Source organism: Microbacterium forte (assembly GCF_031885415.1).
Lineage (GTDB): Bacteria > Actinomycetota > Actinomycetes > Actinomycetales > Microbacteriaceae > Microbacterium > Microbacterium forte.
Map to the genome: position 1 here is coordinate 2338125 of NZ_CP116871.1, position 448597 is coordinate 2786721.

General features: G+C 68.4%; 446 protein-coding genes, 4 tRNA genes and 3 pseudogenes (2 of these 453 only partly in view). 238 read left to right on the forward strand and 215 right to left on the reverse strand.

Features of this window, described 5'->3' with window-relative positions:
• Positions 1 to 975: the 3' portion of an FUSC family protein gene (locus tag OB895_RS11220; protein ID WP_311877682.1), read on the forward strand. The gene continues 171 nt to the left of window position 1, outside the view; 975 of the gene's 1146 nt are visible here — the last part of the coding sequence; its start codon lies beyond the left edge, outside the window; the stop codon is at positions 973 to 975.
• A 3-nt stretch (positions 976 to 978) separates the two neighbouring features.
• Here the strand turns inward: OB895_RS11220 and OB895_RS11225 are convergent, their stop codons facing one another.
• A complete protein-coding gene (locus OB895_RS11225; RefSeq protein WP_052492972.1) occupies positions 979 to 1560 on the reverse strand; it encodes a helix-turn-helix domain-containing protein in 582 nt (193 codons plus the stop codon).
• Between the two features lie 75 nt (positions 1561 to 1635).
• Here OB895_RS11225 and OB895_RS11230 point away from each other — a divergent pair, with 75 nt between their 5' ends.
• Positions 1636 to 3042 (forward strand): MFS transporter, encoded by a 1407-nt coding sequence (locus OB895_RS11230; protein ID WP_311877685.1) that lies wholly within the window; start codon positions 1636 to 1638, stop codon positions 3040 to 3042.
• 50 nt (positions 3043 to 3092) lie between these two features.
• Here OB895_RS11230 and OB895_RS11235 read toward each other — a convergent pair whose 3' ends face one another.
• Entirely contained in the window at positions 3093 to 3680 is a 588-nt protein-coding gene (locus OB895_RS11235) for a hypothetical protein (protein WP_311877687.1), read from the reverse strand.
• 286 nt (positions 3681 to 3966) lie between these two features.
• Between OB895_RS11235 and OB895_RS11240 the strand changes: the two genes are divergently transcribed.
• On the forward strand, positions 3967 to 4425 hold the full coding sequence (locus OB895_RS11240; RefSeq protein ID WP_311877689.1) for a GyrI-like domain-containing protein: 459 nt from the start codon (positions 3967 to 3969) through the stop codon (positions 4423 to 4425).
• 30 nt (positions 4426 to 4455) lie between these two features.
• On the opposite strand, the gene OB895_RS11245 is transcribed toward OB895_RS11240, so the two are convergent.
• On the reverse strand, positions 4456 to 4674 hold the full coding sequence (locus OB895_RS11245; RefSeq protein WP_042541213.1) for an SCO4848 family membrane protein: 219 nt from the start codon (positions 4672 to 4674) through the stop codon (positions 4456 to 4458).
• Positions 4675 to 4765: 91 nt separating this feature from the next.
• Here OB895_RS11245 and OB895_RS11250 point away from each other — a divergent pair, with 91 nt between their 5' ends.
• From OB895_RS11250 to OB895_RS11265, 4 genes are all read left to right on the forward strand, one after another.
• The gene (locus OB895_RS11250) at positions 4766 to 5392 is read left to right on the forward strand and encodes an RNA polymerase sigma factor (protein ID WP_311877691.1); all 627 of its coding nucleotides are present in this window, start codon (positions 4766 to 4768) and stop codon (positions 5390 to 5392) included.
• Positions 5389 to 5871 carry a hypothetical protein gene (locus tag OB895_RS11255; protein ID WP_311877692.1) on the forward strand — a complete coding sequence of 161 codons (483 nt, stop codon included), beginning with the start codon at positions 5389 to 5391 and terminating at the stop codon, positions 5869 to 5871. Before OB895_RS11250 ends, OB895_RS11255 begins: the two co-directional genes overlap by 4 nt.
• A gap of 186 nt (positions 5872 to 6057) precedes the next feature.
• Complete coding sequence (locus OB895_RS11260) at positions 6058 to 7632, forward strand: S8 family peptidase (RefSeq protein WP_311877694.1); 1575 nt, start codon at positions 6058 to 6060, stop codon at positions 7630 to 7632.
• Positions 7633 to 7851: 219 nt separating this feature from the next.
• The gene (locus OB895_RS11265; RefSeq protein ID WP_311877695.1) at positions 7852 to 10350 is read left to right on the forward strand and encodes a CHAT domain-containing protein; all 2499 of its coding nucleotides are present in this window, start codon (positions 7852 to 7854) and stop codon (positions 10348 to 10350) included.
• A 267-nt stretch (positions 10351 to 10617) separates the two neighbouring features.
• Here the strand turns inward: OB895_RS11265 and OB895_RS11270 are convergent, their stop codons facing one another.
• From OB895_RS11270 to OB895_RS11290, 5 genes are read right to left on the reverse strand one after another with little or no spacing between them, the layout of a single operon-like run.
• Positions 10618 to 11394, reverse strand: a complete 777-nt coding sequence (locus OB895_RS11270) for a DeoR/GlpR family DNA-binding transcription regulator (protein WP_042541208.1) — start codon at positions 11392 to 11394, stop codon at positions 10618 to 10620.
• A 19-nt stretch (positions 11395 to 11413) separates the two neighbouring features.
• A complete protein-coding gene (locus OB895_RS11275) occupies positions 11414 to 12301 on the reverse strand; it encodes a class II fructose-bisphosphate aldolase (RefSeq protein ID WP_311877697.1) in 888 nt (295 codons plus the stop codon).
• Positions 12298 to 13239, reverse strand: coding sequence for a 1-phosphofructokinase family hexose kinase (locus tag OB895_RS11280; protein WP_079111946.1), 942 nt, complete (start codon positions 13237 to 13239; stop codon positions 12298 to 12300). Before OB895_RS11280 ends, OB895_RS11275 begins: the two co-directional genes overlap by 4 nt.
• Positions 13236 to 14228: an ROK family protein gene (locus OB895_RS11285; RefSeq protein ID WP_311877699.1), complete on the reverse strand. Its 993-nt coding sequence runs from the start codon at positions 14226 to 14228 to the stop codon at positions 13236 to 13238. The genes OB895_RS11280 and OB895_RS11285 overlap by 4 nt, the downstream gene beginning before the upstream one ends.
• Positions 14229 to 14252: 24 nt before the next feature.
• The gene (locus tag OB895_RS11290; protein WP_311877700.1) at positions 14253 to 15149 is read right to left on the reverse strand and encodes an SIS domain-containing protein; all 897 of its coding nucleotides are present in this window, start codon (positions 15147 to 15149) and stop codon (positions 14253 to 14255) included.
• Positions 15150 to 15439: 290 nt separating this feature from the next.
• On the opposite strand from OB895_RS11290, the gene OB895_RS11295 reads away from it, so the two are divergent.
• The 4 genes from OB895_RS11295 to OB895_RS11310 all read left to right on the forward strand — a co-directional run bounded on the left by OB895_RS11295 (position 15440) and on the right by OB895_RS11310 (position 19232).
• Positions 15440 to 16684, forward strand: coding sequence for an extracellular solute-binding protein (locus OB895_RS11295; RefSeq protein WP_311877701.1), 1245 nt, complete (start codon positions 15440 to 15442; stop codon positions 16682 to 16684).
• Positions 16685 to 16734: 50 nt separating this feature from the next.
• Positions 16735 to 17709 carry a carbohydrate ABC transporter permease gene (locus OB895_RS11300; RefSeq protein WP_079111944.1) on the forward strand — a complete coding sequence of 325 codons (975 nt, stop codon included), beginning with the start codon at positions 16735 to 16737 and terminating at the stop codon, positions 17707 to 17709.
• Between the two features lie 2 nt (positions 17710 to 17711).
• Positions 17712 to 18632: a carbohydrate ABC transporter permease gene (locus OB895_RS11305; protein WP_171821966.1), complete on the forward strand. Its 921-nt coding sequence runs from the start codon at positions 17712 to 17714 to the stop codon at positions 18630 to 18632.
• Positions 18633 to 18752: 120 nt separating this feature from the next.
• A complete protein-coding gene (locus OB895_RS11310) occupies positions 18753 to 19232 on the forward strand; it encodes a hypothetical protein (RefSeq protein WP_311877703.1) in 480 nt (159 codons plus the stop codon).
• 44 nt (positions 19233 to 19276) lie between these two features.
• On the opposite strand, the gene OB895_RS11315 is transcribed toward OB895_RS11310, so the two are convergent.
• Complete coding sequence (locus tag OB895_RS11315) at positions 19277 to 20443, reverse strand: ROK family protein (RefSeq protein ID WP_311877704.1); 1167 nt, start codon at positions 20441 to 20443, stop codon at positions 19277 to 19279.
• Positions 20444 to 20581: 138 nt separating this feature from the next.
• Complete coding sequence (locus OB895_RS11320) at positions 20582 to 20881, reverse strand: chorismate mutase (protein ID WP_042541193.1); 300 nt, start codon at positions 20879 to 20881, stop codon at positions 20582 to 20584.
• A 94-nt stretch (positions 20882 to 20975) separates the two neighbouring features.
• On the opposite strand from OB895_RS11320, the gene OB895_RS11325 reads away from it, so the two are divergent.
• A complete protein-coding gene (locus OB895_RS11325) occupies positions 20976 to 22268 on the forward strand; it encodes an AI-2E family transporter (RefSeq protein WP_311877706.1) in 1293 nt (430 codons plus the stop codon).
• Positions 22269 to 22440: 172 nt separating this feature from the next.
• Here the strand turns inward: OB895_RS11325 and OB895_RS11330 are convergent, their stop codons facing one another.
• The 9 genes from OB895_RS11330 to OB895_RS11370 form a co-directional block, all read right to left on the reverse strand.
• Positions 22441 to 23364, reverse strand: a complete 924-nt coding sequence (locus OB895_RS11330) for an ABC transporter substrate-binding protein (RefSeq protein ID WP_042541660.1) — start codon at positions 23362 to 23364, stop codon at positions 22441 to 22443.
• A 47-nt stretch (positions 23365 to 23411) separates the two neighbouring features.
• Positions 23412 to 24215, reverse strand: coding sequence for an ABC transporter permease (locus OB895_RS11335; RefSeq protein ID WP_079111941.1), 804 nt, complete (start codon positions 24213 to 24215; stop codon positions 23412 to 23414).
• Entirely contained in the window at positions 24212 to 24892 is a 681-nt protein-coding gene (locus tag OB895_RS11340; protein WP_042540393.1) for an ABC transporter permease, read from the reverse strand. The genes OB895_RS11335 and OB895_RS11340 overlap by 4 nt, the downstream gene beginning before the upstream one ends.
• Positions 24889 to 25776, reverse strand: coding sequence for an ABC transporter ATP-binding protein (locus OB895_RS11345; protein WP_079111940.1), 888 nt, complete (start codon positions 25774 to 25776; stop codon positions 24889 to 24891). The genes OB895_RS11340 and OB895_RS11345 overlap by 4 nt, the downstream gene beginning before the upstream one ends.
• 64 nt (positions 25777 to 25840) lie before the next feature.
• Positions 25841 to 26143 carry a DUF427 domain-containing protein gene (locus tag OB895_RS11350; protein ID WP_042540391.1) on the reverse strand — a complete coding sequence of 101 codons (303 nt, stop codon included), beginning with the start codon at positions 26141 to 26143 and terminating at the stop codon, positions 25841 to 25843.
• A 201-nt stretch (positions 26144 to 26344) separates the two neighbouring features.
• A complete protein-coding gene (locus tag OB895_RS11355; protein WP_079111939.1) occupies positions 26345 to 27778 on the reverse strand; it encodes a dihydrolipoyl dehydrogenase family protein in 1434 nt (477 codons plus the stop codon).
• A 451-nt stretch (positions 27779 to 28229) separates the two neighbouring features.
• Positions 28230 to 29600, reverse strand: coding sequence for an MFS transporter (locus OB895_RS11360; RefSeq protein WP_079111938.1), 1371 nt, complete (start codon positions 29598 to 29600; stop codon positions 28230 to 28232).
• A gap of 57 nt (positions 29601 to 29657) precedes the next feature.
• Positions 29658 to 30767: a lactonase family protein gene (locus OB895_RS11365; protein WP_079111937.1), complete on the reverse strand. Its 1110-nt coding sequence runs from the start codon at positions 30765 to 30767 to the stop codon at positions 29658 to 29660.
• A gap of 7 nt (positions 30768 to 30774) precedes the next feature.
• Positions 30775 to 32061, reverse strand: a complete 1287-nt coding sequence (locus tag OB895_RS11370; RefSeq protein ID WP_042540385.1) for an adenylosuccinate synthase — start codon at positions 32059 to 32061, stop codon at positions 30775 to 30777.
• Positions 32062 to 32300: 239 nt separating this feature from the next.
• On the opposite strand from OB895_RS11370, the gene OB895_RS11375 reads away from it, so the two are divergent.
• The gene (locus OB895_RS11375; RefSeq protein ID WP_052492938.1) at positions 32301 to 33233 is read left to right on the forward strand and encodes a DMT family transporter; all 933 of its coding nucleotides are present in this window, start codon (positions 32301 to 32303) and stop codon (positions 33231 to 33233) included.
• Positions 33234 to 33381: 148 nt separating this feature from the next.
• Complete coding sequence (locus OB895_RS11380) at positions 33382 to 34104, forward strand: Pr6Pr family membrane protein (RefSeq protein ID WP_042540383.1); 723 nt, start codon at positions 33382 to 33384, stop codon at positions 34102 to 34104.
• On the opposite strand, the gene OB895_RS11385 is transcribed toward OB895_RS11380, so the two are convergent.
• On the reverse strand, positions 34079 to 34684 hold the full coding sequence (locus OB895_RS11385; RefSeq protein WP_153302111.1) for a hypothetical protein: 606 nt from the start codon (positions 34682 to 34684) through the stop codon (positions 34079 to 34081). The genes OB895_RS11380 and OB895_RS11385 overlap by 26 nt on opposite strands.
• Before the next feature lie 228 nt (positions 34685 to 34912).
• Between OB895_RS11385 and OB895_RS11390 the strand changes: the two genes are divergently transcribed.
• From OB895_RS11390 to OB895_RS11420, 7 genes are read left to right on the forward strand one after another with little or no spacing between them, the layout of a single operon-like run.
• Complete coding sequence (locus tag OB895_RS11390; protein ID WP_228385617.1) at positions 34913 to 36076, forward strand: AAA family ATPase; 1164 nt, start codon at positions 34913 to 34915, stop codon at positions 36074 to 36076.
• Positions 36077 to 36083: 7 nt separating this feature from the next.
• Entirely contained in the window at positions 36084 to 36971 is an 888-nt protein-coding gene (locus OB895_RS11395; RefSeq protein ID WP_079111935.1) for a DUF58 domain-containing protein, read from the forward strand.
• Positions 36958 to 37449, forward strand: a complete 492-nt coding sequence (locus OB895_RS11400; protein WP_042540375.1) for a hypothetical protein — start codon at positions 36958 to 36960, stop codon at positions 37447 to 37449. Before OB895_RS11395 ends, OB895_RS11400 begins: the two co-directional genes overlap by 14 nt.
• Positions 37440 to 38426, forward strand: coding sequence for a vWA domain-containing protein (locus tag OB895_RS11405; RefSeq protein ID WP_042540373.1), 987 nt, complete (start codon positions 37440 to 37442; stop codon positions 38424 to 38426). The genes OB895_RS11400 and OB895_RS11405 overlap by 10 nt, the downstream gene beginning before the upstream one ends.
• The gene (locus tag OB895_RS11410; RefSeq protein ID WP_042540371.1) at positions 38423 to 39448 is read left to right on the forward strand and encodes a vWA domain-containing protein; all 1026 of its coding nucleotides are present in this window, start codon (positions 38423 to 38425) and stop codon (positions 39446 to 39448) included. Before OB895_RS11405 ends, OB895_RS11410 begins: the two co-directional genes overlap by 4 nt.
• Positions 39445 to 40233 (forward strand): hypothetical protein, encoded by a 789-nt coding sequence (locus OB895_RS11415; protein ID WP_042540369.1) that lies wholly within the window; start codon positions 39445 to 39447, stop codon positions 40231 to 40233. The genes OB895_RS11410 and OB895_RS11415 overlap by 4 nt, the downstream gene beginning before the upstream one ends.
• Positions 40227 to 41348 (forward strand): hypothetical protein, encoded by a 1122-nt coding sequence (locus OB895_RS11420; protein ID WP_042540367.1) that lies wholly within the window; start codon positions 40227 to 40229, stop codon positions 41346 to 41348. Before OB895_RS11415 ends, OB895_RS11420 begins: the two co-directional genes overlap by 7 nt.
• Before the next feature lie 35 nt (positions 41349 to 41383).
• Here the strand turns inward: OB895_RS11420 and OB895_RS11425 are convergent, their stop codons facing one another.
• The 5 genes from OB895_RS11425 to OB895_RS11445 form a co-directional block, all read right to left on the reverse strand.
• Positions 41384 to 42379 (reverse strand): CdaR family protein, encoded by a 996-nt coding sequence (locus tag OB895_RS11425; protein ID WP_228385616.1) that lies wholly within the window; start codon positions 42377 to 42379, stop codon positions 41384 to 41386.
• Positions 42380 to 42446: 67 nt separating this feature from the next.
• Positions 42447 to 43415, reverse strand: coding sequence for an alpha/beta hydrolase (locus tag OB895_RS11430; protein ID WP_079111933.1), 969 nt, complete (start codon positions 43413 to 43415; stop codon positions 42447 to 42449).
• 155 nt (positions 43416 to 43570) lie between these two features.
• Positions 43571 to 44278 carry a ZIP family metal transporter gene (locus OB895_RS11435; protein ID WP_079111932.1) on the reverse strand — a complete coding sequence of 236 codons (708 nt, stop codon included), beginning with the start codon at positions 44276 to 44278 and terminating at the stop codon, positions 43571 to 43573.
• 91 nt (positions 44279 to 44369) lie between these two features.
• On the reverse strand, positions 44370 to 45161 hold the full coding sequence (locus tag OB895_RS11440; RefSeq protein ID WP_311877721.1) for an NAD(P)H-dependent oxidoreductase: 792 nt from the start codon (positions 45159 to 45161) through the stop codon (positions 44370 to 44372).
• A 13-nt stretch (positions 45162 to 45174) separates the two neighbouring features.
• Entirely contained in the window at positions 45175 to 46539 is a 1365-nt protein-coding gene (locus OB895_RS11445; RefSeq protein WP_079111930.1) for an MFS transporter, read from the reverse strand.
• 99 nt (positions 46540 to 46638) lie between these two features.
• Between OB895_RS11445 and OB895_RS11450 the strand changes: the two genes are divergently transcribed.
• From OB895_RS11450 to OB895_RS11475, 6 genes are all read left to right on the forward strand, one after another.
• Entirely contained in the window at positions 46639 to 47043 is a 405-nt protein-coding gene (locus OB895_RS11450) for a winged helix-turn-helix transcriptional regulator (RefSeq protein ID WP_079111929.1), read from the forward strand.
• A 50-nt stretch (positions 47044 to 47093) separates the two neighbouring features.
• Entirely contained in the window at positions 47094 to 48527 is a 1434-nt protein-coding gene (gene argG, locus OB895_RS11455; RefSeq protein ID WP_042540357.1) for an argininosuccinate synthase, read from the forward strand.
• A gap of 229 nt (positions 48528 to 48756) precedes the next feature.
• On the forward strand, positions 48757 to 49380 hold the full coding sequence (locus OB895_RS11460) for a TetR/AcrR family transcriptional regulator (protein WP_042540355.1): 624 nt from the start codon (positions 48757 to 48759) through the stop codon (positions 49378 to 49380).
• Positions 49377 to 50333, forward strand: coding sequence for a hypothetical protein (locus OB895_RS11465; RefSeq protein WP_311877722.1), 957 nt, complete (start codon positions 49377 to 49379; stop codon positions 50331 to 50333). The genes OB895_RS11460 and OB895_RS11465 overlap by 4 nt, the downstream gene beginning before the upstream one ends.
• Entirely contained in the window at positions 50330 to 52249 is a 1920-nt protein-coding gene (locus tag OB895_RS11470) for a YhgE/Pip family protein (RefSeq protein WP_311877724.1), read from the forward strand. Before OB895_RS11465 ends, OB895_RS11470 begins: the two co-directional genes overlap by 4 nt.
• Positions 52250 to 52385: 136 nt before the next feature.
• Positions 52386 to 55049 (forward strand): penicillin acylase family protein, encoded by a 2664-nt coding sequence (locus OB895_RS11475; protein ID WP_376708838.1) that lies wholly within the window; start codon positions 52386 to 52388, stop codon positions 55047 to 55049.
• An 87-nt stretch (positions 55050 to 55136) separates the two neighbouring features.
• Here the strand turns inward: OB895_RS11475 and OB895_RS11480 are convergent, their stop codons facing one another.
• A complete protein-coding gene (locus OB895_RS11480) occupies positions 55137 to 56498 on the reverse strand; it encodes an MFS transporter (protein WP_228385615.1) in 1362 nt (453 codons plus the stop codon).
• A gap of 104 nt (positions 56499 to 56602) precedes the next feature.
• Here OB895_RS11480 and OB895_RS11485 point away from each other — a divergent pair, with 104 nt between their 5' ends.
• Complete coding sequence (locus tag OB895_RS11485; protein ID WP_042540351.1) at positions 56603 to 57364, forward strand: alpha/beta fold hydrolase; 762 nt, start codon at positions 56603 to 56605, stop codon at positions 57362 to 57364.
• Between the two features lie 79 nt (positions 57365 to 57443).
• On the opposite strand, the gene OB895_RS11490 is transcribed toward OB895_RS11485, so the two are convergent.
• The 15 genes and pseudogenes from OB895_RS11490 to OB895_RS11560 form a co-directional block, all read right to left on the reverse strand.
• Positions 57444 to 58346 (reverse strand): putative endonuclease domain-containing protein, encoded by a 903-nt coding sequence (locus OB895_RS11490; protein WP_311877726.1) that lies wholly within the window; start codon positions 58344 to 58346, stop codon positions 57444 to 57446.
• 232 nt (positions 58347 to 58578) lie between these two features.
• On the reverse strand, positions 58579 to 59394 hold the full coding sequence (locus OB895_RS11495) for a DUF2510 domain-containing protein (protein WP_311877728.1): 816 nt from the start codon (positions 59392 to 59394) through the stop codon (positions 58579 to 58581).
• A gap of 15 nt (positions 59395 to 59409) precedes the next feature.
• Complete coding sequence (gene mnhG / locus OB895_RS11500; protein ID WP_042540347.1) at positions 59410 to 59799, reverse strand: monovalent cation/H(+) antiporter subunit G; 390 nt, start codon at positions 59797 to 59799, stop codon at positions 59410 to 59412.
• Complete coding sequence (locus OB895_RS11505; RefSeq protein WP_042540345.1) at positions 59796 to 60065, reverse strand: MrpF/PhaF family protein; 270 nt, start codon at positions 60063 to 60065, stop codon at positions 59796 to 59798. Before OB895_RS11505 ends, mnhG begins: the two co-directional genes overlap by 4 nt.
• Positions 60062 to 60670: a Na+/H+ antiporter subunit E gene (locus OB895_RS11510; RefSeq protein WP_056375103.1), complete on the reverse strand. Its 609-nt coding sequence runs from the start codon at positions 60668 to 60670 to the stop codon at positions 60062 to 60064. The genes OB895_RS11505 and OB895_RS11510 overlap by 4 nt, the downstream gene beginning before the upstream one ends.
• A complete protein-coding gene (locus tag OB895_RS11515; protein WP_056375101.1) occupies positions 60667 to 62220 on the reverse strand; it encodes a Na+/H+ antiporter subunit D in 1554 nt (517 codons plus the stop codon). The genes OB895_RS11510 and OB895_RS11515 overlap by 4 nt, the downstream gene beginning before the upstream one ends.
• A gap of 239 nt (positions 62221 to 62459) precedes the next feature.
• Positions 62460 to 62996, reverse strand: a pseudogene (locus tag OB895_RS11520) (Na(+)/H(+) antiporter subunit C); the annotation flags it as partial.
• Positions 62996 to 65938, reverse strand: coding sequence for a Na+/H+ antiporter subunit A (locus tag OB895_RS11525; RefSeq protein WP_079111924.1), 2943 nt, complete (start codon positions 65936 to 65938; stop codon positions 62996 to 62998). The gene OB895_RS11525 and the pseudogene OB895_RS11520, both read right to left, overlap by 1 nt.
• A 182-nt stretch (positions 65939 to 66120) precedes the next feature.
• Positions 66121 to 66837 (reverse strand): GntR family transcriptional regulator, encoded by a 717-nt coding sequence (locus OB895_RS11530; RefSeq protein WP_052492962.1) that lies wholly within the window; start codon positions 66835 to 66837, stop codon positions 66121 to 66123.
• A gap of 5 nt (positions 66838 to 66842) precedes the next feature.
• Positions 66843 to 67868: an aldo/keto reductase gene (locus OB895_RS11535; RefSeq protein WP_079111923.1), complete on the reverse strand. Its 1026-nt coding sequence runs from the start codon at positions 67866 to 67868 to the stop codon at positions 66843 to 66845.
• Entirely contained in the window at positions 67865 to 69013 is a 1149-nt protein-coding gene (locus OB895_RS11540; RefSeq protein WP_079111922.1) for a mandelate racemase/muconate lactonizing enzyme family protein, read from the reverse strand. The genes OB895_RS11535 and OB895_RS11540 overlap by 4 nt, the downstream gene beginning before the upstream one ends.
• Complete coding sequence (locus tag OB895_RS11545; protein WP_228385614.1) at positions 69013 to 69864, reverse strand: carbohydrate ABC transporter permease; 852 nt, start codon at positions 69862 to 69864, stop codon at positions 69013 to 69015. The genes OB895_RS11540 and OB895_RS11545 overlap by 1 nt, the downstream gene beginning before the upstream one ends.
• Before the next feature lie 4 nt (positions 69865 to 69868).
• Complete coding sequence (locus OB895_RS11550; protein WP_079113854.1) at positions 69869 to 70831, reverse strand: carbohydrate ABC transporter permease; 963 nt, start codon at positions 70829 to 70831, stop codon at positions 69869 to 69871.
• A 13-nt stretch (positions 70832 to 70844) separates the two neighbouring features.
• A complete protein-coding gene (locus OB895_RS11555) occupies positions 70845 to 72101 on the reverse strand; it encodes an ABC transporter substrate-binding protein (protein WP_231567560.1) in 1257 nt (418 codons plus the stop codon).
• A 69-nt stretch (positions 72102 to 72170) separates the two neighbouring features.
• A complete protein-coding gene (locus tag OB895_RS11560) occupies positions 72171 to 73514 on the reverse strand; it encodes an alpha-L-fucosidase (RefSeq protein ID WP_311877733.1) in 1344 nt (447 codons plus the stop codon).
• 86 nt (positions 73515 to 73600) lie between these two features.
• Here OB895_RS11560 and OB895_RS11565 point away from each other — a divergent pair, with 86 nt between their 5' ends.
• From OB895_RS11565 to OB895_RS11575, 3 genes are read left to right on the forward strand one after another with little or no spacing between them, the layout of a single operon-like run.
• Positions 73601 to 74929, forward strand: a complete 1329-nt coding sequence (locus OB895_RS11565; RefSeq protein ID WP_079111918.1) for an alpha-L-fucosidase — start codon at positions 73601 to 73603, stop codon at positions 74927 to 74929.
• 11 nt (positions 74930 to 74940) lie between these two features.
• Complete coding sequence (locus OB895_RS11570; RefSeq protein WP_079111917.1) at positions 74941 to 75267, forward strand: L-rhamnose mutarotase; 327 nt, start codon at positions 74941 to 74943, stop codon at positions 75265 to 75267.
• Between the two features lie 54 nt (positions 75268 to 75321).
• The gene (locus OB895_RS11575) at positions 75322 to 76821 is read left to right on the forward strand and encodes a hypothetical protein (protein ID WP_079111916.1); all 1500 of its coding nucleotides are present in this window, start codon (positions 75322 to 75324) and stop codon (positions 76819 to 76821) included.
• Positions 76822 to 76889: 68 nt separating this feature from the next.
• Here OB895_RS11575 and OB895_RS11580 read toward each other — a convergent pair whose 3' ends face one another.
• On the reverse strand, positions 76890 to 77951 hold the full coding sequence (locus OB895_RS11580) for a LacI family DNA-binding transcriptional regulator (protein ID WP_056375080.1): 1062 nt from the start codon (positions 77949 to 77951) through the stop codon (positions 76890 to 76892).
• Positions 77952 to 78010: 59 nt separating this feature from the next.
• Here OB895_RS11580 and OB895_RS11585 point away from each other — a divergent pair, with 59 nt between their 5' ends.
• The 3 genes from OB895_RS11585 to OB895_RS11595 all read left to right on the forward strand — a co-directional run bounded on the left by OB895_RS11585 (position 78011) and on the right by OB895_RS11595 (position 80704).
• Positions 78011 to 79270 (forward strand): MFS transporter, encoded by a 1260-nt coding sequence (locus OB895_RS11585; RefSeq protein ID WP_311877738.1) that lies wholly within the window; start codon positions 78011 to 78013, stop codon positions 79268 to 79270.
• Positions 79271 to 79279: 9 nt separating this feature from the next.
• Positions 79280 to 79975, forward strand: a complete 696-nt coding sequence (gene nucS, locus OB895_RS11590; protein ID WP_042540943.1) for an endonuclease NucS — start codon at positions 79280 to 79282, stop codon at positions 79973 to 79975.
• Between the two features lie 63 nt (positions 79976 to 80038).
• Positions 80039 to 80704 (forward strand): HAD hydrolase-like protein, encoded by a 666-nt coding sequence (locus OB895_RS11595; protein WP_079111914.1) that lies wholly within the window; start codon positions 80039 to 80041, stop codon positions 80702 to 80704.
• A gap of 218 nt (positions 80705 to 80922) precedes the next feature.
• On the opposite strand, the gene OB895_RS11600 is transcribed toward OB895_RS11595, so the two are convergent.
• Positions 80923 to 81129 carry a cold-shock protein gene (locus OB895_RS11600; RefSeq protein ID WP_042540947.1) on the reverse strand — a complete coding sequence of 69 codons (207 nt, stop codon included), beginning with the start codon at positions 81127 to 81129 and terminating at the stop codon, positions 80923 to 80925.
• Positions 81130 to 81672: 543 nt separating this feature from the next.
• Between OB895_RS11600 and OB895_RS11605 the strand changes: the two genes are divergently transcribed.
• Positions 81673 to 82491, forward strand: coding sequence for a shikimate 5-dehydrogenase (locus OB895_RS11605; protein WP_311877743.1), 819 nt, complete (start codon positions 81673 to 81675; stop codon positions 82489 to 82491).
• A gap of 30 nt (positions 82492 to 82521) precedes the next feature.
• Here the strand turns inward: OB895_RS11605 and OB895_RS11610 are convergent, their stop codons facing one another.
• Both OB895_RS11610 and OB895_RS11615 read right to left on the reverse strand, forming a co-directional pair.
• Positions 82522 to 83397, reverse strand: a complete 876-nt coding sequence (locus OB895_RS11610) for an aldo/keto reductase (protein WP_079111912.1) — start codon at positions 83395 to 83397, stop codon at positions 82522 to 82524.
• Complete coding sequence (locus OB895_RS11615) at positions 83394 to 84581, reverse strand: MFS transporter (protein WP_079111911.1); 1188 nt, start codon at positions 84579 to 84581, stop codon at positions 83394 to 83396. Before OB895_RS11615 ends, OB895_RS11610 begins: the two co-directional genes overlap by 4 nt.
• Positions 84582 to 84694: 113 nt before the next feature.
• Here OB895_RS11615 and OB895_RS11620 point away from each other — a divergent pair, with 113 nt between their 5' ends.
• On the forward strand, positions 84695 to 85144 hold the full coding sequence (locus OB895_RS11620) for a MarR family winged helix-turn-helix transcriptional regulator (protein WP_079111910.1): 450 nt from the start codon (positions 84695 to 84697) through the stop codon (positions 85142 to 85144).
• Positions 85145 to 85161: 17 nt separating this feature from the next.
• Here OB895_RS11620 and OB895_RS11625 read toward each other — a convergent pair whose 3' ends face one another.
• Genes OB895_RS11625 through OB895_RS11640 form a run of 4 tightly spaced genes read right to left on the reverse strand, consistent with a single transcriptional unit; the run spans position 85162 to position 89279 of the window.
• Positions 85162 to 86154 carry a glycoside hydrolase family 43 protein gene (locus OB895_RS11625; protein ID WP_079111909.1) on the reverse strand — a complete coding sequence of 331 codons (993 nt, stop codon included), beginning with the start codon at positions 86152 to 86154 and terminating at the stop codon, positions 85162 to 85164.
• Positions 86151 to 87005 carry a carbohydrate ABC transporter permease gene (locus OB895_RS11630; protein ID WP_042540955.1) on the reverse strand — a complete coding sequence of 285 codons (855 nt, stop codon included), beginning with the start codon at positions 87003 to 87005 and terminating at the stop codon, positions 86151 to 86153. The genes OB895_RS11625 and OB895_RS11630 overlap by 4 nt, the downstream gene beginning before the upstream one ends.
• Positions 87002 to 87976, reverse strand: coding sequence for a carbohydrate ABC transporter permease (locus OB895_RS11635; protein ID WP_079111908.1), 975 nt, complete (start codon positions 87974 to 87976; stop codon positions 87002 to 87004). Before OB895_RS11635 ends, OB895_RS11630 begins: the two co-directional genes overlap by 4 nt.
• The gene (locus tag OB895_RS11640) at positions 87969 to 89279 is read right to left on the reverse strand and encodes an ABC transporter substrate-binding protein (protein ID WP_042540959.1); all 1311 of its coding nucleotides are present in this window, start codon (positions 89277 to 89279) and stop codon (positions 87969 to 87971) included. Before OB895_RS11640 ends, OB895_RS11635 begins: the two co-directional genes overlap by 8 nt.
• 141 nt (positions 89280 to 89420) lie before the next feature.
• On the opposite strand from OB895_RS11640, the gene OB895_RS11645 reads away from it, so the two are divergent.
• The 3 genes from OB895_RS11645 (at position 89421) to OB895_RS11655 (ending at position 93295) form a co-directional block, all read left to right on the forward strand.
• Positions 89421 to 90431, forward strand: a complete 1011-nt coding sequence (locus tag OB895_RS11645) for a LacI family DNA-binding transcriptional regulator (RefSeq protein ID WP_079111907.1) — start codon at positions 89421 to 89423, stop codon at positions 90429 to 90431.
• A 75-nt stretch (positions 90432 to 90506) separates the two neighbouring features.
• Positions 90507 to 92345, forward strand: a complete 1839-nt coding sequence (locus OB895_RS11650) for a glycoside hydrolase family 2 protein (protein ID WP_228385612.1) — start codon at positions 90507 to 90509, stop codon at positions 92343 to 92345.
• A complete protein-coding gene (locus tag OB895_RS11655) occupies positions 92336 to 93295 on the forward strand; it encodes a glycoside hydrolase family 43 protein (protein WP_228385611.1) in 960 nt (319 codons plus the stop codon). Before OB895_RS11650 ends, OB895_RS11655 begins: the two co-directional genes overlap by 10 nt.
• 47 nt (positions 93296 to 93342) lie before the next feature.
• Here OB895_RS11655 and OB895_RS11660 read toward each other — a convergent pair whose 3' ends face one another.
• Positions 93343 to 95706 (reverse strand): FdhF/YdeP family oxidoreductase, encoded by a 2364-nt coding sequence (locus OB895_RS11660; RefSeq protein WP_311877752.1) that lies wholly within the window; start codon positions 95704 to 95706, stop codon positions 93343 to 93345.
• The gene (fdhD, locus tag OB895_RS11665) at positions 95696 to 96580 is read right to left on the reverse strand and encodes a formate dehydrogenase accessory sulfurtransferase FdhD (protein ID WP_079111905.1); all 885 of its coding nucleotides are present in this window, start codon (positions 96578 to 96580) and stop codon (positions 95696 to 95698) included. Before fdhD ends, OB895_RS11660 begins: the two co-directional genes overlap by 11 nt.
• Before the next feature lie 77 nt (positions 96581 to 96657).
• Between fdhD and OB895_RS11670 the strand changes: the two genes are divergently transcribed.
• Entirely contained in the window at positions 96658 to 98487 is a 1830-nt protein-coding gene (locus OB895_RS11670) for a substrate-binding and vWA domain-containing protein (protein ID WP_079111904.1), read from the forward strand.
• 9 nt (positions 98488 to 98496) lie between these two features.
• Positions 98497 to 99498 (forward strand): hypothetical protein, encoded by a 1002-nt coding sequence (locus tag OB895_RS11675; protein WP_079111903.1) that lies wholly within the window; start codon positions 98497 to 98499, stop codon positions 99496 to 99498.
• Positions 99499 to 99505: 7 nt separating this feature from the next.
• Here OB895_RS11675 and OB895_RS11680 read toward each other — a convergent pair whose 3' ends face one another.
• Together OB895_RS11680 and OB895_RS11685 are read right to left on the reverse strand one after the other, a co-directional pair.
• The gene (locus OB895_RS11680) at positions 99506 to 100201 is read right to left on the reverse strand and encodes an ABC transporter ATP-binding protein (RefSeq protein WP_079111902.1); all 696 of its coding nucleotides are present in this window, start codon (positions 100199 to 100201) and stop codon (positions 99506 to 99508) included.
• On the reverse strand, positions 100198 to 101268 hold the full coding sequence (locus OB895_RS11685) for an FtsX-like permease family protein (RefSeq protein ID WP_079113851.1): 1071 nt from the start codon (positions 101266 to 101268) through the stop codon (positions 100198 to 100200). The genes OB895_RS11680 and OB895_RS11685 overlap by 4 nt, the downstream gene beginning before the upstream one ends.
• Before the next feature lie 164 nt (positions 101269 to 101432).
• On the opposite strand from OB895_RS11685, the gene OB895_RS11690 reads away from it, so the two are divergent.
• Positions 101433 to 102617 (forward strand): sensor histidine kinase, encoded by a 1185-nt coding sequence (locus OB895_RS11690; RefSeq protein ID WP_079111901.1) that lies wholly within the window; start codon positions 101433 to 101435, stop codon positions 102615 to 102617.
• Positions 102614 to 103240, forward strand: coding sequence for a response regulator transcription factor (locus tag OB895_RS11695; protein ID WP_079111900.1), 627 nt, complete (start codon positions 102614 to 102616; stop codon positions 103238 to 103240). Before OB895_RS11690 ends, OB895_RS11695 begins: the two co-directional genes overlap by 4 nt.
• A 40-nt stretch (positions 103241 to 103280) precedes the next feature.
• Here the strand turns inward: OB895_RS11695 and OB895_RS11700 are convergent, their stop codons facing one another.
• Together OB895_RS11700 and OB895_RS11705 are read right to left on the reverse strand one after the other, a co-directional pair.
• The gene (locus OB895_RS11700) at positions 103281 to 103691 is read right to left on the reverse strand and encodes an MOSC domain-containing protein (RefSeq protein ID WP_079111899.1); all 411 of its coding nucleotides are present in this window, start codon (positions 103689 to 103691) and stop codon (positions 103281 to 103283) included.
• A 45-nt stretch (positions 103692 to 103736) separates the two neighbouring features.
• Positions 103737 to 104462, reverse strand: a complete 726-nt coding sequence (locus tag OB895_RS11705) for an SDR family oxidoreductase (protein WP_079111898.1) — start codon at positions 104460 to 104462, stop codon at positions 103737 to 103739.
• A gap of 116 nt (positions 104463 to 104578) precedes the next feature.
• Here OB895_RS11705 and OB895_RS11710 point away from each other — a divergent pair, with 116 nt between their 5' ends.
• Positions 104579 to 105007 (forward strand): MerR family transcriptional regulator, encoded by a 429-nt coding sequence (locus tag OB895_RS11710; protein ID WP_079111897.1) that lies wholly within the window; start codon positions 104579 to 104581, stop codon positions 105005 to 105007.
• 45 nt (positions 105008 to 105052) lie between these two features.
• Here OB895_RS11710 and OB895_RS11715 read toward each other — a convergent pair whose 3' ends face one another.
• The 3 genes from OB895_RS11715 to OB895_RS11725 form a co-directional block, all read right to left on the reverse strand.
• Positions 105053 to 105316 (reverse strand): type II toxin-antitoxin system RelE family toxin, encoded by a 264-nt coding sequence (locus tag OB895_RS11715; RefSeq protein ID WP_079111896.1) that lies wholly within the window; start codon positions 105314 to 105316, stop codon positions 105053 to 105055.
• Positions 105313 to 105573: a type II toxin-antitoxin system prevent-host-death family antitoxin gene (locus tag OB895_RS11720; RefSeq protein ID WP_042540979.1), complete on the reverse strand. Its 261-nt coding sequence runs from the start codon at positions 105571 to 105573 to the stop codon at positions 105313 to 105315. Before OB895_RS11720 ends, OB895_RS11715 begins: the two co-directional genes overlap by 4 nt.
• A gap of 70 nt (positions 105574 to 105643) precedes the next feature.
• Positions 105644 to 106609, reverse strand: coding sequence for a LacI family DNA-binding transcriptional regulator (locus tag OB895_RS11725; protein ID WP_042540981.1), 966 nt, complete (start codon positions 106607 to 106609; stop codon positions 105644 to 105646).
• A gap of 151 nt (positions 106610 to 106760) precedes the next feature.
• On the opposite strand from OB895_RS11725, the gene OB895_RS11730 reads away from it, so the two are divergent.
• The 7 genes from OB895_RS11730 to OB895_RS11760 all read left to right on the forward strand — a co-directional run bounded on the left by OB895_RS11730 (position 106761) and on the right by OB895_RS11760 (position 114466).
• Positions 106761 to 108290 carry a mannitol dehydrogenase family protein gene (locus OB895_RS11730; protein WP_228385609.1) on the forward strand — a complete coding sequence of 510 codons (1530 nt, stop codon included), beginning with the start codon at positions 106761 to 106763 and terminating at the stop codon, positions 108288 to 108290.
• Positions 108287 to 109291 (forward strand): L-idonate 5-dehydrogenase, encoded by a 1005-nt coding sequence (locus OB895_RS11735; RefSeq protein ID WP_079111894.1) that lies wholly within the window; start codon positions 108287 to 108289, stop codon positions 109289 to 109291. Before OB895_RS11730 ends, OB895_RS11735 begins: the two co-directional genes overlap by 4 nt.
• Before the next feature lie 50 nt (positions 109292 to 109341).
• Entirely contained in the window at positions 109342 to 110733 is a 1392-nt protein-coding gene (locus tag OB895_RS11740) for an MFS transporter (RefSeq protein ID WP_042540985.1), read from the forward strand.
• Positions 110734 to 110814: 81 nt separating this feature from the next.
• A complete protein-coding gene (gene manD / locus OB895_RS11745; RefSeq protein WP_311877760.1) occupies positions 110815 to 112041 on the forward strand; it encodes a D-mannonate dehydratase ManD in 1227 nt (408 codons plus the stop codon).
• 4 nt (positions 112042 to 112045) lie between these two features.
• On the forward strand, positions 112046 to 112714 hold the full coding sequence (locus OB895_RS11750) for a bifunctional 4-hydroxy-2-oxoglutarate aldolase/2-dehydro-3-deoxy-phosphogluconate aldolase (RefSeq protein ID WP_231567569.1): 669 nt from the start codon (positions 112046 to 112048) through the stop codon (positions 112712 to 112714).
• Positions 112711 to 113664, forward strand: a complete 954-nt coding sequence (locus OB895_RS11755) for a sugar kinase (RefSeq protein ID WP_311877763.1) — start codon at positions 112711 to 112713, stop codon at positions 113662 to 113664. The genes OB895_RS11750 and OB895_RS11755 overlap by 4 nt, the downstream gene beginning before the upstream one ends.
• Positions 113665 to 113704: 40 nt before the next feature.
• On the forward strand, positions 113705 to 114466 hold the full coding sequence (locus OB895_RS11760) for a Pr6Pr family membrane protein (RefSeq protein ID WP_311877764.1): 762 nt from the start codon (positions 113705 to 113707) through the stop codon (positions 114464 to 114466).
• A gap of 258 nt (positions 114467 to 114724) precedes the next feature.
• Here the strand turns inward: OB895_RS11760 and arr are convergent, their stop codons facing one another.
• From arr to OB895_RS11775, 3 genes are all read right to left on the reverse strand, one after another.
• Positions 114725 to 115135 carry an NAD(+)--rifampin ADP-ribosyltransferase gene (gene arr, locus OB895_RS11765; protein WP_079113849.1) on the reverse strand — a complete coding sequence of 137 codons (411 nt, stop codon included), beginning with the start codon at positions 115133 to 115135 and terminating at the stop codon, positions 114725 to 114727.
• Positions 115136 to 115474: 339 nt separating this feature from the next.
• Positions 115475 to 115729, reverse strand: coding sequence for a hypothetical protein (locus tag OB895_RS11770; RefSeq protein ID WP_042540993.1), 255 nt, complete (start codon positions 115727 to 115729; stop codon positions 115475 to 115477).
• Positions 115726 to 115962 carry a hypothetical protein gene (locus tag OB895_RS11775; RefSeq protein ID WP_042540995.1) on the reverse strand — a complete coding sequence of 79 codons (237 nt, stop codon included), beginning with the start codon at positions 115960 to 115962 and terminating at the stop codon, positions 115726 to 115728. The genes OB895_RS11770 and OB895_RS11775 overlap by 4 nt, the downstream gene beginning before the upstream one ends.
• Positions 115963 to 116185: 223 nt before the next feature.
• On the opposite strand from OB895_RS11775, the pseudogene OB895_RS11780 reads away from it, so the two are divergent.
• A pseudogene (locus OB895_RS11780) lies at positions 116186 to 117136 on the forward strand (aldo/keto reductase); the annotation flags it as partial.
• A gap of 52 nt (positions 117137 to 117188) precedes the next feature.
• On the opposite strand, the gene OB895_RS11785 reads toward OB895_RS11780, so the two are convergent.
• From OB895_RS11785 to OB895_RS11795, 3 genes are all read right to left on the reverse strand, one after another.
• Positions 117189 to 117986: a siderophore-interacting protein gene (locus OB895_RS11785; protein WP_309692514.1), complete on the reverse strand. Its 798-nt coding sequence runs from the start codon at positions 117984 to 117986 to the stop codon at positions 117189 to 117191.
• A 70-nt stretch (positions 117987 to 118056) separates the two neighbouring features.
• A complete protein-coding gene (locus tag OB895_RS11790) occupies positions 118057 to 119418 on the reverse strand; it encodes an LCP family protein (RefSeq protein ID WP_197066062.1) in 1362 nt (453 codons plus the stop codon).
• Between the two features lie 143 nt (positions 119419 to 119561).
• A complete protein-coding gene (locus OB895_RS11795; RefSeq protein WP_311877770.1) occupies positions 119562 to 119918 on the reverse strand; it encodes a hypothetical protein in 357 nt (118 codons plus the stop codon).
• Positions 119919 to 120077: 159 nt separating this feature from the next.
• Between OB895_RS11795 and OB895_RS11800 the strand changes: the two genes are divergently transcribed.
• Positions 120078 to 120491 (forward strand): hypothetical protein, encoded by a 414-nt coding sequence (locus OB895_RS11800; RefSeq protein ID WP_311877772.1) that lies wholly within the window; start codon positions 120078 to 120080, stop codon positions 120489 to 120491.
• A 73-nt stretch (positions 120492 to 120564) separates the two neighbouring features.
• On the opposite strand, the gene OB895_RS11805 is transcribed toward OB895_RS11800, so the two are convergent.
• Positions 120565 to 120647, reverse strand: a tRNA-Leu gene (locus OB895_RS11805).
• Between the two features lie 318 nt (positions 120648 to 120965).
• Between OB895_RS11805 and OB895_RS11810 the strand changes: the two genes are divergently transcribed.
• The 7 genes from OB895_RS11810 to pknB all read left to right on the forward strand — a co-directional run bounded on the left by OB895_RS11810 (position 120966) and on the right by pknB (position 129936).
• On the forward strand, positions 120966 to 121694 hold the full coding sequence (locus tag OB895_RS11810; RefSeq protein ID WP_042541009.1) for an FHA domain-containing protein: 729 nt from the start codon (positions 120966 to 120968) through the stop codon (positions 121692 to 121694).
• A complete protein-coding gene (locus OB895_RS11815) occupies positions 121691 to 122221 on the forward strand; it encodes an FHA domain-containing protein FhaB/FipA (protein WP_056375015.1) in 531 nt (176 codons plus the stop codon). Before OB895_RS11810 ends, OB895_RS11815 begins: the two co-directional genes overlap by 4 nt.
• 7 nt (positions 122222 to 122228) lie before the next feature.
• On the forward strand, positions 122229 to 123524 hold the full coding sequence (locus OB895_RS11820; RefSeq protein ID WP_042541012.1) for a PP2C family protein-serine/threonine phosphatase: 1296 nt from the start codon (positions 122229 to 122231) through the stop codon (positions 123522 to 123524).
• Positions 123521 to 124906, forward strand: coding sequence for an FtsW/RodA/SpoVE family cell cycle protein (locus OB895_RS11825; RefSeq protein WP_042541014.1), 1386 nt, complete (start codon positions 123521 to 123523; stop codon positions 124904 to 124906). Before OB895_RS11820 ends, OB895_RS11825 begins: the two co-directional genes overlap by 4 nt.
• Positions 124907 to 124981: 75 nt before the next feature.
• A complete protein-coding gene (locus tag OB895_RS11830; RefSeq protein WP_056375013.1) occupies positions 124982 to 126436 on the forward strand; it encodes a peptidoglycan D,D-transpeptidase FtsI family protein in 1455 nt (484 codons plus the stop codon).
• Complete coding sequence (locus OB895_RS11835; protein ID WP_042541018.1) at positions 126433 to 128187, forward strand: protein kinase domain-containing protein; 1755 nt, start codon at positions 126433 to 126435, stop codon at positions 128185 to 128187. Before OB895_RS11830 ends, OB895_RS11835 begins: the two co-directional genes overlap by 4 nt.
• A 54-nt stretch (positions 128188 to 128241) precedes the next feature.
• The gene (gene pknB, locus OB895_RS11840; RefSeq protein ID WP_042541020.1) at positions 128242 to 129936 is read left to right on the forward strand and encodes a Stk1 family PASTA domain-containing Ser/Thr kinase; all 1695 of its coding nucleotides are present in this window, start codon (positions 128242 to 128244) and stop codon (positions 129934 to 129936) included.
• Between the two features lie 20 nt (positions 129937 to 129956).
• Here the strand turns inward: pknB and OB895_RS11845 are convergent, their stop codons facing one another.
• Genes OB895_RS11845 through OB895_RS11855 form a run of 3 tightly spaced genes read right to left on the reverse strand, consistent with a single transcriptional unit; the run spans position 129957 to position 131561 of the window.
• The gene (locus OB895_RS11845) at positions 129957 to 130592 is read right to left on the reverse strand and encodes an anthranilate synthase component II (protein WP_311877777.1); all 636 of its coding nucleotides are present in this window, start codon (positions 130590 to 130592) and stop codon (positions 129957 to 129959) included.
• Positions 130589 to 130744 (reverse strand): hypothetical protein, encoded by a 156-nt coding sequence (locus OB895_RS11850; RefSeq protein ID WP_042541024.1) that lies wholly within the window; start codon positions 130742 to 130744, stop codon positions 130589 to 130591. The genes OB895_RS11845 and OB895_RS11850 overlap by 4 nt, the downstream gene beginning before the upstream one ends.
• Positions 130745 to 130766: 22 nt before the next feature.
• Positions 130767 to 131561 carry a class E sortase gene (locus OB895_RS11855; protein ID WP_056375007.1) on the reverse strand — a complete coding sequence of 265 codons (795 nt, stop codon included), beginning with the start codon at positions 131559 to 131561 and terminating at the stop codon, positions 130767 to 130769.
• A gap of 86 nt (positions 131562 to 131647) precedes the next feature.
• Here OB895_RS11855 and OB895_RS11860 point away from each other — a divergent pair, with 86 nt between their 5' ends.
• On the forward strand, positions 131648 to 131887 hold the full coding sequence (locus tag OB895_RS11860) for a cell division protein CrgA (protein WP_042541028.1): 240 nt from the start codon (positions 131648 to 131650) through the stop codon (positions 131885 to 131887).
• A 180-nt stretch (positions 131888 to 132067) separates the two neighbouring features.
• On the opposite strand, the gene OB895_RS11865 is transcribed toward OB895_RS11860, so the two are convergent.
• Positions 132068 to 132970, reverse strand: a complete 903-nt coding sequence (locus OB895_RS11865; protein ID WP_056375006.1) for a rhomboid family intramembrane serine protease — start codon at positions 132968 to 132970, stop codon at positions 132068 to 132070.
• A gap of 21 nt (positions 132971 to 132991) precedes the next feature.
• Positions 132992 to 133549 (reverse strand): peptidylprolyl isomerase, encoded by a 558-nt coding sequence (locus tag OB895_RS11870; protein WP_042541032.1) that lies wholly within the window; start codon positions 133547 to 133549, stop codon positions 132992 to 132994.
• Between the two features lie 145 nt (positions 133550 to 133694).
• Here OB895_RS11870 and OB895_RS11875 point away from each other — a divergent pair, with 145 nt between their 5' ends.
• Both OB895_RS11875 and OB895_RS11880 read left to right on the forward strand, forming a co-directional pair.
• Positions 133695 to 134195, forward strand: coding sequence for a hypothetical protein (locus OB895_RS11875; RefSeq protein ID WP_042541033.1), 501 nt, complete (start codon positions 133695 to 133697; stop codon positions 134193 to 134195).
• A 50-nt stretch (positions 134196 to 134245) separates the two neighbouring features.
• Complete coding sequence (locus OB895_RS11880; RefSeq protein ID WP_311879924.1) at positions 134246 to 134707, forward strand: aminoacyl-tRNA deacylase; 462 nt, start codon at positions 134246 to 134248, stop codon at positions 134705 to 134707.
• A gap of 1 nt (position 134708) precedes the next feature.
• Here OB895_RS11880 and OB895_RS11885 read toward each other — a convergent pair whose 3' ends face one another.
• A complete protein-coding gene (locus OB895_RS11885) occupies positions 134709 to 135131 on the reverse strand; it encodes an NUDIX hydrolase (protein ID WP_311877783.1) in 423 nt (140 codons plus the stop codon).
• A gap of 155 nt (positions 135132 to 135286) precedes the next feature.
• Here OB895_RS11885 and OB895_RS11890 point away from each other — a divergent pair, with 155 nt between their 5' ends.
• The 3 genes from OB895_RS11890 to OB895_RS11900 all read left to right on the forward strand — a co-directional run bounded on the left by OB895_RS11890 (position 135287) and on the right by OB895_RS11900 (position 137488).
• A complete protein-coding gene (locus OB895_RS11890; RefSeq protein WP_056375000.1) occupies positions 135287 to 135736 on the forward strand; it encodes a DUF1801 domain-containing protein in 450 nt (149 codons plus the stop codon).
• Between the two features lie 43 nt (positions 135737 to 135779).
• Positions 135780 to 136895 (forward strand): M24 family metallopeptidase, encoded by a 1116-nt coding sequence (locus OB895_RS11895; RefSeq protein ID WP_311877784.1) that lies wholly within the window; start codon positions 135780 to 135782, stop codon positions 136893 to 136895.
• Positions 136896 to 136972: 77 nt separating this feature from the next.
• Positions 136973 to 137488 (forward strand): DUF3253 domain-containing protein, encoded by a 516-nt coding sequence (locus OB895_RS11900; RefSeq protein ID WP_311877785.1) that lies wholly within the window; start codon positions 136973 to 136975, stop codon positions 137486 to 137488.
• A gap of 31 nt (positions 137489 to 137519) precedes the next feature.
• On the opposite strand, the gene OB895_RS11905 is transcribed toward OB895_RS11900, so the two are convergent.
• Together OB895_RS11905 and OB895_RS11910 are read right to left on the reverse strand one after the other, a co-directional pair.
• Positions 137520 to 137801: a hypothetical protein gene (locus tag OB895_RS11905; protein WP_042541043.1), complete on the reverse strand. Its 282-nt coding sequence runs from the start codon at positions 137799 to 137801 to the stop codon at positions 137520 to 137522.
• A 170-nt stretch (positions 137802 to 137971) separates the two neighbouring features.
• On the reverse strand, positions 137972 to 138115 hold the full coding sequence (locus OB895_RS11910; RefSeq protein ID WP_311877786.1) for a hypothetical protein: 144 nt from the start codon (positions 138113 to 138115) through the stop codon (positions 137972 to 137974).
• Positions 138116 to 138295: 180 nt separating this feature from the next.
• Here OB895_RS11910 and OB895_RS11915 point away from each other — a divergent pair, with 180 nt between their 5' ends.
• The 4 genes from OB895_RS11915 to OB895_RS11930 all read left to right on the forward strand — a co-directional run bounded on the left by OB895_RS11915 (position 138296) and on the right by OB895_RS11930 (position 140572).
• On the forward strand, positions 138296 to 138844 hold the full coding sequence (locus OB895_RS11915; RefSeq protein ID WP_311877788.1) for a DUF6932 family protein: 549 nt from the start codon (positions 138296 to 138298) through the stop codon (positions 138842 to 138844).
• On the forward strand, positions 138841 to 139728 hold the full coding sequence (locus OB895_RS11920; protein ID WP_311877790.1) for a hypothetical protein: 888 nt from the start codon (positions 138841 to 138843) through the stop codon (positions 139726 to 139728). The genes OB895_RS11915 and OB895_RS11920 overlap by 4 nt, the downstream gene beginning before the upstream one ends.
• 13 nt (positions 139729 to 139741) lie before the next feature.
• Positions 139742 to 140308 carry a hypothetical protein gene (locus OB895_RS11925; protein ID WP_311877792.1) on the forward strand — a complete coding sequence of 189 codons (567 nt, stop codon included), beginning with the start codon at positions 139742 to 139744 and terminating at the stop codon, positions 140306 to 140308.
• A 123-nt stretch (positions 140309 to 140431) separates the two neighbouring features.
• Positions 140432 to 140572 (forward strand): hypothetical protein, encoded by a 141-nt coding sequence (locus OB895_RS11930; protein ID WP_311877794.1) that lies wholly within the window; start codon positions 140432 to 140434, stop codon positions 140570 to 140572.
• 82 nt (positions 140573 to 140654) lie between these two features.
• On the opposite strand, the gene OB895_RS11935 is transcribed toward OB895_RS11930, so the two are convergent.
• The 5 genes from OB895_RS11935 to OB895_RS11955 form a co-directional block, all read right to left on the reverse strand.
• Positions 140655 to 141344 (reverse strand): hypothetical protein, encoded by a 690-nt coding sequence (locus OB895_RS11935; RefSeq protein WP_311877796.1) that lies wholly within the window; start codon positions 141342 to 141344, stop codon positions 140655 to 140657.
• A gap of 93 nt (positions 141345 to 141437) precedes the next feature.
• Entirely contained in the window at positions 141438 to 141947 is a 510-nt protein-coding gene (locus tag OB895_RS11940) for a hypothetical protein (RefSeq protein WP_311877797.1), read from the reverse strand.
• Positions 141944 to 142219: a hypothetical protein gene (locus tag OB895_RS11945; RefSeq protein ID WP_311877798.1), complete on the reverse strand. Its 276-nt coding sequence runs from the start codon at positions 142217 to 142219 to the stop codon at positions 141944 to 141946. The genes OB895_RS11940 and OB895_RS11945 overlap by 4 nt, the downstream gene beginning before the upstream one ends.
• Positions 142216 to 142899: an LvrA C-terminal domain-related protein gene (locus tag OB895_RS11950; protein ID WP_311877799.1), complete on the reverse strand. Its 684-nt coding sequence runs from the start codon at positions 142897 to 142899 to the stop codon at positions 142216 to 142218. Before OB895_RS11950 ends, OB895_RS11945 begins: the two co-directional genes overlap by 4 nt.
• Positions 142900 to 143165: 266 nt before the next feature.
• A complete protein-coding gene (locus tag OB895_RS11955) occupies positions 143166 to 143387 on the reverse strand; it encodes a helix-turn-helix domain-containing protein (protein WP_311877800.1) in 222 nt (73 codons plus the stop codon).
• 210 nt (positions 143388 to 143597) lie between these two features.
• Here OB895_RS11955 and OB895_RS11960 point away from each other — a divergent pair, with 210 nt between their 5' ends.
• Positions 143598 to 144803 (forward strand): site-specific integrase, encoded by a 1206-nt coding sequence (locus OB895_RS11960; protein ID WP_512699478.1) that lies wholly within the window; start codon positions 143598 to 143600, stop codon positions 144801 to 144803.
• A 77-nt stretch (positions 144804 to 144880) separates the two neighbouring features.
• Here the strand turns inward: OB895_RS11960 and OB895_RS11965 are convergent.
• From OB895_RS11965 to dnaA, 12 genes and pseudogenes are all read right to left on the reverse strand, one after another.
• Positions 144881 to 144953: transfer RNA gene (locus OB895_RS11965), tRNA-Ala, on the reverse strand.
• A gap of 25 nt (positions 144954 to 144978) precedes the next feature.
• A tRNA-Ile gene (locus tag OB895_RS11970) sits at positions 144979 to 145052 on the reverse strand.
• Positions 145053 to 145136: 84 nt separating this feature from the next.
• Positions 145137 to 146078 (reverse strand): DUF4097 family beta strand repeat-containing protein, encoded by a 942-nt coding sequence (locus OB895_RS11975; protein WP_228385608.1) that lies wholly within the window; start codon positions 146076 to 146078, stop codon positions 145137 to 145139.
• Positions 146075 to 146761, reverse strand: a complete 687-nt coding sequence (locus OB895_RS11980; RefSeq protein ID WP_042541046.1) for a LuxR C-terminal-related transcriptional regulator — start codon at positions 146759 to 146761, stop codon at positions 146075 to 146077. The genes OB895_RS11975 and OB895_RS11980 overlap by 4 nt, the downstream gene beginning before the upstream one ends.
• Positions 146749 to 148017, reverse strand: coding sequence for a sensor histidine kinase (locus tag OB895_RS11985; protein ID WP_309692462.1), 1269 nt, complete (start codon positions 148015 to 148017; stop codon positions 146749 to 146751). Before OB895_RS11985 ends, OB895_RS11980 begins: the two co-directional genes overlap by 13 nt.
• 137 nt (positions 148018 to 148154) lie before the next feature.
• Positions 148155 to 148559, reverse strand: coding sequence for a DUF3566 domain-containing protein (locus OB895_RS11990; protein WP_042541050.1), 405 nt, complete (start codon positions 148557 to 148559; stop codon positions 148155 to 148157).
• Positions 148556 to 151120 carry a DNA gyrase subunit A gene (gene gyrA / locus OB895_RS11995; protein ID WP_042541052.1) on the reverse strand — a complete coding sequence of 855 codons (2565 nt, stop codon included), beginning with the start codon at positions 151118 to 151120 and terminating at the stop codon, positions 148556 to 148558. The genes OB895_RS11990 and gyrA overlap by 4 nt, the downstream gene beginning before the upstream one ends.
• 52 nt (positions 151121 to 151172) lie before the next feature.
• A complete protein-coding gene (gene gyrB, locus OB895_RS12000; protein ID WP_311877810.1) occupies positions 151173 to 153287 on the reverse strand; it encodes a DNA topoisomerase (ATP-hydrolyzing) subunit B in 2115 nt (704 codons plus the stop codon).
• Positions 153288 to 153405: 118 nt separating this feature from the next.
• A complete protein-coding gene (locus OB895_RS12005; RefSeq protein WP_042541559.1) occupies positions 153406 to 153909 on the reverse strand; it encodes a DciA family protein in 504 nt (167 codons plus the stop codon).
• Complete coding sequence (gene recF / locus OB895_RS12010; RefSeq protein ID WP_042541558.1) at positions 153902 to 155062, reverse strand: DNA replication/repair protein RecF; 1161 nt, start codon at positions 155060 to 155062, stop codon at positions 153902 to 153904. The genes OB895_RS12005 and recF overlap by 8 nt, the downstream gene beginning before the upstream one ends.
• Positions 155063 to 155125: 63 nt before the next feature.
• Positions 155126 to 156268, reverse strand: a complete 1143-nt coding sequence (gene dnaN, locus OB895_RS12015; protein ID WP_042541557.1) for a DNA polymerase III subunit beta — start codon at positions 156266 to 156268, stop codon at positions 155126 to 155128.
• A 493-nt stretch (positions 156269 to 156761) separates the two neighbouring features.
• Positions 156762 to 158090 (reverse strand): annotated as a pseudogene (dnaA, locus tag OB895_RS12020) (chromosomal replication initiator protein DnaA); the annotation flags it as partial.
• Positions 158091 to 158468: 378 nt separating this feature from the next.
• On the opposite strand from dnaA, the gene rpmH reads away from it, so the two are divergent.
• The 14 genes from rpmH to OB895_RS12090 all read left to right on the forward strand — a co-directional run bounded on the left by rpmH (position 158469) and on the right by OB895_RS12090 (position 169731).
• Positions 158469 to 158606, forward strand: a complete 138-nt coding sequence (gene rpmH / locus OB895_RS12025) for a 50S ribosomal protein L34 (protein ID WP_042541555.1) — start codon at positions 158469 to 158471, stop codon at positions 158604 to 158606.
• 27 nt (positions 158607 to 158633) lie between these two features.
• Complete coding sequence (gene rnpA / locus OB895_RS12030) at positions 158634 to 158957, forward strand: ribonuclease P protein component (RefSeq protein WP_376708813.1); 324 nt, start codon at positions 158634 to 158636, stop codon at positions 158955 to 158957.
• Positions 158954 to 159304 carry a membrane protein insertion efficiency factor YidD gene (gene yidD, locus OB895_RS12035; protein ID WP_042541553.1) on the forward strand — a complete coding sequence of 117 codons (351 nt, stop codon included), beginning with the start codon at positions 158954 to 158956 and terminating at the stop codon, positions 159302 to 159304. The genes rnpA and yidD overlap by 4 nt, the downstream gene beginning before the upstream one ends.
• A 3-nt stretch (positions 159305 to 159307) precedes the next feature.
• Positions 159308 to 160378 (forward strand): membrane protein insertase YidC, encoded by a 1071-nt coding sequence (gene yidC / locus OB895_RS12040; protein ID WP_042541552.1) that lies wholly within the window; start codon positions 159308 to 159310, stop codon positions 160376 to 160378.
• An 8-nt stretch (positions 160379 to 160386) separates the two neighbouring features.
• Positions 160387 to 160866 (forward strand): Jag family protein, encoded by a 480-nt coding sequence (locus OB895_RS12045; RefSeq protein ID WP_153302332.1) that lies wholly within the window; start codon positions 160387 to 160389, stop codon positions 160864 to 160866.
• A gap of 34 nt (positions 160867 to 160900) precedes the next feature.
• On the forward strand, positions 160901 to 161530 hold the full coding sequence (rsmG, locus tag OB895_RS12050; RefSeq protein WP_311877818.1) for a 16S rRNA (guanine(527)-N(7))-methyltransferase RsmG: 630 nt from the start codon (positions 160901 to 160903) through the stop codon (positions 161528 to 161530).
• Positions 161531 to 162015: 485 nt separating this feature from the next.
• Positions 162016 to 162138, forward strand: a complete 123-nt coding sequence (locus OB895_RS12055; RefSeq protein ID WP_311877819.1) for a hypothetical protein — start codon at positions 162016 to 162018, stop codon at positions 162136 to 162138.
• 2088 nt (positions 162139 to 164226) lie between these two features.
• Positions 164227 to 164685, forward strand: coding sequence for a dephospho-CoA kinase (locus OB895_RS12060; RefSeq protein ID WP_042541571.1), 459 nt, complete (start codon positions 164227 to 164229; stop codon positions 164683 to 164685).
• 203 nt (positions 164686 to 164888) lie between these two features.
• A complete protein-coding gene (locus tag OB895_RS12065; RefSeq protein WP_156145942.1) occupies positions 164889 to 165029 on the forward strand; it encodes a hypothetical protein in 141 nt (46 codons plus the stop codon).
• A gap of 461 nt (positions 165030 to 165490) precedes the next feature.
• Positions 165491 to 166366 carry a ParA family protein gene (locus OB895_RS12070; RefSeq protein WP_153302272.1) on the forward strand — a complete coding sequence of 292 codons (876 nt, stop codon included), beginning with the start codon at positions 165491 to 165493 and terminating at the stop codon, positions 166364 to 166366.
• Entirely contained in the window at positions 166366 to 167334 is a 969-nt protein-coding gene (locus tag OB895_RS12075) for a ParB/RepB/Spo0J family partition protein (RefSeq protein WP_079113844.1), read from the forward strand. Before OB895_RS12070 ends, OB895_RS12075 begins: the two co-directional genes overlap by 1 nt.
• A 62-nt stretch (positions 167335 to 167396) precedes the next feature.
• Complete coding sequence (locus OB895_RS12080) at positions 167397 to 168845, forward strand: sugar porter family MFS transporter (RefSeq protein WP_056374976.1); 1449 nt, start codon at positions 167397 to 167399, stop codon at positions 168843 to 168845.
• A gap of 9 nt (positions 168846 to 168854) precedes the next feature.
• Positions 168855 to 169190 (forward strand): hypothetical protein, encoded by a 336-nt coding sequence (locus OB895_RS12085; protein WP_042541545.1) that lies wholly within the window; start codon positions 168855 to 168857, stop codon positions 169188 to 169190.
• Between the two features lie 22 nt (positions 169191 to 169212).
• Entirely contained in the window at positions 169213 to 169731 is a 519-nt protein-coding gene (locus OB895_RS12090) for a GrpB family protein (protein WP_042541544.1), read from the forward strand.
• A gap of 58 nt (positions 169732 to 169789) precedes the next feature.
• Here the strand turns inward: OB895_RS12090 and trxA are convergent, their stop codons facing one another.
• The 4 genes from trxA to OB895_RS12110 all read right to left on the reverse strand — a co-directional run bounded on the left by trxA (position 169790) and on the right by OB895_RS12110 (position 175063).
• On the reverse strand, positions 169790 to 170113 hold the full coding sequence (gene trxA / locus OB895_RS12095) for a thioredoxin (RefSeq protein WP_042541543.1): 324 nt from the start codon (positions 170111 to 170113) through the stop codon (positions 169790 to 169792).
• A gap of 66 nt (positions 170114 to 170179) precedes the next feature.
• The gene (trxB, locus tag OB895_RS12100; RefSeq protein WP_042541570.1) at positions 170180 to 171154 is read right to left on the reverse strand and encodes a thioredoxin-disulfide reductase; all 975 of its coding nucleotides are present in this window, start codon (positions 171152 to 171154) and stop codon (positions 170180 to 170182) included.
• Positions 171155 to 171243: 89 nt separating this feature from the next.
• Positions 171244 to 172857, reverse strand: coding sequence for a murein biosynthesis integral membrane protein MurJ (gene murJ, locus OB895_RS12105; RefSeq protein WP_056374975.1), 1614 nt, complete (start codon positions 172855 to 172857; stop codon positions 171244 to 171246).
• A complete protein-coding gene (locus tag OB895_RS12110; protein WP_311877828.1) occupies positions 172850 to 175063 on the reverse strand; it encodes a DUF6049 family protein in 2214 nt (737 codons plus the stop codon). Before OB895_RS12110 ends, murJ begins: the two co-directional genes overlap by 8 nt.
• Positions 175064 to 175162: 99 nt before the next feature.
• On the opposite strand from OB895_RS12110, the gene OB895_RS12115 reads away from it, so the two are divergent.
• Together OB895_RS12115 and OB895_RS12120 are read left to right on the forward strand one after the other, a co-directional pair.
• Positions 175163 to 176695: a DUF7059 domain-containing protein gene (locus tag OB895_RS12115; protein ID WP_376708814.1), complete on the forward strand. Its 1533-nt coding sequence runs from the start codon at positions 175163 to 175165 to the stop codon at positions 176693 to 176695.
• 40 nt (positions 176696 to 176735) lie between these two features.
• A complete protein-coding gene (locus tag OB895_RS12120; protein WP_042541541.1) occupies positions 176736 to 177791 on the forward strand; it encodes an LLM class flavin-dependent oxidoreductase in 1056 nt (351 codons plus the stop codon).
• 110 nt (positions 177792 to 177901) lie between these two features.
• Here the strand turns inward: OB895_RS12120 and OB895_RS12125 are convergent, their stop codons facing one another.
• Together OB895_RS12125 and OB895_RS12130 are read right to left on the reverse strand one after the other, a co-directional pair.
• Positions 177902 to 178363 carry an ASCH domain-containing protein gene (locus OB895_RS12125; protein ID WP_042541540.1) on the reverse strand — a complete coding sequence of 154 codons (462 nt, stop codon included), beginning with the start codon at positions 178361 to 178363 and terminating at the stop codon, positions 177902 to 177904.
• 20 nt (positions 178364 to 178383) lie between these two features.
• Complete coding sequence (locus OB895_RS12130) at positions 178384 to 180141, reverse strand: alkaline phosphatase family protein (RefSeq protein ID WP_042541539.1); 1758 nt, start codon at positions 180139 to 180141, stop codon at positions 178384 to 178386.
• Between the two features lie 71 nt (positions 180142 to 180212).
• Between OB895_RS12130 and OB895_RS12135 the strand changes: the two genes are divergently transcribed.
• From OB895_RS12135 to OB895_RS12155, 5 genes are all read left to right on the forward strand, one after another.
• The gene (locus OB895_RS12135) at positions 180213 to 180506 is read left to right on the forward strand and encodes a hypothetical protein (protein ID WP_079113838.1); all 294 of its coding nucleotides are present in this window, start codon (positions 180213 to 180215) and stop codon (positions 180504 to 180506) included.
• Positions 180507 to 180568: 62 nt separating this feature from the next.
• Positions 180569 to 181996 carry a CCA tRNA nucleotidyltransferase gene (locus OB895_RS12140; RefSeq protein ID WP_042541537.1) on the forward strand — a complete coding sequence of 476 codons (1428 nt, stop codon included), beginning with the start codon at positions 180569 to 180571 and terminating at the stop codon, positions 181994 to 181996.
• Positions 181997 to 182195: 199 nt separating this feature from the next.
• A complete protein-coding gene (locus OB895_RS12145) occupies positions 182196 to 183521 on the forward strand; it encodes a GAF domain-containing protein (RefSeq protein ID WP_042541536.1) in 1326 nt (441 codons plus the stop codon).
• Positions 183522 to 183733: 212 nt separating this feature from the next.
• Entirely contained in the window at positions 183734 to 185299 is a 1566-nt protein-coding gene (gene exaC, locus OB895_RS12150) for an acetaldehyde dehydrogenase ExaC (RefSeq protein ID WP_311877836.1), read from the forward strand.
• A 164-nt stretch (positions 185300 to 185463) separates the two neighbouring features.
• Complete coding sequence (locus tag OB895_RS12155; RefSeq protein ID WP_311877837.1) at positions 185464 to 185880, forward strand: DUF779 domain-containing protein; 417 nt, start codon at positions 185464 to 185466, stop codon at positions 185878 to 185880.
• A gap of 25 nt (positions 185881 to 185905) precedes the next feature.
• On the opposite strand, the gene OB895_RS12160 is transcribed toward OB895_RS12155, so the two are convergent.
• The 8 genes from OB895_RS12160 to OB895_RS12195 all read right to left on the reverse strand — a co-directional run bounded on the left by OB895_RS12160 (position 185906) and on the right by OB895_RS12195 (position 194020).
• Positions 185906 to 186661 (reverse strand): ABC transporter ATP-binding protein, encoded by a 756-nt coding sequence (locus tag OB895_RS12160; RefSeq protein WP_311877838.1) that lies wholly within the window; start codon positions 186659 to 186661, stop codon positions 185906 to 185908.
• Positions 186658 to 187455 (reverse strand): ATP-binding cassette domain-containing protein, encoded by a 798-nt coding sequence (locus OB895_RS12165; RefSeq protein WP_311877839.1) that lies wholly within the window; start codon positions 187453 to 187455, stop codon positions 186658 to 186660. The genes OB895_RS12160 and OB895_RS12165 overlap by 4 nt, the downstream gene beginning before the upstream one ends.
• A complete protein-coding gene (locus OB895_RS12170) occupies positions 187452 to 188312 on the reverse strand; it encodes an ABC transporter permease (RefSeq protein ID WP_042541531.1) in 861 nt (286 codons plus the stop codon). Before OB895_RS12170 ends, OB895_RS12165 begins: the two co-directional genes overlap by 4 nt.
• Positions 188309 to 189271, reverse strand: a complete 963-nt coding sequence (locus OB895_RS12175) for an ABC transporter permease (RefSeq protein ID WP_042541530.1) — start codon at positions 189269 to 189271, stop codon at positions 188309 to 188311. Before OB895_RS12175 ends, OB895_RS12170 begins: the two co-directional genes overlap by 4 nt.
• A 52-nt stretch (positions 189272 to 189323) precedes the next feature.
• Complete coding sequence (locus OB895_RS12180) at positions 189324 to 190817, reverse strand: ABC transporter substrate-binding protein (protein ID WP_311877842.1); 1494 nt, start codon at positions 190815 to 190817, stop codon at positions 189324 to 189326.
• A 28-nt stretch (positions 190818 to 190845) separates the two neighbouring features.
• Entirely contained in the window at positions 190846 to 191541 is a 696-nt protein-coding gene (locus OB895_RS12185; protein ID WP_079113829.1) for a DUF1684 domain-containing protein, read from the reverse strand.
• 377 nt (positions 191542 to 191918) lie between these two features.
• Positions 191919 to 193052: a hypothetical protein gene (locus OB895_RS12190; RefSeq protein WP_311877843.1), complete on the reverse strand. Its 1134-nt coding sequence runs from the start codon at positions 193050 to 193052 to the stop codon at positions 191919 to 191921.
• Positions 193049 to 194020 (reverse strand): hypothetical protein, encoded by a 972-nt coding sequence (locus OB895_RS12195; protein WP_042541526.1) that lies wholly within the window; start codon positions 194018 to 194020, stop codon positions 193049 to 193051. Before OB895_RS12195 ends, OB895_RS12190 begins: the two co-directional genes overlap by 4 nt.
• Positions 194021 to 194227: 207 nt before the next feature.
• Between OB895_RS12195 and OB895_RS12200 the strand changes: the two genes are divergently transcribed.
• Positions 194228 to 194587: an avidin-fold protein gene (locus OB895_RS12200; RefSeq protein ID WP_228385603.1), complete on the forward strand. Its 360-nt coding sequence runs from the start codon at positions 194228 to 194230 to the stop codon at positions 194585 to 194587.
• A 56-nt stretch (positions 194588 to 194643) separates the two neighbouring features.
• Here OB895_RS12200 and OB895_RS12205 read toward each other — a convergent pair whose 3' ends face one another.
• Entirely contained in the window at positions 194644 to 195231 is a 588-nt protein-coding gene (locus tag OB895_RS12205; protein ID WP_228385602.1) for an Lrp/AsnC family transcriptional regulator, read from the reverse strand.
• Between the two features lie 149 nt (positions 195232 to 195380).
• Between OB895_RS12205 and OB895_RS12210 the strand changes: the two genes are divergently transcribed.
• The 5 genes from OB895_RS12210 to OB895_RS12230 are packed head-to-tail and all read left to right on the forward strand — an operon-like array spanning position 195381 to position 200669.
• Complete coding sequence (locus OB895_RS12210) at positions 195381 to 196967, forward strand: ABC transporter substrate-binding protein (RefSeq protein ID WP_042541525.1); 1587 nt, start codon at positions 195381 to 195383, stop codon at positions 196965 to 196967.
• 13 nt (positions 196968 to 196980) lie between these two features.
• Positions 196981 to 198042, forward strand: coding sequence for an ABC transporter permease (locus OB895_RS12215; protein ID WP_042541524.1), 1062 nt, complete (start codon positions 196981 to 196983; stop codon positions 198040 to 198042).
• Positions 198039 to 198950: an ABC transporter permease gene (locus tag OB895_RS12220; RefSeq protein WP_056275557.1), complete on the forward strand. Its 912-nt coding sequence runs from the start codon at positions 198039 to 198041 to the stop codon at positions 198948 to 198950. The genes OB895_RS12215 and OB895_RS12220 overlap by 4 nt, the downstream gene beginning before the upstream one ends.
• The gene (locus OB895_RS12225; RefSeq protein ID WP_079113826.1) at positions 198947 to 199837 is read left to right on the forward strand and encodes an ABC transporter ATP-binding protein; all 891 of its coding nucleotides are present in this window, start codon (positions 198947 to 198949) and stop codon (positions 199835 to 199837) included. The genes OB895_RS12220 and OB895_RS12225 overlap by 4 nt, the downstream gene beginning before the upstream one ends.
• Positions 199830 to 200669, forward strand: a complete 840-nt coding sequence (locus tag OB895_RS12230; RefSeq protein ID WP_079113825.1) for an ABC transporter ATP-binding protein — start codon at positions 199830 to 199832, stop codon at positions 200667 to 200669. Before OB895_RS12225 ends, OB895_RS12230 begins: the two co-directional genes overlap by 8 nt.
• A gap of 444 nt (positions 200670 to 201113) precedes the next feature.
• Here OB895_RS12230 and OB895_RS12235 read toward each other — a convergent pair whose 3' ends face one another.
• A complete protein-coding gene (locus tag OB895_RS12235) occupies positions 201114 to 201812 on the reverse strand; it encodes a hypothetical protein (RefSeq protein WP_228385601.1) in 699 nt (232 codons plus the stop codon).
• A 226-nt stretch (positions 201813 to 202038) separates the two neighbouring features.
• Between OB895_RS12235 and rpsF the strand changes: the two genes are divergently transcribed.
• Genes rpsF through rplI form a run of 4 tightly spaced genes read left to right on the forward strand, consistent with a single transcriptional unit; the run spans position 202039 to position 203697 of the window.
• The gene (gene rpsF / locus OB895_RS12240) at positions 202039 to 202407 is read left to right on the forward strand and encodes a 30S ribosomal protein S6 (RefSeq protein ID WP_042541520.1); all 369 of its coding nucleotides are present in this window, start codon (positions 202039 to 202041) and stop codon (positions 202405 to 202407) included.
• A 5-nt stretch (positions 202408 to 202412) separates the two neighbouring features.
• Positions 202413 to 202928: a single-stranded DNA-binding protein gene (locus tag OB895_RS12245; RefSeq protein ID WP_042541519.1), complete on the forward strand. Its 516-nt coding sequence runs from the start codon at positions 202413 to 202415 to the stop codon at positions 202926 to 202928.
• Positions 202929 to 202978: 50 nt separating this feature from the next.
• Positions 202979 to 203233, forward strand: a complete 255-nt coding sequence (rpsR, locus tag OB895_RS12250; protein WP_042541518.1) for a 30S ribosomal protein S18 — start codon at positions 202979 to 202981, stop codon at positions 203231 to 203233.
• A gap of 11 nt (positions 203234 to 203244) precedes the next feature.
• Positions 203245 to 203697, forward strand: a complete 453-nt coding sequence (gene rplI, locus OB895_RS12255) for a 50S ribosomal protein L9 (protein ID WP_042541517.1) — start codon at positions 203245 to 203247, stop codon at positions 203695 to 203697.
• 93 nt (positions 203698 to 203790) lie between these two features.
• On the opposite strand, the gene OB895_RS12260 is transcribed toward rplI, so the two are convergent.
• The 3 genes from OB895_RS12260 to OB895_RS12270 all read right to left on the reverse strand — a co-directional run bounded on the left by OB895_RS12260 (position 203791) and on the right by OB895_RS12270 (position 207552).
• Positions 203791 to 204282 (reverse strand): hypothetical protein, encoded by a 492-nt coding sequence (locus OB895_RS12260; RefSeq protein WP_079113823.1) that lies wholly within the window; start codon positions 204280 to 204282, stop codon positions 203791 to 203793.
• 263 nt (positions 204283 to 204545) lie between these two features.
• Positions 204546 to 206351: a beta strand repeat-containing protein gene (locus OB895_RS12265; protein ID WP_311877850.1), complete on the reverse strand. Its 1806-nt coding sequence runs from the start codon at positions 206349 to 206351 to the stop codon at positions 204546 to 204548.
• Between the two features lie 109 nt (positions 206352 to 206460).
• Positions 206461 to 207552: a hypothetical protein gene (locus OB895_RS12270; protein WP_079113822.1), complete on the reverse strand. Its 1092-nt coding sequence runs from the start codon at positions 207550 to 207552 to the stop codon at positions 206461 to 206463.
• A gap of 554 nt (positions 207553 to 208106) precedes the next feature.
• Between OB895_RS12270 and dnaB the strand changes: the two genes are divergently transcribed.
• Positions 208107 to 209480 (forward strand): replicative DNA helicase, encoded by a 1374-nt coding sequence (dnaB, locus tag OB895_RS12275; protein ID WP_042541564.1) that lies wholly within the window; start codon positions 208107 to 208109, stop codon positions 209478 to 209480.
• Positions 209481 to 209724: 244 nt separating this feature from the next.
• On the opposite strand, the gene OB895_RS12280 is transcribed toward dnaB, so the two are convergent.
• On the reverse strand, positions 209725 to 212316 hold the full coding sequence (locus OB895_RS12280) for a LuxR family transcriptional regulator (protein ID WP_153302270.1): 2592 nt from the start codon (positions 212314 to 212316) through the stop codon (positions 209725 to 209727).
• A 451-nt stretch (positions 212317 to 212767) separates the two neighbouring features.
• On the opposite strand from OB895_RS12280, the gene OB895_RS12285 reads away from it, so the two are divergent.
• From OB895_RS12285 to OB895_RS12310, 6 genes are all read left to right on the forward strand, one after another.
• Positions 212768 to 215599, forward strand: coding sequence for a hypothetical protein (locus OB895_RS12285; RefSeq protein WP_311877851.1), 2832 nt, complete (start codon positions 212768 to 212770; stop codon positions 215597 to 215599).
• The gene (locus tag OB895_RS12290) at positions 215596 to 216246 is read left to right on the forward strand and encodes a SipW-dependent-type signal peptide-containing protein (protein ID WP_042541511.1); all 651 of its coding nucleotides are present in this window, start codon (positions 215596 to 215598) and stop codon (positions 216244 to 216246) included. Before OB895_RS12285 ends, OB895_RS12290 begins: the two co-directional genes overlap by 4 nt.
• Positions 216243 to 217151, forward strand: a complete 909-nt coding sequence (locus OB895_RS12295) for a hypothetical protein (RefSeq protein ID WP_311877853.1) — start codon at positions 216243 to 216245, stop codon at positions 217149 to 217151. Before OB895_RS12290 ends, OB895_RS12295 begins: the two co-directional genes overlap by 4 nt.
• A 43-nt stretch (positions 217152 to 217194) precedes the next feature.
• Positions 217195 to 217929 (forward strand): SipW-dependent-type signal peptide-containing protein, encoded by a 735-nt coding sequence (locus OB895_RS12300; protein ID WP_042541509.1) that lies wholly within the window; start codon positions 217195 to 217197, stop codon positions 217927 to 217929.
• 71 nt (positions 217930 to 218000) lie between these two features.
• A complete protein-coding gene (locus OB895_RS12305; RefSeq protein WP_194285978.1) occupies positions 218001 to 218792 on the forward strand; it encodes a signal peptidase I in 792 nt (263 codons plus the stop codon).
• Positions 218789 to 219817: a hypothetical protein gene (locus OB895_RS12310; RefSeq protein WP_311877856.1), complete on the forward strand. Its 1029-nt coding sequence runs from the start codon at positions 218789 to 218791 to the stop codon at positions 219815 to 219817. Before OB895_RS12305 ends, OB895_RS12310 begins: the two co-directional genes overlap by 4 nt.
• A gap of 252 nt (positions 219818 to 220069) precedes the next feature.
• Here OB895_RS12310 and OB895_RS12315 read toward each other — a convergent pair whose 3' ends face one another.
• Positions 220070 to 220855, reverse strand: a complete 786-nt coding sequence (locus OB895_RS12315) for a DNA/RNA non-specific endonuclease (protein WP_311877857.1) — start codon at positions 220853 to 220855, stop codon at positions 220070 to 220072.
• Between the two features lie 100 nt (positions 220856 to 220955).
• Positions 220956 to 221852, reverse strand: a complete 897-nt coding sequence (locus OB895_RS12320; protein ID WP_042541506.1) for an SDR family oxidoreductase — start codon at positions 221850 to 221852, stop codon at positions 220956 to 220958.
• Positions 221853 to 222112: 260 nt separating this feature from the next.
• Between OB895_RS12320 and OB895_RS12325 the strand changes: the two genes are divergently transcribed.
• Positions 222113 to 222670, forward strand: coding sequence for a dihydrofolate reductase family protein (locus OB895_RS12325; RefSeq protein ID WP_311877859.1), 558 nt, complete (start codon positions 222113 to 222115; stop codon positions 222668 to 222670).
• An 18-nt stretch (positions 222671 to 222688) separates the two neighbouring features.
• On the opposite strand, the gene OB895_RS12330 is transcribed toward OB895_RS12325, so the two are convergent.
• The 5 genes from OB895_RS12330 to OB895_RS12350 form a co-directional block, all read right to left on the reverse strand.
• On the reverse strand, positions 222689 to 222916 hold the full coding sequence (locus OB895_RS12330) for an RNA-binding S4 domain-containing protein (RefSeq protein WP_042541504.1): 228 nt from the start codon (positions 222914 to 222916) through the stop codon (positions 222689 to 222691).
• A gap of 40 nt (positions 222917 to 222956) precedes the next feature.
• Positions 222957 to 223259 (reverse strand): hypothetical protein, encoded by a 303-nt coding sequence (locus tag OB895_RS12335; RefSeq protein ID WP_311877862.1) that lies wholly within the window; start codon positions 223257 to 223259, stop codon positions 222957 to 222959.
• A gap of 162 nt (positions 223260 to 223421) precedes the next feature.
• Complete coding sequence (locus OB895_RS12340; RefSeq protein WP_228385600.1) at positions 223422 to 224261, reverse strand: PepSY domain-containing protein; 840 nt, start codon at positions 224259 to 224261, stop codon at positions 223422 to 223424.
• Between the two features lie 241 nt (positions 224262 to 224502).
• Positions 224503 to 225834, reverse strand: coding sequence for a sensor histidine kinase (locus OB895_RS12345; RefSeq protein ID WP_042541500.1), 1332 nt, complete (start codon positions 225832 to 225834; stop codon positions 224503 to 224505).
• Entirely contained in the window at positions 225827 to 226504 is a 678-nt protein-coding gene (locus tag OB895_RS12350) for a response regulator transcription factor (protein ID WP_311877864.1), read from the reverse strand. Before OB895_RS12350 ends, OB895_RS12345 begins: the two co-directional genes overlap by 8 nt.
• Positions 226505 to 227041: 537 nt before the next feature.
• On the opposite strand from OB895_RS12350, the gene OB895_RS12355 reads away from it, so the two are divergent.
• Complete coding sequence (locus OB895_RS12355) at positions 227042 to 227365, forward strand: hypothetical protein (RefSeq protein WP_079113815.1); 324 nt, start codon at positions 227042 to 227044, stop codon at positions 227363 to 227365.
• A 45-nt stretch (positions 227366 to 227410) separates the two neighbouring features.
• Here OB895_RS12355 and OB895_RS12360 read toward each other — a convergent pair whose 3' ends face one another.
• The 3 genes from OB895_RS12360 to OB895_RS12370 form a co-directional block, all read right to left on the reverse strand.
• Positions 227411 to 227617 (reverse strand): CDGSH iron-sulfur domain-containing protein, encoded by a 207-nt coding sequence (locus OB895_RS12360; RefSeq protein WP_056374892.1) that lies wholly within the window; start codon positions 227615 to 227617, stop codon positions 227411 to 227413.
• Positions 227614 to 228654: an iron-containing redox enzyme family protein gene (locus OB895_RS12365; RefSeq protein WP_079114092.1), complete on the reverse strand. Its 1041-nt coding sequence runs from the start codon at positions 228652 to 228654 to the stop codon at positions 227614 to 227616. Before OB895_RS12365 ends, OB895_RS12360 begins: the two co-directional genes overlap by 4 nt.
• Positions 228655 to 228771: 117 nt before the next feature.
• A complete protein-coding gene (locus OB895_RS12370) occupies positions 228772 to 229221 on the reverse strand; it encodes a carboxymuconolactone decarboxylase family protein (protein WP_079114091.1) in 450 nt (149 codons plus the stop codon).
• Between the two features lie 99 nt (positions 229222 to 229320).
• On the opposite strand from OB895_RS12370, the gene OB895_RS12375 reads away from it, so the two are divergent.
• Entirely contained in the window at positions 229321 to 229500 is a 180-nt protein-coding gene (locus OB895_RS12375) for a hypothetical protein (protein WP_042541496.1), read from the forward strand.
• Positions 229501 to 229530: 30 nt separating this feature from the next.
• On the opposite strand, the gene OB895_RS12380 is transcribed toward OB895_RS12375, so the two are convergent.
• From OB895_RS12380 to sigJ, 4 genes are all read right to left on the reverse strand, one after another.
• Complete coding sequence (locus OB895_RS12380; RefSeq protein WP_079113814.1) at positions 229531 to 230916, reverse strand: LLM class flavin-dependent oxidoreductase; 1386 nt, start codon at positions 230914 to 230916, stop codon at positions 229531 to 229533.
• A gap of 83 nt (positions 230917 to 230999) precedes the next feature.
• On the reverse strand, positions 231000 to 231686 hold the full coding sequence (pnuC, locus tag OB895_RS12385; RefSeq protein WP_376708839.1) for a nicotinamide riboside transporter PnuC: 687 nt from the start codon (positions 231684 to 231686) through the stop codon (positions 231000 to 231002).
• A gap of 41 nt (positions 231687 to 231727) precedes the next feature.
• A complete protein-coding gene (locus OB895_RS12390; protein ID WP_042540414.1) occupies positions 231728 to 232255 on the reverse strand; it encodes a GNAT family N-acetyltransferase in 528 nt (175 codons plus the stop codon).
• A gap of 87 nt (positions 232256 to 232342) precedes the next feature.
• Complete coding sequence (gene sigJ / locus OB895_RS12395; protein ID WP_079113813.1) at positions 232343 to 233254, reverse strand: RNA polymerase sigma factor SigJ; 912 nt, start codon at positions 233252 to 233254, stop codon at positions 232343 to 232345.
• A 149-nt stretch (positions 233255 to 233403) separates the two neighbouring features.
• Here sigJ and OB895_RS12400 point away from each other — a divergent pair, with 149 nt between their 5' ends.
• Positions 233404 to 234156, forward strand: coding sequence for an SDR family oxidoreductase (locus OB895_RS12400; protein ID WP_042540418.1), 753 nt, complete (start codon positions 233404 to 233406; stop codon positions 234154 to 234156).
• Positions 234157 to 234226: 70 nt separating this feature from the next.
• Positions 234227 to 235576 carry an HNH endonuclease gene (locus tag OB895_RS12405; protein ID WP_079113812.1) on the forward strand — a complete coding sequence of 450 codons (1350 nt, stop codon included), beginning with the start codon at positions 234227 to 234229 and terminating at the stop codon, positions 235574 to 235576.
• 22 nt (positions 235577 to 235598) lie between these two features.
• On the opposite strand, the gene OB895_RS12410 is transcribed toward OB895_RS12405, so the two are convergent.
• The gene (locus tag OB895_RS12410; protein WP_042540422.1) at positions 235599 to 236516 is read right to left on the reverse strand and encodes a DUF808 domain-containing protein; all 918 of its coding nucleotides are present in this window, start codon (positions 236514 to 236516) and stop codon (positions 235599 to 235601) included.
• A 151-nt stretch (positions 236517 to 236667) separates the two neighbouring features.
• Here OB895_RS12410 and msrB point away from each other — a divergent pair, with 151 nt between their 5' ends.
• Together msrB and msrA are read left to right on the forward strand one after the other, a co-directional pair.
• Positions 236668 to 237138, forward strand: coding sequence for a peptide-methionine (R)-S-oxide reductase MsrB (gene msrB / locus OB895_RS12415; RefSeq protein ID WP_042540424.1), 471 nt, complete (start codon positions 236668 to 236670; stop codon positions 237136 to 237138).
• Positions 237135 to 237680, forward strand: coding sequence for a peptide-methionine (S)-S-oxide reductase MsrA (gene msrA, locus OB895_RS12420; protein WP_056374879.1), 546 nt, complete (start codon positions 237135 to 237137; stop codon positions 237678 to 237680). The genes msrB and msrA overlap by 4 nt, the downstream gene beginning before the upstream one ends.
• A gap of 58 nt (positions 237681 to 237738) precedes the next feature.
• Here msrA and OB895_RS12425 read toward each other — a convergent pair whose 3' ends face one another.
• The 3 genes from OB895_RS12425 to OB895_RS12435 form a co-directional block, all read right to left on the reverse strand.
• Positions 237739 to 238548, reverse strand: coding sequence for an alpha/beta fold hydrolase (locus OB895_RS12425; protein ID WP_042540428.1), 810 nt, complete (start codon positions 238546 to 238548; stop codon positions 237739 to 237741).
• Positions 238549 to 238631: 83 nt separating this feature from the next.
• The gene (locus tag OB895_RS12430; RefSeq protein ID WP_079113811.1) at positions 238632 to 240083 is read right to left on the reverse strand and encodes a catalase; all 1452 of its coding nucleotides are present in this window, start codon (positions 240081 to 240083) and stop codon (positions 238632 to 238634) included.
• A gap of 61 nt (positions 240084 to 240144) precedes the next feature.
• Positions 240145 to 240567: a Fur family transcriptional regulator gene (locus OB895_RS12435; protein ID WP_042540432.1), complete on the reverse strand. Its 423-nt coding sequence runs from the start codon at positions 240565 to 240567 to the stop codon at positions 240145 to 240147.
• Between the two features lie 93 nt (positions 240568 to 240660).
• Between OB895_RS12435 and OB895_RS12440 the strand changes: the two genes are divergently transcribed.
• The gene (locus OB895_RS12440) at positions 240661 to 241191 is read left to right on the forward strand and encodes a hypothetical protein (protein ID WP_153302267.1); all 531 of its coding nucleotides are present in this window, start codon (positions 240661 to 240663) and stop codon (positions 241189 to 241191) included.
• Between the two features lie 30 nt (positions 241192 to 241221).
• On the opposite strand, the gene OB895_RS12445 is transcribed toward OB895_RS12440, so the two are convergent.
• From OB895_RS12445 to cycA, 11 genes are all read right to left on the reverse strand, one after another.
• Positions 241222 to 241878: a histidine phosphatase family protein gene (locus tag OB895_RS12445; protein ID WP_228385721.1), complete on the reverse strand. Its 657-nt coding sequence runs from the start codon at positions 241876 to 241878 to the stop codon at positions 241222 to 241224.
• 40 nt (positions 241879 to 241918) lie between these two features.
• Positions 241919 to 243961, reverse strand: a complete 2043-nt coding sequence (locus OB895_RS12450; RefSeq protein WP_079113810.1) for a hypothetical protein — start codon at positions 243959 to 243961, stop codon at positions 241919 to 241921.
• A 4-nt stretch (positions 243962 to 243965) separates the two neighbouring features.
• Positions 243966 to 244964: a glycoside hydrolase family 130 protein gene (locus tag OB895_RS12455; RefSeq protein ID WP_079113809.1), complete on the reverse strand. Its 999-nt coding sequence runs from the start codon at positions 244962 to 244964 to the stop codon at positions 243966 to 243968.
• Between the two features lie 34 nt (positions 244965 to 244998).
• Positions 244999 to 245838, reverse strand: coding sequence for a carbohydrate ABC transporter permease (locus tag OB895_RS12460; protein ID WP_042540439.1), 840 nt, complete (start codon positions 245836 to 245838; stop codon positions 244999 to 245001).
• A 2-nt stretch (positions 245839 to 245840) separates the two neighbouring features.
• Positions 245841 to 246806, reverse strand: coding sequence for a carbohydrate ABC transporter permease (locus tag OB895_RS12465; RefSeq protein WP_079113808.1), 966 nt, complete (start codon positions 246804 to 246806; stop codon positions 245841 to 245843).
• 10 nt (positions 246807 to 246816) lie between these two features.
• Positions 246817 to 248085: an extracellular solute-binding protein gene (locus tag OB895_RS12470; protein WP_042540443.1), complete on the reverse strand. Its 1269-nt coding sequence runs from the start codon at positions 248083 to 248085 to the stop codon at positions 246817 to 246819.
• Positions 248086 to 248120: 35 nt separating this feature from the next.
• Positions 248121 to 249113, reverse strand: coding sequence for a LacI family DNA-binding transcriptional regulator (locus OB895_RS12475; RefSeq protein ID WP_079113806.1), 993 nt, complete (start codon positions 249111 to 249113; stop codon positions 248121 to 248123).
• Between the two features lie 143 nt (positions 249114 to 249256).
• Complete coding sequence (locus tag OB895_RS12480; protein ID WP_042540447.1) at positions 249257 to 250186, reverse strand: J domain-containing protein; 930 nt, start codon at positions 250184 to 250186, stop codon at positions 249257 to 249259.
• Between the two features lie 74 nt (positions 250187 to 250260).
• Entirely contained in the window at positions 250261 to 250914 is a 654-nt protein-coding gene (locus OB895_RS12485) for an IMPACT family protein (protein WP_311877875.1), read from the reverse strand.
• Positions 250915 to 250957: 43 nt separating this feature from the next.
• Complete coding sequence (locus tag OB895_RS12490) at positions 250958 to 251944, reverse strand: aldo/keto reductase (RefSeq protein ID WP_042540451.1); 987 nt, start codon at positions 251942 to 251944, stop codon at positions 250958 to 250960.
• 86 nt (positions 251945 to 252030) lie between these two features.
• Positions 252031 to 253491: a D-serine/D-alanine/glycine transporter gene (gene cycA, locus OB895_RS12495; RefSeq protein ID WP_042540453.1), complete on the reverse strand. Its 1461-nt coding sequence runs from the start codon at positions 253489 to 253491 to the stop codon at positions 252031 to 252033.
• A 147-nt stretch (positions 253492 to 253638) separates the two neighbouring features.
• On the opposite strand from cycA, the gene OB895_RS12500 reads away from it, so the two are divergent.
• Both OB895_RS12500 and OB895_RS12505 read left to right on the forward strand, forming a co-directional pair.
• Complete coding sequence (locus OB895_RS12500; RefSeq protein WP_079113804.1) at positions 253639 to 255117, forward strand: MATE family efflux transporter; 1479 nt, start codon at positions 253639 to 253641, stop codon at positions 255115 to 255117.
• 104 nt (positions 255118 to 255221) lie between these two features.
• The gene (locus OB895_RS12505; protein WP_153302266.1) at positions 255222 to 255632 is read left to right on the forward strand and encodes a hypothetical protein; all 411 of its coding nucleotides are present in this window, start codon (positions 255222 to 255224) and stop codon (positions 255630 to 255632) included.
• A 7-nt stretch (positions 255633 to 255639) separates the two neighbouring features.
• On the opposite strand, the gene OB895_RS12510 is transcribed toward OB895_RS12505, so the two are convergent.
• Positions 255640 to 257349 carry an AMP-binding protein gene (locus tag OB895_RS12510; protein ID WP_079113802.1) on the reverse strand — a complete coding sequence of 570 codons (1710 nt, stop codon included), beginning with the start codon at positions 257347 to 257349 and terminating at the stop codon, positions 255640 to 255642.
• Positions 257350 to 257398: 49 nt separating this feature from the next.
• Positions 257399 to 257866 carry an Lrp/AsnC family transcriptional regulator gene (locus OB895_RS12515; protein WP_079113801.1) on the reverse strand — a complete coding sequence of 156 codons (468 nt, stop codon included), beginning with the start codon at positions 257864 to 257866 and terminating at the stop codon, positions 257399 to 257401.
• A gap of 113 nt (positions 257867 to 257979) precedes the next feature.
• Between OB895_RS12515 and OB895_RS12520 the strand changes: the two genes are divergently transcribed.
• Both OB895_RS12520 and OB895_RS12525 read left to right on the forward strand, forming a co-directional pair.
• Positions 257980 to 259194: a trans-sulfuration enzyme family protein gene (locus OB895_RS12520; RefSeq protein WP_079114089.1), complete on the forward strand. Its 1215-nt coding sequence runs from the start codon at positions 257980 to 257982 to the stop codon at positions 259192 to 259194.
• A gap of 145 nt (positions 259195 to 259339) precedes the next feature.
• Positions 259340 to 261136 carry a YhgE/Pip domain-containing protein gene (locus tag OB895_RS12525; protein WP_153302265.1) on the forward strand — a complete coding sequence of 599 codons (1797 nt, stop codon included), beginning with the start codon at positions 259340 to 259342 and terminating at the stop codon, positions 261134 to 261136.
• A gap of 140 nt (positions 261137 to 261276) precedes the next feature.
• On the opposite strand, the gene OB895_RS12530 is transcribed toward OB895_RS12525, so the two are convergent.
• Complete coding sequence (locus OB895_RS12530; RefSeq protein ID WP_079113799.1) at positions 261277 to 261744, reverse strand: acyl-CoA thioesterase; 468 nt, start codon at positions 261742 to 261744, stop codon at positions 261277 to 261279.
• A 168-nt stretch (positions 261745 to 261912) separates the two neighbouring features.
• Here OB895_RS12530 and OB895_RS12535 point away from each other — a divergent pair, with 168 nt between their 5' ends.
• A complete protein-coding gene (locus OB895_RS12535; RefSeq protein WP_042540545.1) occupies positions 261913 to 262527 on the forward strand; it encodes a ClpP family protease in 615 nt (204 codons plus the stop codon).
• Positions 262524 to 263117, forward strand: coding sequence for a ClpP family protease (locus OB895_RS12540; RefSeq protein WP_079113798.1), 594 nt, complete (start codon positions 262524 to 262526; stop codon positions 263115 to 263117). The genes OB895_RS12535 and OB895_RS12540 overlap by 4 nt, the downstream gene beginning before the upstream one ends.
• A 168-nt stretch (positions 263118 to 263285) precedes the next feature.
• On the opposite strand, the gene OB895_RS12545 is transcribed toward OB895_RS12540, so the two are convergent.
• From OB895_RS12545 to OB895_RS12565, 5 genes are all read right to left on the reverse strand, one after another.
• Positions 263286 to 263642: a helix-turn-helix domain-containing protein gene (locus OB895_RS12545; protein WP_079113797.1), complete on the reverse strand. Its 357-nt coding sequence runs from the start codon at positions 263640 to 263642 to the stop codon at positions 263286 to 263288.
• Positions 263643 to 263707: 65 nt separating this feature from the next.
• Positions 263708 to 264598 carry a helix-turn-helix transcriptional regulator gene (locus tag OB895_RS12550; protein WP_311877883.1) on the reverse strand — a complete coding sequence of 297 codons (891 nt, stop codon included), beginning with the start codon at positions 264596 to 264598 and terminating at the stop codon, positions 263708 to 263710.
• A 74-nt stretch (positions 264599 to 264672) separates the two neighbouring features.
• Positions 264673 to 265131, reverse strand: coding sequence for a MarR family winged helix-turn-helix transcriptional regulator (locus tag OB895_RS12555; protein WP_079114088.1), 459 nt, complete (start codon positions 265129 to 265131; stop codon positions 264673 to 264675).
• A gap of 29 nt (positions 265132 to 265160) precedes the next feature.
• Positions 265161 to 265820, reverse strand: a complete 660-nt coding sequence (locus OB895_RS12560; RefSeq protein WP_079113795.1) for a GTP cyclohydrolase II — start codon at positions 265818 to 265820, stop codon at positions 265161 to 265163.
• A gap of 43 nt (positions 265821 to 265863) precedes the next feature.
• Entirely contained in the window at positions 265864 to 266751 is an 888-nt protein-coding gene (locus OB895_RS12565; protein ID WP_311877886.1) for a DMT family transporter, read from the reverse strand.
• A 134-nt stretch (positions 266752 to 266885) separates the two neighbouring features.
• On the opposite strand from OB895_RS12565, the gene OB895_RS12570 reads away from it, so the two are divergent.
• Positions 266886 to 267722 carry a sulfurtransferase gene (locus tag OB895_RS12570; protein ID WP_079113794.1) on the forward strand — a complete coding sequence of 279 codons (837 nt, stop codon included), beginning with the start codon at positions 266886 to 266888 and terminating at the stop codon, positions 267720 to 267722.
• Between the two features lie 59 nt (positions 267723 to 267781).
• On the opposite strand, the gene OB895_RS12575 is transcribed toward OB895_RS12570, so the two are convergent.
• Positions 267782 to 268717 carry a hypothetical protein gene (locus tag OB895_RS12575; RefSeq protein ID WP_042540479.1) on the reverse strand — a complete coding sequence of 312 codons (936 nt, stop codon included), beginning with the start codon at positions 268715 to 268717 and terminating at the stop codon, positions 267782 to 267784.
• A gap of 307 nt (positions 268718 to 269024) precedes the next feature.
• Here OB895_RS12575 and OB895_RS12580 point away from each other — a divergent pair, with 307 nt between their 5' ends.
• Together OB895_RS12580 and OB895_RS12585 are read left to right on the forward strand one after the other, a co-directional pair.
• On the forward strand, positions 269025 to 269675 hold the full coding sequence (locus OB895_RS12580) for an acyl-CoA synthetase (protein ID WP_079113793.1): 651 nt from the start codon (positions 269025 to 269027) through the stop codon (positions 269673 to 269675).
• Positions 269672 to 270028, forward strand: coding sequence for a hypothetical protein (locus tag OB895_RS12585; protein ID WP_042540483.1), 357 nt, complete (start codon positions 269672 to 269674; stop codon positions 270026 to 270028). The genes OB895_RS12580 and OB895_RS12585 overlap by 4 nt, the downstream gene beginning before the upstream one ends.
• Positions 270029 to 270222: 194 nt before the next feature.
• Here OB895_RS12585 and purB read toward each other — a convergent pair whose 3' ends face one another.
• Both purB and OB895_RS12595 read right to left on the reverse strand, forming a co-directional pair.
• On the reverse strand, positions 270223 to 271605 hold the full coding sequence (gene purB, locus OB895_RS12590) for an adenylosuccinate lyase (RefSeq protein ID WP_079113792.1): 1383 nt from the start codon (positions 271603 to 271605) through the stop codon (positions 270223 to 270225).
• Positions 271602 to 272078: a low molecular weight protein-tyrosine-phosphatase gene (locus OB895_RS12595; protein ID WP_231567515.1), complete on the reverse strand. Its 477-nt coding sequence runs from the start codon at positions 272076 to 272078 to the stop codon at positions 271602 to 271604. The genes purB and OB895_RS12595 overlap by 4 nt, the downstream gene beginning before the upstream one ends.
• A 230-nt stretch (positions 272079 to 272308) precedes the next feature.
• Between OB895_RS12595 and OB895_RS12600 the strand changes: the two genes are divergently transcribed.
• Together OB895_RS12600 and OB895_RS12605 are read left to right on the forward strand one after the other, a co-directional pair.
• Positions 272309 to 272572, forward strand: a complete 264-nt coding sequence (locus tag OB895_RS12600; RefSeq protein ID WP_079113791.1) for a hypothetical protein — start codon at positions 272309 to 272311, stop codon at positions 272570 to 272572.
• Positions 272569 to 273846, forward strand: coding sequence for a hypothetical protein (locus OB895_RS12605; protein WP_079113790.1), 1278 nt, complete (start codon positions 272569 to 272571; stop codon positions 273844 to 273846). The genes OB895_RS12600 and OB895_RS12605 overlap by 4 nt, the downstream gene beginning before the upstream one ends.
• Positions 273847 to 273877: 31 nt before the next feature.
• On the opposite strand, the gene OB895_RS12610 is transcribed toward OB895_RS12605, so the two are convergent.
• Positions 273878 to 274282 (reverse strand): phage holin family protein, encoded by a 405-nt coding sequence (locus OB895_RS12610; RefSeq protein ID WP_042540493.1) that lies wholly within the window; start codon positions 274280 to 274282, stop codon positions 273878 to 273880.
• A 106-nt stretch (positions 274283 to 274388) separates the two neighbouring features.
• Here OB895_RS12610 and OB895_RS12615 point away from each other — a divergent pair, with 106 nt between their 5' ends.
• The 4 genes from OB895_RS12615 to OB895_RS12630 all read left to right on the forward strand — a co-directional run bounded on the left by OB895_RS12615 (position 274389) and on the right by OB895_RS12630 (position 279051).
• Positions 274389 to 275456: a histidinol-phosphate transaminase gene (locus OB895_RS12615; protein ID WP_079113789.1), complete on the forward strand. Its 1068-nt coding sequence runs from the start codon at positions 274389 to 274391 to the stop codon at positions 275454 to 275456.
• 95 nt (positions 275457 to 275551) lie between these two features.
• Positions 275552 to 276679, forward strand: coding sequence for a thiamine pyrophosphate-dependent dehydrogenase E1 component subunit alpha (locus tag OB895_RS12620; RefSeq protein ID WP_079113788.1), 1128 nt, complete (start codon positions 275552 to 275554; stop codon positions 276677 to 276679).
• A gap of 11 nt (positions 276680 to 276690) precedes the next feature.
• Positions 276691 to 277656, forward strand: coding sequence for an alpha-ketoacid dehydrogenase subunit beta (locus OB895_RS12625; protein ID WP_079114087.1), 966 nt, complete (start codon positions 276691 to 276693; stop codon positions 277654 to 277656).
• 36 nt (positions 277657 to 277692) lie between these two features.
• On the forward strand, positions 277693 to 279051 hold the full coding sequence (locus OB895_RS12630) for a dihydrolipoamide acetyltransferase family protein (protein ID WP_042540499.1): 1359 nt from the start codon (positions 277693 to 277695) through the stop codon (positions 279049 to 279051).
• A 114-nt stretch (positions 279052 to 279165) separates the two neighbouring features.
• Here the strand turns inward: OB895_RS12630 and OB895_RS12635 are convergent, their stop codons facing one another.
• Positions 279166 to 279702 carry a 2'-5' RNA ligase family protein gene (locus OB895_RS12635; protein ID WP_311877891.1) on the reverse strand — a complete coding sequence of 179 codons (537 nt, stop codon included), beginning with the start codon at positions 279700 to 279702 and terminating at the stop codon, positions 279166 to 279168.
• 5 nt (positions 279703 to 279707) lie between these two features.
• The gene (locus tag OB895_RS12640; RefSeq protein WP_311877892.1) at positions 279708 to 280928 is read right to left on the reverse strand and encodes an ROK family protein; all 1221 of its coding nucleotides are present in this window, start codon (positions 280926 to 280928) and stop codon (positions 279708 to 279710) included.
• Between the two features lie 101 nt (positions 280929 to 281029).
• On the opposite strand from OB895_RS12640, the gene OB895_RS12645 reads away from it, so the two are divergent.
• From OB895_RS12645 to OB895_RS12700, 12 genes are all read left to right on the forward strand, one after another.
• Positions 281030 to 282355 (forward strand): ABC transporter substrate-binding protein, encoded by a 1326-nt coding sequence (locus tag OB895_RS12645; RefSeq protein WP_376708815.1) that lies wholly within the window; start codon positions 281030 to 281032, stop codon positions 282353 to 282355.
• A 59-nt stretch (positions 282356 to 282414) separates the two neighbouring features.
• A complete protein-coding gene (locus tag OB895_RS12650) occupies positions 282415 to 283308 on the forward strand; it encodes a carbohydrate ABC transporter permease (RefSeq protein WP_156145907.1) in 894 nt (297 codons plus the stop codon).
• A complete protein-coding gene (locus OB895_RS12655) occupies positions 283308 to 284186 on the forward strand; it encodes a carbohydrate ABC transporter permease (RefSeq protein WP_042540511.1) in 879 nt (292 codons plus the stop codon). The genes OB895_RS12650 and OB895_RS12655 overlap by 1 nt, the downstream gene beginning before the upstream one ends.
• 78 nt (positions 284187 to 284264) lie before the next feature.
• Positions 284265 to 285956, forward strand: coding sequence for a glycoside hydrolase family 13 protein (locus OB895_RS12660; protein ID WP_079113784.1), 1692 nt, complete (start codon positions 284265 to 284267; stop codon positions 285954 to 285956).
• Between the two features lie 175 nt (positions 285957 to 286131).
• Positions 286132 to 287130, forward strand: coding sequence for a metal ABC transporter solute-binding protein, Zn/Mn family (locus OB895_RS12665; RefSeq protein ID WP_079113783.1), 999 nt, complete (start codon positions 286132 to 286134; stop codon positions 287128 to 287130).
• Entirely contained in the window at positions 287127 to 287981 is an 855-nt protein-coding gene (locus tag OB895_RS12670; RefSeq protein ID WP_042540515.1) for a metal ABC transporter ATP-binding protein, read from the forward strand. The genes OB895_RS12665 and OB895_RS12670 overlap by 4 nt, the downstream gene beginning before the upstream one ends.
• Complete coding sequence (locus tag OB895_RS12675; protein WP_200933697.1) at positions 287978 to 288856, forward strand: metal ABC transporter permease; 879 nt, start codon at positions 287978 to 287980, stop codon at positions 288854 to 288856. The genes OB895_RS12670 and OB895_RS12675 overlap by 4 nt, the downstream gene beginning before the upstream one ends.
• Positions 288857 to 288900: 44 nt before the next feature.
• On the forward strand, positions 288901 to 289317 hold the full coding sequence (locus OB895_RS12680; protein WP_042540517.1) for a Fur family transcriptional regulator: 417 nt from the start codon (positions 288901 to 288903) through the stop codon (positions 289315 to 289317).
• A gap of 23 nt (positions 289318 to 289340) precedes the next feature.
• On the forward strand, positions 289341 to 290348 hold the full coding sequence (locus tag OB895_RS12685) for a permease (RefSeq protein ID WP_042540554.1): 1008 nt from the start codon (positions 289341 to 289343) through the stop codon (positions 290346 to 290348).
• Positions 290341 to 291132 (forward strand): TIGR03943 family putative permease subunit, encoded by a 792-nt coding sequence (locus OB895_RS12690; protein WP_079113782.1) that lies wholly within the window; start codon positions 290341 to 290343, stop codon positions 291130 to 291132. The genes OB895_RS12685 and OB895_RS12690 overlap by 8 nt, the downstream gene beginning before the upstream one ends.
• Positions 291122 to 292978, forward strand: a complete 1857-nt coding sequence (locus OB895_RS12695; RefSeq protein ID WP_311877893.1) for an Ig-like domain-containing protein — start codon at positions 291122 to 291124, stop codon at positions 292976 to 292978. The genes OB895_RS12690 and OB895_RS12695 overlap by 11 nt, the downstream gene beginning before the upstream one ends.
• A 4-nt stretch (positions 292979 to 292982) precedes the next feature.
• A complete protein-coding gene (locus OB895_RS12700; RefSeq protein ID WP_079113780.1) occupies positions 292983 to 293678 on the forward strand; it encodes a DNA-3-methyladenine glycosylase in 696 nt (231 codons plus the stop codon).
• Positions 293679 to 293687: 9 nt separating this feature from the next.
• Here OB895_RS12700 and OB895_RS12705 read toward each other — a convergent pair whose 3' ends face one another.
• A complete protein-coding gene (locus OB895_RS12705; RefSeq protein WP_079113779.1) occupies positions 293688 to 294698 on the reverse strand; it encodes a LacI family DNA-binding transcriptional regulator in 1011 nt (336 codons plus the stop codon).
• A 140-nt stretch (positions 294699 to 294838) separates the two neighbouring features.
• On the opposite strand from OB895_RS12705, the gene OB895_RS12710 reads away from it, so the two are divergent.
• The 9 genes from OB895_RS12710 (at position 294839) to OB895_RS12750 (ending at position 304423) form a co-directional block, all read left to right on the forward strand.
• Positions 294839 to 296848 (forward strand): beta-galactosidase, encoded by a 2010-nt coding sequence (locus OB895_RS12710; RefSeq protein ID WP_311877894.1) that lies wholly within the window; start codon positions 294839 to 294841, stop codon positions 296846 to 296848.
• A complete protein-coding gene (locus OB895_RS12715; RefSeq protein WP_042540527.1) occupies positions 296845 to 297774 on the forward strand; it encodes a carbohydrate ABC transporter permease in 930 nt (309 codons plus the stop codon). Before OB895_RS12710 ends, OB895_RS12715 begins: the two co-directional genes overlap by 4 nt.
• Positions 297771 to 298676, forward strand: a complete 906-nt coding sequence (locus OB895_RS12720) for a carbohydrate ABC transporter permease (RefSeq protein ID WP_309692082.1) — start codon at positions 297771 to 297773, stop codon at positions 298674 to 298676. Before OB895_RS12715 ends, OB895_RS12720 begins: the two co-directional genes overlap by 4 nt.
• Positions 298677 to 298770: 94 nt before the next feature.
• Entirely contained in the window at positions 298771 to 300102 is a 1332-nt protein-coding gene (locus tag OB895_RS12725; protein ID WP_311877895.1) for an ABC transporter substrate-binding protein, read from the forward strand.
• A gap of 72 nt (positions 300103 to 300174) precedes the next feature.
• Positions 300175 to 302295 (forward strand): alpha-galactosidase, encoded by a 2121-nt coding sequence (locus tag OB895_RS12730; RefSeq protein ID WP_311877896.1) that lies wholly within the window; start codon positions 300175 to 300177, stop codon positions 302293 to 302295.
• 162 nt (positions 302296 to 302457) lie between these two features.
• Positions 302458 to 302694, forward strand: coding sequence for a 50S ribosomal protein L28 (gene rpmB / locus OB895_RS12735; protein ID WP_042540533.1), 237 nt, complete (start codon positions 302458 to 302460; stop codon positions 302692 to 302694).
• The gene (rpmG, locus tag OB895_RS12740) at positions 302694 to 302864 is read left to right on the forward strand and encodes a 50S ribosomal protein L33 (RefSeq protein WP_017203558.1); all 171 of its coding nucleotides are present in this window, start codon (positions 302694 to 302696) and stop codon (positions 302862 to 302864) included. The genes rpmB and rpmG overlap by 1 nt, the downstream gene beginning before the upstream one ends.
• Positions 302865 to 302867: 3 nt before the next feature.
• A complete protein-coding gene (gene rpsN, locus OB895_RS12745) occupies positions 302868 to 303173 on the forward strand; it encodes a 30S ribosomal protein S14 (protein ID WP_042540535.1) in 306 nt (101 codons plus the stop codon).
• Between the two features lie 407 nt (positions 303174 to 303580).
• Positions 303581 to 304423: an endonuclease domain-containing protein gene (locus OB895_RS12750; protein ID WP_311877897.1), complete on the forward strand. Its 843-nt coding sequence runs from the start codon at positions 303581 to 303583 to the stop codon at positions 304421 to 304423.
• A 179-nt stretch (positions 304424 to 304602) separates the two neighbouring features.
• Here OB895_RS12750 and OB895_RS12755 read toward each other — a convergent pair whose 3' ends face one another.
• Positions 304603 to 305430, reverse strand: a complete 828-nt coding sequence (locus OB895_RS12755; protein WP_079113776.1) for an alpha/beta hydrolase — start codon at positions 305428 to 305430, stop codon at positions 304603 to 304605.
• Between the two features lie 126 nt (positions 305431 to 305556).
• Between OB895_RS12755 and OB895_RS12760 the strand changes: the two genes are divergently transcribed.
• From OB895_RS12760 to OB895_RS12770, 3 genes are all read left to right on the forward strand, one after another.
• Positions 305557 to 306177 carry a TetR/AcrR family transcriptional regulator gene (locus tag OB895_RS12760; protein ID WP_079113775.1) on the forward strand — a complete coding sequence of 207 codons (621 nt, stop codon included), beginning with the start codon at positions 305557 to 305559 and terminating at the stop codon, positions 306175 to 306177.
• Positions 306178 to 306671: 494 nt separating this feature from the next.
• Entirely contained in the window at positions 306672 to 306959 is a 288-nt protein-coding gene (locus tag OB895_RS12765) for an HU family DNA-binding protein (RefSeq protein ID WP_042541574.1), read from the forward strand.
• An 85-nt stretch (positions 306960 to 307044) separates the two neighbouring features.
• On the forward strand, positions 307045 to 309054 hold the full coding sequence (locus OB895_RS12770; RefSeq protein WP_311877898.1) for a bifunctional copper resistance protein CopD/cytochrome c oxidase assembly protein: 2010 nt from the start codon (positions 307045 to 307047) through the stop codon (positions 309052 to 309054).
• A 31-nt stretch (positions 309055 to 309085) separates the two neighbouring features.
• On the opposite strand, the gene OB895_RS12775 is transcribed toward OB895_RS12770, so the two are convergent.
• Entirely contained in the window at positions 309086 to 310159 is a 1074-nt protein-coding gene (locus OB895_RS12775; RefSeq protein WP_042541575.1) for a hypothetical protein, read from the reverse strand.
• Positions 310160 to 310318: 159 nt separating this feature from the next.
• On the opposite strand from OB895_RS12775, the gene OB895_RS12780 reads away from it, so the two are divergent.
• Positions 310319 to 311710, forward strand: a complete 1392-nt coding sequence (locus tag OB895_RS12780; protein ID WP_194285974.1) for an ATP-dependent DNA helicase — start codon at positions 310319 to 310321, stop codon at positions 311708 to 311710.
• A 6-nt stretch (positions 311711 to 311716) separates the two neighbouring features.
• Here OB895_RS12780 and OB895_RS12785 read toward each other — a convergent pair whose 3' ends face one another.
• Entirely contained in the window at positions 311717 to 312364 is a 648-nt protein-coding gene (locus OB895_RS12785) for a biliverdin-producing heme oxygenase (RefSeq protein ID WP_042541577.1), read from the reverse strand.
• Positions 312365 to 312418: 54 nt separating this feature from the next.
• Positions 312419 to 312733: a DUF2470 domain-containing protein gene (locus OB895_RS12790; protein WP_079114082.1), complete on the reverse strand. Its 315-nt coding sequence runs from the start codon at positions 312731 to 312733 to the stop codon at positions 312419 to 312421.
• Between the two features lie 89 nt (positions 312734 to 312822).
• Between OB895_RS12790 and OB895_RS12795 the strand changes: the two genes are divergently transcribed.
• Together OB895_RS12795 and corA are read left to right on the forward strand one after the other, a co-directional pair.
• Positions 312823 to 314106: a serine hydrolase domain-containing protein gene (locus tag OB895_RS12795; protein WP_079113772.1), complete on the forward strand. Its 1284-nt coding sequence runs from the start codon at positions 312823 to 312825 to the stop codon at positions 314104 to 314106.
• Positions 314107 to 314156: 50 nt separating this feature from the next.
• The gene (gene corA / locus OB895_RS12800) at positions 314157 to 315173 is read left to right on the forward strand and encodes a magnesium/cobalt transporter CorA (protein ID WP_042541579.1); all 1017 of its coding nucleotides are present in this window, start codon (positions 314157 to 314159) and stop codon (positions 315171 to 315173) included.
• Between the two features lie 18 nt (positions 315174 to 315191).
• Here corA and OB895_RS12805 read toward each other — a convergent pair whose 3' ends face one another.
• From OB895_RS12805 to OB895_RS12815, 3 genes are all read right to left on the reverse strand, one after another.
• Positions 315192 to 317012: an RNA polymerase sigma factor gene (locus tag OB895_RS12805; protein ID WP_311877899.1), complete on the reverse strand. Its 1821-nt coding sequence runs from the start codon at positions 317010 to 317012 to the stop codon at positions 315192 to 315194.
• Positions 317013 to 317161: 149 nt separating this feature from the next.
• Positions 317162 to 317386: a hypothetical protein gene (locus OB895_RS12810; RefSeq protein ID WP_042541580.1), complete on the reverse strand. Its 225-nt coding sequence runs from the start codon at positions 317384 to 317386 to the stop codon at positions 317162 to 317164.
• Positions 317373 to 318755, reverse strand: a complete 1383-nt coding sequence (locus OB895_RS12815; RefSeq protein ID WP_079113770.1) for an APC family permease — start codon at positions 318753 to 318755, stop codon at positions 317373 to 317375. The genes OB895_RS12810 and OB895_RS12815 overlap by 14 nt, the downstream gene beginning before the upstream one ends.
• Positions 318756 to 318881: 126 nt before the next feature.
• Here OB895_RS12815 and OB895_RS12820 point away from each other — a divergent pair, with 126 nt between their 5' ends.
• The 3 genes from OB895_RS12820 (at position 318882) to OB895_RS12830 (ending at position 321210) form a co-directional block, all read left to right on the forward strand.
• A complete protein-coding gene (locus OB895_RS12820; RefSeq protein ID WP_079113769.1) occupies positions 318882 to 319553 on the forward strand; it encodes a GOLPH3/VPS74 family protein in 672 nt (223 codons plus the stop codon).
• 395 nt (positions 319554 to 319948) lie between these two features.
• Complete coding sequence (locus OB895_RS12825) at positions 319949 to 320851, forward strand: MFS transporter (RefSeq protein ID WP_079113768.1); 903 nt, start codon at positions 319949 to 319951, stop codon at positions 320849 to 320851.
• Positions 320852 to 320859: 8 nt separating this feature from the next.
• The gene (locus tag OB895_RS12830; RefSeq protein WP_079113767.1) at positions 320860 to 321210 is read left to right on the forward strand and encodes an MFS transporter; all 351 of its coding nucleotides are present in this window, start codon (positions 320860 to 320862) and stop codon (positions 321208 to 321210) included.
• A 7-nt stretch (positions 321211 to 321217) separates the two neighbouring features.
• Here the strand turns inward: OB895_RS12830 and OB895_RS12835 are convergent, their stop codons facing one another.
• Positions 321218 to 321967 (reverse strand): DeoR/GlpR family DNA-binding transcription regulator, encoded by a 750-nt coding sequence (locus tag OB895_RS12835; RefSeq protein ID WP_079113766.1) that lies wholly within the window; start codon positions 321965 to 321967, stop codon positions 321218 to 321220.
• A 70-nt stretch (positions 321968 to 322037) separates the two neighbouring features.
• On the opposite strand from OB895_RS12835, the gene OB895_RS12840 reads away from it, so the two are divergent.
• Positions 322038 to 322409: a DUF4406 domain-containing protein gene (locus OB895_RS12840; protein ID WP_042541585.1), complete on the forward strand. Its 372-nt coding sequence runs from the start codon at positions 322038 to 322040 to the stop codon at positions 322407 to 322409.
• On the opposite strand, the gene OB895_RS12845 is transcribed toward OB895_RS12840, so the two are convergent.
• Positions 322406 to 323362, reverse strand: a complete 957-nt coding sequence (locus OB895_RS12845; RefSeq protein WP_079113765.1) for an NADP-dependent oxidoreductase — start codon at positions 323360 to 323362, stop codon at positions 322406 to 322408. The two genes, OB895_RS12840 and OB895_RS12845, sit on opposite strands and share 4 nt — an antisense overlap.
• Positions 323363 to 323443: 81 nt before the next feature.
• On the opposite strand from OB895_RS12845, the gene OB895_RS12850 reads away from it, so the two are divergent.
• Together OB895_RS12850 and OB895_RS12855 are read left to right on the forward strand one after the other, a co-directional pair.
• The gene (locus OB895_RS12850) at positions 323444 to 324259 is read left to right on the forward strand and encodes a suppressor of fused domain protein (protein WP_079113764.1); all 816 of its coding nucleotides are present in this window, start codon (positions 323444 to 323446) and stop codon (positions 324257 to 324259) included.
• A gap of 36 nt (positions 324260 to 324295) precedes the next feature.
• Positions 324296 to 324661 carry a cupin domain-containing protein gene (locus tag OB895_RS12855; protein WP_079113763.1) on the forward strand — a complete coding sequence of 122 codons (366 nt, stop codon included), beginning with the start codon at positions 324296 to 324298 and terminating at the stop codon, positions 324659 to 324661.
• A 15-nt stretch (positions 324662 to 324676) separates the two neighbouring features.
• On the opposite strand, the gene OB895_RS12860 is transcribed toward OB895_RS12855, so the two are convergent.
• Complete coding sequence (locus tag OB895_RS12860) at positions 324677 to 325579, reverse strand: SDR family NAD(P)-dependent oxidoreductase (protein ID WP_079113762.1); 903 nt, start codon at positions 325577 to 325579, stop codon at positions 324677 to 324679.
• Positions 325580 to 325589: 10 nt separating this feature from the next.
• Positions 325590 to 326162, reverse strand: a complete 573-nt coding sequence (locus tag OB895_RS12865) for an isochorismatase family protein (RefSeq protein ID WP_079114081.1) — start codon at positions 326160 to 326162, stop codon at positions 325590 to 325592.
• A gap of 215 nt (positions 326163 to 326377) precedes the next feature.
• On the opposite strand from OB895_RS12865, the gene OB895_RS12870 reads away from it, so the two are divergent.
• The 12 genes from OB895_RS12870 to OB895_RS12925 all read left to right on the forward strand — a co-directional run bounded on the left by OB895_RS12870 (position 326378) and on the right by OB895_RS12925 (position 333228).
• The gene (locus OB895_RS12870) at positions 326378 to 326902 is read left to right on the forward strand and encodes an Asp23/Gls24 family envelope stress response protein (RefSeq protein ID WP_079113761.1); all 525 of its coding nucleotides are present in this window, start codon (positions 326378 to 326380) and stop codon (positions 326900 to 326902) included.
• Positions 326899 to 327087 (forward strand): DUF2273 domain-containing protein, encoded by a 189-nt coding sequence (locus OB895_RS12875; RefSeq protein ID WP_042541587.1) that lies wholly within the window; start codon positions 326899 to 326901, stop codon positions 327085 to 327087. The genes OB895_RS12870 and OB895_RS12875 overlap by 4 nt, the downstream gene beginning before the upstream one ends.
• Positions 327087 to 327479 (forward strand): hypothetical protein, encoded by a 393-nt coding sequence (locus OB895_RS12880; RefSeq protein WP_056311292.1) that lies wholly within the window; start codon positions 327087 to 327089, stop codon positions 327477 to 327479. The genes OB895_RS12875 and OB895_RS12880 overlap by 1 nt, the downstream gene beginning before the upstream one ends.
• A complete protein-coding gene (locus OB895_RS12885; RefSeq protein WP_079113760.1) occupies positions 327476 to 328060 on the forward strand; it encodes a DUF6286 domain-containing protein in 585 nt (194 codons plus the stop codon). The genes OB895_RS12880 and OB895_RS12885 overlap by 4 nt, the downstream gene beginning before the upstream one ends.
• The gene (locus OB895_RS12890; RefSeq protein ID WP_079113759.1) at positions 328057 to 328671 is read left to right on the forward strand and encodes a hypothetical protein; all 615 of its coding nucleotides are present in this window, start codon (positions 328057 to 328059) and stop codon (positions 328669 to 328671) included. Before OB895_RS12885 ends, OB895_RS12890 begins: the two co-directional genes overlap by 4 nt.
• Positions 328672 to 328765: 94 nt before the next feature.
• On the forward strand, positions 328766 to 328939 hold the full coding sequence (locus OB895_RS12895) for a CsbD family protein (RefSeq protein ID WP_042541591.1): 174 nt from the start codon (positions 328766 to 328768) through the stop codon (positions 328937 to 328939).
• Positions 328940 to 329017: 78 nt separating this feature from the next.
• Complete coding sequence (locus OB895_RS12900; RefSeq protein WP_079113758.1) at positions 329018 to 329881, forward strand: hypothetical protein; 864 nt, start codon at positions 329018 to 329020, stop codon at positions 329879 to 329881.
• A 49-nt stretch (positions 329882 to 329930) separates the two neighbouring features.
• Positions 329931 to 330179 (forward strand): DUF2277 domain-containing protein, encoded by a 249-nt coding sequence (locus OB895_RS12905; RefSeq protein WP_079113757.1) that lies wholly within the window; start codon positions 329931 to 329933, stop codon positions 330177 to 330179.
• 148 nt (positions 330180 to 330327) lie between these two features.
• The gene (locus OB895_RS12910) at positions 330328 to 331155 is read left to right on the forward strand and encodes a DUF4397 domain-containing protein (RefSeq protein WP_056374722.1); all 828 of its coding nucleotides are present in this window, start codon (positions 330328 to 330330) and stop codon (positions 331153 to 331155) included.
• The gene (locus OB895_RS12915; protein ID WP_228385593.1) at positions 331155 to 331838 is read left to right on the forward strand and encodes a class F sortase; all 684 of its coding nucleotides are present in this window, start codon (positions 331155 to 331157) and stop codon (positions 331836 to 331838) included. Before OB895_RS12910 ends, OB895_RS12915 begins: the two co-directional genes overlap by 1 nt.
• A gap of 33 nt (positions 331839 to 331871) precedes the next feature.
• Positions 331872 to 332432, forward strand: a complete 561-nt coding sequence (locus OB895_RS12920) for an RNA polymerase sigma factor (protein WP_153302264.1) — start codon at positions 331872 to 331874, stop codon at positions 332430 to 332432.
• A complete protein-coding gene (locus OB895_RS12925; protein WP_079113755.1) occupies positions 332416 to 333228 on the forward strand; it encodes an anti-sigma factor in 813 nt (270 codons plus the stop codon). Before OB895_RS12920 ends, OB895_RS12925 begins: the two co-directional genes overlap by 17 nt.
• Positions 333229 to 333279: 51 nt before the next feature.
• On the opposite strand, the gene OB895_RS12930 is transcribed toward OB895_RS12925, so the two are convergent.
• Positions 333280 to 334002, reverse strand: coding sequence for a FadR/GntR family transcriptional regulator (locus OB895_RS12930; RefSeq protein ID WP_042536924.1), 723 nt, complete (start codon positions 334000 to 334002; stop codon positions 333280 to 333282).
• Positions 334003 to 334130: 128 nt separating this feature from the next.
• Here OB895_RS12930 and OB895_RS12935 point away from each other — a divergent pair, with 128 nt between their 5' ends.
• From OB895_RS12935 to OB895_RS12975, 9 genes are all read left to right on the forward strand, one after another.
• On the forward strand, positions 334131 to 335729 hold the full coding sequence (locus tag OB895_RS12935) for an ABC transporter substrate-binding protein (RefSeq protein WP_042536879.1): 1599 nt from the start codon (positions 334131 to 334133) through the stop codon (positions 335727 to 335729).
• Positions 335730 to 335804: 75 nt separating this feature from the next.
• Positions 335805 to 336761 carry an ABC transporter permease gene (locus OB895_RS12940; protein ID WP_042536877.1) on the forward strand — a complete coding sequence of 319 codons (957 nt, stop codon included), beginning with the start codon at positions 335805 to 335807 and terminating at the stop codon, positions 336759 to 336761.
• Position 336762: 1 nt separating this feature from the next.
• Positions 336763 to 338817: a dipeptide/oligopeptide/nickel ABC transporter permease/ATP-binding protein gene (locus OB895_RS12945; RefSeq protein WP_042536875.1), complete on the forward strand. Its 2055-nt coding sequence runs from the start codon at positions 336763 to 336765 to the stop codon at positions 338815 to 338817.
• Entirely contained in the window at positions 338814 to 339614 is an 801-nt protein-coding gene (locus tag OB895_RS12950) for an ABC transporter ATP-binding protein (protein ID WP_042536874.1), read from the forward strand. Before OB895_RS12945 ends, OB895_RS12950 begins: the two co-directional genes overlap by 4 nt.
• Before the next feature lie 15 nt (positions 339615 to 339629).
• The gene (locus OB895_RS12955) at positions 339630 to 340577 is read left to right on the forward strand and encodes a dihydrodipicolinate synthase family protein (RefSeq protein ID WP_311877900.1); all 948 of its coding nucleotides are present in this window, start codon (positions 339630 to 339632) and stop codon (positions 340575 to 340577) included.
• Positions 340577 to 341575, forward strand: a complete 999-nt coding sequence (locus OB895_RS12960; protein WP_311877901.1) for an ROK family protein — start codon at positions 340577 to 340579, stop codon at positions 341573 to 341575. The genes OB895_RS12955 and OB895_RS12960 overlap by 1 nt, the downstream gene beginning before the upstream one ends.
• The gene (locus OB895_RS12965) at positions 341572 to 342255 is read left to right on the forward strand and encodes an N-acetylmannosamine-6-phosphate 2-epimerase (RefSeq protein ID WP_311877902.1); all 684 of its coding nucleotides are present in this window, start codon (positions 341572 to 341574) and stop codon (positions 342253 to 342255) included. Before OB895_RS12960 ends, OB895_RS12965 begins: the two co-directional genes overlap by 4 nt.
• Positions 342255 to 343031, forward strand: a complete 777-nt coding sequence (gene nagB, locus OB895_RS12970) for a glucosamine-6-phosphate deaminase (protein ID WP_042536871.1) — start codon at positions 342255 to 342257, stop codon at positions 343029 to 343031. Before OB895_RS12965 ends, nagB begins: the two co-directional genes overlap by 1 nt.
• Positions 343028 to 343966 carry a DUF4862 family protein gene (locus tag OB895_RS12975; protein WP_311877903.1) on the forward strand — a complete coding sequence of 313 codons (939 nt, stop codon included), beginning with the start codon at positions 343028 to 343030 and terminating at the stop codon, positions 343964 to 343966. Before nagB ends, OB895_RS12975 begins: the two co-directional genes overlap by 4 nt.
• 18 nt (positions 343967 to 343984) lie before the next feature.
• On the opposite strand, the gene OB895_RS12980 is transcribed toward OB895_RS12975, so the two are convergent.
• Both OB895_RS12980 and OB895_RS12985 read right to left on the reverse strand, forming a co-directional pair.
• Positions 343985 to 344908: a DUF1295 domain-containing protein gene (locus OB895_RS12980; protein ID WP_311877904.1), complete on the reverse strand. Its 924-nt coding sequence runs from the start codon at positions 344906 to 344908 to the stop codon at positions 343985 to 343987.
• 17 nt (positions 344909 to 344925) lie between these two features.
• The gene (locus OB895_RS12985; RefSeq protein WP_311877905.1) at positions 344926 to 346755 is read right to left on the reverse strand and encodes an AMP-dependent synthetase/ligase; all 1830 of its coding nucleotides are present in this window, start codon (positions 346753 to 346755) and stop codon (positions 344926 to 344928) included.
• Between the two features lie 270 nt (positions 346756 to 347025).
• Between OB895_RS12985 and OB895_RS12990 the strand changes: the two genes are divergently transcribed.
• The 8 genes from OB895_RS12990 to OB895_RS13025 all read left to right on the forward strand — a co-directional run bounded on the left by OB895_RS12990 (position 347026) and on the right by OB895_RS13025 (position 357197).
• Positions 347026 to 348411 (forward strand): LLM class flavin-dependent oxidoreductase, encoded by a 1386-nt coding sequence (locus OB895_RS12990; RefSeq protein ID WP_311879925.1) that lies wholly within the window; start codon positions 347026 to 347028, stop codon positions 348409 to 348411.
• Positions 348408 to 349793, forward strand: coding sequence for an acyl-CoA dehydrogenase family protein (locus tag OB895_RS12995; RefSeq protein WP_311877906.1), 1386 nt, complete (start codon positions 348408 to 348410; stop codon positions 349791 to 349793). Before OB895_RS12990 ends, OB895_RS12995 begins: the two co-directional genes overlap by 4 nt.
• Positions 349794 to 349907: 114 nt before the next feature.
• Complete coding sequence (locus OB895_RS13000) at positions 349908 to 351530, forward strand: ABC transporter substrate-binding protein (protein WP_311877907.1); 1623 nt, start codon at positions 349908 to 349910, stop codon at positions 351528 to 351530.
• A gap of 67 nt (positions 351531 to 351597) precedes the next feature.
• Positions 351598 to 352641, forward strand: coding sequence for an ABC transporter permease (locus OB895_RS13005; protein ID WP_311877908.1), 1044 nt, complete (start codon positions 351598 to 351600; stop codon positions 352639 to 352641).
• Entirely contained in the window at positions 352638 to 353516 is an 879-nt protein-coding gene (locus tag OB895_RS13010) for an ABC transporter permease (RefSeq protein ID WP_311877909.1), read from the forward strand. Before OB895_RS13005 ends, OB895_RS13010 begins: the two co-directional genes overlap by 4 nt.
• Complete coding sequence (locus OB895_RS13015; RefSeq protein ID WP_311877910.1) at positions 353513 to 355255, forward strand: dipeptide ABC transporter ATP-binding protein; 1743 nt, start codon at positions 353513 to 353515, stop codon at positions 355253 to 355255. The genes OB895_RS13010 and OB895_RS13015 overlap by 4 nt, the downstream gene beginning before the upstream one ends.
• Positions 355252 to 356052 carry a class I SAM-dependent methyltransferase gene (locus OB895_RS13020; protein ID WP_311877911.1) on the forward strand — a complete coding sequence of 267 codons (801 nt, stop codon included), beginning with the start codon at positions 355252 to 355254 and terminating at the stop codon, positions 356050 to 356052. Before OB895_RS13015 ends, OB895_RS13020 begins: the two co-directional genes overlap by 4 nt.
• A gap of 176 nt (positions 356053 to 356228) precedes the next feature.
• Positions 356229 to 357197: a hypothetical protein gene (locus tag OB895_RS13025; protein WP_311877912.1), complete on the forward strand. Its 969-nt coding sequence runs from the start codon at positions 356229 to 356231 to the stop codon at positions 357195 to 357197.
• Positions 357198 to 357247: 50 nt separating this feature from the next.
• On the opposite strand, the gene OB895_RS13030 is transcribed toward OB895_RS13025, so the two are convergent.
• Entirely contained in the window at positions 357248 to 357763 is a 516-nt protein-coding gene (locus tag OB895_RS13030; RefSeq protein ID WP_052492815.1) for a TetR/AcrR family transcriptional regulator, read from the reverse strand.
• Positions 357764 to 357889: 126 nt separating this feature from the next.
• On the opposite strand from OB895_RS13030, the gene OB895_RS13035 reads away from it, so the two are divergent.
• Positions 357890 to 359029, forward strand: a complete 1140-nt coding sequence (locus OB895_RS13035) for a zinc-binding alcohol dehydrogenase family protein (protein WP_311877913.1) — start codon at positions 357890 to 357892, stop codon at positions 359027 to 359029.
• Positions 359030 to 359089: 60 nt separating this feature from the next.
• Here the strand turns inward: OB895_RS13035 and OB895_RS13040 are convergent.
• Positions 359090 to 359163: transfer RNA gene (locus tag OB895_RS13040), tRNA-Gly, on the reverse strand.
• Between the two features lie 93 nt (positions 359164 to 359256).
• Here OB895_RS13040 and dcd point away from each other — a divergent pair.
• From dcd to OB895_RS13055, 3 genes are read left to right on the forward strand one after another with little or no spacing between them, the layout of a single operon-like run.
• The gene (gene dcd / locus OB895_RS13045) at positions 359257 to 359862 is read left to right on the forward strand and encodes a dCTP deaminase (protein ID WP_042536862.1); all 606 of its coding nucleotides are present in this window, start codon (positions 359257 to 359259) and stop codon (positions 359860 to 359862) included.
• Between the two features lies 1 nt (position 359863).
• Complete coding sequence (locus OB895_RS13050; protein WP_042536861.1) at positions 359864 to 360334, forward strand: hypothetical protein; 471 nt, start codon at positions 359864 to 359866, stop codon at positions 360332 to 360334.
• Entirely contained in the window at positions 360327 to 360542 is a 216-nt protein-coding gene (locus OB895_RS13055; protein WP_042536860.1) for a DUF2283 domain-containing protein, read from the forward strand. Before OB895_RS13050 ends, OB895_RS13055 begins: the two co-directional genes overlap by 8 nt.
• A gap of 17 nt (positions 360543 to 360559) precedes the next feature.
• Here OB895_RS13055 and OB895_RS13060 read toward each other — a convergent pair whose 3' ends face one another.
• A complete protein-coding gene (locus tag OB895_RS13060; RefSeq protein WP_311877914.1) occupies positions 360560 to 360994 on the reverse strand; it encodes a DUF6069 family protein in 435 nt (144 codons plus the stop codon).
• Between the two features lie 87 nt (positions 360995 to 361081).
• Between OB895_RS13060 and OB895_RS13065 the strand changes: the two genes are divergently transcribed.
• On the forward strand, positions 361082 to 361666 hold the full coding sequence (locus OB895_RS13065) for a TetR/AcrR family transcriptional regulator (protein WP_311877915.1): 585 nt from the start codon (positions 361082 to 361084) through the stop codon (positions 361664 to 361666).
• A gap of 91 nt (positions 361667 to 361757) precedes the next feature.
• Here OB895_RS13065 and OB895_RS13070 read toward each other — a convergent pair whose 3' ends face one another.
• The gene (locus tag OB895_RS13070; protein ID WP_311877916.1) at positions 361758 to 362597 is read right to left on the reverse strand and encodes a MarR family winged helix-turn-helix transcriptional regulator; all 840 of its coding nucleotides are present in this window, start codon (positions 362595 to 362597) and stop codon (positions 361758 to 361760) included.
• Positions 362598 to 362702: 105 nt separating this feature from the next.
• On the opposite strand from OB895_RS13070, the gene OB895_RS13075 reads away from it, so the two are divergent.
• Both OB895_RS13075 and OB895_RS13080 read left to right on the forward strand, forming a co-directional pair.
• Complete coding sequence (locus OB895_RS13075) at positions 362703 to 363308, forward strand: MarR family winged helix-turn-helix transcriptional regulator (protein WP_311877917.1); 606 nt, start codon at positions 362703 to 362705, stop codon at positions 363306 to 363308.
• A gap of 170 nt (positions 363309 to 363478) precedes the next feature.
• On the forward strand, positions 363479 to 364915 hold the full coding sequence (locus tag OB895_RS13080; RefSeq protein ID WP_311877918.1) for an HNH endonuclease signature motif containing protein: 1437 nt from the start codon (positions 363479 to 363481) through the stop codon (positions 364913 to 364915).
• A gap of 22 nt (positions 364916 to 364937) precedes the next feature.
• Here OB895_RS13080 and OB895_RS13085 read toward each other — a convergent pair whose 3' ends face one another.
• The 3 genes from OB895_RS13085 to OB895_RS13095 are packed head-to-tail and all read right to left on the reverse strand — an operon-like array spanning position 364938 to position 368249.
• Complete coding sequence (locus tag OB895_RS13085) at positions 364938 to 365858, reverse strand: cation diffusion facilitator family transporter (RefSeq protein WP_311877919.1); 921 nt, start codon at positions 365856 to 365858, stop codon at positions 364938 to 364940.
• A 27-nt stretch (positions 365859 to 365885) separates the two neighbouring features.
• The gene (locus tag OB895_RS13090; RefSeq protein ID WP_042536853.1) at positions 365886 to 367298 is read right to left on the reverse strand and encodes an MFS transporter; all 1413 of its coding nucleotides are present in this window, start codon (positions 367296 to 367298) and stop codon (positions 365886 to 365888) included.
• Between the two features lie 51 nt (positions 367299 to 367349).
• Positions 367350 to 368249 carry an Lrp/AsnC family transcriptional regulator gene (locus OB895_RS13095; protein ID WP_311877920.1) on the reverse strand — a complete coding sequence of 300 codons (900 nt, stop codon included), beginning with the start codon at positions 368247 to 368249 and terminating at the stop codon, positions 367350 to 367352.
• A 222-nt stretch (positions 368250 to 368471) separates the two neighbouring features.
• Here OB895_RS13095 and OB895_RS13100 point away from each other — a divergent pair, with 222 nt between their 5' ends.
• Genes OB895_RS13100 through speB form a run of 4 tightly spaced genes read left to right on the forward strand, consistent with a single transcriptional unit; the run spans position 368472 to position 374072 of the window.
• Positions 368472 to 369794, forward strand: a complete 1323-nt coding sequence (locus OB895_RS13100; protein ID WP_042536851.1) for an MFS transporter — start codon at positions 368472 to 368474, stop codon at positions 369792 to 369794.
• Entirely contained in the window at positions 369791 to 371479 is a 1689-nt protein-coding gene (locus OB895_RS13105; RefSeq protein WP_042536850.1) for an amidohydrolase, read from the forward strand. The genes OB895_RS13100 and OB895_RS13105 overlap by 4 nt, the downstream gene beginning before the upstream one ends.
• A gap of 14 nt (positions 371480 to 371493) precedes the next feature.
• The gene (locus OB895_RS13110; protein WP_311877921.1) at positions 371494 to 373119 is read left to right on the forward strand and encodes a thiamine pyrophosphate-binding protein; all 1626 of its coding nucleotides are present in this window, start codon (positions 371494 to 371496) and stop codon (positions 373117 to 373119) included.
• 2 nt (positions 373120 to 373121) lie between these two features.
• The gene (gene speB, locus OB895_RS13115; protein WP_309691848.1) at positions 373122 to 374072 is read left to right on the forward strand and encodes an agmatinase; all 951 of its coding nucleotides are present in this window, start codon (positions 373122 to 373124) and stop codon (positions 374070 to 374072) included.
• Between the two features lie 38 nt (positions 374073 to 374110).
• On the opposite strand, the gene OB895_RS13120 is transcribed toward speB, so the two are convergent.
• Positions 374111 to 374989, reverse strand: a complete 879-nt coding sequence (locus tag OB895_RS13120; RefSeq protein WP_311877922.1) for a serine protein kinase RIO — start codon at positions 374987 to 374989, stop codon at positions 374111 to 374113.
• Positions 374990 to 375265: 276 nt separating this feature from the next.
• Between OB895_RS13120 and OB895_RS13125 the strand changes: the two genes are divergently transcribed.
• The gene (locus OB895_RS13125) at positions 375266 to 376471 is read left to right on the forward strand and encodes an MFS transporter (RefSeq protein ID WP_079113736.1); all 1206 of its coding nucleotides are present in this window, start codon (positions 375266 to 375268) and stop codon (positions 376469 to 376471) included.
• An 18-nt stretch (positions 376472 to 376489) separates the two neighbouring features.
• On the opposite strand, the gene OB895_RS13130 is transcribed toward OB895_RS13125, so the two are convergent.
• On the reverse strand, positions 376490 to 377407 hold the full coding sequence (locus OB895_RS13130; protein ID WP_079113735.1) for a helix-turn-helix transcriptional regulator: 918 nt from the start codon (positions 377405 to 377407) through the stop codon (positions 376490 to 376492).
• Positions 377408 to 377477: 70 nt separating this feature from the next.
• Between OB895_RS13130 and OB895_RS13135 the strand changes: the two genes are divergently transcribed.
• Entirely contained in the window at positions 377478 to 377939 is a 462-nt protein-coding gene (locus OB895_RS13135) for a DUF3817 domain-containing protein (protein ID WP_079113734.1), read from the forward strand.
• Positions 377940 to 377981: 42 nt separating this feature from the next.
• Here the strand turns inward: OB895_RS13135 and OB895_RS13140 are convergent, their stop codons facing one another.
• From OB895_RS13140 to OB895_RS13155, 4 genes are all read right to left on the reverse strand, one after another.
• Positions 377982 to 378668 (reverse strand): hypothetical protein, encoded by a 687-nt coding sequence (locus OB895_RS13140; protein ID WP_311877923.1) that lies wholly within the window; start codon positions 378666 to 378668, stop codon positions 377982 to 377984.
• 34 nt (positions 378669 to 378702) lie between these two features.
• Positions 378703 to 379716: an NAD(P)/FAD-dependent oxidoreductase gene (locus tag OB895_RS13145; RefSeq protein ID WP_079114078.1), complete on the reverse strand. Its 1014-nt coding sequence runs from the start codon at positions 379714 to 379716 to the stop codon at positions 378703 to 378705.
• Between the two features lie 141 nt (positions 379717 to 379857).
• Positions 379858 to 380598, reverse strand: coding sequence for a uroporphyrinogen-III C-methyltransferase (cobA, locus tag OB895_RS13150; protein WP_079113732.1), 741 nt, complete (start codon positions 380596 to 380598; stop codon positions 379858 to 379860).
• Positions 380595 to 381347: a sirohydrochlorin chelatase gene (locus OB895_RS13155; RefSeq protein ID WP_079113731.1), complete on the reverse strand. Its 753-nt coding sequence runs from the start codon at positions 381345 to 381347 to the stop codon at positions 380595 to 380597. The genes cobA and OB895_RS13155 overlap by 4 nt, the downstream gene beginning before the upstream one ends.
• A 229-nt stretch (positions 381348 to 381576) precedes the next feature.
• On the opposite strand from OB895_RS13155, the gene dnaK reads away from it, so the two are divergent.
• The 4 genes from dnaK to OB895_RS13175 are packed head-to-tail and all read left to right on the forward strand — an operon-like array spanning position 381577 to position 385549.
• Positions 381577 to 383439, forward strand: coding sequence for a molecular chaperone DnaK (gene dnaK / locus OB895_RS13160; protein ID WP_042536840.1), 1863 nt, complete (start codon positions 381577 to 381579; stop codon positions 383437 to 383439).
• A gap of 2 nt (positions 383440 to 383441) precedes the next feature.
• Positions 383442 to 384077: a nucleotide exchange factor GrpE gene (locus tag OB895_RS13165; RefSeq protein WP_042536839.1), complete on the forward strand. Its 636-nt coding sequence runs from the start codon at positions 383442 to 383444 to the stop codon at positions 384075 to 384077.
• A 7-nt stretch (positions 384078 to 384084) separates the two neighbouring features.
• Positions 384085 to 385074 (forward strand): DnaJ C-terminal domain-containing protein, encoded by a 990-nt coding sequence (locus OB895_RS13170; protein WP_042536838.1) that lies wholly within the window; start codon positions 384085 to 384087, stop codon positions 385072 to 385074.
• Positions 385075 to 385117: 43 nt separating this feature from the next.
• Positions 385118 to 385549, forward strand: coding sequence for a heat shock protein transcriptional repressor HspR (locus OB895_RS13175; protein WP_042536837.1), 432 nt, complete (start codon positions 385118 to 385120; stop codon positions 385547 to 385549).
• 22 nt (positions 385550 to 385571) lie between these two features.
• Here the strand turns inward: OB895_RS13175 and OB895_RS13180 are convergent, their stop codons facing one another.
• Positions 385572 to 386006: a hypothetical protein gene (locus OB895_RS13180; RefSeq protein ID WP_311877925.1), complete on the reverse strand. Its 435-nt coding sequence runs from the start codon at positions 386004 to 386006 to the stop codon at positions 385572 to 385574.
• A 172-nt stretch (positions 386007 to 386178) separates the two neighbouring features.
• On the opposite strand from OB895_RS13180, the gene OB895_RS13185 reads away from it, so the two are divergent.
• A complete protein-coding gene (locus OB895_RS13185; protein ID WP_311877926.1) occupies positions 386179 to 387600 on the forward strand; it encodes an FAD-dependent oxidoreductase in 1422 nt (473 codons plus the stop codon).
• Positions 387601 to 387651: 51 nt separating this feature from the next.
• On the opposite strand, the gene OB895_RS13190 is transcribed toward OB895_RS13185, so the two are convergent.
• Complete coding sequence (locus tag OB895_RS13190; RefSeq protein ID WP_056374645.1) at positions 387652 to 388296, reverse strand: Pr6Pr family membrane protein; 645 nt, start codon at positions 388294 to 388296, stop codon at positions 387652 to 387654.
• A gap of 205 nt (positions 388297 to 388501) precedes the next feature.
• On the opposite strand from OB895_RS13190, the gene OB895_RS13195 reads away from it, so the two are divergent.
• Together OB895_RS13195 and OB895_RS13200 are read left to right on the forward strand one after the other, a co-directional pair.
• Positions 388502 to 388942: a DoxX family protein gene (locus OB895_RS13195; RefSeq protein ID WP_311877927.1), complete on the forward strand. Its 441-nt coding sequence runs from the start codon at positions 388502 to 388504 to the stop codon at positions 388940 to 388942.
• 74 nt (positions 388943 to 389016) lie between these two features.
• Positions 389017 to 389682 (forward strand): GntR family transcriptional regulator, encoded by a 666-nt coding sequence (locus tag OB895_RS13200; protein ID WP_042536832.1) that lies wholly within the window; start codon positions 389017 to 389019, stop codon positions 389680 to 389682.
• A 49-nt stretch (positions 389683 to 389731) separates the two neighbouring features.
• Here the strand turns inward: OB895_RS13200 and OB895_RS13205 are convergent, their stop codons facing one another.
• Genes OB895_RS13205 through OB895_RS13220 form a run of 4 tightly spaced genes read right to left on the reverse strand, consistent with a single transcriptional unit; the run spans position 389732 to position 393590 of the window.
• A complete protein-coding gene (locus tag OB895_RS13205) occupies positions 389732 to 390166 on the reverse strand; it encodes an ATP-binding protein (protein ID WP_052492811.1) in 435 nt (144 codons plus the stop codon).
• A complete protein-coding gene (locus OB895_RS13210; protein ID WP_042536831.1) occupies positions 390156 to 390488 on the reverse strand; it encodes an STAS domain-containing protein in 333 nt (110 codons plus the stop codon). Before OB895_RS13210 ends, OB895_RS13205 begins: the two co-directional genes overlap by 11 nt.
• A complete protein-coding gene (locus tag OB895_RS13215; protein WP_309691800.1) occupies positions 390472 to 392433 on the reverse strand; it encodes a glycosyltransferase family 2 protein in 1962 nt (653 codons plus the stop codon). Before OB895_RS13215 ends, OB895_RS13210 begins: the two co-directional genes overlap by 17 nt.
• Positions 392430 to 393590: a PP2C family protein-serine/threonine phosphatase gene (locus OB895_RS13220; RefSeq protein ID WP_309691797.1), complete on the reverse strand. Its 1161-nt coding sequence runs from the start codon at positions 393588 to 393590 to the stop codon at positions 392430 to 392432. Before OB895_RS13220 ends, OB895_RS13215 begins: the two co-directional genes overlap by 4 nt.
• Positions 393591 to 393752: 162 nt before the next feature.
• Between OB895_RS13220 and OB895_RS13225 the strand changes: the two genes are divergently transcribed.
• The 6 genes from OB895_RS13225 (at position 393753) to OB895_RS13250 (ending at position 400670) form a co-directional block, all read left to right on the forward strand.
• A complete protein-coding gene (locus OB895_RS13225; RefSeq protein ID WP_311877928.1) occupies positions 393753 to 394721 on the forward strand; it encodes a tripartite tricarboxylate transporter substrate binding protein in 969 nt (322 codons plus the stop codon).
• Positions 394722 to 394797: 76 nt separating this feature from the next.
• Positions 394798 to 395334, forward strand: a complete 537-nt coding sequence (locus OB895_RS13230) for a tripartite tricarboxylate transporter TctB family protein (RefSeq protein ID WP_311877929.1) — start codon at positions 394798 to 394800, stop codon at positions 395332 to 395334.
• Complete coding sequence (locus OB895_RS13235) at positions 395331 to 396986, forward strand: tripartite tricarboxylate transporter permease (protein ID WP_042536826.1); 1656 nt, start codon at positions 395331 to 395333, stop codon at positions 396984 to 396986. The genes OB895_RS13230 and OB895_RS13235 overlap by 4 nt, the downstream gene beginning before the upstream one ends.
• A complete protein-coding gene (locus OB895_RS13240; protein ID WP_042536825.1) occupies positions 396983 to 397852 on the forward strand; it encodes a dihydrodipicolinate synthase family protein in 870 nt (289 codons plus the stop codon). Before OB895_RS13235 ends, OB895_RS13240 begins: the two co-directional genes overlap by 4 nt.
• 59 nt (positions 397853 to 397911) lie before the next feature.
• Positions 397912 to 399609 (forward strand): long-chain-fatty-acid--CoA ligase, encoded by a 1698-nt coding sequence (locus tag OB895_RS13245; protein ID WP_311877930.1) that lies wholly within the window; start codon positions 397912 to 397914, stop codon positions 399607 to 399609.
• A gap of 65 nt (positions 399610 to 399674) precedes the next feature.
• Complete coding sequence (locus OB895_RS13250; RefSeq protein WP_042536823.1) at positions 399675 to 400670, forward strand: LacI family DNA-binding transcriptional regulator; 996 nt, start codon at positions 399675 to 399677, stop codon at positions 400668 to 400670.
• 16 nt (positions 400671 to 400686) lie between these two features.
• Here OB895_RS13250 and OB895_RS13255 read toward each other — a convergent pair whose 3' ends face one another.
• The gene (locus OB895_RS13255; protein ID WP_042536822.1) at positions 400687 to 401052 is read right to left on the reverse strand and encodes a hypothetical protein; all 366 of its coding nucleotides are present in this window, start codon (positions 401050 to 401052) and stop codon (positions 400687 to 400689) included.
• A gap of 182 nt (positions 401053 to 401234) precedes the next feature.
• Here OB895_RS13255 and OB895_RS13260 point away from each other — a divergent pair, with 182 nt between their 5' ends.
• Both OB895_RS13260 and OB895_RS13265 read left to right on the forward strand, forming a co-directional pair.
• On the forward strand, positions 401235 to 402866 hold the full coding sequence (locus tag OB895_RS13260; protein WP_079113723.1) for a fucose isomerase: 1632 nt from the start codon (positions 401235 to 401237) through the stop codon (positions 402864 to 402866).
• A 180-nt stretch (positions 402867 to 403046) separates the two neighbouring features.
• Complete coding sequence (locus OB895_RS13265; protein WP_311877931.1) at positions 403047 to 404255, forward strand: endo-beta-N-acetylglucosaminidase H; 1209 nt, start codon at positions 403047 to 403049, stop codon at positions 404253 to 404255.
• A gap of 57 nt (positions 404256 to 404312) precedes the next feature.
• Here OB895_RS13265 and OB895_RS13270 read toward each other — a convergent pair whose 3' ends face one another.
• Genes OB895_RS13270 through OB895_RS13285 form a run of 4 tightly spaced genes read right to left on the reverse strand, consistent with a single transcriptional unit; the run spans position 404313 to position 410715 of the window.
• A complete protein-coding gene (locus tag OB895_RS13270) occupies positions 404313 to 407555 on the reverse strand; it encodes a GH92 family glycosyl hydrolase (RefSeq protein ID WP_311877932.1) in 3243 nt (1080 codons plus the stop codon).
• Positions 407552 to 408487 carry a carbohydrate ABC transporter permease gene (locus tag OB895_RS13275; RefSeq protein WP_042536820.1) on the reverse strand — a complete coding sequence of 312 codons (936 nt, stop codon included), beginning with the start codon at positions 408485 to 408487 and terminating at the stop codon, positions 407552 to 407554. The genes OB895_RS13270 and OB895_RS13275 overlap by 4 nt, the downstream gene beginning before the upstream one ends.
• Positions 408484 to 409410 carry a carbohydrate ABC transporter permease gene (locus tag OB895_RS13280; protein ID WP_197065931.1) on the reverse strand — a complete coding sequence of 309 codons (927 nt, stop codon included), beginning with the start codon at positions 409408 to 409410 and terminating at the stop codon, positions 408484 to 408486. Before OB895_RS13280 ends, OB895_RS13275 begins: the two co-directional genes overlap by 4 nt.
• A 3-nt stretch (positions 409411 to 409413) precedes the next feature.
• Positions 409414 to 410715 carry an ABC transporter substrate-binding protein gene (locus OB895_RS13285; RefSeq protein WP_311877933.1) on the reverse strand — a complete coding sequence of 434 codons (1302 nt, stop codon included), beginning with the start codon at positions 410713 to 410715 and terminating at the stop codon, positions 409414 to 409416.
• A gap of 211 nt (positions 410716 to 410926) precedes the next feature.
• Between OB895_RS13285 and OB895_RS13290 the strand changes: the two genes are divergently transcribed.
• Positions 410927 to 412237 (forward strand): glycoside hydrolase 5 family protein, encoded by a 1311-nt coding sequence (locus tag OB895_RS13290; protein WP_079113721.1) that lies wholly within the window; start codon positions 410927 to 410929, stop codon positions 412235 to 412237.
• Between the two features lie 32 nt (positions 412238 to 412269).
• Here OB895_RS13290 and OB895_RS13295 read toward each other — a convergent pair whose 3' ends face one another.
• Positions 412270 to 413301, reverse strand: coding sequence for a LacI family DNA-binding transcriptional regulator (locus OB895_RS13295; RefSeq protein ID WP_079113720.1), 1032 nt, complete (start codon positions 413299 to 413301; stop codon positions 412270 to 412272).
• Positions 413302 to 413466: 165 nt separating this feature from the next.
• Between OB895_RS13295 and OB895_RS13300 the strand changes: the two genes are divergently transcribed.
• Entirely contained in the window at positions 413467 to 416463 is a 2997-nt protein-coding gene (locus OB895_RS13300; RefSeq protein WP_079113719.1) for an alpha-mannosidase, read from the forward strand.
• A gap of 60 nt (positions 416464 to 416523) precedes the next feature.
• On the forward strand, positions 416524 to 416934 hold the full coding sequence (locus OB895_RS13305) for an MmcQ/YjbR family DNA-binding protein (RefSeq protein ID WP_042536815.1): 411 nt from the start codon (positions 416524 to 416526) through the stop codon (positions 416932 to 416934).
• Here the strand turns inward: OB895_RS13305 and OB895_RS13310 are convergent, their stop codons facing one another.
• The 7 genes from OB895_RS13310 to OB895_RS13340 all read right to left on the reverse strand — a co-directional run bounded on the left by OB895_RS13310 (position 416935) and on the right by OB895_RS13340 (position 421288).
• On the reverse strand, positions 416935 to 417591 hold the full coding sequence (locus tag OB895_RS13310; protein ID WP_079113718.1) for a hypothetical protein: 657 nt from the start codon (positions 417589 to 417591) through the stop codon (positions 416935 to 416937).
• Positions 417588 to 418073: a MarR family winged helix-turn-helix transcriptional regulator gene (locus OB895_RS13315; RefSeq protein ID WP_079113717.1), complete on the reverse strand. Its 486-nt coding sequence runs from the start codon at positions 418071 to 418073 to the stop codon at positions 417588 to 417590. The genes OB895_RS13310 and OB895_RS13315 overlap by 4 nt, the downstream gene beginning before the upstream one ends.
• Positions 418074 to 418107: 34 nt before the next feature.
• Positions 418108 to 418884, reverse strand: coding sequence for a hypothetical protein (locus OB895_RS13320; RefSeq protein WP_079113716.1), 777 nt, complete (start codon positions 418882 to 418884; stop codon positions 418108 to 418110).
• A 4-nt stretch (positions 418885 to 418888) separates the two neighbouring features.
• Positions 418889 to 420016: a hypothetical protein gene (locus tag OB895_RS13325; protein WP_042536812.1), complete on the reverse strand. Its 1128-nt coding sequence runs from the start codon at positions 420014 to 420016 to the stop codon at positions 418889 to 418891.
• A complete protein-coding gene (locus OB895_RS13330; protein ID WP_042536811.1) occupies positions 420013 to 420309 on the reverse strand; it encodes a hypothetical protein in 297 nt (98 codons plus the stop codon). The genes OB895_RS13325 and OB895_RS13330 overlap by 4 nt, the downstream gene beginning before the upstream one ends.
• On the reverse strand, positions 420306 to 420614 hold the full coding sequence (locus OB895_RS13335; protein ID WP_042536810.1) for an SAV_915 family protein: 309 nt from the start codon (positions 420612 to 420614) through the stop codon (positions 420306 to 420308). Before OB895_RS13335 ends, OB895_RS13330 begins: the two co-directional genes overlap by 4 nt.
• A gap of 83 nt (positions 420615 to 420697) precedes the next feature.
• Positions 420698 to 421288 carry a hypothetical protein gene (locus OB895_RS13340; RefSeq protein ID WP_042536809.1) on the reverse strand — a complete coding sequence of 197 codons (591 nt, stop codon included), beginning with the start codon at positions 421286 to 421288 and terminating at the stop codon, positions 420698 to 420700.
• A 120-nt stretch (positions 421289 to 421408) separates the two neighbouring features.
• On the opposite strand from OB895_RS13340, the gene OB895_RS13345 reads away from it, so the two are divergent.
• Complete coding sequence (locus OB895_RS13345) at positions 421409 to 422635, forward strand: glycosyltransferase (RefSeq protein WP_042536808.1); 1227 nt, start codon at positions 421409 to 421411, stop codon at positions 422633 to 422635.
• Positions 422632 to 423852: a glycosyltransferase family 4 protein gene (locus OB895_RS13350; RefSeq protein ID WP_311877934.1), complete on the forward strand. Its 1221-nt coding sequence runs from the start codon at positions 422632 to 422634 to the stop codon at positions 423850 to 423852. The genes OB895_RS13345 and OB895_RS13350 overlap by 4 nt, the downstream gene beginning before the upstream one ends.
• A 9-nt stretch (positions 423853 to 423861) precedes the next feature.
• On the opposite strand, the gene OB895_RS13355 is transcribed toward OB895_RS13350, so the two are convergent.
• The 3 genes from OB895_RS13355 to OB895_RS13365 are packed head-to-tail and all read right to left on the reverse strand — an operon-like array spanning position 423862 to position 425145.
• Positions 423862 to 424395 (reverse strand): hypothetical protein, encoded by a 534-nt coding sequence (locus tag OB895_RS13355; RefSeq protein WP_079113715.1) that lies wholly within the window; start codon positions 424393 to 424395, stop codon positions 423862 to 423864.
• A gap of 15 nt (positions 424396 to 424410) precedes the next feature.
• Positions 424411 to 424929, reverse strand: a complete 519-nt coding sequence (locus OB895_RS13360; protein WP_153302261.1) for a hypothetical protein — start codon at positions 424927 to 424929, stop codon at positions 424411 to 424413.
• 54 nt (positions 424930 to 424983) lie between these two features.
• Complete coding sequence (locus OB895_RS13365) at positions 424984 to 425145, reverse strand: hypothetical protein (protein WP_194285972.1); 162 nt, start codon at positions 425143 to 425145, stop codon at positions 424984 to 424986.
• 91 nt (positions 425146 to 425236) lie between these two features.
• Between OB895_RS13365 and OB895_RS13370 the strand changes: the two genes are divergently transcribed.
• The gene (locus OB895_RS13370) at positions 425237 to 426211 is read left to right on the forward strand and encodes a GlxA family transcriptional regulator (RefSeq protein WP_194286050.1); all 975 of its coding nucleotides are present in this window, start codon (positions 425237 to 425239) and stop codon (positions 426209 to 426211) included.
• An 85-nt stretch (positions 426212 to 426296) separates the two neighbouring features.
• Here OB895_RS13370 and OB895_RS13375 read toward each other — a convergent pair whose 3' ends face one another.
• A complete protein-coding gene (locus OB895_RS13375) occupies positions 426297 to 426998 on the reverse strand; it encodes an NRDE family protein (protein WP_079113712.1) in 702 nt (233 codons plus the stop codon).
• Positions 426999 to 427068: 70 nt separating this feature from the next.
• Between OB895_RS13375 and coaBC the strand changes: the two genes are divergently transcribed.
• Together coaBC and OB895_RS13385 are read left to right on the forward strand one after the other, a co-directional pair.
• On the forward strand, positions 427069 to 428283 hold the full coding sequence (gene coaBC / locus OB895_RS13380; protein WP_079114074.1) for a bifunctional phosphopantothenoylcysteine decarboxylase/phosphopantothenate--cysteine ligase CoaBC: 1215 nt from the start codon (positions 427069 to 427071) through the stop codon (positions 428281 to 428283).
• Positions 428284 to 428361: 78 nt separating this feature from the next.
• On the forward strand, positions 428362 to 430584 hold the full coding sequence (locus OB895_RS13385) for an ATP-dependent Clp protease ATP-binding subunit (RefSeq protein WP_311877935.1): 2223 nt from the start codon (positions 428362 to 428364) through the stop codon (positions 430582 to 430584).
• 89 nt (positions 430585 to 430673) lie between these two features.
• On the opposite strand, the gene OB895_RS13390 is transcribed toward OB895_RS13385, so the two are convergent.
• Entirely contained in the window at positions 430674 to 431261 is a 588-nt protein-coding gene (locus OB895_RS13390; protein WP_042536804.1) for a nitroreductase family protein, read from the reverse strand.
• A 263-nt stretch (positions 431262 to 431524) separates the two neighbouring features.
• Here OB895_RS13390 and ppk2 point away from each other — a divergent pair, with 263 nt between their 5' ends.
• The gene (ppk2, locus tag OB895_RS13395; RefSeq protein ID WP_042536803.1) at positions 431525 to 432352 is read left to right on the forward strand and encodes a polyphosphate kinase 2; all 828 of its coding nucleotides are present in this window, start codon (positions 431525 to 431527) and stop codon (positions 432350 to 432352) included.
• A gap of 61 nt (positions 432353 to 432413) precedes the next feature.
• Here ppk2 and OB895_RS13400 read toward each other — a convergent pair whose 3' ends face one another.
• Positions 432414 to 433367: a LysR substrate-binding domain-containing protein gene (locus OB895_RS13400; RefSeq protein WP_311877936.1), complete on the reverse strand. Its 954-nt coding sequence runs from the start codon at positions 433365 to 433367 to the stop codon at positions 432414 to 432416.
• A gap of 147 nt (positions 433368 to 433514) precedes the next feature.
• On the opposite strand from OB895_RS13400, the gene OB895_RS13405 reads away from it, so the two are divergent.
• Positions 433515 to 437012, forward strand: coding sequence for a proline dehydrogenase family protein (locus tag OB895_RS13405; RefSeq protein WP_311877937.1), 3498 nt, complete (start codon positions 433515 to 433517; stop codon positions 437010 to 437012).
• A 97-nt stretch (positions 437013 to 437109) separates the two neighbouring features.
• Here OB895_RS13405 and OB895_RS13410 read toward each other — a convergent pair whose 3' ends face one another.
• The 6 genes from OB895_RS13410 to OB895_RS13435 all read right to left on the reverse strand — a co-directional run bounded on the left by OB895_RS13410 (position 437110) and on the right by OB895_RS13435 (position 443852).
• On the reverse strand, positions 437110 to 438207 hold the full coding sequence (locus OB895_RS13410; protein WP_079113707.1) for an ABC transporter permease: 1098 nt from the start codon (positions 438205 to 438207) through the stop codon (positions 437110 to 437112).
• A complete protein-coding gene (locus tag OB895_RS13415) occupies positions 438204 to 439100 on the reverse strand; it encodes an ABC transporter ATP-binding protein (RefSeq protein WP_079113706.1) in 897 nt (298 codons plus the stop codon). Before OB895_RS13415 ends, OB895_RS13410 begins: the two co-directional genes overlap by 4 nt.
• A 173-nt stretch (positions 439101 to 439273) precedes the next feature.
• Positions 439274 to 440470 carry a hypothetical protein gene (locus tag OB895_RS13420; RefSeq protein WP_042536798.1) on the reverse strand — a complete coding sequence of 399 codons (1197 nt, stop codon included), beginning with the start codon at positions 440468 to 440470 and terminating at the stop codon, positions 439274 to 439276.
• Positions 440471 to 440600: 130 nt separating this feature from the next.
• On the reverse strand, positions 440601 to 441773 hold the full coding sequence (locus OB895_RS13425; protein ID WP_079113705.1) for a benzoate/H(+) symporter BenE family transporter: 1173 nt from the start codon (positions 441771 to 441773) through the stop codon (positions 440601 to 440603).
• A 25-nt stretch (positions 441774 to 441798) separates the two neighbouring features.
• On the reverse strand, positions 441799 to 442551 hold the full coding sequence (locus tag OB895_RS13430) for a response regulator (RefSeq protein WP_079113704.1): 753 nt from the start codon (positions 442549 to 442551) through the stop codon (positions 441799 to 441801).
• A complete protein-coding gene (locus tag OB895_RS13435) occupies positions 442548 to 443852 on the reverse strand; it encodes a sensor histidine kinase (RefSeq protein ID WP_079113703.1) in 1305 nt (434 codons plus the stop codon). Before OB895_RS13435 ends, OB895_RS13430 begins: the two co-directional genes overlap by 4 nt.
• 109 nt (positions 443853 to 443961) lie before the next feature.
• On the opposite strand from OB895_RS13435, the gene OB895_RS13440 reads away from it, so the two are divergent.
• The 3 genes from OB895_RS13440 (at position 443962) to OB895_RS13450 (ending at position 445337) form a co-directional block, all read left to right on the forward strand.
• Entirely contained in the window at positions 443962 to 444366 is a 405-nt protein-coding gene (locus tag OB895_RS13440) for a VOC family protein (RefSeq protein WP_079113702.1), read from the forward strand.
• A complete protein-coding gene (locus tag OB895_RS13445) occupies positions 444363 to 444641 on the forward strand; it encodes a winged helix-turn-helix transcriptional regulator (RefSeq protein WP_042541257.1) in 279 nt (92 codons plus the stop codon). Before OB895_RS13440 ends, OB895_RS13445 begins: the two co-directional genes overlap by 4 nt.
• 69 nt (positions 444642 to 444710) lie before the next feature.
• Positions 444711 to 445337 carry a dihydrofolate reductase family protein gene (locus OB895_RS13450; protein ID WP_079113701.1) on the forward strand — a complete coding sequence of 209 codons (627 nt, stop codon included), beginning with the start codon at positions 444711 to 444713 and terminating at the stop codon, positions 445335 to 445337.
• A gap of 301 nt (positions 445338 to 445638) precedes the next feature.
• Here OB895_RS13450 and OB895_RS13455 read toward each other — a convergent pair whose 3' ends face one another.
• Positions 445639 to 445848 carry a hypothetical protein gene (locus OB895_RS13455; RefSeq protein WP_079113700.1) on the reverse strand — a complete coding sequence of 70 codons (210 nt, stop codon included), beginning with the start codon at positions 445846 to 445848 and terminating at the stop codon, positions 445639 to 445641.
• Between the two features lie 191 nt (positions 445849 to 446039).
• Between OB895_RS13455 and OB895_RS13460 the strand changes: the two genes are divergently transcribed.
• Positions 446040 to 446201, forward strand: coding sequence for an LPXTG cell wall anchor domain-containing protein (locus OB895_RS13460; RefSeq protein WP_311877938.1), 162 nt, complete (start codon positions 446040 to 446042; stop codon positions 446199 to 446201).
• Between the two features lie 64 nt (positions 446202 to 446265).
• Here OB895_RS13460 and OB895_RS13465 read toward each other — a convergent pair whose 3' ends face one another.
• Positions 446266 to 447081: a Cof-type HAD-IIB family hydrolase gene (locus OB895_RS13465; protein ID WP_042541261.1), complete on the reverse strand. Its 816-nt coding sequence runs from the start codon at positions 447079 to 447081 to the stop codon at positions 446266 to 446268.
• 38 nt (positions 447082 to 447119) lie between these two features.
• Positions 447120 to 447968, reverse strand: coding sequence for an exodeoxyribonuclease III (locus OB895_RS13470; protein ID WP_079113698.1), 849 nt, complete (start codon positions 447966 to 447968; stop codon positions 447120 to 447122).
• A 37-nt stretch (positions 447969 to 448005) separates the two neighbouring features.
• On the opposite strand from OB895_RS13470, the gene pyrE reads away from it, so the two are divergent.
• Entirely contained in the window at positions 448006 to 448566 is a 561-nt protein-coding gene (pyrE, locus tag OB895_RS13475; protein WP_042541265.1) for an orotate phosphoribosyltransferase, read from the forward strand.
• A protein-coding gene (locus OB895_RS13480; RefSeq protein WP_042541267.1) for an ROK family protein crosses the window boundary here: on the forward strand, positions 448563 to 448597 show its start. 868 nt of this gene lie beyond the right edge of the window; the window shows 35 of its 903 coding nt (coding positions 1-35); its start codon is at positions 448563 to 448565; its stop codon lies beyond the right edge, outside the window. Before pyrE ends, OB895_RS13480 begins: the two co-directional genes overlap by 4 nt.

The window sequence follows — 448597 nt, forward strand, 5'->3', positions numbered from 1 at the left end:
TACGCGCCGCTCGGCGCGCTGGTCAGCATGTATCCGACGCTGATGGGATCGGTGCGATCGGGCCTGCAGACCCTGCTCGGACTCGCCACCGGCATCGGACTCGCCGCGATCGTCGTGTTGACCGTAGGGCCGACGTGGTGGTCGATCCCGGCCGTCGTCGGCGTCGGCGTGCTGGTCTCGGGCACCGGCTGGTTCGGCGTCGGCCGAGAGTACGTGCCGATGGCCGCGCTGTTCGTGCTGATCGTCGGCGGCCAGAACGCCGACGAGTACTCGCTCGGCTACCTCGTGCAGATGGGGGTCGGAGTGGTCGTCGGTCTCATCGTGAACCTGGTGATCGCCCCCGCGCCGCTCACTCTCGCCGCCGCGGCCAAGGTCGACGCCTTCCGCACGCAGCTGAGCGAGCACCTGCACGACATCGGATCGGCCGTCTCGGAATCCTGGCCCCCGGAGCACGAGAAGTGGGCCGACGATGCGTCATCGCTCGCCGACACGACGTCAGAGCTTCGCACCGCGCTGTCTGACGCCGACGACAGCCGGCGAGGCAACCCACGTGCGTTCGGGCGCCGCGGAGAGACGCAGCACATCCACGCCGAACTCGCGCGACTCGATCGCATCGCCCACCTGATCCGCGACATCTCCGACGAGGTCGCCGACACCATCTGGGATCGCCCTGGCGCGCTCGAACTGGATGCGGCGCTGCCCGAACCGCTCTCGGCCGCGTGCCACGCCGTCGCCGAGGTCATCGTGCAGCAGGATCCGCTCACGCCCGCAGATCACCGCGCTCGCGGGGAGGCGGCCCGTGCGATCAGGCTGCTGCTCGCGACCGTCGACGACCGCACGATCGATGTGCGGCGCTCGATGGGCCCCGGCGTGCTCGCGGCCATGCAGCTGCGCCGCATCCTCATCCTCAGCGGCCATCGGGAGCCGGAAGAGACAGCGGAGGACGAGGCCGCGACGGAGCCGGAGGGCGCGTAGCGGTCAGATCGTGTCGTCGGCGGCGACGAGATCGATCTGCCAGAAGCGGCCTTCAGGATCGTCATCGTCATGCGCGGCTTCAGCCTCGGCCACCGCCTTGTCGAAGATCTCCATGACCGCCGTGAACTCGGCCTCGGTGAGCCGGGTGGTCCGCTGCTGGAACACGGCGTGGATGCCCGAGGCTCGACCTCCGTAGTACTCGGGCGACCACGCGATCACACGCTGGAGAAGGTCCTGGTGCTCGGTGGCCACGGCTCGCACGACGGCGTCGCCGAGCTCCTCGTCGGCCACCGGGTGGTCGGGGTCGCCCACGCTCATCGCACCCTTCACCGGCGCCCAGACGCGGTCTCGACGATCTCGCGCGTGCTCCGGAGCCTCGACGATGAGGCCCGCATCAGCGAGGGTGCGCAGGTGGAAGCTGACGCTGTTCGCGGCGACCTCGAGCTCGGCGGCGATGTCGGCCGCGCGCATGTGGTGGCGTCGGGCGAGCAGGCGAAGGATCTTTCGCCGCAGTGGATGCGTGTAGGCCTTGAGCATGGCCGTCGTCATCCATACGGGATCTTCACCGTGAATGCCGTCGCCCATGCTCAGATCCTACTCGCACGAGTCATTGCGCAAGAGTAGTTGCGCAAGTCTTCTTGCGGAACTACTCTCTAGAGCATGACGACGACCGTGACCGCACCACACCGGCTCTGGCGGAACGCCCGGTATCTGACCTGGCTCGTGAGCGACACGAGCAAGGGTCTCGCGGCGACGCTGTTCGCCTTCGCGATCCCCCTGCTCGCCCTGGTGGTCACCGATGACCCCGCTCAAGCGGGAATCATCGGCGGTGCGGGCATGGTCGCGCGCCTGATCCTCACGCTCGCCGGCGGCATCCTGGCCGATCGGCACCGGCGCATCGTCCTCATGCTCATCGGCTCGCTGATCGGCATCCTGCTGGCGGGGGGTTTCACACTGCTGGCTCTCGCCGATGCTCTCACCTTCGGCACCCTGCTCGCGGCGAACGTGCTGCTGGCCGCGCGCAGCGGTCTCTTCGACGTCGCCGGTGAGAGCGCGATCAAGGAGATCGTGCCCGACGACGCGATGGGCAGGGCTCAGGCGGCGAACCAGGGGCGGGATGCCGCGCTGCAGCTGGCCGGCGGCCCTCTGGGCGGACTGCTTCTCGGCGTGGGCGGCTGGCTGGTCGGCGCCGTCATGACTCTCTGCCACGCCGTCGCCGCGGTGACGGCATGGATGCTGCAGCGAGCGGCGCGCCGCGCCGGAATCACCGACACGGGGGCGGAGGCCGATGCAGATGCCGAGCGGCCGTCCCGAGAGCATCCGAACAGCGACGGGCGTATCGCCGCGGGGCTCGCCGCGGATCCGGCAGACGGTCTGGGCCTCCCCCCAGACACCGCATCGGATGCCGGTGCGCGAGGCAAGACCAGCGCATGGGCAGAGCTCCGCGAGGGCTTCGCCTGGTTGTTCTCCCGACCAGACCTGGGCGGCGTGCTCCTCATCATCACGATCATCAACCTCGGCTTCAACGCCGCGATCACGACTGTCATGTACGCACTCCAGCAGGCCGGCTACTCCGAGCTCCTGATCGGCTCGCTGGGCGCTGGCGTGGGTGCGGTCATGCTCGTCGGGGCGATCGTCGCCCCGATGCTCGTCCCGCGCATCCGCACGGGAGTCCTCGCCATCGCGGGTCTCTCCGGGGGCGCGATCGGCTCGATCCTGCTCTCGACGGTCACCGAACCGTGGGCGATCGTCGTCGTGCTCGGCGCCTCGGTGCTGCTGCTTCCCGCCCTCAACGCGGGGATGATGGGCTACTTCATGGTCGCGACGCCGACACAGCTGCTCGGACGGGCGAACAGTGCCGCGGGCGTTCTCGGCATGGGCGCGCTGCCGCTCGCGCCGCTGATCGCGGGCTTCGGCCTCACCTGGATCGGCCGCGAATGGACGATCCTCGTGTGCGCGGCGCTCTGCATCGTCGCCGTCGCCCTCGCGCTCGGCAACCGCGCGCTGCGCGCCCTGCCGGTCGAGGCGCGCTGGGCCGAGCACGCGAAGCAGTACGAGAACGCCTGAGTTGCTCCGGACGCCGGGCCAGCCGCGTGGGCGGCGGCCGTCGCGGTGTGTCACTTCGATCGAGTACTCGCGGCGAGTCTCGCGACACGGTAAGAGAGGAACAGCGACAGACTCCCGAGCAGAACCTGGGCGAGAATCACCGCGGCATCGATGCTGAAGAAGGTGAGGACGTCTTGGCTGAAGGTGAGCACGTACCAGAATCGGGCGATCAGCGCCGCCACGATGATCGCGGGAGCAAAGCGCCACAGGCCGGGCAGAGTTCCTCTCCATGCGATGACGATGACGGAGACGATCAGGAACGCGGGGCCCAGGACCGCCGCCACGATCAAGCCGTACGCAGGTGGCTCGGTGAGTTGGATCCCGAGAAGATCGAACCAACCGGCGTATGCCTGGCAGACGCCGAAGCCGATCAGGGCGATCCTGCCCACGATGCTCTCGCCCACCACGCTGCCGCCGCCTCGTACCCCCACCGCGAACACGATCAGAGCCGCAAGAAGAAGAGTCGGTATGAGCGCACCGGGAAGATAGGCGACTCGATACTGCCAGGTCATGGTGGGGCGAAGCACCGAATACGCTGCCTGACTCAGTGCCGCAACGAGCAGCGCCCCTGCTCCCCACAGCAGCGTCCGATTGGGCAACGCGCCGAGGCGCGCTCCAGGTTCCGGTTGTCCCGCCTCGTTCGCACTCGTCGCACTTCGCATCAGGCCCCCCAGGCTCCATCGCGGGGCCGACGCCCACGGCGTCCTCACTTTACGTTCACAGACCCTGTTGCGCCAGGCCGGAGGTTCCTCCGCACTCCTCGAAACGGCGGTGGGCTGCTCCAGCTCCCGCGGAGTCACGCGCGGTGAATGACCGGGACGGTGGCCGATGTCGGTGTCCGCGCGTAGGATCGGCGGCACGCACCCACGACTTGAGGAGACGATGATGTCAGCTCTGGAGATCACCGAGAAGCCCCTCCCGTTCGTCCGACTCGCGTCGCTGACCGAGACGGTGGCGTCGCAACCCGAGGTCGCGGCCGTCGTGGGCCCTCTGTTCGACCAGGTCGCCGACGCCCTGAGTGATGCGGGGGCGACGCCGGGGCTCCCGATCGCCGAGTACGACATGAACAAGCACGGCGTGCGCATCACGGTCGGTTTCGTCTACGACGGCCCCGCCGTCGACGGGCTCGTCATCATCGAGCTGCCGGCCGTCGAGTCCGCGTTCACCACCACGCACCTCGGCACCATGGCGACCATCGACGACAGCTGGCATGCGCTGAACGAGGCGATCAGCAACGGCGGCGTCACCGCCGTCGGTGCGTGCCGAGAGGTCTATCTGCGGTCGAAATCCGAAGATCAGGCCGACTGGATCACCGAGCTCCAGCAGCCGGTCACCCGCTCCTGACCGCCTTCGGGCTGACCAGGGCGCTGACCCTCAGAGCGCTCCGGCGAGCCCCGCGATGCCGACGATCACCGAGATCAGTGCGAGCACCAGGGCGATCGCGATCAGCACGGCATGCACCTTCAAGAACGTCGTCGCCTTGCCGTCGGCATCCCGAGCCCGGGGGTCCGTCGCGACGCGCTTGTAGAAACGGGGCCACACCAGCACGTTGAAGGCGGCGTTGAGGAACAGGACGACAGCGAGAGCGATCACCTCCCCACGCTAACGCCTCGGAAAAAATACCGAGTCCATGTATCAGCAGGCTCTTGCCGTGCTCCTGACTGGTGTGATCACAATGGGACTCATGATCGACGGGGCACCCGACGGCGCCGGCCTCGATCCTGCACCGGACGACGGTGCGGCTCGCTGGAGGCGAGCCGCCGAGTTCTTCGACGCTTGGCGAGACGGCGACAGCCGCGCGATGGACGACCTCGTGCGGCTGATGACTCCTGTGCTCTGGCATGTCGTGCGGGCCTACGGACTCGAGCGCACCCTCGCCGAAGACGTCATCCAGACGACGTGGCTGCAACTGGTTCGGGGGCACCGCGCCATCAGCGATCCGAAGGCGGTCTCAGCCTGGCTCACCACCACCGCACGCCGCGAGGCCTGGCGGGCCGGCAAAGCGCACAACAGGGTCGACACCACGGAGTCGGATGCTCTCGACGCGCTGCTTCCTGAGCAGCAGTCGGCCGAGCATCACGCCACCGTCGGAGAGGAGAATCGCCGGCTGTGGGCTGCGGTGCATCGCCTCGCCGACCGGTGCCAGCGCCTGCTGAGGGTGATCGCCTTCGAGGACCGACCCGACTACGCCCGCCTCGCCGCCGACCTCGCGATGCCGGTCGGCAGCATCGGCCCCACCCGCCAGCGTTGCCTCGCGAAGCTGCGCGACCTGCTCGACGCACCGACACCACGAACGGAGGGCGGCCCATGAGCGAGAACGATGGCGCCAACGGCGGCGGCAACCATGAAGATGCCGAGCTGTTCGCGCAGCTGCGTTCACTCTGGCGCGACGTCGACCCGATGCCCGCCGCCCTGATCGATCGCATGATCGCGGCCGTCGCGGCCGAGGGCCTGTCGGAGGAGTACGCGCTGCTCACCCTCGTCGACGAGCCGCTCGGTGCCGTGCGCGGCGACGCCGACGCATTGACCCTGCAGTTCAGCGACGGCACCACCAGCATCCTGCTCCACGTCACCCGCACCGCGACCGGCGCGCACCGCGTCGACGGCTGGGTCGACTCGACATCGGGTGGGATCGAACTCGCGCAGGGCGAGCGCATCCGCACGACGACGGCCAACGACACAGGTCGCTTCGTGTTCGACGATGTCCCGGACGGACTGACTCTCGTGCGTCTCAGCACCACGGTCGGCGATCAGGAACGAATCGTGTCGACCCCGCAGTTCGAGTTGTGATCCACCGCGGGGCGACCCGCGCACGATGCGGGGCGACCCGCGCAGACCACCGCTGGGCGACTCCCGCACCTCGCAGGATCCTCCTCACGGGACGCGGGGCATCCCGCACACACTGCGGGTGATCCCGCACAGGACGCGGGTCCGCCCGCACAGGACGCGGGCCCACCCGCGAGGAGAGGACCGACGATGGAGCAGCCCAAGGGGTGGAGTTGGCAGGACAGAGCTGAGGGATCGATCAGACGCGGCACGGCACTCGATCCGTCGGTCGAGCCCGTCGACGGCGTCAGGGCGTTTCCCACGGCCTACCTGCAGGAGCGTCTGCTGATCACGCAGGATCAGGAGAACGGCCAGGAGGAATACGACCAGGAGATCCACGAGCTGCGCGAAGCGGCCGGGTCGTTCGGCTGGAACCTCGAGATCGAATCGCCGGATGCTGTCCGCGCCGCCGGTCCGCTGGTTCCCGGGGTGCCCGGCTTCGTCCGCGCCCGCCTCACCACCCCCGATGAGCCGACCCGCGGCGAGTCTCCGGTGCCGCCCGACGCCTGGCGCGTCCTGCAGCGCGCCCGCCGCAGCTCCGGCACGCCGATGCCGAGGACCAGCCTCGAGCACGTGCTGTCGATCGACCCTGTCGGCCTCAATCCGTTCAGCCGCACGAATCCCTTCAGCCGCACCAACCCGTTCAGCCGCACCAACCCGGTGCGCGGCGCGGGCGGAGGCGCCGGCGGCAGCGACGACTACCTCGAGCCGGGGCGCGGCGCGCGCCAACCGGTGACCTGGCTCGGGCCGGCACCGCGACGCACCGCCACCCCGAAGCGCGGCCGCCGCCCCGTGGTGGCGGTGCTCGACACCGGATGCGGAGTGCACGACTGGCTGCCGGACGACATCGTCACCCGGCACATCGAGATCGACGGCGTGCCGATCGGCCTCACCGACGACGCCGACCCCGAGCGCTATCCCGACCTCTACGGGCAGCTCGACGGCGAGATCGACGCGGTCGCCGGGCACGGCACGTTCATCGCGGGAATCATCCGCCAGACGGCACCGGATGCCGACATCCTCTCGATCCGCATGGCCGGCGCGCTCGGCGTGATCGACGAGAGCACCTTCCTGACCACGGTCGCCCAGGTCGTCGAACTGCTGCGGCGACACCGCGAGGACCCCTCGACGGGGCATCCGATCGACGTCCTCAACCTGTCTCTCGGGTATTACCACGAGACGCCGACGGATGGCCTCTTCAGCAGGACGCTGCACGCCCTGTTGACGAAGGCGCGGGAGCTCGGGTGCGTGGTGGTCTGCTCGGCGGGCAACGACGCCATCGACCGGCCGTCGTTCCCGGCATCCCTCTGGCCGTGGCCCGGAGCCGACAACGGCATCCGTCGCGATGATGACGCGCCCCACGTGTCGGTCGGAGCCCTCAACCCGTCGGGCAGGTCGGTCGCGCTGTTCTCGAACGTCGGCCCGTGGGTGCAGGTGTACGCGCCCGGGGCCGCTGTGGTCAGCACGTCACCCGCCTTCGTCGGTGGCGAGCAGGCGACCACCAGGGCAGATGTCGACGGCCTGCGCCGAGAGACGATCGACCCCGACGACTACCGCGGGGGCTTCTCGATCTGGAGCGGCACGTCGTTCGCGGCGCCGTACGTCGCAGGGCGCATCGCCGCTCAGCTGGGTTCGGTGCCCGCACAGGGCGTCACTGCGGATGCCGCGGCCAAGGCCGTAGCCGCGGTGCTGAAGACGCTGCCGTCGCCGGTGACGGACGGGTAGCCGGGCCGTTCGGCTGAGGATCCCCCGGATGGCTGCCCGCACAGGGCCGGTTCGGCGGCCATCCGGGCATCGGCCAGCCATCCGGCCGGGCCAGCCATTCGGACTCGGCCAGCCACCCGGCCCAGGTCGGCCACCCGCCCAGGCCAGCCATCCGGACTCAGAAAGCCGGATGCGGCCGTAAGCCTTCCCTGAGACGCGACATACCGCCATTCTGGTGAAGTGCCACTGTCTGCTGCCGAGCTGCATCAGCGCGGCGTCGACGCAGCCAACTCCCGACGGTTCGCGCAGGCGCGGCGTGCGCTGACGACCGCGTCCGCGCGCACCGACGACGGCGATCTGCGCGCGCGCATCGACGGGACCATGGCCTACGTCCTCGCTCAGACGGGCCAGCCGGCGGAGGCGGAGCGCCTGTCGCGCGCAGCGCTGTCTCGCCCGGGGCTGAGCGAAGAGACTGTCGCCCTCGCGAACGGGCAGTTGGGCACCCTGCTCATGCACGGCGGACGGCTCGATGAGGCCGAACTCTTTCTCACGAAGGCGATCGACGGCCTCGACGAGGGCTCGATCGAGAGCGCGAACTGCCTGATGAGCCGGTCGATCGTCAGCATGCAGCGGCACCGACTCGACGACTGCTCGGCCGACCTGCAGCGAGCCATCGCCGCCTATGAGGCCCACGGGGCAGACGCACCGCTGGCCGAAGCCCGCCACAACCTCGGCTACGCCGCGCTGCTCGGAGGCGACCTCGTCACAGCGCTCGGGCTGATGACCCGATCGCGGCCGATCCTCGCCGCCACGAGCGACCTCGCCGCAGCGATCAGCGACCTCGACCGCGCCGAGGTGCTGCGCGACGCCGGTCTCACCACAGAGGCCGAGGAACTGCTCGGCACGGTCGCGGTGCGGTTCGGAGCACAGCGGATGCGACAAGCCCGCGGCGAGGCAGAGTTCCACCTCGCCCGGTCGCTGCTGCGGCACGACGCCGCCTCTGCCGAGCGTGCCGCCGCGACCGCATCCCGCCGCTTCGTTGCGCTGGGAAGCGAGAGCTGGGCAGCGCGTGCCGAGGCGGTGCGACTGGAAGCCCGACTGCTCGCCCACCCGAAGGCCACGCCGAACGGCGAGGACTTCGCGCGCACCGCCGCAGCGCTCGCCCGCGGAGGATTCCGCACCGAGGCCACTGCCCTGTCTCTCACGGCACGCCTCGCTGACGGAGGGCGACTGCCACGGCTCACCCGCGATGCCCCGACTCCCCTGCGCCTGCGCGAGCACGAGGTCCGTGCGGTGCGCGCGGCGTCTGCAGGCAAGGATGCCGATGCCCGCCGTGCCGCCGCCGCCGGCCTCGATCTGCTCACCGCGTGGCAGCAGTCATTCGGCGCGCTCGACCTGCAGGCGTCCGTCGCGATGCACGGCACCGAGCTGATGTTCACCGGACTCGCCGCTGCCGCACGATCACGCGACCCCGAGGTGCTGTTCGAGTGGTCCGAGCGCGCCAGGCATCTGAGCCAGCAGGTCGCTCCCGTTCGCCCACCGCACGACGAGGAGCTGTCGGCCGACCTGGCCGAACTGCGCATGCTGCGCGCCGACCTCGCGGGGTCGGACTGGACGACCGATGCCCGGGTGCGCGAGCTGCGGGATCGGGTTCGCGACCGGCAGTGGTCGTCGACCGGAGTCGGCGGAAGCCACGAACGCCTCGGGCTGCGCGAGACCAGGGCCCGGCTCGACGATGACACGGCGATCCTCGCGTACGTCTTCTCGCGTGACGAACTGCTCTGCGTCGTGGTGACGGCATCCGCGTCGTCGATCGTCGAGCTGTCGCTGCCGCGCATCGAGGCTGCGCTCGACGGTCTCCGCGCCGACCTCGACGTCGCAGCGCTCACCCATGGCGGGCCGATGGCGCCGGTCGTTCAGCGATCTCTCGACGAGAGGCTGCGCCGACTCGACGAGGCCCTCCTCGCGCCCGCCCGCGCGGCCGCGGGAGGGGCCGCCCGTCTCACGCTGACGGTTCCCGGCATCCTCGGCGGCATCCCCTGGGCGATGCTCCCCGGCATGCGCGGAACGCCGTTCACGATCGCGACCTCGGTGTCGCGCTGGCTCGGCGAGTCGCCTCGACGTCCCGATTCCACGTCGACATCTGGCCTGGCCGACGCCTCGCAGATGGCGCCTCGACGCGCGGACGGGCCCTCCACACCGGCCCAGACGGCGGGGTTCGCGACCGGCCCTCGGGTCGCGCGCGCCGAAGAGGAGGTGCGCCGCGCCGCCGGAGCGTGGCGCGACGCGCGGATGCTGACCGGTGAGCACGCGCGGGTGTCGGCCGTCACCGAGCTCGCCGAGCAGGTCGACGTGCTGCACATCGCCGCCCACGGTCGCCACGCGGTCGACAACCCGCTGTTCTCGGGGTTCGAGCTCCACGACGGCACTCTGTTCGGCTACGACGTCGACCTGATCTCGCGGGCGCCGGCCACCGTGGTGCTCTCGGCCTGCGAGCTGGGCCGCTCGTCGGTGCGCTGGGGCGAGGAGGCATTGGGCATGACGAGGGTCTGGCTGCACGCCGGCACCGGCTGCGTCATCGCCGCACCGGTGGTGGTGGCAGACGACATCGCCTGCGAGCTGCTCGGCGCCGTGCACGTCGAGTTGGCGGCCGGTGCGCCCCCGGCCGCCGCGCTGGCCGCCGCAGCCGAATCCACCGGACTCCGTGCACCGTTCCAGTGCCACGGAAGCGGTCTCTGAATCTTTTCTCCACTCGATGTATCAGAACATCGGTGGCCCGCTCCTTATCTCCAGAAGGTGCCGGCGAAGGGCTTCGGAAACGAAGCGCGAGGGAGGCGCAGTCGAACTGGGGAAACCCTCGTGCACTGGGGAGTGTGAGGGAACGACAGGTCACCATCTACTCCGGGGGTGCCGCGAGAGGGGTCGCGGCACCCCCACCAGGAGTCCGCACGGTTCTCGGCTTGTCAGGCTCGTGTCCGCGTGCGAAGGTCGCGGGCAGTCGGCAGGTCAGGCCGTCAGGACCTCGTAGCCCGCATCGCGGAACGCGGCGAGCGCCGCGGCATCCGCCCCGTCGTCGGTCAGGAGAACGGGGAACAGCTCCGAGCCGCCGACGGCCGCGAACGCCACCGTGCCGATCTTGCTGCTGTCGGTGACGACCACAGCGCGGCGGGCTCGCTCGGCCATCATGCGGTTCACCGCGGCTTCGCGCTCGTCCTGCGTGGTGGCTCCGGCCGTGGCATCCATGCCGTTGACCCCGATGAAGGCGATGTCGAGCCGCACCCCCCTCAGCAGCTGCTCGACGAACGGGCCCACCAGCTCATAGCTGCGCGAGTGGATCACCCCGCCGGTGACGACGACCTTGATGTCAGGCCGGGTCGCGAGCTGGGCGGCGATGTTCACGGCATTGGTGACGACGGTGATGCCGGGCCCCGCCGCGAGATCGTCGCGAGCGGCGAGCGCTGCGGCGATGGCCGTGGTCGTGGTTCCGCCCGACAACCCGACGACCATGCCCGGTGCGACGAGCGCGGCGGCCGCAAGGGCGATGCTCTCCTTCTCGTGCGCGCGCTGGTGGCTCTTGTAGCGGATCGGCAGCTCGTAGGCGACCGAGTGCGCGACAGCCCCACCGTGCGTGCGGGTGAGCAGACGCTGCTCGGCGAGCGAGTCGAGATCGCGACGGGTGGTGGCGGCCGAGGCGCCGAAGCGCTCGACGAGCTCGTCGACGTTCACCTCGCCGTCCTCGGCCAGCAGGTCGAGGATCGCATTCAGGCGGGCGGCGCGCTTCATGTCACCATCCTGCCCGTGTTCATGCTGGTCGCCCCGCAACTCCGGCGGACTCGAGCGCGAACAGCCGCAGCATCCGCGCGGCTTCGCCTGCGAGCGCCTCGCGCGCGGGCGAGAGGTACTTGCGCGAGTCGACGAGCTTCTCATCGGCGTCGAGCGTCGAGCGGATCGCCCGGGTGAAGAACCCGTTCAGGTGCGTCGAGACGTTGATCTTGGTCATTCCCGCGCGCACGGCATTGGCGATCACGGCATCCGCGACGCCCGAGGATCCGTGCAGCACGAGGGGCACGGCCTGCTCGTCACGACCGCTGCGCTCGAGCGCCCCGCGCAGTCGTCCGATCAGCTCGAGGTCGAGGGATGCCGTGCGATCGGTCATCGCATGCGACGAACCGACCGCCACGGCGAGCGCGTCGACGCCGGTCGCCGCCACGAATGCGCGGGCCTCATCGGGGTCGGTGCGCACACCGGGTGCGTGGGCTCCGTCCTTGCCGCCGACCTCGCCCAGCTCGCCCTCGATGTAGACGCCTGCCGCATGCGCTCGCTCGGCGACGGCCGCGGTGATGGCCACGTTGTCGTCGTAGGGCAGCGCTCCGCCGTCGAACATGACCGAGCCGAATCCGAGGGCGATCGCCTCATCGACGAGCTCGGGGCGCTCGGCGTGATCGAGGTGCACCGCGACCGGCGTCTGCGCGCGTCTCGCCACCGCGAGAGTCGCCAGCGCGATCGGCTCGAGACCCCCGTGATAGTCGGCGCAGTTCTGCGAGATCTGCAGGATCACGGGCAGGCGTGCTGCCTCCGAGGCGCGCACGAGTCCCTCGGCCGTCTCGAGGTGGATCACGTTGAACGCGCCGATGCCGGTGCCGCGTGCCGCGGCATCCGTCACCAGTTCGCGGGCGGAGACCAGGGTCACAGAGGGTCCTCTCGAACGATGGGGTCATAGGGGGCGACGACCAGGCGCTGCTCGAGCGCCGGCCAGTCGTCGGAGATCTCCCCGGCGAGCGGCATGAGCACGGCGGCAGCCGACCAGGCGGTCGCGCGACGCAGGATCGTCTCCGGATCACGGATGCCGTCGGCATAGAGCACAGCGCACGCGGCCACTCCGGCATCACCGGCGCCGGTGGGGTTGCCCGCGAGCGGAGCGTCGAGACGAGCGTGCAGCACCTCGGATGCCGTGACCGCGAGCATTCCGTCGGCACCGAGCGACAGCAGCACGAGGTCGACGCCCCGCTCGATCAGCGAGCGTGCGCCCTCGACCGGGTCGGTGATGCCGGTCGCCTCGATGAGCTCGGCGGCGTTGGGCTTGAGGACGGATGCTCCGGCATCCGCCGCGTGCAGAAGAGCCGGACCCGAGGTGTCGACGATCACCGGCACACCCGCGTCTCGCGCCGTGCCGATGAGCAGCGGAAGGAGCGTCTCAGGTGCCCCGGGCGGAAGGCTGCCCGAGATGACCAGCACCTGTGCGCCGGGGAGGGCGTCGACGACCTCGCCGAGCAGCGCCGCCCACTCGGGATCGGACGGGTTCACGCCCCGTTCGTTGACGATCGTCGTGTCTCCGAGCGCCTCGTCGACCAGGGCGATGCTCTGCCGAGTCGGTCCCACCACAGGCACGAGCCGGTGGCGCACCCCACTCGCACCGAGCTCGGCGGCGAGCTCGACGCCGCTGCGACCTCCGGCCGTCGACACCGCGAGCACCGAGGCGCCCTGCGCGTGCGCGACCCTGGCGACGTTGAGGCCCTTGCCGCCGGCGCGCACGGCGCCGGCATCGGCTCTGTGCGTCTCGCCGAGGGTCAGTCGGTCGACGTGCCAGGTGAGGTCGAGGGCCGGGTTCGGAGTGACGGTGAGGATCATGCGAGCTCCCTCGCGCGCAGTGCCGCGCCCAGGATGCCGGCGTTGCCCGACAGCTCGGCCGGTACGAGCTCGGGAAGTCGATGGAAGCTCAGGCGTTCGGCGAGCCGGGCACGCAGCTCGTCGAAGAGCGCCCCGCCGGCGCGCGAGAGCCCGCCGCCGATCACGATGGCCTCGGGGGCGACGACGGCGGTGAGCTGGGCGAGCGACAGGGTGAGGGCGTCGAGCGCCGAGTTCCAGATCTCGGATGCGACGCGGTCGCCGGCCGCGGCACGGGCGATCACGTCCTTCGCCCCATCGGGGTTGATGCCGGTCGCATCGCGGTAGCGACGAGCGATGGCACCTGCCGACGCGACCGCCTCGAGGCAGCCCCTCGCACCGCACGCGCACACCGGACCGTCGGCGATCGGCGAGTGGCCGATCTCACCCGCATAGCCGCCCGCGGTGTAGGGCTCTCCGCCCACGAGCAGTGCACCCGCGATGCCGGTGCCGATCACGAGCACCACCGAGTTCGAGTACGCGCGCGCTCCACCGAGACGATGCTCGGCCCAGCTCGCCGCCCGCACGTCGTGATCGAAGGCGACGGGCAGGCCGAGCTTCGCCGAGGCGAGATCGCGCAGCGGAGAATCGTGCCAGCCGAGGTTGCTCGCGAAGACGCCGAGCCCGGCCTCCGCGTCGACGATCCCCGGCACCACGAGCCCTGCGGCCTGCGGAGCGACGTCCGGGTGGTCTGCCCGAAGCTCGGCGGCGAGCACCCCGAGCCGCTCGATCAGCACCTCGGTGCGGTCGCCGTCGGCCACAGGGGTCGGCGTGCGACGAAGGCCGAGCGCCGTGCCGTCTGCGTCGAACAACGCCGATTTGATGTCGGTGCCGCCCACGTCGAAGGCCAGCACCGGAGCGCCGCTGCCCAGGGGACGTGCGGCGGCGAGCTTCTCGCCGGACGCGTCGCTCACGACGTCGGCGATGCTCGCGGCATCCTCAGGGCTGGTCATCGAACTCTCCGCGGGTGGATCGGGTCATGCATCCAGGATGACGGATCGCGTGAGGTTGCGAGGCTGATCGGGGTCGAGACCCTTGGCGACCGCGCGGTCGAGGGCGACGCGGTGCAGGCGCACGAGGTCGGCGAGCGGGTCGATCGGATGCTGCACGAAACGCGCCCCCGTGGCCTCGACCTGCGCGGCCAGACCCTCGGGCGCCTCGCCGAACTGCCAGGTCACGCGGCCGGGTGCGGCGATCGCGATCGGACCGTGGCGGTACTCCATCGACGGGTAGGACTCGGTCCACGACTGCGACGACTCGCGCATCTTCAGAGCGGCCTCGTGTGCGAGACCGACGGTCCAGCCACGGCCGAGGAACGAGTACTGCTCGGCATCGCGCAGCTCGTCGTCGTCTTCTGCCGCGAGCACGGCGGCGGCATCGTCGATCGCACCCGTGAGGTCTTCACCGAGCGAGGCGCGGAACAGCGCCAGAGCGGTGGTCGCGAAGCGCGTCTGCACGACCGACTTCTCGTCGGCGAACGGCAGCAGCACCGCTTCGTCCACCAGCGAGACGAGCGGCGAGGTCTCGTCGCCGATCACACCGATCGTGGGCACTCGGCCCTTGATGCGCTCGACCAGTTCGAGCACCTCGGTCGTCGTGCCCGAGCGCGTGAGCGCGACGACGGCATCGTAGCCGCGGTCGACGAACGACTCGGAGGCCGCGAACGCGTCGGTCTCGCCCTGCCCTGCGGTCTCGCGCAGGAACGCATACGACTGCGCCATGAACCACGACGTCCCGCAGCCGACGACCGCGATGCGGGCTCCGGATGCCGGCAGCAGCGCCTGCATGTCGCGGAGATCGGCCGCACGGGCCCACGTCTCGGGCTGCGAGTTCAGTTCTTCGCGCATGTGTGCGCCGGGCAGAAGTTCGGTCATGTCGGGCCCTCCGGACCAGATGTTGCAAGTTTGTGATCGTTTAAGTGCTGATTCGATCATAGTATTTCGACACGAGGAAATCCTGCAAGGTTCCTCTTGATTTGTTTATTCTCCTGACAAATAATCGAACAAGTTCCACCGCCCCTCCGCAGATCCGGTCCACGGAGGGTTCCTCGAGCCGACCCGGCTTGAACCGATCGCCCAGCCACCGGCGAAGGCGATCACACGCACCGTCGCGTGAGTTGTGCTTGCGACTGTGCACCACCTACACAGTGAGGAATGCAATACACATGAAGAAGTCACTGCGATTCGGTGCCGTCGCCCTGGCGGCGACCGCCACGCTCACGCTCGCTTCGTGCGGGTTCGGCGGCTCGACGGGAGGCGGCGGAGACGCCGAGGGCGAGACGACGCTCAACCTTCTGGTGCCCAGCTACTCCGACGCCACCAAGGGTCTGTGGGAAGACGTGATCGACGGGTTCGAGAAGGAGAACCCCGACATCAAGGTCGACCTCGAGGTGCAGTCGTGGGACAACCTCGAGAAGGTCGTCTCCACCAAGATCCAGGCCGGTGAGGCGCCCGACATCTACAACGGCGGACCCTTCGCCGGATTCGTCGGCGACGAGCTGCTCTACCCGGTCGAGGACGTGGTCTCGGAGGAGACCTACTCCGACTTCCAGGACGCGTTCCTCGCGAACGCCGAGGTCGACGGCACCGCCTACGCCCTGCCGCTGATCGCATCGGCCCGCGCCCTGTTCGTCAACAACGCGCTGCTCGAGCAGGCGGGCGTCGAGGCTCCGACCACCTGGGACGAGCTGCTCGATGCCGCGACCAAGGTGTCGGCACTCGGCGGCGGCGTGGCCGGTTACGGCATGCCGCTCGGTTCCGAAGAGGCCCAGGCCGAAGCGGCCGTGTGGCTGTGGGGCGGCGGCGGATCGTTCGGCGATGCCGCTGAGATCACGATCGACACCCCCGAGAACCTCGCAGGTGCCGAGCAGATCAAGAAGATGATCGACGCGGGCGCCACTCAGGCAGACCCCGGTTCGACGCAGCGCTCGCCCCTGATGGACATCTTCATTCAGGGCAAGATCGGCATGCAGGTCGGCCTGCCGCCGACAGTGGGCCAGATCGAAGAGGGCAACCCCGAGCTCGACTACTCGATCGTCCCGATCCCGACCGAAGACGGCTCGCCGTTCACGCTCGGCGTCATGGACCAGCTGATGGCGTTCCAGAACGACGGCGACAAGCAGGAGGCGATCACCGCCTTCTTCGACTACTACTACTCGGCCGATGTCTACGTGCCGTGGGTGCAGGCCGAGGGCTTCCTGCCCGTCACCAAGTCGGGTGCCGAGCAGCTCGCCGGCGAGGAGGCGCTCAAGCCCTTCCTCGACGTGCTGCCCGACGCGCAGTTCTACCCGTCGACGAACCCGAAGTGGTCGGCGACCGACGGAGCCTTCAAGGCGCTGTTCGGCCAGCTGCAGTCGAAGCCGGCCCAGGACGTCCTGGCCGAGATCCAGGCGCAGGTCGACGCGGGCTGAGTCCCGCTGACCCTGCCCACATCAAGCGACGGAGAGGTTCGGGAATTCCCATGAGCCAGACGAAAGAATCCTCGAACCTCGCGGGGGCGGCCACCGGCCGCCCCCGCACCCCGGGACGCCGCACGGGCGCGACCCGCGGCCGGCCGGGCGGCAAGGACCTGCTCCAGGCGCTGCCGTGGATCGCCCCGGCCCTGCTGCTCATCTTCGGCGTGGTGCTGTTCCCCGCCGGGGTGATGTTCTTCAACTCCACCCGCGACATCTCGCTGTCGGGCCTCGACAAGGGCTCGGTCGGCTTCGACAACTTCGTGACGGTGTTCACGTTCGCGGAGTTCTGGCCGATCATCTTCCGCACCATCATCTGGGTCGTGGCGGTCGTGACCTTCACGGTGATGATCTCGCTCGGACTCGCCCAGATCCTCAACAAGGCCTTCCCCGGTCGGCAGATCGTGCGCATGGCCGTCATCGTGCCGTGGGCGGCATCCGTCGTGATGACGACGATGGTGTTCTACTACAGCCTCGAGCCGTACTTCGGGGTCTTCAACAAGTTCCTCTACGACATCGGGCTGTCTGACGACGCGGTCGGCTACGGCTGGACCAAGAACCCGGCCACCGCGTTCGCGTGGTCGATCGTGATCGCGATCTTCGTGTCCCTGCCGTTCACGACCTACACGATCCTCGCCGGACTCCAGACGGTTCCGGCCGACACCCTCGAGGCCGCGAAGATGGACGGCGCCGGTCCCACGCGCACCTACTGGACGGTCGTCGTCCCGCAGCTGCGCAGCGCCCTCGCGGTCGCGATCCTCATCAACATCATCAACGTGTTCAACTCGCTGCCGATCCTCAAGGTGATGACCGGGTCGATCCCGGGCTACGGGGCAGACACGATCATGACGATGATCTTCAAGTACATCGAGCTGCAGAAGAAGGTCGACGTCGCCAGCGCGCTGTCGGTCGTCGCCTTCCTCATCGTGATCGTGATCGTCGCGATCTACGTCAAGGCCGTCAAGCCCATGAAGGAGGTCTGATCATGACCCTGACCGAGACCGCCCTCGTCACGACCGCAGGCGACGACGCCGCACCCCGCATCCCCGGGCGCAAGCGCCGGTACACCGAAGACCAGGTCACGCTGCCTCGCGTCATCCTGCGCATGGCCGCCGGCATCCTGGTGCTCGCGATCTTCGTGCTGCCGTACCTGATCATGTTCTTCGGCTCGGTCAAGACGAAGTCGCAGATCCGCTCGGTCGATCCGACGTACCTGCCGATCGAGTGGCACTGGGAGAACTACATCTCGATGTGGTCGACCCCCGAGACGCCGCTGCCCTACAACCTGATCTCGACGATCATCATCGCCGTCTTCGCAACGCTGCTGGTGCTGCTGGTGTCACTGCCGGCCGCGTACTACACGGCACGGTTCAAGTTCCCCGGGCGAATGGTCTTCCTGTTCCTGGTGATCGTGACGCAAATGCTGCAGCCAGCCGTGCTCACCTCCGGCCTCTTCCGCCAGTTCACGGTGCTCGGACTCAGCGACACGTGGGCCGCGATGATCTTCATCAACGCCGCGTTCAACCTGTCGTTCGCGGTGTGGATCATGCACTCGTTCTTCGCCGGCATCCCGAAGGAGATCGACGAGGCCGCTCAGATCGACGGCGCCGGACGCTTCACCGTGCTGTTCAAGATCAACCTGCCGCTGGTCTGGCCCGGAATCGTGACCGCGATCGTCTTCACGTTCGTCGCCTGCTGGAACGAGTTCGCGGCATCGCTCGTGATCCTCTCTACCGACAAGAACCAGCCGCTGTCCGTCGCGCTCACCAAGTTCGTCGGTCAGTACGAGACCAGCTGGCAGTACGTGTTCGGCGTCTCGATCGTCGCGATCCTGCCGGTCGTCATCCTGTTCATGCTCATCGAGAAGCGCCTCGTCGGCGGCCTCACCGCCGGCAGCGTCAAGTAGGACCAGCAACGGAGGGGATGCGGGGCGCCACCGGGTGGCGCCCCGCATCGTCGTCTCACCGGAAGTCAGGTCCGAACGATGCTCCGAGCGCCGTCTAGTGTGGTGACACAGGGGGGCAACATGACATGGCAGGATGCTGGACGAGTTGATCGACGACCGTCAGGCGACGCGCACCCGGGGTGGGGGTGGGGCGTGGTGCTCGTTCCGGCAGCGGTCGGACTCGCAGCGCTCGGGCTGTTCTTCATCCGATCGCTCGACCCCGGGATGGGCACCCTGATCGGCGTCGCCCTCATCGCCTGGGCGGTGTCCCTCGCGATGCCCTTCTTCGTGATCGCCTGGTACGCGACGCAGGCAGCGTGGAAGGCGCCTCGCGAGCAGCGCGGACAGAGCTTCGCTGCACCATCGCACGCGCTGCGGCGCATCGGGTTCGGCATGCGCTGGAGCTTCCGCGCGCGCGGCTCGCTCTTCAACCCGGCGTCGTACGACGGACCGGACCTCCCGATGCTCGTCGTCGGCAAGATCGTCCACTACCTCGCGATCGCGATCCTGGTGATGGCCGGGCTGGTGGCCGCACTGGTCGGGATCGCTTCGCCGCGCTGAGCGCGCATCGCGTCCGCAGCGGCCGCAGGAGAGTGCGCTGAGGTTCAGTCGGGAACAGCGGATGCTGCGCGCAGCTGCGCCGGACTCCAGCGCACGCCCAAAGCGCTCGAGAGTGCCACCTGTGCGACACCGGTCGAGATCGACGCGTCCGAGTCGGCGTATCGCACCGGCACGTTCGTGGTGCCGGTCGCCGTGTAGTCGACTTCCGCCTGCACGAGTGGCAGGAACCGGTCGCCCAACGCTCGCGCGGGCCCGCCGATCACGACCTCGGCCGCATCGAGCACCGCGGCGATGAGCTTGATGGTGCGGGCGAGCGCTCGCGCTCCTTCAGCCAGGCGCTCATCGTCGGCGGCCGCGGCGAGCGCCGCGATGGCCTCGTCGTCCATGGCGTCATCGAAGTCATCACCGAACATCGCCGTCATCGACGACGCCGACTCCAGGCACCCCTGCCGTCCGCATCGGCATGTCCGCGCCTCTTCGCCGAACTCCACCTGGACGTGCCCGATCTCGCCCGCACGGTCGCGAGGACCGGGAGCGAGCTCTCCGTCGAGCGTCACCGCCGCACCGATACCGGTGCCGATGTGGATGAACAGTCGATACCCCGACGACTCGTCCTCCCTGGCGGCTTCGGCGATCGCCTCGGCATCCACGTCGTTGACGAGCAGCACGGGAATCCCGAGCACTGCTTCGAAGCGCTCGGCGAGCGGCACATCCGTCCATCCCAGCTGCACGCTCTCGAACACGCGCCGCCCGTCGGTCGTGCCAGGCAGCTGCACTCCCGCCACGAGCAGCCGACCGGAGTACTCGGCCGCGACGTCGGATACGGCGTCGTCCAGCATCCGATCACGCGACTCTTCGGAGAACGCGACTCTGCGCGTCTCGACCTCGGTGCCGTCGAGCGCGACCAGCGCGATGCGCGCATCGGTCGGCCTGATCACCAGAACGAGGATGACGTGATGCTCGGACGCGATGCTCAGGGTCGTCGCCCGCTTGCCCCCCGTGCTGGCAGCCTGCTCGCCGTCGACGATCAGTTGCAGATCGATGAGCTCCGCCACCAGAGACGAGGCGGTTGCGGCGGTGAGTCCGGTGGCGCGGGCGATCCCTGCCCTCGTCTCCGAGCCGGGGTTGCGGAACACGAGCTGCAGCGCACGACGCAGATTCGCGCGGCGAACCGACGCCTGCGTGTCCAGTGCGTCGTCGCCGTTCAGCATGGTGCCGGTCCCGTTGTCGGAATTGGTTGACAGACCTGGTGGTTCTGCGTACCCTCGGTCATAGTTTATTCAATAAACTTAGTTCGGTCCCCGGGCGGGTGAGTGCTGCACACACTGTCACTCGCCCGGAAGGCCGGATCATCGCCCCTCGGCGGCTTCGGTGTGATGGCGGATGACTTCGGCCACCACGAAGTTGAACCACTTCTCGGCGAACTCCGGGTCGAGATGCGCGTCCTCGGCCAGTGCCTTGAGACGGGCGACCTGCTGCTCCTCGCGCCCCGGATCCGATGCCGGCATCTCGTGCTCGGCTTTGAGCTGCCCGACCTGCTGCGTGGCGCGGAAGCGCTCGGCGAGCATGAAGATGAGTGCGGCATCGATGTTGTCGATGCTCGAGCGCAGTCGGAGGAGTTCAGCCCGGGGGTCTTCGGCGGCGGTCATGCCCCCTACTCTACGGAAACACGGGGCTGGACGACCCTTCGTGACCATGCGGATGCTGCCGGGTCTGGCACCGATCGGACGCTATCGTGAGCACATGAGCCGAGAAGAGCACGAACCGTCCTCGAAGGGGTCCGCTGCCGCATCCGACCCGTCCGCGGACTCCGCGCGGGCGTCCGCGCGCGAGGCCTCGACGACCGACGCATCCGCCGACACCTCTGCGTCCACGAGCTCAGCCGCGTCAGGGGCCACCGCCGTCGCCGCCACCGCCCCGCACGACCCGACGACATCGCCCGCTCCTCGTCACGCGGTCGTCGAGCCGATGACGCCGAGCCGGTCGTTCTGGACGCGCATCGACCGCCCCTTCGTGTTCGGGTTCCTGGTGACGCTCGGCGCCCTCGGTGCCATCGTGCTCGGCCTGGCAGTCGCGAACCTGTCGACCGTGCTCATCTACATCGCACTCGCCATGTTCGCCGCGCTCGGACTCGACCCCACCGTGCGGTTCCTCGAGCGACGGGGGCTGTCGCGGGCGATCTCGGTGGTCGTCGCGATCCTCGGGCTCATCGTCGTGGCCGGCCTCGTCGTGTGGATGGTGCTGCCGGTCGTGATCGACCAGATCGCGAGCTTCGTCGGATCCGTGCCGGGGATGATCCAGGAGTTCACCCGCAGCGACATCTATGCGGCGCTCGATGAGCAGTTCGGCGATCAGTTCCAGGATCTCGTCGCCGACGTGCAGTCGTTCCTCACCAACCCCGGCAACATCGCTGCGATCGGCGGCGGAGCCCTGAAGGTCGGCGCCTCGATCGCCAACGCCATCTCGGGCATCATCGTCGTCCTGGTGCTCACGCTCTACTTCGTCGCGACACTGCCCGCGATCAAGACGGGAATGCTCCGACTCGCTCCCGCCCGTGACCGTGCTCGCGCCAGCGACATCACCGAACAGATCACCGACTCTGTCGGCGCCTACGTCATGGGGATGGTCGTGCTCGCGTTCTGCAACGCCGTGCTCGCATTCCTGCTGTATCTGTTCCTCGGACTGCCGTTCCCGCCGCTCATGGCGACCGTCGCGTTCTGCATCACCCTGATCCCGCTCGTCGGATCCGTGATCTTCTGGATCATCGGCACGGGTCTCGCCCTGTTCACCAATCCGATCGCAGCGCTGGTCTTCGCTCTCATCTACCTCGTCTACATGCAGATCGAGGCGTACGTGATCACCCCGCGCGTCATGAACCGCGCCGTCTCGGTGCCCGGCGCGCTCGTGGTGATCGGCGCACTCGCGGGCGGCACGCTGCTGGGTCTGCTCGGAGCGCTCGTGGCGGTGCCGGTCGCGGCATCCATCCTCATCATCATCAAACAGGTGCTGATCCCGCGGCAGGACGCCCGGATCTAGCGCCCAGCTCCGCGCGCGCACACCGCCTCAGACCGCGACACCGCGAACCGCGCATGTGGCCTCCGTCCCGCGCAGGGGTCTCGCGCAGAAACCGCGGCCTCACCGCCCCGCACACGCAGAAGTGCCCAGCCCCCTGAGGGACCGGGCACTTCTGTGTGAAGACGACTCGGGGTCAGACGAGGTCGTTGTCCTCGAGCCACTTCTTCGCGATGTCAGCCGACGACTGCTGGTCGACCGTGCTCAGGACGTTGAGGGAGACGAGCTCCTCGGCCGTGAGCTTCGCGCTGATCGCGTTGAGAACATCGGAGACGTCATCGGCGATGTCGCTCGAGACGATCGGCACGACGTTCGACGAGATGATCAGGTTCTCGGGGTCTTCGAGAGCGACGATCTCCTCGGTCTCGAAAGCCGGGTCGGCGGTGTAGATGTCCGCGACCTGGATCTGGCCGGCGAGCAGCGACTCGAGCGTGGTCGGGCCGGTGGCCGAGAACGCCAGGTCGACGCCGTAGACCTCCTTGGCCGCGGCCGGGCTGTAGGGCCGCTGCTCGAACTCGGGAGCCGCACCGATCGTGACCTGCGAGGTCACCTTCGAGAGGTCGCCGATCGTGGTCAGGCCGTTCTCCTCCGCGAAGCTCTTCAGCACCGTGTAGGAGTCCTGGTCGGTCGCCTCGGCGAAGTCGAGGGCCGTGAGGCTCTCGGGCAGGGCGTCCTGCAGTGCGGCGTAGACGTCGTCGGGGCTGGTGACGTCGATGTCGTCGTCCGAGATGTACTCGAGCAGGCTGCCCGTGTACTCGGGGAAGACGTCGATGTCGCCGGACTCGACGTCGGGCATGTACGCGTCGCGCTGACCGATGCTGAGCTGCTTCTCGACGTCGAAGCCGGCTGCCTCGAGCGCCTGGGCGTAGATCTCGGCGATGATCTCGTTGGAGTAGTACGCCTGCGAGCCGACGACGATCGTGTCGCCGCTGCCCGAGCTCTCGCCCGAGTCGGCGGGCTCGCCGAGCGACTCGCTCGAGCCGCAGGCGGACAGGGCGAGTGCGGCCGCGGCGACAAGGCCGACGGCGAAGACAGAGCGCTTGCCTCGTGCTGTGAACATGGACTTCCTCTTCTCTGGGGGACTGCTGGAACTGCTGTGCTGTGGATTCAGGAGGTGGCGGGCTGGGTCACGACCGACGTCGGCCCGGACTCGGCGGCGGACGGGTCGGTGGTGGAGGGCTCGGTGGCGGAGGGCTCGGCGGCCGGCGTGAGCGAACGCGAGCGTCGGCGCGAGGGCCGCCCACCGGTGCGCAGCCCACGCGGAACCGCCAAGTGCTGGGCTGCGGCCAGCAGCAGGTCGACGATCAGCGCCAGCGTGGCGACGAGGATCGCTCCCGCGAGCACCTGGTCGAAGCGCTGCAGAGGGATGCCCTGGATGATCGGGTACCCGAGCCCGCCCAGGCCGACGTATGCGGCGATCGTGACGGTCGCGATGACCTGGAGCAACGCCGAGCGGATTCCGCCCACGAGCAGCGGGAGACCGAGCGGCACCTCGACCTTCCAGAAGATCTGCCAGCCCGTCATTCCCATGGCCTTCGCCGAGTCGATCACCCGTCGGTCGATGGCCTCGAGCCCGGTGTACGCACCGGCGAGCAGGGACGGGATCGCAAGCAGCACGAACGTCGTGACCGCGGCCTGGGGAACGCGGAGCACGCCGAGCAGGAGCACGAGGAGGATCATGAGGCCGAAGGCCGGGATCGCGCGCGCCGCACCCGATATGGCCACAGCGATCTCCCGCCCCTTGCCCGTGTGACCGATGAGCCACCCGAGCGGCACGGCGATGGCGGCCGCGATGACCACCGAGATCGCTGTGAGCGTCAGGTGCTCGCCGAGGAGTTTCGGCAGGGCGTAGTTGCCGGTCCACTGGGCCGGGGCCAGCATCCAGGCGAATGCTTCGAGGAAGAGGTTCATGCGGGCGCCCCCACCACGACGGGCCGCGCCGTGCTCGTCTTCGTCGCCGCACGCGTCCACGGCATGAGAGCCCGACCCGCGAGCAGAAGCAGCAGGTCGATCACCAGGGCGATGACGACGACGGCGATGATGCCGGCGAACACCTCGGCGATGATGCGGCGATCGAGGCCGTTGGTGAAGAGGTAGCCGAGGTTCGTGATGCCGATCAGGATGCCGACGGTCGCGAGCGAGATGGTGCTGACCGCGGTGACCCGCAGACTCGCCAGGATCACCGGGCCGGCGAGCGGGAACTCGACCGCCCAGAAGCGCCGGAAGGACCCGAATCCGGTGGCCGTCGCCGCCTGGCGGATGTCGTCGTCGACGGAGTCGAGGCCGTCGGAGACTCCCCGCACGAGGATGGCGATGGCGTAGATCGTCAACGCGATGATGAGGTTGGTCTCACTGCGGGCCGAGTATCCCGCGACCGACGGCAGCAGGATCAGCAGCGCCAGCGAGGGGATCGTATAGAGCAGCCCCGTGAGCACGATGATCGGCCCGCGCACGAGCTTGAATCTCCACGCGACCCAGCCGAGGGGCAGCGAGAGCACGAAACCGAGCACGATCGGGATGATGCTCTGACGTAGGTGCACCAGAGTGAGCTCGAGGATCAGGTCGAGGTTGTCGACGACCCAGTTCACGTGAGCCCACTCTGCACGGCGCCCAGGGCGGCGGCATCCGGCCCTGCGAGCGGACCGTCGGACTTCTCGACCTCAGCCACGATCGCGCCCTGCGTGCGACCTTCGGAGTCGACCACGACGGTGCCGTGGGGCGTCTCCTTCAGGTGCAGCGCGCGGCGGCCTCGGTCGGCGCCGATGAAGGAGGCGACGAAATCGTCTGCCGGGTTCTCGATGATCTCGCTCGGGCTGCCCACCTGGACGATGCGAGCACCCTTGTCGAGGATCACGACCTGATCGCCGAGCAGGAAGGCCTCGTCGATGTCGTGCGTGACGAACACCACGGTCTTGTCGAGCTCGTGCTGCAGCCGAAGGGTCTCCTGCTGCAGGTCGGCGCGCACGATCGGGTCGACCGCGCCGAACGGCTCGTCCATCAGGAGGATGTTCGGATCCGCTGCGAGGCCACGGGCCACACCGACGCGCTGCTGCTGACCGCCCGAGAGCTGGCTCGGATACCGCTCGGCCAGCGACTGGTCGAGCCCGACGGTCTTCAGCAGCTCCCGCGCGCGCTCGTGTGCCGGTGCCTTCTTCACACCTGTGAGACGCAGCACGGTGGCCACGTTGTCGATCACCGTGAAGTGCGGCATCAGACCCGAGTTCTGCATGACGTAACCGATGCGGCGACGCAGCGCGACGGGGTCGCCGCCGAGCACGCTCTCGCCGTCGATCTCGACCTCACCCGAGGTCGGCTCGACCATGCGGTTGATCATGCGCAGCAGTGTGGTCTTGCCGCATCCCGAGGATCCGACGAACACCGTCGTCTTGCGTGACGGCAGCACCAGGCTGAAGTCCTTGACGGCGGTCGTGCCGTCGGGGAACTGCTTGGTGACGTTGCGGAACTCGATCACGATTATTCTCCGGTCGGTCGATCGACGAGGCGGGCGTCAGCGCCCCGGCTGCGGCATACAGAGGTCATGCGGAGACTTCGACCCGGGGGTCGAACGCGACGAAGCCCGAGAAATCCTTGCCGACGCGGTCGAAGGCACTGGGGAACGGAGTGGGGTACGACCATGCGTAGTCGGTGTGCAGCTCGCCGCCCGCCTGCACGGAGTAGTACTGCGCATCGCCCTTCCAGGGGCACGTGTACTGGGTCGGGCTCTCGACGAGCGCTCCCTCGGTGATCGATGCGGGCGGGAAGTACCAGTTGCCCTCGATGCGGGCGAGATCGCTCTCGTCCGCTTCGGCGATGACGGTTCCTGCGAGTACAGCCTTCATGGTCCTGCCTCCTCGGATGTGGGTTCGAGCGTATAAGAGGTGTGCGACATTCGGCCGGGGGTTGCGCCCGGGGCCGTCAATATGGGAAACAATCCTGCTCCGGGCGCGCCGATCGCGCCAGGTCTCTCACCCGCTGTTCGGAGCGGATGCCGCAGCGGATGGCGCCGCGCGGCATCCGCTCTTCGCATCCGCCCGACACGATCATGCCGAGTCCCGCCCGTAGGTCTCGAGCAGTCGCAGCCAGATCTCACTGATGGTGGGGTAGGCCGGAACCGCGTGCCAGAGCCGGGCGATCGGCACCTCGCCGACGATCGCCACGGTGGCCGTCTGCACGAGCTCGGCGACCTCAGGGCCCACGAACGTCGCACCGACGATGACATCGCGTTCCTTGTCGATGACGAGTCGCGCCTGGCCCTCGAACCCGTCTTCGTAGAGGCTCGCGCCGGCGACCGAGCCGAGGTCGTAGTCGATCACGGCGACGTCGGTGCCCGCCTTGCGGGCGTCCGCCTCAGTCAGACCGACGGACGCGACCTCGGGGAACGAGAAGGTGACCTGCGGAGCCCCCGCGCTGTCTGCGGTCGCCACGTGCTTGCCCCAGGGAGCGTCGTCGACATCGTCACCCTTGGCGCGTGCGGCGATCACGTCTCCGGCAGCGCGGGCCTGGTACTTGCCCTGGTGGGTTAGCAGAACCCGGCCGTTGACGTCGCCGACCGCATAGAGCCAGTCCGACCCGGGCACCCGCAGTGTGTCGTCGACGGTGATCCAGCGCCCGGCCTCGAGGCCGACGACGTCGAGGCCGATGTCGCCGCTGCGCGGAGAGCGCCCCGTGGCCACGAGCACCTCGGTCGCCGTGACCGTCGATCCGTCGTCGAGCACGATCGACACGCCGTCGTCGCCGCGCGTGACGCTCGTGGTGCCGGTGTCTGTGCGCACGTCGACGCCGAGCTCCTTCAGCCCTGCCGCGACCCGCTCGCCCGCGAAGGGCTCCATCGACCCCAGCAGACCGCTGCGGGCGATGATCGTGACCGTGGATCCGAGCGCCGCATATGCCGTCGCCATCTCGACGGCGACCACTCCGCCACCGATCACCGCGAGCGACTCCGGAAGCTCCTCGGCGCTGGTCGCCTCGCGGCTGGTCCAGGGAGCGGACTCCTGCAGCCCCTCGATCGGCGGGATCACGGCATCCGACCCCGTGCTGATCGCGACCGCGTGGCGGGCGTGGAGCACACGGGTGCCGCCATCGGCATCCGTCACCGTCACCTCGCGCTCGCCCGTGAGGCGACCGTGTCCGCGGGCGAGGTCGATGCCGGCCGAGTCGAGCCACTTCACCTGCCCGTCGTCAGACCAGTTGCTCGTGAACGAGTCGCGACGGTCGAACACCGCGCGCACATCGAGCCTTCCCGTCACGGCCTCGGCCGAGCCCTTGACCTTCTGCGCCGCGCGCAGCGCCTGGGCCGGACGCAGCAGGGCCTTCGACGGCATGCAAGCCCAGTACGAGCACTCACCGCCGACCAGCTCGCTCTCCACGATGATCGCGGTCAAGCCGTTCTGCACGGCGCGGTCGGCGACGTTCTCGCCCACCGGTCCGCCGCCCAGGACGATCAGGTCGTATTCGTCTGTCTTCTCAGCAGTCATGAGATGCACCTCTCCGTCGCCCAGTCTTGCTCAAGAGCAACGTCGAGTCACGGGCCGGTTGTTCCGTGGACGCATCGCCGGGCGCGTCGCCGGTCTCCCCGCGCGCCTCGTCGGGGCTCGATCCGGGGCTCGACCCGAGAGATCCGATCCGTCTGCAGGACCGATCCGATCCGTCTGCAGGACCGAGGCACGTTCGCAGGACCAGATCCGTCTTTTCGTCCTGCATCTGTGCCGCGGTCCTGCAACGGGACGAGCCCGCCGCTCCAACACCCCACCACGCAACCCAGCACCCGTCACCCGTCCTCCGGTCATGGCTCGCCGCCGTGAGGGATTCAGCACGAACCGGCCGAATCACCCCCGATGCCACCCGTTTCGGCCGGATCAACGCCATCCATGCGGAGTTGTGAACGGCCGGATCAACGCCATCCATGCTGAGTTGTGAACGGCCGACTCACGGCTCCCGGGGCGCGACGCGCACGGCGAGCACCGCCGCGGCGAGCGCGATGATCGCGGCGAAGGCGAACACCGCGATGAACGGGTCTCCCGCCGCGGCCAGCCCGGTGAACAGCACGCCCGTGATCGCGAGGGCCAGAGCACTGCCGAAGGAGTCGGCCACGGTCATGGCAGAGCTGTTGAAGCCCTGGTTCTCGGGCGCCGACATCTCGAGCGTCAGGGCGCTGGTCCTCGGGCTCATCAGGCCCATGCCGGCGCCCGCGACGATCCACGCGACGATGATGACGACCACGGGTGCAGCGAGCACGGTGGCGACCAGGGCGAGAACCACGCCCACGACCACCAGCACCGTTCCGATGCGCACGGCCAGCACGCTCGAGAGCCTGGCTCCCATGCGTCCCTGCACGGTGGCGGCCGCCGACCAGGCGAGTGCGCCGCCCGTGAGCGAGAGCCCGGCGACGGTCGGCGAGACCTCGTAGCGCTCGGTCAGCAGGTAGGGGATGTAGACCTGAGCACCGAAGAACCCCGCGGCGGCGAGACCGCGCACGAGCAGCACCGACGGCAGACCCCGTTGCGCCCGCAGCGTGCCCTTCGGCAGCAGCGCACGAACGGCGACGAGTGCCACGACCACGGCTGCGGCCGCGAGCACAGGCCCGGCTCCCGGCAGATCGCCGACGAGATTCAGTGCGAGCACGGCGACCGCGGCGAGCACCGACCAGCCCAGCCGTCCGAAGGCCCACGGCGTGGTGGCGTCGCCGTCGCCCGAGAGTCCTCGGAGAGCAGGGACGACCATGAGCAGCGCGGGCACGACCAGGAAGACGACGCCGAGGAACACCCAGTGCCAGCTCCAGATCTCGGTGACGGCCCCGGCGACGGTGGGCCCGACCAGCGAGGGAACGACCCAGGCCGCCGCGAAACCCGCGAAGATCGCCGGATGCAGGTCACGCGGGTACACGCGGGCGACGACCACGTAGAGCGCCACCATCAGCCCGCCGTTGCCGAGACCCTGCGCGAAGCGCCCGGCCACGAGAACTTCCATGCTCGGCGCGAGTCCGGCGACGATCAGCCCGATCACGAACAGGCCCACCGAGGCGTAGAGCGGAGCCACGGGCCCACGGCGATCCGCCCAGTTGCCCGCCACGGCCATGCCGATGACTCCGGTGGCCAGGGGCCCCGCGAACGCGAGGGCGTACAGCCGTTCGCCGTCGAGGTCGGCGCTCACCGCAGGCATCACCGTGGTGACGGCGAGGGACTCGAACGCGCCCAGGAACACGAGCGCGCAGGCGCCGACGGTGATCCAGAGGTAGGCGCCGCTCAGGATGCCGGTGGCGGGCTTCGCGGTCGGAACCGCGTCGGTGTCTATGGTCATAGGCTCGACCGTAGAACCTCAACAAAGGTTGAGGTCAAGCTGCGGCCTGCGACCGCCTCAGCGCACCGGCAGGATGTGCGTGGGCGCCGGAGCCTGCGCGACGTGCCGGATGTCGAGCGGTGCCCCCGTGCGCTCGTCGAGGTCGATCAGTGCGACGGTGTCGGAGCGCTGCCCCGCGACGAGCAGCTTGCCCTCGTGCACGAGGTGATGGCGCGGCCAGTCGACCCCCGAGTCGGCGAGCGCGATCGCCTCGAGCGCTTCGCCTCCGCCGCGCACGCGCAGCGCGGCGATCGTGTTGCTGCCACGCAGGGCCGTGTAGAGGAACCGGGCGTCGCGGGTGCGGGCGAGCTCGGCGGGGAAGTCCACGCCGATCTCGGCGACGGGGCTCGCGAGCACCGACGACACCACCGCCCACGTGCCGTCGCGTCCTGCGGCGAGCGTGAACACCTCGCACGAGTACTCGGTCACGACGTGCAGGTGGCCGCTGGGGTGCGCGACCATGTGACGCGGACCGGTGCCGACGGGCAGCACGACTTCGTGATCGAGCACGAGGCCTCCGGCGATCGGACGCCAGATGCGCACGAGGTCGAAACCGAGGTCGGTCGTCGCGATGCGCCCGTCCGCGAGGAAGGCCGCGGAATGCGCATGCGAGGAGCGCGCATCGCCGGTGGCGGTCAGTTCTCCGGAGTACGGATCGGATGCCGCGGCGGCCACGCCGGCCGGCGCCGTCTCCTCGAGCGGTTCGCCGAGGAGTGCCGCGCGCAGCTCGGCGGCCCTGTTCACGGCATCCGGCACCAGCTGTCCCTGCGCGTCGATGCCGATGCGCACGACTCGCCCGTCGCCGTAGCAGCTCGCGATGAGGAACGATCCGCTCGACGACACCGCCACGTGGCACACGCCGTCGCCCGCGGCGACCGGCTCGCCGAGCGGCCGCAGAGCCGACTCGCCGCTGCGGGCGAACGCCTGCACACCGGCATCCCCCTCGAGCGCCGCATAGACGACATCGAGCGACGGATGCTGCGCCAGCCACGACGGCGAGGAGGTGCGGGTGACCGCACCGCGGTACTCGAGCGCTGTCGGCGCGCTCTCGTCACCGGCGAGCAGGCCGATGCCCTCGGCGGAGCCGTCCATCGCGGGGCCGTACCCGCCGAGCCAGAAGCGTGTCACGGGGCGCTCAGTCGAGCAGGTCGTGGCGCACGATGACCTGGTCGCGCTCGGGGCCCACGCCGATGACCGAGATGCGCGTGTTGCTCATGCCCTCGAGTGCGATCACGTAGTCCTGCGCGTTCTTCGGCAGGTCGTCGAAGGTGCGCGCGGTCGAGATGTCCTCGCTCCAGCCGGGGAAGTACTCGAGCACGGGCGTCGCGTGGTGGAAGTCGGTCTGGTTGACCGGCACCTCGTCGAAGCGCCGACCGTCGACGTCGTAGGCGACGCACACCGGGATCTGCTCGAGTCCGGTCAGGATGTCGAGCTTGGTGAGCACGAGATCGGTGATGCCGTTGACCCGGGTCGCGTAGCGCGTGATCGGGGCGTCGTACCAGCCGACGCGGCGCGGCCGGCCGGTGGTGGTGCCGAACTCGAAGCCGCGCGAGCGCAGCCATTCGCCCTGCTCGTCGAACAGCTCGGTCGGGAAAGGTCCCGAGCCGACGCGGGTCGTATAGGCCTTGACGATGCCGACGATGCGGTCGAGAGCGCCGGGTCCGATGCCCGAGCCGGTCGATGCCCCACCGGCGGTGGCCGACGACGACGTGACGAACGGATAGGTGCCGTGGTCGACGTCGAGCATCGTGGCCTGGCCGCCCTCGAACACGACGACCTCGCCGCGGCGCAGAGCCTCGTCGAGCAGGTATCCGGTGTCGGCGACCATGGGCCGCAGGCGCTCGGCATACGACAGCAGGTCTTCGACGATCTCGTCCGCGGTGATCGCTCGACGGTTGAAGATCTTCACCAGCAGGTGATTCTTCTGGTCGAGGGCGCCCTCGACCTTCTGACGCAGGATGTTCTCGTCGAAGAGGTCCTGCACGCGGATTCCGACGCGGTTGATCTTGTCGGCGTAGGCCGGACCGATGCCGCGGCCGGTCGTGCCGATCATGCGCTTGCCGAGGAACCGCTCGGTGACCTTGTCGAGCGTGCGGTGGTACTGGGTGATCAGGTGCGCGTTGGCGCTCACCTTGAGGCGCGAGACGTCGATGCCGCGGCCGCCGAGCGCCTCGAGCTCGCTGAAGAGCACCTCGAGGTCGATCACGACGCCGTTTCCGATCACCGGGGTCACCCCTGGCGACAGGATGCCCGAGGGCAGCAGGTGCAGCGCGTACTTCTCGTTGCCGACCACGACGGTGTGGCCCGCATTGTTGCCGCCGTTGAACTTGACGACCCAGTCGGTGCGCTCGCCGAGCAGGTCGGTGGCCTTGCCCTTGCCTTCATCGCCCCACTGGACGCCGACGATAACGATTCCTGGCATGGGTATCCCCCTTGCTTTCGCCGGGTTTGCACCGGCTGATGAGCTGGCCCTCTTCGGGCGGCTCCATCCTATCGAAGGTCGTTCGCCGACCCTCCGGGCTGCGGGGCGGCAACGCGTCGCTGCCGGCGGATCCCGTCCTCGGGGCGCCGGCGGACTCGACGGAGGGACTGGCGGAAAAGCACCGGATGCTGTCACTCACGCGCATCGCCGATGTCGGTGGCCGGTGCCAGGATCGAAGGATGCCGAAGACCGGTCGCGCGATCCGCGACGACAGCCTGACCACAGCGAAGCCTCGAACCCAGGGCCCGCTCGTGCTCGTCGCCGCTCTGGTGACGGTGGTGCTGTGGGCGTCGGCGTTCATCGGCATCCGCGGCGCAGGGCCGCACTTCGATCCGGGCGCGCTGGCGCTGCTGCGCATGGCTGTGGGCACCGCCGTGCTCGCGATCATCGCGGTGCGCCACGGCATCCGTCTGCCCGAACGCCGGCACTGGTGGCTCGTGGCGGTGTGGGGCGTGGGGTGGTTCTGCGTCTACAACCTGGCCCTGAACGCCGCCGAGCGCACGCTCGACGCGGGCACCGCGGCGATGGTGGTCAACCTCGCGCCGCTCATGGTCGTGGTCTTCAGCGGGCTCTTCCTGCGTGAGGGTTTTCCCAAGCCCCTCATCATCGGAGCGCCGATCGCGTTCCTCGGGGTCGTGCTGATCGGCATGAACTCATCGACGAGCGAGGGACCCGACATCACCGGATTGCTGCTCGCGCTGCTCGCCGCCGTGATGTACGCGGGATGCACCCTGCTGCAGAAGCGCCTGCTCAGCGCGGGCACCGATGCGACCACATTGACCTTCCTGGGCGCCGCCGCCGGCACCGTCGCGCTGCTCCCCTGGGTGGGCAGTCTGATCGGCGCTCTGCAGACCGCTCCGCTCGGCTCGACGCTGTGGGTCGTGTATCTCGGCATCTTCCCGACGGCGATCGCCTTCACGACCTGGGCGTACGTGCTGCAGCGCAGCACCGCCGGCCAGACCTCAGCGACCACCTACGTCGTGCCGGCGATCGCGATCCTCCTGTCGTGGGCGATCCTCGGCGAGGTGCCGACCCTGCTCATGTTCGTCGGCGGCGCGCTGTGCCTGCTCGGAGTGCTCGTGACCCGGATGCGGTGGGGCCGTCGCTCCTGACGATCGCGACTCTCCCGTCGAGCCACCTCCCGTCGAGCCCCCCTCCCGTCGAGCCACGGGCAGTCCCCTCGTCGGCGGCCTCGCATATCGGTATTTCGGTCTAGCGATCGCACGCGCCCCGACCGATAAAGTGTGCGCGGAGGCGAATATGACGACCTGGTGGCCCTTCGCACGACTCGCAGCAGCCGTGCTCGGACTCGCGGCTATCGTCGCACAGCTCGCCCGCAGCATCGAGAACGCTCTCGCGGCCACCACGGAGTGGGGCCAGCACCTGCCGACGGTCGCGGCGAACTTCCTCAGCTTCTTCACGATCCTGTCGAACGTGCTCGCCGTGATCATTCTGACGATCGGCGCGATCTGGGCACTGCGCCACCGACACGGCACCGAGCCCGAGCCGACGTGGTTCGCGGTCCTGCTGGCCTGCGTGAGCACCTACATGATCGTCACCGGCATCGTCTACAACACGCTTCTCCGCAACGTCGAACTGCCCCAGGGCGTGACCGTGCCGTGGTCGAACGAGGTGCTGCACGTCGTCATCCCGCTGTTCCTCCTGGCCGACCTGCTGTTCGCCCCTCGACGACGGGCACTCGGCTGGAGCGCTGTCGCCATCATCGCGATCTTCCCGATCGTCTGGGTCGTCTACACGATGATCCGCGCGAACTTCATCATCGCCCCCGCGACCGGCGAGGCCTGGTGGTATCCGTACCCGTTCCTGAACCCGCACCGGGTGCCCGGCGGCTACCTCGGCGTCTCGGGATACATCATCGGAATCGCGATCGCCATCATCGGCGTCGCGTGCGTGGTGGTCTGGGTCGGCCGCCGGCGCGGCACCGCGACGGACTCGGCTAGCGGATCGCGCCCTCGGGGCTGAACACCGAGAGCACCGGAGCACTCACATGCTGCGGGGTCGTGGCGACGGCCGCCCGCGGATCGAGAAGTCGGATCGGAACCCGGTCTCCGCGAAGCTCCTCCCGGGTCGACGGCTCCTGTCGCAGCGAGATCAGGTGGCTGATGACCGGACCGAGCAGCAGAACCGCGAACACCGCCCACACGACGCTCCACGCACCACTGACGGTCACCGCGGCGACCGCGAAGGTCGACGCAGCGGCGAGCGCCGCGACGAGGATCATCGCGGGCACGAGCTTCGATCCGGGAAGGAGGATCCCCCCGGGGACGCTCGCGCTCGCCCGGCTGATGTCCTCCGCGCTGACGCGTCGGCGAGTCAGGGTCGTGAGCCACAGCGTCACCGCGATCACCCACCAGAGCGCGGGGACGGCGATCAGCACACCCAGGAACGGGCGCATGGATGCGGTGTCGTGCAGATACATCCAGACGCACAGCACAGTGGCGACAGCCGCGAGGATCAGGTTCAGCACGACCACGGCCACCCACAGCGGTCGTCCGATCGCGTACTCGAGCGCACTGCGCGGCATCGTTCTGGGTTGCTTCATCGTTCCCGCATCATCCGAAGATCGAAAGTTCAGCTAACCACGGGGTCATCGCACCTGCCGATATACGCGTCGGCTCGCACCAGGGTCGACGACGTCGAGCCGCCGGATGGTGCATCTGTGATCTCGACCTGCATCCGTGCCCGGGCCGAAGCGGCGAGATCGGATGCGGTTACGCTGGTCGACGGGGGGTCGTCTACGCGTCCCCCGTGGGAACGAGGAGACATACCGATGAACGAGCCCTACGCGCCCGGCCCCTCTGCAGGTTCGACGCCGCCTCCGCCTCCGGCGCCCTCCGCCCAGGCAGCCCCACCGGCGCCTCCCGCTCCTGCGACCCGCGCCGCAGCATCCGCCGCAGCATCCGCCCCGGCAGCTCCTGCGGCGTCGACGTCTGCGAGCAAGAAGTCCGAGGCCCCTTCCGAGGCTGAGCTTCAGCGCGCAAGTGCCGTGCTCAAGACCGTGTCAGACGCGTACTCGGCCAAGATGGTCGGCCAGGAGCGCCTGCGCATGAGCCTGCTGATCTCGCTGATCGCCGGTGGGCACATCCTGCTCGAGAGCGTGCCCGGCCTCGCGAAGACGACCGCGGCGAGCACGCTCGCCGACACGGTCAGAGCGCAGTTCAAGCGCATCCAGTGCACCCCCGACCTGCTGCCCAGCGACATCACCGGCAACCAGATCTACGACGCCGCGACGGGCTCGTTCCGCACCGTGCTCGGCCCGGTGCACGCGAACTTCGTGCTGCTCGACGAGATCAACCGGTCGAGCGCCAAGACCCAGAGCGCCATGCTCGAGGCGATGCAGGAGCACCAGACCACGATCGGCGGCGAGGTGCATCATCTGCCCAAGCCGTTCCTCGTGATCGCGACGCAGAACCCGATCGAGCAGGAGGGCACCTACGAGCTGCCCGAGGCGCAGATGGACCGCTTCCTGCTGAAGGAGATCGTCGAGTACCCGAGCCCGGCCGAGGAGTTCGAGATCCTCGGGCGCATCGACTCGGGGGTGCTCGACCCCGACCGCCATGTCTCGAGCGCGATCAGCCTCGACGACGTGCACATGCTGCAGGACGTGGCGAGTCGCATCTACGTCGACCCGGCCATCCGCAACTACATCGTCTCGATCGCGTACGTGACCCGAAACCCCGCGCCGTACATCGGCGAAGAGCGCGCGCGCTTCATCAAGTACGGCGCGAGCCCTCGTGCGAGCATCGCGTTCCTGCAGGCATCTCGGGCTCTGGCGCTGCTGAACGGACGCGGCCACGTGATCCCGGAAGACATCCGCTCGCTGCGCCATCTCGTGCTGCGCCACCGCGTGCTGCTGACCTTCGAGGCCGACGCAGAGGGCATCCGCAGCGAGGAGATCATCGACCAGATCTTCGCCGCAGTGCCCACCCCCTGACCTCGCCATGGCCAGCCTGATCGCCCAGGTGAAGAGCAAGCTCTTCATCCACTCGTCGCGCAAGTCGCTGCACGCGCTCGACGGCGCCTACGCGTCGCTGCTGCACGGCCGCAGCCTCGACTTCGAGGACCTGCGCAAGTACGAGTACGGCGATCAGGTGCGCGACATCGACTGGCGCGCCACGGCTCGGTTGGGCACCCCGCTGGTCAAGCGACACCGCGCGATGCGGATGCACACGATCCTGTTCGTGGTCGACACCGGACGCTCGATGGCCGCGCTCGCGCACGACGAGAAGTCGAAGAAGGACCTCGCGATCCTCGCCACCGGCGTGCTCGGCGTGCTCGCTCTTCGGCACGGAGACGACTTCTCGCTCGTCTACGGCGATTCCGACCGCATCCGCCGTCGCGCACCGGGTCGCAGCGAGGGCGCGCTCGAGCATGCCCTGCGCACGATCGATCAGTCGATCGACTCGAGCACGGCGTCGAGCGACCGAGACGCGCTCCTGTCTTACGTGACCCGCACGGTCTCACGGCGCATGATCGTCGTCGTCATCACCGACGAGGCGCCGGTCACGACGGAGACGGAGCGGATGCTGCGCCGACTGCGCGTGCAGCACGACGTGCTGTGGCTGACCGTGAGCGACGCCGACCCGGTGCTCGACCACGCGACGGGCACCATCCGCAGCGATGTCGACAGCATGTGGGAGGTGCCCGACTTCGTGCAGGGCGACCCCGACATCATCCGCGAGCTCGCGGCGCAGACCGAAGCCGACGCCGCGCGTCTGGCTGAGCTGCTCAAGCGCATGGAGATCAGCCACAGCGTTCTGGCAGGTCAGGACGACGCCGTCTCGCAGCTGCTGCAGCTGCTGAATCGGAGGTCGAATGCCCGGCTCTGATGAGCTCTACCCGCCGTTCCAATACGGCTGGGGATGGCTCCTGCTCGCCTTCGGAATCCTCCTGCTGCTGATCGCGGCGGCGTGGCTGATCGTCGCCCTGACGCGTCCGCGGCGTGACCTCACGCTGACGCGCGACGCCCAGGGACCGACCCTGCTCACGACCGACGTGCTCTCGCAGCTGAGGGTCGAGTACTTCGACCGCATCCAGCGCATCGAAGACGACTACCGCGCACGCGCGCTCTCGGCCCGCAACGCGAACCTCGAGCTCAGCCGGGTGGTGCGCACGTTCGTGAACGAATACAGCGGCCTCGAGGCGCCTGTGCTCGCCCTCGACGATCTCGTCGCTCGCGGAGTGCACCCCGCCCTGGTCGACGCCATGGGCCGCCATTACTATCCGAGCATCTTCCGACCGGGCCCTGCGATCGATCCGATCGCCGGCGCCGAGGCGGCCAGAACGGTGGTGCGCACATGGCACTAGCGAACGGGTGGCTCATCCTCGTCGCCGTCGGCGTCGTCGTGATCGCGATCGCGCTCGGCATCGTGATCGGTCTGCGCAGCACTGCGAAGACCGAGGCGCACGAGCGCGCTCGTGTCGCCCGAGCCGAGCGGCTGCGCGCGCTTCCGACCTTCCGGCAGGCGCTGAACCGACGAGTGCTGGCACTGTCGAGCGTCCTGCTGATCGGCGTGGTCGCGACCCTGGCCGCCGGAGTCGTCTCGGCGCGCCCGATGGCGTCACAGACCATCCAGCCCGTCAACACGAGCCGCGACATCATGCTGTGCCTCGACGTCTCGGGCTCGATGAGTGAGGTCGACGTCGAGGTGCTCACGGTCTTCGAAGAGCTGCTTGAGGATTTCGAGGGCGAGCGCATCGGCCTCACGATCTTCAACAGCTCGCCCGTGCAGATCTTCCCCCTGACCGATGACTACGAGTTCATCCGCGACCACCTGCAGAGCATCCGAGAGAGCTTCGAGTTCACCGAGTCGATCCCCGAGCACTGGGTCGGCACGCTCAACGGCAACGGCGCGTCGCTGATCGGCGACGGCCTTGCCGCGTGCGCGATGGCGTTCGACCACCCCGATGACGAGCGGTCGCGGTCGATCATCTTCGCGACCGACAACGAGGTCAACGGCGCCTCGATCGTGACTCTCGACGAGGCGGCGGCGTACGCCGATTCGAACGGGGTGCGGGTGTTCGCGCTCAACCCGGTTCAGGGCAAAGACGCCGACGTCAGCGCGGAGCTCGCGAAGGCCGCCGAAGCCACGGGTGGTGCCGCCTACGGTCTGCGCGACACGACCACCGTGAGCGACATCGTCGCGCAGGTGCAGGAGCAGGAGGCGGCCGCGCTGCAGGGTCAGGCGCAGGTCGTCTGGACCGACGCCCCGAACCTCTGGATCGTCGTGCTGATGATCTCGATGCTCTCGTTCATCGTCGTGCTCTGGAGGGTGAGACTGTGATCTTCCAGCCCGTGCTCAACGTCTTCCTCCTGGCGCTTCTCTGCGCGCCGGTGGCCGCTCTCGCCGTGATCGCGCTGGTCAAGGCCAAGGGACGCGACAAGGCCCTGTGGGCCATGCGGCTGGTCATGCTGCTCGCGTGCTTCGTCATGTTCCTGCGCCCGGGGATCCCCGGGGGTGCGACAGAGACCCTCGCCACCGACACCGACATCGTGCTCGTCGTCGACACGACCGCGAGCATCGTCGCCGAGGATTGGAACGGCGACGAGCCGCGCCTGGACGGCGTCCGCGCCGACGTGCAAGCCATCGTCGACGAGTACCCGGGCGCCCGCTTCGCCCTGATCACCTTCGACGCCTCGGCGGATCTGCGCATGCCGCTCACCACCGATACGACCGCGCTCGTCTCATCGCTCGAGGTGCTCCGCCCCGAGGTGACGAGCCAGTCGCGCGGCAGCTCGATCGGCATCGCCAACCAGCTGCTCACCGACACGCTGTCGAACGCGGCCGAGGCCTCACCCGACCGCTCGCGCATGGTGTTCTACTTCGGCGACGGCGAGCAGACGGTGACGTCGCCGCCCGAGCCGTTCGACGGCAGCGAGAAGCTCACGGACGCCGGCGCGGTGCTCGGCTACGGCACCGCCGAAGGCGGGCCGATGAGGCTCACCACCGGCGGCGTCGACGGCTCGTCGAGCGAGTACATCGAATATCAGGGGGCGAACGCGCTGTCGGTGATCGACGAGGCGAACCTCGAGGCGATCGCCGCGGATCTCGGCGTCGAGTACCAGCACCGCACGGCGGAGGCCGAGCTGACGCTGCCCGACGCTCCATCGACCACCACCAGCTACGCCGAGTCGGGTTCGGTCGGCACCGTGACCGAGCTGTACTGGATCGCCGCCCTCGTCGTCGTGGCGCTGCTCGGGGTGGAGCTCACGAGGGCGAGCATGCTCGTGGCCCGGCTGCGTCTGCTGCGAGCACCGTCGGCGTCGCCGCGCCGGAAGACACCGACCGGCGGAGGTGCCGCATGACCGATCTGTCGACCCAGGCGGGCGCGACGCCAGCCGTCAGCCCCGACGACCTGAAGGCGTCGGCCGCCGCTGCTCTGCTCGCCTCGAATCGCCGGCGGCGCAGCATCCGACGGTGGATCGCGATCGGCACCCTGCCCCTCGCGCTGGCGGCGCTGCTGTTCGTCGGCAAGATCCTCAGCATGTACGCGTTCGCGCACCAGTCGATCACCGCCTATGTGGCAGACGACTACGCGGGTTCCGAGGCATCGGCCCGAGGCCAGGAGTTCCTCAACTGGTTCGAGCCCTACAAGGCGCCGTTCAACGTGGGCACCGCTCTCGCCGGCGCCGAGAAGCTGCCGGAGGCGCGGGGGAAACTCGAGGAGTCGCTCGACCTCGCGACCGGCCTCGAGGTGTGCACGGTGCGCATCAACCTGGGACTGGTGCTCGAGCGCATGGGAGACGCGGCACGGGCCGACGGCGACGGTGCAGCAGCCGCAGAGTTCTACGGCGAAGCACTCACCCTGACGACCGAGACGCCGGAGGAATGCAACAGCGAAGAGGCCCAGGAGCAGTCGTCCGACCCTGACCGCGACATGCAGCAGAGCAAGGAAGACCTCGAAGACCGTCTGAAGCAGAAGCAGCAGAACGAGCAGCAGCCGCCCCCGGAGGAGCAGCAGGAGCAGGAGCCGCAGCCCTCGGAGGAGAAGCTCGAAGAGCTCGAGAAGAAGCTCGAGCAGGGCACGCAGGAGCGCGATCAGCAGCAGGGCGACGACGGCGGCGGCTCGGGGACGGACAAGCCATGGTGATGGATCACGAGAAGCAGCGGGCGCGCTACGTCGCCGGCTCCGAGGGTGCGCCACCCGTGCCGCCGCCCGGCGGCTATCGCAATGCACGCCGTCAGGCCGGCCCCGTCGTGCAGCATCCGGGCGCCCCGGCCATGTCGGGCACGGCGACCGCAGCCGAGGGCGCGTCGGAGGAGAAGAAGCCGGCGAACGCATTCGGCTGGGTCGCGCTCGTCGTCGGCATCCTCTTCGCTCTGATCCTGCTCATCACGCTGGCGGTCGGCGCCACCGACGCGCTCTACGGCGTGACGATGCTGGCCCTGCAGCTGGTGGTCGTCGCCGTCATCATCGGCGCGCTGTTCACCGCCCGTGGACGCACCCTGGGAGCCGTCGCCCTCGCGATCACCCTGATCTTCAACGTCGCCACGGTGGGCGGCATCGGCGCACTGCAGACCTCGGCCTCCGGCAGCTACGACGGCATGAAGACCGACGAGCAGAAGCACGAAGAGGCCTACCCGGGCATCAAGGGCACTGACCCGCAGGATGCGCTGCGGCAGCAGTCGCTCGAAGAGGTGCAGGCCGAGGCGGACAGCCTGTTCGCCGACATCCGCGAGCGCGTCACCGCCGAATACGGGTACGACTGGGTGCAGGTCGGCGACGAGGATCTGCGCCCCGAGCGCAACGGCTACGGCGGAGAGTCGATGCTCATCGAATACACCTCCGTCGGCTGGGCGACGACCGAGCCGATCCAGGACTACAGCCTCAAGCTCGAGGTCATGGCCACGATCGACGAGGTCGTCGCCGAGCACGGTCTGCCGTCGCTGTACTCGTTCAACGGCGAGTACTCGGGAATCGACCCGTCGATGATCGCGAAGCTCTACGGCAGCGAAGACCCCCGTGAACAGCACACGTGGGAGTACTACACCGAGAACTACCCCGATCCGATGCGCTTCTACGCGAACATCTTCGACCTCTCGAACGACCCGTCCGGCGACTTCCTGAAGACCCGGGAGGCGCAGAACGCCCGCACCGGAGAACCGCTCGAGGGGCTGCAGATGGTCGTCATCGCGAGCGCAGTGCTCAGCGAGGCCGACCGCGCCGAGTTCGAGGAGAAGCTGCAGGAGTACCCCGGGTTCTGAGTCCCGGTGGGCAGGTCGCGCGTCCGACCCGCCCTTCAGCCGGAGAGCGAGAACAGCATGCGCGCCAGCACGTAGCGGGCGTGCCCGCGCGACGACCTCGGGTCGTAGCCGAGGATGCCGATCAGCGCGGTGAGGCGGTCCTGCACGCTGGAGTGGTGGCGCCCCAGGCGCACGGCTGCGGCACGCACGCTCAGCTCGTCGACCACGGCGTCGAGCAGTTCCCGACTGCGGGCGTCGAGGCGCGCGAGCGCAGCAGCATCCGGATGCACGTCGCCGGACTCCGCGGCCGTGGCGATCAGGAGCAGGGCACCCAGGTCGTCTGCGGCCACCACGGGTTCGGAGGCGGTGCTCAGACGCGCGGCGATCAGTGCCTCCGCCCACGACTCGGGGAGGTGCTCTCCGGGCCCCGCGGTTCCGATGCCCAGACGCAGGCCTGTCGCGTCCGTCCACACCCGATCCACGGGCGCTCCCTCGACGACGATCGTCGCCCTCGTCAAGCCGTGTCTGGTCGCGACCACGACGGAGGGATGCTGCGGCAGCGGCGCGGGGTCGGGCGGCGAGGCCACGACCGCCACCGGAAGGACCGGAATCCTGAGCCTCGCCAGTGCCGAGACGCGCTCCCCCTCGCTCGCGAACTCGCTGATCGCCAGTTCCACGGCGCTCCCCGCGTCGCCTGCGCGGCGGGCACGGAGGATGCCGAGCGCCAGCGTGAGGCGCTCGAGGATCATCGCGTCATTCGTGTGCGGGTCCCCCTCGCGCTCGATCCAGGCGACGGCCTCCGGGCCGCTCTCACGCAGCATCCACCTGTCACCGGGGTCGATCGGGTCGATGCGCACCCCGTCGGCGCGCACCCGGATGATCTGTCGGGCGTCGCGCTGCCCCACGGTGGCACCGCTCAGCACGGCGGCCCCGCGCAGCATGCTCTCGACGCCGACTGCACGGGCGATGAGCGTGTCGAAGTAGGAGACGACCTTGAGGGTCTCGCTCGCATCCGGGTCGAGGGCGGTGAGCCGCCCCAGCAGATCTTGCATGTCGGGCTCCATCGCGCGGGGCTTCCACCCTACGGGTTCATCGACCGAGCCCGTAGGGTGCCGAAGGTCACCCGAGCAGCCGGTTCACCCAGTCGTCGCGGGCGGCCAGCATCGCCTGCGCGACGGCCGTGTGCGGAGCGAACATGTCGAAGCCGTGGAACCCGCCGGCCCATACGTGCAGCTCGGCCTGCACGCCGGCCGCCCACAGCCTGGTCGCGTAGTCGACGTCCTCGTCGCGGAACACCTCGGCGCTTCCGCAGTCGATGAAGGCGGGCGGAAGACCGGTCAGGTCCGTGGCGCGCGCCGGAGCCGCATAGATCGAGACGTCATCGGTGCCCTTGCGTCCGCCGAGGAGGGCGGTCCACCCGGTGATGTTCGACCCGCGGTCCCACACGCCGATCCCGTCGATCTGCCTGGTCGAAACACTTTCATCGCGGTCGTCGAGCATGGGGTAGATCAGCAGCTGACCGATGAGCCCGGGGCCGCGGCGGTCCCGCGCGAGCAGGGTCGTTCCCGCGGCCAGGCCGCCACCGGCACTCCCCCCACCGATCAGGAGGCGGTTCGGATCGATGCCCAGCTCTGCAGCGTTCTCGGCCGTCCACACCAGACCCGCGTAGCAGTCCTCGACCGGGTACGGATCGGGGAACTCCGGAGCAAGCCGGTACTCGACTGTCACGATCACGCCGTTGAAGCGCTCCGCCCAGTCGAGGAAGCCCACGACGCCGAGCCAGCGGTTGCCGATGATCATGCCGCCGCCGTGCGTGTGGAAGAAGCCAGGACCCGTGCCGGTGCGACCCGCCTTCTCGACCACCGAGACGACGATCTCGTCGCCCTCGTGACCCGCGATGGTCACGTCGCGGCGCGTGAAGCCCCGCTCGTCGAGCACGGTGAAGATCTCGTCCTCGCCGCTCACGGGAGACTGGCGCAGCAGGGGAATCATCTCGGCAGTCAGGGTCGACGGCAGCGTGTCTGCGACCAGCGCGAGTGCGGCCTCCAGTTCGGGGTCGAACGGAGGGCGAAGGGTTGTTTCGGTCATCAGAACTCCTTTGTTCTCGGCCGCGGTCATGTCGGCGTCCCGCCAGCCTCCCGGAGGTCGCACCCGAGCGTAACCCGCCAGACGGGGCCGTTCTGCGGCCGTGAAGCCGCCGGATGGCGGGCGGCCGCACCGGCAGCGGCAGCCTTGACCCGCTCTCAGCTCGCGAGCGACAGCCCGGCGGCGAGCGCGAAGCCGAGCACGGTCGCGAGCCCCGTCACCTGCTTGGCCTTCTGCTGAGCGTCGGGAACCATCGAGTCGACGAGCATCACGAGCAGCGCACCGGCCGCGAAGCCGCTCGCGCCCGCTCTGAAATCGTCGCCGGTGCTGCTCGCGAGGGCGAAGCCGGCGACGGTCGCGAGTGCGCAGATCACCGAGATGCCGGCCCAGAGCAGCAGCACGCGCGACTTGGCCATGCCGCCCTTGAGCAGGTCGGCGGCCGAGCCGATCGACTCGGGCAGGTTCGAGACCACGATCGCCACGACGAGGGCGATGCTCACCGGCTCACCGGAGGCCAGACCGATTCCCAGCACGAGCTGTTCGGGGATGCCGTCGAGCAGAGCGCCCAGCGCGAGCGGGACGCCCGCGCCGCTGTCCTTCGACTTCGCCGCTCGCGCATCGAGGATCCGGTCGGCGATGAAGTACGCGAGGGCTCCCGCGACGACGCCGACGATCAGGGGGATGGGGCCCGCGAGATCGAGCCCCTCCTCCCACAGCTCGAACGCGATGGACGCCATGAGGGCGCCCGCGCCGAAGCCGAGCACGATGCCCAGCCACCGCGGTGGCCAGGTGCGCAGCAGGGCGAGGATCGCGCCGACGATGAGGGGCGACGCGGCGACCGCGCCCCACAGGATCGCTCCGCCCATGCCGTCCTCCTTCACGGACACTCTGCCACCACCGTCGCGGAATGTGCAGAGGAGGGGGCTCACACGCGCGCGCGTCGGATCCCTCCTCCGCTCACTCGACCGTCACGCGATGGATGCCGAGGTCGGTGCGACCGGGGAGCAGATCCGCTCGGAGGGCTCGGGTGCCGTGATAGTCGCCGTCGCGCAGCCGTCGGTAGGGATGGCTCGGTGACTCGTCGCCGAGCCCCGAGAGCCGTTCGACCAGGCGCGCGCTCTCGTGATCGATGCCCGCCGCGTCCATTCCGTCCGCATCGTGGACGACATGCAGGTCGAGCGGCTCGATGCCCGTGTACCAGAGGGTTCCGTGGGTGAGCGGGAACATCAGCGAGTCCAGATCGCCGCTGATCCCCCGTTCCCCGATGGACCGGTCGTCCTCCCCTGCCGTGACGATCACGAGGGCCCGGCGCCCCGCGAGAAGCCCCTCGCCGTACCGCAGCGGAAGACCGGTCTGCGCGTCGACCGGTCCGTACGCGAACCCGTTGGTGAGCACGCGGTCGAACCACCCCTTCAGGATCGCCGGCGGGCCGTACCACCACAGCGGGAACTGGAGCACGACGAGATCTGCGGCCCCCAGCTTGCGCTGTTCCTCGCTCACATCCGCCGGCAGCTGCCCCGCGGCGAACGCCTCGCCCATGAGATCGACGACGTTGCCCTCCCTGCCGTGGGGCTCGCCGAGGTCCTGGGCGGCGAGGACGGGGTCGAACCGCTGAGCATACAGATCGGTGATCTCGACGTCGTGGTCGCGCGAGAGGGCTTCGACTCCGTCGCGGAACAGTCGGGCGTTGAAGGAGTTCTCCTGCGGGTGGGCATAGATCCAGTGGACGGTCGGGCGTGATGCGGACACGGATGGCCTTTCTTCAGTGGGAGACGGGGTGGCGAGCCGTGCGCCGCCACAGCGGCAGGAGTGCGGCGGCGACGACCGCCCCGGCTGCGATGAGGAGGGCGACGACGAATCCGCGAGACCCGGCGATCACGGCGATCGTGCCGAGCACCGCGATGCCGAGACCGCCGCCGAGGGCGAAGCCGACCTCCTGGATCGCCCCCACCTGACCGGCGTCGTCTTCGGTCGTCACGTCGAAGAGCGTGGTCGCGGCGAGCGTCGCCGCGACCCCGAATCCCCCTCCGATCAGCACGAGCGGGATCGCGACGAGATCGACCCCGGTCGACAGCCAGATGAGCCCCGCGCCCTGCACGACGAGAGCGAGCACCGTGAGCGTGGGTGAGCTCAGCCACCGCAGGAGCAAAGGGGCCAGCACCCCTCCGAGCGCGATCGCCACAGCCTGCGGGAGAATCGCGATTCCGGCCTCGGCCGCGCTGAAGCCCCTGGCATCCTGCAGGTGCAGGCTCACCAGGAGAACGGATGCCGTCGACACTCCGCCGCTCGCCACGATGCGCACGATGGCGGGGCTGAAACCGGGTACGCGGAAGAGCCGCATGTCGATGAGCGGTTCGGCGAGGGTGCGCTGCCGGCGGATGAAGAACACGAGCGTGCCGACCGCGACCACTCCGGCGATGCCCGCGGCGAGGGGAGCGGCGAGCACCTCATGCAGGGCGAAGACGAGGGCGCCGAGCGCGACGATCGACGACAGGATGCTGAGGATGTCCCACGACGGCCGTCGCGAGCTGCGGGAGTCGGGCACGAGCCAGATCGCGAGCGCACCGGCGACGACCGCGAGCGGCACACTCCCCAGCAGCAGCCATCGCCACCCCGGACCCTCCGTGACGAGGCCCCCGAGCACGGGGCCGAGTGCGCTGCCCGCGCCGAATGTCGCGGTCCACATTCCATAGGCCAGCACTCGCTGTCGCGCGTGATAGTGCGCGCCGATCGTGGCGACGACGCCGGCCACGACGAAGGCCTCGGCGACGCCGAGGAGCGCGCGGATGACGATCAGCAGCATCCCGTCCTGGGCGAACCCGCCCACCAGGTTGAGCACGGCGAAGCCCGCGAGGCCTGCGAGCACGATGCGCTTGCGCCCGAACGCATCGCCGATCCGGGCGGCGATGATCAGGGTCGCCGCCAACGAAAGCGCGTAGACGTCGACGAGCCACAGGGCACCGCTGTCGATGAGGGTGAGGTCGCCGCGGATCGCGGGCAGCGCGGTCGACATGCTGCTGATCGCGAGCGCCCCGATCAGGATGCCGAGAAGCAGCGGGATCATGGCGAGCCACGGATGCATGGCCGTGCGCGGACGAGCGGATGCCGCAGGGATCGAGAAGGTCACCGCCTCAGTCTCGTGGGCGAGTACACTTCAGGCAAGTACGGTCATTCAGGGTACATAGTGACCATTTGGATACCATGGCGAGAACGGAAGGCGGATCCCATGAGGGAGAAGACGGAGCGCATCGTCCGCGAGTGGGGCGACGCGTGCGACGCGGAGGTCTCGATCGCGGTGCTCGGCGGGGCCTGGAAGCCCAGCATCCTGAGCCTGCTCGGCGAGCATGAGGTGCTGCGATTCGGCGAGCTCAGCAGGTTGCTCGACGAGCCGACCGCTCGCGTGCTCACCCGCCAGCTGCGTGAGCTCGAAGACGACGGGCTGCTCATCCGCACGGTGTACCGCCAGGTGCCACCCAAGGTCGAATACCGGCTGAGCGACCTCGGTCGGGGGTCGATGCCCCTCGTCGACGCGCTCACCGCCTGGGGCGGTCGGTATGCGGCTCACCAGCGAGGCGAGCTCGAACGGCTCGCCGCCGAACCCGAGACGCTCGACGCCGCCGTCGCGCGCTGACTCTCCTTCCCGTCCGAAACAGCCGACACGCCGCCGATAGACTGGGAAGCATGTCCAAGGTCCTCCAGTCACTTCCCGTCGGCGAGCGCGTCGGCATCGCCTTCTCCGGAGGACTCGACACCTCCGTCGCCGTCGCCTGGATGCGCGACAAGGGTGCCGTCCCCTACACGTACACCGGCGACCTCGGGCAGTACGACGAAGACGACATCGAGTCGATCCCCGGTCGCGCTCTCGAATACGGCGCCGAGGCCTCGCGTCTGGTCGACTGCAAGACCGCCCTGGTCGAAGAGGGTCTCGTCGCACTGTCGTGCGGCGCCTTCCACATCCGCTCGGGCGGACGCACCTACTTCAACACGACGCCCCTCGGTCGCGCCGTCACCGGCACGCTGCTCGTGCGCGCCATGAAGGAAGACGGCGTCGACATCTGGGGCGACGGCTCGACCTACAAGGGCAACGACATCGAGAGGTTCTACCGCTACGGCCTGCTGGCCAACCCGCGCCTGCGCGTGTACAAGCCCTGGCTCGACGCCGACTTCGTCACCGAGCTCGGCGGCCGCAAGGAGATGAGCGAATGGCTCGTCGCCCATGACTTCCCCTACCGCGACTCTGTCGAGAAGGCGTACTCGACCGACGCCAACATCTGGGGTGCCACGCATGAGGCCAAGACCCTCGAGCACCTGGACGTCTCGCTCGAGACGGTCGACCCGATCATGGGTGTGAAGTTCTGGGACCCTTCCGTCGCGATCGAGACCGAAGACGTCTCCGTCACGTTCGAGGCCGGACGCCCGGTCGCCATCAACGGCGTCGAGTACACCGACCCGGTGGCCCTCGTGATGGAGGCCAACACGATCGGCGGGCGCCACGGCCTCGGCATGAGCGACCAGATCGAGAACCGCATCATCGAGGCGAAGTCGCGCGGCATCTACGAGGCTCCGGCCATGGCGCTGCTCTTCATCGCCTACGAGCGCCTCGTCAACGGCATCCTGAACGAGGACACCCTCGCGACCTACCACGAGCAGGGTCGCCGTCTCGGTCGCCTCATGTACGAGGGACGCTGGCTCGAGCCGCAGTCGCTCATGCTCCGCGAGTCGATCCAGCGCTGGGTCGGCCTCACGATCTCGGGCACCGTCACGATCCGCCTGCGCCGCGGAGACGACTGGACGATCCTCGACACCACGTCGCCCAACCTGTCGTACGGCCCCGAGAAGCTCTCGATGGAGCGTGTCGGCGACGCTGCGTTCGGCCCGGTCGACCGCATCGGACAGCTCACGATGCGCAACCTCGACATCGCCGACTCGCGCTCGCGCCTCGAGCAGTATGCGGGCCTCGGCCTCATCGGCGGCGCGACCGGCGAGCTCGTCGGACGCGTCACGGCCGGCGAATCGGGCGAGATCACGGGTTCCGTCGAGGAGGTCGACGAGAACCTCGCCGATGCGGTCGACAACGCATCCGAGGGTGCGGCGTTCGACTCCGGACTCGACTGATCTGACGGTTTCAGAGAGGGGGCGGATGCTGCGGCATCCGCCCCCTTTTGCGTGTGCTCGGCGGTTCGGCGTTCACAATTCAGCATGAGCGTCGGGCTAGGACGCTGGATCGTGCTGGTAGAGGCTCTGAGCGGCGATCCGTGCTGAGTTGTGAACGCCCACTGTTCAGACCCTGTGAGTCCTTCGAGTTATCTTGCACACTGCTGTGCACTATACGTAGAATGGCCGCATGACCACCCGTGCTCCCCGCCGTGACTCCGTCGAGAATCGCGCCGGAATCCTCGATGCGGCCCGAGCGACCCTCGCGACCGACCCGCGCGCATCGATCGACGTCATCGCCCGCAGCGCCGGTCTGTCGCGCCGCACCCTCTACGGCCACTTCGACGACCGAGAGGCCCTGATCCGCGAGCTGATCTCGGTCGGAGCGCAGCGCTTCAACGCGATCGCCGAGTCCGTCACCGACACCGACTCGCGCATCGCGCTCGCCCGCCTCGCCGCACGACTCTGGCAGGAGGCCGCGCACGTGCAGGTCGCCGCGGCGCTCGCGCTCGACGAAGCCCACGTGCAGCACACCGCCGACGCTCTCGCCCCTCTGCGCCGCACCGTCGCCGCCCTCGCACGGCGCGGGCAGGAAGACGGCAGCTTCCGCACCGACCTCCCCGCCCCGACCCTCGCCCGTCTCATCGAAGAGGTCGCGCGCACGGTCGTCTCGCGCACGGATGCCCACAGCGCCGGCGCGGCCGGGCTCGCCGTGCGCACGCTGCTCAGCATCGCCGGGCTCTCGTGGCGCGAGGCCGACGAACTGCTGGCAGCACACCCGGACATCGTCGAATCGCAGGAGGTCAGCGCGTGAGAGTCACTCTGCACGAGGTGAGCAAAGGGCGCGGCGGGCAGTCGCTGCCGACGACGAGCCTCGAGTTCCACAGCGGTGCGGTGCGCTTCGCCCTCGCCGAGACCGAGCAGCGACCGACCGTTCTCGGCCTGATCGCCAGCGGACGGATGCGGCCCGACACCGGACGCGTGACGATCGACGGCGACTCGAACAACAAGGCGCTGCGCCGCACGATCGCGTTGGTCGACGCCCCCGACGTCAGCGACCCGCATCCCGACATCACCCTCGCCGGCGTGGTGGGCGAAGAGCTCATGTTCGCCGGGGTCGGCGCGACCCCGCTGCACGCTCGTCGGTGGCTGAATCAGCTCGGATTCGGCGAGCTCGCCGGTGTGCCGATCGGCAACGTCGACCCGGCCGCGCGGGTGCGCATCCTGTGCGAACTCGCGATCCTCCGCGAGGGCACCGAAGGCATCGTGCTCGTCGCGCCCGACCGTCACGGCGGCAGCCCGGACGGCTGGTGGCGCATCGCGTCGGAGTTCGCCGACCGCGGCTACGCCATGCTCGTCGTCATCGGCGGATCCGCTGCGGTCGCCCTCGAACGGATGCACGAACTCGAGGCGATCAACGCCTCCGGTCCGATCCAGCCCCTCGTGCTCGACCGCCCGGGCGACGCGGCATCCGCGTCCGAGTCCGAATCCGCATCCGCATCCGCATCCGCATCCGCATCCGCATCCGACGAGCACTCGACCACCGACGCGGAGCCGGAGAGCCCAGACGGCCTGCCCGCGGTGCCGCCTTTCGATGACGAATATGCCGAGGAGGATTCCCCCGCGGGTGCCGACCCCGGCTCGGCGAGCGAGAACGCCGACGCCGAACACCGCGAAACGCCCGACGCAGACACAAACACAGACCCAGACACAGACCCAGACCCAGACCCAGACGCAGACACAGAAGAGAACGGAGGCGAGCGATGAAGGTTCCCGCCATGATCGCCGCCGAGCTGCGGCGGCTCACCGCGAGCAAGATGGGCATCATCGCCCTGATCGCGCTCGTGTGCGTGCCGATCCTCTACGGCGGCCTGTACCTCTGGGCCAACCAGGACCCGTATGCGAAGTTCCCCGAGGTGCCTGTGGCACTTGTCGTCGACGATGCCGGGGCCCCTGCCCCCACCACGGGAACGGAGGCCGAGACCGGCGAGACCGTCAACTACGGCGAGGACGTCGCCGAGAACCTCATCGACGGCAACGCCTTCGACTGGCAGCGCATGTCCGCCGACGAGGCCGCAGACGCGTTGCGCGAGGGCACGGTCGACTTCACCGTGACGATCCCTGACGATTTCTCTTCGGCGTTGACCTCGGCCGCAGGCGACGACCCGCACCAGGCGCGCATCGAACTCGAGACCAACGACGCGAACAACTACCTCGCGTCGAGCATGGGCACTCAGGCGGTCGAGAAGATCCGCAGCTCGGTGGCCGAGATGGTCGGCAGCGAGGCGGCAGAGCGCCTGCTCACCGGACTCAGCGACGTGCGAGACAACCTCGTCACCGCCGCCGACGGGGCGAGCCAGCTCACCGACGGTGCCAACACCGCGGCGACCGGCAGCGCCACACTCGCCGACGGCACGTCTCAGCTCGCCGACGGCACGTCTCAGCTCGCGGGTGGCGCGTCTGAGCTCGCCGGTGGCGCGTCTCAGCTCGCCGGCGGAGCGGCGACTCTCGCCTCGGGTGCTCAGCAGGTCAGCGACGGCAACCGGCAACTGGCCGACGTCGCAGACCGCGCCGGGTCTGCCGTGCAGCAGGCGACGGATGCCCTGCCGCAGGCACGCCAGGACATCGCGACGGTGCTCACAGATCAGGGCCTGACGCAGGAGGAGATCGATCGGGTGCTGTCCACCCTCGATCCGCTCGGCACCCGCCTCGAAGAGGGCAACGCCACCGTGCAGAACGCGGTCGACAAGGTCGACCAGCTCGCCGCCGGAGCCGAGTCGGTGGCATCCGGTGCCTCGCAGCTCGCCAGCGGCACGCAGACGCTCGCCAGTGGCGCCCAGACCCTCGCCGGCGGCGCGCAGACCGTCGCCACGGGCGCGGCGGCGGCGAGGGACGGCGCGGCCCAGCTGCGCGACGGACTCGGCACCCTCGCGTCGGGCACGGCCGAGCTGCGCGACGGGCTGTCCGACGGGGTGGAGCAGATCCCCGCGTCGACTCCCGACCTGCGCGCGCTGCAGGCCGACACGATTGCGGATCCCGTCAAGGTCTCGAGCGACAAGGTGGCGTCGGCCGAGGACTACGGCGCGGGCCTCGCCCCGTTCTTCGCCGCGCTGTCGGCCTGGATCGGCATCTACGCGCTGTTCCTCATCGTCAAGCCGATCTCCCGCCGCGCCGTGACGGCGCTGCACTCCCCCATCCGGGTGACTCTGGCCGGATGGCTGACACCGGCGATGCTGGGCGCGGTGCAGATGGTCGGGCTCATGGGCATCCTCGCGATCACCCTGGGCTTCACGTTCAACAACCCCATCGGCACTCTGGGTGTGATGATCCTCGCATCAGCGACGTTCGCGGCGATCATCCTCACGCTGAACGTCTGGCTGGGCTCGGTCGGCCAGTTCCTGGGTCTCGTGCTCATGGTGCTGCAGCTCGTCACCGCCGGCGGCACCTTCCCCTGGCAGACTCTGCCCGCTCCACTGGCCGCACTGCACCACGTGCTGCCGCTCGGCTACGTCGTCGATGCCATGCGACAGCTCATGTACGGGGGCGATCTCGGCAGAGCCGGATGGGATCTGGTGGTGCTGGGGATCTGGCTGGTCGGCGCTCTGCTGCTCGCCGCCATCGGGGTGACGCGCATGACGCACCGGCGCACGCTGCGCGATCTGCAGCCGAGCCTCATCGGCTGACGCCGCGTGGCGGGGCGAGAAGTTCCCCCGCCACGCGTCGTCGTTGTGGGTAGTATTCCCAGAGTGCGTCGCTGAGACGCCCTCTGGGACTCTCTGGGACTGAGTCCCGCAATGCCACCCGAAAGAGTTCTCGATGATGACAACCGATTCGCCTGAGATCGCCGTGCCCTCACGCCCGTCACTGGGTGCGCGCATCGGCCGCATCGCCTTCCTCGTCGTGGCGGCGATCATCGTCGTCGCCGTCGCCGTCGCCTTCTTCGTGACCTGGACCATCCAGCGGTCCTTCCCGCAGACCGAGGGCACCCTGCCGCTCGAGGGTCTGCAGTCCGAGGTGACGGTGCAGCGCGACGACCGCGGCATCCCGACCATCACGGCCGACTCATCCCACGATCTGTTCTATGCAGAGGGGTTCGTGCACGCGCAGGACCGCTTCTTCGAGATGGATTTCCGACGACACGTGACGGCCGGTCGCGTGGCTGAGATGTTCGGCGAGTCGCAGGCCGGAACGGATGCCTTCCTGCGCACCCTCGGCTGGCGCAAGGTCGCCGAGGCCGAGGTCGAGGCGATGGACGACGTGACGCGCGGGTACTACGAGGCCTACGCCGACGGGGTCAACGCCTATCTCTCGTCACGCTCGGGTGCCGAGCTGTCGCTCGAATATGCCGTGCTCGGAATGCAGAACCCGGAGTACGAGCCCGAGCCCTGGGAGCCCGCCGATTCGGTCGCCTGGCTGAAGGCCATGGCCTGGGATCTCCGCGGCAACATCGAGGATGAGGCTGAGCGTGCGCTGCTGACCGCGCAGCTCACAGACGGCTCAGACGGCTCCGACGGCTCCGACGCGACCGACATCACCGCGACGCTCGATGAGCTGTACCCCGCGTATCCGTTCGACGAGCACCCGGTGATCGTGCCCGAGATCTCCACGGTGCCCACTCTCGAGACCGGCGCCGAGCCCGCCGCGTTCACGACCGACGCGAACGACGATGAGATGCAGCAGGCCGCGACGACGATCGAGTGGCAGGAGGCCTCCGACGTGATCGAGGCCGCGAGCCTGCTCGTCGGCGATGTCGGCGAGGGCATCGGCTCGAACTCCTGGGTGGTGTCGGGAGACCTGACCGAGACCGGCATGCCGCTGCTCGCCAACGACCCGCACCTGGGCGCATCGCTGCCATCGGTCTGGTACCAGGTGCAGCTGCGCTGCAGCGAGGTCACAGAAGAATGCCCGTTCGACGTGGGGGGCTTCTCGTTCTCCGGACTCCCCGGCATCGTGATCGGCCACAACCAGCAGATCGCGTGGGGCTTCACCAATCTGACCACCGATGTCACCGACCTCTACATCGAGCGCATCGAGGGCGACCAGTACTGGCGCGACGGAGCGCTGGTGCCGATCGAGGAGACCACCGAGACGATCAAGGTCGCGGGCGGCGACGACATCGACCTGACGATCCGATCGACCGCGCACGGCCCCATCATCTCGGGGCTCACCGATGACTTCACGGCGATCGCCGACGACCCGGAGCCTGGACTCACGGCCGGAGGCGCGACGGGCACCGCGCCCACCGGCGAGGCCTCCGAGTACGCGGTCAGTCTGCGCTGGACGGCTCTCGACCCCGGCACGGCCGCCACGGCGATCTTCGCGCTGTCGACCGCCCAGGACTTCGAGGAGTTCCGCTCTGCGGCCGCCCTGTTCGATGTGCCGGCGCAGAACCTCATCTACGCCGACGTCGAGGGCAACATCGGCTATCAGACTCCCGGACGCCTGCCCGTGCGAGGAGCCGGCGACGGATGGATGCCGCAGCCCGGGTGGGACAGCAGCTACGACTGGACGGGGTTCATCCCCTTCGACGAGCTGCCGGTGTCGTACAACCCGGCATCCGGCTACATCGTGACCGCGAACAACGCGATCGTCACCGACGACTACCCCTACTTCCTCTCGCGGGACTGGGACTACGGCTACCGCGCGGATCGCATCGCGCACCTGATCGAACGACGTGTGGCAGCCGCACCGCTCACGGCGCAGGACATGCGCGAGATCCAGATGGACAGCGAGATGTGGATCGGCAAACGTCTGGCATCCGCGATGGACGATGTCGAAGTGAAGGGCGCAGGCACCGAGGATGCCGTGGCCCTGCTGCGCTCGTGGGATGCGCAGAACGACCCGGGGTCGGCAGCGGCCGCCTACGCGAACGTGCTCTGGTCGAACCTCGTGCAGAACCTGTTCGCCGAACGCGACCAGCCGCTGCCGATCGACGGCCAGGGCCGCCTCTTCACGGTCGTCGCGGATCTGCTCGACGACCCCTCCGACCCGCTCTGGACGAATCCGAGCATCGACGTGACGAGCATGGAAGAGATGCTCGCGCTGTCTGCCGAAGAAGCATACGAGGAGCTCTCCACCTTGCAGGGCGACGCCGTCACCGGGTGGCGATGGGGAGACCTGCACGCGATCACCCTCACGAGCGACACCCTCGGCTCGTCGGGCATCGCCCCGATCGAGATGCTCTTCAACCGCGGCCCGTATGCGGTCGGCGGCGGCGCATCGGTGGTCAACGCGACCGGGTGGGATCTCGGCACCTCCTACGCCACGACCACTGTGCCGTCGATGCGGATGGTGGTCGACCTCTCCGACCTCGACGCCTCGACCTGGATCCACCTCACCGGGGCATCCGGTCATGCGTTCAATGAGCACTACGTCGATCAGACCGCAGACTGGGCGGCTGGCGCGCAGAAGCCGTGGGCGTTCTCCGAGAAGGCGGTCGATGCGGCGACGCAGAACACCCTGGTGCTGACCCCCGCCGGGTAGCTCTCCTCGGCCCGCGCCTCAGGCGGATGCGGGCCCGCGCCTCAGGCGGATGCGGGCCCGCGCCTCAGGCGGATGCGGGCTCGCGCCTCAGGCGGATGCGGGCTCGGCGGATGCGGCCGCGCGGCGTGCGATCGCCCAGATGCCGACCGCGGCGGCGAGGAAGATCGCCGCCAGCATCGCCCAGCCTGCGAAGCCGAACGTGATCGCCGTGGCATTCACGACGATCGGCGACGCGAGGGCTCCGAGCGAGAAGCCCATTCCGAACACGCCTTGATAGGCACCCGCCCGCACCGGATCGGCGAGCTCGAAGCTGAGCCCCCAGGCTCCGGCCTGCGACAGGATCTCGGCGAACGTGTGCGTGATCATTCCGACGACGAGGATGACGATCGCAGCCCACGTCGGAAGACCGGCGGCGAGCGCGTAGATCAGGCAGGCGGCGACCATGAGCCACCCCGCGATCATGGTCACGCGCCCCGCGACCCGGATGTCATGCGTGCCGCGCGAGGCACGCACCTGGAACAGCACGACCAGCGCCGTGTTGACGATCAGGAGCACGGCGAACGTGGCGTCCGGCGCCTTCGTGTATTCGCTGATCCACAGGGGCACCCCGAGTTCCGCCACCCCGAACTGCATGCCGAAGATCGCCGAGAGCCCGCTCAGCAGCAGGTACCGCGGGTCGCGCCACGGCGAGCGACGGTTCCACTCCCTGCGCTCTGCGGATGCCGCAGCCGTCGCCTGCGTGTCGATGGATCCCGTCTCGGTGAGCTGAGTCGCGACACGACCGCGTGCGGGGGCGTCGACCGCCGACGTCAGCCGGAGGAGCGAGAGCGACCCGAGTGCGCAGACGGCACCCGCACCGGCGATCACGACCCGATAGGCCTCGGGTGTGCCCAGCGCCAGAGCGATCGCGCCGAAGCCCGAGCCCGCGGCGATCGCGAGGTTCGTGACCGTGCGCAGCACGGCGCGGGCATGCACCCGCCTGTCGGGGGCGAATCCTCGCGCGATGATGGCCGACCGCGCCGAGTATCCGAGAGAGTCGAAGAAGCCGGAGAGGCTGGCGAGCAGAAGCGCCGACACGAAATCTCCGACGAACGCATAGGCGGCGAGCAGCACGCCGCCGGTCATCTCGAAGCCGAATGCGAGGCGTCGTGCGCTCCACCGATCGGCGAGCCACCCGCCGAGGAGCGACCCGACGACACCGCATCCGCTCGACACCGCGAGCACCACCGCGGCCTGCGCGGGAGAGAGACCGATGATCTGCGTGAAGAACAGCACCGTGACCGCGAGGAACACCCCGCGGCCGATGCGCGACACGGCGGTCGCGGCGACGAGCGCCCGCAGCACCGGATCGCTCAACCCGTCTGCGATGCGTGCGATGAAGCCCTTCGACGGACGTGCGGTCTCGCCCCCCGTCTCGATCTGATCGGGATCGGGGCTGGGCGAAGACACCCTTCATCCTCGCATGGCGCGCACCCGCGTCTCGCCGCACACCGGCATACGGCGCACGCTGCATCCGGTTAGCCGCAAGGCCCCCACTCGGTTAGCGTGGGTGCGTGGTCTCCAGCTATCTCGCCCCGAAGGGCACCCCCGTCACCCTGCTCGAGTTCGAGCATGCAGGGGCGACGCTCATCGCGGAGACCTTCGGCGAGGGCCCTCGCACGTTCCTGCTGCTGCACGGCATCGGCATGGGTCGCAGTGTCTACCTCGATGTCGTGCAGCGACTGCGCGGCAGGGTCATCGCGCTCGACCTGCCGGGTTTCGGCGAAGCGCCCGAACCCGCACGCACCTTCACCATGGAGCGCCATGCCGACCTCGTCGCGGCCTATCTCCGGCACGCCGACGAGGGGCCCGTCGTCGTGATCGGCCACTCCATGGGCAGCCAGATCGCCGCCGAGCTCGCCGCCCGGCATCCGTCGCTCGTCGAAGGCGTCGTGCTCGCCGGCCCCACCGTCAACAAGGCGGCGCGCAACATCGCCTCACAGGCGAGGTACCTCCTCACCGACCTGATCGGCGAGCGACCGCTGGTGATCTGGCGCGGCGCCAGGGAGTACCTCCGCGGTGGCCCTCATCTCATCCGCAAGATCCGCGCGACCATCGTGCACCAGCCCGAGAAGGCGTTCGCCCGCATCGATCAGCCGGTGCTGGTGCTGCGCGGAGAAGACGACCCGCTCGCGCCGATGAGCTGGTGCCGGGAGATCATCGACGAGATCCCCGGCGCCGACCTGCGGGTCATCCCCGACCACGGTCACGGCACGCTGATCAGCGACTCCGAGCCGGCGGCCCGCCTGATCCAGGCCTTCGCCGACGATCTCTGACTCGTACTCTCTTCGCCGCGTAGTTCACAACTCAGCATGAACGCGTCTAGACCGCGTGGTTTCGTTACTCGAACGCCGCTCAAGGGCGCTTCTTGCTGAATTGTGAACGAGGTGCGTCGGTGAACCTCGGCCCGAGCACAGCGATGATCTGCTCGAGAGCCTGTCGCACGGACGCCTGGTCACCGAGAATGTCTTTCGCAAGTGGACGAATGGTCATGAAGCCGAGTCGGGCCGCGGCGATATCGCGCTCGCGATCCTGCATCTGCTTCTCCCACCCTTCGTGGAACTCCTTGCTGTCGCACTCGATGATCAACCAGCCGTCCACCACGAAGTCGACGTACCCGACGCCTTCGAGATACACCTGCGTCTCATATGCGACGCCCATCGCCCGCAGCCGCAATCGCATGAACGTTTCGGGGCCCGAGCCCGCCGACGGATCGACCAACGTGAGCAGCGGGCGGAATCGGGCGGGAAGGGCCGCGAACATCGTGGCCAGCTCATCGTGGGTCAGGAGTGCGTGATGAAGCACGCTGTCCAAGGTGGCGAGCGCCTCGCGCGGTGCCTGGCACAGCACAGAGTGCGCGACGGCATCGATCGATGGAGCCGCATGCAGGCTCTCCCGCACGCTTGTCAGCACCTTCCAATGGAGCACGACCTTTCTGTCCTTCGCGACACGCAGACGAGACGAACCGGGAGTCACGAGCACATGCAGCTCTCGGCAGCGGAACACGAAGACCCCCAGAAGGGCGAGGAGAGACAGGCAGGACACTCGCCCGCCGATGCGGACCGCCTCGATGATGTCCCGGTGGGTCGACGGCAGCGCGTATCGATCGCGACGCACGTGCAGGAGTTCTCCTCGCGCGACTGACTCGGCGATGAGACGCCCCGTAAGCCCTCGGTGCACCAGATCCGATCGGCTGAGAACAGTATGCGCATAGCCGTCGTCCGCGCGCTGCGCGACGGTCTTCTGTTTCTTCCCCATCGCAGAAGTGTGCAGACAGCGCAGGGTATCGAAGTGCGTCGTCCGCACAACGAGGGATGACTTGCGCGGAACAGAGTTCAGTGCAGGAGAAGTAGCACTGGTCGGCGTCGTTCACTATTCAGCATGGATCTCGTGTCGAGCTGTCCTGCTGCCCCTTTCACGCCCACGCGGACAGGCTCATGCTGAATTGTGAACAGCAAGCGGCTCCGCGCCGGCGCGCGGCGAGTCCGCTTCAGCGCAGCGGCGGGGGTGTGGTCGGAAGGAGCATCGCGTTGCGTCGCGCCCTCGTCAGCAGCAGGGCGAATGCCCCCAGACCGCCGAAGAGCACCGCGAAGATGATCCCGAACACGATCATGAACCCGGTGACGAGACCCTGCTCCATGATGCTTCCCGCTACCGCGACGACCAGACCGATCACCGCGATGCCGGCCACGCACCAGCCGACGATCATCGAGGTGAGATAGCCGCGCGGCCCGGCATGCCCGGGGCGCGGGCCGAATCTCGTGCCGAGGTACCAGGTCCAGCGGGAACCGGTCCACCAGCGGCTGGCCTGCCCCGTCACCGGATACCACCCGGCATCCGGTCCATCGACCTCGCCGGGCAGCGGCTGCACGGAGGCGTCGACGAGCGCCGCCGACTGCGGGGCGGGGAGCCTGCGCACGGCGCGGGTGTGCGCGGCGCCGAGGACCCAGATCACGGCGATGGACATCAGGACCACGGGAAGGGCGAAGTTGCCGGGGCTCTGCGTGATGACCGCCGCCAACAGCTGCAGCATCGCGAGGATGAAGAACACGATGCCGAGCACCAGCCCCACCGCCGGCGGCTCGACCGCCAGGGCGTCGGGCCGCGGCTTGCCCTTGCGCACGCGGTACGGCGTCCAGATGACTCCGTCCCACCAGCGGACGTCTGCGGTCCCCGGCACCTGGTACCACCCCATCGACGGGGCGGTCGGCGGCGCCGTGCGCTCATGTGCGGTCCACTGCACGCCATCCCACCAGCGCTGCCGGCCCGGCGTGCCCGCGTCGTACCATCCCTGTGGTGCTGACATCCGTCTTCCCTCTGCTCAGCCGGCGCCCGGCGGAGTCTGCTTCGACTCGGCGAGCTCGTCGACCACAAGGCTGCGCTCGTCGGTCGTGCCGTTGCGGTAGGCCTGCCGACCGACGATATGGGCCGACAGCGGGGCGGTGGCGAACTGCATCAGCACGATCGGGGCGACGAGCGCGAGCCCGATGAGGATTCCGCCGACGGTGCGCTGCGACAGGGCGATCGCGAGGCAGATGAGGATGAGACCGAGCACCTGGGGCTTCGTTGCGGCGTGCAGTCGCGAGGGCACGTCACGGAAGCGCAGCAGACCGACGGCGGCCGACAGGCACAGAACCGCGCCGAGCAGGATCAGCACGAGGATGGCGACGTCGATGACGGCGTCGGGAATGGCGAGACCGAACACGTTCATGGGGTCGTGTTGTCCCTTCTGGCCACGAACCGGGCGACCGAGATCGAACCGAAGACACCCACGGCGGCGATGATCAGCAGCACCGGGATGTTGCGGGTGTGACCGTTGATCGCCATCTCGGCGCCGAGCACGCACATGACCTCGGTGAGCAGCACGTCGGATGCCACGGCTCGGTCGAGGATCGAGGGGCCGCGCACGATGCGGATGATCGTCAGGATGGCGGCCACCCCGAAGACGACCATGATCGCCAGCATCAGCACGTTCATCGGGCACCTCCCCTGGTCAGCCCGCCGGCACCACCGGCACGCGCCGCGCGTTCGTCGGCCTTGAGGGCACGGTACTGCGCGGGGGCTCCGAGCGCACGCACGACCCGTCGCTCCCACCGCAGCACGCCCTCGCGCTGCTTCTCGACGTCGGCCATGCTGCGAACCCCGATCACGTGCAGGTAGAGCACCTGCCTGTCGCGGTCGGCCTCGACGATCAGCGATCCGGGGACCAGCGACGAGACCACCGAGACGTGGGTCATGATGAGGTCGTCGGCGTATTTCAACGGCACCGCGATGATCGCCGCGCCGGGCTGACGGCGGAAGTCGAACACCTGCGCCGTGACCGAGACCGCTCCACGCAGGACGGCAAACAGGAACTGCACCACGAACAGCGCGGCGTACCAGATGTTGATCCGCCCGGACAGCTCGACGGTCGGCAGCCGGAAGACGCGCGTGACGAACACCGCGACGACGAGACCCGAGAGGAACGACAGCACCGTGAACTGGCTCCACAGCAGCATCCAGAGCACGACGAGCCATGCCAGGAACGGCAGCTGCACGCGGATGTCCCGCCAGAAGTGACGGCCGGTCTCGGTGGGGCTCATCCTTCGACCTCGTCTTCCAGCTGCACGAGGGTGACCGGGTCGAGCAGCGCCGCACCGATGCGGTCGCACAGTGCGTAGAGCGGACCGGCGAAGACGGTGAGCGCGATAGTGACCCCCACCATGCCGGCGGTGGCGACCGTCATGATGCGAGGGATGCGGCGACGCTCCTGCTGCTCGTCGGCGGCCGGGGCGTTGCCGAGGTACGAGATGCGCCCCTCGGTCTCGGTCGAGTCGTCCTCCTCGCGCCAGAACGCGAGGTTCCACGCGCGCATCAGCGCATAGAGGGTGAGCAGCGAGGTGACGATCCCGCCGAAGATCAGCACGATCATGAGCGGGGTCCCCACGGATGCCGCGGCCTCGAACAGCGCGAACTTGCCGATGAACCCGGAGAACGGCGGGAGTCCACCGAGGTTGATCGCGGGGATGAAGTAGAGCACGGCGATCACCGGCGCGACCTTGAGCAGGCCCTTCACCCGGAGGATCGAGGTGCTTCCCGCCCTGCGCTCGATGAGACCGACGGCGAGGAACAGGGTCGTCTGCACGATGATGTGGTGGACGATGTAGTACACCGTCGCGCCGATCGCCGCCGGGGTCGCTATCGCGAGACCGAAGATCATGTATCCGACGTGACTCACCAGGGTGAACGACAGGATTCGCTTGAGCTCGGCCTGCGCCACGGCGCCGAGGACTCCGACGATCATGGTCGCCAGAGCGATGATCAGCAGCACGGTGTCGATGCTGTTCTCGGCGAACAGCTGGGTCTCGGTGCGGATCAGCGCGTAGACGCCGACCTTCGTCAGTAGGCCTGCGAACACGGCGGTGACGGGCGCCGGAGCGGTCGGATACGAGTCGGGCAGCCAGAACGACACGGGGAAGATCGCGGCCTTGATGCCGAACGCGATCACGAGCATGAGGTGCAGCACCAGCTGCGTCTCCTGCGGCAGCTCGGTCATGCGCTCGGCGATCTGCGCCATGTTCACGGTGCCGAGTGCGCCGTAGATCATCGCGATCGAGGCGAGGAACAGGATCGACGAGACCAGGGAGACGACGATGTAGACCGCGCCGGTGCGGATGCGCGACTCGGTGCTGCCCAGCGTGATCAGCACGTACGATGCCACGAGCAGGATCTCGAATCCGACGTACAGGTTGAACAGGTCTCCCGCGATGAAGGCGTTGAAGATTCCCGCGGCGAGGATCAGGTATGACGGGTTGAAGATCGAGATCGGCGTCTCGTCGGTGCCGTCGGCCGCGCCCTGACCGATCGAGAAGAGCAGAACCGCGAGCAGCACGATGCTCGAGATCAGCACGAGGAGAGCCGCGAGCCTGTCGACGTAGAGCACGATGCCGAACGGCACGGGCCATCCGCCGACCGAGACCGCGAGCGGTTCTCCCGCGTCGACGACGACCAGCAGCACGGCGGCGATCACCGAGACGGTCGCGAGCGTCGCGACCGTGACGAACGCCTGCAGGCGCGGGTTGCGGCCGAAGATCAGGGTCGCCGCGGCGCCGAGCAGCGGCAGGGCGACGAGCAGGGGGACGAGGGCGCTCATCGGCGGTCCTCCCCGTCGTCGGTGTGCTCAGGTGCGCTGTCATCGGATGCCGTGTCGGTGGCCGTGTCATGCGCGGCGTCGGCCGCATCGGTCTCGTGAGCGTCTGACGCGTGCGTGTCGGCATCCGTCCGGAAGTCGTCGGAGCGCGGGGAGTCGTCCGCGTCGTCGTCGGGCGGCGCCGATTCTCCGTCCAGGACGGACGCCCCAGGACCGGCATCCACGTCCGGATCCCCCGCCCCATCCCCATCCGCATCCGCGGATGCGGTCCGGGGCGCGGTGGGCCGGTCGGTCGGAGCGTCGTCATGGATCGACGGATGGTCGCGCATGTGCAGCACGGTGATCGGCGACGTCTGCACGCCGACGAAGTCGGTGGTCGCCTCGTCGTCGGCGGCGTCGGCCTCGTCATCCATGAGGTCTTCGTCGGCGTCGGTGCGCTCGCGGAGCGCGATGTCGGCCTCGTCGTCCTCGACGGTGTCGGCCTGGCCCAGCTGCCACGAGCGGTAGATGAGCGCGAGCAGGAAGGCCGAGACGGCGAAGGTGATGACGATGGCCGTCAGAGTGAGCGCCTGCGGCAGCGGGTCGCTGACCTCTCCCTCAGCGCCGTAGAACGGTGCGCTCCCCGGCACGCCCATCACGATGAGCAGCAGCAGGTTCGTGGCGTTGCCGAGCAGCAGGAAGCCGATCAGCACGCGGGTGAGGCTGCGCTCGAGCATCGCGTAGACGCCGCAGGCGAACAGCACGGCCATGATCACGATCAGGGTCAGTGAGACATCCATCAGCGGGTCACCCCCCGCTCGCGGAACTCCTGTGCCTGGCGGTCGACCTCGGCACCGAGGCTGCGCAGCACGTCGAGCACGAGTCCGATCACGACGAGGTACACGCCGACGTCGAAGATCGTCGAGGTGACGAACTCCATGTGGCCGATGCCGGGGATCTCCCATTCCCAGAAGTTGCTGGTGAGCGGGGCGAGGCCGAAGAACAGCGGCACCACGGCAGTGCCGACCGCGAGGATCAGACCGGCGCCGAGCAGTCGACCGGCATCCGTGGGCGCAGCCGCGCCGAGCTCCCAGCGTCCGCCGGCGACGTAGCGCATGACGAGTGCCATGCCCGCGACGAGTCCGCCCGCGAAGCCGCCGCCCGGAAGGTTGTGGCCGGAGAAGAGCAGGAAGATCGACACGACGATGATCGTGTGGAAGAGGATGCGGACGATCACCTCGAGCAGGATCGACCGGTTCTCCGGGTTCATCTTCGGTCCGCCGACGAGCCAGGCGCGGGGGCTGCTCTCGTTCTCGTCGGTCTGGAAGCGCACGCCCTCGGTCGTCTCGACCAGGGGACGGCTGAGGGTTCGACGGCGCCGCGCCTTGGGCAGCGTCTTGGTCGCCGACAGCATGTCGGCCCGGTGAGTGACGAACACGAGCGAGGCGACGCCGGTGGCGGCCAGCACGAGCACCGAGAGCTCGCCCATCGTGTCCCAGCCACGCAGGTCGACCAGCGCGACGTTGACGACGTTCTTGCCGTGACCGATCTCGTACGCGAGCTTCGGGAAGGCCGCCGAGATCGGGTCCGCGATACGCGACTGGGTCGCCACGACCGCGACGAGGGCCATGGTGAGTCCGACTCCGACACCCAGCAGCGCCCGCGGAATGCGACCGACGGAGGCGTTGTGCTCGCCCATTCGCGCAGGCAGGCGACGCAGCACGAGCGCGAAGGTGACCATCGTCACGGTCTCGACGAGGATCTGCGTCAGCGCCAGGTCGGGGGCGCCGCTGGTCGCGAACAGCACGACCATGCCGAGACCCGTGATCGAGACGAGCACGACCCCGGTGTACCTCTTCTGCGCCCGCACGGCCATGACGCCGGCGGCGGCCATCATCGGCGCGACCACCAGCTGCGCGGGGGTGTGCCAGGCCGAGAGCTGGAAGCGGTCGATGTCGCTGGCGACGAGAGCCGTGATCTCGGCGGCGACGAAGACCACGAAGATCGTGCCGACGTAGACCGGAAGCGAGCCTCGCTGGGTGAGGGTCGTGCTCAGCACCGAGAGCCGGTCGACGCCGCGCATGACCAGGTAGTAGACGTCTGCCGCGGTGAAGCGGATCAGCCGCGCCTTGCGATCCCACCCTGTGCGCAGGGTCAGGAGGAAGACCGCGGCGCCGAGCAGGATCGACAGGATCGAGATGCCGAGAGCGGGCTCGAGACCATGCCAGAGGGCGAGGTGCCCTGGTCCCTCGGCGGCGACGCCCTCGGCGTCGAGGCCGGGCGTGGCCGTGAGGGCGTATCCCTGGAGCGCGACGTCGAGAGCAGGGGCTCCGATGCCGGTGGCCAGCGTGAAGCCGGCGAGGATGATCGGCGCCGAGAGGAATCCGACGGGCGGGTCCGGCCACGCGGTGTCGGGAAGACGATCGCCTGCTGCGTCGCGCTTGGTCCAGAACGCGCCCCAGAGGAAGCGGATGCCATATGCCGCAGTGAGAATGGATCCGACGCTGACGCCGATGATGGCTACGAGTCCCCATGGCGATCCGTGCAGCGCGTCGTCGAGGAGGGCTGTGAGGGTGGACTCCTTCGCGACGAATCCGAGGGTCGGCGCGATGCCGGCCATCGAGGCGATGGAGATGAATGCCGCAGTCGCCATGACCGGCGCCTGCCGGCCCACACCGCTCAGCTCGGTGATGTCACGCGTCGACAGCTGGCGATCGATCACACCGACGATCAGGAACAGCGCCGACTTGAACAGCGCGTGCGCGATCACGAGTGCAAGGCCCGCCAGCGCGCTCGCCTGCGTGCCGTAGCCGATCACGATCGAGAAGAACCCGAGCTGGCTGACGGTGCCGAAGGCGAGGATGCGCTTGAGGTCGGTCTCTCGCAGCGCCTGGATGCCGCCGAGCAGCATGGTCACGATCCCCAGCGAGATGATGATCGGTCGCCAGGGTCCGGTGAACGCGAAGATCGGAGCGAAGCGCGCGATCAGGTAGATGCCCGCCTTCACCATCGCCGCAGCGTGCAGGTAGGCGCTCACGGGGGTGGGCGCGGCCATCGCGCCGGGAAGCCAGAAGTGGAACGGGAAGATCGCGGACTTGCTGATGGCACCGACGAGCAGCATCACCACGGCGGCATCGACGATCGCCCCGGTGGGAGCGATCTCGAGGATCTCGCGGATGCTCGAGGTGCCGGCATCGACGACCAGCAGCACGACTCCGACGAACATCACGAGCCCGCCGAGGGTGGTGACCAGGAGCGCCTGCAGAGCGGCTCGTCGGCTGGCCGCACGCCGACGGTAGTGGCCGATGAGGAGGTACGAGAGGATGCTCGTCACCTCCCAGAACATGACGAGCATGACCAGGTCGTCGGTCAGGACGAGGCCGTACATCGCACCCGCGAATCCGAGCAGGACACCGGCGAACTGGCCGATCCCCGCGGAGTCGTCGTGGAAGTACCAGCGGCAGTACAGCAGCACGAGCGCGCCGACACCCGTGACGATGAGGGTCAGCACCCAGCCGAGCACATCCATGTTCATCGACAGGTTCAACCCGAGCTGCGGAATCCACGCGACCGAGACGAAGGGCGTCGGGCCGTCGAGCACCTGGGGGGTGAGCACCAGAGCGTGGATGAATGCCGCGGCGGGAATGAGAGCCGCGATGGCGAATGCCTGGGATCCCAGCCAGCGCACCAGAACGGGCATCAGGATCGACCCGAGAAGGAACACGGCGAGGAGCGTCAGCATATACGCGGCTCCTCAAAGCTCGTCGGCCGGGGGTGCGGCGCAGGCGGGCGGGCGGGTGTCGATATCGAGTTTACCTTGATTTTTCGCTGTTCCGGGTCGATCATGTCGGCGTCGGACCGCGCAAATGGCCGGTTTTGCCCGGGATTTCGGGCACTTTGCGCGATGTCGATCGCGAAATCAGATCATTCGGATGCGTTCTCGGCCCGTCGAGCGATCGCGGGGCCGAGCCTGTCGTACGACTTCGCGATGTGTGTGCGCATCGCCTCTGCTGCGGCCTCGGGATCGCGTCGGCGAAGCGCCGCCAGGATGCTCTCGTGCTCGCTGAGGGTGTCGTCTTCGAAGTCGTGACGGAAGTTCAGGCGGTAGAGGTGCATGTGCGACCTCAGCCGCACGATGGCCTCCGAGAGCAGCGGGCTCTGCGCCTGCTCGGCGATCAGGTGATGGAAGTGCAGGTCCTCGTCGATGAACCGGCGGTAGTTGCGGAAGCTCTCCTCCGCGTCGGGCGCCGACGCTGCACGCATCTGAACGACGGACTCCGCGAGCTCGCTCTCGATGTCGGCGTCGAGATGGGTCGATGCGCGACGCGCGGCCTCGGGCTCGAGCAGTTCGCGCATGTCGTACAGGTCACGGAGCCCCGCAGCGTCGAGCAGAGGAGCCGCGACGTAGCCCTTGAGTGCGCGCTTCGCGACGAGCCCCTCGGCCTCGAGGCGTGTGAGCGCCTCGCGCACCGGAGTGGGCGACACGTCGAGATCGCGAGCGACCGCGTCGATGTTCACGCGGGCGCCGGGCTCGATCACGCGGTCCATGAGAAGGCCGAGCACGGCGTCGTACACATCGTCGACGAGGGCGCGCCGCGCCGGGAGCGGCCGCGGTCCGCGTGCTTCGTCGTCGCCGAACATGAGTCTCATCGTACGGGGTGCCTTTCCCGGCTGATCAGCCCGTGTTCTCGAAGCTCGTCCCACACCTCGGCGGCGACCGGGCGCGCGACGAGGCCGCTGTTCCTCGAGACCTGCTCGGCGCTCGCGCCGCCCATCACCACCGCCGCCACTGCAGGGTGGGTCAGCGGGTACTGTGCGGCGAGCTCGGGAAGCGAGCTGCCGTGCCGCCGGGCGATGCGCGCGATCGATCGGGCTCGCTCGACGACCGGCAGCTCGGCGGGCCCGTAGTCGAAGAGCGCATCCTGCGCGGGCGCATCCGTCGCGAGGATGCCCGAGTTGAAGACCGCCGCGGCGAGCACCGTCACGTCGTGCTCGTGTGCGAGCGGGAGCAGGTCATCGGCGGCCGACTGGTCGAGGAGGGTCCAGCGCCCGGCGACCATCATCACGTCGGCGCCGGTCTCGCGCACGAACCGCGCGAGCATCGCGCTCTGGTTCATCCCCGCCCCGAACGAGGTGATGACCCCCTGATCGCGCAGCTCGCTGAGCGCGGGGAACGCACCCTCGAGGGCTTCGCGCTCGTGCGCGTCGGGGTCGTGCACCAGTGCGATGTCGATGCGATCGAGACCGAGCCGTTCGAGTGACTGCTCGATCGAGCGCAGCACGCCGTCTCGCGAGTAGTCCTGCACGCGGCGATGGTCGGCGGGTACGTCGAACAGGTTGTCGATGTCGGTGCGACCGGCGGCATCCTGCGGCACGAGCAGGCGCCCGACCTTGGTCGAGACGATGTACTCGTCGCGCGGCAGCTGCCGCAGGCTGTCGCCGAGTCGTCGTTCGGCGAGACCGAGCCCGTAGTGCGGAGCCACGTCGAAATACCGGATGCCTCCTGCCCACGCCGCAGGCACGATGCCCGGCCACTCGTCGTCGCCCAGCGCCTGATAGAGGTTGCCGAGCGCGGCGGCGCCGTACCCGACGGGTGGAGCGGCGAGCCCGCCGCGTCCGATCGCGACCGACTGCGCGAGGGGCTGCGCGACTCCGGAGACGACACTGCTCATGCGACGACCAGGCGCCCGAGCGCGTCGTCGTTCCAGGAGATCCCGAGCCCTGCCTCGTTCGGCGCCCAGGCCCGCCCGTTCTCGATGCGCAGCTCGCCCCTCGTGACGGCACGCAGCTGCGGGATGTGCTCGAGATACAGCGCATTGGGGATCGCGCACACGAGCGAGACGTGCAGCTCCATGAGGAAGTGCGGCGCGACAGGGGCGTTGAACGACTCGGCGAGGTGCGCGATCTTCAGCCACGGCGTGATGCCACCCACCCGCGCCACGTCGGCCTGGACGATCGACGCACCGCCGCGCTGCAGATGCTCGCGGAAGTGCCCGAGCGAGTACATGCTCTCGCCGACCGCGATGGGCACCGATGTCGAGCGCGCGAGCTGCCGGTGCCCCTCGATGTCCTCGGCCGGCAGGGGCTCCTCGAACCAGAAGACGTCGACCTCTTCGAAGAGACGGGCGCGCCTGATCGCCTCCGCCACCGAGAACGACTGGTTCGCATCGACCATGATGTCCATGCCGGGTCCGACCGCGTCCCGCACGGCCCGCAGTCGCTCCAGGTCCTGGTGGCCCCGCGGCATTCCCACCTTGATCTTGACCCCGCCCATGCCTCGTTCCTTCGCATCGACGGCGTGCGCCACGAGCTCATCGGTGCCGAAGTGCATCCATCCGCCCTCGGTGTCGTACACCGGGACGGAGGGCGAGGCGCCGCCGGCGGCGACCCACAGCGGCAGCCCGGATCGCCGCGTCTTCGCATCCCACACGGCGGTGTCGACCGCGGCGAGCGCGAGCGCGGTGATCGGCCCCACGGTGGTCGCGCGGGTGATGCCGAACAGGGCCAGCCATACGACCTCCGGACGCTCTGCTTCGAGGCCGATCAGCGCCGGCAGCAGTGTCTCGCGCAGCAGGCTGAGCACTGCACCGCCGCCTGTGCCGATCGTGTAGCTGTAGCCGATGCCCTCGGTGCCGTCGGCGGTGCGCAGTCGCACGAGGATCGTCTCCTGCTTCACGAACGTCTGCAGCGCATCCGTCCGCTCCGTCTCGACCGGAAGGTCGCACAGCTGCGCCTCGACGTGCACGATGCGGCTTCCTGCCGTCGCATCCGCCCTGACCTCGAGCAGTCTCGCGGCGGTGTCTTGTGTCGTGTGCATCAGCGTCCTCCGAGTCCGCCCAGGGTGACCCCCTTGATGAGCTGCCGCTGCAGCAGCAGCACCAGGATCAGCGAGGGGATGACGGCCAGCGTCGACGCCGCCATGAGCAGAGCCCACTGCGTGCCGAACTGACCGGTGAACATGCCGAGCCCGAGGGGCACGGTGGCCATGTCCTGTGTGTTGATGATGATCAGCGGCCACAGGTACGAGTTCCAGTAGCCGATGAACGAGAAGACCGCGAGCACGCTCAGCGGCGCGACCAGCTGCGGCAGCAGCACCGACCAGAGAGTGCGCAGGCGCGACGCACCGTCGATCAGCGCCGCTTCCTCGTACTCCATCGGGATGGTGAGGAAGAACTGCCGCATGAGGAAGGTGCCGAACGCCGTGAAGGCGAACGGGATGATGAGCGCCGCGAAGCTGTCGTTCCATCCCCAGCTGTTGATCATGATGAACAGGGGCACGACCAGCACCTCCTGAGGCAGCACGAGCGTGAGCACGAACAGCAGGAACAGCTTGTCGCGGTACTTGAAGCGCAGCCGCGAGAACGCGTAGGCCGAGAGCACGGCGACGATCACCGAGAGCAGGGCGCCGAGGATCGCGACGATCAGGCCGTTGAGGATGAAGCGACCGAACGGCACGACCGTCCAGGCCTCGACGAAGTTCGCCCAGCGGATCTCCGATCCGAAGATCTGAGGGGTCGCGGTGAACACCTCGTTCTCGGGCTTGAGCGCCGTGAGGAACATCCAGATGAAGGGGAACGCGAAGATCAGCGCCACCGCGGCGATGGCTGCGGTGTTCAGCCATTCCTTGAGGGAGTCCCGGCGCTGACGCGCGCGGCGGGGAAGGCTCACGACGTCACTCATAGTTCACCCACCTGCGCTGGCCGACGAACTGCAGGGCGGTGATGAGCATCACGACGAGGAAGAGGATCCACGCGAGGGCGGATGCGTAGCCGAGCCGATCGAAGACGAATCCGTTGCGATACAGGTAGAGCACGAACGTGTTGGTGCTCTCGCCCGGCCCGCCCTGCGTGAGGAACAGCGGCTGCACGAACACCTGGAACGCGCCGATCATCGTCATGGTCGAGCAGAAGAACAGCGATGGCGACAGCAGCGGCAGGATGATGAACCGCAGCCGCTGCCAGGCAGAGGTGCCGTCGATGCGGGAGGCCTCGAGCAGCTCCTTCGGGATCGCGCTGAGGCCGGCCGACAGGACGATCACGTTGTAGCCGAACGACTGCCACACCGACATCGCGATCACCGAGGGCAGCGCCCACGCCGAGTCGGACAGCCAGTTGGGGCCGTCGATGCCGACGGTCGCGAGCATCGAGTTGACGAGTCCGTCCTGCGAGAGGAGCAGCCGCCACACGAGCGCGTTCGCCACCATCGGGGTGATCACGGGCAGGAAGAAGATGACCCGCCACGCGCCCGCGGCCTTCATGCGGGTGTTCAGCCACAGCGAGATGGTGAGGGCGACGAACAGGTTCAGCGCCGTGTAGACGACCGCGAAGATGAGCGTGTTGCCGAGCACGGTGTAGAACGTCGGGTCGCGGAACAGCTTGACGTAGTTCTCGAACCCGATGAAGTCGGGGCTGCCGAACAGCTTCCAGTCGAACAGGCTGATGAAGGCCGATCCGAACAGCGGAGTGAGGATGAACAGGACGAACCCGATCAACCCCGGGGCGAGGAAGGCCACAGCGACCCAGCCGTCGCCGCGCCGATGTCGCAGACGTGGAGCCCGCGGGGCGGGGGCACCGATCGGCACCCCCGCCACGCCGGGCATCGCAGAGGAGGCCGTCGCCTCACTCCGGTCGCTCATGATCGCCATCCGCTCAGCCCGCGACCGAGTTCTGGATCGTCTCCATGATCTCCGCAGCCGTCAGCTCACCCCGGTAGCCCTGCACTCCGTACTGGGTCATCAGGGTCTCGACCTGGTTCCAGGTCGAGGTGGTGCGCTGCGGCGTCGCGTCTGCGAGGAGTGCCTCGACGACGTCGGCGGCACCCTCGGTCTTGCCCTCGGCCCAGGCCGGAAGCGCCTCGATGCGAGAGGGGACGATGCCACGGGCCTCGGCCTGCTTCTCCTGCACCGACACCGAGGTCAGCGCCTCGATCGCGGCGAAGGCCTCATCGGGGCGGTCGCAGTTCGCAGCGATGCCGAATCCCGAGCCTGCGGTCATCGCGGCTGCCGTCCCGCTCGTCGACGGGACGATCGTGACGCCCAGGGTGAAGTCGGCGGCGTCGGCGAAGCTGCCGTACATCCAGGGGCCTTCGATGAGCATCGGCACCTCGCCCGAGGTGAACGCCTGCTGTGACACTTCGGAGCCGTCGGCGGCTTCGGGAGCCTTCGCGACCTGCTCGACCGAGACGAGGTCGAAGAAGCTCTGGATCTGGTCGACGAAATCGGAGTTCGTGAGGTCGAGCTCGCCGTCTTCGGTGACGGCGGGCACGCCGTCGGCGAGCGACCAGGCGTTGGGGATGAAGATGCCCGGCGCGAGCGCGAGACCCTTCTTCTCTCCATCGGTGAGCGCCTTGGCGTCCGAGATGAACTGGTCGCGCGTGTACTCGGTGCCGGGCAGCTCGAGCCCTGCCGCCTGGAACGCCTCGACGTTGTAGAAGAGCACGATCGGCTCGGCGTCATAGGGGATCGCGCGGATCGTCCCGTCGACCGTCATGCCGCTGAGCATCGAGGCGTCGATGCTGTCGATGTCGAAACCGCTCTTCTCGATCAGATCGTCGAGAGGCATGAGCAGGTCGCCCAGCTCCTGTGCGCGCGCGGCCTGGGTCGTGAGCAGGCAGGGCGGGTTCGATCCGCTGAGGCGGGTCTTCACCTTGGTCCAGTAGTCCGAGAAGCTCGGGCCCTCGACGGAGATGTCGAGGTCGGGATCCTCGACCTGCGCGCCGTCGATGAAGTCGGCCCACTGCGCCTGGTCGCCCTCGCTGGCGGCCCAGGTGTAGAGCACGAGCGGACCGCCGGATCCGCCGGTGCCTCCGGCGGATGCCCCGGCACAACCGGCGAGGGCGACCACGGTGAGGCCCGCGGCCCCGGTCAGGACGAGACGCTTCGCGCGTCGGGATGAGAGTGCATTCATTCTGTCTGCCTCCTTCATTGGATGCTGATTCGATGCGATGGGTGAGGGGGTGTCGCTCGGGTGGTGCGGTTACTCGGAGAAGTCGATGGCGATGACGTCGATCAGCGCACCGCTGGGTGCGGGCGCCACGATTCGCAGCTCGCCCAGGTCGTCGCCCGCGATGGACGCCTCGTGCACCTCGAAGCTGGCGTCATGCTGCAGCTCGAGATCGTCGGCGAGGCGATGCACTCGGGTGATCGAACGCACCGGCAGCCCGCGCACGATGATCTCCTCGACCGGCAGCGCGGTCAGGTGCAGGTAGAGACGGCCGGCACGGGCGGTGGTCGGGCCGTGGAAGTCGATGCCCACGGTGGGCTCGACGCCGATCACGGCCTCGGCGTGCGACTGCATCCACTCGGCGAACTCCTGCAGACGCTCCTGCTCGACCGCGGGCAGCGTGCCGTCGGGGCCGGGGCCGACGTTCAGCAGCAGGTTGCCTCCGCGGGCGACGACGTCGATCAGGGTGACGAGCAGCGACCGCGCGGACTTCTCGTTGTCGGGCCCCCTGCGCCATGCCCAGTGATCGCCGATCGTCAGGCACAGCTCCCATGGACCGGTCGGCGGGGTGAGCGGGAATCCCTGCTCCGGCGTGCGGTAGTCGCCCTGACCGGGAAGACGATCGTTGATGACGACGTGCGGCTGCAGTTCCTTGATCAGTCGACGCAGGCCGGGAGAGGTCCACTCCACCGCCGAGCGCTCCCAGTCTCCGTCGAACCACAGCAGGTCGATCTGTCCGTAGTTCGTGAGCAGCTCGGTGAGCTGCGCGCGGACGTACTCGAGATAGCGCGACCACTCCTCCGGCGACGAGCGACGATGGCGATCGGTGGCATCCGGGGTGTCGGCGAACTCGGCCAGCCCCGCGGCGGGCCAGTGCTCGAGCTTGTACGGCAGGTCCTCGTCGCGGAACGCCGGGTAGTCGGGGTGGTTCCAGTCGGGAAGGCTGTAGTAGATGCCGACCTTCAGCCCCTCGGCCCGCACGGCGTCGACGAACTCGCGTGTGATGTCGCGGCCGAAGGGGCCGTGCTCGACGCCGAAGTCGGACTGCTCGGTGAAGAACATGTTGTAGCCGGCGTGGTGGCGTGCGGTGAAGACGACATAGGTCGCGCCCGCGTCGCGCACGCGGCGGGCGAGATCGGCGGCGTCCCACTCCGTCGGGTCGAACGTCGGCGCCGTCGCCTGATACTGGGCGACTGTCACCGCATCTTCGACGGCGTCCTCGCCGGGGATGATCGAGCGGCCGACGAGCGGCCAGGAGATCTCGATCCCCTGCTGCGAGGCCTGATCCCAGTGCACGAAGATGCCGAAGCCCGCGCCGCTGAACCACTCACCGCCGGGGATGCGGTCGGTGGGGCGTTGGAATCCTGCGTCAGTCATCGAAGCTCTCCCTTGAGTTCAAGATTTCCTATAGGATACGTGATAGACGAAACGGTTCACAAGGGTGTGATGAAAGGTGTTTTCCGATGGCGATGTTCGAGACCGACCCCGTTCGCCCCGAGGCCTACCGAGAGTTCGAACGGCCCCTGCCCGAGTGGTTCCGCGGTGCGGCGCTCGGGATATTCGTGCACTGGGGCCCCTACTCCGTGCCCGCGTGGGCCGAGCCGACAGGCGAACTCGGGGCAGTGCCGCGAGAGCAGTGGTACGCCCACAATCCCTACGCCGAGTGGTACGCGAACACGATCCGCATCGAAGGCTCCCCCGCACACGCGCATCAGCAGGAGGTGCACGGCGGAGCCCCCTACGACGACTTCCTCGACCAGTGGAAGGCCGAGGCGTTCGACGCCGACGAGGTGCTCGCGGTCGTCGCGGCGACGGGAGCCGGCTACTTCATCCCGACCACCAAGCACCACGACGGGGTCACCCTGTGGGACGCACCGGGCACCGACGGACGCAACACCGTCGCACGCGGGCCTCAGCAGGACCTGATCGGGGCCTTCGCCGAGGCCACCCGCGCCGCGGGACTCCGCTTCGGCGTCTACTACTCGGGCGGGCTCGACTGGCACTTCTCCGACCTTCCGCCGATCGAGCACGACGGCGACCCCGCCCCCGATGACCTCGCCTACGCCGAGTATGCGCACGACCACGTCATCGACCTGATCGACCGATACCGACCTGACATCCTGTGGGGCGACATCCGCTGGCCGAATGCCGGCATCGCACCGGGACCCAAGAGTCTCGCGCACGCATTCGAGACCTTCTACGCGCGAGTGCCCGAGGGCGTCGTGAACGACCGCTGGGGTGAGTCGCACTGGGACTTCCGCACCAGCGAGTACGTGCACGGCACGGCGGTCGAGGTGGGCGAGGCGTGGGAGAACACCCGGGGCATCGGTCTCTCCTTCGGGCACAACCGCAATGAGACGAGAGAGCACCTGCTGTCGGCAGATGAGGCGGTGCGCCTGCTCGTCGACGTCGTCTCGAGAGGCGGCAATCTGCTGCTGAACATCGGGCTCGAGGCATCCGGGCGCATCCCCGAGCTCCAGCGGCAGACCCTCGAGGGCCTCGGCGAGTGGAACAGCCGTCACGGTCACGCGGTCTTCGGCGCGCGACCGGAGGAGCGACTGCGGGCGTCCGACGAACCCTGGCTGCGCTGGACGCGCACCGACGACGCGGTGCACGCGGTCATCGATCAGAACGGGAGCGTTCGCCTGCCCGATCCCGATGGCCTCCTCGACGAGCAGACGGCCCGTATCGGTGACACCGGGGTTTCCGCGGAGCGCGTCGACGGTGCCATCCTGGTCGATGTGGCGGATGCCGCGACCCCCGTCGCGATCTCGTTCCGCCCCCTGGCTTGAAAGGCACACCCATGCGCATCGCCCTGCACTCCGAGATCCGCGACGGCGCGATCGACGATTACCGCACGAACCACGCGCGCATCCCCGATGCCCTCGCTGAGACCTTCTCGCGGATCGGCATCCACGACTGGACCATCTGGCGATCCGGCCACCGCCTCTTCCACCTGGTCGAGTGCAACGACTGGGACGCTGCGGTCGCCGCGCTCGAGGATGACCCGGCCGATCACGCCTGGCAGGCCGACATCGGGCGTTTCGTCGAGCTCTTCCGCGATGCGGATGGCGCCGAGGGAACCGCTCCTCTCGAAGAGGTCTGGGATCTGAGGTCGCAGATCGGCTGATCAGCTGATCCACGAAGACCGGAGTCTTCGCGGCGGTCGTGGCAGAGTAGCCCCGTGACGCGGGCGTGGGTGCGGGAGCCGGCTGGTTGGCTGGGCGCTGCCGCTGTGTCGCTCGTCACCGCCGGTGAGGTCGCGTCGTCGGCCCGAGCAGATCTGCTCTTCCGCGACGGCGACTCGATGGTCGTCGCGATGCTCGCCCGCTCGCTGCTCTCCGGCGAACCGCTCGACTGGGCGATGTCGAGCGTGCTGTTCCTGCCCGAGTCCGCAGCGTTCACCGCCCTCGACGCAGCGGTGCCCGTCGATGCGAGCGGTCTCTTCGCGATCAGCGCGGTCGTCAACCTGCTCGCCCTCTACGGCGCCATCCGTCTGACAGCCGGCCGCGCCCGTGCCGGCATGGCCCCCGTTGCCTGGTCCGTGCTCGCACTCTCGGTGTTCGGGGTGCTCGCGATGACCGACGTCTCGGCGTCGCGCGAGGCGCTCGACCTCGCGTCGCTGCAGCTGACGACCACCTATTACTCCGCGACCGTCGTCGCCGCCGTCCTGACGATCGGCATCGTGCGGCGCATGATCGACAGCCGCGCGCTCATGGCGTGGCCGTCGATCGGACTCGGCGTCGTCGCCTTCGTGTCGACCCTCTCGAACCCGCTCTACGCGGCGTGGGCGACGATTCCGCTCGTGATGTTGCTGGCGATCGCGTCGGTCTCCCCAGGGCTGCGCTCGCGTGCGCCGGTCATCATCGCGGTGCTGCTCGCCGGCACCACGCTCGGATTCCTGTCACGTACTCCGCTCGCGGCATGGATCACGAAGACCGGCGTCGATTACATACAGCCCGGGCAGTGGCACGAATCGATCGACTACTACGGCCGGCTCGTCGGCGAACGGATGCAGAGCCCCCTCGGCGTGATCGGGCTGCTGATCGCTGCCGCACTCATCGTCGCAGCCGTCGTGCGCACCGTGCGGGCGGGCGACCCCGGCTCACGGCTGGTCGCGGCGATGGCGTGGGTCGCGCCGGTCATGGTCGTGGTCGGTGCCGTCATGCTGGGAACCCACGCGGCACGCTATCTGCAGCCGTTCGCCTTCGCACCGGTGCTCGCACTCGTCGCCGCTCCGCACGCCCTGCGGGTCGGCGACCGTGTGCGGCGACCCGCGGCGGTGATGGTCGGAGTCCTGCTGCTCGTCGCCGGGGGGCTCAGCATCCCTCGACTCGCGGATGCCGCAACCCGGCCCGATGCCGATCTCACCTGCGTCACCGACTGGGTCGACGCCTCCGGTCGCACCGGTGCCGGGCAGTTCTGGACAGTGCGCCTGCCCAAGCTGCACCTGGCCGATCCCTCACAGCTCGTGCAGGTCGATCATCAGCTCAACGCGTATGCCTGGCTGGTCGACCGCACGGACTTCGCAGTCGGCGAGGTGTCGTTCCTCGTCGAGGATTCGCAGACGGTGCCGTGGGACCCGCCGCGAGCGGTTCTCCCCGAGAGCGTCGTCGACTGCGGTCGGTACTCGATCCTCGATCTGGGCACCGAGACGCTGCCGCTGGGTCCGCAGCGCTCCTGACCCCCGAGGTCCCTCGCTCGTGGAGTGGCGCGAACCCGTCTCGCCCCACCCACACGTCCGCCGCCTGCTCAGCGGGCGGGCGCCGCCGTAGTGGTGCCCTCGCGGAACCGGCAGGTGAGGTGCAGGGTGAGGCCCGGCTCACCCTGCAGCATCCGCGCGACCTGCTCACCCGCGGCACGCCCCTTCTCGACCGCCGGCTGCACGCTGGTCGTGAGCACGAGGTCGCCGAGCCCGTCGGCGGCGATGCCGTCGAAGCCGGCGACCGACAGGTCTTCGGGCACCCGCAGCCCCAGCTCCTCCGCCGCACGGATGACGCCCACCGCGATGAGATCGCTCTGGGCGAGGATCGCCGTCGGCCTGGTCTCGGCATCCGCCAGCAGCGTCCGCCCCGCAAGGAGGCCCTCGTCGATGAAGCTGCCTCCCGCCGAGATCGCCGGTGCATCCGGGAAGATCTCGCGCATGCCGGCGAGGCGATCGATCGTCACATCCACCGTCGCCGCATCGATGCGCTCCTGCGTGACGGGGCCCCGTTCGCGGCCCGTGTCGAGCGGCAGTGTGACGAGCGCCACGTCGCGGTGGCCGAGATCGCGCAGGTGCCGGGCGACGTCGGCGGCAGCGGCGGCGTTGTCGAGGGTGATCCTCGGGATGCCCTCTCCGGCGTCGCCCTCGATCACGACCACGGGAAGTCCACGGCTGCGGACGATGTCGAGCGATGCCTTGGCGCGCCCCGAGCATCCGATGAGCACGACCGCGTCGACCGGCGCGCTCGAGAGCGATGATCCGTCATCGCCCGGCTCGTCGCGCATCAGCAGGATGCCGGCGCTCAGGTCGGCCATCCCGTCGGTGAGGCCGTCCATCATGGCGGTCGTCACCGGGTCGAGGAAGGCGGCGCGCAGATGCCCCTCGAGCACCACGGCCACGATGCCGCTGCGTCCCCGGCGCAGCGAGGCGGCGCGCGGATCGGGCCCGGCGTAGCCGAGTTCGGCCGCTGCGGCGAGCACCCGCTCGCGCGTTGCCGGTGCGACGTTGGTCTTGCCGCTGAAGACGACGGAGGCGGTCGACGTCGCGACTCCCGCCGCGCGGGCGACATCGGCGATCGTCGCTCGGCGCGGGGTCTCGTGACTCGTCATACTCCGAGGATAGCTCCCCCGGTTCCTGTCCATCGAATCGATTCGATATGCTGTGCACCATGGACACGGCTCTCTCTCGATCGCAGTACGTGCGCTGGCGCACGGCGATCTTCGCGATCTTCCTCGCCAGCGGTCTGTCGATCGCCACCTGGGCATCGCGTGTCCCCGACATCAAGCTCGCGCTCGAGGTCGACAAGGCACAGGTCGGCATGCTGCTGCTCGGCGCGGGAATCGCGTCGATCATCGGAATCTCGACCAGCCCCGCGATCATGGCGCGCACCGGCGCGCGCCTGGGCATGATGGTGTCGATCTTCACGTTCGCCTCCGGCGTCGCCCTGATCGGCATCGGTGCCAACGTGCTGGGCTCGTACCCGGTGGTGCTGATCGGTCTCGTGCTGTTCGGCCTGGGCAACGGCTGCGTCGACGTCATGATGAACGTCGAGGCCACCGCGATCGAACAGCACTCGGGCAAGACGATCCTTCCGCTCTTCCACGCCTTCTTCAGCTTCGGCACCGTGATCGGCGCCGGCCTCGGCGCCCTGGCCGCCCAGCTGCAGATCAACGTCTTCACGCACACGCTCGTCGTCGCGGTGGCGATCGCCACCATCGGCGTCATCAGCATCGCCAGCGTCCCACGCCGCGCCGAAGCGCTCGACCCGACGACCGACGACGGCGAGAAGGTGCACTGGAGAGAGCGCATGCACGTCGCCCTGTCGGCCTGGCGCGAGCCGCGTACCTACGCGATCGGCGTGGTGATGCTCGGCATGTCGTTCGCCGAGGGCGGCGCCAACGACTGGCTGGCTCTCGGTGTCGCGGAGGACCACGGCGGCGGAACCGCACTGGGCGCCGCGGCCCTCGCGACGTTCTCGGTCGCGATGACCGTCGTCCGCGTGTTCGGCGGCCCGCTCGTCGACCGGTTCGGACGCGTCGCGGTGCTGCGCATCCTCTCGGTCGCCGCGGCATCCGGCATCCTGCTGTTCATCCTGGCGCTCAGCCTCCCGCTGGTCTTCGTGGGTGCGGCCCTGTGGGGCGTCGGCGCATCGCTCGGTTTCCCGCTCGGAATGTCGGCCGCAGCAGACGACCCGGCCAAGGCCGCCGCGCGCGTGAGCGCCGCGGCGACGATCGGATACATCTCCTTCCTCGGCGGCCCCCCGGTGCTCGGCTTCATCAGCGAGCACATCGGCCTGCTCAACACGCTCTACATCCTGGTCGGGCTGGTCGTGCTGTCCGGCCTCTTCTCGGGTGCCGCCCGTCCGCTGCGCACAGACGAGATGTCGAGTCAGCCCGCCGCCGCAGAACGAGTGCGCCCGACGAAGTAGGCTCGTCGGGTGCGTCTCGTCATCGCCCGTTGCTCCGTGGACTACACGGGCCGGCTCAATGCCCACCTTCCGCTTGCCACGCGTCTGCTCGTGCATAAGGGAGACGGGAGTCTGCTCGTGCACTCCGACGGCGGCAGCTACAAGCCGCTGAACTGGATGAGCCCGCCCTGCTCGCTCGCCTCCGAGGAGCCGGGCGAGGAGGAGTCGATCGCCGGCGTCACCGAGGTCTGGCGTGTCACGCACAAGAAGACCGGCGACGCGCTTCGCGTGCAGATCTACGAGATCCTGCACGACACGAACCACGACCTGGGCGTCGACCCCGGGCTGCAGAAGGACGGCGTCGAAGCCGACCTGCAGCGCCTCCTCGCCGAGCAGGTCGACCGCATCTCGGACGGTGCGACGCTGGTGCGCCGCGAGTACCCGACGGCCATCGGCCCCGTCGATCTGCTCGTGCGGGATGCCGACGGCGCGGCCATCGCCGTCGAGATCAAGCGCCGCGGCGACATCGACGGCGTCGAGCAGCTCACCCGCTACCTCGAGCTGCTGGGCCGCGATCCGCACCTCGCCCCCGTGCAGGGCGTCTTCGCCGCGCAGGAGATCAAGCCGCAGGCGCGTGTGCTGGCCGAGGACCGCGGCATCCGCTGCCTCGTGCTCGACTACGACGACATGAAGGGCATCGAGTCCGGCATCCCCCGCCTCTTCTGAGGCGAGCTGCACAGATGTTCACGGCGTTCGGTCGCTTCGCGCACTGCCCATAGGCTGGAAGGCATGGCTTCTTCCCCTTACTCGTGCGTGCTCTGGGACGTCGACGGCACCATCGCCGACGCGTCGGTCGGCATCCTCCGCCGCCTGAACGTCGCCCTCACGCACTTCGGTCACCCTGCTCCCACGCGCGAGCAGCTGGTGCACTGGATCGGGCCGCCGATGTTCCAGTCGTTCCAGGCGCAGGCGGGCATGACTCCCGAGCAGTCGGCCGAGGCCGTGAGCTTCTACCGCACGCTCGGCAAGGCCGACGGCTACACGACCGATGTCAGAACGTACCCCGGCGTGCCCGAGATCATCCGCGACCTGCACGACGCCGGCATCCCGCAGGCGACCGCGAGCTCGAAGCCCGAGATCCAGGTCGACGCGATCATCGACTTCTTCGAACTCCGCCCGTACTTCGTCACGACCGTGGGCGCGACACCCGACGAATCGACCCTCGCGTCGAAGACCGACATCGTCGCCGAGGCGCTGCGCCGACTGGCCGACCGAGGCGCCGACGTCTCGCGCCCGGTGCTGATCGGCGACCGTCACCACGATGTCGAGGGCGGCAACGCGAACGGCGTCCCGGTGATCTTCGTCGAGTGGGGCTTCAGCGACACGCATGAAGGCGACGAGGCGGCCTTCCGCGCCGCATCGCCCGACGAGTTGCGCTCGCTTCTGCTGAACTGACCGGCGGGCCCGCCGCCTCCGGAGTAGAACTCTCCCCGGGGAGGAGCCTCAGCCCGCAGATCTCCTCCTGAGAGGCAGATCTCCTCCCGAGAGGGTGTCCGGGCACGTCCGTCGAGCGAGCGTCAGCCCGCGAGATCAGCTCACAAAGCACAGAACTCCCCGCCGGAGGGTCGCAACGGGTGCGGGCCTCCGGTCGGGGAGTTCTATGACGTCCGCTCTCAGAGCGGACGGATGTTCTCAGCCTGCAGGCCCTTGGGGCCCTGCGCCACGTCGAACTCGACTCGCTGGTTCTCTTCAAGAGAGCGGTAGCCGGATGACTCGATGGCGGAGTAGTGCGCGAAAACGTCAGCGCCGCCGTCGTCGGGGGAGATGAAGCCGAAGCCCTTCTCCGAGTTGAACCACTTAACCGTGCCCTGGGTGCTCATGTACTGCCTGTTCTGCTGGAAAGAAGCCGACGCAGGATGCCCCGACGTGCTCCACGCTAGTGGAGCACGCGCTGAGCGGAAGTCCCGAGGTCAGCCCGTAACCCAAATGTTGCATGAGCGGTCATCCGCGGTCACACGAGGGGGCACACGAACGCGCCCAGAAAATGGTGTGGCCCTCACCGCGGGGGGAGCGATGAGGGCCGAAGACGACCGGAGGGTGCGTCAGATTCCAGCCTAACCCCTCCGGCACGCGTTTGTCCCCCATTTGGGGGACAAATCCGAAAACTTGTGAGAAGAAGACAAACGATAGCGGCCCTCTCGAGCAATCCGTTGGGGACAGAACTACTCGAGAGGGCCCAATCGCATGCACGAATCGCCTTTGCCTCTGGGGAAGGCAGCTCGTCTCTGGGGAAGACGAAGACGATCAATCCCCTGTGCATGCAGCTTCACCCTAGGGGAGGCGATCGGATCCCGCCAAGGGGGGTTGACGATCGCGGTCATCAGTGGGTCGGATGCAGCAGAGTCCCCGAGTAGCCTGGTGCGGTGACCATGCTGAACAAGGACATGACCCTGTGCATCTCGCTGTCTGCACGCCCGAGCAACAACGGCACGCGATTCCACAACTTCCTCTACGAAGAGCTCGGCCTCAACTGGATCTACAAAGCGTTCGCGCCGACCGACCTGGGCCAGGCGATCGCCGGCGTGCGGGGTCTCGGCATCCGCGGCTGCGCGATCTCGATGCCCTACAAAGAGGACGTCATCGCGCTCGTCGACCGTATGGATCCCTCTGCGACCGCCATCGACTCGGTGAACACGATCGTGAACGACGACGGGGTGCTCACGGCCTACAACACCGACTACAGCGCGATCGCCCAGCTGATCGAGCGCAACTCGCTCGACTCCTCGGCATCCGTGCTGCTGCGCGGCTCGGGCGGAATGGCGAAGGCCACGGCCGCCGCCTTCCGTGACGCAGGCTTCGCTCGTGTGACCATCGCCGCCCGCAACGAAGCGCGCGGTCGGGGGCTCGCCGACCTCTACGGGTTCGCCTGGAAGGCCGATGCGGATGCCGCGACCGCCGACATCATCGTGAACATCACGCCGATCGGCATGGCGGGTGGGGCGGACGAGCATGCGCTGTCGTTCACCGAGGAGCAGATCGCTGCGGCATCCGTCGTGTTCGACGTCGTCGCCCTGCCTGCCGAGACGCCGTTGATCGCGGCGGGGCGCGAGGCCGGGAAGACCGTCATCACCGGCGCCGAGGTGGCGACGCTGCAGGCGCTCGAGCAGTTCGTGCTCTACACGGGCATCCGCCCGACCGCCGAGCAGGTCGCGGCGGCCGAGGAGTTCATGCGGGCGCAGTGACCACCGCGCCCGCATGACCCGGCGGTGGCGTCAGCCGTTGAACTCGGCGGGGTGCGGGCCGGTGCGTCCGTCGCGCTCGAGGAGATCGACGGCCGCGAGCTCGTCGGCGCTGAGCTCGAAACCGAACACGTCGAGGTTCTCCGCGATGCGGGCGGGGGTCACCGACTTGGGGATCACGACTCGCCCCTGCTGCAGATGCCACCGCAGCACGATCTGCGCAGGGGTCTTGCCGTGGCGGTCGGCGATCTCGATGACCGAGCCGTCGCCGAGAACGGCGCCCTGTGCGAGCGGGCTCCACGCCTCGGTGATGATCCCCCGCTGAGCATTCGCCGCCGCAACCGCACGGTTCTGCAGCGCCGGGTGCAGCTCGACCTGGTTGACCGCGGGCACGACGCCGCCCTCGGACACGAGCCGTTCGAGGTGCTCCGGCTCGAAGTTCGAGACCCCGATCGCCCGCACCCGTCCGTCAGCGTAGAGACGCTCGAGCGCGCGCCAGGTGTCGGGATACGTCGCCAGAGCCGGCGTCGGCCAATGGATCAGGTACAGGTCGAGGCTTTCGAGCCCCAGTCGCTCGAGCGATGCGTCGTAGGCGCGCAGCGTGGCATCGAATCCGTGATCGGAGATCCACACCTTCGACGTGATGAACAGCTCGTCGCGCGCGATGCCCGAGTCGGCGATCGCGCGCCCGACGCCCGCCTCATTGCCGTAGACCGCTGCGGTGTCGATGCTGCGGTATCCGGCGTCGAGGGCCGCGGCCACGGCATCCGTCGTCTCGGCATCCGGCACCTGGAAGACGCCGTAGCCGAGCTGAGGCATCTCGATCCCGTTGTTCAGGGTGACTGTGGGGATTGCGGGGGTGTTCACTGCTGATTCCTTCTCGTTCTGTCTGCGGGTGTGTGCGGTCATGCGGCGACGGTCTGGAGGGTGCCGGTCGCTGCGGGCGACGGCCGCCGGGCCGCGACGACGGCGATCACCATGACGATCAGAGCGGATGCCGTGATCGCGGCGCCGATCCAGATGGGCGAGGTGTAGCCGAGCCCCGCCGAGATGCCGAGGCCCCCCGCCCAGGCGCCGAGGGCGTTGCCGACGTTGAACGCGCCGATGTTGGCGCCGGAGGCGAGAGTCGGTGCTCCGCCGGCGTAGTGCATGATGCGGCTCTGCAACGCGGGCACCGTGCCGAATCCGAACGCGCCCATCAGCACGAGGATCGCCGTCGTCACGGGCTGCGACCAGGCGAAGAACCCGAACAGCACGAGCACGACCACCAGGGCCGAGATGAAGATGAGGAGGGTGCGGTCGATCGAGCGGTCGGCCAGGCGCCCGCCGATCCCGTTGCCCGCCACGAGCCCGACGCCGAACAGCACGAGCAGCCACGGCACGGCGGTGTCGGCGAATCCGGTGACGTCGGTGAGCGTGTAGGCGATGTACGTGAAGGCGCCGAACATCCCGCCGAACGCGAGGGCTGTGACGATGAGCGAGAGCCACACCTGACCCGATCGGAAGGCACGGAGTTCGCTGCGCAGACTCACCTGCGCACCGGCCGACCTCGGGGCGGTGACGAGCAGCGCGATGCCGGCGAAGGCGACGACGCCGATGACCGAGATCACCCAGAACGTCGAGCGCCAGCCGAACTGCTGTCCGAGGAACGTGCCGAAGGGAACGCCGAACACGTTGGCCGCCGTGAGGCCGGTGAACATGATCGCGATCGCCCTGGCCTTCTTCTCGGGCGCGACGAGCTCGGCCGCGACGACCGATCCGATGCCGAAGAACGCGCCGTGGCACAGGGCGGCGATGATGCGGCCGATCATGGCCACCGAGTAGTCAGGGGCGAGGGCCGTGATCGCGTTGCCCACGATGAACAGCACGACGAGGCCGAGCAGCACGGGTTTGCGCGGCAGGCGCGTGGTGGCGGCGGTGAGGCCGAGGGCGCCGACGACGACGCTCAGCGCGTAACCCGAGATCAGCCAGCCGGCCGTGGCCTCGGTGACGCCGAAGTCGGTCGCGACCTCGGGGAGCAGGCCCATGATCACGAACTCCGTGAGTCCGATCCCGAAGGCGCCGATGGCGAGTGCGATGAGTCCGAGTGGCATGGGTGTGCTCCGTGGTCCTCTGCTAAAGTAGTTGCAGACGCGGGATATTGCGTCCGACGGATAATCATTGCACACGCAACTATCCAGCGCAAGCAACTACTTCGGAGGTCACTGTGGGCATCTCAGACGACGCTGTCGAGATCCGCGCGCGCGGCTGGCGCACGCTCGCCGCACTGCACGGCATCATCGAGGCCGATCTCGAGAAGGCGCTCGGCGCCTCGGTCGGCCTCTCGGTCGTCGAGTACACGGTGCTCGACGCCCTCAGCAGGCAGGACGGCTGGCACATGCGGATGCAGCAGCTCGCCCGCGCGACGGCGCTGAGCCCGAGCGCGACGACCAGACTCGTGACCCGTCTCGAAGACCGCGGGCTGCTCACCCGCATCCTCTGCGCCGATGACCGCCGCGGCATCTACACCGAGCTCACCGCCGCCGGTCAGGCGCTCTACGAACAGGCGCATCCGATCCACGATGAGACGCTCGAACGCGCTCTCGGAGACGCGGTCGCGCAGCCGGAGCTCGCGCCCGTCGTGCATGCTCTGCAGGCAGTGACCGTCGGCGCCTGAGCGCCCGCTCGCCGTCGTCAGTCGGTGGTCGAGAGCCGAACGGAGGGCATGTCACCCTCCCAGTCGAGCGGCAGGGCGGCGATACCCCGGTAGATGAAGAGGTCGTCCCATCCGTGGAAGACGAGCACATCGCCGTCGGGTGTGGAGACGACGTCCTGACCCCCCGGACCGATGTAGCGGTCGTCGGCGGACGAGGTGGAGAGGACGGGGTCCGGCAGCTTCTCGTAGGGTCCGAGCAGCGACGGGGACGTCGCCGCGCCGATCGCGTAGTCCTCGGAGCCGTAGTCGTTCGCCGAGTAGAGCAGGACGTAGGTGCCGTCACGCTCGACCAGCACCGGCGCCTCCACCAGATGCCCTTCCCAGGCCTCGGTCTGCATGACCAATCGGGTCGCCGGTCCCGCCAGCTGGGTGCCGTCGGCGGAGACGGGCGCGATCTGGATCCACGTGTCGAGCTCGCAGCAGTTGCCGTCGTTCTTCCACAGGAGGAACCGCGACCCGTCGTCGTCGACGAAGGCGGCGGGGTCGATCGCGCCGCCCTCTTCGAGCGGGCAGATCATCGGCTCCGCGCCGACAGCGACATAGGGACCCGTGAGCGAGTCGGCGGTGGCGGATCCGATGCACTGCCTCCCGGAGTCGGCGTGCTCGGCCGAGAAGTACATCACGAAGCTCCCGTCGGCTCGTTCCGAGACGTCCGGCGCCCAGGTCCGCCCCGCGCTGGCCCATGCCGGAAGGACCGGCAGCGCGTCATCGGTCGAGACGTCCCATGTGACCAGGTCGGTCGAGGTGGCGAACTGCACGTTCGCGCCCTGATTCTCGGTGGCGAAGGCGACGTACCCGTCGTCGCCGTGGACGACGTCGGGATCGGCGAAGTCCTGATCGATGAGGAACGGCGCCCGCTCCACGGTCGCCTCGGGTTCGGCCTCGCCGGAGCATCCCACGACACCGACGCCCAGAGCGAGGATGATGCTCGCGGCGACCGTGGACGCGAGCTTCTTCGCGACCTGGGTCACCCCTTGACCGCCGATCCGGCGACGGATTCGACGATCTGCCGCTGCGCGATCGCGAAGAGGATCAGGACGGGGACGGATGCGATCACCGCTCCTGCCATGACGATCGCGAAGTGCGTCGAGTAGGCGCCCTGCAATTGGCTGAGTCCCGGCTGCAACGTGAGGTTCTCGGGGCTCAGCAGCACGTACACCGGCCAGAGGAAGTCGTTCCAGTTGCCGAGGAACGACAGCACCGCCAGAGTCGCCAACGCGGGTCGAGCGAGCGGAAGCACCACCTGCACGAAGATCCGGATGTCGCCGGCACCGTCGATGCGGGCGGCCTCCTCGATCTCGGGCGGCAGCCCGACGAAGAACTGTCGCAGGAAGAAGATTCCGAAGGCACCGGCGGCACCGGGCACCGTGATGGCCCAGATCGTGTCGAGCCAGCCGAGGTTCTGCACGATCAGGTAGTTCGGGATGAGGAAGACCACCGGAGGAACGAGAAGCGTCGCGATGATGACGCCGAAGATGATCCTCTTGCCCGCGAACTCGAGCCGAGCCAGTGCATACGCCCCCATCGACGCCGTCACGAGGATCAGGACGGTCTGCAGGGTCGCGGCGGCGAAGCTGTTCCAGAGCCAGAGGAAGATCGGCTGCTCTCCCGAGCCGAGCAGGCTCTGGTAGGCCTCGATCGAGAACGGGTCCGGCAGCGAGAACGGCGATCTGATCGCATCGGCATCGGTCTTGAACGACGTGATCAGCATCCACAGAAGCGGGAGGACGATCACGAGAGCCAGTGCGACGAGCGCGGCATAGAGGGCGACGCGCCCCCACGTGCGGCGAGCGGACGGGCGACGGGTCAGTGCTGTGGTCATGATGCCTTCTCGACTCGTTCGCGCTGCAGCCGGAAATTGATCACGCTGACGATCGCGAGCGCGAGGAACAGGATGTAGCTCATGGCGGCAGCCGGTGCCATGTTGTTCTGCGAGAGACCCTGGTCGGCGATGTACATGATCACCGTCCGCGTCTCGGTGCCCGGGCCGCCCTTCGTGAGGAGGTAGGACTGGCCGAACATGTTCGCCGACGCGAGGATCGTGGTCGTGGTGATGAAGGTCATCACCGGACGGAGTCCTGGAAGGGTGACGCTCGAGAACTTCCGCATCGCTCCGGCGCCGTCGAGCGCGGCCGCTTCATAGAGGTCGCCGTTGATGCCCTTGAGGCCGGCCAGGAAGATGATCGTGTTGAGTCCCATGGTCCACCAGACGGTGACGCCGACGATGGAGACCCAGACCCAGGGGACGTCGACCGTCCACGGGATGTCCGAGGGGAGCCCGACCACGCCGAGCAGGTGGTTGAGGATGCCCGACTGCGTGTCGAAGATGTAGCCCCAGATCACGCCGATGACCGCGACGCCGAGCACATACGGCGCGAAGAAGATCGTGCGGAACGTCGTGGCCGCGCGGATGCGCTGGTTCAGCAGGATCGCCACGAGAAGCGGGATGACGACGAGGAACGGCACGCTGATCACGATGAAGATCCCGGTGACGCTCATCGACTTCCAGAAGTCGCTGGAGAGCACGTTGCCCGGGGTGAACAGATCGATGTAGTTCTGGAATCCGACGAACTCCTGCACGTCGCGGAACGGGCTCCAGTTGGTGAGGCTCATCCAGATGCCGAAGATCCCTGGGCCGGCGACGAAAGTCAGGAAGAGCACGAGGAACGGAGCGAGGAACAGATACGCGGTGAGCGTCTTGCGCCGAGAGGATGCGGAGCCCGCAGGTCTGCGCGGGTGTCGCCCCCCAGCGCTGCTGCGCTGGGGGGCGACGAGGGTGGCTGTCTCAGTCACCGTACTTGGCCCGGTTCTGCTCGAGGATCTGATCGGCCTTGGCCGCGGCGTCGTCGAGCGCGGTCTTCGGATCCTTCTTGCCGGTGAGGGCCTCGTTCAGCGCGAGGGTGATCTGCGCGTTGACCTCGGAGATCCCGGGCGAGACCGTCTCGTAGTGGGCGTACTCCAGCTGCTCCATGAAGGGGGCGAGGTTGGGGTAGGTCGAGAGCAGCTCCGGGTCTTCGCGCACCGAGTTCGCGGCAGGCAGCTCGCCGGTCTCGGCCCATCCGAGGGAGTTGTCGTTCATCCACTTCACGAAGACCGATGCGGCCGCCGTCTCGTTCGCGTCCTGGCCCTTGTTGGCCGGGAACACCCAGTGGGTCGAGCTCGACCACACGGCCTTCTCGTCGCCGATCTGCGGCACGGGTGCCGGCGCCCAGTCGAGGTCGTCGAAGGCGGTGTTCGTCGTCTGCCAGACGCCGTTCCAGTTGAATGCGGTGTCGCCAGCGATGAGCGCCTTGATGTTGCCGTCCTGTGCGACGTTCGCGGGGCTGTACCCCTTGTCGACCATGTCGGTCATCCAGGTGAGGGCCTTCACGCCCGCCTCTGAATTGAACGTGGCCTCGGTGACGTCGTCGTTGTAGAGGTCTCCACCGAACTGCCAGATCAGGCTCTGGAACTCGAACGTGCCGGTGAAGACGTAGCCGTCGACCCACTCGCCCTGGACTCCCGCACCCTTCAGCGCGTCGAGTGCGGCCAGATACGACGCCTCGTCGGTGGGGATCTCGCTGATGCCGGCCTTCGCGAGCACCGACTTGTTGGTGAACAGGCCCAGCGGCGTCACGCTCCACGGCACCGCGTACTGGGTGTCCTGGTAGTTGCCCTTGTCGAAGACGGTGGGCGGGAAGTCCTCCGCCGCATATCCGAGCCCGTCGATGATCTCGCCGGAGTCGAGCAGCAGGTTCTGCGCCGCATACGTGGCCAGGTCGTCTCCGTGCAGCACGGCGACGTCCGGCCCCTTGCCCGCCTTGATGGCGAGCGGCATCTTCGCCGTGATGTCCGCCCACTCCTGCGGGACGGCCTTCACCGTGATGTTGTCGTGCTCCGCGTTGAACTCCTTGATGAGCTCGGGGACGATCTTGGGGGCTGCTCCACCCGTCCAGCCGTGCCAGAAGGTGATCTCGACATCGGGGCCGGTGTACTCCCCGTCGCCGGAGACGCCGCCCCCACCGGTGCCGGCCGACGCCGCGCACCCTGATGCCGTAATGCCGATGGCGAGTGCGATGCCTGCACCTATCGCTCGGCGAGCCCATGGACTGTTCATGTGATTGCTCTCCTTTGAGTGACTCCGGCGCACCGGAGCGGGATGACCGGATACCCCAGCCGTGTTCGCAATTTACAGCGCTGGAATTTTGTTGTCAAGGTAGTATCGCGGGTGACGACGTAGCGACCAATTGGAGACCGCATGGGTGTGCGCTTGCAGGATGTCGCGGAGCTCGCCGGCGTCTCGATGAAGACCGTGTCGAATGTGGTGCGCGGATACGAGCACGTGAGCGCATCGACGCGCGAACGCGTGCAGCGCGCGATCGACGAGCTGGACTACCGGCCCAACCTCATGGGCAGACGCCTCGCGACCGGCCGGACGGGTCTTCTCGCCCTCGCCTTCGCGAACGTCGCCCTTCCGTACTTCGCCGAGCTCTCCCGCGCCGTCTCGGCGGCGGCCGGCGAGGCAGGCTATCGGGTGCTGCTCGAGGAGACCGACGGAACGTTGGAGGGCGAGCGCGCCGTGCTCACCAGCTCCGAGTCCGGGATGGTCGACGGCATCCTGTTCCAGCCGTCCACGATGTCGTCGGCCGAGATCTCCCGCCACCGCAGCGACCTGCCGATGGTGATCCTCGGAGAAGGGGCAGCACCCCTCCCCGTGGATCGCGTCATGATCGACAACTTCGAAGCCGCTCGCACCGCCACGGCGCACCTGGTGTCGCTGGGGAGACGGCGGATCGGCTTCGCCGGCCACGAGACGCAGGAGATGTCGTCGACCTCCCTGCAGCGCATCGCTGGCTATCAGCAGGCCCTGGAGGATGCGGGCCTTCGGCCCGACCCCCTCCTCCTCTTCCCCAGCCGAGAGATCTCGCCGTCCGGAGCGGTCGAGGGCGTCGGCGGCGCGCTCGACGCCGGAGCCGACTTCGACGGGCTCGTCTGCCGCGACGACCTCGCCGCGATCGGCGCCCTGCGCGCGCTGCACGAGCGCGGCCGCCGCATTCCCGACGACGTCGCCGTCACCGGCTGGGACGACATCGAGCTGAGCCGGGTGACCTTCCCGAGCCTCACCACCATCGCTCCCGATCTGCACGAGCTCGCCCGCCGCGCCGTCGAGATGCTCATCGAGCGGATCTCCGGGTTCTCCGAGGCCGGACGCCACGAGCTGGTCGGCTACCGGCTGGCCGTCCGCGAGAGCGCGCCGTCCCCTCGGTGATCGGGATGCGTGTCGCACGCGGACTCGGATTCCGCGTGGTTTACAGCGCTGCATAAATCATGCATGCTGGACTGCATGCTGAGAATCGATCCGCCACTCCCGCCCATCGCGAGCCAGGGGGACGGAACCTACCCGCGCCCTCAGCTGGTCCGGAGCGAGTGGAGCGACCTGACCGGCCGCTGGGGCTTCGCCGTCGACGACGACGACCGTGGCATCCGCGAGCAGTGGTTCGCCAATCCCTCCTTCGACGCGTCGATCGTGGTGCCCTTCCCGCCCGAGTCGTCGGCGTCGGGAATCGGTGACCCCCGTCCGCACACGGCGCTGTGGTACCACCGCGCCCTCACGCACGACGAGGTGCTGGCCGCCGGCCATGGTGACGGGCGCCGACTGATCCTCCGCTTCGGGGCAGTCGACTACCGCGCCATCGTCTGGGTCGACGGGCAGCGAGTCGGCTCACACGAGGGCGGGCACACGCCGTTCGCAGTCGACATCACCGACGCTCTCGAGCGAGACGGCGGGGGCCATGTCGTGGTGCGGGTCGAGGACCGGGCGACGGATGTCGCCCAGCCCCGCGGCAAGCAGGACTGGCGTGACGAGCCCCATGCGATCTGGTACCACCGGACGAGCGGAATCTGGCAGCCCGTCTGGCTCGAATCCGTACCCGCCGGCCCGGCGATCGAGTGGATCCACTGGCGCGCGGATCTGCCGTCAGGACGCGTGCACGCGCGCATCGGTCTGACCACCACGCCGGCATCCGAGTGCGTGGTCGACGTCGAACTGCGTCATGGTGACACCCTGCTGGCACGCGCCTCGACTCTCGCTCGCGAATCCGAGATCGAGATCGACATCCCGATTCCGAGCCAGGCGAACGGACAAGCGTACGAAGAGCTGGTGTGGTCGCCGGAGAACCCGCGGCTCATCGACGCCGTCATCCGGACATCGGATGACGGGGCACCCCTGGACACCGTGTCGTCGTACCTCGGGCTTCGTTCGACGAGCGTCGATCGGCGCTGCTTCCTGCTCAACGACAAGCCGCGGTTCGTCCGTTCCGTCCTCAGTCAGGGATATTGGCCGGACACCCATCTCGCCGCCCCGTCGGCGCACGCCCTGCGCCAAGAGGTGGAGCTCATCAAGGAACTCGGGTTCAACGCCGCCCGGGTGCACCAGAAGTTCGAGGATCCGCGTTTCCTCTTCTGGGCCGACCGGCTCGGGCTCATGATCTGGGCAGAGGCGCCCGCCGTCTTCTCCTTCACACCGACGGCCGTCGAGCGCACGGTGCGCGAGTGGCTGGAGGTCGTCCACCGCGACGTCTCGCATCCCTCCATCGTCACCTGGGTGCCGCTGAACGAGAGCTGGGGCGTGCAGCACATCGCGCACGACAGCCGCATGCTGCACCACGCTCTGGCGCTCGTGCACCTGACGAAAGCCCTCGACCCGACTCGCCCTGTCGTATCGAACGACGGGTGGGAGCAGGCCGAGACCGACATCGTGGCCATCCACGACTACGAGGGCGACGGCGAGGTGATGGGCGCCCGATACAAGGACCGCGCCGCTGTCGACGAGATGATCACCGGCGTCGGGCCCGCGGGCAGACGACTCGTGCTCACAGGCGAGGTCGACGACGCGCCGGTGATGCTCACGGAGTTCGGCGGCATCTCGTTCGACGTGCACCGCACCGACCATGCCTGGGGCTATACGAGCGCCAGCTCCGACAGCGACTTCCGTGACCGACTGAGCTCGCTGATGGCCGGCATCCACGACAGCACCGCCCTCGCCGGGTACTGCTACACGCAGCTCACCGACACCCTGCAGGAGACCAACGGCCTCGTCGGCGCCGACCGGGTCCCCAAGCTCCCCGTGGACGAGCTACGCGCGATCATGGTCGGTCCGAGAGGATCCCAGCCGTGGGAGTGAGCGTCCGGGGGCGGGCCGGCGGTGCCGGGCATCGCCCCGTGCATCCCGGCTACTTCGCCGACCCCTTCGTGCTGCGTCTGCCCGACGACACCTACGCGGCGTACGGGACCAACCCGACGGCGAGGTCGACCGAGGAGGTCTTCGAGGTCCTGCTCTCACACGATCTCGAGACGTGGCGCAGTGCCGGTCTGGCACTGATGCGGCTCGACTCCGAGATGGGAGACGAGTACTGGGCCCCGGAGGTCTGCTTCCGCGACGGCTCGTGGTGGATGTACTACTCCGTCGGGCACGGCATCAGCGGTCATCATCTGCGCGTCGCCCGCGCGGCCGAGCCGACGGGTCCATTCCACGATCTGGGTGTCGATCTCACCCCTCACGAGACCTTCGCGATCGATCCGCACCCGTTCCAAGACGCGGACGGGGAGTGGTACCTGTACTTCGCGCGGGACGTGCTCGATGCGGAGCGACCCGGCACGCATCTCGCTGTCGCCCGCCTGCCCGCGCCGGCGCAGCTCGCCGACACGCAGGCCGTGCTCGAGCCCTACGCCGATTGGCAGATCTACGAAAGAGAACGCCCGATGTACGGCGGGACGTTCGACTGGCACACGCTCGAAGGACCCGCGGTGGTGCGCAGGCAGGGCGGGTACTGGATGACGTTCTCCGGCGGCGCATGGACGGGCCCCGGCTACGCGGTGTCCTGGGCGTCGTCAGCGAGTCCGCTCGGCCCGTGGGTCGCCGCACCGCCGACGGCGCCTCCCCTTCTCTCGTCGGGTGCCTCGCTGATCGGCCCCGGCCACAACTCGCTCGTCGTCGGGCCCGACGGGGGCGACCGCATCGCGTTCCACGCATGGAATGCGGATCACTCCGAGCGACAGATGCACGTCGCGTCGATCGACTTCAGGTCCGAGGAGCCGGCGCTGCTCGCGACCACCCCCGACAGCGGCGCCTGACCCACGGCGGGATTCACCGGACCGGGATCAGCCCGCGGCGAGCGCGGTCACGAACCGGTGCGCGAGACCGTCACCTGGATGCTCTTCATCAGCGGCTGGTCGCTCTGCACGCTGAAGTCCTTGCGTCCGATCAGCACGTTCATCTCGGGCATGTAGCCGGCGGCGCTGCCGCGCGGCAGGTCGTAGGGCACGGCACGGAACGCGGTCAGCATCCGCGTCGATCCGTCCTTCGAGGTCGACACGATGTCGACGAGGTCGCCCTCGACGAGACCGCGGTCGCGCATGTCGTCCTCATGCAGGAACACGAGCTCTCGCAGGTTCTTCACGCCCCGGTAGCGGTCGTCATTCGAGTAGATCGTGGTGTTCCACTGATCATGCGAGCGCATGGTCTGCAGCACCAGGGTCTCGGACGACTCGGGGATGACGTTCGGCAGCGGCGCGTGCGAGAACTCGGCACGACCCGACGGGGTCTCGAACACCCGCTCCCGCGCCGGCTGGGGGATCCGGAACCCGTGCCTGTCGCGGATCAGCTCGTTGAACCCCTCGAACCCGGGCAGCACCTTCGCCATCACATCGCGGATGTTGTCGTAGTCGCCGACATACCAATCCCAGGGCGTGGCCGTGTGGGGCAGCGTCGCCTTGGCCATCCCGGCGATGATCGCCGGCTCCGACCTCAGATACGCGGATGCCGGCTGCTTGCGCCCCATCGAGAGGTGCACCATGCTCATCGCATCCTCGACCGTGACGCCCTGCGGGCCCTGAGCCTGCTGGTCGCGCTCGGTGCGACCGAGGCAGGGCAGGATCAGCGCCTTCTCGCCGTGCACGAGGTGACTGCGGTTGAGCTTGGTGCTCACCTGCACGGTCAGGCGGCACTTCTCGAGCCCCTGCGCCGTGAACGGGGTGTCGGGAGCCGCGAGCACGAAGTTGCCGCCCATGCCGACGAACACCTTCACGCGTCCGTCATGCATGGCCTCGATCGTCCGCACGGTGTCGAGTCCCGGATGCCGCGGCGGATCGATGCGGCAGGCGTCGGCGAGACGGTCGAGCCAGGCGTCCGTGGGGTGGTGGTCGATTCCGCACGTACGGTTGCCCTGCACGTTGCTGTGCCCGCGGATGGGTGAGGGGCCGGCGCCTTTGCGCCCGATGTTGCCGCGCAGGAACAGCAGGTTGACGATCTCGCGCACGGTGTCGACGCCGTGCTCGTGCTGGCTCACGCCGAGGCACCAGCTGATGATCGTGCGCTCCGACGCCAGGTAGACCGCGGCCGCCTGTCGGATCTGCTCTTCGCTGAGGCCCGACTGCGCGACCAGGTCGTCCCATGAGGTGGCGTCGACCAGCGCGCGGTACGCCTCGACCCCGTTCGTGAGGGTGCTGAGGAACCCGGTGTCGAGCACCGACGGGTCGGTGGCGGCGGCCTCGAAGACGACCTTCGACATGCCCCTGATGAGAGCGAGGTCGCCTCCAGGACGCACCTGCAGGTTCATGGTGCTCGTGCCCGTGGCCTTGAACCGCGCCATGTCGACGAAGTCGTGCGGCACGATGGTGCGGGTGGCGGCAGCCTCGACGAGCGGGTTGACGTGCACGACCTGGGCGCCGCGCGTCACGGCATCCGCCAGCGCGGTGAGCATGCGCGGAGCATTGGAGGCCGCGTTCACGCCGAGCACGAAGAGCGCGTCGCAGTCGTCCCAGTCGTGAAGGTCGACCGTGCCCTTGCCGGTGGCGATCGACGCTTTGAGCGCGCGACCGGAGGCCTCGTGGCACATGTTCGAGCAGTCGGGCAGGTTGTTCGTGCCGTACTCGCGCACCATCAGCTGGTAGAGGAACGTGGCCTCGTTGCTGAGCCGCCCGGAGGTGTAGAACGACGCCTCATCGGGGCTGTCCAGCGCCTGCAGCTCGTCGCCGACGAGCGCGAACGCGTCGTCCCACGAGATCGGCACGTAGTGATCAGTCGCCGCGTCGTAGACCATCGGCTCGGTCAGGCGCCCCTGGTCTTCGAGATCGAAGTCGGGCCAGGTCGCGAGCTCCGTGACGGTGTGCTCGGCGAAGAACCGACGATCCACCCGCTTGCGCGTCATCTCCCAGGTGACGTGCTTGATGCCGTTCTCGCAGATGTCGAGCTTCAGATTGCCGGGGTCGTCCGGCCACGCGCATCCGGGGCAGTCGTAGCCCGAGACCGGGTGGTTCATCTGCAGCATCGCGAGGGGACCGGCGATCGGCTCGCTCTCCCTCAGCACGACTCGACCCACCGACACCGCCGCGCCCCAGCCGGCGGCGGGGTGACCGTACGGCTTGCGCGACCAGGGCCGATCGGTGCGCGGACCGTAGCCGCCCTGACGCGGCTCGGCGGGCATCAGCCCGAAGGCCGTTCCGGCGGTTCCCGCGGTTCCGGCTGTTCCCCGGTCATCGAGCATGCTGTGCCCCTTCTTCGGCGTAAGCAGACGACGCGTGGCCGTCGATGCGCACCCGATGCGCGTGCGAGTAGATGTTCATCGATCGTCCGCGGACGAATCCGGCGAGCGTCACCCCTGACTCCTCGGCGAGCTCCGCTGCCAGAGACGAGGGCGCCGAGACGGCACTGAGCACAGGGATTCCGGCCATCGCGGCCTTCTGCACGAGCTCGAAGCTGGCCCGACCGGAGACCTGGAGGATCTGCCGGCGCAGTGGCAGCCGGTCGTTCAGCAGCGCCCAGCCGACGACCTTGTCGACCGCGTTGTGACGCCCGACGTCTTCGCGCAGCACGAGCAGTTCACCGGAGTCGGCGTCGAACAACGCCGCTGCGTGCAGACCGCCCGTCTTGTCGAATGCTGCCTGCTCCGCACGCAGTCGATCCGGAAGCGCGGCGATCTGCTCGGCATCGACCTGCACGTCATCCTGGTCGACCGGATGGCGAGACACCGTGCGCACCGCGTCGATGCTGGCCTTGCCGCAGACGCCGCACGAACTGGTGGTGTAGAAGCGTCGGGCAGCATCGGGGTCGGGAAGCGCCACGCCGCGAGCCAGGCTGATGTCGAGGACGTTGTACGTGTTCTCCTGGCCACCCGTACCCGGGCCGCCGCAGTGGATCGCCGAGTGGAGCTCGGCGCCGTCGGCGATGATCCCCTCGGACACGAGGAACCCGGCAGCCAGCTCGACGTCGTGCCCTGGAGTGCGCATCGTGACAGCGAGCGGCGAGCCCGCGACGCGGATCTCCAGCGGCTCCTCGACGGCCAGCGTGTCGGCGCGACGGCTCGCACCCTCGCCGAGGGTGAGCTTCAGAATCGGTCTCCGCGTCGTGATCCGCCCCACACCAGCGAGCGTACTCCGCGGTCACGGGATCGGATCGATACGTCATCGGGAGGCCGATACCTGGGTACCCTAAGCCCATGAGCGCGCCTCGCAACGCACGTCGGACACCCGCAGCCCTCGCCATGGCGGCGATCGTCGCCCTGGCGCTCACCGCGTGCACCGGCGGTGGAGGCGAACAGGGCACGACGAGCGACGGCGGCCAGGGATTCCCCGACGACGGCTGCACGCACATCGCGGTCGCCACCTCGTCTGAGAAGGTCAACATGCTCGACGAGCTGGCCGAGGCGTTCAAGGATTCACCTGAGCACGAGGGGCTCGAGACGTGCGCCACGGTGCGCCCGACCAACGTGTCGTCCGGCAACGCGACGCGCTTCCTGACCTCCGGCGAAGACTGGCCGAGCGATGACACGTCGCTCTGGCCCACCCTGTGGTCTCCGGCATCCACCGTCTGGACTGATCGCGTGGCGGCCGCCGCATCACCCAGCCTCGTGGGCGAACCGAAGTCGTTCACGCGCACGCCCGTGGTGTTCGGCATGCCCGAGCCGATGGCCACGGCCCTCGGCTGGCCGAACACCCCCATCAGCATCACCGACCTCGAGACCCTGTGCCAGGACCCCGCGGGGTGGGGCAGCGTCGGCAAGGACATCTGGGGGGCCTTCAAGATCTCGAAGACCAACCCCAACACCTCGACCACCGGGCTCTCGACCATCCTGATGCAGTCGTACGAGGCGACCGGCAAGCTCGAGGGACTCACCTCGGCCGATGTCGAGGCCGCTGCGGACTTCTCCCGGGTGTTCGAGGAGTGCGTCATCCACTACGGCGACACCACCGGAAACGTGCTCTCGACGCTCTATGACGAGACGCAGAACGGCTCCAACGGCTCGGCCTACGTCTCGGCCGTGGCGCTGGAGGAGACCTCGCTGCTGAACTACAACCAGGGCAACCCCGACTCGCACACCGTGCAGCCGGGCGAGACTCTGACGCCGCCGAAGACCAAGCTCGTCGCCGTCTATCCCGAAGGTGGCTCCATGTGGTCGGACAACCCGATCACCGTGCTCGGGGCCGATTGGGTGACGGCCGAGCAGCGCACGGCCGGGGAGGCCTTCGCCGAGTTCGTGCAGACGACCGCGGCGCAGAAGATCCTGCCCGAGTACGGCTTCCGCCCGCTCGACGAATCGGTGCCGCTGGGCGACCTGTTCACCCCGAAGTACGGAGTCGATCCCGCTCAGCCCGCCGTGACGCTGCCGAAGCCCGAGGTCGACGTGATCTCGACGGCGATCGACCAGTGGACGCAGGTGCGCAAGCCCTCGTCGGTGCTCGAGCTCATCGACATCTCAGGGTCCATGGACGACCCGATCGGCGACGGACGCTCGCGCCTCGACGGAGCGATCGAGGGTGCGCAGTCGACGCTGAACCACTTCCGCTCCACCGATGAGATCGGCGTCTGGGCGTTCACGACCGGCATCTCCTCCGACGAGGGTGAGGGCATCCAGGTGCTCCGCGACGTGAGCGCGCTCGGCTCGGACGGCGAGAAGCTCGACTCGTCGCTCGATGACCTGCGCTACGCGCAGCGCAACGGCACTCCGCTCTACGACTCGATCCTGCTCGCGTACGAGGCGATGAGCGAGCGGGCCGAACCCGGTCGCATCAACGCGATCGTGGTGCTCTCGGACGGCGAGGACACCGACTCGAGCACCTCGCTCGACTCGCTCATCGCCAAGATCGGCAAGAGCACGAAGGAGGGCGGAGATGACGCTCCCGTGCGTATATTCCCGATCGCGTATGGAGAGGGTGCTGACACCTCGGCACTGCAGCGCATCGCGGATGTGACGGGCGGACAGCTCTTCGACGCCTCGGACGCCGAACGCATCGACCTCGTCTTCGCCTCCGTGATCAACAACTTCTGAGGTCTCGCGATGCCGTATCTCTCCTCGTCGAACAACCCGTGGCTCGAGGATGCCGTCGCAGGCATATCCGGTCAGAACATCTACGTCGACCCCGATGTGTCGGGCGGACAGGCGCTGACCGACGCCCTCGCCGGGGTCGTTCCCGGTGACGGATCGATCGCGGTGGTCGTGCTGCCGGCAGAGGCCGACAAGACCACGCCCTACAGCAGCTACATCCTCGAGCGGCTGACTGCCGCGGGCGACCACGAGACCGTGATCCTCGCCGTCGGCGACGATCTGCAGGCGGCCTCAGCGGCGATTCCCAGCGATGACGCCCTGCGCATCGCGAACGAGAACGAGTCGTCAGGGGCGAATCTCCCAGACAAGCTCGTCGAAACGGTGCAGGAGATCTCGGCCGAGACCCCGACCTCATCGGGGTCTGATTCCGGTGTCGCCGGGCCGGTGATCCCGCTGGTGATCGGAGGCGTGGTTCTCGTGGCAGCCGCCGTGACCGCTGCCGGCCTGATTGCGCGTCGTCGACGTCGCACCCCGGCCGTCTCGATCGACCCGGTGCCCGCCGGCATCCGTCTGCGAGTGAACCGTCTGCGTGAACTCCGCGCCGACTACGCCGCAGTGCCGGGCAGCCCGGTGGCGGCCGAGACGGCGGCGGGGATCGACGCCCTCGCCTCGCACGTCGAGCAGCTGTTCATCCGTCTCGACGCCAAGGCCGGCGAGGATCAGAGCGTGCTGGCCGAGGCCGAGTACTCCGACAAGCTCGCCCGCCTGGTCGCGGCCCTCGACCGCGACTACCTGCTCGACCTGCTCACCCGGCCCGACCTGTGGGATGCCCCCGACGAGCGCATCTCCGAGGTGCGCGAGGCGCTGTCGTCGGTGACCACCCAGATCGTCGACAACATCAAGCAGGTCAACGCCCGCAAGGGACTGCTGTTCCAGGTGTCGCTCGACTCGCTCATCGGTCGCAGCGAGCTGCGCGACTGGGAGCGTCAGTTCAAGCAGAGCTCCGGGGAGTAGTCACCGCTCAGCGCATCCGAACGGCGGCGTCGACCACACGACCGTCGACGAGGTGCAGCACCCCGTGCATGCGCGGAAGGTGCACGAGATCATGCGTGACGAGCAGCGTCGAGGTGTTCCGTTCGTCGGTGAGCCGCAGGATGAGGTCGATGATCTTGGCGCCGCGTTCCTGATCGAGGGCACTGGTCGGCTCATCGACCAGGAGAACACTCGGATCGTTCATCAGCGCTCGTGCGATGTTGACTCGCTGACGCTGTCCGCCCGAGAGCTGGTGCGGCCTCTTGTGGCCGTGCTCGGCGAGGCCGACCGCGGCGAGCAGTTCATCCGCGCGAGCTGCCGCCGTGGCGCGATCGCGCCGGCTGTGCGGCGCCCCGAGTTCGTTCATGACGCTCAGCTGCTCGCGGGCGGTCAACGACGGGATGAGGTTGGGCTGCTGGAAGACGATCCCGATCCGGTCCCGCCGAAGACGCGTGGCCTCGGCCGGGCTGAGGGCCGTGACGTCACTCCCGTCGATGAGGATCTCGCCCGAATCCGGACGCAGAAGGGTGCCGGCGACGGCGAGCAGACTCGACTTGCCCGAGCCGCTCGGGCCCGTGATGCCGGTGACGGTTCCGGGATGGGCGGTGAGGGAGACGCCGTCCACGGCGGTCACCCGGGAGTCGCCGTCGGGGAAGGTCAGGGTGATGTCGTTCAGGCGGATCATCGGTTGCTCCCGAGGGCGGTGAGGGGGTCGGCGGAGGTGACGGAGCGCAGGGCGAAAGCGGCGCCTGCGAGGCCGAGGGCGATCATGATGCCCCCAGGAAGGAGGGTCGTGATCGGACTCAGCAGGAACGGGAGGGCGGTGCCGGCGAGCAGGCCGAGCACGGTGACGAGCCCCAGACCGATGCCGATGCCCACCACCAGCACGATCAGCGCCTGACCCAACGCATCGCGGATCAGAGACGGCGTGCTCGCGCCGAGCGCCTTGAGGACCGCGACGTCGCCCTTGCGCTGCATGGTCCACACGGTGAAGAAGGCCCCGATGACGAGTCCCGAGATGCCGAAGAGCATCGCCGCCATGAGCAGGAGGGAACCGATCTCGGAGCGGAAGGCGCTCAGCGCCGTCAGCGATCCGAGGGTCGTCTCCGAGATCGTGTCGTTCGCGGCATCCGCGGCATCCCAATCAGGGGCGCCTGTGACGGCGAGCACCGTGGCGTAGGCATCGGGGTTTCCCGTGGATGCCGAGTAGGCCTGCCAGTCGTGCAGGGTCATCTGAACGACGGGCGTATGGCTGTACCACGCGTCCCCCTCGACCGTCTCGACGTCGTAGGAGACGCCGGCGATCTCGATCTGCGCTCCGACCTTCACGCCGAGCGCATCCGCAGCGGGCACCGACAGGCGCAGCTGCCCGTCCCCGGAGGGCGCACCGGCGTCGAAGCCGGGCTCGACACCGAACACCGCGATCGCAGCACGGGTGTCGTCGGTCTCGGCGCGGGTCTGACTGATGCCGAGGGGGCGCGCGTCGGTCACGCCGGACGTCGCCGCCCAGTCGTTCGCCTGCTGCTCGGTGATCGTGGAGTCGGCGAAGCTCGCCGCATCGTCTCCGCCCGAGAGGGCGGAGAACACGATTCGGTCTGCGGGGAGCGCCAGCACGCCAGAGACGTTCTGGATGGCGAGGCCCCCGGTAAGTCCACTGAGGAACCCCACGAGAAGGGTGATGAGGGCGACGACGGAGCCGATGAGGATGAATCGCCCCTTGGCGAAGCGAAGATCGCGTAACGCGACGAACATGACGGTTGCCTTTCCTGTCTCCGATGCGGCGACCATTCCACTCTCGTCGTCGGCGCCGTCGTGGTCATCGGCCACTCGGAGAGCGTTCCCCGGCCAGGATGAGTACGCCTCGATCGTCCTTTCGGACGATGCCGCGCTCGGTGCGTCGGCGTAGAGTTCGATTCATGGCGCATACCGCTCTGACCCCGGTGTTCGTGGGTCTGCGGACGGGCCTCCACGTCCTCTTCTTCGCCCTGACGGGGGTCGTCATCGCCCGCGCCGTGCTCGACCCGTCGGAGTCGAGCGTCGCCGCGATCGTGCTGGCACTGATCGTCGGCGTGACGTACGCCTCGGGTGTGCTGCTCGCCCGGCTCTCCCATGGTCGACGACCCGTGTCACTCGTCTGGTTGGCCCTGCTCTCGGCAGAGTGGCTCGGGTTGCTCTGGCAGAGTGCCGATGCCGCCTATCTCGTCTTCCCTCTGTTCTTCCTGTTCCTCCACCTGCTGGGACGCTGGGCGGGATCGGCCGCGATCCTCGTGTCGACGATCGTCGCGGTGTACGCCCTCGGCATTCACGGCGGGTGGAGCGTCGGCGGCGTGGTCGGCCCGTTCGTCGGTGCCGGCGTCGCACTCCTGATCGGCCTCGGCTACCAGGCTCTGGCGAAGGAGGCCCAGCAACGCGAAGCGCTGGTCAGTGAGCTGCTCGCGACCCGCGGACAGCTCGCCGCGCGGGAGCATGAATCCGGCGTCCTCGCAGAGCGCGCCCGCCTCGCCCGTGAGATCCACGACACGCTCGCGCAGGGACTCTCCAGCATCCAGATGCTGCTGCATGCCGCAGAGCGCGCCGACGACGCGCGCCCGGGGATCGAGCACATCAGGCTCGCTCGCGAGACGGCTGCTGCGAACCTCGTCGAGGCGCGGCGGTTCATCCGCGAGCTGACGCCTCCCCAGCTCGACGACCAGACCCTCGGCGGGGCGCTGCGCCGACTGGCCCGCACGCAATGGGCGACGCAGGGACTCGACGTGCAGGTGCGGGTGTCCGACACGGTCGTCCTGCCCATGCATCTGCAGACGGCCCTGCTGCGCATCACCCAGGGTGCGATCGCCAATGTCATCCAGCACGCTCACGCGAAGACGGCGACGGTCACGATCGGCATCGAGGACGACCACCTCCACTTCACCGTCGAAGATGACGGAACCGGGTTCGATGCGGAGATTCCTGCACCGGGGACCGCCGAGAAGTCGGATTCCTTCGGTCTGCGCGCCACCGCCGAGCGGGTGCAGCAGTTGGGCGGGAGGCTCGAGATCGATGCGGCACCAGGACGGGGAACGACGCTCACCGTCGACCTCCCTCTGACGGAGTTCGCATGATCCGCCTCGTCATCGCCGACGATCACCCCATCGTCCGCGCCGGTCTCACCGCCCTGTTCGGCCTCGAACCGGACCTGGAGGTCGTCGCAGAAGCGTCGACACCCGACGAGGCCGTCGCCTGCGCCGAGCGCGAGAACCCCGACGTGGTGCTGATGGACCTGCAGTTCGGCTCGCAGTCCCAGGCCACGGGCGTGGACGCGACGCGACGCATCCGTGCGCTCGAGGCTCCGCCCTACGTTCTCGTGCTCACCAACTACGACTCGGATGCCGACATCCTCGGCGCCGTCGAGGCCGGCGCGAGCGGCTACCTGCTGAAAGACGCCCCACCGCATGAGCTGACCGCCGCCGTGCGCGCGGCGGCAGCCGGAGAGAGCGCGCTCGCGCCGGTGATCGCCTCCCGCCTGCTCGACCGCATGCGCGCGCCCCGCGTCAGCCTCAGCAGTCGCGAGATCGAGGTGCTCGAGCTCGTCGCCGCCGGGCGATCGAACAGCGAGGTGGCAGAACAGCTCTTCGTCAGCGAGACGACCGTGAAGTCGCATCTCGCGCACATCTTCTCGAAGCTCGACGTCAGCTCACGCACCGCCGCGGTCTCGGAGGCCCGCCGGAAGGGCATTCTCCGCTGAGACCTGGAGCGTCCCGGGAGATCCGGGCCGGATCGAGTGCTCACACGGGAGCGAGTGGTTCACCCACCCCCGCAGGGATCTCCACCACGACCAGATCGCCGGGCTTCACGACACCGCCGGCGAGCACGACACCCATCACTCCCGCCTTGCGCACCGTGCGACCTTCGGAGTCGGTCCCGACGACCTGCTTCAGCAGACCAGACTCGAAACGATCGATCTGCAGACACGGGTTCCTCAGCCCCGTCACCTCGACCACGGCGTCCGCTCCCAGCCGCAGCAGCGTTCCTCGGGTGAGGGCGAGCAGATCGATCCCCTCGGTGGTGATGTTCTCGCCCAGATCACCCGGAGAGACATCCGCGTCGACCTCATCGAACAGTTCTCGGTGCATGAGATGAACCTGGCGGAGATTGGGCTGCGTCGGGTCGCGTCGAACCCGGGAGAGATGCTGCACCTCAGCCGGGCTTTCCGCTGATCGTGAGACGACGCAGACGCGACCTCAGGCGGCGCCGAGCAGTTCCGTCATCTTGGCGTAGAACACGGCGGGGTCCCCCGCGAGCGATGCCTTCACCATCGCGCTCCAGTCGTCGACGATCACCTCGATCGAACCGTCCGCGAGGCCGTCGAGTGACCGACGGGCCACGTCGCGAGGATCGATCTTGGGCCCGTCGTAGTTCGCCATGAGATCCGTGTCGGCGGCACCGAGATGCACGCCCTGCACGAGGGTTCCCTGACCGGCGAGCTCCAGCCGAACCCCGTTGGTCATGTTCCATGCCGCAGCCTTCGCGGCGGCATACCCTCCGGCACCCGGAGACGCGAACCACGACAGCGCCGACAGCACGTTCACGACCGCGCCGCCGCCGTTCGCAGAGAGGATGGGAGCGAACTCGCGGATCACGTCGAGGGTGCCCCAGAGGTGGGTGTCCATCTCGCGGCGCAGTTCCGACAGGTCGCCGGCCACCAGGCCGGCACCCGTGGAGATCCCCGCGTTGTTCACGACGACAGTCACGTCCTGGGCCACACCGGCCGCCGCGACGATCGATTCGTGATCGAGCAGATCGAGCCGCAACGGCACCACGCGCCGGTCGTCGAAGTCGAGCGTGTCGGTGCGGCGGGCAGTCGCGTAGACGGTTCGGGCACCGCGTTCGAGCAGTTCGAGCACGAACTGACGGCCGATTCCGCGGTTTGCTCCGGTCACGAGGGCGATCTGGTCGGTGACGTTCATGGGTTCCTTGCTTCGCTGGGATTGTGCGCTCTCCGGCCCGATCGGGCCGACACCACTACGCTAGAACTTGACGTTGACGTCAAGGTCAAGTCCCAGTCACGAACACGGAGGAACGGATGCGGATCGGCGAGGTCGCACGTCAGGCAGGGGTCAGCACGAGGGCGCTCCGCTATTACGAAGAGCAGGGGCTGCTCGCCTCGGAGCGCACGCCCAGCGGACAGCGCGAGTATGCCGTGTCGGCCGTTGAGCGCGTCCGACTCGTTCAGCAGTTCTTCACTGCGGGGGTGCCGAGCCGCACGATCGCGCAGCTGCTGCCCTGCGTCGACACCGGACACGGTTCCCCGGAGGCCTTCGCCCTGCTGGCAGCGGAACGCGATCGCATCACCGGCGCCATCGAGGGGCTCACGGCCGCCCGCGATGCCCTGGACCTCATCATCGACATCGCCCACAACCCCACGCCGGAACACTGCCCGGCCCTCCGGCACCCAGCGTGGGAACCACACGTCACCATCGAGGCGGCCGCAACCACGCACGCCCGGATCTGAGCTCGCTGAAGGGCCTCAGCGACCAGGTGCGACCGCGGCAGGCGCTCACATGTTGTAGACGGCGCGTCGGTGCGCGACACGTACGACCGTCACGAGCACCTGCTCATCGGTGACCTCGTAGAGAACCCGATAGTCGCCGACTCGGATTCTCCAGGCGTTGTCGTACCCGGCCAGCTTGCGGCATCCGTGTGGACGCGGATCGTGCTCGAGATCGGCCACCCCGCCGAGTATCCGTCGGCGAATCTGCGGGTCGAGCTTGCGGATGTCTCTGGCAGCCGCAGTCGTGAACTCGACCCGAAAGCGCGTCACGCGACTTCTGCGCGCAGCTCATCCAGCGACACCCGCTGACCATCATCAGCCGCTCGAGCGACCGCGAACTCGGCGGCGTCGCGGGCCGCCTCGAGTTCTTCGAGCAGCTCGAGGTCATCGACGCTGATCACCACGGCCGTCAGCTTGCCATGGCGCGTGACGCCCACGCGCTCTGAGCCATAAGCGACCCCGCCGAGAACATCGGCAAGGCTGTCACGCAGATCCTTCGACGGTACGCTGCGGGTGATCGTGTTCATATGTCGAGAATATCACTTATGTACATAATGCCGACATTCTGCCTCGCCGGCTGTTGTGAAGACACGGCCCTCAGGAAGCGGAAGGAGCAGCGGTGGAGGCGCGCACGATCAGCTGCGAGCCCAGAGTCACGACGTCGTCGATCGCCGTGCCGTTCATCGCCTGCAGCAGCAGATCCACGGCGAGCGCACCGCTGCGTTCGATCGGCATCCGCACCGTGGTGAGCGCTGGCGTGACCGCGCCGGCCAGGTCGATGTCGTCGATGCCCACGATGCTGATGTCGGCGGGGCAGCGCTTGCCGAGCTCGAGCAGTCCTGCCTCGAGTCCGAGGGCGACGAGGTCGTTGTAGGCGATCACGGCCGTGGCGCCGCTCGCTGCGGCCGGGGCGGCGGCCGCTCGGCCACCCTGGATGGATGCGGCGTGGTGGCTGAGGCCGGTGAGACGGATGCCGTGGCGCTCGCATGCGCGGGCCACGGTGTCGGCGCGACGCACATCGGCCCACGATCCGCGAGGACCCGCCGCGTACGCGATATGCGTGTGGCCGAGCGCTGCGAGGTGTTCGATCGCCTGCGCCGGCCCGTGCTCGGTGTCCATCAGCACGCAGGGGGCGCCGTCGATCTGGCGGTTCACCACGACGTAAGGGGTGTCGCCGACCAGTTCGAGCACGTCGGCATCGGGAAGGCGAGGGCTGCACAGCAGCATCCCGTCGAGCTTGCGGGCCTGCTCGATCTGCTCGCGCTCACGGCGCAGGTCTTCATCGGCGTCGAACAGCACGATGCGGTGACGCCCGTGCCACGCCTGCCCCTGGATCGCCTTGAGCAGGGTCGCGTAGACAGGGTTCGACACGTCGGGTACGACGACCCCGAACGTGCGGGTCGCGGTGGCTGACTGCGGGGTGGAGTAGCCGAGCTCCCCCGCGGCTTCGAGGACGCGACCGAGGGTGTTCGGCGCGAGACGATCCGGCTCTCCGAACGCGCGGGAGGCGGTCGCGATCGAGACGCCTGCTCGTCGTGCCACGTCCGTCAGCGTCGCTGCCATCTTCACCTCCCGCTCTCGCAGCAATCCTACGATCCCCCACTCGGATGTAAAACGTGTTGACAAGTTTGTACAAAAGATGCACACTGATTTGCATGACGATCAACGCCGATCACCCTCAGCGGTGCGCGGCCCCGAGCGAAGGAGCCACCGCGTGAGCATCCCAGCACCGGCCCTGCGCCGCACGACCTCTGCGACCGCATCCCCCCTGGTCGCCCCGACTGCTGCAGGCATCCTGCACCTCGGACTCGGCAGCTTCCACCGCGCACACCAGGCCGTCTACACCGCAGCAGCACTCCAGTCCGCCGGCGGCGACTGGGGAATCGTCGGCGTCGCATCGCGTTCACGCTCGATCGTCGACGCGATGCACGCGCAGGACATGCTCTACTCGGTCGCGACCATCAGCCCCGGCAGCACGTCGCTGACCATCCCCGGGGTGCACACCGACGCGTTCGTCGGCGCCGAGCAGCCCGAGCGCGTGATCGCGCAGATCGCCGACCCCGGCATCCGCATCGTGACCCTCACCGTCACCGAGAACGGCTACAGCTACTCCCCCGCGACGCAGCGCCTCGATCTCGACGACGACACCGTGCGCGCCGACCTCCGTGGCGGTGCCGCTCGCTCGACGATCGGCCAGCTCGCCCGCGGCCTGCAGGCCCGTGCCGCTGCCGGCGGCGCACCGATCTCGATCCTCAGCTGTGACAACCTCTCGTCGAACGGCGCGCACACCGAGAAGCTCGTTCGCGAGTTCCTGCACGAGCTGCCGGGCTCGGAGGGCGCAGATGCGCTCGCGTTCCTCGACCGCTCCGTCTCGTTCCCCTCGAGCATGGTCGACCGCATCGTGCCCTCGACGACCGCCGAGCTGCGCACCCGCGTGAGCGCCCTGCTCGGCGCCACCGACGACATCCCCGTGCCCGCAGAGCCCTTCACGATGTGGGCGATCGAAGACCGCTTCGCCGGCGGCCGCCCCGCCTGGGAGGCCGGCGGCGCCGTGTTCACCGACGAGGTCGGACGCTACGAGCAGATGAAGGTGCGGCTGCTCAACGGCACGCACTCCCTCATCGCCTACCTCGGTGCGCTCAGCGGAGTCGGCACGATCCCCGAGGCGATCGGACTCGACGGCATCGAGAGTGCCGCGCGCGCCGTGCTGCGTGACGAGTACGAACCCTCGATCGAGGTGCCGTCCGGCGTCGACATCCGCGCCTACGAGAGCGAGCTGTTCGAGCGCTGGGCCAACAGCGCCCTCGGCCACCGCACCAGCCAGGTCGGAACCGACGGCTCGGTCAAGCTGCGTCAGCGCATCCCCGAGCCGGCCATGCTCGCCATCCGCAACGGGGGGATGCCGCACCTGATCGCCCTGACTGTCGCCGGCTACCTGTCGTGCCTCGCTCCCCTGCCGGGCTTCGACCCCGGCCCGCACGCCGCCGCGATGACCGACGGCGCCCGCGAACGCCTCGCAGGATACGCGGCGAGCGCTCGCGACGGACGCGAGCTCGCGCAGCGCGTGATCGGCGAACTGCACCTGTTCGGTGATGAACTCGGATCTCAGGATGCGTTCATCACCCGCGTCGGCGAGCTCGTCGACACCATCCAGCGACGCGGCGTCGATGCCGCGATCGCCGATGCCGTCTCGGCATCCCAGACCACATCATCACTCACCGGCGCAGAGGAGATGCAGCCATGAAGGCTCTCGCCATCCACGGCAAAGAAGACATCCGCTGGGAGGACCGCGAGGTTCCCACCCCCGGCGACGGCGAGGTGCGCCTCCGCGTGAACTACGTGGGCATCTGCGGATCCGACCTGCACTACTACTTCCACGGCGCCAACGGCGAGTACACGATCCAGGAGCCGCTGACCCCCGGTCACGAGCTCTCGGGTGTCGTCGACCTCGATCCGTCAGGTCGCCTCGCACCGGGAACCCCCGTCACCGTGCACCCCGCGCGCTACGGCCCCGAGGTGCCCGGTCTCGAGGACCGCCCGCACCTGCGCCCCGGCGGTGACTACTTCGGCAGCGCCGCGGCGAACCCGCACCGTCAGGGCGGAGCATCCGAGCTGCTGATCGTCGAAGAGCAGATGATCCGCGTGCTTCCGGCTTCGCTTCCCCTCGAGCGCGCCGCCCTCGCCGAGCCTCTGGCCGTCGCGATCCACGCCGTGAACCTCGCCGGCGACATCGCAGGCAAGCGCGTGCTCGTGATCGGCGCAGGGCCCATCGGCCTCCTCGTCGTGGCCGCCGCCGTCAACGCGGGGGCATCGGTCGTCGGCGCCAGCGACGTGCGCGAAGAGCCCCTCGAGCGGGCGAAGAACCTCGGCGCGACCGAGGTCTCGCTCGTCGGCCGCGACACGATCGACAACGAGTCGTACGACGTGGTCTTCGAGTGCTCCGGCGTCGGAGTCGCCCTCACGCAGGCCGTCCGCGCCGCCCGCCGTGCCGGCACGATCGTGCAGGTCGGGATGCTCCCGAACGCCGATATCGGAGTGAACCTCGCCCCGATGCTCGCGAAGGAGCTGACCATCCGCGGCGCCTTCCGCTTCTCCACCGAGATCGACGACGCGGTCGCCCTGCTGGCCGAGTCCGACGCCCTCGACTCCGTCATCTCTCACGTCCTCCCGGCATCCGACGCCGTCCAGGCCTTCGAGCTCGCCCGCAACTCGTCCGCTTCGGCGAAGGTCCTGCTCTCCCTCTAGCGACACCCCACCCGACACCCGCCTGTTCCTGGTCCGAAGGAGTACCTCCCATGTCAGAACCGCAGACGACGGCCACCGCCGTCGACCCCGCCGAGAAGAGGTCGGTCAAAGACCTCGTCCGCGCCGCCATCTCCGGATGGCTCGGCACGGCGCTCGAGTTCATGGACTACCAGCTCTACTCGCTGGCCGCCGCGCTCGTCTTCGCCGACCTGTTCTTCTCCTCCGAGAACCCGGCAGTCGCCGTGGTCGCCGCGATGGCCACCTACGGGGTCGGCTACGTCGCCCGCCCGGTCGGTGCGTTCTTCTTCGCTCGTCTCGGTGACAAGACCGGCCGCACGAAGGTGCTGTTCTACACGATCCTCCTGATGGGTCTCGCGACCACCCTGATCGGCTTCCTGCCGACCTACAACCAGGTGGGCGTCCTCGCACCGATCCTCCTCGTGCTGCTGCGCATCGCGCAGGGCTTCGGCGCGGGAGCCGAGATCTCCGGTGCCGGCGTCATGCTCGCCGAGTACGCACCGGCCAAGCGCCGCGGCATCATCGCCTCGCTCGTCGCCCTCGGCACCAACTGCGGCACGCTGCTCGCCTCGGGCATCTGGGCCATCCTCCTCGTCGCCTACAGCGAAGACGAGGTCATCGCCTGGGCATGGCGCATCCCCTTCATCGCCAGCGCGGTCATCATGCTCTTCGCGATCTGGGTGCGCTTCAACCTCAAGGAGACCCCGGTCTTCGAGGAGCGCGACGACGTCGTCGACGGCAAGGCGCTCTCTCGCGACGAGGTCGTGAAGCTCGCCACCGAGACCAACGACATCCGCACTCTCGAGGCGCTGCAGCGCAAGCCGTGGAAGGCGTTCTCGATCGCGCTCCTGCTGCGCTTCGGCCAGGCCGGCAACTCCGGCATGATCCAGACGTACCTGATCAGCTACATCACCGTCGTGCTGCTGCTCGACCGCTCGATCGGCGTCAACGCCGTGATCGTCTCGTCGCTCGTCGCCTTCATCACCGTGCCGCTGTCCGGTTGGCTCGGCGATCGCTTCGGCCGCAAGCGCATGTACATGGTCTGGTCGATCGTCGCGCTCATCGTCATCGTCCCGACGATCCTCATGATCAGCAGCAAGGACACCGTGCAGGTCTTCGTCGGCTATGTCGTGCTGCACAACCTCGCGGTGATGAGCTTCGCATCGCTCGAGAACCTCACGCTGCCCGAGCTCTTCGGCTCCCGCAACCGCTACACCTTCACGGCCATGGCACGAGAGATCGCCGCCATCGTCGCGACCGGTGCGGGCCCCGTCATCGCCGCCGCATGGGTGTCGGCCGTCACCGGCTCGTTCATCCCGATCATCATCATGCTGTTCATCTTCACCCTGAGCGCGCTCGTCGCATCGATCTGGATGCCCGAGGTCGCCGGTCGCGATCTGACGGACCCCCGCGACGCGATCTGACCGAACCGCTCATCACGACCCGGGGTGCGGGCGCCCGAACGCCCGCACCCCCACTTCGACCCGCTTCTTCAGGAGAACGACATGACCATCGAGATCGTCGACGTCAACATCACCAGCCCCGGACGCAACTTCGTCACGCTCAAGATCACGACCTCCGACGGCATCGTCGGCCTGGGTGACGCCACTCTCAACGGACGCGAGCTCGCCGTCGCCTCGTATCTCTCCGAGCACGTCGCCTCGATGCTCATCGGCCGCGACGAGGACCGCATCGAAGACACCTGGCAGTACCTCTACCGCGGCCCGTACTGGCGTCGCGGCCCGGTGACCATGGCGGCGATCGCCGCGGTCGACATGGCGCTCTGGGACATCAAGGCCAAGAAGGCCGGGATGCCGTTGTACCAGCTGCTCGGCGGCGCCAGCCGCGAGGGCGTCCGCGTCTACGCCCACGCGTCGGGCACCGACTACGCCGCACTCAAGAACGCCATCACCGGCTACGAGGAGCTCGGCTACACCGCGGTGCGCGTGCAGACCGGCGTGCCCGGCCTCGGCCAGATCTACGGCGTCTCGTCGACGGGCCCCGGCGTGCGTTACGACTACGAGCCCGCCAAGCGCTCGGGCGACCGCCCCAGCGAAGAGACGTGGGACACCCGCAACTACCTCAACCACATGCCGGGGATCTTCTCGCAGATCCGCGAGGATTTCGGCGCCGACCTGCGCATCCTGCACGACGGACACCACCGGATGTCGCCGATCGAGGCCGCGCGCTTCGCGAAGGACATCGAGCCCTACGACCTGTTCTGGCTCGAGGACTGCACCCCCGGTGAAGACCAGACCGCGCTGCGCCTCGTGCGCCAGCACTCGACGACGCCGCTCGCGATCGGCGAGGTCTTCAACTCGGTCTTCGACTACCAGACCCTCATCACCGAGCGCCTGATCGACTACGTGCGCTCTGCCGTCACCCACACCGGTGGCATCACGGCCATGAAGAAGCTGCTCGACTTCGCCGCGATCTACGGCATCAAGTCCGGCATCCACGGTCCGACCGACATCTCGCCCGTCGGCATGGCCGCGGCGCTGCACCTCGACCTCGCGATCCACAACTTCGGCATCCAGGAGTACATGCCGCACAACGAGCAGACGCTCGAGGTGTTCCAGACCTCCTTCACGTTCGACAAGGGCTTCCTGCACCCCGGCGACAAGCCCGGACTCGGTGTCGACCTCGACGAGGATGCCGCGGCAGGCCACGACTACACGAAGGCCTACCTGCCGGTGAACCGTCTGCTCGACGGGACCGTCCATGACTGGTGAGGCCATGACTGGTGAGGCCATGACCGGCGAGCCGCGCCGGGTCGCCCTGCCGCAGCGCACGGTCGACTCGAGACTGATCGTCGTGGCACGGGCGAAGCGGGCGGAGGACTACGACGCCGTGCTCGACGTGCTCGTGGACGCCGACATCCGCAGTGTCGAGCTCACGCTCACGACTCCGGGTACGTTCGAGCACTTCCCCCAGCTGCTCGCGCGGTTCGGCGACACGGTCGACCTCGGAATCGGCACCGTCACCAACACGGCCGACCTGGCTCGGGCGATCGAGGTCGGCGCGGCGTACATCGTCACCCCGATCACGTCGACCGACTTCGTCACCCAGGCGACGGATGCCGGTGTGCCGATCGTCCCGGGCGGACTCACGCCGACCGAGCTGTTCGCCTCGTGGTCTGCGGGTGCGTCTGCGGTCAAGGTGTTCCCCGCGGGTCAGGTCGGCCCCGCATATCTGAAGGACCTGCGTGGGCCTTTCCCCGACCTCGTCGCGGTGCCTTCCGGCGGAGTCGACCTCGCGGGTGCTGAGGCCTGGCTGCGAGCCGGTGCGGTCGCGGTGAGCGTGGGCGGTCCGCTGCTCGGCGATGCGTTCAACGGTGGCGATCTCGCCGCGTTGCGCGAGCGCGCGGCCGCGTTCGTCGAGGTGTGCGCGCGGGACTCCGCGTGACCTCGCCGTCTGTCGTCACCCTCGGCGAGACCATGGCGCTCGTGCGCACGACCGAGATCGGCTCGCTGCGGCACGCGAACTCCCTGGCGTTCGGCATCGGCGGCGCCGAGAGCAACGTCGCGATCGGCCTCGTCCGGCTCGGCATCCCGACGTCGTGGCTCGGACGCGTGGGCGACGACTCCCTCGGTGAGCGCGTCGCGCGGGAGATCCGCGGCGACGGCGTCGACGTGCGAGCGATCGTCGACCCGGATGCCGCGACCGGCCTCATGGTGAAGGAGCGCCCGTCTGCGGCATCCACCGCCGTGCATTACTACCGCGCGGGGTCGGCCGGATCCCGGCTGCGGCCGGAGGATCTGCCGGACGGATGGGTCGAACACGCCTCCCTGCTGCACATCACCGGCATCACTCCCCTGCTGTCCGACACGGCCGAGGCTGCCGTGCACCTCGCGATCGACCGGGCGCGTGCAGCCGGAACCAGGGTGAGCTTCGACATCAACTACCGTTCGGCGCTCGCCTCCCCCGCGGTCGCGGGCCCGGCGCTGCGCGACATCGCCGAGCGTTCCGATGTCGTCTTCGGCGGCGCCGAGGAGTTCGCCATCCTGTATCCCGGGATCTCGGTGGCGGATGCGGCGGCACGACTGCACGATGCCGGGTGCGCGACGACCGTGCTCAAGCAGGGTCCCGACGGCGCCTCGGTCTTCACGGCCGGATCCCTGGTCGGCGCGCCCGGGTTCACGATCGACCCGGTCGACACCGTGGGTGCGGGCGACGCCTTCGTCGCCGGCTATCTCAGCGCTCTGCTCGACGGCCAGGATCTCGAGGCCGTGCTGCGGCGAGCGAACGCCTGCGGCGCGATGGCCTGCCTGGTTCCCGGTGACTGGGAGGCCGCTCCGACCCTGCGCGATCTCGAGCGGTTCGTCGACGGTGATTCCGACCCGGTGCGGCGCTGATCCGGCGTTGAAGCAGCCCGAGAACGCGTAGCCTCGAAGGATGTCCAAAGCCGTCATCTCTCCGTCCACGGCTTCCGGCCTACCCGATGCAGAGCCCGCGCGCAGAGCGCTGTTCTCGCACGCTGCGGTGAACTCCCGACCGGTCGCGCTCGTCTACCGACTCCTGGCGCTGGCTGTCATCCTCACCGGTGTCATCCGGCACGCCAACCTCCTGACCGGCGACCCCTCGTGGACGACCGTGCTGTTCTACACGATGGTCAGCAATCTGCTCTGTCTCGCCTGGGTGCTGTTCCTCATCGTCCGGACCATCCGAGACCTGCGTCAGAGCGGCCCGTTCGGCACCTCGACGCCCAGTGCCAGGGGCAGCGGAGCGGTGATGTTCGCGATCACCGTCACGATGCTCATCTATCTCATCGTGCTCGTGCCCACGCGGTTCGCCGACGGCGACGCCGAGATCTTCTCGCTCACCGACAACCTGATCCACATCATCACGCCGGTGCTGGTCATCGTCGACTGGCTGCTCTTCGTGCCGAAGGGATCGTTCCGGTGGGTCGACCCGCTGCTGTGGACGCTCGTCCCCTACGCGTACCTGACGTGGGCGTTCGCCTATGGAGCGCTCGGCGGAGAGTTCACGCCCGGCCAGACGTATCCGTACCCCTTCATGGACGTCGACGCGCTCGGTCTCGGCGGCGTCGCCCAGTGGATCATCGCCCTGACGATCGCCCTCATCGCTGTCGGCTTCGTGTTCGTCATCATCGACCGCGCGCTCGGCGCACTCGCCCGACGGGTCGCACGGCACTGATCCGTTCCTCGCGGCGCCTGGGGAGGCTGCGCGCAGCACCGGCACTGCGCCTCGGGAGGAGAACTGCACCTAGGGAGGATGAATCCTCGCATTCCCTCCGCCCGAAGCGCAGATCTCCTCCCGACGGCGCCTTGGGCCCAGGCCCGGTCACAGGCGACCCCCGGTCCGTCTGCAAGACCACGGCACGGATGCAGGACCGAACTCGAGCTCCTGCCCTGCATCCGTGCTTCGGTCCTGCAGATGTGCGAGGCCTGCGAGTCAGTTGATGATCTCGGCACTGTCGTCGGCGTGGAGTGCGGCGAGCCTCTCCCGCCAGGTGGCGAGCGCCTCCGGAGAGAGGCGGGTCCAGTCGAGCACTTCGCGGACGACCCTCAATGGCGCACTGCTGCGATAGGAGCGGGTCGGATTGCCGGGGAACTTCTTGTCCGTCACATTCGGGTCGTTCTCGAAGTCGCCGGTCGGCTCGACCTCGTACACGCGCGGCTCACGATCACCCGGCGCGAGCTCGGCGGCGAGACCCGCGCCATCAGCCACGGCCGTGAAGTAGATGTGATTCATCACGATCTCGGGGCGGTAGTTCGACGCGAACCCCGCCGTCAAGAAGTCGCCCGGGCGCAGATCCGCCTTGGTGCCGTGGAAGAAGGGCCCGTCATCCAGTGCGTCGCTCACCGGCACAGCCTACGACTGCTCCGGATGCCGCGGAAGGGCACTCTGCCCGGGCGCCGATCTACACGGGAGGGGGAGATCCGTGTGCGGGGAAGGCACTGCTCGTGGGGAGGACACTGCGCCCGGGGAAGGCACTGCGCCCGGGGAAGGCACTGCGCCCGGAGAAGGCACTGCGCCTCGGGACGGCACTGCCTCGGGACGGCACTGCCTGGGGAGAGCGCGATGCGCGTGGGGAGGAGATCTGCGCCTGGGGAGGACGAATCCTCGGATTCTCTCCTCCCGAAGCGCAGTCTTCCTCCCGAAGCGCAGTTCTCCTCCCGGCGGAGCGCCTGCCTCAGTCCCTCAGTCGCCGGAGCGACGCGTGCCGACACCCGGCTCGTCGTTGTGGACAGACTCGTCTTGCACGGATGACTCCGAGGACGGATCGACCCGCACCGGACCCGACCCTCCGGAGTCCGCGCCGGCGTTGCCCGCGGGAATCTCCCCGACCTGGTCAGGGTCGTCGGCATCCCGATCCTCGATGAGCGCCGCGATCCCGTCTTCGGAGGGTTCTGCGCCGCTCACATCCCGGCCGGACTTCTCACCGTCGCTGGTCACTCGGTGCCGTCCCGCAGATCCGACGGCGCATCGCCGCTGTGCGGCAGGCCTTCGTCTTCCGGGGCGAGGTCGCCCTGTCCGTCCTCGCCGAGCTCGGCCTCGAGCGGCTCGTCGCCCTGTGTCTCAGGCTGCGAGGTGTCGGTGGGGAACGTCCCATCGGTGAAGTCGTCGACCGGGGGGACTCCCGGCATGTTCGGCGGGAAGCTGTTGGCGAATGCGTCGATGTTCGACATGGTGCCCTCCTCTGATTCGTCCGGACCATAATGATCCGTCCGATCCGCGGCGAGCGCAGGGCGGTTGACAGCTGACCTCGAGACGGGGAGGATTCCGCCACACCGGACCGGCGATCGGGGTCGCGCTCGTGCTCGTGCTGTTCGGATTCAGCTGACCGCCGCCCCTGACCGCTCCGCACCGTGAGAGCATCGATCGCAGACCACGACACGAGGGAGTATTCGGATGCTCGACACAGCAGACAGCGTGAGGCTCGGTCGCTCAGGACTCCGGATCTCCCCGGTGGTTCTCGGATGCATGAGCTTCGGCGCCCCGGATCGCGGCACGCACGGGTGGTCCCTCGACGAAGAGGCCAGCCGTCCGCTGATCAGGCACGCGCTCGAAGCCGGGATCACCACCTTCGACACCGCTGACGTCTACTCCGACGGCACGAGCGAGGAGTTCGTCGGTCGCGCGCTGGCCGACTTCGCGAACCGCGACGAGATCGTGATCGCGACCAAGGTGCACGGGCGCATGGGACCGGGGGCGAACCAGGCCGGGCTCAGTCGCGCCCACATCCTTTCGGGCATCGACGCGAGCCTGAGGCGCCTCGGCACCGACCACGTCGACCTCTACCAGATCCACCGATGGGATCCGCAGACGCCGATCGAGGAGACGATGCAGGCTCTGCACGACGTCGTCCGCTCCGGCAAGGCGCGATATATCGGAGCGTCGTCGATGTGGGCATGGCAGTTCGCGAAGGCTCAGCACGTTGCGGCGCAGAACGGGTGGACGCCGTTCGTGTCGATGCAGGACCAGTACAACCTGCTGCAGCGCGAAGAGGAGCGCGAGATGCACCCCTTCTGCCTCGACTCCGGAGTCGGGGTGCTGCCCTGGTCGCCGCTCGCGCGCGGCAAGCTCACACGCGACTGGGACGAGAAGACCGCACGCACCGCGACGGATGCCTTCGGAGCGACGCTGTATCGCCGCGAAGAGGAGTCGAACCGCGCCATCGTCGAGGCGGTCGCTCGCGTCGCCGAGGCTCGAGGAGTCTCCCGCGCGCAGATCGCTCTCGCATGGGTCGCTCAGCAGAGCGCGGTCACGGCGCCGATCGTCGGCGCAACGAAAGCGGGTCACATCGAGGATGCCGTCGCGGCCGTCAGCATCCACCTCGAACCCGCCGAGCTCGAAGCGCTCACCAGTGTCTATACGCCTCGCGAGCCGGAGGGTTTCTGGCCCAGGTCGAGCGTTACTCGATCTGACCGATGGGCTCGCGCTTCTCGGCCTGGAACTGATCCTCTGCGCGGCCCCGTGCCCAGTAGGCCGAGATCGACAGTGACTCTCTCGGCACGTCGCGCTGCTTCAGCAGAGCCCGCACGGCCTTGATGGTTCCGCGCTCGCCATGCGCGAAGACTCCGGGGTGACCCGCACCCCAGGGCAGCTCGGCGAGAACGGCCAGCAGCTCGTCATCCGAGTCGGTCCATCGAACCGTCACACCGGCCGGCGCCTCGGGCAGGAGGCGGTCGGCCGGGTCGGCGACGGTGAGGATGACGTGCCCGACGGCATCCGCGTCCATCGCTTCGACGGCCGACGAGATCGCGGGGAGGGCGGTGTGGTCGCCGATGAGCAGATGCCACGGGGTTCCCGGCGCGGGCAGGTACCCGCCGCCTGCTCCGCTGACGACGAGCGTGTCGCCGATCTGGGCCGACCGAGCCCACGGGCCCGCGACGCCCTCGTCGCCGTGCACGACGAAGTCGATCACGAGACGCTGCTGCTCGGCATCCGCCGCGCGCACCGTGTAGGTGCGTCGGGTGGGCAGCTTCTCGGGGCTCTCCTCGCGCAGCTGCGCGAGATCGTACGGAGGAGTGAGCCCGTGGCGCGGGTCGGCGAACAGGATCTTCACGTACTTGTCGGAGAAGACGTTGTCGGTGAAGGCCTCGTACCCGTCGCCTCCGGCCGTGATGCGCACGAGGTCAGGACTGACCTGCTCCACCCGCTGCACGCTGAGCACGGCTTGGCTGGGGGTTCGACGAGGCTGGTCCGGCATTTTGCGTCTCCTGACGGTGAGGAACGAAGTCCCCTCCAGTCTGCCCGGCGCAGCCCGGAGCGAGGGCCGCTCAGCCGGCGCAGAGGTCGGTGTCGGCGCTGCGGTTCACCGCGTCGACCGGGCGCGGCGGCACCGGCGTCGCGTGGGGCTGCGAGACGAGCGCTTCGTAGTCGCCACCGAGCAGCACCTGCACTCCTTCGACGTCCCCGACCTGAACGGTCACCGCGAGGCCCAGTTCGGCAGCCAGCGCCTGCGCCGTCTGCTGGGCGTCTGGGGTGTCCGCAGCGGTGATCGTCGTCAGTTCGACCGGGTCGGCATTGGCGATGCTCGCGACCGTGTATCCGTAGCCGGTCGCATCCTCCGAGACGCGGGATGCCAGCCCGCTGATGCCCGCTCCGTTGAGAATCTGCACGGGGGCGGTGCGCACGGTGGCTGGGGGCTGCACCTCGTCGGTGGTCAGCACGATCGGCACGTCGTCGATCAGCGCCCGGAAGATGACGTCGGCATCGGCGGTGGGCACGACGCGGTTGGGATCCTCCGGAGCCTCGGTCGTCGGCATCGTGACGAACGTCACGCTGCTCAGGGGAACATTCGCGACCCTCGCGGCGAGGCCGGCCAGATCGGTCAGGGCGCCGAGCCCCGGATCGACGGTCATCGACGAGGTGACCGCATCGAGAAACGCGTAGAGACGGTCGGGGCGCACCAGCACGTCGGACTTCGTGGCCTTCTGCACGATCGCCGAGAGCACCATCTGCTGATGCCCGAGGCGAGCGATGTCGCTCTCTTCGGCGAGCGCATGCCGGGTGCGGGCGAGCGCGAGCGCCTGGTCGCCGTTGATCGACTGAGCGCCGGCCGGCAGGTCGAGCCTCGCGTGGCCGTCCTGCAGGGGTTCGGGCAGACACACGTCGATGCCGCCCATCGCATCGACCATGCCGATGAAGCCCTCGAAGTCCATCTGCACGAAATGATCGATCGTCATGCCCGTGAGCTGCTCGACCGCCGCGACCGAGCAGGCCGGCCCGTACTGCAGGGCCGAGTTCAGCATCCCGAAGCCGCCGTCGTACGACCCGCGTCCGTTGTCGTCGCAGGCGGGCAGGTCGCCGAGGGTGTCACGCGGAAGCTGCACGGCGTCGATCCGCGTGTTGTCGCTCGAGATGTGAGCGATGACCATCGCATCACTGCGCTCGGTGCCGTCGTCCTCGCCGAAGCCGTCCGATTCGAGTGCTCTCGAGTCGGATCCGAGCAGCAGGATGTTCAGATCCCCTGTCGCGAGCTCGGGTTCGGACTCCCCGTCGTCCGAGCGGATCGGCGCGGTCGTGACGTTTCCCTGCAGCTGCGCGTAGGCGATCGCACCGACGGCGACCAGCGCCACGACGACGGCAGCGCTGATCCAGCCGATCACCCGGCCACGCCGCCGGCGAGGTCGTGGCACCGGTCCGGTCTCGGGCGATGCGTCGTTCTGGCCGTCACTGGGGGAGGATGCTGGCGGTCTCACCTGTTCACACCATCACGACTCAGCCGCCACCACCAACACGTGGAGGCGGCGAGTCCTGCGAGGGTGCTGTGAGCTCGGGCTCACACCGTGACGTAGCCGCGGGAGGAGTCATCGTGGATGAGACGGTAGTCCGGGCTCGTCCCACGGTGATCGGCAAGGCTCCACACCCGTGCCGATCTCGTCTGGTCGGAGGACGAAGCGCCGTATTCGAGCACGAGTGCGGTCGGCATCCGCCCGTCGCGGTACTCGCCGACGAAATAGCGCGGGCTCCCCAGACCGCCCGAGTCCACCCGACCGACGAAGTGACCGGGCTCGCTCGCGCGAGGCGGGGTGGCGAGCAGGTCGGCGGTCGTGATGCGCTGCACGGACTCATGCGGTGCGAACCGCAGCAGCGGGGCGGGCAGAGATCTGTACTCTGGGGCGTGTTCGTGACTCATGCGAGCCTCCTCAGTCAGGGATGGTGGTGTCTCACGGACAGTGGTGCCGGGGCTGCAACCCCGGCACCACGTTGTTCTTCCACCGTACCTTATTTTGAGTCATTCAAAATAACCGCCGCACTCGGCGCGTCAGACGCGAGCGGTGAGTAGCCTTCATCCATGAGCTTCCACATCGAGCACACACTCGACGGCCGCCGCACGAGCACCGGCAGCTACGACACTCTCGGCGAGGCGGTGATCGCGGCGCTGGGCGTGAGGCGGGCGCCCGTGCTCGTCGTCGAGGACTCCGCGCCTGGAGATGCGGATGCCGTCGCCGTCGTCCTGAAGAAGGGTGAGGTGCTCACCGCAACGGCCGAGCCCGGGTGGTGGGGTCGAGTGACGAAGGCATCACAGCAGAAGCTCCTCGCCGGCGGCCGACTCGACGCCGCGGTCGTCACGGATCTCACCGACGCGGGTGGCGCTGTGGCCGCGACAGCATGGGAGAGCGGCCCCGTCGAAGAGTGGGAGCTGACCCCGGCATCCGACCATGACTGGGTGCGGTTCGAGGCGGCTCGGCGGGCGATTCGCGGCTGACACACCTCCGACGCATGCGAAAGGCCCGGCTTCCTCGAGAGGAACCGGGCCTTTTCACATCTGCTTCTCGCTGTGCGCGAGGGGGGACTTGAACCCCCACGTCCATAAGGACACTGGCACCTGAAGCCAGCGCGTCTACCATTCCGCCACTCGCGCGAGTATGTCGGGCTCCCAAGAACTCAACTTCCCAAAGATATCACGCGTTTCGCCTCGCGAAGAAACCGAGGCCGCGGTGGACTCAGCACCGTCGGGAGGACTTCTGCCCCTGGGGAGGAGGATCCCCTCGATTTCCTCCTCCCCAGGGGCAGTTCTCCTCCCGAACGGCGCGCCCCCGGCCGCCGCGAGACACCACCCTCAACCCCGCACACCCCTCCCCACTCCCCCGGATTCTCGGCGCTTTCCCGCCTCGCGAGGGCGTTCACCCAGCACACCTGGCTACGATGTGCGTACCGGTCGGTATGCCAGAGGAGCCCAGTGGGACTACTTGACAGCTTTGAGAAGGGTCTCGAGCGCGCTGTGAACAGCGCGTTCGCGAAGACCTTCCGCAGCGGCATCCAGCCCGTGGAGATCGCTTCGGCCCTTCGGCGCGAAGCGGACACCAAAGCGGCTGTGGTGAGCAGGGACCGCATCATCGCGCCCAACAACTTCGTCGTGCGCCTCAGCACTGACGACGCCGAGCGGATGCAGGGGCTCGGCGGGGCCCTCACCGATGAGCTGCACGCACTGCTCACCAAGCACGCGAAGGCGCAGGGCTACAGCTTCTCCGGCCCGCTGTCGATCTCGCTCGAAGGCGACGACAAGATCGCCACCGGCACGATCAACGTCAGCTCGGGCACGGTCGAGGGCCGCGTCAACTGGCAGGCCGTCATCGACGTCGACGGCCGCCGCCATTCGCTCACCCGTGCCCGCACGGTCATCGGCCGCGGAACGGATGCCGACATCACGATCTCCGACGCGGGATCCAGCCGCAAGCACGTCGAGGTCCTCTGGGACGGCGAGCGCGCCATGATGCGCGACCTCGGCTCGACCAACGGCACCAAGGTCGACGGCCAGAAGGTGCGAGAAGCGGCCCTTCCCTCTGACACCACCATCACCATCGGACGCACCGACCTGGTGTTCCGCATCGTTCCCGTCGCCACCCCGTCTCGCCCGCCGCGGCCGCGCGACGACGACGCGACCCGCGCGTTCGGAGCCATCTCGTGAGCACTCCCAGCGAGCTCGTCCTGCTCCTGCTGCGCATCGGCTTCCTGCTGATCCTGTGGTTCTTCGTGTTCGGAGTCGTCTACTCGCTGCGCGCCGACCTGTTCGGCATGAAGGTGCGCAAGCTGCCGGCCGAGGCCGCTGCCGCGATGCCCGCCCCGACGAAGGCACCCGCCTCAGCACCGGCATCCCGCCCCGCATCGTCGAAGCCCAGCACCGGCCCCGCGACGGTCGCGACGGCCAAGCGCCTCGTGATCACCTCCGGCCCGAAGGCGGGGCTCGAACTGCCCCTCGGCACCGAGACTCTGACGATCGGCCGCTCGAGCGAGTCGGCTCTCGTGATCCGCGACGACTACACCTCCAGCCATCACGCGCGCCTACTGCTCCGAGGCGACAGCTGGGCCATCCAGGATCTCGACTCGACCAACGGCACGTACGTCGCCGGCCAGCGGGTGACCGGCGGTCCTGTCGGCCTCGCCCTCGGCACCCCGATCAAGGTGGGCGCCACGACCTTCGAGCTGCGAGCCTGACCCCGGCATGGTCTTCGAAGGCTCGAGTGCCGCGATCTCCCACACCGGGAAGGTCCGCTCCAACAACCAGGACTCCGGATACTCCGGGGCGAACCTGTTCGTCGTCGCCGACGGCATGGGCGGTCACGCGGGCGGAGACGTCGCGTCGAGCATCGCGATCCACCGGCTCGAGCCGCTCGACCAGCCCTACACGTCGGTCGAAGACGCACAGGCCTCCCTTCAGGCCGCCGCGACCACGGCAGCCGGCGATCTGATCCGCGCCGCCAAGGACCGCCCCGAACTCGCCGGCCTCGGCACGACGCTCAGCGCGATCATCATGGTCGACGACTATGCGGTCATCGGTCACATCGGCGACTCGCGCATCTACCTCTACCGCGACGATGCGGTCACCCAGATCACCGCCGACCACACCTTCGTGCAGCGACTCGTCGACTCTGGTCGCATCACCCCCGAAGAGGCGCGATACCACCCGCGTCGCTCGGTGCTCATGCGCGTGCTCAGCGACATGGACGCCGACCCGGAACTCGACATGTTCGTCATGCACACCCAGCCGGGTGACCGCTGGCTGCTGTGCTCCGACGGGCTCTCCGGTGTCGTCGACGAGGCGCACATCCTCAAGGCGATGCGCATGGGCATGGCACCGGGGCGCACGGCCGACAACCTGCTGAAGCAGGCACTCGACGGCGGCGCGCCCGACAACGTGACGATCGTCCTCGTCGAGGTCGGCGGCCAGCACGCCATGCACTCCGGCACCGCGACGATCGTCGGATCGGCCTCGAACCCCGCCAACATCACCGTGCCACCCGTGCGCGCACCGCGCGGCAACTGGCTGCATCCTGTTCGGCAGGCAGCGAATGAGCCCAGCCACTTCGAGCCGGCTCCCGAGTACCTCGAGGAGCTCATCGAAGAAGACCGCCGACGCGCCAAGCGCCGTCGTCTCGGCTGGATCGCCGGGATGCTGGTGGTCGTCGCGATGCTCGTGTTCGCCGCCTTCGCTGCCTACAGCTGGACCCAGACCCGCTACTTCGTCGGCGCCGACGAGGACAGCGTCGTGATCTACCAGGGCGTGCAGCAGAACATCGGCCCGATCACGCTGTCGACGCCGCTGCGCGACACCGACATCCTGCTCGCGAACCTCCCGCCCTACCAGCGGGATTCCGTCGAGCGCACGATCACCGCCCGTTCCTTCTCCGACGCAGAGGCGATCGTCACGCGGCTCCAGGCCGGAGCCGACCGCGTGATCGGCGAGACTCCTCTCCCCACTCCCCTGCCCACCGAGACGCCGACGGAGGATGCGGGATGAGCACCGACGTCACGGCCGACACGAGCGTCATCAAGGCCCTCAAGAAGATGCGGATGCCGCAGACGCAGCGCAACCGCGAGTTCTGGCTGCTGCTGTTCGCCGTCGCGATCAGCGGCGCGTCCCTCACGCTCGTGCAGCTCGGCGCGCTCGGCCTGATCGACCCGATGATCCTCGCGATCGGCGGCGGTCTCGCCGTTCTCGCGTTCGCGGTGCACTTCGTGCTGCGCGCCGTGGCCTCCGCGGCCGATCCCTTCATCCTGCCGATCGCCACCCTGCTCACGGGTCTCGGCATCGCGATGATCTACCGCATCGACATCGCCCAGTCGCTGACCGGGTGGAACGCGTACTCGACGAAGCAGCTCGCGTGGACCGCGATCTCGCTCGCGGGAGCGATCGCCGTCGTGATCCTGCTGCGCAACTATCGGGTGCTGTTCCGCTACACGTACATCTTCGGACTCTCCGGCATCCTGCTGCTGCTGCTGCCGTTCGTGCCCGGCCTGCGCATCCCCGACGCGAACGCCCAGGTGTGGGTGTCACTCGGCGGCATGTTCGCCTTCCAGCCGGGCGAGCTCGCCAAGATCTGCCTCGCCATCTTCTTCGCCGGCTACCTGGTGCGCACCCGTGAGAGCCTCACGTCGGTGGGCACGAAGTTCCTCGGCATCACCTGGCCGCGCATGCGCGAGCTCGGACCCGTGCTGGTGGTGTGGGCGATCTCGCTCGGAATCATCGTGATCCAGCGCGACCTCGGCACCGGAACCCTCATCTTCGGCATGTTCGTCGCGATGCTCTACGTCGCCACCGGCAAGACCAGCTGGGTGCTGATCGGCCTCGGCCTCGTCGCAGCCGGCGTCGCGGTCGCCACCCAGATCCTCAGCTACGTGCAGGGCCGCTTCACGAACTGGCTGTTCCTCTTCGATCCTGAGAAGGTCGACCCGGACGTCGCAGGGTTCCAGCCCATGCAGGGCCTGTTCGGCCTCGCACACGGCGGTCTGCTCGGCACCGGATGGGGTCAGGGTCGTCCCGAGGTCACCCCGCTCGCGCACAGCGACTACATCATCACCAGCCTCGGTGAGGAGATCGGCCTGATCGGGCTATTCGCCATCCTCTGCCTCTACATGGTGTTCGTCAGCCGCGGCGTGCGCATCGGGCTCGCCGGTCAGGACGACTTCGGCAAGCTCCTCGCCATCGGCCTCTCGTTCACCATCGCACTGCAGGTGTTCATCATGGTCGGCGGTGTGACCCGGCTCATCCCGCTCACCGGTCTGACCACCCCGTTCCTCGCCGCCGGTGGCTCGTCACTCGTGGCCAACTGGCTCATCGTGGCCATCCTGCTGCGCATCTCCGACGGTGTCCGCAGCCAACCCAGGGCGGTGATCGGCTGACATGACCGACTCTTCGACTCGTCGCTGCGCTCCGCACTCAGTGACCGGCGTGCACTCCGCCCGAGGGGGCGTCGCATGACCAAAGAGCTCCGCCGTCTCAGCATCGTCATGCTGTTCATGTTCCTGTCGCTGTTCGCGGCGACCAGCTGGATTCAGGTCGTCGAGGCCGATTCCCTCGGGCAGAACCCGAACAACAGGCGCACGCTGCTCGACAGCTACGAGATCCAACGAGGATCGATCATCGTCGACGACGTGGCGATCGCCTCCTCGACGGCCTCCGACGACCGCTATCAGTTCCAGCGCGTCTACACGGATGCCGCGATGTGGGCGCCCGTCACCGGGTACTTCAACCCTGCGCTGCAGTCGGCGACGGGGATCGAGCGGGCGATGAACGCCGATCTCTCCGGCACGGGCTCGAGCGCGTTCTTCGCCGAAATCGAGCGGATCCTCTCGGGCCAGCCGCAGAGCGGATTCAGTGTGGAGCTGACCCTCGACGCCGCCGCGCAGCGAGCGGCCTACGAGGGCCTCCAGGGACTCAACGGCGCCGTCGTCGCCATCGAGCCGAAGACCGGGCGCATTCTCGCCATGGTGTCGACGCCCGGCTTCGACACCAACCTGCTCGCGACGCATGACGCGGATGCCGCGAACGCGACCTACGACCAGCTCGACGAAGACCCCACGAAGCCGCTCTCGAATCGGGCGATCGCCGGGGACCTCAACCCGCCCGGCTCGACGTTCAAGCTCGTGGTCGCCGCCGCGGCCTATGCGAGCGGCGACTACACCCCTGACTCGACGCTGCCGAACCCCGCTCGCTACCAGCTGCCGCAGTCGAACAACACGGTCTCGAACGCATGGGGCGGCACGTGCGGGCCGGGTGACACCGTGACGATCGCCGAGGCGATCCGGTTGAGCTGCAACATCCCGATGGCTGAACTCGCCGTGCAGCTCGGCGACGACAAGATCCGCGAGATGGCGGAGAAGTTCGGGTGGAACCAGAGCTTCTCCACCCCTCTCGAGTCGACGCCCTCGAGCTACCCCCGCGCCCTCGACGACCCGCAGACCGGACTGACCGGATTCGGACAGGGACAGGTCACCGCCACACCATTGCAGATCGCGATGGTGGCGGCGGGAATCGCGAACGAAGGCGTCGTCATGAACCCCCGTCTGGTCGACACGGTGATCGGCAACGACCTCTCGGTCATCCGTTCGTACGACGACACGCAGTTCGGCCAGGCGACCGATGCGACGATCGCCGATCAGATCACGGCGTCGATGGTCGCCAGCGTCTCAAACGGCGCTGCGCAGGGTGCAAGAATAGACGGGGTCGATGTGGCTGGAAAGACAGGCACGACCGAGAACGGTAACAAGCCCTACACGTTGTGGTTCACCGGTTTCGCGCCGGCGGACGACCCGGAAGTGGCAGTAGCGGTCCTCGTCGAAGACGGCGGCGGACAAGGGCAGTCAGGATCCGGCGACACCATCGCCGCTCCGATTGCAAAGAAGGTCATAGAGGCGGTGCTGGGCAGATGAGACCGACGCAGGGTGTGTCGTTCGGTGGTCGCTACGAGCTGCAGTCGCGTATTGCGATCGGCGGCATGGGCGAGGTGTGGGAGGCGACGGATCACGTCATCGGCCGCACCGTGGCCATCAAGATCCTCAAGGACGAGTACATGGGGGACCCCGGGTTCCTCGAGCGGTTCCGCGCTGAGGCGCGCCATGCCGCTCTCGTCAACCACGAGGGCATCGCGAGCGTCTTCGACTACGGCGAGGAGAACGGCAGCGCCTACCTCGTCATGGAGCTCGTGCCCGGCGAGGCGCTCTCTACCGTGCTCGAGCGCGAGGGCGCGCTGAGCGCCGACAAGACGCTCGACATCGTCGCGCAGACGGCATCCGCTCTGCAGGCCGCCCACGCAGCAGGCCTCGTGCACCGCGACATCAAGCCGGGAAACCTGCTGATCACGCCCGACGGCCGCGTCAAGATCACCGACTTCGGCATCGCCCGCATCGCCGACCAGGTGCCGCTGACGGCCACCGGCCAGGTCATGGGCACCGTGCAGTACCTCTCGCCGGAGCAGGCTTCCGGGCACCCGGCATCGCCGGCGACCGACACCTACTCGCTCGGCATCGTCGCGTACGAGTGCCTCGCAGGCAAGCGCCCCTTCACGGGTGAGTCGCAGGTCGCGATCGCGATGGCGCAGATCAACGAGCAGCCTCCGCCGCTGCCGCCGACCGTGCCGATCCCGGTGCAGAACCTCGTCATGGCGATGATCGCCAAGAAGCCGGCCGACCGGCCCTCGTCCTCCGCGACGGTGGCACGCGCCGCCCAGGCACTGCGCCGAGGCGACCTGAACTCCGCGGCCATCGCCGTGCCGGCCATCGCGACCGGCGGCGTGGCATCAGACGACGCCACCCGACTGCTCACCGCATCCGGCGACGACGGCACGACTCGCATCCTCCCCACCACGGCCCAGCTGCCCACCGGCGAGCAGGCCGATGAGGGCGCCGAGAAGACGAAGAAGAAGCGCAGCCCCTGGACGTGGCCGCTCATCGCTCTGATCGCCCTGCTCGTGATCGTGCTCGGCGGAACCGTGTTCGCTCTGATGAACCCGGGCGACCCCGAGCCCGAGCCGACGCAGTCGGAGACGGCTGTCCAGACGCCCAAGCCGACGCCGAGTGAGACCGAGACGCCCGAGCCCGAGCTGATCGATGTCGATGCTCTCGGGCTCGTCGGAATGCAGTGCGAGGCCGCGCAGGCCGCGGCGGTCAACGCCGGGCTGCAGGCCGAGTGCACCGTGGGCAACACCGTCGCCCCGAGCGCGAGTCAGGTCGGAACGGTCGAATCGGTCCAGCCGGGTGGGAACGTGCCGGAGGGCACGACCATCACCCTGACGACCTTCAAAGAGCAGGTGAAGGTGGGCAAGCCCTCGGGCACCCCGACCATCGCCGGCACCGCGACCGAGGGCGTTCCTGTGACGCTCAACTGGCCGAGCTTCGAGTGCCCCTCGGGCACCCCGGCGCGGTCCGCCTTCGAGGTCACGCTCACCAACGCGACCTTCTCCGGCGGCAACTCGGGCGAGTCCATCCGCAGCTTCGGACCGAGCGTCCTCTCGACGCAGATCGTCCCCGGCACGGCCGGCCAGACGATCACTGCCACGTTCCGTGTGTTCTGCGGAAGCGACATGCCGTCCGAGCAGTCCGACGCGATGCCGGGCGTCGCCATTCTGCCTGCCGCACCGGATCCCGGTGAGGGCGACACCGACGGCGGCGACTCAGGCGAATAAACCGCTCTCGCCGTAGGCTAGAGCATCCACAAGGTCGTATCAGGGGGTCAGTACGTGTCGACAGAGCCACGCGTTCTCGCGGGTCGCTACCGCGTAGACGAGCTCATCGGGCACGGCGGCATGGCGAAGGTGTACCGAGGGTACGACCTCACGCTCGGTCGTGCGGTCGCGATCAAGATCCTCGACCCCGAGCTCGCACGGGACAACGCGTTCCGCACGCGCTTCCGTCTCGAGGCGCAGTCGGCGTCGCGCATGTCGCACCCGTCGATCGTCCGCGTCTACGACGCCGGCGACCCCTCGACCACCGACAGCAGCACCGATGAGCCTCCGTACATCATCATGGAGCTGATCAGCGGAACCCTGCTGAAGGACATCATCGCGAAGGGTCCGGTGCCTGTCGAAGACGCCGTGCGCTACGTCGACGGCATCCTCGAGGCGCTCGACTACTCGCACCGCGCGGGCGTCGTGCACCGAGACATCAAGCCGGGCAACGTCATGGTGACCGACAAGGGCCAGGTCAAGGTCATGGACTTCGGCATCGCCCGCGCCGTGTCCGACTCGTCCTCGACCGTTGCCGAGACCACGCAGATCATCGGCACCGCCGCATACTTCTCGCCCGAGCAGGCCAAGGGCGAGCCGGTCGACGCCCGGGCCGACCTCTACTCCACCGGCGTGGTGCTCTACGAGCTGCTCACCGGTCGTCAGCCGTTCCGCGGCGAATCGCCGGTCGCCGTCGCGTACCAGCACGTCAGCGAGACCCCCGTGCCTCCGACCGAGGTGAACGAGGACTCCCCCGGTGCGCTCGACCCGATCGTCCTCCGCGCACTCGCGAAAGACCCGTACCAACGGTACCCGGATGCCGCGCACTTCCGCGCAGCGCTCGACTCCGCGGTCTCCGGCCACGCGCCGAGCCGCAAGGAACTCGGCGCGCTCACCAGCGAGCTGTATGGACCGAGCCCGCGCGCCGCGCAGGAGACGGCCCGGTCGCTGCGCCAGCTGAGCACTGACACGACCATGGCTCGCACGCAGTCAGGTCCGCCGGTCGCGTGGATCTGGGCAGGTGTCGCGCTGCTCGCGGTGCTCCTCGCATCCGTGCTGTTCTGGGTGTGGACGCTCAGCATGCGCCCGGATGACGTGCCGTCGAGCGCTCGCGTCGTGCCGGATCTCGTCAACGTCTCGTCCGAGCGCGCCCAGGACGATCTCGCCGAGCTCGATCTGACCACCAAGCTCGTGCTCGAGTCGAGCAACGACATCGTCGAGGGCAACGTGATCCGCACCGATCCGGAGAGCGGTACAGCCGTCAGCGAGGGTGATTCCGTCACCATCTACGTGTCATCAGGCAAAGAGACCGTGATGGTGCCGATTCTCGAGGGGCTGTCGTTGACGGCCGCCAAAGATGCTCTCGCGGCAGCGGGTCTCGAACTCGGCACGGTGATCCAGCGCAACGACAAGGGCCTGGCAGCAGAGACGGTGATGGAGGCGAGCGAGGCCGCCGAGAGCGAGGTCGCGCCGCAGACCGTCGTGAATCTCGTGGTCGCCAGCGGCCGGGTGACCCTCACCGATGTCACAGGGTGGACGATGGATGCCGCGCAGGCAGAGCTCGAACGCATCGGGCTCACACCGAGCCCGGTCGAGCTGATCGACTGCACGCCGACCGAGCCCCCCACCGTGTCGTCGATGTCGGCCGCGCCGGGCGATGTCGCGATCGGCTCGACCGTCGAACTGCGCTACTGCGTCGCCGCCGGCTGACCCGAGGCGTCACCGACGCTTCACACGCCCGAGAGCGGATGCAGGTTCGCCGACAGGGCCACGGCGTCCGGGTCGCCGCAGAGGTCGAGCCAGTTCGCCAGCAGGCGGTAGCCGCCTTCAGTGAGCACGCTCTCGGGGTGGAACTGCACCCCGAGAATCGGCAGCCGGGTGTGCGCCAGGGCCATGACGGTGCCGCTCTCCGTGCGCGCGGTGACGACGACGTCGGCCGGCAGCGCCGACTCCGCGAGGGCGAGAGAGTGATATCTGCCGGCATCGAACGGCGACGGGATGCCGGCGAAGAGAGCCGAGCCGTCGTGCGTGACCCGCGACACCATGCCGTGCATCAGCTCCGGCGCCTCCGACACGGCTGTGCCGAAGGCCGCGCCGATCACCTGATGCCCGAGGCAGACGCCGAGGAGAGGCATGCCGATCCGCGCGGCGAGGCGCACGGCATCGATCGATACCCCGGCGTCGGCTGGTGTGCCCGGGCCCGGCGAGAGGAGCAGCGCGTCGAAGGCGGGCAGCATCCCCTCGAGCTGCGCGGCGTCGGTGGCATCCGCTTCGATCAGGGTGACATCGGCGCCGAGCTCACGCAGGTACCCGACGAGGGTGTGCACGAAGCTGTCGTGGTTGTCCACGACCAGCACGCGGGTCATTCGAGATCGACCTCGCCCGGTGTGATCAGGGGGCTCACCCAGGGGAACACGAACCAGAACAACCCGTAGAGCACTGCTGCGATGAGCACGAGGAGGAAGAAGAGCTTCAGCCACCACGGACCGGGCAGCAGGCGCCAGAGTGCGGCATACATGATTTCGTCTCGTTCCGTTCGGCTAGATCGACGGCGCAGCCGGCGGAGGCGGGGGGTCGGTGAGCGCCGTGGGCGGGCCCTCGGCGCGGGGCTGGAAGCTGTCGAACACCCCGTAGGCGACGATGCGCTCAGCGAGTGAGTAGAGCGGCGAGCAGGCGGTCAGAGTGATGTACTTCTCGCCCGTCTCGACGCCCGGCATCTGCGGCACGTCGAGCAGCACGTCGGTCTGCGTCGGCTTCACGTACTCCAGCGTCCGGAAACGGTAGGTGAACCATCCGTCGGGGGTCTCGACGACGATCGCATCGCCGACCTGGAGCTTGTCGAGCTGGTTGAAGGGCTTGCCCCAGGTGGTGCGGTGCCCGGCCATCGCGAAGTTGCCGACCTCGCCGGGCATCTTCGAGTCGGTGTAGACGCCGATTCCCAGGTCGTCGAGAGTGCGTGCACGGCTCGTGCCCCCGTAGATGCCGACGTTGTAGTCAGCACCGAAACGCGGCACGTGCATCTGCGCGAACCACTGTGCGTCGGCGGGGGCGGCCGGTATCACGGGCTCGTAGTATGTCGTGCCGTCCTCCCCCTCGATCAGGGGCGGAGGCTCGGGTGCCGGAGCCTCGGCAAGCGTCTGCGACATGGCAGCGCCCTCGTCGTTCTTCTGCGCGGCGATGATGATGTCGCCGATCCACATCTGCCAGGCGACGAAGAGCAGCACGAGCACGCCACCGGTGAGCAACAGCTCGCCGAGCACGCTCGTGAAGGTCGCGCGCGATCGGGGGCGACGGCGTCGTGCGCGTCGCTCCCCCGAGACGACGGATGCAGTCATGGCCAGATCTTATCTTCCAGACCTGGACACCAGCCCTCTGGCCTTGCTTTTCCGCGCGATATGACACTCTTGGGTACACTGTGGGAATGGCACGCGACCGCAAGACTGAAGAACCCGAAGCTCCGCGCAGCGAAGGCGAAGCCGCACCCAACGCCGTGTGGTTCAAGCCGGTGATGGTCGGCTTCATGCTCCTCGGTCTGGTGTGGATTCTCGTGTTCTACATCTCCGGCATGCAGTTCCCGATTCCCGGTCTCGACAACTGGAACCTCGCTATCGGTCTGGGCATCGCCCTGATCGGCTTCCTGATGACCACCCGCTGGCGCTGACGCCAGCCCCCTCTCTTCGAAGAAGGCCCCTCTCGCTCAGGCGAGAGGGGCCTTCTTCGTGTCGTCGACGAGCGATTCGGTCAACATGTCGTCCTGAGTTATCCACAGGTTATCCCCACCCTGGGGAGAATTACACCCATGTTATTCACAACGGTTAACAACCCTGTTAACAACTCTTGATCAGGAGTAAACCGTCGTGATCAGGAACGGCACCAGGAAGGCGACGATCAGGACGAGTGCCACGACCACCGCAGCGAGCAGCAGGATCTGCAGCGTGCGCTGCTCTCGCCTTCGGGTTCTCGTGAGGATGAATGCGACGAGTGCACCGACGATCGCTCCACCGAGGTGCGCCTGCCAGGCGATGTTCTGAGAGAACACGAATCCGACGACGAAGTTGATGCCGAGGATCACGAGGATCCCCGTGACGTTCGCGCCGATGTGCCTGCCGATGATCAGCAGCGCGGCCATGAGGCCGAAGATCGCCCCGGAGGCGCCGACCGTCGCGGTCCCGGGCGCGAGCAGGGCGACGGCGACGGAACCGCCGAGTCCGCTGATCAGATAGAGCGCGAGGAAGCGGACCCGACCGAGCATCGGCTCGAGGCTCTGCCCCAGCATCCACAGCGCAAGCATGTTGAGCGCGAGATGCAGGAAACCGCCGTGGACGAACACGGCGGTGAGAAGCCGCCAGGGCTCGAAGGTCATGAGAGACAGGTTCGGATACAGATATCCCGCCGCGAAGAGCAGCTGGCCCGTGATCGCGTCGCCGATCCCCGGGATCAGCTGCACCAGCCCGATGAACGACGTCACTGCGAGCAGTGCGTACGTGACTATCGGCTTGCCGCTGCGCACGGCGGCGGTCGCCGTGTTGCGGCCGCCCCACCGGCGCTCTGCACGCTTCTGGGCGGGAGTGCGGCTCTTGCGTTGCTCGGCCATGCACTCGGGGCAGATCACTCCGACCGGCGCCTGCGTCTGGCACTCGGGGCAGATCGTTCGCAGGCACCGCTGGCAGAGCACGAAGCTCTGCCGATCCGGATGCCGGTAGCAGAAGTTGTCGCGGTTGTCCGCGAACTCAGGCGTCGTCATCCGGATCGGCCAGCGTCGGCGTCAGGCCGCGACGATGTCGATCGACTGCAGCACGACGGGCTCGATCGGGCGGTCGCCCGCGGCCGTCGGCACTGCGGCGATCGCGTCGACGACAGCCTTGGAGGCGTCATCGGCGACCTCGCCGAAGATCGTGTGCTTGCCCTGGAGCCAGGGAGTGGGGTCGGTCGTGATGAAGAACTGCGAGCCGTTGGTGCCCTCGGGCTTGCCCGTGATGGCGTTGCGACGCAGGCCGGCGTTCGCCATGGCGAGGATGTAGGGCTCGTTGAAGTTGAGCTCCATGTTGATCTCGTCGTCGAAGTTGTAGCCGGGGCCGCCGATGCCCTGTCCGAGCGGGTCGCCGCCCTGGATCATGAAGTTCGGGATGATGCGGTGGAAGACGACGTCCTTGTAGAGAGCGCCCTCGCCCGGCTTGCCGGTGGCGGGGTGCGTCCACTCCTGGGTGCCGTCGGCGAGGCCGACGAAGTTCTTGACCGTCTTCGGAGCGTGGTCGCCGAAGAGGTTGATGACGATGTCACCGTGGTTGGTGTGCAGGGTTGCGACATGAGAAGCATGAGCCATGCGTCCATTCTCGCAGAGCTTCCCATGAGTTGGCCCGCGTCTAGCGTCGATCCGCCTTCGGCGCAAGGGTTCGGCGATTCCCTCGCCCCATCCAGGGTCGCGTGGCAAGATGGGGAATCCGTACTCCAATCGACAGGAGAGCATCGTGAGCATCAGCCGCAAGCGGAAGAAGGAGCTGCGTCGTCTTCAGAACGACGCGAACCAGCTCTGGGAGAACCAGCAGGTCCTGGTCGGCCACGCCGCCGACGTCGCCCGTGAGGCCGGACGCCAGCTCGGCCACTTCGGCCGCGAGCAGGTCGGTCCTGTCGTGCAGGACACCTACAACCGTCGCGTCGCCCCCGTCGTCGACCGTGGCGTGCGATTCGGCCACCACGTCGTCGACGACAAGGTCGTCCCGATCGTCGGCGGAGTCGTCGGAACCGCGCTCACCGCGTGGGACGTGGCGAACGCCAAGCGCGAGGGTGTCGTTCGCAAGGTCCGGAAGGCCACCAAGCCCGAGCCGAAGGGCCCGGGCGTCGGCTCGATCATCGCCCTGATCCTCGGAGTCGCCGCAGCAGCCGGTGTTCTCTACGCCGCCTGGCAGGCACTGCGCGCAGACGACGAGCTCTGGGTCGCCGACGACCCGCTCTCCGCACCTGACGCGTGACCTCGACACCGGAGCCCCCGGCCACTGAGCCGGGGGATCTCCATGCTCGGGTGAAGGATGCCGCGGCCGCGCGGGGCCTCGAGATCGAGATCCGTGAACGACCGGCGGCCCGCAGCCTCGTCGAAGCTGCGGAACTGCTCGGCATCCTGCCCTCCGGCATCGTGAAGACCCTCGTCGTCAAGCGCTCGGACGACACCTATCTGTTCGCGCTGGTTCCGGGCGGCAGGTCGATCTCGTGGCCCAAGCTGCGTGCGGTGGTGGGTGTAAACAAGCTGCGCCTGCCTGAGCCGGAGCTGGCCCTCGCGGCGACCGGATACGAGCGCGGCACGATCGTACCGATCGGCAGCACCACCGACTGGCCCGTCTTCGCCGACGAGTCGATCGTCGGACAGCGGATCGCCATGGGCGCCGGTGCTCACGGCTACAGCCTGTTCGTGGACGCAGACGACCTCATCTCCGCCTACGGCGCGACGGTGGCCGACATCTCGGTTCCCGAAGAGGCGCGCGACTGACTCAGAGGATGCCGGCCATCCGCAGTGCGATGTCGACCAGCTTCACCCTCTGCAGCTCCTTCACTGCTTTGAGGGGGAACCACTCCGCCATGTCGGTCGAGCCGTCGGCCTCGAAGGTCAACTTCCCGCCCGTCACGGATGCGCGGTAGACGATGCGCAGCGTGTGCAGCGGCTGGTCCGACTCGCCCACCCGCTGACCGGCGGGGATCACCCGCGAGTGGATGCCGAGCAGCTCCCCGACTTTGACGCTGTAGCCGGTCTCCTCACGAAGCTCCCGCCGCACGGCGTCTTCGGGTTCCTCGCCGGCCTCGAGACCGCCACCGGGCATCGTCCAGGCGACTCGGCGTCCTTCGATCCAGCGCGCCAGAAGTATGCGTCCGTCGTCATCGGTGACGACCGCGTATGCCGCGACCCGCATGTCCATGCCCTCACACTAGCCCCCGCGCGATGACGTCCACCGCAGTGTGTCGAGCCGTCATGACAGAGGGGGCCGGATCGATCAGGAATCGAGAAGCACAGCCGGCCGTGGCATCCGTAGTGTGAAGTTCATCGCAGATCACGCCAGGAAAGGAACCCGTCATGGCTGACAACGAGAAGAACTTCAGCGCCGAGGAACGCGAGGCGATGAAGGAGGCCGCGGCCGACAAGCGCAAGTCGCGCTCTCGAGCGAAGAAGAGTCCTGAGGAAGTGCGCGCCGAGGGGATCGCAGATCTCGAAGCGGCGGTGGCGAAGCTGCCGGACGACAAGGATCGCGAGTTGTCGCTGGCGCTGCATGCCCTCGTCACCGAGGTCGCTCCCGAGCTGATGCCGCGCACCTACTACGGCATGCCGGCGTGGGGCAAGGACGGCAAGGTGCTGTGCTTCTTCCAGCCGGCGAGCAAGTTCAAGGTCCGCTACGGCACCTTCGGGTTCGAGCCCATCTCGAACCTCGACGACGGCACGATGTGGCCGACCGCCTACGCGCTGCTCGACCTCACTGCAGCGAACCGCAAGGTGCTCACCGAGCGCATCCGCCTCGCCGTCAGCTGAGTCGTCGTTCCCTGTCGCAGGCCCGAGCAGTAGCGTGGATGCCGTGAGCACACTGCCGTTCCCCGCTTCCGTGTACGCCGCCCGACTCGACCGCGCCGCGTCTCTCGCCGCCGACTCCGGTCTCGACGGAATAGTCGTGGGCCCCGGCCCCGACCTCCAGTATCTGGTCGGCGTCGAAGGCGACACGATCGAACGCCTCACAGCACTCGTGCTCGGTCCCGGACTCGCTCCCACGATCGTCGTGCCGAGGATGGAGTTGGCGAAGGTGAGGACCACCGCTGTGGGGGCGCTCGGACTCGCGGTCTCCGACTGGGTCGACGGCGACAACCCCTACGACCTCGTGGCCGCGGCCCTCGGCACCGTCTCGAGGGTCGGCGTCTCCGACGCACTGCCGGCACTGCACGTCATTCCGCTGGCCGACCGGATCGATGTGCGCGTCGAGCTCGCGACGCCGGTGCTGCGTGAGGGTCGCATGATCAAGGATGCCGAGGAGATCGCCGAGCTGCGGCTGGCCGGCGAGGCGATCGACGCCGTGCACAGGCGCGTGCCCGAGTGGCTGCGTGCCGGGCGCACCGAGCGCGAGGTGGCGGCCGACATCGCCGAGGCCATCGTCGCCGAGGGGCACCGCACGGTCGAGTTCGTCATCGTCGGTTCCGGCCCCAACGGCGCCGACCCGCATCACGAGGTGTCGGACCGGGTGATCGGCGACGGAGAGATCGTGGTCGTCGACATCGGGGGAGCGGTGCCCAGCGGCTACAACTCCGACAGCACCCGCACCTACGTCGTCGGCGCCCCCGACCCCGACGCTGCCGATCGCATCGCGGTGCTCGTGCGCGCTCAGCAGGCCGCGGTCGACGCGGTGCGCCCCGGAGCGACGGCCGAGCAGATCGACGCCGCGGCGCGGTCCGTGCTCGCTGAGGCGAGGCTCGGAGAGGCCTTCCTGCACCGCACCGGTCACGGCATCGGCGTCTCGGTGCACGAAGAGCCCTACATCGCGCCCGGCAACGATCTGGTGCTGCGCGAGGGCATGGCGTTCAGCATCGAACCCGGCATCTACTTCCCAGGCGAGTGGGGTGCACGCATCGAGGACATCGTCGTCGTGACCGCCGACGGATGCGAGCGCCTGAACATCGCACCCCACGGACTCACCGCGGTCTGAACCGCGCCGGCAGGTCGTCGGCGCGCGGTCGGTCAAGCCCCTTGGTCGACACGATCCCGGGTGGCAAGACTGTTCCCATGGCATCCGACCACAGCACCGAGACCGGCGATGCACGCGGCCCGGAGCACACCGCAGACGGGCATCACGTCGTCATCGACGGCCGGCGATGGCGGGCGACGGACCCGTCGATCCCCGACGCGTTCCGGCAGGAGCTCGTGGATGAGCTGATGGCTGCGCGTCGTGCCGTGAAGACGCAGGATTCCGATGCGCGACGGCGGGTGCAGGACGCGAAGACCGCGCTGGGTGAACGCGGGGAGCCCTGGTGGGAGGACCGCAGCGGCGACGGCTTCGACGAGAGGATCGCGGCCGCGCTGCGCGCGCTCACCCGCAAGCGGAACGAGTCCTCGATTTGTCCGAGTGACGTGGCGCGAACGGTGGGCGGTGAATCGTGGCGAGCGGTGATGCCGGACGTGCGGAGGGTCGCCGCCTCACTCGCAGACCGCGACGAGATCGTCGTGACTCAGAAGGGCGAACCGGTGAGCATCCGTGAGGCCAGAGGACCCGTGCGGATCATCCGCGGTCCGAAACTCTGATCACGGGCGGTTCTGACGCCGCATCCCGGCTTCAGAGCTCGTCGTGATACCCGCTGTAGGGGAAGTCCACGTCGCCGGTGTCACGCGGGTCGTACGCCACGGAGGCCACGCTGATCGTCACCTGGGTGTTCGGGGTGATCAGCACGCTCACAGCCCTGTTTCCGACCACGACCAGGTCGACGAACGTACCCGAGCTCCTCGTCGCCGACTCGATGCGTTCTCGCAGGTCGTCGACGTCCTGATCCTGGGAGAGCAGGAAGCTCGCTCCGTCGAACACGATCTCGGTCTGGATCATCGTCTCCCTGTCAGCCATGCGTGCACGCTACGCCCTCGACCTGAGAGTGAGAAGGGGGGTTGATTACTAGACGATCTTCGAGTTGTTAACAGATGCATCCACAGCTGTGGACTGGAAGAGCCCCTGGTCCGGCAAGCTCGGGCAGTTGTTAACAGGGTTGTTAACACCTGTGGAGGAGCGCAGATCGCCTAATCCAGGGCGGCCGTCTCGGCGATCAGGTCGAGTCGATCGAGAAGCAGCTGTCCTGTTCCACTCATCGCCGAGACGGCATTCACGGTGACCAGGAGGGCCACGAATGCGAAGAAGATCCCCGCATCGTACCCGGGGAACACACGCGAAGGGAGAAACGAGAAGGCCCCGCACGTGGCGGGGCCTTCTCGAACTGTCTCAACACAGTGTGGAGCCTAGGAGATTCGAACTCCTGACATCCTGCTTGCAAAGCAGGCGCTACGGCTCAACGAGAGGCCCGAACGCCCGAACGCATAATGCCGATGGACTGGCATACTCGCCGTATGGGGGAAACACTCAACGAGGAGCCAGACGCCGAGATCGACTGGGACGCTATCATCGACCCGAAAACCGGCTGGCTGCGGCCTGGAACGCATGAGGTCGAGATAGAGGAGTTGCAGGAAGAGTTTGTCGCCAAGCCACGCGACCCTCTACGCGATCACACATGGACCGCGTTTCTCGCACTGCTCTACCAAACTAAGGCGCTCTACCCGAGCGGACGCATGTTCCTCGCCGGAACTTTCGTATCTCGCCAGGTGAGCCCTTTGGACATTCTGTCCGTCGTCCTCGTGCCCGATGAGCCCACGACGGTTGAGGACTGGATCGAAGCAGAGTGGGATCGCTTCTATCAGCACATCTCGCTCTACGACGTGATCCTGGGGAGCATCGGTCCCACTTACTTGCCTGTTCTCCATCCGTTCGGTGGTCGAATCGAGGTCATCGTCTGCCACCCCGACGAAGCCGACGACGTAGTGTCCTGGATAGGTGCTGTACTGCTAGGAGACGGTCGGGAAATCCCCGGCGCGCGAGGCGTGGCGGAGGTGATCTGGTGATCCGCGATGACATTGACCGCGCGCTCGGCAGGATCGAGGGTGACACTCGTCTGGCGATGCTCAGGCGCACCGGCCTCATGGTGCTCCGTGAGAGATTCGCGCCGTCGGCCCCGCCCTTGCGCGTTCAGGTCAGCGAAGATCTGTCGGTGAGTGCGCTCGCGCATCTCACTCACGCCATTCAAAGAGCCACAACCCTGTCCGCGAAGGCACTTCTAGAGCCGCAGTCGGATTCGATTGTCCTAGGCAAGCACATCCGAGAAATGACGCCATTGGTGCCCCGGCTCCAGACGGGCCACATGCTCCTGTTCGGATTTCCGGAGCCATCGGTTAGCGCCAACCACCTTGACTTCCAGCGGCCCGAGCACCTCGCGGAGCGCGCTGTGCGCGAGTTCCTCTCCGTACTCCCGAGGGATGCCAGCGACACCGATTCGCTTGAGGCATTGCCAGCGCGCCGGTCTCAGTTCCGCGCCGCAGTCTCCGCTGTCGCCCGCGCAGTGTCCGACACGTCCTCGTCGCTATCTTTCAGCCTGCGCGATGATCGCGGCGAAGAGTCCGAGGAGGCCGTGCTCACATCAGAGCAGACAAGACGAGTACCGGAGGTCCTCAAGGACAGCCGGATTGATTCGACCCCGCTCACCGTGGAGGGGCTCATGGACGGGATGCGCACCCAGCGACGCGTGTTCTTCATTCTGGAGAATGAGACAGGTAAGGAGTACAAGGGAGCGATCGAGGAGCACCAACTGGAAGACGTGCGGGACGCGATCAACACTCAGGTACGGGCGCGACTGATCAAGGCAGTCCAGGTACGAGCGGACGGTTCACAGGGTCGCCCGTCTTACAGGCTGATCGGGCTAGATCCCCGTCCCGAGACGCTCGCGGAGTAGGCCCTTGGATCCTATGCTCCTGGCCGGCCTCATCGTCAACGGCGGAGTATTCGTTGCCTCAGCAGGTGCCGCCGCCGTCGCCTGGTGGCAAGCGATCGAAGCATCGAAGTCGCGGGACTCGGCGCTCGCCGCACAACAGTCCGCATTGTTGGCATGGCAGGAAGGAGCGTCCGCGCTCGTCCGCGCGAACGAGATCTCGGCCGGAGCTTTGCGCGCCCCATTCGCTTCACGGCTGCAACAGATGTCAAACGACGTACTCTCTCAGCGTCTAGGCGGCGCTAACGCGGACACTATTTTTCAGATCATCGGTGAGAGACACACGCCGGGTCTTTCCCCACTTCAGTTAGCGACAAACGAGCGGACCGCTGGGAAGTTCTCACGCTGGCTCTCGACCTACGCCCGAACAGTGGATGTCTCGTCACCCTCGGCGATTATGTCCGCATTGTCATTGGTCGATGCTCGAGTCCGAGGGTGGATCCGGGACCCTGAGGCCACGATGGCCGAGATTCGGGACGAGCCCGGCGTGCTCAACGACCTCCCGATCCTCGATCCCGATCTGCACGACTACCGAGTTCCCTGACCGGGCGCGTCAACGGCCTGGACCGCTCGCTACACTCAGGACGATGCGGGACGACGGGCCCGAGACATCTTCGGCATCGAACAGAAGGACTGACGAATGGGATTCAAGGACGCTGCACTCCCCATGAAGGAGCAAGCGCTCGCGAAGCGGACGGCCGAGCTCGTGGGAGAGCAGATGCGCCGTGCGCTCGCGGAGGACAGACTGATCCGCGCGGGCAAGATCCCCGAGCCCTTCACTCCCGAGTCGCTCGCTTCGGGATCGTAGGTGATCGTTCCCCGTTCGCGATGGACGCGACGACTGCGCGCCCCGGCATCCGCAGACACCGGGGCGCTCAGTCCGGGTCAGGTCAGACCACAACCGCGTCGGCGGTGAAGTCCCCGCGCTCCTGCTCCCGATCCGAGCGTCGGAGAGCCTCCCCGAGTCCGTCGATCTCCGCCGCCTGTGCCTCCCGGTATCCGGCCTCGTCCGCGCGGTAGAGGGCCGTCCACGCTCCTACCGTTACGGGGCCGTCGAGCGCTTCCATCATCACTCGCGACCAGGCGGCATCCGGGGCGACGGCCTCCTCCTCTCTGATCCGCTCGACGGCTGGCTCGTAGCCGAGGGCGGCGAGACGATCGAAAGCGAGTGCCTCGAACTCAGCGACGATGTGCGCGCCCTCCGATGAGGCGAGCACCTCCGGGAGCGTCTCCAGACTGTCGAGTATTGCCCCGAGCCTGGCCGGGGATGCCCCGGTAATGATCTGGTCCAGGCGGCGACCGGCGTTCTGGAGAGCCTGGATCTTCTCCCGCTCGCGGGCCGCGACAGCGAGAGTGTCCGCGGTGGTCGGGCGGAGGCCGTCCAAGACCTCTGCCCGGGTGGGACCCGTGATCTCCGGGACGGTGGGAATGCGTGCGGCAAGCGCGGAACGAGCCTGCTGGATTCCCTGGCGCTGGGCGCGTGCGTTCGCCTCGGGGGTCTTGTCCCGGTCCTGTTGGGAAAGTGCGGTGTGCGCGTCTCGAACGAACGTGGCGAATGCGGTGGCGTGGGCGGTGGTCATGGTGATCTCCTGATCTGTGGATAGAGGTGGGGATATGTGGATAGATATACGCATATCGTGGGGTCCCGTCCTCGCGGAATTCGTACATCCATCTCAGACGCCTCCTGGGCTCGTCTGCCGCGAGTTCTCGGCGTGCAGGGATACAGGGGGCGTCTTGGCGTCCTGATCCGGCAGATCGTCGTCCAGAGCTTCGTCCTCCTCGCGCACCTTCCCGAGCCATGCGCCGAGGACCGCCGTGATCTCCGCGATGCCAGTGTCAGGCTGAGGCTCGTAGAGGCCGAGCAACTTCGCACGGTGATCCATGATCCGGATGAGCCGGTCGATCGCACCGAGATTGCCGTGGACGATCTTGTCGGCAAGGGATCGCTGAGCCAGGTCTAGGCGCTCGAGTTCGATCTCGCGGAGTTGGATCGCCGCCTCCCTCGGGATCGCCGCGAGCGCGCGATCGATCGCCTTCTTGGCAGCACTCCGGTGCTGGTAGCCGAGTTCGCGGGCGATCCGCTCGTGCGAGTAGCCGAGGAGCCGCAGATCCAGCGCCTTCGCCTCTCGCGCCCGAGCCTCCGCCCGAATCTGGGTTTGGGTCTTGCCTTTGGTGGTCGTCATGGCTGAACCTCCGATGTGTCTTGCTCCATGTGTGTCTTGCTCCCGGGCTCGGTCCGGGCGATCTCCTCCAAGCGGAGACGGTGGGTGCGGGCCTCGACCCGGTACGCCGCCGCCTCGGCGCGGAGCGCTGAGCAGTAGTCGCGGATCGCTTCGCGGACCCAGGCCGGGGAGGCGTCCATCGCCTTCTGGAACGCGGGCGTCCTTTGCTGGCGGTGACGGCTGGCATCCCGGACGGGCGCGTAGGCGTCGTCGGTACGGCGGGGGAGGTTCATGCTTCGACCGCCTTCCGTGCGGCGTGGGCTTGCCCCTCGGGCGTCTCCAGCCACGCAAGGTACTCCGCCGAGGGGCCTGTGATCTTGATCAGTTCCCAGCGCTTCTCGCGGAGCCACTTGTCGGCCTTCGGCACGTACTTGGGATCGGTCGTCGGGATCCAGGCTCGGAGACGGGCAATGACATCGGCGGGCGGTGGGATCTCCTCCCAGGCCGCTCGTGTGGGCTTCTTCGCTCCTCGGCGGTGAGCCGGGTAGAGATCCCAGAACTGTTCGAACTCATCGGCATCGGCCAGGGGCGGAGCCCCCTTGAAAGAGTTCTCTTCTAGATCGTCACCAGATTCTGGGGACTGAGGCACCAGATTCTGGGGAGTGCCCACCAGATTCTGGGGACTGAGATCTCCCGGTCCCCGATTATTGGTCACCAGATTCTGTGTACTGAGCGCCTCGGGGATCATGCCGACGCGGTACAGGTGGGGTCGGTTGATCCCGCGCTCATGGATCGCCACGACGCCCGCGCCGACGAGTCGCTTGATCGACGCCTCGGCGGTCGTCGCGGACCTCATCAGCGCAAGCCGCGCAATCGTCGCCATGCTGACGCGGCGGGTGATCCCGCTCCTCCAGTCACACTCGTGGAGGAGCGCGGCGTAGACGCCGAGATCCGCGCTCTGGAGTCCGAGCACGGAGCCGTGCTCTTGGAGCCAGTGCGGGATCCGTGACGTGTGCCCGCTCATCGGTCGCCCTCCTCGATCCCAGGAAGGTCGAACAGCGGCGGGCTCAGTCGCCGCGTCTGCTCTCGCTCGCGCGCCCCCTGGCGTTCGCGGGCGATTCGCTGGCGAGCTCTTTGGAACCGCTTCACGTCCTGGCGGCTTGACTTGTTCATTATCGGCACCCCTGGTTGCTCGATCCGGACCGATCGGGGGCGGTCAGATGCGTTGGTTGGTCTTGGTCAGGCTTCTGCGCCAAGGAGGGCGCGGAGGCGAGGGACGGGGATGAGGATCCGCTTGCCGATCCGGAGGACGGGGATCTCTTCTCGCTTGATCGCCTCATAGGCACTCCAGGTGCCGATGCCGAGAATCTGCGCGGCTTCCGGGACGGTGCATGTCGCGCGCCCGTTGAGGTCCTCGATCGTTAGGACGTGCCGCTCGTTGGCGGGGGCAGTCGTGGTCATCTCTTGGCTCCGTTCGTTCGGTTCGGACCGGTGTCCTGGGACCAGAATAGGGTGTCTTAGGGACATGGAAACCTCATCTGAACTGGGATTTATATGACTGGGCAGTCGTATGTATGCGACTACCCAGTCCTCTCAAGGTGAGATCCACCCATGACGCAGGAAAGATCAGATCAGGGGCCAAAACCAGGCACTCTTCGCGAAAGGCATCCCATGACCCAGACCAGCCGAAAGGCATCCAGAATCGACTTCGGATCAGTTCGAAAACTTCCCTCGGGTCGGTGGCAAGCCCGATATCTCGACCCGGCAGGACGACCGATGACCGGTCCTCAGACGTTCCAGACGAAGCGGGAGGCGCTCGACCATCTCGCTGCCGTCCGCTCCGACCGAATGCGCGGAACCTACATCGACCATCGCGCGGGACTCGTCCCCTTCGGCCCCTACGCCGCCGACTGGATCGCTCACGGCGGACGCCGAGGAGCCCTCGCACCCAAAACTCGAGATCTCTACGAGACGACTCTCGCCGGTCCACTCGCCCCTCTCCGGGAGATGCCGATCGCCTCGATCACTCCCTCGCAGGTCCGCGCCTGGTACACCAAGACGGGCCGAGCCCTTGCGGCATCCGCCAAGCGGCAGGGCGGGGACGGATCATCCCGGCTCCGTCAGGCGTACAGTCTCCTCCGGGCGGTCATGGCAACCGCTGTCCGAGATGGAATGATCCCCGCCAACCCATGCCAAATCGACCGCGCTGGAGCCGTGAAGCATGCGGAGCGGCCCTACCTCAGCCCGGACGACCTCGCCCGGATCCTGGTTCACATGTCGGCGAAGTGGCATCTGCCGCTCCGGGTCGCGCTCGGCGCGCATCTCCGGCTGGGCGAGCTCCTCGGACTCCAGCGGCGCGACTACGTAGGAGGAGTGCTCACGGTGGAGCGGCAGATCGTTCGGGTTGGCGGGGAGGAGATCGAGACGGGCACCAAGTCAGGAAAGCCGCGAAAGGTGGTCCTCCCACCAAGCATCGCCGCCGCGCTGGAGGCTCACCTTTTGGCATCGTCCGGATTCGGCCTGGAGCCCATGTTCCCCGGTCCGGGCGGCGAGCGGTTCACGGGCGGGGCGATCGGTCAGGCGTGGCGGAAGGCGGCGGGTCGTGCGGGGTTGTCGGGGATCCGCCTCCACGATCTCCGCCACGCGAGCCTCACGCTGGCGGCTCAGGCTGGCGCTACGACCCGCGAACTCATGGATCGTGCTGGGCACTCCACTGCCCGAGCGGCGCTGATCTATCAGCACGCGGCGGAGGAGCGATCAGGAGCGATCGCCGCCGCCATGGATGCTCTCTCCGGAGGGTCGATGATGACCGCTACTGGCACGACTATGGCACGACAGGCGATTTCGGCTAGCGATCTCGAGGTGGACTTGCGATGACTTCGCACGGCCACAGACGCGACGAAGGCCCTGGGCAGTAGAGCCCAAGGCCTTCGTCATACTGTCTCAACACAGTGTGGAGCCTAGGAGATTCGAACTCCTGACATCCTGCTTGCAAAGCAGGCGCTCTACCAACTGAGCTAAGGCCCCGTGAGGGAATTGTTAAGTTGAAAAGTGGGCCCACCAGGACTTGAACCTGGGACCTCTTCATTATCAGTGAAGCGCTCTAACCGCCTGAGCTATGGGCCCGTCAACCTCCGAAACTTTACCGGAGATTTCCGGAAATACCCAATCGAGGGCGGGGCACCGGCGCGCCCCTGCCCTCGATCATGGTCAGCGCCCCGGGCGGATGGTCACGCTGCCCGCCGAAAGCGAGACGTCGATCGCGTTCCGGGTGTCGGATGACTGGTCGACCTTCGCGTCGAGCGACCCCGCGCTGACGTCCTGGGTGATCGAGTACGACTCGTCAGGAACAGTGAGGTCGACCGACCCCGCGCTCACGTCGATCGTCGTCTGCGACGGCGCACGTCCGGTCAGCTCGACGTTGAGATCGCCTGCCGAGACGCTGAGATCCGCGTCGTCGACGCCGTCGAGCAGCGCGTCCGCACGTCCGGCACTCATGTCGATGGTGAGGCTCCGTGCGGCTGCTTCGACATCGAGCGCGCCCGCGTTGACCGTGATGTCGAGAGCGCCGAACTCGCCGACCACATCGAGGCTGCCCGCGTCGAGGGTGAGATCGGCATCGAGCTGCACGTCGAGAAGGTCTTCGGGGAGAGTCAGCACGGCTGACTGGTCGTCGCCGAACCAGCTGCCGAACCACCATCCGAACCGGAACTCGGGACTGCGCACCACCAGGTCGTCGCCGTCGCGCTCGAGAGTCCACGCCGGGCCACGGGCGTCGGTGACGGCCAGCCGGGCCTCGTCGACATCCCCGAACTCGATGCGCATGTTTCCCGCATCCACGTCCAGGTCGAGGCCCTTGATTCCCGATGCATCCTCGGTCAGCACCGAGTCGCTGCCCTGCGTGGAGCCCATCATGCTGCCGGTCGCCGCGAATGCCGCAGACCCTCCCGCGCCGAGGAGCGCGATACCGCCGACGATCGCCGTCACGATCATGATCGCCGTCGTTCCCGATGAACGGCCGGCATCGGCGGGCGCCGCCTGAGCAACGGGAGCAGTGGTGGGCGCCGGTGCCGGCTCGTGGCCCTGAGGCGCGGACGCCGGCGGGGGAGTGAGGGGGGTGTGCCCGCCCTGGAAGTCGTCGTTGGAGGTCATCGTCCCAGTCCTGTCTGTCCGGTCGGCGTGGTGCCGCCCGTGTTCTCGATGTGTGCGAGCGCCGCCAGCACGCGTCGGTTGCCCGACTCGCCCTGCTCGAAGCCCAGTTTCTGGAAGATCGCGGTGATGTGCTTCTCGACGCTCGCCTCCGAGAGGAAGAGCAGGCCCGCGATCGCCTGATTCGACTTGCCTTCGGCGATGAGCGACAGCACGGTGCGCTCGCGCTCGGTGAGACGCTGCATGCGGTCGTCGCGGTTGCGACGGGTGAGCAGCTGAGCCACGACCTCGGGGTCGAGCACCGTCGCGCCCTCAGAGATCCTCTGCACCGAGGCGAGGAACTCCGAGACGTCGGCGACTCGATCCTTGAGCAGGTAGCCCAGCGGCCCGCCCTGCGCGGAGATGAGGTCGGACGCATAGCGCTCCTCGACATACTGCGAGAGAACGAGCAGCGGGAGCGCAGGGTGCGTGACGCGCAGTCCGAGCGCCGCGCGGATGCCCTCGTCGGTGAACGTCGGGGGCAGCCGCACGTCGAGGATGCAGAGCTCCGGATCGGTCTCGATCACGGCTTCACTGAGACCGTCGGTGTCGGCGAGAGCGGCGACCACACTGTGGCCGGCATCCTCGAGCAGTCGCACCAGTCCCTCCCGCAGCAGGACGGAGTCCTCGCAGATCAGGATGCGCATGGCACGTTCACCTCCAGGCTGGTCGGCCCGCCCACGGGGCTCTCGAGACGGAAGGTCCCGCCCGCTGCCAGGACGCGGTTCGCGATGCCGTCGAGGCCACCGCCCGGTTGCACCTGTGCGCCGCCCATGCCGTTGTCTTCGACACGTGCCCAGAGCACTCCACCGTCGCGAAGACGAACGGTGACCCGGGCCTCACTGGCTCGTGAATGCTTGGCGGCGTTCGTGAGCGACTCGGCGATCGAGAAGTACACGGCGGCCTCGGCCTCACGGCTGCAGCGTCCGTCCATCCTCACGTCCAGACTCACGGGGATGTGGGATCGCCCTGCGAGGGCGGACAGGGCTGCGTCGAGGCCTCGATCGTCGAGGACGGATGCATGGATGCCTCGGGCGAGCTGTCGCAGCTCGGTGATCGCTGCCTTGGTCGAGGTGTGCGCTTCAGCGATCAGCTCTTTCGCGGCATCCGGATCGTTGTCGATCTTCTGCTGTGCGAGTCCCAGGGTCATGCCGACCGACACGAGGCGGGGCTGGACGCCGTCGTGCAGATCCCGCTCGATGCGGGTGCGCTCGACGTCTGCGGCGCGCACGGCGCCTTCGCGCTGAGCGGTGCTGGTGCGCACTCGCTCCGTGAGCTCTGCTTCACGGCTGCGAACGACGATGGCGAGCGAGAGCACCCGGTTCAGCAGTGCCAGGCCGATCATTCCGGCGATGCAGGCGGCGATGCCGAGGATGCCGACGAGCGGCGCCCACGCAGGGTCGATGCCGCCCCCGCCGAACGGGCCCATCACGGCGTCCGCTCCGGTGAGGGGTGCGAACGAGATCGTGATCGACCAGACGAGGCCGAAGGCGAGGCGCAGCACGATCCAGCCGAGCACAGCGGTGATCGCGAAGTTCGCGAGGGCGCGCCACATGCGGCCGTCGATGGCCTGGCGTCCGAGCGAGCGCAGCCAGCCCACGAATCCGGGGCGGTCCCGCGGGCGCCACCGGAGCGGCGTGATCGGCGACCGGTAGAGGGCGCTGACCCGGGCCACCTCGAACCAGCCCACGCCGAAGAGGGCGTAGACGAGTCCGACGAGCAGCACGATGCCGACGCCCGCCGCGAAGAGCAGGCCGAGCCCGGTGCCGAGGAGTCCGGAAAGAGTCGCGAAGATGAAGCCGCCGATGACTCCGATGCCTGCGAGGTGCAGGATCGTGAGCACGATGCGCAACGGCGGCTTCGTGGCCGTCGCCGGTGGTGGCGTGGCAGTGTGTGTCGTCATGGTTCAAAGGTACGGCGGCGCCGATCGGGCCGACACCGAGCCAACCAGACACCCGGCTTCGGGTTTTCCCTACTCCGTCGGAGAGCACAGAAGAGGGGCGGATGCCGAAGCACCCGCCCCTCTTCGAATCCGGAGGATCAGTTCGACATGAAGCCGACGAGCAGACCGCCCGTCACCTTCACGGCGACGTTGTAGATGCCGGCCACGACCGCGCCGAGCACCGTGAACACGATGAGGTTCAGGATCGAGACGACAGCGGCGAACGCCATCACCTGCGGCAGACCTGCCACCTCGGAGATGCGCACCGAGTTGTCGGTGATCGCGCCGACGATCTCGTCGGCCTGAGTGAGGAGGCCCGTGGCCTGGAGCACCAGGAAGATCAGGAAGAACGACACCATGGTGACGATCGCGAGTGCGACCGCTCCGAGGAACGAGAGCTTCACGGCCGACCAGAAGTCGACATAGACGAGACGCAGGCGCACCTGCTTGCCACTGGTCTTGCGCGTGGACTTCTTCGCCAGCTTGTCGGCTACTGTGCTCATGCGTCTGCTTCCTCAGGGTTCTCGTTCGTCTCGGGGGCGGTGGACTCGGCGTCCACCTCAGCCTCATCCGATTCGTCTTCCTCGGTGAGGCCCCGCTCGCCGTTGCGGGCGATGGCGAGGATCCGGTCGGCTTCCGTCGTCCGTGCGAACACCACTCCCATGGTGTCTCGGCCCTTGGCGGGCACCTCGGCCACGGCAGAGCGTACCACCTTGCCGCTGGACAGAACCACAAGGACCTCGTCGTCGGCCGAGACCATCAGACCACCCGCGAGAGTGCCCCGATCGTCGTGCAGCTTGGCCACCTTGATGCCGAAACCACCGCGTCCCTGGACGCGATATTCCTCGACGGCCGTGCGCTTCGCGTACCCGCCGTCCGTCACCACGAACACGAACTGACCGGGAGCGGCGACGGATGCCGACAGCAGGCTGTCGCCCTCACGGAACTTCATGCCCTTCACTCCGGCGGTCGCGCGTCCCATCGGTCGCAGCGCATCGTCGGTCGCGCTGAACCTGACCGACATGCCCCGGCGGCTGATGAGCAGGATGTCGTCCTCGGCGTTGACCATGAGCGCCGAGACCAGCTCGTCCTCGTCGTTCAGACGGATCGCGATGACGCCGCCCTGGCGGTTGGTGTCATACGTGTCGAGGCGCGTCTTCTTGACGAGACCGTCGCGCGTCGCGAGCACCAGATAGTCGGCGACCGCGTAGTCGCGGATGTCGAGCACCTGCGCGATGTTCTCGTCGGGCTGCAGTGCGAGCAGGTTCGCGACGTGCGTCCCCTTCGCGTCGCGCCCGGCCTCGGGGACCTCATAGGTCTTCGCGCGGTAGACGCGTCCCTTGTCGGTGAAGAACAGCAGCCAGTGGTGGGTCGTCGTCACGAAGAAGTGCTCGACGATGTCATCCGCCCGCAGCTGCGCGCCCTTGATGCCCTTGCCGCCGCGGTGCTGCGAACGGTAGTTGTCGCTCCGCGTGCGCTTGATGTAGCCGGCGCGGGTGATGGTGACGACCATCTCCTCCTCGGCGATGAGGTCTTCCATCGAGACATCGCCGTCGAAGCCGTGCAGGATGTGCGTGCGGCGGTCGTCGCCGAAGCGCTCGACGATGCCGGTGAGCTCTTCGCGGATGATGTCGCGCTGCAGCATCTCGTCGGCCAGGATCGCCTGGTATTCGGCGATGAGCCGCTCGAGCTCGGCCGCCTCGTCGAGGATCTTCTGCCGTTCGAGAGCCGCGAGGCGACGGAGCTGCATGTCGAGGATGGCCTGCGCCTGGTCGTCGTCGATGTCGAGGAGCTTCTTCAGTCCCTCGCGCGCGTCGTCGACCGTGGCCGACCGACGGATCAGAGCGATGACCTCGTCGAGCGCATCGAGCGCCTTGAGGTAGCCGCGCAGGATGTGCATGCGACGCTCGGCCTTCGCCAGACGGAAGCGCGTGCGACGGACGATCACTTCGAGCTGGTGGGTGATCCAGTAGGTCACGAACCCGTCGATCGCCAGCGTGCGCGGCACGCCGTCGACGATCGCCAGCATGTTCGCGCCGAAGTTCTCCTGCAGCTGCGTGTGCTTGTACAGGTTGTTGAGCACGACCTTCGCGACCGCGTCGCGCTTGAGCACGACGACGAGGCGCTGACCCGTGCGGTCGGACGACTCGTCGCGGATGTCGGCGATGCCGCTGATCTTGCCGTCGCGCACGAGATCGCCGATCTTCACGGCGACGTTGTCGGGGTTGACCTGGTAGGGCAGCTCCGTGATCACGAGGCACGTGCGGCCCTGGATCTCCTCGACGTTGACGACCGCGCGCATCGTGATCGATCCGCGGCCGGTGCGATAGGCCTCGTGGATTCCCTTGGTGCCCAGGATCTGAGCGCCGGTCGGGAAGTCGGGGCCCGGAACGCGCTGGATCAGCCCGTCGAGGAGCTCTTCACGCGGAAGGCCGGGGTTGTCGAGCGCCCAGAGCGCAGCATCCGAGATCTCGCGCAGGTTGTGCGGGGGGATGTTCGTCGCCATGCCGACGGCGATTCCGACCGAGCCGTTGACGAGCAGGTTAGGGAACCGCGCCGGAAGGACCGTCGGCTCCTGGGTCTGGCCGTCGTAGTTGTCCTGGAAGTCGACGGTGTCTTCTTCGATGTCGCGCACCATCTCGAGCGCGAGCGGAGCCATCTTCGTCTCGGTGTATCGAGGAGCGGCGGCTCCCATGTTCCCGGGGGACCCGAAGTTGCCCTGACCCAGCGCGAGCGGGTACCGCAGCGCCCACGGCTGCACGAGACGCACGAGGGCGTCGTAGATCGCCGAGTCACCGTGGGGGTGGTACTGACCCATGACCTCGCCCACGACACGGGCGCACTTCGAGAACGACTTGTCGGGGCGGAACCCGCCGTCGTACATGCCGTAGATCACGCGGCGATGCACAGGCTTCAGACCATCGCGCACGTCGGGCAGGGCACGTCCGACGATGACGGCCATCGCGTAGTCGAGATAGCTGCGCTCCATCTCGAACTTCAGGTCGACCTGGTCGATGTTCCCGTGGTCGTGGGCCGGGGGCTCGGGGCGTACTTCGTCAGTCATGTGTGTTGTCGATTCCGGTCGTTATTCGAGCGAATGCAGGGCGCGGAGCGCCTCAGATGTCGAGGAAGCGGACGTCCTTGGCGTTGCGCTGGATGAAGCTGCGTCGTGATTCGACGTCCTCACCCATCAGCACGCTGAAGATCTCGTCTGCCGCCGCGGCATCCTCGATGGTCACCTGGCGGAGCGTCCGCGTCGTGTGATCCATCGTGGTCTCCCACAGCTCCTTGGCGTTCATCTCGCCGAGACCCTTGTAGCGCTGGATGCCGGCATCCTTCGGGATGCGCTTGCCGTTGTCGAGGCCGAACTTGAGCAGCGCATCGCGCTCTGCGTCGCTGAACACGTACTCGTGCGGCTGGTTCGACCACTTGAGGCGGTACAGCGGCGGCATCGCGAGGTACACGAAGCCTGCCTCGATGAGGCCGCGCATGTAGCGGAACAGCAGCGTGAGCAGCAGCGTCGTGATGTGCTGCCCGTCGACGTCGGCATCCGCCATCAGCACGATCTTGTGATAGCGCGCCTTCTCGATGTCGAAGTCCTCGCCGATGCCCGTGCCGAAGGCCTGGATCATCGCCTGGACCTCGCGGTTGCCCAGCGCCTTGTCGAGGCGAGCGCGCTCGACGTTGAGGATCTTGCCGCGGAGCGCGAGGATCGCCTGCGTGTGCGGGTCACGTCCCTGCACTGCCGAACCGCCGGCCGAGTCACCCTCGACGAGGAAGATCTCGCTGATCGAAGGGTCCTTGCTGGTGCAGTCCTTGAGCTTGTCGGGCATCGCGGCCGACTCGAACACGCTCTTGCGCCGTGCGGTCTCGCGCGCCTTGCGCGCGGCCAGGCGCGCGGTCGCGGCGTCGAGCGCCTTGCGGATGATGTTCTTCGCCTGGGCCGGGTTGCGGTCGAACCAGTCGCCGAGCTGATCGCCCACGACCTTCTGCACGAACGCCTTGGCCTCGGTGTTGCCCAGCTTGGTCTTGGTCTGACCCTCGAACTGGGGCTCGCCCAGTTTGATCGAGATGACGGCGGTCAATCCCTCGCGGACGTCGTCTCCGGAGAGGTTGTCGTCCTTCTCCTTGAGGATGTTGTTCGCACGCGCGTACTTGTTCACCAGCGTGGTGAGCGCGGCGCGGAAGCCCTCTTCGTGGGTTCCACCCTCGTGGGTGTTGATCGTGTTCGCATAGGTGAAGACGTTCTCGGTGTACGACGTGGTCCACTGCATCGCGACCTCGAGCGAGATCTTGCGCGCCGTGTCCTCGGACTCGAACGCGATGATCTCCTCGTTGACGACCTCGGCGTGACGCACCTTGTTCAGGTACTCGACGTAGTCGACGAGTCCGCGCTCGTAGAAGAAGACATCACCGGGCTGCTTCGTGACGGTCACACCGGATTCTTCGACCTCGTAGGCCGAGGACGCGCGCTCATCGAGCAGCTCGATGCGAAGACCCTTGTTGAGGAACGCCATCTGCTGGAAGCGCGTGCGCAGGGTGTCGTAGTCGAAGTCGATCGACTCGGTGAAGATCGAGGCATCCGGCCAGAACGTGATGCTCGTGCCGGTGTCGTCGGTCGCCTCGCCCTTGATGAGCTTCTGCTGCGGCACTCCGCCGTCGGCGAAGCTGTGCCGCCAGACGAAGCCCTTCTGCTTGACCTCGACGTCGAAGCGGGTCGACAGGGCGTTCACGACAGAGGAGCCGACGCCGTGCAGACCACCGGAGACGGCATACGCGCCGCCACCGAACTTGCCACCGGCGTGCAGGATCGTCAGCACGACCTCGACCGTGGACTTCGACGGGTCGGAGGAGTGCGGGTCGACCGGGATTCCGCGGCCGTTGTCGATGACGCGCACGCCGCCGTCTTCGAGCAGCGTCACGTGGATCGTGTCTGCGTAGCCGGCGAGAGCCTCATCGACCGAGTTGTCGACGATCTCGTAGACCAGGTGGTGCAGACCGCGCGGACCCGTGGAACCGATGTACATTCCGGGTCGCTTGCGCACCGCCTCGAGTCCCTCGAGGATCTGGATCGAGTCGGCGCCGTACTCGCCGGGCTGCTTGATCTTGGGGGAGATCGATGTGGACCTCGTCTCCGCTTCCGCGGGAGCCTGGGTCTCTGCGCCCTGTGAGGGGTCAGGGGTTTCCCCGGTGGTCGATTCCGTCTCGTCAGCAGGGAATTCAGGCGTCATCAGAGGGCATTCTCCACATCAATATCACGAACTCCCATTCTAGCGGTCTTTCGACTCAAAATCCCGCTGAACGGCCGTGTGTGGCCCTCTGAGCCTCTTGAACCCCCTGAACGGTGCCCTACCCGTAGGTATCGCGCGGGCCCCGTCCTGGAACGACTCTGGGACCCCATTTCCATGAGGGTACGTCCGGTCCGATGAAGCGGAGGTTCTCGACCCCCGCATCCGGATACCGTCGGCCGATCTCGGTGAGGATGGTTCCGCGCATGTACTGCAGGTTCTTCGCCCAGGCCGTCGAATCGCACTTCACGGTGAGCACTCCGCGTTCGAGCGAGACGGGTTCGGAGTGCTTCGCCGTGTCCGTACCCGCAAGATCGGCCCACTGCCTGACCAGGTCTTCACGGGCAAGAGTCTTCTGCCACCCGGAGTCGCGGCTGAGCTTGTCGAGCACCGCTCCGAGGGGACCGGGGTCACGTCCGGGCGTGAAGGGGGCGTTGTCATCGTCGGTGACGATGCGCCGCTTGCGCTTCCACGTCTTCGAGCTCGGTGCGAGACCGCGCAGACGCAGATACGTCGCGACCGTCTCGGGAGTCTCGGATGCCGGAACGGGTGCGGCGTCACTCATGCGGCACCTCCCTCTCGTCGCTGATGGTTCCGGCCGAGATCCTCACCACATGCGCGTGGAGCACCTCGGGGATATCCTCCTCCACGGCCGCGGTCACGACCACCTGCTCGTACCCTGCCGTCAGCGCGGCGAGGCGCTGACGGCGCTCGGCATCGAGTTCGGCGAACACGTCGTCGAGGATGAGCACGGGGTCGCCGGCGGGGGACTCGCTGCGCAGCAGCTCGGCCGAGGCGAGGCGCAGGGCGAGAGCAACCGACCACGATTCCCCATGCGACGCATAGCCCTTCACGGGCAGCCCGCGAACGCGGAGAACGAGATCGTCGCGATGGGGTCCGGTGAGGGTGAGCCCGCGGTCGAGCTCGTTAGACCGCTTGGCGAGCAGTGCGGCGTGGAACATCTCGGCGATGTCTCCCGAGGTCTCGGCCGGCGCATCGACCCCCTCTTCGGGGTCTGCACCTCGCACCGAGAGCGCCCAGTCGAGCTGGGGACGATGGTCTTCGCCGGCGATCGCCGCATACGCCTCTGCCACCGGGGTCTGGAGGTCGGCCGCCAGACGCTGTCGTGCCGTGATGATCTCTGCTCCGAGGGAGACCAGCTTGTCGTCCCACACATCGAGGGTGCTCAGGCCCTCGCCCTTGATGCCGCGCGCTCGGGCCGACTTGAGAAGGGCGTTGCGCTGCTTGAGTACACGGTCGTAGTCGGCGAGCACCGACGACATGCGAGGAGTGCGCTGTATGAGCAGCTGGTCGACAAAGCGACGCCGAGAAGACGGGTCGCCACGCACGATCTGCAGATCCTCCGGGGCGAACAGCACCACATGGGCATACCGGGGAAGCTCGTTGGTCTTCGACGGCGAGCCGTTGATGCGTGCCTTGTTCGAGCCCTGCTTGTTGAGCTGAACCTCGATCAGCACTTTGCGTTCGCCGTGCGAGAGGCGCGCGCGGATGATCGCGAAATCCTGACCTTCACGCACCATCGGCGCATCCGACGAGACCCTGTGAGAGCCGAGCGTGGCGAGGAAGACGACGGCCTCGGCGAGGTTGGTCTTGCCCTGACCGTTGCGGCCGACCAGGACGTTGGGCCCCTTGTGCAGTGCGAGATCCGCGGTCGCGTAGTTGCGGAAGTCGACCAGGCTCAGGTGTTCCACAATCACGGTGTCAGCCTACCTTCGGGGTCTGACACCGCTGTCGCCGCGCGGAGCGCGCCCGTCGCAGGATCAGCGGAGCAGCAGGTTGGGCTGCAGCAGGTACTTGAACGAGTCGAGTCCGGCCTGATCGACCGAGGTCTGGCTCGTGATCAGCACGGGGCTGAGCTTGTTCGCGTTGTCGCTCGAGGTGAACGTGACGCGCACGAACTCGCTCTTGACCGCTCCGAGTGCCTCGATGAGGTACTGCGGGTTGAGACCGAGAGTGACATCGTCGCCACCGTTCAGGATCGCGTCGACGGACTCCGATGCACGGGCGTGCTCACTGCCCGATGCGTCCATCGTGACGCTGTCGGACGTGAACGTGAAGCGCAGCGGAGCTGCACGATCCAGCACGAGCGACACACGGCGCACCGCTTCGACCAGGTCGGCGGTGTTGACGACCGCGTAGTGCTCGGTCTGCTCGGGGAAGAGACGACGGACAGGCGGGAAGTTGCCCTTGATCAGCAGCGAGGTGACGGTCTTGTTGCCCGCCGTGAAGGCGATGATCTCACGATCGCCGGCTCCGGAGAACGCGATCTGGATCGTCCCGGCGTGACCGAAGGTCTTTCCGACCTCGAGAAGCGTGCGTGCGGGAACCAGTGCGCTCGCCTCGACGGCCTCGCCATCCCACGGCACGTCCCTGAGCGAGACGCGGTAGCGGTCGGTGGCGACCAGGCTGAGCGTGTGCCCGGAGACTTCGAGCTGGACACCGGTGAGCACAGGGGTGACGTCATCGCGTGATGCGGCGAAGCCGACCTGGGCGATCGCCGTTCCGAAGTCGTCGGCGGGAACCACACCGGACGAGCCGGACACCTCGGGGATCGAGGGATATTCCTCGACCGGCATGGCGGCCAGGGTGAATCGTGCGGAGCCGCAGGTGACCGTGATGCTGCCGTCGTCCTCGACGGCGATCTCGATCGGCGCGTTCGGAAGGCGGCTGGCGATGTCGGAGAGCAGTCGACCGTGGACGAGGATCGTGCCGGGAGTGTCGACCGTGGCTTCGATGGTGGTCCGAGCGGATGCTTCGTAGTCGAAAGCGGAGAGAGTCAGTCCGGATCCGTCTGCCTCGATCAGGACTCCGGCGAGGATCGGCTGCGGGTTGCGCTGCGGAAGGAGCTTGACGACGAAGGACACAGCCTCGCTGAAGACATCGCGGTTGACCTGAAACCTCACGGGTGCTCCCTTGTCGTCATTCTGAGACGGTTCGTCATCGGTCCTGCCTGTGCAGGGCTTCCCATGCTAGCCCCACAGTCGGGCGGATCCCTACGAGCGGCGCAAACCTCCGTCCCGTCGGACTTTCCCCACCGTCTGGTGATCGGATCGCCCTTGAATTGAATTAACTCCTTAACGGTGTTAACACCTGTGGATACTGTGGATAACTCGGTGGAAAGCAGACGCGAGTAAGGAACTACACGGTTGTCAGTTGTGGAAACCCTGAGGAATCCGCGGGTGGACACCTTCCCCTCGGTCCGACCGTCTCCCCTAGTTATCCACAGGTTCGGTGGTTTCACACACATCCGTCCCGATCTCGAGGCGAGTCATCCACAAGTTATCCACATGTGCAAACTGGCATCGATCGAGCCGGCCGTATGCCGCTCACACGCACAGAAAGGGGGTCGTAGCGTCCCAACGGAAGCTACGACCCCCTTTTCGAGGTGTCGTGAGGTCAGCGCCGACCGAGCTGCGTGGTGATCTCGGTCACCTGGTTGTAGATCGAACGACGCTCTTTCATGAGCTCACTGATCTTCTTGTAGGCGTACATGACCGTGGTGTGATCTCGGTTGCCGAACAGCTGCCCGATCTTCGGCAGTGACAGGCTCGTGCGCTCCCGACACAGGTACATGGCGATCTGACGCGACGTGGCGATCTGCTGCGACCTGCTCGAGCCATAGAGGTCATCGACGGTCAGCTTGAAGTACTGCGCGGTGGCGGTGATGATGTCGGTCGGCGAGATGATGTTGTCTTCCGCCGTGTCGATGATGTCGCGCAGCACCGTCTGAGCGAGGGAGATGTCGAGAGCCGAGCGGTTCAGGCTGGCGAAGGCCGAGACCCGGATCAGCGCGCCCTCGAGTTCGCGGATGTTCGACGACACCACCGTGGCGATGTACTCGAGTACCTCGTCGGGAATATGAAGGGCTTCGCTCTGCGCCTTCTTGCGCAGGATCGCGATTCTGGTCTCGAGGTCGGGAGCCTGGACGTCGGTGATCAGGCCCCACTCGAACCGGCTGCGCATGCGGTCCTCGAAGCCGGTCAGGTGCTTCGGGGCGACGTCGCTCGTGATCACGACCTGCTTGTTGTGGTCGTGGAGCGTGTTGAAGGTGTGGAAGAAGGCTTCCTGCGTCTCGGCGCGACCCTGGAGGAACTGGATGTCATCGATCAGGAGGATGTCGACATCGCGGTAACGAGCCTGGAAGGCCGCGCCTCGGTTGTTCGCGATCGAGTTGATGAAGTCGTTCGTGAACTCCTCACTCGACACGTACCTGACCTTGACGCCGGCGTAGAGCGACTGGGCGTAGTCTCCGATCGCGTGCAGCAGGTGGGTCTTGCCCAGGCCCGAGTCACCGTAGATGAAGAGCGGGTTGTATGCCTTGGCCGGCGCCTCGGCGACCGCGACTGCTGCGGCATGAGCGAACCTGTTGGACTGGCCGATGACGAAGTTGTCGAAGGTGTACTTGGGGTTGAGGCGTGATTCGTGACGCTGCTGCGTCGGCTGCTCCATCGGAGATTCGACGCGCGTCTGCTCCTGGCGGCCGTAGTCCGCAACGGCGATGGGCGCCGTCGGCTGCTCGGCGAGTTCGTGGTTGACCACCACTCGGTAGGAGGTGACCTCGTCGCCGATGTGTGAGAGAGCCTCCATGATCGGCAGCCGCAGCCGCTTGTTGATCTGCGCCGCGGTGAGATCGTTGGGTACCTCGAGATAGAGCGTCGCCGCCATCACACCGGCGGGAACCGCGAGGCTGAGGAATCCCTGGAGCTGAGGGGTGACTCGGTCATCCGCTTCGAGGAGCTCCTGCACCGTGGTCCAGATCGGAACGTCGGGCTGGGCAGGTGATGACATGACGCTCCGTGCTGAGGGGCGACGGGCCGTCGGGATGACGCGGCTCGCCTGTGGATAACTTCGGATGCCACGGTAGTCACCACGGCTGTGAACGGCAACCTGCCCTGAGAAATCCGCGCGCGTGTTGCGCATACGTGCACGCGGCAGGTTGTGGATAATAGCTGTGCGGATCCTGTCTGGGTCCGTGACGAAGCGCGCAGATTTGCTCTGTGGGCCGCCAGGACGTACCCTTAATCGGTTGACTTATGCCTGAATGGCAGATCCCTATGTCTCCGGTCAAAATGATCCCGGTGGCAGCATTCCCGGAGTGATTTCATGAGCAAGCGCACCTTCCAGCCCAACAACCGTCGTCGCGCCAAGAAGCACGGCTTCCGTCTTCGCATGCGCACGCGCGCCGGTCGTTCGATCCTCTCGGCCCGTCGCGCGAAGGGCCGCACCGAGCTCTCCGCGTAAACCGCTGTGCTCGCCCGCCCGTTTCGTGTGACCCGCGGGAGCGACTATCGCCTGGTCGTTCGACGCGGATCCCGTTGTGGCGGAGCCAAAGTCGTCACATCGATGCTGACGACGGGCAAGAGCAGAGCCGCGAGGTTCGGATTCATCATCAGCAAGCAGGTGGGCACCGCTGTGGTGCGCAACACCGTGCGTCGGCGACTCAAAGCCGTGTGTGCGGATGCGCTGTCGCGGGTCCCCGAGGGCACGGATGTCGTCATCCGTGCCCTTCCTGCATCCGCGACAGCCACCTACGCAGAGCTGAGCGCCGATGTGAATCGCTGCCTCGACCGCCTCGGGCAGGGTCGAGCATGACCGCCCTTCCGGCATCTTCGATCGGCAGCGCTCATCTGCAGACCGGGGACGTGCTGCGCAGCATCCCGCTGATTCCGAGGAATCTCGTTCTGGGGTTCCTCACCGGGTATCGCAAGGTGATCTCCCCCATGTACGGAGATGTCTGCGCCTATTACCCATCCTGTTCCGCTTACGCTGTAGGTGCGGTGCAACAGCACGGCGCGGTGAAGGGAGCGATGCTCTCGGCATGGCGCATCCTTCGTTGCAATCCCTGGAGCCACGGCGGCGTCGACGACGTCCGTCCGCACCAACACTTCCGTTATGACCTGACCGCTCGCGGTTTCGTCGTCCCTGCCCGAAAGGATTGATCGGTGGGTCTTGACCTTCTGCTCGCCAGCGCAACACCGTCGCCGGAGCCTGCCTCCGGCGGCTTCGATCTGATCGGAACCATTCTCTGGCCCCTCAAGTGGGTCGTCGAGCTCGTCCTCGTCGCCTGGCACTGGCTTCTGACCGCCGTCGGTCTGCCGGCAGCATCCGGTCTGACCTGGGTGCTCTCGATCGTCGGCCTCGTGATCGTGGTGCGCGCTGCCCTGATCCCGCTCTTCGTGAAGCAGATCAAGAGCCAGCGAAAGATGATGGAAATCGCTCCTGAACTGCGAAAAGTTCAGGAGAAGTACCGGGGCAAGAAGGATCAGCTGTCTCGTGAGGCGATGAGCCGCGAGACCATGGGCCTCTATAAGAAGCACGGCACGACGCCGATGTCGAGCTGTCTGCCGCTCCTCGTGCAGATGCCGATCTTCTTCTCTCTGTTCAGTGTGCTGAGCGATGTCTCGAAGCACCACAATCAGGGTGTCGGCGGCGTGGGCCTGCTGAATGCAGAGCTCACCGAGCAGTTCTACAACGCGGAGCTCTTCGGGGTCGCGTCTCTTCACGAGACGCTCGGCAACGCAGTGGACGCCGGCAACACCACCGCGATCATCATCCTGGTCACGCTCGTCGTGCTCATGATCGCGTCGCAGTTCTTCACGCAGCTGCAGATCATCTCGAAGAACCTGTCGCCCGAGGCCAAGACCGGCCAGGCGTACCAGATGCAGAAGATCATGCTCTACGTGCTGCCGCTCGGCTTCATCTTCTCGGGCATCTTCTTCCCGCTCGGCGTCGTCGTGTACTGGTTCATCTCGAACCTGTGGACCATGGGTCAGCAGTTCCTGGTCATCCGCGAGATGCCGACTCCCGGTTCTGAAGCCGCGAAGGCGCGTGAAGAGCGACTCGCCCGCAAGGGCAAGGCGATCGATTCCTCGGGCAAGGTCGTTCCCATGGCCGCCTACGAAGCAGAGCAGCAGCGGCTGCTCGAAGAGGCGGAGCGCGCCAAGGCGCAGACTCCGAAGCGCCAGCAGCCCGTGGGCAAGAAGCGTGCCAAGAAGAAGGGGAGCGGTTCGTGACCGACAACATGACCGAGACCGTGGAGCCCACGGTCGCCGAGCTCGAGAACGAGGGCGACGTCGCCGCTGACTACCTCGAAGAGCTGCTCGACATCGCTGACATCGACGGTGACCTCAACCTCGATGTCCGCCAGGGCCGCGCCTACGTGTCGGTCGAGGCTGAGGGAGATGGACTTGCTCTGCTGTCGGCTCCCGACACGGTGCAGGCTCTTCAGGAACTGACCCGCCTGGCTGTTCAGAACAAGACCGGTTCGTTCTCGCGACTGATCCTCGATGTCGGCGGGTCTCGCGACGCACGCCGTCGCCAGCTCGAGACGCTGGTGAATGCGGCGGCCGCGAAGCTCGATGATGGAGCGACTCAGGCATCGTTGCCCGCGATGTCCAGCTATGAGCGCAAGCTTGTGCACGATATTGCCGCTGATCAGGGACTTGTTTCCGAGTCGTACGGCGAGGGTGCCGACCGCCACACGGTTCTGCGGCGTCGTTGACGTTTCACGTGGAACATCTGAGCGGGATGCTGTCGTGAGTGATGTCGATGTCGAGGTCGAGCCCTCCGTCGCGCCCGAGCTTTTCGGAGACCGGATCGAGCTGGCACGCCGGTTCGCAGCAGCCCTGACTGAGCATGGGGAAGAGAGGGGTCTGATCGGCCCCCTCGAGCTTCCGCGTCTGTGGACCAGGCACATTCTGAACAGCGTCATCGCTGCTCCTCTGTTCCACGGATCGGTTGCGGATATCGGCTCCGGTGCGGGACTGCCTGGAATCGTGCTCGCGATCGCCCGCCCTGACGTGGAGTGGACGCTCATCGAACCGATGGAGCGTCGCACCACGTGGCTGAACGAGCAGGTGGCGGAGTTGAGCCTGGACAACGTCGAGGTCGTGCGCGCACGTGCTGAGGACGTGCCTCGTCCGGCGGGGTTCGATGTCGTCACCGCGCGCGCGGTCAGCGCGCTCAAGACGCTCATCCCGATCACCGCTCCTCTCGTTCGTGATGGGGGAGAGCTCCTGCTGCTCAAGGGGATGAACGCCGACAACGAGATCGAAGCGGCGCAGAAGCAGATCAAGAAGTTCCGCCTCTCAGACGTCCGTGTCGAAGTCCTCGGAGAGGGAGTCCTCGCTGAGAGCACCCGCGTCGTTCGGGCTCGGGTTCGGTAGACAAAGCCGCGCACTGCAGCTCCTAAGGGATCTTGGCCAGACGCGCCGGGAATCGTCGGAATACAGGGTCCGCCTTTTCGGACGTGGCACCCACTCCAGTGCTGAGTGGTCCGGCTGAGATGGACGGTTCGGATCTACGCGCGGGGGCGTTTGACCCCCACGTCCCTGTCGGCGGGCGATAGGTCTACGACAACTCCTGCGGTTCTGACGTTCTCGGTGAAGTCTTCTCTGGTGGCGCCCCTGCCGCGGCATCGCAGGCGAACCCTCGCGGCAACTGAGGTCACCCGCCTGGTTCCAGGACGAACGGTGCCCGCGTGTCACCGGTCCGCGCTCGTGCATCGCGACGTCAGCGTCCGCGGGAGGTGGATGCCGAGGAGGTGCAGGAGCCCTCGGAGATCCTGCGCGCCGTGAGTGGCGCTGATCTGGGGCGATGGGGAGTGCACGAGGGACTTCGGCTGGCGTGGCGAGTGTATTCGATGTTTCACGTGAAACACACACCGGAGTCGATGCTCTTCGACCGGGAGCGCCAGCGGGTGCAGGAGCGGGAGCGGGCGTGGGCTGCGCCGGCGAACCCGCTCGTCCACCCTGATCTTCGCCGTGGGCAGTGAAGGTGAGTCATAGTGGCAGCGTGGTTCGGTCACGCGTCGGTGGGAACAAGGAGTGTTTCACGTGAAGCACTCCTTGTTTATGCCGCTGCTTTTTGGTCTTAGGCGTCGCGGTGTACTTCGCGAAGTTCACTTGCCGGCCTGCGCGATCCGAGTCGCAATCGACACAGGTGTTGAACCGGTGTCGCGGTCGCATGCGACTTCTCGTCGTGAGTATGGGAGGTGACCGGGTGTCACTGCCCGGTCGGCCCGTTCGAGGGTTTGGTGGATCGGCATGGTGTTTCACGTGAAACGCTTCTGACGCGGGAGCAGTGGTCCGCTCATAGGGCTCGACACCCGCCGTGAGCGTCACTATCCGCTCCGGCAGTCCGGGGGATGGGTGGATCGGCGTCGTGTTTCACGTGAAACGCTTCTGGTGAAGGAGCTGTGGTTTGCTCATAGGGCTCGACGCCCGCCGCGAGCGTCACTCCCCCTGTTCGGCCTGGGCCGGGTCAACGAAGTCGCCGGGCATTGAGCCTGCGCGGCGAGATCTCATGAAGGCGCGGGCATGCGTCATGTGCACGTCCCTGGAGTAGATCCTTTTCAGTGAGAGGTATCTATCCACCCCGGTTGACAGTGGTGACAATGCTCTGTCGACCGCACCGAGCCGGAGGGACCGGACCGATCCGAGTAGTCAGGGCGGGCGGGGTGCTATCTCGTTATGTCTTCAGCTGCGCTTTCAATAGGGGATCCTTTGAGCATGTTTCACGTGAAACGCACCTCTCTGCCCCTCGGGGGAGAGACCCTCGTCCGGAGTGACTCGTTCGTCCAGCGTCAGTGGAGTCGGCGAAATACCTGAACGTAGTGCCGCGATTCGAGATCTGGTCGTGCCGCTGACACGCCTTCGCGACCTTCCAATCAGCCCGGCTGCCTACGTGCATAGTGGCTGTTCGTAGCCGCGATAACGGTGCTCGTGGCGTGAGGAGTCGAACCGCGACAGGTGGCGGTGAGGTGTGACCACATCTAACACGCACCATCTGGGTATGGGACGGGTGTTTCACGTGAAACGTCATTGTGAGAAGCGTCGTCTACCCCAGAAGGCTCGAGTGCGCCCGCACCAGTCGGCGCGTACAGCCATGAGATGGCGATAACAGTGGCAGCCGAGAGGGTTCGTACCTCTTAGCGATGCCGCGGTGCGTTGCGGCATCGTCTCCTCACCAGAGGAACATGGAGGAGTCCTTTGGAGCGTGCTTCCACACACCCAGCGGAACCGCAGGGTCGTGTTGGGAGTGTCACACGTCCGTTGTGTCCTATGGCGAACGAGCCGTAGGCGCGAGATTGGAGGTCTGGACCTGATTGGGGGGGAGGGGCTGCACAGAGGATGATCATCAAGGGCGTTTCACGTGAAACATCGCGCTCACGTGAAGCAGCTGTCTCACGTGGAACACCGTGGTCGCGTGACTCTCATATACGTGACTCGAGCGGTCCGATCAGATTCTGAGTGCGACTGGGACTATGGGCCGCGGGAGTTCGAGCCCCACAGGAGGCCACCTCTTGGGGTTACGTGAAGTGCAGGCGACCCGTTTTAATCGCGGGATGTGCGATCCCACGACGGTGGGTGGTCGGGCTTTCCGGCCTTGGTGGCTGACCCAAGCACGGGGAAGTGGGGATACGCGCTGGGTAGGAGGCCGTTCCTATTCCGAAGACTCACTTCACGCGTTTGGGGCCAACACACGCTGTGGCAACAGAGGGTAGGTGAGCGATTTGCGAGGCTCTTCAGGACGGCCGAACTACGGAGAGCTCTCGCGCGTAGACCGTGAGCGGCGCGGCCACATCAGGAAAAGGGGTCTCTGACCCAACTACCCCGATGACCGGAGACCGAGTCAGTGCGACGGTGCCCGAGAGCGCCGGAGTCACCCGGCGCATCGATCGTGGAGGAGCCGAACGGAACGCAGGGACCGTCGCGACGATAGGGGTCGACGATAGGGGTCACAGTGAGTCGCGCGATCCGTAGAGGGGCAAGCCAGCCGATGTGCCGTCAGCATGGGTACAGTCGGGTGGCACTGACGCGGAGAGCCAATGTTCCACGTGAAACATCGGTATCGTGAGCACATGGTTCGCTTGCTCATCACTGGTATGTCGGGTGTCGGCAAGTCGAGCGTACTCCGCGAGTTGGAGGAGCGGGGCTACCCCGTGGTCGATACGGACTACGGCCACTGGACCACCGAGGCGGGGCTGTGGGACGACGTTCTCATGGGTGCTCTGTTGGGGGAGAGTACCGAAGTGGTCGTGTCCGGCACCGTCGAGAATCAAGGCGACTTCTACGACCGCTTCGATCACGTGGTTCTGTTGTCGGCGCCCATCGCGGTACTTCTCGACAGGGTACGGCGACGCACCACGAACCCCTACGGCTCGACCGCAGCTGAGCAGGAAGAGATCACGTCGAATCAGGCGTCGGTTGAACCACGGCTCCGTGCGACGGCGACGGTGGAGATCGACGCTACGCAATCCCTCGAATATGTGGTCGATCGGATCGAAGAGCTCTTGCGCGGCGCTGACCGTTCCACGTGAAACACACCGACTTCGTTCGCTCGCGAGGATGCACGCGCGAGAACGATGGCAGAGGCCGACAAGGCTCCGCGGCGCCGACAGGGATGACCCAGCCGTTGTCCCATAGCTGTGCGCAGGCTGCCGGCAGCGCAGCGGATGCGCAGTTCAGGAGGTGATTCGGCTGATCTCCACCGGTATGAGCGCGCATCACAACGATGGTGAGGATGAGCCCAGCCCGCACATCGCGTGCCGCACGGGATGATGCGTTCCTGCTGTTCGACCACTTCGCGTGTGAGGCCCACGATGCAGAGGGCGAGGGCTGGTCACAGTCGGCGATGCTCCAGCGGACGACGACGCAGCCGTGATCCCCCGCCGGCGTGTGTGCAGCCCAGGACGGGAGACGAGACGCCACGCCAAGGCAACACACACAGAGCGTGATCCATCTTCCGTGCCACCATCGTGCACACCATGCGAGGGAGTCGATGATGACGAAGGCGCGGGGACCGCAATCGCGCACATCCACCGGGAGTGAAGGTCCGGGACCAGCTCGTGCTCCGATCCCGCGCACGACGGAGCGCCTCTGAGCCCTACCCATGCTTCGCCCCCAGAACCTGAGCGCGCAGCGGGGCGTGTGCGCCGCGAGACTCGCTGCTCCCGGGCGAGTTGACCCGGAGAGACTCTCGGAAATCGCCACCGATCCCGCCGCCAGCGCCAGCTCCGACGCAGCAACGTCCCCCGCAGCGATTAGAGTGGAGGACGGCCCCGAAAGGAGTGGATGTTTCACGTGAAACAGCCCGAAAAGGCATCACCGAAGGACTCTTTCGGGATGGATACGCCGCTCGCGCGGGAACTCGCCGACCTCTCCGCTCGACGCCGTGCGCTCGAGACGGTGAACATCGATTTCACCGGAGACACTCGCATCCTCACGGTCTCGAACCAGAAGGGCGGTGTCGGCAAGACCACGAGCGCCGTCAACGTCGCTTCGGCACTGGCGGGTCTTGGCGCCAAGGTCCTGGTGATCGACCTCGACCCACAGGGCAACGCATCGACCGCTCTCGGTGTGCCGCACAACGCCGATACCCCGAGTGTGTACGACGTTCTGATCGACGACGTCCCGCTCGCCGACATCGTGCAGCAGAGCCCGGAAGACGAGAACCTCTTCTGCGCTCCGAGCACCATCCACCTCGCCGGGGCTGAGATCGAGCTCGTGGCTCAGGTCGCGCGTGAGCATCGCCTGCGACGAGCGCTCGACGCTTATCTCGTCGACAGCCCGATGGATTTCGTCATCATCGACTGCCCTCCTTCTCTGGGTCTGCTCACGATCAACGCCTTCACGGCGGCGAGTGAGGTCTTCATCCCGATCCAGTGCGAGTACTACGCACTCGAGGGGCTGAGCCAGCTTCTCGGCAGCATCCAGATGATCCAGAAGCACCTGAATCCTGGGCTTCATCTCTCCACGATCCTGCTGACGATGTTCGACGGCCGCACGCGGCTGGCGCAGCAGGTCGCTGACGAGGTCCGCACACACTTCCCCGATCAGGTGCTCGACACCGTCATCCCACGCTCGGTGCGGGTGTCGGAGGCACCGAGTTTCGGTCAGACCGTGATCGCCTACGATGGGCAATCCGCCGGCGCCGTCGCGTATCGCGAGGCCGCTGTCGAGATCGCGTCGCGGACGGCGACGCAGAGCAAGGAGAAATGATGGCGAAGCGCACTGGACTGGGTCGGGGCATCGGTGCTCTCATTCCCACAGCAGATCAGTCCGAGCGTCCCGTGGATGTGTTCTTCCCCGGTGCCAACCTGCGTCCGGCGACGGATCAGACCAGCGACCAGCCTGCCGCTGAAGCCGACCTCGAGGTCGTGCCCGGCATCCACCTGATTCAGGTCGACCCGCAGAAGATCGTGCCGAACCCGCGCCAGCCGCGTACGCACTTCAATGCGGAGGATCTCGCGGAGCTTGTGCACAGCGTGCGCGAGTTCGGCGTGCTGCAGCCGGTCGTGGTGCGCAAGAACAGTGACGGCGAGTACGAGCTGATCATGGGGGAGCGGCGCACCCGCGCTGCCCGTGAAGCCGGCCTGGAGAAGATCCCCGCCATCGTCCGCGAGACAGCCGACGAAGATCTCCTGCGCGACGCACTGCTCGAGAACCTGCACCGCTCCGAGCTGAACCCCCTCGAAGAGGCCTCGGCCTACCAGCAGCTGCTCGAGGACTTCGGCATCACCCAGGAGGAGCTGGCTACTCGGATCGGCCGATCGCGCCCGCAGATCAGCAACACCATCCGCCTGCTCAAGCTGCCCATGCCCGTGCAGCAGCGCGTGGCCGCAGGTGTGCTGACCGCTGGACACGCTCGCGCGATCCTCAGCCTGGAGACGCCGGAGGCGATGCAGCGTCTTGCTGACAAGGTCGTGAACGAAGACCTGTCGGTACGAGCCACCGAGGTCGCCGCGAAGACCGAGCCGGCGAGTCCTGGTCGCACCGCGAAGCCGACCCCCGGCGCCCGCCGAGCCTATCTCGATGAGGTCGCCGGCACCCTCGGGGATCGCCTCAACACCCGGGTCAAGGTCTCGCTGGGTGCACGAAAAGGCCAGGTCATCATCGATTTCGCTTCGATCCAGGACCTGAACCGGATCCTCAGCGAACTCGGCGAATCGGGGTATGGCCCGGCGTGATGCCGCGCCGCAGCCACTGACCGGTCGTAGACTCTCGACATCGCGATGACGAGAGGGATGCCATGTCCAAAGCGCTGAATCCGGAAGGCGTCAGGCGACGCGTCATCGCGGTGAGTATCGCCGCAGCTCTCGGAGGGTTCCTCTTCGGTTTCGACACTGCCGTGATCAACGGCGCCGTCGATGCCCTGGCCGGCGATGTCTCGGGCTTCGACCTCGGGGTCGGGCTCAAGGGCTTCGCCGTCTCGTCGGCTCTGATCGGCTGCGCGGTGGGAGCATGGTTCGCAGGCCCCATCGCGAACAAACGGGGGCGCATCCCCGTGATGGTCGTCGCCGCAGCGATGTTCTTCATCTCGGCGATCGGATCAGGACTCGCCTTCAGCGTCGTCGACCTGATCATCTGGCGGGTCATCGGCGGACTCGGCGTCGGTGCGGCATCCGTCATCGCCCCTGCATACATCGCTGAGGTCTCACCTGCCGCGATTCGAGGACGACTGGGGTCTTTGCAGCAGCTCGCCATCGTCACGGGTATCTTCGCTGCGCTGCTGTCCGACGCCCTGCTCGCGAACATCGCAGGGGCAGCGGACCAGCCCCTGTGGGGGCTCACGGCATGGCGCTGGATGTTCATGGTCGCGGCGATCCCCGCGCTGGTCTACGGGCTGGTGTCTCTGCGGCTTCCGGAGTCACCGAGGTATCTCGTGCGCAAGGGCGATATGACACGTGCCGCAGAGGTGCTGGAGACCGTCACAGGCGCCATCGACGTCGACGCGAAGATCAAAGAGATCACCAGCACGATCGACACGGAGCGCAAGGAGTCGCTGCGCGACCTCCGCGGCAGCCGTCTCGGGCTCAAGCCGATCGTCTGGGTCGGCATCCTGCTGTCGGTGTTCCAGCAGTTCGTCGGCATCAACGTCATCTTCTACTACTCGACGACGCTGTGGCAGTCGGTCGGATTCGACGAGTCGAGCGCTCTGCTGACCTCGGTCATCACGTCGGTGACGAACATCGTGGTGACGATCATCGCGATCCTGCTCGTCGACAAGGTGGGGCGCCGCATCATGCTCCTGGTCGGTTCGGTGGGCATGACAGTGACCCTCGGGCTCATGGCCCTGGCCTTCTCGTTCGGCACTCTCGACGCCGAAGGCGCGGCGACGCTTCCCGATCCATGGGCGACAGTGGCCCTGATCTGCGCCAACGGCTTCGTGGTGTTCTTCGGAGCCACCTGGGGTCCGCTCGTGTGGGTTCTTCTGGGCGAGATCTTCCCGAACTCGATCCGTGCCGGTGCCCTTGCCGTCGCTGCGGCCGCGCAGTGGGCGGCCAACTTCTTCATCTCGACGACGTTCCCGATCTTCGCCGACATCGGCCTCACGTTCGCGTACGGCTTCTACGCGTTCTTCGCTCTGCTGTCGTTCTTCTTCGTGTACTTCAAGGTGCCGGAGACCAAAGGCAAAGAGCTCGAGGAGATGACCGACGAGCTGACGGTGGAGCGCCGGGGCACGCGCAAGGCGACGTAGGCTGGAAGCATGACAGAGTCCGTTCCGCGCCGCGCCAGCCTCGAAGTGCTGAGAGCAGAAGCGTCGGACGAACTCGCCGTGCTGATCCAGGAGAGGCTTCTGAGCGGAGAAGACCCCTGGGAGTTCATGGAGGAGCTGCCGAGCGTCGACGAGCTCGTCGTCTACCTGCTGCGCGCCGACAACATCACGGCGAACGACGGCGTGCGCCCGAACGCCGCCCGGCACTACCGTGTGCTTCGCCAGATCGCGCTGGAGTACCCGGAGCTCACTCCGGCGGTCTGGGGCCTTCTCGACGAGAAGCAGCGCCACCGCCGCTGGGATCCCTCGGTCGCCGACGCCTCCTGAGGGCCGCGGAATCGTGCCTCGGATGCTTGTCGGCTACGACCCCACCTGGCCGGAGCAGTTCGAGAGGATCGCACGGCAGATCCGCGCTCTCGGGGATGCCGACTGGACGATCGAGCACATCGGTTCGACGGCGATCCCGGGGATGCGGGCGAAGCCCATCATCGATGTGGCCGTCAGGATCAGGGACCTCGACGACTTCGAGATCCACAGCCAAGCTCTGCATGCCGGTGGCTGGCGGCGGGGCAGCGCCGTGCGCTCGCATCCGGTGATGATCCTCGAAGCCGACGGCATCCGCAGTGCGATCGCGCACTTCTTCGTCGAGGGGGAGTGGGATGCCGTGCATCAGCGGCTGCTCAGGGACTGGCTGCGGTCGCATCCCGACGATGCCGACCGTTACTCCCACGCCAAGTGCGACGCGGTGGCCGCCGCCGCACGCGGTGCGTCGACTTACAACGCCGCGAAGACTCCCGTGATCCAGGAGATCGTCGACCGAGCGCGCGCAGCCCGAGGACTGCCCTCGGTGCCGGTCTACGACAAGTAGGCGGCACGAAGAAAGGGCCGCCACTCCCGGAGGAGTGACGGCCCGTGTCTACGCGGGATCAGCCGATGAACGCGGCGAGATCCTGCTCGAGGGCCGGCTTCGGCTTGGCGCCGATGATGGTCGTCTTGACCTCACCGCCCTGGAACACCTTCATCGCGGGGATCGAGGTGATCTGGTACTTCATCGCCAGCTGCGGGTTCTCGTCCACGTTCAGCTTGAGGATGGTGATCTTGTCGGGGTTGTCGGCCTGGATCTGGTCCAGCACCGGCGCGACCATGCGACAGGGTCCGCACCACTCGGCCCAGAAGTCCACGAGGACGGGACCTTCGGCCTGCAGAACGTCCTGCTCCCAGGTCGCCTGGCTCGTAGCCTTTGCACTCATCAGAGTTCTCCTTGTTCGAGGTTCGCCTGCTACAACAGCAGACGAGGTGAAACTGTTCCCTGCCGCTCAGGCGGTGATGATCTCGGCGGCCTCCGCAGCCGGGAACTCGACCGAGGCGTCTTCGAGATCGGCCAGGAAGTGCTCGGCGTCGAGGGCCGCGACCGTTCCCGAGCCCGCGGCCGTGATGGCCTGGCGGTAGGTGGGGTCGATGACGTCACCGGCGGCGAAGACACCGGGAACCGACGTGACCGACGAGCGGCCGTCGACCCAGATGGTGCCCTCTGCGGTCAGCTCGAGCTTGTCGTGCACGAGGTGCGTGCGCGGGTCGTTGCCGATCGCGATGAACAGACCGTCGAGGGCGAGATCGCTGAGCGTGCCGTCGACCGTGTTGCGCAGCTGCACGCCCGAGACGGAGTCGCCACCGAGGATCTCGGCGACCTCGCTGTTCCACACGAACTCGATCTTCTCGTTCGCGAACGCGCGCTCCTGCATGATCTTCGACGCACGCAGGGAGTCCTTGCGGTGGATGACGTAGACCTTCTCGGCGAAGCGGGTGAGGAACGTGGCCTCTTCCATCGCCGAGTCGCCGCCGCCGACGACAGCGATCGTCTTCTCTCGGAAGAAGAAGCCGTCGCACGTGGCGCACCACGAGACGCCGTAGCCCGAGAGACGCTCTTCGCCCTCGATGCCGAGCTTGCGGTAGGCCGAGCCGGTCGCGTAGATCAGCGCCTGGGCCTCGTGCACGGTGCCACTGCCCAGCGTGACCTTCTTGACGGGGCCGGCGAGGTCGAGCTCGGTGACGTCGTCGTAGACGACCTCGGTGCCGAACTTCTCAGCCTGCTCCTGGAACTTGGCCATGAGCTCGGGTCCCTGGATCCCCTCGGGGAAGCCGGGGTAGTTCTCGACCTCGGTGGTGTTCATCAGCTCTCCGCCGACCTCGACCGTGCTCGCGATGAGCAGCGGCTTGAGGTTCGCGCGCGCCGCGTAGATGGCGGCGGTGAATCCGGCGGGACCCGAACCGATGATGATGACCTGACGCATGTGCTCTCCGTCGTAGATGCTGAGACGCCGAAAGACGTTCGACTGCTTCAACCAATGGTAGCCGCGCGACATTCCCACGCGAGGAGCGGTCAGCGACCTGGCAGGAACCGCCGCAGCATGGAGCCCGCGACCTTGAGCTCGGGGGCACGCAGCAGGGCCAGGATGCCGATGTAGACCGCCACGACGGCGATGCCGATGATGCAGGTGCCCAGGGCACCGAAGAGCTGACTCCGGAGTGTCCAGCCGTCGTCACCGCCCATGAGGAGGAACACGCCCCAGCCGGCGGCTCCCGCCGGGATCGCCGCGAGAGCGAACCGGCCGATGGACAGCATCCACGACGCGATCTGCAGCCCGCCGATCTTGCGGTGCAGCAACCAGATCGCGAGCAGCGTCTGCGCCGTGCTCGCGATGGACTGGCCGAGGGCGACTGCTGCGGCGAGCAGGCTCGCGGGGAGAACATCGGCGGTGTAGAGGAATGACGCGAGTAGGGCCGTGCCGACGACGAGCGTGCACTGGAAGATCGTGAACCAGAAAGGCGTACGGGTGTCGTCGTAGGCGTAGAACGTCCGCTGCACGATGAACAGGATCGTCAGGGGCAGCAGTCCGATGAGGTACGCGATCAGCACCGGGGCTGCCTGGAACGTCTCGTCTATGGAACGCGTGAACACCCGGGATGCGGGAAGAGCGGCCGCTGCGACCGCGGCGATCGCGGCGATGATGAAGAACACCAGGGTGCGGATGCTGCGGCTGATGTCGGCACGCACCTCGTCGTCCCGACCGGCCGCCGCGTGCTCGCTGATCTGAGTGAAGTACGGGGTGCCGATCGAGAGCACGATCACCGAGTACGGGAGCATGAAGACGAGCCATGCGTTCGCCATCACCGTGGTCGAAGCGTCGGTGCCCGACACCGTCGTAGCGATGCTGGTCTGGAAGAACCCCGCCGCGATGCCGGCGAGAGCCATCAGCAGGGTCCACCCGGCCAGTCGTCCCACAGTGCCGAGGCCCGCGCCTCGCCAGCGGAAGTCTGGGCGGAGCGAGAGGCCGGTGCGCCGCCAGAAGACGAGCAGAACCAGCGCCTGCAGCATGATGCCCAGGGTGGCCGTGCCTCCGAGCATCGCGGTCATCTCGGGCGTCCAGGCGGCGGCTCTCGTAGGCACGTTGCCGAACAGGGCACCGAGCGCCAGGAAGCCGGCGATCGACGCGACGTTGTTGATGACGGGCGCCCACGTGAACGGGCCGAAGATGCGACGCGCATTGAGTGTCTCGCCGAGGAGCGCATAGATGCCGTAGAAGAGGATCTGTGGGAGACACCAATACGCGAGCGCGGTCGCCAGTGCGCGCAGCTCCTGCTGCTTGTCGGACGTCGCGAGGGCGACGAGTCCGGGGGCGGCGATCATCGCGATCGCCGTACAGACGAGGAGCACCACCACGCCCAGCGTGAACATCTTCGAGATGAAGGCGCCGCCGCCATCGGGCTTTGCGGTGGCCTTGACGATCTGGGGCACGATGACAGCCGTCAGCACGCCGACGGAGATCAGTTGAAAGACGCTGTTGGGGAGCTGATTCGCCACCGTGAAGGCGTCGGCAGCCTGAGAGATGGATCCGAGTACTCCGACGAGCACGATGCTTCGGAGGAGGCCCGTCACCCGAGAGACCATGGTGCCGGCCGCGATGACGGCGCTGGCGCGCCCGAGACTACTCATTCATCTCCTCGACGGCATCGGACTCGGATGTCGTCTCCTGTTCGTTCTCAGCGATGGCCTCGCGGCGCCGACGTCGGACGGTGCGGATGATGCCGAGACCGAGAAGCAGCACGATGAGGCCGCCGAAGACTCCGAGACCGATCGCCTCCCATTCGGCCCGCACCGAGACGCGGACGCTCTCCGGCTGACTGATGGGCACGCCGGTGGGGCTCGAGAGCGACAGCGTCAGGGTGACCTCGCCGCTACCGACACGGGCCGATACGGGGACCTTGACCCTCGTGGTGGTTCCGGGCTGGATCGTCCACGGCGTCACCGACTGCACGTCGAGACGCGGGTCGCTCGGCTTGACGCTGAGCTGGATGTTCACCGGCCACGGCAGATCGTTGCGCACCGAGAACGGCAGGTCGGCGTTGGCGGAGAGCAGCTGGATGGTGCTTGCCGGAGGGATGTCGACGGCGTTCAGGGTCTCTGTCGTCGCGATGTTCACGTCGGAGACGGCGTCGTCGAATCCCTTCTCCGTGAGGCCGACCGCAGTCGCCCGCATGATCTGGATGCGCTTGGGGCTCAGCAGCAGCTGACTGTCGTCGAGGATCGTGGAGAAATCGCCGAGCACGATCTCGCTCTCGAGCATCCGCTGCAGAGCCGTCGCACGAGCCTGATCGGGATCGGTCGAGAGCGTCGCCGGAGTCTCCGGGACTGCCAGCACCTCGGCGAGACCGAATCCGAGGGAGTCGACCGACGCGACGGCCTCTCTGAGCGCCTCGGCCGTGCGCGTCTCGTCGCGGTCGAGTCCGATCAGGAGCGGTGCGGTCGGGTTCGACTGGCCCGTCAGGGAGATGTGGGCGCTCGCCTCGGCGAGCCACTGCTGACGCGCGGCGGTGTCGTCTTCCCCTGCGGCCTGCGACAGGGCATCGGATGCTGCAGCCGAGGTGACCAGCACGCTGCGCCCATCCACACCGGCGTGCGCACCGACGGCGCCTTCGATGGCCGACGACGACAGGACCGTGACCGCGCCGTCGCTCATATACGTCGAGAAGACGTCGAGGTCGGCGGCGGACACATCGCTGCGCGGCCACAGGATTCCCGGGGTCGTTCCCTCGATGGCGGTGAGTCCGGCATCATCGGGCAGCACAGGGCCATCGGTGGGCGGCGACGTCGGTTCGTCACTCGGTGTCGGCGCCGGCGTCGGCGCAGTGCCTTCTGACGGCACAGCGCCCTCTGTCGGTACCGAGGCCGGAGTCGGCTCAGCAGTCGCGGTGGGGGTGGGGGTGGGAGTCTCGTCTGCGGGCTCGGTGAAGTTGCTCGGGTTGAGGAACGGCGCGAGCGTCGTGGGCTGCAGGAGCGTGGGAAGGCCAGCCTGAGCCTGCGTGGTGACGTCGGCATCGGCGAACTGCAGAGCGAAGCGCTCGTTGGGCAATGCGTCGAGAAGGCGCAGCCACTCGCGGGCGCTCTGCGGCGCGGAGGATCCGAGCACCCGGATGGCGGCAGGAATCGCCGGGTCGATCGCCAGGATCGCCGAGGTTCCGCGAACTCCTTCGACGGCCGCGGTGAGTGCGCCGTCGGGGGCGGTGAGGGCACTGAGTTCGTCTGCGGTCAGGAGGGCACCGTTGTCGGGCGTGGCCGTGATCGGCACCATCACGGCGATGGGAGGGTTCGCGGCGGCGGTCACGACGAGCACCGTTGTCGACGTCACCGATCGCGCATCGTCCTGAGCATCGGTCTGTGCTCCGCTGAGGGTCGCTCGCAACGGGTAGACGCCGGGGGCGAGGTCGCCCAGAACCTCGGGCGGCAGGAAGAGGCTCGAGGTCACGGATCCCTCGGCGTCGACGGGCGCAGTCGTCTCAGAGCCGAGCTGTTCGAAGCCGCCCGTGGCGTCTGCCTCGTCGAGCCATGTCGAGACGGCGGCCTCGTCGGTGAGGGGGGTGCGGTTGAGCTCCACGGTGACGCGACCGGACGAGAGCTCGGTCCGGGAGTCGTTCTGCACGGTGATCGAGGCCGTCGTCGCGGCCCCAGGAGCGACCGTGCCGCGGACACCGGCAGAGACGAGCAGATCGATCGACGAGCCCTCGGACTCGGCATCGGTGGCGGCGAACGCGCTGCCGGCCCCCGCGCCGGCCAGGCCGAGAACGATCGCCGAGATGACGGATCCGCGTGCCAGGCGGTGCAGGCGCGTGCGGAGGCCGTTCTCGGGGGTGGTCGCGGTCATGAAGGTCTTCCTCGAACGCCGGGGATCCCAGGCTGCTCGTGAGTGCTGACCTTGTGATTCTAGGCGGCTGGCTGAATGAGAACCCTGAAGACGCGTAGAGTGACGGCCGTGTCCGACACCCTCGCCCCCACGCCCGATCCGCTCCGCAGCACCGCGCTCGCCGCGGATCTCGACGACGCGGATCTGCGTTCGGAGCCTCTTCGCCGACTGTGGGGAGAAGAGGAGGACGACGCGCTGGCCAGAGGCATGCGTGAGCCGATCCTGCGCTCGATCGCCGGTGACGGCGGTGTGCTCGCCACGCTCGGCAGGCTGCTGGTGCTCGGAATGCCGCAGCCGCTCGCCGCGGTGACCGCGGCTCTGCCGAGACTCGGCGCCGACGGCCTCGCCGCTCTCGGTCTCGCACGCATCGAGGGGAGCGACGTGGTTCCCACCTCGCTTCTGCGGCCGCAGTCGTTCGTCGACTCGGATGGGTTCGGTGAATGGTGGATCGCCAGCGATCTGGATGAGGTGGCGCTCGACGGCGCGCTTCCGGCGGATCACGTTCTCGGCGTCGGCGGAGCCTCGCGCACCCTCGCCGAGATCATCATGCCGATCGAGGTCGACCGCGCTCTCGATCTGGGCACAGGGTGCGGCATCCAGGCACTTCTGGTCGCTCGCCACGCAGGCTCGGTCGTGGCCACCGACATCTCGGCGCGTGCCCTCGCCTATGCCGAGTTGAACGCCCAGCTGAACGGCGTCACGAACATCGAGTTCCGCCTGGGCAGCATGTTCGACCCGGTGGAGGGGGAGGCGTTCGACCTGATCGTCTCGAACCCGCCCTTCGTGATCACCCCGCGCGCAGAGGGCGTGCCCGAATACGAGTACCGCGACGGAGGGCTCGTCGGCGACGCCCTCGTCGAGCAGTTCCTGCGCGCGGTTCCGTCCTTCCTGACTCCTGGGGGTGTGGCGCAGCTGCTCGGCAACTGGGAGTCACGCGGGGGTCAGGTGGCGTTGACCGGACGTTCCGGTTTCGACCGCCTCTCTTCCTGGGTTCCCGCCGACCTCGACCTGTGGGTGATCCAGCGTGAAGAGCTCTCGCCGCTCGGATACGCAGAACTGTGGATCCGGGATGGGGGCACGACGCCGCGGGATGCCGCGTTCACTCCGCTCCTCACGGCGTGGCTCGATGACTTCACCGCCCGCGGCGTCACCGCGGTCGGATTCGGCTACATCCTGGTGCGCCGGCCGGTTGCCGACGGCATCCCGCTGCGCCGTCTCGAGCGCGTGACGCAACCCGTCTCGAATGTGGGCGCCGCACTGCGCGCGGGCCTCGCCGCACACGATGTCCTCGCGGCCGGACTGCCCGCCACGCTGCTCGTCGCTCCCGACGTCACCGAGGCACGCCATCTGCTCCCCGGCAACGACGACCCGAGCATCATCGAACTCCGACAGGGCGGGGGATTCGCCCGCACGATCACGGTCGATCCCGCGCTCGCCGGTTTCGTCGGAGCGTGCGACGGCGACCTCACCGTCGTGCAGATCGTCTCGGCCCTCGCCGACCTGTTCGAGGTGCCGCTCGTCGAGCTGTGGGCCGACCTCGAACCCCGTATCCGGCAGCTCGTGCTCGACGGCCTGCTGGTTCCGGGGGAGTGATGACGGAATACCGCACCCCATCTATGCGTTCGAATACACCATGAAGGCTTTCGGATTCCTCTCCTTCGGGCACTATGCAGACGTGCCCGGTTCGGCGACCCGCACCGCGGGAGACATGCTGAAGCAGACCATCGAGATCGCGGAGGGTGCAGACGAGATCGGCGTGAACGGCGCCTCGGTGCGCGTTCACCACTGGGCACGGCAGGCCGCCTCGCCCATGCCGCTGCTGTCGGCCATGGCCGCGCGCACGAAGCGCATCGAGGTCGGCACCGGCGTGATCGACATGCGGTACGAGAACCCCTTCCAGTTCGCCGAAGAGGCCGCCGCCCTCGACCTGATCGCCGACGGGCGCATCGCGCTCGGCGTGAGCCGGGGGTCACCCGAGACGGCTCTGCGCGGCTACGAGACCTTCGGCTTCCATGACGAGGAAGACCCCGAGCGGGGCAGCGTGATCGCTCGCGAGAAGTTCGATCTCTTCCTCCGTGCCATCGATGGTGAGGGTCTCGCCCCCGGCGACCCCCGCATGGTCGGCGCCGGGCGCTATCTCGCGATCGAGCCGCAGTCGCCGACTCTGCGCGACCACATCTGGTGGGGCTCCGGGTCACGGGCCACGGCTGAGGAGACCGGACGCAAGGGCCTGAACATGATGAGCTCCACGCTTCTCACCGAGGCGACAGGCGTGCCTTTCCACCAGCTGCAGCGCGAGCAGATCGACCTCTTCCGCGCCGCCTACAAAGAGGCCGGTCACACCGGTGCACCGCGAGTCTCGGTCAGCCGCAGCGTGTTCCCGCTGGTCTCCGACATGGACAGGGCGTACTTCGGCCTGCGCAGCGAGGAGAACGCCGACCAGATCGGCATCATCGACGGCTTCCGCTCGACGTTCGGCAAGACGTATGCGGCCGAGCCGGACGTGCTCATCCAGCAGCTCCTGGCCGACGAGGCGGTCATGTCGGCAGACACACTGCTGCTGACGATCCCGAACCAGTTGGGGCCCGCCTACAACCTCCACGTGCTCGAGTCGTTCGCGACGCACGTCGCTCCGGCACTCGGCTGGAAGCCGAACACCGAAGGGCCTGTGCAGGGCGATCCGGTCTGACGACCTGTCGGCTCGGGCGACGAAAGGGCGGATGCTGACAGCGTCCGCCCTTTCCTTGTCGCGGACCGCGGATTCCGGGCTGACCGTGCTCTGCGGTGCGGAGGCGTCGGTCAGGCGGGGTGGACGACGCGAAAGCGCTCGCAGATGATCGGCATGTCGGCCTCGAATCCCCGGGGGTTCTCGGAGTGGGCGCGCCAGTACCGCTCGTGCGATTCGCGCCAGTAGGTGAGGGTGCGGTCTCCCTCTCCTTCCGCGTGCGCGTGCTCGTCGGTGACCTCGTCGAAGGGCACAGTACGGACCGCGGTCGTCTCGAGCACGGCGCGCGGAGCGCCGGATCCGTCGAGGATGATGCTCAGCTCTCCGACGTACGGCTCGGGGTCACCCGTCTCGTCGTAGTCCCACTGCGAGGAGGCGGTGCCGGTCTTCACGCCGGCGAGGACGAGCGCGAGCAGAGAATCGGCATGGTCGGGCGTCGCGCCGAAGGCCCAGGCGCCGGGCGTCTGCTCCGGAAGCGCAGGATTCTCTGCGCGGACATGGTTCCAGAAGGCGGTGAGCGCGGCACTGTCGGTCATGCGGCAAGCCTATTGCCGTGCTACTTGGCCGCGGGGCCGAACAGCTCCTCGCCGTGCTCGTGCAGCAGCCGGTAGGCGTCGGCGAACGTCTCGGGCTCGGGTTCGCCCGGCTTGCCGTACTTGGCGATCAGCAGACCGAGCAGACCTCGGGCAGGCGGGGTGAGCGGTTTCATCTCGGTGGGGTCACCGGGCTTCGGCTCCGCACGCTCGGGGTTCGGCGGCGTGTAGGCGGGTGTCGTGACGGGCCAGTCGGCGGGATGCCGGGGCTGGTCGAGGTTCACGGCGGCGAAGAGCGTGTTCGCCGACTGGTCGCGGTCGTTGAGCGGCTTCAGGCCGTGCAGGCGCGAGAGGGTGGCCGTGACCGACCCGTGGTGCATCTCGTCGTGGACGATGGTTCCTCGACGCGTGTACGCCGACACCGCGATCGCCGGCACACGGCATCCGAGTCGATCGAACGTGAAACCCATCTCGCCCGCCCCGGTGTCCTTCGTCGGCTTCGTCGCCGAGGGGGGAGGCACATGGTCGTAGCACCCGCCGTGCTCGTCGAAGGTGATGAGCAGCAGGGTGTTGACCGCGTTCGAGCCCTGGGGCGACGCGCTGGTGCGCACCGCCTCGTAGATGTCGTGGATCAGACGGTCTCCGGCCCGGACATCGGAGATCGCGCTGTCGTAGACGGGCTCGCCGTCGACGACACTCTCGCGAGGCGACCCGAACGGCGGGTGGAAGTCGTTGTGGTCGTAGACCATGCGCGGTTCGATGAACGCGTATGCCGGCAGGGTGCCGTTCTTCGCCTCTGCGTAGAAGTCCTCCATCGTGCCGAAGTGCTCGGTGCGCCAGTACTTCTCGAGCACTGCGGCGTGCAGCATCCCCGTGAACGACACCAGCTGGAGCTTGTCGATGTAGATCTTCCAGCTGACCTTCTCGTCTTCGAGCCGATTGAACACCGTCGGCGCCGCAGGGGCGTCGAGCCACTTGCGGTAGCCGCCGCCCGCCTGGTTGGTGACGAAGCCGTGCGAGGTCGACGCGTGGAAGAACGACCGGTTGCAGAACGTCTGCGACGGAACCCCGGCATACCAGTGGTCGAACACCGCGAACTCGGAGGCGAGCGTCGACAGCACGGGCAGCATCTCAGGGGAGAAGGAGCCCATGATGTGCGCGGCCTCCTCGGGCTTGGGCTCGACGCCCTTGCGCAGGCGGCGGAAGTTGATGATGTAATCCTCGAGGAACCCCGACATCGTCGCCTTCTCGCCGTGTGTCGGTGCGTTGAACGGGGCCGACATCTGATCGACGAACAGGTCGGCGTTGTCCTTCGGGTCGACCGTGCCGAAGATCTGCGTGTTGACGTGCGGATACTCCTCGCCCGGGTCGGGGTCGGGCAGGCTCATGATCCGGTCGGTGTCTCCGGTGTAGACGTGTGCGTCGACGACCGTGCCGTCGGCCGCGGTGTTGCTGTGCGTGCCGAAAGCGAGACCCTCGAACTTCTCGCCTTTCGGAAGCGTCTCCTTTGAGTACAGATAGCCGAGCAGGTTGTCGAACGACCGGTTCTCGCCCATCACCACGACGAGGTGGTCGAAGCCGGGTTCGCTGCGCGGAGTCAGCGCGGCGAACGGATCGGGGTCGGAGGCGAAGCCCTTTCGCTGATTCGCGACGTTCACACCGATCGCCGCACCTCCGGCGCCGCCGATCACGGCGCCGGCCAGTGCGGCGCCGCCCATCTTGAGGAATCCTCGCCGGGAGGGCTCAGGCGCGGTGGGGGACTCGCTCTGTTCTCCGGTCACGATGCCGATCCTAGGACGCGGAGGGTGTCGACGCACGGGATGCGGAACGCGGCGCCGCTACGGTGGGGGGCATGAGCTACGCAGGAGAGTCCTCGATCGAGGCGCGCGTCCGGGCGGTCAACGCCGATTTCGGTCGCCGTCAGACGCGGCTGTTCGTCACGTTCGCGCTGATCGAGGGCCCGGTGCTGCTTCTCCTCGCTGTCGCGATCTACGGCTTCGAGCTGATCGACCCCGAGATCGGGATCTGGTTCATCGTCGCCGTCGCGGTGATCGGCGGGTTCCTGATGAGCATGCTCCTCATGCGGCTGGTGCAGGCGAGAGCTCGCGCGGTCGCGCAGGCCAAGGGCGAGAACCCCTTGTTCTGACACCCTGCCCGGACACACCAGCCGCCGACGGATGACACCCGCACCCCGGTACGCTGGAACCCATGCTCAATATGGCTGACGGCCTCGTCCGTCTCGGCGCGCTCGCCGAGAACCCGGTCGTCCGCACCCTCGCCGGGGCGTTCGAGGCAGCGGGCTTCGACCTCGCCGTGGTCGGCGGACCCGTGCGTGACGCGCTGATCGGCAGGCCGACGCACGACCTCGACTTCACGACGAACGCGATGCCGGACGACATCCTGCGCATCGTCAAGCCGATCTCGACCGCCCAGTGGGACATCGGCCGCGCATTCGGCACCATCGGCGCGCGTGTGCAGGGCGAACAGGTCGAGGTCACGACGTACCGGGCCGACAGCTATGACGGCGTGACCCGCAAGCCGACCGTCGAGTTCGGCGACACGATCGAGGCCGACCTGCACCGACGCGACTTCACCGTCAACGCGATGGCGCTGCTCGTGCCGGCTGTGAAGCTCGTGGACCCGACCGGGGGAGTCGAAGACCTCATCGCAGGTGTCCTGCGCACGCCGGCGAGCCCTCACGTGTCGTTCGGCGACGACCCGCTGCGCATGCTGCGCGCCGCGCGCTTCAGCGCTCAGCTCGGCTTCCGCATCGACGACGACACGTTCGACGCGATCACTCAGCTGCGAGCGACTCTCGAGATCGTGAGCCCGGAGCGCATCCAGTCGGAGCTCGTGCGGCTCATGCAGACCGACGACCCCGTGCGCGGCATCCGCGTGCTCGTCGAGACAGGTCTGATCGAGGAGTTCCTGCCCGAGGTGAGCGCTCTGCGGCTCGAGGTCGACGAGCACCACCACCACAAGGACGTCTACGAGCACTCGCTCACGGTGCTCAACCAGGCGATCTCGCTCGAGCAGTCGCGCAACCCCGGGGCTGAACCTGACGTCGCACTGCGCATCGCCGCGCTTCTGCACGACATCGGCAAGCCCCGCACTCGCAAGCTCGAAGACGGCGGCGTCGTCACCTTCCACCACCACGACGTGGTCGGGGCGAGAATGGCGCGCAAGCGTCTGCAGGCGCTGCGGTTCGACACGGACACGACCGAGGCCGTGTCGAAGCTGATCGAACTGCATCTGCGGTTCTTCGGCTACGCCGAGGGCGCCTGGACGGATGCCGCGGTGCGCCGCTACGTGCGCGATGCGGGCGACCAGCTCGAACGCCTGCACATCCTCACTCGCGCCGACGTCACCACGCGGAACAAGCGCAAGGCAGGGCGGCTCGCCTCGGCCTACGACGACATCGAGTCGCGCATCGCCGCGTTGCGCGAGCAGGAGGAGCTCGACTCCATCCGCCCGGAGCTCGACGGCAACCAGATCCAGAGCATCCTCGGCATCGCGCCCGGCCGCGAGGTCGGCGAGGCCTACCGATTCCTGCTCGAGCTGCGCCTCGACGAGGGTGTCATCGGAACGGATGCCGCTGAGCAGCGCCTTCGCGAATGGTGGGCCGCCCGGGCCTGAGCTCGCTCCGCGGGCGGGCACACCTGGGGATGCCCGTACGGCAGGTGCATGCCCAGAACACGCATGTCACCCTGCATCCGTGATCCGAGCATTCACCTGCGCGTGGATCTGAGTGCGCAACCGGAATATCGCGGGTACCGCCCGCGGCATCCGGCTCCTACACTGAGGTAACGCTCCACCGACGACGAATGGAGACGCCGTGGTTGTGTCGTGGCAGGTGTCACGTGATGGCCCTCCTGAGGCCTCTCGTCTCCTGATCGAGCGCGCGCATGAAGAGCTGATCGCCGGCAACCTCGAAGATCATCGACTGCAGCAGGTGCGTCCTCTCGTCCGTGAGTCGTGGGTGCGGTCGTGGCGAGGCCGGGTCGGGCCCGAGGAGGCGCCGCGGATCGAGCTGGTGACCGAGGAGCTCGAGGCCTATCGACTCGCGCATCCGCTCGCATCCGCCATGGACATGATCCGCGCGCTGCTCCTGCCCGGCACCCCCGAGGAGGCGGGGGTCGTCGTCGCCGTGGGCGATCAGGCCGGTCGGCTGCTGTGGATCGAAGGCGACCGCCAACTGCAGTCGCTCACCGAGGGCATGGGATTCGTCGCCGGCGCGAACTGGGCAGAGAACGCCGTCGGCACGACGGCACCGGGCACGGCTCTCACCCTCGATCAGTCGGTGCAGATCCGCGGGGCCGAGCACTACAACCGGCTGGTGCATCCGTGGTCGTGCACCGCGGCACCGGTCCGCGACCCCGAGACGCGGCGGGTGCTCGGAGTGATCGATGTCACGGGTGGTGACGAGGTCGTCTCGACCCAGGCGCGGTTGCTGGTCGACGCCACGGCGCGCGCCGTCGAGTCCGAGCTGATGGTGGCGCGGCTTCGGGCGCGCAGCGAGGCCCCACGCCCCGCGACGTTCTCGTCGCGCGCCAAGCCCACGACCCGCGCGACCCTGCACGTGCTCGGGCGAGACAGAGCGCGTCTCGAGACCGAGACCGAGCTCGAGGAGTCGATGATCGAGCTGAGCGCCCGACATGCCGCGATCCTGCTCATGCTCGCAGTGAACCGCCAGGGCCTGTCTGCCGAGCGACTGAGCGAACTCGTGTACGGACCCGAAGCGTCTGCCGACACGCTGCGTCCTGAGATGGTGCGCCTGCGCAAGGTTCTCGAGAAGCACGCGCCCAGCCTCGTTCCGGAGTCCCGGCCCTACCGACTGACGGTGCCGCTCGAGACCGATGCGCACGACGTGCTCTCGCTGCTCGACCGAGGCGCACATCGTGTCGCCCTCACCGCCTATCGCGGCCCTGTGCTTCCCGAGTCGACCTCGCCGGGTGTGGAGGAGTTCCGTGAGTCGGTGAGAGCGGCGCTGCGCGAGACGATGCTGTCGGAGGCGAGCCTCGACGTTCTGTTGGAATACGCGGAGATCCCGGAAGGGCAGGGGGATGCCGCGGCGCTGCGTCTCGCTCTCGAGATGCTGCCGGCCCGGTCTCCGAAGCGCGCCGGACTCGTCGCGCGCATCGAACGCATCGAAGATCGCTGACCCGGGGTCATCCGGCTGACGGATCCCCGCCCGGCCGCCCACACGCCGACGGCATACCCGCCATCCGGGGAAGTATCAGCCGTTCGACGGATGCCGCCATGCCCGCCCCGCAACCGTTCGCAACGTTGCGCATCGGGACGCAACGTGCGGCGACCTACCGTCGGATCACAGCCGCACGGCATCGGAGCCGCGGCCCGTCGAAGGAGTCACCGATGACCATCGTCGAAGAAGACGTGTCCACCGCATCCGCGTCGTCCGCCTACGCCGCTCCCGGCCAGCCGGGCGCCATCGCGACCTATCGCCCCCGGTACGGCCATTACATCGGCGGCGAGTTCGTGGACCCGGTCAAAGGGCAGTTCTTCGACAACGTCAGTCCGGTCAACGGCAAGCCCTTCACCGAGGTGGGCCGCGGAACAGTCGAAGACATCGACCGTGCCGTCGACGTCGCCTGGAAGGCGTTCGCGAGCTGGGGCAAGACCAGCCCGGCTGAACGATCGGTGATCCTCAACAGGATCGCCGATCGCATCGAGCAGCACCTCGAGGAGATCGCCGTCGCCGAGACCTGGGAGAACGGCAAGCCCGTGCGCGAGACGCTCGCCGCCGACATCCCTCTCGCAGTCGATCACTTCCGGTACTTCGCCGGCGTGCTCCGTGCGCAGGAGGGCGGCATCAGCCAGCTCGACGAGAACACCGTCGCGTATCACTTCCACGAGCCGCTCGGAGTGGTCGGTCAGATCATCCCGTGGAACTTCCCGATCCTGATGGCGGTGTGGAAGCTCGCGCCGGCGCTCGCCGCAGGCAACTGCGTGGTCATCAAGCCCGCGGAGCAGACCCCGGCATCCCTGCTCTTCCTCTTCGACATCATCGGAGACCTGCTGCCGGCCGGTGTCGTGAACATCGTCAACGGCTTCGGCATCGAGGCAGGTGCACCGCTCGCGCAGCACAAGCGCATCCGCAAGGTCGCCTTCACGGGTGAGACCACGACGGGGCGCCTGATCATGCAGTACGCGTCGCAGAACCTGATCCCGGTCACCCTCGAACTCGGAGGCAAGAGCCCGAACGTCTTCTTCGAGGATGTCGCGCGCGACACCGCCGACCCGTTCTACGACAAGGCACTCGAGGGCTTCACGATGTTCGCGCTGAATCAGGGCGAGGTCTGCACGTGCCCGTCGCGCGCGTTGATCCAGCGGTCGATCTACGACGGGTTCCTCGCCGACGGACTCGAGCGCGTCGGCAAGGTGATCCAGGGCAACCCGCTCGACCCGGCCACGATGATCGGCGCGCAGGCGTCGAACGACCAGCTGGAGAAGATCCTCAGCTACATCGACATCGGAAAGCAGGGCGGCGCGCGGCTGCTCACGGGAGGCGATCGCGTCGACCTCGGCGGCGACCTCAGCGACGGGTACTACGTCGCACCGACCGTGTTCGAGGGCACGAACGACATGCGCATCTTCCAGGAGGAGATCTTCGGGCCGGTGCTGTCGGTCACCTCGTTCGACAACTTCGACGATGCGATCTCGATCGCCAACGACACGCTCTACGGTCTGGGCGCCGGAGTCTGGAGCCGCAGCGGTGACACGGCATATCGTGCGGGGCGTGCGATCGAGGCCGGTCGCGTCTGGACCAACACGTATCACCAGTACCCGGCGCACGCAGCGTTCGGTGGATACAAGCAGTCGGGCGTCGGGCGCGAGAACCACAAGATGATGCTCGACCACTACCAGCAGACCAAGAACCTCCTGGTCTCGTATGCGGAGGGCCCGATGGGTTTCTTCTGAGTCAGGCCCCCGCCGCTATTTGCTCGAGCAGCGAAGCCCGCCTCCGGTCATTGAGCGAGGAGCGGAGCCCCGAGACGAAACGCGCTGAGCCGCTCGCCGCGTTTCGTCTCGGTCGGCTTCGCCGTCCTCGCTCAACGACCGGGAGCTGACGAAAGGTACGAATCATGGTGAGCATCGGCACCTATCAGCGGGTCGACGTGACGGATGCCGCGGCATCCCTCATCCGCGACCTCACCGTGCAGCATGGGCCGCTGATGTTCCACCAGTCGGGCGGATGCTGCGACGGATCGTCGCCCATGTGCTACCCCGTGGGGATGTTCATCACAGGTCCGGGCGATGTGCTGCTGGGCGCACTCGACGTGGGGGTGGACTCCCCGGTCGAGGTCTTCATGTCGGAGTCGCAGTTCGAGTACTGGAAGTACACGCACCTCACGATCGACGTCGTGCCGGGGCGTGGCGCGGGGTTCTCGGTCGAGGGACCGACGGGAATGCGGTTCCTGATCCGCTCGCGGATGCTGAACGACGCGGAGCTGGAGTACTTCGGGCTCGCGGGTTCGGCGGGATCCACGGCTGCGGACTGATGCCACGTCACGCCGCAGGCGGCGCTCAGCGGGGGAGGCGCGGAACGGCGTCGACCAGCGCCCGCGTGTACGGATCCTGCGGGGCGTGCAGCACGGATGCCGTGGCACCCTGCTCCACCACGTGACCGTTCTTCAGCACGACTGTCCGGTCGCACGCCGAGGCGATGGCCGTGAGGTCGTGCGACACCATCACGAGCGACAGGCCGTTCTCGCGGCGCAGGCGGTCGAGCAGCTCGAGCACCTGCACCCGGGTGGTGACGTCGAGAGCGCTCACGGGCTCATCGGCGAGCAGAACCCGCGGACGGGAGACGACGGCCCGTGCGATGGCGATGCGCTGACGCTGTCCGCCCGAGAACTCGTGGGGATAACGGTGCGCGGTGTCGGCGGGAAGGCCGACCGACTCGAGGGATTCGGCGATGCGGCGCTGGGCGTCGGCACCGGATGCCAGGCGCAGTGACCGAAGCGGCTCGCCGATGATGCGGTCGATGCGCTGACGGGGGTCGAGCGACGAATACGGGTCTTGGAACACGGGCTGTACGCTCGCGCGGAAGCGACGCATCTGCGCGCGATCGCGCAGCGACAGGAGCTCGCCGTCGAACAGCACCTGCCCCTCCCGAGGCACGGCGAGGCCGAGCAGCAGACGCAGGATCGTCGATTTGCCGGCACCCGACTCGCCCACGAGCCCGAGGGAGTCGCCTTCATCGAGGCTCAGCGAGATGTCGTCGAGCACTCGATGAGAGCCGTACGCGAAGCCGGCGCCGCGCAGTTCGAGAAGGCTCATGCGCCCGCCTCCGTCGCATCGAGGAACGCGTCGAGTGCGCGAGCGCTGTCGACCAGCATCCGCGTATACGGCTCCACAGGGTTCCGCAGCACCTGGGCGACCGTGCCCTCTTCGACCACGAGCCCATCGCGCAGGACGACGATGCGATCGACCATGCGCGACACGACGGCGAGATCGTGGCTGATGAACAGCAGCGCCATGCCTCGCTCGGCGACGAGACGCTCGAGCAGGGCAAGCACGGCGTCCTGCACCGTCACGTCGAGAGCGGTCGTCGGCTCGTCGGCGATGAGCAGCTGCGGCTTGGCGGCGAGGGCGATCGCGATAGCGACCCGCTGCCGCTGACCACCCGAGAGCTCGTGCGGGTAGGCGCGAGCGATGCGCGGGTCGGTGAGAGCGACCTCGTCGAGGGCGGCCGCCACCGCAGAACGCAGCTCGGCACCGCGCAGGCCGAGGTGTCGACGCAGCGGTTCGGCGATCTGGCGTCCCACCCGCATCAGCGGATCGAGCGCGGTGAGCGGCTCCTGGAACACGATCTGCGCGACGGGTCCGCGCAGAGGCCTGAGGTCGGCATCCCGCGCACCGACCACCTGGTGTTCGTCGAGCAGCACCGACCCGGAGGCCGTGAGCGAATCAGGAAGCAGACCGGTGACGGCGAGCGAGGTGAGCGACTTGCCCGACCCGGATTCGCCGATCAGGCCCAGACGCTCGCCGGGTGCGAGTGAGAACGACACATCGCGCACGAGTGCGCCCGATGCCGAACGCACGGTGAGGCCTGAGACGTCGAGGATGCTCATCGGCTCCTCCTGCGGGTCGGGTCGGCGAGATCGCGCAGGCCGTCGGCGAGGAAGTTGACTCCGAGCACCAGGGCGATGATCGCGATGCCGGGGGCGATCGCGCCCACCGGGGCGGTGAGCACGGTGCCTTGCGCCTCCTGCAGCATCCGACCCCACGAGGCGTTGGGCGGCGGGGCGCCGAGTCCGAGGTACGACAGGCTCGCCTCGGCGAGCACGGCGGCACCGAACTGCAGCGCGAGACTGACGGCGAGTGTCGGCGCGATGTTGGGCAGCACGTGCTGCATCACGATGCCGAGAACACCCGTGCCGCTGGTGCGCGCGGCGGTGACGAACTGCTCCTGCAGCACGCGGCGCGAGAGGATGCGGGTGAGACGCGCGACGACTGCCGACATCGCGAGACCGATCGCGAGCACCGCAGACCAGAGCGAGGCGCCCTGCACGGCGACGACGAGCATCGCGAGCAGCAGCACGGGGAACGCGATGACGACGTCGAGCCCCGCTGAGAGCGTGTCGTCGACCCAGGGGCGAGAGAAGGCGGCGATCAGGCCGACGATCGTGCCGAGCACGGCGGCGATCGCGACAGAGCAGGTGCCGACGATCAGAGCGATCCGCGCACCCCACATGAGCTGCGACAGCAGGTCACGGCCGAGACGGTCGGTGCCGAGCAGGTGCAGGGCGCTCGGGCCCTCGAGGCGGCTGCCACTGGTGTCGGCGAGCGGGTACGGCAGCCAGAACAGCGAGACGAGGGCGATCAGCACGATGACGCCGGTGAGCGCGAGTCCGATCAGCAGGGTCGCCTTCGGTCGGCGCCGCACGGGGACGGAGCCGGTGATCAACTGCTCGGCGACGCGGCTCATCGGTTGCCCGAGACGCTCGTGCGCAGACGCGGATCGATCAGGCGCTGCACGATGTCGGCGGCGAATCCGACGAGCAGCACGAAGAGGGTGCTGACCACGAGGACGCCCTGGATGACCTGGAAGTCGTGCTGCTCGATGGCCGACAGCAGCAGGCTGCCGAGACCGGGGAGAGTGAAGACGCTCTCGACCACGACCGCGCCGAGGAGCGTCGTCGACAGCTCGATTCCGAGGATCGCGACGACGGGCACCGAGCCGTTGCGCACACCGTGACGCAGAAGCGCTTCGGCAGTGCCGGAACCCCCGGCCCGGGCGGTGCGCAGGTAGTCGCTGCCGATCACGTCGAGGGTGGCCGACCGCACGTACCGGCTGAGAGAGGCGCTCATCACGATCACGATGGTGATCACCGGCAGGGCGAGCGAGCGCAGGGCATCGGCCGGATCCTCCCAGTCGTCTCGGGGGAAGCCGCCCGAAGGCAGCAGGCCGAGTCCGAGAGCGAAGACCCAGACGAGCACGACGCCCACCCAGAAGACGGGAACCGCGACGCCGAGCTGCGCGAAACCGGAGAGCGCGATGCCGTACCAGCGGTCGGACTTCACAGCCGCGGTGATGCCGATCACGAGCGAGACGAGCAGCGCGACGGCGAACGCGATGAGCGTGAGCGGAAGGGTCACGGCGAGGCGGTCGGCGATGTCGGGGCCGACCGGACGCGAGCTCAGGAAGGACTCACCGAGGTCGAATCGCAGCAGCTGCCCCGCCCAGGTCGTGAACTGCTGCAGCAGGGGCTGGTCGGAACCGACCTGCGCGCGGGCCGCGGCGATCTGCTCAGAAGTGGCATTGACCGAGAGCAGGGCGTTCGCCGGGTCGCCGGGAAGCAGGCGCAGCAGCACGAAGATCGCGATCATCGCGACGACGAGCGACACCACGAGGAAGGCGAGACGGCGGATCAGATAAGCGAGCATGGCTGTTCAGGATGAGGAGGGGGATGCCGACGCGCGGCATCCCCCTCGCGCGTCAGGACTTGACGATGTCGTAGGCGAAGAACTGGGAGTTCAGGCCGTTGACCGGGTATCCGCTGAGGTCACTCGAGGCGACCACGATCTGCGGGTAGAGGTACAACCATACGCTCGCGGCATCCTCGGCGATCTTCTCGTTGACCTGCTTCAGCAGGGCGGTCTGCTCGTCGGTCGTGGCTGCCTGCTCGGCCTCCGCGACCCACTGCTGCACCTGGGCGTCGTTGTATCCCCAGTAGAAGTCGGGGTTGCCGTACCAGACCACGTCACGGTCGTTCACGTGCTCCTGGAGCGTGGCCTCGAAGTCCTGCTCCTTGAACACCTTCGTGTACCACTCGTCGGCGCTGATCGTGTTGATCTCGACCGTGATGCCGACCTCCGCGAGCTGTGACTGCAGGAACTCCGCCACGGCGGGGTGCGGGTCGTAGCTCGGGGTGTCGAGCGTGAACGTGAAGCCGTCGGCGTAGCCGGCCTGAGCGAGCAGATCCTTCGACAGCTCGACGTCGTAGGGGTTCACCGCGGTGAGGTCCTCGTACCAGGGGTCGGTCGGCGGCACCATCGAGCCGATGAGCGTGCCGTAGTCGCCCCAGATCGACTCGAGGAGCTTCTGGGTGTCGATCGCCGAGTAGATCGCCTTGCGCACGAGTGCGTTGTCGAAGGGGGCGACGCGGTCGTTGAAGGCGAGCAGCTCCTTCGTGGTCGAGGTTCCCTCGCTGATCACGTAGTCGTCGTTGTCGAACTGCGCGAGCGAATCCGGGCTCTGCACGCTCGTGATCACGTCGATCTCGCCCGTGGCCAGAGCGTTGTTCTCGGCGGTCGCGTCGGTGAAGTAGGTGTAGACGACCTCGGCGTTCTTGGCCGGCTCGCCCCAGTAGTCGTCCCAGCGCTCGAGCGTCAGGGTCGAGCCCTTCTTCCACTCGTCGAGCGTGTAGGGCCCGGTGCCGTCTTCCGACCCGGTGATGTCGCCGGCCTCGTCGTTCACGACCCAGACGTAGCTGAGGTTGTAGAGGAACGAGATCGACCGCTGCGACAGCGTGAAGACGACGGTCTGGTCGTCGGGGGTCGCGATGTCGGCGATCGTCTTGAAGCTCGACTTGCGGGCAGAGACCGAGTCCTCGGCGGTGACGGCCTCGACGCTCGACTTCACATCGGCGGAGGTCAGCGGGTCACCGGAGTGGAAGGTCACGTCGTCGCGCAGCGTGATCGTGTAGGTGAGGCCGTCGTCGGACACCTGAGCGTCTTCGGCGAGAAGCGGCTCGACCTCGCCGTCGTCGGTCAGGCGGTAGAGGCCCTCATAGACGTTGCCGGTCAGGGCCTCGGTCACGCCCTGGCCGCCGCCTTGCGTGTTGCTCAGGTTGGTGGGCTCGTACAGAGACCCGATGAAGATCGTGGCGTCTTCGTTCGTGGCGTCGTCGGTGGCGCCCGACGCGCATCCGGCCACGAGGGCGAGCGTGGCCACGGCGCCGAGCGCGCCGAGGATGCGGGTTCTTCTCATGAGTGCTCCAGGGTGAGGGTGTGCGGCGTCACGCCGCGTAGATGTCGAAGCCGTCGCGGAAGACGACGTTCTTCTCGCCTGCTCGGATAGGCAGGGGGAAGCGGTTGGATGCCGGCGGCAACGGGCAGTTGTACTGGGCGCTGAACCCGCACGGCGGCACGAAGGCGCGGTTGAAGTCGAGCACCACGGTGCCCTCGTCGTCGCGCAGCTCGACGAACAGGAAGCGGCCGGATCCGTAGGTCTCGGCGCCGTTCGTCTCATCACCGAACACGAGCAGCAGGGTGCCGCCGTCGTCGAAGGCGGCCAGATCGTATTCACGGCCGTCGAGCTCGAAGTGGATGTCGCCGGGGACGACGAGCTCGCGTGTGCCGCCGTTGTCGCGGATGTGCTCGAACGACACTCGGCGATCGCCGGACACCGGGGTGAAGTGGCCCTCGAGCACCCACGCAGGGTCGTAGTCGTAGGTGTCGATGCGGTCGAAGGCGCGGATCGCCGGTGCATCGGCATCCCACAGACGCAGTCCGTGCTCGGCCTCGCCGGTCTCGATGTTCGTGCGCTGGATCCGCGTCACGGTCACCGTGTCGGATGCCGCCTGCTGCTCGGCATCCAGATCAGGCGCCTCGCCCGTCCAGCGGGTCTCGATCAGGGCGAGGTTGCCCGTCGCGGACGTGACGGAGGCGCGGCGCTCGGCCTGCCATTGGGTGTGATCTTCGCGTTCAGACATCACCTTCCATTCTCTTGCATGCAGAAGAGGGTGGGGCCGGGTCCGTCACTCGAGGTAATGCGCGATGACAGGCATTCGCGAGAGTGCACGAATGCCGCCTTCCGGAGGGCCTTTCTGTCCGCATTTCGTGCATTATTCCGCGGGATTCGACCGGTTCGGTCGAGTCTCTCCGACGCAACGGAATGCAACGTATGCCGGTATACCATTACTCATATACGCGCAGAGTTGTCAGTCCCCAGCTGACCCGCACGTATGGACGGTTCGACCGTCCTGCGGAGGGAGTGTCAGATCTCCTTCTGATCCCGAGGGGGGATGGGGTGGGAACGCTGATCCCCAGTCAGCACCCACCCCCACAACCCACCCTCGGGGGTTCCCGCTCAGAACGATCTGGACCAGAACCAGAACGCCGCAAAGGCGATCATGAAGACCACCGGCACCCACGGGAAGCTGCGCTTCAGTCTGCGTCCTTCGTGCGCGACGCCCGGCGGCGGCGACAGCAGGCCGGCCGGTGGCGCGAACGGAAGTCGCTCGTTCGCGAGCCGGGCTGAGGCGGCCGGGGACGCGGATGCCGCAGCCGTCTGATTCTCGAGGAGCAGACGCTCGTCTCTCCATCGTTCCCATTGATCGAGCTTCGTGATCAAGGCACCGACGGCGCCGAACAACCACGCCCAGGTCGCTGGGTCGAGCGTCGACACCCTGCGCTGCGTGTAGAGGAACATCCAGTCGTCGACGATCTCGACGTCGAGCTCGGCGGCGTTGTCGATGAACCGGGCCATGATGTCGGGGCTGAACAGATACAGCGCGTCTCGCTCGTATCCCTCGGGGCAGTAGAGGGTGAAGTACTCGTCGAAGTCGCCCTCGAGCGACAGCCGCTGCTCGCGCTGGAACGACGCCGGCAGGTTCGATCCGAATCCGTTGTTGCCCTTGGCGTCGAGCACGATATTGGGCAGCGGCACGTCGAGCTTCACCGCGACATAGCCCCAGCGGTAGGTGGTCGAGCTCTTGCCTCGCTTCACCGTGTACTGGTAATTGCCGAACTCGACGAACCGAGGCGTCGTGCCACGCACGAGATCCGTCGACATGCGCGAGCCGCCGAGGCTGAAGATCATCCCCGGCAGCGCGGGGGCAGTCACTCGTCCCTCGTACGACATCCCGTTCGCCTGAGCGAACCGGTGCAGTCGATAGCGCGTGACGCGGGCGCGCCGCCATCCGACGAACGACCCGATGGCGATCACGACGGCGACGGCGCCGAAGATCACCAGCGGAACGATGGCGAACCCGGATCCGCCGGGCGTGGAGACCATGCCGACGATGGTCGTGAAGACCACAGGCACCACGATGATGGCCATGAGCGCGATGACGACGATCGCGATGATGCTCGAGCCGTTCGTGCCGCTGGACGCTCGGGCTCGAAGCTCGGCGGCGAACGCGGTGACCGCCTTCGGGTCGACCGGCTCGGTGAGCGGAGCGGCGTCGAAGGACGCCGCGGACGCGGGCCGCGGAGTCGTCATCGGTTCACCTCGTCGGCATCCCAGGTCAGGTCGGCGTTCTCGGGGATCGGGAAAGCCTCGAGACGCTCGTCGGCGCAGATCGCGGCGACGAGTTCGGCGGACCCCGCGACGATGGTCGAGTCGTAGTCGATCTCGCTCACGAGGGTCCACGCGTGGTCGTCCGGCCACAGGATCGTCGGGCTCTGCGCCGACGGCGGGAAGCCGTGCTCCTCGCCCGGACGGTCGCGCCAGGGTACGTCGAGCACCCAGTCCGCGCGGGCGAAGTCGCTGACCGCCCCGCGGAACAGCACGTGGTCGCGCCCGGGGAGGCGGAACCGCGGTCCTTCCGAGATCTCGCGTGACAGGATGCCCTCCTGCCACGTCGGCTTGCGGAAGGCGTTGTTGAGAGGGTCATGGATGCTGCGGTCGAGCATCGCCTGGTGATTCGGCTCGTCGTTGAACGTGAAAAACATCCGGGACGGTGAATGGCCGAGGTGTCCGACGAGACCGCCCCGACCTTCCCAGAGCGCCGCGAAGCCGGCATCCGGAGTCGTCGTGTGGGTGGTGAGGTGCCCGGCGATCACGGAGAGCATCTCCGGAGAGACTTCGCCCTCCATCGGCCCCGTGAACTCTCGGCCGTCCGGTGACAGCCGCAGGTTCCAGTCACCGTCGATCGGGGTGCGCACGATGCGCTGCCACTGAGCCGACGGGTGCAGGGTCGTGCCGAAGGCGGATGCCGTCTCCGCCCACGTCGCGGGCTCGTCGACGTACTGATCTCTCAGGCTCAGATGCTCGGCCTCCGACATCCGCTCGTACTCCTCGTAGGAGGGCACGGGGCGGTCGGGCAGAGAGCGCACGGTCGCGGGATGCAGGATGCGGGCGTACGCGGGGAACCCGTGCGGCACGACGTCGTGCATCGTCGCTTTCCACGGATCGTCGAGGCGATCGCGCAGCCAGTCGCCCGCCGAGGTGTCAGAGATCCACTGCATGCGACCCACGGTACCTGCGAGGCATCGGTTCACCTGCCCGCGCGGCGGAGGGGCGCATGCTCGACGTCGAACGAGGGTCAGACGAAACGCCGAGGGCATCGGTGCCCGCGCCCGTTTCGTCTCACCCCGCCTGCTCCGCGAGCTGCCCGGGAAGACGCTTGCCGAAGGGGCTTCAGTGCACCTTCGAGCGCCCTCCATAATCGGAGGGTGAGTTCGACTGCAACCATCCCCTCGCTCGACGGCCGCCGGTTCCTGATGGTCTCCTCGACCACCTCGGCTGTCGACCCCGAGTCTCCCAGCGAGTTCGTCTATTGGGAGAAGGACGGTGCGATCTGGGGTGACTACTCCGGTGACACCGTCACCTTCGGGCGCTTCGTCGGCACCCGCACCGGCGACACCATCTGGGTGTCGTTCGTGCACGTGCTCGTCTCAGACGGAGCCGTCGTGACCGGAGACGGCGAGAGCCAGCTCGAACTCACGGATGACGGCCGCATCCGTCTCGTCGAGCACTACGAGATGCACGGACTGCCGCAGCTCAGCGTCTGCGAAGAGCCCGTCGCGGCCTGATCGGGCGTTTCGTCTCGGTCGGCTTCGTCGTCCTCGCTCGACCACCGGGTTCCGCGTCAGCGTGGCGGCAGCATGTCGCGACCCGGCGTCGCCGGAGTCCATCGCGTCATGCCCAGCGGCGTCGCCAGGTCGCGCTCCGGCAGGTCGCTCGGCAGCAGGAACGACCGGCGGATCACCTCGTCGAGCACGACCACGCTGACGACGGTGCGCACCTCGGGCAGCTGCGCGACGACGCCGGTCGTGAACTCGTGCACGCCGCTCACGTCGACGGCACGGATGAGCAGCATGGCGTCGTGCTCGCCCGTGGTGATGGCGCACCACTCGACGTCGGGCATCTCGAGCACGCTCTCGCGGAACGACGCCCAGGCCTGCGGATGCACGGTGACGAAGACGAGCGCACCGATCGACAGCCCCGCCTTGGACTGATCGACCCGCGCGCTGAACCCGGTGATGACGCCGTCCTGCATGAGCGTCTCGACGCGCGTGTAGGCGTTCGCGCGAGAAATCCCCACGGTCTCGGCCAGCGCGGCGATCGAGATCCGACCGTTATCGCGCAGCGTCTCGAGGATTCTGTATCCGATGTCGTCCAGTGGGGCGGCACTTCGTCCAGATTGCTTCACGGCTTCGTCGCTCTTGGTGGACACAATGCTCCTCATGGGCGGGGTCTTGGACAGACTGTGATGACGTCTGCATTCTTGCTGGACACATAGTCCCATACAATGCGAATCTGATCACCGGTCGTCCACCCGGCGTCGACCGAACCCGATGAAACTCCTCGCCCCTGGAGGCCCATATGTCGTCACGTCGCAGCACGTCCGTCATCGCGATCGGAGCTGTCGCGCTCTTCGCTCTCGCCGGTTGCTCCGGTGGCAACTCGGCGAACACCGGGGGAGAATCCTCCGGTTCCGACTCGCTGGTCATCGACACCGCGTTCTCGATCGAGACCGCCGACCCCGGTCACACCTACGACCCGACCGGCAACATGATCGCGAAGGCGCTCTACGAGACCCTCGTCGACTTCGAGGGCTCGGATGTCTCGACCCCTGTGCCCGGCCTCGCGTCGTGGGAGCAGAACGATGAGGCGACCGAGTTCACCTTCACGCTCGAAGGCGACCGCGTCTTCTCCGACGGCACGCCGATCGAGGCGAAGGATGTCGTCTTCACCCTGCAGCGCATCCAGGGCATGACCGACGCCAAGCCGAACTTCCTCCTGGGCGGTCTGACGATCACCGAGGTCGACGAGAAGACGATCTCGATCACCTCCGAGACGCCGCTGCTGCAGCTGCCCGCGATCCTCGCCAACCCTGCGCTCGGCATCGTCAACTCCGATGTGGTCATCGAGAACGGCGGATCGATCGACGGCTCCGACAGTGCGCAGAGCTTCCTCGACGGCGAGTCCGCCGGCTCCGGTCCGTTCGTGCTCGACACGCTCGACCTCTCGTCGCAGGTCGTGCTGACCAAGAGCGACGAGTACAACGGGGACGAAGAGGCGGCATACGGCCGCGTCGTCGTGCGCAACGTCTCGGAGAGCGCGACGCAGCTCGCGAACCTCAAGGGCGGCGACTCGATGGTCGCGATGGACCTCAACGGCGACCAGGTCTCCGGCCTCGGCGACGGACTGAACGTCGAGTCGGTGCCGTCGGGCCAGACGATCTTCCTGCTGCTCAACCAGTCGGAGGCCGTCGCGGGAGAGCTCGCGAACGTCAAGATCGCCGAGGCGATCCGCTACGCACTCGACTACGACGCGCTGCTCGAGCTCGCAGGTGCGGGAGCCGTGCAGGCGACCGGCGTGATCCCGCCCGGATTCGAGGGCGCCCTCGACACCGGTGTGGAGCAGGACCTCGACAAGGCCGAGGCTGCTCTCGCGGAAGCCGGCTACACGGGTCAGACCCTCAAGCTGCAGTTCCCGAACGACTACCCGGTCGGCGGTGTGGAGTTCACCCCGCTCGCCGAGCGCATCCAGGCTCAGCTCGAGGATGCCGGCATCACGGTCGAACTCGCACCGGCGCCGTTCGCCACCGAGCTCGACGCCTACGTCAACGGCACCGAGGGCTTCGGCCTGTGGTTCTGGGGCCCGGACTACGCCGACTCGGCGAACTTCCTCCCGTTCGCTCCCGGCCTGAAGGTCGGTCTGCGCGCAGGCTGGGCCGCTGAGGCGAACCCCGAGATCGCAGGCATCGCAGCCGGTGCTGCCGCCGCGACCGACGAGGCCCAGCGCAGCGAGGCCTTCACCTCGTTCGCCGAGGCGATGCAGGCCGAGGGCCCCTTCGTGCCGCTGATCGTCCCCGGCCGCAACATCGCCACGGCGGATGCCGTCACCGGCGCCGTGTACAACTCGGTGTGGGAGATGGACATCGCCGAGATCACGCCTGCCGGCTGATCGGGGCTGACTGATGACGACGGTGGCCGTGCGACGGCAGGCTCAGCGTCGCAGGTCACCGCTCGTCGGATACCTGCTGCGCCGGATCGGCACTTCGCTGCTCCTTCTCGTGGGCGTCACGATCGTGACCTTCGCGCTGACGAACCTCGTGCCCGGCGACCCCGTGTCGGCGGCGCTGGGCGAGGGAGCATCGCAGAACCCCGAGACGCGTGAGGCGTTCATCAAGGCCCAGGGCCTCGATCAGCCTCTCTTCGTGCAGTACTTCATCTACATGGGCAACCTGTTTCGAGGAGACCTCGGAACATCGCTGGTGACCGGGCGACCGGTCACCAGCGACCTGGCCACCGCGGTGCCGGCGACGATCGAGATCGCGATCGGGGCCATCATCCTCAGCCTCGCGGTGAGCGTCGTGCTCGGAACCCTCGCGGCCTACCGTCGCGGCCTCGTCACCGACCAGGTCATCCGCATCGTGACGCTGATCGGGCTGAGCGTCCCGACGTTCTGGCTCGCACTGGTCAGCTTCTACGTGTTCTTCCTCGAGTTGCGCATCGCGCCCGGCTCCGGTCGCATCTCTCCGTCGATCACGCCGCCACCACGCATCACCGGGCTCTACACGGTCGACTACCTCCTCAACGGAGACGGCGTCGGATTCGCCGATGCCCTCGCCCACCTCGCCCTCCCGGTCATGGTGCTGTCGCTCGTGACGATCGGTCTGCTGACGCGCTTCATCCGCACATCGGTGCTCGAGGTGCTCGGCAGCGACTACGTGCGCGCGGCCCGCGCCAAGGGCCTTCCGGCCATGCGCGTGATCCTCGACTACGTGCTCCGAGGGGCATCCCTGCCGATCCTCACCATCGTCGGCGTCGCCTTCGGCTCGCTGCTCTCCGGCACCGTGCTCGTCGAGTCGGTGTTCGCGTGGCCCGGCCTGGGCACCTACGCCTACAACTCGGCGGCGAACCTCGACCTCCCCGGAATCATGGGCGTCGGTCTCGTCGTCGGCTTCATCTACCTCCTCATCAACTTCGTCGTCGATCTGCTCTACGGCGTCCTCGACCCGAGAGTGAGGATCGCATGAGCCGCATCGACTCGGCATCCGGTCCCTGGCGGTTCCGGTTCCGCTGGCCCCGCGCCTGGCGCACGCCGCTCGGCGTGATCGGCACCGTCATCGCCGGAGCATGGATCATCGTCGCCTTCACCGCGCAGTGGTGGGTTCCCTACGGCCCCAATGCCCAGGTGCTTCCTCGTCTGCAGGCGCCGGGAATCGACACACTGCTCGGCACCGACGGCAACGGGCGAGACATCTTCTCGCGCCTGATGACCGGTGCGACGGTGAGCCTTCCGCTCGCCCTCATGCTCGTGATCGCCGCGATGATCATCGGCACCGTGATCGGCGCCGTCGCCGGCTACTTCGGCGGCTGGGTCGACGAGACGCTGATGCGAATCACCGATCTGTTCATGGCGTTCCCGACGGTCATCCTCGCGATGGTGGTGGCGGCATCCCTCGGGCCGTCGCTGTTCAACGCGGTGATCGCGGCGATCGTGGTCTCGTGGCCGCAGTACTCGCGAGTCACGCGCAGCATCGTGCTCGGACTCCGCGGGCAGAACTACGTCATCGCCGGTCGTCTGCTCGGACACTCGCCGCTGCGGACGCTGTTCATCGACATCCTTCCGAACATCGCCGGACCCGTGCTGGTGCTCGCCACCCTCGACATCGGTGCGGCGATCCTGCTGCTCTCCGGCCTCTCGTTCCTCGGGCTCGGCGCGCAGCCCCCGACCGCAGAGTGGGGATCGATGATCTCCGCCGCCATGCAGAACTTCGATGCCTGGTGGCTCGGGGTCTTCCCCGGTCTCGCGATCCTCACCGTGGTGCTCGCCTTCAACTTCCTCGGTGACGCGATGCGCGACATCCTCGACCCGACGGCCGAGGTCACGCACGAGAAGCAGGCCGAGCACGTGGCGTCGGCGAAGGGGGCGGCAGCATGACCGCCTCGACCCTCACGAGCGCGCTGAGCATCCGTGACCTGACGATCGACATCGGTCGCCCACTCGTGCACGGCATCTCGCTCGAGCTCGAAGCCGGTCGCATCCACGGCCTCGCCGGCGAATCCGGATCGGGCAAGACACTCACCGCGCTCGCCGTGCTCGGGCTGCTGCCCCGGCAGGCGCGCACCGGCGGATCCATCACGCTCGCGGGGGAGGAGCTCGTCGGCATGCGCCGCCGCGCCCTCAACCGCATCCGCGGCAAGCGCATCGCGATGATCTTCCAGGACCCGTCGGCGTCGCTGCACCCGCAGCTGCCGATCGGCCGGCAGCTCACCGACCACATGCGCGTGCATCTCGGTCTTCGGGGCGAGGCCGCGAAGGCCAGAGCCATCGAGCTGCTCGAGACGGTGCAGGTGCCGAATCCGGATGCGGCACTGAAGCGCTACCCCCACCAGTTCTCCGGAGGTCAGCGCCAGCGCATCGCCATCGCGTGTGCGCTCGCGTGCGACCCCGAGGTGCTGCTGGCCGACGAGCCCACCACCGCGCTCGACGTCACGGTGCAGGCCGGCATCCTCCGGCTGCTGCGCGACCTCGCGACCGACCGCAATCTCGCCGTGCTGCTCGTCACGCACGACCTGGGCGTCATGAGTGCGATCGCCGATGAGGTCGCCGTGATGAAGAACGGGCAGATCGTCGAGCGGGCAGACCGCGCGACCCTGTTCCGCGACCCGCAGCACGAGTACACCCGCACGCTGCTCGCGGCCCTGCCGGGATCGAAGCTCGAGATCGCCTCACCGGATCCCGCGCTCATCGATCCGGTGATGTCGGATGCGGCGCTCTCGGATGCTGCCGTCAAGGATGCCGAAGAGGAGGCCGCAGATGAGTGAGATCGCCGTCCTCGACGCGCAGGGAGTCGTCGTGCGCTACCCCGGGAGCCCGCCGGTGGTCGCCGTCGACGGCGTCTCGCTGACCGTCGCCCCTGGAGAGACCGTCGCGCTCGTGGGCGAGTCCGGCAGCGGCAAGTCGAGCCTGGCCCGCGCGGTCGTCGGCATCGAGAAGCTCGCCGGGGGAGAGGTGCGGTTCCGCGGCGAGCCCGTGAAGCCGCTCGGCATCCGCCGGCGGGATCTCGCTCTCACCGGCATCCAGATGGTGTTCCAGGATCCGTCGACGTCGCTCAACCCGCGGCGTCGCGTGGGCGACCAGATCGCCGACGGCATCGCGACCGCCCGCGCTCGCGGCGCCGAAGGATCGACCGTCCCCGAGTGGCTCGACCGCGTCGGGCTGCCCACCGAGGTCGCCACGCGCTTCCCGCATCAGTTCTCGGGCGGTCAGAAGCAGCGGCTCGCGATCGCGCGGGCGCTCGCCGCGCGGCCGTCGCTGCTCGTCGCCGACGAGCCGATCTCCGCTCTGGATGCATCGACCCAGACGAGCGTCGCCGGTCTCATGCGAGACCTCGTCGCCGAGGCCGGCGCGGGGATGCTGTTCATCTCGCACGACCTCGCCGTCGTCCGGCGCATCGCCGATCGGACCTTCGTGATGTTCGCCGGACGCGTGCTCGAAGCGGGGGCCACCGATCGTGTGTGGTCTGCGCCGCAGCATCCGTACACTCAGGCGCTGCTCGCGGCGATCCCCGAGCCCGACGGAGCAGGTCGCATCCCGGTCGCGCCCTCGACGAACGAGCGCATCGTCTGGTCGGAGATCGCCCCCGTCATCGACTGACGTCTGTCGTCCGCCCGCTCGGGCGCTTGCCCGCTCGGCTGTTCGCTCGGCTGTTCGCTCGCTCGGCTGTGCGCTCGCTCGGACGACATCTGCCCCACTGCCCCCCGGGAGGAGATCTGCTCCTCGGGAGGACGGATGGGCGCGAAGCCTCCTCCCGTGGCGCAGTCGTCCTCCCGACGGGAGGGCCCTCGAGGCCTCAGCCTGATCGGCGGGTCACGGCGCCGCTGAACACGGCTGGTGCGTTCGCGTCCGCCCCTCGGGAGGAGATCTGTCTCCGGGGAGGAGGTTCCGAACCCGATCCTCCTCCCGAAGCGCAGATCTCCTCCCAGGGGATGGCCCGAGAGGGTGGGTCGAGGGATGACCCGAGCGGATGCTGCGCCAGCAGAGCCCGGAACGCACCGCGGGCCGAGGCGATCGCCCCGGCCCGCAGCATCTGCTGGTGGATCAGAGAGGTGCGACGATGTCCTGCTCGACGTCCCACTCGGTGATCTCGAGCGAGGTCTCGATCATCTGGCCGGCGGCCTCGGTGCTGCCGGTCGTCGCCAGCACCACGTAGTCGTCGGTGACCTCGAACACCACGTCGACGGCGACGCCCTGCGCCTCGGACGTGCCGCTCACGAGGTAGACGTCCTGACCCAGGCGGCTGCCGGTTCCGGTCACGGTGAACTCGCCGGTGAGCGCGCCTGCGGCCGTGGCCGGGTCGGTGCCCGCCGCCGTCGCCGCACCGCTGCTGAGCGCGGCGACAATCGGGTCGCTCGAGTTCGGGTCGGCGACCTGCCACTCGGTCGTAGGAGTCTTGACCCAGGCGTCGTCGCCGATGATGATCAGCGATCCCATCGGAGTGATGGTCTCGACGGCATCCGTCGCGGGGTTGTACCGGGCGGTCGTGTCCATGCCCAGGATCGATGTCTTGGCCTGGTAGCCGGCGGTGTCGGTCATCGCCTCGGTGATGCAGGCGCCGAGCGCGGTGCCGTCGACGGTCGCGCCTTCGGTCAGCTCAGGGCAGTCGGACTCGGGTGCGGTGGTCTCCTCCGCGGCCGCTGTGGGCTCTTCTTCGGCGGGCTCCTCGGCACCCGCGGTGCACCCGGTGAGCAGTACGGTGGCGGTCAGGACGAGGCCGACCCCCCATTTGTTGACGCGCATGGCGTTCCCCCTTCGGTCGTGTGCGCACTGAGTGTCAGACCGCACGCACTCCAGCATGCCAACTGCCCGGCGAGAGGCGTGGGGGCAGGCCGAAGGTTTCTCCGCTAGACTGTCAAGGTTGTCTGCCATCAGGCCCCCACTCGGGTGGCTCGGCGGATGACGTTCACACACCCTCCTGCTTCCGGGAAAGTCCCGGAAGCCGTTCTAGTCCGAAGGAGGTGGGTAAGTGACGCACCAGTACGAACTCATGGTCATTCTGACCCCCGAGATCGACGAGCGCCAGGTAGCCCCTACGCTCGACAAGTTCCTGAAGGTCATCACCAACGATGGTGGCTCGATTGACAAGGTCGACATCTGGGGTAAGCGCCGTCTGGCTTACGAGATCCAGAAGAAGAACGAGGGCATCTACGCCGTCGTCAACTTCACCGCCACCAGCGAGGCCACGCAGGAGCTCGACCGTCAGCTGAAGCTGAACGAGCAGATCATGCGCACCAAGGTCCTCCGTTCTGAGGAAGCTCAGGCGATGGTCGCGTTCGAAGCGAAGCGCACCGAAGAGAAGGCTGCTCGCAAGGCCGCCAAGGCTGCGAAGGCCTGAGTCCGATGGCCGGCGAAACAGTCATCACCGTGGTGGGTAACCTCACGGCCGACCCCGAGCTGCGCTACACGCAGAACGGACTGCCGGTGGCGAACTTCACCATCGCTTCGACGCCTCGGAACTTCGACCGCGCCGCCAACGAGTGGAAGGACGGCGAAGCGCTGTTCCTCCGTGCGTCGGTCTGGCGCGAGTTCGCCGAGCACGTGGCGGGTTCGCTGACCAAGGGCATGCGCGTCATGGCGCAGGGCCGTCTGCGTCAGCGCTCCTACCAGGACCGCGAGGGCAACCAGCGCACCGCTATCGAGCTGGAGGTCGACGAGATCGGCCCCTCGCTTCGGTACGCGACCGCGCAGGTCACCCGTGCGGCGTCGACCGGTGGCGGCGGCGGTGGTGGCGGCGGACAGTCGCGCCCCGCTCAGCAGCAGCAGGTGTCGGAAGAGCCGTGGTCAACCCCCGGCTCGTCGACGAGCGCAGACGCCTGGAGCACTCCGGGCAGCTTCGGCGACGACACCCCCTTCTGAAACAGGATCTCGGGATGCTTCGGCATCCGTCTCATCATTAAGGAAAAACAATGGCTGGAAAGTCTAGCGGCGACCGCCGCAAGCCGCGGAAGGGTGGCAAGCCCACCGCTCCCGCGAAGTCGATCCGGGTCGGAGTCATCGATTACAAGGATGTCTCCACCCTCCGCAAGTTCGTCTCGGAGCGTGGCAAGATCCGCGCCCGTCGTATCACCGGTGTTTCGGTGCAGGAGCAGCGTCTGATCGCCACCGCGATCAAGAACGCACGCGAAATGGCACTCCTGCCCTACGCTGGCGCCGGCCGGTAAGGGGTATCGAGATGGCAAAGCTGATTCTCACGAACGAGGTCGCCGGGCTTGGTAGCGCCGGTGACGTAGTCGAGGTCAAGAACGGGTTCGCCCGCAACTACCTCATCCCCCAGGGCTTCGCTACGGCGTGGACCCGCGGTGGCGAAAAGCAGGTCGCTTCGATCCAGGCTGCTCGTCAGGCTCGCGCGATCCACGACCGCGACGAGGCCGTGGCGCTGAAGAACTCCCTCGAGGCCACCAAGGTGCGCCTGGCCGTCAAGGCCGGCAACGAGGGTCGCCTCTTCGGTTCGGTCAAGACCGATCACATCGCGGATGCTGTCGCAGCCGCGGGTCTCGGCTCGATCGACAAGCGCAAGGTGCACATCCCGTCGGCGATCAAGTCGGTCGGCGAGCACGAGGCCACCGTTCGTCTGCACGACGACGTGACCGCAGTCATCACGCTGCAGGTCGTCGCCGCCAAGTAAGGCGCGACGCTCTCGAACGCCCCCTGTCCTTCGGGACAGGGGGCGTTCTGCGTTCGCGGCCGGTCGGTGTTTCGGAGGGTCTGGTGAAGGCGGCTAGCGGGTGAGACCGAGTTCGGCGGCGCGACGGGGATTCGCGGGCAAAGTCTCATCGACGTCGACGGACCGTGACCACCCGTCGTCCTCGACAGGTATGCCGCGAGAGACGAGAGCGCGCACTGCTTCGTCGACCCCGTCCACGAAGTCCCCTCCGACGTGGGATCCGGCGACCAGTGAGACGATCACGCGGATCGAGTGCGCGTCGACCGGGCCGATCCAGGTGACGGCGACGCCTCGGGCAGACAGCGGACCGAGCCTGGTCGTGAGGGTGGAGAGCCCACTTCCGCCGATGAGGACATCGCCGACAACCGACCCGCGCCGGTGGATTCGCTGCACCCCGGCCTCGGCACCGGGCACGTCTGCACGGAAGTGGGCAGCCTGCATCGCACGGTCGATCTCGACCAGGGCGACATCGGCGGCATCAGTCGGGATATGGAATGTCCGTGCGCCGTTGACCGCCCACCGCAGACGGCGCGGATCTTCTGTCACCGCGGCACCTGCGAGGCGAGCGCGTTCTGCATGATGACCTCCCCGGAGAGTCTAGGCGGATCGTCCTCGGCGTCATCCGACGCGCCTCGTGCGGGTTCCGGGCACGACGGATGCCCCGCGCTGGGGACGCGGGGCATCCGTGAACTGTGCGGCATCGCAGACGCGGGCAGGTCTGGGGAACCTGCTCAGGGCATCACGGGATCCGCACACCGGCGGTGTCGCATCTCCTCCCCCGAGGACGTCGACACCGCCGGGGTCTGCGGCTACGCCGTCACGGGGCGACGACGCAGCATTCCGGCTCCGAGGAGGAGCAGGAGTGCGGCGAGGAATGCGAAGCCGAAGGAGGAGGAACCACCGGTGGCGGCGAGTCCCTCAGCCGGGGCGGATGCCGTCACGGCTACGCCGCTCGCGACAGCGGTCGCGGACGTGCCGGCGTCGGTGCCGACTCCCGTGACTGCGCCGGGAGTTGTGCCGGGGTCGGTGCCGGGATCGGTTCCGGGGTCCGTGCCCGGGTCGGTTCCAGGATCTGTGCCGGGGTCGGTTCCCGGGTCGGTGCCGGGGTCGGTGCCGGGGTCGGTTCCGGGGTCCGTGCCGGGGTCGGTTCCCGGGTCGGTGCCGGGGTCGGTTCCGGGGTCAGTGCCAGGATCCGTTCCCGGGTCGGTTCCGGGATCGCTCGGGGGAGCCGTGACGGTGCTCTCGCCTACCACGGAGATCGCGTTGCCGCCGATCGTGATCGGAAGAGTCACGGGGGCGGTGACCTGGGTTCCACCGAGGATTCCGTCGTCACCGGTGGTGGTGCTGCCGGTGGACGGGGTTCCTGTGATGGGTGCGGTGCTGCCGGCTCCTCCGTCGGCTTCGCTGTCTCCGATGACGGAGATCGCGTTTCCGGTGCCGGTGATCGGAGCGGTCACGGGTGCGGTGACCTGGGTTCCGCCGAGGATTCCGTCGTCACCGGTGGTGGTGCTGCCGGTGGACGGGGTTCCTGCGATGGGTGCGGTGCTGCCGGTTCCGCTCGTCGACTCGCTGTCTCCGATCACGGAGATCGCGTTACCGCCGACGGTGACGGGCGCCGTCACGGGTGCGGTCACCTGTGTGCCGCTCCCGACCGCGTCGGTACCCGAGGTCTCCGGTGCAGTGGTGCTGCCTCCGGATGCGGGTGCGGTGGTGCTGCCTCCGGTGCTCTCGCTGTCTCCGATGACGGAGATCGCGTTGCCGGCGGCGGTGATCGGTGCGGTCACAGGTGCGGTCACCTGTGTGCCGCTCCCGACCGCGTCGGTACCCGAGGTCTCGGGTGCGGTGGAGCTGCCTCCGGATGCGGGTGCGGGGGTGCCGCTGCTTCCGGTGCTCTCGCTGTCTCCGATCACGGAGATCGCGTTGCCGCCGATCGTGACGGGTGCCGTCACGGGTGCGGTCACCTGCGTGCCGCTCGCGACGCCGTCGTCGCCCGACGTGGACGGCGCTGTGGATCCGATTGCGCTGCCGCTCGAGGGCGCCGGTGCTGCGGCATCCTGTCCGAGGGTCTCGCTGTCGCCGAGCACTGCGATCGAGTTGCCCGACACGGTGATGGGCGCGTCGACCTGAAGCAGGGCCTGGGTGCCCGACAGCAGACCGTCATCGCCGTTCGTCGTGACAGCCGGGGCGGGGGCGGGGGCCGGTGCCTGGGGAGCCTCGGCCGGCGCCGCCGACTCGCTCGACGAGTCGCCGAGCACGGTGATCGCATTGCCGGTCACCGTGACGGGAACGACGACGTCCACGACGGCCTGGGTGCCCGACGCGGTGCCGGATTCACCGCTCGTGGTGGGGGCCGGTACGGGAGCCGAAGCCGGTTGAGGTGCCGGAGCCGGTTGAGGGGCCGGAGCCGGGGCCTGCTCCGCGGAGGAATCTCCGAGCAGCGAGACGGCGTTGTCGACGATCGTGACGGGCGCCGTGATCGCGGTATCCGCCTGGGTGCCCGACAGCAGGCCGTCTTCTCCTGAGGTGTCTGCCGCGTTGGCGGCCGTTGCGCCGAGCAGGGTGATCCCGCCGGCGAGAAGCGTGCCCCACAGGGCCCGCTTGATGTATGTACGCATGATGTCCTTCTCCTGACTGGAAATGGGTGTGTCTGGATGGGTGCACGCGAAGAGCATGTGCGCGCGCAGCACGGCATCTGTCGTTCACGAGGAACGACCGGACAACCCGTCAGTCAGGAGAGACGTCGGTGTCGGCGACCAGTGACGTCGGCAAGACGTCGTCGGGTGCGCCGGGGGAGCGCTCCACAGCACGGAGCGCGACAAGACCCGCGTCGCTGAGGTGCGCGTAGGAGAGTGAGGAGGCTCCGCTCGAACCGGCGGAGGAAGACGGAGCCGCCGGGGCACCGGAGGGCGGAGAGAAAGGCGAGGGCCGGTCATCGGATGCCGGCGCACTCGTGGCGGGCACAGTGATGGGTGCTGCCGGCTGGAGTCCGGATGCTGCCGGGTCGACTGGCTGAAGGCGCGCGACCGCAGGGGAGTGGAGGCCCGTCCGCGCATCGGCTGCGGCAGGGATCGGTCCGACCGGATCGGAGTCCGGCCCGGATGCGGGAACGGCTGGCCGACTGGGCGTGAGGCCCGGGACGATCGGCGGCACGGTGTTGTCGACGACCTCTCCGACGATCGGTGTCGTCCCGTCGACGACACCGACGACCAGATCGATCACCGCGGGCACTCCGAGATCGCCGGTCACATCTCCGACGATCGGCAGTCCTGCGATCAGGTCCGTCACGGGTGTCACGATCGGCGCCACCGGGGATCCGTCGACCAGATCGGTCACGGGCGTGACGACGGCCTCGGTGGTGTCGGCGACGATGTCGACGATCGGCGACGTCACCGGGCCGACGACCGGAACCTGCGCGATCGTCTCCGCGACGTGTTCGACGGTCGGCTGAGCCACCTGCTGCACCGGCTCGACGACCTGGGCCGCGACGGGCTCGACGACGTGGGTGAGGACCGGCTCGACGACGTGGGTGACGACCGGCTCGACCACCTGGGTGACGGCCGGGGCCACGACCTGGGTCACGACGGGGGCGACCGGCGCCACGATCGGCGTGGTCGCTGCCGTGACGGTGTCTTCGACGGTCGAGACCGTCTCGCTGACGACAGAGGAGACACCGTCGAGCAGAGAATCGCTCGAGCTGTCGTCCGCGCTCGCAGACGACCCTCCCGTGAAGATCGTGATCGCCGCCCACGCGACCGCGCCCAGGCTGCCCCACAGGGCGACAGCCGGAAGGCCACGCCGGGCTTCTTGAGCGTTCACGTCGACTTCCCTCCCCCGAGAGCCATCGTTCGTTCACGACGCGCACTGCGTCGATTGCCGGTGACGATACTCCCGGCATATCGCGATGTCTAGAGGGTTCCGCTCGAAAACGATGACATCTCGCGCACATTTCAGGGGGTTGCGCAGTGTGACGCGCCCGGTTGAATCTCGGCTTGACTTTCCCCAGGTTCTACACATCCCCCACCGGATGCGATCAACCTTCAATGCCCAGTTGAACCACGTTCTCATCCACAGGGTGGGGAAGCTCTAAATCCCAGACCAGAGAAAAAAATAGAACCCTGTTTCGAGGTACTCCACCGAGTTATCCACATGCGTTCTGCACAGACTCTCCGGACTTGTTCGCACGCTTTCCACATAGTTATCCACAGGCCGTGTTGCGACCGAAAACACCCGCTCGTAGCGTGGTGCAGCGACCCGATGTCGGAAGTGCCTGGTTTGCTGTGCGAACGGTCCTTCTCGAGCTGAATCGCATCGAGTGGCCGACGCAGTCGGCACCGAGCACACCGGAAGAACGTCGCATCGAAGGGAGCAGTGTGTCGATCGCCGACATCTCAGAGGAGCGCCTCGGGGGCAAGCGTCCGCCAGAGCGCACACCCCCGCACGACACGCTCGCCGAACAGAGCGCGCTGGGTGGAATGCTCCTCTCGAAGGATGCCGTCGCCGATGTGATCGAGACGCTCAAGGGCGCCGACTTCTACATCCCCAAGCACGAGCTCATCTTCGAGGCGATCCTGTCGCTCTACTCGCACGGCGAGCCGACGGACGTCGTCGCCGTCACCGACGAGCTCATCAAGACGGGGGAGCTGAGTCGCGCCGGCGGTGCCGATTATCTGCATACGCTCACCTCGATCGTCCCCACTGCGGCGAACGCCGGATACTACGCGGGCATCGTGTCGGAGCGGGCGATCCTGCGCCGTTTGGTCGATGCGGGCACCCGCATCGTGCAGCTCGGTTACGACGGACAGGGCGACGCCACCGACATCGTCAACAACGCCCAGGCAGAGATCTACTCGATCACCGGATCCGAGACTGCCGAAGACTACGTGCCGCTGCAGATCGCGGTCGATGCCGCGCTCGAAGAGATCGAGGCAGCCAGCGGCCGCGACGGGTCGATGACGGGCGTTCCGACGGGCTTCAAGGAACTCGACGAGCTCACCAACGGCCTGCACGGCGGGCAGATGATCGTCGTCGCCGCGCGTCCTGCGATGGGTAAGTCGACCCTCGCGCTCGACTTCGCGCGCTCGGCATCCATCGGCCACAACATCCCCTCCGTCTTCTTCTCGCTCGAGATGGGCAAGAGCGAGATCGCGATGCGTCTGCTGAGCGCCGAAGGTCAGATCCCGCTGCAGAACATGCGCAAGGGAAACCTCGACCCGCGGGACTGGACCACCGTCGCGGCCACTCGAGGCCGCATCAACGACGCCCCCCTCTACATCGACGACAGCCCCAACATGACGCTGGTCGAGATCCGTGCGAAGTGCCGGCGACTCAAGCAGCGCGAGGGTCTGCGGATGGTCATCATCGACTACCTGCAGCTGATGACGTCGGGAAAGCGTGTTGAGTCGCGCCAGCAGGAGGTCTCGGAGTTCTCGCGAAGCCTCAAGCTCATCGCCAAGGAGCTGCAGGTTCCGGTCATCGCACTGTCGCAACTGAACCGTGGTCCCGAGCAGCGCACCGACAAGAAGCCCGCGATCAGCGACCTGCGTGAGTCCGGCTCGATCGAGCAGGACGCCGACATGGTGATCCTGCTGCACCGCGACTCGGTCTACGACAAGGACGTTCGTCCGGGTGAGGCCGACCTGATCGTGGCCAAGCATCGTAACGGCCCGACGGCGACGATCACCGTGGCCTTCCAGGGGCACTACTCGCGCTTCATGGACATGGCGCCGGGCGGCGACTTCAACTGAGTCGGGCGGGGCTCCCGGTCTCCGCGTGGTCGCATCGTTCGGCTGCGAGCTGATCCGGGGAGGACGGGACGCCCCCACCACGGGGGAGGCGGCAGAAAGGGCGCCCCATCCGATGCCGTCAATGGGCGGCACCCCAGCTGTCGCGTTACAGCGCGACAGAACTGTGAGGCAAGCGTGACACCAGCCGCCTCGCCGCACAAGCCCTATTGTCGACCGGTATGCGCGGGTCGAGGCAGCGTTCCGATCAGGTCAGCGCTTCGGCGTGACGCCGCAGCTCTCTGCGGTTCGAGACGTCGAGCTTGCGCATGATCCGGTGCATGTGGCTCTCGACCGTGCGCACACTCAGCACGAGTCGGGAGGCGATCTCGGCGTTGGAGAGTCCGCCCGCGGCGAGGCGCCCCACCTCCTTCTCGCGGTCGGTGAGGGTGACAGCTGTCGCACCGAACCGCGCGAGGTCGTAGCTCCTCCCCGGGTGACGGGCACGGATCTGCTCCTCGCGCTCGACCGCGCGCTGCTGTCCGAGGTCGTCCGCCCCCGCAGCGAACCAGGCCCGCGCGAAGCGGCAGGCCGACAGCGCAGTGCCGGTGAGCCCGCGCACGTCGAGCTCGTCCGCGACGGCGAGCATCGCCACGGGATCCCGCTGCACCAGCGCGCTCACGAACGAGGCCTGGGCCGCCAGCCCTGCCGCCTCCGGCAGCTCCTTCGCGTGCGCCATCGCGGCCGACAGGCGGGTCGGCGTCGGGTCGAGTTCGACGGCGGAGAGCTGGGCGGTGAGCCCTGCCACGCGGGCTCCGCGGTTCCAGAGGGCGTCGCCGGAGCGGGCGAGCAGCTCGGCGGCCTTGTCGGTGCTTCCGTCGAAGGCGAGCAGCTGCACCTGGGGCCACGCCTTGCTCTGCCCCGGAAGCGGGCCGTCTTCGGCTCCGAGCTGATCCAGGTCGGCGGCCAGCCGCTCGCCGGTCGTCACCTGCCCTCGTCGGATGGCGACCACGGCGGCGACCGCGAGCAGCGAGAGCTGCACTCCGGGCGGCAGCGGTGAGGGCTCTCCCGCCGAGAAGATGACCTCGAGCAGATCGTCGACGGCCGCATGATCACCTGCTGCCAGATGACACAGCGATGCGGCGGTGCCGAAGGCTCGCACGGCGTCGATGTCGAGATAGCCGTGCGCCTCGTCGAACCCGCGCTGCAGCACGTCGAGAGCGGCGCCCGGGTCGCCCTGGCCGAACAGTGCCATGCCGAGCAGCACCCGAGGGGTGTACCGCTGCTCCTCGTGCTCCAGCGCCTCGATGAGGCCGAAGACCCGCAGTGCATCGGAGAAACGACCGAGGCTGACGAGCACGCTCATCTGGGTCTCGAGCATCATCAGCTTGACCGCCGCGGGCAGCTCGTCGGACACCTCGAGGCGGTTGCCGAAGTCAGCGGGCACGGTGTCGAGGTTCGCGAGCAGCTGCACCTCGACGGCCCGCAGCATCCCGGCGTGCGCACCCACGGTCTGGGCATCGTCCTGCAGCTGCGCGACCGCTCGCTGCAGGTCGTCGTCGACGTAGGCGGTCCACTCCGCCTTGAGCGAGGCGAACTCGGCACGACTGGCGTCGTCCCCGGTGCGCGTCGCAGGAGACGAGAGGACGTCGGCGATCACGTCTCGCACCCTCGCTGTGTGCGTGTGCATGAGGGCACGGATGTAGCGCACGGCACTGGCGGCGGTCGGGTTCGCCTCCCACTCGGCGGCCGTCACGATACGGCGTGCGCGGGCACGCTCCTGCAGCAGCCGGACGAAGAGAGCATCCTGACCACCCGACGCGGTCGGAGACGACTGCTGGTCGGTGAGCACCGACCACACCGACTCTGGCGTGCTCAGCTGTCGCACGATCTGGCTCGTCAGTCGCGTGCGTCGCGCTGTGAGCGGCTCGTGCCGGAAGAACTCGACCAGCAGCGGCGGCATGACGGCGACGAGCTGTCGGTCGCCGCTGGGGATGAAGGTGATCATCCGGCGCTCCTCCAGCAGCTCGAGCGTGCCCCAGTCGACGAGCTGGCTCGCCGTGTCGATATCGGCCACCCCCACGATCGCGATGATCTCGAGCGCATCACGCGTGGCGTCATCGAGGCTCTCGAGGTGCGCCTCCAGCACGGCTCGCAGTCCGCTGCTCCACAGATCGCGGGTGGCGGTCCACTCGCCGCCGCGCAGCACGAGACGCTTCTCACGCACGGTCGCGTCGACCAGGCTCAGGGCGAGGCCGATGTTTCCCCCCGACTTCGCGAACACCCGGCTCATCGTGCTCGCCTCGATCGGGTGCGACAGATACTTCTCGAGAGCCGTCTCGAGCTCCTCGAAGCGCAACGGGGTCATGTCGATCACGTACGAGGGTTCGAGAGTCGACGCGGGCAGGCCGCTCGGAGTGTGTCTGGCTCGAAGACCCTGCAGGCGAGAGAGCACGATCGGCACGCCGTACTCGCGTCGCACCGACTCCGCGACACCCCACGACGACTCGTCGAGGTCATCCCAGTCATCGAGGAACAGCACCGAGCGAGAGGCGCGGAGCGCCTGGCGCAGCGAGTCGGCGGTCTCGTGAAGGCTCGGCCCCGGCCGTTGACCACTGGTCGCGCCGATGCCGGCGAGATGCAGTGCGGCGAGCGGATGCTGGCGCAGCGACGCGATTCCGCGCACCGAGACGACCGTCCATTCGTCCTGCTCGACCCGGGCACGCAGCGCCTTGAGGAAAGCGCTCCGACCCGAACCGCGGCTGCCGACGACATCGATGCTGACGCCCGCCTGGATGAGGTCCACTGCCGCGGCGAGACTCTCTTCACGACCGACCACCATGAGATTCCGCTTCCTCACGTGATGTTCCTATGCAAAAGCTACTCTCCCGGGCCTGTCAGAGATAGCCGCACGGCGGGGGTGATGCGGCTGCTCCCTCGCATGAGCCTTCCCGGTGGCGGCGTCGCTGGTGACGTGAATCCCGAGGAGTACGAGCGGCGAGTGCCGACCTTGCGTACTCACGAGCGATCAGCGGCAGGGAGAAGCGGTGTGGGCCAGTACCCGCGAGGGCACTACTGAGCATCGACGCGTGGTACTCCGCAGGGTCGTGCACACCCGCCACGCAACCGTCGGAGAGGCCCACTGATATCGAGGTGGCGGAGTGCTGAAGACGCCCGAAACCCCTCCAAGCGGGCAGGTCGCCGACCGCATCCTTACGATGACCGCCCATTCTGCGCACATCGTGCCCGCGGTCTCCCATCACTCGAGCGCGCCACATGCGTCGCGCGGAACCCTCTGGAGGACGTCAGCTGTGAGCCCGCGAGAAGAAGGTCGTCGACAGGTGCGCCGCCGGCGTCGCCTGGTGCGACGCATGCGCCTCGTCTCTGCGGTGACGGCATGCGTCGTCCTGATCGCCGGCGGCCTCCTGGTGGCGGCTCCGGCGATGTCCGCGCCCAGCCACGAGCTCGAGATCACCAGCCTCGCGTTCTCGGGAGTCGATCAGGCGCCGGGTGATGGCGTGTGCCGGACAGCCGACGGCTCCTGCACGCTGCGCGCCGCGCTCGAGGAGTCGAATGCCCTGAACGGTGCGCCCGGGGCCGTCGTCATCGGCGTGAAGCCCGGCCTCAGCGGCATCATCCGTCCGGTGATGACCCGCTCCACCGCGAACTGGATGCAGACGAGTGCGGTGTCGACCTGGGATGACGGCGCCTTCTATCGCATCACTGCACCGGTCACGCTCGACCTCGACAATCGTGTCTCCATCATTCCGACGTCCGAGTCGACCGAGGCGGCGGCATTCGAGATCAACGGTCCGGACGTCGCGCTGAAGAACTTCCGCGACATCCTCTCCAGCGGCACGTCCATCGTGATGGGCGAGCAGGCGAAGAGGATCAGCCTCGCGGGCGGCTCGACCGTGACGAAGGAGAACTACTACCCCGAGCGCTTCGTCGTCTATCGCCAGGGTGCCAGCGACATCTCGGTCAGCGACTACGAGCTGCAGGGGTTCTACCACGAGGGACAGCAGACCTCAGGGCTGTTCCTGTTCAACGCCACGACCGCCACACCGATGAAGAACATCTCCATCGCGCGGGTGAAGGTCAACTACACGGCCGGCGGCGTGTGCAACGGATCCGACGGCTCTGGCTGCCGCACGAACCTCACCACCTTCTCGCCGCGCGACGCGAACGTCGTCCTCGACGGCTTCTCGTTCACCGATTCGACCGTGCGGAACCTCAACGGGGCGACGGCCTTCAAGTTCTCGAACAACAGCACGACGGGTGTGAGGCTGTCGAACCTGAACATCTCGGGCAACCAGTTCCTCAACTCCGTCGGAAACGGCACGGGAGACGAGTACGCGTTCGTCACGCTGCCCCCGGGCACCCTCAGCGGAGAGAACCGGATCTCGCGCAACGACTTCGTACGCGCGACGTCGGGACAGACCATCGCGATCTCCTGGGACGGCCTCACCCGCACCGGCACGGTGCCGAGCGGGCTCAGCATCACCGACAACTACTTCGACGGCTACGAGTCGAGCATCCGTCTCTCGCGCAACGGTCTGACCACCGTCTCGGGCAACACCTTCGGCACGCGTTCAGGGTCGCAGGGCAGGCCGGCGACGGGGGAGGAGACCGGCGACGGAGGCTCGCTCCTGGTCGACAACGGAACCGAATCGAACCAGACGGTGTCGACGTGGTACCCCACTGCCGCGGCGTCGGTCGTGGCGGCTCCCTCGAGCGGCGCGATGGTCGCAGCGCCCCGCGCCACGTTCACCGGCGGAACATGCACCGCGGAGATCACGGTGGCAAAGCCTGCAGGCAGCGGCAAGTCGGTGCCGAGCGGACCCGTGTCGCTCGACCTCTACTGGACGGCCGACCGCACAGCCGAGATCCACCTCGGGCGCGTGACCGGAGTGACCGCCGCTGCGGCATCCGTCGCCTTCTCGCTGCCCGTCGGACCGCAGCCGCTCGCCGGCGCCACCGTGCCCGCCTCCGCGCAGGCCGTGAATGCCACGACGGGCGACGTCTCGGGTTTCGTGCGCGTGCAGACGCACGTCGAGACGACGCCGCAGCTGACGTCGTCGCAGCTCAGCCGCACGGTGGCCGTGACCGGCAACTGCCGCCCGACTCTCATGCTCGATCAGGCCGGCGGTCAGAACGACCCGACCATGAGTCGCGACCTGCACTACACGCTGAGGTCTTCGCTGCCTCTCGACCCGTCGACCGTCACCGCGGATGACATCCAGCTGAGCGCTGCGGCGACCGCCGAGACCCTCGATACCGGGCGCCTCGATCCGCGAGTCATCGCCGTGACGCCTGTCGCGGGCACGAACGGACTCGAGTTCGACGTGGTCGCGAGGGTCGACGACTCGGCATCCGTCTCGGCGACTCTCGCGGCCGGTCGCGTCACGTCGACATCGGGATTGACGAACACCGCTGCTGCGGTCTCTGCCGACCCTCGAGTGACCTTCGTCAATCCGCTGCAGGTCACCTCGCCCCGATTCACGCTCGTCACGGGAGACGAGAAGGGCAAGTCCTACTCGATGATGCTGCGAGCCGGTGCGCCCGTGCCGACATCGCCGTTGATCTTCTCGTCGAAGATCGACGCAGTGGGCGTCGCGCATGGAGTCGGTCTCTCGACTTCCACTCCGATCATCGCCCCTGGCGCGCGTTCGACGGAGTCGATCGTGCTGCAGGCGACCGACGGAGATGTCACGGCGAACACCGAGGCGACCATCGCAGCGACCGTCGCCTCGGAGGACGAGAACTACGACGGGCTGGTCGTGCCGTCGGTGAGCGCGTTCCTGTTCGCCACAGACCCGACCATCGAGATCGAGAAGCGGGCCTACGCCGACGTGGCGGATGCCTCGACTCCCGCGACGATCGAGCAGACGGGTGGGCCCGTGCTCACCGGCGCGCGCCTCGTCGACGGACAGGCGGTGTGCTTCGTGTACACGGTCACGAACCGATCGGCCGACGACTGGATCACGAGCCTGCACGACATCGTCGTCACGGACTCGGACCTGCGCCTGGGCGCGCGGGGAGTGATCGGCTCGATCTCGCAGCTCGCCGTCGGCGAGAACGCGAGGGTCGCCGCGTGCGGCACGATCGTCTCGAACGGCACTGCCGACGGGTGGGGACGATGACCGCCGTCGAGGCTCGGCCCCGCGGCCGCACGCTGCCCCTGGTCGTGAGCGTGATCGCCCTCGCAGCCCTGACGGTCGCGGCGATCGGCGCCGGCACCTACGCGCTGTGGTCGTCGGAAGACACGTTCGCAGGGTCTCTGTGGCAGGCCGGCGACCTCTCGATGACTACGGAGGACGCATCCTGGCGGCAGATCACCCCGGGCGTGACCGAGCCGCGGTCCGGCGACCTGGCGACCACGCCCGAGGACTTCTTCACGATGCCTGGCGACGTGATCGAGATCACGCAGCCGCTCGAGACCTACCTGTGCGGCGAGAATCTGACCGCGGCGCTCAGTGTCGAGTTCGCGTCTCCCGACGCAGTGCGGGCGCAGGAGGAGACGGGCGAGATCGCGATCGCACTGCGCGTGGAGAATGCCGAGGGAGACACGGTCGCGACCGGCTCTGCCGACGGGACGCCGCTGGCCGTTCCCGGTCTCGCGGGGTCGTCGCAGGGCGAGTCCGATCGGTGGTCGGTGATCGTGACCGTCGAGGTGCGCGGCGACTACGCCTGGACGGACGCCGACGTCCACAGTGCCGCGGGAGTCTGGGCCGCGGGCGACCTCATCGTGCGTCTCGATCAGGTGCGCGCGAACGGTGCCGGTCGATGAGGCTGCGCACGACTCTGTCGCTCACCGCCGCGATCGCCGGTGTCATGGCCTTCGGGGTCGTCTCGACAGCGAACGCGCTGTGGACCGCGAACGACGCGGTCGTGGTGCCTGAGCTCCGCACAGGAGCAGTGACCTTCGGAGCCGCCGCCGAGTCGCAGCGTGTGCTGTCGGCGGCGGGCGAGCCGGTCGAGATCACCCTGCCCGGCACCGAGATCGCCACGGTGCTCGATCAGGGCGGCTTGAGAACAGAACCCGTGATCTGGCGCTTTCAGGTGACCGGGGCCGCTCTCGGCATCGCCGGACTCGACTACGACATCACGCTCGGCGATCAGGTCTGGCACGACGGTCGCTCGGCCGAGCTCGCCGGGGGCGTCGCCCAGGACGGCACACTGCTGGCGGACTCGACCGTTCGGATCTACCCGGCCGGACTCGGCGACGACTGCTCGGTGATCCCCGACGCGCCCGTCGACGGCGGGGCCGCCGTCGACGTGCACCTGCTCGACGCGTCCGATCGCACGCTGCAGGCGCCCGCGGCCAACCCCACCGGCACCGAGGTCACACAGACCTGGTGCGTCGCGATGCTCTGGAACCACCGTGCCGACGGCGTGTACGTCTCGGAGGCGAGCGCCCGGGGGATCGCCGTCGACGGCAGCGAGAACCGGGACTTCGACACGTGGGACGCCGCGGTGGCGTTTCCCGCGTCCCTGAACGCCATCGGCGTCTACGACCACACGGCGTGGGCGGAAGGGACCGGCGATGACGGCACCCTGTCGCGCGACGACTCGTCGTGGAGCGGATCGGTGCATCCGGATCCCGCGGGCGAACCCGACCTCGTGATCCGCATCGACCCCCGTGTGACGAACGCGAACCCCGCCGTCGCACCCGGCGATCACGCCACTCGCTAGTCGCCGAAGCAGAAACACACCACCCAGGAGAAGGAAGAAGAACATGTCCAACCAGAATCCTCAGATCATCGTCGTGACCGAAGAGCGGAAGAAGCGCCGCGGCGCTCTGCTGCTCGTCGCCGGTGGCGCCGCCGCACTGCTCGCGGGCGGGTCGACGTTCGCCCTGTGGACGGCGACCGACGGCTTCAGCGGCGGACAGATCACCGCCGGCGACCTCGACGTCGTGCAGACTGCCGACACGACCTTCTGGGACGTCTCGGCCGACCGCGACGACGCCACCGCCACCGTCGTCGGCACGGACGGCTCGCAGCTCGGCCACGCGCTGGCCCCCGCGGATGCGTCGACCTGGCGCATCGTGCCCGGCGACAAGGTCGCGGCCTCGTTCTCGGCCGCCGTGACGCTGGAGGGAGACAACCTCGTCGGTCGCCTCTCGCTCGACGGTCTCACGGCGAACGACTACGACATCAGCGGCATGACCTACACCTACGAGGTCTACCAGGACGGTGCGCTCGTGCAGCCTGAGATCGCGCTGCCCGTCGCGGCAGATGCGACGCTGCTGTACCTGTCGGCGCCGCAGACGGGTCAGAGCGCTGGCCTCGAGGACGCGAACGGCACCACCGTGCTCTCGATGGCCGAGACCACCGAAGACGTGACGGTCGTCGTCTACGGCGCCTTCTCGTCGACGGTCACCGACCGCACCGACGTCGCGCTCACCGACACGCTGTCGGGGCTGAACCTCAGGCTCGAGCAGGTTCGCGACACCGGGGAGCAGTTCTAAGACCCACCGTCGGGAGGCGCCCCGAGACAGGGGCGCCTCCGTCGCTCACGATCATGAAGAGAGACGCACGCATGCGCACCACCGGCAGGATTCCGAGGAGCTGGTACGAGTCGCCCTGGCGCATCGCCGGACGAGCCGTATCGATCGCATTCGTCGTGACGCTGTTCGCGCTCATCGCCGCGCTTCTCGTGGTGCCGCGTGTCTCCGGCGGAACCTCGCTCACGGTGCTCACAGGATCGATGGAGCCGACATTCGCACCCGGTGACGTCGTGGCGGTGCGAGGCGTCGCGCCCGATCAGGTGTGCGCCGAGATCGGGGTCGGCGACATCGTGACCTATCTTCCCGAGCCCGGCGACCCGGCTCTCATCACCCACCGCGTCGTGGGCAAGACCGTCGGCACGTTCGACGACGGCACGGACTGCAGGCTCATCACTCAGGGCGACGCGAACTCCGCCGCCGACGCGCCCGTGTCTCCCGAGCAGGTTCGCGGGGCGATGCTCTACAGCCTGCCCGCCCTCGGATGGGTGCGCCAGTGGGCCACCGACAACATCGTGGTGCTCGGCGTCGCGTTCGGTGCCGGGCTTCTCGGCTACGGCGCATGGACCACCTTCCGGCGGCCTCGCACCCGCGTGATCGTGACCTCCGGACGGGGCGTGAACGACGCCCCCGCGGCATCCGCGGCCCCTGTCGTTCCCTCTGTCGCCGACGACCTCCGGATCCGGGAGCTCGATCTCAGAGAGCGGGAGATCGCGATCCGCGAGGAGGAACTCCACCTCGCGCGGCTCGGACTCCTCTCGCTCGACGACGATTCGCTGCGCGAGATGCTGTCGCACGCGACGGATGCCGAGAGGAGCCGGCGATGAACGGAGTGGACGGCCTCCTCGCGGAGGCACGCCGTCGCACCCGACGTGAGACGTCCATCGCCTGGATCCTCGCCGTCGTGCTCCTGCTCATGCTGGCCGGGGTGCTCTCTGCTGCGGGCGTGCTCCCTGCCGTGGCGGCGGGTTCGACGACCGGTGTCTCGACGACCGGCGAACCCGTCGACAGGGCGGTGGCACCGGCATCCGGGGGTGGTTCGCAGTCAGGGGATGCGATTGCCGAGGCCGCCTGGGACGGTCCGGCGACGCACCTGGACTGGTCGGGCCGGGGGTATTCGACCGCGGAGTCGTCGTTCGTCGGTCAGCGCATCGCCGCGCCGGGAGATCGCACTCGACGCACCCTGATGCTGACGAACAGCGGTCCTGCGCGAGCCGGCCTCACCGTCTCGCTGCGTCTGGATGAGAGCGTCCCCGGCGGCGCTCGCAATCCCGGCCTCGCCGACGAGGTCGAGCTGTTCTGGAGTGTCGGCGGTGTCGAGGGGCGGCAGCGCTTCTCCGCACTCGCCGAAGAGATGACCGGCACGGTCGACATCGCCGAGGTGCGGGTCGCCCAGGGTGAGACGGTGGCCGTGGAGATCGGGTTCGAGCTCCCCGCCGCGACTGCATCGCAGCGCAACGAGGGACAGGAGTCGACCGAGCTCGCGTTCGATGTCGTGTCTACGATGTCCGGCGAGGTCGACGAGCAGCCGACTCGACTGGCGGCGACGGGGGCAAGCTCGCTCCTTCTCTTCGGAATCGCGGCGGCGCTGCTGCTGCTCGTGGGGCTTCTCCTCGTCGCCGGCCGTCGGCGGCGGTGCGATGACTGCTCGAGGGCCATCGGTCAGGACGAGTCCTGGGTCGATCTGACAGAGCCCGACCGCGGCCGTCGGCGCGTGTGCCCGGACTCGGCACTACTGCGGCGGGCACTCCTCACTACTGAGAGATCGGGCGTCGGCACCGGAGACCGCGGTTCCCGGCTCGGAATCCGCCCCCTTCTCGGCGTGCGAGCGCGCGGTTCACGAGATGGTTGAACCGTTCGATCACCCCGTCGGATCATCGCGGATCATCCGCACGAACGCCGCCACAGAGTCGCTTCCCTCCCCGATCGCGACTTCTTCTCCCCGGATCGTGGCGGCGTTCACCCGTTCGCTCTGGCTGCGATGACCCGCGGACGCGAGGACGACCACCGCACTCCTCCGCGAGCACGTCCACCTGGCGGTGAGGATGCAGGGGTTCGTCCGCGGCAGCGGTGTGCCTCGTCGCGTCGATGACCCGGTAGACGCCTAGAGCGTGATGTCGGATGCGGAGGCGAGCGGTCGCCACTCGGTCGATCGCGCACTCGGCCGGGCGAGCACATCGGCGTCGAGCAGGGGGCCCACATCGACATTCGTGACTCGGGCGATCTCGGCGACCGGAACCTGGAACGTGCGGAAGGCGCCCAGTGGCGGCGCGGCCAGCAGGCCGTCGGAGGTGTCGACCAGCTCGGACTGATCGAGCACGAACCCTGCGGCCGACAGGCCATCCGGCGCCTGCCAGGCCGCGATCTTCCAGAACCGGAGGGGGATGCGGATGCCGCGATACGGCGGGTCGTCGTCGCCCAGCACAGGCGCGGTGAAGACCGAGACACGCTGATCGGTCGTCTCGGCATACTCGATCACATGGTCTTCCAGGCCGAGCCAGAGGTCCTTCGACTGGTTGAATCCTGCCGCCTGCGGGGCGGCGTTCGGATAGAAGAAGGTCGACTCGGTGGCATCCCTCGCCTCATCGGCATCGCCCCATCCCGGATCACGCCGCCGCACGAGATGGCCGCGATCGAGGTCGTTGCGCGCGTAGACATCGGGACCCGTCTGCAGCTCGTCGTCGATCCGGGGGTCGAGCCTCCACTCGCCGGTGCGCGGCAGTTCGCGGAGCAGCGCTCCGTCGATGTTCACGCCGGTCACGGAGGCCAGCCGACGGTCGCGGTCGAGCAGCACCGTGAAGCGCGGGTAGGTCAGCTCGGTCGCATCCTGCGCCGGTCGGGGCAGGGGGACTCGCGTCGGAAGGAAATCGAGGTCGTATCCGTCTGCCATACCGTCATATTGCCTCGTGCCCCCGACATCGCCGACCATCTCCGAACACGGGAACGCCCCCACCCGGTCGCTTCGGGAGGGGGCGTTCGCTGTCAGCGGGTCACGGCGTGGGCATGCCGCCGTTGACGTTGAGCGTCTCGCCGGCGACGTAGCTCGACTCGGCCGAGGCGAGGAACACGTAGGCGGGTGCCAGCTCGGCCGGCTGACCCATGCGGCCGAGAGGCGTGTCCTCACCGAACTCCGGCAGCTTCTCCTGCGGCTGTCCGTCGCTGGGCTGCAGCGGGGTCCAGATCGGCCCGGGTGCCACGGCGTTCACGCGGATGCCCTTCGGTGCGAGCTGGTCGGCGAGGCCCTTGGTGAAGGCGTTGATCGTGGCCTTGGTCGACGCATAGTCGACGAGGATCCCCGACGGCGAGTACGCCTGGATCGACGTGGTGTTGATGATGGTCGATCCGGCGGGGAGGTGCGGGAGTGCGGCCTTCGTGATCCAGAACATCGCGTAGACGTTCGTCTTGAAGGTGTCGTCGAACTGCTCGTCGGTGATGTCGGTCAGAGACTCCTGGTAGACCTGCTTGCCGCCGTTGTTGACGAGGATGTCGAGACCGCCGAGCGCACCGACCGCTTCTGAGACGAGCGTGCGGCAGTACTCGGGGTCGCGCAGGTCGCCGGGGATCTGCGCGACGGTGGCGCCCGCGTCGCGAAGGATGTCGGCGATCCGCGCAGCATCCTCCTCCTCTTCCGGAAGGTACGAGAGCGCGACGTCGGCCCCTTCACGGGCGAAGGCGATCGCGGTCGCCGCCCCGATGCCCGAGTCGCCGCCGGTGATGAGAGCCTTGCGGCCGGTGAGACGGCCGGTGCCGCGATAGCTCTCCTCGCCGAGGTCGGCCTTGGGAGCGAGGTCGGCGTCGAGCCCTGGTTCGGGCATGTGCTGCTTCTCGGGCTCGATGTCGGAATAGAGCTCGGCCGGGTTGACGAAGGTGTACTGGTCGCGAGACATGGGGTGTCCTCTCGGTCGCTGGTCTGGGGGTATGTCTCCAGCGTGCGCCGAGGTCGGGATGTCGGCCAGCGCCTTGCGTCCGCGGACTCAGGTCGCTAAGGGCGAAGCCCGGGGCCGTCGTCGATGTCGCTGGGGGGAGGAGAACTGCTCTTCGGGAGGAGAGATTCGCAGGATTGCTCCTCCCGAAGGGCATATCTCCTCCCGAGAGGGTGGCAGCGACGGGGTCGACCAACCCCCGGCGCGCGGAGTAGCCTCGCCGCATGGGCCGACTCATCTACTCCATGATCACGTCGCTCGACGGATATGTCAGCGGGCCCCACGGAGGATTCGACTGGGCGCTCGATGAGGAGCTGCACGACTTCATCAACAGGCAGTTCGCCGACGTCGGCACCTATCTCTACGGGCGGCGCATGTACGAGACGATGGTCTATTGGGAGACCGCCCACCTCGAGCCCGATCAGCCGCAGGTCGGCATCGACTACGCACGGGTCTGGCAGGCGGCCGACAAGGTCGTCTTCTCGAAAACGCTCGCCGAGGTGTCGAGCGAGCGCACGCGGCTCGAGCGCACGTTCGACCCCGAGACCGTCGAGCGCTGGAAAGCCGAATCCGACAGCGACCTCTCTGTCGACGGGCCGACGCTCGCGGCCGAGGCGATCCGCGCGGGTCTGGTCGACGAGTTCGGCCTGTTCATCGGTCCGGGCATCGTCGGGGGCGGCAAGCCGTTCTTCCCCGGCGACGTGCATGTCGATCTCGAACTGCTCGACGACAAGCGCTTCAGCAGCGGGGTGATGTTCCTCCGCTACGCGACGCGGCGGTGACGGCGATCGCTGCCGGCGTCAGGGGCGCACGCGAACGGTGCGGCCCTCGAAGGTGACCAGGTCGCCGTCGTGCAGCTGACGGCCCCGGCGACGATCGACCTCGTCGTTGACCTTCACGAAACCGTCGATCACGACCTCCTTGGCGTCGCCACCCGAGTCGAGCAGACCCGAGTACTTCAGGAACTGCCCGAGGCGGATCATCTCGCCGCCGATGGAGACATCGTCGATGCGGCCGGAATTCGTCATGACTGAAATGGTAGCCGCAGCACCGGGCCGCGGCTCGCGGTCAGCCGAGCGCCCGCTGGATCCGCTCGCTCAGACGGTCGGCCGCCTTCGTGGTCGTCCGGCGACGGGTCGGCGCCTGCAGTGCGATCCTCACGTCGGATCCTCCCTCAGCCAACGGAGTCGCCACGACCCTCACGTCGGCGGGTCCCCCGAACAGCGTCCGTCGTGTGCTGAACGCCACGGAACGATGATCGGAGACTCGCCACTCGACGCGCTTGAGCTCTGTCGTGAGCTGCTGCAGCACCCGCACGACGGAGTCCGCCCGCGCGGGTGTGTAGAAGTACGTGTGCACCGTGACCGGCATGGATTCCCCTGACGACAGCATCTTCGGTCTGCGATCGAGACCGTACCCACCTACAGAGACCGCGCGGTGAACGGATCATGATGCGAAAGTGCCGAACTCGTCGGAGATGCGTCGAGCCGCCGACCCCGTGGGGCCGGCGGCTCGAGGAACGACGCGGGGTGCTCAGTCGTCGATGTCGGTGCCGACGACGGCGAAGTCGGCGCTGAAGTCGATGTCGATCGAGCGGCGGTCGGTCGTGAGCACCGACGCGTCGTAGGGGCTGACCTCGTCGTTGTCGGCGTCGAGGTCGGTGATCATGCCGTCGGCCTCGGCCAGCGCGGCATCGACGAGTGCGCGGATGGCCGACTCGTCGAGGGTGTGGGTGGGGGCGGAGTCATCGTCGTCCTGCTCGGTCGAGACGACGGTGGCGGCGAGGTCGGCATCCACCCGCACCTCGGTCTCGCTGCCGTTCGTCCCGGTCAGCTGCACCTCCCAGGTGCCGTCGCGCTTCGCGTCGATGGACGTCACGTCGCCTTCGGCTGCGCCGCGGGCGGCATCCGCGATCTTCACGAGCTCGTCGGCGGAGTCGGTGCCGATGTCGGTCACCGGGCCCCCGCCCTGGGGTGCGCCCTGCTCTCCGTCGTCGTCGCGGTCGTCTCGGTCGCCGCCCGGCTGCCCGCCGTTGTCGTCGGCGTCGCCACGGGGGCCGTCGGAGACCGAGGGGCGGTCGTCGTCGTCGCCGAACTCGTCGCCGATCGCTGCTCCGATGGCCACGCCGCCGCCGGCGAGAACCACCGCGGCCGCGATTCCACCGCCGATGAGAAGGGCACGCTTGCGACCACGCTTCGCGGGGGCTGCGGGAACGGATGCCGGAGTGCCGGTCTCAGCGGCGAGCGGTGCGACGGGCACGGTCTCGGCGTCGTGGGCCGGAGTCGGCGCGGGCGGAGCGGGGGGCGCCGGGGGAGTCGAGTTCACGGGGAGGTTCTCGGGCGTCTGGTCGGGGGTCGAGTTCTTGTCGTTCATGTCTCGATGCTGTCCCGGCGGTGCTGAAGCCACCCTGAAGCCTCCTGAAGACCTCTTCAGGAACCAGCGACCGAACGGCCGGGGCCGCGGACCGGGGTTTCCTCGTACCGTTTGCAGGATCCGGGCACTCCTGCGGGACGAGAACAGGTGTCCGGTGCCGCATCCGTGCTTCAGCCCTGCAGACGGGCCGGATGCCGAGAGGTGCCGGGTCCCTGCAGACGGGCCGGATGCCGAGAGGATGTCAGTCCGAGAGCGGCAGGGTCACCACGAAGCGGGCGCCGCCCCAGCGCGAGGCGTCGACCGAGACCGTCCCGCCGCTGGCCGCGGCGATGCCCTGCACGATCGCGAGGCCGAGACCGCTGCCGCCGGCATCCCGGCTGCGGGCCTCATCGAGCCGCACGAAGCGCTCGAAGATGCGCTCGCGCTCGTCGGCTGGCACTCCTGCGCCGTCGTCCTCGACGGTCACGAACACCCAGGCGTCCTGCGGGATCACGCTGATCGCCACGCGGCCGGCGCTGTGCCTGACGGCGTTGTCGGCGAGGTTGCGCAGGAGCTGGCCGAGAAGCCGAGGATCCCCGGCGACCCGGGCCGCACGGATGCCCGACCCGTCGACCTCGACCCCTCGCGACCTCAGGCGTCGCACCTCGCCCAGGGCCAGGTCGTCGAGGTCGACGGCCTCGTCGTGCGTGCCGCCGCCCTCGTCGAGCCGGGCGAGCAGCAGAAGTGACTCGACGATGCCCTGCAGTCGGAGCCCCTCCTCTGAGACGACCTCGGCCAGCTCGCCGATGCTCGTTGTGGCCGGATGCGCCTGTGCGAGCTCGGCGTGCTGACGGATCGTCGCGAGCGGTGAGCGCAGCTCGTGTGAGGCATCCGAGACGAAGCGGCGCTGGGCGGTGGCCGACGAGTCGAGGCGATCGAGCATCCGGTTCATGGTGGTCGCGAGTGCGGCGATCTCGTCGGATGACGGCGGCACCTCGACGCGTCGGTGCAGGTGCTCGGCGGTGATGCCGTCGACCTCCTCGCGGATGCGGGTGACCGGCCGCAGCGCCCGGCCGACGACGAGCCAGGTGGTGACGGCGACGAGCAGCAGAAGCAGCGGCACGGCGACCGCGAGCAGCACGGCGACCGTCGACAGCGTCTCGACACCGTCTTCGATCGAGACGGCGAGCACGAGCGTCTCGTCGTTCTCGAGGTCGTCGGAGACGACGAGCATCGGCTCGCCGCCGATCGTCGTGGTGCGTGCCTGGTCGGCGAGGGGGAGCGCGGTGGAGCCGAGCTCGTCGCGGGCATCCTCGCTGGCGGCCCTGACCGCGCCGTCCTCGCCGATGATCTGGACGATCTCGTCGTCGAGGGAGTCGACCCCGCGCTCGCCGCCCGGGCCGCCGCCGGGACCGTCGAAGCGCTCGGCGAGTTCGTCGAGTCGCTGCTCGGCGGCGCGCTCGGCGCTGGCGTGGATGCTGGAGCTCAGGATGCCGTAGAACGAGAACGCCCCGATCAGCAGCGCGACGGCCACGACCACGGTCGCGCCGAGGGTCGTCCTGGCACGCACCGACCGGAACGCGCGGCTAGCCACCGTCGGCCGCCAATCGATAGCCGGCGCCGCGGATCGTCTCGATCGCCTCGCGCCCGAAGGGCTTGTCGAGCTTGCGGCGCAGGTGACCGACGTAGACCTCGACGATGTTCGGGTCGCCGTCGAAGTCGTCGTCCCAGACGCCCTCGATCAGCGCGCGCTTCGACAGCACCTGACCGCGGTGCCGCATGAGGTGCTCGAGCACGGCGAACTCGCGCGCGGTCAACGTGACCTGGGTCTCGCCGCGCCAGACGTGGTGCGACGACGGGTCGAGCTTGAGGTCTCCGGCTTCGAGCACCGCAGGGCGCGCGACAGCGCCGCGGCGCACGAGAGCACGGAGCCGAGCCACGAGGATCGCGAAGGAGAACGGCTTGGTCACGTAGTCGTCTGCGCCCGTCTCGAGGGCCTCGACCTGATCCCACTCGCCGTCCTTGGCGGTGAGCATGAGCACGGGCGTCCAGTTCTCCTCGGCGCGCAGCGCCTCGCACACCTTCCACCCGCTCATGCCGGGCATCATCAGGTCGAGCACGATCGCGTCGTACCGCGTCTCACGCGCACGCCACAGCCCGTCGACGCCGTTGTTCGCGACGTCGACCGCGAAGCCCTCCGCCTCGAGCCCCCGGCGCACGGCGTCGGCAAGACGCGCCTCGTCGTCAACCACCAGGATCCGCATTCCTCCAGTGTGGTGGGCGCACGCTGAATCCGCGCTGAAGCGGGTCAGATGAGGCTCAGTCGCGCATCAGCGCGCGCACTCGGGCTCTCCCTCGTGCGCCCTCGGGCTCTCCCTCGTGCGCCCTCGGGAGGAGAACGCTCCCACAGGAGGAGAGAATGCCGCTGAGACTCCTCCCGTGGCGCAGTTCTCCTCCCGTGGCGCAGTTCTCCTCCCGGCGCGCAGTCCTCCTCCCGGGGCGCAGTGCTCCTTCCGACGAGCAGGCGATGGTCGCCCACGTAGCGCACACCGGTTGGCACTGTCCGTCCCGTGTGGTTGCATGAGGGCATGACCGGAATCCGGGGGGACAGGTCGAGAGGTGTACGTCTTCTTCTCGTCGTCGCGACGACCATGATGCTCGCAGGATGCGCGACGGCGACCACGGGTCCGCCCGGCGCATCGCCGTCCGCATCCCCGAGTCCCACCCCTACGGCCGCGTGCCCGCAGATCGAAGGCGTAGACCTGCCTCCGGACTGCGCGCCGTACGACCCCGATCACGCGATGGCGCAGAACGAGCGCTATCGCGACCGGGTCGACCTCTCGGAGGAGAGCACGGCAGCCGCCGAGGAGCCCGCGGCTGCCGTCCGCACCGGGCTCGAGACGCTCCGTGTCTCAGGAGGCCTGTCGGTGAACGCGGTCGAGGAGGTGATCGCCGCGGCGGGCCTCGCGGGCGTCCAGACGCTGGGCGATGAACGCGCGGTGGCCTTCGGCGCGGCTGCACCTGAGGGCGGATGCATCTTCGGCGAAGTCTCGGCAGATACTCTCACGGTCGAGATCGGCGGCGTCATCATGGACGGCGGCTGCCTGCCGGCGATCGGGCACTGACCACGATCGACGTGCGCCGACGAAGACCGACCGGCATCATCGAGATCAGGCGTCGGTGCGGAACCCGGCGGCCTTGTGCGTCCCGTCGCAGAACGGCTTGATCGTCGAGAGACCGCAACGGCACAGCGCCACCGTGCGGCGCGTCACCTCGATCGGCTCGCCGTCGGAGGTCTCGAGCACCGCTGCTCCGCGCACCAGCAGCGGACCGTCGGGGTACGCCGTGATCGTGACGGCATCCTGCGCCCCGCTCATCGCGCGTCCCGCTCTCGCAGCGAGGATTCGCCGCGCGTCCAGGAGTCGAGCATGTGTCCCGCCGCCCATCCGTCGACGGTGAGGCAGGCTGCGGCGCCGAACATGATGTCGGGCAGCAGGTCGGGGCGGTCCTCGGCCAGTCCACCGGCGAGGTCACGCGCGGCGATCTGCTCGTGCACGGCATCCGCCTCGACGTGCTCGTCGAAGTAGTCGGTCACGTCCTCGGTGAAGCCGAGCCGTCGCAGCCCGTCGGCGTAGAACCGGTTGGGGATCGACGAGGTCATCTCGAACGCGGCCAGATGGCCGACGATCGCTCCGACGAGCCGACGGTTGAGGCCGAACATCGACATCATGTTGAGCGACGCGAGCGTGATCGCCGGCACGTCGTCGACGTAGGCGCCGTAGGTGTCGTCGAGGCCGGCGCCGCGCATCGCGCGAGCGAAGATCGTCGCGTGCACACGGTCGGGGCGCCCTCCGCCGTACTCGTCCGACTGGATCTCGACGAGCGCCGCCTTGGGCCGACCGGTCAGGCGGGGGATCGCCCACGAGTGCGGGTCCGCCTCGCGCAGCGTGTAGATCGAGCGCTGCATGAAGAACTCGTGCATCTGCTCGTCCGTGGCCTTCTTCGCGACGTAACGAGAGAGGCTCGGTCCGGTGTCGGCCTCGGCGAGAGCGAACAGGGCTCGTCCGACGGCGTCCACGGTCGGCTCGGGCAGTTCCGGGGTCGGCACGGTCGCCCGCAGCGCCCGCTCGAAGGCGTGCTCGAGGAGTCCTCGCGTGGCGATCAGCGCCGGGTCCCACTCGAGGGCGGGATCGAGCTCGGACAGAGATCCGTAGGACGAGGCGTACAGCACGAAGAGCGCGAGTTGGATGTCGTCGTCGCGCACGACATCGTCGCTGGTGGCGAGCGCGGTCTCGGCGCGGGCGCCGAGGTCGTCGGCGTCTTCTCCGCTCAGGCGGCGCATGATGCCGTCGCTGAGCGGGCCGCGGGCGGCGATGCCGTGAAGGGCGGACGGAGTGAGGGCCGGTGCAGACATGCTCGAAGTCTCGCCCCCGATCCCCTTCTCGAGAAGGGTCTTGACGGCGACACATCCGATGCGGAAGGGACGGGAGGGCGGATGCCGTGGCATCCGCCTTCCCGTCCCTTCGCTCGATCAGGCGTGCACGGGGTAGTGGCTGCTGATCGCGATGCGGTTCCAGCTGTTGATGACGACGGCAAGCCAGGTCACGGCGGCGATCTGCTTCTCGGTCAGCACGCCCTCGACGTCGACTCCGCGATTCGCGAGGCGGCCGTGGTCGCCGATCATCGTCACGTTCTCGGCGATCTGCAGGGCGGCCTGCTCCTCGGCCGAGAAGTACTGCGACTCCCACCATCCCGCGAGCACGGCCAGCCGGTCGGCCGTCTCCCCGGCCTTGACGGCATCGGCGCAGTGCATCCTGAGGCAGAAGGCGCAGCCGTTGAGCTGCGACGCCCGCACCTTGACCAGTTCGACGAGCAACGGCGAGAGTCCGGCATCCTCGGCTGCGGCGACCGCCTGGGCGTTGAACTCCAGCATCGCCTGATACGGGGCTGCGTAGACCTTGCCGATGTTGACGTGCGACACGTCGCCTCCTTCGCTCATGGGGCGCGGGATGCGCCTCCATGAGTACTGACGCCTCAGCATCCGGATCTGTGATGCGCCCGCGCCGCCTAGGCTGGATGCATGAACAAGAACTCGCTCTGGACCATCATCGGCGTCGTCCTCGCCGTCGTGATCGCCTGGTGGATCGTCAGCGCGCTCTTCTCGATCCTGTGGTTCATCGCGAAGCTCGCGATCGTCGCCGTCGTCGCGGTCGTGGTGTTCCTGGTGCTGCGCGGGATGTTCAGCTCGAAGGCAGACTGACCGGCGCCTCTGGTCACCACCCGGCGCTGATCAGGCGACCGGGGCGTTCGCTCCGACCCGGTAGCGGGCTGCGCGATGCGTGTCCTGCACGCGGTCGCCCTTGCCCTGCAGCTTGTTGCGCAGAGTTCCCGGCGTGTACTCGTTCGGGTAGACGCCGCGCTCGCGCAGCACGGGGATGACGTGCTCGATGACGTCCTGCCAGGTGCCGGGCGTGACCGCGTAGGCGAGGTTGAATCCGTCGATGTCGGTCTCCTCGACCCACGACTGCAGTTCGTCGGCGATCTCTACGCCAGAGCCCACGATCGTCGGCCCGAGGCCGCCGATCGCGTTGTGGCGGCCGAAGTCGCCGACGGTCCACTCGCGTCCGAGGTCGGCCTCCTCCTTGAGGTGCTGCAGCACCGACTGGATCGCGTTGGACTCGACGTTGCCGACGGGCTCGTCCTCGGCATACTGCGAGAGGTCGACGCCCATCCAGCCCGACATGAAGGTCAGCGCGCCCTCGGGGCTCGCGTAGGACAGGTATTCGGCGTGCTTCGCCGCGGCATCCGCGCTCGTGGCCCCCGTGATGACGGTGAGCAGCGTGTAGATCTTCGCGTCGTAGCGGTCGCGACCGGCGTCCTCCAGCGCATCGCGGATGCGCTTCACGGTGCCGGCGAGCACCTCCTTCGAGGGCGCGGCGACGAAGATCGCCTCGGCGTTCTCCGATGCGAAGCGCACACCGCGAGGGCTGGCTCCGGCCTGGTAGATGACCGGGGTGCGCTGCGGCGACGGCTCGGAGATGTGGATGCCGGGAACGCTGAAGTGCTTTCCCTCGTGGCCGATCGGGTGCACCTTCGCCGGGTCGGTGAAGATGCCGCGCTCGCGGTCTTCGACGACGGCGTCGTCTTCCCACGATCCCTCCCACAGCTTGTAGAGCACCTCGACGTACTCGTCGGCGTGGTCGTAGCGGTCGTCGTGCGCGAGCTGATCGTGCTGACCCATGTTGCGGGCGGCGCTGGGCAGGTAGCCGGTCACGACGTTCCAGCCGACGCGTCCGTTGGTCAGGTGGTCGAGGGTGCTCAGACGCCGTGCGAACGGATAGGGGTGCTCGAAGGCGGTGCCGGCGGTGATGCCGAAGCCGAGGTGCTCGGTGACCGCCGCCATCGCGCTCACGAGCAGGATCGGGTCGTTCACGGGAACCTGTGCGCCGTTGCGGATCGCCGCCTCGTTGGTGCCGCCGTAGACGTCGTAGGTGCCGAGCACATCGGCGATGAAGATGCCGTCGAAGGTCGCGCTCTCGAGCAGCTTCGCAAGATCCGTCCAGTACGAGATGGTGTTGTACTGGCGCGAGCGGTCATCCGGGTGTCGCCACAGACCGGACGACTGGTGGGCGACGCAGTTCATGTCGAAGGCGTTGAAGCGGATCTGACGGGTCATGGGGTCAAGCAAAACCCGCGGAGGCGCCCCGTGTCAGCCCCCGCGACACGGGGCGACACATTCGTCGGTCGAGTCCGGCCGGGTCAGCCCCGGTCGCCGTCGACTGTCTTCGTGGTGGAGGTGATCGGACGCGGATCGGGCATGATCGTCTCGACCTGCGGTTTGGCGTTCGCCTGCGCTCGGCACCAGACGACGAATCCGACCGCGGTGAAGACGCCGTAGAACACGTACATGAGTCCGGTCGCGTAGAAGCCTGAGCTGAACAGCAGCGGCACGCCCACGACGTCGACGGCGATCCAGATCAGCCAGAACTCCGTCCACCCCTTGGCCATGCCGTAGGTGGCGAGCAGGGATCCGACGAAGGTCCACGCGTCGGCCCACACCGGCTCCCACGAGCCGAGGGCGCGGAACAGGGGAGTGAGGGCGATCGTGCCGATCACCATCACGAGCACCAGGCCGATGCGCGCGCTGTTCGGTGCCCACCGGGGCGTGACGCGACCACCCGACGACGAGGCCTGTCGCCAGCGCACCCACCCGTAGATCGCCACGATGATGAACATGACCTGACGACCGGCCTGGCCGAGCAGGTGCGGCAGCTCATGATCGGGATTGAGGATGGATCCGAGGAAGACGGTGAGCAGCAGCAGGTTGCCGACGATGCCGACCGGCCACGCCCAGATCTTGCGCTGCATGCCGCCGAGTGCGCTGGCGAGGCCGAATGCGTTGCCGACCACCTCGCGCACGAGCAGCACCTGGCCGCCGGGCAGCATCCACTGCGAGTTGAAGGCGTCGACCAGCCAGAGGAAGACGTTCACTTCGTCTCGTCGGGGAAGGGCCGCTGGTCGAGCACCAGCTGCAGGAACGTGAGGTCGAGCCAGCGATCGAACTTGGTGCCGACCTGCGGCATGCGCCCGACCTGCATGAAGTCGAGGCGCTTGTGCATGATGATCGACCCCGTGTTGCTGCTCTCGATCGCGGCGACCATCACGTGCTTGCCGAGGCTGCGGGCGCGGTGGATGAGCTCGATCATCAGCGCCTTGCCGATGCCGCGACCCCGCTGGCCGTCGCGGACGTACACCGAGTGCTCGACGGTGTGCCGATATCCGCTGTGCGGGCGCCAGTCGCCGAAGGTCGCATACCCGAGCACGCCGGTCTCGTCGACCGCGACGATGACGGGATAGCCGCGGCCTGTGCGCTCCGCGAGCCAGGCGGCGCGGTCTTCGACCGTGACCGCCTCTTCATTCCAGATCGCGGTGGTGTTCAGCACCGCGTCGTTGTGGATCGCCGTGATCGCTTCGAGGTCGGCGGTCTCGGCATCCCGGATCTGGGGGTCGCTCATCGGCTGTCTCCTGCATCTGCGCTCGGGTGCGCACTGCACGACGGTAGCAGGATGCCGGGGCGGGGGCTCTCGGGCACCCGCTTCGCCTCACTGCGATGAGTTCCAGTAGGTGAGCTTGGCGGGGTTGAGCACGATCCACAGCTGGGTGATCACACCCGCCTCGACGTGCACGTTCATGACCGAATGCACGTTCTCTCCGTCGCGGAACACCAGGCCGAGACCGTCGCCGAAGTGCTTCTCCTCGGCGGTGAAGTGCGGGTTCTTGGCCGCGATCCCGAGCAGGAAGCGCGCGACGTTGTCAGCGCCGCTCACGACATTGCGGGCGGCGCTGACCACGCCGCCTCCGTCGCTGCGCAGTTCGACGTCCGGTGCCAGGAACTTCAGCAGCGGGGCGACCTCGCCCGTGCGCGTCGCCTGCTGGAAGGCCCGCACCACGCGGTCGTGCTCGGCGCGGGGCACGGCGGTCGCCCGGTTCTCGCGCACGTGACGACGAGCGGATGACGCGAGCTGCCGCACCGCCGCGGAAGACCGCCCCACGGCCTCGGCGATCTCGTCGAACGGCACGGCGAAGACGTCGTGCAGCACGAAGGCGACGCGCTCGGCGGGAGTCATCGCCTCGAGCACGACCAACAGCGCGGTCGAGACGTCGTCGTCGAGAGTGATGCGATCGAGAGGATCTTCGGGCGTCGTGGGCGTGCGCGATCCGATCGCTCCGGCGAAGAGCTCGGCCGGAACGGGCTCGGGCAGCCACGGCCCGACGTACTGCTCGCGCCTGTGGCGGGCGGAACCCAGAAGGTCGAGGGCGACGCGTCCTGCGACGGTGGTGAGCCAGCCGGCGGGGTTCGCGATGGTCTCGCGCTCAGCTTCGGTGAGCCGGTACCAGCGCAGGTAGGTCTCCTGCACGACATCCTCGGCATCCGCCAGAGTGCCGGTCATCCGGTATCCGAGGGCGAGCAGGCGTCGCCGCTCGCGGAAGACGTCGTCGAGGTCGTCATCCATGGGGTGCCTTTCGGATGCGGGTGCGAGTGTGCTTTCGCAGGATATGACGACGGAGCAGGGTGGAGTGTGAGGCCTCACGTTCTCGGGTGCTGATTCGTCATCTGGTGCAGGAGGCGTGGACGTGCGCCCCGGAGCGGAGAGGGAATCGGATGAGGATCGCGGTCGCAGGAGGAACAGGGGTCGTCGGTCGGCACGCCGTGGAGGCGGCGCGGGCGGCCGGTCACGAGGTGGTGGTGCTGTCGCGGTCGTCCGGAGCCGATGTGCTCACCGGCGCCGGACTGGCCGAGCGGATGCAGGGGGCGGATGCCGTCATCGACGTCACGAACACGACCACGCTCTCGGCTGCGAAGGCCGTGAAGTTCTTCGAGACGGCGACCCGCACTCTGCTGGCTGCGGAGTCGCGGGCGGGTGTCACGCACCACGTCGCTCTGTCGATCGTGGGGATCGATGGCATCGACGCCTCGTACTACGCGGGCAAGCTGGCGCAGGAACGCGCGGTGGCTGCAGGGTCGGTGCCGTTCACGATCGCGAGGGCCGGTCAGTTCCACGAGTTCGCCGGACAGCTGCTGTCGGGGATGTCCGGCCCGGTGGCGGTGCTGCCGAAGCTGCTCATGCGGCCGGTGGCTGCGCGCGAGGTCGGGGAGCATCTGGTGCGTGTCGCCGAGGGCGCGCCGGCCGGGCGTGCGTCTGACCTGGTCGGGCCGAGAAACGAGGTTCTCGCGGATGTGGCGCGGAGGCAGCTGGCGTTCGACGGAGTGCGCCGGCGGGTGCTGGGGGTGCGGCTGCCCGGCGCCTACGGGCGAGGGCTGGCGTCGGGGTCGCTGCGCGGAGGGGCGGATGCTCTGCAGGGTCGGATCACGTTCGATGAGTGGCTGCGGGGTGACGACCACCTGCCGTCATGAGCTCGGTTGTCTGCTCCAACGGATTCCGGCATCTCGCTCGAGTTTCGAACATCTGTTCTAAAGTGGAGACATGCCCTCATCCCGCCTGATGCCGCTTCTCGAGGCCCTCGAGTGCCTCGGCGACGTCTGGGGCGACGCCGAGGGGTCAGCGGAGCTCTCGCGCATCGAGCTGCTCGACGCGCACCGTGCGGTGAGCCAGGCGCAGCGATGCCTCGACGGGCTCCACGCCGAGCTCGCGGCGACGATCGCGCACGAGTCGCGGCCGGAACTCGGCCCTGACGGGTTCGCGAAGCAGCATGGACACCGGAGTGCTGCGGCGATGATCGCCGCGAACACGGGTGGGTCGGCCGGCGACGCCAAGCGACTCATCGCGGTGGGGCAGGCAGCGGCGCCGCGGACGAATCTGTCGGGTGAGGTCCTGCCCGCGCGGTATCCGGCGCTCGCGTCGGCGCTCGCCGCGGGGGAGATATCCGTCGCGGCCGCCGCGCTCATCGTCAGCCTGCTCGAGCGGATCCGGTTCAAGGTGGGGTCGGCTCGGGTCGAAGAGGCCGAGCGTCTCCTCGTAGGCAGGGCAGCGGGGATGTCCCTCGCCGACGTCGGCAAGCTGGTGGCCCGTGCCGAAGCCTGGCTCGACCCAGACGGCGTCGCACCCAGAGAGCGAGAGGCCCGCGACCGCCGTTCCCTGACGATGTTCGAGCGCGACGGCTCGCTTCACCTCGTGCTGCAGACCGACATCGCATCGGGGGCGCCGATCAAGGCCGCGATACAGGCCTACGTGGCGGCGTCGTTTCAGTCGCGGATCACCGCGACAGACCCTGACGCGCCGGATGCCGATCGCCGTTCGGTCGCGATGATCCAGGCCGATGCGTTGACCGCCATCTGCGAGCACGCGATCGCCTGCGACAACGGCGGGATGCCCGCATCGGGTGCGACAGTGGTGGTGCGCGTGAACCTCGACCAGCTCATGTCGGGCGAGGGCAGCGCGACGATCGACGGCAGCGACCAGCCCGTGAGCGTCAGCACCTGCCGTCGCATGGCTGCGGGTGGCGGCATCATCCCGGTGGTTCTCGGATCAGCGGAGGAGATCCTCGACTGGGGGCGCGAGAAGCGGTTGTTCACCCGGGCGCAGCGATTGGCACTCGTCGAGCGAGACGGCGGCTGCGCCATGTGCGGTCTCCCTCCGCAGATGACCAAGGCGCACCACATCAGGTGGTGGCAGCGAGACACCGGACCCACCGACCTGGACAACGGCGTACTGCTGTGCGAGTCGTGTCACCATCGCATCCACGACAACGGGTGGGATATCCGCATCGAGGGGATCGGAGCCGCGGCACGGGTATGGCTGATCCCGCCGCGAAGCATCGATCTCGCGAGGGCTCCGCGCCTCGGGGGTCGGGCCCGCTATGACATCGCTGCCTGACGTCGATTCCGTGGTGCGCGGTTCAGACGTGCACGTCGGCGGGCGATTCCTCGCCCTCGTGGAAGTTCGGCTTCTTGCCGATCAGGCGGCCGATGCCCAGGATGATCCCGACGATGATCAGACCCGCGATCAGGCCGGCGATGGCCGAGAAGAGGGTGTCGCCGATCCAGACGATGACAGCGCCGAGGGGCTCGAGCGCGTGCTCGATGGCATGCAGGATGTCCTCGCCGAAGTGCACGCCCACCTCGCCCAGGTTCACGAGCAGCAGGTGGCCACCGACCCACAGCATCGCCACTGTGCCGAGGATGCTGATGAAGCGGAAGACCGCCGGCATCGAGCGCACGATCCGCATTCCCGTGTGGCGGACGCGTGCGACCGGGTTCTTGGCCATCTTCAGACCGATGTCATCGATCTTCACGAGCAGGGCCACGGCGCCGTAGACGACGCCCGTCATGAGCAGGGCGATCACCGCGAGGATCGCGAGGGTCGTCCAGATGTCGAGACCGGCCTCGAGGTTCGCCAGCGAGATCAGCATGATCTCGGTCGAGAGGATCAGGTCGGTGCGCACGGCGCCGAGCACCAGCTTCTTCTCGTCGCGGGCGCCTTCATCGGCGTGACCGTGCTGCACGCCGAACCACTCGAGCACCTTCTCGGCGCCTTCGAAGCACAGATAGGCACCGCCGAGGATCAGCAGGTACGGCAGCACCCACGGCGCGAAGGCGGTGAGCACCAGCGCGATCGGGATGATGATCACGAACTTGTTGACCAGCGAACCGAGCGCGATCTTCGCGACCACAGGCAGCTCGCGCGCCGGCGTGATGCCCTGCACGTACTGCGGGGTCACCGCGGCATCGTCGATCACGACGCCCGCGGCTTTCGCCGAGGCCTTCATCGCCGCGCTGAGGATGTCATCGACGACGGCGAGCAGTCCAACCGACATGTGCGTCTCCCTGTGGTGTGTGTGGCTGAGCAACTCTATCGACTCCTTTCAAACTCACAGCCCGCTCACAGTCCTGCGGGACCAAAACAGGCGCCCGCCTGGTTCTCCTCTAAGACGCTGCAGCCAGCCGCGTCGGACAAGGAGTCAGATCATGTCGAACGAGTACCGCAAGAACCCCGCGGCGGTCAGCGACCTCACGCACCTGCAGTACGAGGTGACGCAGGAGGATGCCACCGAGCCGCCCTTCCGCAACGCGTATTGGAACAACCACGACGACGGCATCTACGTCGACGTCGTCTCGGGCCAGCCGCTCTTCGCGTCGACCGACAAGTTCGACAGCGGCACCGGATGGCCGAGCTTCACCAAGCCCATCGAGGCCGATGCCGTGACCACGCGCACCGACCGCAAGCTCTGGATGACGCGCACCGAGGCGCGTTCCACCGGCGCCGACAGCCACCTGGGGCACGTCTTCGACGACGGACCCCGCGATGCGGGAGGGCTCCGATACTGCATGAACTCCGCCGCCCTGCGCTTCATCCCGGCTGACAGCCTGGAAGATGAGGGGTACGGTCGCTACCGTCACCTCTTCCCCACCACCCCCACCTCTGAGGAGCAGTCATGACCGACACCGGAACCATCACCCGCACCCCCGGAGCCGAGACCGCCGTGCTGGCGGGCGGCTGCTTCTGGGGCATGGAAGACCTGATCCGCCGCCAGCCCGGCGTGCTCGACACCCGTGTCGGCTACACCGGCGGCAGCAACGACCACGCCACCTACCGCAACCACCCGGGTCACGCCGAGGCTGTGGAGATCGTCTTCGACCCCACCAAGACGACGTACCGCGACATCCTCGCCTTCTTCTTCCAGATCCACGACCCGTCGACGAAGGACCGTCAGGGCAACGATGTCGGCTCGAGCTACCGCTCGGCGATCTTCCCGCTCAGCCCCGAGCAGGAGGCCGTCGCCCGCGACACCATCGCCGACGTCGACGCCTCAGGCCTGTGGCCGGGCAAGGCCGTGACCACGATCGAGCCCGCGGGCCCGTTCTGGCAGGCGGAGGAAGAGCACCAGGACTACCTGATCAAGTACCCCAACGGCTACACCTGCCACTTCCCGCGTGCGGGATGGGTGCTGCCGAAGCGCGAAGAGAACGCGACGGTCTGACCGTCACCCCGAGAGCCCTTCGTCACCTCGTGACGGAGGGCTCTTCTCGTGCCTGCGGTCAGCCCTCCGACAGGAACGCCAGCGCGGCTTCCTTGAACGCGCGGGACCCCGGAGCGTTGAAGTGGTTGCGATCCGGGATCTCGAAGAACCGCCCCTGAGGGGCTGCGGATGCGAGCGCGCGCGAGCCTTCGATGATCGCGTCCTTCGAGCCCGTCGCGAACAGGATCGGGCTCGAGGGGGCGTTCGACGGATCGGGGTCGATCGTCCGTGACGACCGCATCCCCTCCGCCAGTGCCACCAGGGCTCCGAGGTCGTTGCCCGGCACGCGCTCGGTCAGCGTGATGTAGTTCTGCGTCGTCGCATCCGACACGGGCGTGCCGTCCGCCAGGTATGCGCGCACCTGATCGAGATCGAGCCGGGCGAGAGGGATGCCGTCGGGCACGCCGCCGAGCACGGCACGACCGATGCGATGCGGAAGATCACGCACGACCTCCCAGCCGACCCGCGCGCCGAGCGAGTATCCGACGTAGACGGCTTCATCGACGAGGTATGCGTCCATGACCGTCTCGACGTCGGTCGCGAGGGTGCGGATGCCGTACGCGTCGGCCTGATGCGGCTTCTGACTGAGGCCATGGCCCCGCTGGTCGAGCGCCAGCACGCGGTATCCGGCCTTGGTGAGTTCGCGCACCCAGCCCGTGAGCACCCAGGTGTCGCGGGCGCTCGACGCGAAGCCGTGCACGATCACCACCACCGGCGCATCGATCTCGCCCCATGTGTACGTCGCGAGGCGAGTGCCGTCAGCGGCGTACACCTGCTGGGGTTCGGGCATGTTGGTCAGGTCGGAGAGAGGAACAGCCACGGCATCCATTGTCCTCCTCCTGCGATGCCCGGAGACGCCGAGACCCACCGGCCCCGAGGGAACGGTGGGTCTCGGTCGTCAGCAGCTCCGGCTCAGAAGCGAGCGCGCAGGGCCTCGCCGAGCGAGCCGTCGACGTTCGTCCAGTACTGGAAGAAGCGCTCGCGGATCGCGTCGATCGTGATGGCCTGTCCCTGACCGGTCAGCGTGTCGAGGAAGCGCGCGCGCTGCTCGTCGTCGAAGACCGTGCGGTACAGCGTGCCCGCCTGACCGAAGTCGTCGTCGTCGAGGTGCAGAGTCGCCGCGGCGCGGATCAGCTCGCCGTCCGACTCCCAGCTCGCCTCGACACCCGCGGCAGGGTCGGCCGTCGGTCCGCCGGCGGGGCCGTACGAGTTCGGCGTGTAGACGCGGTGCTCGGCCGGGTTGAACTTGTACTGCATCTGGCCTTCGTGCATGTAGTTGCGCACCTCGGCCGCATGCGGCTGGTTGACCGGAAGCTGGTTGTAGTTCGCGCCGATGCGGTAGCGCTGTGCGTCGGAGTAGGCGAACACCCGAGCCATGAGCATCTTGTCGGGCGAGATGCCGGTGCCGGGAACCTGGTTGCCGGGCGAGAAGGCGGCCTGCTCGATCTCGGCGAAGAAGTTCTGCGGGTTGCGGTCGAGCGTGAACGTGCCGACCTTGATGCGCGGGTAGTCCTTCTTCGACCAGGTCTTCGTCAGGTCGAACGGGTTGAAGCGGTAGGTCTTGCCCTCGTCGTAGGGCATGACCTGCACGTAGACATCCCAGGAGGGGGCGTCGCCGCTCGCGATCGCGTCGAACAGGTCGCGACGGTAGTAGTCGGCATCCGATCCTGCGAGCTTCTCGGCCTCTTTGGCGCTCATCGCCTCGACGCCCTGCTTCGACAGGAAGTGGTACTGCACCCAGAAGCGCTCGCCTGCGGCGTTGACCCACTGATAGGTGTGCGAGCCGTAGCCGTTCATGTGGCGCCAGCTGCGCGGCAGGCCACGGTCTCCCATCAGGTACGTGACCTGGTGGGCGGACTCGGGAGAGAGGGTCCAGAAGTCCCACTGCATGTCGGCGTCGCGCAGACCCGAGTCGCCGAGACGCTTCTGCGAGTGGATGAAGTCGGGGAACTTCATGGCGTCGCGCAGGAAGAAGGTCGGGGTGTTGTTGCCGACGATGTCGAGGTTGCCCTCGGGCGTGTAGAAGCGCAGTGCGAAGCCGCGCACGTCGCGCCAGGTGTCGGGCGAACCCTGCTCGCCGGCGACCGACGAGAAGCGCAGCAGCGTCTCGCTCTGAGCGCCGGGCTGGAAGGCTGCGGCACGGGTGTAGGCCGACACATCCTCGGTCACGGTGAAGGTTCCGAAGGCTCCGCCGCCCTTGGCGTGCGGGTTGCGCTCCGGCACACGCTCGCGGTTGAACGACGCGAGCTTCTCGACGAGGTAGCGGTCGTGCAGAACCGTGGGTCCGTCTGCTCCGACGGTGAGCGAGTGGGCGTCGCTCGCGACGGGAGTGCCCGTCTGGGTGGTGGTCGATGGGTCGGTCATGTTCTTCTCCTTCTGCGCACAGGGACGATCACCCCGGGTGCCCGGGATCGGACGTCGGATGCTACTGCGCGGCGTTCTGGCAACTGGGGCACAGGCCCCAGAAGGTCACTTCGGCTGTCTGGACGGTGAATCCCCCCGCCGAAGACGGGGTGAGGCACGGCGCTTCGCCGACGACGCAGTCCACATCGCCGATCGCACCGCACTGGGTGCACACGATGTGGTGATGGTTGTCGTCGATGCGCCGTTCATAGAGCGCCGCGGAGCCTGCCGGTTCGATCCGGCGGATCAGACCCGCCGTCGTCAGGTCCGCGAGGATGTTGTGCACCGACTGGATCGACGTCGTCGGAAGCACCTCGGAGACGGCGCGGAAGACCCGCTCCGCATCCGTGTGGGCCATGGATTCCAGAGCCTCGAGAACGGCGACGCGGCCCGCGGTCGCACGCAGCCCGGCACCGCGAAGTGCCGAGTCGAGTTCTGTCTCCATGCCTCGACTCTAGCGTCTCTTTTGAGTAATTCAAAAGAATGGCGTGTCGGCCGCGCGGGTGGCATCCTGCACACGTGCACGTAGCGTGAAGGGATGTCTACGACAAGAGCGGCAGCAGTGGGACTGATCCTGATGGCGGGCGTCGCGCTCGCCGGATGCAGTGGCGAACCCTCAGGGTCGGGCGAGGGGTCCCCGTCGCCCTCCGCCTCGGCGTCGAGCCCCACGCCGACCCCGACTCCGGACGCCGAGGCGGATGAAGCGCTGCTCCCGGTGCCGGTCGAGGAGATCGCCGACTGGGCGAAGACTGCCGTTGCCGGCGGAGACGCCGACGGATACGTCTTCGGCTTCTCCGGGTGGATGAGCGAGAACAGTTCGGCCCACGACGTGACGTCCTTCACGTCACTCCCGCCGGGGTCGTACCAGGCTCAGTTCGCCTGCAGGGGTGACGGCACCATCACTCTCGTGACCAGCGAGCTGGACGAGGGAGACCCGACAGAGCCGGTCGTGTGCGCGAACGAGACGATCGCCTTCGACGTCACGAATGCTCGCACCGGGATTCGATTCGCACTCGCTCTCGAGGGCGCCCCCACGGTCCACGCGCTGTCGCTCGTCGAGGCGTCCTGAGCGCGCGGTCGTCCGGATCCACTGCGGGCGTCAGGACTCCGACGGCGCGAGAGGCAGCTCGAGGCCGTAGTTCCAGGTCAGGATCGCCGGCTGCTCGCGGTAGAAGCTCAGCACCGACACCGATCCGGCGTCCAGCGTGATCTGAGCGCCGAAGCGCGGCGCGAGGCGCAGATAGACCGCGGTGAGGATGCGGAGGAAGTGCCCGTGCGCGACCAGCGCCACATCACCCTCGGTCAGCTTCGGCAGAACCCGGGTGAGCACGCGGGATGCGCGGGCCGCGACCTCCTCGACGGTCTCGCCCGGCGTGGCGCCTCGGATCACTCCGTGAGTGAATGCGCTCCAGTCGTAGCCGAGCTCCTCGCGGATGTCCTTCGTCGTGCGGCCCTCGTATCCGCCGTAGTCCCACTCGACGAGCAGCGGATCGATCTCGGCGTGCAGACCGGCGAGCTCGGCCGTGCGCCGGGCGCGCTCGAGCGGCGACGACAGCACGAGCGAGAAGTCGTAGTCGGCGACCAGCTGTCCGGCACCCCGGGCGAGGTCCTCGCCCCGCGCTGTGAGCGGGATGTCCGTGAGGCCGGTGTGCAGGCCGGCCTTCGACCACTCGGTCTCGCCATGGCGCAGGAGCACGAGCTTTCCCGTCGGGTTGTCGGGCGCGGGGCGGTCGGGCAGCTGGTCATAGACAGGGATCGCAGGCACACCGCAACCGTAGCCCGACGTCGGGGCCCGGTCACTGCGTGATCGTGAACCCGCCGCCGCGCACGCGCACCTTTCCGCCGCCGACCGCCTGGCCGCGCTGCGATCCGTCCGCCTCGTAGGCTCGGCCGGCACCGCGTGCGAGCGCAGCGACCCGCTGGTCCCGTCGAGTCCCGTTCGCATAGAGCACCGCCGAGCCGGAGGTCGTCGAGTACACCGCGTTCGCGACGGCCGGCTGGATCACCAGGGCGTCGAGCCGCAGGTCGCCGGTGCTCGTGCATCGCACGGTCACCGCCTCGGCGGGCAGCTCGCCACCGAGCAGCTGCGGCACCAGCATCCCGTCGGCCTCGGTGAGTCCGCGCTCGCCGGTGCCACCCGCGGGCGTGCGAGTGCTCCACAGACGCCGGCGACCGCGGAACACCTCCCACACCGCTTCGCCCGCATCCGCCGCCTGTCTCCACACGAGGCCGTGCAGGATGCCGTCGGCCTCGGTCACATCGAACTCGACCGACTCGCCCGCGGGAACGCGCACGTATGCGCCACCCGAGAGGTTGCCCTCGCCTGTCCAGGCGCCGCCCTCAGGGCGCACGACCACGCAGCCCGCCGAGAGCCGGGCGCCCTCGGCGTCGATCACCCGCAGCCCCGAGAACGACGACAGCCCGGTGATCGACGTCGCGATCCGGGCGATGTCGCGGTTCGCATCCAGCAGCAGCATCGTGAGCAGCCCGTGGATGGTGGACTCGGCTCCGGAGTTCCGATTCACCCGTCCATCCGTCTCGACACCGTCGAAAGTCACACCGGTGGCCGGGTCGTAGACAGGGATACCCGCCGTGTTCGCGCCGAAGAACCACCCCGCGGCGAGTCCTGCGAGCACCCGCAGTCCCTCTCCGCCGACGGATGCCGCCTGCACCGCCGCCGCGACGCGACCGTGCGCGCCGTAGGCGATCTGCGCCTCCGCGGGCAACGGCGCCCAGGCGTTGTGCGGACCGCCCGTGGCGAGCACCTGCGGGGTGAAGGTCCCGGCATCCGCCACGGCCGCTGCGGTCCACTCGCGACGTCGCAGCAGCGCACCGGCGCGAGCGAGAGCCTCGGGGGCGGCCGCACCCCAGGCGTGCCAGAATCCCAGCGAGCCGGTCCAGGGCAGCACGGCGCCGAACGGCCAGCCCTTCGCAGGATCAGTGGCCATCGCCGCGACACCTTCTCCATACGTCTGCAGAGCCTGTCGGCTTCGGGCGTCCCCGGCATCGGTCGCCGCGGCGAGTCCGAGCATGGCCTCGGCCGTGGCATCCGCTCCACCCGCGATCAGCCAGGCGGGCAGGTCGCGTCCGTCGCTGCGCACCCACTGCCCGGCGCGCGACAGCGACTCGCGACCGAGCGCATCGAGGGCCAGATGCAGCCGCGAGAGCAGGAACGCCGCGAACTCGGCATCCTCCCGTCGGAAGGCCGCGTACCCCTCACCGAACGCCCACACCGTGCGCGCCAGCCAGTACGACTCGGCGGAGTCCGACGGATCCGGCAGTTCGACGGGGATCGCGCTGGGATTCAGCGTGCCGTCCTCCTGCTGCCACAGCACCACGCGGCCGGCATTCGGCCCGCTGGTCGTCTGCAGGAACGCCAGCGACCGGAGCACATCGCGGGCCTCGTCGCGGGCCTGCGCGTCGCCGGTCGCCTTCCATTCGCGCAGGAACACGATCGCGGCTCGGGCGATGTCATCCGCGTTGTACGCGCCCTGTGTCCAAGAGCCGGTCACGGCGTCGCGAGTGCCGCCACCCACCGGTCGGTAGCCCCCGGCGCCATCGGTGTCGGCATACGTCCATGGCGCGAGCACGCGCGGCGAGATGTCGATGTCGAACGTGGTGTGCGTGACGCTCGCCACGACCGGCACCTCCGCGAGCAGAAAGCGCAGGTGCGCGAGGTTCGTGAGTCGCGCCCCGGCACCCGCCCCCGCAGGCGGAGACCCGAGAGGCAGTCCGGCAGCGGACGCCGATGCCTGCGCCCCGGCCGAATCCAGCGGCAGGAGCGCCAGCGCCGAGGAGGCGGCTGCCGCGGTCAGGAAGGTCCGTCGGGAGATGGCCATGGTCTCATTCCTCGCCCGTGTTCGAGTCGGCGCCGTCTCGCAGTGCGCGGCCCCACGGCTGGGCGGGGTCGTGGATGGCGACGGCCAGCGTCGTGTCCGACTGCCCGTAGTACGCGAACCACCGGCCCTGGAACTTCACGAGTCCCTCGACGAAGGTCACGTTCGAGACGAGCCCGTGCATGTCCTCGAAGGTCTGCGGACGCAGCCACGGCTCCTGCAGTCGCGCGAGCACCTTGGTCGGCTCGTCGGGGTCGATCGCGATCTGGCCGCAGCGGTAGTCCACGTCGACCGAACCGTCTTCGTGCACGGTCCTGGTCGCCCCGTTCGTGAGCATCACGAGCAACCCGTTGTCGGTGACGACAGGGGATGTGCCGATCTCGACGAGCGCTTCGTCCCAGGTGCCGGGGGTCGGCGAGTACATCGGCTCGGTGTCGGGGGTGCCGGGAGTCCAGTGGAGGAGATCGTCGCTGGTGGCCCAGTAGATGCCGCCCTCGCCGAAGTACATCCACCACTTGCCGTGCATCTTCTGCGGCACGATGACCCCGGCCTTCGACCAGTTGAACCCGCGGGGGTCCATGGTCTTGAACGTGTCGAAGTCGTCGAACAGCGGTCCGTGCTTGGTCCAGGTGCGCAGATCGGTCGAGGTCGCGAGGCACAGCTGCGCGCTGCGCCGATCCCAGCCGGTATAGGTCAGGTAGTAGGTGCCGTCGATCAGCGCGATGCGCGGATCCTCGCATCCGTAGCGCTCGTAGTCCTCGGAGGGGGAGAGGATCGGTGCGTCCTCGCGGGTGAAGTTCACGCCGTCACTCGAGCGGGCGATGCCGATGTGCGAGACGATGTCGTCTGCGTGCGCCCGGTAGAGCAGCACCACTTCGTCGCCGTCGACGAGGGCCGCCGGGTTGTAGAGGTTGGCCGACTCCCAGCTGTCGCCCTTCGGACGCAGGATCGGGTTGCCCTCGTAGGGGGTGAACGGGCCGAGGGGGAAGGATGCTCCGGTGAACATGGGGGTCCTTTCGGGGATTCTGGGGAGGGGCCGGTCAGCCCTTGACGGCCGCACCGAGGTCGGTGGCCCGGAAGAAGCGCTGGAAGACGATGAACAGGATGACGACGGGGAACGCCAGGGCGGTCGCTCCGGCGAGGATCGCGCCGTTGGGGTTCGCCGTGGACTGCGCCACGTTCGAGATGTAGTTCGCGAGGGACACGGCGAGCGGTTGCAGCGATGCGTCCTTCGTGATGAGGAACGGCCAGAGGAACTCGTTCCACGGGCCGATGAAGGTGACGAGCACGACGGTCACGAGCACCGGCTTGATGAGCGGGATCGCGACGGAGGTGAGCAGGCGGATCTCGCCGGCGCCGTCGATGCGGGCGGCCTCGAAGATCTCGACGGGCAGCGCTTTGAAGAACTGCACGAAGATGAACACCGCCGTCGTGTTGATGAGGAACGGCAGGATCATGCCCATGTACGAGTCGCCGAGCCCGTAATTGCGCGTGATCTGCACGTACAGCGGGATCATGAGCAGCTGGAACGGCACCATCTGCACCAGCAGCATGAGCACCCAGATCACTCCGCGACCGCGGAAGTCGAGCCGCGCGATCGCATACCCGGCGAGCAGTCCGAACACGACGGTGCCCAGCAGCACGCCCGCCGTGAAGATCAGCGAGTTGAGCAGCGAGCCGACCAGGTCGATGCGGGAGTCGATCGCGAGGAAGTTGTCGATCGTCCAGCCGCTCGTCGGGAAGAGCTCGTCGGGCGAGTTCGTCGGGTTCTCCTGGAACGCCCCGACCAGCATGAAGTAGAACGGGAACGCGAATCCGATCGCCGCGACCGTGAGCAGGATTACGCTCAGGATGCGGGGCAGTGAACGCTTGCGTCTCATGGTCATCGCTCCCTGGTGGCGCGGTTGGCGGCGAGCGACAGCATGCCGACCAGGATCACGAGGATCATGCCGATCGCGGCCGCGGTGTCGGGGTTCTGCTGCTGGATGCCCAGCTGGTAGATGAGCAGCACGGGTGTCGAGGAGGCGCCGTCGGGGCCGCCGCCGTTCGTGAGCAGGTACGGCTCGGTGAAGAGGTTCGCTCCGGTGATGATCGACAGGATCAGCACGAGCGTGGTGGCGCTGCGCACGCCGGGAACGGTGACGTTCCAGAAGCGCGAGAACGCGCCCGCGCCGTCGGTCTCTGCCGACTCGTAGAGCTCCTTCGGCACGTTCTGGAGTGCGGCGAGGTAGAGCAGGATGTAGAACCCCAGCTGCTTCCACGTGACGTACAGCGCGATCATCGGCATCGCGAGACCGCTGTTCACCAGCCACGACGGATCGGGGGCGAGTGGCCCGAGGATCGTGTTGATCAGGCCGTTGCCCGAGAACAGCAGCATCCACACGCCGACGAGCGAGACACTGGCCGTCAGATACGGCACGTAGAACGCCACCCGGTAGGCGGCGACCCAGCGGATGCCGGTGTTCAGCGCCGCCGCGAGCACGAGCGAGAGCACGGCGGTGAGCGGCACGTTGATGACGAGGAAGACCAGGGTGTTGCGGAACGATCCGAGCACCCTCGGGTCGGTGAGCACGGTGACGAAGTTGTCGAAGCCCACGAACGGCCGGTCGACGTCGACATTGGGTGCCGTGAAGAAGTAGTCGTGGAAGGCGATGTAGACCGCGAATCCCAGCGGGAACGCGAAGATCGCCAGCACGAAGACCAGATACGGCAGGGCGAAGAGGCCGCCGATCGGCTGTGCACCCAGCAGTCGGTTGCGTAACCGCGCCCTCGGTGACCGGCCCGCGGACGGGGCCGGGGCGGTGGTGCCCCCGGCCACGTCCGCGACGGCGTCGTCTCGGAGAGTCATGTGCGGCTCATCACTCGGCGACGAGATCGTCGATCTTCGTCGCGGCGTTCTTCAGGAAGTCGTCGATCGACTCCTTGCCGAAGATCACGGCGGCGGAGTACTCGTCGCGGAACGCCTGCCAGGCCTCCACGGAGTTCGGGATGCTGGGCACGTCTGCCGTGGCCTCGGCCTGCTCGGCGAACGCCACGTAGTTCGGGTTCGCGTCGAAGTAGTCGGCGTAGGTCTCGGTGAGGTCGGTGCGCATCGGCATCTGGCCCGTCGCCTCGAGCAGCTGGCCGTCGCTGTCGACGCTCGTCGAGAACTTCAGGAACTCCCATGCGGTGCCCTGGTTCTCGCACGCGGTGAACATCGAGACGCTCTTCGAGTCCGCGAACGTCGTCGGGTTCTCGCGACCGTCGCTGGTCGGCACGGGCATGAACCCGACGTCCACGGTCTCGGCGTACGAGGGGATGGCCCACGGACCGGCGAGCTGCATGGCGGTCGTCCCCGCAGACATTGCGTCATCGGTCGACGCCTCGTTGGGCGAGAGCTTCTCGTCGTAGAAGGTCTTCCAGAACTCCGCGACCTCGCGCCCGGCATCCGAGTCGACCGTCGCCGCGCCGTCTTCGACGAGCATGGTGCCGTCGGTCTCGGCGAGGTACAGGGGATAGAAGTCGAACCAGGGCTGGTAGAACTCGCTGGTGGGTGCCGGCCAGATCGCACTCTGCACTCCGGATTCGACGATCGCGCGTGACCCGGCGAGGAACTCGTCGTACGAGGCCATCTGGGGGTCTTCGGGATCGATGCCCGCAGCCTCGAAGAGGGCCTTGTTGTACATCACCATGACCGGGTTCGACTTCCACGGCAGCTGGTAGAAGCTTCCGTCGGTGGCATACGAGTCGACCTCACCACCGCGCTCGGTGATGTAGTCGCTGCCGCCCTCCATGGTGCTGAGGTCGACGAGCCCGCCCTGCTTGACCCAGCCGGAGACCGCCGCCGGAGCCACGTTGTAGACCAGGCAGGGTGCGGTGCCGGCGGTGATGGCGGCGGTGATCGCCTCTTCCGACGACGAGCCGGCGGGGATCTCCTGCGCGTTCACCTTCTCGTCGGGGTGCTCGGCGTTCCAGGCCTCGACGACGGCGGTGCCCCAGGCGACCTCCTGCTCGTTGTTCGACAGCCAGATGTCGATCGAGCCGGTGCCCTCGCCCGAGGCATCGCCGCCTCCACCTCCGGATGAGCATCCGGTGGCGACGAGCGCGACCGCTCCCAGGAGCGCTGCTGCGCGGATCTTCTTCTTCATGTTGTCCTCCTTGACGCGATGGTTCGGGTGATCGTCTAGCGGGCTGTGCTCTCCCGGAAGTGCACGACGTTGCAGTCGACGACCTCTGTGCGCGGCTCGGCGCCGAGGATGTCGGCCTGAATCAGGCGGGCGGCAGCGCGTCCTCGCGCGGCGGGGCCCGACGAGACGCTCGTGAGTGCGGGGGAGAGGTGGGCCGAGAGATGGTCGTCGTCGAAGCCGGCGATCGCGAGATCGCGGGGGATGCTGAGGCCGCTCGACCGCGCGAACGACAGCCCGGCGATCGCCATGGTGTCGTTGGAATAGAGGATGGCGGTCGGGCGATCGGGCAGCGCGAGCAGCTCGGCGGTGCGCTCCCGGCCACTCGAGGCGGTGAAGTCGCCCTCGCGCAGCAGGGCATCGCCGCCCACGGCATCGGTGTAGGCATCGGCCCGCACGCGCGAGTGCACGTAGTCGAGCGGACCCGAGACATGAGCGATGCGTTCGTGGCCATCGGCACGCAGGTGAGCGATGATCTCGCGCACGGGCGCATCGTCGTCGGTGCGCACGCACGAGAATCGGGTCGGCTGCTCGTAGGCGCCGACCAGCACCGAAGGGAGGTCGAGCTCTTCGAGCAGCGGCACGCGCCAGTCGTCGTTCCGCAGGTCGACCAGCAGGGCGCCGTCGGCGCGCCCGTGGCTGAGCGACCGGTAGGCCCGCTCCTCGGCCGCCCGATCGGGAACGACCTGCAGGATCAGCGCCGTCTCGGTCTCAGCCAGCACCGATTCGACGCCAGCGATGAACGCGGGGAAGAACGAGTCGTTGGCGATGACCTCGGGGTCACGGGCCAGCACCACGGCGATCGCATTGGCCTTCTGCGTGGCCAGCGCGCGGGCGCTCTGGCTCGGCACCCAGTTGAGCTTCTCGGCGGCGGCGAGCACCTTGGCCCTGGTGTCGTCGGAGATGGGCCGCTTGCCGCTCATCGCGTGCGAGACGGTGGCCTTGGTGACGCCGGCCTCGCGGGCGACGTCGGCGATCGTCGTGCGGCTCATGCCACCTCCTCGTGGAACTTCCGGGTTGATCCCTGAATACTCGACACGGCACGATTTAACCGGTTTGACGAATGCGGGTGAAGCGAGTGTAAACCGGTTTGACGGATGCGGTCAAGAGCGGCGGTCGATCTCAGGGATCCGTGTCAGACGAAGGTGACGGTCTGCTGCAGGCGTGTGCGCACGTCGAACAGCTCGTTGCCGCCGATGGCGCGGGCACCGGGGACTCCCTGGCGCAGCACCATCGCGAGCGCGCTGCGACGCACGACGACCACGGGAACGCCGCGGCTGCTGCCGAGCGGGGTGACGGCCTGCGCGAGATCGTCGTCGGGGAGCACCATGATCAGTCCGCCGAACTTCACCCGCGCGGCCTTGGCCACGGTGCGCATGCGCGAGAGTGCGGCGGTGACGGGCGCGCGTGTGCCCAGACTCGGGCCCGTGATCTCGCCCCGACGGAACCCGACGACTCCGCCGAAGTCCTCCGACATGACGCCGTAGAGGCCCGAGGGGCTGAGCACGACATGGTCGAGCTTGTCGTCGGCATCCGCTCCTGTGGCGACGTCGTGCCACACCGTGAAGCCCATGCCGAGCGCGCTCACCGTGCGGGCGGTCGCCTCTTCGGCGAGAGCATCGGCGAGCAGGCGTCGCAGGTCGCGCGGGGCCGAGCGCACGAGCGCCGGGTCATAGGGGTCGGGCACCTCGACGCCACGGCCGGCCCATTCGCGGATCAGCGACAGGTAGCGCTCGCGGCGCCAGCCGCCGGGATGCCCGTACGAGCGAGCTCGGGGGCGGGTGTCCGTGCGGGCGGCCGACTGCGGTCGCCAGCCGTTCCACTCAGGCTCGGCCGGGATGCCGGGGTGCGCACCCGAGCGACGGTCGTAGGCGGCGCGGCCCTCGGGGGTGCCGATCAACTCCCATGCTCGCTGCACTTGGATGAAGACGGCCGCGTCTCCGCCCGTATCCGGGTGGGTCTGCCGCAGGCGCAGGCGATACGCGCGCCGCAGCTCGCCGTCGTCGACGGTCGGGTCCACGCCGAGGATCTCATAGGCGGAAGCCGAGAGCGGGCTGTCGAACATCGCTCTCCTTCCGAGATCGCGGCATCCAGAATATCCGGATGCTGTTGTGGATCAGCCGGGCGCGTCGGCCGGGGTCAGGCCGGCACGTCGACGACGCGCTCCACGCCGATCACCGGAATCACGGAACCGGCGGATGCCGCTGCGATGTCATCGGCGAGCCGGTCGAGCTCCTGCGCGGGCACCCACACCTCGAGAGTCGCCAGCGCTGCGTAGCGTGGCTCGCCGAGCGTCGCGCCGTGACGCGGCACCCAGTCGCGCAGAAGGTTGTCGAAGCGTCCGGCATCCGCCTGCGCGACGTCGATCGTCACCTGGGTCAGAGACTGCCGGTGCACGAGAGATGCGAGATCGAGGGCTTCCGAGACAGCGGTCGAGTAGGCCCGCACGAGCCCGCCGGCGCCGAGCTTCACGCCGCCGAAGTAGCGGGTCACCACTGCCACGACGTCCGTCAGCTCGCGCCGTCGCAGCACTTCGAGCATCGGCACCCCCGCAGTGCCGGACGGCTCACCGTCATCCGACGAGCGGGCCTGATCGCCGAGCAGGCCGGTGACCATCGCGCTGCAGTTGTGCCGCGCATCCCACCACTGCTTGCGCAGGCGTGCGATCACGGCATCCGCGTCCTCGACCGAGGTGACCGGCTCGACGGTCGCGATGAACCGCGACTTCTTGATGATGAGTTCATGCTCCACGGGCGCGGCGATCGTGGCCGGGTAGGTGCGGGGCGGAGTCATCCGCCTCAGACTACCCAGCGCACGCCGCTGCTCAGCGGTCGACTCAGCGGTCGACGAACGACATCTGCTGCGGGTTGTACCGATCTCCCTGCACGCCGACCCGGTCGGCGAGCTGATCGAGGTCGGCGAGTTCGTCGGCCGACAGGGCCACCGTGGTGGCTCCCGCATTCTCGGCGATCCGCGACGTGCGCCTCGTGCCGGGAATCGGCACGATCCACGGCTCCCGAGCGAGCAGCCACGCGAGGGCGATCTGGCCGGGGGAGGCCTCCTTGGACTCCGCGAGCGAGGCGACGTGGCCGACCAGCGCCTCGTTCGCCGCCCGGTTCTCCTCGCTGAAGCGCGGGATCGTGCCGCGGATGTCACCGTCAGCGAATGAGGTGGTGCGATCGACCGTGCCGGTGAGGAACCCCTTGCCGAGCGGGCTGAACGGCACGAAGCCGATGCCGAGCTCGCCGAGTGTGGGCAGGATCTCGGCCTCAGGGTCGCGCGTCCACAGCGAGTACTCGCTCTGCAGCGCCGTGACGGGCTGCACGGCATGGGCCCGGCGGATCGTCGAGGCCGATGCCTCGGACAGCCCGAAGTGCCTCACCTTGCCCTCGGCGATGAGCTCGGCCACCGTGCCTGCGACGTCGTCGATCGGCACATCCGGGTCGACACGGTGCTGGTAGAAGAGGTCGATCACGTCGGTGCGCAGGCGACGCAGCGACTGCTCGGCGACGCGTCTGATCTGCTCCGGCCGGCTGTCGAGCCCGACGCTCTTGCCGTCTTCGATGCGCCACCCGAACTTCGTCGCGATGACGACCTGGTCGCGGATGGGCTCGAGAGCCTCGCCGACCAGCTCCTCGTTCACATAGGGGCCGTAGACCTCCGCGGTGTCGAAGAAGGTGACGCCGAGGTCGAGAGCCGACCTCAGCACGCCGATCATCTCGTCGCGGGTGCCCGGGTTCGGCCCGTAGCTCTGCGACATCCCCATGCATCCGAGCCCGACGGCGGAGACCTCGAGGCCCTGTCCGAGTGTGCGAGTGTGCATTGCGTGTCCTTTCGTCGAGACCGACGCTACGCGCGGCCTCGACGATGAGGGAGGGGCTGTCAGAACCTCCCTCGGCACGAGCAGGACTACTCCGGGGAGTCGTCGCGCAGGTACGCGATGTGCTCCGCGTGACGGGTCAGATGGTTCTGCGACGTGCGCACGAACATCCAGGCGACGAGCAGCAGCACGAACCAGATCGGCGTCACGAGCAGCGCGATCAGGGTGTCGGGCTGCGTCGTGAGCGCCCAGAGGATGAACACGAAGAACGCGAGCACCACGTAGACCATGAAGATGCCGCCCGGCATGCGGAACTTCGACGCTGCGACCTTCTCCGGCCGCCGACGGCGGTACACGAGGTAGCTGCAGAGGAAGATCGTCCAGACGAACATGAAGCACACGGCTGAGACCGTGGTCACCATGTCGAACGCGGTGCCGATGTCCTTGCCCGCGTAGAGCAGCACGACGCCCGAGAGCAGCAGGATGCACGACAGGAACAGAGCGTTCTGCGGCACACGTCGCTTCGACAGCCGGCCGAAGATGCGCGGGGCGTCGCCGTCCTGCGCGAGGCCGAACACCATGCGCGACGTCGAGTAGATGCCCGAGTTGGCGCTCGACATGGCCGAGGTCAGCACGACGAGGTTCACCACCGTCGCGGCGATGCCGAGACCCGCGAGGGCGAACATCGCGATGAACGGGCTCTCGCCGGCGACGTACTCGGTCCACGGGGTGACCGCCATCAGGATGATGAGCGCGCCCACGTAGAAGAGCAGGATGCGGATCGGGATCGCGTTGATCGCCTTGGGCAGGTTCTTCTCGGGGTCTTTGGTCTCGGCCGCGGCGGTGCCGACGAGCTCGACGCCGACGAACGCGAACACGGCGATCTGGAACCCGGCGACGAAGCCCATGAAGCCGTGCGGGAACATGCCGCCGTGGTCCCACAGGTTGCTGAAGCTCGCGGTTCCCGCATCGTGCTGGAAGCCGGTGAAGATCATCACGAGACCCGTGACGATGAGCGCGACGATCGCGATGATCTTGATCAGCGCGAACCAGAACTCCATCTCGCCGAACGCGGCGACGGTGGGCAGGTTCAGTGCGAGCAGGATGACGATCACGAGGACGCCGGGGATCCACAACGGGATGCCGGGGATCAGCGCATCCGTGTACCCCGCGATCGCGATCACATCCGCGACTCCGGTGACGACCCAGCAGAACCAGTACGTCCATCCGGTGAAGAAGCCGGCCCACGGGCCGAGCAGGTCGCTCGCGAAGTCGCTGAACGACTTGTACTTGAGGTTCGACAGCAGCAGCTCGCCCATCGCCCGCATCACGAAGAAGAGCATGAAGCCGATGATCATGTAGACGAAGATCACCGAGGGGCCCGCGACCGAGATCGTCTTGCCGCTGCCCATGAAGAGGCCGGTGCCGATGGCGCCGCCGATCGCGAGCAGCTGGATGTGACGGTTGCTCAGGGCCCTCTTCAGGTGCTGGTCGTCGCCGTCGGCGGTTCCGTCCACCCCGACGGATCCCCGTGTTCTCTCTGTCGTCATCGCTCGAACCTCCGGTGTTGGGCGCCGCGTCCCGCTGCGGCATCTTTCCGACCGTAATGGCCGATCGGGGATGGCAGTTAACCGAATCGATTCGATATCCTGGTTCGACCCCCGATCATCCCCCCAGTTCTGCGAGCCGCTCCCACCATGGCCACCTCTCTCACCACGGGCCGCCCGTGGCGTGTCATCCTGTCGTTCTCGATCCCCCTGCTGCTCGGCAATGTCGTGCAGCAGATGTACCAGTTCGCCGATGCCGTCGTCGTCGGCCGGCACCTCGGCGTCGAGTCCCTCGCCGCCGTCGGCGCGACCGGCAGCCTGCTGTTCCTGCTGATCGGCTTCGCCTGGGGCCTGACGAGCGGTTTCGCTATCCCGATCGCGCAGGCGTTCGGCGCGGGAGACGGCGCAGCGGTGCGTCGCTCGGTCGCGACGGGCGTGATCCTGACCGGCATCACGAGCGTGGTGCTCACGATCGTCGCGCCGCTGATCGCGGCGCCGACGCTCGCCCTGCTGCAGACGCCTGACGAGCTCATGGCCGAGGCGACGATCTTCACGCAGATCAGCTTCATCGGCGCCAGCGCGACGATGTTCTTCAACTTCCTCTCGGCGATCATCCGTGCCATCGGCGACTCGCGCACGCCGCTGATCTTCCTCACGGTGTCGTGTGCGCTCAACGTCGGCCTCGTGATCCTCATGGTCGGCCCGCTCGACTGGGGCGTGGCGGGTGCGGCTCTCGCGACCGTCGTCGCCCAGGCCGTGTCGGTCGTGCTGTGCCTCGAGTTCGTGCGTCGCCGGCTGCCGATGCTGCACCTGCGTCGTGCCGACTGGCGCGTCACCCGCGACGACATCCGAGAGCACCTGCGCCTCGGCCTGCCGATGGGCTTCCAGGCGTCGATCATCGCGATCGGCACGCTCGTCGTGCAGGTGGCCCTCAACACCCTCGGCTCCGAGGCCGTCGCCGCCTACACGACGGCGTCTCGTGTCGACGGCCTCGCCGTAGCCTTCCTCTCGTCGCTGGGTCTCGCCTCGTCGATGTACACGGCGCAGAACCTGGGCGGACGCCGACCCGACCGCATCCGCCGCGGTGTCGTGGAGGGCACCTGGATGGCGATCGCCGCCGGCATCGCGCTCGGAGGCGTCATCATCGCGTTCGGGGCGCCACTGGTGCGGCTGTTCGTCGGCGAGGGCGCGGCGGCGGATGGGGTCGTCGAACTCGCGCACCTCATGCTGATCATCAACGGATGCGGATACTGGGCACTCGGCGTGCTGTTCGTGCTCCGTGGTGCGCTGCAGGGCCTCGGCCACACCCTGGTGCCCACCGTCACGGGTGTGATCGAGCTGGTGATGCGCGTGGGCGCCGCCATCGTGCTCGGCGCGCTCATCGGCTTCGAGGGCGTCGCGCTCAGCAACCCTCTCGCGTGGCTCGGCGCGATCGTGCTGCTGGTGCCGGCGTACGTGCGTGCGCACCGGTCGCTCGGCCGCATGCGCGTCGACCCCGTCGAGGCCACGGAGACCTCGGCGATGGCGATCATCGGACCCACCGACGGCTCGATGGTCGTGGACGCGGTCGTCACCCAGCCGGTGCGAGTGATCAGGACCTCGCGTTTCGCGCGGTTGACGCGCCGCTGAACAGCTCGTCACAGTTGCAGAACATCATCCTTGAGATGGATGCCCGGCATGCCGACACTTCGTAATGTTGGTGATGCGGAGATTCCGCAGACCGGGGGGTCGTGATGACATCGTCAAGGGTGGCAAGCGAACTGGCATCGATTCTGGTGCCGATCGGAGTGGTGGGGGCTGTGCTCGCAGCGCTGTGTGCGCTCATCGCAGGAATCGCGGTCATGCGCGGAGCGGCGGGTCTTGCCGGCGGAGCGGTCGGTCTGTGGATTCCGAGCGCGATGCTCAGCTCCACGGCATCGTTCGCGAATCAGTGGACGCCGCTGCTGATCTCAGGCGCCGCGCTCGTCGCGATGCTGGTGATCGGAGCAGTGGGTCGCGGCATCGTGAACACGGGTGAGCCGGCACGAGAAGCCGCCCGCGCCGCCCGCGTCCAGGCACTCATCGACGCACCGGACCCGGTCGTCGTGCCGCGCGGCACGACGGTGACGCCGAGCACAGGCTCTCAGCCCGCGCTGGCAGGCTGAGAGCTCGTCAGCGGTAGTCGCGGTCGCGGTGCTGTGCGGCCTCGTCTCCTGAGGTCACGCGCTCGGCCTCTCTGGCGCGCAGCTCGACGCGGCGGATCTTGCCCGAGATCGTCTTGGGCAGCTCGGGAACGAACTCGATGATCCGCACCCAGAGGTGCGACGACAGGCGGTCGTGGGCGTAGGCGAAGATCGAGCGGGCGGCGTCGGCTTCGGCTCCGACCGCGTCGGGGTGCAGGCACACGTACGCCTTCGGAACCGCGAGTCGCGTCGGGTCGGGGCTCGGGATCACCGCCGCCTCGATCACGAGGTCGTGCTCCAGCAGCACCGATTCGAGCTCGAACGGCGAGATCTTGTAGTCGGAGGCCTTGAACACGTCGTCCGCCCGGCCGATGTAGGTCAGGTATCCGTCGGCATCCCGCTGGGCGATGTCTCCGGTGTGGTGGAAGCCGCCGACGCGGGATTCGGCCGTCTTGTCCGGATCGTCGTAGTACCCGGCCATGAGCCCGACCGGAGGGTGGGCCAGGTCGAGCGCGATCTCGCCCTCGTGCTCGGCGATCTCTCCGGTGGCGGGGTCGAGCAGCACGACCGGGTACCCGGGCAACGGGCGTCCCATGGAGCCGACCTTCACGACCTGACCGGGAGAATTGCCCACACAAGCCGTCATCTCGGTCTGCCCGAAGCCGTCGCGGATCGTGCCGCCCCACGCCGCGCGCACCCGGTCGATGACCTCGGGGTTCAGCGGCTCGCCCGCTCCGACCAGCTCCCGCGGCGGGTGGGTGAGTCGCGCGAGGTCGGCCTGGATCAGCATCCGCCACACCGTCGGCGGAGCGCAGAACGTGGAGACGTGGTGGGTGTCCATGACCTGCATCAGGGTGTTCGCGTCGAACCGGTCGTAGTTGTAGACGAACACCGTCGCCTCGGCGAGGAACGGCGAGTAGAAGCTCGACCACGCATGCTTCGCCCAGCCGGGTGACGAGATGTTGAGGTGCACGTCATCGGGTCGCACGCCCAGCCACCACATGGTCGACAGGTGTCCGACGGGATACGAGACGTGCGTGTGCTGCACGAGCTTCGGGCGGCTGGTCGTGCCGCTCGTGAAGTAGAGCAGGGCCGTGTCGTCGGCCGGTGTGGCGGCGTCGGGCTCGAAGGCCGCAGGGGCGTCGGACGAGCCGTCGAAGCGCGTCCATTCGGCGGGGATGCCGTCGCCCACGCCGATGCGCAGCACGTCGGCGTCGATGTCGGCGATGCGCTCGGCGAGGCTGCCGAGCGTGACGATCGTGCGGGCCCGGCCGTGCTCGACGCGGTAGGCGAGGTCGGATGCCGAGAGCAGGGTCGACGTCGGAATCGACACCGCGCCGATCTTGGTGATGGCGAGCATCACCTCCCACAGCTCGATGGTGTTGCCGAGCATCACGATGACGTGGTCGCCTCGACGGATGCCGAGGTCGGTCAGCCAGGCCGCGACCTGATCCGAGCGGGACGACAGCTCTCCGTATGTCCACGACTCGAGACTGAGATCGGCCGAGACGATCTGCACGGCCGGGCGGTCGGGCGTCTCGCCCGCGATGACGTCGAACCACTCGAGCGCGAAGTTGAACTCCGTGGGCGTCGGCCAGACGAACCCGTCTCGCGCCGCCGCGTAGTCGGTGGCATTCGCGAAGAGGAAGTCGCGCATCTCTCTGATCGCGGACGTGGCTGCGGTGGCGCTGCGGCTCATTCTGGGCTCCCTTGCTCGGCAGACGTGTCCATCCTCGCCCACGATCCGCTCAGCGCGCGAGCAGGCCGGCGCCGTCGCGGAGCTCGAACACCAGCTGCGTCTCGGTGCCGCGGACGACGGGGTGGATCGTGATGTGCTCGAGCACGATGTCGCGCAGAGCGGTGGCATCCTGCACCGCGACGTGCACGAGGAAGTCGTCGACGCCCGCGACGTGGAACACCTGCAGCACCCGCGGGATGGCCGCCAGCGCGTCGAAGAGCGTGGTGACCTTGGGGCCCGTGTGATTCGCGAGGCGCACCTTGATGATCGCCTGCAGGGGCAGTCCGAGAGCCGATCCGTCGACCCGGATCCGGGTGTCGCGGATGATCCCGCGCTCGCGCAGTGCGCGCACGCGGTGCGCGCATGTCGACTCGGCGAGACCCAGCCCGTGCGCGAGCGCCTTGTTCGTGACCTCGGCGTCGCGGGTGAGGACGGCGAGGATCTCGAGATCGATCTCGTCGAGCTGTGCTTTCGCCAATGCCCGCACCTCCTGGTATCGCCTCTTTGCTCAGAATATCGAGAACGAGCCAGAATCCGACGGATACTGTCGAATCCCTGCGCATCCATCGCGCTTCGGGCAACGTGGCAGACATGACTGCACCGTTGCATCCAGACACCGTCGCCGTGCACAGCGGCCGCTCAGACCTCGAGGCACTGGGAGTCCACGCACTGCCGATCGACCTGTCGACGACCAACCCGCTGCCCGACATCGAGCGCGGCGGCGACTCGTACGAGGCGATGGCGACGGGTGGGCGGCCGCCCGCCGACGGCAGCATGGTCTACGCGCGGCTCTGGAACCCCACCGTGGGGCGGTTCGAAGACGCCCTCGCCGAGCTCGAGCACGCCGAGGCCGCCGTCGCCTTCGCATCGGGCATGGCGGCGATGACCGCGGTGATCCTCGCGCACGGCCCCGCAGCGGGGAAGAACCACGTCGTGGCGGTGCGTCCCCTCTACGGCGGCACCGATCACCTGCTCGGCTCCGGCCTGCTGGGTGTGGAGACCACCTATTGCCACCCTGCCGAGGTCGCCGCATCGATCCGTCCGGACACGGGACTCGTGGTGGTGGAGACCCCCGCCAATCCGACGCTCGAGATCGCCGACATCGCCGCCGTGGTGGCGCAGGCGGGAGTCGTGCCGGTGGTCGTCGACAACACCTTCGCGACGCCCGTGCTGCAGAATCCCCTCGACCACGGCGCGGCGATGTCGCTGCACAGCGCCACGAAGTACCTCGGCGGACACGGCGACGTGATCGCGGGCGTGGTGGCCTGCGACGAGCAGACCGCGGAGGCGCTCCGCCGTGTGCGTGCCGTGACCGGCGGTCTGCTGCATCCGCTCGGCGCTTACCTGCTGCACCGTGGGCTCGCGACCCTCCCCGCGCGCATGCGCGCGCAGCAGGAGAGCGCTCGCCGCATCGTGCAGTGGCTGATCGACCGCCCCGAGATCGCCGAGGTGTTCTATCCCGGACTCGACGACGACCCGCAGGGCATCATCCAGCGTCAGATGCGGGGCACCGGGGCCATGATCGCGATGCGGATGCGGGGCGGGTATGCCGCGGCATCCGCCGTCACCTCATCGACGTCGCTGTTCACCCATGCCGTCTCGCTGGGCGGGGTCGATTCGCTGATCCAGCATCCGGCCGCGCTCACGCACCGGCCCGTGCCGGCGGAAGCGCGCCCCGACGCCGATGTGCTGCGACTGTCGATCGGTCTCGAGAACGTCGACGACCTGATCGCCGACCTCGCGCAGGCATTCGCTGCACTGTCGCGGATGGAGGGCGCCGTGGCATCTGGCCGTCCGTGGGCGTGAGGTCGCGACGTTTGTCGAACAGCTACAAGGAACTGAGTCTCACTATGAACGGGATCTAGTTCCGAGGAGCAAACCTGTGCGAATCCTGAGAGCCCGCCCATACACTCGCCGGTGGCAACGACGCCACTGACCCCGGGAGTCCTCAATGACGAGTGCAAAGCCCCACGCGCACGGAATCGGAATGCGCATAGCCGTGATCGTGCTCAGCCTGCTGCTGGCCGCGATGGTGATCCTGTTCTTCCTGACCACGGGCAAGATCGCGGCCGGTGCCGCGGAACTCGCCGACGGCACCACCACCGCACGAGACGGCTCGGCCGACCTCGCCGCAGGTGCCGGTGATCTCTCTGCGGGCGCCGACGAGCTCGCCGCCGGCACGGAGCAGCTCGCGGCGGGAGCGACGAGCGCCCACGTCGGCTCCGAGAAGGTCGCCACGGGTGCGCAGAGCGCCTCCACCGGCGCCGCCGCGCTCGCCGTAGGTGCCGACACTCTCGCGATCGGCGCCTCGAACGCCGCGTCCGGGGCTGCTCGGCTGAGCGCCGGAGCACTGTCGGCGCTCACAGGCGCCGAGCGTCTCGAATCGGGACTCACGACGGCGGATGCCGGTGTGCAGTCTGCGCTCGACGGTGCGCAGAAGGTCTCGGCCGGTGCGCAGCAGATCGACTCAGGAGCCCGGGCCGCACTCGACGGCGCTCAGCAGGTGGCCGCAGGAACGCAGCAGGTCGACGGCGGAGCCCAGTCGCTCGTCGACGGCGCTCAGGACCTCACGACGGGCGCGCTGCAGGTCGACGCGGGAGCCCAGTCGGTGCTCGACGGGGCGACGAATCTCGCTGCCGGGGTCGCCGGCGCACACCAGGTCGCGGGGCAGGTGCTCGGCGGGGCGAACCAGCTCAGCTCGACGATCACCGGCGCCGTGACGCCGCAGCTTCAGGCGCTCGCCAGCCCGGAGAACGCCGCGGCGATCACCGAGGCGGCCAACGGTGCCCCCGCGAACGCGCAGCAGCTGGCCGATGCGCTCTCCCAGCTCGCTGCGGCAGACCCGACGAACGCGCAGATGCAGCAGCTCGCTGCTCTCGCCGCCGGAGTGGATGCTCAGGTCGACGGAATCGCCGGAGCGGCCGCCGCGGCACCCGTGCTCGCGCAGGGGACGATCCAGGCCGCCGCCGGAGCGCAGCTGGTCGCCGGCGGTGCGAATGCGCTGGTCAACGGCGATGCGGCGCAGGGATGGCCGGGAACGGTCGCGCTGGCAGACCCGACCGCAGGGGCCCCGGCATTCGTCGTGGGGGTGCAGCAGCTGAAGGCCGGCACTTCCGGTCTCGCCGCCGGCGCCTCGACGCTCGAGTCCGGTGTGGGCACGCTCAAGGCAGGCGCCTCAGCGGTATCCGCCGGTGCGTTGAAGCTCGCCGACGGCGTGCAGCCACTGAGCGACGGAGCCTCGCAGCTTTCGGGAGGCGCGCTCGCGCTGGCCACGGGACTGCAGCCTCTGAAGGCGGGCACCGCAGAGCTGTGGGCCGGCGCGGATCGGCTCGCCGCTGGTCTCGACACTCTCGCCGATGGCGCCGTGTCGCTGCAGGACGGTTCGGCGCGACTCAGCGCCGGTGCGGCCAGCCTCGACGAGGGCGCGACCGCGCTGGCCGAGGGCACCGAGACGCTGAAGGTCGGTGCGTCAGACCTGAGCACCGGCGTCGGCGAGCTCTCCGAGGGTGCTGCCACTGTGGCCGAAGGCACCGGCGAACTGGCGGAGGGCGGTGACAAGCTCGAGGCGGGTGCATCGGAACTCGCAGACGGCAACGGCCTGATCGCCGACGGCTCCGGCACGCTCGCGACCGCGACGGCGGGCGCTGCGCCGTCGATGCTGCCCTGGATGCTCGTCGTCACGCTGGCAGGACTCATCGCGGTCGGCTTCTGGATCGGCCACCGCGTCAGTCACCGTCGGAACGTCTGAGCGGCATCCCGGACTGACGCCGCACGCATCGAAGGAGACCTCTCGTTCCGAAGGACCCGATCCGCACGATCGTCCTTCGATACGGGAGATCTCCTTCGGCGCGCGTGAGACGCAGGGCGAGAGGATGCCGGAGCCTGGCTCTACGGCAGGCGGATCGTGCCTGTGGCGATGCGCTCCGTCGGCATCCGATCGCGGTTGTAGGTGATCTCGTCGTACCCGTGAGGGGTCGGCGTGCCGTCCTCGTCGAGGCTCACGAACACGATCTTCTCGATCGTGAGGATGCGCTTGCGGGTGATCATGTTGCGGGCGACCGCGCGCATGGTCAGCGAGGTGGTGCCGAAGTGGGTCGCCTGCAGGCCGATCTCGATCAGGTCGCCCTGCACGGCTGAGGCCTCGAAGTTGATCTCGGAGATGTGCTTGGTCACCGCGCGGTAGTTGCCCAGCTGCACGATCGCGTAGATCGCGGCCTCCTCGTCGATCCACTTGAGCAGGCTGCCGCCGAACAGAGATCCGTTCGCGTTCAGGTCCTCCGGCTTCACCCATTTGCGGGTGCGGAAGTTGATGCCGTCTTCGGACCATTGCCACTCGGGTGTCTGCTGTGTCGCCATGCTTCGAGGGTAGGAGCATCGTGAGTCGGTGGTGTTACGCGTGCACATCCGTGCATGTCGACGGTCGCTCGGTCTCGGGTCGCTCTGCCTCGGGTCGCTCTGCCTCCGGCGGATCTGCCGAGGGCGGATTCGGTTCCGAACGGACTCGACACGGCGGATGCTGAGGCCATGAGCGAAGAGACCCCCATCCCGCACTTCGGACCCGAGGCCAGACGGGCGCTGTTCCACGAGCGCGTGCTCGTGCTCGACGGCGCCCTCGACGACGACAACGGCACGCTGCTGATGACGCAGCTGCTCACCCTCTCGGCCGAGGATCCGACGACCGACATCGCCCTGTGGATCCACTCGCCCGGCGGCTCCGTGCCGTCGATGCTCGCGATCCGCGACCTCATGACGCTGGTGCCGAACGACGTGTCGACCCTCGCGCTCGGACTCGCGTGCAGCGCCGGGCAGTTCCTGCTCTCGGCGGGCGCGAAGGGCAAGCGCAGGGCGCTGCCCCACGCGCGCATCCTCATGCATCAGGGTTCCGCCGGCATCGGCGGGTCGGCGGGCGAGCTCGAGACCCAGGCAGACGACCTGCGGCACATGCGCGACACGGTGCTCGGGCTGATCGCCGCCGACACCGGGCAGCCCGTGGATCGCATCTTCGAGGACTCGCTGCACGACCGCTGGTACACCGCAGAGCAGGCGAAGGACTACGGGTTCATCGATGAGGTCCTCGACTCGCTCGCCGACCTCATGCCCCGTCGCCGGGCCCGCGTCGGGCTGGGGGCGAGCGCATGAGCGGCTACACGATCCCGAACGTCATCGCGCAGCATCCGCGCGGCGAACGCGTGATGGACGTCTACTCGCATCTTCTCGCCGAACGGGTCATCTATCTCGGCACCGGCATCGACGCGGGAGTGGCGAACGCCCTCATCGCGCAGCTGCTGCACCTCGACGCCGACAGTCAGGACGCGGGCGTGCAGTTCTACATCAACAGTGAAGGCGGCGACCCGGGGGCGGCGCTGGCGATCTACGACACGATGCAGCACATCCGCCCCTCCGTCGCGACGACCTGCGTCGGGCAGGCGATCGGACCCGCTGCACTTCTCGTCGCCGCCGGAGCGCCGGGTCAGCGGGCCGCGCTCACCCATGCCCGCATCGTGCTGCATCAGCCAGCGGGCCAGTCGCGGGGGGCCATTCCCGACCTCATCCTCGCGGCCGACGAGGTCGTGCGCGTGCGGGCAGACATGGAGGCGATCCTCGCCAGGCACAGTGGGCGCTCGCTGAGCGAGCTGCGCGCCGACACCGACCGGGATCGTGTCTTCACGGCATCCGCCGCTCTCGACTACGGGCTGATCGACACCGTCTTGGGGGAGTGGGCCGTCTGACCCGATGCCCGGCCGTCTGCAGGATCGAAGCACGGATGCGGGGTGATTCTGCCGATCTGTTCCTGCAGACGTGCCGTGGTCCTGCAGACGGGCCAAGGACACGGGCCGGGGCCGAAGATCTGGCCGACGCCCCGGCCCGAAGACCCCGGCCGGGGATCCCGCGATGGCTCAAGCGGCGAGGGCGAAGGCCCCGCGTGCGGCCGAGACGGCAGCGGATGCCGGAGCGGCCGTCACCTGACGCAGCTCGTCGGCCACGGCGCTCGTCAGCTCGATCAGTGAGGTGTCGAGGGCGCCGGCGATCGCCGCGATCATCTCACTCGACGGTTCTTTGAGTCCGCGTTCGACCTCCGAGAGGTACTGCGGCGACACTCCGGCATTCTCGGCCGTCTCGGTCAGCGTCTCGTCGCGGTCATGTCGTCGCCGCCGCAGCTGGTCGCCGAGCATCTGTCGCCACAGGGGCTCGGGCTCGCTGGGGCGAGGGCGGGAAGGACGAGGTGCACGGGAGAACGGGACGAGGTCGGCCATGCCTCACGATATGCCGCCGTCATGCGCGGGTTCGAGCGGTTCTGCTCAGAGCAGAACCGTCGCGCTCAGGCCTCGGTGCGCTCCGGCGACACGGTCTCGGGCTCGGCGACGGCCGCGTCCGTCGCCGCCCAGCTCGCCAGCATCCGCAGCTTGTCGGCCGATGCTGTTCCCGGCTCTGCCGTGTACGTCGACATCTGCAGCCCGGCGTCGGCGGGCAGCTCGAACGCCTCGTAGGTCAGCTCCATCTCGCCCACGACCGGGTGGTTGATGCGCTTGACGCCGCTGCGATGGAAGCGCACGTTGTGCGCGGCCCACAGGGTGCGGAAGCGCTCGCTGCGCGTCGACAGCTCTCCCACGAGATCGGTGAGCTTGCGGTCGTAGGGGTTTCGTCCGGCTTCGCCGCGCATCGCGGCGACGAGCTCCTGAGTGTTGCGCTCCCACTCGGGGTAGAACTCCTGGGCGGCCGGATCGAGGAACGCGAATCGCGCGCTGTTCGGCACCGGAGTCGTGAAGAGCGGCGAGTAGAGAGCGCGGCCGAGCGCATTGGCGGCCAGGTAGTCGAAGTAGTTGTTGCGCACGATCGCCGGCGCCTCGGTCATCGCATCGAGCAGGCGCGGGATGCTGGGGCGCAGCGTCTCGACCTTCTTGCGAGGCGTGCGGGCGACCGGCGACGCATTCGCCGCGCGCGCGAGGTCGAACAGGTGCGCCGTCTCGGCCTCGTCGAGCTGCAGGGCGCGGGCGAGCGCGTCGAGCACGCTGTCGGAGACGCCGGACAGATCGCCCCGCTCGAGTCGCGTGTAGTAGTCGACGCTGACGCCGGCGAGCAGCGACACCTCTTCTCGGCGGAGCCCCGGAACGCGGCGGTTGCCACCGTATGCGGGCAGGCCGGCCTGGTCGGGGGTGATGCGGTCGCGCCTCGATGAGAGGAATTCGCGCACCTCGCTGCGGGTGTCCATGTCTTCGACGGTACGCGCCCTCGCGCTGTGGAGGGAGGTTCTGGCAGTACCGGGAACGCTGACCGGCGTCGCCTTCAGAGCGCGGCGGCGACGCCGGGCAGCAGCTTCGTGAGGATCGTGCCGAGCTGCTCCCGCTCGTCGGCGGTCAGGGGATCGAGGATCAGCTCGCGGATCTGCGCCACATGAACGGGCGCCGCCGCACGGAGCAGCTCGCGACCGGCATCCGTCAGCGCTGCCGTCAGCGTGCGCTTGTCGGTGCTGCATGAGGTGCGCGTCACCCAGCCGAGATGCTCGAGCGAGTCGATCGCGTGGCTGAGGCGCGAGCGGCTGAGTCCGGCGATCTGGGCGAGCTCGGTCATGGGGATCGCGCGGTCTAACTGACCTGCCAGCGTCACGAGGATCGCGTAGTGCGAGTGCTTGAGTCCGGTCTCGGCCTTCAGAGTGCGGTCGAGCACCTGCGGCAGCAGCTGGACGAACCGGATGGTCGGCAGCCACGTCTGCATCTCGTCGTCGTCGAGTCGCCGATCGCTCATCGTGCCTGCCTCCCTCACGGCCGCCGCCATCACGCGGCGGAGAGGTCGAGCGTGTGCGAGGTGTGATCGCGCTTGGCCTCGAGGTAGCGGTGGTTCGCGTCCGAGAGGTGCACGCCGGTGCGCACCTGCTCGGTGACGCGGATGCCGAGCGCCTCGAGCTGCGCAGCCTTGTCGGGGTTGTTGCTCAGCAGGCGGATGCCGTCGACGCCGACCGCCTGCAGCATCTGCGCGGCGATCGTGTAGTCGCGTTCGTCCTCGCCGCGACCGAGAGCCACGTTCGCCTCATAGGTGTCGAGCCCTGCATCCTGCAGCGCGTACGCATCGAGCTTGGCGTAGAGACCGATGCCCCGCCCCTCCTGGCGCAGGTAGAGAAGGAACCCGCCCTCGTCGGCGATGCGCTCGACCGCCTCCCGCAGCTGAGGGCCGCAGTCGCAGCGCTCCGAGCCGAACACGTCTCCGGTCAGGCATTCGCTGTGCGGGCGCACGAGGGGTGCGTCGCCGCCGTCGGCCGCCCGCTCCATGGCCGCGCTCCAGTCTCCGAGCCCGAGCAGCAGGTGCTCGCGGCCGTCGATCAGACCGTCGAAGGTGACGACATCCGCCGTGGTCGAGAATCCGTCGGCGAAGCGCATCGGCACGCGCACGCGCGTCCGCTCGGTGGCGACCGGAACGACGGTTGAAGTTTCAATCATGTCGGGTGCAACGCGCCGACGTCGCCGATATTCCCGTGAGTGACTACTCGTTCGGGCGGCGCCGCACGGGCGTGAGCTCACTGGCCAGGATGCCGAGCACGACGAGCGCGCCGCCGATCAGCGCGGCGAGGGGCAGGCGCTCGCCGGCGATGCGCCCGATCACGGCGGCCCAGACCGGCTCGCCCGCGTAGATGATCGTGGCGCGGGTCGGCGAGACGGACTTCTGGGCCCAGTTCATCGTGAGCTGGATGATGCAGCTCGCCGCCCCGAGCCCGACCGCGCAGCCGACCCAGATCCAGGAGAACTCCGGCAAGCCCTCGCCGACGACGGGCATGGTCAGAATGCCGAGTGCGCCCGCGGTGAGGAGCTGGACGATCGTGATCCGGCCGAGGTCGATCCTCCCGGCGAAGACGCTGATCAGGATGATCTCGGCCGCGATCGGCAACGTGCTGACGAGCGTCAGGATCTCACCGGATCCGAGGGTGAGCGCGAAGGCGTCGGGGCCTGCGATGAACAGCAGGCCGAGGAACGCGAGAGCGGCGCCCACGAAGGCCATAGCGGGCGGGCGCTTGCGGAACACGGCCCACTGCGCGAGCGGCACGAGCGGGATGTACATGGCTGTGATGAACGCCGACGTGCTCGAGTCGATGGTCTGCAGCCCGACGGTCTGCAGCCCGTATCCGAGGTAGATCATCACGCCGATCGCGACGCCGGCGCCGATGTCGCGCCAGCGCATGCCTCGCAGCGCCCGGCGGAAGATGACGACGCTGATCAGACCGGCGATCAGGAACCGGATGCCGACGAAGAACCACGGCCCCGAGTGCTGCATCGCCCAGTGCACGAGCAGGAACGTGCTGCCCCATACCGCGGTGACGGCGATGAGGGCGATCTCCTGCCGACGCAGGCTCATGAAGCGGAGTCGAGTGGACATGCTGTCCTTTCTCGACGGGCCGGCTCGAGCCTAGCGCCGTGCGCACCCCCGTTCCGAATCGTGAGAACAGCCCGATATGACGACGGAATACAGCAAGGTGCGTGATTCGAAAGGCCGATCGATAGCCTCGCCTCATGAGCAATTTCGTGAGCGCCGCCGAACTGGACGAACTGCTGAGGTCCGAGGCGCCCCTTCGTCTGATCGACGTGCGGTGGCGACTCGACCGGCCGGACGGCCATGCCGACTATCTATCAGGGCACATCCCCGGGGCGGTCTTCGTGCCGCTCGCGACCGAGCTGGCCACGCACGGAGAGCCGTCTGAGGGCCGTCATCCGCTGCCCTCCACTCAGACGCTTCAGGATGCTGCGCGCCGATGGGGCGTCAACCAGGGCGACATCGTCGTCGCGTACGACGACGCGAAGGGACTCAGCGCATCGCGCGCCTGGTGGCTGCTGCGCCAGGGCGGAGTCGATGTGCGCGTGCTCGACGGAGGCATCCGCGCCTGGACGTCCGCGGGCCTCCCGGTCGCAGACGATGACGTGCAGGCGGAGCCGGGTGATGTGGTCCTCGACGAGATCGGCGGCGACGCGATCTCGGTCGACGAGGCCGCCTCGTTCGCCGACTCTGGTGTGCTCCTCGACGTGCGCGCGCCCGATCGCTATCGCGGAGAGCACGAGCCTCTCGATCCCGTCGCCGGACACATCCCCGGAGCGCTCAACGTGCCGATGGTCGCTCATCTCGACGCCGAGGGCCGGATCCTCGACATGCACACCCTCCAGGCGACCTTCGCGGCCGTCGGCGTGACCGAGGGCACCCCTGTCGCGGCGTACTGCGGCTCGGGCATCACTGCGGCGCATACCGCTCTGGTGCTCGACGAGATCGGTATCGAGGCGAAGGTCTTCCCCGGCTCGTGGAGCCAGTGGTCGAACACGCCGGGGCGCCCGGTCGCGGTCGGCGATCAGCCCGGCTGAGCGGTCAGGCGCCGGGGTCGGGCGCGCGGGGTCAGGCGCCGGCGGTCAGGTGTCGGCGGTCAGGCGTCGGCGGTCAGGTTCCGGGGATCAGCGTCGTCCGCGTAGCTCCAGGCGACGCCGAGAAGCCCCGGGCCGAACGCGCGTCGCACCTGGTGCACGGACGTGCGGCCCTCCAGAGACAGTTCGGTGAGCTTCGAGCCGTCCGGGGTCTCGACGCGCTCCTCGATGCGGTCGGGGAGTGCGTCGGGGTGGAACCGCGTCCACACCAGCAGCTCTCGGCACTGCCGGGCGACGGCGTGACCCGTCTCCCGCTGCGGCGGATAGTCGGGCGGGTAGGCGACCGACCACTCCACCATCGCGGTGCTCGGCGCGGTCAGTGGCACGTCGAGCTCGAACAGGACGCCGTGCACCTCGCCGTTCGGATGCGAGTAGCGCGCGGAGATGCGTCCCCCGGCCACAGCCTCGATGAAGGGGGCTGGCGTGCTGATGCCCGGCGTCATCTCCAGGAACGGGATCGACACGACCGTCCCGACGGTCGACTGCACGATGCTGCGGGTGATGGAGTACGACACGTTGCCGGCGGCATCCACGTCCGTCACGGAGTGCGTCGTGAGTTCGCGTGACGTGTCGGGGTATTCGGCGCCGAGGGCGGCGAACGCCTCTTTGACGGCCTCCTCGAGTTCCCGCTCGTCGAGGGGGAACAGATTGGGGCCGAGGGGGCCGGTGCGGTTCGTCGTGCCGAGCAGCGCGGTGAGCGAGCCGGGCTCGAGGTGCAGAAGCTGCTCGATGTCGCCGAGGGCGGCCATCGACTGGGCACCTTCCGGGCGGCGTGCTCCGGAGCGCCAGTAGCTGAGCGTCGCCATCGACACGCTGTTGCCGCGAGCGCGCAACTGCTCGTGCAGCCGGGCGAGGGTCAATCCACGTGCATTGATCGCGTCTCGGAAGGACGCCGCGAATACATCGGCATATCGGCGAATGCCACTTTCCATGCTCATCACAGCACCCCCTCCGGTATGTGAAGAATCGCGTTCTAGAGTGAGCTTACGACCACACCAGCATCGCGTAGGGGACGAGGTGCTATTTCTGGGGTCTACTGGGCTGAGTAATCGTGAGCAGGGTACCCGACCTCACGGCGTCTCGGTCCACAACGCAGTGTCGCCCCCGTCGCTGCGTTCTGTCGCGGGGCCTGGTGATCGATCTGGGGAGATCCATCGGGCCCCGCGAACACCTCTCCGGTGGCGGCGCCCACTCAGCGCCCCCGCGTAGACTGGGGGGAACACCCCCGGAGGATTCTCGATCTTCATGTCTGCCCCTGCCCGCGCGTTCACCGTGCGTCACGTTCAGCTGCTGCGCGCGCTCTTCGCCGCCGCCGCAGCCGTGATGATCACCTTCTCGCCCGATCACTCGGCGGCCGTCGGTCTCTCCGTCTTCAGCGGGTTCGTGCTCACGACCGGCCTCGTGATGATCGTCGCCACGTGGCTCGTCTATCCGGCCGGCCAGCGCTGGCCGTCCGTCGTCTTCGCGCTGCTGAGCTTCGTCGCCGGCATGACGGCCGGTGTGCCCGCATGGCGAACCGAAGACGTCTTCTTCGTCGTCGTCATCGCCTGGTCGGTGACGACCGGCATCCTCGAACTCGTCGTCGGGCTGCGTGCGCGCAGAGCCGGCGAGGCGAACGCACGCGACTCGATCACCCTCGGCGCGTTCGGGCTGCTCTTGGCCGTGCTGCTGATCGCGATCCCGGCCGGCTTCGTGCAGCCGTACGAGATCGACGGAGCCGGTGCGTTCCAACTCACCGGCGTCATCCTCGGCGTCGGCATGTTCGGCGGATATGCGGCGATCGTCGCCGTCTTCCTCGGCATCGCCGGTCTCACCCCGAAGCGAGCGGATGCTGTCGCCGAGGGTCGCACGACCGAGAACGACCCCGCCCCCGCCGGGCACGGAGGAGAGCGATGAGCGACGAGAAGCCCACCCGGCGCGACATCCTGCGCCCTCTGCACCTGCTGGGAATCGCTCTCGGCTGCGGAATCTTCGCCGCCGTGGTGACGCTCGTGTCGACGGGAGCGTTCACCGCCCGCGTCAACAACGCGATCGCCAGCGGCACCTACGACGGTCTCACTCCGATCGCGCTCGGTCTCGTGGTGGGCGGCGGGGCGTTCATCGTCACGCTGCTGTTCCTGGCGATGCTGATCCTCGTGGTCGACCCCGCCGACGTCGCCAAGACGGTCGACCGTCCCGTGCTCTTCGACCCTGAGTCGTCAGACGAACCCGACTCCGACAAGCCGGACCGCACGTCGTCCTCCTCCTGACATGATGATCGCGGGTTTCTCCGACCCGACCGGAATAGCCCCGGGCTGATGCGTGGCCCGCCCGATGCGTGGTCAATAAAGCGTCCGAATCGTCCGATTGCGATGCGTTTTTGACCACGCGCCGACTATGCGGTGCGTTTTCGACCATGCACGGTGCGGCGGATGACGCCGCCGCGCCCGTAGCGTTCGGCGGGTTACTTCGCGAGCTGCTCGGCGATGCCGGTGTACGACGCGGGGGTGAGTGCGAGCAGACGCTGCTTCGCCGCATCCCCGATCTCGAGCCCGTCGACGAACTCCGCCAGCTCTGCAGCGCCGACGCGGTGTCCTCGGGTCAGCTCCTTGAGCAGAGCGTAGGGGTCGGTGATCGACGAGCGACCGGCGACGACCTCTGCGCGGATGACGGTCTGGATGGCCTCTGCGAGAACCTCCCAGTTCACGTCGAGGTCGGCGAGCAGCACGTCGCGCGAGAGCGAGATCGCGTTCAGTCCGCGGCGCAGGTTGTCGATCGCGAGCAGCGAGTGACCGAAGGCGACGCCGATGTTGCGCTGCGTCGTCGAGTCGGTGAGGTCGCGCTGCAGGCGGCTCGTGACGAGGGTCTGACCGAGCGATGCGAGCAGAGCACCCGAGATCTCGAGGTTCGCCTCGGCGTTCTCGAACCGGATCGGGTTGATCTTGTGCGGCATCGTCGACGAGCCGGTCGCACCGGCGACGGGGATCTGTGCGAAGTAGCCGAGCGAGATGTAGGTCCAGATGTCGGTCGCGAGGTTGTGCAGGATCCCGCCGGCGTGACGCACCCGGTCGTAGAGCTCGACCTGCCAGTCGTGCGACTCGATCTGCGTGGTCAGCAGGTTGAAGCCGAGACCGAGACCCTCGATGTACTCACGCGAGATGGTGGGCCAGTCGGCGTCGGGGTCGGCCGCGAGGTGCGCAGACCAGGTGCCGGTCGCGCCCGAGAACTTGGCGAGGTAGTCGGATGCCGCGATCTGCGCGCGCACGCGCTCGAGACGCCACGCGAAGACGGCGATCTCCTTGCCCATGGTCGACGGGGTGGCCGGCTGTCCGTGGGTGCGGGAGAGCATCGCGGCATCCGCGTGCTCGGCGGCCAGTTCACGCAGCTTGGCGATCACGACGTCGAGCGCGGGGAGCCAGACCTCTTCGACCGCGCGCTTCACGGTGAGCGCGTACGAGGCGGAGTTGATGTCCTCACTCGTGCAGGCGAAGTGCGTGAGCTCGGCGATGCTGTCGAGGCCGAGCGCGCTCAGGCGATCGCGCACCAGGTACTCGATCGCCTTGACGTCGTGCTGGGTGACGGCTTCCTTCTCGGCGAGCCAGTCGATCTCGGCCTGTCCGAAGTCGCGGTAGAGGGCGCGCAGCCGCTCTTTGTCGGCATCCGACAGCGGGCTAGTCTCGAAGAGCGAGCGGTCGGTGAGCGCGATCAGCCACTCCACCTCGACCTCGACCCTGGCGCGGTTCAGACCCGCCTCCGAGAGGAAGTCGGCGAGGCCGGTGACGGCGCCGCGATAGCGACCGTCGAGGGGGCTCAGGGGCTGGGGCGGGAGCGAAGGCTGGAAAGTCAGGGGAGTCCTCCTGATCGGGCCCCGGGAGTGCGGGGCGTGCGGGGCTGGCGAAGAGCCGGCTCGAGCTGGCGGAACAGCCCGCGAGTCGCGGTCTCAATCATACCGAGCACCGAATCGAACATCTCGGCGCCGGCGTAGTAGGGGTCGGGCACATCCTGACTCCGGGCATCGGGGTCGAAGGCGAGCAGCAGGGTGACTTTGCCCTCTTCGTCCTCATCGTGCGCCCACTCACGCAGGATGCGCTCGTGCGTGCGGTCGAGGGCGACGACCAGATCGTTCTCCGAGAAGGAGGCGAAGGTGAACTGCTTCGCGCGATGCTGCGAGCCGTCGTAGCCACGGCGGGCGAGGGAATCGAGCGTGCGATGATCGGCCCGTTCGCCGAGATGCCAGTCACCCGTTCCGGCGCTGCGCGACACGATCCGCGAGCCGAGTCCCTGCCGCTCCGCGAGATCGCGGAACACCACCTCTGCCATCGGAGAGCGGCAGATGTTCCCCGTGCACACGAAGATCACGCGGAAGGGATCCGGGGATGTCACCGTCCTATTCTGCCCGTCGAAGGCCGATCGTGCGATGCCGGGTATCCCGGCCGGGCGTGGTGCACCCGTTCTGCACCACCGCAGGGGTCGAGCGATCCCCCCACGGTCTCCGCCGATCCGGGCGACTCCGATCTCGGACTCGGCGGGCCATGGCGGATGCTGGGCGCATGTACTCCTTTGCACTCACGCAGACCGGCGCGGGCGAGACCGCCTGGGCGAGGGCGCAGACCCTGGCAGCCCTCCGCACCGCCGTCGAGGCGCTCGACGACGTGCGCGCGTCGCTCGCCGTCCTCGCCTCCGACACCGACTGGCACTCCGACGGAGTGCGCGCGATGCAGCGCTCGCTCGACGAGCTTCGACAGGGCGCTCGTGTCGAGGCGTCCGAGATGCGCAGCCGCGAATCCGAGGCTGAGCGGATCGACGCCTCGTGAGCGGGCTGACCATCGATCACGGCGGAGCGATCTCGGTCGACCCCGACGCGCTGCGCGACGTCGCTCGACGCGTGGATGCCGTCGCCTGCCGCTATGACGATGCGCACTCCGCGATCATGCGGGCGCATCGGATCATCGTCGACACTCCGGGCTTGAGCGCGCACGTCGACACGGTCGGGCTGTGGGCGTCGGGTCAGCATGTGTCTCGCCTGCACTCCGAGTGCCGGGAGACCGCCAGCTCCACCCTGCTCATGGCCGATGCCTACGAGTACGTCGAGCTGCGAGCCGAGGCCGAGATGCTCGCGCAGACCGATCCGAGCACGGCGCAGCGGCTGTTGCGCCGTGCAGATCGGCTCGCGGCGTCGGATGACCGCATCCGGGCGACGGCCGATGAGGTGATCGCCCAGTGGCGCGCCGAGCGCTTCGAGGGACTGACCGGCAACCTCGTGACACCCGCGCTGTATGACGAGGTGTTCAGGACCGTGGCGATGGTGGGGGTGGTGTCGGGCTTGGGCAAGGTGCTCCCCGGCGAGACTCTGCGGGGCAAGGCCGACCCCGTCTCGGTCTCGCCGGTCAAGACGTCGTCACCCACCGGTGCGCCGTCGGGCCTGGCGGGAGCCTTCGGGCGCATGCCGACCACCGCGGGGGCGCAGGTCGCCGTCGAGAAGTACTCCTTCGCCGACGGCACGACGAAGTTCGTCGCCTATCTGGAGGGAACGCAGAGCGTCGGGTGGGGAGGAAAGGAGCCGTGGGACTCGAAGTCCAACCTCCAGCTCTACACCGGGCAGCGATCGGCGTCGTATCAGTCGACCCTCGACGCGCTCAAAGCTGCGGGTGCCGAGCCGGCAGACGAGGTCGACGTCGTGGCTCACTCGCAATCGGGGATGGTCGCCGCGCACCTCGCGATGGAGAGCGAGTTCGATGTGCAGATGCAGATCACCGCGGGGAGCCCGGTCGAGCCGACCCTCGACGACGATCAGACCATCATCCAGCTGCGTCACACGAACGACCCGGTCTCGGCGCTGGCCGGCGGAGGGTCACCCGAGGGCACAGGGTCGGACGGCAGCGTCACCATCTCGACGGAGGCGAACCCGAATGACACGCTCGATGACCTCGTGGTCGACGCGCATCACCTGGAGACGTACAGAGACACCGCGAGGTTCGCAGACGACCTGAGCGATCCCCGGATGGACGCGGTGGACGAGTTCTGGAGAGAGCTCGACGCGGCCGAGGTGATCGAGCGCACCGAGTATCAGGCCGAGCGCATCGAATGAGGGACGCGCCGGGGATGCGCGGGTCTCTCCGTCAGTCGCGGCGCTGCTTCTTGCTCTGCGGGCGCAGGATGAAGCCGAAGACGCCGTTGATCAGCGAGATGATGAGCGCGGCGAGCACGCCCCACCAGAAGCTGCCGACCGTGAGACCCCAGTCGAAGCTGCTCGTGATCCAGGCGGTGAGCCACAGCAGGAACCCGTTGATCACGAACCCGATGAGACCGAGGGTGAGGATGTACAGGGGGAACGCGACGATCTTCACCACCGTGCCGATGAAGGTGTTCACGAGCGCGAAGATCGCGGCGACCGCGAGCAGGGTAAGCACGAGCTGCAGGGTCTCGCCCGGCGCGAACGCCGTGATCTGCACCTGCAGGGCGGGGATCAGCGTCACGACCCACAGGGCGAACGCGTTGACGACGACTCGGATGATGAAGCGCATAGTCATCCCAGTCTTCCATGCGAGGTGCACGAAGACACTCGCCAATCTCTCGACCGCTATCGGTCGCCTGCGGCACCGGGAAGGCGCAGAATCTAGACTCATCCTTGTGACCGACCCGATCCTGCCGCGCATCCGCCCCGCCATCGCCGCCCTGGCGCCGTACCGACAGGGCAAGCAGGCGGGCCCCGACGCCTACAAGCTCTCGAGCAACGAGAACCCGTTCGAGCCGCTTCCCTCCGTCGCCGCGGCGCTGCAGCACACGACGCCGATCAACCGCTACCCGGATGCCACCGCCGGTCGGCTGCGCGAGCGGCTGGGCGTCCGCTACGCGGTCGCTCCCGAGCAGGTGCACGTCGCCGCGGGCAGCGTCTCGATCCTCCACCAGCTGATCCTCGCCACCTCTTCGGTCGGCGACGAGGTCGTCTACGCGTGGCGCTCGTTCGAGGCCTACCCGAGCCTGCCGCTCGTCGCCGGTGCGACCGGAGTGCAGGTGCCTCTGACCGCCGACTCGCGCCACGACCTCGACGCGATGGCCGATGCGGTGACCGAGCGCACCCGCGCGGTCATCCTGTGCACCCCGAACAACCCGACCGGGCCGATCATCACGAGCGACGACTTCGCGACGTTCGTCGAGCGCGTCCCCACCGACGTGCTGATCATCCTCGACGAGGCCTACGCCGAGTTCGTGACCGCGCCGGGCGCGGTCGACGGCCTCGCAGAGCGCGTCTTCGAACGGCATCCGAACGTCGTGGTGCTGCGCACCTTCTCGAAGGCCTACGGTCTCGCGGGCCTGCGCATCGGCTACGCGATCGGCAACGAGAAGGTGCTCGACGCCGCGCGCACCACCGGCATCCCGCTCTCGGTGACGTCGGCGGCCGAGAACGCCGCGATCGCCAGCCTCGATGCCGAGTCCGAGCTGCTCGAGCGCGTCGCGGTGATCGTCGAGCGCCGCACCCGTCTGGTCGAAGGCCTCCGCACGCAGGGCTGGGACGTGCCCGACAGTCAGGCCAATTTTATCTGGCTGCCCACCGGCGAGCGCACCGTCGACGTCGCCGCGGCGTTCGTCTCGGCCGACCTCATCGTGCGCCCTTTCCCGGGCGACGGCATCCGCATCTCGGTCGGCGAAGAAGCATCGGTCGATCGCGTTCTCGAGGTCGCCGCGACGCAGCTCTGACGGGCTCGGGGCGCCCTGTTCTCCGGTTTCCCGGCAGATGCGAGGACGTCCTAGGTATGCGTGCCCGAGCATGCGCACGGCGGTAGCGTGGCACCGTGACCTTGCCAGAGACTGAACTCGTACGCGTCCTGGATCAGGACGGCCGCTTCACGCCGAGTCCGGCTGCCGAGCAATACCTGTCCCTGATCGAGGCGATCAGCGACGCCGAGCTCGAGCAGTTCTACCGCGACATGGTGGTCATCCGCGCGATCGACACCCAGGCGACCAACCTGCAGCGTCAGGGGCAGCTCGCCCTGTGGCCGCCGAGCCGTGGGCAGGAGGCCGCTCAGGTCGGTTCCGCCCGCGCCGCCCGCGCGCAGGACACCATCTTCCCGTCGTATCGCGAACACGCCGTGACGCGGATCCGCGGAGTCGACCCCGTCGACATCATCAAGCTCATGCGCGGCGTCTCGCATGGCGGCTGGGACCCGACCGACCCGAAGAATGGCAACACCCGTCTCTACACTCTCGTTCTCGGCTCGCAGGTGCTGCACGCCGCCGGATTCGCCATGGGGCTCAACTTCGACGGGCGATCCGGCACCGGCGACCTCGACAAGGATGAAGCGGTCATCGTCTACTACGGCGACGGGGCATCGAGCCAGGGCGACGTGCACGAGGCGATGGTCTTCGCGGCGAGCTACCAGGCGCCCACCGTGTTCTTCCTGCAGAACAACCACTGGGCGATCTCCGTGCCCGTGTCGACGCAGTCGCGGGTGCCGCTCGTCGAGCGCAGCGCCGGCTACGGCATCCCCAGCGTGCGCGTCGACGGCAACGACGTGCTCGCCAGCTACGCCGTCTCGCGAGTCGCCCTCGACGAGGCCCGCAGCGGTGGGGGTCCCCGTGCGATCGAGGCGGTCACCTACCGTCTCGGCGCGCACACCACCAGTGACGACCCCACGAAGTACCGCGGCTCCGACGAAGAGCAGTCATGGGCGCAGCGCGACCCGATCGATCGCATGCGCGCGTTCCTGGAGAACAGGGGAGCGGCCGGGCAGTTCTTCACCGATGTGGATGCCGAGGCGGCAGACGCCGCCGAAGACCTGCGTTCTCGCAGCGTCGAACTCGGGTCGCCCACCGCAGACCTGATCTTCGACCATGTGTACAGCGACCCGCATCCGCTCATCGCGGAGGAGAAGGCCTGGCACAGGCAGTACGAGGCATCGTTCGAAGGAGACAGCAAGTGACCCTCGAGACGATGCCCCTCAGCAAGGCCCTCAACTCGGGCCTGCGCCGGGCCATGGAAGACGACTCCAGAGTCCTGCTCATGGGCGAGGACATCGGAAAGCTCGGCGGCGTCTTCCGCGTGACCGAGCACCTGCAGCGCGACTTCGGCGACAAGCGCGTGCTCGACACGCCGCTCGCCGAGTCGGGGATCGTCGGAACGGCGATCGGGCTCGCGATGACCGGGTTCCGCCCGGTGATCGAGATCCAGTTCGACGGATTCGTGTTCCCCGCGTTCGACCAGATCACGACGCAGCTCGCCAAGCTCACCAACCGGCACGAGGGCAAGCTGAGTCTGCCGATCGTGATCCGCATCCCCTACGGCGGACACATCGGTGCCGTCGAGCACCACCAGGAGAGCCCGGAGGCGTACTTCGCGCACACTCCCGGACTGCGGGTGGTCTCGCCCTCGACGCCGAACGACGCGTACTGGATGATCCAGGAGGCCATCGCGTCGAACGACCCGGTCATCTTCATGGAGCCCAAGAGCCGCTACTGGCAGAAGGGCGAGGTCGAGCTCGACGCCTCGGCCGCCCCGCTGCACTCGTCTCGCGTCGTGCGCACCGGCTCGGACGTGACGCTCGTCGGACACGGCGCGATGGTGACGACCCTGCTGCAGGCGGCCGCGCTCGCCGAGGCCGAGGGCACCAGCTGCGAGGTCGTCGATGTGCGTTCGCTGTCGCCGGTGGACTACGAGCCGATCCTGAGCTCGGTGCGCAAGACCGGACGCATGGTCTATGCCCAGGAGGCGCAGGGCTTCGTCAGCATCGGCAGCGAGATCGCGGCCACGGTCATGGAGCGTGCCTTCTATGCACTCGAGGCCCCGGTGCTGCGGGTCTCGGGGTACGACACCCCGTTCCCGCCCGCGAAGCTCGAGGGCACCTACCTTCCGGATGCCGACCGCATCCTCGAGGCCGTCGACCGCTCCCTCGCCTACTGATCTCACCCCGATCTCGCCGTTCCGAAAGGACCGCACATGAGCACGCAGAACTTCAACCTCCCCGATGTGGGCGAGGGCCTGACCGAGGCCGAGATCGTGGCGTGGAAGGTCGCGCCCGGTGACACCGTCGCCATCAACGACGTGATCTGCGAGATCGAGACGGCCAAGTCGCTCGTCGAGCTGCCCTCGCCGCACGCCGGCGTCGTCGGTGAGCTGCTCGCCGCAGAGGGCGCGACGGTCGAGGTCGGCTCGCCGATCATCACCTTCGTGACGGATGCCCGTGACGATGCCGGTCCGGGCGTGATCGCCACGGCCGAGGCTCCCGCGCCCGAAGAGGGTGGCGGCTCGGTGCTCGTCGGCTACGGCACGGGCGGCGGTGCGACCTCGCGTCGCAAGCGACCGGCCGAGCGCCCCGTCCGCTCGTCGGTCGGTGTGATCGCGAAGCCGCCGATCCGCAAGCTCGCTCGCGACCTGGGCGTCGACCTCACGACCGTCACGCCCACCGGCGCCGACGGCGAGGTCACCCGGGACGACGTGATGACCCACGCACAGCAGGCCAGCGTCTTCCGCAACATCGAGACGCCCGAGTGGGGTGCCGTGCGCGAGGAGACCGTGCCCGCGCCGCAGAGCACCCCGTCGGGTCTCGCCCGCGGGCTGTCGCCGGCCCCGGCATCCGCCTCGGGCCGGAGCGATGATCGCACCGAGTCGATCCCGGTCAAGGGAGTGCGCAAGGCGACCTCGTCGGCGATGGTGCAGAGCGCGTACTCCGCCCCGCACGTGACGGTGTGGAAGGAGATCGACGCGAGCCGCACGATGGAACTCGTCAAGCGTCTCAAGGCGTCGCCCGACTACGCCGACATCCGCGTCTCCCCGCTGCTGATCATGGCCCGTGCCGTGATCTGGGCTGCGCGTCGCACGCCGATGGTCAACGCCGCCTGGATCGAGACCGAGGGCGGCGCCGAGATCGCCGTGCGCCACTACGTGAACCTCGGCATCGCCGCGGCCACGCCTCGCGGTCTGCTCGTGCCGAACATCAAGGACGCGCAGGATCTCAGCATGAAGGACCTCGCCCGCGCGCTGAACCGGCTCACGCTCACCGCCCGCGAGGGCAAGACGAGCCCGGCCGACCAGCAGGGCGGCACGATCACGATCACCAACATCGGCGTCTTCGGGATGGATGCCGGCACGCCGATCATCAACCCCGGCGAGGCGGGCATCGTGGCGATGGGCACGATCAGCCAGAAGCCGTGGGTCGTCGACGGCGAGGTGCGCCCCCGCTGGGTCACCACGGTCGCCGGTTCGTTCGACCACCGCGTGATCGACGGCGACGGCATGAGCCGCTTCATCGCCGACGTGGCATCGGTTCTCGAGGAGCCCGCGCTCCTCGTCGAGTGAGGTCCTCCGGCGTCCGCGCAGGGGAGACCAGGAGCATTCCCGCGGATGCCGGTGCCTCGCGCCCCGACATGTCGGCGGCTGCTAGACCGCTTCCGTCCTCGGAACGCGTGCCCGCTAGAGCCGTAGCTCCGCGAGGGTAGTGACGGCGGCGACGTCGGGGTCCCAGCGCCGCACCGCATGTGCGTGACCGTGGATGTCGCCGCCGATCAGGTCGAGCGCCGCCGCGAGGCCCGGGACCCGCAATCTGCGGGCGAGCGCGACATGCGGCATCCACTCGCCCGGCGCGGTGTGCGGGGCATCATCTCCAGGCCCGACGGCGGCGAGGATACTCTCGCGGAGGTCCAGCAGTTCCGCACTGGGAACGACGCTCCGGGCCAGCACGCGACGCTCGCCGCTGCCGAAGAGCAGGGGCGCCCCCAGTGTCAGGGGGAACGATGCGATGTCTGCCAGACACCCCAGGTCCACTTTCGACAGGCCGATGCGTGCGACCAGCGTGACGTGAGGGCGGTTGCTCGCGGATGTGTGCCCCGCGAGGCTCGAGAGCCCTCGTGCGGCGAGGGCATCCCACTCGCAACGGACGGCAGTCTCCGCATCCGGGTCGAGGAGCAGCTCGATCGACGAGGGGGAGTGCCGAGGCTCTGGTTCCTGCACTGCGCTCAGCCGACCGCGCTGAGTCGCCGCTCCGCCAGCAGCGGCACGGCCACCTCGCGGGCGGCCATGCGGGCGGTGGTGACGGCCCCGATCGAGACGACCTCGGCGCCGAGCGTCGAGGCGAGGATCTCGGGCGCCGGCAGGTGCAGTTCGGTCGGCACGACCTCGCGCGCGGCGGCGATCACGGGAGCGACGCTCTCGGCGACTGCGCCGCAGACGATCACGCGCGTCGGGTCGTACATGCTTCCCAGAACGCCGACCACCCGAGCGAGGGTGGCGCCGACGCGCGAGGTCGCGAGCAGCGCATCGGCATCACCCGACGCGGCGGCTGTCAGCACGACGCGCGGATCCACGCGGTCGTCGTCGGCGAGGCGTCCGATCGGCGAGCTCGCGTCGACCTCGCCACTCGCGACGGCGCCACGCACCTCGTCCTGCAGGGCGTAGCTCAGACCGAAGGCCGACCCCACGCCCACGATGTGGTCGAACACGATGCCCTCGCCGACGCCGCCGTGCGCGCCGTGCAGCACATGGCCGTCGACGACGACGCCCCCGCCGAAGCGCTCGCCGGCGAGCAGCGCGACGTAGTCCCGGCATCCCACTGCGGCCCCGACCGAGCCCTCGGCGATAGCGGCGAGCTGAGCGTCGTTCTTGATCTCGACGGCCGGCGCCCAGCCGGCCAGTGCGTCGGCGAGGCCCGGGTTCGTGCGCTCCCAGAAGCCGTCGGGATGCGGGGGAGAGACCCCTGCGCGATTCACGGGAGCGGCGACGCCGACGCAGATCGCGAGGATGTCATCCTTCGAGACACCCGCCTCGGTGAGCGCCTGCTCCATCTGGCCGAGCACCGTCGCGCGCCGCGCCGCCGCCGATTCGGTCGAGTCGATGTCCGTGCGGTGGTGCACGAGTGTGCGGTCGAGCAGATCGGAGACGGTGACGGCGACATGGTTGTCACCGGCATCCACGCCGAGCACGACACCGAGATCGGATGCCAGCACGAAGCGTCGCGCGGGGCGCCCTGCGCGGTAGCTGCCTGCGGCCCTCGCGTTCGGAAGCTCACGGAGCACGGCCGCGCTGACGAGGGTGTCGATCGCGTCGATGGCCGTCGAGCGCGTCAGAGACGTCGAGGCCATGACGTCGGTGGCGGTGAACTCGCCCGCCGCCCAGGCGAAGTCGAGCACGGCGCCGACGCTGGCGCGCCCGGTGCCCAGACCTGCGGAGACTTCTGTCACGGGTCTTGACCTCACTCTCGTCCACATGAGACAGTACCGTTCATCGAAGTAAATTCGCTCACTAGATTTAGTCTGCGGATCTACAGGACGAAAGGACAACGGTGTCTGTGAAATCCCCCTCCGTCGCACGAGTGGCCGGTGCTGCCATGGCGCTGGCGCTCGTCGGCTCCGCCCTCACCGCCTGCGCACCCGGCGGCGGCACCGAGACCATCCGCTTCACGTTCAACAAGCGTGAGGCGATCGGCTTCATGACCGACCTCGTCGCCCAGTTCAACTCGTCGCAGAGCGACGTGCGGGTCGAGATCGACACCTCGGGGCCGGACGTGATCTCGGCCAGCTTCGTGCGGGGCAATCCGCCCGACCTCATCCTCGGCAACTACAACTACGAGATCGCGCGGTTCGTGCAGCGGTGCACCCTGACCGATCTCTCCGACACCGACGCCGCCGCATCCGTCCGCGACGATCTGCAGCCGCTCATGGACCAGTACGGGTCGTGCGAGGGCCGCACCAGCGCCTTGCCGTACTCGGTGATGGCGGCATCGGTCATCTACAACAAGGAGATCTTCGACGCCCAGGGGCTCGAGGTCCCGCAGACCTGGGACGAGCTGATCGCGGTCTGCGACCAGCTGAAGGACGCAGGGATCGACCCGTTCTACGCGACGTTCAAGGATGACTGGACCGTGGGCCAGGGGTGGTACGACTACTCGATCGGAGGATCGGTGGACACGATCGAGTTCTTCGACGCGATGGCCGACGAGGGTGCCGCCGTCGGCCCCGACTCGCCCGTCTCGTTCGAGAAGGACTTCGCCGAGCCCATGGATCAGATGATGCAGCTCGCGAACGACTACACGAACGAGGATGCCGAGAGCCGGGGATACGGCGACGGCAACCTGGCGTTCAGCAAGGGCGAGGCTGCGATGTACATGCAGGGCCCCTGGGCGTTCAGCGAGATCGCGAAGACCGCACCCGACCTCGAGCTCGGAACGTTCCCGCTGCCGATGACCGACGATCCGGCCGACCTCGGTGTGCGTGTGAACATGGACCTCGGCGCGATGATCCCCGAGGGATCGAACCACCAGGAGGCGGCACGCGAGTTCCTCGAGTACCTCTATCTGCCCGAGAACATCGAGGCGTACAACGCATCGCAGCTCGGCTTCACCCCGACGAAGGGTGCACCGGCCCCGGATGATCCCCGGATCGAGGGGATGATCGAGTACTACGAGAACGGGCAGATCTACCAGGGCCCCTCAGTGCTCGTGCCGAAGACGATCCCAGTGATGAACTACGCGCAGGCGATGGTGCTCGGCGCCTCGACCACTTCGATGTTGCGCACGATGGACGCGGACTGGGCTCGCATCGCCTTCCGCGCACCGATCCCCAAGACCGATGATGCGGCAGCCGGCGAGACAGAGGAGTCCGCACCGTGAGCACCACCGCAGCCGCGAATGTGACGCGGCCGAACAGCCCGACCACCGACACGACCTCGATCGTCACGGGACAGGGCCGCAAGCTCCGTCGTCGCAAGGGGCGGGTCGAGCCGATCTACTACCTGTTCCTGCTTCCGACCCTCGTGATCTTCACCCTGGCGATCACCGTGCCCGCGGTCATGGGCATCTTCTTCAGCTTCACCGACTCGATCGGCATCGGGGAGTGGAGCTTCAGCGGTCTGACGAACTACATCGCGATGTTCAGCGATCCGGCCATCCTGCAGAGCTACCTGTTCACGTTCGGCTTCTCGATCGCCACGGTGATCGTCGTCAACGTGATCGCGTTCCTGCTCGCGGTCGGGCTGACCTCCCGCATCCGCTTCAAGACGGGGCTGCGCACGATCTTCGTGATCCCGATGGTGATCTCGGGCATCATCATCGCCTACGTCTTCAACTTCCTCTTCTCGAACTCCATCCCGGCCGCGGGCGCCGCCACCGGCATCCCGTGGCTGTCGACCAGCCTCCTCGCCAACCCCGATCTCGCCTGGGTCGCGATCGTGATCGTGACCGCGTGGCAGGCCGTTCCCGGCACGCTGCTGATCTACATCGCAGGTCTGCTCTCGGTGCCGAGCGAGGTCTACGAGGCGGCGAGCATCGACGGGGCGAACAAGAGGCAGCAGCTGTTCCGCATCACGCTGCCGCTCGTCGCCGGATACGTGGTGATCAACGTGATCCTCGGGTTCAAGGGCTTCCTCAACGCCTACGACATCATCGTCGGCCTCACCAACGGCGGTCCCGGCACCGCCACCCGCAGCGTCGCGATGACCATCATCGCGGGCTTCAACGGCGGCGACTACGCCTACCAGATGGCCAACGCGACGATCTTCTTCATCGTCGCCGTGCTCATCTCCCTGCTGCAGCTCTCGCTGACCCGCGGAAGGAACGCACTCTGATGTCGACGCAGACACTCACCACCATCCCCGCCTCGGGCAAGAAGCCGAGGGTCCGCATGGAGCGCGTCAACTGGTCGGGCACGATCATCCTGATCCTGTGCGCCGTCACGGTGCTGCTTCCGCTGTACGTGACGATGTCCATGGCGTTCAAGACCACGGGCCAGGCTGTCGACGGCAACGCCTTCTCGCTGCCGGCTCCGTTCAGCATCGACGGCTTCGTCGAGGCGTGGAACCTGACGAAGTTCCCCGTCGGAGCGGGCATCTCGCTGCTCGTCACGGCGGGCACCGTCATCGCGACCATCGTGCTGGCCGCGTTCGCGTCATATGCGATCGTCCGCAACTGGGACCACCGCTTGTTCCGCTACTCGTTCTTCTACCTGCTGGCCGCGATGTTCATCCCGTTCCCGGTCGTGGCGCTGCCGCAGATCCAGCTGACCGGCTGGGTCGGTCTCGACAACCCGTTCGGGGTCATCATCCTCGCGACGATGTTCCAGCTGAGCTTCAGCGTGCTGTTGTTCACCGCGTTCCTGCGCTCGATCCCGATCGAGCTCGAGGAGAGCGCGCGCATCGACGGCGCCAGCACATGGCAGACGTTCTGGCAGCTGATCTTCCCGCTGCTCGCGCCGATGAGCGCCACGGTCGGCATCTTCGCCTTCCTCTACGCGTGGAACGACTTCATGATGCCGTCGCTGATCATCTCGGACCCGGCCATGCAGACCCTCCCGGTGCGGCAGAACCTCTTCCAGACCCAGTTCAGCAACAACTACAACGTGTCGTTCGCCTCATACCTGATGGCGATGGCCCCGGCGATCCTGGCGTACCTGTTCACGCAGCGCTTCGTCATGGAAGGCGTCACCCAGGGCGCCGTCAAGGGCTGACGCCATCGCCATCGCGCGGACCGGCGAGAGTCGGTCCGCGCGCACCCCAGACCGCAACACGAAGGAGCAAGACCCCTCATGACCGATGCGCTTCTCACCGAGACCCGCGACGAGACCCGCGACGACAAGACGGCAGCATGGTGGCGACAGGCCGCCGTCTACCAGATCTACCCCCGCAGCTTCGCCGATGCCAACGGAGACGGACTCGGCGACATCCCGGGCATCGTCTCGCGCGCCGACTATCTGCGCGACCTCGGCATCGACGCGGTGTGGCTGAGCCCGTTCTACCCGTCGGCGCTGGCCGACGGCGGATACGACGTGGCCGACTACCGCAACGTCGATCCGCGTCTGGGCACGCTCGAGGACTTCGACGAGATGGTCGCCGCGCTGCACGAGCGCGACATCCGCGTCGTGGTCGACATCGTGCCGAACCACTCGTCCGACCTGCATGAGTGGTTCCAGGAGGCGCTCGCCGCCGGCCGCGGGTCGGCCGCCCGTGAGCGGTACATCTTCCGCGAGGGCAGCGGTCCCGACGGCTCCGAGCCACCGACCGACTGGACCGCCGCGTTCGGCGGATCTGCATGGGAGCGCGTGGCGGACGGGCAGTGGTTCCTGCACAGCTTCGCTCCCGAGCAGCCCGACCTCAACTGGGACCACCCCGAGGTGCGCGAGGACTTCCTGAAGACCCTGCGTTTCTGGTCGGACCGCGGAGTCGACGGCTTCCGCATCGACGTCGCCCACATGCTCACGAAGGACCTCACCGAACCGCTGCCGAGCACGGCCGAGCTCGAGCTGCTGCCGCACGACGGCAACCACCCGCTGCACGACCGTGACGACGTGCACGAGGTGTACGCCGAGTGGCGTCGGGTCTTCAACGAGTACGACCCTCCTCGCACGGCTGTCGCCGAGGCCTGGGTGAGCACGCCCGAGCGTCGGGCGAAGTACGCCTCGGCTGAGGGGCTGGGTCAGGCGTTCAACTTCGATCTGCTCGTCGCCGACTTCGACGCGACGCAGTTCCGCACCATCATCGCCGACAACCTGGCGCAGTCGCAGGCGACGGGCTCATCGACGACGTGGGTGCTGTCGAACCACGACGTCACGCGTCACGCGACGCGCTACGGATTGCCGCAGCTCGGGGGACGCACCGGAGTGAAGCAGGGTGTCGAGTGGGTCTCCGCCGGGGGCCCGGAGGACCAGCTCGACCGTGAGCGCGGCCTGCGCAGGGCACACGCCGCGACGCTGCTGCTGCTCGGCCTTCCCGGCAGCACCTATCTCTATCAGGGCGAGGAGCTGGGGCTGCACGAGGTCGCCGATGTCGCGCCCGAGCAGCGTCAGGACCCGGCGTTCTTCCGTGGGGCCGTCTTCGACGGCCTGGGAAGGGACGGATGCCGTGTGCCGCTGCCGTGGACGGCATCCGGTCCCTCGTTCGGATTCGGCTCCGGCGACGCGCACCTGCCGCAGCCCGCCTGGTTCGCCGAGTCCGCGGTCGATGTCGAGGCGGCCGACCCCTCGTCGACGCTCGCGCTGTACCGCGAGGCGCTGCGCCTGCGCCATGAGCTGCAGACGGAGGAGAGCCTCGAGTGGATCGAGACCGGGCGCGCCGACGTGCTGCGCTTCGCTCGCCCGAACGGCTGGCAAATCGTCACCAACTTCGGCTCGGAGCCGTTCGACCTCGGGGCGGATGCCGCAGACGTCGTGCTCGGCTCGGTCGTCGACGGCGCCCTTCCCGGCGACTCCACCGTCTGGATCGCGCCCGGCCTCATCGGCTGACCAGGTTCCACTGAGTCGTCTGCAGGACGAGAGCACGGATGCAGGACGAGAACACGGCTTCTCGTCCTGCATCCGAGCTGCGGTCCTGCAGACGGCGCGGTGGCGAGCCGACCCGGCATCAAGGCGGCCTACGGCCGATTTGATAATGGTTCTCATTAGCGTTTAGAGTGAGAGCATGAAGAAGCAGTTCGTCGCCCTCGCCCTCGCATCCGTCGCCGCGCTCTCGCTGGCCGGATGCTCCACCACTCCCGCAGCGGGAGAGGGTGCCGGCGACACCGTCACGGTCGCTGCGAGCACCAATGTCTACGGCTCGCTCGCCGCGCAGATCGGCGGCGACCGCGTCGACGTGACCTCGATCATCACCTCGGCCACGCAGGACCCGCACTCGTACGAGGCATCGGCCCGCGACCGGCTCACCGTGCAGAAGGCCGACCTCGTGATCGAGAACGGCGGCGGCTACGACGGCTTCATCGACACGCTGCTGCAGGATGCGCAGGACGTGCACGTGGTCAGCGCCGTCGAGTTCTCACACGACTTCCCCGGCAACGAAGGCCACTCCGACGAGGAGGGCACGAGCGAGGAAGACCACGACCACGACCACGATCACGCCGAAGGTGAAGAGGGCCACGAGGGTCACAACCACATCGAGGGCTTCAACGAGCACGTCTGGTTCGACCCGCACACGATGATCCACGTCGTCGAGGCCATCGCCGACGAGCTCGCCACCATCGATCCGGACGGCGAGGCGGAGTTCACCGCCAACGCCGAAGAGATCGTCGCCGACCTCGAGGGCTTCGAGGCCGACCTCGAGACGCTGAAGACGGATGCCGCCGGTGCGAACGTGATCATCACCGAGCCGCTGCCCGGCTACATCGCCACCGCCGCCGGACTCACCGACGTCACGCCCGAGGGGTTCGCCGAGGCCGTCGAGGAGGGCAGCGATGTCGCCCCTGCGACGCTGCTCGACACCCTCAACGTCGTCGACGGCGGCGATGTGGCGGCCGTGCTCACGAACGCGCAGACCGGTGGAGCCGAGACGCAGCGCGTCGAGGATGCCGCAACCGCGGCCGGCATCCCTGTCGTCGCCTTCACGGAGCTGCTGCCCGAAGGATCGTCGTACTCTGAGTGGATGAGTGACGCGATCCAGAGCCTCGCCGACGCGCTGCAGTCGTGAGCGCCGCCGCCGACGCGCGGGCAGGAGCCGAGAAGTCGAACCCGGTGCTCGAAGTGCGGGGAGCCGCGCTGCAGCGCGGTGATCGCGAGCTGTGGTCGGGACTGGACCTCACGGTCGAGCCCGGCGAGTTCATCGCCGTGCTCGGTCCGTCTGGTTCGGGCAAGACCACGCTGCTGCGCAGCATCCTGGGCCTGCAGCCGCTGTCGGCCGGCGAGATCACGGTCGCGGGCGAACCCGTGCGCAAAGGAAATCCGCGCATCGGATACATCCCGCAGCAGCGCTCACTCGCCCCCGACACGAGCATGCGGGCCCGCGACCTCGTCGCGCTCGGCGTGCAGGGCAGCCGCTTCGGATTCCCGATCCCGCACCGCGGCGACCGGGCCAAGGTCGATCAGCTGCTGACCTCGGTCGGAGCCGCGCACTATGCCGATCGCCGTGTCGGGCTGCTGTCGGGCGGTGAGCAGCAGCGGCTGCGCGTCGGCCAGGCGCTCGCCGACGAGCCGACCCTGCTGCTGTGCGACGAGCCGCTGTCGAACCTCGACCTCGCGAATCAGGTCGCCATCACCGACATCATCGACCGCCAGCGTCGCGATCGCCGCGCCGCCGTGCTGTTCGTGACCCACGACATCAACCCGATCCTCGGCCGCGTCGACCGCATCCTCTACATCGCGGGTGGCCGCTTCGTGCTCGGCACCCCCGAAGAGGTGCTGCAGACGCGGGTGCTCACCGAGCTCTACGGCACCCCGGTCTTCGTGCTGCGAGCGGGCGACCGACTGGTCGTCGTCGGAGTGCCCGATGCCGAGCCCCACCATGAGCACGCGCACGATCACGACCACGGAGGTGCCGCATGACCGTCATCACCGGCATCGTCCCCGCGGTCGACTGGAGCGACGTCTTCTCGTTCCAGGACTACGGCGAGCTCGTCGCTCTGCTCGCGAACTCGATCATCGCGGGAGCGGTGCTCGGCATCGTCGGAGGACTCATCGGCGTCTTCGTGATGCAGCGCGACCTCGCGTTCGCGGTGCACGGAGTGAGCGAGCTGTCGTTCGCCGGGGCCGCCGCGGCGCTGCTGTTCGGCGGCAGCGTGGTCGTCGGGTCGCTCGGCGGCGCCCTGGTCGCGGCGATCCTGATCGGCATCCTCGGCGCCAAGGCCCGCGACCGCAATTCGATCGTCGGAGTGCTGATGCCGTTCGGCCTCGGCCTCGGCATCCTGTTCCTGTCTCTCTACGACGGGCGCAGCGCCAACCGGTTCAGTCTGCTCACCGGGCAGATCGTCTCGGTCTCGAGCCCCGACCTCGGCTGGCTGCTCGGCATCAGCATCGTGGTGCTGCTCGGCCTGCTGCTCATGTGGAACCCGCTGCGCTTCGACTCGCTCGACCCCGAGTCCGCGGCCGCCCGCGGTGTGCCCACGCGGGCCGTCAGCCTGCTGTTCATGGTGCTGCTCGGCCTGATCGTCGCGGTCAGCGTGCACATCATCGGCGCGCTGCTCGTGATGGCGCTGCTCGTGACTCCCGCCGCCGCCGCCATGCGCGTCTCGGCCGGGCCCGTCGCCGTGCCGCTGCTCGCCGCACTGTTCGGCTTCGTGTCCGCCGTCGGCGGCATCCTGCTGGCGCTCGCGGGCACTCTGCCGGTCAGCCCGTACATCACGACCCTGTCGTTCACGATCTACGTCGTGTGCTGGATCATCCAGCGCGCCCGCGGCGGCGTGCGACGAGTGCGGGCCTGACGTTCCCAGGGCCCGGCAAGGGCGACGCGCCTAGAATCGTGGGTATGGCTCAGCGGAACACCTGGCAGCGCGATCGCGTGCGCGAAGCCCTCGCCGACGCGCGAGGGTTCGTCAGCGCGCAGAACCTGCATGCCTCGCTGCGCGACGACAACACCGGCATCGGCCTCGCCACGGTGTATCGCGCGCTGGCCGGGCTCGCCGCTGCGGGCGACGCCGACTCGCTGCAGAGCCCCGAGGGTGAGGCGCTCTACCGCGCCTGCACGACCCAGGGTCACCACCACCACCTGATCTGCCGCAACTGCGGACTCACGGTCGAGATCGAAGCGACCGACGTCGAGCAGTGGGCGCACCGCACCGCGGCTCTGCACGGCTTCACGGATGCCGCACACGTCGTCGACATCTTCGGACTGTGCGCCTCCTGCACCAACAAGCGCGACGCCGAAGAGGCAGCGAACGCGTGACCACCCAGGCCGCTCCACGGACGGTGCACGCGCACCGACCCTCCCGATCGCCGCGCTCGCCGTGGATCGGAGTGGGCCTCGGCGCCGCGATCGTCGCCGCGCTCTTCCTGGTCGACCGGTTCCTGCCGACGCTCTTCACCGCGAGCCTGCCGAGCAGGGCGCAGGACGGGCTGACGCTCGCGCTGAGCGTGCTCATCGAGGCTCTGCCGTTCGTGATCCTCGGCGTGCTGCTGTCGATCGTCGTGCAGGTGTGGCTGCCGGCCGATGTGATCCACCGCTGGCTGCCGAAGCGCGCATGGGCGCGTCGTGCCGTGCTGTCGCTGCTCGGCATGCTGATCCCGGTGTGCGAGTGCGGCAACGTGCCGTTCGCGCGCGGACTGATGATGCGGGGTCTCGCCCCCGCCGAGGCGCTCACCTTCCTGATCGCCGCCCCGATCGTCAACCCGATCGTCATCCTCACCACGCATGCGGCCTTCGGCTTCGACGACGGCATCCTGGTGGCGCGTCTCATCGGCGGCTACCTGATCGCCAACCTGATCGGCTGGATCTACAGCCGGCACCCCTCGCCCGACTCCCTGCTCACGCAGCGCTTCATCGACACCTGCGACCGCGTCACGCACGAGCACGGCACCCCTGTTCGCCGCAGCCTCACGCAGTTCCTCGTCGAGCTGCGCGCGGTCATGCCGGCCCTCGTGATCGGCTCGGCGCTCGCCGGGGCCGTGCAGGTGCTGATCCCGCGCGAGGTGCTGCTGGCCATCGGCTCGAACCCGGTGCTGTCGATCCTCGCGATGATGGCGCTCGCGATGACCGTCGCGATCTGCTCGAACGTCGACGCGTTCTTCGCACTCTCGTTCGCCTCGACCTTCTCGTCGGGCGCTCTCGTCGCGTTCCTGCTCGTCGGCCCCCTCGTCGACGTCAAGATGCTCGCGCTCATGCGCACGACATTCACCACCCGCACGCTCGCCGGCATCGTCGGCGTGGTGGTGTTCGCCGCCTTCGCGATCGGGATCGGGGTGAACGTCCTTGTCTGATCACACACCCACCTCTGACGCGCCTTCGCGCGCCCGGGCACTCGGCACCCGCTGGCTGGGCATCGGCCTCGCCACGGTCATCTCGGTCGTCACTCTCGGACTCGGCCTGACCGGACGACTGAACCTCTACATCAGCCCCGAATCGGTGTGGTTCGCGTGCGCCGCGGCCGTCGTGACGCTCGCGGGCGCGATCTGGTCGTGCACGCTGCCGCTCGGCGAAGAGGGCGACCACGGTCACGACCACGGCGACAGCCACGAGGCGGATGCGGCGCCGACGCCGCGCCGTTCCCTCGCCCTGGCCGGCACGGTGACCGGAGGTGTCGTGGCCAGTGGTGTCGTGATCGCCGCGCTCGTGCTGCCTCCCGCATCGCTGTCGGTCGAACTCGCGATGTCGAGGGTCGGAGAGCAGACCGCCCTGTTCGCCGGGGCCGACGACGTGACCCTCGGCGTGGCCGACACCGCCACCTTCGGGGTCGGCGACTGGGCGAGCGTGTTCGCCACGGCGACCAACACCGCGGCCTACGACGGAAAGACGGTCACACTGACCGGGTTCGTCACCCCGACGGATGCCGACGGCGTCAACCTCACCCGCCTGGTCATCACGCACTGCGTGATCGACGCGCAGCCGGCGACCCTGCCCGTGACGATCGACGCCGGAGAGTTCGACACCGGCCAGTGGGTCGAGGTCGAAGGCACGGTCAAGGCGGATGCCGACGGCTCGCTGCACGTCGAACCGACGACCGTCACCGCGATCGACGAGCCTTCGGATCCGTATGAGTACTGACGACGAGCGCCGCGACGAGCCGGCGGTGCCGCGCACCCGGGCCGAGCTGCGTGCCGCGCGCGAGGCCGAGGCGGCAGCTGCCTCCCGTGCGTCGAACGGCGAGGGCGGAGCCGAGCCCTCTCCCCGTTCGTCGAGCGAGGACGGCCGAGCCGAGCCCTCTCCCCGTTCGTTGAGCGAGGACGGCGGAGCCGACCGAGACGAAACGCCTCTCGCGACAGGGCCGCGTGCCGTCTCACCCGTGGCCCGCTCGACGGGCGATGAGCGGCCGATGCGCTCGACCTTCGTCCCGCCGGATGCCGAGTCGACGACCACGCTCGCGGCGCACACCTCGACCGACTATGCGCCCCCCGCGCCGGAGAAGCCCAAGGCGGAAAAGAAGCCGAAGCCCGCGAAGGCGCCCAAGCCCGCGAAGCAGCCGAAGCAGCCGAAGCCCGAGAAGGCCGCGAAGGCGCCCGCGCCTGAGAAGTCCGCCACCTCGAGCGACCGCCGATTCCTGCTGGCGCTCGGCGCCGTGATGGGCATCCTCGTGCTGGTGGGTGCCGGACTCGGCGTCGTCAGCCTCACGCAGGGCCCGCGCATCACCGAGGTGCAGGTGAATCCGACCGAGGCGATCGAGGCCTCCGGCAGCCGTGTCATCCTCACTGCGAACCAGTCGCTGGCGGCGATCGACGAGTCTCAGGTCACGGTCGAACCCGCGGTGCCGTTCACCCTCGACGCCGCAGGTCGTGGCATCGGCATCCGCTTCACCGTGCCGCTCGATGACGACACCGAGTACACCGTGAAGGTCGCCGATGCCGTGGGCGCCGGAGGCGGCCCCAGCGCGACGCTCTCGACGAGCTTCTCGACTCCGGCGTCGAACATCTTCCTGCTGCGTCGAGATGCCGATGGCGACGACCAGATCTTCCGCACCGACCTGACGGGCGAGAAGGCGCAGCCCGTCTTCGCCGCCGACAGGATCAACGACTTCCGCGCGACCTCCTCGCAGCTCGTCGTCTCGGTCGAGGAGGATGAAGGCTCGAAGCTGCTCGTGATGGACCGTGACGGCCAGAACCCGCGCGAAATCGAGCTGCCCGGCGTCGGATACGTGGGCGCGATCCAGGTCTCTGACCGCGGGGGCCTGGTCGGCTACAGCTACTCCGACAAGGAGCTCAGCGACACCGAGGGGCGCGCCAGCGTGCTCGTCACGCAGTCGCTGAGCGGCGACGACGAACCGGTGGTGACCGAGGTCGGCGACAAGGAGGCGAACATCTTCGTCTGGCAGTTCGTGCCCGACAGCGCCGCCGTGCTCTTCATCGACTTCGACGGTGCGCTCTCGCTGGTCGATCGCACGACCGACGCGGGGGTCCAGTCCCTCGGACTCGCGACGACCATTCAGGGCATCTCGCGAGGAACCTACACGGCGATCGTCGAGCGACTCGACGGTTCGGTGGTCGAGCTGAACCTCACCGACGGCTCGGAGGTGCCGCTCGAGGCGTCGACTCCCGACTACGGCTCCGCGATCACGATCACGCCCTTCCCCGGCGGCACGCTGCGCCACGTCGTCTCGCGCGATGAGAACGGGCTGCCCATCGGGCAGGCGGTCATCCGGGTCGACGAGGAGGGAGCCGCGACGCCTCTCGTCGAGGTGGACTCGACCGACTCGATCCTGCAGGCCTGCGCCTCACCCAGCGGCCAGTACGCCGCGGTCGTGATCGCGCCCGATCTGGCAGACAACCCCTACGACCAGATGCTGCTGCCGCTGCCCGAGAACCTCGAGACGCACCTGCTCGACCTGCGCACGGGCGACGAGATCGTGGCGCTCACCGGCTTCGACGCGTCGTGGTGCCAGACGGCGCCGCAGTTCTGACCGCATGCCGACGGATGCCCTGCACCGAGCGACCCGCATCGAGCTGAGCGGGTTGCCGGTCGAGGTCGCACCACTTCTGCTCGGCGCCGAGCTGCGCACGGTCGTCGCGGGCTCCGAGGTGCGACTCCGGCTCACCGAGGTCGAGGCGTATCACGGCCAGGGCACCGGGCCGGAGGCCGATCCGGGCTCCCACGCCCGCATGGGCCGCACCGCACGCAACGCGACGATGTGGGGCGAGCCGGGCCATCTGTACGTCTACCTGAGCCACGGCATCCACTCGTGCGTGAACGTCGTCTCGGGGCTCGAGGGCCAAGCCGGCGGAATCCTGCTGCGCGCGGGCGAGGTCGTGCACGGAGCGGATGCCGCGGCCGTGCGCCGCCGCGCGACGACCCCGCTGACGGCGACGGCGCTGCGTGACCTCGCGAAGGGGCCGGGCCGATTCGGCCAGGCGGTGGGGCTGCGGCATCCGATCCACGACGGGATCGACGCGATCACCGGCGAGGAGTTCGAGGGTGCTCGCGCCGAGCTGTGGCTGCGCGACGAACCGATCACCGACGTGGCGACCGGCCCGCGAGTGGGCGTGGCCGGCGTGGCCGGCACCGCGGCGTTCCCCTGGCGCTTCTGGATCGCGGGCGACCCGACGGTCTCGACGTTCCGGTGGGGGAGAGGCGCTCAGGCCGAGTCTCTCGGCCCCGCCTGAGGCCAGCGCTCAGGCCGAGTCTCTCCAGACGACGGGCGTCGGCAGCATGATGCCCTCCCGCGGGCGCTGATCGTCGCGCAGCTGCGCGAGGACGGATGCCGCGGCCGCGGCCCCCAGCCCTTCGGCGGGCTGATCGACGGTCGAGAGCAGCGGGGTGGTGCGCGTCGCCCAGCTGCTGTTGTCGAATCCCACGACGCCCACGTCGTCTGGCACCCGGCGTCCGGCTTCGCGAAGCGCCCACATCGCACCGGCGGCGACGGCATCCGACGCGGCGAAGACCCCGTCGATGTCCGGAGCCCGCTCGAGCAGTCGCGTCATCGCCGCGGCACCGTCGGCGTAGGAGTACAGCGGCACCTCTTCGACGAGGTTGGGGTCGAAGTCGTCGCCGAGCGCGTCGGTGAAGCCCGCGAGGCGGTCGGTGCCCGAATCCCGGTCGAGGGCGGCCGCGATCATGCCGACCCGTGTGCGCCCCGTCGCCAGGAGGCGTGAGGTGACGGCCTGCGCGGCGCCGCGGTTGTCGACGCCGACCCACGCCGCGTCGACATCGGGTGGGTGGCCGACATAGGTCACGGGCAGGTCGAGTCGCATGACGGCCTTGGTGATCGGGTCCTGTGCGCGCGCCGAGACGATGACGGCTCCGTCGACGAATCCGCCGTTGAGGTAGCGGGCGACGCGCTCGGTGTCGCGCACCGAGTCCACGACGAGGCACACCATCTGGTAATCGGCCTCGGAGAGGGTCTCGTTCGTGCCGAGCATGATCGCGCCGATGTTGGGGTCTTCGAGGAACAGCGCATGCGGCTCGTGCACGATGAACGCGATGGCCTGCGTGCGCTGACGCACGAGGTTCTGCGCGGCGGTGTTGGGCACGTACCCGACCTCGCGGATCGCGTCTTCGATCGCGGTCCGGGCGGAATCCGAGACGTAGCCGCCGTTGATCACCCGGCTGACGGTTCCTCTCGAGACCCCGGCCACGCGCGCCACGTCGTGCACGGTGCTGCGACGACGGGCGGAAGTGCTCATGATCGACAGCCTAGCGACCCGGACTTGACGGGATTCACCGCGACATGCGACGATGTGTGCACGTTCACAGAAATTCCGATCGCTGTTCTCATGCCGCGAGCTGTGCACGTGCACACATGAACCGCAAAGGAGCGTCACCGATGGCCGCCGCTGTGTCCGACCGCATCGCCACCCTCTCCGCAGGGCGCGGCCTCGTCTTCGGATGCGACTACAACCCCGAGCAGTGGGATCGCAGCGTCTGGCCCGACGACGTGCGGCTCATGCGGCAGGCCGGCATCGGACTCGTGGCGATCAACATCTTCGGCTGGTCGTCGATCAACCCCGCTCCGGGGGCCTGGGATTTCAGCGCACTCGACGAGATCATCGAGCTGCTGCACGCGGCGGAGATCCGCATCAATCTCGGCACCGGCACCGCGTCTCCTGCTCCCTGGCTCACCGCCCGCCACCCCGAGATCCTCCCGGTCGGCGAAGACGGCACGGTCTTCCACCAGGGCGGTCGTCAGGGCTACTGCCCGAGTTCCCCGCTCTTCCGGGACTACGCCGCCGAGGTCGTCACCCGCGTCGTCGAGCGCTACGGGAACCACCCCGCCGTGTCGCTCTGGCATGTGTCGAACGAACTGGGCTGCCATAACGCGCTCTGCTACTGCGACACGAGCGCCGAGGCGTTCCGCGGCTGGCTGCGCGACCGCTACGACGACATCGACGCGCTCAACCGCGCCTGGGGCACGACGTTCTGGAGCCAGCGCTACTCCGACTTCGACGACGTGCGCGTGCCGGCGCAGGCCCTGTCGCTGCGCAACCCCGGCCAGATCCTCGACTTCCAGCGGTTCAGCTCCGACGAGCAGCTCGCGCTCTACCGCGCCGAGGCCGAGATCCTGCGCGAGCACAGCGAGGTGCCGGTCACGACCAACTTCATGGTCACCGCGCACATCCGCAACCTCGACTACTGGACGTGGGCGGGCGAGATGGATCTGATCGCCAACGACCACTATCTCGACCGCCGCCTCGACGATGCACGCGGAGAACTCTCGTTCGCCGCCGACCTCACCCGAGGCCTCGCGCAGGGCGCGCCGTGGCTGCTGATGGAGACCTCGACCGGCGCCGTGAACTGGCAGCCCTACAACCTCGCCAAGGCCCCGGGTGAGCTGCAGCGCAACATCGCCGCGCACGTGGCACGCGGCGCCGACGGCATCTGCTTCTTCCAGTGGCGGGCCTCGACGCAGGGCGCCGAGAAGTACCACACGGCCCTCGTGCCCCACGCGGGCGAGGACTCCGACCAGTGGCGCGAGGTCGTCGAGCTCGGCGGTCTGCTCGACCGCCTCGGCGACGTCGCCGGCACACGAGTCGCCGCCGATGCGGCCCTGTTCTTCTCCTGGGAGAGCTGGTGGGCGACCGAGAACGAGGGCCGCCCGAGCGAGGGGCTCACATACCTCGGGCAGGTGCACGCCGCGCACGCGGCACTGGCGGATGCCGGTGTCACCACCGATGTCGTCCGTCCGGGCGCAGACCTCGACGGGTACCGCCTGCTGGTCGTGCCCGCGCTGCACCTCATCAGCGACGCGGATGCCGAGGCGATCGCCCGCGCGGTCGAGAACGGCGCCACGGCTCTCATCACGTTCTTCAGCGGCATCGTCGACGAGGAGGATCGGGTGCGCACCGGCGGCTACCCCGGCGCGTTCCGCGAGCTGCTCGGCATCCGCTCGGAGGAGTTCGCACCGCTCCGTCCCGACGAGTCCGTGACCCTCAGCGACGGCACGACGGGAACGATCTGGAGCGAACGGCTCAAGACGACGGGTGCCGAGGTCGTCGCGTCGTTCGTCGACGGCCCCGCCGCCGGCGGCCCTGCGATCACACGCCGCGCGGCAGGCGAGGGCGAGGCCTGGTTCCTCGGAACCCAGCCCGCTCGCGACGACTACCGCCGACTGATCGCGCGGCTCGCGGCATCCGCCGGCATCGCCCCGACGCCGGGCGCCGGACCCGACGTCGAGATCGTGCGCCGCACCGGCGACGCCGGGTCGTTCCTGTTCGTCATCAACCACGGATCGACGGATGTCGAGATCGCGACCTCGGGCCACGACCTCGTCACCGACGCCGCCGCCACCGGGCTCGTGCCGGCGGGGGCCGTCCGCATCATCAAGGAGGATGTATGACCACCACGCTCACCGCTCCGGCGGTCGCCTCAGCGCCCCGGGCGCCGGGCCGCCGCCGACGGATTCCGCACAAGGGCGCGATCGCGTTCCTCATCGTGCCCTTCGGCGTGCTGTTCGCGCTGTTCTACGTCGTGCCGATCGCCTACGCCTTCTGGCAGTCGCTGCTCGTCGTCGAGCGCGACGGCACCTTCGGCAAGGCCGAGCAGGTGTTCGGCGGCTTCGCCCAGTACGTGCTCGTCTTCCAGAACGAGGCGTTCTGGAGCTCGATGGGGCGGATGCTGACGTTCGGCGTCGTGCAGGTGCCGGTCATGCTCGGCCTCGCCCTGCTGTTCGCGCTGCTGCTCGACTCGCCGCTCGTGCGGGGCAAGCGCTTCTTCCGTCTCGCGTTCTTCGTGCCCTACGCGGTGCCCGGCGTCATCGCCGCGATCATGTGGGGCTCGCTGTTCTCGCCCAACCTGTCGCCGTTCACCGCGATCACCAAGAACATCGACTTCCTCGGTGCCGACCTGGTGCTGTGGTCGATCGCGAACGTCGTCACCTGGGTCTACGTCGGCTACAACATGCTGATCATCTACTCGGCGCTGCTCTCGATCCCGCAGGAGCTCTATGAGGCGGCCATCCTCGACGGCGCAGGCCAGTGGCGCATCGCCTGGTCGATCAAGATCCCGCTGGTGCGCCCGGCGATCGTCATGACCGCGATCTTCTCGATCATCGGCACGCTGCAGCTGCTCGCCGAGCCCCAGGTCTTCCGCTCGTTCAGCTCGGCGGTGACCAGCACCTTCACCCCGAACATGACCGTGTACGCCACGGCATCCATCCCGAACACCAACCTGGCGGCCGCCTTCTCGGTCGTGCTCGCCGTGACGACGTTCGTGCTGTCGTTCGGGTTCATGAAGTACATGCAGCGCAAGGAGCAGAACGCATGAGCACCATGTCGATCGTCGCCCCTGGCCGGGGCACCCGCGGCAAGACCCCGCGCGGAAAGGCCGCTCGCGAGTCCGGCATCTCGCGCACCGGCGCCATGCTGATCATGGCCGTGTTCACGGTCTACTTCCTGCTGCCGCTGTGGTGGCTGCTCGTCGCGTCGAGCAAAGAGACCGGCGACATCCTGACCACCGCCCCGCTGTGGTTCGCCGACTTCCACCTGTTCGACAACATCGCGGAGCTGTTCGCCTACCGCGACGGCGTCTACCTGCGGTGGCTGATGAACTCGGTGCTCTACGCGGCACTCGGCGGCGCCATCGCGACCCTGCTCGCCGCCATGGCCGGCTACGCCCTGGCGAAGTACCGGTTCCCGGGCCGCGACCTGATGTTCGACATCGTGCTCGGCGGGGTGCTCGTGCCCGCCACCGCGCTCGCGCTGCCCCTGTTCCTGATCTTCAGCCAGGCGCAGCTGACCAACACGTTCTGGTCGGTCTTCCTGCCGTCGATCGTGAGTCCGTTCGGGGTCTACCTGGCACGGATCTTCGCGGCCTCGTCGGTGCCGGATGAGCTGCTCGAAGCGAGTCGACTCGACGGCGCGGGGGAGATCCGCACGTTCTTCACCGTCAGCATCCGGCTGATGACCCCGGCACTGGTGACGATGTTCCTGTTCCAGTTCGTGGCCATCTGGAACAACTTCTTCCTGCCGATGATCATGCTGCGATCCGAAGACCTCTTCCCGGTGGTCTTCGGTCTCTACAACTGGAACAACCAGCTGAATCAGCTGCCAGAACTCCGTGGTCTCGTGCTGATCGGCGCTCTGCTGTCGGTCATCCCGCTGATCGTCACCTTCCTCCTGCTCCAGCGCTTCTGGCGCAACGGACTGGGCGCCGGCGCCCTGAAGTGAGCAGGCAGCCGCCCGGACCGACCGGGCGGCGCACCACCCGCACCACCCGCACCACACACCCGCACCACCCCATCGCATCCACGAAAGGATCGAAATGCAGCATTCGAAGATGAAGGCAGCCGCTGTCATCGCCATCTCGGCGTTCGCGCTCGCCGGTTGCTCGGCATCCGGCGGAGACAGCTCAGGCACCGGCGGCGACGCCGCCTCGTGCATCCCGGCCGACGGCGACGTCACGCTCGAGTTCACCTCCTGGATCCCCGGCATCGAAGACGTCGTGAAGATCTGGAACGACGCCAACCCCGAGATCCAGGTCGACGTGCAGACCGGCCCCAACGGCAACGGCGGCACGTACCAGAACTTCTTCAACCAGATCAAGGCGGGCGACGCTCCTGACCTCGGGCAGATCGAGTACGACGCCCTGCCGAACTTCCTCGTGCAGGACGGTCTCGAAGACCTCAGCGCCTGCGAAGACGTCGTCGCCTCCGAAGACCAGTTCGTCGACTGGGCCTGGGGTCAGGTGACTCTCGGCACCGAGGGCGTCTACGGCGTGCCGCAGGACACCGGCCCCATGGGGCTGTTCTACCGCGCCGACCTGTTCGAGCAGAACGGCATCGAGATCCCCACCACGTGGGACGAGTATCGCGAGGCCGCGGTCAAGATCCGCGAACTGGGCGGCTACATCACCAACTTCTCGCAGTCCGACATCAACCAGTTCGCCGGCTTCGCCTGGCAGGACGGCGCGCAGTGGTTCTCGAGCGACGACGAGGGCTGGACGGTCTCGCTCGCAGACGACGCCACCACCACGGTCGCCGACTACTGGCAGAGCATGCTCGACGACGACCTGGTCGCGACGGTTCCCGCGTGGACCGACGAGTGGAACAACGCCTACAACTCCGGTCAGGTCTGGACCTGGAACTCCGCCGTCTGGGGCGCCAACTCGATCTCGAGCGGCGCACCCGACACCGCGGGCAACTGGGCCGTCGCACCGCTCCCGCAGTGGGAGGAGGGCGGATCATCCGCCGGCAACTGGGGTGGATCCTCGACCGCCGTGCTCAAGGGCAGCGAGCACCTCTACGAGGCGACGAAGTTCGCGCTGTGGCTGAACACGTCCGATGAGGCGCTGACCGCGCTCGCCGAAGCGGCCAACCTCTACCCGGCCACCACCGCAGGACTCGACCTTCCGGTCTACGCCGAGGGCGTCGAGTTCTACGGCGGCCAGAAGATCTATGACGTCTTCGCCGACGCCGCCACCCAGGTCTCGCCCGACTTCGCGTGGGGCCCGACCATGACCCAGACCTACTCGGACGTGTCCGACGGGTTCAAGGCCGCGGTCTCGGGCAGCGGAACGCTGCTCGACGCGATCGAGAAGGGTCAGACGGCGACCGTCGACGCGCTCAAGGCCGCGTCGATCCCCGTCAAGGAGTAAGACCCTCCGGAGGCCCGCCCGTATGCTCACGGGCGGGCCTCCTGTTTCGTCTGCGACCCGTCTGGAGCGGCAATGAGCGCACTCGTCCACCTGACCTCCGGCGGCGTCAGCGTCGTGATCGACACGACCACTGCGCGCCTGCTGCACTGGGGCGCGGCGCTCGATCCCGCCGACCTCGAGGCGCTCGCCGGGTCATCGACCGGCTCGGTGACGTTCAGCTCGTTCGACGCCCCCCGGGTCTTCCCGCTGCTCGCCGTCGAGGCCGACGGGTGGTCGGGCGCACCGGCACTCGCGTGGCATCGCGGCGGTCTGCACAGCGCGCCGCTGCTGCGGTGTGTCGGGTGGGAGTCGACGGCGACGTCGGTGCGGGCAGAGTTCTCGGATGCCGGGGCCGGGGTCACGGTCGTGCTCGACCTCGCGTTGGATGCCGGGGGCGTGCTGACCGGCCAGGTGTCGGTCACGAGCACCGCCGACGGCGTCGAACCGCTGGATCTGCTCGCGGCCCGCATCCTGCTCCCGATTCCCGCCCATGCGACCGAGGTGCTCGACCACACGGGTCGCTGGACCGGCGAGCGGCACCCGCAGCGGGGCGAGCTGCGGCACGGGGCGCATCTGCGACAGGTGCGTCGAGGCCGCGGCGGACACGATGCTCCCTACCTGACCGCGGTCGGCACCGACGGGTTCGACTTCCGACGCGGCGAGCTGTGGACCGCGCACGTCGCATGGAGTGGCGACCTCGAAGTCGGCGTCGAGAGGCTGCCCGAGGGCGCAGGTGTGCACGGGGCTGTGCTCGGCGGAGGTGAGCTGCTGCTGCCGGGCGAGATCCGGCTGGGGGCGGGGGAGACCTACGTGTCGCCGCAGGTGTTCCTCACCTATGGCGAGAGCGGACTCGACTCGGTGTCTGCCCGACTGCACCAGGCGGTGCGTTCGTTCGCCGCGCACCCGACCACGCCGCGCCCCCTCGTGCTGAACACATGGGAGGCCGTGTACTTCGACCACGACCCGGCGAAGATCGTCGAGCTCGCAGAGGCCGCGGCATCGGTCGGGGTGGAGCGGTTCGTGCTCGATGACGGCTGGTTCCGCGGGCGCCCCGACGACCGCTCGGGGCTCGGCGACTGGTTCATCGACGACGCGAAATGGCCCGACGGACTGCGCCCCCTCGCCGATCACGTGCACGGGCTCGGGATGCAGTTCGGCCTCTGGTTCGAGCCGGAGATGGTGAATCCGGTGTCGGACCTCGCCGAACGGCATCCGGACTGGGTGCTTCAGGCGTCGCCCGACTCCTCGACCTGGCGGCACCAGAAGGTGCTCGACCTCTCGAACCCCGATGCCGCCGCCTACCTCTTCGAGCGCATCGACGCTCTGGTCGCCGAGGTCGGCATCGACTTCATCAAGTGGGATCACAACCGCGACCTGCACGCCGCGGTGTCGCCGCGCACCGGCCGCGCGTCGGTGCACGCGCAGACCACCGCGTTCTACGCCCTGCTCGATGCGCTGCGCGAACGGCATCCGTCGGTGGAGATCGAGTCGTGCGCGAGCGGTGGCGCCCGCGTCGACCTCGGCGTGCTGCAGCGCACGCAGCGCGTGTGGGCGTCGGACTCGAACGACCCGATCGAACGGCAGCGCATCCAGCGCTGGACCGGCACGCTCGTGCCGCCCGAGCTCGTCGGCTCGCACGTGGGCCCGCCGATCGCCGAGACGACGCACCGCGCGGCATCCCTGCCGTTCCGAATGACGACCGCGCTGTTCGGGCACGCCGGCATCGAGTGGGACATCACCCGGTGCACGTCGGAGGAGCGCGAGATGCTGTCGCGGTGGACCGCCCTCTATCGCGAGCTGCGGCCGCTGCTGCACTCGGGCGTCACGGTGCGCAGCGACGAGGTCGACGACGAGACGCTGCTGCACGGCGTCGTCGCCGGTGACGGCTCGCGGGGCGTGTTCGCGTGGGTGCGTCTGGGCGCCTCGGTCGACGGGTTCACGCCGCGCACTCGGATCCCGGGGCTTCAGGCGGGGGAGCGATACCGGCTGCGGGTGCGCGAGGAGCTCGGATCGGTGTCGCGCCATCAGATCTCGGACCCCGCGTGGCTGGGGGCCGGCATCGAGGCGTCGGGTTCGCTGCTCGGATCGGTGGGGGTGCCGCTGCCGCTGCTCGCTCCGGGGGCGGCGCTGCTGCTCGAGGCCGTGCGAGTGTGACGGAACGGACCGTGCTAAACTGACTCTTTGTCTGCGCACACTCCTGTGCGTAGTTCGCGTGCTTCCCCTTCTTCTGCCGAGAGATCGGCGCTGCGGGGTGGCGCGCAGACAAGGGATCTTGGGTGAGGCCGTCCGGCCTCACGGTATAGAAGGAGTCACATCATGGCAGCAGTGTGCCAGGTGACAGGAGCTGTTCCCGGCTTCGGTCACAACGTCTCGCACTCGCACCGCCGGACGAAGCGCCGCTTCGACCCGAACGTGCAGAAGAAGACCTATTTCGTCGCGTCGCTCGGTCGTAAGATCACGCTCAACGTGTCCGCCAAGGGCATCAAGGTGATCGATGTCCGCGGCATCGAGAACGTGGTCAAGGACCTCCAGGCGAAGGGTGTGAAGCTCTAATGGCCAAGAAGGCTCAGGACGTACGTCCGATCATCAAGCTGCGTTCGACGGCAGGTACGGGCTACACGTACGTGACCAAGAAGAACCGCCGCAACACCCCCGACCGCCTCGTGCTCAAGAAGTACGACCCGGTCATCCGTCAGCACGTCGAATTCCGAGAGGAGCGTTGATCAATGGCTAAGAAGAGCAAGATCGCTCGCAACGAGCAGCGCAAGGTCATCGTCGAGCGTTACGCAGAGCGTCGCGCCGAGCTGAAGAAGACCCTCGTCGACCCGAACGCCACCGACGAGGCCCGCGAGGCCGCACGCGTCGGCCTGCAGAAGCTGCCGCGCAACGCGTCGCCGGCTCGCGTGCGTTCGCGCGACGTCATCGACGGCCGCCCCCGCGGTGTCCTCACGAAGTTCGGCGTCTCGCGCGTCCGCTTCCGTGACATGGCACACCGTGGCGAGCTGCCCGGTGTCACCAAGTCGAGCTGGTAAGTCTCAGCAGACAAGCCTGAAGGGGCGAGGATCTTCGGATCCTCGCCCCTTTCGCGTGCCTGGGGGCTTCGCCCCGGCATCCGCTCTTTCGCCCCGGCATCGCCTCACTCGGTTCGGTCTCCTCTGCGCTTCGGGAGGAGATCTGCGCTTCGGGAGGAGCTATCTCGACAATTCCTCCTCCCGAAGCGCAGTCCTCCTCCCGACGGATGTTCACGTGTGGGGGCGTGGGGGGTGAGTGGGCCGTGTGCGCACGTGTGGGCCGTGGACTGCCGCGAGGTGCCGTCGAATGGTCGGGCTTTACGACGCACGGGGCAGGGGTCGAGGGCGGCGTGACCTCTTCTGCACGGATGGGGATCTGAGGCGGCGGGGCACGAATCGTGGATGCCGTGTCGATCGCGGATGCGAGCGTGAGTGATCCTCGACGGGTGAACCCCAGACAGGCGCTGACGCAGCGCGACGGCGTGGCCCGCACCGAGACCCTGAGACGGCTCGGGGTCAGCAGGCACGTGCTCCGATCGTCGGTCCAGAGAGGTGACGTCATCGCTGTTCGCCGAGGGTGGGTCGCGCTGCCGGATGCCGACCCGATGCTTCTCGCGGCTGCCCGCCGCGGAGTGTTCCTGACTTGCGTCACGCTCGCGTCGCGGAAAGGGGTGTGGGTGCTCGGCGACTCACAGCCGCACGTCGCTGCGCCGGCGCGATCGGGCCATGTGAAGGTGTCCCGCGGCACGGTGCATTGGAACGAACCGGTGTTCCCGCGGGATCCGGACTCGCGCGAGGACTCCCTCGAGAACGCGCTGATCCTGATCGCGGGGTGCCAGCCGTATGAGAGCGCGCTCGCAACCTGGGAGTCGGCCATGCGTCAGAATCTCATCGCCCCCGGCATCCTCGAGCGGGCTCCGCTTCCGCCCACTGCTCGACGTCTGCTCGCGGACGCGCGGCAGTTCGCCGATTCCGGTACCGAGAGCATCTTCCAGGTGCGGCTGAGATGGCTGGGGATCCCCGTCGTGCCGCAGGTCTGGATACTCGGCCATCGGGTCGACTTCGTCATCGGTGAGCGACTGGTCATTCAGATCGACGGCGGCCATCATGTCGGTGAACAGCGGACGAGCGACATCGCCCACGACGCTCTTCTGAAGCTGCACGGCTATCACGTCATCCGCATCGGCTACGACCATCTGACGAGCCGATGGGCGCAGGTGCAACAGGTGATCTTGACCGCGATCGGGCAGCGACTGCACGTCGCGGAGTGAATGATCCGCATCCCTGTCGCTGCTGCATCCCTCGGGAGGAAGACTGCGCTTCGGGAGGAGAGAATCCGCAGATCTCTCCTCCCGAAGCGCAGTTCTCCTCCCGGGGCGCTGCCCGAGGTGGGGCGAGAGCGCCGCGGCCGGCCCCGTCGCGAAGGGCCCACCCCTGCACGAGCCCGACATCAGGCGGCGGATGCTGTCGCGTGCGCCACCGCCCAGGTCAGTGCGTAGTCGGCGATCTCTTCCCAGCCGTCCTGGCTGACGAGGCGGTGGGTGCGGCCGGCGTACTCCTTGTACTCGACGACCGCGGGGCTGCCGCTCGACCGGTACTTCTTGACGATCGCGCGGCCGATGGCGGGCGGCACGACGTGGTCGATCTCGCCGGTGATGACGAGCAGCGGAGCGCGGTCGGCACGAGCGTAGTCGACGTGCGTGACGCCCCGCTTCTCGTTGAGCACCGAAGTCACGCCCTCGAAGAAGACCCGGTTGTAGGAGTTCACGGCATACTCCTCCCAGAGCGCGTCGGATGCCGCGCGCGACAGGTCGTTGCCGAATGTGAAGTGGAAGTGGCGCTTGGAGAGCGGCTTGGCGCCGTTGCGGCCGAACGGGTTCGAGAGGATCGGCGTTCCTGTCCAGAGGGTCGAGAGGGGAAGTGCGGTGACGCCGGCGGTCTGTCCGGGGGCGACGCCGACGTAGGCGGCACCGAGGCCGCGGTCTGCCAGCATCTGCGTGATCACGCCGCCGAACGAGTGGCCCATGATGATCGGCTTCACCGGGAGCGCTCTGATGATGCGCTCGTAGTTGTCGGCGATCTGCTTCAGGCCGATGCCCTTGAGCGCGGACGGATCGCGGCGGATGTCCTCGACGGAGCGGTCGTCGATGCCGGGCCAGCCCGGAATGATCACCTCGTGACCCTGTGCGCGGAAGCGCTCGGCCCAGGTGTTCCAGCTCTTCGGCGTCATCCAGAGTCCGTGGATCAGGACGATCGGGGTCTTCTCGGTGCTGTTCATGGTCTCTTCTCCTGTTTCTGCTCCCGCCCGGTGCGGATGCGTTACGCTGATAGTAGACCGAACGTTCTATCTACTGCAACCTATTCCCGAAAGTCGCTTTCGGATGACACGATGAGAGGGATCACCATGAAGACCACGACTCCCACCCCGGCTCCGGCGAAGACTCCGACGCCGACCCCGAAGCGTCCGAGCGCCGCGCGCACCCGATTGATCGACAGCGCCACCAGGCTCTTCTACGAAGAGGGGATCCATGCCGTGGGGGTCGACCGCATCATCGACGAGGCCGCGGTCACCAGGGCGACGCTCTACAACCAGTTCGGTGGCAAGGAGAACCTGGTCCTCGCGTACCTGCGCAACGAAGACGAGATGCTTCGGGGGCTGTTCGCCCAGGCAGGGGCGGAGGTCACGGATCCGGCTCAGCTGGTCGACGCGGTGATCGAGGGCATCGCCGCCGACATCCGCCTCAGGCACACGCGCGGCTGCCCGTTCATCAACGCGGCCGCGGAGTATCCGGATGCCGACGGCGCCGTGCGACGACTGATCGACGAGCACCGCGAATGGTTCCGCTCCACCCTGCAGGCCGTCGCCGAGCAGGCCGGCCTCGAGAGCCCCGCCGATGTCGCAGCATCCCTCGTCCTGCTGCGCGATGCAGCGCTCGTCGGCGGCTACCTCGACGGAGACGAGCGCGTCACCCCGGCATTCGCGCGCACCGCCCGCTCGGTCGTCGAGTCCCACCGCCCGCGCTAATGCGCGCATCTCTCGGGACTGCACCTCGGGACTGAGCATCCGTCAGGAGTGCGCCTCGGGACTGTGCGTATCCCTCGGGACTGCGCCTCGAGACTGTGCGCATCCCTCGGGACTGCGCCTCGGGAGGAACGCTGCGCTTCGGGAGGAGAGGCTCAGCAGATCTCTCCTCCCGAAGCGCAGTCCTCCTCCCGAAGCGCAGCGCGAAGTCGACGGTACGGACTCCTCCCGGAGCGCAGTGCGGAGTCGACGAGGCCGGCCCGTCGCAGCCCGCTGCGGGCCGCGGAACGGCGGTGTTCGGCTGCCGAACAGGGCACCACAGGGGTCACTTTCGTCACTTCTGCACCACGACACGCCGCCGAAAACCCCAAAACCCGCGAAATGACGCGGAAATGTGGGTGGTGGTTGGTACATTCAAGGCGGTCACTCGACCAACGGAGGGCAGTCGCCCTTCGAACACCAACGATGCGACGGGAACCTCGTCGCTGGAGGATGACATGGCTGACAAGTCCATCACCAAGACCGAGCTCGTCGCGAGCATCGCTTCTGCCACCGGCCAGAGCCAGGCCACCGTCTCGGGTGTCCTCGACGCGCTGTTCTCCTCGGTCTCCGACGCTGTTGCCAAGGGCAGCAAGGTCTCGATCCCGGGCTGGATCTCGTTCGAGCAGGTCGCAACCGCAGCTCGCACGGGCCGCAACCCGCAGACCGGTGCCGAGATCAAGATCCCGGCCGGCCACCGCGTCAAGGTGACCGCTGGTTCCAAGCTCAAGGCTGCCGTCAAGTAAGACTGCACCTCTTCGAAGGCCGCTCCCGATCCGTCGGGGGCGGCCTTCGTGCTCCCACCCCGAATCCGCGGCTTAGGCTTGAGGGGTGAGTGCCCGCGCCGTGCAGACCCCGAGCCGCTCCGCGTATCGCGCGGCCGGAGTCGGAATCCTGCTCGCGACCGGATTGATCGGCGTGCTCATCGCCCTCGTGATCGGCGGGGGCGCGGCGCCGCTGCTGCTGCAGGATCCGGGTCCGTTCGTGCGCTGGGCCACCCCCATCGTCAAGCTCGTCATGAACATCGCGGCTGCGGCGATGCTGGGATCCCTCGTGCTGGCGCTGTTCGCGCTGCGCAGCGAGGAGAAGTCGTTCGACACCGCCCTCAACACGGCATCAGCGGGCGCGGCCGTCTTCACGGTCACCGCGGGCATCAGCGGATTCTTCACGTTCATGGCGGCCTTCAACCCGCAGCTGAGCGCCGAGCGCGAGTTCGGCGAGCAGCTCGGGCGCTTCCTGCTGCAGCTGCCGCTCGGTCAGTCGTGGCTGATCACCACGATCATGGGCTCGGTGATCACCGTGCTCGCCTTCGCGTGGCGCACGTGGACGCCCACCCTGATCACGGCGATCCTCGCCGCCGCCTCCTTCCTCCCGCTGGCGACCCAGGGTCACTCGGGTGAGCTCGCGGGCCACAACATCGCCGTGAACTCGATCCTGCTGCACACGATCGGCGCGGCGGTGTGGCTCGGCGGTCTGCTGCTGGTCGTGATCCTGCGCGACCGCTCCGGCGTGGGAACCGCGCGGCTGGTCGGCCGCTACTCGAGTCTCGCGATCGCCGCCTTCGCCGTCGTCGCGATCTCGGGCCTGGCGCGTTCCATCGTCTCCTTCGGCGACATCTCACAGCTCTGGACGCCCTACGGCACGATCCTCCTCGCGAAGGTCGTGCTCCTGGTCGGCATGGGCCTGCTCGGTGCCTGGTACCGCATCCGCCTGATCCCTCGTCTCGAGGGCGCTGGAGCAGCGCGCTGGTTCTGGATGCTGGTGCTGTGCGAGGTCGCGCTGATGGGTCTCGCCTCGGGTGCGGCCGCCGCGCTCGCGCGCACTCCTCCGCCCACCGGCGAGGAAGCCGCGTTCGTGCAGACGCCTGCGGAGAACCTCACCCGTTCGCCCCTGCCCCCCGAGTTCACGATCGACCGGTGGTTCACGGCGTGGGACATCGACGTGCTCTGGCTGGTGGCCGCCGGCTTCGGCCTCTTCTTCTATCTCGCAGGGGTGCGCCGTCTGCGCCTGCGGGGCGACCGCTGGCCGATCCATCGCACCGTGTTCTGGGTGCTGGGCATGCTGATGCTGCTGTGGGTCACGGGTGGCCCGATCAACGCCTATCAGGAGTATCTCTTCAGCGTGCACATGCTGGGGCACATGATGCTGTCGATGGCGATCCCGCTGCTGCTGGTCTCGGGGGCGCCGGTCACCCTGGCCCTCCGTGCGATCCACAAGCGCGACGACGGCACCCGCGGCGGCCGCGAATGGATCATGTGGGCGGTGCACTCGCCGTTCTCGAAGGTCGTCACCCACCCGTTCGTCGCGGCGGGCATCTTCATCCTGTCGCTGTGGGCCTTCTACTTCACCGACCTCGTGCGCTGGTCGATGTTCGAGCACCTCGGCCACGAGTGGATGGTCGCGCACTTCCTCATCTCCGGATATCTCTTCGTGCTGAGCCTGGTCGGCGCCGACCCCGTGCCGTACCGTCTGCCCTACCCGGGGCGCCTCATCACCCTGATCGCGATCATGGCCATGCACGCCTTCTTCGGCGTCGCGATCATGATGCAGGAGGGGCTGATGGTCGCCGACTGGTTCGGGTCGATGGGGCGCACCTGGGGCCCGTCGCCGCTCGAAGACCAGTACATCGGCGGCGGCATCGCATGGTCGATCGGTGAGATCCCGACCCTGATCCTCGCGATCACGGTGGCGATCCAGTGGAGCCGCAGCGACACGAAGCTGCAGAAGCGTCGCGACCGTCATGCCGACCGCACGGGCGAGGCCGAGCTCGAGGAGTACAACGAGAGGCTCGCGGCCCTCGCCGAGCGCGACCTGCGTCAGGCCGAGCGCGAAGCACGCTGACCCTGCGCCCGCACTGCCGCGGGCGGGCGGATCAGCCCGTCGGCTCCTCGCCGGGAGATCCGACGCGGATCGACACCTTGCCGTCCGGCAGGATCGTGATCGACCCGTTGACCTGGAACGGCACGTCTTCCGAGACCTCCTGAACCGAGCCGTCGAAGAGTGACCTGATCTCGACGTCGACGTGTGCGACCGCATCGGTCGGAGGGATCTTCCAGTGCCCGCCGTCAGGCACGACGCTGACCTGGGGCTGAGCCGTGATCGACCACTTCGGCAGTGACGCGAGGCGGTTGTACACCTCGAGGCCGAACGGGCAGGCGGTCGGCTGCAGCACCTCTTGAGCGGTGCACCCCGTGAGGAACTCCTCGACACGCTGCTGCACCACCGCGACGAATTCGGGGGTGGGTTCGGTCTGCACGTCGATGGGGGTGGTGGCGAGCGGGGTGTCTGCGAGGACGCCGACACCGTCGGAGTCGGCGATCGCCGTGTCGACGGTGACCGAGTACAGCCCCGGCGTGAAGACCAGCAGCGGCAGGGGATCGAGCGGAGCGGCCTGCGCGCCCGCAGCCGACACCTGGCGGCGGTCCATCTCGAAGCCGTTGACGGCGAACTGATCGGCGCCGCGCAGCGTGAGCTCGACCACGGCGAGAGGGCTCGTCGTGAAGCGCCAGTTCGGGGTGACGCCCGCCCAGCCGTCCTGCTCGACCGTGAAGGTGGTCGTGCCGGCGTGTCCGCTCGCCGAGAAGGAGACGGTCACCTCGGTCTTGCCTGCGTCGTCCTGCTTCTCCGACAGCACCTCCACGTCGGTGAGCGGGGCGAGGGCCGAGTGCCGCAGCAGAGCCTCTGACGCCGTGGCTCCGATGCCGGCGACCTCGAGCGTCTCGCGATCGATCGCGACGCCCGGCACGCGGAGGGCATCTGCCGCGCGGCCTTCGGAGAGCAGATCGAGATACCGCACGACGAACGCCGACGGGCCGTAGAACTGCTGGTAGAGAGTGGCCCCGCCTGCGCCGAGAGCGGCGACGAGCACCAGGCCGACCACTGCAAGCAGCGCGAGATCGGCAGCGAGGCGGGAGCGCCGGGGCGCCTTCGTCTCGACCTGCTGCATGGCGTCAGTCTAGGAGCGCGGCCTGGGACGGAGCCGAGCGTGGGTCGCTGTGCGTCGGCGGTGATCGCTGTGTCCGTCGGATGCCGGGCGGCGGCGCCACGTAGCATGGGGAGGCACGATCTCAACGTGCACTCCCGCCTCCAGCCGTGTGAGAGAACCGTGTCGCTTCCCGCCCTGTCCGAAGAGCAGCAAGAGCTGTTCCGGCTGATCGAGGACACCAGCGAGCATGTCTTCATCACCGGCCGAGCGGGCACAGGCAAGTCGACCCTGCTGCAGTACTTCTCGTGGAACACCAAGAAGCAGATCGCGATCTGCGCTCCCACCGGTGTCGCCGCACTGAACGTCGAGGGTCAGACGATCCACTCGCTGTTCCGGCTGCCGATCGGTCTGATCGGCGACTCGGACATCGATCAGAACGACAACACACGACGCATCCTCAACGCGATCGAGACGCTCGTGATCGACGAGATCTCGATGGTCAACGCTGACCTCATGGACGCGATCGACCGCTCCCTCCGGCAGGCGCGGGGCAAGCGCGGCATCCCGTTCGGCGGCGTGCAGATCGTGATGTTCGGCGATCCGTATCAGCTGGCTCCCGTGCCCCCGCGGGGCGACGAGCTGCGGTACGTGAAGGACCACTACCGCTCGTTCTGGTTCTTCGACGCCAAGGTGTGGGCCGGCGCTGCCGGCGGGGAGGATCCGGAGGAAGAGGGACTCTTCGCCGTGGACACCCGCGCCGAGCTGCATGTGCGCGAGCTCGTGCAGATCCACCGGCAGTCGGATGACGGTTTCAAGGCCATGCTGAACGCGGTGCGGTACGGCCGGGTCACCGCCGAGATCGCCGGGGTGCTGAACGCGCAGGGCGCACGCACACCCCCCGACCCGGAACCGGGCGAGGTGCCGATGATCACGCTCGCCACGCGCAACGACATCGTGAACACGATCAACAGCCGGCATCTCGCGGCGCTTCCCGGCAAGGAGCAGACGGCGAAGGCCGAGGTGAGCGGCGAGTTCGGCAGGGGGGAGGCGTCGCTGCCCGCCGAGTCGGAGCTCAAGCTGAAGATCGGCGCGCAGGTGATGTTCCTCCGCAACGACACCTCTATGTCGGGGGAGCCGCCGCGGTGGGTGAACGGCACGATCGGCACGGTCGTCCGGATCCTCGGCGAGACCGTGCGCGTCGAGATCGACGGAGACGAGGTCGACGTCGAGCCGGCCGTGTGGGAACGCTTCCGCTATTCGTACGAACCGAGCACGAAGAAGCTCTCCCGAGACGTCGTCGCGGAGTTCACCCAGTTCCCGCTGCGTCTGGCCTGGGCGGTCACGATCCACAAGTCGCAGGGCAAGACCTACGACCGCGCCATCATCGACCTCGGGTCCGGTGCCTTCGCACCGGGGCAGACCTACGTGGCGCTGTCGCGACTCACGTCGCTCGACGGGCTCTACCTGTCGAGGGCGCTGCGCCCGAGCGACATCCGGGTCGACGAGGACGTGCGCCGCTTCATGCGCGACGCATGGCTCGCGGCATCCACCCCCGAGGTCGGCAGGGGCTGAGGCGATTCAGGCGGCGACGCGTGCGCGGTCGAGGTCTTCGAACAGCTCGGTGTTGAAGCGGTAGGCGAGAAGCACCTCGTCGATCACGCGCTCGCGCTCGGCGTCGTCCCACGGCGCTGCGTCGAGCTGCTCGCGGTAGACGTCCTTGAAGGCCGCGGGGTCGGCGATGTCGTCGAACAGGTAGAAGCCGATGCCGTTGGTCTCGAAGCCGAAGCGGCGCGCCATCACTCGTCCGATGAAGATGCCACCGGACAGGTCGCCGAGGTAGCGGGTGTAGTGGTGCGCGACGAAGCCTCCGGCCCAGGTCGCGCCGACCTGACGGATGCGCTCGACGTAGCGCTGCGTGGTGGGGAGAGCGACGATCTCGTCGCGCCAGCCGGCGCCGAGCAGGAACTCGAGGTCGGCCTCCAGTGCAGGAAGACGGGTCAGCTTGTCGCTGAGGAAGACGGATGCCACGGGGTCGCGGCGCATGCGCTCTCCCGCGCCTTCGAGGGCCTCGTAGATGAAGTAGTGCTGTGCGACGAGCGCGATGTAGTCCTCACGCGAGCCTTCGCCCTTGAGCAGGTCGGACATGAAGCCCGCCCCCTCGCTGCGCGAGTGCGAACCGGAGGAGCGCTCACGGAGGGCTGCGGAGAAGGAGAGGATCTCGGACATGTGCCCAGTGTAAGGGTTGCCTAACCTGGAGCGATAGCCCGATATCTCAGAGCGTCATGCGTGCGGACGCGGCTCGACCCCGAGCTTCTCGCACGCGAGATCGTAGAGTGCGACGACCTCGCGGCGCACAGCCGGGCGCTCGGTGATCGAGCCCGAGGGCCACGCGATGCGCAGCTCGGAGGCGACCCCCGAGCGGGTGACCTTCCAGACGCCGCCGTCGCCATCGAGGTCCGTCATCACGGCATCCGTGATCTCGTCGTCCTCGACGGCCGAGAAGGCGCGCGTGATGAGCAGATTGTCGTCGGTGTGGTCGCCGTTCATGTGGCGCAGGATGGCGGAGACGACGTCGGCCTCGAAGATGTGGGGCATGCTGATCACCCTAAAGGGGCCCCGGCGATGCCTTCTTTCAGGAACGGCGTTCTAGACTCGGGAGACACGTCTTCCGGGGGTCCCCTTTCATGCAGCTTCTCTCGTCGCGCACGTTCCGCGCAGCAGCGGCCGGCGTCGCCGCGCTCGGACTCTTCCTCACCGGTTGCACCGCCGAGCCGGAGTTCAGTTACGAGCCGCCGTCTCAGGTCGAGGGCGCACTGCCCGACGACACCGTCGCCGCCATGGAGGCGGCCGTCGCCAACGCGCTCGCCGCGTCGGGGGCGTCGGGCGCTGTCGTGGGCGTCTGGGCTCCCTGGAGCGGCAGCTGGGTCACCGGCGTCGGCACGCAGGGCCCCGGCTCCGATGAGGAGATCAGCACCGACATGGCCTTCCGTGTCGCGGACATGACCCGGCTCATGACGTGCGACGTGCTCTACGGCCTCGCAGACGAGGGCGTGGTCGAACTCGACGACCTCGTGCCGGAGTACGTCTCGGGCGTCGCCGACATGAAGGACATCACGCTCCTCGATCTGTGCAACAGCACGAGCGGGGTCGGCTCGTCCGAGGCCACCGCGCAGGCCTCGTGGTTCACCACCCCCGAGCGCGTGTGGGCGCCGCTCGAGCTCGCCTCCTACGGCCTCGGCGCCCCGCGCGCGACGCCGAAGACGACATACACGAACTCGGACGCCGGCTACCTGCTGCTCGGCCTCGCCCTCGAGCGCGCGTCGGGCCTCACGGCATCCGAGCTGATCGCCGAGTACGTGACCGAGCCGCTCGGTCTCGCCGCCACGTCGCTGCCCTCGCCGGCCGCGGCTGCGCCCTCGACCGGTCCGGTCATGAACGGGCACTACCTGACGCCCGTCGAAGGCGGATACGACTGCGCGGCTCCGACCGACATCACCACGCTGTCGTCGAGCACCGGCTACACCGACTCCGGCGTCGTGTCGACGATCGATGACCTCGGCCGCTACGCCCAGGCCGAGGCCGCACAGAAGCTGCGGACGAAGGATGAGCCGAATCGCTTCGGATCCCCGTTGCCGCAGAGCCCCGAGGCGCCCTCGTGGTTCCAGGCCACCGGAGGAGCCCTGCTCGTCGGCTCGATGATCGGACAGTCGGGGTGGACCCCCGGGTACCAGACGTCGGCGTTCTCCGACCCCGAGAGCGGCTTCACGGTCGCGGTGTCGCTCAACGACTCGACGACCGGCGGGCTGACCGCGATGTTCCTGGCATGGGAGCTGGCCGCGATCGCATCGAAGGCTCCCGCAGCCGCAGGCGAGACGGCCCCCGAGTTCGGGCTGCCGTTCACGGCCGAGCAGTACCACCAGGAGATCACCGATTCCGCGATCGCCTGCGTCGCACCGCCCGCCGGCTGATCTCGGAGGCGCACGACCGCTCCGCGGCCCCGATCGAGGGAGGAACGCCGATGGCGATCATCGACAACGCGATCTATGTCGACGGCATCCGCACCCAGAATCCGCGGAGCCTCAGCGAGACCTTCGAGGTGCTGCGCGAACGCGGGGGCATGAGCTGGATCGGCCTGTATCGGCCGAGCGAGGCCGAGATCCGCGAGGTGGCCGACGAGTTCGGCATCCACGCGCTCGTCGTCGAAGATGCCCTCTCGGGTCACCAGCGCTCGAAGCTCGAGCGCTACGGCGAGGTGCTGTTCATGGTGCTCCGCTCCGCCCGGTATCTGGATGAGGCGGAGGAGGTCGAGTTCGGGGAGATCCACGTGCTCGTGGGGCCGGACTTCGTGGTCACCATCCGCCACGCGGAGTCGCCTGACCTCGGGCGCGTTCGGCGCCGCCTCGAAGACGACCCGGGGCTGCTGAAGCTCGGCCCTGAGGCCGTGCTCTATGCGATCCTCGACGAGGTCGTCGACGAGTACGCACCGGTGCTGGCCGGCCTCGAGAACGACATCGACGAGATCGAGAGCCAGCTCTTCGAAGACGGGGTGGACGCCACGCAGCGCATCTACGAGCTCGGTCGCGAGGTGATCGACTTCCAGCGTGCGGTGCAGCCTCTGGCGGGGATGCTCGACTCGCTGCTGCGGGGGTCGGCGAAGTACCAGGTCGACGAGGAGCTGCAGCGGTATCTCCGCGACGTGCTCGACCACACCCTGCGCGTGTCGGAGCGCGCGAACACTTTCCGCACGGTGCTCGACAGCGCCCTGACCGTCGAGTCGACGATCGTGGCGCGGCGGCAGAACGAGGAGATGCGGCGGATGACCGAGCTGAGCATCCGTCAGAACGACGAGGTGAAGAAGATCTCGGGCTGGGCGGCGATCCTCTTCGCGCCGACTCTCGTCGGCACGGTCTACGGCATGAACTTCGACCACATGCCCGAGCTGCACTGGACGCTCGGCTACCCGATGGCGATCGCGCTCATGGTGGGGATGGGCGTCGGTCTGTACTGGGCGTTCAAGCGCAAGGGCTGGCTGTAGCCACTCGGCCGGAGGTCGTCATCTTCCACCGGGGGTGACGACGACGGCGTACTCGGCGCCGGGGCCGATCAGGCCCGACTCCACGTCGACGTACCGCAGGGTCAGCAGGTGGAACCCGAGGTGGATGTCGGGGATGTAGTCGTCGGAGGTCACCTCGTCGATGGCGATGAGGTGCGGGTTCACGACGCCGTCGACAGCCACCTGCACCCATCCGCCCGGGATTCCCTCGAGGGAGACGAGCGCATCATCGCGCTCGCCGTCTGCGTCGGCATCCGCGCCGTCGAGGTGGATGCGCGACGGCCCGCCGGAGATGACGGGCACAGGGAACGCGAGGGGCCCCATCGGCTCGCTGAGGTCGATGTCACCGGTGGGGGACGTGTGTCGCGCGGTGAGGGTCATGCCCTGACGGAGGTCGTCGCCCGCGACCGAGATCCCGAACATGCCCTCGTCGTCGACCGGCACCTCGGCGAGGACTGCACCCAGCTCGTCGAGCATCGCGACCGTGCTGCCGGGGATGCCGGTGCCGTGCGCCGAGACCGCAAGAGGGTTGCTCGTGTCCCAGCCGGCCGGCTCGAGACTGAACGCGTAGGGGATCTCGACCGGTGGCTTCTCGGGCGGAGGGGTCTCGACCGGTGGTTTCTGGGCCGGCGGAGTCGCTGCCGGAGAGTCCACCGCGGGGGGAGCCGGAGTGGGAGGACTCTTCGTCTCCGGAACGGCTCGGTCAGTGGAGGTCAGCGGCGTGGTCTCGAGGACCGGTTCAGGCGGGGGCTCCACCGGCGCCGGAACCAGCGGGGGCACAGGAGGAGGCGTCGGAGAGGTGCCGACCGGCGTCGCGGATGGCGTGCCGGGAATCGGGTCGACGGGGTGGGCGACCGGTCCGGATGCTTCGCTGCGGCCGGTGCCGGGCGCAGGTTGCGTCCACGGAGCGGCGATCGCCACCGCGACGGTCGCCGCGAGCGCGACTGCACTGCCCGCGGCGACCCCGAGGGTGAGAACGCGCCGGGATCGCAGGACTGCGGATGGTCCGACGACAGCGGCGCTCGCCGCGGCGCCGGGTTCGAGCGCCGCGAACGCAGCGGCCCCGGCGCTGCCGAGCGCGAGGGGCAGAAGCACCGCCCGCAGCTTCGACGAGGCCGTGTCGATGTCCCGAGCGATGAGCGTGCACCCCGCGCAGCCCTCGAGATGAGTCTCGAGCCGCGGACGCTCGTGTCGACTGACCGGGCGGCGGGTGCGGCGCACGAGCCGTCCGCAGGCCCAGCGACACTCTTCAGGGCGGGAGGGGTCGGCGATGAGTGCGTCGAGCCATGCGTGACGGAAGCCGTCTCGTGCACGCACGGCGAGGGCGGAGACGGCGTTCGGGGTGAGTCCCATCAGCGGCGCGATCTCTCGCGGCTTCATGCCCTCGACCTCGAGATACCAGAGCAGAGTGCGGTGGTTCTCCGGCAGGTTCTTGAAGGCGGCGGCGAGCATCGCTCTGTCCGACAGCTGCTCGATCGCGTCGGGTGCCTCGTCGGGGATCTCCTCGATGAACTCGATCGGGATGTCCTTCTGCTTGCCGCCCCACGTCGCCGCGGCGTTGCGGATGGCGGCGTACAGATAGGCGCGGAAGCCGTCGGTCGGTCCGCCGCCGTTCTGCATCGCGCTGAAGGTCTTCGTGAAGGCCTCGCTGACCAGGTCGTCCGGGTCGATCGAGCGCGTCACCGCGCGGGCCGCCCGGAGTCCCGCCTCGGCGTGCCTCTGCCACAGCACGGCGAACGCCTGAGCGTCGCCGTTGCGAGTCGCGTCGGCCAGCTCGGCGTCCGACCTCGTGTCAGTGCTCGGATCTGCGGTGAGGCTCACGGCATCCCCCCGATCATGGTGACGACGTCTGTCACCGACCTCGAGGCCGACGACACGACCTCGATGTCAGCATACGCTCAGGGGTTGCTGTTCAGGGATATCTGTGATATATCAGCATATCCGCGAGAGAGGGCTGTCGCCCCGCACTGTTACCGCTCGGGTTCGTCGTCGATCTCGACTCCGGGGCCGGGGCCGGGGCGCACCGCAGCATCGGGGGCGATGTCGATGCGGGTGTTGCCGTCGTGCTCGGAGACCTCGATGCGGGGCGCGGCGTCGGCCTCGGTCGCCTCCGGTGCCGAGGTCAGCTGGTCGTGTCGCTTCTCTTCGCTGGTCATGGCGTCGTCGGCCTCGGGGGTGTGATCAGGCGTGCTCATGGTTCTCCTTCGTGGTGGTGGATGAGGGGTCTGCACTCTGGCTCTGCTTGCGGGTGCGGTTCCGCCCCCAGCGGGCGAGCAGATAGAGCACGCCGCCGACGGCCAGCAGGATCGCACCGAAGAGCCAGACGATGGGGCGCTGCTGGGTGAGCAGCAGGATGCACGACGCGATTCCCAGCACCGGGATGACGGTCCAGATGCGGAAGTGATCGTGCTCGACCCGGTCGCGTCGCAGCACGAGCACCGAGACGTTGACGCTCAGGAAGACGAACAGCAGCAGCAGCACGACGGTCTCGGCGAGCGTAGCCAGGTCGCCGACCAGCGTCAGGCCCATCGCGACGAGGGTCGTGGTGAGGATCGCCACCCAGGGGGTCTTGCGGTTCGGCAGCACGCGGCCGAGCACCGGGGGCAGCAGGTTCTGCTCCGCCATCCCGTAGGTCAGGCGGCTGACCATGATCATGGTCAGCAGGGCGCCGTTGGCGACGGCGATCAGGGCGATCAGGCTGAACAGCCACGAGGGGATGCTGGCGCCCGCCGCCTCCACGACCGAGAGCAGCGGCCCGCTCGACTCCTGCAGCTCGGATGCCGGCAGCGCGATCGAGCTGGCGACGCCGACGAGCACGTAGACCGCGCCGGCGGTGAAGAGGGCACCGAAGAGCGCGCGTGGATAGGTGCGCCGCGGGTCCTTCACCTCTTCGATCATGTTCGCCGATGTCTCGAAGCCGACGAACGAGTAGTACGCGATCACGGCCCCGGCGAGGACGGCCATGGCCACGGGAGTCCCCTCCGGTGTCTGAGTGAGCCGCGAGGCGTCACCGCCGCCACCGGCCACGAACACCCCCACCACGACGATGACGATCACGAGACCGCTCAACTCGACAGCGGTCATCACCAGATTCGCACCGAGCGACTCGCGGATGCCTCGGGCGTTGAGCGCTCCGACGATGGCGAGGAAGACGATCGCGACGGGGATCGTCGGCAGGTCGAAGAAGGTGCCCAGGTAGTCGCCGGCGAAGGCGATCGCCAGACCCGCGGCGCTCGTCACGCCAGCCGCGAGCATGCTGAATCCGACGAGGAAGGACACGACCGGGCTGCGGAAGGCGCGCTCGGCGAACACGGACGCCCCGCCCGCGCGCGGGTACTTGGTGACGAGTTCGGCGTACGACCCCGCGGTCAGCAGGGCGAGCAGGAGCGCGAGCAGCAGCGGAGCCCACAGCATTCCACCGACCTTCTCGGAGAGCACTCCCATCAGGGCGTAGATTCCGGCGCCCAGAACGTCACCCAGGATGAAGGCGAACAGGAGGGGGCCGGTGATGGCGCGACGCAGCCGGGTCGGCTCCTCCTGCGTCTGGGCGGTGTCGGATGTCATCCTGAAAACCTATGGATTCGGCGCCTGCACGGCGACGGGGTTGACAGGACGCGGTATCGAGCTCGGCATCCGAAGTCATCCGTCCGGGGGATGCCGACGCGCGCAGAGCCGTCATAGCGTGGATGCATGCTGATCGTCGAAGAACTCCATCTGCTGCTTCTCCGGCCTGATGGCCGCGTCGAGAGTCCGGTGAGCGTGAACCGCCTCTATGGCGAGGTTGCGGCCGTCATCGTCGACCTCGCCCTGCACGGACGCATCTCGGTCTCGGACGAGAAGAACCCCGTCATCGACATCGTGTCGACCGAGCCGACGGGCAACCCGATCCTCGACACGACGCTGCAGCGCCTCGTGCCGTTGCGCGGCAAGCGGCTGCAGTCGCTCGTGGTGCGGCCCAAGCTCGATCCGCTCGAGGTGGTGGTGGAGTCGCTCATCGCACAGGGCGTCCTGATCCGCGGAGAGCGCGGGTTCTTCGGCTGGGGTGCGGCGCGCACGCCCGAATCCGACTCCGCACCGGAGCAGATGCTGCGCGCCCGACTCGCCGCCGTGCTCGCCGGAAGGGGCTCCCCGACGCAGGCCGACCTGGCGCTGCTCTCCATCCTGCAGAACCTCAACTGCGCGCATGCGATCCTGCGCGACGAATGCGGCGGAATGTCGGCGCGCGACCTCAAGAAGCGGATCGAAGAGCTCACGGCGGGGTCGCCGGCGGGGGATGCCGTCGCCAAGGCCGTCAACGACGCGATCACCGCGGCGATGGTGGCCGTCATGACCCCGACGATCGTGGCCGCGACCATCACCTGACGCGCCGCTCCGGCGTGGCCCGCGCCGGGCACGATTTCGAAGATCGGGGACGACCCGCCGGGGCGGCACCGGTGATGGCGGGTGTCGTCAGCATTTATCCGAATCTGTCCCGGCCGTGATGAGCCGTCAGCTCAGTGATGTGAAGACCCTTCGAGCGTTCGTGTTGGCATATATCGTCCGCGACTGGTGCGTTCTGCTGCCTGATTCCGGGTCTCGGATCGCATTCCGATATAGCACCGCGACTTCTGCGAGCGGTGTCGGTACCTCTGCTGTGGCCGTGCCTACCGTGGTGATTCCACGAGACACGAGGAGGAGGATTATCGGTCGGGCCTTCCACCAGAACATGTTCGACTACCGTCACTCGTACGTGGTCGAGGTACCTGAGGGGTGCCCACATGGGTGAGACGGTCGAGCTCAAGCGGGGCAGCGCCTTGCGTCGGAACAGGGCGTTTCAGCGGCTGGTCGTCGCGAAGGTGTCGAACGAGCTGTCGTCGGCGATAGGAAACGTGGCGTTGCCACTTATCGTCCTCGGGGTGACGGCATCCGCGACTCTCGCTGGTCTGGTTCTCTTCGCGTCGAATGCCGCTCTGATCGCCACCCAGGCGTTCGGTGGCGCGCTAGTGGATCGGCATTCACCGTCACTCGTCCTGCGTCTGTCGTCGTTCACGCAGGCATCCGGGTGGGCGCTCGCGCTGCTCGCGATCTTCTTCCCTGAGCCGGGAATGCTGCCGGTCCTGATTCTGGGGGCGGCGCTCGCGGGAGCCGCGTCGGGACTTGACGGACCTAGCGAACAGGCTCTGGTCAAGGTGATCGTTCCTCGTGGTCAACTCGGCCAGGCGGCTGCCGTTTCGCAGGGGCGGGAGGCCGGTGCCGGACTTGTCGGCGGACCTATAGGAGGCCTGCTGTATTCGCTGGGTGGAGCGTGGGCACTTGGGACTCAAGTCGCTCTCAATGTGGTCGCGGGTATCTTCACACCGCGGCCGTCGCGAGTAGCCGAATACGAATCGTCACCGAGCGGATACATCGCACAACTGCGGGAAGGGTTCGTCTTCGTCTGGAGGCAGCCGGGGCTTCGTGGCGTAGCGATCGTCGCCGGGCTCGCGAACCTTCCGATCATCGTCCTGCCGCTCACGCTGATCGCGTATTACCAGAAGAGTGGAGAAGCGCCTGTTGCGATCGGAATTCTCGCGACAGCGTTCGGGGCCGGTGTCGTCGCTGGCGCACTGATGGCAGGAACCCCTCTTCACGGTTCCGGCTTGGCCGTCTCGGGGGCACCGCGCTCGCTGCGTTCGCGCTAGGGCAGGCAATGGTCGTAGTCACGTATCCGTCGCTGCCTCTCACAGTCGTGGTGTTGTTCCTTTCCGCGCTTCCGCTTCCGGCGTTCAACGCAGCGATCAGCGCGTACACCGTGACCGTCACGCCTGCACCGTTGATGGGGAGGGTCACGGCGGCATCGGGTGTGCCGGGAATGCTGCTCATGCCGGTGGGTGCATTGGGTGGAGGGCTTCTCTTCGATCACTTCGGACCTTTCGTGCCCCTGGTGTTCTCAGCCACGGTTGCCATCGCGACTGTGGTCGTCATGGTCAGTTCAAAAGACCTCAGGCGGATTCCGAGGCTCGGCGAGCTCAGCGAGGACGGCCTCGAGGTGCCCGGCTGACGCGCGCTCAGCGCAGCACGGCCACACGCTCTGCGAGCTCGCTGATCACGGGGTTCGAGTCGACGGGGTCGACGACCACACCGGCGACGGCCTCGAGGTCGAGCACGGGGTGGCGCGACGTCGCCCCGATCTTCTCTTCGCTGCCGAGCACGTAGGCCTGCGCACAGCGGGCGGCGATCGCGCGCTTGGTGACGGCGTCGTCGAGGTTGCCGGTGGTCAGCCCGCGCACCGGGTCGATGCCGGTCGCGCCGAGGAAGAAGATGTCGGCATGGAGGTGCTGCACCGCCTCCATGGCGAGCGGGCCGCTGGCGACCATCGAGAAGCGAGCGAGCTCACCGCCGATGATCACGATGCGGGCATCGGAGTGCTCAGCGACCGCGAGGGCGATCGTCGGGCTGGGCGTGATCACGGTCAGGTCGGAGCCGCGCGGCAGCATGCGCGCCATCGCGAGAGTCGTGGTGCCGGCGTCCAGCACGATCGTCGAGGCCGGGGTGATCAGCTCGACGGCGCGACGGGCGACGCGCTCTTTGCTCTCGGTGGCGAGCAATGCCCGCTGGTCGACGGGGCGGTCGGCCGGCGGAATCGGCAGAGCACCTCCGTAGACCCGCACCATCTCACCGGCGTCGGCGAGCTCGCGGAGGTCGCGGCGGATCGAGTCCTCTGAGACGCCCAGATCGGCGGCGACATCCTTCGCCACCACACGGCCGTCCCTGCGCAGGATCTCTCGCAGGTGGTCCTTGCGCTGTGCGCCCAGCATCCGACTCCTCAAAATCTTGTTCATTCGCGAAATTGCACGTTCTTGCACGGTTAACGTTACAGTCTTCTCCATGACGACTCCACTCCTCATCCTCATCGCCGGTCCCTACCGCTCCGGCACCGGCGGTGACCCCGCCCTGATCGCCCGCAACCTCGAACGACTCGAAGAGGCGGCGGCGCCGATCCATCGCCTCGGTCACGTGCCCATGATCGGGGAGTGGGCAGCCCTGCCGATCCTCCGGGGGATGGACGAGACGGATGCCGCCGAGGGCGACGTCATGTACGAGACCGCGCACCGACTGCTGCAGCATTGCGACGCGGTGCTCCGCCTGCCCGGCGACTCCGCCGGCGCCGACAAGGACGTCGAGATCGCCCTCGAGCGCGGCCTGCCCGTGTACCGATCTCTCGACGAGATCCCCGCCAGGGAGATCGCTGCCGCCTAGACCGCCGTCTGGCCGGTCACGACGACGATCTTGCCGCTGGCATGCCCCTCGATCGATCGGGCGTACGCGTCGCGCACCTTCTCGAGCGGATGCACCGAGTCGATCGGCAGCTCGATCGTGCCGTCGGCCAGCAGTTCCGCGATCATGGCGAGCTCCGCCGCGCCTGCGGCTGCTCCTCCCACTCCACGCACGGGATGCCGCTGGCGGGCCTCGTAGTCGGCGACCGTGTTGATGCGCTCGGGCGGCACGCCGAGCGCGAGGGACAGATCGACCGTGCCGTGGCCGACGGTGTCGAGCACGACGGTCAGCCCGTCGGGGGCGGCGGCGCGGATGGCATCCGCGAGCCCCTCTCCGTATGCGAGGGGCTCGATGCCGAGTCGGTGCAGCAGCTCGTGATTGTGCGAGCTCGCGGTGCCGAGCACGCGAGCGCCTCGCACGGCGCACAGCTGCGCGGTCAGGATGCCGACTCCGCCGGCCGCTCCGCTCACGAGCACCACGTCGGAAGGGCCGATGTCCTGCGACTGGACGCTCGCGACCGCCGTGCGGCCGACCACGTTGAGCGCACCGGCGACGACGAGGGAGAGGTCGCGCGGAACCGGCACGAGAAGACCCGGATCTATCACCAGGTGGTCGGCCTGCGCGTGATACCGCAGCCCTCCGAAGACTCGGTCGCCGACGGCCCACCGCTCGATGTCAGCACCGACCTCGTCGATGACGCCCGAGAAGTCGTACCCGTTGCCGGAGGGGAGTGATCGTTCGTACGGATCGTGCAGGGGCTGCCCGCTGAACAGCTTCCAGTCGACCGGGTTCACTCCCGCAGCGGCGACTCGGACGCGCACCTCGTCGCGCCCCGGCACAGGAACCGGCCTCGAGTCGATCTCGAGCACCTCCGGTCCGCCGAATCGGCGGAACACGACCAGTCTCGATGCGGCGTCCCGCGATTCACCGGTCATGCGCCCAGCCTAGGAGCGCCTTCGTCGTCGAGGGCCGCTGCCGTTTTGCGATCCTCGTCGAGGGCCTGTGAGACTGTGGCCATGACCGATGGCCTGGAGTTCCCTCGACACGTCTTCGATTCGCTTCAGGCCGACCCGATCGCGTGGGAAGACCGCATCGGCGGGTCGATCCGCGTGGTCGAGAAGCGGCCGGCGGGCGGCCCCATCACGGTGATGACATCGGGAGTCTCCCTGATGCCCACCGACTCGGGCGAGCGTGTCGAGCTGGCCGTCGAGGTGAGAGACGGCCAGCAGGGCGCGGCGCGGATCGCGCTCGGGATCGTCTGCGACGACATCGCGGCGAATCGGCGGGTGCCTCCGGTCGGAGCCCCATGGCGCAACAGCGAGTCGTTCCTCACCGGCACTCGCATCTCGGCGATCATGGTCAGCCCGTCGCGCTGGGGAGCATCCTTCGACGAGGTGCGGTCCGATGACGGCGCAGTGGTCGGCCACGTGCGCACACTCCGGATGCTGACCGACGCCGAGGCGTCGTTCGCGTCGGCCCAGGGATGGGAGGCACTGGTCGCTGCTGCCGGCTCCGTCGATGCGCTGCTCGACGTCACGCGTGAGGATGTGGTCGCTGCCCCGGGGCCGAAGGGCAACGCACCGGTCTTCCTCTCGAAGCTGCATGCCGAGCACCCGCCGCGATGGATCACGTTCACCGGGCACGACCTGCAGTCGGTCACCGGGCTCGAGTCAGAGGCGTACATGAACGACTCCGCCAACCACGAAGTGTGGTCGGTCGACTCGTTCGTCGCGCGTTTCCCGTGGGTCGCCGACTTCGTGCGGAAGGCGCGGCCCGGTCAGACCGGGCTGTTCACCGACGCATCCGGCGCCTACGTGCTCGAAGACGACTGAGGCCGATGCGACGACCGCGTGGATAGGCTTTCGACCATGACAGGTGATGTTCGCAACGTGCACGACGCCCTCTCGCTGATCACCGAGCACTGGCAGCCGCACCGCCTCACGAGCATCAACGACTACGACGTCAAGGTGGTCAAGCTGCAGGGCGAGTTCGTGTGGCACACCCATCCCGACACCGACGAGCTGTTCATGGTCGTGAGTGGCCGACTGACCATCCAGCTGCGCGATCGCGACGTGGTCTTGAACCCGAATGACGTGTTCGTCGTGCCGCGAGGAGTCGAGCACTGCCCGAAGGCCGAGGACGAGGTGCACGCGATCCTGTTCGAGCCGAAGGGCACGATCAACACCGGAGATGCCGGGGGAGACATGACCGCGACCCTGCAGGAGCTCGACTGACCGACGCGCCGAGCGTCAGATCCTGAACCGCACGCCCGCCATGTGCTCGGCGACGGCCCACAGCTCAGCCCCCACATCGACCGAGCGCACCTGCGCGCTCGCGGCGACGCGTCTCGGTGCCCCGCGGAACTCCAGCAGCCCGCCGGGCCCCCAGTAGTCTCCGCCCGTGGCGTCGGCGGCGACCGCCGCATGCACGATGGGCGCGGCTCCGGCATCCTTGCCCTGCACGAGCGGGCGGCTGAGTGAGGCGAGGACGCGCGTCACTGTCGACACCGCGGCGAGGCCGTCGCGGTGCGGAGTCAGCGGGTCGACCGCGTAGCCCGGGTGCGCGCACAGCGCTGACCGTGCGGAGCCCCTCCAACGCCGATTCAGCTCGAACGCGAAGGCCATCAGCGCGGCTTTCGACCGGCCGTACTGACGCAGCGACGGACCGGTCCACGGCTGCGCGAGCGTGGCGGGGTCGATCTCCGCGAAGCGATGAGCCAGCGAACCCACCGCCACGACCCTGGCGTCATCGGCGAGCACGTCGCCGAGTTGGGCGATCAGGGCGAAGTGCCCGACGAAGTTCGTGCCCACCATCAGGTCGAGGCCATCAGCGGTGCGGGCGCCGCGATCCGCTGCTTTCACTCCGGCGTTGCAGATCACGGCATCGATGCGCTCGCCCATGGAGGCCGCGGCAGCGGTGATGCTCACGAGCGAGCCGAGATCGATCGGGACGATTCCGAGGTCGGCGCCGGGCGCGTGCGCGCGGATCGAGGATGCCGCGACCTCCGCCCGCTCGGTCGACCGGCATCCGAGCAGCACCCTGGCGCCGTGCCCGGCGAGGATCTCTGCGCACCAGTAGCCGATGCCCGCGTTCGCCCCCGTCACGAGGATCGTGCGGCCGGCGAGATCGGGGAGCGCGAGCGAGGGGGACATGCCCTCCAACCTAGGCGGAGATGCCGACCCGATCGGACGTGCGGATGACGGTCGCGAATCCACGCGCGGCGAGGATGCTCTCGGTGCGTCGCATGATCTCGTCACCCGAGATGGCCGCGAGTCCGTCATTCGCCTCGATCGCCGAGGTCGTCGTGGCATCCGTCACGAACTCGACCGCGAAGCCCAGGTCGGACGCCATCCGAGCAGTCGTCTCGCAGCACTGCTCCGTGCGGATCCCGCACACGACCACGCGCCCGACGCCGAGCTGCCGCAGCTGATCTTCGAGGTCTGTCGACGTGAAGGCGTTGACGGTGGTCTTCGTCACGGCGATCTCGTCGCCCTGCGGATCGAGGTCTGAGATCACTCGGAGGAAGCCGTTGACCGGGTCGAACACTCCGCCGCTGCCCGGTTCTGAGTGAGTGACCCAGACGACCTGGTCGCCGATCTCGCGAGCGTGATCGACCAGCCGCGAGATGTTGTCGATCGCGTCCGGGTTGGCGGTGGCCGCCCACTCGTCCGGCCGCTGACGGAAGGACTCCTGGGCATCGATGACGAGCAGTGCGGTGGCGATGTCTCGGTTCATGCCCTCATCCTCGCGGTCGAGGGCGGCGTGGGCCAGACCGTCAGCGGCCATGCCTCGCGCGAATCCCGCCGACGTCGAGGCGTCGGGTCTGATCTCCTCGCGACGAATTTGTGACGAACGCGCACCCTCGCACGTCCTATCTGTGAGCGACCGACACGCTCCCGGTGAGGCCATCAGGTCTCGTAGCCGGCACCCCGTGAGACGAAGGAAAAGTCATGGCAACTCAGGACCAGAACACCCCCGCCAGCCCCGCTGAGAAGGAACTGGCACAGACTTCCGCCGCGCCGAAGCCGGCAGCGTCCACCTCGCGTGTGGACCGCTCCTCCAGCTTCTCGACGTCTCGGATCCCCGCTGACTCGGATGCCGCGGGCAAGACCACGATCGCCGACGGCGTCGTGGCCAAGGTCGCCGGCATCGCCGCCCGTGAGGTCGCCGGCGTGTACGCGCTCGGTGGCGGTGGAGCACGCGCCTTCGGCGCCATCCGCGACGCCGTCAACGCCACCGACCTCTCGCAGGGCGTCAAGGTCGAGGTCGGCGAGACGCAGGCCGCCGCAGACCTGACCATCGTCGTCGAGTACCCCGCTCCCATCCAGGAGGTCGCGAACAACGTCCGCGCCGCCGTCGCCGGAGCGATCAGCCGCCTCGTCGGTCTCGAGGTCGTCGAGGTCAACGTCGAGGTCAACGACGTCCACGTGCCCGGCGACGACAACCACGAGAACGAGGAGTCGCGCGTCTCATGACCCCCACCACCACGGGCGCCCTCGTCGGTGCCCTCCTCGCCCTCGCTGCGCTGATGTTCGGATTCTGGGGCTTCCTGCTCATGGCTCTGTTCGCCGGCATCGGGGCGCTCATCGGTCGGATCGCCTCCGGCAAGCTCGACGTCCGCGGCCTCGCGGACGCCTTCACCGGGCGGCGTACCTCCTGATGCGCGCCGACCAGCACCTCGCCGCCGGTGGCGGCCCCGAGCGGGCCGCCACCGAGGCCACCGTCCCTGGTCGCGTCGACGTGAAAGAACGCGTCTACCGCACGGTCACCGAACAGGCGTCCGCAACCCTGATCGGTGTCCCTCGCGGTGACGTGAAGGTCGACGTGACCGAACACCCCGGCGGGATCGCGGTGCGCATCGCCACACCGCTTCCCGTCCCGGATCTCGACGACACCGTCGCGATCTCCCAGAGCGTCCCCGTGCTCGATCGGGCCCGCCAGCTGCAGGAGCAGCTCCAGCGGAACCTGACCGATGTCCTCGGACGCGACGTCACCCGCATCAACCTCACCATCACCGGTGCGACCATCCCCGAGAGGAGACGAGTGCGATGAGCACCCCGGTTCTTCGTCGCGTCGTCCGACGCGAGACGCATTCACCGCGCACCGTGGCGATGTTCGTGGCGGTCATCCTCCTCATCCTCGCCCTGGCCTACATCGGGCTCGAGATCGTGCTGAACCTCGCCGCCCAGCCGGCGCTGCTGCTCGGTCCCGCCGCCGCCGGCGGATGGCTGGTGGGTCTGCCCACCGCGCAGCCCGCCGGCCTCGTGATCGCCGGTAGCGTCGTACTCGCCCTCATCGGGATCGTCTTCCTCGTGCTCGCCCTCACTCCGGGCCGCCTGTCGAAGCACACCCTCGAAGCGGGCGACCGGGCGGTCGTCGTCGACAACGGCGTGATCGCGAGCGCTCTCGCTCAACGCCTGTCTGAGGAGACGGGCCTCGCCCGTGACAACATCACCGTCGGTGTGGGCCACCGCGGAGTCGACGTCACCGTGCGCCCCGGCGCCGGCATCCCGCTCGACAAGGGCGCGGTGAAGTCCGCCGCCGAAGCTGAGCTGCAGACGTACCGACTCACCAGGAGCGTCCGTACCCGGGTGCGCATCGAGCGCCCCACCGAGCAGGAGGACGAGCTGTGAACAACACGAACCGCGCGCTGAACCGCGTACTGCTGCTGATCATCGGGCTGCTGTTCCTGGCCCTCGGCGCCGTCGGCATCGCGATCATGAGCTGGCCCACCGCGACGGAAATCTGGACGTCGGCCGGTGAGAACGCCCGCTCCTGGCTTGACCAGGCGATCGCTGCCACCGCCATCGCCGGCGGCAGCCTCTCGTGGATCGGAATCGGCGCCGTCGTGGCGATCCTCGTGGTCGTCGTGCTGCTGATCCTCGCGCTCACCAGCATCGCCGGACGCCGCTCGAAGACGGCCTTCCGCTCCACCGGTGCGCAGAACCCGCTCGGTCGGGTCACCGTCACCGAGTCCTTCGTGTCGGATGCCGTGAAGAACTCGCTCGCGACGAGGGACGAGATCCTCTCGACCCAGGTCACAGCGAACGACATCCGCAACACTCCGGTGCTGCACGTGTCGGTCACGCCGCGGCAGAACACGGACCCGCGAGAGGTCGTCGATCACATCGACCGGCTTCTCACCAACCTCGCCACCCTGACCGGCCGTGACACCGAGACCTACGTCTCGATCCACACCGGGCTCCGTGCGCGTCTCGCCCACGACCAGCGTCGACTGTCTTGACGCAGAGACTTATCGTCGGTCGCGAAGAGCAACGGCGATAAGACGGCGGGAATCCTCCCGCAGTCAACGATCACCCTCACGAAAGGAGCTCCTCATGGGACTCGACGACAAGATCAAGAACGCCGCTCAGGACATCGCCGGCAAGGCGAAGGAAGCGATCGGCAACGCGACCGACAACGACAAGCTCGCCGCCGAAGGCAAGGCGGACCAGGTCAAGGCCGACGCGAAGAAGGCCGGCGAGAACGTCAAGGACGCGTTCAAGAACTGACACACCCAGCGGGCGGGTGGAGGGCGATTCACACCTCCACCCGCCCGTTGCTGTGCGCGGGGAGGAGGGCATGAGACGATGCCCGAGATGGATGCCGCCGCCGACGAAGAGCTGCGCGAGCTTCGTGCTCGCGCGTACGGCCCTCATGCCGACATCGCGACCGACCCCTCCGCGGTCCGGCGGCTCGAGGAGCTCGAATCCTCACGCAGTGCAGCGGCTGTCCGGCGCGGGGGCCGCGATCACGCGGCGATCGCCGACTCCGGAGCAGATGGCGAGGCCGCCGAGCTGCGCGTCGTGCATCCCTCGGCCGATGCCGCACGAGAGAGCAGCGACCTTCTCGACCGGCTCGGCGACGAAGCCACGTGGGAGGAGCCGATCGCACGTGATGCTCCGACCGATGCGCCCCGGCAGCCTGGGCGCCTGGCGCGGTGGCGGGCGCCGCTGTGGGCGGCATCCGTCATCATGGCTGCCGCGCTCGCAGCGATGATCACTTACGCGTTCGCGTCGATCCCTCCGGTGTCGTCGGCCGCGGGCGCGCCGCAGATCGCGGCGCTCGAGCTGACGCGCACGGGAGCCGTGCCGCCCGGGTGGTTCGGAGCGGAGGCGGACGTCGCGGCGGTCGAGTTCTACGGCCTGACGATCTTCGCGACCCCCGGGTGGGTCTCGGAGTCGGGGGATCGGTCGTCCGAGGATCGCTGCCTCAATGGCGTCCCGACGGAGGACGTGCCGCCGGAAGCGGACCCCGACGGATCGTCGTATGTCAGCGGGCGGATCTGGGGGGCGTGCAGCGTCGGATCGTTCACGGCGACCTTCGCGATGCCGATCGACGGCGATGCTCCCGACGAGCTGATCGACCGCTACCCCGAGGGCGCCGCATTGCAGTTCGTTCTCGACGGCGACGGCGACCGCGTCGCGGTCTTCCTCGACAGCGGCTCGGACTGACTCCGCCGCACCTCTTGACTCCGGCGCTCAGCGATCTAGCCTGGCAGGCATGTGCCGCAACATCATTCCGCTGAACAACCTCGCACCGCCCGCGACCGACGACGAGTGCCACGAGGCCGCCGTGCAGTTCGTGCGCAAGATCTCGGGCACGAACGCGCCGTCGAGGGCGAACCAGGAAGTGTTCGACCGCGCCGTCGCCGAGATCGAGCAGCGCGAGAAGCGACAGGCGCGCTCGGCCGAGAGGTACGAGGCGATCCGGGTCTTCCAAGAGGCGAAGCGCGCCGCGCGGGCAGACTGACGCGGCTCGAGGATCCCGAGCGCACGTTCGAGGTCATCGCCGACAGGCTCTGAGAAGAATCTTCATCCACCTGCATCCAAAACCCGGGTTCCTGGGGAACAACTCCTATGAAGGGCCGCACAGGGCGGTCCGGGTACAGGAGGAACAGATGCGCAAGACAGTCGCCGCCGGCCTCGCCGTCGGAATGATCACCGCTCTCGGCCTGGCATTGCCGGCCGGCGCCGCCACCACCCAGGCGGCTCAGCTCTCCGTGTTGCACGCGATCCCCGACACCCCGGTCGACGTGTACGTCAACGGCGAGCTGACCCTCGACGACTTCGCCCCCGGCGACCTGGCCGGTCCGCTCGAGCTGCCGGCCGGATCGTATGAGGTCGCCCTCACCGCTCCCGATGCCGCAGACGCGAGCGCTCCCATCCTCGGACCCGCGACGATCGCTCTCGACGCGGGCGGGAATTACACCGCCGTGGCCCACCTGACCGAAGCGGGCGAACCCGGCCTCAACCTGTTCACGAACGACATCTCGCAGACGGCACCCGGCCAGGGCAGGCTGACGGTGCGTCACACGGCTGCGGCACCCGCGGTCGACATCCTCGCCGGCGGCTCGCCCGTGATCGAGAACCTCACGAACCCGAACGAGGCGAAGCTCGACCTGCCCGCGGGAACCGTGTCGGCCGCCGTGGCACTCACGGGCACGACCGACCCGGTCATCGGCCCGGCGGACGTCGCGATCGAAGAGGGCGTCAACACGATCGTCTATGCCTGGGGCAGTGCCGAAGACGGCAACCTCGCGATCGCCGCGCAGACGATCTCGGGACTGCACTCGAACCCCGACGGAGTGCCCTCGGGCACCGCGGGCTACCTCGCCCAGCAGGACGCATCGGTGACCACGCTTCTCTCGGCGGGTCTCGTCGCCCTCGCGATCTCGGCCGCCGTGGGTGCGGGTCTGATCGTCCGTCGTCGCCAGACGGTGCGCTGATGCTCCGAGGCACGCCGCGAGAAGCCGGTCTGCGCCGCGTCATCCTGACGCTGGGCGCCCTGGTCACTGCGGCGTGCCTCGTGGCGTGCGCACCGGGAGGGGCGGGCGCGGAACTCCCTCCTTCCTCGGAGTCGCCCCCCACGACTCCACCGCCCGTCCCTCCCACTTCGCCCCCCACCGCCACCCCCACGAGAGACGTCGAGGTGCGGCCGGGTGCTCTCCCCACCCCGGAGGCATCCGTCGCTCCCGTGAGTCTGGCCATCCCGTCGCTCGCCATCGACATGCCGGTGACGGACGTCGGGGTGGCCGACACCGGACAGATGGAGCTGCCGACCGACCCGGCCGTCGCCGGGTGGTACCGATACGGGGCGGATGCCACGAGCACGAGCGGCCGGATTCTGATCGCAGCGCACGTCGACGCGGTCGACTATCCGATCGGACCGCTCGCTCGCCTGCGGGACGTGCCCGCAGGCGAGGCCGTCCGCCTCACCGCGGCAGACGGCACGAGTCGCGAGTTCGTGGTCCAATCCCTGACCTACTACGAGAAGACCTCGCTCCCCACGGCTGAGCTCTTCGAGCGCGGCGGGCCCTCCGCCCTGGTTCTCGTGACGTGCGGCGGCCCCTTCGACAGCCAGACCGGCCACTACCGCGATAACGTGGTGGCTGTGGCGGTCCCGCGATGAGGCGGGGTGATCACCATGGAGAGGAGACTCCGGGTGGATGAGACCACCGAAGCCGAGGCAGCGCTCGATCGACGTTTCGTCGCGGGCGACGAGCAGGCACTCGCGGAGCTCTACCGACGCTGGTCGCCGGTCGTCTTCACCCTTGCGCTTCGTTCGCTCGGCGACCGGGGGGACGCCGAGGACGTCACACAGCGCACGTTCGTGTCGGCCTGGAACTCGCGCGCCGGATACGACTCATCGAAGGCGCGCTTGTCGACCTGGCTGATCGCGATCGCGCGGCGCCGGATCGCCGACACGTTCGAGACGCGGGCCAAGGTGCAGCAGCTGCAGGCCGAGATGGAGCGCCTCACTCCACCGGACGCACTCGTCTCGGAGTCGATCGATCTGTCTGAGACGCTGCTGCTCTCGAGCGAGCTGCAGCAGCTCGCACCGGACGCGCAGGCGGTCATGCGACTGGCCTTCTACGATGACCTGACCCACGAAGAGATCTCACGCAGAATGGGGATGCCGCTCGGCACCGTGAAGAGCCATATCCGCCGAAGTCTTGCCCGAATGCGCGACCGATTGGAGGTGAACCATGTCACATCTCGATGACGAGAAGATCGCCCTGATCGCGATGGGTGAGCCGGTCGGCTCCGATGCGGACATGCAGCACCTCGTCGAATGCGAGTCCTGTGCGGCAGAGGTCGCCGAGATGTCCCGCGTGGCGCTCGTGGCGCGATCCAGCGTCGTCGAGGGCGACCTGGAAGCCCCGCCGGCAGACGTGTGGTCGCGGATCCATGGCGAGCTCGGTTTGACCGAGGTGGTCGCTGCCGATCCCGCGTCCATCGCTGGCGAGCTCGAACCCCCGCCGGAGCCCGAGCCGGAGCCCGAGCTCGAGCCGGATTCGGAGCCGGCTGCTGCGGATGCCGGGCATCCGCGTCAGCGTGCTCGCGTGCGCTCGCGTCGTCGCTCCTCGGCATCCGTCTGGATCCTCGCCGCGTCGATGGCGCTCGTCGTCGCGATCGGCGCCGGTGTCTGGATCGCCCGTGCGCTGACGCCCTCGTCTGCCGTGATCGCCTCGGCCGAGCTCGCGGCGTTCCCCGATCACCCCGATGCGGTCGGGCAGGCGGAGGTCGACGACGACGGCGACGGCCGGCGCACGCTCACGGTGACGCTCGAAGGCGATGAGCTTGCAGACGGTGACTACCGCGAGGTGTGGCTGATCCGCGAAGACGGGCAGGCGCTGATCAGCCTCGGCGTGCTCGACGACGCATCGGGCACCTTCCGTGTGCCCGACGGCGTCGACCTCGACGAGTACCGCCTGGTCGACATCTCCTTCGAGCCGGTGGACGGCGATCCGGCGCACTCGGGGGATTCGATCGTGCGGGGAGAACTCGACTTCGCCTGAGGGGCGAGCACCACGCCGCGCGAGTTCCGAGCGCGCTGAGGCGCACTCGACTCAGGCGTGCGAGCTCTCGGCCTGCGCGAGGACGCGCTGCAGTGGTCGGTAGTGCTCGATCACGGCCGCGCGGTAGGCGTCGACGTCCCCGGCCCGCACGGCGGCGAGCATGTCGCCGTGCGCCACCGCGGTCTGATGGATGTCGTCGGGCTGATCGATGTCGAGCTGCGGCAGCACGGCTGTGTGCACGTCCCAGAAGGCGCCGACGAGCTGCCCGACGAGTCGGTTGCCGATCGCGTCGAAGAGCTTGGTGTGGAACAGGCGGTCGGCCTCGAGGAAGCGCTCGCCTCTGCTCGCCTTGTCGACCATCTCGGCGACGAGCTCGTCGAGCTCTCCGCCGGCATCGACCTGGGCGGCCGCCACGACACGCTCGGCCATCGAGAGGTCGAGCGCCAGGCGCACTTCGACGACCTCTCGCAGCGACTGCAGAGACCCTTCGGGGGAGAGGACCCCTCGGAAGACCAGTGCCTCGACCATCGGATCCAGTGACATCGGGCCGACGTAGGTGCCGTGGCCGTGCCGCACATCGACGATGTCGAGAGTCGACAGGGTGCGGATCGCCTCCCTGACCGACGAGCGAGACACATCGAGCTCTTCGCAGAGCTCGGCCTCGGTCGGAAGGGGGTCTCCGGGTGTCAGCCCGCGGGCGATGATGAGCTGCTTGATCTGATCCGCCGTCGTCGAGCGCCGCATCCGCGATGCCCTACTCGTGGTGGACTTCATCTGGTCTCCCTCTCGTCCCGACTGAAACGCTCCGATCATCTCACTCTTGTGATTCGACCGATCGTGTGTTTAGAGTACATCAGACATCAGATGTCCTCAAGATGTCCCCCACCCACCCTGGAGCACACATGAACCGACACGTCACCCGCCGCCGTGCGGGTCGATTCACGACACTGGTCGCCGGCACCGTCGCCGCCTCCGCCGTCCTGGCCGGCTGCGCCGCCGGAGCGACCCCCGCACCCGACGACGGCGCGTCCGCCGGCGCCGTCGATCCCGACGCGATCATCGAAGCGGGCATCTCGTACACGCTCAACGGCAGCTTCGACCCGATGGTCGCCTCCGGCGCCGTCACGGTGTCTGCGAACTGGCATGTCTTCGAGGGCCTCGTCGACCTCGACCCCGTCACGCAGGAGGCCGCCCCCGCACTCGCCGCCGACCTCCCGACCAAGGTCGATGACACCACGTACGAGATCGACCTGCGCGAGGGCGCGACGTTCCAGAACGGCGACCCGGTCACCGCAGACGACGTCGTCTTCAGCTACGAGCGCGTCCTGAACCCCGACAACAACTCGCTGTTCCGGACCTTCATCGACTTCGTCGACACGGTGACCGCGGTCGACGAGGACACGGTGCGGATCACGACCGACTATCCGTTCTCCCTCATCGAAGAGCGCCTCGGCGTCGTCAAGATCGTGCCCAAGGCGGTCGTCGAAGCAGACCCCGAGGGCTTCGGTGCGAACCCCGTCGGCTCCGGTCCCTACTCGCTGGTCTCCGCCGTCCCCGAGGACAAGCTCGTCTTCGAGCGCTACGACGACTACAACGGACCGCACCCGGCACTCGCCGCGGGCATGAACTGGAACCTGCTGTCCGATGCCTCAGCCCGAGTCACGGCTATGTCGACCGGCACGATCCAGGCGATGGAGGACGTGCCCTACATCGACGTCGACTCGCTCGCATCCGCCGCCGATGTCGAGAGCGTGCAGTCGTTCGGGCTGCTGTTCATGATGTTCAACACGAAGGCCGCGCCGTTCGACGACGTCCGGGTGCGCCAGGCCATGCATTACGCGCTCGACATGGACAAGATCATCGAGACGGGGATGCTCGGCAACGCCACCCCCGCCACGTCGTTCCTGCCCGAGACGTACCCGAACTACAACGAGGCCTCGACGGTCTACAGCTACGACCCCGAGAAGGCCGAAGAGCTGCTCGCCGAGGCGGGCGTCGACGACCTGTCGATCACGCTGCTCACCACCGACACCGGCTGGGTGAAGGAGGTCGCACCCCTGATCAAGGAGTCGCTCGACGCCATCGGAATCGACACGACGCTCGACATCGGGCAGTCCGCTTCCATGTACGAGAAGGTCGACTCCGGCGACTACACGGTCGCGATCGCTCCGGGAGACCCGTCGGTCTTCGGCGTCGACCCCGACCTGCTCATGAACTGGTGGTACGGCGAGAACGTCTGGACCCAGACCCGCACCAACTGGGCCGATTCGGCCGAGTACGCCGAGCTGCGCACGCTCCTCGACGACGCCGTGCAGCAGCAGGGCGACGAGCAGCAGGCCACGTGGGACAAGGCGTACGACCTGATCGCCGATGAGGCCGTGCTCTACCCGCTGTTCCACCGCAAGCTGCCCACCGCGTGGAGCAGCCAGGAGCTGATCGGCTTCGCTCCCGTCCCCACCACCGGCCTGTCGTTCCTCGACGTCGGCGTGGCGGCGAAGTAGTCCCGGTCTCCACGGCGGGGGTGCGCGCCCGAGCGCATCCCCGCCACACCTCCCCGAACCTGGAAGGAGCGGCACGTGTCCAACACGCTCCGCCTCATCGGACGACGGCTGCTGCAGCTGCCGTTCATGATCCTCGGCATCACGTTCCTCGTCTTCTTCGTGATGTCGTTCTCGCCCGTCGACCCGGCACGCACCGCGCTCGGCGAGACCGCATCCCCGGAGGCGCTGCAGGCGTACCGGGAGCAGTACGGCCTCGATCAGCCGCTGCTCGTGCGCTACTTCACCTTCCTGGTGGGGCTGCTGCAGGGCAACCTCGGCACCTACTCGGCGCGGAGCCTTCCGGTGATCGACGAGGTCGTCCGTGCGTTCCCCGTCACGCTGGCGCTGACCTTCCTCGGCCTCCTCATCGCCGTCATCGTCGCCTTCGTGATCGGCGTCCTCGCCGCCGTCTATCGTGACCGCTGGCCCGACCAGCTCATCCGCATCATCGGGGTGGCGTCGCTGTCGACGCCCTCGTTCTGGCTCGCGATCCTGCTCATCCAGCTCTTCACCCTCGGGTTGAACGTGCTGCCCGCGTCCGGTCCCCTGCCCGATCCGTGGGCCGACCCGACAGGGTGGCTCGCCCGCATGGCGCTGCCGGCCATCGCGCTCGCCGTTCCGGTGATCGGTCAGCTCTCCCGCGTCGTGCGCACCTCGATGGTCGAGGAGCTCGACCGGGACTACGTGCGCACGGCACTCGGCGCCGGCATCCCGCGGACCGTCGTCGTCGGTCGCAACGTGCTGCGCAACGCCCTGATCACGCCCGTGACCGTGCTCGGTCTGCGCATCGGCTACCTCATCGGCGGGGCGGTGGTGATCGAGATCATCTTCGCGATCCCCGGCATGGGCACCCTGATCCTCAACGGCGTGACCAACAACGAACCCAATCTCGTGCAGGGCGTGACTCTCGCAGTGTCACTGGCCTTCGTGGTGATCAACATCATCGTCGACCTCCTGTACGTGCTCATCAATCCCCGAATCCGGGCGGTGTGACATGCGACGCAAACTGACTGAACGACTCTCGCTCCCGGGACTCCGCCTCGGCGGCCTGTCCCTCGGCTCCCTGATCTGCATCGTGGTGCTCGCAGTGATCGCGTTGGCCGCGATCGCCGCACCCCTGATCGCGCCGTTCGACCCGCTGGCATCCGGTGCCCCGGTGCAGCCACCGAGCGCGGAGCACTGGTTCGGCACCGACCGCCAGGGCCGCGACATCTTCTCCCGACTGGTGTACGGCGCCCGGTACTCCCTGGTGATCGGGCTCGGCGCGACCCTGGTCGCACTCGCCGCGGCCTGCGTGTTCGGCACCATCGCCGCCACCGCCCCTCGGTGGATCTCCGAGACCCTCATGCGGGTGATGGACGTGGTGATGTCCTTCCCGGGCATCGCGCTCGCCGCGGTGTTCGTGGCGGTGTTCGGCAAGTCGCTGCCGGTGCTCGTGCTCACGATCGCCTTCCTCTATGTGCCGCAGCTCACCCGCATCATCCGCGCCAACATCCTCGATCAGTACGGCGAGGATTACGTCTCGGCCGTGCGCGTCATGGGCGCGGGCACTCCGAGGATCATCGCCAAGCACGTCGCCCGCAACGCGATGGCCCCGGTGCTCGTCTTCGCGACCGTGCTCGTCGCCGACGCGATCGTCTTCGAGGCGTCGCTGTCGTTCCTGCAGGCCGGCGTGCCCGACCCCGAGCCGTCGTGGGGCAACGTGATCGCCGCCGGTCGCAACCTGCTGATGAGCGGGGCGTGGTGGGCGACGTTCTTCCCCGGCATCCTCATCATGCTGACGGTGCTCTGCCTCAACATCCTCTCCGAGGGGATGACCGATGCGATGGTGTCGCCGCGGGCACGAAAGATCACCGCCGATGCCGCGAACACCGAGGAGTCGACGCACGAGCTCGAAGAGGCGGCCGCCGGCCACGACGACACGAATGTGATCGTCACGGTCGACACCGCCGTCAATCTCTCCGTTCCGAGCGGCGTGCCGGACGTGCTGGTGCCGGTGGCACCCGCGGTGCCTCTCTCCGAGCGGCTAGCCGTTCTGCGGCAGCGCGAGCTCTCCCGCACCGATCGGCTCGTCTACGCGGGCGACGAGACCCCGTTGCTCGATGTGCAGGACCTCTGCATCTCGTTCCCGCGGCACGGCGACGTCGACGTGGTCGACCATGTCAGCTTCACGGTGCGCCCCGGCGAGACCATGGCGCTGGTGGGCGAGTCGGGCTGCGGCAAGTCGATCACCTCGCTGGCCATCATGGGCCTGCTCGACCCGAAGGCCGACGTTCGAGGACGCATCCTCTTCGACGGCCAGGATCTGCTGCAGATGACCCCCAAGAGGCGCAACGCGCTGCGAGGGCATGACATCGCGATGATCTACCAGGATGCGCTGAGCTCGCTGAATCCGGCGATGCTCATTCGCTCGCAGATGAAGCAGCTCACCTCGAGGGGTGGCACCCGCACGGCCGAGGACCTGCTCGAGCTGGTGGGTCTCGACCCCGCGCGCACCCTCGCCTCGTATCCGCACGAGCTGTCGGGAGGTCAGCGGCAGCGCGTGCTGATCGCGATGGCGCTCACCCGCGACCCGCGCCTCGTGATCGCCGACGAGCCGACCACGGCTCTCGACGTCACGGTGCAGGCGCAGGTCGTCGAGCTGCTGATGCGGCTGCAGCGCGAGCTCGGCTTCGCTCTCGTCTTCGTCTCGCACGACCTCGCGCTCGTCGCAGAGCTCACCCACCGCATCACGGTGATGTACGCGGGGCAGGTCGTCGAGCAGGGCACGACCCGCGAGATCCTGACGCAGCCGGTGCATGAGTACACGCAGGGGCTGCTCGGCGCCGTGCTGTCGATCGAGGCGGGCTCCGACAGGCTCCACCAGGTCTCCGGCGTCGTCCCGTCGCCGCGTGACTTCCCCGCCGGCGACCGCTTCGCTCCTCGTTCGTCCGACCCGGCCCGCTACGCGGGGGTCGCGCCGGTGCGCCGGCGGATCGAGGGAACCGAGCACTACTACTCGGCGCATCCGGACGATGCGCCCATCGATGCGATCGGAGCAGGACGATGAGCGAGACCGTCATCGAGCTCGAGGACGTCCACGTCCGCTACAAGACGCGTGCGTCGTCGCTGTTCAGGCCGAAGTACGTCGACGCACTGGCCGGTGTCTCGCTCACCGTCAAACGGGGGCAGACCCTGGGGATCGTCGGCGAGTCGGGGTCGGGCAAGTCCACCTCGGCCAAGGTGCTGGTCGGCCTCGAGAAGCCGACCAGCGGCCGCGTCGTGTTCGACGGCGAGACGGTGACCTCGTTCACGCCGGCCGTGCGCCGACGGCTCGGGCGGATCCTGTCGGTCGTCTTCCAGGACCCTGCCACGGCTCTGAACGCCCGGATGACCGTGCGCGATGCGCTGCTCGACCCGATGCAGGTGCACCGGCTCGGCACGCCGGCGAGCCGTGACCGCAAGGTGCGCGATCTGATCGGACTCGTCGGTCTGCCGGCCTCCGCACTCGAGGCGTTGCCCAGCCAGCTCTCCGGCGGTCAGCGTCAGCGTGTCGCGATCGCGAGGGCGCTGGTGCTGGATCCGCAGGTGATCGTCGCCGACGAACCCACCTCGGCGCTCGACGTCTCGGTGCGGGCTCAGATCCTCAACCTGCTCACCGACCTGAAGGAGCAGCTCGGCCTCGGCATGGTCTTCATCTCGCACGACATCCAGACCGTCCGCTACCTCTCAGACGAGATCGCCGTGATGAACCGGGGGAGGGTCGTCGAGTTCGGCGATGCCGCCCGCGTGTTCGAGGCGCCCTCCGACGAATACACCAGAACGCTGCTGGGCGCCGCGCCCTCGCTGCTCGAACCGACCAACTGAAACGACCGGAACACAATGACTGCTGCATCCTCCTCCGTCACCTTCACCGGTGTCATCCCGCCCGTCGCCACCCCGCTGCTGCCCGACGGCACGATCGACCACGTCTCGCTCGAGCGTCTCGTCGAGCGACTGATCGCCGAGGGCGTCTCGGGTCTGTTCGCGCTCGGGTCGACGGGCGAGACCGCCTACTTCACCGACGACCAGCGCGTCGAGCTGCTCACCACGATCGTCAGGGTGAACGCCGGTCGGGTGCCGATCATCGCCGGTGCGATCGAGCTGACTGCTCCCCGCATCATCGAGACCGCGCGTCGTCTGGTGGCGGCCGGCGCACAGGCGATCGTCACGACGGCACCTCTCTACACTCTGAATTCCGCCGCAGAGGTCGCCGATCACTTCCGGGCGATCGCCGCGGCGATCGACGTGCCGCTGTGGGCGTACGACGTGCCCGTGCGGGTGCACTCCAAGCTCGGCATCGACCTGCTCGTGCGACTCGGCGCCGAGGGAGTCATCCACGGGGTCAAGGACTCCTCAGGCGATGACGTCTCGTTCCGCCGTCTGATCGCCGCGAACGACGCCGCCGGGCGTCCGCTGCAGCTGCTCACCGGCCATGAGGCCGTCGTCGACGCGATGGCCCTGGCCGGAGCCGACGGTGTGGTGCCGGGCTTCGCGAACGTCGAGGCCGCGGGCTACGTCAGGCTGTGGGATGCCACGCAGCGCGGCGACTGGACAGAGGCGCGCACCGAGCAGGAGCGCATCAACCGCGCGTTCGACATCGTCTTCGCGCCGCAGGGCCTCTCGGGTGACGCGACCGGAGTGGGCGCGTTCAAGGCCGCCATGCATGCCCGCGGCATCATCGACCACGCGACGATGGCCGACACCGTGCAGTCGCTCGATGCCGACACCGTCACGCGCATCCGTCAGATCCTCTCGGAGCAGGGGATGCTGCCGGTCGTCGTCTCCTGATGGCGCGTCGTCTCGTGCCAGCGGATCATGTCGGATCAGCGCATCATGTCGGATCAGCGGAGTCGCGCGAGGTGGTGCTGGCCGTCGACATCGGCGGCACGAAGACGTCGGCCGCCCTCGCCGATCGTGGCGACACGCTGCTGTGCACCGAGACGGCGCCCACGCGAGCAGCGGAAGGACCGGCGGCGGTCGTCTCGACCGTCGCCGGTCTGGCGCAGAGACTTCTCGACGGATCACCCGCACGTTTCTCGGGCGTCGGGATCGGCGCGGCCGGGGTCGTGAACGCCGTCACCGGCACGATCGTCTCGGCGACCGACACCTTCGCCGACTGGCCGGGCACCCCCGTCGCCGAGCTGGTGCGCGAGGCGCTGGGCGACCTGCTGGTGCCCCGCGCCCCGGTCGTCGTGCAGAACGACGTCGACGCGCATGCCGAGGGCGAGCACCGGCACGGGGCGGCGGCCGGTGCGGCCAGCGTGCTCGTCGTCGCCGTGGGAACCGGTGTCGGGGCGGGGCTCATCCTCGACGGCAGCGCCGTGCGCGGCGCACACCACGTCGCCGGCGAGATCGCCCACCTGCCGACCCCGGGGGCCGAGCATCTGCGCTGCCCCTGCGGTCGCATGGGGCATCTCGAGGCCATCGGCTCCGGCATCGGTCTGCACGCGCACTTCCGGTGGCTGGGCGGGGATCCGCACATCATCGACGCCCGCGGGGTCGCAGCCGCCGCAGCCGACGGCGACCCGATCGCCATCCATGCCGTCGGAGAGTCCGCCGCTGCCGTCGGGCGCGCGCTCGCCGGCGCCGCGACCATCCTCGACCCGGAGCGCATCGTGATCACCGGGGGAGTGCCGAAGATCGGCGACGCGTGGTGGACGCCGATGCTGAGCGCGTACGCGGACGACGCCATCGATGCACTGCAGTCCACTCCGATCCTGCCGGGCGCGCTCGGTGACGATGCGCCCCTGCGGGGCGCCGCAGCATCCGCCTGGAGGGCGATATGACATCCATCGACATCCTCGACGAGCTGCGAGGGGGCCTCATCGTCTCGTGCCAGGCCTACCCCGGTGAGGCGATGCGCGATCCCCGCACCATGGCGCAGGTCGCGCAGGCGGCGGTCGTCGGCGGAGCCGCCGGCATCCGGGTGCAGGGCCTCGACGACATCAGAGCCGTCGCAGGGATGACCGTGCCGGTGATCGGGCTCTGGAAGGACGGCGACGCCGACGTCTTCATCACCCCGACGCTCGAGCACGCCAAGGCGGTCGCTGACGCAGGTGCCGACATCGTCGCGATCGACGGGACCCGCAGGCACAGGCCGGACGGGAAGAGTCTCGGCGAGACGGTCGCGGCGCTCCGCGAGCACACGGACGCCCTGATCATGGCCGACTGCGGCTCGCTCGACGACGCACTGGCGGCCGAGCGGGCCGGCGTGGACATCCTCGGCACGACGCTCTCGGGCTACACGGCCGAGCGCCCGAAGACCGAGGGGCCGGATCTCGAGCTGATCTCGCTCCTCACCGCCCGCTGCAGCACCCCGATCATGGCGGAGGGGCGGATCCACTCGCCTGCGCAGGCGGCGGCAGCGGCCGCCGCCGGCGCGTTCGCCGTGTGCGTCGGCACCGCGATCACCCACCCGGCGACCATCACGTCATGGTTCGTCGCCGCACTCACCGAGGAGAGCTGATGGACGTCGTCATCGCACCCGAAGCCCAGATCGGCGAGATCGTCGCCGACGACATCGCCGCCCTGATCGCAGCTCGGCCGGATGCCGTGCTCGGCCTCGCGACGGGATCGAGTCCGCTGCGCATCTATGACGCGGTCGCCGAGCGCGTCGAGCGCGGGGAGCTCTCCCTCGCGCGCGCTCGGGGGTTCATGCTCGACGAGTATGTCGGACTGCCCCTGGGGCATCCGTGCCGCTACAGCACGGTGATCGACGAGGACTTCGTCTCGCGCGTCGATCTCGCCCCCGGTGCGGTGCGCGGGCCGGACGGTGACGCCGCCGATCTCGACGCGGCGTGTGCCGGCTATGAGAAGGCGATCCGCGATGCCGGCGGCGTCGACCTGCAGATCCTGGGCATCGGCACGGACGGGCATATCGCGTTCAACGAGCCCGGCTCGTCGCTGGCGTCGAGGACCCGAGTGAAGACACTCACCGCACAGACCCGTGAAGACAACGCCCGTTTCTTCGGCGGCGACGTCGACGCGGTGCCGTATCACTGCCTCACGCAGGGGCTCGGCACGATCATGGACGCGCGACGCATCGTGCTCGTCGCGACCGGTGAGGCGAAGGCAGAGGCCGTCGCGCAGCTCGTCGAAGGGGCGGTGTCGGCCCGATGGCCCGCGACGATCCTGCAACACCACCGACGCGTCACCGTGCTCGTCGATGACGCGGCCGCGTCCCGGCTCGCGCTCGCCGAGTACTACCGGCACACTCAGGCGCACCGCCACCTGGTGTCATGAACGAGCCGCTCGCACCGCTGCTGGTCAGCTCCTACGCGGTGTCTCCCGCGCATGCGACCTGGGATCCCGATCTCGAGGCCGAACTCCTGCCCGCGCTCTGCGCGCTGCCCGATGTCGTGGGGCTCGAGGTGCCGTGGATCGGGGGCCTGCACCCCCATGATCCGGGGTGGTTCCTGCGCCACGTGCCTGCCGCGGCCGAGCTCGCGGTGACCCCGCTGCCATGGGTGATGAAGCGGTGTGCGGCCGACGCCCGCTACGGCATCGCCTCTCCGGATGAGGACGGGCGTCGCGCCGCCATCGCCGACCTGCGCGCAGTCGCCCGAGACGTGCGGCGGATCGACCACGACACCGATGCCTCGGTCACGGTGGTCGCGCTCCACACCGCCCCGCAGGGGGGAGGAGATCGAGCGCGTCTGGCGGCATCGCTCGCCGAGATCACCGGATGGGACTGGGCGGGAGCGCGGCTCGTCATCGAGCACTGCGACGCCGCGGTGCCGGGTCACCCGTGGGAGAAGGGCTTCCTGACGCTGGACGACGAGCTCGGCGCGATGCTCTCGGTCGACGCTCCGCTGGCGCTCTGGCTGAACTGGGGTCGCTCGGTGATCGAGACGCGCGACGCCGACGCGGTGACCGGGCAGATCGCGGAGGCGGCGGCGACCGGTCGGCTCGCCGGGCTGACGTTCTCGGGGTCGGCAGCGATCGACGGCCCCTATGGCCCAGCCTGGACGGACGGGCACCTGCCGCTCGCGGCAGCGGATCCCGCATCCGGTTCGCTGTTGGATGCGGCCCACGTCGCCGCCGCGCTCGCCTCCGCCGGTCAGGTCGAGCGACTCGGGCTGAAGGTCAGCCGACGGCCGGGAGACACGACGGCGGAAGATGTCATCCGGACGGTCGACGACAATCTGCGCGCGTTGAGGGCGGCTGCCCGCGCGTGAACCCGGTCTCCGCGCTTTCTACGCAGCACGCTCCCGCACGGCAGGCCGGGTGAGGCGTGGGATCAACGAGGGCGTGCTCTCGCGGTACTCGACGTAGTCGGCGCGGTCGCCCCACTTCTTCTCGGCGCGCGCTTCGAGCAGTGGGATGCCGCTCACGCGGGTGAGCAGCAGGATCACGAACAGCGGCGACAGGATCGCGACCCACTGCCACCCCGCGAGCACGGGTGCGGCGGTCAGGAACACGCCCACCCAGATGACGATCTCGCCGAAGTAGTTCGGGTGCCGCGAGCGCGACCACAGGCCGGTACGGATGAACTCGTCCTTGTTCTTAGGGTCGGCGCGGAACGCCGACTTCTGTGCGTCGGCGACGATCTCGATGGTCATGCCGAGCAGCCACACGACGATGCCCACGACAGTCAGCCATCCGATTGGCGCTCGTGCCGCAGCATCCGTGCTGATCGCGATCCATGCCGCCGCCGCCGTGATCGACACCCACGCACCCTGGATCACCCACACCTGCAGGAAGCGCACGGGCGAGCCCTTGATCTCGTCGAAGCGGCCGTCGGATCCGGCCTTGTGCACGCGCATCGCGAGGAAGGATCCGAGGCGGGCGGCCCACAGGATCACCATCGCCGCGAGGATCCAGCTGCGCGCATCGGGCATAGGCGTCACCAGCACGAGAGTGACCGAGATGGCCAGGAAGGTGAGGCTGCCGGTGAGGTCGAAGAACCGCTCGGTGCGCAGGATCATCGCCGGGATGAACGCGATGACCTGGATGGCGAATGCCGCGGCGACGGCGAGGGCGAACAGCGGGATGCCGCCGATCGCCGCACCGCCCTGGCTCCCGGCGAGTGCGACGAGGGCTCCGATGACGAGCGCGACGATGATCGCGATGAGAGACGATCGCGAAGACTTGGGGGTGGAGGAGGTGGGGGAGGACATCGTTCTCTTTCTGCTTCTCAGAGGTACAGGTCTTCGACGGTGACGGCGGCGCGATCCAGCACGACGCTCCGCTTGAGCTTCATGGTCGGTGTGACCAGCGCGCGGTCGTCGAGGTCGGCGAAGACGACGCTGAACCGGCGCACCTGCTCGCTGCGGGCCACGAGTGCGTTGGCGGCGTCGACGGCATTCTGCAGGCGAGCGCGCAGGGTCGGGTCGGTCACGGCGCGGAGGTCGGCCTCGGCGATCGGAGGGATGCTGACGCCTTCGGATGCCGCCCAGGCCACGGTCTGCTCGGGGTCGAGCACGAGAAGCGCCGAGAGATACGGCTTGCCCTCGCCCACCATCACCGCGTGCGAGACGAGCGGATCCGCCTCGACCGCGCTCTCCCACCGCGTCGGCACCACCGTCTTGCCGTTCGAGGTCACGATCACGTCTTTGAGTCGGCCTTCGAGGAAGAGCCGGCCCTGGTCGTCGAGCCGCCCGAGGTCGCCGGTGCGGAAGAAGCCGTCGACGAAGGCACCCTCGTCGTGGGCCGGGTTGCGGTACCCGCCGAAGACGCCGATGCCGTTGGCGAGCACCTCGCCGTCGTCGCTGATGCGCACGGTGAGCCCTGGCAGCGGCGAGCCGACGCTGCCGGAGGCGATGCGACCGGGCAGGTTGCCGGTGAGCGGCGCCGTCGTCTCGGTGAGACCGTAGCCCTCGATGACGGGAACGCCGATGCCGCGGAAGAAGAGCGAGAGCTCGGCGTCGAGCGCGGCTCCACCCGACAGGATGTATCCGACGCGCCCGCCCATCACGGTGCGGAGGCGGCGGTAGAAGAGAGCGTCGAAGAAGCGGTGCCGCAGGCTGAGCCCGAGGTCTTTCGGGAGACGGCGGCCGGCGTCGATCCGTTCGGCGCGGTGGCCCCAGGCGATGGCCGTCGACCGGGCCTTCGCCCACACCGCCGAGAGCTTCTTCTCGGCGGCTTTGTCGGCCGCGGCGGCCTGGATCTTCTGCAGCACCCGCGGAACGACGACCAGGAATGTCGGGCGCAGAGTGTCGAGGGTCGCGACGACCGTCGAGGGATCGGAGAGGTGCGCGATGCGCATGCCGCTGGCCAGGCAGATCAGCTGCAGCCCGCGCGCCAGCACGTGGGCGAGGGGCAGGAAGATGACGGTGTTGCCCTGCTCGTTCACGATCTCGCGATACGCGGCGGCGATGTTGAGGACCTGCCCGAGGAAGTTCCGGTGCGTGAGCACGACGCCCTTGGGCTCGCCCGTGGTGCCCGAGGTGTAGACGATCGTCGCGGGGTCGTCCTGCGAGGCCGAGGTCCTGCGAGCCTCGAGTTCGTCGTCGGCGACGTCGACGCCCCGCGCGACCAGGTCGGAGAGCGTGCCGGATGCTGCGGCATCCATCGTCCAGGCGCCGAGAGTGTTCCGTCCGGTCTGCGTGAGCGCCGCCCGCAGAAGCACCGCGTGCTCCGTGGTGCCGCCGATCGCCAGGCGCACGCCGGCATCGGCGACGATGGCATTGACCTGCGACGGCGATGACGTCTCGTAGATCGGCACGACGACGGCGCCGGCGAACCAGGAGGCGAGGTCGGCGACGGCCCATTCGTAGCGCGTCGGCGCCATGATCGCGATGGGGTCGCCGGCCCGCACGCCCTGGGCGATGAAGCCCTTCGCCAGAGCGCGCACCTGGGTGAGGAACTCCCGAGTCGTGATCGGGCGCCACGGGCCTCGAGCATCCGCGCCTTTGACCTCGAAGGCGACGTGATCGGGAGCTGCGGCTGCGCGTGCGACCAGCAGGTCGGTGACGTTGCGATACCCGTCGAGGTCGGCGAGCGGCGGGGTCGACGATTCGATCATCGGAACTCCTCTCGGGCGCGCGAGAACGGGCCCATCTGCTCCTGTTCGGAGCCCGCGAGGAATCGGATGGGGTGAGAAGGCCATCCGGGCGAGGGAGAGGTTCTCGTATGACCCCCGGTTACCCCTCATGACACCGGGGCGGATCCGACCTCCGTCGCGACCTAGTGTGCTGATTCACCGGGCTCGCGTCGTGAGGCCCGTTCACCGCTGTCAGAGGAGACGATCATCACTGCCCGCACATCGGCCGAGCCGAAGCCCCTCATCCTCAACCTGTTCGAGATGAACTGCGTGAGCCACATCACGCACGGGCTGTGGCGCCTGCCAGGGAACAATCGCGACCGCTACACGGACATCCGGTACTGGACGGAGCTCGCGCGCACCGCCGAGCGGGGTGGATTCGACGCGATCTTCATCGCCGACGTCGTCGGTGCGTACGACGTCTTCCGCGGTGGCCCCGCGGATGCCCTGCGCGAGGGGCTGCAGATCCCGAACAATGATCCGATGCTCGTCGTCCCGGCGATGGCGGCGGTGACCGAGCACCTCGGATTCGGCATCACCTTCTCGACGAGCTACGAGCCGCCGTTCGGGTTCGCCCGTCGGATGAGCACCCTCGACCACCTCACCAACGGGCGCGTGGCCTGGAACATCGTCACGTCCTACCTGCCGAATGCGGCGCGGAACTTCGGCCTGGCCGAGGAGATCCCGCACGATGAGCGCTTCGCGATCGCGGAGGAGTACCTCGACGTCGTCTACAAGCTCTGGGAGGGATCGTGGGACGACGACGCCGTGATCCGCGACCGAGCGGCCGGGGTGTACTCCGATCCCTCGAAGGTCAGATACATCGACCACGAGGGCGAGTACTTCCGGGTCGCGGGCCCTCATCTCTCCGAGCCGAGCGTGCAGCGCACCCCTGTGCTGTTCACCGCGACCGCGTCGCCCGCGGGCATCGACTTCGCCGGTCGTCATGCTGAAGCGGTGTTCACCGGTGTCCGCGGCCCCGGAGGCGCGGGACCGCTGATCGACCGGTTCCGTGACTCGGCGAGGCGGAACGGCCGTGACGGCAGTTCGGTGAAGATCGTCGTGCAGGCCGCCGTGATCGTCGCCCCGACACAGGAGGAGGCCGAGCGCAAGGCCCAGGAGTATCGCGAGCACGCGAGCCTCATCGGCCGGTTCGTGCATGCGAGCCTGCCGTTCGACCCCACCGCGCACCCGGCGGAGCGCACGATCGCGGATGCGCTCGCCGCCGAGGGTCTGCCGGATGACACGCTGCCTCCGCAGTCGGTGTCGGGCACCGTGGGTGATTTCATCGAACGCGTCGGCGCAGAGCTCGAGCAGGACTTCTTCGCGGTCGGCACTCCCGAGGTCGTCGCCGACGAGATCGAGCGCTGGCTCGACGAGGTGGGCATCGACGGCATCAACCTCCGCCAGTACCACAGCTACGACACCCTGCAGGATTTCGTGGAGCTCGTCGTCCCCGAGCTCCAACGGCGGGGACGGCTGCGCACCGCCTACGTGCCGGGCGAGACCCTACGCGAGCGGCTGACCGGCGGCGGAGCGCGTCTCCCTGACGACCACCCGGCGGCGCGGTATCGCGGCGGAACCGGACTGGGCGGCACTCGACCGGCGGACTCCCGCCTGATCGGAGCCTCGGCATGAGCACGGCCACCGCTCCGAGCATCTCGTCCGTCGACTCGCCCGTTGCCGCGTCGACCGACCGACTCGCTGCGGCGCGCGAGCGATTCGCCCCGCTCTTCGCGGAGATCGCCGCGGGTGCGGCGTCGCGGGAGGCCTCGCGCGAGCTCCCCGTCGACGAGATCCGACGCCTCGCCGCCGCGGGGTTCGGCGCCCTGCGCCTCGACGTGTCGGAAGGCGGAGGCGGGTTGACCGCCGGCGAGCTCGTCGAGCTGCTCATCGACCTCGGTGCCGCCGACGCCAACCTTCCGCAGATCTGGCGCAACCACATCGCCTTCGTGGAAGACCGCCTCTGGCATCGTGAGGGCGGTGCTGACGACGTCTGGATAGCCCGCATCGCCCAGGGCGCTTTCGTCGGCGGTGCCTGGTCGGAACGCGCCACCGTGCCAGGCGCCAGGAGCAGCACGCGCTTCGACGCGTCGACGCGGCCCCCGACGGTGAGCGGCACCAAGTACTACAGCACCGGCAGCCTCTACGCCGACTGGATCACGGTGACCGCGAAGACGGATGACGGCGCGGATGTGCTCGTGGTCGTCGATGCCTCGGAAGCGGGCGTCGTGCGTCATGACGACTGGGGCGGTATCGGCCAACGGCTCACCGCCAGCGGCACGACCGAGCTCCGAGACGTCCCCGTCGCGGGTGACGCCGTGTTCCCGGACGGAGGTCGCTCGCCCCACCAGGAGACCATCTACCAGCTGGTGCTCGTCGCCGCGGTGGCGGGTGTGGCCGTCGGAGCGCGGGATGACGGTGCTGCCGCCGTCCGTGCACGGGTGCGCAACTATCCGCAGGGTCTCGCCGCTCTGCCGAGGGAGGACGCGATCGTGCAGGAGACGATCGGCGGCGTGGCGGCCGCCGCCGCGGCGGCTCGAGCCGTGGTCGTGCATGCGGCGCGCGAACTCGACGCCGGGCTGGAGGCCCTCCGTGCCGCCCGTGCGAGCGCCGAGGGGCTGCGCGCCGAGGACGCGAGGGGCAGCGACCTGCTGCATCCTGCCGCCGTCGCCACCTACGAGGCCCAGATCGTCACTGCCGACGCCGCCCTGCGCGCCTCGACCGAGCTGTTCGACGCGCTCGGATCCTCGTCGGTCGAACACAGGGCAGGCCTCGATCGGCACTGGCGCAACGCCCGTACCCTCATCTCCCACAACCCCCGTGGTTACAAGGCGAGGCTTCTCGGCGACTGGTACGTCAACGGAGCCGACCCCGATCCGTGGGCGGCTCGCCATGAGCCGCTTCCCGATCCCGCAGAGCGCGAGCCCGGTGCTGATCCTGATTCGAGGTCCGCCCCGGGAGCCGACACGCAACGTCATACAGCGACACCGACCGACGATCCCGGTCACCGCTGGTAACAGCGCGTGCGCAGGGCCCGATCCAGCCGCAGGATGGTCAACCACACGGGCACAGCAGTGGCCTTGTCGCATCCCGCCCCCCGCATCTCGAACCCAGCCTCAGGAGAATCCGCCATGTCCCGAATCACCGGACGACGAGTCAGACTCGCCGCCGCAGCCGTCGCCGCGCTCAGCATCGCGCTCGTCGGCTGCTCCGCCCAGCCGGCGTCCACCGACGCCGACGGCGGATCCCTCGTGTACCTCGACGCCGAGATCCCCACCTCCGCGCAGGTGCAGGAGTCCGGCACGTGGCAGACGCGTGCACTGCAGCAGAACATCACCGACCGGCTGCTGTACCGCAACCCCGACACGAACCAGCTGGAGCCCTGGATCGCCGAGTCGTGGACGGTCAGCCCTGACGGCCTCACCTACACGTTCGTGATCCGTGACGGCGTCACCTACAGCGACGGCACTGATCTCGACGCGTCGAGCGTCGCGAAGAACCTCGAGTGGCAATCCGCGGGCGACGAAGCGGTGGGCACCACCCCGAACGCCCAGTTCCCGAGCGGTCTGGCGGCGACCGCCGACGACGCGAGCCGCACGGTGACCGTCACGCTCCCCGAGCCGTACGCGCCGTTCCTCAACGTGCTCACCGGCTGGGGCTCCGGCCTCGTCGCGGATGCGACGATCGACGCGAGCAAGGAGGATCAGTCGAAGTTCGTGAACCTGATCGGGAGCGGGCCCTTCGTCGTCACCTCGGAGACCTACGGCAAGGAGATCGTGCTCGAGCGCCGCGACGGCTACGCCTGGGCGCCAGAGAGCTCGCCGAACCAGGGCGAGGCGCACCTCGCCCAGGTCACCGTGATCCCCGTGCAGGAGGACAGCGTTCGGCTCGGCACCCTCACGTCGGGGGAGGCCGACGTGATCCGTTACGTCCAGCCCAGTGAAGAGCAGGGACTCGCGGATGCCGGGTATGAGATCGTCTCGAAGACCGGCGTCGGCCTGAGCAACCAGTGGTTCCTGCGTCCCGGCGCCCCGCACTTCGACGACATCCAGGTGCGCAGAGCCCTGCTGCATGCGATCGACCGCGAGCAGATCATCGAGACTCAGTACACCGAGAGCTGGACGGCCGCGAGCTCGGTGCTGTCGCCGGGCACCTTCGGTTACGTCGACGAGTCGGCGAAGTTCGAGTACGACCCCGATGAGGCGAACAGCCTGCTCGACGCGGCGGGATGGACGGAGCGCGACTCCGACGGCTATCGCACCAAGGGCGGCGAGCGCCTGACGCTCAAGACCTACATCGACGTCTACGACAACACCGCGAAGAGTCTCTTCCAGCAGATCCAGAACCAGTTCAAGGACGTAGGCATCGAGCTGGCGCTGAACGAGCTCGACTACTCGACCTACTGGGCGACCGCCTTCGCAGACCCCGAAGTCGGACCGCTGCGGGTGGGATGGCCGCACCCGGACGCCTCGAAGGGTCTCAGCGAGTACTACGGCTCGGCAGGCTCGGATCTGCTCGGCCTCGCCGGGTCCGACCAGACCCTGCAGTCGCTGCTGGACTCGCAGTATGCCGCGACCGACGATGAGGCCCGGACGGCGATTCTCGGACAGATCCAGGACTATCTGATCGATCAGGCGTACGTGGTCCCGATCCTGAACGACAGCCAGGTGTACGTCACCCAGCAGCACGTGAAGGGCTTCCGCCTCACGGACGGCGCTCTGCCGGAGTTCTACAACGCCTCGATCGAGGACTGACCCGACGGGAGGGCGCCGCGCGCGACGCCCTCCCGTCGGAACGCCCGATGGCCGCAAGGAGGCCCGAATGCAGTACCGCACCTACGTCGTCCGCCGCATCGCGCAGGCGCTGCTCGTGATCGCTCTCGTCTACACCCTCGTGTTCTTCGCGCTCTTCGTACTCCCCGGCGATCCGATCGAGAACAAGCTCATCAGCCCGCTCAATCCGCTGCCGCCGTCCGCGGCAGAGGCGTTGCGGGCGTACTATCACTTCGACCTCTCACCCGTGGAGCAGTTCTTCCTGGCCGTGAGCCGTCTCTTCCAGGGCGATCTCGGATTCTCGCTCGTCAGCAACCGGCCCGTGTCGGAACTCGTGGCCCAGGGGCTCTCCGACACGATCGTCCTCGCCGCGATCGCCTTCGTCTTCACGATCGTGATCGCGTTGGCGACCGCCCTGGTCGCCGTGTACGCGCCCTGGAAGGCCGTGCGCAGTTTCGCGAGCGCCCTGCCGATCGCCTCCATCTCGGCACCGAGCTTCCTCATCGGCTTCGTGCTCCTCGCGGTCTTCTCGTTCCAGCTCGGCTGGGTCTCGTCGGTGCGCGATGAGGGATTCGTGTCGTATGTGCTCCCGGCGCTCACGCTCGCCCTCGCGGTGAACGGGCCGCTGTCGCAGGTGCTCATCCAAGGTCTGCGCAAAGCGGCCGACGAGCCGTTCGTCACGGTGCTCCGCGCCAAAGGGCGCAGCGAGTCGAGGATCGCGCTCGGACACGTGCTCAAGAACGGGGCGATCCCGTCGATCACGATGCTCGCTCTGATCGTGGGAGAGCTTCTCGCCGGTGCGGTGATCGTCGAAGCCGTCTTCACACGCACCGGGCTCGGGTTCATCACGTTCGAGAGCGTCCGCGATCAGGACACGCCCGTGGTGCTGGCGGTCGTGATCCTCATCTCCGCCATCTACGTCGGCATCAATCTGATCACCGACCTGCTCTACCCGATCCTCGATCCTCGCATCGTCACCCCCGGCCGGGTGACCGCGCAGTCGAGACGGCGGTCAGCCGCCGCGGACGGTCGCAGTCGTCCGCTCGGCCCGTCGTCGTCCGCCCCCGTCCAGGAAGAGAGCGTGCTCGCATGACGACTGCACTCGACAGACTCCCCGCCTCCGTCCACGACACCGTGGACGTCGAGCCGAGTGCCTTCCGTCGCCTCACCGCCCGGCTCGGATTCGGCGACCTCCTGGCGCTCCTCGTCCTCGCTCTCGTGCTGCTCTCGGTGCTCGCGCCGGGACTCCTGGCGCCCTACGACCCGCTCGCACCTGACGATGCGAATCCACTCGCCGCACCGTCCGCAGCGCATTGGTTCGGCACCGACTACCTCGGCCGCGACGTGCTGTCGAGGATCGTACACGGCACCGGTCGGACCCTGCTCGGCTCCGCGGTCGCCGTCCTCATCGGCCTCGGCGTCGGCACCGTGCTCGGTCTGATCGCCGCCTCGTTCGCCGGGATCGTCGACGCGGTGATCAGCCGGATCGTCGACGTTCTCCTGTCGATCCCGGGCCTGCTGCTCGCGATGGTCGTGATCGTCGCGCTGGGCTTCGGCACACTCAACGCTGCCGTCGCCGTCGGTATCTCCTCGATCGCGGCCTTCACCCGCATCATGCGCTCCGAGGTGCTGACCGTGAAGGACCTGCCGTTCGTCGAGGCGAGCCATCACCTCGGCGGGTCACGCCTCCACGTCCTCATCAGGCATGTGCTGCCGAACTCGTACTCGGCCGTGCTGTCGCTCACGGCACTGCAGTTCGGTCTCGCGATCATCTGGATCTCCGGGCTCAGCTTCCTCGGTTACGGCGCGCCGCCACCCGAGCCCGAATGGGGATTGCTGGTCTCGGAGGGGCGCCAGTACGTGGTCTCCTCGCCGTGGCTCGTCATCGTGCCCGGACTCGTGATCGGCGTCACCGTACTCGCCATCAGTCGCCTCAGCCAGCTCTCCCGTGGAAGGACCGCAGCATGACCGGCACTACCCACCCGCACCTGGCTCAGCATCTCGGTGGCCAGGCCGCCCCCGGCCTCCATGCCGTGCCCGAGAGGCCGCTGCCGCTCGTGGTCGATTCCCTCGCCGTCGGGTACTCGGTGCCCGGTTCGCGCCGACCGCTGCGGAGTGTGAGCGAGATCTCGTTCGAGGTCGGTCGCGGTGAGACGGTCTCGCTGGTCGGCCAGTCGGGCTCGGGCAAGAGCACGATCGCTCGCGCGGTCGCCGGGCTCCTCCCCGTGAACGGCCGGGTGACCTCAGGGCGCATCCAGGTCGCGGGCCACGACGTCGCACAGAGGTCGAGCAGGCAGTGGCGTCCGCTGCGCGGCACGACCCTCGGCTTCGTCCCGCAGGATCCGCTCAGCTCACTCGACCCGCTGCAGCGCATAGGCACCCAGATCGCACAGGCCGTCGCCGTATCGGGAGAGGTCGCGAGGGTCGACGTGCCCTCGAAGGTCGTCGAGCTGCTCGAGCACGTCGGCATCCGTGACGCCGCGTCGCGGGTCAGGGCGTACCCGCATGAGCTCTCCGGTGGCCAGCTGCAGCGCGTGCTCATCGCGATCGCGATCGCCGCGAGCCCGCAGCTGCTCATCGCAGACGAGCCGACCTCTGCGCTCGACGTGACAGTGCAGCGCCGCATTCTCGATCTCCTCGACGGGCTCCGCGACGAGCTGGGCCTCGGCATCCTGTTCATCACCCACGATCTCGCGCTCGCGCAGGAGCGCAGCGACGCGATCGTGGTGCTGCAGGACGGCGAGATCCGCGAGCAGGGGCGCGCCGACGAGGTGCTGTCCGACCCGCGGCATCCGTACACGATCCGCCTGCTCTCGGATTCACCGGCGTCCTCGCCGCTTCGGTACCGGGATCGGATCGCGCAGAGGGACACCCGACGCGAGACCTCGGATGCCGGTGCGGAGCGGGAAGCCGTGGTCGAGGTCGCCGGGGTCTCCAAGCGGTATGGTCGCGACCCGGATGCGCCGAAGGCGCTCGACGACGTCTCGCTGACTCTCCGACGCGGCAGCATCCATGCGCTGGTGGGCGAATCCGGATCGGGAAAGTCGACCCTCGCGCGCATCGCCGCTGGACTGACGTCGTTCGACGACGGTGCAGTAGCCGTCGCCGGTCGCGACCTGCCGCAGACCCCGTCGGTCGCCAATCCGTTCGCGCGGCAGCTGCAGCTCGTCTACCAGAACCCGCTGTCGGCAGTGGATCCGCGCTCGACGATCAGGCAGATCATCGAGGAGCCGCTGCGCATCCACGGGGTGCGCTCGGCCGTCGAGCGACGGCGCCGCGTCGCCGAGATCATCGATCAGGTGGCTCTGCCGGCGAGTTCGCTCGGACGACGTGCACGCGAGGTGTCCGGCGGGCAGCGTCAGCGCGTGGCGCTCGCGAGGACCCTGGTGATCGCGCCGTCCGTGCTCGTGCTCGACGAGCCGACATCGGCGCTCGACGTCTCGGTTCAGGCGCAGGTCATCGAGCTGCTGCTCGACCTGCGCGACGAGCGCGACCTCAGCTACCTGTTCATCTCGCACGACCTCGGACTGATCCGCCAGATCGCCGACGAGGTCACGGTGCTGTCGGACGGACGCGTCGTCGAGACGGGGTCGGCGGACATCGTGCTCGAGCATCCGCACCACGAGTACACCCGGGAGCTGCTCGACGCCGTGCCGCGCTTCGACACCGCTCGATCCGAGGAGGCCCGACTGGAGCGGGTCGGATGAGCCCGCAGGAACGGGCGGGGGCGACGGAGCGGGCGTCCGCTCAGGATGTCGATGCTCTGATCGCCGAGGCCGACGCCGCGTCGGTCGACGGCTGGGACTTCGGATGGATCGACGGCCACGCGACGGAGCAGCGTCCGACGTGGCGCTTCTCGGAGCTGCTCGCTCGGCGCATCGCCGTGGTCCCCTCTCTCCTCGACCTGGAGACCGGGGGTGGCGAGGTCCTCGACACGGCACCCACGCTCCCGCCGCTCGCCGCGGCGACCGAGTCCTGGCCACCGAACCTCACGCGCGCCGCCGCGCGTCTGCAGCCGCGCGGAGTGGTCGTCGTCCGCGTGACGGAGGGGCAGCCCCTGCCGTTCGCGGACGACAGCTTCGCTCTGGTCTCGAGTAGGCATCCGGTGGCCGTCGACTGGGCGGAGGTCTCGAGGGTGCTCGCACCCGGCGGCAGCTACCTCGCGCAGCACGTCGGGCCGGCGAGCGCGTTCGAGCTCGTCGAGGAGTTCCTCGGGCCGCAGCCCACGGAGATCCGCAGTCGCCGAGACCCCGAAGTCGAGGCGTCGGAGGCGAGGGCGGCCGGTCTCGACGTCGTCGATCTGCGCACGGAGCGCCTGCGTATCGAGTTCCACGACGTCGGCGCGATCGTGTGGTTCCTGAGAAAGGTGATCTGGCTGGTGCCGGGCTTCGACTCCGCTTCGCACCGCGAGCGTCTGCAGAGTCTGCACGAGCGGCTGCAGGAGGGCCCGTTCGTCGCTCACTCGTCTCGCACGCTCATCGAGGCCCGGAAGCCGCGGCGCTGACTCTCCGTGAAGGAGTCGTCACACATGTGGAGCTCGCGGAGGGTCGGTATCCGGGTGTCGCCGTAGTCTGAGTCGGACAGCTCGATGAGGACCTCAGGGACAGGGATCGATCAGTGACGACAGCTTCGACGACTGGCAGTTCACCGACGGCGCCTGCGGCTCGACGCGAGCGGCGCGTGTGGATCACACTGGGTGCCGTCGCGCTTGCGGTCGGCGGTTATCTGACCGCCGCAGCGCTGGTGGCGAACTCCAGTGATCCGTCGGAGGCAGTGCACTCGTACCTCGCGGCGATCGCCGACGGCGATGCCTCCACCGCCGCGCAGATCGTCGACCCGGATGCATCCGGTATCGATGCGACGTACCTGACCGACGACATTCTCGGTGCTTCCACCGAGCGTATCGAGGTGGTGTCCGTCACCACGACCACGCATGAGGGCGACACCGCGGAGGTGAGGGCTGTGATGGAGCTCGCCTCGCAGACTTTCACCCATACGTTCACGATGACGCGAGATGCGGGTGCCTACTGGCTGCTGCAGCCGGGATGGCGACCCGACTCGCCGCTGACCGTCGAGGCGACCGTGGCCGTGCGGGACAGCATCTCCCTCACGGGTGTGGAGCAGGTCGATCTCGCCGGCACCGAACTCGAGCTCGCTGTGAAGGATGTCGCCGGGGTGTCTGCGGACTCGCGGTCGGAGCCGGTGCAGGTGTATCCCGCCGTCTATGACCTGATCGGCCCAGACCTGGGTACCTACTTCACAGTCGCGCCCGATGAGCTGGCAGCCGTCCCGCCGACAGCGACGGCCGAACTCTCGGTCGCGGCGACGGAGGCACTGCAGACGGCTCTGACGGATGCCGCGAACGACCGAGCCGACGCGTGTGTCGAACCCGGTACCTCGGCGGATGCGGCCTGTCCTCTGCTCCTGAGGCAACAGGATCCGTCGACGATCGGGGTCATCCAGGCGCCGTACAACGTGACCTTTCGAACCGACCACCGATTCATGATCGACGTCGTCTTCTGGTACCGCCCGGAGGGGGGAGCCTCGTCCGGAACCGGCACGACCGACTATAGGACCGATCTCATCGGCACGTACACGGTCGACGGAGACGACGTGACGGTCGAGTTCACCCCCTGGGAAGACCTCTGACAGCTACCGACGCGTGACGCGCCGAAGAACGATCGCTCCCGCCGGCGATGTCACCCGTTGATCCATCCCTGCATGTCGGTCCACACCGCAGTCAGGGCATCCTCGAGTGAGAGATCGGAGGGGCCCTCCAGCCATCGGTCCATCGCGAGGTCGAAACACGTCACGGCGAGGGCGGCCAGGGTATGTGCGTGCTCAGGGGCGATGCCGCGCTGGTTCAGTGACCGTTCGATGGCGCGCGCGAGGTAGTGACTGCGCAGAAGATCGCGTTCGTGCAGCGCGGGTTCGCTGCGGATGATGCTGCGTCGACGTCCGATCTGCTCCCGCCACTCCTGGAGGCCTCGGCATGCTGCCGCGAGGCCTGCGCGCACGGTGGCCGTCCCGCCGCGTTCCTGCGGGATGGACTCCATGAAGTCGCTCACCGCTTGGGGGAACTCGCGATCTCGGAGGAACAGGACATCCCGTTTGTCGGAGAAGTGGCGGAAGAACGTCCGCGTGGTCAGTCCCGCCGCCTCGGCGATCTGGGGAACCGTGGTTCCCGAGTACCCCTGGTCGGTGAACAGGTTCATCGCTGCAGCTTCCAACCGCAGTGCAGCATCCGGTGACCATCGAGGCATACAGCAATGATGACACGAACTGTCGTAAGCTCGATCGTGATGACACGAGATGTCATCGGATACGGAGAGCAGAGGAAAATGAGCGACAACACTGCGGCGTGGATCGATTCCGCCTATGCGGACCTGACGATTCGAGATGCCCCGATGCCGAAGCCGGGGGCGGGGCAGCTCTTGCTCGAGGTGCATGCGGTGGCGGTGAATCCGCTCGATGCGATCATCCAGTCCAACGGCACTGTCATGTACGGATGGTTGCGCTACCCGGTGATCCTCGGGGAGGACGTCGCGGGCGTGGTCGTCGAGACCGGAGCGGGCGTGGACGACTTCGCCGTCGGAGACCGCGTCGTGGCGTATGCGATGGGCTTGGAGAAGGGGCGGGATGCCGTCTCCGAGAGCGGCTTCCAGACCTACGTCGCGGTCGACGCGAGCCTGGCCGCCGCTCTGCCGGCCACCACCGCTTTCGAGGATGCCGCCGTCCTGCCGCTGGCGGTGTCCACAGCGGCGGCCGGCCTGTTCGAGAAGGAGCAGCTGGGACTGGACTACTCCCGTCTCGGAGACGCGGCGCATCGCGATGAGGTCGTCGTGATCTGGGGCGGCGCGACAGCCGTCGGAGGCAATGCGATCCAACTCGCCCGAGCGGCCGGTTATCGCGTCATCACGACGGCCTCTGCGAAGAACCACGACCGGATGAGGCGGCTGGGCGCAGAAGCCGCCTTCGACTATCGCGACCCGAAAGCGGCGAATCGCATCGTCGAAGCCGTCGGCGGTTCCGCCGTGGCGGGGATCCTCGCCGTCGCGGTGGGATCGGCCGAACCCTGTCTGAGGATCGCCCGCGCCACCGGTGCCACGCGGATCGCGATGGCGAGCCCTCCCGTCTCGTTCTACGAACAACCCCGGCGTGGCGGTCTCTCCCTCGCCCGCATCCGCCTCTTCCTGAAGCTCGGAACGAAGACCGCCCTCCTGCAGGTGCGCAGTCGCGCTCGCGGCATCAGGGCATCATTCATCTGGGGGAGCGCCATCGCCACGTCTCCCGTGGGTCCGGCCGTCTGGGGCGGGAATCTCCCTGCCGCTCTCGCTTCGGGCAGCCACCACCTCTACCCGGAGGCCCACATCGCAGGACACGGGCTTTCGGCCATCCAAGAAGCCATCGACACCCTTCGCCTTGGCGTATCGGCACGGAAACTCGTCATCACCCTCGACCACCCACCGACGAATCCGTGATGGATCTACGAGGAGGTGCCGGAGTGCGTCGCGGGAACAGCGAGCGGGGCGTCACATATATGGAGGGGCTGACGGGAATCGAACCCGCGCTATCTGCTTGGGAAGCAGAAGTTCTGCCATTGAACTACAGCCCCGTACCCGCATCCGAGGAGCGGGTGAACGCAAGCCTACCCGCACGATCCGTCATGGCCAAAGTGTCGGCCGCGTGTGGTGACTAGGCTGGGGCCGTGCTTCTCAGCGACCGCGACATCAGAGCAGAACTCGCCTCCGGCCACATCGGTCTCGACCCGCACGAGCCGGAGATGATCCAGCCGTCGAGCATCGACGTGCGCCTCGACCGCTACTTCCGTCTCTTCGACAACCACAAGTACCCGTTCATCGACCCGTCGGTCGATCAGCCGGAGCTGACTCGGCTGATCGAGGTCGACCCCGACGAGCCGTTCATCCTGCACCCCGGTGAGTTCGCGCTCGGCGCGACGTTCGAGCAGGTCTCGCTGGCCGATGACATCGCTGCCCGCCTCGAGGGCAAATCGTCACTCGGTCGCCTGGGGCTGATCACGCACTCGACCGCGGGCTTCATCGACCCCGGCTTCACGGGGCACGTGACGCTCGAGCTCGCGAATGTCGCGACGCTGCCGATCAAGCTGTGGCCGGGCATGAAGATCGGACAGTTGTGCTTCTTCCGGCTGACCTCTCCGGCTGAGAATCCGTACGGCTCCGGTCCGTACGGCAACCGCTACCAGGGACAGCGCGGGCCCACGGCATCCCGCTCGTTCCAGAACTTCCACAAGACCGACGTCGGAACGACCGACGTCGGAGCCGTAGGGGGCTGACATGAGCGGTGACAGCAGAGATCCGTACATCCCGTCGGAGGACGCTGTCGTTCCGCCGCCGCCGGCCGAGATCCCGATCCCCGACGGTCTGATCCCGCCGCCTCCGTCGGAGTCTGCGATTCCGGATGCGGTCATTCCGCCGCCTCCGTCGGAGTCTGCGATTCCGGATGCGGTGATCCCGCCGCCTCCCCCGGAGGCGATGCTTCCGTCGACGCGCCGATCGCGGCCGAAGCCGGCGATCCTCACCGGCGACCAGCCTGCACCGGTCGCGGAGGACTGGGCGCAGCCGTCCGTCGCGCCCGAGGCGCCGACGTCAGGCGGATACGGCGCGCTGACTTTCGTGATCTTCGCGTTCCTCATCGTCTTGCTCGTGGCAGCGATCGCCGGGGCCGTCTATCTCGGCACGAACGTGTCGTTCGCGCTGGCGACTGGCGAGCCTGCGACGGTCGACGGGTCGCTGTGGCATGGGTGATCTGAGATACGACCCCGAGGTCGATGCCGCCTATGTGACTCTGGGTGCTCCGATCGCCGACGGCGAGGTTGCACGAACCGTTCCGGTCGACCTGCCGGACGGCGTCTCGGGTGAGCTGTTCCTCGATTTCGACGAGGACGGCCATCTGCTCGGCATCGAACTCCTCGGTGCCTCTCGGTTGCTCCGTCCGGAGGGCCGCGCCGTCTGACATGCAGCGGGTTCCCGTCAGCTCAACCGCGACGCCCACATGTACGCGGGCACTGCCACGGCGACGACCACGAGGTGCATGACCATCAGCGCGATGACGGCGCTCACTGTCGTCCCGGGGATGAAGCGCAGGGCGAGCAGCAGAACGTCGGGGACGAACGACGCCACGGTCACGATCGGCACGACCATGGTGAGAGTGCGGCGGGGGTCGCGCGCGTGGCGGCGCACGAGCGACCATCCGATCCACCCGGCGACGACGCCCACGGTGGTGAACAGGCTGAAGGCGGGGAACGTCAGCGGGCCGTAGGTCGTCGGCGCGCCGGCGGCAACGGCGATGAGGGCGACCATGGAGTTCGCCGCGATCGCGATGGCCACGGCGGCGGCGAGTATGAGGGCGCGACGCAACCGTGAACCGGTGGCGTGCCGATCTCCGCGGGCGGTGGTGGTGACCATGACGACTCCTTCGCTGATCTTATTCCGGTACTGATCAGTACCGGATATAACGGTACTGCTCGATACCGGAACATACAATGGGGTGCGATGAGCGAAGACGAATCGAATCGGCGCGCAGGGCGTCCCCGCGACCCCGGCGTCGAGAGGGCGATCCTCGACGCGGTTCAGGAGCTCCTCATCGAGAACGGCTATGCCGGCACGACGATCGGCGCGGTCGCTGATCGTGCGCGCTGCGGACGGTCCGCCATCTACCGTCGCTGGGAGAACAAGGCCGAACTCGTCGTGGCGGCTGTCCGGGCGCTGCAGGTGACCGCCGCGGTTCCGGACACCGGAACGCTCCGCGGTGATCTCATCGCCGCGGCTATGCACTTCGCCCAGGCGGATGAACGGACGGCGGGCGTGCTCGCCAGCATCCTGAGCGAGATCGGCCGCGACGACGAGTTGCGCGACGTCGCCTATCGAGTGGTCGGGGGACCGCCCGTCGCAGCGCTCGGCGCGGTGATAGAGCGGTGGATCGAGCGGGGCGAGGTCCGGGCGGACGCTCCGGTCGCGCTCGTCGCGGGTCTCGTGCCGACCGCCGCGTTCGGCAGCATCAGTCTGCGCCGGCGTGCGCTCGAACCGGATGCGGTGGTGCAGCTGGTGGACGAAGTCGTCCTTCCCGCTCTCCGGTAGGAGGTGGCCCCATTCCCGGTGAACGGCGAACGCCCCGTTCGCCGGAGCGAACGGGGCGTTCTGTGGATCAGGTGCCTGCTGACGGATGCCGTCAGGCGTCGCGACCGCGGGAGAACCCGGCGTCGAAGCCGCGCTCATAGGCGTGCTGCGCCGCTCGGGCGACGCGGTGCTCGCCGTGGCGGGGCCCTTCGTGCCTGCTGTGCTCGTGCCCGCCGCCTGCGTGCCCGGCGCCTGCGCGACCGTGGTTCGCGCGATCGTGCGCGTCCGCGAAGCGGTCGTGCCCCGGGTGCCCGCGGTGTCCGCAGTCGTGGCCGCTGAGCTCGGCATCCGCTCCGTGCTCGTGCTCGTGCTCGTGCTCGGAGTCGAACCCGGGTGCGAAGCCGCGACCACGTCCGAACGGGTGTCCGTGGCGACGGCCGAAGCCACGTCCGGGACGGCCGGGGCCGAACCCGTGTTCGGGCGCGAAGCCGCGACCGAAGCCGCGGGGTCCGAAGCCGTGACGACGACCGCGTCCACGGGGGAGCGGAGTCTCTTCGTCCCAGCCGAACGCACGGGCGATCTGCTCGAGCGAGTTCATCGTGGTCTCGAGGTCTTCGGGGCTCACGGCGTCCGTGACCTTGGCGCGGATGCCGTCGACGATGCCGCCGAGGCGCTCCTTGGCCGCACGGCCGTCGTCGGTCAGCGTCCAGCCGTCGCCGTCGGCGACGACCCAGCCACGCTCGACGAGGGCGTGCAGCTTGTGGGCGTTCAGAGGGCGACGGGCGGGCGCGGTGCCATCGATGACGTTGAGGATCCGCCAGTCGCGGCGGCTGGCGTGCTCGCCCTCGAATGCGGAGTCGAACTCGGCCGCCATCAGGCGGTCGACGGCCTTCAGCCAGTAGCCGAAGGGGCGGTGGGTGCTGTCTGTGTTCTGAGTGTCAGAGGTGTTCATGAGTGGAATCCTTAGATGTCATGGGGCATGTGCTTGTCACTATGCATGTATATGTAGTGTGACATGCAGTAACGATCCATGTCAAGTCGCATGTAAAATCGAATTGTGAGCTCCGCTGAGAATGACCCCGCCGAGGCCATAGCCCGCGCCCTGTCGCGTCTGCGCGGACGACGTCCTGGCGAGCGCGGGCGTGGCCCGCGAGGCATGGGCGGGCCGCACGGGTGGCACGGCGGGCCGCACTCCGACCACGCGGACCATGACGACCACGCAGACGGTTCGGGCCATTCGGGCCATTCCGACCAGGGGCATCACGGGCACGGGCGGCCTGGGCACCCGGGCATGCCGCCCTGGATGAACGACCCGTCCGGACGCTTCGGCGGACCGGCTCGCATGCGGATGCTCGAGGCGCTCGCCGCGGCGTCGGCCCCGCTCAGCGTCAGTGACCTCGGTGCGGCGATCGGCGTCGACCAGCCCCGAGCATCGAGGCTCGTGCAGCAGGGGGTCGCACACGGCTTCGTGCGCCGTGAGGCCGACCCCGACGATGCGCGGCGCACCCGGATCGCGCTGACCGACGAGGGGCGGAAGATCGCCCGTGGGATGCGGGGCGAACGGCGAGAGGCGCTGGGGAAGGCGCTCGCGGCCTTCACCGATGACGAGCGCGACCAGCTCGCGACGCTGCTGAACAAGCTCGCCGACAACTGGGAGAGCTGAGCACGCACGTGACGTGCGCTGTCGGCCGGCGTTACCGATCGCCGGTGTTCCGCGATCGCTGACCGGTGTTCCGGAACGCTCATCCGGTGTTCCGGAATATGCTTCTGATCTGGTCGAAAAGTGCTCGATTCTGCGTTCTGAATGTCGGCGGCCCCGAGTTGGATGGAGTCATGTCATCCCGCACTCGCGCCCTCCTCGATCAGGTCGTCGCCGACCTCGATCGGGTGCTGTCCGATGACGCGCTCGCCGGATTGTCCGACGCAGAACGGGTGGAGGTGCTGCAGGCGGCGGGCGCAGCGTTCCGTCGGGTCGAGGCCGTGGTGGTCGAGACGATCGCGACGGGGGATGCGGTGGAGTTCCCGCATTCCACCGGATGCCGCACGCAGAGCGAACTGCTGCAGCGCACGCTGCTGACAGACCTGCGCGGGGCGACGCGCGTCGGGAAGGTCGTCGATCTGGTGCGGCGGAGGGTGAACCTGGTCTCCGGCGACCGCATGCCTGCACGGTGGCCGGCGCTGCGAGAGGCGATGCTCGACGGTGCGATCGGAGTCGCCGGGATGCTCGCCGCAACCGAGCCGATCGAGAAGGTGTCATATCGCATCAGCGCCGTTGACCGGCTCGATGCCGACGAGTGCCTCGCCCGTGCGGCGAGGGGCGTCAGGCCCGACCCGCAGGCCGGCCCCGGCGCAGAGGTGCAGGGCCCGGCCCCGACGCTCGACGAGCTGAAGCTCCTTGCAGAGACGTTGGTCTCGCTGCTCGACCCCGACGGAGACGAGCCCGGCGATGAGCCTGCCCGCCGCCGGGGGATAACCCTCGGGCGGGTACGCGACGGACTGCGGTCGATCAAGGGATACCTGACGCCCGAGGTCGCGGCCCAGCTCGAGCTGATCCTCGATGCGGTGAACAACCCCAAGGGCGACGGGCCGCCGATGCCGGGCGTGGCGTTCACCCCCACCGATTCGGGCGCGGCCGACGACGACGATCCGTACAACTCTGATCCGCGTGCCGTCATCGATGACCGCACGGCGGCGCAGAAGCGGCACGACGCATTCGCCGTCGCCCTGGCGATCGCCGCCCGACACCGAGACATGCCCACTCTCGGCGGCGCGTCCCCGACTCTGGTCGTGACGGTGGATGCGAAGGACCTCGAGAACGGCACTGGGCGCGCGAGCGTCAGCGGTGCGTGGGGACAGCTGCCCGCGAGTGTCGCCTCGCACGTCGGATGCTCGGGGACGATACAGCGGGTCCTTCTCGCCGAGGGTCGGATCATCGGGATCACCACGACGGATCGGGTGTTCTCGGTGCACCAACGCCGCGCGATCATCGCGCGCGACAGGGAGTGTCTCATCCCGGGGCGTCACGTGTCGGCGTCGTGGTGCGAGATCCACCACGTCACCGAGCACGCCAGGGGTGGGCCGACGCATACGGACAACGGTGTGCCGTTGTGCTGGTGGCACCACCGAAGTCTGGGCACGTCCGGGTGGGAGATCCGGATGAACGACGGCATTCCGCAAGTGCGGGGACCGGCATGGTGGGATCCGGCACAGCGATGGCGCACCCCGCGGCTCAGTCTTCCGGAAGAGTCGGCCCTTGCTCCCGCCGGATGATTCGGCGTCCAGCGTGAGAGGTTCAGGAGACCTCGCCGAACTCCAGCGACTTCTCGTCGTCGACCGACAGCGACAGCACCACGGTCTCGACGACCGGATGCGCCTCGATCTGCTGTTCGATCGCGCGCAGGCTCCGGGCCACATCGTGTTCACGGGCGTCTCCGGTGAGATCGACCTCGGCGACGATGAAGAGTCGGTTCGGGCCCACGTACTCGATGTGCAGATAGGTGAGCCGCTGGATCTGCGGCGACGAGAGCAGTGCGCGCCCGACGCGATCGCGCAATGCGGGCGACGCGTTCGAGCCCACGAGAAAGGCGATGTTGCGGCCGATGAGGATGATCGCGACCACCCCGAGCAGCACGCCGACGAGGATCGACCCCACGGCATCCCACGCGGCGACTCCGGTGATCTGGTGCATCGCGATCGCACCGGCCGCGATCACCAGCCCGATCAGGGCGGCCATGTCCTCGAAGAACACCGCCCGCAGCGTCGTGTCGCTGGTCTCGAGCACATAGTCCCAGGTCGACGATCCGCGCTCGCGCGCCAACCGTCGCGACTTCACCATCGCCTGCGTGAACGACGCACCCTCGAGCACGAAGGCGATGCCGAGCACGGTGTACGCCACCCCGGGGCTCTCTACGGGGCCTGTCTCGGCGAGTTCCTGCACGCCGTGCATGATCGACACGATCGACCCCGCGGTGAAGATCCCGAACGCCGCGATCAACGACCACACGAACGCCGCACGTCCGTAGCCGAGCGGATGCCGCTCATCCTTCACCCTCGCGCCCCGGCGGTCGGCGATGAGCAGGAACACCTCGTTGCCGGCATCCGCCCACGAATGCGCCGCCTCGGCGACCATCGACGCCGAAGACGTGATCACCGCAGCGATCGTCTTGGCGATCGCGACGAGGATGTTGGCGAGAAAAGCGATGATGACCGTCACGCGGTCAGGCTACTCCCGCATCGCCCCTCAGCCGCGCTGCGTCGCCTTCACCGGCAGCAGCAGCAGGAACCCGGCGATCAGCACCAGCACGATGCCCAGGATGCCGTACGACGTCGAGCCCGAAAGCACGATCAGCAGAGTCCAGGCGCCCGATGCCATCCAGCTCGCCGCCCGCCCGGTCGTCGCATACAGGCCGAAGATCTCTCCCTCGCGCCCGGCGGGCGTGATGCGGGCGAGGAACGACCGCGACGCCGCCTGGGCGGGGCCGACGAAGGCGCAGAGCACCAGGCCGCCGATCCAGAAGACGACCGTTCCGGCATCCACCAGGAAGAACACCGCGAGGCCTGCGACAACCATGGCGGCGAGGGAGACGAGGATGATCCGCTTCGGGCCGAAGCGGTCGTCGTAGCGCCCGGCGATGATCGTCGAGACGCCCGCGATGAGGTTCGCGGCGATGCCGAAGATCACGAGGTCGAGGAAGCCGAAGTCGAACACCTGGCTGGCGATCACGGCGCCGAAGGCGAAGACGCCGCCGAGCCCGTCGCGGAACACGGCGCTCGACAGCAGGAACCAGAACGTCTGACGAGTGTCGGGGTTGCGGTACAGGCCGACGACGTCCTTCACCAGCAGGCCGTAGGAGGCGAAGAAGCCGACCTTGCGTTCGGGGCGTCCGAGCGACGGCTCCGGCACGTTGAGGAAGATCGGGATCGAGAAGACGATCGCCCAGAGCGCACAGGCGACAGCGATGATGCGGAACGGCAGTCCCGCGTCATCCGGCAGGCCGAACCAGTCGAAGACGTAGAAGACGACGACGAGCACCAGTGCGAGGATGCCGCCGATGTAGCCGAAGCCCCAGCCGAGGCCCGAGATGCGCCCGACGGTCTTCGGGTTCGCGATGCCGATCAGCATGGCGTTCGAGTTGACCGCGGCGATCTCGCCGAAGACGGACCCTGCCGAGATCAACGCGACGCCGAGCCAGAACAGCGTCGGCGTCGGTTCGACGAACCACAGCCCGAGCATGCAGGCGACGAGCGCCCCGGTGCCGATCCCGAGCCAGAGCTTCTGGCGCCCCGCGGCATCCGCGCGCTGACCCAGCACCGGTGCGATCAGGAGGATCGCGATCCCGGCGATCGTCGACCCGAGGCCCAGACCCGAGGCGAGGTCCGCCTCGGCTGCCTCGCGGATCGGGTCCTTCGCGTCGAGGCCGGCGATCTCCGCCGGAAGGAACGCCTCGGTCGTGAGATACAGCGCCGTGAAGATGAAGGTGAGGATGACGGTGTTGAAGGGCTGCGTCGCCCAGTCCCACAGCGCCCACGAGTAGACCTGCTTCTTCGGTGCGGGGGTCTCGCCGCGCAGGTCGAGGCCGATCACGCCGACCGCGCCGCTGTTCGCCGTCGCGGCGGGCTCGGGCACCGCGCCGCTCTGCGGGGATTCGCTCATGATCGCAGTCTGGCGGCGCGCGGTGAACGGACGGTGACGGCGCGCCGCACGTCAGGGGTGGGGCATCGGCTCGCGCAGCATCCGCGCGTAGTCCTCTTTGAGCACGGCCAGGTGCAGCCACGCCTCGATGCGGGTGACGCCGGCCAGCGACCTCAGCCGCTCGAGACTCGCGTACAGCGCTCCCGCAGACGGCTCGACCAGCGTGGCCACCGCGTCGAAGCGCCCGAGGGTGCGGGCGGCGAAGTCGATCCCTCGCCCGGTCTTCAGCTCCTCGATCACCGCCTCGTCATCGTGGTTGAGATTGAGGCCGACGCCCATCGACAGCTGTCGGTGCGCGAGACCCCTGGCCTCGACAGCGCTGATCTTGATCACCCCGCCGTCGATCAGTCGCTGCACCCGGGTCGCGACAGCCGAGGGGGAGAGGCGCACGGCCTCGCCGAGTGCACGGAAGCTCATGCGTCCGTCGGACTGCAGCCGTTCGATGAGGTCTTCATCGACCGTGTCGAGCGTGACGTCACCGTGGTACTCCGAGACGAAGAAGCCCTTCACGACGGTCGAGTAGATGATCGTGTTGATGTCGAGCACGCCGTCGATCGCTCGGATCTGCGCCAGCAGGTCGTGCAGATCCGCCATGGTGCCCAGGCGCACCTCGGTGACGAGATCGTGGGCACCGCCGACCGCCGAGACGAGCACGGTCTCGCTCATGTCGCGCAAGTGCTCGGCGACGATCTCCACGGCCCCATCGGTGCGGATCGACACGTGCGCGAGCACGTGCTGACCGAGGAACACCGGATCCACCGCTGCCACGACGCGCACGGTGCGGTCGTCGAGCATCGTGCGCAGTCGGGCGGCGACCGCGGCTCTCGACTGTCCGAGGCGCAGCGACAGCGAGCGGATGCTGGCGCGACCGTCTTCCTGAAGAGCGCGGATCAGTTCGGCGTCGAAGTCCATGGATCACCCCATATTCGTCAGTTTCCCGCGAACGCGCCGCCGCAGGTGCATAACTGCAGTGTAAGAGCCGTTGCGGCGGTTGGGTAGGCGACTAGTGCGTGATCCAGCGAGCACAACATCAGTGAATCAGGCTTCACACTGGAGTTCTGACCTTGTCCTCGCGTCCACACGTCCGTAGCATCCTTCGCTATCCGACATCTTCCGCAAAGGAGCGGGCCACACATGACTTCCACCCACAGCAAGGCGCGACGCGCAGGCTTCGCCGCCTTCGTCGGCACCACCATCGAGTGGTACGACTTCTACGTCTACGCGACCGCTGCCGCCCTCGTCTTCGGTCCGCTGTTCTTCCCGAGCGGCGACCGGCTCGCCGAGACCGCAGCGGCCTTCGCGACGTTCGCCGTCGCGTTCCTCGTCCGCCCGCTCGGCGGCATCATCTTCGGCCACATCGGCGACAAGCTCGGCCGGCGCACGTCGCTCGTCATCACGCTGCTGCTCATGGGCGCGGCGACCGTGCTCGTGGGCTGCCTGCCCACGTATGAGAACATCGGCATCCTCGCTCCGATCCTCCTGATCCTGCTCCGTGCCGTCCAGGGCCTCGCGGTCGGCGGCGAATGGGGCGGCGCCGTGCTGATGAGCGTCGAGCACGCCCCCGAGAAGTCGAAGACCTTCTACGGCGGCTTCACTCAGCTCGGCAACCCGGCCGGCGCCCTGCTGGCCTCGGGCATCTTCGCGATCATGTCGCGCGTCGGAGACGACTTCATCATCAACGGCGGCTGGCGCATCCCGTTCCTGCTGTCGATCGTGCTGGTCGGCGTCGGGTTCTGGGTGCGTTACCGCGTCGAGGAGACCCCGGTCTTCGAGACGAAGATCGAGGGGCGCAAGCAGTCGATGCCCCTGGCCTACGCGTTGCGCACCAACTGGCGTCCGATCCTGCTCGGCATCGGCATCCTGCCCATCTCGACCGGCGGCTACTACCTTGCGACGACCTTCGCCACGGCCTATGCGACGGGCGACCCGATCGCGATCGACGAGCGCGTGATCCTCGACGCGATGACGATCGCCTCCTTCGTCGAGTTCGTCGTGACTCTGCCGGTCGCCTGGCTGGGCGACAAGTGGGGCCGCAAGAACGTGATGTACATCGGTCTGATCACTTCGGTGCTCACCTTCGTCCCGTTCCTGCTGATCCTCCCCGGACGCGTCGAGCCGCTGATCTTCCTCTTCGCCTCGCTGGTGCGCATCGCGATGAGCGCGACCTACGCCCCGATCGCCGCCCTGCTCGCCCAGATGTTCCGTCCGCAGTCCCGGTACACGTCGATCGCGCTGTCCTACGGCGTGGGTGCCGCGATCTGGGCAGGATTCTCGCCCTGGTTCGCGACGCAGCTCATCGCCTGGACAGGCAACATCTGGTCGGTCCTCGCGATGTTCACCGGCATGGCTGTGATCGCCGGCATCTGCACGAAGCTCGCCCCGCAGCACTCGGATGAGGCCCCGGTCACGGCATCCTTCACCGCCCGCACCGACACGACCGCGAACAGGCTGCCATGAGAAAGCTCACTCCCTTCGACCGCTCCGCCCAGACGATCCCGCAGCTGTTCACGGCTCGCGTGATCCGGACGGTGGATGCGGATGCCACGACGGCGACCGCCATGCTCACCGATCGCGGCCGGATCCTCGCGATCGGCACCCCGGCCGAGTGCCGGGCCGCGGCGGAGCGCGCGGGGCTCGCACCCGACCACGTCGACCTCGGTGACGCGGTGATCGTGCCCGGTTTCGTCGATGCGCACGCCCACCCGCTGATGTTCGGGCAGCTGATGACGTGGGTCGACTGCGGACCCGAGAAGGCCGAGAGCATCCCCGAGATCGTGGCGCTGCTGAAGGCGGCGGCGGTGGACGCACCCGCCGGACGCCCGGTGCGCGGCTACGGCTACGAGCAGCGCAACCTCGCCGAGAAGCGGCATCCCACCCGCTTCGAGCTCGACGAGGTCGCCGCCGACCGAGAGGTCTACCTGATGAACGCCTCGGGCCACGGCGGCGTCGTCAACTCGTACACGCTCACCAAGAACGGCGTCGACCGTGACACGCCGAATCCCGACGGCGGCGAGTTCTTCCGCGACGCCGACGGCGAGCTGACGGGCGAGCTCTCGGATGCCGCGTGCAACATCCTCACCGGCGTGCACGGGGTGAAGATCGGCCACCACGGACCGAACTTCCACCTCGCCGACGAGCCGGAGGAGCACCTGCGTCAGCTGGATGCCGCCACGCAGCGGTTCCTCGCCGGGGGAGTCACCTCGATCGGCGACTGTCAGGTCACCCGACGCGAGTTCGACATGTATCTGCGTCTCGCCGAGGCCGGCCGCCTCGAGCTGCGGGTGTCGATGTACCTGCTGTCGCACCTGCTCGACGAGGCGCTCGAGATGGGTCTCGTGGGGCAGTTCGGCAACGCCCACCTCAGCTTCGCCGGCATCAAGCTCTACGCCGACGGCACGCTCGGCGGCTGGACGGCGTACTTCCCCGACGGGTATGTCGGAGACCCCTGCCGCACCGGTCAGCTGTATCACGAGCCCGCCGAATACGCGGCGCTGATCAGCCGGGCGCACGCGGCGGGCCTGCAGACGGCGACACACGCGCAGTCGCCGACGGCGATCGAGATGGTCGTGTCGGCGATCGAGGCGGCGCTCGCCGAGCGGCCCGACTCCGATGCGCGGCACCGCATCGAGCACTGCGGTCTGCCGACGCCCGAGCAGATCGACCGGATGGCGGCCTCCGGCATCCGCCCGGTCAACCAGACCCAGCACTACTTCAACTGGGGCGAGGGCGTCGAAGAGGCGATCGGCACCCCGGGCGAGCGCTTCAACCCCCTCGGCGAGTTCGAGAGGGCGGGGGTGCCGTTCACGATCTCGTCGGATGCTCCGGTGGCCGAGCCCATCCCGCTCGAGGCGATCCAGACGGCCGTCACCCGCGTGACCCGTCGAGGGCACAAGCTCGGGCCAGACGATCTGCGGGTCTCCGCCCTCTCGGCTCTGCGCGCGCACACGATCGAAGGCGCCGTGTCGATCGGCCGAGAAGACGACCTCGGCTCGCTCGAGGTCGGCAAGTACGCCGACTTCGTCGTGCTCTCCGACGACCCGCTGGCCGTCGACGCCGAGGAGATCTCGTCGATCGCCGTGCGCGAGACGTGGGTCGACGGCACACGCCGCCACGTCGGCGCCGCAGTCATGGTCTCGGCATGAGCGAGGATGCGACCATGACAGACGAGCGCTACGCCGATACCGCCGGCCGCTACGCCGATACCGCCGGCCGCGCGGTGCTCGAGACCATCCGCGCCTACGGCGTCGATGCGATCTTCGGCATCCCGGGCACGCACAACCTCGAGCTGTATCGCCCGCTCGCCTCTCTCGGCATCCGCGCGGTGACGAACAGGCACGAGCAGGGCTCGGGCTACGGCGCCGACGGCTGGGCGCAGCAGACGGGTCTTCCCGGTGTCGTCATCACGACCTCCGGCCCCGGTCTGCAGAACGCCATGAGCGCGATCGGCACGGCGTTCTGCGAGTCACGGCCGCTGATCGTGCTGTCTCCCGGGGTGCCGCTGGGCGCCGAGTTCGCCGATGTCGGCACCCTGCACGAGACGAAGGATGCCACGGCCATGGTCGGCGCGATCGCCGAGTGGTCGCGCCGGGTGTCCAGCGCCGCCGAGGCGGTCGATGCGGTGCACGACGCCTTCACGCTCTTCCAGACCGGCCGCCCCCGCCCCGTGCACATCGAGATCCCCCTCGACGTGCTCGAGGCCCCGGCCGATGTCCCCGCGGAGGCGCGCCACCCCAGGGTGATGCCTCCGCGGGTGTCGGGTGATCCGTCAGCTCTCGCCGATGCCGCACGTCTGCTGCAGGGTGCGCAGCGGCCGGTCATCGTCGCGGGTGGCGGGTCGGTCGATGCCGCGCACGAGGTCACCGCACTCGCGGAACGCCTCGGTGCCCCGGTGCTCACCACGCTCAACGGCAAGGGTGTCATCGACGAGCGGCATCCGCTGTCGCTCGGCTCGAACCTGCGTCTCGCTGCGGCCCGCGAGGTGGCCGAAGACGCCGACGTGGTGCTCGTCATCGGATCGAAGCTCGGTGAGGCCGAACTCTGGGCTCCGCGGTTGGAGGCGCGCGGCGCCGTCGTGCGCATCGACATCTCGCCGCTGCAGCGGAACAAGAACCTCGACGCGACCGTGGGGATCGTCGGTGACGCCGCCGCGGTGAGCGCCGCCCTGCTCGCGCTGCTGCCCGACGAGGGCAGGGCTGCTCGAGACCTGACCACCGAGCGCGCCGCGATCGAGGCCGAGATGCGCGACACCGCCCCCGAGGCGGTCGCGCTGGCCGAGCTCATCGCCGACGCTCTCCCCGATGACGCGATCGTCGCCGGCGACTCCTCGCAGATCGTCTACATGGCGCTCGGCAGCGTGCTGAGCTCGCAGCATCCGCACTCCCTGCTCTACACGCCCACCTATGCGACCCTCGGCTACGGCCTTCCCGCCGCGATCGGCGCCAGGGTGGCGCAGACCGAGCATCCCGTCGTCACCGTGATCGGAGACGGTGCGCTGATGTTCTGCGTCAATGAGCTCGTGACGGCCGTCGAACAGCGGCGCGACGTCACCATCGTGTGCGTCGACAACGGCGGCTACGCCGAGATCCGTCAGAACGAGGTCGACCGAGGCATGACCCCCATCGGCGTCGACCTGGTGCAGCCCGACTGGGCGGCGCTGGCGACCGCCTTCGGCGCCACCGGGCGTCGGGTCGACGACCCAGACGACGTCGTGCCGAGCATCCGCGACGCCATCGCCGCCGGCGGAGTGCAGCTCGTGCACATCCCCACGCAGAGACAGGACTGATCATGACCGAGAACGTGGGCCCCATCGACGCCTCCGTGAACCCCCGGTACTCCGGGATCGCGACCTTCGCCCGCCTGCCGAGGATCGAAGACGTGCCTCGCGCCGACATCGCCGTCGTGGGCATCCCCTTCGACTCCGGCGTGAGCTATCGCCCCGGCACGCGCTTCGGCCCGTCGCACGTGCGCGAGTCCTCGCGGCTGCTGCGCCCGTACAACCCCGCCCAGGACGTGTCGCCGTTCGCGGTCGCGCAGGTGGTGGATGCCGGTGACATCCCGGTCAACCCGTTCGACCTCACCGAGGCGGTGACCGAGGTCGAACGCGCCGCGCTCGCGCTCGGCGAGCAGGTGCAGCGCATCGTCACGATCGGCGGCGACCACACGGTCGCGCTGCCGCTGCTGCGGGCGGTGGCGGCGAAGCACGGCCCGGTCGCCGTGCTGCACTTCGACGCCCACCTCGACACCTGGGACACCTACTTCGGCGCCCCGATCACACACGGCACGCCGTTCCGCCGCGCGAGCGAGGAGGGGCTGATCGACCTCACCTCGAGCTGCCACGTCGGCACCCGCGGGCCGTTGTACTCGAAGCAGGACCTCGAAGACGACGAGCGCCTCGGATTCTCGATCGTGTCGAGCGAGTACATCGAGGAGCACGGCGTCGAGGCCGGCATCCAGCGCATCCTGCAGCGCATCGGAGACAGGCCGCTGTACGTGTCGATCGACATCGACGTGCTCGATCCCGCGCACGCACCGGGCACCGGAACACCCGAGGCCGGGGGCCTCACGAGCCGCGAGCTGCTGCGCATCCTCCGTGCCCTCGGAGACTGCGACATCGTGGGCGCCGACGTCGTCGAGGTGTCGCCCGCGTACGACCATGCGCAGATCACCGGCATCGCGGCGAGCCACGTCGTGTACGAGCTGGTGTCGCTGCTCGCCGCCCGCATCGGCCGCAGCTGACTCGGCCGCGTCTGACTCGGTCGGGTCGGAGACACCCCTCACGCATACGACGCCGCGAGCATCTCGGCGAAGAGCTCTTCGGCATCGCGCTCGACGCGGCGGCGGGTGAACCACTCGCAGATGTTGACGCAGTCGCGGTGCAGCAGGTCGAGGCCCTGGGGGTTGGCGATGATGTCGACGATCTGCGGCAGGTCGATCACCCGCACGCGACCCTCGTGCACCAGCAGGTTGTAGGCCGAGAGGTCGCCGTGGGCGAAGCCCGCCGCGGCGAAGATCCGCATGAGATCGACGATCTGATCGTAGAGACCGGCGAGCTCGGCCCGGTCGCTGCGCACGGCCGCCAACCGGGGCGCCGCGACTCCTGACGCGTCGCCGATGAACTCCATCAGCAGCTCGGTGCCGTTGACCTGCACGGGGTAGGGCACCGGCGCGCCGAGCTCCCACATGCGGCACAGCGCGTCGAACTCGGCGAACGACCATTGCAGGGCGGCGACGGCTCGGCCGTGTTCGGACTTCTTCGCGAGGGCTCGGGTGTCACGGGTGTTCCTCGTGCTGCGGCCCTCGGTGTAGACGCCCGAGCGGTGGAAGCTGCTGTGGTCGGAGTCGCGGTAGCGCTTCGCCGCGAGCAGGGTGCGCTGGGTCGGGTCATCCGGCACCGCGCGCTCGAGCAGGAACACGTCGGCCTCCTTGCCGGTCTTGAGGATGCCGAGCTCGGTGTCGAGTGCGCCGGCGCTCGTCACCACCCATTCGGGCCAGGGGAGCGGCCCTCGCTCCGACGGGGTGATCGCCGGCCAGGTGGTCCAGCGCTGGTGCTCACCGGGTTCGACGTCGGCGAAGGTGGGGACGGAATCGAAAGGGGATGCGTCGAAGAAGGAGGACGAAGAGGATGCTTCGGAAGAAGCGAAGAGATCAGACACGATGTGGCTCCGAGAGAGGGAGGCCACGCGCGGATCAGGAGCGAGAGGCCTCGAGAGGAAGGATGTCGGCGAGGGGCACGACAGAGACGGTGTTCATGTCATCCACTCCTCTCGCTCTGGCCTTCCGGGAGAACCCGGTGCGTCGTCGAGCCTAGGGGGCGCGGGCGGATGCTGTCCAGACCCGGATCTCCCGGTCTCACCGCAGTCCGGACGAATGGTCGGATGCCCTGGACGCCGCGTCGGGCGACCCGCCTCCGCGCCTGGGAGTGTTGAACCATGACCACGACCGCGCCCGTACCCGTGACGACCGCCCGCACCGAGAGCATCCGCTACGGCGGACTCATCGTGCTGATGCTGATGGGGTTCCTTCTCGTCACGGCCGAATTCCTGCCCAACGGCGTGCTCACCGAGATGGCCGACGCTCTCGGCGTCACACCGGGCCAGGCGGGGCAGACGGTCACGGTCACCGCGCTCGTCGGTCTGATCGTGGCGCCGACGGTGGGGCTGATCTTCCCCCGTCTCGACCGGCGCTCGCTGCTCGTCTGGATGGCGCTCGCCGCAGCCGCGTCGAACCTCATCGTCGCGATCGCGCCCAACCTCATCATCGTGCTGCTCGCGCGGTTCCTGCTGGGTGCGGCGATCAGCGCCTTCTGGGCGATGTCGATCACGGTCGCCGTGCGCCTGGCGGGCCCGGAGCACCTCGGGCGAGGCGTCATGTTCACCTCCGCGGGTGTGTCGCTCGCGACCGTCGCGGGAGTGCCCCTCGGTGTGATGCTCAGCGAGATCGTCGACTGGCAGACCGTGTTCGCGATCGCGGGCGTCCTCATGGTGCTGCTCGCCGTGGCGCTGCGGTTCATGCTCCCGTCGGTCCCGGCCGAGCAGGGCGCCAGCATCCGGCTCCTCGTCGACACGCTGCGTCGTCCCGGCATCGGGCTCGGCATGGTCGGGCACGTGCTCGTCGTGCTCGGTCACTTCCTCGCCTACACGTACGTGCGACTCGCGCTCGAACGCATCCCCGAGATCGAGCCGTCGACGATCATCCTGCTTCTCGCCCTCTTCGGGCTCGGAGGCCTCGCCGGCAACCTCGGGCTCGGGTTCTTCATCGACCGCACCTTCGGCTTCTTCGCGGTGTTCGCCCCCCTGGTGATCGCCGCGTCGGTGCTGTCGATGATCTTCCTCTCGGGGTCGGTCCTCGGCATCGGCATCGTCGTGCTGGTCTGGGGTTTCTTCTTCTCCTCGTGGCTGCTCGTGATCAACACGTGGGTGGGGCACCGCTCGCCCGACCGGCTCGAGGCGGGCGGAAGCCTCGTGGTCGTGGGATTCCAGGGAGCGATCACGATCGCCGCCGGAGTCGGCGGACTGCTCGTCGACACCCTCGATGTCGAGTTCGTCTACGTGCTCGGGGCCGTGTCCCTGCTGGTCGGCGCCGTGCTCTTCGGAATGTCGAACCGCAGGAGCGTCGCGGCGGCGAAGCGCGCCTGAGCGGCGGGCAGGGCCGGCTCAGGCAGGGACGGCGGTGAGCTGCGTCGCCCGCCAGACCGACGGAGTCATCCCCGTGCGGCGGCGGAAAGCCCGGCTGAAGCCCTCGTCGGAGGCGTAGCCCAGTTCGCGCGACGTCTCGCTGACCGAGCGGCCCTCGCTCAGCATCCGCTTCGCCGCGTCGACGCGCACCTCGGTGACGTAGTCGGCGGGTGAGCGGCCGATCGCGCTGCGGAATCGTTCGGCGAACACGGATCGCGACATCGCGCCGACGCTCGCGAGGCGTTCGACCGTCCAGTCGCGGCCGGGCTGCTCATGGATCGCCTCGACGACGCGGTCGAGGAACGGATCATTCGACACGGAGGGCCAGCCGGCCGGCGCGCAGCCGTTGGCGGCCCATGCGCGGATCACCGAGAGCAGCACGGTCTGCGCCATCATCCGGCAGATCACCGGGTCGCCCTGGCGTGACGGGCAGGTCGTGGGATCGGTGGGGCCCATGCTTCCGGCGAGTGCGGCTGCGGCCGGTTCCAGCGCGGCGAACGACATGACGGTGATCGGATCGGGAAGGAGCGCGGCGATCATCGCGGCGCTGTCGGAGAATTCGAGGTCGACGACGACGAGGTCGGTCACCCCGTCGGCTTCGAGGGCGATCGACGAGCGGCCGAGCGTCAGGAACGCGTCTCCGGCGACCAGGTTCGCGTGCAGCGGGCGATCGTCCACCGCGACGATCTGCGCTGCGGGGTCGACGTCGAGGCGGCATCCGGTGGTCAGCGGGGGATGCCCGTGCACCGAGCCCGAGGCGATGTAGACGAGGGTGGCCGAACCCGACGGGATCGGCAGGAGCCCGCCTGGGGCGAGGGCGACGCGACGGGCGATGCCGACGCGGAGGTCGACGGAGTCGAGCACGTGCCCGAGGGCTGCGGAGTCGACGGTCACCATGCGTTCGGCAACACCCGGGGGCGCATAGCTATTCCGGATACGCTGGACGGACCCCCACCCGAGGAGTCCCGTGTTCCGCACACCCGACCGCCTGTTCCGAGTTCTCGCGATCGCGGAGGCGATCACCTGGACCATCCTGATCTCGGCGATCATCGCCCGTGCCGCAGGTGCGCCGGGAATCGTCGTCACGATCGGCGGTGGCATCCACGGGTTCGTGTTCCTCGCGTACGCGGCGACCGCCGTGCTCGTCGCGCTCAACCAGCGCTGGCACCTCGGCGTCGCGGTCCTGGCCGTGGCGAGCGCCATCGTCCCCTACGCGACCATTCCCATGGAGATCTGGCTGCATCGCACCGGCCGCCTGGCCGGCGAGTGGCGGCTGGAGCAGACGCAGGACCCGCGCGATGCGCGCTGGTACGACAGGCTCATGCGCTGGTTCCTGCGCCGCCCGTGGGTGCTGGCGATCCTGCTCGTCGTCGGCATCGTCGCGCTGTACGTGATCCTGCTGCTCGTGGGCCCGCCGGGCGGCAAGTGATCTCCGCCCGGCGTCAGCAGAGCGGATGCCGGGCGGCCGGCGTCACTGGATGACGACGGCGTTGCTGTCGATGACCTCGGCCATCGTGGCCTGCAGGTCGCCACCGGTGCAGTCGACGATCACGTAGAGTCCGACACCCGTCGCGGTGAAGGCCCGTGCGGCCATCGCCCATCGGCGTTCGCCCTCTTCGCCCACGACCTGGCGGTTCTCGACGTCGGCGTTGCCGCCGACCTGATAGCTGAACGACCCCGTCGTCGCGAGCGGGGTGATCGCGGCGGCGTCCGCTTCGCCGAGTATGACGGCGAGCATGGCATCCGAGCTGACGCTGTCGTCGCCGGCCACGGTCGGCACATCGGGGATCAGCCCCTGCCAGAACTGGGCCGTGCAGGTGTCGTCGACCGTGCCGTACGTCCAGCCTCCGTTGCCGTCGTCCGGCTTGACGATCTTCCAGCCGTCGTCGGCGATGAGCCCGTCGCCCCACTGGATGTACGCCTCCGAAGGGATGTCGGCACCGTCTGCGAAGGTCATGGTCGATGGCAGGTCGCCGGCGGGCTCGTCCGAGGGCTGCTCGGACGGGATCGAAGTCGGGGAGGGCTCTGGCCCGTCGCCATCCGGCACGTTCACGGGGATCTGCGCATACAGGCAGCCGCTGAGCGGCAGCGCGGCCAGCGCGATCACCGAGAGGGCGGCGAGGCGGGCGAGCTGCGGGGCCTGCGAGATGCGCGTCATGCCGGTCAGCCTAGTCGCCGGTATGCCGGCTGATTCAGTGCGCCGTGGCGATGCCGACCGCATCGTGCACCATGACCGACGCGACCCTCGCGCCCGCGCCTGCTGCGACGATCAGCTGCTGGGGGCCGGGGATCGCCGCATCACCGGCGGCATAGAGCCCCGGGATGTCGGTGCGGCCCGACCGATCGGTGACGAGGTGCCCGTCGTGGTCGATGGCGGGGGCGAACCCGTGCAGGAATGACACATCGGTCTGCCACTCGGGTCGCACGAAACCGCCCTCGACCGCGACGACGGTGCCGTCTGTCAGCCGGATCGCCTCGATGCGCCCGCGGTCTCCGACGAGCTCGGCGATCGGATGCCGCAGCACGGCGACCCCCGTGGAGGCGAGCTCGGCCTCCTCCGCGGCCGTGACCGTGTCTGCGCCGAGGGTGAAGACGGTGAGGCTCTCGGTCCAGCGCGAGATGAGCCGGGCGCGGTCGGCGAGGTCGGGCGTCTCTCCGATGAGGGCGAGTCGTCGCCCGCGCAGCTCCCACGCGTCGCATGCCGCGCAGCTGAACAGGCTGATGCCGTAGAAGCCCCGCAGATTCGGGACGTCGGGAAGGGTCTCGCGCAGGCCCGTCGCGAGCAGCACGCTCCGAGCGGTCACCACGTCGGTCGGGTCCTTGCGGCCGACGGATGCCGTGAAACCGGCATCCGTCCCCGAATCCGTCCCCGAATCCGTTCCCGCATCCGTCTCGGCATCCGTCTCGGCATCCGTCCCGGCATCCGCCGGGGGAGCCGATCTGCGGAGTTCGAGCACCCTGACGCGCGTGCGCACCTCGATGTTCGGGTACGCGGCGAGCTCGTCGCGGGCCATGCGGCGCAGCTCGTGCGGGGCCACCCCGTCACGGGTGAGGAAGCCGTGCGAGTTCAGCGTGGCGGCGTTGCGCGGACGGTCGGCGTCGACCACCAGCACGCGCATGAGCGAACGGCCCAGGTTGAGGGCGGCGGACAGCCCTGCAGGGCCACCGCCGATCACGAGCACGTCGTAGGTGTCCGTGTCAGTCATTCGCGCTCCCGGGAGAAGAGCGGTGACCGCCGTGTGACCGGGCGCGGATGCGCCGACCATGGCGGCGCCGCCGACGGACGCGCTCATCGGGCGAGAATCGGTCCGCTGACGACAGTCTGCCACCTCTTGACTGAGGGTCGCCTAACTCGGGCTGATCCCGGCGTGCGGGCTGAGCGCGACCACGTCACCGACCACGACGACCGCGGGGGATCGCACCTGTCGAACCGCGGCGAGGTGGGCGATCGTGCCGAGGGTGCCGACCGTGACTCGCTGTCGGGCACCGAACCCGTCTTCGATGATGGCCACCGGGCAGTCGGCGCCGCGCGACCCCGCGGCGAGCACATGCGCGGAATGCCCGAGCGTGTTCACTCCCATCAGCAGCACGACGGTGTGGTCGCGTCCGCCCCCGAGCGCCTCGATCTGGTCGTGGGCGCTGGCCACGGTGAATGTCTCAGCGATGCCGCGCTGGGTCAGGGGGATCCCGGCGAGACCTGGCACCGCCACTGCGCTCGTGACGCCCGGGATGACATCGACCGCGATGCCGGCGGCTTCGCAGAAGAGCTGCTCCTCGCGCCCTCGTCCGAAGACGAAGGGGTCGCCGCCCTTGAGCCGCACCACATGCCGGCCCTGCTGGGCCAGCGAGAGGAGCAGCTCGTTGATGCCGTCCTGCGGCACCGGGTGATGACCGGGGAGCTTGCCGACGTCGATGACCTCGGCGTCGAGCTGCACTCCTTCGTCGGCGAGCTGTGCGAGCACGGCGCGGGCTCCGAGGCGGTCGGCTACGATCACATCGGCCTGCTGCAGGGCGCGCAGCCCCCTCAGGGTCAGCAGGCCGGCATCGCCGGGTCCTGCTCCGACCAGGGTGACCGTGCCGAGGGTCATGACTGTGCGGGCTCGGGCGTCAGCGCGGCCCCGGGGGACTGTGCGGTGAGCAGCTGCTCCGACGCCTCCTCGTATCGGGCGATGACGAGGTCGATCAGCGGCTGCGGCACGGTCGTGCCGTCGAGCAGGGGCGCGGTGACGCGTCGGCCCGGCGCCTGCCTCAGGGTGAGGTCGAAGAAGAAGCCGCGGGCGAGCAGGTATGTCGAGACGACCGCGTCGGGGTGCTCGCGCAGCGCATGGGGCAGGTCGGGCTCGCGCGCGGCGAGGTAGGAGAGCTCGACCCTTCTGCCGAGCCGCAGCGAGAGAAGAGACGCCATGGCTTCGGCATCCGTCAGCGAGGCGGGGTCGCGCGAGCCGGCGACGGCGAGGATCACGGACGCATCCTCGGTGTGCTTCGAGCCGGCAACGGTCGAGAGCGTCTCGGACAGCCGTTCCGCGAGAACTTCGGCGAGCCGGGGGTCGGGGCCCATCGGGGCGCTGACCACGGCATCCGCCTTCTTCGCCGCCATGCCGTGCAGGTCGTGATGCACGTGGAAGCCGCGCGAGAGCAGCAGCGGCACGATCACGACGGGCCCGTCGATCGTCGGCAGCAGGTCGGCGGCATCGGGCTGCTGCACGTCGACGAAGGCGCTGCGCACCTCGACCTCGGGCATCGCTGCGGCGACCGCGCCGACCAGATCGGAGATGGCACGGGCTCCCTCGGCATCCGAGGTGCCGTGCGACACGGCGAGGAGGATGGGGCGGCTCATGCAGGGACTCTAGGTGAGCCGTGTGACGGCGGTGTTTCGAGATCCTCGCCTCGACGCAGGTGCGGATGTGCGGGGTCGAGGCGTCCGATTCAAAAGTTGAGCCGGTTCATATCAACTTTATTTGACAGCGTCCGGAGGTCGGAGTACAGTTGAGCCATCGCGACTCAGGTTTCCCTGATCGCCCCGGATTTCCAGACCCACATCAACCTCAGCAACTAAGGAGAATCACATGGCACGTGCTGTTGGAATCGACCTCGGTACGACGAACTCCGTCGTCAGCGTCCTCGAGGGTGGCGAGCCGAAGGTCATCGCCAATGCCGAGGGCTTCCGCACCACCCCCTCGGTCGTCGCATTCACGAAGGACGGCGAGGTGCTCGTCGGCGAGACCGCGAAGCGCCAGGCCGTCACGAACGTCGACCGCACCATCGCATCCGTCAAGCGCCACATGGGCACCGACTGGACGTTCGACGTCGACGGCAAGAAGTGGACGCCGCAGGAGATCTCCGCGCGCATCCTCCAGAAGCTGAAGCGCGACGCCGAGTCCTACCTGGGTGACACGGTGACGGACGCCGTCATCACGGTCCCCGCGTACTTCAACGACGCCGAGCGTCAGGCCACCAAGGAGGCCGGCGAGATCGCGGGACTCAACGTCCTGCGCATCATCAACGAGCCCACCGCCGCAGCTCTGGCATACGGACTCGACAAGGGCAAGGAAGACGAGCTCATCCTGGTCTTCGACCTCGGTGGCGGAACGTTCGACGTCTCGCTGCTCGAGGTGGGCAAGGATGACGACTTCTCGACCATCCAGGTGCGCTCCACCGCGGGTGACAACCGCCTCGGCGGTGACGACTGGGACCAGCGCCTCGTCGACCACCTGATCAAGCAGTTCAAGGAGACCACCGGCGTCGACGTCTCGGGTGACAAGATCGCCCTGCAGCGTCTCAAGGAGGCTGCGGAGCAGGCCAAGAAGGAGCTCTCCTCCTCGACCAGCACCAGCATCAACCTCCCGTACCTGTCGCTGACCGAGTCGGGTCCGGTGTCGCTGAGCGAGACCATCACCCGCGCGAAGTTCGAGGACCTGACGAAGGACCTGCTCGACCGCACCAAGAAGCCGTTCGAGGACGTCATCCGCGAAGCCGGCATCAAGGTCGCCGACATCGATCACATCGTGCTCGTGGGTGGATCGACCCGCATGCCCGCCGTCGCCGAGCTCGTCAAGCGCGAGACCGGCAAGGAGGCCAACAAGGGCGTCAACCCCGATGAGGTCGTCGCCGTGGGCGCCGCCCTCCAGGCCGGTGTCCTCAAGGGCGAGCGCAAGGACGTTCTGCTCATCGACGTCACCCCCCTCAGCCTCGGCATCGAGACCAAGGGCGGCATGATGACCAAGCTCATCGAGCGCAACACGGCCATCCCGACCAAGCGCAGCGAGACCTTCACCACGGCAGACGACAACCAGCCGTCCGTCGCGATCCAGGTCTTCCAGGGCGAGCGCGACTTCACCCGCGACAACAAGCCGCTGGGCACGTTCGAGCTCACCGGAATCGCCCCGGCTCCCCGTGGCATCCCGCAGATCGAGGTCACGTTCGACATCGACGCCAACGGCATCGTGCACGTGTCCGCCAAGGACAAGGGCACGGGCACCGAGAAGTCGATCGTCATCTCCGGCGGCTCGTCGCTGTCGAAGGAGGACATCGAGCGCATGGTGCGCGAGGCCGAGGAGCACGCGGCTGAGGACAAGGCTCGCCGCGAGGCCGCCGAGGTCCGCAACCAGGCCGAGACGCTCGCGTACTCGATCGAGAAGCTGATCACCGAGAACGACGACAAGCTGCCCGAGGACGTGAAGACCGAGGTCAAGGCCGACGTCGACGCTCTCAAGACGGCTCTGGCCGGCGAAGACGACGAGGCCGTGAAGACCGCGTTCGACAAGCTGAACCAGTCGCAGGGCAAGATCGGCGAGGCCATCTACGCACAGTCCCAGGCGGAGGGCGCCCCGAGCGCCGACGCCGCGGGCGAGGCTCCGGCCGATGACAGCTCCTCCGACGAGGACGTCATCGACGCCGAGGTCGTCGACGACGAGGACGAGAAGAAGTAATCATGACGGACAAGAACTTCGACGACAATCAGGTTCCTGAGCCCGCCGAAGGTCACAGCGAGGGGTCGGATGCTCAGGCATCCGGCCCCGCGCCGCACAACCCGGACTCTGATGAGGCCCGGGCTGCGGAGGGCTCTGACGACGCGGACTTCACGATCGACGACATCCTGAACGCCGACCAGACGGCTGAGGCCGCTGCGGGGGATGCCGCGATCGCCGACGCCGAGAACGCGCTGCTGAACGACCTCAAGCGGCTCCAGGCCGAATACGCCAACTACCGCCGACGCACCGAAGAGCAGCGTCAGGTCGAGATCGAGCGCGCGAAGGGCGAGGCCGCCAAGGGCCTCATCCCCGTGCTCGACGATCTCGATCGTGCCGCTCAGCACGGTGATCTGGTCGAAGGCACGCCCTTCGCCGTGATCGCCGGCAAGGTGCGCACGGTCGTCGAGCGTCTCGGTGTCGTCTCGTACGGTGAGAAGGGCGAGGAATTCGACCCGCAGCGCCACGAGGCGATCTTCCAGCAGCCCACCCCGGGCGCCGACAAGACCACGGTGCTCGAGGTCGTCGAGGTGGGTTACCGCCTCGGTGACGTCGAGCTGCGTCCCGCGAAGGTCGTCGTCGCCGTACCCGCAGAGTAGGTGATCGATGGCTAGCCAGGACTGGTTCGACAAGGACTTCTACAAGATCCTCGGGGTCTCGAAGGACGTCAGCGACGCTGATCTCAAGAAGACCTACCGCAAGCTCGCTCGCAAGTACCACCCCGACTCCAATCAGGGTGACGAGAAGGCGGAGGCGAAGTTCAAAGAGATCAGCGAGGCATACTCGGTGCTCTCGGATCCCGAGCAGCGCAAGGAGTACGACGAGATCCGCGCCATGGGCTCGGGCGCACGCTTCACGGCGGGCGGTGCGGGAGCAGGCGGCTTCGAAGACGTCTTCAGCCGGTTCGGGCAGCAGGGGCGCGGGCAGCAGCAGTCCGCCGACTTCGAGGACATCTTCGCGATGTTCAACCAGGGTCAGGGCGGCCCGTTCGGCTCCGGTCGATTCGGCCAGACCTCCGGCGGATACCGCGGCTTCGGCGGGCCCCAGAAGGGCGCCGATGTCACGGCGCGCACCACGCTCGACTTCGCCACCGCCGTGCAGGGTGAGACCATCAGCCTGCAGGGGGACGACGGCAAGCCGTTCAAGGTGAAGATCCCCGCCGGTGTCGCCGACGGGCAGAAGATCAGACTCCGCGGACGTGGTCGTCCCTCGCCCGATGGCGGGGAGAACGGCGACGTCGTGGTGCAGATCGCGGTGCGACCGCATCCGGTGTTCACCCGCGAGGGGCTGAACCTGCGCGTGGTCGTGCCGGTGACCTTCACCGAGGCGGCACTCGGCGCGACGATCGAGGTTCCGACGCTCAGCGGCGACACGGTCAAGCTCCGTGTCGCACCTGGCACGCCGTCCGGACGCGTCCTGCGCGTCAAGGGTCGCGGCGTCGCCACTTCGAAGGGCACGGGCGACCTGCTCGCCGAGCTGCAGATCGCGGTGCCGTCGCACCTCGACGAGGCCGCTCGGGAGGCGCTGGAGAAGTTCCAGTCGCTGGAGCCGGCGGAGAACCCGCGTGCCGACCTCATGGCGAAGGCGCGGCGCTAGAAGATCATGACGAACGCGAACACCGAGGAGGAGGTGATCCACTGTGGCTGACCAGCGCGTGGACGCCGACACCCCGGTGTTCGCGATCGCCGTCGCCGCCCAGCTCTCGGGTCTTCACCCGCAGACGCTGCGGCAGTACGACCGCATCGGGCTCGTGGTGCCCGGTCGCACCTCCGGCGGCTCTCGTCGCTATTCGACCCGCAACATCGAACAGCTCCGCGAGGTCGCCCAGCTGTCATCCGAGGGCATGAGTCTTCCGGCGATCGCGCGTGTCCTCGACCTCGAAGACGAGAACCGGATGCTGCGCAGCCGCGTGGCCGAACTCGACGCCGCGCTGCGTGCCGAGCGCGACAACCGTCCGGGCATGCGCGTGTTCGCCGCGGGATCCGCCGGCGTCATTCCGGTGCCCAGTGGCCGCCGCATCCGCCGCTCGGCCGAGGTCGTGCTCTGGCACCCGGGCAGCGGCCGCAGTTGATAGTCGGCGAACTGCACGACTGCTAGGCGGCACCGAAGAATCGGGTTGCGATGTCGGCCACCTCTTTGTCGAGCGTGTCGATGCGCGCGGTCAGTTTCGAGTCGAGAGCGTCGATCCTGCCGTTGAGCCGCCACTCGAGCGACTCGATCTGTCCGCTGAGCCGGTGGTCGAGTGCTTCGATCTGTCCGCTGAGCCGGTGGTCGAGTGCTTCGATCTGTCCGCTGAGCCGGTGGTCGAGTGCCTCGATCTTGCCGGTGAGTCGGTGGTCGAGTGCCTCGATCTTGCCGGTGAGCATTCCTTCGAGCCCGCTGATCTGTCCGGTGAGCCTGCCGTCGAGACGGCCGATCTCAGCCCGGATGACTCTGCTGAACTGCGTGGTCATGACCGTCACGACCCCCAGCATCGTCGCGGAGAACACCGCGATGAGCGTCCAGATCTGAGGTTCGTTCATCGTCATGTCTCCATCCTGTGAACGTCGCGCCAGAATGGCAGTGTTGCGTGATCGGACGAGGCCCGACCGCGATGATCCCGCAGGCGTGGGGGCGGATCGAGCGGTAGGCGAGTCTGTGCAGGAGGGGTCCTCGCACGCGTCGGCCACCCGCGCGCGGTATCGTTGCGACACGATGAGGATGACGCGTCGCACACTGCTGATGGGCGCCGGAGCCGGTGTCCTGGGAGTCCTGCTGGCCTCCTGCACGCCCGAGCCGGCGCCGTCGCCCACGCCCGATCGCTCGCCCACTCCGAAGCCGACCGCGGGTGCGATCACCCCCGCCGCGTTCGCCCGCAGCTCGTGGACGACCGACCCGTTCGCGCTCGGCGCTGCGAGCTTCACTCCGGTCGGCACACAGGCGAGGGCCCGCGAGGCGCTGGCCGAGCCGGTCGACGACCGGCTCTTCTTCTCGGGCGAAGCGACCGACGTCGAGGCGCCGGGCACGATCGCCGCCGCGCTCCGATCCGGTGATCGAGCCGCCGACGAGCTCGTTCGCGCCGCCGACAGCGGTGAGCGCGTGGCGATCGTCGGCGCAGGTCTCGCCGGTGCCGCCGCCGCTGCCCGACTCGTCGCCGAGGGGCTGCAGGTCACGGTGTTCGAGGCGCGTGACCGCATCGGCGGACGCGTGCACTCGGTGGTCGACGACATGGCCTGGCCCTTCCCCGCGCAACTGGGCGGCTGGCTGCTCGGCTCGTCCGACGACGTCCTGCTCGAGACTCTCAACGCCCGTGACATCCGGACGGCTCCGATCTCGGGTTCGCTGTGGCGATCGACTGACGGAGACGTCGAGCCGGTGCCGATCGAACCTGTGCAGGCGGCGATCGCCACCGCCCAGCAGGGGCCGACCGACTCGTCTCTCGAGGATGCGCTGACGGCAGCGGGCGCTGATCCTGACGAGCCGGGACTCGCGGCGCTGCTCGCTTCGATCGCGGCCGCATCGGGGGCCGATGCCTCCGACGAGTCGACCTGGTTCCCCCCTCGGCTTCCCACCGACGAGCTGGTGGCACCTCTCGGCGACCTGACCCCGGCCCTCGACGAGCTTCTCGAGGGCGCGAAGCTGAGCCTCTCATCGCCCGTCAGTCGCGTGGCCTACGACGACGCCGGCGTCAGCCTCGGCATCGCCTCGGGGGAGTCGCTGTCGTTCGACCGGGTCCTGATCACGGTGCCGCTCGGAGTGCTGAAGGGCGAGGGCGTGGAGTTCGCTCCGGCGCTGCCCTTCGGTCATCGCGGTGCCATCGCCGAGCTCGGGATGGGACTCATCGAGACGGTCTGGCTGCGCTTCGACGATCCTCTGATCGTGTCGGCACCCGAGCCCGAAGGTGACCCTGAAGGCGACGCCGAAGAGGGTGCTGACGCCGAGTCCGCTGCGACGCTCTGGCACGTCGTCGGCGGCGATGCGCTGATCCGCACCTGGATCAACCTCGCACCGGCCACGGGCGAGAACGTCGTGGTGGGCATCGTCGGCGGAGAAGCGGCAGCCACGTTCGCCGAGATGAGCGAGCAGAAGGCGCTCGAGGCGGCGATCGCCTCGCTCGCACCGTTCCTCACGGCACCGGCCTGACTCTCCCGAGCCTGACTCGCACCGGCCTGACTCGCACCGGCCGCAGCGGGCTCAGACCTCCGGGCGCTCCTGACCGCGTCGCCGCATCCGGCTGACGAGCACGATGAACGTCGCGACGAGCGCGAAGATCGCCAGCGCCACCCCACTGGTGAGCAGGAATTCGGGAGGCCCTGATACCTGTCGGGGGTCGAGGAAGTAATACGGGTACCACCCCACAGACGGCCCGCGCCACATCGTGACACCGCCCCACGCGAGCGGGAAGGTGAGCGCCGTCGGCACCACCCACCAGGGCACGCCGCGGTGCCCCGGTGTGAGCACCCAGGCGAGGGCGGTGCACGCAGGCAGCCAGAAATGCAGCACTTGATCAGACCATGGCACGTCGACGCGGATGCCGCGGAGCCCCGCCTGCCAGACGATCAGCGCGAAGGCGAGTCCTGCCGTGATCGTCCAGGTGAGCACGAGCGCCAGCGCGACCGTGAACCAGCGAGGATCCGTCGCCCGGATGAAGGCGAGCACCGCGCCGATCAGCAGCACGACCACGAGCGCGCAATTGGACTGGACCGTCAGGTACGCGAAGAAGTTCTCTCCCGCGATCGATCGGGAGCTCAGGCCCCAGAACAGCCGGTGCACGAGCGCGACGGTGCACACTGCGGCCGTGGCCAAGCGCAGCACGCCGAACGCCGATCGTGCCCTCACTCTCGCCTCGTGCCCCTTTCCGGCTGTGCGCATCGTCGTCCAGACGGCGCATCTCCCATCCGGCGAGTCTACGGAAGACGCGGCGAGCGGGGCTGCGACGAGCTGCGCACAGGAGACGGAAAAGTCGTCTGAATAGCGTGGAAGGAGGGATAGCCCCTGCTCCGCGCCTGGCGCGCGGTGTCCTGCCACGAAGGAACACCTCCTCATGACGAACACCACCGCCCCCTCCGCCGCCGCCTCGCTGGGACTCCTCGTCCTGCGCATCGTGGTCGGCGCCGTCTTCACCGCTCACGGGGCGCAGAAGATCTTCGAATACACGATCCCCGGCACGATCGGCAGCTTCGCGGGCATGGGGGTCCCCATGCCCGAGATCGCGGCACCGTTCGTCGCCTTCGTCGAGCTGATCGGCGGAATCCTGCTGGTCCTCGGCCTCTTCACCCGCCTGGCCGGCATCCTGCTCGCGATCGACATGGTCGTGGCGCTGGTCCTCGTGCACCTCGCCGCGGGACTCTGGGTCGGTGAAGGCGGATACGAGTTCGTCGCCGTGCTCGGTGCAGCCGCGCTGGCTCTCGCGCTCACGGGCGCTGGGCGCTTCTCGCTCGACGGCGCCTTCCTGTGCGGCCGGGTTCCCGCCTGGCTCAGCTGACGAGACGAGGGGGCGTTCCACGGGACGCCCCCTCGGCCGGTGTGTATCCTGTCAACAGTTAACAGGAGGTCACCGTGACACAGACGGTCAAGCGCGGAGAGTCCCTCGGCGCACAGGTGGCGCAGGTCCTGCGTCAGCGCATCGTCCGAGGCGAGCTCTCGCCCGGCGCGCGCATCACCGAAGAGGCGCTCGCCGAGGAGTTCTCGGTGAGCCGGGGGCCGATCCGCGACGCCCTCACCCAGCTCAGCTTCGAGAAGCTCGTCGAAGTGCAGCGTCCGCGCGGGGTGTACATCACGGGTCTCTCGCAGGACGACGTCGATCAGCTCTACAGTCTGCGCGGCGCTCTCGAGCAGCTCGCGCTCTCACGTGCCATGAGAGTCGACGACGACGCGCGCTGGGCGGCGATGGCGGCCGCCGTCGAGAGAATGGGGCAGGCCGCGGACGCGGGCGACCATGCGGCGTTCGTCGCAGCCGACCTCGAGTTCCATTCGGAGATCTACGTGCTGGCCGACCATCCGCGCCTGCAGGGTGCGTGGAGTCAGTATCTGCCGACCTTCGCGTCGCTTCTCGAGGTCACCATCAACCACGACGACGACCTTCACGAGTCCTCCGACGACCACATGAAGCTCATGGACGTGATGCGCTCAGGCACGCCCGAGGAGGCGGCGTCAGTGCTCACCGCGCACCTCGACGGCGCGCGCGATCGGATGCTCAGCGAACTGGCCGACCGGCCGGCCTGACTGCGGCTGCCGCCTGACAGCGGCTGCCGCGCGGCGCCAGGCGCCGGGCTCAGGCGTGCGGTGCGAGACGGCGTCGCAGCACCCAGGTGTTGCCGGTCGCATCGACGCTGTGCTCGAAGTCGTCGAGCACAGCCGTCGTGAGGGCCAGACCGCGTCCGCTCTCGCTGTCGACGCCGGGCATCGCCACCGCATCCCAGTCGATCCTGGCCGGATCAGCCGTGTCGACGAAGGTGGCGACGAGTTCATCGTCGGCCACCGCGATGTCGACCTCGACGGTGATGCCGGCATCCGGCTCGCCCTCGGCCTCGCCGTGCGCGGCGATGTTCGTGGACACCTCGCTGACCGCCAGCGCGAACAGCGTGCGGTCTTCCGGGGCCACGTGCGGAGACGCCTCCCACAGCGCGTCGAGGGCGTCGAGGACGTGCTCGACGAAGGCGGGCCCAGCGAGGCCGGCGACGTGCGCGGTGCGCCGGTCAGCGCCCATCGAACGCCGTCTCGGGCGTGGGGTGGTCGAGCAGGACGCGGTCGAGGTTGGTCAGGTGCAGCACCGTCCGAACCGCCTCGGGCACTGCTGCGATGCGCAGATCGCCGCCCGCGACCCTGGCGCTCTTGAGTCCGCCGACGAGAGCGCCGAGACCAGAGGAGTCGACGAACTGCAGGTCGGTCATGTCGATGACGATCCGGGAATCGCCTCCTGCCACGAGGTCGTTGACCGCTTTGCGCAGCAGAGGCGCTCCTGTCGCGGTGAGGCGGCCGGACAGGGCGATCACGGCGAAGCCGTCTCTGATGTCAGTTCTGAGATCCATGGTTCTCCTCCTCGAGGGTGCGGGCCGGTCCGCGGTAGCGGGCGGCTTGGATGATGACGCTGAGCACGACGAGGTCGTACAGCACCCACACCGTGTTGACGAGAGTGCCCGTCCCGTCGCCGGTGCCGATGATGACCCGGGTCACACCGATCACGAGAGCGATGCCGAGCACGACCATCGCCGTCAGCTGCGGCCAGATCTCCCGCCACGGCACCCCTCGTGGATCCCGTCCGTCCTTGCGCGTCACGGCGAATGTGAGCGGGCGGTGGAGCACGACGTTGGCGAACGCCGACCAGCAGGCGCGGATCCAGACAGGGAACAGCGCGAGCGAGTACTGCTGCCCCCTCCACGTTCGCAGCCCCTTGGCCACCACGAGGAACAGCACCTGGTTGACGAGGAAGTACGGGAGGAACCTCACGAAGAAGTCGACCGACCAGGCGGTGACCGGCAGCACGCCGAAGACGAGGTAGACGACCGGCGCCGTGAGGTAGACCACAGCGGCGAACCCGGACAGGTAGCTCCACATCGTGGCGAAGTACATCAGTCGCTGGCCGATCGACAGCCCGCGCTTGGCGAGCGGGTTGTCGCGCAGCATGACCTGCAGGGTGCCCTGCGCCCAGCGCAGTCGCTGCGTCAGCATCGTGCGCAGATCCTCGGGGGCGAGGCCCTTGGCGAGGATCTCGTGGTGATAGACGCTGCGCCAGCCGAGCGAGTGCAGCTGCATGGCCGTGGCCATGTCCTCGGTCACCGAGATCGTGGCGAGGGGGAGGATCGGCTGCGCCTCGTCGCCTCGGTCGAGTCGGAGCGCGTCGAGCAGTGCCCTGACCGCATCCAGCGCGTTGATGGGGGAGAGGTCGGAGTCGGCGAGTGCGGTGAGTCCCACCTCGTCGACGACGATCGCATCGAGCTGCGCGTCGTGTGCGATCGGCAGCGAGCCGAGCTCTGCGAGATCGGCTCGGATCCCCGCGAGGTCCTTCGCGACGAGGATCACCGACGCGTTGTGCACCGCGGCGAGCACGGCGTCCGCGACCTCCCTGACGGGGGCGCCGCCGGCGAGATCACGACGGCCCCGGCCGATCGCCACGTGCAGCGCGAAGAGCTCGCGACGGAGTTCGGGGTCGGACGCCGAGCGCATCTCCTTCTCGATCAGGGTCTCAGAGGTGCGCAGCGCGCGGGCCGCGGTGTCGGTCACCTCGCGCACGTAGCCGATGATGCCCAGCTGCATCAGGGCGTCGCGACGGAGCACCGCGTTGGATCCGCAGAAGAACGCGGCGTTCCAGCCGTCCTTGCCCTGCTGGATCGGGCCGTAGAACAGCGGAGCCTGGCTGCCGAGAGGGTCGGCCTCGTCGACGTTGACGAACCACTGCGGGGTCTGCACCACGGCGACCTCGGGATCGTCGGCGAAATACCCCAGGGTGCGGTGCAGGATCAGCGGGTCGGGTATCTGGTCGGCGTCGAGGATGAGGAGGAATTCACCGTCGGTCTCGAACAGCGCGCTGTTGAGGTTGCCCGCCTTGGCGTGGCGCGGCTTGCCCGTCCAGTCGTCGGAGCGGGTGAGGTAGCCGATGTCGGCCTCGCGAGCCGCCCGCTCGAGTTCGGGGCGGGCCCCGTCGTCGAGGATCCAGGTCGTGTGCGGGTAGGCGATCCCACGTGCGGCGCGGGCCGTCGTCATCACGAGCTCGATCGGCTCGTCGTAGGTGGTGATGAACACGTCGACCGTGCCCTGGGGTGGCGAGACGGGCGCCGGGCGCTCTTTCGCCCGCCACATCGTCAGGCAGAAGAGGAAGGTGTCGATCAGGCTGTAGGTCTCGGCGACCACGAGAGGCACAGCGATCCACCACGCCGACCAGTTGACCGATTCCAGCCACCGCCAGGCGACGTAGTTCACTCCCAGCAGCACCGAGAGAACAGCGATCACCCGGATCGCGGCGAAGCGAGCTGTCATGCGTCGCGCCTCACCACGACCACGGTGATGTCGTCGGTCGCCCTGTCGTCCGAGATGAGCCGGAGCGCCTCGCCGATCGCCCCGTCGGGGCCGAGGGTGTCGAGCACCCTGGCCACGTGGGCGAACGGGTCATCGGCGTCGAGCACGTCCAGCAGCCCGTCGCTGCAGCAGACGAACGCGTCACCGGGTTCGAGGCGGGTGCGCCGCGACTCCCGAGCGCCCTGGTCGGGCAGTGCGGCGCCCATTCCGAGGGGCAGCCCGGTCGAACGAAGGTGCTCCCACGAGCCGTCGCTGCGCAGGATGAACGCCAGGCTGTGACCGGCATCGATCACCTCCAGGTCGCCGGTCTCGGGCTGGAGCTCGGCATGGACGGCCGTGACGAACATCGTCGTCTCCGAGAGGTCCTCCTCGAGAAGGCGGTCGGCGTCGGCGATCGCTTCGGCGATGCTGCGTTCGGGTGCCGTGCGCAGCGATGCGCGCACTCCGGCCGCGACGATGGCGGGTCCCGTGCCCTTGCCCATCGCATCGGCGAGGGTGATGCGCAGAGCCCCGTCGTGGAGGCGCAGGTCGTAGAAGTCCCCTGCCAGGCGCCCGCGCGAGGCGCCGCCGCCCGCGACCGTGTATCCGGTGATCGTGGGGATGGACTGCGGGCGCAGGGCGCTCTGGATCAGGGTGGCCTGATCGAGTTCGACGTCGGAGGCGATCTCGCTCTGCACCCAGAAGGCGAGGTCGCGGAGCAGGCCGCGCTGCGCCTCCGAGAACGAGTGCGGTTCCGTGTCGAGCACGCACAGCGTGCCGACGGGCTCGCCGCCGGGTGCGTGGAGCGGGTGGCCGGCGTAGAACCGGAGGTGCGGGTCACCGACAACGAACGGGTTCGTGGCGAACGTCTCCGTCGCGCTGGCATCCTCGATCACGACCGTGCGGTCCTGGCCGACCGTGTAGTCGCAGAACGAATCCTGCCGCGGGGCCTCGTCGCCGCCGAGGCCGATCTCGGATTTGCGCCACTGGCGGTCGCCGTCGAGCAGAGAGACGCTCACCATCGGCACGCCGAACATCTGCTTCGCCAGGCGGGCCACGCGATCGACTCGTTCATCCCGGGGGGTGTCCAGGATCCCGAGTTCCTCCAGTGCCTGCTGTCTTCTGAGCTCGTCGAACATGCTCCGCCTCCCTCGTAGCTGCTCTCATACTGGCATCTTGGAGGGCGGTGCGGACAGTGAGCCTCGCGGGAGGCGCACAGGGCAAGAGTGTTGACTGTTAACAGTCAACACTGGTACGGTCGGGGAGTCGACAACAAGGTCGACCCACGTAGAGGAGCAAAGATGCCCCGCAAGCGCATCACCCGGGCGGCCGCCGCCCTCGCGGCCGTCGCCGCCACCGCTCTCGTCCTGTCGGCCTGCACGAAGGTCGAAGAGGGGGAGGAAGCGGCGTCGACCTTTCCGGAGAACGACATCCGCCTGATCATCCAGGCCAACCCCGGTGGGGGATCCGACCTGTCGTCCCGCGCCCTCGCGACCGAACTCGAGGGCATCCTCGGCGTCAGCGTGATCCCCGAGAACATGCCGGGCGCCGCAGGTGCGCTCGCCATGGAGTACGTCGGAGCGCAGGACCCCGACGGCTACGTCATCGGGTTCGCCCCGGTCGAGATCGCGATGCTCAACACCACGCAGAGCGCGAACGTCCTGCCCGAGGACTTCGACCTCCTGGGTCAGATCATGCTGGCTCCCGGTGTCGTCACGGTCGGCGCCAACAGCGGGATCGAGACGCTGGAAGACCTCGTCACGCAGGCGGAGTCCGGCGCGGTGACCGTCGCCAACTCCGGCGCCGGCTCGATCTGGGAGGCCGCGACGATCGGCCTCGGCGACGCGACCGGCGCCGACTTCACCCCGGTGCCCTATGACGGTGGAGCCACGGCCGTGGCGGCCGCGGCCTCCGGTGAGACCGTCGCCGCGGTGTCGGGCCTCGGCGAGGCTCTCGCACAGGGCGAAGCCGTGCGCATCCTCGCCGTCCTGAACGATGAGCGTCACCCCGATGCGGAAGACGTGCCGACGGCCGACGAGGCCATCGGCGAAGACGTGGTCTTCGGCGGGTGGGGCGGCATCTACGCCCCGAAGGGTCTGTCGGACGACGTGAAGACCGAGCTCGAGGCAGCCGTCAAGGAGGCCGTCGAGTCCGACACCTACCAGCAGTTCCAGAAGGACGCCGGCAACCTCGTGGTCTACCGCGACTCCGCCGAGTGGACGACGTTCGTCGACGAGCAGTTCGACCTCTTCAAGGACCTCCTGGGCTGACCGGCCCGGACTGCGGGGCCGGCCGCCACGCCGGCCCCGCAGCCAGTCGCCGACGTCAGACCAGGGAAGGAGCACCATGTCCCACGCCGATGCCACATCCGCGGTCGAGCAGGACGAACACCAGGGCGCACCCGCGTCCAGACCGCTCGAGATCGTCTTCGGGGCCGTCGCCCTGGCCTTCAGCGCCGGGTATCTCTTCCTCACGACGCAGATCCCGCTGCGCCGCGAAGCGCTCCCGGGTCAGATCGACGCGCGCTTCTGGCCGATGGTCATCGCCGTCACGGCGGTCGTCATCTCGCTCGCGATCCTGGCGCTCGCCGTCACCCGGCCCGCGCCGGGGCGCGAGGATCTCGACCGCATCCAGCCCGGCGGTGTGGTCAGGGTCGTCGCCACCCTCGCGATCACCGGAGCGTTCATCTCGGTGTGGTCGCTGGGCACCGTCATCCTGTTCGGGTACCGCATCGAGGTCTTCCCGGTGGCCGCCGCCGTGCTGATGGCCGCTCTCATGCTCCTCTACGGCCACCGCCGCTGGCTGAGCCTGATCATCTACTCCGCCTCCGTCACCGCGTTCGTCTACGTCGTGTTCGGCATGCTCCTGAGGATTCCCCTGTGAACGCGCTCATGGAGGGGCTGAACTCGCTCCTCGACATCTCGATCCTGCTCTACATGCTCGTCGGGCTGCTGCTCGGCTTCATGGTCGGAGCCTTCCCCGGCATCACCGCGACCATGGCGGTCGCGCTCGCCGCCGGATTCACGCTCACGCTCGAGCCCGTCCAGGGTCTCGCCGTGCTGCTGACGATCTACGTGGCCGCGAACTTCGGTGACCGCGTGCCGTCGATCCTCATCAACACCCCGGGCACGCCCGCCTCGATCGCCACGACCCTCGACGGCTATCCGATGGCGAAGCAGGGTCGCGCCGGTCTCGCCCTCACGATCTCGGCGATCGTCTCGGCCGTCGGCATCCTCGCCTCGCTGGTGCTGTTCGCTGTCGCAGCCGTGCCGATCGCCAGCTTCGCCCGCGACTACTTCAAGTCGCCCGAGCTCTTCGCTCTGGTCGTCTTCGGCATCTCGATCATGATCGGCATCTCGTCGAAGTCGATGCTCAAGGGCATCCTCGCCGGACTCTTCGGGCTCATGCTCGGCACCGTCGGCACCTACGCGGCGACGGCCGATCAGCGCTTCACCTTCGGCGTGCTCGAGCTCGTCGAAGGCGTCAACTTCATCGCGGTGATCATCGGGCTCTTCGGCATCGCCGAGCTGTTCGACCAGCTGCTCACCTACCGCAAGTCGAACGTGCGGCCCATCTCGAGCCTCGGCCGATGGTGGCCGAACAGGGCCGAGCTGAAGCAGAGCGGACGCGCCACCGCTGTCGGCGGCGCTGTCGGACTCGGTGTCGGGCTCATCCCCGCGGCCGGTGGCGACATCGCCGGACTCATCGGATGGGAGCGCGCGCGCAAGGCGTCGAAGCACCCCGAGATGTTCGGCAAGGGGTCGATCGAGGGCGTCGCCGCCTCCGACACGGCCTCGAGCGCCACGCTCGGCGGTTCGCTCACGACCACGATGGCCCTCGGCATCCCCGGCGACTCGGTGATGGCCGTGATGATCGGCTCGATGATCATCTGGGGCATCACCCCCGGCCCCACGCTGTTCACCAACCGCCCCGATCTGGTCGTCTCGATCGTCGGCATCATGCTCGTCGCGACGCTGCTCTCGCTGGCGCTGAGCCTCGTCCGTATGAAGGGCATGGTCAAGCTGCTCGACGTGCCGCAGCCGTACCTGTGGAGCGGCATCCTGATCTTCTGCATCATCGGCACGTATGCCACCTCGAACAGTCTCTCGACGGTCGTCACCATGCTCGTCTTCGGCGTGATCGGGGTGCTGCTCAAGCGGATGCAGGTGCCTGCCGGCCCGATCGTGCTCGGCCTGCTTCTCGGGCCTCTCGCCGAAGAGAACCTGGCTCGCACCCTGGCGATCCTGCCGACGCGTCCGTTCTTCGAGGTGGTGAGCCCGATCGCGATCGTGCTGCTCGTGCTCGCCGTGCTGTCGATCGTGATGCCGGCCATCCGAGCCGCCCGCACCCCGCGCGCCGAGCGGGCCTCCCTCTCGGAGTCGATCCTCCCCGCCGAGAGCCGCGAGCAGATCGAGAAGGCGCACGGCGAACTCGCCGCAGACCCGGATCTGCTCACCTCGACCGTCCGCAACGTCGACGCTCCCGCGCGGCGCCCGCGAAAGACCCGAAAGAACTCCAAGGAGAACGAGAAGTGACCCGCTACGACATCCTCACCGCCGTGCCGACCGCCTTCCACAGCGACGGTGCACTCGACCTCGAGGGATCGCGAGCGATCTTCCGCTTCGTCGCCGAATCAGGCAACGAGGGCGCGTTCATCCTCGGCACCACGGGCGAATTCCCCGCGATCGACGCGATCGAGTTCGCCGCGATCGTCGAGGCGGCGCTGGCCGAGCTGAAGGATCGCATGCGCGTCGTCGTGCATGTCGGTCAGCCGAGCACGTTCGAGGCGCTGCGGCTGGTCGAGATCGCGAAGGGCCTCGGTGCGACCGAGTTCGCCGCCCTCACCCCCTACTACCTGAAGGCCACCGACCAGTCGATCTTCGACTATTTCGAAGCGCTGTCGGCAGCGGTCGGCGACGGCCGGCTCTACGTCTACATCTACCCGGCGCGCAGCGGCAATCCGGTGTCGGTCGAGCTGCTCACGCGCCTGGCCGCGCTGCCGAACATCGTGGGCGCGAAGGTCAGCGAACTGTCTCTCGACGAGATCGCCGCCTACCGAGCTGCGGTCCCGGACGACTTCGACCTCTACACCGGCGCCGACCGCGACCTGATCGCTGCGGTGCGCTCGGGTGCGCAGGGTGTCGTCTCAGGGGTCTCCTCCGTCACTCCCAAGCCGTTCCGCGCGTTGGCCGACGCCGGCCGCTCAGGGGATGCGGATGCGATCGCCGCAGCCCAGGCCGCCGTCGACGACGTCGTGTCGCTGATCGGTGGAGACATGGCGCGCATGAAGGAGGCCTACCGCGTGCTCGACGTCGTCGACACGCACTGCCGCATGGCGATCGCCGAGCCGACGGATGCCGAGCGCGAGGCCGTCGCGCGGGTCGTGGCGGTGCACCGCTAGACGCGTGCGCCGGGGCAGGGCGGGGGCGCCTCACAGCCGACCGGGGCAGGATGGAGGACATGTCCGTCAACCCGCACGAATCCCGGCCGTGGCTCGCCTCCTACGCAGATGACGTTCCTGCGGAGATCGAGGCTCCGACTCAGACGCTGCCCGAGATGATGGCGGCCAGCGTCTCCGCATTCGCGCGTCGCCCGGCGCTCGAGTTCTTCGGCGCGGTGACGACCTACCGCGAGCTCGGCGATCAGATCACGCGCGCCGCCGAGGGGCTCCGGCGCCTGGGCGTGCGCAAGGGCGATCGCGTCGCGCTGGTGCTGCCCAACTGCCCGCAGCATGTCGTGGCCTTCTATGCGGCACTCCGTCTCGGCGCCATCGTGGTCGAGCACAATCCGCTCTACACGGCGAGGGAGCTGCGGCACCAGTTCGAGGATCACGGCGCGAAGGTCGCGATCGTCTGGGACAAGACGGTCGACACGATCGCGGACTTCCCCTCGGACCTGCGGGTCGAGCACATCGTGAGCGTCGACCTCACCGAGGCGATGCCCGCCTCGCAGCGGATGCTCCTGCGACTGCCCATACCCAAGGCGCGCGCGTCGAGGGCCAAGCTGACAGCCACCCCGAAGACGCGTCGCGCGCTGGCCTGGAAGAAGCTGGTCGACCATCGTCCGCTCTCGCGTCGCATCGAGGGCCCTTCGCTGGGCGACACCGCGCTGTTGCAGTACACGAGTGGGACGACGGGCGACCCGAAGGGCGCGATCCTCACTCACGCGAACCTGCGCGCCAACGCGATGCAGGGTCGCGCATGGGTGCCAGGACTCGTCGACGGCAAGGAGACGTTCTACGGTGTGCTGCCGCTGTTCCACGCCTACGGGATGACGCTGTGCCTGACGTTCGCGATGAGCATCGGCGCGAAGCTCGTGCTGTTCCCGACCTTCGACCTCGGCCTCGTGACGAAGGCGGCGCGCACGAGTCCGCCGACCTTCCTCCCTGCCGTGCCGCCGATCTACGACCAGCTCGCGCGTGCCGCGTCACGCGGGACCATCGATCTCTCCACGGTCCGGTTCGCGATCTCCGGTGCGATGAGCCTGCCGGTCGCGACCGTGCAGCGGTGGGAGGAGGCGACCGGCGGCCTGCTCGTCGAGGGATACGGCATGACCGAGAGCTCGCCCGTCGCGCTCGGAAACCCGATGGGCCGCAGCCGCCGCCCCGGCACGGTCGGCGTGCCGTTCCCGAGCACCGAGATCCGCGTCGTCGATCCTGCCGACACCGACGTCGACATGCCGGCGGGCGAGCGGGGTGAGCTGCTCATCCGCGGACCTCAGGTGTTCCAGGGCTACTGGGGCCGCTCGAGCGACACCGCCGACGTGCTGCTCGCCGGCGGCTGGCTGCGCACCGGCGACATCGCCGAGGTCTCCGCCGACGGCTTCGTGACGATCGTGGACCGCCTCAAGGAGCTCATCATCACCGGCGGCTTCAACGTCTCGCCCAGCGAGGTCGAGGATGCGCTCGAGGCGCACCCTGACGTGGCCGCCGCCGCCGTGGTCGGTCTTCCGAGAGCGAGCGGAGGCGAAGAGGTCGCCGCCGCGGTCGTGCTCCGCGAGGGTGCGACACTCGACTCCGGCGCGCTGCGCGACTTCTGTCGCACCCGGCTGACCCCCTACAAGGTGCCCAAGCGCATCACGGCGGTCGATGATCTTCCTCGTTCGCTCATCGGCAAGGTGCTGCGCAGGCAGGTGCGGGATCGGATGCTCGCCGACTGACCGTCGGACCTCGTGCGCCCGATCGCGAGCTCCCCGACGCGATTGAAATCGGTTACAGTGTGCCGATGGTCACGATCTACGACGTCGCTCGACTCGCGCAGGTCTCGCCGGCCACCGTCTCGCGCGTGTTCAACGGCACCAGCGTCTCGGCGTCGAAGGTCGAGGCGGTGCGTCGAGCCGCCGAACAGCTGCGCTTCACCCCCAACCGCACCGCTCGCACCCTGCGGCGGCAGAGCTCCGAGGTCATCGGCCTCGTGATCCCCGACATCGAGAACCCGTACTTCACCGAGATGGCCCGAGGTGTCGAAGACGTCGCCTCGGAGGCCGGGTACTCGGTCGTGCTCTGCAACTCCGACTCGCAGCTCGAGAAGGAGGCGACCTATCTGCAGATCGCGATCTCCGAGCACATGTCCGGCGTGATCATCGCGACCGCCGACGAGCGCTCCGACCTCGGCGGCATCCTCGCGACGGGGCGGCCGGTCGTCGCCGTCGACCGCAGCACGACCTACGACATCGACGGCGTCGTCATGGCGAACCGGGCGGCCGGCGCCTCGGCCGCGAAAGACCTCATCGATGCCGGATACCGGCGCATCGCCTACATCGGCGGTCCCGAGCACATCGACACGGCGGCCGAACGGGCCGCGGGCTGGCGACAGGCGCTGAGCGCAGCGCATCCGGATCTCGACCTCGACGACCTCGAGCGGTTCACCACGTTCCGCGTCGACGGCGGGCGAGAGGCGATGGAGCAGCTGCTCGCACTCCCCGAGCCGCCTGATGCCGTGGTGGCCGGCAACAACCTCATCGGCGTCGGAGCGATCCAGGTGCTGTCCGAGCAGGGCCTGACCCCGCCGCAGGTCGGCGTGGCGGTGATCGGTTCGCTGCCCTTCACGACGCTCTCGCCCACAGCCGTGACGGTCGTGCGGCTGCCCGCACGTCACATGGGAGTGACGGCGGCGCGGATGCTGCTGGAGCGCATCGGCGGCGATGATCAGCCGTCGCGCACGGTGGTGCTGCGCAACGAGATCCAGCCGGCCAGCGCCGTCGCCACGGCCAGGGGCTGACAGCACACGCGATCCCTCACTGAGACCGCCAGAACCGGGTCGCGAGGTGCGTGAGCTCGGTGTCGAGGTCGTCGACTTTGCCCTCGACACGAGTGAGTCGGGTGTCGAGGGAGTCGAGCCGCACGTTCATCACCTCGAAACCGGCTCGCATCTCAGTGCGCAGCACGTCGATCTCGCCGCGCAACTCGCCGCGAAGGCCCCCGATCTCGCCGCCGAGCTCGCTGCGAAGGCCGACGATCTCGCCGCCGAGCTCGCCGCGAAGGCCCCCGATCTCGGCGCGAAGCACCCGGCTGAACTGTGTCGTCATCAGGGTCATGCCGCCGAGCATCGCGCTCGCGAAGATGCCGATCATCGTCCAGGCCTGCGGATCGCTCAAGTCCATACCTCCATTGTTCGGCGCGGAACTCAGGATGTCACCGGGCTCCCGCGCTGTATGCCGGAGTTCACACTCGGTGTGCACAAGTCGGCGATGTTGGCGACAGTGCAGAACGGATGGCCGGTTGCGGTCTGAAACCGATTTCACATACAGTGGCAGAACACGTGCGATCAAGGAGGACGCGAGTCATGACCTACACCCTGCCGGCACCGGCATCCCGACCGGCGTCCGCGCCGAAGACCGCGTACCTGATCGCCTCGGGCGACCTGCGCGAAGCCGCCAACACCGGCGGCTGGCCCGTGCAGGTCGAGCTCGAAGCAGGCGTGACCGGCGTCTTCAACGACCTGGGGTGGACTGTCATCCGCGCCAACGACGTCGACCCTGCGACCGGCCACGGCTTCATCTCGAGCCAGCGCATGGGTCTCGAGGTCTTCAAGAACATTCCGACGGATGCCCCGCTGATCGTCGCCGAGGCGGTGTGGCAGTACTCGCACCACGTGCTCGCAGGTCTGCGCACGCATGAGGGTCCGATCCTCACCGTCGCGAACTTCGCGGGTGACTGGCCCGGCCTCGTCGGGCTCCTCGGCCTGAACGCCGGCCTCACCAAGATGGACAAGCCCTACGCCACGATCTGGTCGGTCGACTTCACCGACGACTGGTTCCGGGCCGGGATCGAGGAGTGGACCGAGACCGGCTCGATCACGCACGACGCGTCGCACGTGCGCCCGCTGCCCGAACTTCCCGACAGCCCCGAGAAGCTGCTGGGCGAGGCGCTGGCCGCCGAGCTTCGCGCCGAGAAGGCCATCATCGGCGTCTTCGACGAGGGCTGCATGGGCATGTACAACGCGATCTTCGACGACGAGCTGCTCAACAAGACCGGCATCTACAAAGAGCGCCTCTCGCAGTCGGCTCTGTATGCCGAGATGCTCGAGGTGGGCGACGACGAGGCGGATGCCGCCTACGACTGGCTGATCGACGCGGGCATGACGTTCCGGTACGGCGAGGACGCCGAGACCGAGCTGACCCGCGAGCAGGTGCAGTGGCAGCTGAAGATGTACATCGCCGCGCTCCGCATCGCCGACGACTTCGGCCTCGACGCGGTCGGCATCCAGTATCAGCAGGGCCTGAAGGACCTGGTCCCGGCATCGGATCTGGCCGAGGGGATCCTGAACTCGACCGAGCGCCCGCCCGTCACCTCCCGCGACGGCTCGCGCGTGCTGCACGAGGGCCGTGCGTTCCCGCACTTCAACGAGGCCGACGAGGGCGTCGCGGTCGACGCGCTGGTCACCGATCGGGTGTGGCGCGCGATGGGACTCGTGCCCGACAACACCCTGCACGACGTGCGCTGGGGCGAAGATCACGACGGCCAGTTCGTCTGGGTCTACGAGATCTCGGGGTCGGTGCCCGCGTCGCACCTCGGCGGCTGGCAGAACGCCGAAGGATGGCGTCAGGGCCACGTGTTCTTCCCGGCGGGCGGCGCGACGATCAACGGCGTCTCGAAGCCCGGCGAGATCGTGCTGTCGCGCGTGTTCATCGCCGACGGCATCCTGCAGGCCGACATCTTCCGCGCCTCCGTCGTCGAGCTCCCGGCGGAGGAGACCCAGCGCCGCAAGGATGCGACGAACCCTGAGTGGCCGATCGCGCACGTGGTGCTGCACGGCATCTCGCGCGATCAGTTCATGGCGCGGCACAAGGCCAACCACGCTCAGCTCGTCTATGCGCCGGATGCCGAGACGGCCGACAAGGCGCTGGTCGCCAAGGCTGCGATGTTCGCGGGCATGGGCATCAAGGTCAACCTGGTCGGAGACGTGACGATCTGACCGCTGGGTGAGGGTGAGCTCCGGAGGGCGGCCGGGGGAGGGGGCGGATGCTGCGGCATCCGCCCCCTCCTGGCTGTCGGGCCGGACTTCTTCCGCGTGGCGTACTTAAGCGCTATAGTCGGCCGCAGGTCGCGACGGTGCGGCCGGATTCGACAACGACGCCGAAGGAGACGATCCGTCATGAGTCAGAACGTCAGGAATCACCGATTGCGAAAGAGCATCGCCGGGCTGGGGGTGCTCGCGACCGCTGCTGCAGGCATTCTCACCGGTTCGCTGGGGGCTGCCGCCGAGAGTGCTGAGCCGGCCGACCCGAAGCTCGCCGTCTATGTCGAGGTGAACTCGAACGATTTAGCCAACGTCGCCGACTACACGCTCGCCGAGTCCGGCGATGCAGCCATCGACATGGCGATGATCTTCGCTGCGAACATCAACTACGACGGTGAGAAGGCATACCTGCACTTCAACGAGCGGGTCACCGAGACGCTCGATGATGCCGAGACGCAGATCCGTCCTGTGCAGGCGAAGGGCACCAAGGTGCTGCTCTCGGTGCTCGGCAACCACCAGGGTGCCGGCTTCGCGAACTTCACCTCGTTCGCGCAGGCCGATGCGTTCGCCGCTCAGCTCGCCGACGCCGTGACGACCTATGGGCTCGACGGCATCGACTTCGACGACGAGTGGACGAACTACGGCGCCAATGGCACGCCGCAGCCCAATGCGGAGTCGTTCGGATGGCTGGCCACCGCGCTGCGCGACCGCCTCGGCCCCGACAAGATCATCAGCCTGTACGCGATCGGCCCGACCTATACGACGACCGACTTCACGCTGTTCGATGCAGCGAGCGTGCTCGACTACGCCTGGAACCCCTACTACCCGACCTACGATGCGCCCGTCGTTCCCGGCCTCGAGGACCGCGGTCTGCTCGGGGCTGCGGCCATCGACCTGGGGAACACGAGCGCAGCCACCGCCGCGGACTTCGCGACCCGCACTGTCGCCGACGGCTACGGCGTCTATGTCGCCTACAACCTCACCGCGACCGACCAGTCGGCGTATCTCTCGGGCATCACCGAGGCGCTGAAGGGCGAGGCGACCGAGTATCGGGCGGCGCCCCGCGACACGACGCCCCCGACCGTCACGGTCAAGGAGGGCGCGCGGTTCACGAAGGGCGATGCGGCGGCCGGCTATCAGCGGGTCAGCTTCACGCTGTACGACGAGGGCAAGATCGACAGGCTCTACGTCAACGGCGTCGAGAAGGATCTCACAGACAACGAGTGGAGCGACCTGAACTTCGTGAAGTCGGGTGCCTTCGGAGCGGTCACTGGCGCGAACACGCTACAGGTCGTCGACGTCGCCGGGAACACCACCGAGGTGTCGTTCATCCTGTCGAAGTGATCACCTGAGATCGAAGCGATCACCTGAGATCGAAGTGATCACCTGAGATCGAAGCGATCACCCGAGGTCGAAGACCTCGATCTGACGGATCGTGACCCCGGCCTCCGCCCGCACGCGGATCGCCGGGGTCACGACCCGTGCCGCCAGCTCGAACGGGGTGGTGCGGTCTGCGGCCAGCTCCGCGTCGTGCGTGGTCGGTGCCGCGGTCCAGTTCCCGTCCTCATCGATGACCTCCCACTGCAGGCGCGACGATGGGGCTGCAGCGACCATCGTCACGGTGAGGTCGCTCACGGCGCGGGGCTCGGCGAAGCGGCATCCCGCCCATTCGCCGGCGGCCAGGGCGACGCCGCTCGAACCGCCATGCGCGCCGTCGTCGAAGAGGCGCCGGGCATCGACGACGGATGCCGCTGCGATCACATCGGCTCGCTCGGCCGTCAGATCGCGACACCAGGTCGAGTGGGCTGCCGGTGCGTGCTCACCCGTCTCGAGGGCATCCGAAGGATCGGTGCCGAAGACCAGTTCGAGGTCGGCGTCACCAGCCAGCGCGGCGATGGGGAGCTCGGCGCGATCGAGATCGACCCCGTCGAGTCGCGCGCTCTGCAGCACGTGGGCAGTCGGCTCGCTGCGGTGAGAGCGGATGCGCAGCGAGGAGCCGTCGGCGCGATCGACGCGGATGTCTTCGAAGAGGGGAGACCCGATCCGCAGCACTCCCGACGCGAGCTCGAGCGGGTAGAGCCCGAGAGCCGCCCACAGCCACCACGCGCTCATCTCGCCGTTGTCCTCGTCGCCGGGGAAGCCCTGACCGATGTGGGCGCCCGCGAAGAGGCGGGCGGCGAGCTCGTTCACGATCGCCGCGGTGCGCCATGGCCGGTCACTGAACGCGTACATGAAGGGGATGTGGTGGGCGGGCTGATTCGAGATCGCGCACATGCCGGAGCGCAGCGCCCGCGCCTCGCGCTGCTCGTGGATGACCGCGCCGTATGCTCCGCCGAAGCGCTCGTCGGCTGTCTCGGGCTCCGCGAAGAGGTCGTCGAGATGCTGGCCGAAGGCGTCGCGGCCGCCATGCAGCGTCGCGAGTCCGACTCCGTCGTGCACGGCGCCGACCGACATGCCCCAGGCGTTCGTCTCGACATTGTCGCCGCCCCAGGTCCGCGGGTCGAAGGCCGGCGCGAAGCCGCCCGCGGAGTCCTTGCCGCGGAGGAAGCCGGAGTCCGCATCGAACAGGGTGCGGTACGACAGCGCCCGGTTCGCGAAGTACCGGGCGAAAGAGCGGTAGCGCGCGGCATCCTGTGCGGACTCCGCATCGGCGGCGAGCTGCGCGGCGAACCGGCCCAGTGCGGCATCGCTCACCGCGTTCTCGATGGTCCAGCTCATGCCCTCGGGCACGTCGGACGAGATGAATCCGGTGAATCGCCCGCGAGCGATGCCCTTGCGTCCGCGCAGCGCATCGGGCCCCGGCTCGCAGGCGTTGCGCCAGCCGCTCTCGAACGCCTCCGCACGGTCGAACTCCACTCCCCACCGGGCGGCGTCGGCGAAGATCTGGTCGCTCGACGTTCCCACCATGCTGTCGACGTATCCCGGGGCGCTCCACCGGGCCATCCAGCCTCCACGGCGATACTGCTCGAGCTGTCCGTCGAGCAGCCTGCCCGTCACGGCAGGGTCGAGCAGCGCGAGTGCCGGCCATTCGGTGCGGTAGGTGTCCCAGTAGCCGTTGTTCACCACCAGCTCGCCGTCGACGATCGGGGCGCTGGTGGCGCGTTCGCCGAACGGCTCTCGCGCCGCGAAGACGTCGGCGAATCGAGGGATCGGGGCATCGGCGGTTCCCGCGTTCTCGGCGGCGGTGTTCGGATACAGATGCATCCGGTGCAGGGCCGCGGCGATCCGGCTCACATGCTCGTCGTGCGCCAGTCGGCGATACGGAGCCTCCGCCTCGGGGAGGGGCGGGATGGTCACGCGACCCAGCACGCGGTTCCAGGATGCTGCGGATGCCGCCCGCACCTCGTCGTAGGTCACCTCGGCCGGCGCTTCGAGGTCGAGGCTGCGTCTGGCCTGCTCGATAGACACGAACGACACCGCCACGCGCACCTCGAGCGAACCGCGCCCGCCGACATAGCCGGCGACGTGCACCCGCTCGGCGTCGTCGAGCGCGCCGCGCGGGCCCGACGCGTCGTCACCCTCGCTGCGCAGCACCACGCCCGCGAAGTAGCAGCGCGGAGCGTTGCCCCAGTCCTCGGTGCCCTCGGGCGTCCACCCTTCGAAGCCGCCGTCCTCCGTCCAGGTCAGGCGTCCCTCGTCGGTCGGCTGATCGATCACGAACCCGACGATGGCGTCGGCCTCGGCGCCGCGCACCCGGAAGGCGGCGGCGTGCGAGGTCGCGGTCATCTCTGCGCGCAGTCCGCCGAGGTCGACCGCGTACTCGTGCGGGCGGGCGCGCTCGGACCCGGGGGTGATCCAGCGTCGACGCTCCCCACGGTCAGACATCGGGCGTCCGTCGAACGGCATGAGCTGGAGCACCGAGCGGTCGCCGATCCATGGACTGGGCTGATGGGAGAACTGCAGCGCTTCGAGGCGTCGCCCCGGCGGGTCGTCGTGGATGCTGGGGCGGTACGGCCAACGGGTGTCCGAGGCATCGGTCGCCGGAGTGACGAACGTGAAGCCGTGCGGAACGGCGACCGCGGGGATCGTGTTGCCGCGCGAGAAGCGCGGTCCGGAGTGCGTGCCTCGACGGGTGTCCACGCGTTCGACGGGAGGAAGGTCCGCCGCCGCGGGCTGCTGCGGCATCTCCTCGACGACGCACTGCACGAAGCCGCTGACGCTCGAGGGGAGATCCGCGTCGGTCGCCAGGGATCCTGTGCCCAGGACGAGTTCGACGGCGACCGAGGTGTGCGGCACAGAACCCGAACGCAGCGGGGCGAGAGACACCGTGTCGGCGTTCCACTGCTCCGGCAGACTCCAGCGGGCCCCGAACTGCGCATCGGCGGTGAGCGGGAAGTCGTAGCGGTCGCGCACGGCGGCGATGTCACTCAGCCTCGCGCCGTCGGCACGCCGCGCATCGACGGTCACCGCGAGCGCCGCATGCGGGGCGAGGGTCGCGTCGGCGCCGTCGGAGTAGAACGCCCAGTGCAGCACGGTGTCGGACGTGACGGGGATGTCTGCGAGTCCAGGCACGTCGATCCGCTGCTCACCCGCCGCGGGGTCGAACGAGAAGGCGAAGACCTGCCCGGGGATCACGCCCGCCCGAGGACGAGATGACGGTGGATCGACCGGCCCGTCGGCGGGCATGAGGTGCACGGTGCTCACCCCTTGACCGCGCCCTCCTGCACGCCCTTGAAGAAGAACCGCTGCGTGAACGAGAACATGATCACGATCGGCACGAGCGCGATCATGGTGCCCGCCGCGATCAGACGCGGATCGACGGAGAAGCTGCTGTTCAGATAGGCCATGCCGACGGTCAGCGTGTACTTCGACGGGTCGGAGAGCACGATGAGGGGCCAGAGGTAGTCGTCCCACGCGCCGATGAAGGCGAAGACGGCGACGACCGAGACCATGCCCCGGATGTTGGGCCACACGATATGGCGGATGCGCTGCCAGGTCGTGGCGCCGTCGACGGTCGCGGCATCCAGCACGTCCTGGGGAATCATCCGGCACGCGGTGGCGACGAGCAGCACGTTCATGGCGCTGATCGCGCCGGGCAGGAACACGCCCCACAGGGTGTCGGCGAGGCCGAGCGCGCGGATCGTGAGGAAGTTGCTCGTCACGGTGACCTCGCCGGGGAAGAGCAGGGTCGACAGCAGGATGGCCATGACGATCCACTTGCCGCGGAAGCGCATGCAGCCGAGGGCGTAGCCCGCGAACGTGGCGAGGATCACGTTGCTGAGCACCGTGCCGACCGAGACGAGCAGGGAGTGCCAGGCGTAGAGATAGACCGGGACGATCTCGGCGACGGTGGCGTAGTTCTGCAGCGTCGGCTCGCGGGGGATGAGGTTCGGCGGGAAGGAGTAGATGTTCTCCTGCGGGCCCTTGAACGAGGTCGAGAGCTGCCACAGGAACGGGCCGATGACGATCACCAGCACGAACAGCAGCAGAGCGTAGCGGCCGATCAGCCCGCCGAGCGTCGGCTTGCTGAAGTCGCCTGAGCCGCGGCGGCGGAAGATGCGTTCGCGTGTGGTCGCGGCGGTCTGATCGTCGGGACGCCGGTCGTCGTCGACGCGCGGCGGGGTGAGCGTGCTCATGCGGGGACCTTCGCCTTCTTCTCGCGATTCATGATGGCGATCGCGGCGAGCGGGATCAGGGTGAGGAGGAACAGGGCGACGCTGATCGCCGAGGCATAGCCGATGTTGCCGTTGAGACCGGAGCCGACCTGACGGATCAGCATGACCAGCGACATGTCGTAGCCGCCCGGCCCGCCGGTGCTCTTCGAGAGCACGTCCAGCTCGGCGAACACCCTCATCGCCGAGACCGCTATGAGCACCGCGATCAGGAGCATGGCACCGCGCACCGAGGGGATCGTCACCGAGAGGAAACGGCGGAACGACCCTGCTCCGTCGAGCATCGCCGCTTCATGCAGCTCCTTGCCGACGTTGCCGAGGGCGGCGAGGTAGACGACCATGTAGTAGCCGAGGCCCTTCCACACCGTCAGCAGGATCGCGCAGCCGAGCAGTAGCCAGCGGTCGACGAGGAACGCCATCGGCTTGTCGACCAGGCCGAGGAACTCGAGCGTCTGGTTGATGATGCCGCGACTGTCGAACAACCAGGTCCAGATGAGCGCGACCACGACCACCGAGGCGATGACGGGGAAGTAGAAGGTGGTGCGGAAGAACGCGATACCCGGCAGCTTCTTCTGCACGAGCAGAGCGAGAAGCAGCGGGAGGATCGTGAGCAGCGGCACGCAGACGACCACGTAGATGATGCAGGTGGTGAGGGCGTTCCAGAACATCTCGTCGCCGAACATCCGCTCGTAGTTCGCCCCGCCGACGAACTCGGGGGTTCGCAGGGGGCGGGCGTCGGTGAAGCTCAGGAAGACGGTGTTGAGGAACGGCCAGAGCGCGAACACCAGCACCCAGATGACGGCGGGGCCGAGGAGCAGCCACGGGGTGAACCACCGGTGGGACGTGATGCTCTTCCTCCGGCTCCGGATGCTGGTGTCCGTGCTCATGGCTTACTGGTCCACGCGGTTCGCGTTGGCGTACTCGACGATCTTGTCGAGCTGCTCCTGCGCGTCGGCCTCGCCGTTGACGGCGAGCGCGATCTGCTGAGTCATGTACGTAGCCATGTCGGACGTCCACTGGAACGGGATGGCCTTGGCATCCTCCATCGCGGTGAACACGGTGTCGATCGCCGACAGCTGCTTCTCATCGGTGATCGACGACGAGATGTTCTCGACCACGGCGTCACCACCCGACGACGTGCCGGGCGCCGTGCCGACGGCGAGGGACGAGAAGGCGACCTGGTTCTCCTCGTTCGTCGCGAACTCGGCGAACGCGAGTGCAGCCTCCTTGTTGTCGGAGTCGGCGGAGACGTTCAGTCCCTGCACATAGAGCGGAGGGATGCCGAGACGCTGCGTGGCGACGGTGTTCTCCAGCAGCGCCGGGGCGTCCTTGGCGAGGTCGGTCGTGAAGCCGGTGCCGCCGGTGGTGAAAGCGACCTTCTCCTGGATGTAGGCCTCGGCGTTTCCGCCGTAGTCGCCGGTCAGAGCCTCGGCGGGCATCGCCCCGGCCGCGTACGCATCGGCGTACTTCTCGATGATCGCGGCGGCCTCCGCGGTGTTGAAGTCGAACTCGCCCTCTTCGTTGATGACCTCCATGCCGGCGGAGGTGAAGGTGTCGAGAGCGGGGATCGACGACAGCAGCTGCACCTTGCCGCCGGACTCGGTGGCCACGTCCTTCGCGAGGGTGAGCAGCTCGTCGACCGTCGTGGGGAGGTTCTCCTCCGTGACGCCGTAGCGGGCGAGCTGCGCGAGGTTCCACCACGAGGCGTCGCTCGAGAGGTACCAGGGCAGACCGTAGGTGCCTTCGACGCCGGGGTACTGGCTGTACGCATCCCATGCGCCGGCGTTGTACCCGGACTTCAGGTCGGGGTCCGCCGTCTCGAGGTCGACGAGCTTGCCGGCGGCGACGAGGGGGTACGCGATGTCCGGCGGCAGGTTCAGCACGTCGGGGAGGGTGTCGGCGTTCGCCTGGCTCAGGATCTTCTCCTGGTAGCCGTCGCCCGGCTGGTCGAGCCACTCGACCGTGACATCCGGGTGCTCCTTCTCGAACGCGTCGATCAGGTCTTCGAAGTAGGGGGTGAACTTCTCGTTCTTCAGCGACCAGGTCTGGAACTGGATGGTTCCGCTCAGCTCACCGGAGGTGTCGATCGGACCGGCGGCACCCGATGTGGCGCCGCCTCCGGTGCAGCCGGCGAGCGCCATGGCGCCGATCGTGAATGTTGCCAGAGCGACAATGCGTGCGGGAACTTTCATCGTGCTTCTTCCTCGAGGCGGGCGATTGGCGGTGTCCGTCCGGCGGACTACAACGCTTTAGCAGATGAAACCATCCGTCGCGGTATCTGTCAAGGTCTCGACGCTCCGCATGCATGCAGATAGCGGAATTTCGGGTGGCGGCCTCGTGCTCAAGCGTTATAGTGGTGCGAAATGTCCTCGCCGGAGGGCTCTGTCGGAAAGGTCCGGACACATGACGCAGCGCCGCGCTCTCGATGCTCGCCTGAGATTCGGGGCGAACTACACGCCGTCGAAGGACTGGATGCACTCCTGGCTGGACTTCACCCCCGATGACGTGCGGCGCGACTTCGCGGCTCTCGCAGAGCTCGGACTCGACCACGTGAGGGTCTTCCCGCTGTGGACGGTGCTGCAGCCGAACCGCACGCTCATCCGCACGAAGGCGATCGACGATGTCCGCGCCATGGTCGACATCGCTGCCGAGTTCGACCTCGACGCGAGCGTCGACGTGATCCAGGGGCACCTGTCGAGCTTCGACTTCGTGCCCTCCTGGCTCTACACCTGGCACGACCGCAACATGTTCACCGACCCGACAGCGCTCAGCGGGCAGGTCGAGCTCGTGCAGACGCTCGCCGGCGCGCTGCGCGACGCCCCGAACTTCCTCGGGCTGACCCTCGGCAACGAGACGAACCAGTTCTCGGCGCACACGCATCCGTCGCCCTGGCCGGTCACGACCGACGAAGCGGGGCACTGGATCGAGTCGCTGCTCGCTGCCGCCGAAGGAGCGGCACCCGGTCTCTCGCACGTCCACAGCGAGTACGACGCGGTCTGGTACATGGACGGGCACGGCTTCACCCCCGCGCATGCGTCGCGCCTGGGCGAGATGACCACGATCCACTCCTGGATCTTCAACGGCACGGCTCAGCGCTACGGCGGCAGGTCGGTCGCCGCCGACCGCCACGCCGAGTACCTCATCGAGCTGTCCCGCGCCTTCGCCACCGATCGCGAGCGACCGGTCTGGCTGCAGGAGGTGGGCGCCCCGTCGAACTGCCTCGACGAGAGCGAGATGCCCGGCTTCCTCGAGGCGACGCTGCGGTCGGCGGTGCGAACGGAGAACCTCTGGGGCGTGACCTGGTGGTGCTCGCACGATGTGAGCCGTGAGCTCGGCGACTTCCCCGAGCTCGAGTACTCGCTCGGCCTGATCGATCAGAGCGGTGCGGCCAAGCCCCTCGGCCGCCGGTTCGCCGAGCTCATCCCCGAACTGCGCGAGCGCCGCGCGGTGCCCGCACGCGAGACGGCGATCGTGGTCGACGTCGACGAGCGCGAGGTGCCCGTGAGTCGCGCGGCTCTCAGCCCGGGCGGTGCGGTCTTCCAGGCCTGGGTGGATGCCTGCGACGCCGGCCTCGACCCTGCCTTCGTGACGTCGAAGACGGCTCTCGACGACGCGGCGCTCGGCGCGCGCGGCATCCGTCGCCTCATCCGTCCTGATCTGTCGACGAGCGAGGTCGACCCCTACGGCTCCGTCAACACCGTCGTCGACGGCTGACGACGACATCGCGAGACGCCGGACAGCCGTCGTCAGGATGCTGCCGCCGGCGGAGCCGTGCTCTCGCGGGCGGTGAGGGTCGGCGTCGGGCCCTGAGCGCTGGGCAGGTTGAGGCCGGCGACGATCTGCTGCAGCAGCAGTGTCGCGGCCTGCTCGCCGAGCTCGAACGTGTCACGGGTCATCGCGGTGATCGACGGGTTGATCAGACCGGCGATCACCGAGTCGTCGAAGGATGCGATCGAGACGTCGCGCGGAACGGCGCGGCCCATCTCCTGGGCGACCCTGAGGCCGGCCACCGCCATCACGTCGTTGTCGTAGACGATCGCCGTCGGGCGCAGGCGGCCCGAGAGCTGGGAGCGTGTGACGGCGGAGGCCCTGGCGGGGGAGAAGTCGGTCGTGATCACCTCGCCCGCGATGCCGTCGGATGCCATGGCGTGCAGCACCTCAGCGCGCAGACGGGTGTGCTCGAGCTCGGCGGGGCCGGCGACGTAGGCGATGCGCGTGTGCCCCAGGGCAGCGAGGTAGGAGAAGAGCGTCTCGGCCATCTCGTCGTCGGCGATCCAGACGCTCGGCACGGCTCCCTCGGGGGAGGGCTTCGAGCCGATCATCACCGCGCGGGCGTCGAGCGCCGCGATCCGGTCACTGCGAGGGTCGTCGTCGCGAGGGTCGATGAGGATGATGCCGTCGACCTGGTTCGACGACCGCCACTGCCGATGCACCTCCATCTCCTCGGCGATGTCGGTGACCAGGCGCAGCTGCAGACTGACCTTGCTCTCGGAGAGCCGCGACTCGATGCCGGCGATGAGGTCGGTGAAGAACGCCTCGGATCCGAGCGAACGGGCGGGACGCGCGAGTGCGAAGCCGACCGTGTTGGCGCGGGCGCCGACCAGGGCGCGCGCCGCGGAGCTGGGCTGCCAGTGGTTCTCCTCGACGATCGCGAGGATGCGCTGACGGGTCTCGTCGCTCACGCCGGGCCGTCCGTTGAGTGCGAACGACACGGCTCCGGGTGAGACTCCGGCCATGCGCGCGATGTCCGCGATGGTGACGCGTTTGCCCGAGGTCATGCGCCTCACACTACTTGATCGGTTTAGCCGCTCGGAAGCCGCCGAGCGCGATTCCGGGCGGGTCTACTAGATCGCTTTAGTAAATCCGATAGCATTGTCGGCAACCGCCCGACTCCCGGGCGCGAGTCAGGTCCCCTCTCACCGTCGAGCCCGGAGAATCACACCATGCATGACGACACCTCGCTCACCGTCGGCCGCGTCAAGCGGGTGCTCGACGAGCGCATCCGCCCGGCCGTCCACTCCGCATCCGTGCCCCTCACGATCGAGGTGAACCAGCTCCCGGGTGAGCCGATCAGCCCCGCGGACGGGCTCGCTCTCGACTTCGCCCCGGCCTCCGTGCCGAGCATGTGGGGCCCCGCCTGGTCGACGACCTGGTTCAAGATCACCGGTCGCGTGCCCGCCGAATGGGCCGGCCGCCGGGTCGAGGCCGTCATCGACCTCGGATTCGACATCAACATGCCGGGCTTCCAGTGCGAGGCGCTCGTCTACCGGCCCGACGGCAGTCCGGTCAAGAGCATCAACCCGCGCAACCAGTGGCTGCCCATCACCGAGGACGCTCACGGGGACGAGCCCGTCGAGCTGTATCTCGAGGCGGCCGCCAACCCGGTGCTGCTCGACTACCACCCCTTCCTGCCGACGCAGGAGGGCGACATCCAGACGTCGTCCCGCGAGCCGCTCTATCGCACCCGCCGCATCGACCTCGCCGTCTTCGAGCAGGAGGTCTTCGAGCTGTCCCTCGACCTCGAGGTGCTGTTCGAGCTGCAGGCCGAGCTGCCGGCGACGTCGCCGAGACGCATGCAGATCCTGCAGGCCATGGACGACGCCCTCGATGTGCTCGATCTGCAGCGCATCGTGCAGACCGCACCCGACGCCCGCGCTCGCCTGGCAGACGTGCTCGCAGCGCCCGCCGAGGCCAGCGCGCACCGCATCTCGGCGATCGGCCACGCGCACATCGACTCCGCCTGGCTGTGGCCGGTGCGCGAGACGATCCGCAAGGTGGCCCGCACCACCTCGTCGATGACGACGCTCATCGACGAACAGCCGGACTTCCTCTACGGCATGTCGAGCGCGCAGCAGTACGCGTGGCTCAAGGAGCACCGGCCCGAGGTGTACGCCAGGGTCAAGGCCGCCGTCGCCGAGGGGCGCTTCCTGCCGCTCGGCGGAATGTGGGTCGAATCCGACACCGTGATGCCGACGGGTGAATCGCTCGTGCGCCAGTTCTCGTACGGACAGCGCTTCTTCGAGCGGGAGTTCGGCATCCGTTCGAAGGGCGTCTGGCTTCCCGACAGCTTCGGCTACTCGCCTGCTCTGCCGCAGCTCATGCGCCGTGCCGGGTTCGAGTGGTTCTTCACGCAGAAGATCTCCTGGAACCAGCAGAACGTCTTCCCGCACCACTCCTTCCTCTGGGAGGGCATCGACGGATCGCAGGTGTTCACGCACTTCCCCTCGATGGACACCTACAACTCCCAGCTCAGCGGCATGGAGGTCGCCAAGGCCTCGCGTCAGTTCAAGGAGAACCGCGTGACATCGCGGTCGATCGCCCCGGTGGGCTGGGGCGACGGCGGTGGAGGGACCACGCGTGAGATGACAGGCAAGGCGAAGCGCCTCGAGAACCTCGAGGGCAGCGCGCGTGTCGTGTGGGAGCACCCGGACGCCTTCTTCGACGCCGCCCGCGCCGAGCTGCCGAACCCGGCCGTCTGGGTCGGCGAGCTCTACCTCGAGCTGCACCGCGGAACCCTCACCAGTCAGCACGCCACGAAGGCGCTGCACCGCTGGGCTGAGCACGCGCTGGTCGAGGCCGAGCTGTGGGCGGCGACGGATGCCGTGCGCACCGGCGCCGCATACCCGCAGGCCGAGTTCGATCGGCTGTGGGAGACCGTGCTGCTGCACGAGTTCCACGACATCCTGCCGGGCACGTCGATCGCGTGGGTGCACCGCGAGGCCGTCGAGGTCCTCACGAACGTGCTGTCGGATGCCCGAGACATCTCCGATGCCGCTCGGCGTTCGCTCGCGGGCGAGGGGGATCGCGAGCTGCGGTTCGTCCCGACGTCGGTCGGTGGCGGTGGACGCGCGCTCGGGGCGGGCTTCGTCGAGGCGCCTGCCCCGGCATCCGTCATGCTCTCCGGCGAAGACGGCGGGTGGCGCCTCGAGAACGAGCTCGTCTCCGTGCTGATCTCCTCCGAGGGGCTCATCGTCTCAGCGGTCGACAAGACGTCGGGTCGCGAGGCGGTGGCCGAGGGGCGCGCGGCGAACCTGTTCCAGCTGCACCAGGACTTCCCGAACATGTGGGACGCGTGGGACATCGACAAGTACTACCGCAACAGCGTCGACGACCTCACCGCGGTCGACTCGATCTCGGCATCCGTCGTCGACGGCACGGCCTCCGTCGTCGTGACCCGGTCGTTCTCGCAGTCGACGGTCGAGCAGACCATCACCCTCGCGCCCGGTCAGCGCACCGTGCTGCTCCGCAACGACATCGACTGGCACGAGACCGAGAAGCTGCTCAAGCTGGCGTTCCCGCTCGACGTCCAGGCCACGCACACCGAGGCCGAGACGCAGTTCGGCTACCAGGCGCGCGTGACGCACACGAACACCAGCTGGGAGGCGGCGAAGTTCGAGACCTCGATGCACCGCTTCGTGCTGGTGCGCGAGCAGGACTTCGGCGTCGCGCTCGTGAACGACTCGATCTACGGGTACGACACCTCGCGCGAGGTGTCGGATGAGGCCGTCACGACCACTGTGCGGCTCTCGTTGCTCCGCGCCCCGCGGTTCCCCGACCCCGACACCGATCACGGCCACCACCAGATCGAGATCGGGTTCGTGGTCGGTGCGGACGCCGCGATCGCGACCGCCGAGGGCATCCGCCTCAACTCGCTGCCGACCCTGGTGCGCGGCGCGCACGAGGTCGCGCCGCTCGTGAGCGTCGAGGGCGAGGGCATCGTGGTCTCGGGTGTGAAGCTCGCCGACGACGGCTCGGGCGACGTGATCGTGCGACTCTACGAGGCGCTCGGGCGCCGTGCGGTCGGGTCGCTCGCTGCGGACTTCGAGCATCAGGAGATCCGCGAGGTCTCTCTGATCGAGGACGCGCTGGACGACGGGCGCGTGGGCGGCGAGCTGCGTCTGCGGCCGTTCGAGGTGCGGACGCTGCGCATCGTGCGCTGAGACCTGCGTCATCCGCGGTCGCCATTGTGGCGGGCTGCCTCATGGGAGGACGATGGGCGGATGGCGACAGTCGATGACGTTCGAGAGATCGCGCTCGCGCTGCCCGGTGTGACCGAGCGCGTCGGTGGTCACACGGGCGAGCCCTCCTGGCGGCTGCCGAGCGGTCAGATCGCCTGGGTGCGCGGCGCCAGCAAGGTCGATCTGCGCCAGCTCGCAGATCTCGGGCTCGTCTGGCCCGACGGGCCGGTGCTGGGCGTGCGAGTCGCGAGCCTCGAGGAGAAGGCGATGCTGCTGGCGGCAGAGCCCGAGGGTCTGTTCTCGATTCCGCACTTCGACGGATACCCCGGCCTGCTGGTGCAGCTCGACGCGGTCGAGCGCGACCGGCTGGCCGAGATCATCGCTGACGCGTGGCTCGTGCGGGCTCCGGTGCTCGTCGCGAAGCAGTGGCTCGCGGAGCGCGGTCTCGACTGATCAGGTCGCCGTCAAGAACGGCCGGGCGGCGTCTAGGAAGGCGCGAGGTTCATCGGCCCACAACCGGATGCGGTCGACGTGGTGCACTCCGCCCTTCGGTGCGAGACCAGGGAGCCGGATCGCGACCGGGCGTTCGAGCTCGATCTCGATGTTGGTCTCGTCCTGCATCCGCTCGGCGTACTCCGACCCCGTGATGCGTGGCTGCTTGGGCTGGTCGACGCGGCGGTCGATCGCGACCGACGCGATGTCGGCCCACCCGATCGGCACATCGAGCTCGAGTCCGCTGCGCACCCGCACTCCGTCGGGCCCCACCGAATGCGGCCGCATGAGCATCGCGCACAGCAGGCCGACCATCCAGGTGACGCCCCAGATGCCGAGCACCAGCAGCGTGATCCGCACGGCGGGCCACTGGTGCACGATGAGGTCGAGGATCGGGATCTCGACAGCGGAGAGGCCGATGAAGATGAACAGCACCGTGAGCACGGGGCGGTGGTAGCCGATTCCCGTGCCGCCCTTCGGGACTGCGGGGCGGCGGGCGATCGCACGGGCGATGCTCGAGTAGACGCGAAGCTCGGCGATCCATGCGCGATGGAGGAAGCTGAGGATGCGCGCGATCGGGGTCGGGCTCGGAGCGGTCGTCTGCAGCTGCTCGGTCATGCGGCGTCTCCGCGAGGGGAGGGGGCGCCCGCGCTTTCGGGAGCGGGCGTGGCGGCGGTGGTCACGAGGTGCTCGAGGTGTGCGGCCACGGCCGAGAGGCCGCGCTCGACGGCCGCACGGTCGGCGGGGTCGATCGCCGACAGCAGAGTCTCGTTGAGCTGCGCGTGCTCGTCCTGCATCCGCGCCATCGTCGCGGTGGCGGCCTCGGTCAGCTCGACCAGGACGGCGCGTCGATCGGTCGGGTGCGGGGTGCGCCGGACATGCCCCGACTTCTCGAGCGCATCGACGAGCCCCGTAATGTTGCGAGGGGTGACATCGCAGAGCTGTGCCAGTGTCTGCTGCGTCGACGGCCCGGCGTGCTGAAGAACCCAGAGCAGGTGCACGCGGGCTGTCGTGAGTCCGGTGCCGTCGAAAGCGCGGGCCATGTCCCTCTGGAAGAGGTCTGCGATCAGCAGGAGGCGATCGACGAAGAGCGGTTCCATGATTGTGATGGTACTACATAGTTACCTATCTTCACTAGGTTGTCGCTGAGCCGGGTGCGAGGCTCTGCTCGACCGCCCGCATCGCCGTGATGCCGTCCGTCAGCGCCTGGCGACGGTCGGGGGCGTCGCGGAAGAGCATGATCACGGCTGCGACCGCCGCCGGGTCCGACCCCAGATGATGGGCGTCGATGATCGCGGGCGTGCGACCGGCGATCGAGACCGTCAGCTTCGGGCCATGCGGTCCGACGAGGTCGACGGCGCCGATCTCCTCCCAAGGGACGTCGAACGACGAGGCTCCGCGCACACCGTGCAATCCGCGGCGGTCGAGGACGAGACCGAGCGGCGTGCGGAGGGACAGGAGCTCCCGTCCGAGTCCGACGAGCGAGACGAGTCCGAGCACGTACGGACCCCACTCGAGAAGCCGTCCGCCCATCGTCGGAAGCTCGAGTGTCTGGACGAGGAGATTCACCACGGCGGGGAGCACGCCGACGGTCGGGACGAGCCAGAGCACCGCGCGCGCGCCGCCGGACGGCGTGAAACGCAGGGGACCGACTGTCGAGATCCGGACGAGGCGTTCCCGCAGCGACCTCGCGCGGACGACGAGCGCGACGGCCAGCGTGCCGGCGTAGACGGCGAGTGACAGCATGACGAGTCGGAATCCCGACCGCCCGTCGACTATGGCGAGCAGCAGGGGCAGAAGCGGGAGTACGCCGACGAGCATCAGTGCTGCAACGGGGAAGTGCCCCTTCGGATGTACGGACCGGGAACCGTCGACGATGCGAGGTGATCGGGCGATCGTCTTCATCAGCATCCGTTCAGCCTGCCAGCTGAGGCGGCTGCCAGAAGCGCGTGCCGTCCTCGAGCCACTCGTCGATCGACTCGCGGGCATCGACCGGCACCCACGCCTCCCAGGCCCACGTCGCTGCGGACCCGACAGTGACCGTGGCGACGACCGCGCCGCCGATGACCCATCCGAGAGGTCCTCCTGCTGCGGCTATGGCGCCGCCGGCCGCCGCACCGCCTGCCGCTCCTCCGAGCGCTCCGGCGATCTGGGACGAGCCCGATTCGCCCTCTGCGATCGCGGCGCCGATCGTGACGATCTCGATGGCCGGTCCGACGATGGGGATGATCTTGCCGATCCGACTCACCTGTTCGACGTGGTCGAGCAGCTCTTCCATGCCCTCGCGGATGGCTCGCGGATTGGCGGCCTCGGCCGCTGCATGCGTAGCGGGATTGCCGGATCGGAGCTGGTCCGTGAACGTGTCGGCGTCGGTCTGCATCTGCTGAGCCAGGGTCCGCCACTCCGCCAGGTCGCGCTCGGTGCGAGCGTCGGCGGTTTCGAGCGCGGCGTCGACGACTGTCTTGTTCGGATCCGTGGCGCTGAGTTCGCCGAGGAGTCCGTCGAGCGGCGACAGATCCCCGAGGCACGCGATCAGCGGGGCGAAGTTCTCCGAGCACCACGTCTCGAGCTCACCCCACCACGTACCGACGCGCGTGGCGAGGTCGTTGTACGTGGTCACCTTCGAGATGAAGGCATCCCATTCGGCGGTCAGCTGAGGGTCGGCGTCAGGCGCCGGGCACGCGGAGAGATCGGTTGTCGGCTCCATCACGACCTTGCCGTGGACGGTGAGCCCGCGGTCGGCCGCCTGAGTCAGGTAGGAGTCGAAGTCCTCGCGGCCACGGTCGAGCCGATTCGCATAGGCGTGGATCACGGGTGAGGCATCACCCAGGTACTTCATGGCGGGACTGCAGCGGTTCCGCACGGCGGTGGCGGTGCGCTGGAACGCGCTGCCCGCCTCTCCTCGCAGGTAGTTCTCGCTCTGGCCCGCGACGTAGGCGAGCTCGAGGTCGACCTCGACGAGCGAGGAGCTCATGCGGGACATCCAATCACCGAGCGCCCGGACGGCTGTCGGATCGCCGGGGATGCGGAGACTGATGCTCATCGCCCGTCCAGCTCCTCTTCGATGTCGCGGATGTGGTCGGCTATCTCTTCGTTCTTCACCGTCATGTCGTCGAGGACGTCGTTCGTGATGGCCGACAGCCCCCTCGTGGCGTCGTTCGCGACGCCGGCCGCCTCGGCTCCAGCCGACGCGATCAGAGCGATGATCGACGTGGCGATACCCGCGTCGGGCGCGGAGGGAAGATCCGAGAGCGTGGCGTCGGACTCGTCGATGCGGGCGATCACCTCTCGAAGGCGGATCTCCATGCCGTCCCGATCCACATAGATGTCCGTCACGCGAGTCGCCCTCCCGTGCGCAGGGATGCCGGAACGGGGAGATCGAATGCCACGATGTCGAACGCCTGGACCTGTTTCACGCGGCCGAGTTCGGGAGTCTGCAGCATGACCCACGGCTGCGCCTCGCCGCAGCACGCCGCGAGGCGATCGAGCGCCGTGTAGGCGAGAAGCCCGGTCCGTCCGTCGGTCAGCGGGCGGACGGCAAACTGCCTTCCCTGGTCTTCGGGAAGATCGATCACCGGAAGGTAGAGCACCGGCGGCACGATCGTGCCTCCGGTCGCCGCTATCGGCTGGCTGTTCCACATCTCGTTGCCCCCTCGGTCGTGGATATGGCGCCGATCATACCCGCCCGTGGCGGCTCAGCCGTCCGGCTGCGACGCTCGGATCGTCACGCCGGGTCGAGCCTCAGCACCTCGGGCGACTCGCCTCCCGCGACCTCGTCGGCGACGCGGATGCTGCGCGCCAGGTCGTCGAGAGCGCCGTCGAGCGTGCCGAAGCGTTCGCGGTCGCTGCACATCGCGGTCAGTGTCACCAGATGCGTGCCGGTGTCCCAGGTGTAGGTGGCGAAAGGCGGTGACGCGGGCGACGGCGGCATCGCGACCACGAGCTTCTCTCCCGTGCCCAGCCACCGGCTCGAGAACGACTGGGTGTCGTCATAGTCCATCGGCATCGATGCGCGAGCGACCCGCACCTGAGGGGTCAGCGCCTGCACGGTGGCCATCGCGACGACCAGCTCCGGATCAGCCTTCCACGTCCACACGAGCACGCGACCGTCCGCCCGACGCATCAGCATCGGCGCCGCCTGGCTCATCGCCCACGCGCCGATCCGCGAACCCGGGCGCTCGGTGACGCCGATCGCCGAGTTCACCTGCCCCAGCAGCATCCTTATCGCAGCCTTGCGATGCCGGCGCCCCTTCCAGCCGAGCGAATCGGTGACGGGGATCCACAACCGGGGGTCGGCGTCGGCAGTCAGTCGCATGCCTCCACGCTAGGGGGTGAGGCTGAGGGATGCCGGTATGCCTCGGCGGCCCGATCAGGCCCCTCAGGTAGAGTGGCCAGCGCCCGATCGGGCTCTTTGACCGCCGTACCGTAAGGCAGAATGTCCTCCTCTACCTCCGATCCGACGAGCGCTCCCGACGTCGCCCCCGACTCCGGGCAGCGTCCGCTTCGCATCCTGATCGGCTGCGACACCTTCGCGCCCGACATCAACGGCGCCGCCCGCTTCGCCGAGCGTCTCGCGGCCGGACTCGTGCAGCGCGGTCATGACGTGCACGTCGTCGCACCGAACCAGGCCTACCGCCGAGCTGCACCGCGCACCGAGGTGATCGAGGGCGAGCCGATGACCCTGCACCGGCTGCCGTCGGTGCGCTGGGCACCCCACGACTGGCTGCGGTTCGTGTGGCCGTGGCGGGTGAAGCACTACGCCCGCAAGATCTTCGACAGCGTGCAGCCCGACATCGTGCACATCCAGTCGCACATCGTGATCGGCCGCGGCCTCTCTCGCATCGCGCACGAACGTGGCATCCCCGTGATCGCGACGAACCACGTGATGGCCGAGAACATCCTCGACCACACCACCATGCCGAAGTTCATCGACGATCTGGTGCTGCGGTTCGCCTGGGCCGACGCGAAGCGCACGTTCGGCCTGGTGCGCGCCATCACGACACCGACCCGCCGGGCGGCGGACTTCCTCGAGCGCACGGTGGAAGTCACGGGCGTCATCCCGGTCAGCTGTGGCATCGACCGCACGCAGTACACCCCGGTGATCGCTCCTCGCGATAAGAACCGCATCATCTTCGTCGGACGCCTGACCGCCGAGAAGCAGGTCGAGGTCATCCTCGAGGCGATGACGAAGCTCGACCCGGCGCTCGAGGCGACGTTCGACATCGTCGGCGGTGGCGACCAGCGCAAGCAGCTCGAGAACCTGGCAACTCAGCTGGGCATCGCCGACCGTGTCACCTTCCACGGCCGCACGACGGATGAGCAGCTGCGTGCACTGCTGTCGCGCGCCTCGGTGTTCACCATCGCCTCGATCGCCGAGCTGCAGTCGATCGCGACCATGGAGGCGATGGCCTCGGCGCTGCCGATCGTCGCAGCGGATGCCGTCGCCCTGCCGCACCTCGTGCACGACGGTGAGAACGGCTACCTGTTCGAGCCGGGCAACGCGGATGCCCTCGCCGCGCGATTGACCGACGTGCTCACCGCATCGCCAGGCGAGTACGCGCGGATGCAGCAGGCATCGCTCGACGGCGTCGCGATCCACGACATCAACCGCACGCTCGACACGTTCGAGGCGCTGTACCGCGACGAGCCGCTTCCCGAGTGACGACGCCCGTCATGCACATCGTCTTCTTCGGCGATCAGCACCTGGACTCCCTCGGCGGAGCTCAGGTGTCGATGCGGCTGCAGCGGGAGTTTCTCGAGCGCGCCGGCCACACGGTGACCGTCGTCGCACCGAAGATGCACGGGGCTCGCGCCTCACGCGTCGCCGACTCGTCGAACGTCGATCTGCCGTCCGTGCCGATCACCACTGACCGCGAGTACTCGATGAGCTGGCCCGGCCGCGCCACCGACCGTGCGCTCGACCGCGCGATGACGCACCGCCCTCCGGTCGATCTGGTGCATGTCCAGGCCGACTTCTGGGGCGCTTTCATCGGCCACCGGTATGCGACTCGTCACGGCATCCCCGTCGTCCACACCATGCACAACCGCGTCGATGTCGGGATCGCCGCCGTCACGCCGCTGCACGGCCCGGTGCTTCGAGCACTCAACCTCTGGCGCCGCCGCGCGCTGCGAGGCGCCGCGGAGCAGATGCGCGGGAACGACGGCTGGGCCTTCCTGCGTGGCATCGCGAGCGGCTCGTCGGCCGTGACCGCACCCTCGACGCATTTCGCACGCCGCCTCGAAGAGCACGGGGTCTTCAGTCCCGTCGACGTGGTGTGGAACGGCATCGACGACGACGTGCGCGAGGCGACGCTCGCCGCCGCACCGACCGGACGCGCACCCGGGCGTCCCCGCTTCGTCTGGCTCGGGCGCATGAGCCCCGAGAAGCGCCTGCTGCCGTTCCTCGAGGCCTTCGTCGAGTCGGGAATCGACGCCGACCTCGAGATCATCGGGGGCGGCGCTCAGCGCGCCGCCGCCGAGAAGATCGTCTCGGGCCTGTCGAACGTGCACTTCGCCGGCAAGCTCAGCTACGCAGACACTCTCGCCCGCATCGCCGCCGCCGACGCACTCGTGCAGACGTCGATCGGCTTCGAGACGCAGGGCATGACGCCGTTCGAGGCGGCCACCCTCGGCACGCCGTCGGTGATCAGCGACCCCGACATCGCGGCAGAGCTCGGGGGCGGACTCTGGGCCGCGCCCGGGGCCGCCGGCACCGAGGATCAGCGACGAGCGGGTCTCGTCGAGACGCTGCGCCGCGCGGCATCCGACATCGCCGCCGGCATCGCACCGCAGCCGATGCGCGAAGTCTCGGAGTCGTTCCGCCAGTCGTCGCGCACCGCGGCGATGATCGAGATCTACGAGCGCGTGCTCGCGGGCTGATCCTCGGACTCAGAACCCGAAGTAGTAGAACACGTTCGACACCCACGCGACGAGCGTGCCGATGACCGTGCTGCCTCCCACGCCGATCGCGATCGCCGGGAGCAGATGAGGCGCCGGGCGTCGAAGCGCGATGATTCCGAGCACCAGGGCGACACCTGCGCCTGCCATCACGAGCAGGTTCACGAGGTTCGACAGCAGGTCGACGACGCCGAAGCCGACGCTCGAATACAGGAACGGGGTGACGAGCTGCCAGAGCAGCCCGATCGCCACGGCGCCCACGGCGATCACCAATGCCGTGCGACCGAGACCTCCGGAACGGCGTGCGGTCGCCTGGCCCGGAGCATAGGCCGCCGCCGCGACTCCATCGGGCTGGCCCGGTCGGGCATACGGCTGTCCGGGTTGCGTGTAGGGCTGGCCGGGTTGTGCGTACGGCTGGCCGGGTTGTGCGTAGGGCTGGCCGGGTTGTGCGTACGGCTGGCCCGGTTGTGCATAGGGCTGGCCGGGCTGCTGCGGCCGGTCTGGATTCTGCTGCTGCTCGCTCATCGATTCTCCGGACGATCAGAAGGAAAACGCGTAGAAGAGGTTCGACACCCACGAGATGACGATCCCGGCGAGCTGCGAGGCGGTGACGCCGATCGCGATGCCCGCGAGGATCTGCGGCCCTGGTCGCCGCACCGACATCAGACCGAGGATGAGCCCCACGACGGCGATGATCAGCACGAGCCCGTTGCCGACTGCTCCGAACGCGCCGATGGCTGATGGATCGCCCATCATGCGGTACATCAGCGGAAACGACAGCGTGACGAGGAGTCCGATCCCGAGCGAGATCACGGCGAGGAGGAAGGCGAGACGACCGAGTCCTGAGCTGCCAGAGGAAGCCGCACGCTGTGGCTCAGGATAAGGCTGCGCCGGGTATGGATGCCCCGCGTACGCCTGCCCGCCGTAGGGCTGGCCGGCGTCCGGCTGGGATGGTTGCGGCGGCTGGGACGGCTGTGCCGGCTGCGGCGGATAGTGCGAGCCCGCGAACTGCGGGGGAGTTCCGTGTGGCTGCGCGGGAGGCTGCTGAGGCTCGCTCATGCTCCCGAGCGTAGCCGCGCGCGTCGTCGGATGGGGGAGATTGCTCGCCCCGGGTCACCGATAGACGTGGCCGGCCTCCGCGCGGTCGAGGGCATCCCTTTCGGCGACGCGAGTCCAGTCGGTGGGAACGCGTCGATGTCCGTCGCGGCGGAGTTCGATGACGGTAGCGACGATGGCCCAGACAGCGAGGGCGAGAAGTGCGATGAGGAGGATCATGGCAGAAACGCTACGATCACTCTTGATCTGCCACGAGTGGCAGAATAGACTCTCCTCGTAGGAAAACTGCCAAAGCCGGGAGAGAGCCATGATGAAGACCGTCGCCTGCATCGTCCAAGACGGATTCGCGCCGTTCGAGTTCGGTCTCGCCTGCGAGGCTTTCGGCCTCGACCGGTCGAACGACGGCGTGCCGAACTTCGACTTCCGGGTCATCGCGCCGCATCCCGGCGTCGTGACGTCGAAGCTGGGCTTCTCGATCAACGTCGAGCACGACCTGTCCTTCGCGTACGAGGCCGACCTCGTCATCTTCTGCCCCGTGCCTCGCGAGTACTGGACGCAGATCGATCCGCTGCTTCTCGAGGTCGCGCGCGATGCGGTGGCGCGGGGGGCCTGGGTGCTGACCATCTGCAGCGGATCGTTCATCCTCGGTGCCGCCGGTGTGCTCGACGGGCGACGCGCGACCACGCACTGGATGTACTCCGAGGTCATGGCCGAGATGTATCCCCAGATCGACATCGACCCCGACGTGCTCTTCGTGCAGGACGACCGGATCATCACGAGCGCCGGCACCGCGGCCGGCATCGACGCGTGCCTGCATCTGCTGCGCATCGAGCTCGGAGCCGAGCTCACCAATCGCATCGCCCGCCGCATGGTCGTCCCGCCGCAGCGCGACGGCGGTCAGGCGCAGTTCATCGACCGCCCGATCCCGGTCGCCCAGAACGACTCGCTCGCTGCCGTCGCCGATTGGGCGGTCGAGCATCTGCGCGACGACCTGGGCGTCGATCAGCTCGCGGCCCGCGCTCTCATGTCTCCCCGCACCTTCGCCCGCCGGTTCAAGGCGGAGTACGGCGCGACTCCTGCGGCCTGGCTCGCGCGACAGCGCGTGCTGCACGCCCAGCGGATGCTCGAGCGCAGCGATCTGTCGCTCGAGCAGATCGCTGACGAATGCGGCTTCGGGTCGGCCGCGGTGCTGCGACAGAACTTCTCGCGGGTGCTCGGAACCACCCCGACGGCCTACCGCGCGCGCTTCTCGTGCGCGGAGGAGTCGGAGTCGTCTGCGGCCTGATCGCTCGATCGCCTGCCGCGCGGTGACGAGCGCGCAAACGAGCGCTTGACGAGCCCCGTGAACGGCGCTGTGACGCGCGCTGCGCTCAGTGGTCCCAGTGTCCTGGGCTCGGGAGGGCGCGATAGTCCACGTCGACGCCCTCGGGGGTGACCGACGCGGTGCAGTACAGCAGCGACTGCGTCGGATAGCCATGCGGACGGTTGTCGCGGATGATCGCCCGATCATCCTCTGGGTCGAGCCGAGCGGACGAGGCGAGCAGCGACGTCCACGCACCTGACCAGTCGGGGCTGTCGGCGGTCGCGCCCAGACCGCGGAATTCGGGCAGCCAGGCGGCGATGCGCGGAGTGTCGAGATCGTCGAGGTCATCGTGCGCGATCATGTGGATGCCGTCGGCGAGCGATGTCTCCCGCAGTTCGGCGCCGTCCCAGCTGAGCACGCGCGTTCCCTCCGGCCGCACCTCGAGCAGGTTGAAGCCGTGCATGGGCAGCGGAGCGGCCGGCGAGCGGCCCATGACCGACTCCAGGGCGAGCGAACCGCGCGACACCGCGACGTCGGCGGCGAGGTCGACGACGTCGGCGCGGTTGAGGAGCACCGCGAGTCGTCGCTCGGCGGGGTTCACCGCGAGCCAGGCGCCGCCCGCCCGCCGGTCGCGGATGCCCGAGACGCCGGGGTAGGCGTCGGGCCACCATTCGCCGAGGGCGTCCCACTCACGCTGAGGGTCTTCATCTCGCACCGCGAGCAGCCGCGCGGTCTCGGGGCCGGCCACATCGATCACCACGGTGCACACGCGTTTCAGTCTAGAAGCGGGTCGAGCAGTCTCGGGCCCGCGGCCTCGGATGCTGGGGCAGAATCGAACCGTGAACATCGTCGTCGGGGTTACGGGTGGCATCGCCGCATACAAGACAGTGCACCTGGTGCGTCTGCTGACCAAGGCGGGACACGATGTGACCGTGGTTCCGACCGAGGACGCGCTGCGATTCGTCGGCACCCCCACCTGGGAGGCGCTCAGCCGGCATCCGGTCACGACCAGCGTGCATGACGACGTCGCCCGCGTGCGGCACGTCGCGCTGGGTCAGGGTGCCGATCTCGTTATCGTCGCCCCCGCGACGGCCAACTCGATCGCGAAGATCACCGCGGGCATCGCCGACGACCTGCTCGGCACCACGCTGCTCGCCACCGAAGCGCCGGTGCTGCTCGCGCCGGCGATGCACGCCGAGATGTGGCGCAACGCCGCCACGCAGGCGAACATCGCGACGCTGACGTCGCGCGGGGTGCACCTCGTCGGCCCGGCCGACGGCGAGCTCGCCGGCGGCGACAGCGGACCCGGCCGCATGGCGGAGCCCGAGCAGATCCTCGAGGCGGCCCTCGCGCTGCTCGCGCCGCGCGACCTCGAACGGCTTCGGGTCGTCGTCTCGGCGGGCGGCACGCGTGAGCCGATCGATCCGGTGCGCTTCCTCGGCAATCGGTCGAGTGGTCGGCAGGGCATCGCGCTCGCCGCGGATGCCGCGGCGCGCGGCGCCGACGTGACGGTAGTCGCTGCGAACATCTCGGCCGATGTGCTCGCCGATGCGCGGCATCCGTCCATCAGAGTCGTCCCGGTCGGCACCGCAGCGGAGCTCGCCGACGCGATGAAGGAGGCGGCGCGGGCGGCCGACATCGTGATCATGGCCGCAGCCGTCGCCGACTATCGCCCCGCGACGGTGTCCGAGCACAAGCTCACCAAGGAGCAGGGCCTGCTGACGCGCCTCGATCTGGTCGAGAACGAGGACGTGGTCGCGGCGCTCGCCGCATCGCGCGCCGAGGGCCGAGCGCCGCAGGGCCAGACGATCGTCGCCTTCGCCGCCGAGACCTCGGAGGATCCGGTCGAGCGCCGGGAACGTGCTCGCCGCAAGCGGGAGCGCAAGGGCGTCGACCTGCTCGCCGTCAACCTCGCGAATGCCGATCACGGCTTCGAGAAGAGGGACAACGCCGTCGAGATCGTAGGAGGGGGTGGCGCCGTCGTGTCATCCGCGTCAGGCTCTAAGCACGCGGTCGCACGAGCGATCCTGGATGCCGTGCGCAGTATGCGCTAAACTTGAGTCAAGTCCACTCAACTTTGCGGACCATGACAACAAGACAGTGATCAGAAGGAGTCTCCCCAGGAGGAACCCATGCCCAGCCCACAGAGCACGCAGAACGACGACCAGCAGTCCGCCCTCGAGCAGTTCGGGATCAACCTCACCGACCGCGCCCGCCAGGGCAAGCTCGACCCCGTGATCGGACGCGACAGCGAGATCCGCCGCGTCAGTCAGGTGCTCACGCGCCGCACGAAGAACAACCCCGTGCTGATCGGCGAGCCGGGCGTAGGCAAGACCGCCGTCGTCGAGGGCCTCGCCCAGCGCATCGTCGCGGGCGACGTCGCAGAGTCGCTCAAGGACAAGGAGCTGGTGTCGCTCGACATCTCGGCCCTCGTCGCCGGGGCCATGTACCGCGGGCAGTTCGAGGAGCGGCTGAAGAGCGTGCTCAAGGAGATCACCGAATCCGACGGGCAGATCATCACCTTCATCGACGAGCTGCACGTGCTGATGGGCGCCGGCGGTGGTGAAGGCTCGGTGGCCGCGTCGAACATGCTCAAGCCCATGCTCGCCAGGGGTGAGCTGCGACTGATCGGCGCGACGACCCTCAACGAGTACCGCGAGTTCATCGAGAAGGATGCCGCTCTCGAGCGGCGCTTCCAGCAGGTCTACGTCGGCGAGCCCACGGTCGAAGACACCATCGCGATCCTGCGAGGGCTCAAGGGGCGCTACGAGGCGCACCACGGGGTGACGATCGCCGACAGCGCGCTGGTCGCCGCCGCTGCACTGTCGAACCGGTACCTGCCCGCGCGGCAGCTCCCCGACAAGGCGATCGACCTGATCGACGAGTCGATGTCGCGTCTCAAGATGGAGATCGATTCGTCTCCCGTCGAGATCGACCAGCTCAAGCGCCAGGTCGACCGCATGAAGCTCGAAGAGCTCGCTCTCAAGCGCGAGAAGGATGCCGCCTCGAAGGAGCGACTCGCGGCTCTCCGCGAGCAGCTCGTGGGCATGGAAGCGCAGCTGGCCGAGCTCGAAGCCCGCTGGGCGCGCGAGCGCCAGGGGCTGAACCGGGTCGGAGAGCTCAAGAAGCAGCTCGACGACGCGATCACGCAGCGCGACCTCGCCATGCGCGAGGCCGACTACACGCGCGCCTCGAAGCTCGAATACGAGACGATCAAGCGCCTCGAGCGCGACATCGCCGAAGCCGAGCAGGCCGAGGCCGCGGTCTCGACAGAGGGGCGCATGGTCAACGAGCAGGTCACCGACGAGGACATCGCCGCCGTGATCGCCGCGTGGACCGGCATCCCCGTCGGTCGACTGCTGCAGGGTGAGAGCGAGCGGCTGCTGCACCTCGAATCCGAGCTCGGCAAGCGCCTCATCGGGCAGAAGGATGCCGTCAAGGCCGTGTCCGATGCGGTCCGCCGTTCGCGGGCGGGCATCAGTGACCCCGGTCGGCCGACCGGATCGTTCCTGTTCCTCGGGCCGACAGGCGTCGGAAAGACCGAGCTGGCGAAGGCTCTGGCCGACTTCCTGTTCGACGACGAGCGCGCCATGGTGCGCATCGACATGTCGGAGTACGGCGAGAAGCACTCGGTCTCGCGGCTCGTCGGCGCCCCTCCGGGATACGTCGGCTACGAGCAGGGCGGGCAGCTCACCGAGGCCGTGCGGCGGCGTCCGTACAGCGTCGTGCTGCTCGACGAGGTCGAGAAGGCGCACCCCGAGGTGTTCGACGTGCTGCTGCAGGTTCTCGACGACGGTCGTCTGACCGACGGGCAGGGGCGAACGGTCGACTTCACGAACGTGATCCTGATCCTGACCTCGAACCTCGGTTCACCGATCCTCATCGACCCGACGCTGTCTCCCGATGAGAAGCGCGAGCAGGTGATGGCTCTCGTGCACCAGGCATTCCGGCCCGAGTTCCTCAACCGTCTCGACGACATCGTGATGTTCTCGGCGCTCAGCCAAGACGACCTGGCCCAGATCGTCGAGCTGTCGATCGATCAGCTGCACGACCGGCTGCACGACCGGCGACTCACGCTGGCGGTCACTCCCGATGCTCGGGCATGGCTCGCCGAGCGCGGATACGACCCGATGTTCGGTGCTCGCCCGCTGCGCCGTCTCATCCAGACCGAGGTGCAGAACAAGCTGGCCACGGCGCTGCTCTCCGGCGGCGTGCACGACGGCGACCTGGTGAGGGTCGATGTCGCGGTCGACGGCGCGGGCCTCGTGCTCACGTCGACCTCGCCCGAGCCCGAACCCGACCTGGGATCCGGCGAAGACGACGACGTGATCGAGGCCGAGTTGCTCGACGAATAGAACCGGGTACGACAAGAGGGGCGGATGCTGCGGCATCCGCCCCTCTTGTGTGCCCCCTGTCGGGGGCGACTGCTGTGTCTGGCGCTGTGTCAGGCGCTGAGGATGACCGTCTCGGCGATCGGGCGACGCACGCGCGGCGCCGTCTCGCCCTGCTGGAGGCCCTCCGGGAGGCCCGAAGCGTCGCCGAGCTCGCCGACCGCGATCACGGTGATGGCGGAGAACCGCGGCGACAGGTCGGCGAACTCGCGGACCGCCTCGGGGTCGAAACCGCTCATCTGGTGCACGAGGAGACCCTCGTGGTGGGCCTGCACCGAGAAGTGCGCCACGGCCTGGCCGAGGTCGTAGACGGCGTGGCTGATGGCCTTGCCGTCTTCGGACTCGGTCTCGGCGATCGCGACGATCAGAGCCGAGGCCTTCGAGGCCCAGAGCTGGTTGAACTCGACCAGGGAGTCGACGACCTGGTCGAACAGAGCGGTGCCGCGCCGAGCGACGATGAAGCGCCACGGCTGCAGGTTGTAGGCGGAGGGCGACCAGCGAGCGGCCTCGAGGGCGGCGTTCAGCTTGGCGTCGTCGATCGAGTTCTCGGCGTCGTACGCGCGCGGGCTCCAGCGCCCGGCGAGGACGTCGAGGACGGGGTGCTCGGTGGGGGCGGTGCGGTCGATCACGGGAGTGCTCACAGAAGTGCCTTTCAGAAGGAATCGATCGGACTCCTTCGTCCGGGTACGAGGATCTCAACAGATGCATGTGAATGCATATTCCCGATGACGCCGCGTGACGTCCAGCTCGTCTGTCACCGGGCATCGCGGCGTCCGTGTTCGGCGCGCGATCCGCTGCGCTGCCCGAAAGCAAGGGGCTTCTCCGGTCGACCGAGGTCTGGTTGTCTCTCGAGATCGGGCGTGGGGCGGCCGCCCTTCACCCATGCCACGGACGGAAGAACAAGATGGCCAGCAAGACCCATGACAAGAAGAAGAAGCAGAAGCACGCTCGCATCGACAAGAAGCTCTATGAGAAGGAGTTGCGGCGCCTGCAGATCGAGCTCGTCAGCATGCAGCAGTGGGTCATCGCGGCCGACGCGCGGATTCTGGTGATCTTCGAGGGCCGCGATGCCGCGGGCAAAGGCGGTGCGATCAAGCGTGTGATGCAGTACCTCAACCCACGGCACGCCCGGGTGGTCGCCCTGCCGCAGCCGTCCGAGCGCGAGAAGGGGCAGTGGTACTTCCAGCGGTACATCGAACGGCTGCCCACGAAGGGCGAGATCGTGCTGATGGATCGCTCATGGTACAACCGCGCCGGCGTCGAGAAGGTGATGGGCTACTGCACCGACGAGGAATACGATCGCTTCCTCGCGCAGGTTCCCGTCGTCGAGCAGATGCTCGTCGACGACGGGATCATCCTTCTGAAGTACTGGTACTCCGTATCCGACATCGAGCAGGAGAAGAGATTCCGATCGCGCCTGAACGATCCGATGCGACGCTGGAAGCTCTCAGACACCGACCTGGCCTCCATCTCCCGCTGGGAGGACTACTCCCAGGCCAAGGACGCGATGTTCGACGTCACCGATCGCGAGAGAGCGCCCTGGTGGTCGATCGACAGCGACGACAAGAAGGCCGCCAGGCTCAACACCATCCACCACCTTCTGAGCCAGATCCCCTATCGCCGGCTCGACCCCGAAGAGGTCCACTTTCCCGATCGTCCCGCGGCGTCCGGAGCTCCGCGCCCGCCGATCGACGAGCACGCATTCGTGCCCGATCACGCAGCGACCCTGTAGGCGACCTGACGTCGCACCCCGCGCGCGCCCGAGCGTGCGCATCCGTGCCCGACGCGTCGGCTCAGTCCAGCAGGTTGCGGGATGCGGCGGATGCGAGCGCGCGGCGCACCGCGCGGATCGACGGGGCGGCGGCCGACACCCGGCGAGCCGACGAGAAGATCTCCCGACGCGGCTCATCGGGCAAGGGCGTGAGCGCCACGGTGGGCGCCTCGCCGGCCCACACGAGCTCGGGCAGCAGGCCGACGGCGAGGCCCGCGCGGATGAGGCGCACGTGCGCGGTGAGGTCGGCGACCTCGAAGCGCACATCGGGTTCGAAGCCGGCCGTGCGGCAGAGCTGCTCGGCCCAGGCTCGAGACGCTGTGCCTGCGGGCTCGAGCACCCACGGCTCGTCTCTCGTCGACCACAGCGCCGCAGTGGCCTCGGCGGCTGTGACAAGGGCAGCTGTGGCAGTGGCAGCTGTGGCATTGGCGGACTCCGGCGTGCCCGGGCGCCGGGCGAGCGCGATCGAGTCGTGCACGAGCACCACCCGGTCGAGGTCGGCGTGGATCGGGCGGGTGCGACCGGGGTACTGCTCGGCGAGGATCAGATCGAAGTCGCGGCTCGAGACGCCCACGAGTCCGGTCTCGGGGTCGCTCTCGGTCACCTCGACGCGGAGCGCGGGATGCTGCTCACGCAGCGTGTTGAGCGCGCCGGGCAGCAGGGAGTGCGCCGTGGACTGGAAGACGGCGATGTGCACCGTTCCGGTCACCTCCGTCAGCGTTTCGGCGACGGCGACCTCGGCGTGCTCGAGCTGATCGAGGATGCCGATGGCCTCACTCACGAGCACGTTGCCCTGCGGGGTGAACTGCACGCCTCGCCCGACGCGGCGGAGCAGCGGGACTCCCACGTCCCGTTCGAGCGCGCTGAGCTGCTGAGACACCGAGGCCTTGCTGTAGGAGAGCGCGTCGGCGACGGCTGAGAGGGTGCCTCGACGCGACAGTTCGACCAGCATCCGCAGTCGGTTGACGTCGAGCATCCGCTCCCTTTCCGAGTGGTTCGAATCGTTCACTCTGAATGAACAGAATGCTCGCGAATCGGTTGATAGACGTAGCCTACTCGCGCGCCTGACAATGATCGAGCCGCACACGTACCCGGGTGTGCGATCCCCCTGGAAGGTTCCCCGATGACTGTCGCCGCCGACACCACCACCCCCGACGCCACCTCCCGCGGCGCCACCCCCCGCACGGAAGAGGTCGCCGCCCTCGTGCAGCGCTGGCTCGTCGAGAGCGAGACCCACCCCGTCGAGCCCGCCGCCCAGCGCCTGTCTGAGGTCCTCAAGGACCCGAACGGACTCGCGTTCACCGTCGGCTTCGTCGACGGCGTGATGCGTCCCGAAGATCTCAGCGTCGCGGGCCGTGCGCTCGCCGACCTCTCGGAGATCACCCCCTCGCTGCTGCCCGGATACCTGCGCGCCGCCATCAAGACGGGCGGGTTCTGGGCGCCGAAGCTCCCCGGCGTCGTGGTGCCGATCTCGCGGCGCGTGCTGCGCGCCATGGTCGGACACCTCGTGCTCGACGCGACCCCGTCGAAGCTCGGCCCCGCGATCGCGAAGCTGCGCAAGAGCGGCAACCGCCTCAACCTCAACCTCCTCGGCGAGGCCGTGCTCGGTGAGCGCGAGGCCGGTCGTCGCCTGCAGGGCACCTACGACTTCCTCGCCCGCAAGGACGTCGACTACGTGTCGATCAAGGTCTCGAGCGTCGTCAGCCAGCTGTCGATGTGGTCGTTCGACGAGGCCGTGGCCGACGTCGTCGAGAAGCTCACCCCGCTCTACGAGCTCGCGGCGACCTCGGAGGCCGCCGGCAAGACGAAGTTCATCAACCTCGACATGGAGGAGTTCCGCGACCTCGACCTGACGATCGCGGCGTTCACCAGCATCCTCGACCAGCCGGGTCTCGAGAAGCTCGAGGCCGGCATCGTGCTGCAGGCCTATCTGCCCGACGCGCTCGGCGCGATGCAGCACCTGCAGGAGTGGGCCGCCGCCCGGCGCGCGAAGGGTGGAGCGCCGATCAAGGTCCGCGTCGTCAAGGGCGCGAACCTGGCGATGGAAGAGGTCGACTCGAAGGTGCACGGCTGGCCGCTGGCGACCTATGGCACCAAGCAGGACTCCGACACGAACTACAAGCGCGTGCTCGACTGGTCGATGACTCCCGAGCGACTGGATGCCGTGCGCATCGGCGTCGCAGGCCACAACCTGTTCGACATCGCCTACACGTGGCTGCTCGCGCAGGCGCGTGGCGTGACGGACGCCGTCGAATACGAGATGCTCCTCGGCATGGCGACCGGCCAGGCGGAGGCCGTGCGCAAGGACGTCGGTCAGCTGCTGCTCTACACACCCGTCGTGAACCCGGCCGAGTTCGACGTGGCCATCGCCTACCTCGTGCGTCGCCTCGAAGAGAACGCCAGCCCCGAGAACTTCATGTCTGCCGTGTTCGAGCTGGCCTCCGACCCGGCGCTGCTCACCCGGGAGCGCGAGCGGTTCGAGCGCTCGCTCGCCGGCCTCGAGGCCGACCGCTCGGTGCCCTCGTCGAACCGCGTGCAGGACCGCGCCGCTGAGGCGGCTGCCGGTGCGGGCGCGGCCGTCACCACCGGCTTCGAGAATCAGCCCGACAGCGACCCGGCGATCGCCGTGAACCGCACCTGGGGTCGTGAGATCCTGCAGCGCTCGGTCGATTCGACGCTGGGTCTGGACTCGATCGCTCTGGCCAAGGTCGAGACGACCGACGAGCTCGACGGGATCTTCGCCGCCGCATCCGCCGCCGCCGCTCGATGGGCGGCGCTTCCTGCCGCCGAGCGTGCCGCCGTGCTGCACCGCGCGGGTGATGAGCTCGCCGCCCGCCGTGGTCAGCTGATCGAGATCATGGCGCACGAGGCGGGCAAGACCATCGCCGAGGCCGACCCCGAGGTCTCCGAGGCGATCGACTTCGCGCACTACTACGCCGAGCGCGCCCTCGACCTCGAGAACATCTCGGGTGCCGAGTTCGTGCCGTCGAAGGTGACCGTCGTCACCCCGCCGTGGAACTTCCCGGTCGCGATCCCCGCCGGTGGCGTGCTCGCGGGTCTCGCCTCCGGCTCCGGTGTGATCATCAAGCCGGCCAAGCTGACGCAGCGCTGCGGCGCGGTCATGGTCGAGGCGCTGTGGGCCGCGGGTGTTCCGCGCGACCTTCTCGCACTGGTCGATCTCGCGAACCGCGACCTCGGCACCCGCCTCGTCGCCAGCCCCGTGGTCGACCGCGTGATCCTCACCGGTGCATACGAGACGGCGCAGCTGTTCCGCTCGTTCCGCTCCGACCTGCCGCTGCTCGCCGAGACGAGCGGCAAGAACGCGATCATCGTCACACCCTCGGCCGACCTCGACCTGGCGGCCGCCGATGTGGCCCGCAGTGCATTCGGCCACGCCGGGCAGAAGTGCTCGGCCGCATCGCTCGCGATCCTCGTCGGCTCGGTCGCCGACTCGCAGCGGTTCGAGCGTCAGCTCGTCGATGCGGTCACCTCGATGCGCGTCGGACTGCCCGAAGACCCCGCCACGCAGATGGGTCCGATCATCGAGCCGGCGAACGGCAAGCTGCTCACCGCGCTGACGACCCTCGAGAAGGGCGAGCGCTGGCTCGTCGAGCCGAAGAAGCTCGACGACGAGGGCACGCAGTGGACGCCGGGCGTCAAGATCGGCGTCGCCCCCGGTTCGACGACCCACCTGACCGAGTTCTTCGGACCGGTGCTCGGGATCATGCACGCCAAGGACCTCGACGAGGCGATCCGCCTGCAGAACGCCGTGGACTACGGCCTCACCGCCGGCATCCACTCACTCGACTCCGACGAGGTCGCCACCTGGCTCGACCGCGTCGAGGCCGGCAACCTCTATGTCAACCGCGGCATCACCGGCGCGATCGTGCAGCGCCAGCCGTTCGGCGGCTGGAAGCGGTCGGCCGTCGGCGCCGGCGCCAAGGCCGGTGGCCCGAACTACCTGTTCGGTCTCGGCGAGTGGGCTCCGGCCGAGCTCCCCGCCGCGTCTCCCGGGGCTGCGGTGAACCCCTCGGTCGAGGCGGTGCTCAGCGCGGCCGGCTCCGACCTCGGCGCCGTCGAGATCGAGTGGCTGCACCGTGCCGCCGCCTCCGACGAGCGCGCCTGGGTCGACGAGTTCGGCGCCGTGAGCGACAAGTCGGGTCTCGGCGTCGAGCGCAACGTGTTCCGGTACCGCCCGGTCGCCGTCGACGTGCGCATCGCCGAGGACGCACCGCTCGCCGACGGCATCCGCGTGATCGCCGCGGCCCTGCGCAGCGGCAGCCCGTTCACGGTGTCCGCATCGGCCCTGCCCTCGCGGGTCGAGAAGGCGCTGCGCGCCCAGGGCGTGACTCCGAAGCTCGAGAACGACGCCGCCTGGGTCAAGCGCTACGCGAAGGCTGCGGCGAAGGCCGAGCACAGCTGGCAGCGCGTGCGTCTCGTCGGCGGCGATGCGGCTGCGCTGTTCGAGGCGCTCGGCGGCACGCCCGATGTCGCCGTCTGGTCGCATGCGGTCACGGGTGCCGGTCGCGTCGAGATGCTGCCGTTCCTGCACGAGCAGGCCGTGTCGATCACCAACCACCGGTTCGGCAACCCCACCACCCTGTCGGACGGCCTGATCTGAACCGCTCCGTGACCATCTGAACGACGAGGCCCCACCCCGCAGACATCTGCAGGGTGGGGCCTCGTCGTCGGAGCGGGCTCCCGGGGCGGGGCTGTGATCAGCCGCGCAGCGCCTCGCCCAGCTTGACCCGCGAACCCATGCGCAGCAGCGAGTTCTCGTAGATCTTCGCGCCGATCACGATCGCCGCGACACAGCTGGCCAGCAGGATCACGAGGCTGAGCAGCGGCTCCCACCACTGCGCCTCGCCCACGAAGAGCCGCATCGGCATGCCGACCGGAGCCGAGAACGGCACGTACGACATGATCGTCAGCACCAGCGGGTTGTCGTTGAAGACGATCACGAGCACGTAGGGCGCCATGATCAGCATCGTGATCGGAGTCGTGGTCGAGCCGATGTCCTCCTGACGCGACACCATCGATGCGGCGGCGGCGAACAGGGCCGCGAGCAGGATGAACCCGAACAGGAAGAACACCGCGAACCAGATGATGGGGGCGCCGAGGGTCGACAGCACCTCGCGTTGACCCGTCGCTATGAGCCCTATCGTCGCGACCGCCGCCAGGGCGAGGATCTGCCCCATCGCGAGGATCGTGTTGCCGATCACCTTGCCGGCGAGCAGGGTGCGGGCCGAGATGGTCGACAGCAGGATCTCGACGACGCGGGTCTGCTTCTCTTCGACGACGCTCTGCGCGATCGTGCCGCCGAAGGTCGCGGCCGCACCCATGAACACGGCGCCGAATGCGATCGCGATGAAGTACCGCAGCAGCGGGTTCGTCGTCGCGGGTTCGAGGATCTCGATGTCCGGAGCCTGTGAGAGCGCAGACACGAGACCGGTGGGCGCGTCCTTGAGAGCGACGATCGTGACCCCGGTCGGGCCCTCGCCGGGGACGACCGCGGCATCGACCTTCTCCGAACGCACGAGCTCTTCGGCCGCGGCCTGGTCGGCCACCTCGGTGATCTCGAGATCGGGCAGGGCAGACACCGCGGATGCGGTCTCAGAGGTCACGGCCACGGGCATCGCGTCGGTGTTCTTGCTCGCGAAGCCGCCGATCACGATGGCGGCGAGGGCGAGGAACAGCAGGATGCCGGTCGAGATCAGGAAGGCCTTGCTGCGCAGCTTCGATCCGATCTCCCGCTCGGCGACGAGCCAGATCAGCGATGCCTGCGACGGCGAGCCGGTGGTGTTCGAGGTGCTCACTGGATGACCTCCTTGAAGATCTGGGCGAGGGACGGATGCTTGGGTGCGAAGCTCGCGACATCGCCGCGGTCGACGGCGGTGCGCAGGACGCGCTGGGCGGTGTCGACGTCGTCGGCGTCGAACAGGGCGTATCCGCCCTCGAAGTCGACGACGGTGACGCCGGGTTCGGCGCGCAGCCATCCGGCATCCCCTGCCGAGACGAGCTCGTACCGGTTGCCGGCGTGCTGCGCGCGCAGCCCGTCACGGGAGCCGGACGCGCGGATCGTGCCTCCGGCGAGGATCACGAGGTCGTCGCACAGCCGCTCGACGACGTCGAGCTGGTGAGACGAGAACAGGATCGACGCACCCTTGGCGGCGCTCGCCTGCAGCACCGACGCGACGACGTCGACGGCGAGCGGGTCGAGGCCCGAGAACGGCTCGTCGAGGATCAGCACCTCGGGGTCGTGCACGAGCGCTGCGGCGATCTGCGCGCGCTGCTGGTTGCCGAGCGACAGCGATTCGATCGTGTCGTCGAGGCGCTCCTCGAGCCCGAGTTCGGTGAGCAGCGCGGTCGCCCGTGCCGTGGCATCCGCCTTGCTCATCCCGTGCAGTCGGGCGAGGTACACGATCTGCTCGAGCACCTTCATCTTGGGGTACAGGCCACGCTCCTCGGGCATGTAGCCGAAGAGGCGGCGGTCTGCGCTGGTCAGGGCGACGCCGTCGAGTTCGACGCGTCCGCCGTCGGAGCCGAGCAGGCCCAGCACGATGCGCATCGTCGTGGTCTTGCCGGCGCCGTTGCCGCCGACGAACCCGGTGAGGCGCCCGGGGGACACCTCGAACGAGACGTCGTCGAGCACGCGCCGAGAGCCGTAGCTCTTGGTGATGCCGGTGAGTACGAGCTTTCCTGTGGTCACTTCGACTTACTCCGTTCGCTCAGTGCATCGCATGCCCTCACGCTATGGCGCGGTGATCGGCCTCGGCATCCCCCCTGCGGCGGATCCGTGCGGGGGATCTGCGGGTGCCCCGCGTGGGCAGTCGTCAGCCGTGCGGGGGAGAGCGGTGAAGCGCGCGCGGGAGAGCGAAGTGCTCAGTGCAGGAACAGCACCGAGAAGATCCCGAGCGCGAACGGCGCCGCGGTCACGACGAACGTGATCCCCAGGATGATCCCGACGATCAGCCAGGGACTGCGTCGCCTGAGGCGCTGACCGGGCGGGGCGACGCCGATGGGCGGAGGGGTCAGCATCCCCGCCGGAGCGGCGAACGGCAAGGCGGGTGCTCCGGCAGGCGCCGGAGCCGGGGCGCCGTAGGTCGGGAGGGACGGATGCTGCGCCGCGAGCCGCAGCCTGTCGTCGCGCCAGCGCGCCCACTGATCGAGCTTGGTGAGCAGCGCCCCGACCGCGCCGAAGAGCCACGCCCAGGTCGCGGGGTCGAGCGTCGACAGGTTGCGGCGCGCATAGAGGAAGAGCCAGTCGTCGACGATCTCGACGTCGAGCTGCGCCGCATGGTCGATGAACCGCGCCATGACGTCGGGGGTGAACAGATACAGGGCGTCGACCTCGTATCCGGTCGGGCAGTACAACGAGAAGTACCGGTCGAAGTCGCCCTCGAGCGAGAGCCGCTGGTCGCTGCGGAACGCGGCCGCGAGCGTGCTGCCGAGAGTGTTGTTGCCGAGCGCGTCGAGCACGATGTTCGGCAGCGGCACGTCGAGCTTCACCGCGACGTATCCCCAGCGGTGGGTCGTCGACTGCTTGCCGTTGCTGGTCGTGTACTGGTAGTTGCCGAACTCGACGAAGCGCGGTTCGACCCCTCGCAGCACGTCGGTCGACATGCGGCTCGACCCCGACGAGAAGATCATGCCGGGCAGCGGCGGGTCGTCGATCCGCTCGATGTAGCTCATCGCGTTCGCCCCGGCGAAGCGCGCGAGGCGGAATCGGGTGAGATTGCGCAGACGGATGCTGCGACGCACCAGCATCACGATCCCGATGACGAGGCCCGCGAGCAGCATCAGTCCGAGGAGAGCGGCGACCGCGACCCCCGTCTCACGACCGATCGCATAGCCCAGGCCCAGGATCATGATCGCGAGGACCGGCACCACGCACAGCAGGGCGAACCCCGCGACCACCCACGCGACGATCCGACCGGCCGGCGTGGGGTTCGCCGCGCGCTGCGCTCGGGCGAAGGCGTCGACCTCGGCGGGATTCACCGGGTCGAGCAGTGCACGTGCGTCGAAGTATCCGACTGGCGCACCGGCCGACGGCGCAGGAGCAGGCGTGGGAACTGTCACGCGTCCACGGTAGCCGAGGGCGCTCCGTGAGGTGCCGGCGCCGGCCGGTGCCAGTGCTGGCCGGTGTCAGTCCTCGCCGGTGTCAGTCCTCGCCGGTGTCAGTGCCGGCCGGTGTCAGTGCTGGCCGGGGTCAGCGGCGCCCGGCATGCAGCACCGTGCGCACGACGAGGCCCGCGACGAGAGCCCAGAAGGCGGCGCTGACTCCCAGCACCGCGATGCCGGAGGCCGCGACAAGGAAGGTCACGACCGCGGGGATGCGCTCGCCCGGGTCGTCGATCGCCTGCTGCACGGACGACCCGAAGGCGGCGAACAGCGCGAGACCTGCCACCGCAGGGATCACCGCCTCGGGGGCCAGGAGCACGAGCGTGGCGAAGGCCGCCGAGAACCCGCCGAGCACCAGGTACGAGACTCCGGTCGAGACCCCGGCGACCCAACGGCGCTTCGGATCGGGGTCGGCGTCGGGCGAGGCGGCGAGGGCGGCGCTGATCGCCGCGAGGTTGATGGCGTGGCCGCCGGCGGTCGCGCCGACCGCCGTTCCGACACCCGTCACGAGCATCGCAGGACGCCAGGGGACCTCGTAGCCGAAGCTGCGCATGATGGCGATGCCGGGGACGTTCTGCGAGGCCATCGTGACGATGAACAGCGGCAGAGCCAGACCGACGAGAGCGCCGACCGTGAAGGTGGGGGCGGTGAGTTCGAGCCGGGGCACGAGGAGTCCGGCGTCGACTGCGGAGCGCTCCTGGATCAGCGAGACGGCCACCACGACCGCTGCGGCGACGAAGGCGAGGGGCACGGCCCACCGCGGCGCGAGACGTGCGAAGACCAGCCACGTCAGCACGACCGGAACCACGCCCCACGGGTTCGCCACGAGGCCGGTGATCGGCGCGAGACACAGTGGCAGCAGCACTCCGGCGAGCATCGCCTGCGCGATGGACGGCGGGATGCGGGCGATCAGCGCACCGAGCGCCGGCCAGAGCGCCGTGAGCAGGATGAGCCCGGACGCGACGAGGAACGCGCCGACGGCGGCAGGCCATCCGCCGTCGACCACTCCGGTCGCGGCGAGGAGTGCGGCGCCGGGGGTCGACCAGGCGACGGTGATCGGCATCCGATACCGCCAGGCGAGCACGATGCAGGCGAGTCCCATAGTGAGGCTGACGGCGAGCAGTCCGCTGGCCGCCTGCGCAGGTGTGGCGCCGACGGCGCCGAGACCCGTGAGCACGACGGCGAACGAACTCGTGAATCCGACCAGTGCGGTGACCACCCCGGCCAGGATCGGTCGAGACAGAGGTGCGGCGGTGGTCATGGATCCGAGGGTATCGGGGTCGGCGTTACGCGAGTCCCATCCGGTGCGCGAGCACCACGGCCTGCACGCGATCGCGCGCACCGAGCTTCTGCAGGATCCGCGAGACGTGGGTCTTCACGGTGGCCTCTCCGATGAACAGGGCGCCGGCGATCTCGGCGTTGCTGCGGGCGTCGACCAGCAGCACCAGCACCTCGGCCTCGCGCTCGGTGAGCGGGTCGAGGAGCACGGTCGGGGCGACCGGTGACGGCACGGCGGTCGGCGTCGATTCCCCGGCGGATGCCGAAGCGGATGCCGAAGCGGATGCCGGGCCGGATGCCCGAGAGGATGCCCGAGAGGATGCTGTCGTGAATCGAGCCAGCACCCGACGCGTGACCTCGGGCGCCAGCATCCCGTCGCCCGCTGCGAGAGCCCGGACCGCCGCGATGAGATCCTCCGCACCGGCGTTCTTGAGCAGGAAGCCGCTCGCTCCGGCATCCAGCGCCTGGTAGAGGTAGTCGTCGCGGTCGAACGTCGTCACGATCGCGATGGCCGCTCCGACGCCCGCATCGGCGACGATCCGCCTGGTGGCCTCGATGCCGTCCATGTCGGGCATCTGCACATCCATCGTGATCACGTCGGGGCGCAGGGCAGACGCCTGGGCGACCGCCTCGGCGCCGGTTGCCGCCTCGCCGACCACCGTGATGTCGGGTTGCGTGTCGAGGATGGTCCGGAATCCTGCTCGCAGCATCGCATGATCGTCGACGAGCAGGACTCGGATCGGCGCATCGGTCTGGCTCATGAGGTGGTGCTCGTCTCGATCAACGTCTCGGTGGGGGCGGTGGGCTCGGTCTGGCTGCCGTCGCCGGTCAGGGGAACGCGAGCCCGCACGCGCAGCCCTCCCGCCGCACGCGGAGCGACGTCGAGCGTGCCCCCGGATGCGGCGGCGCGCTCGCGCATGCCGAGCTGGCCGAGCCCGGGGCGCAGCACCGCCACTGCGCGGCCGGTGTTGACGATCTCGACCTCGACGCCGTCGTCGTCGTAACGCACGCGCACGTCGGCGGTGGCGCCGACGCCGGCGTGACGGCGGGCGTTCGTGAGCGATTCCTGGGCGATGCGATACAGATTCACGGCGACGATCGAGGGCACGGGCACCGGCTCGCCGATCACGACGTAGTGCGTGGGCAGGCCCGCTTCCGTCGACGCCTCGACCAGCGAGCGGATGTCGTCGAGCGTCACCGTCGATGCGACATCCGTCGTCTCGCCGCCAGGGGTGCGGAGGGTCTCGAGCAACTGCCGCAGCTCGTGGATCGCATCACGCGCCGATGCCTCGATCCCTGTGAGGATGCTCTTGGACTTCTCCGGATCCTGATCGATCACGAGCCGGGCGGCTCCCGCCTGCACGCCCATCACCGACACATGGTGGGCGACGACGTCGTGCAGCTCTCGGGCGATGCGCACGCGGTCGAGCGCGACGGCCTGGGCAGCGGTGACCTCGCGCTCCTTCTCGAGCTCGGCCGTGCGCTGCTCCAGCACCGCTCGCTCCTGTGCGGCGTGCCACGAGCGCTCGCCGAAGTAGTAGGCGCCGCCGAAGTACAGCACGTTCAGCAGCAGCTGGATGAGCATGAAGGCGAGGTAGGGCGAGAGGAGGCCCGCCGCGACCTCGGCCTTGTCGGCCTCTTCGATCGCCTGTCGGTACATCGTGATGATCAGCCAGACGAACATGCCGACGATGATCGAGACGCGCACGATCATCGCGGCTCTGCGGTTGTTCATCCACGCGCCCACCGTGTACAGCGACACGAACATCGCGATGTTGCCGACGTAGATCTCGGGCACCTGGAACGTGATCGCGAGGAAGTACGCGAGCGAGATCGCGACGGCGACCGGGGCGGGCCAGCGCCGGCGCACGGCGAGCGGCGCGGTGACGGCGACCGCGTAGACCAGCGCGGTCCACGGCTCTGCCCTGGTGTCGCCGTAGATCTCGGCCACCGTCGAGAGTGCGGCGCTCAGCACGGCGCCGACGAACATGACCGCAGCGAGCACGATATCGCCGCGCTGCTCGCGGACGCTGGGGATGCGGGTGAACGGCGCTGCAGGCATCCCCCCACCGTAGAGCCGGGGCGGATGCGGTGGCATCCCCCGCACGGGGGATCGTTGCCCGCCGCGAAGACCTCTTGACGTCTTACTTGCTTTTTGCAAGTGTGGGCGCATGAGCATATTCATCACCTGCCCGGTCGAGAGCGTCGACCGGGCCACCGCCTTCTACACCGCTCTCGGCTGGACCCTCAACGCCGAGATGTCCGATCACAACGTGTCGTGCTTCGCGATCGCGCCCGAGCAGTACGTCATGCTCGGCAGCCGCGAGATGTATGCGAGCGTCGGCGGCACCGAGGACGTGATCGGTGGACCCGATACGCCGTCGAAGGTCACGGTCTCGTTCGATCTCGGCAGCCGCGAGGCCGTCGATGAGCTCGTCGAGCGTGCCGCTGCCGCCGGTGGCAGGGTCGGCGACACCGACGACTACTCGTTCATGTATCAGCGCCAGTTCGACGACCCCGACGGGTATCACTACTCGCCGTTCTGGATGAAGTCGGATTCCGATCAGAACGCGTGAGCGACCTCGCTGCCGCCCTCGACATCGTCGGCGCCCGGTGGGCGCTGCTCATCGTCGAGCAGCTGCTCGCTGGGCCGCAGAGATACGGCGACCTGCAGCGTGAGCTCGGGGTGCCGACCAACATCCTCGCGACCCGTCTGCGCGAGCTCGAAGCGGCCGGGGTCTTGAGTCGACTTCCGCTGCGGCACAACACGCGTGCCTACGCGCTCACTGATCGTGGTCTCGCGCTTCGCGAGGCCATCGAGCAGCTCGGGCGCTGGGGCGCGGAAGGGTAGACGGCGCGACGGCAGCGCACGAGCGCATACTGGGAACATCGCCGCACTCTTGTGCAAAGGAGCACTCTGATGACCGGACGCATCCTGATCGACCTCTTCATGACCCTCGACGGCGTCGCCCAGGGCCCGGGCGGCACCGACGAGGATCCGTCCGGAGGGTTCGAATTCAGCGGCTGGCAGGCGGGGTATCCGTCGTCGGGCATGGGAGAGACCGTCTCGCAGGGGATGCAGCGGCTCGACGCCCTGCTGCTCGGCCGCCGCACCTACGACATCTTCGCGTCGTACTGGCCGCATCACACGGAAGGCCCGTCGGGGGAGATCGGCAGGCTCTTCGACCGGGTGCCGAAGTATGTCGCGTCGCGGAACCCTGATGTCGCGCTCTCGTGGCAGAACAGTCACCGCGTCGGGGACGATCTCGCCGCCGAGATCGCCGAACTGAGAGCACAGCACGACGAGGTGCACGTGATCGGCAGCATCGACTTCGTGCACTCGCTGCTCGCCGGAGGGCTGTTCGACGAGCTCAACCTGTGGGTGTATCCGATCCTGCTCGGCACGGGCAAGAAGGTGTTCGACGACGGTGCCATGCCGTCGGTGCTGCGCCTGCTCGAGCCGCCGGTCGTCGACGACAGCGGCGTGATGCTGCTGCGCTACGGACGAACGGATCGGGTGCCGGAGGTCGGGACGTTCGAGGACTGAATCGAAATATCGCCGCCACCGAGGAGGCTGCGACTCCAGTGGTCGTCGAATCTGGCGACGACATCACAGGCACCGACGCTCAGCTCGACTCAGCAGCGACAATCACCGGCACCGTCACGATGGTGAGCTCGGAGGGCCGCGAGATGCTCGTCGAAGCCTGGGATGGCGATGAGCGTGTCGGATATGTGATCGCCGACTGGCAGACGGGGTCATACACGCTCAACATCCCGGCGGGAACGTACATCTTCAAGGCATCCGTGATCTTCTACAACGACAGCCCGACGACGGCGAAGCCGCAGTTCTACGACGGCGTCGAGACGGCGGATCTCGCGACTCCCGTGACGGCGGCAGCGTCCACGACAGTGGGCGGCATCGACTTCACGCTCGTGCCCATCACGAAGCCGGAGCCGGAGCCCGAGCCGGAGCCGGAGCCGGAGCCGGAGCCGGAGCCGGCACTCGCGCTCGCAACGGGGTCGATCCGGGCCGGCAGCGACATCGACATCTCGGGCACGGGGTTCGCGCCTGGCGCGAAGATCGCATTCGAGTTGCGCTCGGCTCCTCAAGCGCTGGGAACTCTGACCGCCGATGCGAGCGGCGCGCTGACGGGTACCTTCCGCGTCCCTGCGAGCACGTCACCCGGAACGCACACGCTCGTGGCGTTGAACGCGCAGTCGGAGGTCGTGGCGAGTGCCCGGCTCCTGGTTGACTGCGGCACCCGGCGCCACGGTCACGGGGGCGGTCACAGGGGCCGACGCACCATTGGCCAGCACTGGCGCCGATGCGCCGGCGTTCGCGGTGATGATGGCATCCGGCCTGCTGCTCGCCGGCATGCTGCTTGTCCGTCGTCGACGGGCTCAGAACTGACCCGAATGCTGACGAGGGCCCGGCAGCTTCCGCGGAAGCGGCCGGGCTCTCGTGTCATGTCCGGTCAGCAGACCCCGAGCACCCGCTCGATCACCCTCGCCACTCCGTCGTCGTCGTTCGACGCGGTGGTCTCGTCGGCGGCATCCTGCACGACGTCCGCCGCGCCGGCCATCGCGACGCCGTGGCCCGCCCAGCGCAGCATCTCGACGTCGTTGAGGGCATCGCCGAAGGCGATGACGTCGCGGCGTTCGATCTCCAGGTGCTCGCAGAGGCGAGCCAGCCCCGTGGCCTTGGTGACGCCGTCGGCCATGACCTCGAGGAACGGGGCGCCTGACAGCGTCGCCTCGAAGCCGGTGAGTTCGAGCGCGCACAGTGCGTCGAACAGCGCTGTCGGGGCGAGCTCCGGATGCCGGATCACCAACTTGAGGCTCGGTGCGGCGAGCACGTGGTCGAGGGCGACGCCGCCCATCGTGCGCGGATCGCGCTTGTGGTCGGCGAGGTCGGCGATCTCGGCGTAGCCGTGCTGGGCCACGAACGTCTCGCCGCCCTCCCGCACGCTCGCGAACAGCAGCCCGGGGATGCTGGCGCGCAGCGCCTCGGCTAGGGTGCGGATGGTCTCTGCCGGAAGCTCTTCGGCGAACAGCATCCGCCCGTCGACGAGGTGGGTCGCGTAGGCGCCGTTGCTGCACAGCGCCCATCCGTCGAATCCTGCATCACTCGCGAGAGTGCGCAAGCCGATCGGCTGACGGGCCGTCACCGGAACGACGTGGATGCCGCGTGCCCGCGCCGCGTCGAGCGCCGCGCGCGTGCGCACGCTCACCTCGGATGCCGACGTCAGCAGAGTGCCGTCGAGGTCCGTGGCGATCAGGCGCAGAGTCATCCGTTACGTCTCGCTTCGCTCGCTCAACGACGGGGAAGTCAGGAGAAGATCATCGGCAGGTCGTCGTCGTCTTCGTCGGCACCGCCGAGGTCGAACTCGACGACCACGGGAACGTGATCGCTGGGCTGCTCGCCCTTGCGCTCTTCCCGGTGGATGGATGCGCCGGTGACGGCCTCTGCAAGCGTCTTCGAGCCGAGGATGAAGTCGATGCGGATGCCCTCGTTGCGAGGGAACTTCAGGCGCTGGTAGTCCCAGTACGTGTAGCCCTCAGGAAGCAGCGGGCGCACGACGTCGGTGACTCCCGCGTCGCCGAACGCGAAGAAGGCCTGGCGCTCCTGCGGCGAGACGTGCGTCGAGACGCCCTCGACGATGTCGGGGTCGCCGTTGTCGGCGTCGAACGGGATGATGTTGAAGTCGCCCACCAGGGCGAGCGGCAGATCGGGGTTCGCCGAGAGCTCGGCAGCGGTCGACTTCTTCAGCTCTTCGAGCCAATGCAGCTTGTAGGCGTAGTGCGGGTCGTCGAGCGAGCGGCCGTTCGGCACGTACAGGCTCCACACGCGCACGCCGTCGACGAGCACACCCAGGGCGCGAGCCTCGAGCGGAGCATCCGGCCCCTCATGCCCCTTGGCGAAGCCCGGCATGCCGTCGAACGCCGTGCGCACATCGGTGATCGGCAGCCGGCTCGCGATCGCGACGCCGTTCCACTGATTCAGGCCGTGCACCTCGACGTGGTAGCCGGCGTCCTCGAACGGAGCATAGGGGAACTGCTCGGGTTTGCACTTGATCTCCTGCATCGCCAGCACGTCGATGTCCTCGCGGACGGCGAACTCGACGGTGCGGGTGACACGGGTGCGGATGGAGTTGACGTTCCAGGTGGCCAAGCGCATGCGTCAAGCCTAGGGCCCACCTCCTACACTGGATGCCGTGACCGCACTCGACGCTGACCGCCAGACCCTCCTCGACCTGATCAAGGACGAGGCCGTGTTCCACGGAGACTTCACGCTCTCGAGCGGCAAGAAGGCGACGTACTACGTCGACATGCGCAAGCTCACCCTCGACCACCGCGCCGCTCCCGCGATCGGCCGCATCATGCTCGACCTGATCGGCGACCTCGACGTCGTGGCGGTCGGCGGCCTGACCCTCGGCGCCGACCCGATCGCCAACTCGGTGCTGCACGCCTCGGTCGCCGCCGACAAGCCGCTCGACGCCTTCGTGGTGCGCAAGGAGCCGAAGGATCACGGCCGCGGCCGCCAGATCGAGGGCGCAGACGTCAAGGGCAAGCGCGTCGTGGTGCTCGAGGACACCTCGACCACGGGTCAGTCCGCGCTCAAGGCCGTCGAGGCGCTGCGCAAGGAGGGCGCCGAGATCGTCGCCGTCGCCGTGATCGTCGACCGCAAGACCGGCGCTCAGGCCGCGATCGAAGCCGAGGGTCTCGAATGGCGTGCGGCCTTCGACCTCGACGACCTCGGACTCGACCCCCAGTGACCCGCTACGCACTCGCCGTCGACGTCGGCGG

Excerpts from the sequence above, each read along its gene's own strand:
- OB895_RS13280 (WP_197065931.1), bottom strand. The coding sequence starts at position 409,410 with ATGAGCACGGACACCAGCATCCGGAGCCGGAGGAAGAGCATCACGTCC.
- OB895_RS13030 (WP_052492815.1), bottom strand. The coding sequence starts at position 357,763 with ATGAACCTGTTCACCGACCAGGGGTACTCGGGAACCACGGTTCCCCAG.
- OB895_RS11820 (WP_042541012.1), top strand. The coding sequence starts at position 122,229 with ATGGTCTTCGAAGGCTCGAGTGCCGCGATCTCCCACACCGGGAAGGTC.
- OB895_RS11240 (WP_311877689.1), top strand. The coding sequence starts at position 3,967 with ATGTCAGCTCTGGAGATCACCGAGAAGCCCCTCCCGTTCGTCCGACTC.
- OB895_RS11775 (WP_042540995.1), bottom strand. The coding sequence starts at position 115,962 with ATGTCGAACATCGACGCATTCGCCAACAGCTTCCCGCCGAACATGCCG.
- OB895_RS11865 (WP_056375006.1), bottom strand. The coding sequence starts at position 132,970 with ATGACGACGCCTGAGTTCGCGGACAACCGCGACAACTTCTGCTACCGG.
- OB895_RS11510 (WP_056375103.1), bottom strand. The coding sequence starts at position 60,670 with ATGAGCCCCACCGAGACCGGCCGTCACTTCTGGCGGGACATCCGCGTG.
- OB895_RS11610 (WP_079111912.1), bottom strand. The coding sequence starts at position 83,397 with ATGACCGCACACACCCGCAGACAGAACGAGAAGGAATCAGCAGTGAAC.
- OB895_RS11530 (WP_052492962.1), bottom strand. The coding sequence starts at position 66,837 with ATGTTCGGCGACGACGAAGCACGCGGACCGCGGCCGCTCCCGGCGCGG.
- OB895_RS13355 (WP_079113715.1), bottom strand. The coding sequence starts at position 424,395 with ATGAGCGAGCAGCAGCAGAATCCAGACCGGCCGCAGCAGCCCGGCCAG.
- OB895_RS13400 (WP_311877936.1), bottom strand. The coding sequence starts at position 433,367 with ATGCTCGACGTCAACCGACTGCGGATGCTGGTCGAACTGTCGCGTCGA.
- OB895_RS13005 (WP_311877908.1), top strand. The coding sequence starts at position 351,598 with ATGCAGTACCGCACCTACGTCGTCCGCCGCATCGCGCAGGCGCTGCTC.
- OB895_RS12595 (WP_231567515.1), bottom strand. The coding sequence starts at position 272,078 with ATGGCAGAGGTGGTGTTCCGCGATCTCGCGGAGCGGCAGGGACTCGGC.
- OB895_RS12955 (WP_311877900.1), top strand. The coding sequence starts at position 339,630 with ATGACTGCTGCATCCTCCTCCGTCACCTTCACCGGTGTCATCCCGCCC.
- OB895_RS11760 (WP_311877764.1), top strand. The coding sequence starts at position 113,705 with ATGTCCAAAGCCGTCATCTCTCCGTCCACGGCTTCCGGCCTACCCGAT.
- OB895_RS12820 (WP_079113769.1), top strand. The coding sequence starts at position 318,882 with ATGCTGATCGTCGAAGAACTCCATCTGCTGCTTCTCCGGCCTGATGGC.
- OB895_RS11420 (WP_042540367.1), top strand. The coding sequence starts at position 40,227 with ATGGTGATGGATCACGAGAAGCAGCGGGCGCGCTACGTCGCCGGCTCC.
- OB895_RS12520 (WP_079114089.1), top strand. The coding sequence starts at position 257,980 with ATGACTGCACCGTTGCATCCAGACACCGTCGCCGTGCACAGCGGCCGC.
- OB895_RS12565 (WP_311877886.1), bottom strand. The coding sequence starts at position 266,751 with ATGTCCACTCGACTCCGCTTCATGAGCCTGCGTCGGCAGGAGATCGCC.
- murJ (WP_056374975.1), bottom strand. The coding sequence starts at position 172,857 with ATGAGTAGTCTCGGGCGCGCCAGCGCCGTCATCGCGGCCGGCACCATG.
- OB895_RS11835 (WP_042541018.1), top strand. The coding sequence starts at position 126,433 with ATGAGACCGACGCAGGGTGTGTCGTTCGGTGGTCGCTACGAGCTGCAG.
- OB895_RS12695 (WP_311877893.1), top strand. The coding sequence starts at position 291,122 with ATGAGTACTGACGACGAGCGCCGCGACGAGCCGGCGGTGCCGCGCACC.
- OB895_RS11725 (WP_042540981.1), bottom strand. The coding sequence starts at position 106,609 with ATGGCAGCGACGCTGACGGACGTGGCACGACGAGCAGGCGTCTCGATC.
- OB895_RS11855 (WP_056375007.1), bottom strand. The coding sequence starts at position 131,561 with ATGACTGCATCCGTCGTCTCGGGGGAGCGACGCGCACGACGCCGTCGC.
- OB895_RS12325 (WP_311877859.1), top strand. The coding sequence starts at position 222,113 with ATGGGCCGACTCATCTACTCCATGATCACGTCGCTCGACGGATATGTC.
- OB895_RS12790 (WP_079114082.1), bottom strand. The coding sequence starts at position 312,733 with ATGCCCCACATCTTCGAGGCCGACGTCGTCTCCGCCATCCTGCGCCAC.
- OB895_RS11470 (WP_311877724.1), top strand. The coding sequence starts at position 50,330 with ATGAAGGTTCCCGCCATGATCGCCGCCGAGCTGCGGCGGCTCACCGCG.
- OB895_RS13095 (WP_311877920.1), bottom strand. The coding sequence starts at position 368,249 with ATGGACTTCGACGCCGAACTGATCCGCGCTCTTCAGGAAGACGGTCGC.
- OB895_RS11615 (WP_079111911.1), bottom strand. The coding sequence starts at position 84,581 with ATGCCACTCGGACTCATCGCACTCGCCATCGGCGCCTTCGGGATCGGA.
- OB895_RS12190 (WP_311877843.1), bottom strand. The coding sequence starts at position 193,052 with ATGACGACTCCGCGGCCCGCGTCCGCGGCGTCCTTCGACGCCGCTCCG.
- OB895_RS12925 (WP_079113755.1), top strand. The coding sequence starts at position 332,416 with ATGTCACATCTCGATGACGAGAAGATCGCCCTGATCGCGATGGGTGAG.
- OB895_RS13315 (WP_079113717.1), bottom strand. The coding sequence starts at position 418,073 with ATGGAACCGCTCTTCGTCGATCGCCTCCTGCTGATCGCAGACCTCTTC.
- OB895_RS13015 (WP_311877910.1), top strand. The coding sequence starts at position 353,513 with ATGACCGGCACTACCCACCCGCACCTGGCTCAGCATCTCGGTGGCCAG.
- OB895_RS12155 (WP_311877837.1), top strand. The coding sequence starts at position 185,464 with ATGGTGAGCATCGGCACCTATCAGCGGGTCGACGTGACGGATGCCGCG.
- speB (WP_309691848.1), top strand. The coding sequence starts at position 373,122 with ATGACCGAGAACGTGGGCCCCATCGACGCCTCCGTGAACCCCCGGTAC.
- OB895_RS12405 (WP_079113812.1), top strand. The coding sequence starts at position 234,227 with ATGCCCTCATCCCGCCTGATGCCGCTTCTCGAGGCCCTCGAGTGCCTC.
- OB895_RS11850 (WP_042541024.1), bottom strand. The coding sequence starts at position 130,744 with ATGTATGCCGCACTCTGGCGCCTGCTGCCCGGTCCGTGGTGGCTGAAG.
- OB895_RS11720 (WP_042540979.1), bottom strand. The coding sequence starts at position 105,573 with ATGAACACGATCACCCGCAGCGTACCGTCGAAGGATCTGCGTGACAGC.
- OB895_RS13090 (WP_042536853.1), bottom strand. The coding sequence starts at position 367,298 with ATGAGCGAATCCCCGCAGAGCGGCGCGGTGCCCGAGCCCGCCGCGACG.
- OB895_RS12535 (WP_042540545.1), top strand. The coding sequence starts at position 261,913 with ATGAGCGAAGAGACCCCCATCCCGCACTTCGGACCCGAGGCCAGACGG.
- OB895_RS11330 (WP_042541660.1), bottom strand. The coding sequence starts at position 23,364 with ATGTTCACAGCACGAGGCAAGCGCTCTGTCTTCGCCGTCGGCCTTGTC.
- OB895_RS11750 (WP_231567569.1), top strand. The coding sequence starts at position 112,046 with ATGACTGGTGAGGCCATGACCGGCGAGCCGCGCCGGGTCGCCCTGCCG.
- OB895_RS12120 (WP_042541541.1), top strand. The coding sequence starts at position 176,736 with ATGAAGGCTTTCGGATTCCTCTCCTTCGGGCACTATGCAGACGTGCCC.
- OB895_RS11405 (WP_042540373.1), top strand. The coding sequence starts at position 37,440 with ATGGCACTAGCGAACGGGTGGCTCATCCTCGTCGCCGTCGGCGTCGTC.
- OB895_RS11280 (WP_079111946.1), bottom strand. The coding sequence starts at position 13,239 with ATGATCCTCACCGTCACTCCGAACCCGGCCCTCGACCTCACCTGGCAC.
- OB895_RS11735 (WP_079111894.1), top strand. The coding sequence starts at position 108,287 with ATGAAGGCTCTCGCCATCCACGGCAAAGAAGACATCCGCTGGGAGGAC.
- OB895_RS12085 (WP_042541545.1), top strand. The coding sequence starts at position 168,855 with ATGACAGAGTCCGTTCCGCGCCGCGCCAGCCTCGAAGTGCTGAGAGCA.
- OB895_RS13300 (WP_079113719.1), top strand. The coding sequence starts at position 413,467 with ATGCATGACGACACCTCGCTCACCGTCGGCCGCGTCAAGCGGGTGCTC.
- OB895_RS11360 (WP_079111938.1), bottom strand. The coding sequence starts at position 29,600 with ATGACCATAGACACCGACGCGGTTCCGACCGCGAAGCCCGCCACCGGC.
- OB895_RS11630 (WP_042540955.1), bottom strand. The coding sequence starts at position 87,005 with ATGACCACAGCACTGACCCGTCGCCCGTCCGCTCGCCGCACGTGGGGG.
- OB895_RS13225 (WP_311877928.1), top strand. The coding sequence starts at position 393,753 with ATGCCCCGCAAGCGCATCACCCGGGCGGCCGCCGCCCTCGCGGCCGTC.
- OB895_RS13195 (WP_311877927.1), top strand. The coding sequence starts at position 388,502 with ATGACGAACACCACCGCCCCCTCCGCCGCCGCCTCGCTGGGACTCCTC.
- OB895_RS12340 (WP_228385600.1), bottom strand. The coding sequence starts at position 224,261 with ATGAACGACAAGAACTCGACCCCCGACCAGACGCCCGAGAACCTCCCC.
- OB895_RS13145 (WP_079114078.1), bottom strand. The coding sequence starts at position 379,716 with ATGACTGACACGGACACCTACGACGTGCTCGTGATCGGCGGTGGCCCT.
- OB895_RS12570 (WP_079113794.1), top strand. The coding sequence starts at position 266,886 with ATGAGCAATTTCGTGAGCGCCGCCGAACTGGACGAACTGCTGAGGTCC.
- gyrB (WP_311877810.1), bottom strand. The coding sequence starts at position 153,287 with ATGACGCCTGAATTCCCTGCTGACGAGACGGAATCGACCACCGGGGAA.
- OB895_RS11740 (WP_042540985.1), top strand. The coding sequence starts at position 109,342 with ATGTCAGAACCGCAGACGACGGCCACCGCCGTCGACCCCGCCGAGAAG.
- OB895_RS11560 (WP_311877733.1), bottom strand. The coding sequence starts at position 73,514 with ATGACTGACGCAGGATTCCAACGCCCCACCGACCGCATCCCCGGCGGT.
- OB895_RS11395 (WP_079111935.1), top strand. The coding sequence starts at position 36,084 with ATGGCCAGCCTGATCGCCCAGGTGAAGAGCAAGCTCTTCATCCACTCG.
- OB895_RS11870 (WP_042541032.1), bottom strand. The coding sequence starts at position 133,549 with ATGGCTCATGCTTCTCATGTCGCAACCCTGCACACCAACCACGGTGAC.
- OB895_RS12995 (WP_311877906.1), top strand. The coding sequence starts at position 348,408 with ATGAGCACGGCCACCGCTCCGAGCATCTCGTCCGTCGACTCGCCCGTT.
- OB895_RS12705 (WP_079113779.1), bottom strand. The coding sequence starts at position 294,698 with ATGAGCACTTCCGCCCGTCGTCGCAGCACCGTGCACGACGTGGCGCGC.
- OB895_RS11305 (WP_171821966.1), top strand. The coding sequence starts at position 17,712 with ATGACCCTGACCGAGACCGCCCTCGTCACGACCGCAGGCGACGACGCC.
- OB895_RS11935 (WP_311877796.1), bottom strand. The coding sequence starts at position 141,344 with ATGACCACCGCCCACGCCACCGCATTCGCCACGTTCGTTCGAGACGCG.
- OB895_RS11670 (WP_079111904.1), top strand. The coding sequence starts at position 96,658 with ATGAGCGCGCCTCGCAACGCACGTCGGACACCCGCAGCCCTCGCCATG.
- OB895_RS13125 (WP_079113736.1), top strand. The coding sequence starts at position 375,266 with ATGACCACGACCGCGCCCGTACCCGTGACGACCGCCCGCACCGAGAGC.
- OB895_RS12440 (WP_153302267.1), top strand. The coding sequence starts at position 240,661 with ATGTCTACGACAAGAGCGGCAGCAGTGGGACTGATCCTGATGGCGGGC.
- OB895_RS12330 (WP_042541504.1), bottom strand. The coding sequence starts at position 222,916 with ATGACGAATTCCGGCCGCATCGACGATGTCTCCATCGGCGGCGAGATG.
- OB895_RS12110 (WP_311877828.1), bottom strand. The coding sequence starts at position 175,063 with ATGACCGCGACCACCCCCGAGAACGGCCTCCGCACGCGCCTGCACCGC.
- OB895_RS11385 (WP_153302111.1), bottom strand. The coding sequence starts at position 34,684 with ATGAAGCAACCCAGAACGATGCCGCGCAGTGCGCTCGAGTACGCGATC.
- OB895_RS12665 (WP_079113783.1), top strand. The coding sequence starts at position 286,132 with ATGAAGAAGCAGTTCGTCGCCCTCGCCCTCGCATCCGTCGCCGCGCTC.
- sigJ (WP_079113813.1), bottom strand. The coding sequence starts at position 233,254 with ATGGATGACGACCTCGACGACGTCTTCCGCGAGCGGCGACGCCTGCTC.
- OB895_RS12985 (WP_311877905.1), bottom strand. The coding sequence starts at position 346,755 with ATGATCGAATCGTCGACCCCGCCGCTCGCCGACCTCGACGGGTATCGC.
- OB895_RS12855 (WP_079113763.1), top strand. The coding sequence starts at position 324,296 with ATGACAGGTGATGTTCGCAACGTGCACGACGCCCTCTCGCTGATCACC.
- OB895_RS12465 (WP_079113808.1), bottom strand. The coding sequence starts at position 246,806 with ATGACTCTCCGAGACGACGCCGTCGCGGACGTGGCCGGGGGCACCACC.
- OB895_RS13065 (WP_311877915.1), top strand. The coding sequence starts at position 361,082 with ATGAGCGAAGACGAATCGAATCGGCGCGCAGGGCGTCCCCGCGACCCC.
- OB895_RS12630 (WP_042540499.1), top strand. The coding sequence starts at position 277,693 with ATGAGCACGCAGAACTTCAACCTCCCCGATGTGGGCGAGGGCCTGACC.
- OB895_RS12175 (WP_042541530.1), bottom strand. The coding sequence starts at position 189,271 with ATGCTCGCTTATCTGATCCGCCGTCTCGCCTTCCTCGTGGTGTCGCTC.
- OB895_RS11645 (WP_079111907.1), top strand. The coding sequence starts at position 89,421 with ATGGGTGTGCGCTTGCAGGATGTCGCGGAGCTCGCCGGCGTCTCGATG.
- OB895_RS11430 (WP_079111933.1), bottom strand. The coding sequence starts at position 43,415 with ATGACCGAAACAACCCTTCGCCCTCCGTTCGACCCCGAACTGGAGGCC.
- cobA (WP_079113732.1), bottom strand. The coding sequence starts at position 380,598 with ATGACCCTCGGCACGGTCACCCTGGTCGGAGCAGGACCCGGCGATGCC.
- OB895_RS12840 (WP_042541585.1), top strand. The coding sequence starts at position 322,038 with ATGACGACTCCACTCCTCATCCTCATCGCCGGTCCCTACCGCTCCGGC.
- OB895_RS12935 (WP_042536879.1), top strand. The coding sequence starts at position 334,131 with ATGAACCGACACGTCACCCGCCGCCGTGCGGGTCGATTCACGACACTG.
- OB895_RS13055 (WP_042536860.1), top strand. The coding sequence starts at position 360,327 with ATGGGTGATCTGAGATACGACCCCGAGGTCGATGCCGCCTATGTGACT.
- OB895_RS12305 (WP_194285978.1), top strand. The coding sequence starts at position 218,001 with ATGCGCACCACCGGCAGGATTCCGAGGAGCTGGTACGAGTCGCCCTGG.
- OB895_RS12400 (WP_042540418.1), top strand. The coding sequence starts at position 233,404 with ATGAGGATCGCGGTCGCAGGAGGAACAGGGGTCGTCGGTCGGCACGCC.
- OB895_RS12850 (WP_079113764.1), top strand. The coding sequence starts at position 323,444 with ATGACCGATGGCCTGGAGTTCCCTCGACACGTCTTCGATTCGCTTCAG.
- OB895_RS12470 (WP_042540443.1), bottom strand. The coding sequence starts at position 248,085 with ATGAAGAAGAAGATCCGCGCAGCAGCGCTCCTGGGAGCGGTCGCGCTC.
- OB895_RS13405 (WP_311877937.1), top strand. The coding sequence starts at position 433,515 with ATGACTGTCGCCGCCGACACCACCACCCCCGACGCCACCTCCCGCGGC.
- OB895_RS11325 (WP_311877706.1), top strand. The coding sequence starts at position 20,976 with ATGAGCCGAGAAGAGCACGAACCGTCCTCGAAGGGGTCCGCTGCCGCA.
- OB895_RS11550 (WP_079113854.1), bottom strand. The coding sequence starts at position 70,831 with ATGAGCGACCGGAGTGAGGCGACGGCCTCCTCTGCGATGCCCGGCGTG.
- OB895_RS11945 (WP_311877798.1), bottom strand. The coding sequence starts at position 142,219 with ATGAACCTCCCCCGCCGTACCGACGACGCCTACGCGCCCGTCCGGGAT.
- OB895_RS13425 (WP_079113705.1), bottom strand. The coding sequence starts at position 441,773 with ATGACCACCGCCGCACCTCTGTCTCGACCGATCCTGGCCGGGGTGGTC.
- OB895_RS12555 (WP_079114088.1), bottom strand. The coding sequence starts at position 265,131 with ATGAGCGATCGGCGACTCGACGACGACGAGATGCAGACGTGGCTGCCG.
- OB895_RS11680 (WP_079111902.1), bottom strand. The coding sequence starts at position 100,201 with ATGATCCGCCTGAACGACATCACCCTGACCTTCCCCGACGGCGACTCC.
- OB895_RS12960 (WP_311877901.1), top strand. The coding sequence starts at position 340,577 with ATGGCGCGTCGTCTCGTGCCAGCGGATCATGTCGGATCAGCGCATCAT.
- OB895_RS12945 (WP_042536875.1), top strand. The coding sequence starts at position 336,763 with ATGCGACGCAAACTGACTGAACGACTCTCGCTCCCGGGACTCCGCCTC.
- OB895_RS12065 (WP_156145942.1), top strand. The coding sequence starts at position 164,889 with ATGAGCCCAGCCCGCACATCGCGTGCCGCACGGGATGATGCGTTCCTG.
- OB895_RS11975 (WP_228385608.1), bottom strand. The coding sequence starts at position 146,078 with ATGACCTCCAACGACGACTTCCAGGGCGGGCACACCCCCCTCACTCCC.
- OB895_RS13275 (WP_042536820.1), bottom strand. The coding sequence starts at position 408,487 with ATGAGCACGCTCACCCCGCCGCGCGTCGACGACGACCGGCGTCCCGAC.
- OB895_RS13320 (WP_079113716.1), bottom strand. The coding sequence starts at position 418,884 with ATGCTGATGAAGACGATCGCCCGATCACCTCGCATCGTCGACGGTTCC.
- rpsN (WP_042540535.1), top strand. The coding sequence starts at position 302,868 with ATGGCTAAGAAGAGCAAGATCGCTCGCAACGAGCAGCGCAAGGTCATC.
- OB895_RS12845 (WP_079113765.1), bottom strand. The coding sequence starts at position 323,362 with ATGACCGGTGAATCGCGGGACGCCGCATCGAGACTGGTCGTGTTCCGC.
- OB895_RS11800 (WP_311877772.1), top strand. The coding sequence starts at position 120,078 with ATGAGCTTCCACATCGAGCACACACTCGACGGCCGCCGCACGAGCACC.
- OB895_RS12430 (WP_079113811.1), bottom strand. The coding sequence starts at position 240,083 with ATGACCGACCCATCGACCACCACCCAGACGGGCACTCCCGTCGCGAGC.
- OB895_RS12655 (WP_042540511.1), top strand. The coding sequence starts at position 283,308 with ATGTCGACGCAGACACTCACCACCATCCCCGCCTCGGGCAAGAAGCCG.
- OB895_RS11300 (WP_079111944.1), top strand. The coding sequence starts at position 16,735 with ATGAGCCAGACGAAAGAATCCTCGAACCTCGCGGGGGCGGCCACCGGC.
- OB895_RS11860 (WP_042541028.1), top strand. The coding sequence starts at position 131,648 with ATGGCACGCGACCGCAAGACTGAAGAACCCGAAGCTCCGCGCAGCGAA.
- OB895_RS13165 (WP_042536839.1), top strand. The coding sequence starts at position 383,442 with ATGACGGACAAGAACTTCGACGACAATCAGGTTCCTGAGCCCGCCGAA.
- OB895_RS12075 (WP_079113844.1), top strand. The coding sequence starts at position 166,366 with ATGGCGAAGCGCACTGGACTGGGTCGGGGCATCGGTGCTCTCATTCCC.
- OB895_RS13100 (WP_042536851.1), top strand. The coding sequence starts at position 368,472 with ATGACTTCCACCCACAGCAAGGCGCGACGCGCAGGCTTCGCCGCCTTC.
- OB895_RS12915 (WP_228385593.1), top strand. The coding sequence starts at position 331,155 with ATGCTCCGAGGCACGCCGCGAGAAGCCGGTCTGCGCCGCGTCATCCTG.
- OB895_RS12220 (WP_056275557.1), top strand. The coding sequence starts at position 198,039 with ATGAGCCGCATCGACTCGGCATCCGGTCCCTGGCGGTTCCGGTTCCGC.
- OB895_RS13295 (WP_079113720.1), bottom strand. The coding sequence starts at position 413,301 with ATGACCTCGGGCAAACGCGTCACCATCGCGGACATCGCGCGCATGGCC.
- OB895_RS13370 (WP_194286050.1), top strand. The coding sequence starts at position 425,237 with ATGAAGACCGTCGCCTGCATCGTCCAAGACGGATTCGCGCCGTTCGAG.
- OB895_RS11460 (WP_042540355.1), top strand. The coding sequence starts at position 48,757 with ATGACCACCCGTGCTCCCCGCCGTGACTCCGTCGAGAATCGCGCCGGA.
- OB895_RS12355 (WP_079113815.1), top strand. The coding sequence starts at position 227,042 with ATGGCGCAGAACGAGCGCTATCGCGACCGGGTCGACCTCTCGGAGGAG.
- OB895_RS11435 (WP_079111932.1), bottom strand. The coding sequence starts at position 44,278 with ATGGGCGGAGCGATCCTGTGGGGCGCGGTCGCCGCGTCGCCCCTCATC.
- OB895_RS12310 (WP_311877856.1), top strand. The coding sequence starts at position 218,789 with ATGAACGGAGTGGACGGCCTCCTCGCGGAGGCACGCCGTCGCACCCGA.
- OB895_RS11380 (WP_042540383.1), top strand. The coding sequence starts at position 33,382 with ATGACGACCTGGTGGCCCTTCGCACGACTCGCAGCAGCCGTGCTCGGA.
- OB895_RS12550 (WP_311877883.1), bottom strand. The coding sequence starts at position 264,598 with ATGGACACCCGCAGCGAGGTGCGCGAATTCCTCTCATCGAGGCGCGAC.
- OB895_RS12265 (WP_311877850.1), bottom strand. The coding sequence starts at position 206,351 with ATGCGTACATACATCAAGCGGGCCCTGTGGGGCACGCTTCTCGCCGGC.
- OB895_RS12450 (WP_079113810.1), bottom strand. The coding sequence starts at position 243,961 with ATGGCCATCTCCCGACGGACCTTCCTGACCGCGGCAGCCGCCTCCTCG.
- OB895_RS12680 (WP_042540517.1), top strand. The coding sequence starts at position 288,901 with ATGGCTCAGCGGAACACCTGGCAGCGCGATCGCGTGCGCGAAGCCCTC.
- OB895_RS12215 (WP_042541524.1), top strand. The coding sequence starts at position 196,981 with ATGACGACGGTGGCCGTGCGACGGCAGGCTCAGCGTCGCAGGTCACCG.
- OB895_RS12720 (WP_309692082.1), top strand. The coding sequence starts at position 297,771 with ATGAGCACCATGTCGATCGTCGCCCCTGGCCGGGGCACCCGCGGCAAG.
- OB895_RS12500 (WP_079113804.1), top strand. The coding sequence starts at position 253,639 with ATGGCCACCTCTCTCACCACGGGCCGCCCGTGGCGTGTCATCCTGTCG.
- OB895_RS13465 (WP_042541261.1), bottom strand. The coding sequence starts at position 447,081 with ATGACTCTGCGCCTGATCGCCACGGACCTCGACGGCACTCTGCTGACG.
- trxA (WP_042541543.1), bottom strand. The coding sequence starts at position 170,113 with ATGAGTGCAAAGGCTACGAGCCAGGCGACCTGGGAGCAGGACGTTCTG.
- OB895_RS12930 (WP_042536924.1), bottom strand. The coding sequence starts at position 334,002 with ATGAAGTCCACCACGAGTAGGGCATCGCGGATGCGGCGCTCGACGACG.
- OB895_RS11270 (WP_042541208.1), bottom strand. The coding sequence starts at position 11,394 with ATGAAGCGCGCCGCCCGCCTGAATGCGATCCTCGACCTGCTGGCCGAG.
- OB895_RS11320 (WP_042541193.1), bottom strand. The coding sequence starts at position 20,881 with ATGACCGCCGCCGAAGACCCCCGGGCTGAACTCCTCCGACTGCGCTCG.
- OB895_RS13450 (WP_079113701.1), top strand. The coding sequence starts at position 444,711 with ATGACCGGACGCATCCTGATCGACCTCTTCATGACCCTCGACGGCGTC.
- OB895_RS11515 (WP_056375101.1), bottom strand. The coding sequence starts at position 62,220 with ATGAGCGCCCTCGTCCCCCTGCTCGTCGCCCTGCCGCTGCTCGGCGCC.
- OB895_RS12165 (WP_311877839.1), bottom strand. The coding sequence starts at position 187,455 with ATGAGCATCCTCGACGTCTCAGGCCTCACCGTGCGTTCGGCATCGGGC.
- OB895_RS11570 (WP_079111917.1), top strand. The coding sequence starts at position 74,941 with ATGCGCATCGCCCTGCACTCCGAGATCCGCGACGGCGCGATCGACGAT.
- OB895_RS11540 (WP_079111922.1), bottom strand. The coding sequence starts at position 69,013 with ATGCACACGACACAAGACACCGCCGCGAGACTGCTCGAGGTCAGGGCG.
- OB895_RS11985 (WP_309692462.1), bottom strand. The coding sequence starts at position 148,017 with ATGACGACACACACTGCCACGCCACCACCGGCGACGGCCACGAAGCCG.
- OB895_RS12775 (WP_042541575.1), bottom strand. The coding sequence starts at position 310,159 with ATGCAGCAGGTCGAGACGAAGGCGCCCCGGCGCTCCCGCCTCGCTGCC.
- exaC (WP_311877836.1), top strand. The coding sequence starts at position 183,734 with ATGACCATCGTCGAAGAAGACGTGTCCACCGCATCCGCGTCGTCCGCC.
- OB895_RS11940 (WP_311877797.1), bottom strand. The coding sequence starts at position 141,947 with ATGACGACCACCAAAGGCAAGACCCAAACCCAGATTCGGGCGGAGGCT.
- OB895_RS12950 (WP_042536874.1), top strand. The coding sequence starts at position 338,814 with ATGAGCGAGACCGTCATCGAGCTCGAGGACGTCCACGTCCGCTACAAG.
- OB895_RS13020 (WP_311877911.1), top strand. The coding sequence starts at position 355,252 with ATGAGCCCGCAGGAACGGGCGGGGGCGACGGAGCGGGCGTCCGCTCAG.
- OB895_RS11255 (WP_311877692.1), top strand. The coding sequence starts at position 5,389 with ATGAGCGAGAACGATGGCGCCAACGGCGGCGGCAACCATGAAGATGCC.
- OB895_RS11370 (WP_042540385.1), bottom strand. The coding sequence starts at position 32,061 with ATGCCAGGAATCGTTATCGTCGGCGTCCAGTGGGGCGATGAAGGCAAG.
- mnhG (WP_042540347.1), bottom strand. The coding sequence starts at position 59,799 with ATGAACGTGTTCGGTCTCGCCATTCCCGACGCCGTCATCGACGTCGCC.
- trxB (WP_042541570.1), bottom strand. The coding sequence starts at position 171,154 with ATGCGTCAGGTCATCATCATCGGTTCGGGTCCCGCCGGATTCACCGCC.
- rpmG (WP_017203558.1), top strand. The coding sequence starts at position 302,694 with ATGGCCAAGAAGGCTCAGGACGTACGTCCGATCATCAAGCTGCGTTCG.
- OB895_RS11490 (WP_311877726.1), bottom strand. The coding sequence starts at position 58,346 with ATGGGGAAGAAACAGAAGACCGTCGCGCAGCGCGCGGACGACGGCTAT.
- OB895_RS12580 (WP_079113793.1), top strand. The coding sequence starts at position 269,025 with ATGTCTGCCCCTGCCCGCGCGTTCACCGTGCGTCACGTTCAGCTGCTG.
- OB895_RS12490 (WP_042540451.1), bottom strand. The coding sequence starts at position 251,944 with ATGCACACTCGCACACTCGGACAGGGCCTCGAGGTCTCCGCCGTCGGG.
- OB895_RS13365 (WP_194285972.1), bottom strand. The coding sequence starts at position 425,145 with ATGATCCTCCTCATCGCACTTCTCGCCCTCGCTGTCTGGGCCATCGTC.
- OB895_RS11230 (WP_311877685.1), top strand. The coding sequence starts at position 1,636 with ATGACGACGACCGTGACCGCACCACACCGGCTCTGGCGGAACGCCCGG.
- rpmH (WP_042541555.1), top strand. The coding sequence starts at position 158,469 with ATGAGCAAGCGCACCTTCCAGCCCAACAACCGTCGTCGCGCCAAGAAG.
- OB895_RS12375 (WP_042541496.1), top strand. The coding sequence starts at position 229,321 with ATGAACAAGAACTCGCTCTGGACCATCATCGGCGTCGTCCTCGCCGTC.
- OB895_RS11310 (WP_311877703.1), top strand. The coding sequence starts at position 18,753 with ATGACATGGCAGGATGCTGGACGAGTTGATCGACGACCGTCAGGCGAC.
- OB895_RS12170 (WP_042541531.1), bottom strand. The coding sequence starts at position 188,312 with ATGAGCCGCGTCGCCGAGCAGTTGATCACCGGCTCCGTCCCCGTGCGG.
- OB895_RS12060 (WP_042541571.1), top strand. The coding sequence starts at position 164,227 with ATGGTTCGCTTGCTCATCACTGGTATGTCGGGTGTCGGCAAGTCGAGC.
- OB895_RS12625 (WP_079114087.1), top strand. The coding sequence starts at position 276,691 with ATGCCCCTCAGCAAGGCCCTCAACTCGGGCCTGCGCCGGGCCATGGAA.
- OB895_RS12710 (WP_311877894.1), top strand. The coding sequence starts at position 294,839 with ATGGCCGCCGCTGTGTCCGACCGCATCGCCACCCTCTCCGCAGGGCGC.
- OB895_RS11690 (WP_079111901.1), top strand. The coding sequence starts at position 101,433 with ATGGCGCATACCGCTCTGACCCCGGTGTTCGTGGGTCTGCGGACGGGC.
- OB895_RS12585 (WP_042540483.1), top strand. The coding sequence starts at position 269,672 with ATGAGCGACGAGAAGCCCACCCGGCGCGACATCCTGCGCCCTCTGCAC.
- OB895_RS12460 (WP_042540439.1), bottom strand. The coding sequence starts at position 245,838 with ATGAGACGCAAGCGTTCACTGCCCCGCATCCTGAGCGTAATCCTGCTC.
- OB895_RS11710 (WP_079111897.1), top strand. The coding sequence starts at position 104,579 with ATGCGGATCGGCGAGGTCGCACGTCAGGCAGGGGTCAGCACGAGGGCG.
- cycA (WP_042540453.1), bottom strand. The coding sequence starts at position 253,491 with ATGACGACAGAGAGAACACGGGGATCCGTCGGGGTGGACGGAACCGCC.
- OB895_RS13310 (WP_079113718.1), bottom strand. The coding sequence starts at position 417,591 with ATGACCGAGCAGCTGCAGACGACCGCTCCGAGCCCGACCCCGATCGCG.
- OB895_RS12480 (WP_042540447.1), bottom strand. The coding sequence starts at position 250,186 with ATGTTCGACAGCCCGCTCTCGGCTTCCGCCTATGAGATCCTCGGCGTG.
- OB895_RS12860 (WP_079113762.1), bottom strand. The coding sequence starts at position 325,579 with ATGTCCCCCTCGCTCGCGCTCCCCGATCTCGCCGGCCGCACGATCCTC.
- OB895_RS11825 (WP_042541014.1), top strand. The coding sequence starts at position 123,521 with ATGAGCACCGACGTCACGGCCGACACGAGCGTCATCAAGGCCCTCAAG.
- OB895_RS11375 (WP_052492938.1), top strand. The coding sequence starts at position 32,301 with ATGCCGAAGACCGGTCGCGCGATCCGCGACGACAGCCTGACCACAGCG.
- OB895_RS12290 (WP_042541511.1), top strand. The coding sequence starts at position 215,596 with ATGACCGCCGTCGAGGCTCGGCCCCGCGGCCGCACGCTGCCCCTGGTC.
- OB895_RS12610 (WP_042540493.1), bottom strand. The coding sequence starts at position 274,282 with ATGCGCTTCATCATCCGAGTCGTCGTCAACGCGTTCGCCCTGTGGGTC.
- OB895_RS12575 (WP_042540479.1), bottom strand. The coding sequence starts at position 268,717 with ATGAGCATGGAAAGTGGCATTCGCCGATATGCCGATGTATTCGCGGCG.
- OB895_RS11795 (WP_311877770.1), bottom strand. The coding sequence starts at position 119,918 with ATGAGTCACGAACACGCCCCAGAGTACAGATCTCTGCCCGCCCCGCTG.
- OB895_RS11555 (WP_231567560.1), bottom strand. The coding sequence starts at position 72,101 with ATGAATGCACTCTCATCCCGACGCGCGAAGCGTCTCGTCCTGACCGGG.
- OB895_RS11295 (WP_311877701.1), top strand. The coding sequence starts at position 15,440 with ATGAAGAAGTCACTGCGATTCGGTGCCGTCGCCCTGGCGGCGACCGCC.
- OB895_RS12675 (WP_200933697.1), top strand. The coding sequence starts at position 287,978 with ATGACCGTCATCACCGGCATCGTCCCCGCGGTCGACTGGAGCGACGTC.
- msrA (WP_056374879.1), top strand. The coding sequence starts at position 237,135 with ATGACCGACACCGGAACCATCACCCGCACCCCCGGAGCCGAGACCGCC.
- OB895_RS12785 (WP_042541577.1), bottom strand. The coding sequence starts at position 312,364 with ATGTCCGAGATCCTCTCCTTCTCCGCAGCCCTCCGTGAGCGCTCCTCC.
- OB895_RS12980 (WP_311877904.1), bottom strand. The coding sequence starts at position 344,908 with ATGTCCTCCCCCACCTCCTCCACCCCCAAGTCTTCGCGATCGTCTCTC.
- OB895_RS13250 (WP_042536823.1), top strand. The coding sequence starts at position 399,675 with ATGGTCACGATCTACGACGTCGCTCGACTCGCGCAGGTCTCGCCGGCC.
- OB895_RS13185 (WP_311877926.1), top strand. The coding sequence starts at position 386,179 with ATGACGCGTCGCACACTGCTGATGGGCGCCGGAGCCGGTGTCCTGGGA.
- OB895_RS13285 (WP_311877933.1), bottom strand. The coding sequence starts at position 410,715 with ATGAAAGTTCCCGCACGCATTGTCGCTCTGGCAACATTCACGATCGGC.
- OB895_RS12225 (WP_079113826.1), top strand. The coding sequence starts at position 198,947 with ATGACCGCCTCGACCCTCACGAGCGCGCTGAGCATCCGTGACCTGACG.
- OB895_RS12235 (WP_228385601.1), bottom strand. The coding sequence starts at position 201,812 with ATGCGCGTCAACAAATGGGGGGTCGGCCTCGTCCTGACCGCCACCGTA.
- OB895_RS11315 (WP_311877704.1), bottom strand. The coding sequence starts at position 20,443 with ATGCTGAACGGCGACGACGCACTGGACACGCAGGCGTCGGTTCGCCGC.
- dnaK (WP_042536840.1), top strand. The coding sequence starts at position 381,577 with ATGGCACGTGCTGTTGGAATCGACCTCGGTACGACGAACTCCGTCGTC.
- OB895_RS12905 (WP_079113757.1), top strand. The coding sequence starts at position 329,931 with ATGTGCCGCAACATCATTCCGCTGAACAACCTCGCACCGCCCGCGACC.
- OB895_RS11350 (WP_042540391.1), bottom strand. The coding sequence starts at position 26,143 with ATGAAGGCTGTACTCGCAGGAACCGTCATCGCCGAAGCGGACGAGAGC.
- OB895_RS12160 (WP_311877838.1), bottom strand. The coding sequence starts at position 186,661 with ATGAGCCTTCTCGAACTGCGCGGCGCCGGCTTCGCGTACGGCTCTCAT.
- OB895_RS11845 (WP_311877777.1), bottom strand. The coding sequence starts at position 130,592 with ATGACCCGCGTGCTGGTCGTGGACAACCACGACAGCTTCGTGCACACC.
- nagB (WP_042536871.1), top strand. The coding sequence starts at position 342,255 with ATGGACGTCGTCATCGCACCCGAAGCCCAGATCGGCGAGATCGTCGCC.
- OB895_RS12895 (WP_042541591.1), top strand. The coding sequence starts at position 328,766 with ATGGGACTCGACGACAAGATCAAGAACGCCGCTCAGGACATCGCCGGC.
- OB895_RS11900 (WP_311877785.1), top strand. The coding sequence starts at position 136,973 with ATGGCATCCGACCACAGCACCGAGACCGGCGATGCACGCGGCCCGGAG.
- OB895_RS12730 (WP_311877896.1), top strand. The coding sequence starts at position 300,175 with ATGAGCGCACTCGTCCACCTGACCTCCGGCGGCGTCAGCGTCGTGATC.
- OB895_RS12140 (WP_042541537.1), top strand. The coding sequence starts at position 180,569 with ATGCTCAATATGGCTGACGGCCTCGTCCGTCTCGGCGCGCTCGCCGAG.
- OB895_RS11650 (WP_228385612.1), top strand. The coding sequence starts at position 90,507 with ATGCTGAGAATCGATCCGCCACTCCCGCCCATCGCGAGCCAGGGGGAC.
- gyrA (WP_042541052.1), bottom strand. The coding sequence starts at position 151,120 with ATGACTGACGAAGTACGCCCCGAGCCCCCGGCCCACGACCACGGGAAC.
- OB895_RS12390 (WP_042540414.1), bottom strand. The coding sequence starts at position 232,255 with ATGAGCGACCCCCAGATCCGGGATGCCGAGACCGCCGACCTCGAAGCG.
- OB895_RS13220 (WP_309691797.1), bottom strand. The coding sequence starts at position 393,590 with ATGTTCGACGAGCTCAGAAGACAGCAGGCACTGGAGGAACTCGGGATC.
- OB895_RS11675 (WP_079111903.1), top strand. The coding sequence starts at position 98,497 with ATGCCGTATCTCTCCTCGTCGAACAACCCGTGGCTCGAGGATGCCGTC.
- OB895_RS13215 (WP_309691800.1), bottom strand. The coding sequence starts at position 392,433 with ATGACAGCTCGCTTCGCCGCGATCCGGGTGATCGCTGTTCTCTCGGTG.
- OB895_RS12435 (WP_042540432.1), bottom strand. The coding sequence starts at position 240,567 with ATGGAGACAGAACTCGACTCGGCACTTCGCGGTGCCGGGCTGCGTGCG.
- OB895_RS12045 (WP_153302332.1), top strand. The coding sequence starts at position 160,387 with ATGACCGAGACCGTGGAGCCCACGGTCGCCGAGCTCGAGAACGAGGGC.
- OB895_RS12005 (WP_042541559.1), bottom strand. The coding sequence starts at position 153,909 with ATGAGTGACGCCGCACCCGTTCCGGCATCCGAGACTCCCGAGACGGTC.
- OB895_RS12835 (WP_079113766.1), bottom strand. The coding sequence starts at position 321,967 with ATGCTGGGCGCACAGCGCAAGGACCACCTGCGAGAGATCCTGCGCAGG.
- OB895_RS12540 (WP_079113798.1), top strand. The coding sequence starts at position 262,524 with ATGAGCGGCTACACGATCCCGAACGTCATCGCGCAGCATCCGCGCGGC.
- OB895_RS13060 (WP_311877914.1), bottom strand. The coding sequence starts at position 360,994 with ATGGTCACCACCACCGCCCGCGGAGATCGGCACGCCACCGGTTCACGG.
- OB895_RS11400 (WP_042540375.1), top strand. The coding sequence starts at position 36,958 with ATGCCCGGCTCTGATGAGCTCTACCCGCCGTTCCAATACGGCTGGGGA.
- OB895_RS12230 (WP_079113825.1), top strand. The coding sequence starts at position 199,830 with ATGAGTGAGATCGCCGTCCTCGACGCGCAGGGAGTCGTCGTGCGCTAC.
- OB895_RS11525 (WP_079111924.1), bottom strand. The coding sequence starts at position 65,938 with ATGCTGACGCTCCTCGCCGTGTTCCTTCTCGGGTCGATCCTGATGCCC.
- corA (WP_042541579.1), top strand. The coding sequence starts at position 314,157 with ATGGCGATCATCGACAACGCGATCTATGTCGACGGCATCCGCACCCAG.
- OB895_RS12825 (WP_079113768.1), top strand. The coding sequence starts at position 319,949 with ATGGGTGAGACGGTCGAGCTCAAGCGGGGCAGCGCCTTGCGTCGGAAC.
- OB895_RS11990 (WP_042541050.1), bottom strand. The coding sequence starts at position 148,559 with ATGAGCACAGTAGCCGACAAGCTGGCGAAGAAGTCCACGCGCAAGACC.
- OB895_RS11980 (WP_042541046.1), bottom strand. The coding sequence starts at position 146,761 with ATGCGCATCCTGATCTGCGAGGACTCCGTCCTGCTGCGGGAGGGACTG.
- rpsR (WP_042541518.1), top strand. The coding sequence starts at position 202,979 with ATGGCTGGAAAGTCTAGCGGCGACCGCCGCAAGCCGCGGAAGGGTGGC.
- argG (WP_042540357.1), top strand. The coding sequence starts at position 47,094 with ATGTCCAAGGTCCTCCAGTCACTTCCCGTCGGCGAGCGCGTCGGCATC.
- OB895_RS12965 (WP_311877902.1), top strand. The coding sequence starts at position 341,572 with ATGACATCCATCGACATCCTCGACGAGCTGCGAGGGGGCCTCATCGTC.
- OB895_RS12455 (WP_079113809.1), bottom strand. The coding sequence starts at position 244,964 with ATGTTCACCGGAGCATCCTTCCCCCTCGGCCCGTTCACCCCCTACGAG.
- OB895_RS11890 (WP_056375000.1), top strand. The coding sequence starts at position 135,287 with ATGGCTGACAACGAGAAGAACTTCAGCGCCGAGGAACGCGAGGCGATG.
- OB895_RS13470 (WP_079113698.1), bottom strand. The coding sequence starts at position 447,968 with ATGCGCTTGGCCACCTGGAACGTCAACTCCATCCGCACCCGTGTCACC.
- OB895_RS11390 (WP_228385617.1), top strand. The coding sequence starts at position 34,913 with ATGAACGAGCCCTACGCGCCCGGCCCCTCTGCAGGTTCGACGCCGCCT.
- ppk2 (WP_042536803.1), top strand. The coding sequence starts at position 431,525 with ATGGCCAGCAAGACCCATGACAAGAAGAAGAAGCAGAAGCACGCTCGC.
- OB895_RS13430 (WP_079113704.1), bottom strand. The coding sequence starts at position 442,551 with ATGAGCCAGACCGATGCGCCGATCCGAGTCCTGCTCGTCGACGATCAT.
- OB895_RS11695 (WP_079111900.1), top strand. The coding sequence starts at position 102,614 with ATGATCCGCCTCGTCATCGCCGACGATCACCCCATCGTCCGCGCCGGT.
- OB895_RS12875 (WP_042541587.1), top strand. The coding sequence starts at position 326,899 with ATGACCCCCACCACCACGGGCGCCCTCGTCGGTGCCCTCCTCGCCCTC.
- OB895_RS13245 (WP_311877930.1), top strand. The coding sequence starts at position 397,912 with ATGTCCGTCAACCCGCACGAATCCCGGCCGTGGCTCGCCTCCTACGCA.
- OB895_RS12360 (WP_056374892.1), bottom strand. The coding sequence starts at position 227,617 with ATGAGCGGGGCGCAGGATGCCGTCACGATCACGGCGTACCCCGACGGT.
- OB895_RS11955 (WP_311877800.1), bottom strand. The coding sequence starts at position 143,387 with ATGACCACGACTGCCCCCGCCAACGAGCGGCACGTCCTAACGATCGAG.
- OB895_RS11785 (WP_309692514.1), bottom strand. The coding sequence starts at position 117,986 with ATGCCGGACCAGCCTCGTCGAACCCCCAGCCAAGCCGTGCTCAGCGTG.
- OB895_RS12475 (WP_079113806.1), bottom strand. The coding sequence starts at position 249,113 with ATGAGCCGCACGACGATCGCCGACGTCGCCCGCGAGGCCGGCGTCACC.
- OB895_RS13000 (WP_311877907.1), top strand. The coding sequence starts at position 349,908 with ATGTCCCGAATCACCGGACGACGAGTCAGACTCGCCGCCGCAGCCGTC.
- OB895_RS12660 (WP_079113784.1), top strand. The coding sequence starts at position 284,265 with ATGACCGATGCGCTTCTCACCGAGACCCGCGACGAGACCCGCGACGAC.
- manD (WP_311877760.1), top strand. The coding sequence starts at position 110,815 with ATGACCATCGAGATCGTCGACGTCAACATCACCAGCCCCGGACGCAAC.
- OB895_RS12545 (WP_079113797.1), bottom strand. The coding sequence starts at position 263,642 with ATGGCCGACCTCGTCCCGTTCTCCCGTGCACCTCGTCCTTCCCGCCCT.
- OB895_RS12600 (WP_079113791.1), top strand. The coding sequence starts at position 272,309 with ATGTACTCCTTTGCACTCACGCAGACCGGCGCGGGCGAGACCGCCTGG.
- OB895_RS13050 (WP_042536861.1), top strand. The coding sequence starts at position 359,864 with ATGAGCGGTGACAGCAGAGATCCGTACATCCCGTCGGAGGACGCTGTC.
- OB895_RS11335 (WP_079111941.1), bottom strand. The coding sequence starts at position 24,215 with ATGAACCTCTTCCTCGAAGCATTCGCCTGGATGCTGGCCCCGGCCCAG.
- OB895_RS11225 (WP_052492972.1), bottom strand. The coding sequence starts at position 1,560 with ATGGGCGACGGCATTCACGGTGAAGATCCCGTATGGATGACGACGGCC.
- OB895_RS11290 (WP_311877700.1), bottom strand. The coding sequence starts at position 15,149 with ATGACCGAACTTCTGCCCGGCGCACACATGCGCGAAGAACTGAACTCG.
- OB895_RS13170 (WP_042536838.1), top strand. The coding sequence starts at position 384,085 with ATGGCTAGCCAGGACTGGTTCGACAAGGACTTCTACAAGATCCTCGGG.
- OB895_RS12715 (WP_042540527.1), top strand. The coding sequence starts at position 296,845 with ATGACCACCACGCTCACCGCTCCGGCGGTCGCCTCAGCGCCCCGGGCG.
- OB895_RS12910 (WP_056374722.1), top strand. The coding sequence starts at position 330,328 with ATGCGCAAGACAGTCGCCGCCGGCCTCGCCGTCGGAATGATCACCGCT.
- OB895_RS11585 (WP_311877738.1), top strand. The coding sequence starts at position 78,011 with ATGGACACGGCTCTCTCTCGATCGCAGTACGTGCGCTGGCGCACGGCG.
- OB895_RS11915 (WP_311877788.1), top strand. The coding sequence starts at position 138,296 with ATGGGGGAAACACTCAACGAGGAGCCAGACGCCGAGATCGACTGGGAC.
- OB895_RS12485 (WP_311877875.1), bottom strand. The coding sequence starts at position 250,914 with ATGACTCCGCCCCGCACCTACCCGGCCACGATCGCCGCGCCCGTGGAG.
- OB895_RS11355 (WP_079111939.1), bottom strand. The coding sequence starts at position 27,778 with ATGACTGCTGAGAAGACAGACGAATACGACCTGATCGTCCTGGGCGGC.
- OB895_RS13210 (WP_042536831.1), bottom strand. The coding sequence starts at position 390,488 with ATGGATCTCAGAACTGACATCAGAGACGGCTTCGCCGTGATCGCCCTG.
- OB895_RS13345 (WP_042536808.1), top strand. The coding sequence starts at position 421,409 with ATGTCCTCCTCTACCTCCGATCCGACGAGCGCTCCCGACGTCGCCCCC.
- OB895_RS12865 (WP_079114081.1), bottom strand. The coding sequence starts at position 326,162 with ATGAACCGAGACATCGCCACCGCACTGCTCGTCATCGATGCCCAGGAG.
- OB895_RS13180 (WP_311877925.1), bottom strand. The coding sequence starts at position 386,006 with ATGACGATGAACGAACCTCAGATCTGGACGCTCATCGCGGTGTTCTCC.
- OB895_RS12080 (WP_056374976.1), top strand. The coding sequence starts at position 167,397 with ATGTCCAAAGCGCTGAATCCGGAAGGCGTCAGGCGACGCGTCATCGCG.
- OB895_RS13140 (WP_311877923.1), bottom strand. The coding sequence starts at position 378,668 with ATGACGCGCATCTCGCAGGCCCCGCAGCTCGCCCGCCTCGCCGCCCTC.
- OB895_RS11685 (WP_079113851.1), bottom strand. The coding sequence starts at position 101,268 with ATGTTCGTCGCGTTACGCGATCTTCGCTTCGCCAAGGGGCGATTCATC.
- OB895_RS13260 (WP_079113723.1), top strand. The coding sequence starts at position 401,235 with ATGACCTACACCCTGCCGGCACCGGCATCCCGACCGGCGTCCGCGCCG.
- OB895_RS12410 (WP_042540422.1), bottom strand. The coding sequence starts at position 236,516 with ATGTCGGTTGGACTGCTCGCCGTCGTCGATGACATCCTCAGCGCGGCG.
- OB895_RS12795 (WP_079113772.1), top strand. The coding sequence starts at position 312,823 with ATGCAGCTTCTCTCGTCGCGCACGTTCCGCGCAGCAGCGGCCGGCGTC.
- OB895_RS12320 (WP_042541506.1), bottom strand. The coding sequence starts at position 221,852 with ATGTCTCGCGACCAGTACACCTTCGTCAACCCGGCCGAGCTCTATTCC.
- OB895_RS12135 (WP_079113838.1), top strand. The coding sequence starts at position 180,213 with ATGAGCTACGCAGGAGAGTCCTCGATCGAGGCGCGCGTCCGGGCGGTC.
- OB895_RS11595 (WP_079111914.1), top strand. The coding sequence starts at position 80,039 with ATGGCTTCTTCCCCTTACTCGTGCGTGCTCTGGGACGTCGACGGCACC.
- OB895_RS12725 (WP_311877895.1), top strand. The coding sequence starts at position 298,771 with ATGCAGCATTCGAAGATGAAGGCAGCCGCTGTCATCGCCATCTCGGCG.
- OB895_RS11260 (WP_311877694.1), top strand. The coding sequence starts at position 6,058 with ATGGAGCAGCCCAAGGGGTGGAGTTGGCAGGACAGAGCTGAGGGATCG.
- OB895_RS11640 (WP_042540959.1), bottom strand. The coding sequence starts at position 89,279 with ATGAACAGTCCATGGGCTCGCCGAGCGATAGGTGCAGGCATCGCACTC.
- OB895_RS11475 (WP_376708838.1), top strand. The coding sequence starts at position 52,386 with ATGACAACCGATTCGCCTGAGATCGCCGTGCCCTCACGCCCGTCACTG.
- OB895_RS12810 (WP_042541580.1), bottom strand. The coding sequence starts at position 317,386 with ATGAGCACGCCTGATCACACCCCCGAGGCCGACGACGCCATGACCAGC.
- OB895_RS11505 (WP_042540345.1), bottom strand. The coding sequence starts at position 60,065 with ATGAACGTGCTGATGCTGGCGATCATGGTCGTCTTCGGGGTGGCCGCC.
- OB895_RS11535 (WP_079111923.1), bottom strand. The coding sequence starts at position 67,868 with ATGAGCAGTGTCGTCTCCGGAGTCGCGCAGCCCCTCGCGCAGTCGGTC.
- OB895_RS12830 (WP_079113767.1), top strand. The coding sequence starts at position 320,860 with ATGGTCGTAGTCACGTATCCGTCGCTGCCTCTCACAGTCGTGGTGTTG.
- OB895_RS12185 (WP_079113829.1), bottom strand. The coding sequence starts at position 191,541 with ATGTCTGAACGCGAAGATCACACCCAATGGCAGGCCGAGCGCCGCGCC.
- OB895_RS13205 (WP_052492811.1), bottom strand. The coding sequence starts at position 390,166 with ATGGGCGCTGACCGGCGCACCGCGCACGTCGCCGGCCTCGCTGGGCCC.
- OB895_RS12125 (WP_042541540.1), bottom strand. The coding sequence starts at position 178,363 with ATGACCGACAGTGCCGCGCTCACCGCCTTCTGGAACCATGTCCGCGCA.
- OB895_RS12815 (WP_079113770.1), bottom strand. The coding sequence starts at position 318,755 with ATGACATCCGACACCGCCCAGACGCAGGAGGAGCCGACCCGGCTGCGT.
- OB895_RS12760 (WP_079113775.1), top strand. The coding sequence starts at position 305,557 with ATGAAGACCACGACTCCCACCCCGGCTCCGGCGAAGACTCCGACGCCG.
- OB895_RS12335 (WP_311877862.1), bottom strand. The coding sequence starts at position 223,259 with ATGCCGGTCACGGTGCACACGTACTTCTACACACCCGCGCGGGCGGAC.
- OB895_RS13305 (WP_042536815.1), top strand. The coding sequence starts at position 416,524 with ATGGCGACAGTCGATGACGTTCGAGAGATCGCGCTCGCGCTGCCCGGT.
- OB895_RS13010 (WP_311877909.1), top strand. The coding sequence starts at position 352,638 with ATGACGACTGCACTCGACAGACTCCCCGCCTCCGTCCACGACACCGTG.
- OB895_RS11705 (WP_079111898.1), bottom strand. The coding sequence starts at position 104,462 with ATGAACGTCACCGACCAGATCGCCCTCGTGACCGGAGCAAACCGCGGA.
- OB895_RS13230 (WP_311877929.1), top strand. The coding sequence starts at position 394,798 with ATGTCCCACGCCGATGCCACATCCGCGGTCGAGCAGGACGAACACCAG.
- OB895_RS12090 (WP_042541544.1), top strand. The coding sequence starts at position 169,213 with ATGCTTGTCGGCTACGACCCCACCTGGCCGGAGCAGTTCGAGAGGATC.
- OB895_RS12180 (WP_311877842.1), bottom strand. The coding sequence starts at position 190,817 with ATGAGAAGAACCCGCATCCTCGGCGCGCTCGGCGCCGTGGCCACGCTC.
- OB895_RS11600 (WP_042540947.1), bottom strand. The coding sequence starts at position 81,129 with ATGAGCACCCAGGGCACGGTTAAGTGGTTCAACTCGGAGAAGGGCTTC.
- OB895_RS11250 (WP_311877691.1), top strand. The coding sequence starts at position 4,766 with ATGATCGACGGGGCACCCGACGGCGCCGGCCTCGATCCTGCACCGGAC.
- OB895_RS13080 (WP_311877918.1), top strand. The coding sequence starts at position 363,479 with ATGTCATCCCGCACTCGCGCCCTCCTCGATCAGGTCGTCGCCGACCTC.
- OB895_RS12525 (WP_153302265.1), top strand. The coding sequence starts at position 259,340 with ATGACGAGTGCAAAGCCCCACGCGCACGGAATCGGAATGCGCATAGCC.
- OB895_RS11580 (WP_056375080.1), bottom strand. The coding sequence starts at position 77,951 with ATGACGAGTCACGAGACCCCGCGCCGAGCGACGATCGCCGATGTCGCC.
- msrB (WP_042540424.1), top strand. The coding sequence starts at position 236,668 with ATGTCGAACGAGTACCGCAAGAACCCCGCGGCGGTCAGCGACCTCACG.
- OB895_RS12900 (WP_079113758.1), top strand. The coding sequence starts at position 329,018 with ATGCCCGAGATGGATGCCGCCGCCGACGAAGAGCTGCGCGAGCTTCGT.
- yidD (WP_042541553.1), top strand. The coding sequence starts at position 158,954 with ATGACCGCCCTTCCGGCATCTTCGATCGGCAGCGCTCATCTGCAGACC.
- OB895_RS12210 (WP_042541525.1), top strand. The coding sequence starts at position 195,381 with ATGTCGTCACGTCGCAGCACGTCCGTCATCGCGATCGGAGCTGTCGCG.
- OB895_RS12880 (WP_056311292.1), top strand. The coding sequence starts at position 327,087 with ATGCGCGCCGACCAGCACCTCGCCGCCGGTGGCGGCCCCGAGCGGGCC.
- OB895_RS12560 (WP_079113795.1), bottom strand. The coding sequence starts at position 265,820 with ATGATTGAAACTTCAACCGTCGTTCCGGTCGCCACCGAGCGGACGCGC.
- OB895_RS13325 (WP_042536812.1), bottom strand. The coding sequence starts at position 420,016 with ATGAGCATCAGTCTCCGCATCCCCGGCGATCCGACAGCCGTCCGGGCG.
- OB895_RS13340 (WP_042536809.1), bottom strand. The coding sequence starts at position 421,288 with ATGCGACTGACTGCCGACGCCGACCCCCGGTTGTGGATCCCCGTCACC.
- OB895_RS11885 (WP_311877783.1), bottom strand. The coding sequence starts at position 135,131 with ATGGACATGCGGGTCGCGGCATACGCGGTCGTCACCGATGACGACGGA.
- OB895_RS12765 (WP_042541574.1), top strand. The coding sequence starts at position 306,672 with ATGGCTGACAAGTCCATCACCAAGACCGAGCTCGTCGCGAGCATCGCT.
- OB895_RS12300 (WP_042541509.1), top strand. The coding sequence starts at position 217,195 with ATGTCCAACCAGAATCCTCAGATCATCGTCGTGACCGAAGAGCGGAAG.
- OB895_RS11565 (WP_079111918.1), top strand. The coding sequence starts at position 73,601 with ATGGCGATGTTCGAGACCGACCCCGTTCGCCCCGAGGCCTACCGAGAG.
- OB895_RS13335 (WP_042536810.1), bottom strand. The coding sequence starts at position 420,614 with ATGTGGAACAGCCAGCCGATAGCGGCGACCGGAGGCACGATCGTGCCG.
- rplI (WP_042541517.1), top strand. The coding sequence starts at position 203,245 with ATGGCAAAGCTGATTCTCACGAACGAGGTCGCCGGGCTTGGTAGCGCC.
- OB895_RS11495 (WP_311877728.1), bottom strand. The coding sequence starts at position 59,394 with ATGTCAGCACCACAGGGATGGTACGACGCGGGCACGCCGGGCCGGCAG.
- OB895_RS12315 (WP_311877857.1), bottom strand. The coding sequence starts at position 220,855 with ATGGCAGACGGATACGACCTCGATTTCCTTCCGACGCGAGTCCCCCTG.
- OB895_RS11450 (WP_079111929.1), top strand. The coding sequence starts at position 46,639 with ATGAGGGAGAAGACGGAGCGCATCGTCCGCGAGTGGGGCGACGCGTGC.
- OB895_RS13435 (WP_079113703.1), bottom strand. The coding sequence starts at position 443,852 with ATGCCTGCAGCGCCGTTCACCCGCATCCCCAGCGTCCGCGAGCAGCGC.
- pnuC (WP_376708839.1), bottom strand. The coding sequence starts at position 231,686 with ATGCTGCCCGGCGGCCAGGTGCTGCTCGTGCGCGAGGTGGTCGGCAAC.
- OB895_RS12425 (WP_042540428.1), bottom strand. The coding sequence starts at position 238,548 with ATGGATGCCGTGGCTGTTCCTCTCTCCGACCTGACCAACATGCCCGAA.
- OB895_RS11660 (WP_311877752.1), bottom strand. The coding sequence starts at position 95,706 with ATGCTCGATGACCGGGGAACAGCCGGAACCGCGGGAACCGCCGGAACG.
- OB895_RS12295 (WP_311877853.1), top strand. The coding sequence starts at position 216,243 with ATGAGGCTGCGCACGACTCTGTCGCTCACCGCCGCGATCGCCGGTGTC.
- OB895_RS13290 (WP_079113721.1), top strand. The coding sequence starts at position 410,927 with ATGACGCAGCGCCGCGCTCTCGATGCTCGCCTGAGATTCGGGGCGAAC.
- OB895_RS11285 (WP_311877699.1), bottom strand. The coding sequence starts at position 14,228 with ATGACCAGCCCTGAGGATGCCGCGAGCATCGCCGACGTCGTGAGCGAC.
- OB895_RS12755 (WP_079113776.1), bottom strand. The coding sequence starts at position 305,430 with ATGAACAGCACCGAGAAGACCCCGATCGTCCTGATCCACGGACTCTGG.
- OB895_RS12870 (WP_079113761.1), top strand. The coding sequence starts at position 326,378 with ATGGCAACTCAGGACCAGAACACCCCCGCCAGCCCCGCTGAGAAGGAA.
- OB895_RS13265 (WP_311877931.1), top strand. The coding sequence starts at position 403,047 with ATGAGTCAGAACGTCAGGAATCACCGATTGCGAAAGAGCATCGCCGGG.
- OB895_RS11960 (WP_512699478.1), top strand. The coding sequence starts at position 143,598 with ATGACCCAGACCAGCCGAAAGGCATCCAGAATCGACTTCGGATCAGTT.
- OB895_RS13360 (WP_153302261.1), bottom strand. The coding sequence starts at position 424,929 with ATGAGCGAGCCTCAGCAGCCTCCCGCGCAGCCACACGGAACTCCCCCG.
- OB895_RS11925 (WP_311877792.1), top strand. The coding sequence starts at position 139,742 with ATGCTCCTGGCCGGCCTCATCGTCAACGGCGGAGTATTCGTTGCCTCA.
- OB895_RS13130 (WP_079113735.1), bottom strand. The coding sequence starts at position 377,407 with ATGGTGACCGTCGACTCCGCAGCCCTCGGGCACGTGCTCGACTCCGTC.
- OB895_RS13440 (WP_079113702.1), top strand. The coding sequence starts at position 443,962 with ATGAGCATATTCATCACCTGCCCGGTCGAGAGCGTCGACCGGGCCACC.
- OB895_RS13035 (WP_311877913.1), top strand. The coding sequence starts at position 357,890 with ATGAGCGACAACACTGCGGCGTGGATCGATTCCGCCTATGCGGACCTG.
- OB895_RS13105 (WP_042536850.1), top strand. The coding sequence starts at position 369,791 with ATGAGAAAGCTCACTCCCTTCGACCGCTCCGCCCAGACGATCCCGCAG.
- OB895_RS12700 (WP_079113780.1), top strand. The coding sequence starts at position 292,983 with ATGCCGACGGATGCCCTGCACCGAGCGACCCGCATCGAGCTGAGCGGG.
- OB895_RS12530 (WP_079113799.1), bottom strand. The coding sequence starts at position 261,744 with ATGGCGACACAGCAGACACCCGAGTGGCAATGGTCCGAAGACGGCATC.
- OB895_RS12350 (WP_311877864.1), bottom strand. The coding sequence starts at position 226,504 with ATGCGGATCCTGGTGGTTGACGACGAGGCGCGTCTTGCCGACGCCGTG.
- OB895_RS13385 (WP_311877935.1), top strand. The coding sequence starts at position 428,362 with ATGCCCAGCCCACAGAGCACGCAGAACGACGACCAGCAGTCCGCCCTC.
- OB895_RS11930 (WP_311877794.1), top strand. The coding sequence starts at position 140,432 with ATGAAGGAGCAAGCGCTCGCGAAGCGGACGGCCGAGCTCGTGGGAGAG.
- OB895_RS12510 (WP_079113802.1), bottom strand. The coding sequence starts at position 257,349 with ATGAGCCGCAGCGCCACCGCAGCCACGTCCGCGATCAGAGAGATGCGC.
- rpmB (WP_042540533.1), top strand. The coding sequence starts at position 302,458 with ATGGCAGCAGTGTGCCAGGTGACAGGAGCTGTTCCCGGCTTCGGTCAC.
- OB895_RS13070 (WP_311877916.1), bottom strand. The coding sequence starts at position 362,597 with ATGAACACCTCTGACACTCAGAACACAGACAGCACCCACCGCCCCTTC.
- OB895_RS13110 (WP_311877921.1), top strand. The coding sequence starts at position 371,494 with ATGACAGACGAGCGCTACGCCGATACCGCCGGCCGCTACGCCGATACC.
- OB895_RS11830 (WP_056375013.1), top strand. The coding sequence starts at position 124,982 with ATGACCAAAGAGCTCCGCCGTCTCAGCATCGTCATGCTGTTCATGTTC.
- OB895_RS11425 (WP_228385616.1), bottom strand. The coding sequence starts at position 42,379 with ATGCAAGATCTGCTGGGGCGGCTCACCGCCCTCGACCCGGATGCGAGC.
- OB895_RS12365 (WP_079114092.1), bottom strand. The coding sequence starts at position 228,654 with ATGTCTGCACCGGCCCTCACTCCGTCCGCCCTTCACGGCATCGCCGCC.
- OB895_RS11905 (WP_042541043.1), bottom strand. The coding sequence starts at position 137,801 with ATGGCTGACAGGGAGACGATGATCCAGACCGAGATCGTGTTCGACGGA.
- OB895_RS12070 (WP_153302272.1), top strand. The coding sequence starts at position 165,491 with ATGGATACGCCGCTCGCGCGGGAACTCGCCGACCTCTCCGCTCGACGC.
- OB895_RS12380 (WP_079113814.1), bottom strand. The coding sequence starts at position 230,916 with ATGACCCGTCAGATCCGCTTCAACGCCTTCGACATGAACTGCGTCGCC.
- OB895_RS13255 (WP_042536822.1), bottom strand. The coding sequence starts at position 401,052 with ATGGACTTGAGCGATCCGCAGGCCTGGACGATGATCGGCATCTTCGCG.
- OB895_RS12195 (WP_042541526.1), bottom strand. The coding sequence starts at position 194,020 with ATGCAGTGGATCTCTGACACCTCGGCGGGCGACTGGCTGCGCGATCGC.
- OB895_RS12975 (WP_311877903.1), top strand. The coding sequence starts at position 343,028 with ATGAACGAGCCGCTCGCACCGCTGCTGGTCAGCTCCTACGCGGTGTCT.
- OB895_RS12245 (WP_042541519.1), top strand. The coding sequence starts at position 202,413 with ATGGCCGGCGAAACAGTCATCACCGTGGTGGGTAACCTCACGGCCGAC.
- OB895_RS13155 (WP_079113731.1), bottom strand. The coding sequence starts at position 381,347 with ATGAGCCGCCCCATCCTCCTCGCCGTGTCGCACGGCACCTCGGATGCC.
- OB895_RS12885 (WP_079113760.1), top strand. The coding sequence starts at position 327,476 with ATGAGCACCCCGGTTCTTCGTCGCGTCGTCCGACGCGAGACGCATTCA.
- OB895_RS12505 (WP_153302266.1), top strand. The coding sequence starts at position 255,222 with ATGACATCGTCAAGGGTGGCAAGCGAACTGGCATCGATTCTGGTGCCG.
- OB895_RS11415 (WP_042540369.1), top strand. The coding sequence starts at position 39,445 with ATGACCGATCTGTCGACCCAGGCGGGCGCGACGCCAGCCGTCAGCCCC.